Source organism: Candidatus Omnitrophota bacterium, assembly GCA_018830005.1.
Classification (GTDB): Bacteria; Omnitrophota; Gorgyraeia; order JAHJTE01; family JAHJTE01; genus JAHJTE01.
Genome location: JAHJTE010000001.1, coordinates 172,407 through 633,779, shown reverse-complemented (window position 1 = coordinate 633,779; position 461,373 = coordinate 172,407). Strand labels below are relative to the sequence as shown.

Below are 461,373 nucleotides of genomic sequence, written 5' to 3'. Positions count from 1 at the left end.
CTCTGCAAAGCAGGCCTGTCCATGTTTCCACCTGAATACCCGTCATCCATATAAATATCCCGGCCGGACATACTGCAAAACACATCCCAGCCGAAATTCTTGGCATACTGCAAAAGGTAATCCCGCTGAACCTCAAGCGAGAACCCCTCACGCGCCTGATCCTCAGTACTGACTCTTGTGTATAATGCTACTTTCATTACTTATTGTTCCCCACCGGCACAAATGTAATTGGCACAGAAGCTCCATTTTCTACATAATCCGAATAAGCTCCGCTCGGAACCTGTGGTAAATGGTAAGCAGATGCTATAACGTTGAGTCCTGCCCATGTAGCAATAGAAATATAGTGGTCTTCGGAATCTGTCTTTGATACTTTCCAAATACTGCCCTTTTGATCTGGAAAGATAATGTTATCATCTGCGTTAAGATGCGGGACACCATCGTGTTCGCAATATCGAAAAGTTCTCCACAAAACTACCGGTGAACATTTAGGAATAATTACTCCTTCACAAGCATAATCAATTGTTGAAGTCACAATAGTAGCACAAGTAGCAAGACATACGCATGTAAATTTATCTTCATGCTTCTTAGCTAATCCCGGAGATAAATAAGATGAAATAAATGGATCTTCTGGAGAAAATATTTGGTATCGGCCATCTCCAACTTCACTCAAAATTTTTTTATATTTTATACTGTCCCATAATTTTTTGAACATACTTTTAATCCTTTAACTTCTCCCGCCAATCCTTGATCTTCTTGATACACTCATCCGTAAACACCGGCCAGTCCTTATAATCCCTTTTGGGCTTAACCCAACCCCTACGAATCCAGTTAATCATAGTCTGGCGATGAACTCCCAGCATTTTAGCCGTCTCTGTCATTGTATAAGTCTTCATAATAAATGACCCTTTTAATAAGCATTCGTATTGTACCGTATTAAACAACCTTATACAAGGTATTTCTTATCATCATTTTTCTTGCTTCTCCGCTTCATAGCACACCAAAAACATCTTAGACAAAAGCTCTATCCCCTCATAAAACGACTTGCGAGCCTCTTGAACCTCCGCTATGGACAGACCCCTACCTTTAAGCTTCATTTCTAAAGCTTCCCACCCTCGAGGCCTAATACTTTTATCTTCACCATTCCTCTTGCACATCTTCTCCATTTATTCCTTTTCTCACGCCTGCAAAATCATCTAATATTTCAGCAATGTTCTCATGCATGATGGATTCGATTTCTCTTGGCTCCTTCATCGCAAGTAAAGGCGCAAGTCTCGTAGGCAGAACAAGAAAAGCATTTTTAACGGCAATGATTCTGGCGATCCTTCCTTTTTCAACTTCCTCTCTTGATATAAGCTGGCCTAAAGTCTTTTCGTATTCGATCTTGATTATAAGCGCTTTGTTTTTTCGATACTCTATGTCCCATTTTTCTTTTTCATTGTCTTTTAAATACTTGAATCTCTTTCTCGTGACCTTCCAGGCCTTGATATCCAGAAGATCATAATTGCCTTCACGAGTTATCGGCATTCCCTGACTAGCCCATCGCTCAACAGTCCTTTTGGTTACGCCAAGGGTCTGCGCTACCTCTGCTTGAGTCCTGACGACTCCCGGAGATAAAGTTGAGGCCTCAAATGCCTCGACTTCCTTTATCTCGGAAACAGAGAGAGGTTTTCCGCTCTGCATCTTGTTATAAAGATAAAGCTGCCTTTTCTTCTTGGCTATCTCGGCAATGCTTTGTTTATTCACCTCGTTTTGTCTTTTTTGTTCTTCTGTCATGATGGTTTGTCCTTTCTGAAAAAATCCGGCATCCTATCCGACATTTGCTAAAGGCTCATGTCGGTCTACTTGCCCCTGATTTTTTCGGTTTTGTGCTTAAAATTATGATTTTTTTCCCTTGATATACCGACACCGACATGCAAAAAAATGAACCTAAAATCACTGACAAACTGCGCCTCGCCTGACCCTCGGCCCAAGCCCCCTCCGGAAGGACCCATTTTATATTCGTTAACCTTGCCTCCATGTCCAACGAATTCCCCCTCCAAAGTCTGCACCAACCATTAACAACATCTACCAGAATTTAACAACGCTGGATTTCTCTTGCTGTTTCATTCCACTCATTAGCTAATCTCTCAAGCGTCTTATCCCATCTCTGCTTATGTTCTCTGGACTCTTGCCCCGCTTCAGACTGCATCCTTTCAAACGCTTTATCCCATTGATTCTTGCTCATGTCTAATCACCTCCTCTCCTGTTAAAGTAAACTGATAATCTTCCCATTAAATAACCACAATGCATCCTCAAAATGGCCTCCGGGAAACGTCAGTATCGCAAGAAACGTCAGTAACATAAGGGTCTTTAGGTGTATCTGACGTATCTGGTATTTCTGACGTTTTGCTCAACCCGTATGAGTCCTTAATTCTCTCCAATTTCTCCTCATCCCAGACTATGGCAGAAGCGCCGTTACTTGTCCTTACCTTACTAAACCCCATGGCCGACAGCCTCCGGCCAATCCTCTGATAGGTAACCTTGTATTTATCACTCCTATCTTCGTTAAAGCTATCCGTAATCTCCTTAACCGGAAGCATGCCCTTGTCCACATTGCTTCTGAGATTCGACAAGACAGCCAAGATCTGAGCCTCAATAGTATCCGCTTTTTCAATCAATTTCTCCGACTCTAACCTCTTAACAAGCTTTAGAAAATAAGCCTCTCGCTCCGGCCTGACCAGGCGTATAATCTGCTGGATAGGCTTAAGTATATCCCCTAACCTGCCTAAAGCCGGTTTCGGCATACATGGCAACGCCTTCCCGTAATGCCTTGCCCGGAACGTGATTAATTTTTCCTTGAGCGGTAAGGCGCGTAAAGGCGTAACATCATCTTCAAAACGTCTTGTCGTATCGGGCATGTTAATAGGAATAGCCCTTGTTTCAAGAATCCTGTGTATCCCCTCGTTTGTGCTTATTATGGTAGGGCCGAATATGGAATAATACACGATATCCCTGTGCGCGCCCTTATCGGGAAAAAGGACTCTCGGCACTTTTGCCCCTTTCTCAAAACGGTGTAATAGTATGTCTTCGCTCCCGTTTTTCTCCGCCTTTTTCCATATCTCCTTTACGTCAAGAAACAAAGAGGCCATGAGATCATTCGCAACCCTCACAAGATAGGCATCCCTTAAAGACTCGACATGTATCCCGCGAAAGGCAATGTAAATCATGCCCTTGCCGGTGCGGCTTTTGCCGCGCTCAGGAACGGCAAACAGGCATATAATCGGCGTATATTCTATTGTTTCCAAAAGATAGGTGTGTAGGTCCCAGGCCGTTATTAGGTCGTAATAGCTATCCTCCGGCAATTCCGAAATTGACTTATGGTAAGCTAACAGCTCGTCATAAAGCTCTCTATCACATTCCTCAGCGGATTTTTCTGATTGGGTCTCATATAATTTCAATATCTCCTCTCCCCGCGGCATAAGCCATGGAATCTGCTCTTTAGGCGGCGGGAGATAAAGCAAGCCGTCCTTCTTTAGGCTGTTCACGATTAAAAGATCATCACCTTCCTTTATCAAAAAAGCGGGTTTGCCTTCTTTTTCTACTACGTCAATCAAGCCCTCAAATAAAGCGGTATATACTGGCTTAGCTTCTTCTTCCTCCGCCCGGCTCTTACTTTCCTGCATATCCGCCTTGCGGCTCTTCATAATCATATCTCTATAGCCGTCTACATCCTCTTTTTTAAGCTTGAAACGCGCCTTAATCTCATAGCTGAGATACGCCTCTATCCGGGCTTTTTCCATAGAGCTTAATTTTTTCAAGATAGGTTCAAGCTTTTGGGGAAGCTCGGTTTTATCCGTATCCGGCGAGATAAAGCTAAGCTCATATTTAATAGGATCTTTGGAGCAGGCGATTAACTTATCAAAATCATCTTTTGTGTAACTATTAAGGTAATCGTTGATATCCATACCTTCCGGCAAGGAAGCGATTCTTGCTTTATCTCCTATCATGTTGCCGATCTTAAGCGAACCTTTTATGCCCGCCTCATCGCCATCAAGGCAAATGTAGACCTTTTCGCAGCGGGAAAACTTTTGTAAGTATTCGGACTTAAAATTGGATGCGCCTAAAACGGCAACGGCAGGATAACTACACTGGATAAGAGATAGGCAGTCAAGTATTCCCTCAACAACATAGACTTCCTTTTCATAAAGCGAGTCTTCATTATATGGGTATTTTATCTCTCCCGGAAGATGCAGGTATTTCGGCTCATTATCACCCAATCCTCTTGCGGACATGTGAACCACCTGGCCGCGCCTGAAATTAGGAAAAATAATCCTATTGCAGAAGTAGTCTTTGATGGTACCATCTTCTCTTTTCTTAAGGACTCCGGCCTTAAGACAAATATCGAGCGGGAAACAGCACTCTTTAATCAGGTATTCGTTTAAATTCCCGTTTGTATAACCAATTTTGAATCTGGAGATTATCTCATCCTTAATGCCTCTTTTCTTTGTCAAATAATCGTTTGCTTCTTGCGTAATGCGCTCGTGATAATATTCCGCTGCGACGCTAAGGATATCTCGAGTCGTCCTTTCTTCATCAATATGCTTGTGCGAATTAGGACCTAAGTCTGGAACCTTAATACCGGCCCTATCCGCAAGCTCTCTTAAAACCTCGGCAAAGGACTTCCTCTCATAAAGCTCAAGAAATTTAAAAACATCTCCGCCCTTACCGCAGCCAAAGCAATAAAAATACTGCCCTTTCGTATTTACCGAGAAACTCGGCGTCTTTTCCTCATGAAAAGGGCAAATGCCTTTCTTGCTATGAGTAAGCCTTACATGTCGGCTTACTACTTCGCCAATGTCATACCTTTCCCTTACGTTTTCGATAATGTCCCTGAAATCATAATTTTCCATATTCTTCATATCCACCTCTTTCTTTCACCTTTTCGGTTAATTCTTCTATTTTTTTCACGATCGCGTCTTTTATCAGCTCGTAAGTCTCGCTATTCACGGGATAAAATATATTTATTTCCTTATTGTTCGGGAGCCGCTTTGAGGGAAAAAGAAGCCTGTAATCTTTTCCGTCAGGCCGTGTATATATGGCAATACTGCTCAAGGAAAGGCGTCTATCGAATAAGCAGGAGGCAAAACCGATTAAACCTTTTTCGGTAGGACGTATGGGGTAGAAAACCACTTCATCAACTTTTACTCTTCTCATTTTTATCTCGCCTTTTGTCGTTGCCATAAAATAAAAAATCCCTGCAGGTTTTTATTCCTACAGGGACTATACCCTAAAAAAGCTTCTCTGGATATGTCGTAAACTATAATAAATTTACACGCATATGCGAGAATAAGCGCGAGAGTTTACGACATATTCTTTGTATAAATAATTCTCTTTATCCTTTCGGTGGTCAAAACTGGGATCTCCGTCTTTTTTGTTTCTTCGATAAGCCGGTCAATCAAAATCCCGCTGGCTACATTTGGTTTCTCTTTGCGCATCATTGAGTAAAGCTTTCTCAGCTTCTCGTTGCGCTGCTCCATAAGTTGCTTTTTCCCTGAACGCTCTCCCCATCCTTTTCGCCTGTATCCAAAACGGCTTTTAAAAATAGTGTAAATTTTATCTATCGCGCCTTTTAAGGGAGTGCTCACTTCCTTAGGATTTGTTATCTTTATAGTGATTGCTTTCCTATCAATTTCCACAGAGAAATACGGAGTCGCGAAAAAATCGATAAACTGCGAGTACATCTTAACGGACTCGATTGTTTCCTCCCAGTTAATTTGCCTAAAATCCAACCGCTCCTTTGCTGTCTCAGGCTTTTTAAACTCAACTTGAGGGCTGTATCCCGATAATATCTTATTATAATAGTGCTTCATATCAGATATGCGCTCACGCTCATCGTAAAGCTGTTGTTCAAAAACAACTTTTACCACTTCATCCTTCTGCTGTTTGGATAAGCCCTTCCATTTCCACTTTGCTAACTCGGTGACAACCTCTTCAATGGTGACAATACTTGCCTCTGCATTTTTAACCAAATCAGCAATCACTCTTTTTATTCTTTTCTTTTTTACATCATCAGCGTATTTTTTATTAATCGCATCAAGCGCCTTCAAGTACTCTTTCCTGCCATTTATCTCAAATTTAAGCCTCTTAATAAGCCAGGTCATAATATTCTTTCTGTCAGCATAATAGAAATCACATGCCTCGTTTGAATACGGCAGCGACTCGTTCTCATAAGCGATAATCTGCTGTAACCTTGGAACCGGATAATTAAGATTTGCCTGTAATTCCTTTATAAACGCTACCCTGTCAGCTATAAACTGAGGAAACATCTTTTTCCCGTCTTTTTTATCCAATATGAACTCAAGCAGGTCCAGCTTGCACATATCTTCTATATCCGAACGCGACACCTTAATCTTATGCTCGTCCTTGCATTTCTGAATCAATCCTTCGGTCGCGGTGCAGATATAAAAGTTGTAATATCCTAAGTCAAACTCGCCCTTATACCACGCCTCGGCCAATTCTTGGACATTCTCTGTTAAATCTTTTCCCATCACTTCTTCAGCCATCTCTTCTCTCAATTATTCTTATTTAACTCTCTCGTCAAAAATACGGACAAGTGGATCTTCCCAACCGAAACAATACTCTTTCCCGCAAAGCGGTTCAAAGGAATCAATACATGACGGATCTATTTTTGTGAATCCTTCAAGCAGAGCCACTAATTCACCGGCTAATCCTCCCACAATACCGTTTGAATCGTCCACTCCTCCGACACTTAGCTTCCTTTCCAAGCGCAAAAGCAATTTGACCAAGATATCAACCACCTGCTTGTTAACCGGCAGGCTAGAAATAACGGCTGACAACCGGTTGCATCCTTCCCGTAAAGAATCCTGATTAGCAAACCAGGTGCGTGAGGGCCCCCGGTAAGGCTTTATATATCGCATAGATTCAGTAACAGCTTTCTTAAGCGCTTCTAATTCTTCCTTATTCAGCACACCGCGACGCCCGCTGTATTCAATCCCACAAGAAAGCTCTTTATCCTTATCGTCCAATGGCTTCCCTCCCATAACCGCATGGATTGCCAAAGCAACCATGTGCTTACAAAGCGTGCCTTTTTCTCCAACATAACAGGTGCAATGGCTATGCTTGTAATTACGCCCTGACACAGAAACCCGGTACGGCTTAATCCCAAGCACAATGGCTGTCCAATCACCTAAGGCCTCCTCAACCTCCGTCACCTTGCCGCCCTCATATAACCCCACCGCACGTTTGAACGTCGCTTCATCGGTAGCGAATTTTATTTTGTTGAGGTCGTAGGTTGTGCTCATAAAGATTGGTCTCCCGCGAGAAAGAACGCCGAAATGAAACCAAGCGCCTGTTGCTAAAAGCTTAAAATTACCCCCTTATTTTTATAACCTATCCTGTTTAGATGTAACGCAAATCTCTACAATTGCCTTTTATTGATTTTCCTAAAGAATCCTTTCTTCACAACCTTCTATTCCAGGAATAGAAAATATACAATGATCCATTAGCACTCCTTTTTTATTAAGGCAACATTGCTTATATTTCTTCCCCGAAGCGCATGGACATTTGTCATTCCTACTAAGATGTTTAAATTTTGAATGCGGATGAAGCTTTTTCGTCCATTTCAAGCTCCAATCATCAAATGGTGTAGACAGCTTCTCAATTAAAAATTTTACTAGGTTATAATTATATGGATCTACTGTCTTACCTGTCTGTTGATCGGTCAAAAACGGAACTGAGTACTTTTGAACAGGATTTGTTACAAAAGCTGAGCCTAGAAACTCAATTCCGTCTATGATTCTTACGCACATCTCGCCATTATAAATCTCTCCAACTTCATGTCTACACGGATTCCGAAGAACGACTCTTTGATCGCATATACTGCATTTGTAATGATGGATAAGCATCTCTGGACTTATAAAGAGTTTATATGGATACAATGATTGTAACATTCGCGCATGATTTTCGATAAAATCCAAAGAATATTCCGAAAACCGTTGATAAAAATGCGGTTTTAAATACAAAAGGGCAATCTCGCATTTTTCCAAAATACACCAAGCCTCATAAAACTTTTCTTGTTTTAATGCTTTGTAAGCTTCCATAAAATTCTTTTGAGCATTTATTGTTTGCTCATAACACCATACTTCTTTGGCCTCATCCTGTTTATTAGTAGCAACGAATCCTCGTTTTAATTCCTGTAACACCGATTTAACTTTTGTATAATCATAATCCTTATGTCTCTGATGGACATCATTCAAAAATTGCTTAATTGCTTCAGTGTCCATAGATTATTTCTCTCCAGCCCGTTGGATTTTGGCAACCACTTTATCGAAATTTTCAATAGGCCCTTCATAATCAAACTGCTTCCCTTTACCAGAAGTATTAACAACGGTCAATGAAACTTTAATATTGCTGTTAGACTTGTTAAATAATTTCTGTTTCAAATATTCCGACAGTAAATCCTTAAGAACAGGAAGTGCTATCGCCGATACAACTATACTTCCAAAAATAATTAAAGCAGAATGGAGGACAACTTCCTTATAATCATCATCTGCAATACAGATGTCGACATTAATCCCTTTAGGGGCATGCCTTCGAAGAAAATGAAAGACTTCCTCAGTTTTGTGAGGAAACACAGGAACTTTCTGTTCGTGAAAATTCTCATGAGGGACAAAAAGAATGTTGGCGTTACGTAACAATGTTCTCGATTCAGCAGGTATGTATTCACGATTAATCCAAGTATCAAAATTTTCAGATGAATCGGATACCTTAAAATCGAAGGGTTGATCAAAATTTGTATTCATAGCTTCCTCCATATTTTGCAAATTATTCTCTCGATACGCCTTCATCAGAAGACATTCGAAAAATTTTATTTTTTTCTACAATTTTACCTATGAAAATCATTTAGAAAGTGTTGTCGGGATCGTAAAAATCTGCTGGGTTGACATTTTCTAAACGCACAATAGTATCAATGCCCGCAGACTCTAATTCTTCGGAAGTATTGAGTTTTAAACCACAAACATTACATCTAAAAGAGGTCGCATATAATTTGACGATTGGATATGCCCCTTCTGGATTCCCGTAACGATCAAAATCAACATCCCAATCCGTGACCTCATGAGATCCCGTCACAACTGCATCGTTTTCACAAGCGGGACATTCGGTTAATTCTTCTTCATACTGCGATAGAACATAATTGTCGATTATACTTTTGATTATATTTCTTTTCACTGGCGCTTCCACATCCTCAAATCTCTCTTTAAAGCTGATCTTCGCCTTAGCAATAAGCCGTTCGACTTTAATGTCAACTTCTTTCGTAGCCTCCTTGATACTAGTTTCAACAAGTTGCGCGAATTCACCAAAATAGTCGCTTAAAGATAATTTCATGGCTTCTAACAATATCTTTACAAACTTTAAATAAGGGAGGAAAACTTTCTTTGTAAACTCTTTCTCGTGTTCTGCCAAATGAAGAACACCGCTTCTAAAATCAGCCAACAAACTCATTTCTACGTCGTAGTCTTTTAGCTTGGGAACAATCTGGGCACAACGACTAAATACTTCTTTAGCTCCAATCGTTCGAATACTTGCAGGACTTTTCTTTGCATGCTTACCTTCTCCACATATATGTAAAAAAGAATCAAAATCTCTATCAATGATCAAACAAGAATTTATACCTACCAAAAAAGCTTTCCCTAATAATTCCGCTGCAACAGCTACATTTAGCAGAGAATGTTTCATATCTTCTCCTACGTAATATTTCATTCCTTTCTGGTTAAAATCAATTGCGTTTTCTAAAATTTTATCTTTCATTGTGCATTTATTACAGTTTTCGGTCTGCTCACAAAAACCTTGGTCTACTGGTAGTTTCCTTTAAAATCATCGCATAGTTATATTATTTTTTCTCGCTCGATAAATTTTTTGTCTTTGAAGCAATATCATCCGTGTCTTGTTTTTCTGACCTTATCCACATATCGCATATTTTTTCTATATCAGGAATACTTCTTTTCGTAATATCCCCACTCCATTTTTTTCCAAATGGCGGATCATCACTATCGGGCTCATTATTTTTATTTTCTATTTTAGTAACAATTGTCCGTACCGGCATTTTTGTAGCTTGCCCAACTGCTAAAATATGCCCTCGTGGCAAAATAGGTAAAATATCTACTAAATTACTCATTGAGTCAGGCAATAAGGACAAAATGTGATTTTTATCAACAGAATTAGCAAGCCGCATGCATAAGAATGTATTGCATTGACTCAATAAAGTCTCACTAAGTTCACTAGGACGCTGGCTTACTGCCAGCATGCCTATTCCAAATTTACGGCCCTCTTTTGCAATTCTTTCAGCAGCCTCACGAGCATCACCATAAGCACTGCGAGATCTATGAGATATGTAATTATGTGCTTCTTCGAAAACAATAAGCGTTGGGACAAACTCACGACGCTTGGCTAGAAAATAGACTTGAAAAATAATACGCGATATCGTAGCTACAACTGTTCCAACTGTTTCCGAAGGAAGATAACTAAGGTCATAAACCGTGATAGGTAAGGGAGAATCGAGTATAAGACCTGATACTTGTCGCACTAGTCTTTCAAGATCCCCTTCTTTAGGTTTTTCATATTGAAACATAAAAGCATATCTAGGATCCTTAAATCTCGCCTCGACTCTTAATACTTGCCGATCTAACTCTCCATTTAGAGGGCCAGCGGCTATACTCCCTCGTTTTTTTGGCAAATATTCAATGAGTTCCTTAAATAAATCATGATCGCCAGCAGTTGCATAAGCTGGCTTATCATCGTCAGATTTTCTGGTTTCATTATTCAAGTTTTTTAAATAATTAACTAAATGCTCAAAATCAAAAGGGATAGGCGAATCTAAATCGATATTCTTTGATAGGGATTCGTCCTTTAAAATATCCTTGCAATATCTTTGTTTAAGCTGAAATATGCCGTCTCGAAAAGCCCATCGTTGATTATGAATGTTAAACTGATTACTTAAATCGGCACACAGATCAAATAAGTTTTCGAACGAGTGCAACCATGCGGGAAGTGTAAGTTTATCTGCCCGTATATAATTTGAATGCTCAAAACATTTACGATATTCACCATGCAGATCAAACACAATAATATTTGCACTGGGATATTTACATACTAGCTCTTGCAATAAGCGTGCGACGGTGTAAGATTTTCCGCAACCAGTCGTGCCTACAATTGCTGAATGTTTACCACAAAGATCGTCTAAGTCTAGATGGACAGAGATATTCGAATCAACAAAGGTCCCAATTGAAACTGTGTGTCGATCTTTATCAGGGGCTAGTGCTATTGAAAGATGTTCCTGAAGAGCAAGGGTAACACTATCCCCCACTATCGGCAGGTGTGTAACACCTATCTCAAATCGCCTCCCGATAATTGAACCTACGAGAAGTCCATCGATAAGCGTCCGATCAATCAATTCAGGCGCTTTGGGTAAATATGGGAAATTACCTTTGGGAAGACCTTCTCGCATATTATCAGAAGAAGAAATTTCAGAATTCTGCGACGCAGAAGACCAACGCATCTTACGAACAGTTGTTACTAAAATAAGATGTTTATCATGCCCACGATCAACAAGAAGATATGAACCAGGTTGCCCAACAGAATATGTTTTTCCAGCGTGCCGAACATGCAAATCGCTTAAGCTTGGGTCTGCTTCTATTGTGACATTTACACCGCTTACAGCTAATATTTCACCTATACGTTTACTCATTATTATCCCTTCCTTCTTTTGGGCTTTCTTTTTCTCGCATTAATTCGATATTGCGGACCTCTTGAATAAAATCTTTAAATCCTGACTTGATGATCGGCTGTATGGAATTACATTTACCAAATAGCTTATGAATAGATTCACATGTTACTTCAGGATCAACTACGTAAAGTTGGGTATTATCACGATTAATAAACGATTTCACTGCTGAATTTATATGACTATCTGGAAAGCTAGTGCCAACTGCTAGTAGAAGTTCGCAAGTCTCTAGTGTTCGGCGAAAAGCTTGATATAGATCCATATATGGGTTGTTATAAGTCTGAGAATATTTAGATGGTGTCGGGAAAATCATTATTTTTGATTGATCTAACGAAGATGCTTTGGAAATAGCTCCGGCTTTTTGAAATTTTCTCCACATATCAGGGTCGATATATCTACAAATAATAGAATCGTCGTGAAACTTAGTATTTTCTGTTTTCTCGTCCTCATTATCTGTTAATGGGCAAGTATATGTCCAATCTATTGAACCGTGCAATTTCCATAAATATACAACTACACGATTAGATTGAGTGGGAGGTACAATTGAAAAATTAGTCATCGAAAATATTGGTAGCGCACCATGAGAAAATCCATCTATTAAGTAAAAAGTTTTCTTTTGAGTATTTTTAGGTCTCTGTGAAAGCTGAAGCAGAGCTGTCTCAATACACAGATCGTTATTAGTTGTAAAAACAGAAATTGAATTATAAAAACCCCCCAAGCACTCAAAAAAGTTAGACAGATATTCTATCGATTTGACACCATGTGAGGTTTTGTCAACGATGTCTAGCTGATAGCATTTGACCATAAACTCAACTAATTTTGACTCAGCATGTTTAATCTCATCTTTCGAAAAATCAGATGAACCAATAGTAGCATTAACCTTTGGGAAAGGAGACCCTTCATCGCCTATAGCTTCTTGAATACGATGTAATCGTGTCAATAAATCTTCAATATTCCATTGTGAACTATTTTTTTGCTTTTTACTCTCGCCCTCGCTATCTTTAGTTGATAAACCAATAATTGAATTTAAAACTGTGCATGTATCTTTATCAAAAATTTTACTTGTACCATTTTTTAATTCTTCAATTAGCATCTTCGCCATTTCTTCCATAGTGGGAATTCCATAATCATAACTCGATCCCGCACCGAAAAATATGGCCAACTTTCCTTCTTTCAAGCGCCTTAAATCTGAATAAAAAGTTTCAATTGCACTATTCATTTTTTAGCCTCCTAACAAATTGACTTCTCAAGGAAAATTACGTAGACGCAATACTTAATTGTAAAATAAATAAGTATTATATCCCTCGATTTTTCTTTAAACGAATTTCTTTAACTAATCACCTTCACAAACTCCGCTACAACGTGGAAGTCGCCCTCTTGAACATTCTCCAAAACGATATCTTGAAAATCTTTATTATCTGGGCGTAAGATGATTTTTACATGTTGAAACGTATCTTCAGTTACCGCTTTTTCGCTAAAATAACGCTTAATCGTATAACTTTTCATCGTCTCGGGATCAGTAATATGCCGCGATTCCACTAATACAATCTTACCGTTACGACTTCCGCCCTGATCCGGGCGGAATAAACACCAACTGCCGTCTTTAATAGTCGGCTCCATCGACTTGCCAACGACTTTAGCGATAAACATATCTTTATTGAGTTTAAAGACGCCATCCAAGCGTTTCCAGCCAATTACTTCGGGCGTTCGCTGTTCAGTAAATGAAGTTGCTACGGCTTGAAGAGTGCAGACTCGAACATGCGACTTTTTCTGATCTTGCGTTATCTCATCATCGGGAACCAAATCACTCAAAAACGATTCGGCTTCTCTTACAACATCTTCTTCAATATTTAATCGCTTATAGACCTTCTTCAATAAATAATCCTTCACAACTACCGCAAAAGCCTTGTCATCCATAATCTTATTGAAGATATCCTGATTCTGATCCATCCGGTCAACAAGCTTTGCAATAAACACATCCTCAAAGCCGTATTTGAAATTATCTATCGTGTTGGTCTTGGCTTGGACGCCAAGTTTTTCATCCATAACCATCTCTTCTTCAATCTGATCAAAGAATAGCTTATCGGCTTCGGTAAAATCAGTTCCAAACCGTTCATTGAGAAGTTTGATTATTTCAGATAGGTGAGCATATTCTTCTTTATCCTTTCTCGTTCCAGCTTCTGAAATCGGCTCAATAGCCGCACCTGAACCCTTTTGCAATTGAATCTTGCCATCAGCTATTTTCTGCAAACGGTAATACTCAAGCGCGACCTCATCACCGAGGTGATATCTTTCACCCCGGTCAGACCCCGGAAGTTTCTTCAGTAAAAGACGAGAATAAGCGTAGAATTTCTCAAGCTCAATATCTTGGAACGGCATAATCTGCGCCAAAAACGCATACAGGCGGACAAAAACACCCAGTGTATTGATAAAATCCTCTTTATGCTCGTCTTTCTCTATTGCCTTAAACCGCTCAACCGCCACATCTACTATTGAATTTAATTGAGCATGCTCGCGTTTTGTCTGTAATTCTTTATTTTTGAAGAATACGGCGCAAAAAGCGTCAACATCTGACTGGTATATCACCTTAAACGAATCCAGCTTGGCCTTAAGATCATAAAGCTTGTTCGGATCGGTTACATCGCTTAATTGTGTCTGCTCATAATATGGCTGAAAAGCCGCTAAAATATCCTCTCGCTTATTAACAAAATCCAAGATGAAAGTATCTTCTTTGCCCGGACAGATTCGATTTAAACGACTCATGGTCTGCACAGCCTTAACGCCATCAAGGCGCTTGTCCACATACATAGTGTGCAAAAGCGGCTCATCGTACCCGGTTTGATATTTCTCCGCAACAAGCAATATCTGGTATTCTGATGTTGAGAATTTCTCCGGCAATTCTTTTTCTTTTATGTGCCGTTCTTTACCATCTTTATCGACATATTTATTCATGCTTTCTTCTGAATATTCTGGCGGTATGCCATCCAAAAGAACTACCCCTGAGAAAGCGACAAGAACCTTAATATCTCTATATCCTTTCTCTTTCAGGTATCTATCAAATTCATGCTTATATCGCACCACATGCTCGCGCGAAGCTGTAACCACCATCGCCTTGGCCTTACCGCCAATCTTTTTCATAGTAACCTGCCGGAAGTGCTCAATCATAACCTCGGTTTTCTGAGCCAGGTTATAGGGGTGGAGTGTCAAAAAGCGCGCAATCGCACGGGCAGCCTTTTTCTTGTTTACGTTCGGATCTTCTTCAATCTTCTTGGATAGTTGAAAAAACGTTTGATAGGTAGTGTAATTCTCAAGGACATCATGGATAAACCTCTCCTCAATGGCTTGGCGCATGGAATAAAGATGAAACGGTTGAGGTTTACCATCTATGCCTTTTTGGCCAAAGAATTCCAGTGTTTTTGCCTTGGGTGTTGCCGTAAAGCCAAAGAAGCTCAGATTCGGCCTGGGGCCCCGTTTAAGCATAGATTCGCGAATGGTATCTTCTATATCATCTTCTTCATCAGTCCCATCAAGCGAAATCTCATCTCTATCAACTGAAGAAAGTACATCTTTCATTTTCTTAGCGGATTCACCGCCCTGCGAACTATGCGCCTCATCAACAATAACGGCGTAATTGCGCTTGGGAAGATCGCTAACCTTGTCCAAAACAAAAGGAAACTTTTGGAGCGTAGTAATAATAATGTTCGTTCCGCTGATAAGCGCCTGGGCTAATTGCGCGGAATCTTTATCAATCTTCTCAACCACTCCTGATTTATGTTCAAATTGATAAATCGTATCTTGTAACTGCTTATCAAGAACAACACGGTCGGTAATCACAATCACTGAATCAAATATACGTTTATCGGTTTTGTCGTGAAGGCCAGCCAAATGGTAGGCAAGCCATGCGATTGAATTACTCTTGCCGCTTCCTGCGCTATGCTGAATCAAATAATTCTTTCCGGCGCCCTGTGTAATTACATCCATAGAAAGCTGTCGAACGCTATCAAGCTGGTGATAACGGGGGAAGATCATGGTTTCAATTTTGAATTTCCTGCCCTCAAAAGCCTTTTCTTCTACTTCTAAATGCAAAAACCTGCTTAAAATATCCATCCAGCTATCTTTGACTAAAACCTCTTCCCATAAATATGCCGTCTTATGCCCATTAGGATTTGGCGGATTTCCGGCACCTTTGTTATAGCCCTTATTAAAAGGTAGGTATTTTGTCTTGCTCCCTTGGAGACGCGTAGTCATATAAATAACATCTGTATCCACGGCAAAATGGACAAGGGCGCGCTGCTTAAACTGAAACAATAGTTCCCGCTCATCGCGGTCATATTTGTATTGCCGCTTGGCATCATCAACATCCTGGCCAGTAAATGGGTTTTTTAACTCAATCGTAGCCACAGGAAGGCCATTTACAGATAAAAGCATATCAATAGAGCTTTCGTCTTTTGTGCTGTAATGAACCTGACGCGTAACAGTGAGGATATTCTGATTATAAAGCTTTTGCGTTTCGGGATTTAATTTGCTGACAGGTTTAAAATAGGCGAGGGCAAACTTCTTACCGTAATCGATGATACCATGACGCAAACAATCAAGCATTCCACGTGCATCTAATTCCTGATTAAGACGATATAAAAACTTCTTTTCTACTTCAGCGCCATGAATAGCCGCCAAGCTATCCCAAACATTCTTCTGAGTATCCTTGATAAACTGAAACAAGACTGTTTGATCAATTGCAAGATCCCGATTGAATTTATCAGGGTCGCCCTTAACATAGCTTCCATGATCAATTAGGCTTCGTTCAATGGTTTCTTCAAAAGCTTTTTCGTTTGTAATTGAGCTCATGCGGCGTACTCCCGAACATCTACTTTACCCGTTACTACCTCGGAAATCAAAGCAGTGCGATATTCTTTTAATAAATCTATCTGCTTTTGTTCTTTATTAACAATTTCGGAATGTCTAAGCTCAACCGATTGAATATATTTAAAAATCTTGCCTTGTTCTTCTAAGGGTGGCACCAACATAAGAATATCTTTCGTCTGCGTCTGATTCAGAATGGCGAGAGTAGAAGCATTTGAAAGACTTATGACTGTATCAGCTATTGCCTGTAAATAGTAAACACCAAAAAATGGATTGAATTTATCCGAAAATGTTATAGCGTTTATCTGCTGGTTAGAACTTGATAGCTTTTCAATGATACCGACTTTACCCAACGTAGCTCCAATTCCGATTAATAAGACAGAGAGCGGCGGGAATATTCTCGCAACTCCTTCTTCGATAGCTAATCTATTGATTTTTCGAAAAGAATTTTTTAACCGAATCGACTCTTGAAAATCGCCTGGCGTATACCAATCAATGTCACCGTCATCATAATAGTCAGTACGTTCTGAAGGTGGCGTTATTCCTGTTTGAACTTTATCAACAAGATATTTTAGTTTTTTCACCTCCCAATGCTTCGGAATCTCTCCTAGCCATTCGGTGTTAGAATCTTTCATCTCCACGTTAGGATCAAGCCCTTTGGTAACCGCCTGATTGATAATCGCTGTGCGCTCCTCCTTGAGAAGCTCAATCATCCGCTCTTTCTTAGCAATAAGGTCATTAATCTGCGCGGTCTTGCGGTCGAGATATTCAGCAATAACTTTTTGAACATTATTTTCAGGCACTGGCACTCTTTTGTCATGCGCATCTTCCCGATTAAGCCCCGGAACCCCAGTGTCCTTAGAAAACTTATCGAGCTCTAAAAGCGGCAAAACATAATTAAGCCATTTCAAATCACATTTTGCTGAACGGTCGTCAACAAAGTAAGTAGTATCGATAGGGAAACACTCTGCTTGTGAAAAATTAACTTTACCATATGAACCTTTGCGTCCAATGACAATGCATGGCTTATGCGTAATCGCTTTGTTGTGATAGCCGACAATTCCATTTGAACCAAAGACCGGAATACCGCCTTCAACTCGATCCTCATTTGTCAAAGAATCTCCATAGGTAAAAGTGCAAACCGTTTTCAAACGATTAACCTGCCAATCCTTTGGCACTTGTCCAATCCACTCAATTCCCGAATCTTTATATGACGGATATTTTTTCATTTCACTAAATGGGTAGCGGTTCAGTTTTGAGTACAGTACCGTCTTTAATCTTAGTCATTATCTTTTCAATCAATATTAAAACATTCTTCATAGGCTCATTCGATATATCTTGCCCCATGCAAACTACTTCATCAGGCGATTCATTTTCTAATGAGAAGGCACCTGTATAGAAAACCTGATACTCGCATATATGCCGTATTTGGTAGAGCAAATTGAGAAGATCGTCGTCCAAATGGTTCCCGTAACGAATAACAAATTCGTTTATAGCATTATGAAAGGCCTGAAACATTCTTTTCATCTGTTGTAATTCAGCTCGCGTATAGTTCGTATTATTTCTCTGTTCGAGATGCTGTTTTAATCCGTTCAGATTTCTCTCCAAGAAAACACCATAGGTGCTAAGATCAATAGGACTCATGCCTTTGAACCCTGTATTATCAAAGCGATATTGCAATAAAAATCCTAAACTACGCACATAGCCAAAAAGGTAATACTGCAACATAGGAATTAAAAACTTAGACATCGTTTTGGTGGGTGGGGGATACCAAATCCTTAATAAGCCACCGATAATAATAACCGTGATAGCTGCTCCTATGACCTCAGCTATCAAGTTTGACTTAAGATCTCCGTGAACATATTTGGCCACAATAAAGCAAATAACGCCAAGGAGTATCATCACCATAATATAAAAACTAGGCGTACTTTTTATAAATCTCCTGATAAACATTATTCCAACACCTGATCCATCAGTCCTTCGGTCTCTTTCTCCAAAGCCAGGATATCTTTGCGAATATCTTCAAGCGACCTTAACGGTTTGTATTTATAAAACTCTTTGGTAAGATTAATCTCATAGCCAACCTTGTCTTTGCTCCTGTCCATCCATGCATCCGGCACATGAGGTAGGACTTCACGCTTGAAATAGGCATCGATATCCTCAAGCAAGGGAACATTTTCACAATCGCGCAATTCTGTATCAGACTCTGGCTTTCCATCTTTATCTAAACAAACGTCAGCAGTTTCATCACGCTCACAAAGAGCGTCCATGATGGCTTTCATAACCGGCGCTTTGACCTTAAGTTCCCTTTTGTTAATTGCTTCTTCAATAGCCTCTATAAATTGCTGTCTGTTCTTGTAAACCTTGGATGCGTCCATCTGCGAAAGCATAGTTTTAATCTCTTTTTGCAGTTTTTCGCCTTCTTCAGCTTCCTTCAAACCAGCTTTGCCTTTCTTCTTAGACTTAGCGAGATTAATAAAAACACTCTGCTCGCTAAGCCTATCCATCCGCTCCTTGGATATCTGGAAATTAAGACGTAAAGGCCTCTCAACTGTTACGCGCGTATAGCCAAAATATTTATTGGGAAATATTTTACAGTATTCTCCCTGCTTAAACTCTCCGTAAATCTTAGTAATTTTAGCGATATGCTCATCGCTAATTTCATTGCGTTTATTCCCGAGGCTGCGGGCCATTTTGACAAAAAACTCAACCGCATTGATAAGCTGAATTTTGCCTTTGCGTTCTTTCTCTTTGCGATTGGTAACTATCCATATGTAAGTCGATATGCCTGTGTTATAAAAAAGCTGATCTGGCAAGGCAATAATTGCCTCAAGCATATCATGCTCGATAATCCATTTGCGGATTTCGCTTTCACCGCTTCCGGCCCCACCTGAAAACAAGGGAGATCCGTTAAAAACAATCCCGAGCCGTGCGCCGCCATCTTCCGGACGCATCTTAGAAATCATGTGCTGAAGAAAGAGAAATGAACCGTCGCTGATACGCGGGAGCCCTGCACCGAAACGCCCGGAAAAACCCAATTGTTCATATTCTTTGGTGATCTCGTCTTTAATTTTCTTCCACTCCACGCCAAAAGGAGGATTGCTCAACATATAATCAAATTTTTCGTCTTTAAGCCCATCTTGGGTGAAGGAATTGCCAAACTTGATATGCTCCGTATTCTGTCCCTTGATGAGCATGTCAGAGTTGCAAATGGCGTACGATTCAGGATTGAGCTCTTGCCCGAACACTCGCAGATCCGCATCTGGATTGAGCTCGCGCAGATACTCTTCTGCCACGGAAAGCATGCCGCCAGTTCCGCAGGCAGGATCAAAGAGCGTCTTAACAATACCTTTCTTTGTAAGAATCTCTTTGTCATTTAAAAAAAGGATATTAACCATAAGCCTGATAACCTCTCGAGGCGTGAAATGTTCCCCCGCTGTCTCATTGGAAAGATCGGCGAATTTCCGGATAAGCTCCTCAAAAATATAACCCATTTCAATATTAGCAACTGCTTCGGGATGCAAATCCACATCGGCAAAGCGCTTAACAACCATATACAATAGGTTAGATTTATCGAGCCGCTCAATATGGTCATCAAAATTGAAGTGTTCTAGGATACTGCGGGCATTTTTGGAAAACCCATTGATGTAATTTCTGAGATTAGCGGCGATATCATTCGGGTCAGCGATTAGCTTTCGAAAATCAAACTTGCTCTTATTGTAGAAAGACAACTTCGCCTTTTTCTTTAGAACGGTTTCAGCAGCTCCCGGGGATAAGCTTTTAACCTGTGGAAGATACGACAAAACCTTCTCTTTTGTTGGTTCAAGTACGCAATCCAAGCGACGCAGGACCGTGAGCGGCAAAATCACCCGACCGTATTCCGACTGCTTATAATCACCTCGCAGAAGATCAGCAATACTCCAGATAAAATTTGCTCTTTCTTTAAAATTTATGGTCATAGATTTTCTCTTCTCCTCACAAAAATTTATTTAAATCTTGAGAAATCTTTTACTACATATTTTTTGAAACGTTCATGAATATGTTCTTTGTACTCGCCTGTTTCTTTATTTTTGCGTTTACCATTAAACCAGATCGATCTTAATCCGGCATTTTTGCCTGATTTATTTTGAACAGATTCCTTAATGAATTCCTCTGATGACATTATCCAAAAAGTATCCAAGCGTTCAGAATAAAACACAAAGTAATAATCTTTACGCGCCTCATGTGTAATGGCCGCAAATAGAGCTCCATCTCCCATTTTAACGGTTTTAGACCTTGCCTTTATTTGAACTTCAATAAACGTTCCATCAGGTTTCTTTATAACCGCGTCGATCGCATCATCATCGACTAAAGGCACATAAACATCAATCCCTTCTTTAAGCATCAGGCCGATAACCCAATATTCAATCCTTTTCCCAAACCCTGCTGAATGTCTAAAAGTTTTTTTCGTCATTCTTTATGTCCTGTATTAGCCTCAACCACCTCAGCTTTTCTTTCTTCCCTCTTAAACGCTGAAACAGCGGAGCTTATCTCATTAAATGAGACCGGATAATAATTCCAAACCTCAACCGAAAGGTTCACGATTAAGGACTTGTCATTCAGGCGTTTTATCTTGTAATGCTGATGAACATGGCCGCAGAAATTAAGCGGCACGTCCGGGTCAGCATTCTCCGGACGGTGCGTCATGCAGATATCCTTTGAGCCGTAGTGAATATACATCTTTGTAATGATCGTCTTAAGGCTGTTGTTACGGTCGTGATTACCCTTGATGAAAATAAACTTCCCGTTTAGTTTCTTCTCAAACTCACGATACCTCTCTTCTCCGCCTTCTTTCCCGCCCTTAAAGATAAAATCACCCAGAAAGAATACCGTATCTTCGGGTTTCACCCTCTCGTTATGTTTGCGGATAATCACCCTATTCATTTCTTCAGCCGTTTTAAAAGGCCGCTCGCAATAGCGAATGATATTGAAATGCGAAAAGTGATAATCTGCTGTCCACCAGTAGTTCATAATAAGATCCTGCTTATTTGTCCCTTTTATGTCCCCTTAGGCTCATCTTTCAATTGTCCGAAATGGCCGATAAATGTCCGAAATAATGTCCGGAATAAAATTTACAAATTATCCGGCGTCCCACCATATAAATCCGGTGATAAGTCCGACTGCCAGTATTTCTTTGTATCAACATCCATAATCGTAAGTTTTCCTGACCAGCCTGCGCCGGTATCAATATTCCAGACATTACATACATGAATCGGCTGTAGTGTATTGTAAAGCTCTGTTGTCGTATGGCCGACAAATATATCCTTATACTTACCTAACTGACGTTTACGGCTAGCTATTTCCATCTTCCAAGCCATATCAAGAAGGGTTCTATCCCAGACCAAAGCATCCACGCTATGGCTTTTAAGTAATAGATCCGTATTGAATCCTCCATGCACAAAGATTTGTTCATCGCGTTCGATCCAAAGCTGGCCATTCTTCAAGAAATCAATATGCGCCTGCGGCATAGGACCGCCGTTATAAGAGGCCATAGTCCGGTCACCGCCCTGGCTTGTCCATATCTCCGGCTTATCACCTTTAAGCGCCCAATCCAGCGCCCACATATCATGATTGCCAATGACCAGATCGCAGTGTTTAATCTTCAAAAGTTCATCGATGCACTGTTTAACGTCCGGATACCCATCGCAAACATCCCCCATCACTATCAAGCGGTCTTTCTTATAGTCGAATTCTGAGCGCTTAAAACACTGTATGAGCGCCTTGTAAGCGCCGTGAATATCTCCGACGGCGTAGACTTTCACTTGATAGTCCCTTGCAATACATCTCTTAGGCGTTTAAATCTATCAAAAATATCCTGCCGCACGTCGTGAATGAATTCGTCGGGGCCGTTTTCCTGCTCTATTAGAAGACAGCCCTGGCTTGAGACCCTTTCGAAAAATTTATTTATGTTATCCGCGGTATTTACTAAATATCCCTTTTGTTTATACTGGGATACTTCCTGCAAAATCACATCAATATCAGGCGCATAGCGCAAAATGAAATACATATAATATAAATCTTTGGCCTGTTTCTCTTGGTTCTCTCTATCAATAAAAGTTGCGCCCTTGTGATATAAAAAAGCTGATGGTCTCGGGCAATTCAAAGTATAGGTTTTGCTCTTTTTTTTAGTTTGAATGCTTACCGGAATCCTGTGCTTTAAGAGAAAATCAAATTTTTCTATCTTGTTTATCTGAATTTGCTGGCCGACCATCTTCTCGATTGCCTTAATATCAACGGCAGGATATGTAATAAATTCTACCGGGATTTTCTCTTTATACAGCACAACAGGAAATAGCCTGTCCATCTTCGGATGACGTTCTTTGTAATCTAATGAAGAGAGTGTTTCAAAAATTGTCTTTGGATATTTTCCGCTAACAGATTCATCCACGCCAAAATCTATGTCAACCGTAACTACCGGATTGCGAACTGATTTCTTCCAAAGATAATTTGAGTAAACATACGGCATCCACCCTCCAACAAGGGTGAGATCCGGAAGATAATCGCTTATATCTTCAAGCACATTGAAAAATACGGCTTCGATTTTCTCAAGATTCATACAAATTCTTTCCCTTCTCTTGCAGATATTCTTTAAGGTGTTGTGCATGCTCACGGCCGCGAGGTTTAAAGTTGTAGAGGTCCAGATAAAGCTGCAAATTAGAAACAACCTTATATCCTTTTATTGTCTGGGCGCCATAAAATGCGCTTATTTTGTAATACGGACGGATAATATGAACATTACCGCCCCTTACGAGTTCCTTTAAATCAAGCTGTTGGCGCAACTCGAGAATATCCTTATTCCAGTCTTCAGGATAAAAATACAGATAGACCTGATCTGTGGCTACAAAGGAAGTCATCAGATTGGCTCCGGAATGAAGCGTAAGCGCGTATGACTTATCTTGTAGATAATCCTTAAGCTTTGATAAGATATTTTTGTCCGGAGAATAATAGGTATCGACTTTGTTTAATTCAAATTGGTACTCTGCGACCCAATCGCTGATAAGCTTATCTTTGTTCGTAAGAAGTGCGTGGCTATCGGGGCCGCGTTTGACCCGCTCAATATAACCCTTCTTCTCCATGGCTTCAAGCGCTCCTTGCGCCATTCCAAGGCTTACCCCGTCATCACCTGTAAAGTCGCGCGTAACCCATTTCTTTTCAGGATCAGACAGCATTTTTCTTAAGATAATGGTCGCCTTATCGGCAAAAATATTTGTTCCATTTGTATGGTTATTCATAATGTTCACTCCTTTTTATTGTTCAGTAACTACTGAACAATATACGCTAACTGAACATTAATGTCAAGGGTTTTCTTTGGTGTGGGTTGGAAAGGCTTTTTTGCAGAAATTGTACAAAATATCACTAGTTATAGATAAATATAGATAATTTGTACGAGTGCATGAGGAGTTACTTTGTCACAAAAAGTGCATATTATTTGTGACAAATGGGTCCCCGCTGGAGTTTATCCCCGCGAAAGCGGGGGCGGGGATGACGGTAGTGTGTTGTCGCAAAAAGTATGCAAGTTTTGCGACAGGGTGTTCTATGATATAGAACAAGTGTTCGGTTTTGTAGAACAGAGATTTTAGCGGGAACTATACCGTTAAAACTCCCTAAGCCATGTCTTGACCCGATCTCTTATCGCATCTCTTACTACGCGTGTCTGTCTCAATTTTTCTTCACGCGACCCATCAAATCCCGAAGGATCATCAAACCCCCAGTGAAGTCGCTTACCCTTGCCTGGGAATACCGGGCACGCGCCCGACTGCGACTCATCGCAGACTGTTACTACATAATCGTATTGTTTTCCTTGTTTATAGAAATCAAAGACGCTTTTGGTCTTATTTTGCGATATATCAATTTCGGCTTCCTTCATGGCCTCAACAACTATAGGATTCAATTTGCCCGGCTCAAGCCCCGCGCTCTCGACCTCAAAGCGATCTCCGCCGTATTTTTTGAGAAACGCCTCCGCCATTTGGCTCCGCGCTGAATTATGCACACAAATAAATAAAACTTTCTTTTTATCCATAGTATCCCCTTCCCTAAACAAACCAGCTTTTCGTACTTAAACAAATTTTGACCAGCATCAGCATAACCGGCACCTCAATTAAGACACCTACAACTGTGGCTAAAGACGCCCCCGAAGAAAATCCAAAAAGAATCGTTGAAGTAGCGATTGCTACCTCAAAGTGATTGCTCGCTCCTATCAAGGCTGACGGGGCCGCATCCCTATAGGATAGCTTTAACCATTTTGCCATCCCGTATGTTATGGCGAAAATAAAACATGTTTGGATAAAAAGTGGGATAGCGATAAGAAAGATAACCTGGGGTTGATTAATGATTAACTCCCCCTTAAATGAGAAAAGCAACACTAGCGTTAAAAGCAACGCTCCTATTGAAATCGGCGTCAGATAATGCAAAAATTTCTCTTCAAACCATTTAAATCCCTTTTTGGCGATAATCCATTTTCTTGAGTGGTATCCTAAGAACAGCGGTAACCCGACATAAATAATCACCGATAAAACAATTGTCTGCCATGGTATAGGCATCTTGTTTACGCCTAAGAGCCAGCCGCCTAATGGGGCATAAAGAAACAGCATTGTGAGGGAATTTATAGCTACCATGACAAGTGTATGGCCGTCATTACCTTTGGCAAGATGTCCCCAGATTAATACCATGGCGGTACAAGGCGCTATGCCAAGCAGAATACATCCTGCAATATAAGACCTGAACAATTCTACCTGGGCTCCTCCCTTTACAACCTCCATTCCCGGAAGCCATCCTTTAAACAATAACCCCAGAAATAACCATGCGATAATAAGCATCGTAAACGGCTTTATGCACCAATTGACAATGAGGGTAAGAATTACCGGCTTAGGGGTCTTGCCTGCCTTTATAACTTCGGCAAAATCAATTTTGACCATGATGGGATACATCATAAAGAACAGACAAATTGCGATGGGGATGGATACTTGATAAATCGAAATCCTATCGAGAGCGACAGCGACCTGTGGAAACACTTTGCCAAGTAGTATTCCCAGCGCGATGCAAAGCAAAACCCAGCCGGTAAGATATTTTTCAAATAAGCCTAACCGGCGTTCCTCGTGAATAACATGCTCCATCGATTCTTCTCTCCTAAAATAACTTCAGGATATGAATTCCGGAATAATACAATCCAACAAAAATAAAGATAATCCCTGTAATTCTTCGAGTGTAAAATTCAATTTTCGTGATCCGGTGAAACCAATGGCTCAGAGAGGTAACCCCTAAAGCAATAGCTAATGCAAATATAAGCACCGGCAGACCTGTCCCTACTCCATAGACAAATGGCAATAATGTCCCGACTTCACTATTGAGCGCCAAAGGAATGAGACTGCCGAAAAACAGCCCCGCTGAAACCGGACAAAAAGCTAACGCGAAAATCAATCCTAAAAGAAAAGCCCCTGGCGCTCCGGATTCAACGAGTTTGTTATGATGTTTTTGTGATAACGTAAATCCAGATAATTTAAGCTTAATAACTTCCAATAAAATGAGACCCGTAATTATCAAAATAGGCCCCAAGGCTTTGACCATATATTTTTGCAAAAACTGCGCGGCCTGCGGAATGCTCAAAAGAGAACTGATAATTACCCATCCAAGCGCCGCATAAGCAACCATCCTGCCCAGCGTATAACCAAGCCCTGAAACGAAAACCATAAATGGGTGAGCAATCTTTTTTGAAAGAAATGACACCGCCGCGATATTTGTAGCCAAAGGACATGGGCTGATAGAAGTCAATATCCCCAGCCATAAAGCAGAACCGAAAGCGATTAACAACTCCATTATTGTGTGTCCTTCATAAATTCGCTTAGCTCGCCGGTCACGTAATCCATAAACTTTTGTTTATTGCGGGCAAGCTCCCAAATCTTATCAAGATTTTTTGATTTAACTTCCTTGCCGTCTTTGACCAGCGAAAGAATGAGCGACTTGGTATACAGCTTATAATCATCCACAAAATGCTCGTTGCCACGCTCCTCGACATTAACCGCCTTAAACTCAAGATTGCCTGAAGCAAGAGCGTCCTTGAAATTCGTCTCAATGGCATCTCTTGTGAATTTCTCCATGTTGGTACAGGTAAAACACCGAAATGAACCGTGGAAATAATAAGCGATGACTTTCGCCTGCGGACTTGATTGACCAAAAGCGAAAGATCCAGCGCTAATTGCCGTAACAACCGCAAGAACCTGAATTATTTTTCTCACATCCGCCTCCTGAAAGGATTGATTTGATTTCATTCTTATTGAGAACTTTCCCGGATGAAACCACCTTGCCGTCAATGGCAAGCCCGGGCGTCATCATGACACCGTACTCGGTAATCTTATCAATGTCCGTGACCTTGCCAATCTCGGCTTGAATATTTAATTCTTTCACAGCCGCCTCAGCGTTCGCCGTAAGCTGTTTGCATTTAGGGCACCCTACTCCTAATATTTCAATCTTCATAGCAATTCCTCCTTTAACTGACAATAACTCCGAATAATATTCCGCTTATCGTTGCCATGACCACAACAAGACTGACGTAAACGATGGTTTTCTTTGTGCCTATAACACCTCGTATAACAAGCATGTTCGGTAAACTGAGCGCGGGTCCGGCTAAAAGAAGTGCTAAGGCAGGCCCTTTGCCCATACCTGAACCGATAAGGCCCTGTAATATCGGAACTTCAGTAAGTGTGGCGAAATACATAAAAGCACCAACAATTGAAGCAAGGAAATTAGATAGTAGGGAATTACCGCCCACAGCTTTTGCGATTATCCATGACGGGATAAACCCTTCATGTCCCGGCCGTCCTAAAAGTAATCCAGCTACAACTACGCCTACAAGCAGAAGCGGCATTATCTGCTTGGCAAATGTCCATGAGGCGGAAACCCAATTCGTAATTTCTTCCTTTTTAAACCAGCGGACAAGCATTATACCTATAAGCACGAGAAAACCCGCTGAAATATACCATTTTACAGAGTAAATAACGGCCCAAAGCCCTGCGGCCCCTTCCGGCTTTGACCAGTTGGCGAATACCAAGAATCCGACCATGGAGGCAAAGTATAGCGCATTTTGAAAGAGGGGCCTTCCCTCTTTTATATCACCGGCAACAAAATCGCCTGTCGCGTGGCGCACCCTTTCTTCATTAATAAAAATAAAATGCATGAGAAGCCCTATGGCAACGCTAAAAAGGATCGCTCCTACGGCTCTGGCAAGGCCAAGTTCCCAGCCCAGTATCCGGGCGGTCATGATGATAGCCAATACATTTATTGCGGGCCCTGAATAGAGAAAAGCAGTAGCGGGCCCCAAACCAGCCCCCCTCTTATAAATACCGGAGAATAACGGCAAAACAGTGCATGAACAAACCGCGAGTATTGTCCCTGAAACAGAAGCAACACTGTAAGCAAGAAATTTATTAGCTTTAGCACCGAAATATTTGATTACTGAAGCCTGACTGACAAAAACGGAAATAGCTCCGGCAATAAAAAAAGCGGGTACAAGGCAAAGCAAGACATGTTCTCTCGCGTACCACCGAACCAGCGCCAATGCCTCAAATATAGGATTTCTGAAAGGCAAAAGCTCAACCGGCAGGTAAAAACATGCCAGGAATGCCGCAACCATTAATAAGAACTTCCTTGATTCTTTCATGAAAACGTCTCCTAAATAGCGGATTTGCTATGTAAAAAGGTAAAAAAAATTACCCCGTTAGAGATTATTCTTTCTTTAACGGGGCAGGCGGACAGCAGAGCTTTTCTCTATCCGCCTTATCGGCTTTCTTTTTATCCTGAGCAATAATTTCATCGGAAATAATCCATGAATTCAAATTCCTGATAAAATTCTTCGCGTAAGAGTTTTGAGGGCATAAATAATAATTCGTCCACAATCCCTCATTTTCACTGGAGATAAACCCCGCCGCTTTCAATTTCTTAAGATGCCTGGACACGCTGGGCTGGGCAATATTTAATACGAAAGCGATCTCGCAGACACACATCTTTTTGTCCTGCAACATACACAGAATTCTTATACGGTTAGCGTCTGCCGAGGCTTTTACTGTTTTGTCTAAATCTCTAATTAATAAATGATTCATTTTTTTGTCAGCTCTATATAGCCAATTTGCTATATTGTACAACTCAATCATCTGATTGTCAATAAAAATTAAAATTTGGGATCGGCGGAACGATTGTTATTTATTATTTTTGAGCTTCTCCGGATGGTGTTTCACGACCTTGGCCTGAACCATATATATAACATCTTCAGCAATGTTGGTTGCGTGGTCACAAATCCTTTCTAAATGGCGGGCTATTAGAAGAAGCGGAACTGCCCGGGTAGCGGTTGAAGCATCCTTACTCATATAATCATTGATGAGCTCTTCCTGAATTAAATTCCTCAAATTATCAGCCTCCGAATCGGAAAGTATTACTTTTCTTGCTAAGGTTTCATCACTATTGACAAAAGCATCAATAACATCTTTTACCATTTTTCTTGCAACATCGGTCAGTTTAGGAATATCAATAAGAGGTTTCAATATCGGTTTATCTGAGAGTTCAAGAACACGCTGAGCGATATTGACAGCAAGATCCGCTATTCTTTCCAGTTCGGCATTGATTTTCATTCCTGTAGTGATAAACCTTAAATCTCGTGCCAGCGGCTGTTTCAAGGCCAGAAGATCAATGGCAATTTCTTCTACGGTTAATTCCAGTTCATCAACGCTTTTGTCTTCCTGGATTACGGATTGCGCCAATTCTTTATCTCTGTTCTTTAAGGCCTCTATCGATTTAAAGATTGCCTCTTCCGCAAGTGTAGCCATTTTTAGAATATCCGTATTTAATTTTTTTAAATCTTCATCAAAATGTCTCTTCATAAAAACTCCTTTTTTTTATCCAAATCTTCCTGTTATATAATCCTCGGTAATTTTCTTGGATGGCTTAGTAAAAATTTTGCTTGTAATATCATATTCTACCAACTCTCCCATCATAAAGAAAGCTGTATAATCAGATATGCGCGCTGCTTGTTGCATATTGTGAGTAACTATTATAATCGTGTATTTCTTTTTTAATTCTTGAATTAGCTCTTCTATCTTCAGCGTAGCTGTAGGATCCAACGCGGAAGCTGGTTCATCCATCAACAATACTTCGGGTTCGACTGCCAACGCTCTGGCAATACACAATCTCTGCTGTTGTCCGCCGGATAAATCAAAAGCGCTTTTGGAAAACCTGTCTTTCACTTCATTCCAAAGGGCCGCGTCTTTTAAGCTCTTTTCCACCTTTTGGATAACATACTCCTTATCTTTTATTCCGTTTACTCTTAGGCCATACGCAACATTATCAAAAATTGTTTTAGGAAATGGGTTGGACTTTTGGAAAACCATTCCCACTCTTCTTCTAATTTGAACAACATCAACGTCAGGATCATAAATATTCTTCCCATCTATCAGGAGCTTACCTTCAGATTTGGCACCGAAGATAACATCATTCATACGGTTTATGCTACGTAAAAAAGTGGATTTCCCGCACCCTGAAGGCCCTATAATGCCAACAACTTTGTTCGGCAAGATATCCATAGAAATATCTTTTAAAGCTTGTACTTCATTGTAATAAAAATTAAGATTCTCCGATTTTATCTTAACATCCATTATTTCCTACTCCAGTCTGCGCTTCCTTAATTGATACCTTAGGATTATTGCTGACAAATTCATCGTAAAAACTAATACTATCAATACAAGTGCTGTTCCATAAGCAATTGGTCTTACCTTCGCTATTGCGTGGTGTTGCGTTGACATTATATAAAGATGATAGGGTAACGCCATAAACTGCGTAAACAAGGATTTTGGTAGAAAAGGCAGATAAAACGCTGCTCCGGTAAATAATATTGGAGCTGTCTCTCCGGCTGCTCGAGCTAATCCTAGAATAGTCCCCGTAAGCATACCGGGAATCGCATACGGCAAAACATTCGTCCTAATAGCCTGCCATTTTGAAGCCCCCAAAGCTAATGCTCCATCTCTATATGAATTTGGCACATTCTTTAATGCTTCTTCGCTTGCGGTAATTGTCCATGGCAAGGTCATTAAGCCTAATGTCAACCCTGCCGCTAAGATACATGTTCCGATATGCATCAATTGCACAAAAAGTACTACTCCAAATAAACCGTATACAATCGAAGGAACCCCAGAGAGGTTTCGTATCGACATTCGGATCAATCTTGTTATCTTATTATCTTTAGCGTATTCATTGAGATAAATGGCACAACCCATACCTAAGGGGACTGATAGAATCGCGGTAATTGCCGTAACCATAACTGTACCTACGATAGCAGGTAATATACCGCCTTCTGTCATTCCTTTTCTGGGCATAGATGTAAGGAACTCCCAAGATATTTTTCCAGCGCCTTTACTTATAATATCGTAAAGTATGATTATCAGTATTAAACCGATAATGCTTATGCAAATCTTGAGCAATATAAATCCCATAAGTTCTTTAAAGTGTTTTTTGTTCATTTCATAAGCCTCTCGTGTCTATGTAGGATAATGTCCGAAACCATATTCACTAAGAAAGTAATAATAAAAAGAGTCAATCCCACACCAAAAAGCGCGTAGTAGTGCGTCGTATTGTAAGGCACCTCGCCTAATTCAATAGCGATAGTCGAAGTCATTGTGCGAACAGAATCCAAAAAGCTTCTCGGCATAGCCGGAGCGCATCCGGTTGCCATCAGAACGGTCATCGTCTCACCTATGGCTCTTCCCATTCCAAGCATCACCGCGGCGATTATTCCAGATAAAGCAGCAGGAATTTTCACTTTTACAAGTGTTTGCCAATGTGTCGCGCCTAAAGCCAATGAGGCATGCTGATAGGCTTTAGGAACGCTTTTGAGTGCGTCTTCGGATAAGCTGATTATCGTTGGAAGAGCCATAACAGCTAAAAGGATTGCTCCGTTAAGAGCATTTAATCCGTTATGTAGCCCAAATATCTTAGAAATAAAAGGACCCACTAAAACAATGCCTAGAAATCCTATAACAACCGAAGGGATTCCTGCCAATATTTCAATAATAGGTTTAGCGATTTCTCTGACACGTTGGTTGGCTACGTCCGATAAATAAGCTGCCGTGCCTATACCTAAAGGAATTGCGATAAACAGCGCCCCCAAGGTAACCATAAAAGTGCTGACAAGCATAGGAACAATCCCGTAGGCTGGCTTTACATAGGAAGTAGGGTTCCAGTTGGTACTAAATAGAAATTCTCCTATGCGTATCTCTTTAAATGCTGGGATTGAGGTAAAAACAAGCAACCCAAAGATCCCTAAAAGCACCATCACAACCAATAGCCCATTAATCAGAAAAACACCGTGGATAATTCTTTCTTTTAAATTGGTCAAATTCTTTCCCTCTAGTGTTCTTATATGCCCAGTGCTTTATTATTGAATTCGCTATATTCATCAGGCAGAGAAAAAAATCCTTCTTCTTCAACTATTTTCTGCCCTTCTTCGCTCAACTCAAAAAGAATAAAATCACGCGCATCACCCTTAGGTGTACCATTGATGTATTGATTTAAGGGCCTTGTAATCGGATATTTTCCTGTTTTTACATCATTAAGGTTAAGAGGACTGCTGTATTCTCCACCTGCGCTAGCTGCAATATCAAGAACTATTAATCCTTTTTCTTCCTTTACATAGCCTACGCCGACATAACCTATTCCCGATATATCTTGTTTTACGGCCTCAACTATTTGGGCATTCCCATTCATCCTTCTCATTCTTGACGAATAGTCACCCTTTAAAACCACGTCCTTTAAGAATTCGTACGTTCCTGAATTTGATTGCCTGCCATAGAGAGTAATTGATACATCATCCCCACCTATCTCTTTCCAGTTAGTAATCTCCCCACGGAAAATCTTACCCACTTCATCCACGGTAAGCTTATTGGTTCGGTTTTTTAAGTTAGTGATAACGCATAATCCGTCTATCGCAACAACGATTCTTTTTGGATTAATACCGCCATCTTGAGCCTGGGCGATCTCTTTATCTTTCATAAGACGCGATGCGTTCGCGATATCGCACTTACCATTAATTAATGCGGCGATTCCCGTCCCCGAACCGCCTCCGGTAACGGCAATAAATTTGCCCGGGTTCTCCTCCATGTAACTTTCTGATAATCTTTGCACCAGGTTGATCAATGTGTCTGACCCTTTAACCTGAATCATTTCTTGAGCAAATACATTAGTAACCGCGAAACTTAATACACTCACCAGCAAAACTAAATTTCTAATATGTTTCTTCATGACGTTTTCCTCCTTTTCAATAATATATTAATATTTAATTGTGACAATTGTGTGACAAACATGGTAATTCTCTGCAAATTTATTTTGATTGCATGTCCATTAGAATTTGAATACTATGTCTGTTTGGAAAAGATGCTCTTCATTCCTTGTAACTCCCTTAATAGGCTCAGAATAATAGTAGTCAAGTCCCAATATTACGTTATCAAGCAGTCCATATTGGAATATTGCTTCGTGACCTTTTGCGTTAGTTTCGCCACCATAGAAATCTGAGTCTGGAAAAGTATCAAGAAAAGCATCTCTTTCTAAACGCCTATAAAGGTACTTACCCTGCCATTGCCCTTTTTTGCCTACTTTCTTATCTCCAAATGCACAACCAACTAAAAAACCATCATTATCACTAGAAGGATCAAAGTTGTTTACGTATTCACCAATCAAAGCAAAATAAGGCAAAGCTTCTATACCTAAAGGATTCTTAAATCCTAATTCAGTGCTTACGCCAAGAGAATCATAATTGTACTGCAAGCCACTTCCGGACAAAGAATTTGTACCGCTTGAATGATCAAGCGTGCTTCCCTTTATGTTATCAAAACCATAATAAGCAACGGCTGTCTTTAGATTAATATCATCATTAAGCTTGATATCGACACCCGGTTGTAATACGTACATAAAAGGATCTGAAGTATCACTGCTTGCCTCATCCAAAATAAACAATCCTGCGTTGAAGAAGCCATCTATATTTGAAGATAATCCGTGATATAAGTTGATGGCAGCTCCATCAGGATTAATATCAGAATCCCATAAAAGATCAGATGGCGTCCAGAAAGGCATACCCTTGATTTTTCCACCCATAAGGGTGAGCCATGATACAGGCACATATTGAGCATAAGCATAATCTAACCTTATATCAGGCGTTTCAAAGGTATTATCCAAGGTCTCATTTGTCGAGCGAGGATCCGTCCCTCCTGTCGCAAGCCCTGCGGCAACCTTAAGGCCTTCAGTGACTTTCATCTCAGATCCCAATCTAAAGCGAATACGTCCTCTGTGCCGTTCTTCGCTGCCTTTTTGCTTTTCCCATTGATAGCGAGTCCTTAAGTCTCCTTTGAATTTAATATTTTGAACCCACTTAGGAAGCGCGTACGATTCCCCTTTCGCTACTTCTTTGGCAACCTCATGTTTCGTTTCGTCTAAAACTATTTGTGCCTCAACAGGAGTAAGGAATCCTTTTTCCACTAACTTATCCACCAAAACATCAATCTCTCCTGCATAAAGCTGTTGTGAACTGAATAAGCTCAGCAACATTCCAACAATCATAACAAAAGAAATCTTCCTCATTTTTAAACCCTCCTTTTTAATTGCTACTAAAAAATTTCCTAAGTCGGCAAAGTTCTTTTTCTACACGCCTCAATGATCCTTCCACATAAACATCTTCGATGCTTTGCGAACTTTCGATGTCATTCAATATGTTCTGTAGAGTAACGAGTTGCGAACGCAGAGAACTCGCAACAAAATCACTTTGCAGGCTTGACATAGTTTTTACCACCCCTTGCATTTAGTTTCTCACCTCCTTTTGCTTTTGATTTTTTAATCTATTCAAAAACTCGGCGGCGGTATTCTGGCAAAAGCGATAATAAAGATACCCCATCGAAGCAAAACAGATTAAAATTAATAACCATAGAATGACATTCATTTGTCCTTTTTCCCTTTCTTCAAGCAAAAGTATATAATACGCCTGTGACGAAAAGATTAAGGACAAGTGAATTGTTTGTGAAATATAAAAGAGGGAAAAGAGAAGGCTTTATGCCTTAGGGATGGTAAAACTAAACGTGGAGCCCTGGCCTAATATACTTTCAACAGAAACTTCGCCATGATGGGCAGAGATAATATGTTTAACTATGGAAAGACCAAGCCCTGTTCCGCCTAATTCCCGGGAACGAGCTTTATCCACACGATAAAAACGCTCAAAAAGCCGCGGTAAATCTTTATCGGAAATACCAATGCCGGTATCGGTAATGTCGACTTTGATGAAATTGTTTATTTCGCAAGCTGTTATTGAAATTTCTCCATTGGGATGATTGTATTTTATAGCATTATCGATAAGGTTGAGTAAAACCTGCTTTATCCTTGTTTCATCGGCGAGGATATCCGGTATATCTTTAGGGATATTCATCTTTATTACGATTGACTTATTATCTATTTGCCCTTTTAAACTCGCTACAACCTTTTCTGCGAGAGGCAGTAATTTATAAGGTTTTGTTTCCATGGCCAGCTTACCTGATTCTACCTTGGAGAGATTCAAAAGATCATCTATCAAGGTTGCCAGGCGGTTGGAATCAGAAAGAATAATCTTTAAAAAATCCTTAGCATTTTCTTTATCCTTTAAGGCTCCTTCCAACAAGGTCTCGGCATACCCTTTGATGCTGGATATGGGAGTCCTGAGCTCATGGGATACATTAGCCACAAAGTCTTGACGTACTTTTTCAAGCTTTCTTAAGTTTGTTACGTCATGGAACACTAATACAGCACCCTCCGTCTTTCCTTCTTTCTTAATTGGAGTTGCATGTACTAATAAAACCTTCTCTTCTGGAAGAAGGGTTGATATCTCTTGCGAGATAAGCCCATTATTAGAATGCAATGTATTATCGACAATCTCTTGTATCTGTAAATTACGTATTACTTCTATGGGTTTTCTCTCCAATGGATTTTCTTCAATCCTAAGAAGAGTCTTTAACGCCTTATTGATTAACAAAATTGAACCGCTAACATCAACTACCATTACTCCTTCAAACATGCTTAAAAAAACAGCTTCTAATCGGGATTTGCTTTCGTTTACTTCTTCAATGCGCGCTTTTACTTGCTCTGACATATAGTTAAAGGCTGAGACTAAGTCTCCTATTTCGTCATTTGATGAAAGGGAGATTTTCTTAGAGTAATTGCCATGAGCGATGTCTTGTGAAGCCCAGGATATTTCTTTAAGCGGCCGGGAAATAAAATATGAAGCCAAGTAGCTAACTAATACTGCCAGGATAAAAGCCGCTAAAAGTGAAAAACCTAGAGTATGTTCTAGGCGATTTAACAACTGCTCTATTTCAGATAGAGGGATAGATAAACGAATAATCATCCTGGTATCATTCTTATCAAATACCGAAGCTATATAAAGAAAATCCTCTTTAATGGTAGTACTGAATCGCCTGCTTTCACCTATTCCTGACTGAAGAGCCTGTTGAACCTCAGGTCTATAGAGGTGATTTTCTACTCTTCGCAGATGGTCGCCATCAAGCTCTGAATCGCCATATACAGTGCCATCAAGCCCAATAATGGTAACTCGCAGATCTAAATCACGGCCTATTTTATCAGCTATTTCATCTAGATCGTATGAAGCAATATCCTTCAAAGGGATATCGGATAAATAAGATTTACATAATGCAATCTGTTTAGATACATTACTTTTTATTCTGTTATAGGTATAGCCTTTCAGATTATTACTTAGGTAAAAGAATACGCCTAAAAGAATAATCGCACTGATTATTATAAAAATAAGGGCAATTTTATGTTGGATGTTTATTCTCAAATCTAATCTCCCTCGTTGAATCTATAGCCGATACCTCTTACTGTTTCAATTAACTTTCCTGACTTACCCAATTTTTCTCTTAGGCGCTTTATATGCGTGTCTATGGTACGTGTGGTAACATCGGAAGCGATATCCCAAACATCTTCAAGCAACGCATCTCTTGATTGAACCCGGCCCCGCCTTTTAATAAGGGTGACTAACAGCTTAAATTCAAGCTGAGTTAGCTTTATCTCTTTTTTATCAACAGTCACTTTATGCCGCGGGATATCTATTGTTAGTTTATCAACGCTTAAGATATCTTTTTCTTCTTCCTTGGGCTTCCCACGTTTTAAGATCGCTTTTACGCGAAGGATAAGCTCTCTGGGGCTAAAAGGTTTTACAACATAGTCGTCTGCCCCAAGCTCAAAACCAACCACCTTATCTACCTCTTCACCTTTTGCCGTAAGCATTATAATGGGAATGCCTGACAACTTTTTATCCTGCTTAATGTGCCTACATGTTTCAAAGCCGTCCATTTTAGGCAACATGATATCTAGTATTATCAAATCAACTGACTCCCGGTCCAAGGCTTCCAAGGCATCCTCACCGGTTACGGTAACAATGCAATCAAAACCTGCCTTTTCTAAATTATATTTAACAAGCTTGGAAATATGCTTATCATCCTCAACTACGAGAATTTTTTGTCCAGCCACTTTTATCTCTCCTTAAATGGTTATAGTCACATAACGCTCTCAATTGATAATAGTTTAGAAAATATAAATGAAATCCGCGTTACAGTTATGTGACTTTTTTGTGAATTTTACTCCCTATGCTTCAATTATTCCAACTTTACTCGCTTTGGGATCTCGCCGCTTTCAAAATGTTTCTCGAGCCAGCCGTTTTTCACATTCTTTCTTGAGTCAAAATGTGAAACATAAGGCTTGATATCCAACAAAGGTGTGCCGTCCAAAATATCGACTTCCGAAAAAGTAATGATGCAGTCTTTGACGCTTTCCAGTTTAACTATCGAAAAACCGATATGGTTCGGCCGGTGCGGACTGCGTATCGCGAATATGCCGTGTTCTGTATCCTCAAGAAAAGGTTTGCCAGTGAGCTTTTCCTCTTTCGAGCGGTTAAAATGATAGATCAAGATAACATGCGAAAAACCTTCGATATCCTTTAAGCCCGCTTTATATTCAGGAAATATTCTGGCAGTGCCGGAAACTCCCCTTTTAAACTTACCCTGAATAGGTATTCCCTTTGATTCTTTGTAGGGCGTATTGATCATCCCTATTGGTTTAATTGTAATAGATTTCTTCATTTTAATCCGTTATCCCTCTACTTGTGCCGGTATTTTATGACTCTCACTTTTTCCATGGTGATTAAACCTTCCTGCACAGCCTCATCAAGAAAAGGCAAGAGTTTGCCGATGTTTTCCTCCGTGTCGACAATTTCAACCACAACAGGAAGATCGCCCGATAATCTCAATATCTTGGCGCTGTGCATACGGCTATCCGCGCCAAAGCCCATAATCCCCCTGAAAACAGTGGCACCGGCAAGGCCCAACTCCCGGGCTTTTGTCACAATCACTTCATAAAGCGGTTTTCGATTATGCTTATCAGATTCTCCAAAAAATATACGCAATAACGTTCCTTCTTCCGGGAGCTTCATTTTTATTACCTCCTTATCAAAGCAAATAAATACTGGCTGATAAAATATCCGGCAAATACCAAAACTATTCCCAGAAGAAAGCTTGATAGTGTATTCATCAGGAAAAGATTGTATTCGCCATCGCGAATAAGATGGAAACTCTCCAGTGAAAACGTGGAGAATGTCGTAAAAGAGCCGAGAAGACCGATAAATATCATTATCTTCACATTCTGAGAAACAACGACTGATTCAAACATCCCCCACAAAAAACCTATAATCAAAGATCCAACCAAGTTAACACTCAACGTGCCCCAGGGGAATCCGCCATTGAATATGCGCTGGGTTACCCCTGAAAGCCAATAGCGCATTACCGCTCCAACTGCGCCACCGATTGCGATGTATAAAACCCTCAACATAAACTGATACCTCCTTTCTTACAATAGGAGTTATCAGCCTGTTGAGGCGGTTAACGGCGAACCCCATCGCCAGTTCAATTATTTGATAATCATATAACTCGCAATAACCAAAAGACATGCGCCGAATATTTTTCTTAACACCGGTTCCGAAAAACCCACCGCGAATTTTGCGCCTAAGAATCCGCCGATAACAAATCCCAAACATATAAATCCTGCCACCGGAAGGTTGACATGTCCCTGTTTATAATAAGTTAAAGCTGCCAGTATGCCAATAGGCGGAATCAACATCGCTAAAGTTGTCCCCTGCGCCGCGTGCTGAGAAAACCTAAAAAGATAAATAAGCGCGGGAACAATGACAATCCCTCCTCCTATGCCGATTAAGCCGCTTATAGCTCCCGCGAATAGGCCGATTAAGATATATAGCAAAATGCTTATCATATATTCACCTCTCTTTAAAAGGTTACTACTTTGTCCGATTCTTTAACTATATCGTACATATCTTTCATTGTCGAGATCGGACACATGCCAGAGCTCTCCTGTTCCCTAGACTTTATGCAACTACCACAAGCGTAGATCTTACCACCGGATTGCATAAATTTCTCCGCCTGTTCAACAGTATTAAACTTCTCCGTGCTGATCTTTTGATATTCAACTCCCTTGCCCATGAAAAACACTTTTACCTCATCCTTCTGGCCTAGAGCAAAATTCGCGTAGCGGATTGCGTTCCAGCATGTTTCGGCATCGTTACTTGAAATAATAACTCCTATTCTCATTTCTCTACTCTCCTTATTTCTTAATTAAAACCAATAGCATCTTAAATTTTTCTATTGCTTGTATAGAGTGCGGTTTGTTGGCAGGCATAATTATCAGCTCTCCCTCTTTTACGATAAACGGCTCCCCGGATATCTTGACTTCCGCTTGCCCGTCAAGCACATTGACCAAAGCGTCAAATGGAGCCGTATGTTCACTTAAGCCCTGCCCCTCATCAAAGGCAAACAACGTAACTATCCCTGATTCTTTTTTAATTATTTCTTTGCTTACGATAGATCTGCCCTGATATTCGACCATTTCTTTAAGTGATAATACTTGCATATGGGTGCCCTCTATTTTTTCTCGTGCTTCTCCACTACTTTGTTATATTTTTCATGAATCATGTTCCGATCAAACTCATACATTTCGTTGAGCATCGCATCTTTCTCGGCATCGGTAAAATAATCCATGCATGGGATAAAAAAGCGCTTATCTTCTTTTTCTATGTGCTTAGGGTAAAATTTGACCAGTATTTCCATATTTGAAACTATGTCTTTTAAGGCGTCTTTGTTGCCCTGGACATATTTTTCTTTCGCTTCAACCAGCTTCTTTACATTATTCCTGCCCATCCTGTGTTCTTCTATAAGCTCTTGCATAATCCTCTGGTGTTCATCGGATATCTCTTTCTTTGCGAGGTCCCGAAATAATATGTCTTCCTCTTTGCCATGATGACACCTGTCAGCGTATGTCCGTATAAAATCAACCGCTGTATCAGCAAAGGATGGGTCGACCTTCCCCTCTTTATTGACAGTCTCCAAGTTAGCTTGCATTACCCGTATCATCCGCTCTATAAGCCTGTGTTCAATCATTAAAGGACCAACCGGCATCATATTAAATACCTCCTATTTCATTTTTCCGCGACAACGAGTATTTCAAAATCTTCCGTGGTCAGTTTGTCGTTTCTCGAGAATGCCCCGAGTTTCGCGCCAAAGATATCGATTTTCTTAAATCCAAGGCTTTTGAGAAGCCATGTTATCTCGCTGGGGACGTAATAACGCTCGTTACACTTAAGCTCCCTTTTATTGCCGGAATCGTCCTCAAAAACAGCAGTGTTATGATCACGGAAAGTCATCAGATCAAAGGAGCAATCCTTACACTGGGACTGGCCTTCTTTCTGCGCCGACTTATAGAAGTCATTAACAGAATGAAACAGCGGGAACAATCCGTTTAATGTGGTGAAAATGAGCTTGCCTTTATTTTTTAGCGCTTTTGTGGCGTTCTTGAGGATTTCAAAATTCATCTCGTCCGTTTCCATAAGAGAAAATCCGCCTTCGCACAACATAATTGCCAGATCAAATTCGCCGTCAAAAGGAAGATTGCGCGCGTCTTGTATTTGGAAGTCGATCGTCACCCCGACCTCTTTGGCCTTCTCCCTTGCCCTTTTGATCTGATCCTCGGAAAGGTCAATACCGATCACGTTATATCCCCTTTTCGTTAGCTCTATCGCGTGACGGCCGGTACCACAACCGATATCGATGACCTTTAAGGATTTATCTTGGCTTATCTCCTGTTCTATAAAATCACATTCGCCCACAGTTCCCTGAACAAAACATTCTTTATCATATTTGTGAGCGTAGTTTTCATATAATGCTTCGTACCATTGTTTCATTTTAATCATTCCTTTTCTGGATTCCCGCTGGAGTTTACCCCCTGCATAGATTCCCGCTTACGCGGGAATGACAGGGGGCGGGAATGACACCGCCGAGGCTACTCCACCAGTGCCTCAGCGATAGACATCATCGACTTACTATAAACTGGCCATTGGCCATCCGAAAGTCTTGATATAGGCTTTTAAATGGCTCAAAATCCGTAATCTTCCTATTCCTTGAGACTATAAAACAACCTAACGCTCTTGTTATTAATTGTGGATAAATCGTATAGTTTTTTATTAAGATATAATGTATATAAAAAAGGAATTCGTTAATTCCCCAAGTTCTTGTGCTAAACACTTGACGGCTTCTAAATCTTGCTTCGTTTCTGTAGGAAAATTAACCAAAATGATGCCCTAAAGGTAACACCGCATTCCTTTCCAAACTAGCCGGCGATTCCGTTGCAAGCCATCACTCATTCCGGAGAAAACTAACATCCTCAAATTTTAAATTACCTTTCCTTCATAGAATCAAACAGTAATTTTCCATCATCTTTTCCATCTACAATAATACCGTTTCTAACACGAACACCGCTTATACTGAGTTCGTAAAATGTTAATCGTTCAACTCTTGAATTTAAGATAGAGGCATCGTCATATAAATAGGCAAAAACTGAAGGGAATATATCTTGCAATACTTTGATCTTATCGTGATCAATATTTGCATCTTTAGGCCACTTTATTGCTAAAAGAACGCCATATCGATCTTGTATATCAAGCTGATCAATTTCACTTTTATCATACTGATTATTTCGACTGGTAAAAAAGCAGTTTTTAGTCAAAAAAGGCCCGTGGTCTCCATTAACGATAATTATTGCATTCGGGTTATACTTTTTTATTGTCTCTATATCTTCCCTCATTTCTTTATTGGCTTTAACTAAACGTTCTTTATAAAGCTCTATCTCATTCCCCAAGCAACGACCAGAGTTTTGAGAATGATTGGGAAATTCATTATGTGTGTATAAAAATCTAGGCTTACTAGTTGTTGATGCCAATACCTCATTTTTCTTCGCTAAATACTTAAAATAATTTTTTTTAGAAAGCTCCACATCAAATCTAAACTCTCCTTCGAAAATTGATTTAGCTAACAGTTTATAAAATGCGACTGCCTTTGTTGGAAACGACTGATCATAAAAAGAGCCAACTTCTCGAAAAAAATAATAAGAGGAAAAAATACCGAAGGTTTCATAGCCATTTTCTTTTAGAATATTTTGAACTGCACCATTTCCGGAAAACCCAGCACCATAAAAATCACTATATCTAGGGCCCATAAGGGCACTTAGCCATGATTGGCGTGACGTTCTACGAATATTGAATACACAATCCATTGATGGTTTTGAGCCAGGGGCCAAAGAGTAGATTCCTTTGTATATGTGAAAACCATTTTGTATTAAATAGTCTTCTTGTGCATTATTATCAATACCGTATTTAAGCATAGTTTCATTTGCAGCATAAGCATCAAAGGTTAAAAGAAAACAGTCCGGCTTCCTTTTCATCTCCTTGCCTTTTGTATAAGCATATATTTTTGGACTATCAACGGGAAAGATTAACCCCTTAATTTCATTTCTAATTCTTCTAAACGAAATTAGAGCAGTTAGTGTACTTACAGCGAAGAGCACAGCAACCACTATATTTAAGAATTTTCTATTCAATGAATAAATAACTAAAGAAATAGTAAAAAATACAACCAATACGATAAACTGTATTTTTAAACTTCCCGATAGATGCCAGCTAAAATCAGATGCCAGTGAAGCCATATTAAAAAGTACATAAGAAAAACTTAACCCCACTATCATCAAAATCTTTCTTGATCCAATTATACCAACCACTATAGGGACTAGAAAAGTTAAAATAAAAGATACAGCAAAGAAAATAATAAATACCATTATGGAGTCAAAGGTAGACAAACTATCCTGATTTAAGATGATATACCGCACAATCGGTATCATTGGTAACAACAGTAAAAACAAGTCTCCGATATAAAAACCTTCCACAGAATTTATATACTTAAAGCTTCCGTGTCTAGTGCAATAAAAACATATAAAGAAGACAAAATATAACATTGCCATCAACATCAAGAGCCACTGATATAACCTAGTTACAAAAACATAATTTATTCCTTGAGGCAAAAAACGAGAAGAAACAAACGCATAAAAAAACAAAAGAGCTATCGCTACTATTGTTTTTATAAATACTCCTGTGGTAAATATGTTCTTTTTTAAAAAATCTAACGGGGGTTGTTTCTTTATGTTCATGCTTGGATCCTTTTCATTAGATATAAGATTCTTTTGGAATTTTTTATAGTTACAGAATCCCGTATTATAAATTTTTCTTTAAACTCACATTCAAAAAATTGCTGAGTATAATTGGTAAAAATATCCTTCCTGGTTGATAAAAGTCGCTGTGTCTGTGAATCCTCCTTAGGGACAAATTCGATAATAAGTGAACTACAAATTTTGTTTAAGAAATCAACAATCTTGTTAAACGGTAAATTGTTGGAAATTGCTAAATGATGAATCAGCGCTAAGGCAAACACCGTATCTGCTGGGCCGCGCTCAAACAAAGACATTCTTTCTTTATTATCCCAGCCGATACCGGGACTTGGGTTTGTTAAGTCGAATAACAGTGGAAGAATTCTGGTTTCTCCCTTTTCAATACATTGAAGATAATTTTTCTCAACAGCAAGAGGATCAATATCAAAAGAGATCACCTCCATCCTTTTATCCGCAGCAATACGACTAAACATCCCAACATTTGTACCAAGGTCCCAGACAATTTTTGGATTGACCTTGTCTAAAAAATCAGATATAATTTGCCTCTTGTGCTGAAGCCCTTCTGGGGAATAATTAGTATCTTCATAGTAATCGCTCCATTCGGTACCCTGAGCTTTCCATTTCAATTTTCTAATAGCAGACTCTAGACTGTCAACAAGCCCCATAAAAGATAAACGTGTTACCTGACCTCTTGTTGTATTCACAGTCTTATCAGCAAAATGCTTTTGGGCTTTAGCGTGAAAATGAACGTGAGTAAGCAAGGAAAATACAAAACGGGTACGAAATTGAAGAAGAGAACTCGTCAAATCCAAAGGAATACCATCTATATAAACTCGCAATAATTGATTTAGTCGAATATCTCTATAGTTCATTAAAGCCAAGGGCGCAAGAAAATGTTGACAAAATTGTCTATATGCAACCCAGGGTTGTCCCTCACAGTATTCTTCAAAAGAAAGCGTATCGATAAGTATTAGTTTTCCTTTTCTGAATTGTATATTGTAGGCATTGCAATCTTTCAAGGACATTCCAAAATTAAGCGATTTTTTTTGAATTTCAAGTGTGGCCAAAGCTGCGTCTTTCAATTGAGAAAAACACCACTCGTATGGATATGATATAAATGGTATTGGCTCAGGCTTAATTATTTTATAAGCCTTATCGGGCGCTGAGCTGACAACATTAACTTCTTCATGAGGAATCAATAACTCAACATCTGTCAGAGCCTTATAAAGTCCGGAATTCATCAAGCGGTCATAATTTCTTTTGTAAGAAATATTTATCTGTCGATAAATTAATCCGTCCCGATAGAAAAGAAATCCACTTGGATCACGAAAGGAACTTGAAACATTTTCATTCGGCTTAAGTTCATTCATTTTTTTTCCTTTTTGAGAATAAATTCTTAAAGAAAAGAGCAATCTTCGTCCAGAATAGCTTAATTACAAATAATCCTCCCATTACGACAGCTATAATTAGCTGAAAGATGGAGCTTCCCGTCCCTGGATCTAAGTACGCATAAGCTTTTTGACCAAAAATACCAGAAAATAAAAAGACAAGTATACCAATAATAATAAAAAATACAAAACGCATTTTCCCCTCCCTGTCTTTATAGGCAACCATGCCTTTTCAGGCATCATCATTGCTATAATTACTAGTTATACTTCCATGCTCTTATATATTTATATTAAATCATTGTCAAAGAGTTAGAAAACTTTAGTTCTCTTTATTTACCCTCCACCCTCCTGCAATCTTTTCAACAACTCTAATATCATCTCGCGGTACTTATACATACGGTCATCCGAAAGTCTTCAGAAAAATCTTTTTCATAACATCCTCAATTGTAAAGTGTCATAAGTGCAACACCCCGTTCATTTATCGATTCACTTAGACGTTCTTTCAACTCTCTTTATTATTTTATTGGCTAATTCTGAATTAGGAATAATTATTTCTCCTTCTTTAGCGGTTATTTTTGTGACTATAAAATCAATAATTTTTATCTGACCTGATATTGAATCAAATTCTATTGTATCACCTTGTTTATATTCCTTCATAAGAAGCCTGCCGGCTAAAATACTTGAAACAATCTCTCTTCCTCCAATAATAAAAAGTAAAGAAACAATTAACGGCACTACTCCGAAGATAATGGCAATGAAAGTCTTTGCTACGCCCAGATATTCCAAGCATATCATTATAGCTAGCGCCATAGCAAGATAACGCGCTGCTTTACCTAGAAAGCGGTAAAAATGTATGCTTGCTAAATGCGAAGTTACTTCTACAAGTTTGCCTACAAACTGACTCAAGAATATACCCATAACAAGAAGAATTAACGCTACGATAAACTTAGGTATATAAGAAAGGGCCCGTTGTATGAGCTGCGAAGCGGTATTTAGCTCCAGGTTATTAAACGCCATAACTAATGCGCTAAAAATAATAATCCAATAAAATAGCAAACCGATAAGAGATGAAGGCTTTTTTTGAATTCCGCCTTTTTCGAGGAAATGTTTTAGACCGATCTTCTCGGATACCACATCAAGACCTAACGCCTTAAGAAGCTTTGAAACTATTTTCTTAAGGAGCACCGCACATATCCAGCCAATTAGAAAAATAATTATTGCAAGTGCGACTTTAGGACCGAATTCCGTAGTAAACTGGTACAACTGCCCTAGTTTTTTAACAACTAAATCTTGAAATATCCCGCCAAACTTAGACATAGTTACCCCCTACTTAATCATCGTTTTTTAAGAAATCTTTTAACTTTTTCAAAGGTTTTTTTACTATCTTCTCACCTTTTTCAATAACTTTCTCTATCTCATTTTCTGATTTCTCGGCAATTCTTTCTGTAAATTGATCCAGCTTTTTAAGAAGGCTCTCGGTTTTCTTCGTCTCAATAATAAAAAAATCTGTCGTACTGGCAATTCCTGTTTGTGGATTAAGATCGTTCTTTAACTGCATTATAACAGCCATCGGCGTCGAAGCTGCCGGCTCGCTAACTTTTAGAATGAAAAACAATGTCATAGCTTGCAGAGCGGCAGAAATTAAAAAAATCAAATGCAGATTGGAAATTTCGTAAGCAAACAGTGTAAAATGAAGGTTCTCAAAAATTTTGGAAAGCCATCCACCGATAATTGGAGCGATCCCGCCGATTATACCGGTAATGGCCGCAAATAAGGCAAGATACACGGATCTGCCTTCTTGAGGAGAAAGTTTAATTAGAATGTTAAATTGTGAAAGGGATACTCCCGCCATAAAAGCGCCTGTTAATAAATGCGCTATCATTATTGGCATATAATAATTCTTTGGAAGTGCGACTATCCATAATAATGGTATTGCAGCTAAAATTAAGCCAGAAACGATGATCACTGGTTTATTCCCTAATTTGTCAGAAATTGGCCCCCATATCTTCATCATAAATAGTGTCGCTAACATAGCAAATGTTCCAAAAATCGTAATGGTTGAAAAATCAATTTTCAAAGTGTTAATCATGAATACACCATAAAAGGGCGCTGCCATCTGAACTCCGAATATCCAACATGAAACATAAATAATAAGCGCGAGAAAATTATGATTTTTTAACGGTTTCAAGAATAGCGATAAATCTGTTGAGCTTTTTGGGGTCTGCGTTGTGCTTTCTACTTCTGGTATACGAACCAAGAACCATGTACTGAGCAATCCTACCGCTAACCCTAAAGAAAATATGATAATATAGCTGTAGGGATTGTCATCGCCGAACCACGTTTCCCAAAGAGATAAGAATTTTCCAGCTACGAGAATAACAACAGTCCCACATGCCGAAGCAATCATATTGCGTTTTCCAAAATATGTTCCCCTGATATTTTCAGGGACCAAATCGCTCATCCAAGCCAGCCACGCTACTCCAGATAGCGAGCCGAAAAGACTTGATACGGCAATGACAATTACCAAGACTAAAACACGCCAATCGGAAAAGGATGAGAAAATTGCCATAGGAAGAATGATGATTGCAATCCATAGCAAACGACTCATAACTACGCAGACAAAACAAAGCATCTTTTTTTTGCCTGTTTTTTCAATCAAATACGATCCGAAAATTTGAATAAGATTTGCCAACATGGGCAATGCGGCCAGAAATCCGATTTGCTCGGGTTTTGCTTTTAATATCTTTAAGGCAAAACCCATAAGGAAAATCCCACCCGCCAATGACCCCATAACTGCGGATAGGGCACCATCGATAATCGAAAAATTTAGGGCTTTATTTTGCGCTTTCGTATCCATAAATTCTAAAGTAGATTGAGACTGTCTATCCTTCTATTTTCTCCATAGGCTGATTACAGCAAACTAATTCTCCACCACCAACTTTAGTAACAGTCACTTCATTCCCGCATACATTACAACGATATTTTTCATCCACTTTTTGTACTCCCATGTTAAGCCTCCTTTAATTTCTAAAACAAGACTATTATTGCTATTTTTCCCAAAAATCCTCTGCCTCTTTCTCCATCTTCGCAAGCCTCGTATAATAATCAGGAAATTCTTCTAAGTGCGCAAGCGCAATCTTCCCTGTCGTCAAGGGGTCGTTGCCCGTAACATTTGTTGTTTGATCACGCAACCCGTGCTCTAACTCCACATCCATGCCTTGCCTAAATTGCTCTACATCAAACTTATCCCACTTTATTCCTAGTTGCTCTCCAATTTTCTTTGCTTCATCAAAACTAAAACTTTTTTTACTGCTCATAAAAACCTCCTTGCGTAGACTCATTTATAAAGATTTTCATTGACTGTGTAGAATAAATCTTATAGCTAAAAGGAACGAGCTATCAAAAAGCCTAATAATGCACCATAAATAGTACTAATGTATTTATTACTCGTCAAAGGACAGACACCGGTTGAACACTTGCCGAAATAGCCAAGCAAAAAACCCAAAAATGCGCCTATTGCAATACCTATGATATCTTTATCCATCATTAACCTCCCTGCTTCAAATACCTGTTCATGAATAACGTATAGTAACTATTAGATCTCCCTTATGGTCACACGTAGGGCACATTTTACCGATGCCTTTTAACCTTAATTTCTGGCCATTCTTTGTGCCGGGATTTATTTTTAGACTAATTGTTCTTGCATCGCTCAACTTAACTTTAACTTCACCGCCATTTAAAGCAACATTTCGAGGAATCTTCATGTCTGCATATGTATCTGTATCATATTTTTGTTGACCCCCTGTATCCGTAAAGTTATAAACTGTATAAGGACCACCGGCTTGATCGCCTTGCATTGAGCTCATCCCTTCAAAAATATCGGTTAAGTCATCAAAAAAGAAATATCTGTTAAATCCCCCTTGCTGACGGGCCCCGCGTGCTCCAAGATCATGAAAATGCTTCATTAAGTCTTCAAAATCAAACCCTGTTTGCGAAGCAAAATCTCCCGAGCCCTGCCCGCTCCTAAATTCATAAGCGCCTTTTCGGTAATCATCGTATTCCTTTTTTCGTTTGGCATCTCCCAAAACGTAATATGCAGCTGCGATCTCCTTGAATTTCTCTTCACATTCCTTCTTTTTCTCTTCGGGGCACCTATCTGGATGATACTTCAAGGCTAAACTCCTGTAAGCGGATTTTATCTGCTCACTTGAAGCGCTTTCATCTACTCCCAAAATTGCGTAGTAGTCCTTAACTTCCATTTACCCTCTATCTTTATTATTGGTGTAACTGGCTATTTTGTCTCCAAAACATGTGCTGACTGAACAGGTAGATCTAATAAGAGGATGATCAGGCGACATTAACCGCGCACCCTTTGTGGCAATGTCTATAGACGAATTCGGAAGACATAACGCTTATCTATCAGGAATTAAGTAATGTATCCCCGGAATTCAAAACTGTTATGACGCTCAAAACAAACCATCCTTGAGCCCACCATCGTTTCTGAACGTAACTATCCACTATATCTGCCTTTGTTTAAATATCTTAATTATCGTCATGTAATAGTGCAACCATCGGTCATCCCCATGCCCTTATAAAAACTTTCATATCGTTATTCATTACAAATGGCTAAACATTATCACTATTGCTATTCACCATTAAGAGTCAAGCAAAATTCGATGCTATCCAATCACCAAGATAATGGGTTATGATTATAACGATTATTGCTATGAACAAATGCTCAGCAAGAACCTTCCAAGGATTTACCCTCTGTTTTCTAGCCATTCTATAACTAAAAAGAGAAAGTATAGATAATCCCCAAATTATAGCTATCACAATTGCTGTAGAAAGTTCAAATAGCAAAACTGGAATAATAAATGTTAGTGCAAAGACAAGCTTAGAGAAAAATGTAGCAATTGTCGCCGCCCACACTTGCTTCGCAGTATGTTTATTTTCCATCTCTTCAGAGACATGAATACCCAATGCATCTGAAAATGCATCTGCTATTGCTATTGTCAAAATTCCTCCTATAACGACTAGCTTCGAATTAGTGCCTGAATGCAACCCTACCATCAACCCAAGCGTTGTAATTATTCCAGAAGTTACGCCAAAACTAAATCCTACTTTTAGTGAATGTTTCATAATATTACCTCCAGCTTAATCAACACCTAAAATATCATTATTTTTCAGGTATACTTTTTTATTTAAGTCTCGTTCTTTTTCCATCTTATTATTTCACCTATAAAATCGATAATTCCCAGAAAAAAAGCAGTAACTATTAATACAATTATTTTCGTATCTATTTTTTCATGTTCTACTAAGAATTCCTCTTTTAAGTGGAATGCAATTACGAGAATGATCATCCAAAGAAACAATTTATATTCTTGGCTTTTAATCAGACGCTTCAAGCTAAAAGACCATTTTTCGCCTTCACGATAAGGAGAAACCGCAGGCACTATGGCTGGAATTTTATTTTTATAATCGATGTATCGATGTTTGAATTTTTGTTCTAACATCTGCTCCTCTTTTTTAATTGTTCGGTAGTATACTCCTATTATTATTAAGAAGAATAATGTGCCTAGATAATAAATTTTCAGCATAATAATAAAACCAAGAACAAGTAGAATCGTACCTAGATAAAGGGGGTGTCTTACGAAAGCATAGGGACCAGAAGTAGTGAGTTTTTCTAACTTTATTGCATAGCCATTCGCCCAACTTCGCAGGAATAAACCAATTAAAATAAACCAAATCCCATTCATTATTGACTTATCATCAGGATAGCTAGAGAGAACTACAAAGATACCAAAAGGATAAATAATGGCAAAGCGTAATTTAAACCAGCGTTTAAACCTATTTTTAAAACTCATCTTTTATTCTCTTTATATTTGCACCTTTCAAGCTCAATCTAATTTAACTAGTACCTCCGCTATCCTCTCCATAGTCCCCCTATAACGCAGCTATCGGCCATCTTAAAGTCTTAATATAGACTTTAAGATAAAGTTTCATTACTAATTCCTTAAATTTTCATACGGGATCAAAGGACTTGTTATTTAAATTTAGAACCAGTACGGTCTTCGCTCTGCAAAATATCAATTATTTCAAATTCCTCAATAGATTCAAGATTCTGCAAAACCGTTTTTTGCCATTTAAGGTGCATCTTGTTGAAAACGCTTCTTATAGCATTATGATCGTTGTTATGTATCAATGCGTAAAATACCCTTAACGCTCCTTCAATATCTCTATCATGCTTATCAATTTTTCTTCTACGCTTAAAAATTATAAATTTATGCAAGGCGTATGCCGCAGGATGAGGCAGGCGAATTTCCATTCCATTTGCACTAAGTAGCATCGTATTTTCTAAAAGGAAATCTAGATATCTTAATCGCACAGCATTAACTTTCAATTCCGGTAAAGGGTAAGGCATATTACTGCCGCGACCTCTTTCCGGAACGAGAAATTCAATAGTTAAATCCGGGTGCACTAATTTAATATATCCCTTTGAGCCTCTAAATTCCTGTCTAAATCCAAGATCTTCGAGGAATTCACGTAAATCTAATTCTTTATTGAACTTAAAAGGTAAAGGAACTAAAAAATCAATATCCGTAGTTCTAATAAAAGTAGAGTAAGATTTCGACTTAAAATAATATCTATAAAAATAAATACACCAGCTACCAATCACGACAACTGATTTCAATATTCCGGCGTTATTGAATCTTCTTAACACTTCTAAACATAAATTAAACGTCTTCTTTTCCATGCAAAACTTTCCTTAAGTATTTTATTCGTTTTTTTAACTTCTGAATCAGTTTTTTGTATTTCTTTCTAAGCTGTTTTGACTTCGCAAGCTTGGCAATGCCCTCTTTGGATAGTTTTTTACCTTGATAAATGAATTTGACTTTCTTCCCCTGACGGACAGCTAAATAATAATAATTATGCCCGCGTATCTTTTTGCGGATGAAACAACCTCCCGGATGCACTTCAAGTGCTTTTTCATAATTCTTCTTCATTCTTAAAGAATTCTCTAATTCTTCTTTAAGAACACCTTTAATAACTCCCATAATCGCTCCTATAGAATTACCTAACAAATATCCAAAAATAGTATATTATGTTTGGTAACAATTGTCAAGAAAAAAAATTACCAAACAAAATTCTTAAAATTACATAAATTGTTTGGTAGAGGAACTAGAGCATTTGATCTTCTTAAAACACTTAAAATAGTCATGCAATAATGTGCTCATCGGTAATCCGAAAGTCCTGATTGACCCTTAATGAAATGCTCTTTCTGACTGTGCTATATCGTAATTAAACCCGCTGTGATCTTCCAATGGATCACCCGATAACCTTCTATATCTAAAAGGCATATATTTTTTAGAAACACGAAATGGTAAATCAGAACAGAACAAAACGGCATTGACAGTCATCAACGCCTCCCAATGCATATCGCCATCAACGTCTGCCAACATAAAATCCAATTAAAACTACTAAAACAAATAAAATTATCACATAATAGCGCAAAGCCTACCTATGAAATATCCCTTAATTGTCAGGAATACGCCGAGGGCAAGAATCAGGACCAAGTAGACCTTTAATAAAGCTTGTTTCTTCTGGTATACCTGCATAAATTTGTCTATCGTATTCGGAAAGATGATTAACCAGATACCTTTAACGATCCCGCCCCAGCCAAAGATTGTAATGATTACAACCCAGCTAGCTACCCATACATTATGGATTATCACTACAAGAAGACCGAATAAAAGTGCAAATATTCCGCCTAAATAAACCAAGGCAGTGTTTTTACAAAAATCCTCCATAACCCTCTGATAGGTCTTTAGGTTCAACATAATACCTAATGCAACAATGATCATGTAAGGACCAAGAAGTTTAGCGATAAATACTGTGTTTTCCATACAAACCTCCTTTCATATTACCATGAGTAAATTGATTAATTTTAAGATCAGCTTATTTTTTAGCATCTACTAATTCTTTTTTCTGTTCTCGCGTTAATTTCTTAATTCTTTTTTCCTCTAAAAATGCCTTCTTAAAGTATTTATATTCCCTGCTCCATACCAGCTTAACCGGCCTTCTGTCTCTTGTATATTTAGCACCTTTTCCATCATTGTGCTCTTTAATCCTATTTTCTAAATTGTTTGTATAGCCAGTATAATAGGTGCCGCTTTTACACTTAAGGATATATACGTAGAACTTGCCTTCTCGTTTAAATCTTCGCGTCTTTGACCTGCTCAATAATTTCTCCCTCTAAAGATCTACTCTTCCTTTAATAACTCTTTTATTTTACTAAAAAGTATTTCTATATCTATTGGCTTCAAAATAAACGAGTCAGCACCTAATTTAAGGCATCTTTTGGTAATACTTCTGGGCTCTAGACTTTCGCCTGTAAGAAGTATTATGGGTATATCTCTTGTCTTATTTCCTTGCTTTAGGAGTTCACATATCTCATATCCATTCATATCAGGCATTACTATATCAAGAAGGATCAAGTCGGGTGCCTCCCTTTCTGCCGTTGGAAAAACCTCTTTAGCCTTGGATGTAACTACCACCAAATAATTCTTCGCCTCTAGTCTCTGCTTTATTGCCTCTAGACAATCAAGTTCATCATCGACTACTAGTATCTTCTTTTTTTCCATTGCGCTCTCCTTATATAAAATAGATATTATGGCATTCTATCTTTGAACAAGTATAGCCAAAAAACCAGAGAACAGACAAATATTAGAAGTTTTAGTTTAAATTTTGAACCGAGGATAATTAAGGAACCAATAATATAAAATTCTGAAAGAAAACGCAAAAACCCCCAATCTTCTGCCCAAAAATCCCGGCTTGCAAATAAAAGTGGAATTGCATAAAGTAGCCACGATAGTTTTTCATGTTTCGTTGCTACTGTTGAGCCTAAAGACTTTAGCACGGAAATGGCAAATGCAACAATGAAACATAACTCGCTAAAATATACTAATAAGTCAATTCTTTCTCTATCTTTGAAAAAATTTATAATACCCAACAATGGCAAACCAAAATTATAACTAGATACAGGAAAAGGCCATTCTGCCCACTTAAGAAAAAGAAATAACTGCCAACCAAAATATGAAACAATAGGTATTACAAAAAAATACCATTTCAACTTATCATTACTTTTGCCTTCATCTGTCACTAAGAAGCGAATTAACAAAGCTGCTACGGCAACCATAAGCGTGGTCTCTCTCGTAAACATTGCCAGAGTGAGAAACAAGGTAGCAAAGAGATGCTTGTTGTTTCGGAGTAAGAATAGACTCAAAAACAAAAAACAAACTGCTACTATTTCTGCAAGATCTCGCGCAAAACTTAAGATAAACCCTGGGTATATAGCAAAAATAAGACCCCAAAGTGCATGTTGTTTCATTGACTGGGCAAAAAGTCCACCTAAATAGGCGATTAAACACAAGGCAAAATAGTTTACCAAGATCATCATTATAGGAACAAGCTCAGGACGTCCCAACGACAGTCCCCAGACAATTAAAGGATACATAATCCGTTGTTGGCGATAAGAAGGGGCGTCGAATGTAATTCCGAAATCGTCAGTTTTAAAACCAAATGGATCAAGCGCCATACGATAATAAAATTGGCCATCGTAGCCAGCGGAATTATCGCCAAGCACTCTTAAGCCGTCAGGAACAAGATCAGGATCACAAAACATTTCACCTGCCTCTATAAAGTCTGAGGGCTCATAATCAAAGATAGTAAATCTCATAATTATAAATATAAGATATACTGTGGCTATTATTACCAAGGGGACTTTTGCAGAGTCCAGGCGAGTTCGCAGATACGAATTCATTTGAATCCTTATTTTAGGCACTCGAGGAATTCTGTATTAAAAAAGAGGCCCGTCTTAATTTAACCCAACCTATTTAACACATACCCTCTTAGTCTTATCCTCTAAGGAACCAAGAAGAGAGCGAAACGAATTTTCAAATGCAACTACTCCATCCTGGAGTAATTTTGTACATACGCTATCTATGTCAATGTCAAAACACCTAAGATCATCAATAACCGCTTGGACTAGAGTAATATCCGCTGTTAAGGCCTGTTTTACTACTCCATGTTCTAGAAAGGCATCAAATGTATTATCTGGCAGGGTATTGACTGTATCCCTTGCAATGAGTTCACTTACGTATTTAATATCGTTGTAAGCTGGATTTTTGGTACTGGTTGAGGCCCAGAGCGCCCTTTGAACCTTAGCGCCTTTTTTTTCTAATTCCTTGAATTCACTATCAGAAAAAATCTCTAAATATTTTCCAAAGATAATAGCTGAATTTGCCACGGCTGCTTTTCCTTTTAAGGCCTGTAGTCGCTTTTTTACTGAATCGTCACTCTCTTCTGCTATGCGCTCATCAAGCATTTTGTCCACTTTGGTATCAACGCGGCTTACAAAAACACTCGCCACTGAAACTATTCTACTCAAATCACCACAGTCAGCTGAGAGCCGCCTAAGACCTCTCAAATAAGCCTGCGCTGTCTTAATATATTGGCCTAAGGAAAATATCAAAGTAGCATTAATGTTTATGCCAGAGGCAAGAAGCTCTTCAATGGCCTCAAATCCAGCATCAGTTGCAGGCACCTTAAGCATAACATTGGCTCTATTTACTATCCCGTGTAATCTCTTGCCTTCTTCTATGGTCTCTTTAGGTCTTGCTGCAAGTTCAGGATTAATCTCTAAACTCACATAACCATCTTGGGCATCAGTCTCATCATACACAGGCCTAAATATATCAGCAGCTTCCTGAATATCAGCAATCGTCAAAGCATCATAAATTTCAAAAGTCGATCTAGCTTCAAAGGATAATTGTCTTATCTTCTGATCATAGTCATCACTATTACTGATAGCCTTATCAAAGATTGTCGGGTTAGAGGTCATGCCTCTTAATCCTTTAGCTATTAAGCTTTTTAATTTACCACTTTCAATAAGAGAACGACTAATATTGTCCAACCAGACACTTTGTCCAAAAAGATTCAACTCCTCGATGTTTGTTTTAGGCATGCTTATCTCCTTTCTCTTAACTCAGGCCTTTCCAATCCCTCTTTTAACAACAACTAACAGGCGCAAGAGGAAGGGAATATTTTTAAGTATATATCTATCTTTTCCTAGCCAGAAAACCAAAAGCACTTAAAGCCGCCTTAGAGCCTTCACCAGCGGCAATTATAATCTGTTTCTCCGGGACGTTGGTGACATCACCCGCAGCAAAGATTCCTTCAATATTTGTCTCGTTGTGAAAGTTCACCTTAATTTCACCTAGTTCATTTCTTTCTAAGCTGGGTGCAAATTCAGAATTTGGATTAAGGCCGATTTCAACAAAAACGCCTGAAACCAAAAGCTCCTCTTGCCCTTCTTGAGTCTTTATCTTAATGGAACTGAGGAATTTATCTCCTAAAATTTCAGTCACAGAGCTGTTATTAAAAACCTTTACCTTTTCGTTGCCTAAGACCTTATCCAGCATTACAGCATCTCCAGCAAGCCCTGAGCTAATATTTATTATATAAATGCGCTTGGCTATTTTTATTAATTGCAGTGCAGCATCCAGACTTGAATTCCCGCCGCCAATAATTGCTACATCCTTTCCAGAAAACAGCGGTCCATCGCAGGTAGCGCAATATGTAAGGCCCTTATTCTTGAATTCCTTTTCGCCTTTGACATTTAATTCTCTTGATCTTTTGCCAGAGGCGATTATTAGTGTCTTTGCCTGATAAGTGCCTTTATTGCTTTTAACTATAATTACATCTGTCTCTTTCTTAACCTCTCTTACCTCTTCTTGCTCCTTCAAGACAAAATCGTATTTTCTCAGATGCTGCTCAAACTTTGCTGCTAATTCAGGACCCGTAACAAACTGATAGCCTGTATAATTCTCAATATCGCCGCTCCATGCAGCCTGACCGCCAATATCCTTACTAATAACTAAAAAATTCATTTTTTTCCGCGCAGCATAAACACTCGCTGTTATGCCTGCTGGTCCAGCACCAATAATAATAAGATCATAAATCATAGTAGAGCCTTTAGAAAATTTTATTGGCAATAAAACCTAATAAGATTACCTGCGGAACAGTTATAACAGGCAGCCAGATAGCTGTCTTCTTGCCCACATTATGCCATATGAGCCCTATCTCTGTATAATCTGTAACTACGCCTGCCATAAGAAAAACAAAGCTATTTCCTAAGGCCTTTGTTTGCCTGAATATCTCGAAGGCTAAAGGCGCAGAACCTTCAGAGCAAACCTCAATTATAGTGGCAACTATAAGCGTCACTAGTAAACCCCCTGCTGTTGGGCCCATATAATTGCTGAATATTTCTTTAGGAATATAAGCAGCAGCCAAACTTGCCAGGCCCATACCGATTAAAATCCACCAGAGCACCATATTGGATAAAGACAGCATTCCCTGATATATACCTTTTGCATCAGATTTAAGATTAGACACTGTTAGCTTATACTCTCTAGATCTCCTCTTGATGTCAGCTATTATAGAAAGATCGCTTCCAACATTAGTAACATTAGCATTAGTCTCTATAAGATTGTGTTTTTGTAAAAACTGAAAAACAAATCCTGTTATTATCGCGATTACAATAGCCGAAATTATTATGTAGGCGGCCTTTAAGCCAAAAAATCCTATTAGCATTATTGTAAGCGGCAAATTAGCCCAGGGACTTGCAAGTAAAAAGGCTATTACAGCCGGGTTAGAAGCTCCTTTTTTGTGAAGTTCTATAGACAGGGCTAATATACCGTGAGAGCAGGCACTCATAAAAAAACCCAAAATCACTGAATAAAAAATTGTGCGTTTTCTTGGCTTGGCAAGAATTGAAGAAACATATTCGCGCGGTACATAGTAATCGATGAGACCTCCCAGGAAAAAACCTAAAAGGACTGCCCACCAAATAGTCTTAAAATACATCAGCAGGGATTTTCTAAAGGCCTCAAGCAAGGGAAATTGATACGATAACAAAACTAAGGATAGCAAAATTGCAGCGACAATTATGCTCTTGTTCTTATAGAATGGGACATTAGGAGAAATCAAACATCCCTTGAGCTGTTGCGGATTAATATTGTTTTGCTGGGAAAATTTTTTAAGGCAATTCACGCTGCAGAAATAATACGTCTTATCATTATGTGCTAATTTTAAAGATGATGACTCATTAAGCGTCATCCCGCAAATAGGGTCTTTTGCCATGGGAATTCCTTTAGAAAAATATCCCTACTATAGATTCAGCGCTTTTGTTATTGCTTCCTTGTCAAAGCCAACAATAATCTCACCTTCAATATCTAATACAGGCACACCCATCTGACCTGACTTTTTCATCATCTCCTGGGCCTTTTCCTGATCAGTGGAAACATCTAAATTCTCAAAATCAACATTACTCTCTTTCAAGAACTGCTTGACCTTAATACAATAAGGACATGTGGGAGTGCTATAAACCTTGACATTTTTAGGCATCACTACCTCCTATAATACTTCTTCCTTTATCCAAGCGCCATGTAAATTACAAAGTTCGATAACAGAAAGCTTGCCGCTCGTTGCCTTAATATGAAGGGCAGCTGCAGGATTAAGACTGCCAGGCGTTAATATCACCCTGGAAATAAACTCAGCATCAATATAAAAATCAATATGCACAATATAATGCTTCTCTTCCATTGGATGCTGAATCTCCCCCATCTTTACATGTACGTCCTGACAACCTTCAGGTATCAAGCCGCATTTCCTTACGATAGTAATAACTGGAATGTGCTTTTTCTCTAATTCCGTAAGATTTTTTGCATCCTGAGGCTCTTTAATCGCATCCTCTTTCTCTATAAAAGCTGTCTTTGGCGCGCCACAGACAGGACATTTATCTGGCGCACTACCGTTTATGGATATAAATCCACAAACCTTACATACAAATCCTTTCATAATACACCTCCTAAATTAATTTTTCATTTATTTAATATGGGCTGGAGTAAGATCAACTATCTCCTCTGTCTCCATAACAATCATATATGCCGGTCTAGGCAGGCGTGACTCAGGATGTTTTGCGTGACCTTTTTCTCCATGTATATTTTTCAACACGCGATTGGTTATTCTATCAACAATTTTCTCTTCCCAGGCCTTTAAGATATGAGATTTGAGTTTTTCTGCCTCGACTAATCTTGCCTTTCCCTTAAGGCAGAAACCTCTAAAATGATGCTCGTCTACAGCTGTAATACTTATATTGTGGTTTCGTTTTAAATTTTCAAATGTCTTTTTTCTATAAAGGTCAAGGAGATATATTCGGCCATTCTTGTTTATATCTATCAGGCCTTTGCATGAGGCATGCGGACTGCCTCCTTTATCAACAGAAGAAACTACAATAAAGTTCTGACTTCTAAAAAAATAAATGATTTCTTCAGTTAAGTGCTTCATATACATCCCCTCTCTTTAAGACCTAATCTGCGACCTCTTCAAAGCTATCCTTACCTACGCCACATTCAGGACAAACCCAGGATGCAGGTAAGTCCTCAAAAGAAGTACCAGGATTTATCCCATTATCTGGATCACCCTTTGCCGGATCATAGATATAACCACAAACAATACAACGATATTTCTTCATGCCTTCCTCCCTCTATCATATATTTTTGGCGAAATCCTTTCCCCAATTATAGCACGCCTCTAATTCTTTATCATCTGGAACATACTTAACTCCTAAAGAAGGTTGCACTAACTTAATGCCGGATGCCCCTACGGCATTCTCAATTTCCTTTAGGGCCCCACCTGCCCAACCATAAGAACCAAACGCACCCGCAACCCTGTTTTTTGGTTTAAGCCCTTTTAGCAACTCTAAAAACGAAGCTATATTCGCAAGCATATCATTATCATGGGTCGAAGAGCCTAGGCAGATACCCTTTGCATCAAGCAACTCTTTTATAACTTCAGTGCGGTCAGTCTGGGCAATATCAAAAAGTTTTACTGAAATACCAGCATCAGTTAGGCCTTCTGTAATCTTTCTTGCCATTTTCTCTGTGGACTGCCACATCGTCTCATAGACAACAATTACCTTAGATTTGGTCTCATTCTTGGCCCAAGAAGTATAGGCATTAATTATCTTGCCTGGATCTCTGCGCCAAATAATACCGTGGCTAGGAGCAATCATCTTAATAGGCAAATTCATTTTTACTAACTCCTGTATCTTTTTTAAAATGATAGGGCTTAAAGGGATGAGTATGTTTGCGTAGTATTTGGCTGCCTCATCCATAAGCGCACACTCATCTACCTCATCATCGAATCGCTCACTTGTTGCATAATGCTGGCCAAAGGCATCATTAGGAAGAAGAATCTGATCTTCGGCTAGATAGGTAAACATGCTATCCGGCCAGTGAATCATAGGCGTCTCGATAAAGCTCAATGTCTTTTTGCCTAATTTCAACTTATCATTAGTCTTCACAACCTGAAAATCCCAATTGCCATAGTAGTGTTTAAAAAGACCTTCCTTGCCTTTGGCGCTACAGTAGACCTTTGCCTTTGGATTAAGCTTTAAAATCTCAGGCAGTGCTCCGGAATGGTCTGTCTCGACATGATTGGAAATTATATAGTCTATTTTTTCTGGTGCAATTAACTGCGCTATATTATCAATCAGCCCTTTGCTAAAAGAACCCATCACAGTATCAACCAAGGTAACCTTATCATCCAAAATCAAATAGGCATTATAAGTAGTGCCCCTTAGAGTGCTATAGGTATGGCCGTGGAAATTTCTTATATTCCAATCAATGACGCCTACCCAATAAATATCTTTACCTATCTTAACTGGCTTATTCATATCCCACCTCTCTATTAACTAAGGCATTAAAACTTCTTAATAGCCGATAAACTTTTCTGTTTTTATTCTTTCTTGCTCACAACCCATATCCAAACATATATTCTTCATTGCATCTACCATCTTAGGCGGGCCAAAAATAAAAAATTCTCTCTGATTGAAATCCTTGGTTTTCTCAAGCAGTAAATCCTTGCTTATACGACCCAGGATACAATCTTTGCTATCGCATCCAGAATCAGTTAAAGTATAAAATAGCTTAATATTCTGATTCTTACTACGCCAATAGTCCAATTCCTTTTTAAAGGCAATATCCTCAAGCCTCCTGTTAGAATAAAACAATTCAACCTCTGTCCCTAGGCCCTTATCCATAATATATTCTATAATTGATATAACAGGAGTTATGCCTATTCCGCCTATCAGGAATCCAATTTTTTTATAGGCATCTTTAAATACACAGTTGCCTAAAGGCAATCCGAAGGAAACCTGATCGCTTTCTTTTAAACTCCTTAATCGATTTGAAAACTCGCTCTCACTTAACTTCTTTGTAACCTCCATGTATTCCTTTGTAGGCGAAGAAGAAATCGATAGATATTTATTTAGTTCACTACTAGTTTTACTTTGCTCATCAAACATAACTTGGCAAAACTGCCCTGGCAAAAAGTTAATCTTCTCATCAAAAACAAACCTAAAACTTTCTACCGTGCTCGTCCTTTTAATTCTTTCTGTAAGCGTTCCTTTTGACATTTTAAGTTAAGCGATCAATCTTGGCCGGGAAGTAATGCATTTTTTAGAAGCCAAATCCTGCAACATCTATATTAACTCCTTTGCTAAATCTATTTGCTTTTCTTATGAGTTTCTTCTTTGTTCTTTTTGTATTTATTATATTTCTCTTCTCCAACGCATTCTCTTGCGAACCTGCACCAATCAAGGCAACTCTGGCCAGCTTGACGCATAATAGTCTTATTACATTTAGCGCAAGTCGTCTTAATCTCATCTGTCCAGATCTCAACCTCTCTGCCGCAATTCTGACATCTTATAAATTCAGGACTAGGCTGCCTAATAGTACCAGCCCCTGGGCATTGGAATTTCATTTCTGCCTCTCACCTTTAATGCCTATAACAACCTCTTTGAAAGCGACATCTTTGCCTGATACCTTAATTGCAGACTTGATCGGCTCAATCAAGCCAAAACAACAAGGAACTTCCATGTGTGCATAGGTTATTGATTTTATATTATTATTAGTCAAAACTTGAGTGATCTTTTCCTCATAGGAATCTACATCATCCAATTTAGGGCAACCCACAAGCAAGACCTTATCCTTAAGTAGGTCCTGGTGAAAATCAGCGTAGGCAAAAGGCACACAATCAGCAGCAATTAATAGGTCTGCATTATTTAAATAAGGGGCAAATGGCGGTACAAGCGTGATTTGGACTGGCCATTGTCTTAATTGAGATACTCCGACTGTTTTTGACGCCTTTCTGTTCTTTGGCTCTTTTTTACTTCTAAAATCCATGATCCTTGAACCCGGACAGCCAGAATGCGCCATGGCACTATGTGAGGCCTTAACTTCTAGAGGTACTTCTATGTTTCTCTCTTTCAAGAACTCAAGTGCCTGCTTAAAATACTTAGTCTGACCATGTTCTTTAAGGTGCTCTAAGTGCGCTTTTATAACATTCTTGCCCTGCCTTGCGATATTCTCCATAACCTTTTTTTCATCATACTCGCCTGCTTCTCTTTCTTCTACGGTTATAGCTCCTTCCGGACAATAACCAATACAAGCACCTAAACCATCACAACAAAGGTCGCTTATAAGCCTTGCCTTTTTATCTATCATCTGCAATGCGCCTTCCGGACAATTTGGAATGCACAAACCGCAACCATTGCACTTTTCTTCATCGATTCTTATAATCTTTCTTTTTGCCATAGCTGGCCCTTTCTTCTTTTAACAATAACCCTATCGTGATTGAGCTTAATTTTTTTACTACATATCGTTCAATTTCATCTAATCTCTTCTTAAGCGCGCATATCTTTATTTCAGGACAAATACTCTTTTTAAACATACATTCGTTAAATCTTACCTTTCCCTGAAATATTGATATCAAATCAGTCAACAATATCCTCTCAGCAGGCCTGGCTAATCTAAACCCACCGCCTTGACCTTTAAAAGAATGCAGCAATTTCTTTTGATTCAGGATCTGTAAAATCTTTCTTAAGAATGGCTTGGGAATCCTTAACTCCCTGACCAACTCCCTGACAGAGACTATCTTCCTGTTCTGTCTAGCTATAAACAGGAGCGCCCTAACTGCATAATCAGTATCACGTGTAAGTAGCTTCATACCCTTGCCCTAAGTAAATGATACCGTTTTAGTATCATTTGTCAAGAGAAATTTTAGATTTTCTTAAGACCCCCCCCCCTTTTTTTTTGAATCAAGCCATATTGTCAGGGGACCATCGTTAACCAATTCCACCTGCATATCCACACCAAAAACACCCCTCTTGACAATCACGCCATTCTCAATAAGTAAAGAATCAAACTTCTCCCAAAGTCCTTTTGCAACTGGAGACTCTGCTGCCTCTTCAAAACCAGGACGGTTTCCCTTACTTATATCAGCATAAAGCGTAAACTGAGGCACGCTTAAAATTTCAGCATTTATCTGTCTTATACTTAAATTCATCTTTCCCTCGCTATCTGGGAAGATACGTAAATTAAGTACTTTGTTGCAAAGATATTCCAGATCATTCAGGGTATCATCTTTGCTTATGCCAACAAAAAGCAATAAACCCTGGCCAATAGCCGCAGCCTGTTGAGATTCAACAATCACTCTTGCCGTCTTGATGCGCTGAACTAGTATTCTCATTTTTACCTTAAAAAGAATATTCTAAAGCGGATATCAAACGAAAATCATTTTTTTTGGTATTGCCGGGAGGGTCAGAATTATAGTCATCAATAAAACTAAGGCGGATTGACAAACTGTCGCTGATAGGATTTAAAAAGGAGGTCTCAGAATGCAACCTGTACCGGCTCCATTCATCCAATGTTGGATATAAAAGTAAATCCTGTGATATCCTCGAATCATGCACAAGTTTCTTTTCTAGGAAGACGCGTGGAATTATAATAATCTCATCATTATCTTTATTATCTATCCTAAATTTTGTATGCTCAAGGCCTAAACCGCATTCAGACAGCGCCTTGAAAGACTCTTCATCAGAAAACCAATAGCCTAAACCAATTGATGGCACCAAACGATAATCTATATCAGCGAATCTATCATGCTCAGCTTCAAATTTGTAAAAATTATACCAGTTGAGCTCTTCACCAAAACTAGAGGCATAACGTATGAAAACGCTGGATCTCTGAGTGTCCATTTTATTTTCTGAAGAAGAATAAAATGCCTCAGCACCAACTGTAAATTCATTAAATTCGCTTTTACGATTAGCAAATAAAGAAAATGCCAACTGGCTCTGCTGTGTATTTCCGCCTGACTTATTAAAACCTAATGAGATCTTTCTTTCCCAGGCCTTAGGAACTTCTCCAGCAAGGTCTGTTTCTTTGGCCTTCTCATCTTTGAGGATGCGCTCGACAAAACTTCTTTCAATAGAAATTACTCCTGTTGCCTCGCTGTTGATTTTAATCGCCCCTGTATCATCTTCAATGATTTCACCGCTAATCCTATCGCCATTCTTCAAGAATACCTGCTCAGCAAAGGCGCTAATAGAGAAAGAAAAAACGAAAATATTTATAAGAATTATTTTTATAATTGAATACCTAAAAAGGCTAGACATGGTTTTGAAAATGAAGTGTGCCCTGCTTATTTAAACGCGCAAGATGTTTAATCAGACTCTGGGAAAGATTAAATGTCTTTCTTTTGGGAAAACCGGCAAAAAGATTTACATCAATAATGTAGATATGTTTGTGGTCGCGGTCAGGCATAATATCCATACCCACAAAGTTTAAATTTAAGGCCTTACAAACCCTTATTGCTTTGTCTCTGGCCTTTCTCAACAGGGCTGGCGGCAGACGCTTGAGAAGTTCAGGATCGCCACGCGCGCCTTGGGATATATTTGTGGTTATCTTATCCGGCTTATTCTTCCTGGGATAGATATAAATAACCTTACCAAAAAATACATAAGTCCTTAAATCAATCATCCTCCTTCTAAGCACAAGAGGATTAATAGCATCCTCGATGATAATGTCCTTTTTTAAAAGTTTCCTCAAGAATATATTCTTACCAGTTATATCTCTGAATTTCCAGCCGCGGTCTGACCTACGGCTATGAATTTTATTATTCTTAAATATGAAATTGGTCTGCCAATTATACATACTTAAAAATGTAATACCCTTGCCCATTGAACCATAACGAGGCTTTAAGAAAAGATTATTGCCATTATTTACTAATTTTTCAATATATACAATCCCACGGCTTGTGTGGCCCTTGGGATTAGGTATCTTGACATGGCTAAGCCTGCTTTTGACTGCTACCTTGTCCCTATACAGGCCGCAAAGGTAAGGGTGATTTATATAAAGCACTGATTTTCGAGGCAGGCTCTTTTTAATCGCATGCTCAACATCTTTCCAAAAGTGTACGAATTTCTTAAAAAAGGTGCGATTACCGTATATGCCTCGGTAATTTTTGTATTCGATAAATTTATTCCAGTAATCAAAAGGAAAGAATAAAAATATAATAATTTTTTCTGTCTTTATCTTGGGTAACTTCATCTCTAAAAGTCGACTATAGTGACAGCTTACATAATCAAAACCATAGAGACTGAAGTTGTGCTTCTCCTTATCTAATTTTCTAAAGGAATCAAAATCCGCCAAATCGCCAATTGCCAAAATTGTAATGTCTTGTTCTTTTTTAAGCATTAGTCTGCTTTAATAAATTTTTTTAAATAACTGTATTCTGCTGTAAGCCTTCTGCCCTGGGTAATCACAGCCCGGCGCAGTTCAGCAGGTAGTGCGACATGGTTATTTATATCCAATACACCATGCAGAGCGATCTGATAGACATAATCTCTAATAAGACTACTGAATTCTATTGAAGCATCACGCGGCAGCTCTGTAGGAAGATTATCAACGGCCATAATTGCTATACCTTCTGATTTTAATCCTTCATAGAACTTATCTTTTTTAGGATTATATACAAAGACTGGCCTGGCTGAGGAAGTCGTTTTATATGTCAGCTCTACAGAACCGTTAATATCACAAGAGATATCGCATATAAACTCGAGTCGAAAAGATCCTTTTCTTAATAATGCGTGAATCATCTCCTTGGTTACCATGCGCGGGAAGCGACTATCCCAATAGCTTGCATGGATAAAAAGATTAAGGGAAGATAAATATTTATCAAGATTTGACTCGAATTCTCCCGGCTTACGTAAATATTCCTCAAAATAAAATCCCTTGCCTGTTTTAGAGCGTATTTTTTCTTCGCGCAATAAAACAATCTTATAAATCTTGTTTCTCATGCCTTTCTTTTCTCTGATAAATTTTTGCATATCGCGGGGGTGAATCTCTGTGGGATTCAAACATTGTAGAATCTCCTGAATCCCCTGACTTACACGGCCGTGACCTGTAATGCCGATAACAAAGGGTGAGATATGCCTTGTAAAACCTTTAGTGCGTATCCAGCGTGCCACTTTCTTAATGTCCTGCTTTATTTCATCAAATGAGTTATAGCGATGGGCAGGAGAAAGGAGTGAAAAAGGATGCCGTCTTATACCTTTGGAGTTTAACCTCTCCCCTAAATAATAGAGACTATCTACGAGACCGCAGATTCCGGCAAAGCGGCCAAAATACACAAAGCGCCTATCCTCAGCATCAACGATTCTCTCATAGTCAATCAATGTAATATTTCTTCTTATAAATTTCTTCAACAATGGCATATTGTAAGGTTGGCCTTTTATTGTATGAGAAAAGACCATATAGATTTTAGACGCATGTAGGCTTTTAACGTCAGGCTCCTTAATACCTAAAATAAGTTTTGCCTTTTTGAATCTATCTACCAATTTTCCACCGCTCCTACTATAGCTGCTATCTCTAAATATGCGCTGAGATGAAGATTGAACCTCTACCTTTATACCACGTTTATTTAACCAATCCACATCATGAGGCACTAAGGGAGTGCGCCTTTCTCCCTTTCGAGATTCACGCAAGATACCAACACAAATAGGTTTTCTAGATCTTCCCATAAGTAATCCAAAAATAAATCATTAAGAGCGTATCATAATAAGTAGCATCTTAAATCTTTCTTGAGCTTTTATTGCATGGGGAATATTGGCAGGCATAACTATAATCTGACCCGCAGCTGCGTTTTGAGGTTTACCAGCGATAAATATTTTAGCGCATCCATCTAAGATATAAACCATGGCATCAAATGGCGCTCTGTGTTCGCTTAAACCCTGACCGCTATCAAATGCAAAAAGGGTAACAGTCCCGGCCTTCTTATCCAACAAGGTCTTACTAACAATAGAACCATCACTATAAGAAATATAATCTGCTAGATCTTCTGCTTTGGCCTTTGCTAGTTGACTTTCATTATCCACAATCGCTAAAATCCTCTCATTGCCTAAAATTTAGTTCATATTATAAATTTTTCTTTTTTAATTAAGGTCTTGCTTTTAATCTCATTCTTGATTCTTTTCGGCAATCCTGGCTTAGCTAATTTGTAATACATGTAATTTTTGTATCCTTCTACGCCGGGCTGATTAAAGGCGTTGACATTCAGCAACTCGCCTTCAAAGGCGACAGCCATCTCAAAGAAAAATAAAAGCCCACCCCAGTAATAAGCAGAGACCTCAGGCAGGCTAATCGTGCAATTCGGTCTCTGGGCTCTGACTAGTGACCACTCGGTTGCCTCTTGGGCTAAATTCAACAAGTCAGCGAAGGATTTAGCTGAGATAAAATCTCCTGTGTTTGGCACCTTAACATTATTGCGGAATTTTTCTACACGGATAAAAGTTATCGTCTTGTTATTCTCTCCTTCTACATTATTCTGGGCAACTGAATGTAAATCAGTGGTTCCACTACAGACAATAGGGGTCCTGCCGACATTTGCAATTCGCGCCAGATCATCGCTCCAATCCTCCTGGCCATTGGCAATTACCTTAATCTTTCTTTCATACTTTTTACCAAGACTCTCAGATAGTAGCTGAACATACCAGTCCCCTGTAGATTTTAACGTTTGCGAAAATGGCATTAGAATTGAAATAGTCTTTCCCTTCTTTTTATAAAGGATATACTGTAATGCTGCATACAAATAAGCAGGATTCTGATAAACGGAAATTTTGCTGCACTTCTCTGCCATTTCTCGGGCGCCTCTAAGTACCTCGGAGATATTAACACCAATAATCGCCAGATGCAGAAGGCCCATATTAAACTCTGAATATCTACCGCCTACGCCTTTGAATAAAGGCAGATTGCGAAAGCTATATATATCTTTTGCCTGCTCATTGATTATTCTCCTGCGCAATGAGCCTGATGCAGGATCTGTAATGGCAAAAATCTGGCGTCCATACTTAGCGCCTATATTGTCTTTAAGCCACTGCTCGACTACAGCAAAGGCAGCCTTGGCCTCTATTGTCTCACCTGACTTTGAAATCACGATAACAAATGTCTTCTTGGGGTTTAAATTTTTTAATAGTACGCCCAAGGTGTCAGGATCAAGATTATTGCCTTCAAAGAATATTCTCGGCCGTCTTCCCCTTGCCTTACTGAATTCATTATAGTAACTACCGCAGAAGGCATCTTGAGCTGCCTTAAGTCCTAGATATGAACCGCCAATCCCAATCGATATCACGTTTTCATATCTTGTTGCTATATGTGAGCCTAAAGTAGCAATAGTCTTAATAAGCCTTCTGTCCTGATACGGCAGCCTTACCCACTCTAATCCCAGATTTACTCTGGACGTCGGATTTTTAATAACATCTCGTAAATGTAGATGCGCCTTCTTGAGCACCTTTCCCATTCGCTGCAATTCCTCAGGCGATACAGCGTGCTCTTTTCTAATATTAAAGCTAAACATATTGTTAAAATCAAACCTTATCTGCTTCATATCATCTCCTTAAGGTCTTATTGAGTGAATTTATTCGTTATTGGCATGCGACGGTCGCGACCAAAGGCCTTAGGTGTAATCTTAACACCTAGTGCATATTGCCTACGCTTATATTCATTCTTATCGATCAATGCAACAACGCCTCTTATCGCCTTCTTGCTTAACTTTGCCTTTAGCATTGCCGCGACTGACTTATCCTTTTGGACATAGGCATCAACGATTGAGTCAAGCACTGAATAAGGCGGCAGCGTGTCCTGATCTCTCTGATTCTTTTTTAATTCTGCGCTGGGAGCGCGTTTAAAAAGTGACTTGGGGATAATCTCCTTAGCCTCTTTTTCATTTTTAAAGCGGGCTAATTTATAAACTAATGTCTTAGGTACATCCTTAATAAGGGCAAAACCGCCTGCTGTATCTCCATAAAGCGTACAATAACCAACGCTTAATTCGCTTTTGTTTCCTGTGGTTACAACAAGATAGCCAAATTTATTAGAGAATGCCATCAGGAGATTGCCGCGAATACGCGCCTGCAGATTTTCCTCAGTGATATCTACATCTCTACTTCCAAATGGCTCTCTTAGAGTCATAAGATACTGTTTATAAATATTATTAATCGGAATAACCCATAACTTTATCCCTAAATTAGCTGCTAAGCGCTTTGCATCATTTTGAGTTTCCTTGGAAGAGAACATTGAAGGCATCAAAATTGCTACTACATTATTCTTTCCAATTGCATCAGTTGAGATTGCTGCCACCAATGCTGAATCTATGCCACCGCTTAAGCCTAAGATTACTCGTTTGAAACCATTTTTAGCTACGTAATCCTTAAGTCCTAAGGCCAAGGCATCATATATCTCTGCCAAAGGTTTATGTATTTTCTCTATACGATTTAAAATATCAATCTTCTTTCTGGTTATCTTATGCGCTATGCGAATTCTTTCAAGCCTTAGCGAAGTTGAGACTCTGGAATAAAATTTTCTTGTTCGTTTCGATGTAACTATGTCAACTGTTAATAAATCTTCACAAAACTGTTTTGCGCGGGCAACTACCTTTCCTTCTGGATCAATTACCATGCTTGCGCCATCAAAAATAAGTTCATCTTGACCGCCGACTAGATTACAATAGGCAATGAAATTTCGTGTTTCCTTTGCTCTTTTGGCTAATAATCTCTGGCGTAGATGTATTTTATTAGCATGATATGGAGAAGAAGATATATTGATAATAATGCTGCTTTGGCCTTTAAGGCTCTGTGTCTGGGCCAGACCAGGCGCATGCCAGATATCCTCGCAAATATTAACTCCCACTCTTAGACCAGTCTTAAAAGCCAGGATACAGGCCGCCTCGCCTGAATCAAAATAGCGCAATTCATCAAAAACACCATAATTAGGAAGCTGTATCTTTTTACAAAATCCCAGAAGCCTTTTATTGTAAATAATAGCAGCAGCGTTAAAGAGCTTATGCTTATAAGCATAAGGAACGCCGAGTATAGTGACGATTTTCTCAGATGCCTTGAGTATCCTTTTAAGATAAAGGTTATTTTCTTTAATGAAATGCGGCTTTAGGAGTAGATCTTCCGGAGGATAGCCAGAAAGAGCCAATTCAGGAAATACCACAATATCTGCCTGTATGGTCTTGGCTGCCTTAATATAGCTGATAATTTTCTGAGAATTACCAGCTATATCTCCCACAACACTGTTAACCTGAGCTAACGAAATTCTGACTGTTTTCATATTTTTTTAAAAATCAACCTAAGAAAATTTTCGCAGATGGACAAAGGGCCTTCATTACGCACTTCAAACACATAGGCCTGCGTGCCTGACAGATTGCCCGGCCATGGTCTACAAACAGATAATTAAAATCAAGCCAGTCCTTCTCAGGAACAATCTTCATTAAATCCTGTTCTATTTTTTCAGGATCTTCTTGATCACTCAAACCCAATCTCTGCGATAGGCGCCTTACGTGCGTATCTACGGCAATGCCTTGGCTTTTCTTGAATGCACTGGATAATACAATATTGGCAGTTTTTCTTGCAACCCCCGAAAGGCTAACCAAATCTGACATATTATCCGGGACCTTGCCTGAAAATTCAGTTACTATTTTCTTTGCTGCGGCAATGATATTTCCTGCCTTATTCCTATAAAATCCAGTCGAGCGAATTTCCCGCTCTAAAACAGACTGTTTTGCCTTAGCAAAGCAAGCGGCACTGGGGTATTTCTTAAAAAGCGCTGGTGTAATCTTGTTAACTCGCTCGTCAGTGCATTGAGCTGAAAGAATAGTAGATATCAAAATCTGCAAAGGGCTCTTAAAAAAGAGTGTAGTGCGCGCTTTAGGGTAAGTCTTGCGCAGTATCTTTATAATCCTTTTTATTGTTCCTTGCCCTTTCAGCAAATTATCGCAACCTCGGATATCAAAAAACCCCTTCTAGGGCAGTAGAGCAATCTGGACATTGCCCATTACTAAGCTCAAGATAAGCCATTCCCAGACCACTCCTTTTAATGAGCAGGCGTTTACAATTATAGCAATAAGTGTCATTGCCTTCAAATACATTTCCTAGGTATACATAACGCAATCCCGCCTTCTCTCCTATCGCTTTTGCCTTGTTTAATATATCTATTGGAGTACTAACAGCATCCCTAAATTGATAATCAGGACGAAACCTGCTAATATGCCAAGGAATCTCAACGCCAACAGAAGCAATGAACTCCGCTATTTTCTCAAGCTCTTCCTCTGAATCATTGTGCCTGGGTATTAAAAGCGTAGTAACCTCAACCCAGATGCGCAATTTCTTCATAAGTCTGATGGAATCCAGGACCGGCTTTAACCTAGCCTGACAAATCTTTCTATAGAAATCATCATTAAAAGACTTCAAATCCACGTTTGCCGCATCCAAGAAAGGAACAATCTTACAAAGGGCGGATTCACTCATGTATCCATTTGTAACAAAATTGTTATACAAACCGTTATCTTTAGCTAATTTGGCAGTATCGAAAGCGTATTCAAAAAAGATAGTTGGCTCTGTATATGTATATGAGATGCTTTTGCAATTTAACCTTTTTGCCTCTTTAACAATATCTTGCGGACTTAACTCGTGTCCAGCCGCATTATTATTGTCTTTTTTATTGCTTTGAGATATCTGCCAGTTCTGACAAAAGCCACATTTGAAATTGCAGCCTACTGTGGCAATCGAATAAGAGCTTGTCCCAGGCAAAAAATGATATAAAGGCTTTTTTTCTATTGGATCAACATTTGCTGCAATCGCCTCTTTATATACATGTGTATAAAGCGCTCCCTCTCTATTTTTTCTTACACCGCAGATTCCGAATTCACCAGTTGATATGCGGCAATGATGTGAGCACAAATGACAATGAACCTTATCATTCGGAAGTTTTTCATAAAGCATTGCCTCTTTTATCATCAGGCTCTAAATTAGGCCTTTAGTAGGCCATGCCAACAATATCTTTAAGGTTGAGTTTATTTGCACCACGCGATGTCATCTCATCTATAGCCCTAAGTGAATCGCCCTTTTTAACATCCACACCACGAATTGCATCTATAAGCAAATTAACTTTTAATTTATAGCCTAAGGCATCCAGAACCGAATGTTTCACGCAATAATCAGTAGCAAGGCCACAGCAGAAGAGCTCTTTTATGCCAAAGATCTTTAATAAGCTAGACAAATCCCTTCCTTCAGAATCCTCTGCCTGAAAACCAGAATAACTTATCTTTTCCGGATGCATACCTTTAGATATGATTATTGCCTGTTTTGGCAATTTCAATTTTGGACTGAATTCTGCACCCTGACTATTGGCAATGCAATGCCTGGGCCAGGAACCTCCAAAATCTTTAAAATGTTTAGTTTTTTCTGGATGCCAATCTCTGGATGCAAAGATAGGCAGGTTAGATTTCAAAAAAATGCCTATATACTTATTTACAATCGGCATAATCTCTTCTGCCTCAGGTACAGCTAAAGCGCCACCTTGGCAGAAGTCATTCTGAACATCTACTATCAGAAGTGCTTTCTTTAGTTTCATTGCTTATTTTCTAACTCTGATTCGCTAACGGCAGGAATATCGCCTAGACCTAGACGTTGCATTATATCTCTAATACTTTTACCAGATAAGAAATAATCCAATAAATCTTTAGCCATTGCCTTCTTAAAACTTACCTCGCTAAGTACCAGCTCTTCTGCTTCTTGAGGATAAGTGCCTTTAACTAGCATAAAGGCAAGTATACTTTCAAGTTTAGGGGGTTTGGATGTTAACTTCAGACTAGGATCAGAAAAATTGCCACTAAAGGCTATGTCAATCTCTGTATCCCTGACTTTGGTTGAACCTTTAAAATCAAAAAGGATTTTTTCATAATCAGGGGAAAATATAATCCTGCTCTCCTTTATTCGAAATACCTGATCCCGACTTACAACCTGGCCACTTTTAAAAACTACTGCCCCCTGTAACTGGGAATCCTTACCCTTACCTGTTAAATTGATAGCAAACGAACCCGGACAATCAGAAAACGTCAACTCCTGGTAGGAAATCTTCTCTACATCAAATACCCCTGTTAACTGCGGCCTAGTAAAAGAGCCTTTTACATAACTATCAATATTAGTTATTGCCCCGGATATATCATCCAAATCCTTATCCTTGGCAAATAGATCCATAATCTCCTGCGCATCAACCTTGCGCGAATACACGTTTACATCAAGCTCCACCTTCTTATAGCTGGCAAACAATACTATTGGATCTGAATAAGGCAGATACAATCTCGCATTCTCTATATCCAGATTTAAAGTGTCGAATTTAATAGGTCGGAATGAAACATTGAGCTGCTGAATCTTAAGAACTGATTCTTCCGGCAGTCCTGCAAATCCTTTTAGCTGGATATCTTTGAGCTTAAGACCTTGGGCAAGATTGCCCTCAATTGTTTCAATTGAGACATTCTCTGAATCAACATACTGGGAAAGCAATATTTTGGTAAGAAGTGCTGAGCCGGATGTGATAAACAGAAAATATGAGACTAAGGCTGTACCTACGCAAATAAGCACAATAATAACAACAAAAATCAATCGAAATATTCTATTTCCTAGCATAGACTTGTCTCTTGGAAACTTCTTTGTTCTGCTCGTATCTTGAAATATTATACCCCTTTTTGGCCAGATTCGCCATATTTGTTTTAGTCATACATCTTGGGGTTTATCTATACAGGTAAGAGTCAGTTAACTAATTTCAAACGCGGATTAGGCCTATATTTTCTGCCCACCTTATGGCAGGGCTTGCCTGCTACCTTCACAATGTCTGCTGTAAAGTCGATTCTTTCCTTCAATAATGCTGAGCCAACACCTACAGCATCAAAAGGAACGCCTAACTGAAGGAATCTTTTTATCTTATCTTCATCAAATCCACTTGAAATTATTATCTTTACATAATTATACCCGCATTTATCAAGAGCCTTCCTTGCCTTAAATACAAGTTCAGGACAAACCCCATAAGAATCTCTACTCTTGCCTTTAACTGACTTATCCTTTACATCTAAAGCAGTATCAAACCGGACTCCCCATAGTCTGCTGCCCAACGCCTCTGCCACCTTTAAAGATGTAGCTATACAATCATTATTAAAATCAACAAGGACAATACGTTGAATGTTTTTAGGCATATATTTATCAAAGCTGACTGCTGCCTTTACTGTATCGCCATTATATGCAGCAATAAGTCCGTGAGGAACTGTACCTAGGCCTTTCTCACCCCACCACAATCCTTGGGCATCAGTAGAAACCCCTAAGGCACCGGATATAAATGCAGCATAGCCGTCAGCAGTCTGCATTCTGTAATGGTCAAAACGGGCAGGAAAAAACAATACCTTTTTGCCGCTAGCTGCCTTAACCACCTTCTTGACTGCAGTAGCTACAGCTGTAGGCCGAGCAATAACTCCCAAATATACAGTCTCTAAGTGCGCAAAGGTACTGTAATCACCCTCAATAGTCATGACAGTCTCGCCCTTTTTTACCTCATCGCCATCATAGAGGGCCTTGATCTTTAACTGGCTTGGCCGGTCTGCACAGAGCTTAAGGATAGCAATTGCCTCATCCAGACCACAGACAACAGCATTTTTTCTGCAGAATACCTGCATCAAGACCTTTACATGATTATTATCACGCTCTAATATCTTTTTTGTGCGCACAAAATATTTATCAGAATACCAGCCGCTCTTTATCTTGGCAACTGGTATGTCGAAAACCGATGGTTTAAGACGCCTTCCATACTGCCACTTGACCATAGCAAAACCTCACCTAAACAAAAGGGGTTAAATATAGGAAATATTTAACCCCAATTATAGCAAGTTTCTAACGTATTGTCATCAGGAACGTCTATTCAGGTCATTCTTGCTCTTTTAGTTCCTGAATGTACTTCTCTGGGTCAGATTTGAATTCTTTAATACAATCCAGACAGCAAAAATAATATCTTTTTCCTTATGAAAATTGGCATATGGCCTCCTGAATCAAAGAAGTCCTCTATATCATAAACAAGCTATTGCTTGAAAAATTCGGATCGCTGGTAAGATTAACCCCTAGTCTACGCAATCCTGTCTCATCACCTGAGCTAGGCATATGAGTTATGTGCACTTCACAGCCTTGGAGCTCCTTTAATTTCTCCATAGCAAATTGCGCGGCAGGATTTGTATCTGCGCCTATACTTAAGGCAATCAATACCTCTTCTAAATCCAGGCTTAGCGTCTTGGCACCTAAAACATTCTCCTTCAAATTTACTATTGACTCTATTATATTAGGTGCTAACAAATGTATCTTGTCAGGGATATCAGCTAAGATCTTTATGGCATTCAGGATAAGACTAGATGTCGCATGCATAAGAGAAGAATTCTTTCCTGTAACTATTAAGCCATCCTTTAATTCTATGGCAGCGCCACAGAAGATTCCTTCATTTACTTTATTCTTCTCTTGAGCCTGTTTAGCAGCCTCCCTTGCAGAAGCAACCACTCTTCTATCTGCTTGCTTAACATTGACTGCTTCCATAAGAAGCTCTACCCTATCTACTGTCTCTTTATCCACAAAACCCACTAGATATTCACAGGAATATCTAAAATATCTTCGTATTATCTCCTGTTTTGCTGCCTCTTTTACCATTTCATCATTAACAATTCCAAAGCCAGCGCAATTTACCCCCATATCAGTAGGAGATTTATATATAGAATGTGTTCCGGTGATTTTTTCTAATATCCTCTTAAGAACAGGAAATATCTCTACATCGCGGTTATAGTTAATTACTGTCTTTTTGTAGGCCTCAAGATGAAAAGGATCTACCAGATTAAAATCTCTTAAGTCAGCTGTCGCAGCCTCATATGCCACGTTTACAGGATGCTTGAGGGGAATATTCCAAATAGGAAAGGTCTCAAATTTAGCATATCCTGACTTCTGGCCTTTTCTATAATCATGGTATAACTGGGAAAGACAAGTAGCTAATTTACCACTGCCTGGTCCAGGACCAGTAACTATAACAAGTGGATTCTTGGTTTGGATATATTCGTTTGCTCCATAACCCTCATCACTAACTATTAAATCCACATCCGTAGGATAACCTTTGGTAAAACGATGCGTATATACCTTTACACCTCTGCGTTCCAACTTATTCTTAAATATATTTGCTGCTGGCTGGTTATCGAATCTGGTTATCACCACAGCTAAGACATCAATATCCCAGCTTCTTAAATCATCAATAAGCTTCATGGCATCAACATCATAGGTAATGCCAAAATCTGCTCTTACCTTTCTTCTTTCGATATCGCCGGCATAAATACAGAGTATAATATCTGCCTTATCTTTTAGCTTCTGTAAGAGCTTCATCTTTACATTAGGATCAAAGCCAGGCAATACCCTTGAGGCATGATAGTCAAAGATTATCTTACCGCCAAACTCAAGATATAATTTATTGTCAAACTTCTTAACCCTTTTTAGAATAGCCTGCGTCTGCTCTTTTAGGTATTTTTCATTATCAAAACCTGGTTTTGTCTTCACCGATCTCTCCTTTTATTCTTTAATATATTCTAGCCTATTTCCTTATGATAATCCTGAAGCGCCTTTGGTAAAGACTCAGAACTACTCACTGCTTTAATACCTTCAATACTTGCCTGGGCAGCGGCTATTGAGGTAATGTATGGAATCTTATGCCGCACTGCCATTATGCGGATGTAGCTATCATCGAATTTTGAGCTACGACCAATAGGGGTATTAACAATAAGATTAATCTCTTTGTTCTTTATTGCATCGGAAATATTCGGTCTGCCCTCATGCAATTTTCTTATTACCTTATTCTCTATTCCCTTCTTATTCAGGAATTCACCGGTTCCTCCTGTAGCATAGATATTAAAACCTAGCTGCTTCATCTCTTTAGCAATAGGCACTAAGTACTTCTTATCCTTATCAGCTACGGTTAACAGGATGTTACCTTTTAAGGGAAGCTTGGTCCCGCTGGCTTCCTCTGCCTTGTAAAAAGCAAGCCCAAAGCTGTCAGCGATTCCCATAACCTCTCCAGTAGCTCTCATTTCCGGACCTAATACTGGATCTACTTCTGGAAACATATTAAACGGAAAGACCGCCTCTTTAACCCCTACATAAGGAATCTTTTTCTTCTTTAATTCAGGAAATTCCTTAATGCGCTTGCCTAACATTAATTGAGTTGCTATACGAGCTATAGGAATAGCGGTTATCTTAGAAACTAAAGGTACAGTTCGGCTTGCACGCGGATTAGCCTCCAAGATATAAACCTCTTCATTGCAGATTGCATACTGAATATTCATTAGACCCACAACCTTAAGTTCTTTTGCAATAGCAGCTGTGTATTTCTCTATATCCTTAAGGTGTTTTGTCTTTATAGTCTTTGTAGGAATAGCACAGGCAGAATCTCCAGAATGCACTCCAGCTGGCTCTATATGCTCCATGATTCCAGCAATAAAGCTATCCTTGCCATCTGAAAGTGCATCAACCTCTACCTCAATAGCATGCTCTAGGAATCGGTCAATAAGCATGGGGTGTTCTGGACTAACATTAATTGCTTCCTGGGCATAACGCTTGAGCATATATTCATCGTAGACAATCTCCATACCCCTACCACCTAGTACATAGGATGGCCGCACCATAAGAGGAAAACCTATTCTCTTGGCAATATTAATGGCCTCTTCTAAGGAACGTGCTGTGCCACTTTCCGGCTGGGGAATGCCTAGGTTTATCATCCTTTCTCTAAAGCGTTCCCTATCCTCTGCCAGGTTTATATTCTCAGGAGTAGTGCCTAATATGTTTACTCCATTGTCTTTTAATTCTTGGGCAATATTTAAAGGAGTCTGGCCTCCAAACTGGACAATAGCTCCTATGGGTTTTTCTTTCTCATAGATTGTCAAGACATCCTCAACAGTCAAAGGCTCAAAATAGAGCTTGTTAGAAGTATCATAATCAGTAGATACTGTCTCTGGATTACAATTGACCATAATTGATTCATAGCCTTCATCGCGCAGGGCAAAGGCTGCATGTACACAAGTATAATCAAATTCAATACCCTGTCCGATTCTATTCGGCCCACCGCCTAAAATCATTACCTTCTTATTACTAGAAACAGGTACTGTGTCTTTGGCATTAAAAGTAGAATAATAATAAGCTGCGTTTTCTACCCCGCTAACCGGAACCGGCTCAAAGCAAGCTACTTTTCCAATCGCAATTCTCTTCTGCCTTACCTCTGCCTCCTTTACTTGAAAAAGTTGACCTAGATATTTATCAGAAAAACCCCATTCCTTGGCCTTGGCCAACTCTTGATCCGGCAGGTCTTTCCAAGAGTATTTAAGCAACTTCTCTTCAAACTCTACTAGCTCCTTCATTTGGCTAATAAACCAGCGTCCGATAAAAGTTAAGGAATAGAGCTCTTCTACGCTCATGCCTTTACGTAAGGCCTCATACATAAGAAAAACACGCTCACTAGAAGGTTGGGCTAGTTTCTCCTTTAGTCTCTCTAAGGAAAGACTATTAAAGTCTTTGGCATAACCTAAGCCATATCTTTTTATTTCCAAAGAACGAATTGCTTTTTGAAAGGCCTCTTTAAAGTTTTTGGCAATACTCATTACCTCACCCACTGCCTTCATCTGGGTTCCTAATACATCCTTAGCCCCAGCGAATTTCTCAAAGGCCCAGCGGGCAAACTTAATAACCACATAATCTCCCCAGGGTTCATATTTTTCCAATGTGCCTTTTCGCCAATAAGGAATCTCATCCATAGTCAAACCTACTGCCAATTTGGTAGAGATTCTGGCAATGGGAAAACCAGTAGCCTTAGAGGCAAGGGCAGAAGAACGAGAGGTCCTAGGATTAATCTCTATCACTACCAACCGGTCATCTTCTAAATTATGGGCAAACTGGATATTGGTGCCTCCTACTACTCCAATTGCATCCACAATTCTATAGGAAAATTCCTGCATACGTTTCTGCAATTTCTCAGGCACAGTAAGCATGGGAGCAGCGCAGAAACTATCTCCAGTGTGTATTCCCATAGCATCAATATTCTCAATAAAGCAAACAGTAATCTTCTGATTCTTTTGATCTCTAACTACCTCAAGCTCTAACTCTTCCCATCCTATAACCGACTCCTCAACTAAAACCTGTCCTACTATGCTTGCAGCCAGACCCCGGGCTACAACGATTCTTAACTCTTCTACATTATAGGCTATGCCACCACCAGTACCGCCTAAGGTATAGGCAGGACGCAAGACAACCGGATATTTAAGCCCTTCTGCGATTTTTTCAGCCTCTTCTACTGATGTAGAAACCTTTGAACGAGGAACCTCTAAACCTAGCTTTGCCATTGTCTCTTTAAATGCAAGACGGTCTTCACCTCTTTCAATAGCATCTGCCTTAACCCCTATAATCTCAACACCGTATTTCTTCAAGATGCCTGCTTTATACAGACTTAAAGAAAGATTCAAACCAGTCTGGCCTCCTAAATTAGACAAGAGCCCATCTGGCCTTTCCTTTGCAATAATCTTCTCCAAGGTCTCAACTGTTAAAGGCTCAATATAAGTCTTATCAGCCGTACCTGGATCAGTCATAATCGTAGCCGGATTTGAATTAACCAATACCACCTCAAAGCCTTCTTCCTTCAAGGCCTTACAGGCCTGGGTACCAGAATAATCAAACTCACAGGCCTGACCAATAATAATCGGACCTGAACCAATAATTAGCACTTTTTTGATATCTTTGCGTCTTGGCATTAAAACTCTCCTTTACTAGCAAGTAGGTTATTTTTATATCTTTTCATTTAATTACCTTAATATAGAGAAAGGCGTCCCCTCTACATCTTTGTACGCAGAAAGGACGCCTTTGTCATCTTAACTAAAATAGGTTGCCGCTTTTATCTAAAAAAAAGACGCTCCTTCCTCGAGCGTCTTGGTATCCCTATGTAAGTTCTCTACAATCATCTCCACTATTATCCACAGTAGCACTAAATTGTCAAGAGAAATTAATCTAGTTTTTTCTTTATTTCATCAACAAACTCCTTAACCTTATCAAAGGCCTGACCTCTTTTAACCTCCTTTTCCAAAACCTCCATTAGTGCAACCGGCTTCTGGCCACAAAGCTTTTCCATATCTTGTAATGTCTTCTTACCTCCTGCGCTACCTTGTGTTATAAAGAAGGCTACTCTTTTCAACGCCTCTTTCTTCTGTTCTATATAAGTTCTAATCGCGCAAGCCATAGTAAAACCCCAGACTGGAGTACCTATAATAACCAAATCATAACTTGCAGGATCTTTTTTAACCTCTTCTATTACTGTGCCCTTCTTCATAACTGCATCTTTACCTGCAATCACATATCCTTTAGCTCCACTCCTATCCTTAGTATCAATAATCTCCTCATCATCACATCCTAATACATTACTAATATCCTCTGCCACTTGTTTAGTAATGCCGGTTCTTGAATAAAAGACTACTAGGGGTTTCATGGGTTAGACCTCCGTTAGCGCCTGTCCGCCTAGAGCGGAGAACACCTTGTTCTAGGACTTATAAAATTGTGTCCGGTCCTATCTTTCTAAACGCTAACCTATATTGCCTCAATCGTAGACGGCGGCTTAGTGGTTATATTATAGGTAACGCTTACTACTCCTGGAACTTCCGTAGTTATTCTTTTTGAGAGTTTTTCTAGAATATCAAAGGAAAGTCTGGTAGGAGTGCCTTTTAAGGCATCTTTGCTTTCCCAACATCTTACTTCAATCTGAAGACCAAAATCACGTTTTCCATCTCTTATGCCAGTGACTCTGTCTTGGTGTAGTATTGCCAGGTATTGGAATGCCTTTGTTGAAGATAACTCTTGTTCAACAATGGTAGTTGCTTTTCTAACGGTTTCAGTACGTTCTGGGTTTACCTCGCCTATAACCCTTGCTGCTAATGCTGGTCCGGGAAATGGTGGCCGATTATGAATCTCCTCAGGCAGACCTACTGCTTTGGCAATCTCTCTTACTCCAGATTTTCTAAGTTCAATAATTGGCTCTAGGACTTTATAGCCAAAGCTTGCCTGAGTATCAATTCCAAGTTGTTCTAGGATATTATGCTGGCGTTTTATTCCAGCAATTGTCTCTTCTACATCAGTGTAATTTGTGCCTTGCAAGAGATATTTTGAACCACTGTTTCTTACTAAATCACCAAATACCTTTTTGTAAAAGGTCTGTGTAATTGCCTCTCTTTTTTCTTCTGGGTCTGTTAGGCCTTTAAGAGCAGAAAAGAACTCTTTTCTTGCATCAAAAATCTCTACCTTAACTCCTAATTCTTTAAAGATATTTGCAATCCTTTCTGCCTCACCTTCTCTCATAATGCCATTCTCAATAAAATAGGTCTTTAATCTTTTCCCTAAGGCCTTATGTCCTAACATGGTAACTACAGAGGAATCTACTCCACCAGAAAGGGCATTAATAGCAACGTCATCTTTAACTGCAATGGAAATCTCTTGAGCCTTTTCTTCTATAAATTTTTGTGGGCTTAGATCTTCTAGTTTTATCTCTTTGACAGTAAACTCAGCGGACTTCATAGTGCCTCCTTATTAAGTTAAATTAGTGGATTTAAAAGTGGAATTTTTTGAGGGTTAACTTCTGACATGATGATTTTGAGATGGTAAACAATAGTCTATCATTAAAAAAATCGTATGTCAAAAGAAAAAGTATGCAGGAAAAGTGAGTAGCTAAAGAGAGAGTTTAGGCTAAAAAATGACTATTTTAGCCTAAACATGACTCATGTAAAAAAAAGATAAAAAAATACTTGACAAATGTCAAGCAATGCTTTACACTTGTAAAGTAACATTAAATGATACCTTACAAAACACTTAACTAATGGAGGTAATAATGGAAGAATATTTAAGTCCAACCCAGGCAGCCAAGATCTTAGGCATTTCCAGGCAGGCAGTTATTGAACGTATTAAAAGTGGTACTCTATTTGCAGAAAAGGTAGGCAGTAGATATATCATAGCTAAAGACCAAGTGCTTTTAGAGGACCCCTCAGCAAAAAGAGAACCTATCAGCATAGATATCCCCTCTCTTGGCAAAAAGAACAGGAAACAAGGAATAAAGGATATAATAGAAAAAATCCATAAAGATAATATTAGGACTATCCAGCTCTGGTTTGTGGATATCTTAGGTATTTTAAAGTGTGTGTCTATTACCAAAGGTGAATTAAAGGATGCCTTAGAACATGGTAAGGGTTTTGATGGCTCTTCAGTCACTGGGTTTGCTGAGGCACAAGAGTCTGATATTATTGCTATGCCAGATGTAACTACGTTTAAGGTGCTTCCCTGGACAATTGAGACTGGGCCTATTGCCAGGATATTCTGTGATATATTAAGTCCGGATCAGAGTCCTTATGTGGGTGATACAAGGTATGTCTTAAGGAAGGCCACGGCCCGAGCAGGTAAGTTAGGTCTTACATTTTATATAGGGCCTGAGGTTGAATACTTTTATTTTAAATCCAACAAGAGCCCCCAGATTATTGATGAAGGTTCTTATTTTGAGTTAATTCCAAATGATTTAGCAAACACCTTAAGAAACAAAACAGTTCGAGTCTTAGAGGAAATGGGCATAACTATGGAAGCAACCCATCATGAGGTTGCCCCTAGCCAGCATGAAATAGATCCTAAGTATACAAATGCCTTAACTGCAGCAGATAACGTAATCACCATAAAATACGTAGTCAAAGAGATTGCACAGCAAAGCGGGGTTTATGCTACTTTTATGCCCAAGCCTCTGTTTGGTGTAAATGGTTCTGGCATGCATGTTCACCAATCTTTGTTTCGGGGTGATAAGAATACTTTCTTTGATAAGAGAGATAAATACCACCTCTCTTCTATTGCCAAAGGGTTTATTGCCGGACAGCTTAAACATGCTAGGGAAATCTGTTCTTTAACCGCACAATGGGTAAATTCATATAAACGGCTGGTAGCAGGCTATGAGGCTCCGGTTTATGCCTCTTGGGCTCAGAGAAACAGAACTGCACTTCTGCGGGTTCCCTTATACCGACCCGGAAACGAAAAGGCAACTCGGATAGAATTAAGGTGTCCTGATCCAGCCTGCAACCCATATCTTGCCTTTTCAGTAATGCTTGCAGCAGGATTAGAAGGAGTTGAGAAAAAATACCCTCTACCTCCTGCGGTTGAGCCTAACATCTACCATATGGCTATGGAGGAACGGGAAAAAAGAGGCCTCACCTCTTTACCTGGAAACCTTTTTGAGGCAATTATGGAGACTGAAAAAAGCGAGTTTATTAAAGAGATCCTGGGTGAGCATATCCTTTCTCGATTCTTGTTTAATAAGAAAAAGGAATGGGAAGATTATCGTATTCAGATTACCCAGCATGAAATCAAAAAATACCTACCCCTACTCTAAAGAAAAGGGGATAGGCAATATTAACCTATCCCCTTCTTTTTTAGCTTTCTACTCTACCTACAAACTTTTTTAAGAGCTTATAATCTTTTCTGCTTCCTCTCTGTAGGCATCCATTACATATGGAATGCCCGAAACCTTGGCTGCTTCTTCAGTTAAAGAGACTATATCCTTCCTAGAGATAGTAGAGAGCTTAAAGTTTCTGCTTCCGGCCATTAACTGCTGAAGTCCAACTTTGAGCTTCTGGCTAAAGCTATAGATTCCCATTGCACCCAGTGGTATCTCTTTCATTCTTTTGCCATATTTCTCCTCAAGCTCTTCGTAACAGACAAATATCTCTTCGGGCTTTTTCCCATAGCAAGAGACAGTATTCGGCAGGTCTTTGCCTTCAATCCAGTAACCAATATTTTTACCGACCATACCTGGAATCATATAAGCCCTTCCCATGCACACTGCCTTTACATAAGGAGCACCCATTGCTAATACCTTAAATATATGGTCCTCGGTTGAGAAACCACCAGCAATAGCAATATCTGGAATGCGTATCCCTTTCTTATCTAGCTTCTGACAAATCTCATAGGTCATTGACTGCAGATAGAATGTAGGTATGCCCCATTCTTCCATCATTCTCCAAGGGCTCATACCTGTTCCGCCTGAAGCACCATCAATTGTCAAAAGGTCAATCTCAGCCAGAGAACTAAACTTAATAGCCATAGCCAACTCTCGCATAGGATATGCCCCGGTCTTTAGGGTAATACGCTCAAAGCCTAACTCTCTTAGACGCTTAATCTCAAGCTTAAAATCTTTCTCGGTTACAAATCCTAAACGAGAATGACGCTCAAACTCCTTTATTGCCCCTGCCTTATAGGCCTTCTGCACTGCCCTAAGTGAAGGGTTAGGAGTAACTATGTAACCGCGCCTTTGAAGCTCCAAGGCTCTTTCTAAAGGCCTGACCTTAATTTCTCCGCCAATACATTTTGCTCCCTGGCCCCACTTAAGCTCGATAGTTTTCAAGTTGTGTTTCTTTCTAACATATTCGGCAACACCTAAACGGGTATCTTCTACATTCATTTGGACTAAAATCTCACCATAGCCCTCATGGAATTTTCGGTAGGTCTGAATACGCCTGTCCATGTCCGGAGCCTTCTTTATTTTGCCTTTAGAATCAAGCTCTAATTCTGGATCAATACCGCAGACATTCTCTCCGCAGACCAAAGTAATGCCGGAAATAGCTGCGCCAATAGCAAAATGCTCCCAGTTCTTTCTGGCAATCTCAGTTGAGCCGAGCGCTCCAGTAAAAGCAGGCATTCTCATCTTTACCTTGCTATTGGAGCCATACTCAGTCTCAGTATCTACGTTAGGAAAAATAGCAGTATCTGGTGAGGGCCTTACTCCAGAAGGCAATCCCTCTGCTCCCATGGCGTAACCTAAAATATTTAAATGAGAGTAGTCAACCGGGTAATTCTTGTCACCTCCAGCACTAATTTCACCAAAGGGACCAGGATAAAGAACTTCCCGGCTTCTAAAGCTTGCCTTAAAAACCTCACAGTTACCCCGGCAACCGTCAATACAACGTGTGCATATGCCTGAACTTGGAACAACATTACGTGATCTATTAGCAGTCTGGGTAACATCATTTGCATTTGGACGTCCTAAATTCATCTATAACCTCCTGTTTTAACAAACGATTCTCATAAAATAAAAAAGGCGTTCTTACTCCTTATGAGAGCATTAGAACACCTTTGTCCTACAAATAAAAACGTCTTCCTGCTTAAGAAGACGTCATTATCTGGAAGGATTCTTCTTTGAATTAAAAAACACAAAAAAAGACGTTCTTTCGAACGCCTTTGTTAATTTCCAGCACATACTTTGTGCCACTTATCTAAAGTTAAATATAACACAAAATTCTTTACTTGTCAAGTTTAGATCTTTATTTTGCCTCAATAAACAAAGAATCAAACCAGGCCTTGAGCCATCATAGCCCTAGCTACCTTCAAGAAACCAACAATGTTAGCGCCGTTAACCAGGTTGCCGGGTGTACCATATTCTTCTGCCGCTTCTTTTGCGGATTTATAGATATTGACCATAATCTCGCGCAATCTTTTATCCACTTCCTCAAATGTCCAAGTTAGACGCCCAGAGTCCTGGGCCATTTCTAATCCAGAAGTGGCTACCCCACCGGCATTGGCAGCTTTGCCCGGACCAAAAAGAATATTTTTCTCAAGAAAGACCTTAACTGCTTCTGGAGTACAAGGCATATTAGCTCCTTCTGCTACTGCTATACATCCATTCTTTACCAGGGTCTTGGCTGCCTTCTCATCAAGCTCATTCTGCGTTGCACAAGGTAGGGCTATGTCGCACTCTACATTCCAGATACCGCTACTACCCTCATGATATTCTGTTGTTTTATGATGTTCAGTACAAACCTTTATACGCTTTCTCTCAATCTCTTTGATACATTTAACGGTTTCCAAGTTTATCCCGTGTTTATCGTAAATGAATCCGTTAGAGTCGCTCATTGCTACAACCTTTGCACCTAACTGAGTAGCCTTTTCATGAGCATAAATGGATACATTACCTGAACCAGATATGAGGACGCTTTTACCAGAAAAAGAATCACCCTTCTCCTTTAGCATCTCCTCGCAGAAATATACGCATCCGTAACCAGTAGCCTCAGTCCTTACTAAAGACCCTCCAAAATCAAGACCTTTGCCGGTAAGGACTCCATTGAATAATCCGGTAAGTCTTTTCCACTGGCCGAACATATAGCCAACTTCTCTAGCGCCCACGCCGATATCTCCAGCTGGAACATCAGTATCTGCTCCAATATGACGATAAAGCTCATTCATAAAACTCTGACAGAAACGCATTACCTCAGAGTCTGACTTTCCTTTTGGATCAAAGTCAGAACCCCCTTTTCCTCCGCCCATCATCAAGCCAGTCAAAGAATTTTTAAATATCTGCTCAAATCCTAAAAATTTTATGATTCCTATATATACTGAAGGGTGAAAACGAATACCCCCTTTGTAGGGACCAAGCGCAGAGCTAAACTGTACCCTAAAGCCTCGATTAACGTGCGTCTTGCCCTTATCATCCTGCCAAGACACTCTAAAAATTATCTGTCTTTCTGGTTCAACTATTCTCTCCAGTAGCGCAGTATCCTCAAGCTCAGGATTCCTTTCGACAACCGCTTTAAGCGATTCCAAGACTTCAGATACGGCTTGATGGAACTCTGGTTCATTAGGATTGCGTTTTTTAACTGTCTCTAAAACTTTCTCTATATAGCCTGACCTTGCCATTGCTTCCTCCTTATTCCCTATAGCTGTACATCTAACCTTTTAGAGGCGACCCTTACGCCTCTTTTGGCAGATAGTAAATACCCTGTAAGACCTCAATCAATTCGCCGGATGAACCTTGTCTTTTCTTTAATAATTTTTGCATTTTAACTGAAACTTGAGCCATAGCTTAAAAAAAAAGATGCCCCCTTCGTGGACATCTTTGTCACTTAATGCATTCCCTGCTCCTTTAAATACTGTAGTCACAATATACAACAACTCTAAATCTTTGTCAAGTTTTTTTGCTGCTCAACTACTTCCAATCTTGGCATGCTTAATTTCAAGTCCTTGCACATTGAAATCTCTTTCATGCGCCTATATACTCATACCTTAACTTTTAGTCTTTCTCTAGTATCTGAATTAATACATCAATGACCTTAGGCTGAAATTGACTGCCTCTATTTTTCTTAAGCTCCTCTATAGTCTCTTGCTTGCTAAAGGCCCTTCTGTATGCCCTGGGTGAAATCATTGCATCATAGGCATCAGCCACTGAGACAATAGCAGCAAAGAGATTAATGCTATCTCCACTTATTTTGTCAGGATAGCCCTTTCCATCATAGCGCTCATGATGGCCTCTAACTATTGCCATCATTTCTTCTGTTAAAGAAATGGGTTTTATTATATCCTCTCCTATTATAGGATGGCTTTGGATTATCTCCCACTCCGCATCAGTCAGCTTACCCTTTTTGTTTAATATATTCTCATGGATTCCAATTTTACCTATATCATGAAAGAGTGCTGCCTCTTTTAATATTTCTATTCTTTCCTTAGGGATTCCTAATTTATGAGCAATCTTTTCTGAATATTCAGCCACTCTTTCAGAATGTCCTCTTGTATAATGGTCCTTCGCCTCTAATATACGTACAAGTGATTGTGCTACGCGATAGAAATAGTTAAGAAGTTTCTTTCTTAAATCATAAAGGCTTCTTGCCATTTGGTTAAAAGACGAGGCTAATTCAGCTATTTCATCAGCACCACTAACCTTTACCTGATGCTCTAGATCTCCCTCGGCAATACGATGAGTTGCCTCTACTAATTCATTAATAGGCCTAGTGATTCTCCTTGATATTGTCATCCCTAAAAACACAGAAAGAATCACTCCTAAAATCGATACAAAAATTCCACTTTCATAAACAATGTTCTGAAGTATAGTAACATCTTGCGTAGTAATGTCTACTCCTAACATAGCCACGGTTTCTCCGTTCTTATTGCGAATAGGAGCATAACCTGAAAGAAAAAATCCCCTTTCATCTCTTTTGATTTCCTTATCTGCAGAAGGAACATCAAAGGCCTTAAGAATTCCAAGAGACCTAACAGCGTCATATTCATCTCCGGGATAGAAAGTTATTTCTCCTTTTGTATCCCCTGCATCAAAAGGACCAGAATCAACAACAAACTTCCAGATACCTTCTTTTTCTGTCTTAACCATAGTATAGATGTAGATGATAGGTGGATTTGCCTCTTTAATCTTGGCCAGCAATTCGGCAATGGACTTAAAGGCAGGACTATTTATTCCCTCTGGGTTTAGAGGGACCCGACGCAGCAAATCAACATCAATAGCCAAAACTAGAGTCCGTGCAATTACCTTTAACTTTTCCCTGAGTTGCTCAAGTTGTGCATCATGGGCGGATTTGTAGATAAGGAAATTGCTTAAGCTCGCAACAAAAAATAACGAAAGGATCAAAACCAACGTAACCTTTGCCTGGAAAGTTCTAAAAAATGGAATTTTGGTTTTCTGCATTTTATACCTCTGAAAGGTAGAGACACATTCTATTTTTTAAACAATAGGCCATAGGAAATGCCTGAGGAAGTCCTAGGCTCCGGAAAGTGAAAAAACAACGGTTGCGATTTGTAAATATACAATTATTGTAATGATATCAACAATGCTCGCGATAAATGGGCCACTCATTAAGGCAGGATCAAGTTTCAACTTTTTAAAAACCAAAGGAAGCATTGCGCCTAATGTTGTCGCCACAGTAACTGTAATAATCATTGCTAGGCCAACGGTTAATCCTAATAACGGGCTTCTATTCATTACGATAGCCCTGAATGCTGCCAAGACTCCCATGGCAAGTCCGACAAAAACTCCTGTGACTAATTCCTTTCTTAAGACCTTCAACACATCTTTCATCCTTACTTCCCCAGTTGCAAGACCTCTGATGATAACGGTTGATGACTGCGTGCCTGCGTTACCACCTGAGCCGCTAAGTAACGGCAAGAAAAACACTAAGGCAATAACGCTTTGCAACTGCAAAGTATATTTTTCCATTATCCAGGCAGACACAAAACCCATAACAACCAAGACGAGTAACCACATTATCCTTTGTTTAGCTATATGTACAGCATTAGAGCCCATATAGTCTATGTAAGTACCAGCAGCACCGTATTTATAAATATCCTCTGTGTTCTCTTCCACCACAACATCAACAACATCATCAACAGTAACAATACCAACCAACTTATTGTCATTATCAACAACAGGAATAGCCAAAAAATCATAGTCAGATAACCTCTTGGCCACTACCTCCTTATCCTCATTAACATTAACTGTAATCACCTGAGGATGCATCACATCGGAAATCTTACTATTAGAATCTGCAACCAATAGATTCTTTAAAGAGACGATGCCTAAGAGTTTTCTCTCTTGATCAATAACATAGACATAATAGATAGTCTCGCGATTAAACGCCTGTAACTTTATTCGTTCAAATGCCTCTTTTACCGTAATATCTAAGGGTAAAGATGCGTATTCGGTTGTAAGTATAGAGCCGGCTGTATCTTCCTCATAGGCAAGCAGTTTTTTGATGTCGTTTCGTTCCGCCTGGGCTACCAAAGGTAAAATCTCTTCTGTCCTCTCCCGGGGTAAAACCTTTATAAAATCAGCGCGTTCATCTGGTGCCATTTCTTCTAAGACATCTGCCATCCACTCTTTTGGAAATTGGCGGAAGATCTGGCGCTGCCGCCTTATCTTAAACTCCTGGAAAAACTCTATGCCCTTTGGCATGCCCAAGGCCATAACAATCTCTGCTATCTCACCAGGAGTAAGACCCTGTGCTAGAATATAGATATCGTGAGGATGCATATCATCAAAGAATTTACACAACCTCTCTTTTTTTTCTGGAGAACTCAAAATTTCCTTTATCTCCGGAGATATAATAGAGGCTTTAGTTTGTGTCATAATAACCGCCTAGATTTCTTTTAACCTATTCAAAAATCTATAAACCTGCTGCGTATTCCTAAGATAGTATTTAGCGCAAGAGTCTTTTTTGGGTTTTCCCACGAAAATAGTTATTCCCCTAGCCTGCAAATTCCGAAATGCATCTTCATCTGTTGTATCATCACCAATATAAACCGCTAAATTTGATTTAGTACTTAATCTCATTTTTTTCATAATCAGCTCAACAGCCTTACCTTTATTCCAGTCAACCTTGGGTCTTAACTCCAGGACCTTCTTTCCTTGTGTGAGTCTTAGTTTTCCTTGATATTCTTTTTTATTTAATAACCTTCTTACATCTTTAGAAAGATTCCTGATATTTCTTCTGCCTTTAACAGCACGAAAATGCACAGATAAGGTCAAACCCTTATTTTCAACAATACTTCCTGGGAAACTTTTGCAAATTTTAGAAAGCTGCCTATAAATACCCTTTATTATAGAATTTAGACTAAGTGCCTTTTTATGTAAGAATTTTATTCCTGGCCCGGATAATTCCATTCCGTGATTGCCGGCAAATATGATTTTTTTTAACCTTGCGAGTTTTTTAACATCAGCTAGTGCCCTGCCTGAGATAATTGCTAACTGATATCGCTTCAATTGGGAAAGTGCGGCAAGGAGTTTTCTTTGTTGCGGCGTTATCCTGGCAAGCTCTGGCCTTTTTACAATAGGAGTCAAGGTGCCGTCATAATCAAGAAATAGAAATATGCGTTTACTTCTTGCTACCCTTTCTAAGAAATGATTCCAGGCTGAAAAAAAATACTTCACCTCTATTCCTCAAATTCAAATTTTAGTAATTCGGATATGATTTTTCCGGCCCATCTAAATATATTATTCTGCTCAATTATTTTGCGCATTTTGTTCATCCTTTTTGTGCCTTCTCTTTTTGAGAGATTTAAGGCCTTAAACATACTATCTGCAAATTCATCTCTGTCATAAGGATTGACTAAAATAGCATCTGGCAACTCTCTGGCAGCACCTGTAAATTTGCTTAAAACAAGCATGCCGCTTGAATCAGTTCTTGAGCAGACAAATTCCTTGGCGACTAAATTCATACCATCGTGCAAAGAACTAACTAGGCACAAATCTCCCAGCCTGTAAAAAGCTAACAATTCGGCAAATGATAAATGACGACGAACCATAATAATCGGCTTCCAGTTTTCTGTAGAATGTCTCCAATTTATTTGTTCTACAAGCGCATTTATTCTATCATTTAATTCTTTGTACTGGGGGATATGAATTCTTGAAATCTCACCCATTTGTAAGAATATTATCTTTTCCTTTAACTGGGGGTGTTTATCTAGTAAGTGGTCTACTGCAAGCAACCTTTCTGGAATACCTTTGGTGTAATCAATGCGATCAATCCCAAGAAGTACCTTGTAACCAGAAAGAGCGTATTCCTCACGCAGGTTATCTACTGCCGTCTGTACAAGAGAAGAATTGGATGTGTGATTTAGGCCCTCAGAATCAACGCTAATCGGATAAGGCCTAACAAGCACTTCATGCCTTGCTTTGGATATTGCAAAACGCTCACGGTCAATCTTACATTCGATTGTCCTATCCACACAATCTATGAAATTATCACAGTGATAACGAATGTGAAAACCCAAAAGATCATTGGCGAGTAATCCCTTCAAGATTTCAGCACCTTGAGGACATATCCTAAATGTCTCATAATTTGGCCAGGGAATATGCCAAAAATGAGCTACAATTATCTGTGACTTAGCCTTCTCTTTTAAAATCTTAGGCAATAAGGCTAGATGATAATCCTGTATAAAGATAAATGCCTTATCCTTTCCTACTTCTTCTAAGACAGCCTCTGCGAATTTCTTATTTACATTTTTGTAATACTCCCAGTCCTCATGCTTAAATCTAGGCCGTTGAAATGCCATATGACAAAGGGGCCAGATAGCTGTATTAGAGTAGCCGTAATAGTAGCCGTCTACCTCTTCCTTAGTCAGCCATACCCGCTTTAAGGTATAGGCATGGTTATCCTCAGGCACCTTTAGTTTACTGTGACTATCAGCAACCTTTTTATCAGCATCTCCGTTTCCAAAAGCTACCCAGCTGCCATGACAGGCCTGCATTACAGGGTCCAGGGCTGTAACAACGCCGCCTGCACCCCGTATACACTCAATCTTTCCCTTTTTGAACGTGTGAACGTAAGGCTGCCTATTGGATACGACTATAAATTTATAGTCGCTCATGCGCTCTTGTATCAGCTTCTTTAAACTTGCCTTATTCCACATAATATTATCCTTTATAAAGAAATTATTACCCCTAATTTTCGAACTTTTATTATAGCACATAAAACAAAATCAGGCAACCCAGCTAGATTGTCTGATTATATGCTAAAAATCTATTTTTCAGGCCTTTTCCGCTTCGATAAACCTGTAAAGATCTGCCAATTTTACAGGTTTTCTTAGTAGGGCATCTAGTCCTAAGAGTTCTTTTAGCTTCGCGTCAACCAGATCATAGCCAGTAACAAGAATCTTCTTAGCATCTGGGCTATGTTCCTTAATAATCTTTGGCAGGTCAATACCGGTTATACCGGGCATATTATAGTCAAAAAATATAATACTATAAGTATTAGACTCAATTAAATGCCTGGCAGAATCACCATCAAAGGCAACATCAGCGGTAATTGCCTTGCTCTTTAAAAAATCCTTAAAACTCAGGCAAAAATCCTTTTCATCATCAACTATAAGAACTCTTATCTCGCTCATTGTTTTCATTCTCTATTTTTTCATTTTAGCACTATTTATTAAAACCGCAAGCATAAAAGTATGGCAAAAATTGACACAACCTCTTGTGCGTGTTACAATAAGAAAACTTAAAAACAAAAGGAATAAGAAAATGATTGTCCTAACTGGTGGGGCGGGTTTTATCGGAAGCTGCATCCTCTCTGAATTAAACAAAAGAGGCTATACGGATATAATCGTAGTGGATGAGCTGGAAAAGTCCCGCGACTTTCCAAATCTAGCCAATAAGAAGTTTTCATCCTTCTTTGATAAAGATACATTTCTTGAGCTTATCAGGAAAGATAAACTCGAATCAAATATCGATGTAATCTTTCATATAGGGGCCTGCAGCTCGACTACGCTTGATGATAAGGATTATTTTATGAAAAATAATTTCGAATATTCTAAATCTATGGCTGAGTATGCAGTTGACAAAAATATACGTTTTATCTATGCAAGTTCCGGGGCTACCTATGGAGATGGCTTATCTGGTTTTTCAGATCTAGATCAAGCAACGCTAAAATTAAAACCACTTAACCTATATGGACTCTCCAAACACCTTTTTGATCTCTGGGTGCTTAATAAAGGTCTAGCAAAAAGGATCATAGGATTAAAATATTTTAATGTCTTCGGTCCTAATGAATACCACAAGGCTGATATGATGAGCTTAATCTGTAAGTCATTTGATAAGGTAGTCAAAGAAAAAAAGATGCGTTTGTTTAAATCATACAAAGAAGAATATAAGGATGGGCAGCAGAAAAGAGATTTTATCTATGTTAAAGATGCTGTGCGGGCTACGCTTTTTTTCTGGGATAATCCTAATATTGGCGGTATCTTTAACATCGGGACAGGAACTGCGCGAACCTGGAATGATCTTGCGCAGGCCTTATTCAAAGCCCTAAACATAGACGCTAGTATTGAATACATAGAAATGCCGCAAGACCTGCGTGATAAATATCAATATTTCACTCAGGCTGAGACTGGAAAGCTAAAAAGAAGTGGTTTTGACTGCAGATTTATGAGCCTTGAGCAGGCAGTCAAGGATTATGTCGGCTATCTGAAAAACAAGTCTTATCTCTAACATGCCAAGATTTTCTTAAACTCCTGCGCATTGGAAACCGCATGCGCATTCACATCATTATTAAAATAAACATAAAGTCTTCTGGATCTCTGCCTCTTAACCCAAATAGACCATTTCTTCAGTGCGGAAATAGAATACCTGCCATGATACTTGGCTTCTGTTCCATGAAACCTTAAATAAATAATATCATTGGTAAGAAGCCTGGGACAATCAACGCCTAGCATATCGTGGATGCAAAAAGAAACATTATGTTTGGCCATCAGATCAAAGATCTCTTTCTTAAACCAGGTATTGTTGCGAAATTCAAAAACGTGCGAATAACCTTTGGGTAATTCTGAGAGGAAATCTCTAAAACGCACTAAATCTAGACTCCAACCAGGCGGCAACTGATATAGAATTGGGCCCAAGTTTGCCTTTAGGAGCTTTACATGCTGAAAAAACCTCTTTAGGGTCTTGGCTGCATCTTTTAATTTCTTCATATGGGTGATATAACGATTAGCTTTGATGCTATAGAGAAAACCTTTCTCTGCCTGGACATGCCAATTTCTGAATACGGATTTAGAAGGAAGTCGATAAAAGGTATTATTAATCTCAACAGTATTGAAATATCTACTGTAGAACTTAAACCAATCTTTAGTATTTAAGGTCTTAGGATAAAACCTCTCTCTCCAATCGCTATAATGCCATCCTGAGGTGCCGATTCGAATCTTAGCACTCATACAGCCATTCCCACGCATCTAAATAGCGCATCTGTCTCTTTCTTGGTTAAGTTTCGCCATCTAGCTTCAGGAAGTGAACCTAACTTCAAGACACCATAAGAAACCCTTTTTAAAAAAACTACATTATAACCTAAATGAGAAAACATTCTGCGGATCTGCCGCTTCTTACCTTCATGTATGGATATGGTTAAATTACGCCGGTCTTTCAAAACAATATCCGCACAGCTTGTGCGTTTAGAATCTAGGATTATCCCCTTCTCTAGGGCACTTTTATCTTTATTGCTTAAGTCCTGATCTATGCGAAGCAGATACTTCTTTTTAACCCCAAATCTAGGATGCATCAATCTATGAGCAAATTCTCCATCATTAGTAAAGATAAGTAGTCCTTGACTATCCTTATCTAGCCGGCCAACAGGATAAAGATAATACAGGTCCTTCGGGATATGCTCATATACTGTTACCTTTGCATGTTTATCTTGGCGCGTTGTAACAACTCCCTTTGGTTTATTAAATAAAATATAAACCTTTTTCTTAAGAGAAATACTCCGACCATCAAGAAAAATACGATCCTTATCCGGATCAACAGCATAAGACGCCTCATAAATAGGCTGCTTATTTACGCTGACTCTGCCTGTTCTGATTAAATTAACAGCGGCCCTTCTAGAACATGTGCCGCTATGAGAAAGGAATACTTGTAGTCTCATCTAATTTTGCTTATGTTTCGCTGCCGTAATAGTTCGTAAACAACAATTGCTACTGAAGTTGAGACATTAAGAGAATCAACATCACCTTGCATCGGTATAGTAATTTTAGATTCACTTAAGCTTAGGAAGGCCGCACTGACCCCTTTGTCTTCGCTGCCAAAAACGATTGCGCAAGGAAGCTTAAAATTAACCTGCCAATAGGAAATTTTAGAATCAGGAACTGAAGAGATAATTCTTATCCTGCCTGATTTAAGCCAAGAAAGCGTTTCTTCTCTTGTCGCCTCAACTAGGGGTAAAGAAAAACAAGTACCAAGACTTGCCCGGATAACATTAGGGTTGTATATATCGGTTTTTCCTTCGGTCACGATTAAACCAGCCACACCTGCTGCCTCACAGGTGCGGATAATCGCACCTAGATTGCCGGGTTTTTCTATAGCCTCAACTACTACAAATACAGACTGCTCATTAAACTCTAAGTCCTCTAAATTCTTCTTTGGCTGCTCTGCTACTACAACGATTCCTTCTTTCCTATCGCCAAAAGCAATTTTAGAAAAAACAGTAGAATTAACCCTAAAGGTATTCTTGCAGGATAAACTTTCTAACAAATCCCTATCTCTCAAAAAATCCTCACAATAATAGATTTCATTAATCTTTATATTACCTTTCTTAAGGAGTTTGATCTCTCTTATCCCATCAACAAGCATAAGATGCAACCTCTTTCTTGAACTAGCTTGGCGTAATTTAATCAAAGATTTAATATGGGGATTAAAAACGCTTGTTATTAGTCTAGATTTAGTTTGGTCCATTATCTCTATCTTTCCTTATTAAGAAGACTTCTCATCTAACAAAAAGAGGCAAGTTGCGCATAATTATTGCGATGACCTTGCCTCTTACAATAAGAAAAAAACTCTGCTACTTAAGCTTTGCTGCTGTATCTTTGCTTACAACTCTCCAGCATTCGTGAGTGCCTGAAGGCGATTTAGCGACAACAAAATTCCTTCCGCCTTTTTGCACCAGGCGATATTCAGATGCCTTAAATTTATTCTTACTTTTTACGTCAAAAAATTCCATTTCCTGCATGAGAAGCCTCCTTTAATGACCCCCGCTGCTTCGCATAAAGCAAAGAGGGGAATGAAAATTAGTCTAGATTTACTTTACTGTCTGCAAATATTATACCAAAGATTAAAACTTATGCAACTAAATATTAAAATCTAAAGAAGAATCTAAAAAAAGGTCCTCAATCTGTTTAGATGCCTTTTTATAAAAACAAGGCCCGGGATCATCCCACTTCCCCTTTTACAGACTTTAGTTCTTTATTATTCCTCTTTAAGCCATCGTAAAATATCTTCCAGGGAAAAAGCTTACCAGGGCATTCTGTCCTAGCACCCTTAACCTGGCCATGGCCTAAAATATTCCTTACGGGGATACGATAACGTCTCTTCAATGTATTAATAAGTGCGATTAAAGACTCCATCTGTTTTTCTGTCGGCCTTCGTTTACTTAAGTTCCCCACAAGACATATGCCTATTCCTTCGCTATTCATGTTAGCGACCTTGCAATGAGCTCCTTTTTGTTGTTTAATCCAGCGAGGGGAAATTTCAATCTGGCCATCTGATTTTCCCGCTGTGCCATTATCAATCAAAAAGTGATACCCAAGACCGTTGATAAAACCGCGACGCTTATGGCCTCTGTACAAAGTAAGGGCGTTGCCTATCTCTGTAGCACTATGATGCACTATAATATATTTCCATTTCCGGCTAGGATATAAAGGAATAAATGCAGACATTGGCGCAGCATTAGGAACGATAATCCTCTGGCCCATCTCTAATTTTGAGGCATCGCGCAGATTATTGGCTCGGGCGATATCTTCAATATCGACATCGTACATCTTGCTAATACGCCAAGTCGTCTCACCCGGACCAACTTCATGAGTAATTGTGGAACGATATCCTGCGGGCTCTTCTCCCTTTGGCAATCTAGGTATGGTACTGACCTTTTCGTATGTCGGAAGGGCTACGCAAGAAGAAAGTAAGGGAAAAACCAAAAGAATCAATAAAGCTTTAATGTATCCTCTCATCATATTTTTATTTTCTTTTCATTGGTTGAATTTTTATTATACCATAAATTGCATTAGTTAGATATATATTATCAGCAGAATAAATATCAGCCTCATGTAATACACATTCACTTAAGAGGCTCTTTGCGGTTGCAAAAAGATAACGCCTGTAAACACCATTTAATAATCCGCAAGACAAAGCTGGCGTATAAATTTTTGAATCTTTCTCAATGAAAATATTGGATATTGCGCCTTCTGTAATCTCACCCTTTTCATTTTTAAAAATACAATCGAAATATCCCTTCTTTCGATACTGGGCATGCTCGCTATTATAGAGGGCCCTCTTGGTTGTCTTATGAAAAAGAAAAGAATCTCCGGAATTAGTATATTTGCGAGAAAAGATTATCCTTTGTGGCCGAGACCCTAAATTGGTCAAATCCTGGCTGGTAAGACTAATATAGCCATCTCTAAAAAGTAGAAGTCGCAACTTATAATTCCTATCTCTTTTTAATTTTTTTATAAATCTTTTTATCTGGTATAAAATCTTTTCGGGCTTAAAGCAAAAATCAAAATACAAAGTTGATTCCTCAAGTCTTTCTAAGTGATATTCCAATAAAGCAATTTCACCCTGCCTTAAAACCATTGTCTCAATTAATTGAAAATCAAGAGAATCTTCCTTTAGAAAATCAGCCTTTAACAGGCACTCCTGCCATTCCCTCTCTGGTTTTGAATCCCAGATAATGCCGCTTCCTATTCCTAAATCAGCTAGTTTGTTCCTTCGGTCAATGCGCAGGGTCCTGATTGCTACATTAAACACTGCTTCTTTGCCTGGAGCAATATAGCCTATAGAACCTGTATAAACACCACGAAAAGTACTCTCAAGCTTATGGATAATTTCCATTGTTCTGATTTTAGGCGCTCCTGTAACAGAACCAGAAGGAAAAATATTCCTAAAAACCTCAAGCCAACTTAACCCAGATTCAAGATGAGACTTAACCGTGGATGTCATCTGCCACAAAGTATTAAGTTTCTGGATGTCAAAAATGCTAGTTGTATTAACACTTCCTGTTTTAGAAACACGACCTAAGTCATTACGCAACAAATCCACAATCATTATATTCTCAGCGCGGTCTTTATAAGAATTTTTCAAGCTAAAGGCATTAGCACAATCTCTCGATGCATCCTTACCCCTATTAATGGTGCCTTTCATGGGCCTTACGGTCATTTTCTGTCTTTTGCAACTGAAGAAAAGCTCAGGTGAGAGCGAAAGAATGTATTCAGCGTTATTTTTTATAAAAGCTGCATAAGACACCTTTTGATTCCTGCATAATTGTAGGAATAAGTTATAGACAGAACCACTAAATCTAAAATATTTTTTTATGGTGTAGTTTACCTGGTAGGTATGCCCACCTGCTATGTAGGACTTAATCTTGCTGATAGCTGCCTTATACTCGTTCTTTGTAGTGCTAAAACCTAAAGGCTGTAAGGTAAACTTTCCATTGAGCGTCTTAGGAAAATCTTCTCTTAATCTAAGGCTACAATTATCAAATTGTATTATCTTTGGCTTTCGATATACGCCAAACCACATCAAGACGCTATCTGATGTATCCAATCCTTTAAATCTTTCCTCAAAGGCAAAACTAGCTTCATAAGAAAGATAGCCGGCAATATGTAATCCCTGACGCAGATAGCTCTGGATCTTATCAAAGCAACTCTCTACATCTTCTAATCTCCTGGCAATTATCAAATCCTGCGGATCAGTAAAAAGCAGACTGCGCTGATTCTCTCTATCTCTTAAATCAGTCCAGAGTAATACACAATTTTCTTTTTTCTCTATAAGCGAGAGAAGCGTATTTAATTTATCTTGGCTTGGTTTCATACTAGAAAACCATACGGCTGTAATTAATCATGTGAATCTAGGAATTTCTTCATGTCAGAAGGCAAGGGACAATGCAGGGAAATTGTTCGCCTATCTTTAGGATGGCGAAAAGAGATGCCGCGTGCGTGCAACCCAAGACGTCTAAATTTAACATTAAAATCTCTGCCAAAAGCATATAGGCGTTCACCCAAAAGAGGGTGGCCGACATTGGCAAACTGTATTCTAATCTGATTAGTCCTACCTGTTAGGGACTGCACATTTACTAGGCTCCAGCCATTTCTCTCTTCTACTACCTTATAATGCAACAAGGCCCTTCTTTTAGATTTCTTTGGAATTGCTTGGATAAAATCTATGAGTGTTCCTTTTTTTCGCTCTAAGGTTCCTTTTATAAAAGCAAGATAGCTCTTGCTCACTTGTCTTTTTTTAAATTGCTCCATAACTAATGCCTGGCTCTTCTTGCCCTTAGCGAATACAACAATTCCAGAGGCATCCCTATCTATACGATGACAAGGATGCAAGCGATAGGATAAGTTATCCTCCTTGGCCTTTTTGTTCAATAGTTCAAGCAGACTCAATTTCCTCTCATTTCTTGCAGGGATTACTAACATACAGGGGGGCTTGTTAATCACAAGTAGGGAACTATCTTCATAAAGAATGCTATACATAGTAACTAAAAAGCTTCTGGCGCTACTCTTCTTTTCTTCTTATTGGGATGAGGCTAATCATGGTTTTGACAGCATCGGAGACATTTTCTAAAGTAAAAGGCTTGGTAATATAGTAGTCTGCATCTAATTCGTAACCTTTACGCAAACTGTCAAACTCATTTTTTGTAGAAATAATGATGACTGGCTGCCATTTTCCTGAAGGGGGGTTAGCGCGTAGCTGGCAAAGTACCTCAAATCCATTCTTCTTTGGCATATTAATATCAAGAAGAATTATATCCGGGCTAGTATCCTTTATCTTATTTAAGGCATCTTCGCCATCAGTTGCAGTAACAATATCATAACCTGCATCTTTTAAGTGCTTGCTTAATACTCCTAGAGCATCAGCTTCATCTTCAGCTATTAGAATTTTATAATTCATAACTATTTTATTGTAATATACATAGTTTGAAATTGCAAGAGGCAAAAAAAATAAGCCCCCAGCTATTTCCTTAGCCGAGGGCTTATAAACTCCACGAAAAATATTACCTCTTTGACTTTAGCTTCTCAATCGCCTCAGTAACTAATTTCCCTACGATATCCTTACAGCCTAAACCAAAGGCAATAGCAAAACCCAAACCTAAAGAAGAAAGAGTTATGATAACAATCCAAGTGAATACGTTAGCCCCAATCTGCAATTGCTCTAAGACAATAATTATAGAAAATATTATAACAATCATTTCTACAATTCTGCCGAGAAGTTGCGGTTGTTGTACTCCAGTATTGGAAGCAGCCGTGGTTATTGTCTTACCTAAGAAAGTAGCTAAAAACATCCCCAAAACAAGAATGAATATACTTATAATCACGTTAGGAACATAGAGAACAATGCGATTCAGGAGATCTGCAGCTACATCTAAACCCATAGCATTGATAGCTACCACAACAATAATCAGAAGCGCCAGCCAATAACAAAGTAATCCTACCAACTCTGACAATGAAGAGCCTATGCCTCCCTTGGCAAGAAACTTATTAACCCCCACTTGTTCTGCTGCCACATCCAATCTAACAACCTTCAATAGTTTAATTACAACATTCTTAATCAACCTAGCGATGAGCCAACCAACCAAAAGTATTAGAACTGTATAGAAAAACGAAGTCAGGAATCCGCCGATCTGAGTCAGCATCCCTTTTACTGGCTCAATAAAAACACCTTGCCACTGCATATCTACCTCCTGGTTAATAAAACAACATCTCTTACAGGCGAGCTTTTCGCCATAAATACTGATATATGTCCTTTTTTTTAATTTAGCATACAAAAAAATGTATGTCAATGAGCATTTCGAATTTTTAATTAAACTATTTTTTATGTATTCATTGACAAAGGAAGCAAAAAAGTATATACATATCTATATGAATAAACTAAAGACCACAATCAAAATCATAACCATATTAAGCCTCCTATCTCTAATAGTTCTACCTCTACTCCAAGAATCAAGGGCCGATACTACCAATTTAACCTCAGAACTTCCAACAAACAAGACAGAAAAAATCATTCTGGATAATGGTCTAACCATTCTTCTTAAGGAACTGCCTTCCTCTGAAATCGCCTGTATCGTAGCCTTGATCAAATCCGGTAGCGCAAGAGAAGCAAGGTTCTTAGGTAGCGGTATAGCCCATCTTTGCGAGCACATGCTCTTTAAAGATGATCCTGAAAATCCTAAAAGTGAAATAGCCAAACAGGTGAGCCTTCTGGGCGGTACAATAAACGGTTCAACCTCCTATGACTGGACAAGTTACCAGATCAGCCTGCCAAAAGAAAATTTACTAGCTGCCTTAGAGCTATTCTATCAATTCTTGATGAAGGCTCAATTTCAGCAAGAAGATTTAGAGAAAGAAAAACAAGTCGTATTAAAGGAAATTAACTTAGGCAAAGACAATCCCCATAAATTATTATGGAATCTACTGCTGCAGACGACATTCAACAACCATCCTTATCGCTATCCAATTATAGGCTATGAAAATCTATTAAAGAGACTAACACTGGCGAATCTAAGAAAATTCTACAAACAAACTTATGTGCCGCAAAATTTGATTATAAGTATTTCAGGAAGCTTTGACAGAAAACAAATTAAAAATAGAATCCAGGATCTATTTGGCAAAGATGAAATGGGCCCAATACAGTCTAAGTACGATATCGTCGAACCGCAACAGAACACCATGCGGCAAGTCCTAAAAGATTTGAAAGCAACAACTTTTGGTTATGCTGCCTTAGGCTTTCGTTCTGTGAGCATCCATGAAAAAGATCTCTATGCCCTTGATTTATTGGCCTCGATCCTGGGCGAAGGAACAAGTTCGCGTCTAAATCAAAACCTGAAAGAAGAAAAGAAACTTGTTTACTCAATAGATGCATTAAATTATACGCCAAAAGATCCGGGACTATTTGTCATAACATTTACAAGCGAGCCGGAAAACCAAGACAAGGCATACGATGAAATTCTAAAAGAAATAGAAAATATCAAAGAGTTTGAGGTAAATAAAGAAGAATTAATCAGGGCAAAACAATCTATCAAAAGCGGTTTATTGTTTCGACTTGCGGCTTGTGAGAATCTTGCCACATCAAGTGCACATAATGAAGCAACCTTAGGCGACCCTGATTTCGACGAGGAATACATTAGAAAGATTGAAAACATAACGAGTCTTGAGGTTCGCAATGCAGCTCTAAAATATCTAAATTCCTCCTCCCTTAGCTTCCTCCGTGTTATACCTCAAGACAAAGAAAAATGCGAAAAAACTATTCCAAAATCAGCAACAGAAAAACAAGAAATAAAAAGAATTGAATTAGACGGCGGCCTAAGAATCCTATTGTTAGAAGATGATCGCCTGCCAATAGTAAACATCAGAGTAGCTTTCCTGGGCGGACTCTTAGCAGAGAATAATAAAAATAATGGTATTTCCGATCTTACTTCCAAGCTCCTGCTCAAAGGCACAAAGACAAAAAGCGCATTTGAAATATCAAGATTAATGGAATCCTGGGGTGGTAATATCAGCTCCTTCTCCGGCAATAATTCATTTGGCATCTCAATTGAGGTACTCAAGGAAAATACTGAAAGTACATTAAAGCTTGTTTCTGAAATAATCCTCTCCCCTGCCTTTGACGCTGTAGAAATAGATAAAGAGAAAAATCTCAACTTAGCACAGTTAAAAAGACAGAGAGAAGATATATTTACCAGGGGCTCGCTCCTTTTAAAAAAAGAAATATATCAAGACCATCCATATTCCATGAACGCGTTGGGAACGCAAGATTCAATAGCAAGCTTGAATCGAAAAAGCATTCTAGACTTCTATAAACAACATATAAGAAAACCAAACATAGTTATTAGTGTCTTTGGCGATATCGATAATCAGCGCACATTGAAACTTATAAAAAATCTTTTTGCCAATCTAGACAATAAAGTCGTATCTTTTACTGCTAAAGAAAGAATAATGCCGCTTAAAAACAGCATCACTAATTTTGATATACTAGAGAAGGAACAGTCGTTGTTTTTGATTGGATTTCCTACCTGCAGCCTGAAAAATCCTGACAGGTATGTACTGGATATTATTTCTGAAGTTCTTTCTGGGCTTGATGGCAGGCTGTTTAGGAATATTAGAGAGGAACTCGGTATTGCCTATGCCTTAAGCGCGGACAATGCAAATCTTCTGGAGGCTGGACACTTCCTCTTTTATGTGGCAACGACAAGCGAAAATCTAAAAAAAGCGCAAGAAAAAATCTGGCAGGAAATCAACTCCCTAAAAAAGAAAGGTATAGACGAAGAAGAGCTAGAACGCGCCAAAAGAAGCCTGACCGGAAAGATGAAAATCTCTCTGGAAGCCAACGCTGCGCTTTCTTGGCATGCGATATTAGACGAATTATATGGCTTGGGATTCTTAAATTATAAGGATTATGAAAGCCGCTTAAATTCAATCACGACTAAAAAGGTTAAGAATATCTTAAATAAATATTTCAATGATAATTTTGTGGAAATATTTATAACCCCTACTTCTTTCTTCCCTGAACCAGGGCCAGCTAAGGGCTTATCTTTCAGGCACTAACTAATCTGTCTCTCCCAGCCAGATTTTCCTAAATTCCCGGTTAATCGCCAACTTCTGCTTGTAATCTAAATCTTTTTCAGACTCTCTAGAGTCAGAAGAAGTCTTATATTTTTGCAAGATCTCTGAGGTAAACTCAGAAACACTTAAGATACATGCCCCCAAACCCCTAATAAAAAAACACAGCTCCTTATCATCTGAGACAACAACAATCCTTCGCCTAGAGTCAGATCGCTCAACAAGGCTCTTGATTTTATTATCAGCATTCAAACTCTTAGAAAATAGAATTTGGAAATCTCGGCGTGGACTTAAACCCTGCCCATCTTCACAACCGTCAAATACAATGGTAATCTTCTGCTTCTTCAAGCTAGGGCTTAGCCTTAGCATCTGAATTAAACCCAGTCTGCCATGTTTTAATTTTCTATCGCTAAGATGGGAAACCTGCTTTAAGATATTATAACCGTCGAGTATGTAATGTAAGGACATAGACTATGCCTCCGGCTACGCCTACTATTACTAAGAAAAGGAAGGAAATCAAAGAAATAGAAACAGCAATTTCTGAAGGAATAAAGACCTTTGAGAAAAAGAGTACTGCCGATGCATCCCTTAATCCCAAACCGCCGATAGTAATAGGAATCGTGGATATGACTTGAATAATTGGCACAATAACAAAAAAATAAATAACTTTGGTATTAGCCCTAAGCGATAGGGCAATTAAATAGAATATTATGACAAGGGTTCCTTGAATTAATAAAGAGATTAGAAAATTCCTAAACAAGACTCCCTTTTTATCCCTAAAAAGACTTAAGGCATTAAAAATCTTCAACCAGACAGCCTCTATCTTTTTTAATCGCAATAATCTTAAAAAGGCACAGAATTTCTCCGATATATACCTTGAGAATAAAAGCAAGGAGATAAAAATAAAAATACTAGCAATAAAAAGGATAATCCAACCTATGAGCGGACTATTAATGTAGGAATGGCCAAATGCATAGGATAATATGGCAATAAATGTTACAGCCAAAAATCCGCTGAGTCTGTCCAATATTACTGTTGCCACAATCTTACTTGCCTCTTTGGTATGTGAAAAAAGAGAGTAGGCCCTGGCAACATCTCCACCAATGGTACTGGGTAAAATCATATTAAAAAAAAGACCGCCAGAAAAAGCTGTAACAATCCTAGATAAGGGTGGCCTCAATTCTAAGGCATGCAATAACATCTGCCAACGCAAGATCCCAAAAAAATAAAGCGAGATAAACAGAAGAAATGATGCGAGAAAAAATAAAATATCACATGTACTAATAATTGAAAAAACCTGGACGAAATTAATCTTCAGAAAGAGAAAACCAAGGATTAAAGAAGTGACTACTAAGCGTATTAGGATAGAGATGGATGTTTTCAATATTTAATTATAAAATTTTGGGCAGAAAATGCTGCCTGCGCACCATCAGAACAAGCAGTTACTACCTGCCTTAGGTCCTTACTCCTGGCGTCGCCACAAGCAAATATACCTTCTTCTGAAGTACGCATCTGGTTATCGACAATAATAAATCCCTTATCATCAAGCCTAAGCAGCCCCTTCACTAAGTCGGTATTGGCGATTATGCCAACAAAAATAAATACTCCATCGCAGTCAATTCTCGCCTTTTTATTATCCAAAACATTCTTAATTACAAGGGCGTTGACTCGATCCTTACCTTCTATAGCAACGGGAATGCTATTTAGGAGGAATTCACAATTTTTAACCTGTCTTAATTTTTCCTGCAATATTGATACTGCTCTTAATCTATCTCTGCGATGCGCAAGATATAGTTTCTTAACAAAACGACTCAAAAATATCGCCTCTTCTACTGCGGCGTTTCCACCTCCAATTACAACAACTGTTTTATCCTTGAACATAGGGCCATCACAAGTTGCGCAATAAGAAACACCTTTGGCTAAGAATTGCTCTTCCCCTTCTATGTTGAGTTTTTTCGGGCTTGCGCCTGTGGCTATTATTAAGGAACGCGATTTAAATTCTCTATCATCACAAGTTATCTTAAAAACCTTGCCCTCTTTGGACTGATTAAGCCTAGTAATTTTCTCAACCCTACCTGTCTGTACATCAACCCCCAAATTACTAACCTCACTTTTTATAGCATCAATTAAATCAGCTGGCAATGTCCCTTGAGGAAAACCAGGGTAATTATCCAGCCGGTCGGTAAGCATAATTTGGCCGCCAATTAAATGCGATTCAAATATTTTAATTTTTAAACGCGCCCTGGCTGCATAGAGGGCTGCGCTAAGACCTGCCGGACCTGCTCCAACAATAATACAATCAATAACTTCGTTTACTTCATTCACATTAACCTCTTGCTTTTAAATCTCTCGAGAAAGCACTGTAAGAACGATCAAACCTACTCTCAGCCTCGGCTGAGAAAAAGCAACCTGGAATTTCGCCGTTTTCAAGATGATACCTTACGCACTCACAACAGAGGCCTTTTCGTGAACAAGATCCATATGTGCAAGTACAATTTTTCAGATTTATAGAATTATTAGGACATTTCTGACTCATTCCTTCACCCTTACTTTGCGATTATTTTCGTCTACGTAGACTACCCTAGGCGTTGTCTTAATCTTTCCAATCTCATTATTGGGAATAAGATAATAGGTAATGATTATAACCTCGTCTCCTTTTTTACCACTCTTTGCAGCTGGACCGTTTAAGATGACGCTACCGCTTCCTGATGCAGCAGCAATAACATAGGTCTGAACTCGACTTCCATTTGCTAGATTGAGCACATCCACCTTTTCTCCTTCAACGATATCAGCAGCTTCAAGTAAATCCTTATCTATCGTAATACTGCCTTCGTAGTAAAGCTGTGTCTCGGTAATCCGGACGCGATGAATTTTACTTCTTGCGATTTCTCTATACATTTCTACCTCATATCTTTTTGCTGACTAATTCATAAGTTTTTCGGGCGATAATCAACTCTTCATCCGTAGGTATAACCAATATTTTTGTCCCTGCTTTTTTAAAAAAAACATTAAGGGCGACTCTAACCTTTTTTATTATATCTGGATTATTCTCACCAATGCCGCCGGTAAAAACAATCGCGTCTGCTCCACCTAAGATTCCAAAATAAGCGCTGATATATTTTTTCAGGCGGTAGATAAATATATCCAGGGCTAGTTTTGCTCGACTATTGCCTTTGGAAGCCGCCTTCTTTATCTGCCTTAAATCATTACTTATTCCTGAGAGTCCTTTGAGGCCGCTTTCTTTGTTTAGTATGTGTTCGATTCTCCCCAGCGATACTCCTAATTTCTTTTTCAAGAAAAATATTAAGGCCGGATCTATATCTCCGCTCCTAGTGCCCATGAGCAGGCCTTCTAAAGGCGTAAATCCCATACTCGTATCAATAGAACGGCCGGCTTTGACTGCGGCAATACTTGAGCCGTTTCCTAAATGGCAGGTAATCAATTTCAGTTTGGATAACGGCTTGCCAAGAACACCTGCTGCTTTAACTGCAACATACTCATGGCTTGTGCCATGAAATCCATATCTGCGTATGCCAAATCGACGGTAATAACTAAAAGGAAGTCCATACATATATGCGTATGCAGGCATGGCCTGATGAAATGCTGTATCAAATACAGCAACCTGCGCAACAGAGGGTAAAATTTTAGCACAGACCTTAATACCTGTGATGTTAGCCGGATTATGAAGAGGTGCTAAGCTAGATAAGCGCTCTAACCTTACTAAAACTTTCTTTGTTATTATCTGTGGTTTTCTAAAGTTCTCTGCCCCATGTACTACACGATGCCCTATCGCATCAATGTCTTGCCTATCTTTTAATATCTTCTCTAAGGCCTGCTTATGATTCTTTATGCGGCTTTTTTTCTGGCCGATTCTTTCAACCAAACCTTTTTTCAGGAGCTTCTCACCCGGTATAGCAAAAAGACTATACTTAATTGAGGAAGAACCTGAATTGAGAACAAGGATCCTCATAATCTTCTTATCTCTTCCCATCTGACTTCTTTTTTGAGCGAATTGCTGTAACCGCAACGCAATCGACTATATCATCCACTGAGCATCCCCGCGATAAATCAGAACAAGGAAAATTCAGTCCTTGCAAGATAGGTCCGATAGCCCTGGCATTAGCCAGGCGCTGGACTAATTTATAACCAATATTACCGGCTTCTAAGTTAGGAAAAATCAAAACATTCGCCCTGCCTTTAAGTTTGCTGTTAGGATATTTTATCCTAGAGACTTCTGGAACAATGGCGCTATCTACTTGCATTTCCCCATCCACAAGGAGTCCTGGCGCTTTCTCTTTTACGAGCTCTGTGGCCCTTCTTACCTTTTGTACCAGCCGACCTACTGAGGAACCCCGCGTAGAATAACTTAACATAGCTACTCGTGGCTTAATCCCAATAACATCTCTGGCAATCTGGGCAGTACAGATAGCAATATTGGCTAATGTATCAGAGGAAGGATCTGGTACGATCCCGCAATCAGCAAAGATAAATATACCTGCTTCACCATACTTACAGTCAGGAATGGCTACTATAAAAGAACTAGAGGCAATGCTAAAGCGTTTATCAACCCCTAGGCAATAAATTGCCGCGCGTGCAACATTAGGAGTGGTGTAATGAGCTCCGGCGACAAATCCATCAGCCTCGCCATTCTTCACCATCATTGCAGCGTAATAGAGCGGATCACTCACTATTTTTACTGCATCTAGCATAGATATGCCTTTTTGTCTGCGCAGCTCATAAAAGGTATTAGCAAACTTCTTGATTTTATTCTTACTTAATTTCTTCTTTTCTAATAACAGGACGCGTGCGATCTTCTCTTTGTTTATAATCCTGACAGCCTTTTGCACACGAGATTCACCAGCTTCAGGTAAAATTATTTCTGACCTTATTCCCTTTGCCTTGTCTCTTAAGAATCGCTCAATCTGCATATCAACTACACCCCATAATTCTATCCATATCCAAATACTGTTTTGCCATATCCACTGCAATAGCTATCTTCTCTTTATCCCCAGGTCCAATCTTAACAGTAATGCTATTTACAATAGAGGCGACTGAATATGTGTCTCTCTTGGATAGTAATACCGGTATCTTTGCCTCGGTCAATTGTTTCATTATACTATTTGCGGGGACGAATCCACCCGTAAGAATAAAACCCGAAATCTTTATGCCTTTCTCTCCATCAGCATGAGTCGCTTTAAGAGCAGCTGATAGAATATCCTCGCGGTCACCCGGCGTTATAACCAACATCTCATCTTTAAAATATTTAAGTGCATCTATAGCCTGCATCGCGCCTACTATTATCCGTTCAATCCTTCTTTCTAAGAAACTTTCACCCAAAAGCAATTCAAAATTAGCCTCTTCTATGATTTGCTTTACAGTGCAGGAACTTAATATCTTATTATAAGGCATAACGCCCAATACATCTACTCCCTTTCTTTTAAGCCCCTTGCGTATAAGGCGATTTATTTTATCATACTTTTCAGGCAAAACTTTATTAATAATTACTCCTGCTACGGAGACTTTCTCTCTATCAAAAAGTGACTTATTAAGGACTATCTCATCAATCGGCCGTCCCAGGCCACCACTTGAGACAATGATAACCTTAGACTTAAGCATCTTAGCTACTTTGGCATTCGAATGGTCAAAGACAGAACCTACGCCAGCATGTCCTGTGCCTTCAATAATCATCATCTTCCTGTCTTTGGATACTCTCTTGAACGCCTCCTTTATCTTACGTTCAATTACCTTGCGTTGGGGATTTGTTATATAATCTTCAGTAAAACCTCTCTCTACTGCTACAGGGCTTGTATCCTTAAGACCACATCTTATGCCGCATGATTTTAATGTTCTCTCTATGAGTAAGGAATCCTCATCAATCTTATCCCCTTCCTCTTCTAAATATCTCTGACCGATTGGCTTGATAAAGCCCAATTTTTTTAAGCGCTCTTTTAGATTACACATCAGACCTAAGGCAACAGTGGTCTTGCCATCATTCTGCTGTGTAGCGGCAATAAAAATCCTTTTCATGATAAATTATTAGACTTAAGCGAGAAACTTATCCATTTTTATCTTTAATTGCTGCTTTGATAAAACGCCGACAACCTGATCAATAACTCTGCCGGCTTTAAAAAACAAAAGTGTAGGAACAGACATGATTGAATATTTAGTAGCAACATTCTGTGCCTCCTCTACATTTACTTTAGCAACCTTGAAGCGACCTTTATATTCCTCGGCCAATTCTTCAATAATTGGTGAGACGATTTTACAGGGGCCGCACCAGGTGGTATAGAAATCTACCATGGCTGGTTTCTCCCCTTCTAATATCTCTTTCTGGAAATTATTATCATCAAGATGGAGCAAACTCATGGAAACCCCCTTTTAAAATGACAACATAAATTATCTGGTTAATAAATAATTGGTTACACTTTAAAGGAATTGTAGAAAAATATAATAGCACAAGCTTAGGCTTTATTCAATAACTATAAGCTGTTATTATCGTTATGATCTTAACTTAAAGATTGGGCGATTTGATATCTTTGCGTGAGCCTACTGATTGGCCGCAACGGACAATCAAAAAGAGTGCCGCTGGGTAAAAGAACTCTTAATTATTGCCTTTTTCTTTTTGTCTTCTTCTATAATCATCTAATAATTTCTGTATGTCAGTATCTGCAGATTTTACGACTTGAGTAAAGATAAAAATCAACACGGAAAGTTGCCAATAATCCTCAGGTGCAGTAATCAGACCTGTATGAACGTCCTCTTCTCTTTGCAGCTTATCACGGTAGTAGGAAATCGCCTTCTCTAATTCACCTTCATAAACATCCAGCGAATATGTTTTATTATTATATTTTAACGACGGGAATTTTATACCCCTTATAATCAAGAAATTAGTTAAAATCCCCTGGCTGAGATTAAACTCTTTTTCAAAATCAAACCCTCCGAATTGAGGTGAATGGGATGGCAAGATAAGCGATGGCTTATCAACTACAACCTCGCCTTTTCTAACTACTGTATCTCCCGCATTTATGGAAGATTTTGAAAGAAATACATATGGCAGATGCGTTGTGCTAAAGGTTTGAAGGTCCTGAACGCGCGGTCTTATAATCTCTGTATTCTTAAGGGCCTCATCCCACATACCTCGTAAGTCCATATCTAACCTCTTTAACGACGCCTGCTCTTGACCAGGAGTCTTAATATCTCAATATAGAGCCAGATAAGAGTAACCGTAAGACCAAATGCGCCATACCATTCCATATATTTTGGTGCGCCTAATTTAGAACCCTGTTCAATAAAATCAAAATCTAATACCAAATTCAACGCAGCAATAACAACAACAAAAAGGCTAAAGCCTATACCGATGGGACCACTTGAATGAATAAATGGAATGCTGACTCCAAAAAAACCTAAGATTATTGTAGCAAAATAAACTAAGGCGATACCCCCTGTTGCAGCTACTACGCCTAATTTAAAATTCTCACTTACCTTTATAAGGCCTGATTTATAGGCAAAAAGTAGACTAAATAGTGTGGCAAACGTCAAAAAAACTGCCTGGATAACAATTCCCGGATATTGCATTTCAAATATGGCAGATATACCACCCAGCGCTAAACCCTCAAGCAAGGCATAGACTGGAGCAGTTACTGGTGCCCATTCCTTTTTAAAAACTGTCACCATAGCAACAATAAAACCGCCGATTAGGCCCAATATCATCAAACCACTTGCTTGCGCAGCTCTTTGCCAGACAAAATTAGCGCTCATGACTAACAAAAAGAGTAAAATAAATGTCCTATTTACTGTCCCGTTAATAGTCATGCTCGTGGCAGCATCTAAGCGTCGAACCGCCTTAAACGCATTGGTGTTTAACGCTGGATTTGCCGTGCGCATCATTTTTTTACCCCCCCTTTTTTATTCAAAACGCCCTTTCTTTAATAAAAGAAAAGGGCGCTTGAAAATATTATAGGTAACTATCAAGTTACTCTTTTTTATCCATTGGCTGTCCGCAGCAACTCTTTACTTCGCAGCTAGTTCCCTCTTTTAGCTCCTCTTTACCGCAAGCTCTACACACATAGGTTGCCTTCTTTTTCTCTTCTGGTTGACAACTTCCACAGCCCATCGCTACCTCCTTTAAACTATTACTACACTTCTAGATAAACTTATTTTACTCCAAGCCCAAGCCTGATGCAAGTAATTTCTGTTAACTCTCTCTATGAAAGATATTCGATTATTGCCTTAGAGGCCTTTTTTGCCATACCCATTGCCTCAATTACCGTTCCTTCTCCTCCCACAATATCACCACCTGCAAAAACTCTCCTTACCGAAGTCTCCATAGTAATAGGGTTAACTACTAAATCTGAATATTTATCTACTTCTAAACTCGGCGTAACGCTGGTCAATACCCTGTTAGCCTTAAGGCCTACAGCAATAATAACCAAGTCACAATCTACATTGAACTCGCTGCCTTCAATCGGAACAGGCCTTTTTCTGCCTGAGCTATCAGGTTCACCTAGTCTGCATTTTTGACAAACCATCTCTTTAATATAACCGCGCTTATCGCCTCTAAATTCCAAAGGTTTGACCAAGAACTCAAAGCCCACGCCCTCTTCCTTTGCATGTTCAATCTCAGGCCGCCTTGCCGGCATCTCAAGGTCTGTGCGCCTATAGAAAATTGATGTATCAGGCCTGATGCTATTTATGCTCTGCAATCTCAATGCGACTCTTGCAGAATCCATGGCTGTATTTCCTCCTCCGATAACTATCACCTTTTTCCCTATATTAACAGGGGTGTGGAATTCAGGAAACTTAAATGCGGACATAAGATTGACCCTGGTTAAAAATTCATTTGCAGAGTAGACATTACACAAATTTTCTCCTTTTATACCCAAAAAAGAAGGTACGCCTGCCCCTAGTCCTAAAAATATAGCAGAATATCCTTCTGATAAAAGCGCATCTAGTGTCTTTGCCTTTCCCACAATAAAATTAGGTATAATATCTACGCCTAACTTCTTAAGATAGGTTATCTCAAAATCAAGGATATCTCTTCCTAGCCTAAAAGGAGGAATTCCATACTGAAGCACGCCTCCTGGCTTATGAAGACTCTCAAAAACAACTACCTTTATACCCCTCTTTGCCAGCTCTCCTGCTGCGCAGAGTCCTGCCGGACCTGAACCTACTACGGCTACTTTCTTGTCTTTAAATTTTTTATCTTTTGTCTTTCTCACATCAGGCTCAATGCAATTTTTAATTCCATAATCACCCACAAATCTTTCTAAAAAGTGTATATTAATTGCCTCGAGGGAAGCGAACGGCAGACCTTTCTTAGTCAAGACACAGGCCTTTCTGCACTGATACTCGGCAGGACAAACCCTTCCGCAAACAGAAGGGAAATTGTTCTTTTCGCGAATTGTAAAATAAGCTCCCCTGTAATCCTTCTGTGTAATCTGGTAAATGAATTTCTTTATATCTATTTCTACGGGGCATCCGGCAATACAAGTCGGCTTCTTGCACTGAAGACAGCGGCTAGCCTCAAGAGTCGCCTCTTGTTCAGAAAGCCCTAAGATAACCTCATTGAAATTGGTTATTCTCTTCGCTCTATCTAATTCTTTTGAACCTACTGGATCTTTGTTCATAATTTAGAAAGTCTACAAATATGTTTTTCTTTTTCTTCGTATATCCTATTTCTCTTTTTTAACTCATCCCAGTCTATTAGATGCGCATCGAATTCTGGCCCGTCAACGCAGGCAAATTTCACTATATTATCAACGCTTACCCGGCAACATCCGCACATGCCGGTTGCATCCAGCATCAAGGTATTTAAAGAAACCATTGTTCTGACGCCAAACTCTTTGGTTACAGAAGATGCTATCTCCATCATCGGGATAGGGCCGACAGCATAAACTAAATCAAACTTAGCTTTGCTGAGTATATCTTTTAAAACATCAGTCGTAAAACCTTTTCTTGAATAAGAACCGTCATCGGTAGTTATGTGAATTTCATCAGAAATTCCTCTTAACTCCTCTTCCAAAAACAATAGATCTTTTGTCCTTGTACCCAAAATAGTAACTATATAATTTCCTTCCTCTTTTAATCTTTTCGCCACAGGATAGATCTCCGCAATGCCCACTCCTCCCGCCACTAGAATTACCTTTCCATAGTTTTTAATTTCTGTTGCGCATCCTAAGGGACCGACTAAGGCATAAACCGAATCGCCTTCATTTAGATTTCCTAAAAGCTTGGTAGAATACCCTGCCTCCTGAAAGATTAAAGTAATTTCCTCATTTTTTGCATCTACTACAGTAAGGGGAATCCTCTCACCTTTAGCCTTAACCATGACCACTATGAATTGGCCAGGCTTCACACAAGAAGCAATATGAGGGCTTGAAATCCTCAAGCTAATAATTCTATAATCCTTATTATCTATTAAGGTTTTCTTGGCTTTTATTTTCATAATATCCTCAGAAAAAATATTATACCATAAATATGAAAGCTGCAATAGAGTCAGAATAAACAAAAATGACGTCCTCATGTTAAACGGACGCCATCTTTCTGCTACTTTTTATTATACTTAGCAACAGCTCTATGCCAAACTAATCCAGCAAATCCTCAAACATCTCTTCATGTTGAACTTCTTCTGCTAAGATATGGCAGGCAAGCTGATATGTGACGTGGTCTTTACCTTGGGTCTTGTTGGCGATTTTCTGATAGACATCAATTGCCCCGGCCTCAGCATCTGTAACTACATTAATAATACTCTTATAATCAGAGGTACTTTTAGGTGGCCTTGGATAGGGAGCATTTGCATTTTTTTCAAGTTCAGCTATATTGGAAAGTGGCAGGCCCCCTAATTCCTGGATCCTATCTGCAAGCTCACTCGCATGCTCAGCTTCATCCTTGGCAATCTTTTCTAGAAATTCAGCCATATCCTCATATCCTAGCCCAGTCACAGTCTCTGCCATGTATTTATAGGAATATATCGCCAACCATTCATCAGCATAAGCCCTGTTTAAATCATTGATCAATTCCTTAACATCAACTCCTGAAATCTTTGATCCTTGCTTACCCATGACTTACCTCCTATTTAGTCAAGTTTCTGTTAATAAACGCAGTGATTGATCCTAACCCGTCTACATGATACCAGTAAGTCTGACCTCCTCTTTGCATTTGTAAGGGCTCATCAATACCTGGACCATAGAGATATTTGGCTTGGAGAGTATTGGTTCCATCGTATTCTGCAATGATGTCTTCGTTATCATAGACGTATCTAGTAATAGTACCATTGACATTCTTCTCTATTCTTCTTCCTAAGCCGTCATATGTATAGCTCACGGCCAACGGTCCACTCTCCACGGAAACTAATTGGTTCTCGACGCTGTAGGTATACGTGGTAACGTCTGAAGGAATTGATTTATTTGCCTTGCTCGTTAGGTTGCCGTTGTCAAAGAACAAAAAGATTTTGTTTACAACTTAGCTATAATAGAAGAGTTACGTAAAACGTCTGTGATCCTTTATGTAAAGCGTCTGTGATCTATGATATTATAGTTTGAAGAAGCGTCGCCCTTAGTTTTGCTATTCTATTCCATAGAATTTGCGCTGTGCCTGTTTGGTTCGTTATGTTCGTTATTGCGATTTTTGGGTTAGGTTAAAACTAGTCTTTAAAATCCAAAATATCTATAAAATAAAAATGCTGATGCTCCATGAATTAAAACAAAAAGAAGAAGGCTTATTATTTTAATGTATTTATTCATCGTGCTATTAAAATAAATACTTAGCAGATTCCAGTAAATAAAAATTGCAAAATAGACAAAAGCATAGGACTTACTTATTATCCCAATCAATAAAGGAGGGCCCATCAAAAATATAAAGAGATAAAGATTTATATCTATTATTTCTTTTTGACTAAGATAAGCTAAAATTATTAGAATAATACTTACCAAAGAACCGACCAGCAATGATTTCGTTATTTTATTTTTTTTCATTGTCAATACTCCATTTATTTTAGAAATTCTAAATATGGATCTATCTTTTTCTTAAGTTCTTTATTCTCTGGTCTTTCTTTAGCGCGATTTATTATTTCTTCGACAATTTTTAGCTTATCAGAGTCTTGAGTATTAGCATCTTTTAATTTCTTATACTCTTCTTTTGTCATTTCTTGCCGCAATGTTTCGGCGACCTCTCCTCTTAATTTCTTTGGTATAGAAGGGACGGATTCTTCAATTTTGTTGCTAATTACCTTTTCAATTACTTTATTTCCAATTTGGCACTGATAAATATCCTATCGAATCCTCCTGCAAGAACCTACCGATACTTGCATCATAGTACCTCGCCCTGTAATAGTAAAGTCCACTCTCAGGATCAAGTTCTCTCCCTGTATATGTGTAAGGGTTTATCAAAGAGCCAGTCTCAGCCTTGATATTTCCGAAGGAGTCGTAAAGGTAGGTCTGGACTTATTGTACATCCAAATTCCTAATAGTGCCTTCTGTTGTATCTATCACCTGAGTTCCTTCGGGCGGCTCAAAAATAAATTCATCATCCGGTATTCGAATATTAAATTCGAAATTTCTAAAGACTTGAGACATTATTTCTTCACCCTGTTTATCATATGATGATACTTTGCGAACTACTCCATTTTCTGCATCTATAAAGACTCTGATGATATAAGGTGCCTCAGAGTCACGAGCCTTAACAAGCTTATTAGGCATGCCCTCTAAAATGCATACCTGATGACCATTAAAATTATCAGTTTTTACATAGCGAATGTTCGCCATATCTACATATGCAGAAGTTATACCATATTTTTTTTGGAACTCTCTATCAATAATCTTTAAATCTTCCCGAAATGCAATTTTTATCAATGGGATATACATCCATTTAACCTTCCCATTACTGACGAGTAAATCTTTTTTTTCTCCTTTGAATGACAAATTTGTTTCTTGTTTAGTTAAGTTTGGTTGTTTAAACTTTATCTTACCTTCTAAAGTTTGTTCTTTTTCCTTCTTTATTATCTTCATTGTAAAATCTGCCTTATAGCTTTCGATTCTTTTATGTTTTTCTGATATATCATTAAGAATTCTATCGGTTGTTAATTTACTAATATTGCTTTTACAAGAGCAAATTGGTACTATCAATATAATAGCGATTAAGATATTTAGTATGCTGTTTTTTTGCTTCTTCTTTAGGTGATAATTATCTGTCATTTTTCTTTCTCCTTAACCTCCATAGGTCTCTCGATCTCTATCTGTTTTGTCCCAGTTACTTTTATAGGACGAATATCTGTAGTGGGTTTTGTAATTGAGCCCACATCTTTATCAACTACAGCCAATACGCGCTTAGTAATCGGATCAACAACTAAAAGTGCATCCACTTCTTGTCCTTTAGGGATTGTGCCAGCAAATTCATTTACCGAATTAAATATATCACTTGCTAATCGCCAATCTGTATACCAATTCGCTATATCTTCTGCTGCACCTAAAACTCCTCCCACAGCATTTCCAAAGTCCTATCTTCTTTGAAGCCCAAATGGATCAATAAAAATTAAAGGGTTATTAAGACTGTATAAGTAGCCATTAAAGGTTTGGGGAAGCTTAGCTAGTCCAAAGAGTTGATCTTCCTGCAAGAACCTACCGATACTTGCATCATAGTACCTCGCCCTGTAATAGTAAAGTCCACTCTCAGGATCAAGTTCTCTCCCTGTGTACGTGTAAGGGTTTATCAAAGAGCCAGTCTCAGCCTTGATATTTCCAAAAGAATCATAAAGATATGTCTGGACCACTGTACCTGTATCATCAGTAAGCGCAGTGATTGACCCTAAGCCGTCTACATGATACCAGTAAGTCTGACCTCCTCTTTCTATGTTCAAGGGCTCATCAATACCTGGGCCATGAAGGTATTTGGCTTGCAGAGTATTGGTTCCATCGTATTCTGCAATAATGTCTTCATTATCATAGATATATCTAGTAATAGTACCGTTTACATTCTTCTCGATTCTTCTTCCTAAGCCGTCATATGTATATTGAACAGATGTTGAATTTGGAAAATCTATGCTGATTAACTGATTTCCCAGGTTGTAGATATAGCTTGTTGTTTCTAATGTAGACTTGTTAGTTTTGGAAATTAGGTTTCCATTATCATCATAAGTATAAGTATATTCATCATCTTCTAAGAGCCTATTGGCATCATTATAGGTATAACTTGCCGGATTGCGGTTGCCTACTGAGTCATAGGCATAGTTTTCAGCTGGATTCTCAGGTTGAGGATGAGCAGCATTAGTTAAACGATAGATGTCATCATAGGTGTAGTTGTGAGTACCGTCATTATCAGTCATGGTTAATCTATTACCAGCATTATCATAGGTATAGGAGTAAGAATCCAAGGAAACTAACCTGCTTGCTAAATCATAGGCGTAGCTGGAGCTTGTTCCGTTAGCCAAGTCTAAACCTGTTCTTCTGGAAAGCTCATCATAGTTAAAATGAGCGAGGTTTTGATCTAGGGCATCTGTGATGTCAATGAGGCGGTTGAGTGAATCATAGACGTATTTTGTAACAATAGACTCAGGATCAGTTAAGGTTAAGCGATTGGAATTCTTGTCATAGGCGTAAGAGATAATTGTTCCTGGTTGATGACCTAAATCAAGTGTAGTTGAGGCTTCTATTCTTGAGGCCAGGTCATAGGTTAAGCTTAGCGATGAATCTGGTGTAGTTAGTGAGGTAAGGTTATTTACAGAGTCATAATCATAGGTTACGTTTAAACCTGTTCCAGATTTATTAGTAAGGCGGTTTATGTCATCGTAGGCAAAGGTTATTGTATCAGCATTAAAGTCTGTAGTGGTTTCGAGGTTGCGATTTAAATCATAGGAGAAGGCTTTAGTCTTGCCTAGAGCATTGGTTATTGTTTTAAGCTGGTTAATTTCATCATAGGTGAAGGTAGTCTCTTTTAGATTAGCGTCAATTATCTTCTTGAGGTTTCCAGCCGCATCATATTGGTACTGGGTGATGTTTGTTTCTGGGTCTGTCACCTTGGTGAGGCGGTTCATATCATCATACTCAAAGGCTGTGGTGTTGTTTTCGGCATCTTGAATAGTAAGGATATTGCCAGCATTATCATAGGTAAAGGTTGTAGTCTTGCCTATTGGGTCAGTGATTGTTTTAAGGTTGTAGGTGTCAGTATAGTAGGTAAAGGTAGTTTGATTCTCTACTGCAGTAGCAAAACCAGAGATTATCTTGGTTACTAACCCCCTGCTATCATATTCCATCTTAGTAATATTAGCTTGGGCATCAGCAATCTGAATGGGATTTCCATTTTCATCATAATCAATATTTGTAGTGTTGTTTTCTGGGTCTGTGATGGATGTTATCTGATTAAAGTCTGGCTCATAAGTAAAGGCGGTAGTAGCTGAGATTGAGTCTTCAGTTGAGGTTAGGAGATTACCTCTTCCATCATAGGACATAGTGACTGTTGAGGTATTAGGTCTTGTAATCTTTGTGGGATTGTTGTTGCCGTCTCTTTCTATTGTAGTTGTCTGATCCAAGGCATCTGTAATCTGGCTGTAGGCGCCAAATTTAGATGTTTGAGAGACTATGGAATAGTCTTTGCCGTCAATTATAGTCTCAACTATATCCTGGGGCCTTACAACTGGAGCTGGATTATCAGGGGTTCCTACTCCTGCGGGCAAGTCGTTTATCAGGCCCTGGACGTCTGAAGGGAAGAATTGAATTGTCTCCTGAGGCGTATTGGGAAAAAGCATTCTCTCTACTCTTCCATAGTCATCATACTCATAAGAAGTTGTATATGAGCGTTCGTTAGTTTCAGAGGTTAAGAGGTGGTCAGTATAAATAAAGGATTTAGTGGTTGTATCAGGGTTAATTATTTCTATTAAATCATTGTTTTCGTCAATAGTAAACTGAGTAATTCTTGCTGCTGGGTCAGTTATTGATTCTAGTTTGCCTTGGGGTGTATAGCTAAGCTGATATTTTCCTCCTTTGGGAAGAGTAATCCGACTTAATTCTTCGGTTATGCCGTCAGAGTTTGCGTCTATGTAGAGATAGGCCGTACTATTTCCATTGCGGTCAACTATAGAGGCCTGCAAACCATGGGCATTAAAGTTTACTTTAGTGTCATCTTTAAGCCTTCGGGTAAAAGTGTTATCATTATTTTCTCTAAGGACTGAATAATCTCCTTCCGGAGAACGAAATATATTCGTAGGAGTAATAGCTATTCCCTGAATAGCACCTGAGAGTGGAATTCTTTCTACTATTTCATTTGAACTTGTATTAATGATAGCGACCTGGTTAGAATCCTCATTCGAATTTGTTGTCAAGGGACCTTCTGTTGACATAGTAATAATTGGTCCCTCTAATACATAAAGGGAATCATCATCCTGGCTTAAAGCCAAAATAAAAGAAGCCATACCACCTTCGTCAATGGTCTTAACTATTTCATTGGTTCGGATATCTATAACTGAGATTGTTCTTGAAATCATATTTGTTACATAGCCAAAGTAGCCATTTTTCTGTATGGCGATATCACCAGGTTCTCCACCAATAGTTACAGTATCCAAAACAGTTAAATAACTGGGATTTAAAGGGTCGATGTCAATAACATCAACCGTTCCTGCGTAATTCTCAACTACATAAGCACTTTTTTCAGACGGTGACAAGGCAAGGCCAAAAGGACCACTAAACATTGGCAATTCTAACTCGTCCACAACTTGTTTTGTGTTTGTATCAATAACAATAAAAAGGTCAGAATCCGGACATGTGGCATAACAAAAAGTGCCATTAGAATTAAACTTCATGTCAAGGACATAATCTGGAGTAGTTATTGTATCTACTACAGTATGGTAAGTTGGGCTTCCCTTCTGGATGTCAAAAATAATGATTCCAGGCGAAAAGCCTGAAACATAAGCATATTTTCCATCCGGGGTAATACTAATACTGCCCCATGGATCGCCAGGAATATCTATCAGGATCTTATCAATAACTTCGTTTATGCTGGTATCTATAACTGATAGATACGCGGAAGTAGCTTCTGCTGCAATTAGATAGGCACGCGTTCCATCAGGTGTAATAGCTATGTCATAAGAAGCCTCATTGAGTAAGACTTCATCAATCAAGGAATTGGTCTTTGCGTTTATGACTGAAACATCCCAGAGTTCGTTAGTCACATAAATAAAGGCTGCGTTCATAAATACAGCACTTGAACCATCTCCTTTCATAAGAAGCATGTCGCCATCAGGGTCATGATAAAGCCTATCTAATCCCTTCAGAGTCCAACCAGTACCAAAAGGACTATTTCTTTGATTGTTTATAATTAGTCTCCTGTCTATATCAGAAGTTATAGGAACAGGCTCTATTGCTGGTATCCCAGTATCAGCTATTGGATCACCAGCAAAACTATCCGTAGTCCAATAAGTTAAATCAGCGTAATCATTGCTTATCTTTATTGTGTAAGGATAGCTTCCAGTGGACAAATATTCACCTGCAGGAGTCTTACCATCAAACAAATAGGCATACCGCACATCCCCCTCTACTCCTTGGTATGTTGCCTGGGCAATCTTGCCAGCAAAATCTACGCTAAAAGTAGAAGTATAAGGTATATCTGTAGTCCCGGTATCAAGATTTGTTTCGATAGAAATAAATTCTGAAGGGCTGGCTGTATTTGAATTATAGTTAAATACTAATGAGCTCTCTTTACCTAATCTTTTTATAGCAGGAAGAGTATGCTCAATATTTAAAGCGCCGGAGCGGACACTTACACCAGGATCTTCTGCCTCTTCATCTTTCTTAACAGTTTCTTTTACAGCATTTTTTCTCACAACTGTCCGTCTAGTGCGAGTCCTGCGTCTCACTGGCAAATTCAAATCCCAGGATGAAAAGCTGGTAATCTCAAATTCCAACCAGGCTCCATCGGTCGAGACATAGCCCATAAGACCTGTATCTTCCCATTGGTGCGTTTCTTCATTATAGACTCCTCCCGGAACTGGTGTTCCAGGAGCGAAGCCTAACGTATTGGCCACACGCATGGTTACAGGCTGTTGAAATGTAGTAACCTTTCTCCTGGTAATTGTGGTTTCTGTTTCTAGATTAAGGGCATAGGTAAAAAATGAGGTTTCAGGTAACTCATCTGGTAGGGTCTTGCCTTTTTGGTATTGGGTGGTGTTTATGTCTGTGGGTTCTTCTACTGCGCCTTCAGGGAAAATAAGCTCTATCTCTCCAGTAGAATTAATATGCGTTCCACCTTCAGGAGGAATAGTGGTTACAACTGGGTCTAAGGGTGTGAGATAAATAGAGGCTACAGCTGAATGTCTGCTGGCTACTACTTCCACTGTTCTCTGAGCAGAGGTAAAGTCACCTTTTGTAATGTCAATGGTTACGGTAAGTTTGCCTGATTCTGGGAAAAGTGTTTGGAAGGAAAAGGAGAATTTTCCATCTATATCAGAGGTAGCACTTCCAGGAAAGTCTGGTGAAGTAACTACAGCATCTTGCAGAGGGATTTCAGTATCTGCAGTATAGACTATAGCATCAATAAAGCTTATAGGCTCTACAATGTCTATAGTCTCTGTATTACTCCAGCCAGTAGTAGCAATCGTATCGCAGGTCGTACCAGCATAAGCTTGATTTGCAGAAAAATACTGCTTCAGCCAGGAAAAGATCTTTTGTAAAAAGTTCTCTCCTTTAGTTATGCCTTTTGAAGCAGGAAGAACAGCTTTGACGCGGTAATAATAAGTACCTGTGGTTCCTTTGTCAACAAAGAATTGAGAAGCGCTCGAGCTATAACTAACAGGGTTGCTAAACTGGGGGTTATCTGCTTCTTCTAGCTTATAGGCCTCTGCACAATCTGCATCAGTCCAATCTAGTAGGTAAGCTGCATCAAAATTAGGGTCTATTGGTTTATTTAAATGAGGTGGTTGGGATGTTGGCTCTGGAGATACCTTAGGTAACTCTGGCATATCTCTAGTGGGAGCGTCTTTACAAAAAGCAAGTTTAGTAAACAAGGGGCCATGAGAAAGAAAAAAGCCTAAAACTAAGATACTGACTAATAGCGACTTAAAAACATAATTCTTCATCCTGATAGCTCCTTTTAACTCATTACTTTATGTCTTATTTTACGGAAAAATAATTCCCAGTTCAAAGGTAGGATGTTAATAATCCTATCATAAAAGAAAAATAAAAGCAATAAATTTGACATTAGGGAAAATTATCAATAAGCTTAGAAATAGAGATCCCTCTCTCCCTGCTTAATCCTTTCGTAATATTGGATGAGCCTAGAATAATCTAAGGGCATCCTAGACTTAACCTCGTCTAATTCTTTCTTAAGAATTTTCTCACCTAGTTGTTTTGTTTGAGGGCTTGCAAAATCATCGAGCCATTCTCTAAACGTAAGTATTGCATTTAATTTACAGAATTCCCCTTCCTTGCCTGTTCTAAGAAGCTGCATAATACATTTTCCAGTCCTGCCACAGCGATAACCAGCAGTACAGAAAGAAGTAATATAACCCATCTGAAGTAATTCCCTTGTTACCTCATCTAAATCTCTGGTATCACCCAAGAAAAACTGCTGTCTTGCCCCTTCTTGTTTAGACTCACGATCGCTATAAGCGCCTATGCCTATCCTTGTAGAGGCATCTGTCTGGGTACAACCTAAAGGAAGAACCTTTTTTCTTATCTGTGCACTTTCCCGAGCAGTAAGGATCATGCCTGTATAAGGAACAGCTAGTCTTATTACAGTAACCAATTTCTCGAAATCTTCATCGCTGACCTTATAAGGCGATATCTTAGTAAAAGATGGGGTATTGGCAGCTGCTTCAACTCGGGGGAAAGAAATAGTATGAGGACCTACTGCGAATTTTTGCTCAAGTTCGCGCGCATGAGAAAGGAGCGCTAAGACTTCGAATTTCCAGTTATATAAGCCAAAGAGGACACCGATACCTATATCATCAATACCTGCCTCAAGCGCCCGATGCATGCAATACAATCTCCATTTATAATCTGCCTTTATCGTCCCTTTGGGATGAAACTTCTCGTAAGTTTCATAATGGTAGGTCTCCTGAAACACCTGATAGGTTCCTATTCCCAATCCATGTAAAACCCCTAAATCTTCTATGGATAATGGTGCGGCATTAACATTAACCCTGCGTATTTGGCCGCAACCATTCTTTGTCTTTACCTTGACCCCGTAAATTGTTCCTATTGTAGAAGCCATATAATCTATATCTGTTTTTGGATGTTCTCCATAAACAACTATTAAGCGTTTATGTCCAATCTCTCCTGCCAATGCCTCTGTTTCCCTGCGCACCTCATCTAGCTTGAGCGATCTTCTTCTTATTATCGAATTGTCTTCTCTAAAAGCACAATAAAGACAATTATTTACGCAGAGATTACTAAGATATAAAGGCGCAAAGGTAACAATTCTGTTATCGTAAACCTTTCTCTTAACTTGAGCCGCAGTCTGCCTCATCTCCTCCCATAACGAGCTATCCTTAACATTCAATAGGGCTGCGGCCTCATCAAGGGTCAGGGTTTTAACCTCTAATGATTTCTTAAGGATATCCTTGATTCTTGCAGGAGAGGCTTCAATATTAGTAATCAATGCCTGATTTATTAAACCTTCATTAATAAAACTCTCACCCTTACTCAAATATTTTTCAATTTGGTCTTTTTTTATCCTATTGCCTATCCAGGAATCTTTTTTTACTGTCTCTAAGAGCATCTATTACCTCTTAAGGGTGCGTTTACGCTTTGCAAAAAATATCAAACTCTCCAACTCACAGGCCATATCAACATTTGAGACCGAGACATATTCAGGGACTTTAAGGATGCTGGGTGCAAAATTTAAAATTCCTTTTATCCCTGCATCCACCAACTCATCAGCGACATCCTGCGCTGCCTCAGGCGGGGTTGAAATTATTGCTATTTTAATATCATTATTTTTTATAATATTCTTCATATCTTTTATATGCAGGATTTCTACTCCCTTTTTTGTTTTCCCCGTTTTCTCTTCGTCAACATCAAAGCAAAAGCTTATTTTGATGTTGAATTTAGAAAAGCCTTCAAAGCTTAAAAGGGCGCTTCCTAATCTTCCCACACCTACCATAATAATCTTCCATTCCTTATTTACTCCTAATATATTCTCGATCTCCAGTATCAATTTTTCCACGTTATAGCCAACGCCTCTTTTGCCAAAACCTCCAAAGTATGACAAATCCTTTCTGAACTGAACAGGCGTTACATTAAGAAACTGACTTATCTTATCAGAGGAAATAACATCAACATTGCGCTCCTTGGCCCTCTTTAAATTTCTCAAGTATAGACTCAGACGTTTAATTGTCTCAAGAGAAAAGCTGGCCTTTGACTTTGTTTTAACTTTCATAGTTTTTATCAATTGCTATTAATTCACGCCTAAATCCGTAGGGGCCCTGCCAAGAGATTGCAGAAGTGCTATTGTCTCTTTAATCTGAGTCGTTATTTCTTCTTTATCGTAGGCCCTATTAGGATAAATTGAATACTGTTTTCTATATTTAATAGGGGTTACATTAAGCATTACTGAATTTGCGCCTGCAAGAAGCCCATGCCTACGGGCATCAGGACAAAGTGTCTCGAAAGCAGTAGTTACTAAGATCTTGCTCTTTTCTGGATCGATAAGTCTAGTTAATGCCAGGGCCTTCAATACATCATCTTCATTAGGAGGAGAGTTAGAAGCTAATGGCGTCTCTGGATGCGGCAGAAAAGGACCAAAGGAATACATCTCAGCTTGTAACTCCTTAGCCAGATATATATCGTTTATAATATCTTCTCTGGTCTGATCCGGCAATCCAATAAGTCCACCGGTCATAATCAAATAACCGATTTGCCCTGCCTTTTTAATGTGGTCTAAGCGCGTATTCAAGCTCCTGCCAGGATGCAGTCTTTCATAGATCTTTGGATTTGAAGTCTCAAAACGCATCAAGATTGCCCTTGCCCCAGCCTTATAAAGCTTTTCTAATCCATCAATACCTATCTCGCCAAAACTTATACAGATAAGAACGCCTGCCTTTGCCTTTATTTCCGCAACTATATCAGCAAGCCTATCAGCAGTATAGAATGCATCTTCGCCGCTCTGTAGTAGGATGGCCTTAAATCCAAATTCCTCTATTGCCAGGAGGGCTGAATCAACTATTTCTTTATGAGTCATTCTATACCGGCCAAGAGCCTTGTTATGAGTCGATATACCACAATACATGCAACCCTGCGTGCAATAATTTGAAATCTCAATTATCCCATGTACACAGCAGGAATTCTTAATGTATTTTTGACGAAGGAAATTAGCGGTCTTATAAATCAGTTCAATCCCAGAACGGCTTTCTGTATTGAATAGATACAGTAAATCCTCTAAAGACAGGCTTTTGTTTTCTAAAGCATTATCCAGTATTGAAGAAAGTCTCTTATCTATCCCTTTATTTTTAAGATCTAATCTGGAAAGGCGTAAATCTATTTGCTTAAGCTCGAAAAAAAGCTCCTGCCAGGCCGAGAGAGTGCTCTCTGCCTCGGAAGGAGAAACCTTTTTTATTACAAAACCTCCCTGGGCACAGACATAGTCACCTATACGAACATCGTAAAATTCGTTAATCGCTTTTCTTGTCTCGCCAAAATAGTCAACCAGCACTGATTTTTCGCCTATTTCCTTTACCTTTCCGGGAATTGCATAACACATTGTTTATCTTTCTCTTATATGTAGATTGGTAAAATTCTATTCCACATCAAAGGATACAACCTCTATCCTGGAGCCTGGGAAAAATACAATCTCTAATTTAGCGCCATCAAGCATAGTCCCTTTTGACAGAAGAGAGAATGTTGCCTTAAACGAATCCTCATTTAGGCAATTCAGCTCTCCAATCTTTAGAATTAGCTTGGATACTTTTTTGGCCCCTTCTTTTTTTGCGTGCTCTGATATTCCTTTGATTATCGGCTCAATCAAATGTGACTCATGCATGTTCTGCCTCTCTTATTAAACCCACTATTTCTTCCAGGGCTCCTTTAACGCTCTCAGATAACCCCTCGCCAAAAGAAACATCCTCTGGTTGAATACCCAGCATATATATATCTGCCCCTGTTTCTTTTTTTAGATAGTCAAGGAACATTCTAGGTGAAATATCATGCGTAGTTAAACCACCTTTTACTATCTCAGATGACTTCAAAATGTCATAGTTTCCTGGTTCAAGCCCCAAATGCACAGCGTCAGCGATTAATATCGTATCAGGCTTCTCTTTTGCAATTTTGCCAGCGTAACCTTCAAGAGAGGAACCTGCATCAATACATACTACACTTGTATTTGCTTTTAGCTTATCAATCAGAACAGGACCAAAGCCATCATCTCTACGCAAGATATTACCGACACCCACAACAACAACCTTTCCTTTGAAAATATCTTTCATTTGCATAGATAATGCCTCAGGCTATGCGATTTTTTGCCTTTAAACTATTTATTATTTTTACTCTTTCGTAGTCAGGGTAGTTTCTCTCCTGCAGGCGGCACAGAGAATTTTTACTCGGTCAGAACGTCCTTGGTCTTTCAATACAGAAGTAATGTTTTCATCAACTATTCCAAGGTTTTTAAGATGGGTAAGATAAAGTGTGGGGCTTGAAAAACTGAGTTCTCCTATCCTTTCGGCAATCCAGGCCAGGTGCTTTTTGCAGGCAATAGGTTTAGCGCAGATTTCGCAAACCTGCAACTCTCTTTCTATTTTCTCTTCGGCCTTACTCCTATCAAAGAATGAAAGCTCCCAATCATTGGATAACTTTATACCTTCATGATCAGCAATACAAGCTGCCTCACACTGACCACAGAATATACATGTATCTGTATAATGACTTATAATTCGCTTATGCTTACCATCTGTCGCATCTACGTCACTATGAGCAATCGCTCCCACCGGACAGACCTCTTCGCAGGCAAGACAGCCAACACATTTTTTATCGTCAAACTTCGGCTGTCCTCTGAAATTCGGATGTGGTTGATGCGGCTGTTTTGGAAATTTTGACGTATAAGGTCCTTTAATAAGCGCCTTTATTGCCTCAATCAACTCTCTAATTTTAGGATATTTCATCTCTAGACCTCGCCCTCTTTATCTTGGGCGTATTTATCAACAACGCTCTTATCCCAAAGCTTGACACCTGAGCGATGCGCACCTCTGGCTATGGCATGCGCTGCCACAGGAGAGGTTAAGATAAGGAATATTATACATAAAAGTGATTTCATTCCTGCAGCAGTAAATCCAACAATGAGAAATGTCCCAAACAGTATACTACAGGTGCCTAGGGTAACACATTTTGTGGCAGCCTGCAGACGATTATATACATCCGGAAGCCGTACAAGCCCAAGGCATCCCAATAGATCAAACATTAGACCAACCGTTATAAATATCAGTCCTATTATGTTATTCATCAAAGCCTCTTCCTTCCAAGTATTTGGAAAGTGCTAACGTGCTTATAAAACTCTGAAGCGCCCAAGCTATACCAATATCAATATACCAGAGGCGACCTGTTGCTATAGTCAATAATGAACAGAATCCTACAATCATGATACCCAAGATATCTATGGCAACAATCCTGTCAGCTCCGGTTGGGCCTCGATAGATACGGTAAAGACATAGGAAACAGGCCAATATAATTATGTAAAGCGCTCTACACAGAAACTCAACGTAGATAAGCCCGGCTTGAAAAAGACAGGGCATAGGCCGAATCATTATCAGGACCAAAATGGCTGTCAAGATAATTGCGCCTATAATCCATTTGACTATCTTTAACCTGTTAGAATCTTTCATTATTGCTCCAAAATCTTATCCTAATCAAAAATTTTCGCCAGCATCTTTTCAAAACGTCCCACAATACGCTTTGTGGCAGATTCGATATCCTCTGTCTCTACGTTAATCCAATGCACATACAAAATTCCATTATCTCTATCAATATCAACGCTTAGAGTACCAGGTGTAAGCGTTATCGAATTAGCCAAAAATGTCAAGGCTGTATCTGACTTCAAACTGGTCTTTACTTTCACAATCCCAGGATTTATAGGCAGATTTGGATGTATAACCCTATAGGCGACATCTATATTGGCCTTAATTATTTCCCATAAGAATATGGGCAGATAATTAAAGAAAAAGTAATAATAACGTAGGCGATGTTTTAATTTTCCCGGCGTCTGGATAAATAAATCACCTGTCAGATAAGCCACAAGGCCGGAAACAAAAACGCCTGTAACAAGATGCTGCCAGTCTGGCACCCAGTTCAAAAAGGACCAAGTCACAAACGCTACTATAAATAAAATTATCCTGCTCTTCATCGTATATTCCTTAAAACCATTGCCGCATATCCAGTGCCATTTAAAAGAACATCTGTTGACATAGTAAGAAAAGACCCGGCTTCGCCGGAAATAAGCAAGAGTCCTCCTGCTAAACATATAAATGCCAATACACCCATAGACAACTTCATAAAAAACGGTACCTCTTTTATCCTGTTCAATCTTTCCTTTAATTTGCCAAAGAATGCGTATTTCAGGACCTTAGTATACATTGCCAAGGTCAATATACTCACCAAAACAGCCCAAAATGCATATCCATATCTCTGCGCCTGTACTGCTGCAATTATAATAAGTAGTTTACTCCAGAATCCATTAAAAGGTGGAACGCCTGCAATGGACATAGATCCTATGAGACTCGTTGCATTCGTAAAAGGCATTCTCTTGGAAAGCCCTCCCATCTTCTGCAAATCGCGTGTGCCTGTTGAATATTCTAGGGCTCCGGAATTCAAAAAGAGCAGTGACTTAAATATAGAATGGTTAAAAAGGTGAAACAATCCACCCAATATACCTAATGGCGTTCCCAGGCCAATACCCAGAACAATATAGCCTATCTGGCTTATAGATGAATATGCCAGGAGTCGTTTGAAATCCCATTGGCCAATAGCCAAATAGCCGCCAATAACCATAGACAGTGTTCCTAAAAACATTAATATTGAAGATATGGCAGGGCTTATACCAATTACATTGTAGAATATTCTACATAAGGCATAGATGCCAAGTGATTTTATTAATACGCCAGAGAGCATAGCAGATATTGGTGCGGGTGCAGAAGGATGGGCATCTGGCAGCCAGGCATGGAAAGGAACGAGTGCTGCCTTCAAGCCGAATCCCATAATAAAGAGAACGCTTACCAAAAGGGTAATATTACCTGTTCCTTTTAGCATCAAGATTCTTGACATATCCGCCATATTCAGTGTAGAAGTATAACTGTATAAAAATGCTATACCCAAAAGAATAAAAAGCGAAGCTACCGTACCCATAACAGCATATTTAAACGCTGCCTCAAGTTCATGGCGCTCTGTTCCGAATGCAACCAAGGCATAGCTTGCCACAGAGGCAATCTCTAAAAATACAAAAAGATTAAATATGTCTCCGCTTATAATCACACCGTTCATCCCGCCTAGCATCAAAAGAAACAATGTATAAAATTTCCATTTAGCGGTGAATCTTTCCATGTAATTTATTGAATAAACCGTAACACAGCATGCAATCAAATTTACAGTCACAAGCATAAATGAGGCCAATCCATCTAAAACCATTCCTATGCCTATAGGCGGCAGCCAAGAACCAACATTATAGGTAAGTATTCCAAATGTACTACAAAGGCGCACGCTAAACAAAGACAGACCACACAAAAGGAGCGTTGTTATTACACCAAAACAATCCGGCAGCCATTTTATTCTTTTGCCGAGAAGCGAGATTAGAAACGCGCCTCCTAATGGAATAGCGACAAAAAGCGGTATTATACTCTCTAACTGCATCATCCCCTAAGCTCCCTTATCTTTGTTATATCAAATGTCCCGTATTTCTCATAAATTCTCATAGCAATAGCTACTAATAATGCAGTGGTCGCAAGTCCAATTACAATCGCTGTCAACACCAATGCCTGCGGTAAGGGATCAACCATATTTGTTATGTTCACATCAGGTGAAAAGAGCGGAGCGCGGCCATTCATCCTAAAGGCTATCAATATAAAAAATAGGTTTACTGCATATTCGGCTATGACGATGCCAATAATAATCTTAATAATATTGCGTTTCCTTAATATGCAATAAAGTCCGACTGAGAATAGACAAAGACAGAGTAAATAAATCATTCTTTATCCTTTTTGGAATCCAATTTTAACAATACGAGTGCAACGAAAATTGCAAAAAGACCTGCACCTACTTTTAGGCTTATGGCTATATTGCTTAAAGGAATCGTGCCAGCGCTAAATAGCCTGAAAGGCTCTCCTTTAGGTAAAAAGTTTAGGAAAAAGTAACCACCGCTAAATCCAAGTAGAGCAATAGCCAAAAACAATATTGCACCCGTACTCTCAAAAATTGAGGCAGCTGATTTGGACAATCGCTTGAAGGCCTCTTCCTTTCCATAAGCAAGCATAAGATGAATAAAGCTCAATGCCACGATAACGCCTCCGGCAAATCCGCCTCCTGGCGATACATGGCCATGCGAAATAATATAGATACCGTAAAGGAGTATCAGTCCTACTGTCAGACGCGTAATCGTCTTTACAATCAGAGTCATGCCTTTATCGTGTTCTCTACTCATCCTCTTCCCTAATTATTTGTTTTTCTTTCTTTCTGCCGACGCCGCGCACAATCGCCAAAACACCCACTACAGCTGTAAATAATATTGTGGCCTCACCCAAAGTATCATAGGCCCTAAAATCAAGTATTACAGAAGCAACGAGATTACTGGCACCTGTCTTATTCAGTCCTTGTGACAAATATGTTTTTGCAACCCGCATTATCGGAAAACCAAATTCTGGTATATCCTTTAAGCATTTGTGAGCCAACATCAGAAATACTGCAATAAAACAGACTGTAATAAGTGTATTAAAAAACCACCTGCCTGTAGTTGAAAAAGGAATATCCCTCTTCAATGTCGCCCTTATCAGGATAATAAGGCACAATATCTCAACAACAAGCTGTGTAATGGCTACATCAGGTGCCTTGAGTATCAAAAAAACTATTGAAAGCCCTAAGCCTACAGCACCAACTGCAATTACCGAAGAAAGAAGATCCTCTACTTCAACGGCGATTATCGCAGCGATAATCATAAATATTAATAACAAGTACAGCTCTGCCATCTAACTACCTCAACAATAAAACGTAGAACAAAACAATCATCCCTAAAAGGGTCCATGCTAAATAGGAAGAAAGAATGCCATTGTGAATATAGCGCAATATCTTATTAAACGTTAGGGTTATCTTTTCACCAACAGAATAAATATCAAACACCTTATTATCTGCTAATCTATAGATAACCTTTAATGGACCTATGTTTTTGATCGTATTATAGAATTCAGTTCCTGAAATCCTCATATCCGGCTGTTTTTCTAGTATCTCCCCTCCTATAAAGGCCTCAGATTCTCTCGCGGTCTTTATCGTACCTAGAAAATAAATTAGAACACCTAAGAGAATGCCTAGAAGTATCAAAATAGTAGCCAGACCAGGATTCCATATCCCAGAAAATCCTACATCTTGGCCTAAACTAGGAAAGATAAACATATTAAGCGGTATCTTATATGCAAATACGCCAAAGATAACACATAAGGCCGCAAGTACAACAGGCGCAATATACATAGTAATACCAATGTCCCTTTGCTTGTTGCTTGCAATTGAGAGCTCTTTAGAGACTTGACCTAAAAATATAGCGTGTATTAGTTTCATAAAGCTTGCTAAGGTAAGTGCGCTGCCGAACATAGCCGCAATAAGGCATATTATCCAGACAAAACCACCTCTTTGGGCAGTCTCGATTATACCTTGATAGAGCATCCATTTTGAAACAAAGCCATTAAATGGCGGCACACCTGATATTGCGAATGAGGCTATTAAAAACGTAATAAACGCAGTGGGCATAATTTTGGCAAGGCCGCCTAATTTTTCCAAATCTGTTGTCTGTGTTTTTTTCTCGACTATACCTCCAGAGAAAAATAAACAGGATTTATATATAGCATTATTTAGCATATGAAACAGGCCGCCTGCAATACCAATAAGGCTGCCTGTACCTATACCTAAAACCATGTATCCGACCTGGCTTACAGCATGATAACCCAAAAGCCTCTTTAAATCATGTTGCATAAGTGCCATCATAACCGCGGCCACGATAGTAAAACTCCCCAGCAGCATTAAAAACATATTCATGGCTGCATTCATCTGAAAGATATCCAGCGAGATTCGCGCCAGGAAATATATACCAAGAAGTTTATCTAAAGATGCAGGTAAAAACGCACTAACAGGGGTAGGCGCATCTTCGGCAGTGTCTGGCACCCATGTATGAAAAGGCATAGCCCCTGCCTTAGCAAAGGCACCTACAGCAAGACTTAGATAGGCAATAACTGAAAGCCTATTATCTAGAGGAATGCTTAACTTGTCTATATTAAACGAGCCTGCTAAATGCCAGATAAAGGCCAAGCCCAAAAGCATAAATGCATCTGTTGCGCCGATTATTATAAATGATTTTTTAGCAGTGGAAGGTGTGCGCTTTGTTTGACCAAAACCTATCAAAAGATAAAGAAGAAATCCGGAAAATCCCCAAAATACAACAAGCAATGCAAGATTATTCGAAACAACAACACCTAAGGAAGATATCAGTGTCAGTAGTATATATAGGTAATAGCTAAGCTTTCCTTTTCTCTCCTTCATGAATCCGAAGGAATAAATAATCGTAAGCAAAGAGAAGAAAACTATAAATAAACTTACGAAAAAGGATAGATTGTCCATTCTGAAAAGTTCAGCGCTCATATTCATATCCCTACACACCCATCTTCTTTCTAATCTGTTTAGTCTTATCCTGTGATAATCTAACTAGATCCTGACCGTTATACATCTTCTCACCCTTCTTATTGCGCACTGCCATCCTTTCCGTACAACAATAGCAGGGATCTATAGCAGCTAAAATTATTGTTGCATCAGAAATCGTCTCACCCACAATAGTCGCCTTATATGTCGGCAGGTTCATAAAGGTTGGTGCGCGTACTTTATGTCGGACTGGCCTATTAGTTCCATCGCTTCTTACATAATGGAAACATTCACCCCTTGGTGCCTCGATATGACCAATACCTTCACCCGACGGGATACTCTTTATATTTGCGTCTATTTCACCTTTTGGCAAATTTGATAGGCAGTGCTTCATTATCTTTATCGACTCAAATGTCTCCAGTATCCTGACAACTACCTTATCAAACACATCGCCATTCTGGGTTACTATCATGTCCCATTCTACTTCTTCATATGCTCCGTAAGGAGAATCTTTTCTCAGGTCTCGCCCAACGCCTGATGCCCTCGCAGTAGGCCCAAGCGCACAAAAGTCTATAGACTCTTCTTTTGTAAGAATCCCGACTCCCTTGGTACGCGCATGAAGAACAGGATCATCTATAACAGCTTTCTTGAGCATTGTTAAAGTAGGAACAATAGAGTCTATCTTGCTTAAGACGCCCGGAATATCTTCAGGCTTTATATCTCTTCTTACTCCGCCGGGCTTAAACATAGCATAGTTATTTCTGTTGCCGGATAATATTTCCATCACATCTAAGATTTCTTCTCGTAACTTCCAGGCCCACATATAAACAGTATTATATCCTAAGAAATGACCGGCAAGCCCAAGCCATAACAGATGCGAATGTATTCTTTCGCCTTCGGCGATTATTGTCCTTATATATTTTGCCCTAGGAGGTACCTCCATAGGTATGATATCCTCTACTGCCCTTGTATAAGCAAATGGATGGCTTGTAGAACATATACCGCAGATTCTCTCTATGACAAAAGTAGATTGGTCAAATGTCTTGCTCTCAGAGAGTTTTTCTATTCCCCTATGGTTATAGCCTATCTGCACATCAACATCCACTACCCTTTCACCTTCAACTGTCAGGGTAAAAAATTCCGGCTCTTCTTGAAGCGGATGATATGGTCCTATTGGAACTATTGTTCGCGCCATTATACTCCCCTATCCCGGATAGCCTTTTTATCCCACTCTTTATAATCTCTTCTCAATGGATAAACGCCTTCAGGCCAATCCTCTGACAAAAGAAGTCTTCTCAAATCAGGGTGATTCCTAAAATTTATACCCAGAAGTTCATGGATTTCTCTCTCAATCCAATTCGCACCCTCAAAGACATTGCTGAGTGAATCTATTTCCAGTTTTGACTTATCCAGTTTTACTCTTAGAGATATCAGTAGATTTATTTCTTCTAATATAAAGTGATATAAAATCTCCATATGATTTCGCGCATCTAGTCCAGATGCAATATTAAAGCGCGCCTTTAAGTCTTTAAAAATGTAGGAGGCTACCTTAACCAATGATTCAGGCTTAATCTCGATATAAACCCTTTTGGAATGCTTATCAAAAAAATCAACTATATCTTTTTTGAATCTTTCTTTTAAATCAGATAAGACTTCTTCTCTTTTCATTTTTTCTCTTTAGCCCTTTTTTACCTTCTCAATCAATTTTACTACACCTGCAATAATCGCCTCTGGTTTAGGAGGACAGCCTGGTATATAAACATCAACTGGTATAATTTTATCCAAAGGCATAGGGCAATTATAACTGTCAATAAACATACCTCGAGACAAAGAACACTCTCCTATAGCAACGACAAGGCATGGTTTTGGAACCTGCTCGTACAATTTTTTTACTCTCTGCATTGATTTTCTGTTACCTGAACCAGTAACCAAAAGCACATCAGCATGCCTAATACTGCCTGCTAAGAGCATTCCAAATCTTTCCACATCAAATCTGGGCGTAAGACAGTCTAGTATCTCGATATCGCAGTTGTTGCAACTACCGGTCGAGAGGTGAAACACCCAGGGAGATTTCAGTAATGCCTTTAATTTCATACTCATTTTGCTATTTCCCCAACAATGCCAAGACAAGTGCAACTAAAGCAATTATAGTCATTGGACCCCAAAAAAATCTAATCGCCTGATCAATCCTTACGCGGGGGTTAGTATTTCTTATAACTGTTATAAGAGCAACTATGCCAACATATTTTAAAATACCATATAAAAGGTGTATGCCATCAAATCTAAACCCGCCCATGAATAATATCATCAAGAAAAACGGCAATACAAATAAGAACATATTCTTCATGAGTCTATAAATAGCAAGTGCGCTACCTGAATATTCTATCAAGGGACCGCCTATTATTTCTGTCTCTGCCTCTGGTATATCAAAAGGAACCAGGGCCAACTTTGCCTGCACACACATCAAGATAACAATAAAGGCCAAGATGCCAGAGAAGCTCCCAATAATAACACCACTAGCTGCCTGAAAACCTAGTATCTCGCCAAGTCTAATAGAAAAATTAGATTTTATAATCGGAACCAATACTGCAAGCAAAAATGGAAGTTCATAACCTAATACAAGCTTCATCTCTCTGGAAGCGCCTAAACTTGCAAGCGGATTGCCTGATGCAAAGCCACCCATAACAATGCTCAAAGAAGGAATCACCAATAAATATAATACTACTATAAGGTCACCCAGGAAGCCCTTATCAGGACTGATATTATTCATCCATAGTAAGGTCGATACTAATATAACAGCCGCGATACCAATAACCGGTGCCATCAAAAATGTTAGCTTATGAGCCCTACCTGGGATAAGCGTCTCCTTACCGAGAAGTTTTATGATATCTATCAATGGCTGCAGAATCGGCGGACCAACCCGATATTGAACCCTGGCCGTAACCTTCCTATCTATCCAGCTTGCCAGAAGTCCGATAACAGCTGTTAAGAGAAAACCAAAAAATAAAAAATAGATTATATAGATCACGCCTTTTCCCTATCCCAATGTGTAGAATGGACTATTAGATTATCACCTACTAAAAAAGTATCCTTATCCAATTTGATATCGCTCTTCTTCAAGGCCAAGGCACCGTAAGGGCAGGTCTTTATACACAACGGTTCATCCGGCTTATTTTTTCTATCAAGACAAAAATCGCAATTCTGAATTAGCAAAGGGACATTTTCTGGATATATCGTGCCGTAAGGACAGGCATGGGAGCAAGACTTACAGCTTATGCAACGCATATTATGCCTTATCAAAAACTTATCCTTATCCTTATCCTGTTCCAGGGCTTGGACAGGACAGGCATTAACGCAGTGCGGCTCTTCGCATCTTCTGCAGACAAGAGCATAAGTTGCTAGCTCTGCTACTGACATAATGCCATTATTATCTGGATGATAAAAATAACTACAATTTATTTCGCAGTCCTTACATTCACCTGAAGAACAGATATCAAGATCGATAAAAAGCCTCTTGTCCTTACCCTTTTCCGACTTGATATTTAATTTTCCCTGATGAATTTCTTCTGCACTCGTACTCATATCACTCCCAAATTTCATGGAATTTATTTATCTTGTCATAACGAAAGACCGGCCCATCTTTGCATGCATAATAAGTGCCTATTCTACAATGACCGCATTTTCCAATGCCGCAGGACATATTTTTTTCCATAGAAAGATAGATATTATTCTCCTCAAATCCCATTTCGAGCAATTTCATAGTTGCAAATTTCATCATTATGGGAGGACCACAAACAATCGCAATGCCTTGCTTATAATTCATCTTTACATCATCTAAAATAGTCGTTACCAGGCCCACGTGTCCCTTCCAGCTACTATCACCTTTGTCGACTGTAAGTTTCAAATCTAAATCTTTTCTCTTGGCCCACTCATCTGCCTCGCTTCTATATACCAACTCCTTAGATGTTTTACAGCCGCCTCTAAAGAATAATTTCTTAAAGTCATCGCTTCTTTCAAACAGAGAATACATTAGACTTCTTAAAGGCGCAAAGCCGCAACCTCCGCCTACAACCAAGATTTCCTTTCCCCTAAATTCATCTAAAGGATATCCTTTCCCAAAAGGGCCCCTCACTCCTATAATATCACCCGCTTTCAACTCGTGAATCTTCTCAGTAACCTTGCCTACTTTCATTACAGTAACTTCCATTATATCTTTAACAGAAGGTCGCGATGAGGGAGTAAAAGGGGCCTCTCCAACACCAGGAATAGTCAACTCTATGAACTGTCCTGTTTGAAACGTTATCTCTTCTTTTGGTTTGAATCTAATCGTCTTTATTGTAGGCGTCTCTGTGATTGTATCGAAGACTTCTGCCTCAATAGGCCTGTATGGATTATTCATCTTTTACTAATCTCTTTAAAACCTTTCTTATATCTATCTTTGCCGGACAGGCAGATATGCAGCGACCGCAACCTGTGCATGCATAAACATTGGCAAGCCTTGGAAAGAAATCGAACTTCTTTTCGAACCTGTTTCTCAATCTCATCCAGAGTTTTGACCTAGGATTAGCACCGCCCGCTACCTTTGCAAAGTCCTTTATCATACATGAATCCCAAATACGAAAACGCGCCATGGCCCTTGTATCCTTCTGGTCATAGAGAAGGAAGCAATGACAGGTTGGACAAACAGTATTACATGCACCGCATTCTACGCAGGTCTTAGCCTCATCAGCCCAGATATCGGATTCATAATTCTTTTCTATAATCCCTTCCAAAGACCCTTGATTTGGAATAAAATTATCTTTAATATTTTTTTCGACTTCCTTAATAACCCTGCTCCTCTGCTGGTCTCGCTCTGTAATAGAGGCCTGACTTGCCTTTTCAAAAAGAGCAGAATTCTTGTCAATAAGCTCGCCGCCTTTTCGCGAACCAGCCTCTACGATAAAACCATTACTGATTTGAGAAAGATTAATATCAAAGTCTTCCTGGGGGTAAGGCTTAATCCCCATGGCAAGGCAGAAACAAGTATCTATGGCACAGGTACAATCAGCTGAGATAATTAAATTTTCCTTGCGTGCCTTAAGATAAAAGGGATCCTCATAATCGTGGTCTCTGAATACATGGTCTTGGACCTTAAAACCTTTTAGATCGCAGGCCTTTACTCCTACGATGGCAAGAGGCCTATCCCGATGATGCGGAATGTCAGGTTTGAAATCATCCGCAACCTTTTCCCTGGCGCGAGAGAAAAATGACTTTAGCGGTTCAAATGAGCGCACTTCACCAATTATAAAAGAATCGCCAGAATCAGTATACCTCTTATAAAAACGCTGATCTCCCTTTTTAACAGGGGCGTAGACCTCATAGTCATTTTTTAGGATTTCTAAAAATCTGGAGAGGCTTTCAGAAGATAGATAATGCATAAAATTTAAACTTTGGATTGTTGCCTGGGGATTGCCCTTGTAAACCTCAAAGAATTGGGATGGCAATACTTTGTGAATAAAATCACAAATATACTAACATAAAGAGATACATTTGTCAAATAATTTTTAATTCTCCTATATTCACCCCTGCCTTAAATCTCTTGAATAAGGTTTGGAACTCAAGCTGAATGGTATACTAATTTAGAAAAAATAATCCCAATCTCATACAAAAATAATAAGGGCAGGGCCATTAGAATCTGCGTAATCACATCCGGAGGCGTAAGCATTGCGGCAATGATAAAAATAAATACTACTGCATGCCTTCTTTTCTCAGATAAGAAACGAGGCGTAACTATGCCTATCTTGGTAAGAAACAGACTTATTAAAGGTAGTTGAAAAACTATGGCGAAAGCAAAAACCAAAGTTGCCAAAAAAGATATGTATTTACTTAAGGTTATCATCGCAGGTATAAATTCAGTAGCAAAACTAAGGAGAAATCTCAAACCTATGGGAACAATTATAAAATATCCGAAGCCGGCGCCAAGTATAAAAAAAACAAAGGATAATGGTCCGAATATCAATACGAATTTTCTTTCTCTCGGCATCAAACCCACAGAGACAAACTTCCAAATCTGATAGATTATAAACGGCGAGGATAAAAATAAGCTTGCCAGAAAGACGATCTTTATATTAGTAGTGAAGGCCTCCTGAGGAGCAATAAATACAAGCCTGCCTATGGGCTTGACCAAAAACAAGAGTAGATCTTCGGCATAACTAAAAATAAAGACAAAGCAGATTAAAATACAAAAAATAGACTTTATAACCCTTGATCTTAATTCTTGCAAATGCCCTACTAACGTAAGTGGCTTATCTAAGCTATCTGGATTGGTTGAATCTTTTGGATTCATTGAGCTTGCCAGGTGAGGCCTCATAAAACCTTAGGAGATATCCTTATCTTCTCCCTTTGTCACTTCTTGGACGTCTTCTTTTATTTCTTTGCCCGCCTTCTTGAATTCTTTAATTGACTTTCCTAAGGCGCGAGCAATCTCTGGTAGTTTTTTAGCGCCGAATAGAAGCAAGATTATCAATAAGATTACAATAAGTTCGCCCATGCCAAATCTAAACATAAAGCACCTCCAATGAACACATAACCCCATACCAGTCCGCTGGAATGAGGAGACATTTTAGATAATTTCCACCTTTCTTATTATATCAATTTAAGGGATTACTGCAACTAAATTTAGATTGTCAATGGATTTCCTTTATGTTAACATTAATACCATGTTAAACAAATGGAGAAAAGATATTGATAAGAACCTTGCCTCTTTCCTTAAGGAAGTTAATGCTAACTATAAACTTCGCCTGATTTCAAATACCTTCTTTAACGGCATAAAATATTTTCTGCAGGGCAAAGGAAAACGAATTCGACCCCTTCTGTTTCTTATCAGCTATCATGGATATACAAAAAAGAGGAAATTCTCCTATAAGAATCTCCTACGCTGTTGCCTATCTTTTGAGCTGCTACATGATTTTATGCTTGTGCATGATGATGTTATAGATAAGTCGGCTTTACGCCGCGGCAAGCCAACATTACACAAGTTCTTCAACGCGAAATTAAAGACTCATTCTGAAAGTGACATTGGCCAGAATCTAGGCATTGTTGTCGGAGATTTTATATTTACCTTAAGCATTGATGCATTCCTTTCAATAGAAGAAGATTCAAAGAGAAAATATTTAGCGCTAAGGAAATTCCTAGAGGCTGCTGCTTCTACAAGTATCGGCGAATTCATCGATGTAATAGATGGTTGGAAGAAACCTGCTAGCATTAATGAAAAAAGAGTGTTCCTAAATTATACATTAAAAACCGCCAAATACACATTTGAGTCCCCCTTGCTCACAGCAGCAATCCTCTCCGGAGCAGGAAAGAAAGAACTCGCCCGCATTTCAAAAATGGCTATTCTTTTTGGTCAGGCGTTTCAGATTCAGGACGATATGCTCGGTGTCCTAGCTACAAGTAGAGAAATCGGAAAACCCATACTCTGCGATCTGGCAGAATCAAAAAAGACTTTACTAGTCTGTGAGACTTTTAAGAATTTAAATAGGAACGATAGATCAATCTTTAAAGACCTCTTAGAAAAGAAAACTAAAAATTATAAAGACCTAAAAAAATTCAGGTCCCTTCTAAAGAAATCCAGGGCTGACACCTACTGTCAAAATAAGATCAACTCTCTACTTAGGCAAGCATATTCAATCCTTTCCAAGTTAAAAATGAAAAAGAAATTTAAAGTGCTGCTTAGGAAATACCTAGGAAGTCTCTTCTTGAGAAACTAAATAGATATGAAAATAACTATAGCTAAATCTGCTGGTTTTTGTTTTGGGGTCAAGCGCGCATTGCAGATCTCCCTTAAAACCGCAACTTCTAAAAAAAACGCCTACATGCTGGGTGATATCGTGCACAACGAAGATGTCGTAAGCCGGATTCGTAAGGCAGGCATAAAAAAGATTAAAAAAATAGGCAGGGGTAATGCTAAAACACTTCTAATCCGGGCCCATGGAGCTCCTCTAGACACCATCAAAAAGGCTAAAAGATGTGGATATAGAATTGTAGATGCAACTTGCCCGATGGTCAAAGAGATTCACAGGATTGCGGCAAGGATGGAACGCCTTGGCTACAAAATCATAATCATCGGAGATAAGAAACACGACGAAGTGCAGGGTATTATGGGTCAACTAAAAGGCAAGGCAATAGTTATCCATGATCTTAAAACTATTCCAATCAATATAATCAGCAAGATAAAAAAGGCTGCGGTTGTAGTGCAATCCACTCAAAATCTAGATAAGGTATCAAAAATTGTAGATGTCTTAAATAAGACTGTAGAAAAGACAGAATTTTTTAATACGATTTGTAGGCCAACGAGAATAAAACAGCAGGAGATTAAAAAACTACCTCTTAAAAATGAGGTCATAATTATCATCGGCTCAAAAACCAGCGCCAACACAAAAAGGCTCTATGAAATAGCAAAAAATCTTAATACAAGAAGCTACTGGGTGCAATCAAAACGAGACTTGAAGCCAAGCTGGTTTAAGGATATTAGGAATGTAGGAGTGACTGCTGGGGCATCAACACCGGATTCAACTACCAAGGAAGTAGTCGAGAGGATAAAAGAAATAGCCTAGTTACCTTCCAAAGGGAAATATATCCTTTATTCTATCTGCGGTTTTGCCTATAGCTTCACTAGTAGTATCTTTAGCTTTTCTACCAACATCAACAACCTTACCTGCAGCGTCTATAGCAACTTTACTTGCTGATCTTAAAACGTCCCCCACGCTATCCTTCAACAATCCCACATCAAAATCCGTTAAGCTGGCAATAGCAGTATTCATGAGGGCCCTGACAATAATTAAACTCGCGGCCGTACGCATGTCTGTAATATTTGTGTATTTCTCATTTATATTTACCTTATATTCTCTCAGGTGCACACGGGGTGGGCTTGAATAATCTTTATAAATAACCTTGCCAATTTTTAGTTTGAGGGAATCTATCTGTAATTGGACTTCCTTTGCTTTCTTTTCTTCTGATGCAGCCTCTTTTTCTCTCTTTCTTTCTTGGACAACCTTTAAGCTATTAAGATTAAGCTCGCCATTACTGTTCTTGATAACTATCAATTCCTCTAAATGTATCTTTAGCTCCTCTAAATGAACCTTGCCTTTTAAAAAATCACCCAGATCATAATCAACGTAAATCTGTGGCATATTAACCATTATCTTATCTTGGAAGCCTTCTGGGTTATACAGCATCAAGCCCTCAATGTTGATATTGCTCTTAAGTATTCCAACATTGAAGCTATCAATAGTTAAACGAAGGCCTGTTACGGCCTTAACCGCAGCAGTTATGGCTCCTTTTGCTATCAAATTTTTTGCTAATATTAATGCAGAGATTAAAATTGCAAAAATTAAAATTAAGATAGCTATCTTCTTCATAGTCCTATTCCAATCAATTTCGGGCTAGCTAATAAAATTATCCCCAACAGAATCATTATTATCCCACCCATAAATTTTATTAGCTGTACCTGTCTTTGAGTAATATGTTTCGCTTTCAAGGTATGTCCGAATATTGCAATTATTGCTACTAGTGGAATTACATATATTAAATTATATAAAAACAAATAGGCGTAGTAGATAAGGCTAGTTTGTAATACCTTTGCAGATAATATAGCGGTGTAAATTATAGGAAATCCTGCAGTACAGGGCAACTCAACCAAAGAGGCGAATACCGCAAGGGTAATTGAAGAGACTATTAAAAGAGGAAGCGAGCCTTTCTGGATTATATCTTTCATTCTGGAAATTCTTACCAAGAGCGGCCCTTTGTGTTGCTCTCCTATAGTAAGGGAAATGCCTTTTTTAAAGAATAACAACTCCTTGCAGTTAATAAGTCCTGCAACTAGTGCAATAATAGCTATTGTGATTCGCAGCGGCGTTAAGAATCCGATGTATTTAAAGATATTCAACCATAAAGCCATGAATGAAAAATAAAAGACAAATACTACAAATACAAAACAAGAACCAACAGAATATATTCTCGCCTTTGAATCAGAAGCTGAAATAAGCAGCGTCAGAAGAAAGGTAAGAACAAACATATTGCAGGGATTAAACCCATCGATTAAGGCAATAATGAAAGTAAAAATAGGTAGTGGCATCTTATAGCCAGTCCGCTCTAATAAATCCGGCTGGATATCACGCGCTGAAATGAAGAAAACAAACAAAGAAAGCAATACAACTGCAACGATAATCCAATCCCTCCTTTTCCTTGCCTGCTCTGGACTTAAGTGTATGTCTTTCTTTGACTTTCGAATTCTGGATAAGGAAAACGGCGTTATGAGCAGAAGGAAAGTAATTAACATCCAGAATATGGGATTTGATACAAAGCCAAATTGGCTAACCCCTGCTTTTATTGGTGCTCCTCTCCATTGCAAAATCCAATTACCTATCTTTATTGCATTATCAAATTTTATTTCACCACCTGATATCTCTACAGTTACAGGATCTATCTTAACAAACTTAACGTTCCTCAAAGCAGAGGATATGTCTTTTTCAATTAGAATCTTTCTTAATATCCGCCCCTGGCCCCCTTCTCCCGAAATTAAAACTCTATTCTTTGTCCAGAACTTTACCTCACCTGGCAGATTCGTGATATCCAAATGAGCTAAATCAACTGAGGAACCATCTGCTAAAGGACACTTATTCGAAGAAGATCCCTTTATTAGCTCTTCTAGCTTAAACACATTGCTACTGCCAACTGCTGTTTGTTCTTTGTTAAGTATTAAAAATGGTATGCCGCTTCTGCGCTCGGGAAGATAGGTCTTGAAATATTCATCGCTAATCTCGCGATTAGAGGCTCGCAATTTATAAATCTCATATTCTATAACTACTAGATTTGGATATTTTGCGGTATATTCAACAAATAAGACAGGATCTACTTTGGCACAATGCGAGCAACCGATTCCGCTTAAAAAAGCTACACAAATTGCATCATCTTGCCTGCTATTATCAGCAGCTAGCGCAGACAAAGTAAAAAGGCTCACAAAAAACAAACTAGCTAAAGAAATAAAGATAATTTTGCGTTTGCGGATTTTAAACATAGCTATCTCCTAATGCAACTTTGGTCTTCGTCTCAGTGTATCACATTTATTTATCGGAATCACTTTTTTATTTTTAGCCTTATAAACACTGACAATCCTTGTATTCTTGGCGCATGTTTTTAAAAATGTGTCTTCTATTGTTTTTAATTCCTTCTTTGACAAGGCCGCAGCCTGGGAAGGCCTTAAAGGCGTATTAATCTGAATTTCATCCGGCCTAATCTGGGCTGCTATCTGGGCTATTTCCTTTGCATATCTTTTGTTTTCCTTAACAAACATAATCTGCAATCCCAATTCACCTTTGAATTTATCTCTAAAGTCCCCTATTGCCTTTATTATAGTAGGAAATTTTATCTTTTTCATGGGTTTATTTACTCTGAGGAATAAATCCTGTGAATTGGCATCAATTTTTACTGCAACAAAATCAGCTAAGAGTAAGTCTCTTTGGACGTCTTGCCTATAGATTAATGAGGCATTGGTCAAGACGGCGATTCTTTCACGCCTTTTTCCCCTTATTACCTTTATCATCTGGCCCAAATTCTTAGCAAGAGTAGGTTCAGCAGTTCCAGAAAATGTAATATAGTCTGCTTCCAAAGCTGGTAGCATTTTAATTTCTCGCAAGAGTCTTTGCGTAGGCACAAAAATCCTTCTTCTATCGCTAAATATCTTGGTCTTGCCCAGCTGACAGTAAATACAATCAAATGTGCAGATTTTTACTTTGCCTGATACAGGATCTATGCCTAGAGAGCTTCCCAATCTCCAGGATGAAACCGGACCATAGATATACTTAAGTCTTTTCTTCATCTCATTTCCTAAATTATTCTATCCTATATTCTTTCTCGTTTTAGGAATGCGTAAAATGAAAAATATGCCTAAAAATATGAATATATTTAGGCTGAATAAAGCCAGACGATAACCTATCTCTCCCAAGGGAGAAAGTAATAAAAGCATAAGACCCCAGAATAAGGCTCCCAAAATACTTGAAATATATCCTACAAAATTAAACAAACCAAAAACCGCTCCAATTCTATCCTTAGGCACTAAACTAATAGCTAAGGCGCGAGCCACAACACTGGTTGCGCCCATGGCTAATCCTACTGCCGCACCAACGAAGAAAAAGAAACCAGGGCTTTTCGCTATCGCGCCAGCTAAAAAACAAAATATCCAGAGAATAAATACGGAAATCAAACATCTCCTATAGCCTATATAATCACTGATTGCGCCTGAAATAATGCTGCCGATTATTGCAAAAAATGCCCCAAAGGCAACAAGGTTAATCATCTGGGATTCGTTTAATCTAAATACCTGACTGGCATATACGGACATAAAAAGGATTATTACATTTATAGCAGCCAAGCCAAAAAAGGCTGATTTTAGAAAATCCGAGGCGCCGGGTATCTTGTAAGTTTGCGAAAATGATGTGCGTATGGTTTTAAATGCCTTACTTATACTATCCCTCTTGAAAAACTGAATTAGACCTATTGCCTGCTTTGAATATTTATCCTTTATGAGAATAATACAAGGTAGGGAGAATATCAGGAAAAATAAAGCGGCAGGAAGAAATGCTGACTTGTATCCATATTCTAAGACTAAAGGCTTTACAAAATATAGTGATAACACAGCTCCCAAATATGCAAACATTCTGCCTAAGCCTGAAATTAATCCCAGTCTTTCCTTAGGTGCAATATCAACCATAAGGGCATTATAGAAGACAACAGCAATCTGACAGCCAAAATTGGCTATGGCAAAAAATATAAGTGCTAAGAGAATACTTTCGCTAAGACTTAAAAAAATCGTAAAGATTACAGAAAGCAGCGTAAAACATGTGAGAAAACCTTTGTATCTTCGGGTGAGGTCTGAAATAAATCCCAGAAATGGTGCCAAGAGAGCTACGAAAAATATTGAAATCCCAAAAGAAATGCTATAGAGAATCTCCGGTACTCCTTTCTCCAAAACAAGCCAGCGCACAAAATAAAGAGATATTATATTCAGGACAAAGAACTGGTTAGCTAGATCATAAAGCGCCCAGGAGAGAATCAGGAATCCTCTTCTTGTTTTATCCGAACTAATCCTCATAAAGGACATTTTAAAAAAGAATATTATATGGTGGGTAGTCCTAAAAGCAGTAGTTTCAGAACTAATCTAGGAACCACCTCGAACTTATTCTTCTATAATTCCTTCTACTCTGTTTGCTAAATTATGCCTTAAATAGCATAATCTTATTCTTCTTAGGACCAAGGACTGTTCTGTGGTGTCGCTTGTATTCTAATGCCTCAGGGCCTTTCGGGATTTCCTTAAAACCAACTCTTTCTACAAAATTGGGCCTATGGGTCACGCCGTATATAGGCTTTTGCGGATTACGTCTCTTTGCCTCTTCAATAAGAAACAAAACCATCTTCGTGCCAATGCCTTTTTTCCGATGGCAATAATCCACTCCCAAGGAAGCAAGTTCGAAATATTCTCCATAATCTTTTATCCTGGCAAACGCCACTGTCTTGTTATTATTCTTTGCAACAAAAAACTGTTCCCGACTGGCATTCTCAGAATCAAGAAGATATTTTTTCAGCTTCTCTTCAATGTAGGGGGCATCTTCTTCCTTGGCTCTCTGTATGATTATATCGTCCATTTTCAGTCTAAACTAATTATCTAATCCAGGAACTCTAGGGCCTCCTGGATTAATGGAACAACAGCCCCTGCCTCTGCCTTAGTCATTCTGCCAAGTTTAGCAAACCTAAAGCCTCCTTCAGGATCCCTGTTCTCCCTGTTGATTTGTAATTTCCTAGCGCCTTTATTGTAAGAATAAACACTTACTGTTAAACGGCCGGAATCGTTTTCCCAAGACTTTGAAAATAAAGATTCATCCAGACTGCTGTCATATGGCATCTTTTCCCTCCTTGGTTAAAAGTGTGCCTTTATAATCTTCTGTTCAACAAGTGGCCTATCTAGAGGCCCCGTAGCTGTATTCTCGATTTTTCCGACTACATCGTAGCCTGAAATAACCTCACCGAATATTGTATGGCGCATATTAAGCCAGGGCGTAGAGACTGTTGTAATAAAAAACTGGCTGCCATTTGTATCGGGACCGGCATTTGCCATTGCAACTAATCCTGGCTTATTGAATTTGACACCAGTAGTAACCTCGTCTTCAAAAGGCATGCCCCAGATTGACTGACCTCCTCTTCCTGTTCCTGTTGGGTCGCCTGCCTGAATCATAAAATTTTTTATTACCCTATGAAAAATTATCCCATCATAATAGCCCTGTTTAACCAATTCTGTGAAATTCTCACAGGCCTTGGGAGCTATCTTAGGATACAATCTAATTTTTATAATCCCCTGATTTGTTTCCAATATTACAACATCATTGTCTTGGGCAGAATTGTAGCCACAGGCAATACCAATAAAAATAACTAAAGATAACATAACTAAAATTTTTTTCATAAAACCACCTAGCCTATCCAGATCTGAATTCAAAAAAAGCTTAGGCCTGAGCAATCATCTTATCGAAATCTTCTACTGTTATTGCTGGTGATGTAGAGAACGCAACATTTGTTAACCTAGTCAGAGCCAAGGACGCCTTCATCGCATCTTGTAAACCAGGAAAATCTACTATAAGAACCAAATCATGCTCCCCTAAAAGGGCATACGTTGATTTTAACTTGCCGCCAAGTTTTTCAATGACGCCCGTAGCTTCCTTTGTCCGATTAGCGCTTATTCCTTGTATTGCCTCTCGTGAATATTTACCAAACATAAAATAAATCGCCATATTACACCTCCTTAATGAGCACATCACTTATAGAGTCCTCAAGACAACATAAGTGATTTAGCCGAATTCACTTATACTTAATTTTCATTATCACAATCAAAAGCGCCAAAGCCAAGGTTGCGGTATTAGCCAGAATAATCGGCAACTCTCCTATCAATATCCCGTAGATTAACCAAAGTAATACGCCTAAAGAAAATACAGAAAATGTAATTAAAGAGAGGTCCTTTGTGCGTTTTGTCTTAAAAATCCTTATTACTTGCGGAAGAAAAGAGATTGTACACAAACTTCCTGCTATTAATCCAATTATAAAACTTTTCATCTAAAGAAACCTAAAATTTTAACGTCGCAGCCAAAAATGGTCCTGAAATCTGAGCCTGGAAGAAATCAGGATCATCTTCTGCCTCGATGTCGATCATTCTATAGCCACCGACTATGTCAAGATTCTTAAACGGTAGTATCTTTATACCTGCCTCTGCATCAAAAAAATAACCATAGTCCCCGGCCGAAATACCAGAGATCTCAGCAAAGAGATTCATTTTTTTAACTGGGTTAATATCTAAGGTAACGCCGACTGTTGGTAATACGCCAAAGAACTCCTCTGATTCCTTGATGGTCAAAGCCGGTGCATCAAGCGAAACATCTGCCAATATACCTTTTGCCTCCAATATAGTGCCAAATTTCATACCTCCATCAAATAAGTCAACGAATTGCCATAACCACCCAAATCTTAAATAGGTTATATCTAAATCTGACTTTACCTGCGCTCCTGAGGTATAAGATTGACCTTTAAACTCAATAGTACGTGATATACTCTGATCGCCGCTATAATCTACCTGGGTGTAGCCAAGTCTTATTTTGTTATTCGGCCCTATATGCCAGATAATTCGTCCTTCTGGAAAATCTTCATCACCGATGCCAAGGTCTGTCTTGAAATCAAACTTCGCGCCTACATTAGACTCAACCACTTTAGCCTCTGTATCCAAATCCGTAACCCAATAACGGCCTTGAAATTCTACTGTCACGTCTTGCCTAGCCTGGCTTTCGCAAAAGGCGCATGAAGAAACAAAAACTAAACCTGCAGTCACCATTAAAAATCCAAGAGTTATTAGTATCTTTTTTAACATGCAATCTCCTTTTAAGCCACCTCTAAAGCCTTATCCAAAAAATTAACTGCCTAACTTATCTCTATTTCAAGATAAAGCGCAGATATAATCTCTTTGGCTACAAGTATACTTTAGCATCTCAGAGGCAATACTGAAAGAAAAATTTCCTGCTAATTTAATCTCGCTACTTAAACTAATCATAAATCCTTAATCCTATAGACAACTATTTTGGCATCTTCATAAATTTTATTTAAAGGGAATATATTTTCTATATATTCATGAACTGGTGTATTTAAATAAGGCGAATGAATTATAATATATCTTAGATTAAAAGAGTCTATAAATTCTTCTACCCTTTTCTGCTCTTGGGAAATATTTTTAGGTAGCTGAATTTCCCTTGTTCTCTGTAACTCGAGAATAGCTACGAAAATTGGCTGACGTAAGTAATAAAACGCAGCGCTGGAAGGGAATCTCGATACATAACCTCCAAATATAGGCTTCTGATGTATAGACTGGTAATACATAGCGCGCACGCTTGATTGTTCGCCAAGTAACTTAATACTATCCTGCCACCCCAGAGGAATTTCTAAAACAACGCCTGTCTGTTTATCTCTTTTAATCTGCTCGTAAATAAGTGGCGGTTTAATATTTTCTATAGGGACTCTGGCTAAATATTCAAATGAAATCAATGCTATTATAATAATAGCAGCGAACGATTTCTTCCAAGTTTTTTTTAGTTTATCAAAAATAAAAACAAGAGAAAACGAGGACAATATTGCACAACATAACATTGCCATTATCAAAAAGCGAGCTGGGATTCTTACATTCTTTAAAATAGGAGTAAAATAAATAATAAAAAATGGCAACGGAATCATTATCTTTCTTCCTAAAAAATGGGGAAATAAGCCTAGCGACAAAAGAAGAAAAACAATAAGAGAAAATGACCAAAATTTCGCATCCTTCTTCTTATTATAGAATTTAATTATTGCCAGCGTTGTCAAAATAATAACCGTAAAGCCGATAAAGACTGTGCATTCTGCTGTATTGCCCCTAAAGTATTGCGCAATTTGGCCTGCAAATTCACCAAGAACCGGATGTAATACCGAGGGCGTAAAAAAACCAGCCAAATCTGCTACATAATTTTCTGCAAATTGCGAATGTGTTAAGTCTAGAAGTCTAGATTCTAAAGACACGTATCTGAAGATAGCTATCAAAAGAGGCAAAAAGATTATGAAGAAGGTAAGAAAAAATGTTAAGATCTTTTTAAGAAAGAGGCGATTTAAAATTAACTTCTTATCCGATATCAATACATATCCAAGGTAAAGAAACGTAAAAATTATCAAATAAAAGAGATAATAATAAGCTGAGAAGACATTGAATAATAAAAAGATACCAGCTAGAATCGCATTAAATAGCTTACCTTTTTCCTTGGTCATGCGGATCAAAAAAAGGACATAAAAGGGAATCCATTGAGTCGTTATTAAATCGTAATGGCCTAAAAGATGTGCAAACCTATAAGGACAAAAGGCAAAGATGAAACCCCCGATAAAGGCTGCCAGCCTGTTTTTAACCAAATAATTGATTAACAGGTATGTTCCGAAACCAGAGAGGACAAAGGATAGGACAGTCAGAATATTATTAGCAACAAGAACATCAAAAAGTAACTGAAACGGTATAGAAATAAGTCCGTTTAAGAAGGTCAATTCATGCAAGGTCAGATTTATGCTGTTCGGGTAAAAGATATAATCTGTATGGAAAGGATTGGTCTTAAGGTCAAGAAGGGCAAATTTTACCCACCAAAGGTTCCAGAGAAATAATGGACCATCACCGCCATCGCTATAGAAACCAGTAGTGAAATTATTAATTAAGGGGTAAGTAAAAAATACGGTTAGGACTAGGTAGCCAATAAGGACTGCACAAATTATAGTTAGAGGATTCTTGGAGATCTTATTATAACAATAAATTAATTTTTCTCTCACTTCTCATTTAAAAAAAGAACTGGTCTATCTTGTTAAATCCTACATTAAAATTTAACTGAGGTGGGTAACGGGAAACTACTTTTTTTGTTTCTAACTTGTTGGTTTAAATGGCATTCTCTCATCCCATTGAAAATACCATGGTTTACCAGTGTTATCTTGGAAACCAACTCTATATTGAGCCACAGCAATCTTACCTTGTGAACCCTCTTGAAATTCAATAATACCAACCAATTCTACGGCGATGTCCATGTTCCACAAAGGCACAGAGGATACTTTTACTTCTTTATCATTCAATTTCTCTAGAAGTTGTTTTTTTGCTTCTTGGACATCTTTCCACCCACCATTAAATTCAATAATTGTGATATCCTTTATCTCGGAATTGATTATTTGTTCAATTCTATGCCATTCAATTTTTACGTGGTTATTCTTTCCTTCCGGGTCAACTATTGAATAAAGGCCACCCTGTCCATAACAAATAAAGGAATACAATAAAATAATAACTGTCGTTATAAAAATTTTATTTTTCATTACTTTTATTTTAATGCTGCAAAAAAAGCTGGGGTCTCCCTCAAATATCACGAGAGAACTCCTATCTTTATCTACAAGACTTTATTATATCGAGAATATACCAATTATCAAGAAAATTCGGTGTTCTAAAGAGGTCATTTTCCTCGCCAAATTTTGAGCACCAAAATATAAAAATATAGTGAAATCCTGCGAATGCTACAAAATTATCTCCCTATAAAAATCCCTACAAAATTCAAAGAATTTTGCAGGACTAGTCCTATGTAACCCTTGGAGATTACGTAAGGCACAATTTATACTCAAAAGACATTCATCTATATACGCGGAATGTAAAATCAACAAGCAGGGATGGTATTCAGCCAGCTTTGAAATTCATCAAAACAAGGCCAACTCTTCTGGAAGGATGTATGGTCTATTATGATATTATCTATCGAAGGGAGCAATTTTAAAAAGGCTATCTTGGGTAAAAGATCAGAAAATTCAGATTGATTCCATTCAACATATTCTCCTTTTTTACAATTCTTATTCTTGACAACAATCTGCTCTAATTTCCGATTGTGACAAATCAAAACTAAATGATCCTGTTTTCCTTTATACTTGAAGTGCACATGACCGCCATTATGACCTGTATTTCTTTTAAAAGCAAAACAAATCTGCTTTGCGATTTTTTTGAGATTGCATCTTTGGGCTTTTGGCATGCGTGCATCCTTATAAGTCTTTATCTTTTTCAACTCCTCAACATATCTACGTATCTTTATATTTACTGCCTCCAATTTTGGCCTAACGACCAGAGCGATTAAAAATTGTCCTGTTAGACCACTTAGCCAATCTATACCAACATCCTTGATCTCGAAGCCACGTCCACCTAAACCAGATATCTGAAGCATCTCATCCAAAACAGCAAAAAACATTATAAAAAGACTCGACCATCCGTAGAGAATTTGTGTACCAATATTATGTCTTAGGGCCCGATAAACAAATAAACTCAATATACCATATCCTAAGAAATGTAATCTATCTGTAGTGACTTTTACATTCATTAAAAAGAACATGCTTACGATGAAAAAAACTCCCAGCCATATATATGAAGAGGCGGCAGATTCTTTACCTCTTGCGATTAAATAAATTAATAAACAGATAAATACTGCTGCGATTAATAAGTTTATTATCATATTTAAAATAACATCAACTGTATCTGCATTTAGACTAACAAGAAGTTTGTTAGAAAAAGGTATGATTAATAATAAGAGGGAATAAACAGATATTGCAATTGTCCAATCAAGGATTATCCTGGTCCTTTGGTACATTTCTAGTTTAGATGTGATTTGATGCTGTTGATTAGTACTGTGACTTTGAGTTGATCCAGGGAAAATGGCTTCACTATATAATCACAAGCACCTAACTCTATAGATTCTCTGCAAACAGATTCATCTTTTAGGCCTGTTATAATTATAACCTGAGTCTGTGGACTAATTTTCTTTATCTTTTTTAAGAGTTCAAGACCATCTACATCTGGCATAACAATATCTAGAAGTACGATAAAGGGCTTTAATGCTTCAACCTGCTCTAACACAGCCTTGGAATCAGTTACTGAAGACACCTTATATCCTTCGTTAGCTAGAAACTTACCCGTATATTCACATACGTCAGGTTCATCATCCACTATAAGAATGTAATCGCTGGGCTTTTTTTCTTCTCTAATCTCCTTTTTTTCTTTAGCCTTGGATACCATCCTATATATTACCATAATAAGGCCGTTTGCATCAAAGGAGGGTGGTAAATATTTACAGGAGCCATATCTTTTAATTCTATCTATTAATTCCTTTACTGATTCTGGCTCTACTGCTATCATAACAGGTAGTCCCGGATATGCTTGTTTATATTTTGCCAGCACCCGTATTGTATCCTCGCCTAATAAATCTGCCCTAAGAATTAAAAGGTCAAAAGGACCCTCTGCTAAATCAAGTTCACTGCTTTTATTTTCAATACTCTTTATATTATAGCCCTTTTTCCTAAATTGATCTAAGATTGTCCTAAATTTTTTTTCATCGTAATCCAAAGCTATAATATCAACCTCCTCAAGCTGTTGGACCTCTACCTTTGTTGCCCACCCATGGATGCTTCTTTTGAGTAAGTCTAAATCGATTGGCTTGGTAATATAATTAACTGCTCCTAACTTTAAAGTCCGCTGTTCAACTTTGGTATCTTTTACTATTGTGACCATTGTAATAACTACCTGTTTATCAATCTGCCTTATCCTCTCTAAAGTCTGAATCCCATCCATTTCAGGCATCCTAATGTCCAGCAGGATCAGTTGCGGCCTTTCTGTTTTTACCTTTTCTAAGGCCTCTCTTCCTGAAGTGGCGATTATTACCCGATAGCCTTCTCTAGAAAGAACTTCCTCCAGGGAATTACAGAAATCCAATTCATCATCTACTACCAGTACTTTTACCATTTTGGGCCACCTATTCATTTAATTAACGCTCTTAAGGAAAAGGTACGTTGAAATAGCTGTCTCTAAGGCACTAAAGCCAAGGGGTTTCGTTATGTAGTCTGTAGCACCTAATCTAAGCGCTTTCTTAGCTGTATCTATTTCATCCACGCAGGTAACCATAATAACCGTCATTTCTTTATCAAGTTTCTTTATTCTACGCAGACACTCAATCCCATCCATTTCAGGCATCCTAATGTCTAACAATATTAATTCTGGTCTCTCAACCAATATTCTAGACAGGGCCTCCTGTCCATTGCTTGCAGTATCTACATCATAGCCTCTCCTATCAAAATATTGGCTAATTACCTCGCGTACATCAGACTCATCATCTACTACTAAAATCTTGTGATTCATTGTTGCCACCCCCAATAAAAAAGCCTATTCTTTTGAAAGAATAGGCTTAAACTTCTTCGTTCTGTTTCGGCAACTGACTACCATATCCTCACTTTCAAGGATTTAGGCTCTTGAAGTTTTGCGGTCCTTTTAGGACCGGGCACTCGGCCCGCCCCATTCTTTCAAATGGTTTGCCTTTCTCGTCTTACTGACTTTATAGTCTTATCCACTTATAAGTATAACACAAGAATAGGTATTTTACAAAGCGAATTACATAATCTATTGTAAAATAAGAGGTTAAGTTAAATGTGGCGGTCTATTCTTATGGCTCTGGCGGCTGGAAAGTTGCTTCTTTGGCTAACAACTCATAAAGCTCTCCTAGAGCCTTATTTAAAGATTTAGCATTCTCTTCAATACTGCCTAACACATCAATAATATGGGAAATTCTCTCTTCTAAATCTTCATCAGAAAGTTTATACAAGCCTTCCTGTTTCAAAATTTCCCTGTTTGAACCAGCAGCAAGGCAGATATTGCTTATCTTGTTAAATAGGGGATGAAGGAGCTCTTTTAGTTTATCCTTATCCATTTTCGTCCTTTAGTAATTCCAAATATCTTAAGGGCCCCTTTCGTATGGGCCGAGGGAAAAACTCTCTTGTTTGCCTGGTTGTATTTTAGACATAATATCCTACTATATCTAGGAGTTTTGAGCACCAGAGAAGGAATTCCTCGCTGATTTCTAGAGGCATTAATTGTAAGAGAAATAAGTCTAAAATTATTGCAAGAACCGCCACAAAATGATTTAAAACATTACCTTTGCGGATCTACTAGAAACAAGAGACTAACAAAATATCTTCTTTTAACGACCTTCATTCTTGCGCTTTGAATAACAATCCTTGCAGTATATCGGACGATTATCTCTGGGTTTAAACGGGACTTCGCACTCTTTCTTACACTCCGAGCAAACAGCCTTGTGCATCTCCCGTGGCCCGCCGAATCCACCACCACCATGATATCCCATGTTTCCTCCTTGTCTACAAGGACAACGCCCGCGCAATTCCAATAAGCGCGGGGTGTCTTTTATTTCTGCTAAAGATTTAGCCTTGAGTTATGATTATAGGACTTTTAAAAAAGATTACAAGTATTTCTTTATTCTAAGGCGACCTGGTCATTGGGAACCTGTCCAGACTCAGGCGTGGCCTCCATCGCTTTTTTATCCAGTTTTCTTTGTTTCTTTTCCTCTGCCTTCTTTTTCCTGGCCAATTCTTTCTGATACTTTTTATATGAATAATTATCTCTTGCCAACGTATCTCCTTTTATCTTGGCCCATCCCGCATGACGACACCCTTAATTTTCATCTGGCTAAAATTATATCATAAAATCGGTAAATGGGGTCCTTCTAACGTTTCGCGAGGAAATTCCTCTCCTTATTCATAAAAGCAATTATATCTTTTCCCAACATCTTCAGAAACAAAATTCGCTCAACTGGTTATAAAGAAAAAATAGCAGGCTATCCTCTATACAAAAAGCGAACATTCCGAAGACTATAAGGATAGAAGACTAACATTTTAAGAAGACTTCTTCAACTTTTGAGAAGACTTCTTCGGTGCTAATTGAATCAAACCTACCACTTACAACTTTACAGGTGGGATCAAGAAGGATTTCTTCCCCTTTTTTGTTCTGAAGAAGTATGCTGTTTTGACCCAATGGGCGCCAGCGCTGAGGATTAATCCCTGGCTGCGAACGTAAAAAAAGAGAAATAACAGGAATTCCCACTGCTGCTCCCATATGAACAGGTCCAGAATCATTCGAAATAAGCATCCGACACCTCTTTAAAATACTCGTAAGCTGTGAGAGCGAAGTCTGCCCTGTCAGATCAATCACCCTGCACCCAGCATGTGCCATTATCTTACCGGCTGCTGGTTGCGCAGTTTTTCCGCCAACAATAATGATCGACGCCTTATATTGTCTAATAATCCGGGATGCCAAATCCGCGTAAAAATCTATCGGCCAAAACCTGGTAGGACAACTTGCGCTAGGATGAAAGGCAATAACAGGGCTACCAACAAGTTTATGATCTATAAAAAACCGTTCTGCCCAGACCTCAGCGTCTTCATGCAGAGCCAATTGAAGCTCTAAGTCCCCACCTTTTACGCCAATAGCTTTCAATAGATCCAGACAATATTCAGCTTCGTGCTTCGTTCCTAAATGACGATCATCAACAATGGGCTGGGTTAAAAGAAAACCAAATTTATTATTCTTATATCCAAGTCTATGGGGAATGCCGGCCAAGAAACATGCCATATTATTACGTTTTTTTGTGTGATAGATAATAGCGAGATCAAATTTCTTCCTTCTTAAGGCAGCGACGTGCCGAAAATAACTCCACCAGCCACCAGCCCTATCTTCAATAATTACCTCGTCAATGAAAGGCAAGCCCTCTACAAGATCCTTTGTCGATTGATCTACCCACAACGAAATCCTTGCTAAAGGAAATGTCTGATCTAACGCGCGGATAGCAGGTATGGTTAGAATCACATCACCCATACGATCGGTACGAACTATAAGAATATTCTTAACACGGTACATATTAATGCCTTTACAAATTTTTATTAAGTCTAAATAATAACTTGGGGTCGCTGATTAGACGAAGTTAGAACCTGCCTGATAACTGCCTACACAAAATAGGATAGTATATCAGAAGCGCTGGCAACCAAAATTTGCTTTTCCCCATACTTATGAAGTTTCCTGTAATTTGCCTTATGGACTATTTGAATCCCTTTATTGCAAGGTATCTGATTAATAAACTTTTTCCAATTACCAGAGAGATTCGCATCATTCAGCTTTGCCTCAATGGGCAGCCAGGGCTTATTATCCTTGCATATTAGAAAATCTATTTCTGCCTTATCTTTGCTACGAAGACTAAATAATTCATAATTACCGGTCCCATTATCTGTCCAGAAATGACAAAACTTTAGCAAGTGACTCGCTACCATGTTCTCAAATCTTGCAGATATATCCTTAACCTCACTATAGTCCCACAGATAAAGTTTTCCTTCTTTTTTTAATGTTCTGGATATGGATTTTTGATAGGGTTTTAGCTCAAATATATAATACAGCTCTTTAAGATAAGTCAACCACCTTCGAATAGTATCGAAACTAACTTCAAGAGTTTCTCGCAATGTAGCCCTACTTAAAAAAGAACCCACTTTCTCCGGTATTAAAGATGTAAGCATTTCAATCTGACTTAATTCTGGAATCCTGCTTAAATCTCTCAAATCTTCTCTTATAACTTTCTCAACTCTTCCTTTTTGCCACAGTCTGGCATGACGTTCATTTTGTGCCAAGAATGGCTCCGGAAATCCTCCAAACCGCATCAAAGCATCTAAATTTTTCTGGGTTGTCTTTTTTGAATTTAATGATTTTGAAAACACCTGGTCGAGAAAATTATCCGGATTAATAACAGGATTCTTTTCAATTTCTGCAAGCGAAAAAGGATGCAAACGAAAATGATAATATCTCCCTAAAAGACTATCACTTCCTTTCTTATAAACATTCAGTCGTGCACTACCCGTAACGATTATATCTAATGGTTGTTCTAAGGTATCATAAATCCCCTTCAGGGTTCTTTTCCACAACTTTGCTTTATGAATCTCGTCAAAAATGACAATAGGAGCATGCTTACTCTTTTTGGGTATTATGCTTGAAGGATTCTTTGTCCATATTCTTCTAAACTCTACATCATCCCAATTGTTGTAGATGCCCTTTCCACGCTTCTTGAGCATTATTTTTGCCAATGTTGTCTTCCCACATTGGCGCGGCCCAGAAACAAAAGCCATTTTGTGCATTGGAAAACAGATTTCGTCTATTGTCGAGATTAAATATCTATTTCTCATATGAATAGTATATAAAGAACTACCCTAAATGTCAAGACCAAACTCGCATAACATCTCAGTTTGGTCGGATTTGGGTTCCTCCCGAAATTAATGAGGGAACTTCTATCTTTATTCACATCGCTTTATTATATCAGAATTATTGCGATTTTTAAGAAATGTCTGCCATTAGAGAGGTGATTTCCTCGCAATGGTGAGCAAAGTCGAACCACTCGTCCAATACGGGAAGTGTGCTTTTTATATTGAGAAGGGCCTTCTAATTATTTTAATAACCTGCGCTCTGAGTTCTATCAAAATAACAATAATCTTAGCCAATAAAGCATCCCATTTTGTAACAACAATATATACCAGACTGGCTTTAATTTTTACTTTTATGGATTTGCTTAGTATACCCGGAATAATATGAGCATATTTAGCGAGGAATTCAATAAATTTTTCCTCTTTAATCCAGGGTAGGTTTTCAATTTTGTAATATCCGGTGTGGACATTGCCGTGTTCTATATTTTCATCTGTTATCATCCCAGCCCAATCTCTTAAAGCCCGCGGCACTCTAAGGCCATTCTTGATACATAAATCATATAAACCGCTGCCAGGATAGGGTCTAAAAATACTAAAAGAGTAATGAATGGCTGGGGGGCATATGCGAGAAATCTGTATCATTATTTCAATTGTGTCAAATATTTCTTTTTTGGATTGAGTAGGGATGCCTATCATCCATGAATAAATAGGAATAATATCTGCTTGGCTGCAAACTTCTGCCGAATGAATAATTTGTTCAACCGTTATATCTTTTGTTATCAGATCCAGGATTCTTTGGTTTCCTGATTCGGCTCCAATATTAAAGAATTTGCAACCAGTGGATTTCAAGTTTTTAGCAAAATCTAAAGAAATATAATCATCTCTGAAATAACTTGCTTTTATATTAGTACCCCATTCTTTAGTAATTTCTCTTTTTTTTAATCCGGTTATAATTTCAGAAGCTCTTCCTTTGCTGAAAAAGAAGTCTTCATCTATAACACGATACGCATCCAGATTATACCTCTTGATGTTAATTGACAGCTCATCAAGATATCTTTCATGACCTAAGGGTGTCCATTGATTGTCAGTGGCTTTATTAATACAGAATGCACACCGCCAAGGACAACCACGCGCAGAGATAATATTTAGAGCTCTATTGGGTTTATCAGAAAGAAAATGAGGAAACGGCCCAAGATAACGTTTCAAGTCAAGTAATTCATAATCAAGATAAGGGTAATCTATCATTTCAATATTTTTTTCGGGGGCGTTGAATTTTCCTTTAACACAGGTGCCCGGGATGTCTCCAGCTATCCTGCCCTTTGTCATCAATTGCTCGCATATTGTAAATAAAGGTGCCTCTCCCCTGCCATGCACAACAATATCCACTGAGCCATCTAACGATGTCTCTTTAGGAAAGAGCGTGGGATGCACGCCACCCCAGACAATAGGTATAGATTTATCAATACTTCTGACAAGATCAGATAGATGTAACGCATGAGAGACCTGAGCAGTCATTACGGAGAAACCGATCAAGATAGGCTTTGGTTCGTTTGTTATTATATTAGAAATTAATCCCGATATATGTTCTTCTTTATATAAAACTACATCAATAAGCTTAACCTCTAAATCAATTTTCTTTATATAACTGCCTAATGCTAAAATTGATAAAGGTTCGCGTGCGGCAATATTTTGAGGACATGGTTGAAGGTCTTTGCGAAATTTAGGATTTATAAGTAATATCAGAGGCATTTTTAAAGGTACTTTCCCTTATAAAATAAAATTTTTAAAACTTTTTTTGAATATCAAAAAAATCTTAGCATAGCCGGATTAATATTGCACAAAAATTGGTGCCAGAACTCATTATCTCGTTGTAGTAAATATGTTGTGTATAAATCACAAGCCCGAGTTTGAACTCGGGCTTTGGTTTCCTATAAATATCTAATGCTTCCCAGGGGGCATATTTTAACTTATTTTTTTACATTTGGAGCTTTTAGACTCCTCGTTTCGCTCGAGGTGAAATTTTTGATTTGCAAAGGATTAAAGTCCTAAGCACATTTTTTAATACTATCTGCAGCCTAAGTTGAAGCCTTCAATGACGTCATTTCGACAACTTTTGATTCTTAATAGTTCCCGACCATTTATTTAGTGCTTGGATATTTTCAATTGTTCTTTCAGGTTTAGAGGTCCAAAAGATTATGTATGCTTGTGCCAAAGTAGCGAGGAACAATAGACTTGTTAGTATAATTATTGCCCATGAATGGAATCTATGTGCCTTTGCAAGATTACTATTTGAATTTTGTATTTTCGTAGATTCTAAACATAGCGCTTCTTTAAAAACAGCGATTTCGCTACTCAAGAACCTGATACTTTTGGATTGTAACACTGCTTCAGCAGGTGAAGCACTTGTCGGATCAGTAACCTTGGAAAGAAGCTCTTCTAATTCATCAATTGACATCTTAGCTAAATTATTCATGTATTCTCCTTCCTTTATGATGGGCTTCTCCTTTGTAATATTCGGGCCGTTTCTATTTTTCAAAAATTAGAAGCGGAAGATAATTAACTATTATGTCCCCGGAATTTTTGGATTTCTTGCATAATATGTTTTGTCTCTCTGCGGTACGTAAAACGTCTATGCCATTATTCATCACACTATAGGTTGTGTGATAAAAAATCTAGAACAATGCCTCTTTTCAACTGGTCATGGCAGAATTGATTCTGATAGTTTCTAAGACACCCATAGCAACTTGTTTCCCTGCCGCAGCTACAATTTTCAACCCGGTTTTTAGTTATTTTAATTACCTCATAAAGATTTTGGTCTTCCATTATTCTTTTGACGTGTCCAGCCCCACCAGGCACATTATCGAAAAGAACAAGAGCCGGTTTGCCTTCATAAGCATACAAACATCCATCTAGATCTCGACGGCTAATACCCAAAGCTTGACTGGCGCCTTCGAGTAAGGCGTATAGCAAAGAAAACCAAAAACCTTCTTCATTCAATGATTCGTTAAATTTGAATTTTTCAAAAGCAATCACTAAGATATCGGTTTTGAAGGTATGGCCAAGATGAAGCCTTGATTTCAAAGTAGCAGAGCAGTTTCCTCCTATCGGACTTTTGTCGTGTTTTTTTACCCTATCAGAACTAGCAAACCCGCAATTGAAACATATTGAAAATCCTGAACCCTTCTTTCCCTTGCATATCACTGCGAGTTCTCCATTAGAGGCATACTGGCATTTAATCGTAAGTTTTCCAATCTGAAATTTTTCCTTTACGGGTTCGCCGTAACCAAAGAAATAAGGTCTTGTAGTAAACTCCCGCTTTGGCCGTGACTCTCCTGGTTTTTGAGGTTCTTCTTCTCTGCTCGTGACAAAACCAAAAATAGGCACTATAAATTTGTGTATTTCTGTTCTTGCTATTTCCTTCCCGCAGCTTTCGCATTTAAAAGAAGGCGGTCTATCATCAATGGTTCCTTCCTGCATGTGGAATCGTTTACAGTCAGGACAGACAGCATACCATCGAATTGGCCATGTTCTGTCTTTCACTGCTCTTAGCCCTGCGCTTTTCCACACATACCCATTAGCTACCACCGCACTTCCAGGTGCGAATTCAGATATTGCTATACGAAGGTCCCGTTCTAATTGAATATACTTGGCCGTACGAATATGATGTTGTAGTGCAAGTTCCACAACATCAACAGGGAAACCATATTTTGGAATGACATTGTGGCTTGCGAGAAAGCCGATGAGTTTTTTCTTTCGAATGGTTTTCATTCTATCATCAGCCCATTTGCGGTCAGAGGTTAACTGGCTTTCTCTTATTTTATTCCCTCCAGAGTCTATAATCTGTTTCAATTCTTCCCCTCTCTTTTGGTAAAATTCTTTCAATTTCAAGAATTCATCATTTATTTCAACATCAGCGATTTCCAAAGAGCCGTCCTTGTCTAGTAAGTCTTTTATCCATCCCCAATTTTCCAGCTCAAATGTTTCATGTAGATTTACAGGAATTGTTCTCATTAGCGAATGCAATAAAGCTTGTGGTCTGCTATTGAGATATTCTTTTAGCTTCTCTGCCCCTGAAATTTCCTTTTTGCTTTCCTCGCTGAGATGAAAAAAGGAATCTACAACTCCAAAATAACTGCGATACTTTCGGAAGAAATCAGAAAAAACCATAGAGTGAAGGTGCCTACGGACAATTTTTTCGTTGCGAACCTCAACAGCAGGCGGCTTTATCCTACCCTCTATTAACCTCTCTGGGTCTTTGAAATAAGTAAGATCATGAGACCTGCGCTGTGCAAAGGTCAGCGTAAAACCAACAGAATCAAGTTTTCTACCTGCCCGGCCTGAACGCTGAACATAGTTAGATGGTTCTGGTGGAACGTTGCGTAAAAATATGGCTTCCAATTCGCCGAGATCCACGCCTAATTCAAAAGTAGTAGAGCAACTCAATACATTTATATCTCCATCTATAAATCTTTGCTGAACAACAGAGGCATAGCTTTGGGTCAGTTGAGCTGTGTGCTCGTGAACATTCATTTTTGTAAGATCAAGACTGCTGTAAAGAGACCTATAATGATTATTTTCTACATCAAGGTATTTTGAAGAATTCTTCAAGGACTCGAGAGCTCCGTCACATCCAAATGTAGGACATACCTCATGGATACTTATTGGCGAGATTAAACCGCATTTATCACATATAAACCACGAATCACCTGTATCCTCTTGGATAATTTTCCAGTATTTATAGTCAAGCTGATAAACAACTCCTGACCTAGAATCACTGAACTGACAAACACCTTTATTTACCAAGTGCTTTGTTAAATCATCCCAAATTTTACTTAACAGCTTCCTGCACTCATCTTTATTGCCTTTGTTTCCTGATATACGCTCATAGAGTTTATGCAAAAATTCTAATCTGGAGTTTGATCTGCTCTGTGCGGGAATGAATGAATATATTCCCTTCTTAGAGTCGGATTTCTCGCCACGAAATTTGTATTCTTTCTGCCTCGGAGCGAAAATTTCATCCTTCGGGCTTGGCGCATCTTTAGGAAAGGTTATGGCTCTGTTCATTCGAAGTGAGTTAAACAGTATTTGATACAGTGCCTTAGCCTCTTCATCAGAAAGATTCCAAGGCGGCTGCAAAAGCTCTTCTATTGGCTTCCAATCCTTTGGCATAATCAGCGAAAACGATAGCAAGCCAACTCCTTCAAGACAGTTTCTGCGCTCCCAACCCAAGGCACAAAAATCCCGCAGAATAAGTCCCCAGATTTCTCTTTTCTTTTGTTTTTCATCCTTAGTTAAATCCATCAGAGAGTTTTCCTCGGAGATTTCAAGCATATCCCTGGAAAGAGTTTCCAGTCTGTAATCTTTTATTGATTTGTTTTTCCGCAATGCTTCGATAATCAGTCACCTAAAAAGAATCCGTCCATACGTGTAGTCAAGATAGGGAGCAAAAAATGCTGCGTCTTGCCTACTGTCAGAAAAAGCCAATATTTTTTTCTCTTTTTGTTTCTCCTTTTCAAGCTTTTGAAACAGGGCTGTTGTTAAAACCGCTGCAGGAGCATCCTGCTGGAACAAGAACTCTCTAACAATATTAATCGAACGCAGGCCGCATAAATAGCATTTGTTTAGAATGCTGTCTTTAGGGGTTATCTCAATTAAGAGCCGTGTTCCACCCTTTTTATCAGAACACGTACATTTAGGCTCATCTCCGTATTCCCCGACTGAACCGCATCTTACACATATTTTCCAAGTCTTGCCTTTCTCTGCTATTTCTTCTGGGATTGCCACCTCTTCATCTTCATCTTCTTCAAGCAAAAGTGAAGGCTGCCACAAAAGGAAGTATCTTTTTCTTTCTTCCGGAATCTTGACTTTAACAGAAGACTGAATTAATTTTTCATTAATGATATCGCCTATCAGATATTCCTGTCCGCATCTGCGACAGGAAGCTAATTCAAAAACCGGATATCCTTCATCTGTCTGCTTGCGTCGTTCAAGAAAAATTTTTGGCTCTGGAAAGAATGACGCAAATATACCCTCAGGAGCGCGCACAAATAAATGATAGCGCGCAGGCAGGAGAGGCAATGACTCTTCTTCCAAACGAACCCAAACAGCCAAATTCACAAGGCTTTTCATTGCTTGGCGGTCCTCGCTTGAAATGTCATTGCTGTCAATGACCTGCTTAACGCAATCTTCAAAATTTGTTGGCTTTCTTTCCAAAATTTCTTTTAATTTCAGCAGTCTTTTGTCTTTTGATAAGATTTCGTATAGGAATTTTTTAACATTGCTGCCGGCTTTTTCTTTCACCTGGGTCAAAAGTGCTTCTGAAATACCCTGCTCTTTGCATATCTCATGACATTTTCCCAGAATTATGCTCTGTTCCGCCTTGGTTCTTATTATTTCATCAAGTCTTGGATATAACTTTAGGGAATAGTCAAAAAAATCTTTCTCTGTAACTTCTACTTTGATTCTCTCGTCTTTTATTACGTCTTGATGTTCCGCGTCTGACGGATTCCATTCAAACTTCTCGCCAAAAAGGTTTTTCGCAAATTCAGCAACCTTGCCAAAATCCTCTTCCTCTTTTACCAATGTTGCGCTTGTGGCAATGCATTGCAGAACGCCTTCTTTGCCTTCACAAACACGGTCTTTTAAGCGGCGCATAAGCATTGCCATCTCAATGCCTGATGCTCCTTTGTAAATGTGCGCTTCATCCAAAACGAGAAATTTCCAGTGTCCTGCATACTCTCCATCAAAAAATGCGCAATCAGCAGGCCGCAGAAACAGATATTCCAGCATGGCATAGTTTGTGATGAGAATATTTGGCGGCGTTTTTCGCATTTCCTCTCTTGATATTAGCTCGCTTTTTACCGGTTCAATGCCTGCGCTCCTCAATTTTTCCTCTGCCTCTCTTCTGGATTCAGGAGTATCGCCAACATATCTGCCAAAAGTTATCTGCATGTCCGGCATTTGTTCTTCTAAAGTCCTTGCTATACCCCTTAACCTACGTAGCTGGTCATTTGCCAACGCATTCATGGGATACAGTAAAAGGGCGCGTACGCCTGGCCCAAGATTGCCTTCCTTATGTTCTTTGATAAGGTGATTATAAATCGGAAGTAAAAAGCACTCGGTTTTTCCACTGCCTGTACCAGAGGCAATAACCGCGTTTCGACCCTTCATTATCTTCCTGAGTGCTTTTTCTTGATGAGTATAGAGAGGATTCTTATACAAATCGAAACATTCGAGTTCACTGCGGAATATCCCTTTTGCGATTAGGTCCTTGAGATAAGAGGTTGTTTTGAATGGAGGCGTGGCTTCCAACAACGGTCCGTTTATGAACCAAAATTTATCCACCTCTTTATAGAAAAGATCTCGCAGTTTAATATCTCTCAAGCGGAAAGCAGTGGTTAAATATCTCTTATAACTCTCCTTAATTGCGTCAGTAACCTTAAGAGGGTCTAGTGACATTCTTGCCTCCTGTTGAAAGTGCTGTATAAATCATCGAATTCTTTCAGCAATAACTTTTGAAATAAATCTATTTTTGTCTTTAACTTATTTTGCTTTTTAATCAGGAATCTTTCGCCATATTTATCCATGACAAACTTGATAAAAACCATGCTCTTTATCACAAATTCCTTTTTATACTTTTCTTTTTCTTCGTTTGTTTGTTTTTTCCTTAATCTATGATAATAGATATTTCGTATCTTTTTAGAGTTCTGTTTTTCTTTCGGACATTTATCTTTTATCTGACGTAAAAAGAAACAAATCCTTTTCAAGCAAACGCCTTTCATCAGGTTATTTAGATCTAGCTTCGGCTCTGAAGAGCCTCTAGATTTTGGTTCAGGCTTAATGCGTAAGATTTTAATTTTTTCAACAGGCCCTGTTTCCCTTGCTTTTTTAATCTCTATCTTTAAAATTAATTCATCTTCATAGTGCTTTATTGTCTCGTAAAACCGGTTAAAATCCAAAACGAAAAGTCTGTTCTTTAAAACAAATCTCTCTGGTCCCTGGCGCCTCTGCCCATTTTCTTCAAGTACTGCTAATATATCATATTTACTATTAAAATCGTTGGTGCGGATTAACAAATCCAGCGGTTCTCCTGTCACCAATTGCTTTCTTTGCATAAGATATGGTTTATCCTGCCAGTCTTTCTGTTTAGATGTCTTCCATTTTAATCTCGGTATTGTCGCACATATCCTTATGGTGACCCCACTTTCTCCTTTCTCCCCAACAGAAAACTGGCATCTATCCTCTTTAGGTTTTAATATGAGCTCAAATGAATTGCCCTCTTTTGATTTCAGCTCTTCACCTTCTGCATTTCTCATTTCCCGTTTTTCGATATCATCTAAAACAACCGTAATCAGTGAAGATTTATGTCCTGCCTTTGGGTCAGGAATTATCAGCTCTTTAGGATAATTTAATTCAATATAAGAAATCCAGCGGAAGAAGAGCGTATCGTCAGATATTCCGGAGCCGCACGGGCAAATGTCAACCTGAAACTCGCCACTACTGCAAGGAAGGGATTCAGTAAGACTTAATGTAAGAGGCTCATCGCCTGTCCAGCTTTCAGCAATCATCTTACTACTGCCAAGTACCCTATTCTGAACCCATACATTCCATCCCTGTTGATTCTTATGTGGCGCTATTATTTTGATAGTTCTACCAGTAAAAAGCGGGCACGTACTCTTAAAATCATCTTCGATAAGAGGCTCACTTTCCAGATTAAAGGTTGGCTCGCAAGGTAACCTAATTTCAACGTCTGTTTTCCTATTCCTTATAATCAAAATATCGATTTTCCTCAGGTCAACAAGAATGGGCCTGTATTTCTCCCATATCCAGTCTACTGGCTCATCGATTATCCATTGTTCCACTTCCTTCGGCTCTGACGCCAAATCATAATCCTCCTCCAGTAATATCCAGACCATCCTCTTGGGAAGCAGTTCAACATTGTATAACATTCTGCCCTTGCTTTCGCCTATAGCAATAAAGATGTAAAAAGCCTCATTTGCATGCTTATACCTGTATACTCTGTTTTGAACCTCTTCAGGGAAAATAACTTCAAATTCATTCAATGGCTTTTTTATATATATGCTCTGTTCTCCTACTTCCGCATAGTTATCTTCAGGAAAAACCCTTGCCTGAACTTCTTGCTCCTCATTGTTCAACTTCAACTTATAATTCATGTACTTGGCAATGTTCTGCCCCGCTCCAACATTGAATTTCTGCCTTGACAAAACCAGATGAATCTTTTCTGTATAATCAAAATCTGTTTCTACATATGGGCTTTCAAATCTCGCAACAGTCTCCTCAAGTTCTTTTATCTCGGCTGTTTTCCTTTCATCAGGAATTGCAGTTTGCATTCGTACATCAGACTTCTGCGTCTTTCTCTTTTGAGCTCCCAAATTTATAATTTTCTCTCTCTTAGAATCTTGAGGTTTTTCGGTCGTCTCTTGGGCTTGTTCTTTCTTTTCTGTCTTTACTATATCATCAATTTCGGTTGTAGGACTTTTTTTAAGGTATGGCTTATTTTGTTCTTCAGTAACTTCGCCCTCCTCTTGAACATTCTCCGCACCAACCTTCTCAGGTTCCTTTTCTTCCATATGTTTTTCTAGCTGTTTAGAAGAAAAAAAACCAAATATACGAAAAAGTCGTCTTAATAATTTCCTTAATTTGTTAAATATATCTTCCATCGTCCTTTTAGATAAACCGATTCTGAATCTTTCGAAAGGATGGACTTTTGGTAGGATTTTACCTTAGTAACCTAACGCTAATTGATCCAACATATCAGAGCCTTTTTCCTTGCCGACTTCCTGATAGATTCCCAGAACTTCCTCGTACGTTCCTGAGCCGCCTACCATATCCCAAAATTCTTTACCTATTTAGAATGCTCCTTCAGATTGTCAATTGCATGCCGGACAACTTCCGGCCAATGCTCTAATCCGAACTCAACTCCTTTTTTAACCTCATACAACTCATCCGCAGTCAGACTGCGATTAAGTTTCTGCATAGCTTCTTCCTGAACATCTTCAAGTTGAAGCAAGAATATAACTTCTTTATCTGATACATTCATTTCAGATTCAACGAATTCTATCTGCTGTTTGTAGACGCTTTATCGAATTATCCGTGCCTCAACAGGCTATAAATCAAATACTCGCCTAAGATCCGATTGTTCGGGTTCTGTTCCGCAAAGGCTTATATAAAACATCTGCCAACAACGGCAAATATTACGGTTCCAGTGTTTTAGACGTAAAAATACCAAATACATTATCTCTATGCCATTTAAGTGAATGGATACTGGGCCAGGCCCGATTATCCTGAGGCAATATTATCTTTCTGTTATTTATCTCCCGCATTATCTGAATATCTTTAACTTTTTCATGAACGTTTATTTCGTATTGATCGTCTACTGTGAAAAAACCGATGTCAAAAGCCCAATGTAAATCTCTGGACAGGGGGAGTCCGTTTTTGGGATGCGGAGGTCCGCCATGCTCATCAGGTATTATATGCGCTGCCTGAAGGTTAATCAGATTTTTATATCTCATTGCTGATCCGGTAACAGCACACCGATAATCATAAAAAAACAGCAGCAGTTCCCTGAAGTTGTTCTCTCGTATAGTACGTGTAAACAGAAACTCGTTTTCCATGACTTCGGCAGGCAGGGGTTCCAGAGGTTCGCTCAGCACATCTTCCATTACTTCCTTTGGAATTACCCTATCTTCCAAATCAATACGGCTTGGCAGTCTGATAAAAGGAATTTTCGAGGCTTCAATTAAGGCGTGCCCGCCTTTAATCCTGCTCTCCTCTATCATTGCTTCAAGCCTTTTATAATGATTATCTTTCTGCGAAACCGGAAAATAGAAAATTTTATATATGGATTCATTTTCAACGGCATACCTATAGAGCACTGCAATATCTCCCGGCTTAAAAAAGTTCCTTTCCGTATCAGTCTCACTGTTTAAGTACAATCTGTATTCATCTCTTCCGTGCGACTTATTATCAGTGATTTTGTCATTATGATATACATAATTACTCAGAACGATTTTCTGCGAATCAGGAGGAATGATTTTTATCAGTATATGATCGTTTTTTATCAGCGTGCTTAATGGCGGAAAGTAGGCTATACATTCTTTCGATATAAAAAAATATCTCCCTGCTTTTTTAGGCTGCCCCTTCCTATAACCTAATTCCTGATCATACAGCTTTCGGGCATAAATTATTTCCTTCGACATGCTTTCCTCCTTCCGGAGACCTGCAAATCTCTAATAAAATCATATATTGCTTCGGCAAGAATTTTGGCGAATAAAGGCGGCACCGCATTGCCGATCATTTTATACTGATCCCCCATGCTGCCGATAAATTCAAAATCATCATCAAATGCCTGAAGACGGGCTGCTTCTCTTACAGTAATGGATCGTGCCTGTTTCGGATCCGGATGAATATGACGCAAACCGTCTTTGTAAAGATGGGCGGGAATTGTGTTGCTAGGCTGAGCCCACCTCAATACATAGTATTTGTGCACATTGGAAGTTTTTCCTGTTCTTTCAGTATAAAGCTTCTGCAGTTCTATTATGCCTGCGTACCGGTTTCTTCCTGACTCAATGTCGCCTGCAAGATCTCCAAAAATCCCTATGTCTCTTCTGTTATGATAACGGGGAGTATGGTTGGATATTCCGGAACTTTCTGGTTTATGCGAAAACATTTTTCCGCCGATGCGACAATCTTTTGGAGTCGGATAAAGAGCATCCAGATCACCTATGGCTTTCCTGACAGTCGCCACGGTCGGCGACCGGTATGCCTGCAGAATATTATCATAAAAATCGGCTAAAGCTGCCTGGCATGCTCTTCCGAATGTCTGTTTTCTCAATCCTACCAGTATTACCCTTGTTCGCCGCTGAGGTATACCAAAATGCGACAGATCAATCACCGCTTTTCCGCGCAGATCGGAAATCAGTTCATAACCGTGATCTGAAAATGCATGCCTGATTTTCTCAATTATAGCTATTCCATTGGGACGTGCACTTAATATTCCTTCGACATTTTCAAAAACAAATACTTTCGGCCTGTATCTGTCGACAGCTTTCAGATAACATTCAAAAAGATAATTCCTGTAGTCATTCTGCATACCGTGTTCGTCCCGAATCCTGCCTGCTACAGAATATGCCTGACATGGAGGACCGCCTATAATCAGATCTATATGTCCGCTTTTCGAAATAATATTATCCAGTCCGATACTGCTTCCATAAACAGGATCATCTGCCCATCCTTTAAATAACTCGCCTGTCCGCTGAATATCAAAACGGACTGCACGATATTCGGCATCTGCATAGCCCCATTTATCCCTCAGGCGTTTGACAAGCGTGTCCCGCGGGGCTTTTTCCCATTCTACGGAGGCAACATGCTCAAACAGTCCGGTCTGTTCAAACCCGTCGCAGAGACCGCCGCATCCTGCAAAAAGATCTATAAATCTGTACTTTTCCATAGATACTCCTACTTTATATAGCGAAGAATCTGCCTGGCCAAATGATATCCCAATAAAGGCGGCACAGCGTTACCCACCTGCCTGTTTTGCTGTGTTTTAGTCCCGTAGAAAATAAAAGAATCGGAAAAAGACTGTAATCGTGCATTCTCTCTTATGGTGGGAACCCTGTTATGTCTGTAATGAAAGTGGTTGCGATGACCGGTGTCAATTGTATATGAAGGCCTACTGCCGTGATAACGGGTCCATGCTTCATTAAACTGTCTGTGCTCGCCAACTCCTTTCGGGAGATCCCTGTAATCTCCGCCCTCCGGAACAAGCTTAATAACACTCTTTACAATTTCAGTGTGGTTTGTAGCTATGTGATTATATAATTTCCTGCAGTTGCTGCGCAGTTTTCTCTGATAGGAAGTAAGCGGAGAGCTTTCGTAATCATCCTCCTCTTCTCCCAGTTCGCTTTCTCTGCCCGGCAGATCACTGATAGCATCGGCACAGGTAACATAATTATCCGGTGAATGCGTTTTTGAAGGAAATTCAAACTGTCCCAGACTCTTTTCCAGTCCCCCAAAGAAGACCCGCTTCCGCAACTGCGGCACGCCGTAATCTGCGGCACAAAGAATATCCATTGTTACATTGTATCCCACTTCTTTAAGACGCCTGATAATCTCATCCTTAACCTGACCGCCGTAAAGAGCTGCCAGTCCGGGCACGTTCTCAATAAGAAACGCTTTCGGTTTTATTTTTTTTACTGCGGTAATAACCGCCAGATAAAGAACATTTCTCTTATCATCGAAATTACGTGGTCCGGTAAGAGAAAAACCCTGACACGGCGGACCTGCTATTATTACATCAATTTTCTCATCCTTTACAGCCCTGTACATCTTTTTCAAAAAAGAATTATCGGAAAGATCTATATTGCACGCCTCAGCTCCATTATGATTGGCTTTAAAGGTCTCCAGAGCTGCCGAATCATTGTCAACTCCCAGGATTACCTTATATCCGGCTTCTATAAACCCGAGCGACAGACCGCCGCATCCGCAGAACAAATCGACCACATTAAAACCGGCTTTACCCATAATTTTTACCCTAATGATCTTGCTAATCTCTTCACGAGCCTCTGATTCAAACTGACTGACTGTTTGCCGATTTCACACTCCCATATGGAGATAATCTTATAGCCCAACTTTTTGAGTCTCATAAGATTTTCTTCGTCACGCTTTATGTTTTTCTTTAATTTCTTCATCCAGAATCTTCTGTTGCTTTTCGGTTTAGTTGCAAATCTGCAATTCGGATGTTGGTGCCAAAAACAGCCATTCACAAATATTGCAGCATTACGATTCCTTATAAAAATATCGGGCTTACCCGGAAGATCCTTTTTATGCAACCTATATCTATACCCTAAAGAATAAAGCATTCTTCTTACAGCCATTTCAGGAGTAGTGTCTGTTCCTTTAATGGCGGCCATATTCTGACTACGCGTTTCTTTTGAAATTCTGTCCATCTATACCCATAAATACAAAAACCTCCGCTTTTGGCGAAGGTTTTAATTATTTTTACGTGGCAGTTCCCCCTTCGAAACATACCACTCATCGTCTATATTTCTTTTATACTCCCAAATTCCACTCTTGTCAAGTTCTTTCATATTGTCTCCATTTTAACACTTTTAGCAAAAATCGCAAGGCTTGTCCTTCTGAATGAAATACCTCTCTAATCCCCTTGACTTATCTCGAATTGTATGGCCCTATGTGACCTGAGGAAAATGCGCCAATGAAAGAGACATTAGAAGCCAAAATTATAGCCCTGAAAAATAAGGCGATTCCGGAGCTCCAGAAGGAATTTGTGACGCTATTTAATGGCCAAAAGGCGACTTCAGACAATAAAATCTACCTAATAAGAAAGATTGCCTACCGCCTGCAGGAGCTTAAATATGGCGGCTTATCGCAAAAAGCGGAAAATAGGCTTAGAGAACTTATAAAGCTTTATGATCCTGTCAATAATAAGTCAATTAGACCGAAGATAAGCCTAGAAACGCAGGCAAGAAAGAAAAGTTGCGGAAGGGACAGACGTCTCCCTATCCCAGGAAGTGTCATCATCAAGAAATATAAAGGCAAAAATATCCAAGTCAAGGTACTTGATAATGGCTTTGAATATAACGGGAAAATATATAAGCATCTTACCACCATAGCTGAAGAAATAACCGGAGTGCATTGGAACGGATATAACTTTTTTAACCTATGAAAACTACAGAACCCGAAGAAAAAAAGATTATTAATTGCGCCATTTATACGCGCAAATCGGTCAGCGATGGACTTGAGCGCGACTTTACTACTCTGGATGCCCAACGCGAGTCCTGCGAAAGCTACATCACCAGCCAGAAAAACGAAGGCTGGGTAGCTTCGCCAGAATACTACGATGACGGTGGCTTCACCGGAGCCAATACAGACAGACCTGCACTTCAGAGGCTTCTTACTGACATCAAAGCCAATAAAATTAATTGCGTAGTAGTCTATAAGGTTGACCGCTTATCGCGCTCACTTCTTGATTTTGCAGAGCTCCTGTCTGTATTTGAAAAACATGGTGCCACCTTCGTATCAGTAACACAGCACTTTAATACGCAAAACTCGATGGGCAGGCTTACGCTTAATATCCTCCTCTCTTTTGCGCAGTTTGAGCGCGAGATTATCTCAGAACGCACCCGCGACAAGATGGGCGCTGCTAAGAGAAAAGGCAAATGGATCGGAGGAAGGCCATCTTTAGGCTATAACATCGATAAGGATAAGCATAAGCTCGTGGTTAACCAGAAAGAAGCCAAGATCGTGCGTAAAATCTTCACCTCGTATATTGAAAAGCGCTCCCTTCTGTCCGTAACCATGATTATGAATGACCTGGGATGTACAACTAAGCAGCATACATCTGAAAAAGGCAGAAAATTCGGTGGGATTCAGTTTACAATCAACGGTATTCAGCTAATCTTAAGAAATGTGCTTTACGCCGGCAAGGTTTCATACCAGGCCGAGTTATATCCGGGAGAACATGAAGCAATTATTTCGGAAAAAACCTTCCAGAAAGCACAAAGCATACTTGCAAAAAACAAGCCTGACTGGAAAATGACCAAGAAGACTAAACATGTGGGTCTGCTTACCGGCCTCCTGCGCTGTAAAGCCTGCAACTGCGCGATGTACTTCTCCTACAACATCAAAGCCAATAAATACAGGTATCACTACTACCTTTGTATGAGCGCCAGTAAGCGTGGCTACAAAACCTGTCCTACCCGCTTACTGAGCACGCAGAAGATTGAACAGAAAATCGTCGAATTACTCAGAACCTTGACTCCTCTACCCAAACTCGACGAAAAAATATGGGATACCTTTAGCCTTCAAGAAAAGATTGCAATCATTAAAACAGTCCTTAAAGAAGCAAGTTTCGATGGTAATAAAGGGATACTTGAAATCGTTCTGCTAAAAGATAATAGGAGACGCCAATATAAGGTAGGACTCAAGGAACTCAAAAACCTGCCAGTCCCTCCTAATCAAATAAATATCAAGAACGAGCCACAATTAAGGCAGAATCTTATCTTGGCACATCAAGTCCAAGGCATCCTTGCTGAAGGAAAAGCTGAAGGCTTAAAGCAAGTTGCCAAATGGCTTAACTTGAATCACCAGCGGCTCAATCAAATGATGAACCTTTTGCTGCTTGCGCCAACTATACAAGAAGAAATCCTCTGCTCAGAAAACAAAAATATCTCCTTAATCCCCGAGTACAAGCTACGCAACATTGCCTTCGAGTTAAATTGGAATAAACAGCTCGAAATGTGGAAAAACTTACTTATAGCTTTATCATTATAAAAAACAAAAAAAGCGATAGCTTTTGGCTATCGCTTTTGTCAGAATATTTAATTTTAAACTGCCATTTCTCGCTTGATATTTATAGAATCCCTAAATTCTACAAAATTTACTCCGTAATCATAAGTATCTAAATCAATATCTGTTTCATTAATCCACAAGCAATCACTCCAGACACATTTCTCTTTTCCTGTCTGGGGATCATACTCAACGCCAAATCTTTTACATTGAGGACATCTTTTCATATTTATCTCTTTGACTATATTATAATTCTTTTTTGTCTCAATGCAAGAACTTTATCGCTATTCTCTTTTAAAAAGCCTGTTAAATACAATTGAATTCACACCTTCGTATTTAGAAATCTTGACATTACACTTCCTAAACATGCTAATAGCTAATGACTCTTCCATCGGGTAAGACTCTAAATATATTAAATTCTTGATACCTGCGTTAATAATCTTTTTACAACAAAGCATGCAAGGAAAAGTAGAAGTATAAAGCTTAGCCCCATTTAATGGGGTGGTTCCTAACTTGGCTGCCTGGAGTATAGCTGACTCTTCCGCATGAACAGCTCTACAAACATCCAACAACTTTCCGGGTAATTTTGAATTTTCAACTCCACAGGTACAAACTAAAGTACGATCGTTCAATGCCGCCCCACATTCCCTGCAATATTTGTACTTGCTAAAATGTTTAATCTTAACCTTTTCTTTATGACATCTTTTTTTAGTCGACTCACTCTTGTACAAAACTCTGCAATCAATCTCTCCCCATGGTACATTATTACAACCAGTCGCAATGACGTAACTTTCAAGTATAATTTCTTTATCGCTATCGCTCTTATTTTTTACATCTTGCTTATCAGGTTTCTTATTCAACACCTCATGGATTATAGTAGCCCCTACCTGTCTCCTGGAACATTTAGACCATAAAGCCACGCTACAAGAATGATGCATATATAATTCATCCGGATATGGTGGTCTGGCACCCGGGTTTAACATTAATTCAGTATAATCGGATAGTTTTTGTCCGTAGCGATCAATAACTACTTCGTCTTTTGTTTCATCTTCTTTATAAAAATTATCTTCGCTATTAATCAATATATCCGCTAGCTCAATGCACTTTTTCACATTTTGCCCATTAGGCAATGGCGGCTGCTCCTCACCAGCATCTCGTCGGTCATTAATATCGAAGTTTGCTCTATTTCCTTTATACATCTTTTCGACTCTCTTCCAACGAGTTTCTGTCTCTGAGTCTATGGCTAAGAGAAAAAAACGATTACCAAATGCATGCCTTAATTCTGTAACCTCACCTGGATTTCTGATGCATTCAATAACCACATTTTCTACATTGTTATCTTTAATGTCTTTAATTATAGGATCTACCAGAGCGCTTAGCTTTTCCTTTCTTAAACTATCACCCAAATCCTGCAGAATCTTTCTTCTTTCTTCGGGATTCTTTTGTTCAAAATTGACTATTTCTTTCTTTGCCTTGTCTTTCAGAAATGCTGAGATGCTATAGCTTTTACAATTCAGCTTCTTATTATTGGCAAAGAAATTAGCTGTTGTTGAACAACCAGCCCCAAACCGCCCTGTCAATGCTATGATTAAGCCATTATTCTCCATATAAGGAATTATATCCCAATTTGATATATTTGCAACACATAATGAGCCTTCTCAATTCCTAGTTTATGCCCATATTCAACCCGATCTATATCCAATATCTTGACCAATATAGCATAAACTAGCTGCCATAAACTAAGAGAGGAATTGGCCTATTTTGGCGATTAAGTGGCGATATTCAGAGAGGCTTTATAAACAGCTTATGGTGTGGAAAAATTCGATATAGTGCCAATAAATATAATGCCCTAACTCTTTGAAACAGCAACAGATAAAAAAGGCTATTGACCGGTATCAATCAATAGCCTTGAAACTCTCCCGAATGCTGAAGAGAATGATATTACTGGGGTCCCTCTCATATTAGCCGAGGGGAAACCTCTCTTAACGACCAATGAATGCTTCGGCGAACTTGTTTTCATAATCCGCCGATTCTGCCGATCTTACCGTCCATATAAATCAATATGAAGTGCTGACCCCCATCCGCTAATTGAACCAATTCGTAGGTTACTTGCCAATAGGGACCTTTGCCTATTGAGCTATCTGTCCAACTTCCCGACACAATATAGCGCACCGAACTGATGAAATGCTTCGAGACGTCAATCTTGTTATTAGTCACGTATCGTTCGGCCAGGCGGATGGCTTCCTGCGCAGATATAGGGGGACGCTGTCTCTCGAGTGTCTGCGCACAAACCACGGCAGCAACAGAGAAAAGGATAAGACAGAAACAGATGTTTTTGTTTACACGTAACTGGCTGAAAAGGTTTTTCATGTTGATACCCCTTTTGTGCTGTGCTTATTGCAACCTTGACTCATTACTACTATTTAATCACATATTCTCAAGAATTGGGGTCGCTCTCATATTAGCCGAGGGGAAACCTCTCTTAATTCACAATGGCAATTATATCCGCAATACCTTGTTATATCAAGAATATTTTGACTTCAGAGAGGTGATTCCTCACTCATGGTGAGCAAATGAAGCAAACCCTGAGCTTCTTCGAAGGGCGAAACGAATGCGTCGAGCCATGTCCGTTTTGTCCAGTCATTTTTGACCTAACTTTCTAAACTATTTGAAAGATAAGGCTAAAATATAGGGATATCCCCCTATATCAATTGAGCGCATATTAGGAGATATCCCTGTTTGAGCTAAAGGATAGTTTATAGATTAATTAGAACGACCAGTTAACAAGCACCATGAATTCCAGAGGGTCTTTATTGCCGTTGTAGTTGGCAAGGCCGATCTGGAGGCCGTTGAGAGACTTGGTATAATTGACAATACCAAGCTGTAATCCGCGCACTTCGCCGGCATGATTAACAATGCCCAGCTGAACTCCCTCAAAGGAATTTTCAGTCCAGTTAACAGCACCGAGCTGGACTCCTTTGGCATCAGTATTAGCAATATTCACCAGGCCACTCTGAAGGCCTTTAAACATCCCCTCAGTCGAAGCTACAATACCACTCTGCCAACCGGTAAATTTGTCTTTAGCAAGAGAAACAATTCCTCCTTGCACGCCTACAAACCTTCCCGATACGGAGCTAAGAATCCAAGAGCTCTGCCAACCATAAAAATCACCTTCGACAACTCCCACTAGACCTAATTCTACTCCTTTAACATTACCTGTAGCTTTATGCACAAAACCTAAACTTAAACCAGTCACATCATTGTTAACCCCGTAGACTTCTAACCGGAGCCCTTTGATCGAATCAGTTGCTGGAACAAGCTGAATTGTATCAATTAGCGCTAGCTGCAACGGTTTTACTTCCTCTGCTCTCGCGATTGAGGTAACAAGCAAGAGAAAAGACACGCAACCCACAACAACGAACATCACGCTTCTTTTTTTCATACCCACCTCCCATAAATTAAAATAACTCATAAAAACTATTTTTTAATTGATAAGACAACTTTAAATTACTCCTAATCGACCATTATATCAATGGTTAATACACAGGATAAATCAATCGGAATCGACCTTGGCCTTAAATAAACGCAAAAATTCAACTACGCTTAAAACGCCGATCCCAAGATAACCGATAAATACCAACCATAGTCCGGACTCAATATTTACCTTCATCACTACTTTATCTAAATCGGTTGTAGCAATTTTAAATACCGCCACCACAAATATCAACACCCCGATTATTGCGATAGCCAAATGCACCCACTTATTATCCTTAAAGAACCTAGCTGCCAAAGACATAATTATTGCCATAAGAGGGACAACCCAGATTAAGTAACTTTTTTTATCCGCATTTGTTATGCCCGGCTGGAAAATTTTAATAACTGTGACCATCAATTTTGATTCTTTACTGTTTGCCATAACCGGAACCTGAAAACCGCTTATGGACATAAATTGCGCTTGCTTCCCCTCTCCCTGGATAATTTTAGTCAGTTTTCCGACTGCAGATCCCGTCCCAACTGAAACCCAAGGAAGAAAAAACGCAATAAAAACAATTGCCGCAAAAGCAAATACAATGTTTTTCTTCATCTCAATCCTCCTTTCATAAATATTTTTGAGATAACAAAAGAAGAACTCAGCTAAAACATATCCTTAAACAACGCAACTTCAGTAATTGCATACCGTTATCCTTGGCGCTACATCGTCGAAAATCACGGAAATAGAAAATGGGGTCGCTCTCGTATTCCATGAGGGGAAACCTCTCTGTTTCCAAATAACGCTTATATATAGGAATCACCTTAATATATGCCTAATACTGCAACTTTAGAGAGGCTGTTTCCTCGTTAGAATTGCCCAAAATGTCCGGTCATTTTGGGCTGGAAATTGCGTAACCATTTGAAGTATAGATAGATATAAAATGTCCACCTCTTTTAGGTGGACAGCAGAGTTTTTACCAGAAAACGCTGTTCGTATCAACTTGATTCCCCCTTATTCATTTCAATGCGAATCCGCGGTAAACATTCCGGGAAGCGTTGTTGCAGAAACTCCAGGAGCTTTTCCCTGACCTCACAGCGTAAACCCCAGGCAGTAGGAGAATCTGCTGCGCTCATCAGCGCTCGCAGTTCAACTGTTTTTTCAGTAGCATTGGTAACCTGCAACACATTGACCTTTTTATCCCACTTTGAATTATTTTCCAGGATACGTGTTAATTCATTACGTACTTCTTTCACGGGTACAGTGTAATCGGTATAGATAAAAACAGTTCCCAGCAAATCTGCTGAAGTCCGCGTCCAATTCTGAAATGGCTTTTCAAGAAAATACGATATCGGAATTACCAATCGCCTTAGATCCCAAATACGCACTACCACAAAAGTGAGGGTAATTTCCTCAATCCATCCCCATTCGCCTTCAATAATGACCACATCATCCAGCCGAATTGGCTGAGCGATGGCTATCTGAATGCCGGCGATAAGATTCCCTAGCGTTTTTTGTGCAGCAAAACCTATAACTATACCGATAACTCCTGCCGAAGCCAATATGCTGACCCCTATCTGCCTGACTTCTGCAAAACTCATCAAAATAAAAGAAACACTTAACAAAACTAGAACCACGCCAATGATGTTTGCGATTAAACGTATTTGTGTATGCATGCTGCGGGCATGCACATTGTCCCGAGCATTAATATCATAACGGTTCAAAAGCGCATCGCGGACAATAAAAACAATCTTTACGATAACCCAACCAAACAACGCAATAAACAGGATTTGAATAAAATGGCTAATAAAGCCACCCACCTTTTCCGGTAACCGCAAGAAAGGAATAACCATCGAAATACACAAAGCGGGCACCAAAAAACGTAAGGGACTTTTAATTCGCCTTAAATCGGCCTTGAGCTCTTTGAAAAGACCATCACTCCGTTTAAGCAAAAATGAAACAAAAAGATAAAGTATCCACCCGGCAGTAAAGCCGGATACTATTAAAATGCCAGAAAACACATAATCATTCATGATTTTAATCCTTTCCTTATTCCTTTGCTAACTTTGCTATTCCGGCTACTTAACGCTAGAATATTATTATATTATTTGAACTCTTTCTTTAGACATTTGCTTCGCAAGCGCGAGGTTCAATAAGCGCTATTTTCATTCTTATAATTTCCGTTTTTCAGACATTATTCCAGAACATGAAACCTAAAACCATTACATTTGTTTTGCAGATGAAATAAGCGTTAAGACGCCTTTGCCGATTATCCATGCGATAAGGATGACTACCGCCGCAATGATAAATAGCTTTAGAGATCCAACGCCTGACTGCAATGGTTTATTCTTGTCTGCCATGTTTTAATCCTCCCTTCTTCTCCCTTCTTCGGAATTTGCTTTATTACAGTTTATCGGCTATCTGATACAAAACTCCTCCTGTTTTCTCCTTGCGCAGTAAGTGGAATTAAGAATTAAGGGGACGGTTCCTCTTGATGCAAGTTATTTTATTTCAATTAATTATAATAGCAAATAATCAACTTGTTTTTAGCTTGTTTATTAGTATTTGTAATCTATTGCCTCTTAATCAGTTACATTCTAAGGAACCGTCCCCTACTCTTATACTTTTTTCATCAGAGATGAAAAAAATGGGGTCCCTCTCAAATGTCATGAGGGGAAACCTCTCTCAATTTAATAGAGCAATTATATACGCAATACCTTGCTATATCAAGAAAATTCTGGATTCGGAGAGGCGATTTCCTCACCAAATTTTGAGTACTTTAATATAAGTATTTAGCGAAATCCTGAGCAAGCGAACGAAGTGAGTACGCCGAAGGAGTCCTATTTGTCCGGTATTTTTAGGCTGAGAAGTCTGCAACTATTTGGGAAGTAAAGGATTGCTGTTTGTCCTCTATTAGAAGACGGACAATTGCATCAAGGTGACAAACAGTACACTCCTACCGACTCCTTAGACTCCCCTACCTCAAAGTTCTCTGACATCTATTCCTTGGGAAGTAGAAGAAGTTCATCAAGTTTTATCACAAGTTCTGTACCTGCAGGAAGTTTTATTTCTTTCATATTAGACAAAAGCACAGCACCTGTACCAAGGCCTGCTCCAACAATAAGGCCTTTCTTTGCTCCGTCTTTTCCTAATGTCTTTCTTCCTACCACAGTTCCCACAAGAGCACTACCTCCAATTATTGTGGTATCTTTTAGAGCCTTTCCCTTGATCTTTATTACCCTATCTCCTTCTTCTGTATTTAAACTTGCCACTAGCGGTATTCGTATACCATCAGAAAAAACAATCTGGTCAAAAAGCAGAAATAAACTGGCGCGGTCTCCAAGTTTTTCATATTTCTTGACTCTTTTAACTAAGCCGCGTATCTGTGTATCTTTAGGTAATATGGCCTTTTCTTTAAAAACCAAGGCCTGAGCAAGATACGTAGTAAACTGATCGCCCCTCTCATTCGTATTGGAGCTAAGAGGAGTTTGCAAGATAACCCTTAAAGAAGTATTTTTCTGTAGCTCATAACCATTAGAAGTCTCTTTTACTGGCTCTGTTAACATACCACAGCCCATTAAAGATGTAACTATAACCGCTCCCAAATACTTATACCAATAGTTCATTTTTATCCGCCTCCTTTGGTTATTTTTCTTATTACCTTCTTGGCTAGTTCTGAATTAAGGACAATAATCTCCTCATTCTTATCGGATATTAACTTTGTAGAAACTGCACCAAATTCCGGGGACACGTACCTAATTAGAAAAGGCGCTAATTTACTAGCGCCCTAAGATTAGTCTAATTACTCTAAATTCATCCTGCCCATACAGCCTCCTTTTTGAGGCTATTATATTTCAATTCTAATCAATACAGTAAGAAAATTGCTCCTTGCCTAAACATCGGAACAACCATTAATTTTCCGAATATACTCTGCCCCCTCGCTTAAACACTTTGAGGGGGCTCCTTGCCTAAACATCGGGAAAATCTTTACAATATTTTCCCGATAGGCTTAGGAGCACCCTTGATTTTTCTGTTATTGTAGAAAAATCAAGGGTCCCTCTCAAACATCATGAGGGGAAACCTCTCTCAATTTAATAGAGTAATTATATACGCAATACCTTGTTATATCAAGAATATTCTGGACTTAGAGAGGCTATCCCCTCGCTAAATTTTGAGCACTTTAGCGAAATCCTGAGCAAGCGAACGCAGTGAGCGCGCCGAAGGAGTCCTATTTGTCCAATGTTTTGGGGCTTAAAAAGACGTAACTATTTGGAAGGTAGAGAGTTAATGTCTGTCCTCTTTTAAAAGGTGGACATCAAAGATTTATTGTAAAGATAAGCATAGAGAGAAATTTTGAAAAGGTGTATAAAGAAATAAAATCAAAAAATATAGAAAGGAACTTTATTTCTTCTTTTTAGAGTGTTTTTTAGGCTCGCTTTTTTCAGCTTCGAAAGGGACCTCACAGTTTCCTTTCAACATAGCACCTTCATTAATGACCAAAATTGGGGCCTTAATATTTCCAATCACCTTTGCAGATGAAGAAAGTTCCAGACGTTTACTACTTATAATATCACCTTTTACATTACCGGCTATTGTTATATACTCTCCCTTGATCTTCTTAGCTTTTACATCCGCCTTTTCTCCTATTGCTAAGACTCCTTGGGTTTCTAATTCTCCTTCAAATTTGCCGCTTATTCTTAAGTTGACTGGGCTGCTAAATTTAATATTTCCTTGCATCCCGGCTTCGATATCAATAATTTTCTCTTGCATCTTCAATCTTTGGTCTTTCTTAAACATATGAGAGACTCCTATCTATTAATAACTTTTTTTCTTTTCTCTTTAGCTAAATATTCATATTCTTAAATGTGGCCGCGGCAGATAGAGTGACAATTCAAGCAATCTGGATTTCCAGAATTATAATTTAAACACGATAATAAACCTTCTGCCTCAAGTAAGATGTCTTGAGCATAATATCGCCTCTCTTTAATGCTACTTGTCTCACTTATTTTAGCTTCAGTCTTCTTGATGACCAATTCTGTTTCCCAAAATTTGCTACATTTAATACCTTGATTTTCAAATTCCATTTTTTAATCTTCTTTAAAATTATTACAATTGAAACAATGCCAACCAATAAGAATTTCGTCTATTTTGACTTTTTTAGGGAAATTAATTCGCGATTCATAATATGGGCAATCAGGGATATAGAAATTGCCTTCTCTAATTTTGCCTATTGCTCTGGGAGTAAACTCTTTAGCTTGTATTTCTTTAGCCACACATCTAGGCATAGTCTATCAATCGTTTTCTATCTCTTAAAATCTTCTACTACTTCAACAATCGCCCTCATTGGACAGCTTTCTATACCTATGCCGCATTCTTCGCAATTGTCTGTAATCTGGTATCTTTCTCCATTCTTTACTATTACTTTTAAAGGACACTTTTCTACGCAAAGGCCGCATTGTTTGTCCCGAATGATGTTACTTCTAAAGAACTTCTTCGGGATCCCGAAGATTCACTTCTTTGGATAGCCTCATTCAGGACAATCTCCAGTTATTTTATATGTCACTTTCTTTCCTTTACTCTCACTTTAACTTTTGCTGGTTTTGATCCTTCCATTCCAAAAAGCCCTTTGGTTTCCTCATTCAATATCTTTATCTCTACTTCATTTCTTTTAACGCCTAATTTCTTAAGGGCTATCTCTATAGCCTCTTGCGGAGAACTTGCCTCAACTTCTATTTCCCTTATGCTTTTATCTATATCTTCCATTAATCTGTTTAACTATAGTCGATTCCATAGACTATTTCTTATTACTATTATTTAATTTGTGCACTAGATATTCAACTAAATCCCTAACCTTGCTCATCTGTTCAGAGTCTTCATCAGGAATTTCAATATTAAACTCTTCCTCAAGTGCCATTACGATTTGGATAGTTTCTAAAGACTCTATACCTAAATCATCTACAAATGATGCCTCAGGCGTAATTTTCTCTATTGAGGTATCGAGTTGCTGGGCTAGTAATGCACGGATTCTACTTTCTACGCTTTGCATCAAACGCTTTTGTAAATCTTTATAGTTCAGAGATCGTAGCCTTACCTAGTTTGCTATCAATATAATGTTCTAACTCTAACTTATCCTTCTCCTCTATCAAATCAAAGTTGACCCCGTAATAATTAATTGAGTCCTCTTTCTTTTTCCATCTAATGTGTGCTTGGATCTTTATCATAGGAATCTGATCTCCATAAAAAAATAACCTAAAATTAATTGGCCCTTTTTCCTCGAACTCTTTTGTTGTCTCGAAGCATAACCCTCCCGAACTAATATCTTTGGCAAAAGATTTTATGCTCTGTGGTAAATTTTGAGATTCGATTCTTAAAATTATAGTCTTATTAAAATCTTTTGTTAGAGACAAATGAGCAGAGGCGCGTCTTTCTTGTGATTTCCCGCGAACCCAGGGCCTTTCTTTTTCCTCAGGAGACATTTCCCTCTTCACCAGTTTCTTTTTAATAAGTTCATCTTTTACTGATCCGAAGGAATTCTTAAGCTGTTGAATTTCTTTTTCCTTTTCTAACGCTGCTTTTGCCATTGCCTTACGAATAATTTCTTCCTGCTCTAGTCGTTTATTTTTCTCTTGCAATTCTGACTCAAGTTTATTGTGCTCTTTATCCTTACTTGATTTAAACCTACGCCAGACTAGAAATCCTAAGCCTGAAACTAAAACTAATCCTGTAAACCATGCTACTATACCCATCATACTTTTTCTTACCCCAAGATAATTTGCTACTGAAAGAGCTTTAGTCTTAGACAATGTGGTCTCTATTTTAGCTTCATCAATCTCTCCTCTAGCATCTTTGGCAATCTCTGCCTCAGAAACTTCTAAAAGTCCTTGCCCTCCCACTACTTGCGTAAGTGCCATATCCATTGCCTCTAATCTTTTAATCATTACATCACTAACTTCATTTCCTATAAAAAGTTCTTTTTCGCCCGGTAAAAATTTAGATGTCTCTAAAGGTGCTTGAATAACTAATAGAATAGCATCATATTCTTGCCATATTCTATATGGTACCTTCTGATTGAGCTCAAAGGTTAATGATTTAAGAGGTCTATTTTGTCCTCTACCAAAATAACTGCTGCTAATCTTCTTTATTATGCCTAAATTCAAAAGGACTTCATTGTCTATTTTACTTATAACATTCTTTGATTGAAATTTAATTACCACTCTATACGGATTGTCTAGCCAATAAGAAGTAAATTTAACAGGGCCAGAAGTTGAAATTACTATTCTTGTACTATCTTTAACTTCTTTAGTTGCTGTGAGTAGAGATTTTTCTGGCGGCTCCTGCGCTATAGCCTGATTAATAAGTGCAAAGCCAAATAATAAGATTATCCAAAAAGGACTAATGGCAGCTTGTGATTTAAAAATTGTCTTCATCGCCTTCCTCCTTAACTTTCATCTCATATTTTTCTTACCTCATCATTTTCTTTAAATTCTAGATCCTGCCACTCGGGTAAAATACTCGCTGTAGAAATTTCTTCTTTTACCTTTTCTATCTGCACCCTCCCAATGAATTCACCTTTTCGATAAACTGATAAAATATCACCTAACTTTATATTATTCTCTTTACCTAAATTTACTACAACAAATCTATGCTCTTTTTCCACTGCTAAGACTTTCCCAACTAATACAGGTGCAGCACTGACAATAATTCTTTCTAACCCAATAGTCTTTGGCTTCCTAGTAAATTTACTCAACTCATCCTGTAAAGCCCATTTTTCTCTTAAAACTACAATCAACTGACCTTCTGCTTGACGCCTAACATTTATCTCTTTTTCCAGTCTATCTAAAGTAAGTTTAATTTGGTATTTTTTTTCTTTCAACTCTTCTTCTACTCTTCTTTTTGCTTTGCTTGTCTCTCTAAGATCTCTCTGGATTATATCTTTTTCTTCAACAGTTTTGGCTAATTGTTTTTGTGTCAATACTCTTAGTGCCTTTTGCTTTTCTTCAAGGATATAAAATATAGTGCTCGTAACTAATAAAAGAACAATAATGCTGATCCAAAGGAACTTGGGTCTAACTAATGAATTTAAATTTATTTTTCTCATTTGCCCCTCCATTTTAACTTATTGGAGAAATAAGGTATCTGCCTAATTCTTCAAATCGCTGTTTATGCTTATTGTAGAAAGGAAGTAACTTCTGATATTCTTTAACCTTTTCCGTATCTTTTATTTCCCTAATGAGAATATTCTTGGGTAATCTTTTCTTGATATTGTGAAAAGCACCAATAAAAAGAATGCCTTTTTCACCATGAGCTAAGGTTTCATCGATTCTTTTGGCAATAAATTTATCTCTTTTGCTTAAAAGCTTATTTTTGGTTAATTTATATTTTATAACTGCGATTAATTTCTTAAATATAGACTTGGCCTGCGTTATGACAACTAACCTATCGCGCTCTTTCTTAACGAGTTCAAAATCTTCTGTCTTAATTAAAAAAGCTCCCTTTTTAAGGAGCTTTGAAACTATCTCATAATTTTTACTTCCTGATTTTAGGCCTTCTTCAACTATTTTCTCACCCACCTCACCTTCTGCTACCATTCCATCCTGATATATTTTCATTCCACGTACATCTAAAAGAAAGAAATAAACTGATAGGCAATCCCAAAATCCATCCACTGTCTTTCTATGCTCTTTCCAAAGCTCTTGCCCTAAATCAGCAATACCTCGCTTAGCTACAGCCTTGGCTAAAGAGCCGAGATCTGCGCTTGTATGTATAATAGGAACATAGATAAGAGTTCTCATATGCCAGTTTCTTTTATTTTACCTTGGCTTCTAAGCGCTCTAATCTTTTCCTCAAGGTTTTATTCTCTTTCCCAATCTCTTCTTCTTTTGCTTTTGAAGATAAGTAAGAATCCTGTTGCCACCAATTTATACCCATCTCCATAGCCTTATCTACAGAGGCAACCAAGAGCCTTATCTTAATATTGAGAAGGTCAATGTCTGCAAGTTGAATCTTAATATCTCCGGCAATTACTATGCCTTTATCCAACACCCTCTCTAAGATATCCGCGAGATTAGTAGCCTCGGTAGCATGCATCATCTTTGGAGTAGCCATAACTTATTCTCCTTTCGTTTTACGCTAGTTTTTTCACTTTTATAATTATATCCGCCGTCTTTTTACGCAAATTCGCAATGAAATGACAGTTCTTACAATCTAAACTTTCTTTTTTATAACCGGCGCAGGAAAGAAGCACATCAACTTCCTTCCGTATCTCTTCGGCAAATCGTGCTTTCTCCTGTACTACTTTTACCGCATTGATTTTATCTGTAAAATCTCTAATTATCGCTTCCTGTCTTTGAAATGCTAAACAGCTTATTTTGGTTTCTTCTTTATGCATATCGACTCTCATTTGAGATCCCTCGCTTCGCTCGGGATAAATTCGGCCTTATGACTTATGTCGCTTCGCTCCATAAGTCATGGCCTCATTTACATCAGATCTCCTAATGGGCCCAAGTTTAGATTTAACTCTTCATCTTTAAGTCCGAAAATCTCTTTTAGCTCTTTCATCTTATTTTCTAACTTCATCAACGTCTCACCGATTCCTTCGATTTCTTCCTCACTAAGAGAACCGCCTTCTATTCTTCTCATTGCCTGTTTTTCAAGCAACTTCCTAATTAATTCTACAAGCGTAAGGACTAATTTTGCCAATCCCTTCTCTACATTTTTAGAATTAGCATCAATCCTTTTAGGAAGCACATCTTGAACTTTCTCTATCTCTTCGATAAACGCACTTTCAGAATCTGTTTCAATTATTCTCTCCATTGTCATATTACAAATCCTGTGTTTTAAGTAATCTACCTAACATATCTTCAGTATTAAAATAATCAACCGAGGAAGGCTTTTTAGTCAAAGTAACAAAATTATAACAAGGCCAGGGCCCACTAAACAAGAATTTAAGGTCGCCGGGTGTATTCTTTAATTGTTCAAATGCCTGCTTAAAATCATTTTGTCTTTGTTTCTCAACCAGATAACTGGAATTTAAAAGGAGATTCTCGGTTTGTAGTCTCTTGAGCTTCTTTTCGCAAGCGATTCTGTTAAAATAGTCGTCCACCACTTGAATGCACCTATTGGCTTCCTCTTGAAATTCCTTTTCTATTATATGCTCCTGGAACTTCTCTTTTACAAAAGTTTTTGCGGGAGACTCTGTAGATATAGATACATTAGGCCCTTCCTTAAGAAGATCGGGAAGGCCTATCCTTTCTGGATTATGTTTAGTTTTATGATAAACATCAACTATCCTCTGCTTTATGGTATCTGCTGGCCAGATGACTTTCATACCGAATTCTACTTTGTTATGCAGTCTTGCCAAATTGTCTTTAAAATCTTCATAGTAGAATTCTGCCATAGAAAGAAGGTCCTTCTTGGTATTGAAGACTGTTAAAAATCTCATTGGTAAAACTGTGAAGCCTTCCATCAATCTTTCTACAATTCTTTCGTGTTCTAAAATATAGGTATCGGTTATTTCTTTCGCCTCCTCATTAAGTTCACTTACTATTACTGCGATATCACGATAAGGGATATTATAGACAGGGGCCTCGCCTAACTCCCTTAAGGATTCGTCCATCCCGCTATTAGTCCCTTCCTTAAAAGGTATAGGAAGAACTATCTCTTCTGGATTAGAATCTATTATGCCATAGGCATATATTTTCATCCTTAAGTTGGCTCCTCTTGTGCACCAGCCATAGGAGCACCCCTTAATCGCTCCATCGTCTCTACTGAGCTAAGCAGGACCTTTAATCCTAAATATACAAGGTCTACATCAGCTACCGAAATAACTATATCCCCTGAGATAACTACGCCTTTATCTAAAGCCCTATCCAGGATTTCTAAAAGCGTGACCCTTTCCTGTTTACGAAAATCCAAATAACTATTTTTATCCTGCAGGGTTTTAATTTGTCTATCCATTGTGTATCTTTTCTTTTAAGAGACCACAGAAATTGTAAGGCGGCCAGGGGCCTGTGCAATCAAAATTAAGACCTTGCTGCTCATATTGTTTCTTGAGAATATTTATCACCTTAGCAAATTTTGCAACATTACTTTTATCAACTAAAAAGGCTGAATTTAAAATCATATCCTCTTTTCTTTCGCTCACTTCTTTCGGCAACAGCCTGTTTATCCGCACATCAACGCAAAGCTTCTTTAGTATCTGAAAACTATCTTGGCTATATTTATTAATCCTGTTATTTATTTTATCCTTTATCAACTCTTCCTTTTTCTTCTTTAAAAGATATGCCTTACCCGGCCCAACAGAATTGGCCCTTCGACTTCGCTCAGGGTCAATGGTGAGCGTAGTCGAACCATTGATTTCTTTATCTATGTTTAAAATCTCTTTATCTTCCCGAATGAAATTTTCCTTTAACTTTTCTATATCACAGTAAATCTTAACCCCCCATTCCTCTTTGTCAGCTAAGTTCTTTAAATTCGTGCTAAGCTTTTCGGCATGCTCATCAAGCATTATTTTAAGGTTGTCCATAGTATTAAATAAAGTTGCAAACTTAAAAGGAATTACGCTAGATTTTGTCATAACTCCTTCTATTATCTTTTCATGAATACTTGCTTTTGCCTTAATCCACTCTAAATCAGCCAAATTCTTCTTCAGATTCTCTTCACTAAATTCCCTTTCTTTGACTTTGCTGATTATTGCATAAAGACCCCGGTGATAAACAAAATAAAGGCTATCAACTAAATTCTCTACTTCTTTTAGTTTTGGCACTTTTCCTGCAACACAATATAAATAAATAAGGCCTTTCTCTCCTACTTCCATATTTTTTGCACCTTAATAGATTACTCGGTTAACCTTGCTTGCCCTTTGCGTTCGTAGGATAAGACTTCTAAAGTATCGTTCAGTTTAACAGCGTAGATATTCCTATCCTGTACCCTAGTTGGAAGTCCAAGGGACTTTATAAATGAACTCTCCTCATATACTTCTGCCTCAGCTTCCCAACCCTCAGGAACCTTTATCGCCTTAATCACCTTCGCATCTTTTACATTAAGGGTCTCTTTTAAAAACTTAACAACCGCATTTCTGGTATTATCTATAATAGCCATCTTACGCCTCCTCTTTTGCCTTTCTAATAGCATCCAATCGCGCCAAAAGTTCCGCTTCTTGTTTGTTATATTCCTTTTCGCTGATCTGGTCCAGCTCAAATTTAAGCTGTATTTCCATGAGTCTCTCTTTTATGAGCCCTTCATCAGAAAATTCCTTCTCTGCCACTTCATTAATCTTTTTACCCAGCCAGATTATACCATTTAATGGTGCAAGTAAAATATCATCAATTAAAAACACTTTAGTATTTCCCTGTTTCGATCACTAAATTCACAAAATTAAACGGCGGCAACGTGCCTGTATATTTAAATTTCATTTTATCGCCAGATTTGTCCGCAAGGGCCTGAACGTTTTGGTCAAATTCCGCTTCTCTGCTATTTTCTACCAGGAAGGCGGCGCTTATAATCATCAGCTCGCCATAGGAAGCATTGACCTTCATATCCTGGCTCAGCGGTGAAAGCGTATTTAAAATCTCCTCTTTATAGATATCTCTCTCTTTTTCCAAGGCAGCCTCAACCTTCCTGCCAACTTCCACGCGCAGATAGTAGGTTTTTGCCGGAGGCTCAGACGATAGCGCTTTTTTAAGTTTCTTAATATCTTCGTATTTTTCCGCTATCTCCTTATATATAACATCTTCCTTAAATATCGCTCTTAGTCCGAGCTCTTTTTTACCTTCGATACTTTTTAATAACTCGGCAAATTTATCATGCTCTTTTTCTAATATCTTTTTTACCTTATCTTCATCCTGGGCGATCGTGCAGAATCGGACCGGCAAAACCGTATGCTTCTTCATTATCTCCTCTATCGCCTTCTCATGGGCAAGCATATTCTCCCTTGAAACTGAATAGCTTATTGTCGGAGAATTGCTAACCATGGCTGCTATATCGTCAAAACAAATTGTATGTAATTCGTCTCCTCTTCCACCAATCCCCAATGGACCAAAAGTTTTATGTTCACCTGCTTTTATTATGCAATAAATATATTTACCTTCTTTTGTAGCTGTCTGCATTAACTACTTCTCCCACTCCTCAGGATAGATGACAATATTGACAAAGTTAAATACGGGCAAAGGCCCCGTATACATAAATTTCACTCTCTCCTTATGCTCATCGCTTAAGTCATCCATTATATTATCAAACTCTTTTTCCCTGCCTTTATCTACCAAAAAGGCGGCGTTCACAAACATCTCATCGCCAATTGTCTTATTAAATTTATAGTCAGAGGCTGTTCTTCGCAATGCATCTACGATTCTTTCCGCCTCTTTCTCTTTCTTCTTTTCCAAGGCCTTCTCCACCATCTTACCTACATCCATTTTAGCCTGGATGTTTTTTCTATTAGTATCCTTCTGAATTTCCTCTTTTGCCTTCCTGATTCCTTTATTTTCTTGGGTGATTTCTTGGAAAATAATCTCCATATTCTTCCATACGCCTTTAACGCCCAATTCTACTTTGTGGTCCAAATCCCGTAACGCGTTCTTCAATTCTCTGTATCTTCTGCCCAGGAGATTCCTTATCTCATCGGCGTTTGAAGCAATAGTCCCGAACCTGACCGGAAGCACGCTGTCAAATTCCTTCATCACTTCCTCAATCACCCTTTCATGGGCAAGCATATTCTCCCGGTTAACAACAAATTTAGTTATAGCGTGGCTGCTCACAACCATACTCAGGTCGTTATGGCCGAAAGTCAAAACATCATCTCCTCTTCCACCAATCCCTATAGGCCCAAAGTTTCTCTCTTGCTTTGTGCCAATTATACAATAGATATATTTACCTTCCTTTTCCATGTCAATCTCTTCGATTTTGCCTGCTTCGACTTCGTTCAGCATCCTTTAAAAGATCCAGAGCCTGTTGAACTATCACTCCCTCACCTTTACTAAAATTGCATTCTTCCTGAATTCATCTTCATTAAAAGAACAACTATCTCCCTGACAATATTCCCATAAAGTTTTATAGGCTTTGGTGGCATCATCAAATTCTCTCTCTATGCCAGGGACATTTGGATTCATATCCGGATGCAAAGCAAACGCCTTTGCCTGATGAGCCTTTTTTATTTCACTTTTGGTTACAAAGTCATTTACAAGTCCGAGTCTCTTTCTCGCCCAATCTAATTCTTTAAATTGCATCTTCTTTACCTCAAGCGTATAAAAGCTATAGGGTGGAAGTGGACCTACACATCTAAAATTTAACTCATCATGAAATTCAGTATTTAGCTCTTCAATGATTCTTTCAAAATCTTCATACTCATGCTTATTTATTAAAAAGGCAGAATTTACCACCATCTTATCATCCATAAGGCCATGCGCTTTGAAATCTTGGCTAACAGGCGTTAGAGCTTTTTGTATCTGTCCAGCGTATTTTTCTCTTTTTTTATCCAGTGTCTTCTTAACCATAACCCCTATTTTCATCTGCTCGTCTAGAGTTACGCCCTTAGGATTAGCTGAAAGCCTTTCTTTAATCTCCTTAATCTCTTTCTCCTCACCAATCTCTTTAAGAATGGAATTAAAATCGCTCCATGTAGCTGCTACATCAATTTCTATCTTATCAGATATCTTATTAAATATGTCTTTAACCCTCGGATAGGCTTTAGCCAAAATATATCTCACCTCGTCTTCATCACTGGCAAAAGTTCCTAATCGCATCGGAATAATCGTAAAGTTTTCCATAAGCTTTTCGATTACCTGCTGATGCTTAATCAAGTATCTGGCTACCGCATCCTTAAGCAAACGGGTATAATCGACTATCTCAGAGTCAGTTACTACTGCAGCTATATCTTGAAATGAAACAGTACAAACTTCCTCGCTGCTATTAGCTAGAAACGAGTCAAAAGACTTTTCTGCAATGCAATTTACCTGTCCCGAGCAATGGCGAGGGATAATTCCATAAATATATTTACCCATCTTTCCCATAACATACCTTTTTGCCTTAAGAGGAGGCTTGGCAGGCCTCTCCCCTAAGGCAACTTATGCGGCAAATCCCGAATGAAGTTATTCTACGAAGTGTCACTTCGTACTTCGACTTTGCTCAGTGCGAATCCTGAGCTTGTCGAATGGATTCGGGACCCCGAAGTAAAAACTTCTATGAAGTTTCTACATTCGGGGGAAGAGAAAACAACGAAGAAGAAAAAAAGAAGCTCAATCTATTATTTCTGCTCTTGGGGCTTTTGCTCTGTCTTATCAGCCTCAGGCTGATCAGCCTTGGGCTGAGGCTCTTCCCCGCCTGCCGGCTGGGCAGGCTTTTTAACTTTGCATACAAATTTACCACAAAAGAAATTCTTAATCTTCTCAATAATCTTTACCATTTTAAACCTCCTTATTTTTTCTGGTTGCTTACTATTTTGATAGCCTCTTCAAAATGTTTCTTCTTAATAATTGGCCCATCTTTTTTATTTTCCGGATTCTCTATAAATTCTCTTATCGCAAACATAGAAGCCTTTCGACAGATAAACTCAATATCAGCACCCACCCTATCTTTGGCCACTTTAGCAAATTCTTTCAAATCAATATCCTTATCCAGTGGTTTATTTTTAGTATGTATTTTAAATATCTCTTCTCTGGTTTTTTCATCTGGTGAAGGCAGCTCAAGTAAAAGGTCAAATCTGCCACTTCGTAGCATCGCTGGGTCAACTAAATCTAATCTATTAGTCGCAGCTAAAACCACCACCCCCTTAAGTTCCTCAATCCCATCCATCTCAGTTAAGAACTGGCTTATTACTCTCTCTGTTACGTGGGCATCTGTACTGCTTGAACCTCTTCTGGGAACAAGGCTATCTATCTCATCAAAAAATAGAATTGTAGGTGAAGCCTGTTTCGCTATCTTAAAAACCTCGCGGATAGCCTTTTCGCTTTCTCCTACATACTTGGATATCAAAGAAGGGCCTTTTACTGAGATGAAGTTAACCCCGCTTTCAGTAGCGATTGCCTTCCCAAGGAGCGTCTTTCCTGTGCCGGGAACTCCATAAAGAAGTATTCCTTTAAGCGGATTTGTATTGGCTTTTTTGAAAACATCGGAATATTTCAGCGGCCATTCAACCGCTTCTTTCAGCTCTTCTTTTATATTCTCCAAACCACCAATATCACTCCATTTTACATCCGGAACCTCGACAAAGACTTCGCGTATGGCCGAAGGCTCGACTTCTTTCATGGCATCCCTAAAATTATCCATCGTCACTTCTAATTTCATCAACGTCTCATAAGGAATTTCTGCCATTTCGAAGTCTATCTTGGGTAAAATCTTTCTTAAAGCGCTCATCGCGGCTTCTCGTGCCAGGGCCTCTAAGTCGGCTCCCACAAAACCATGAGTAATCTCAGCCAATTTTTCTAAGCTGACGTCTTCTGCTAAAGGCATACCTCGCGTGTATATCTCGAGGATCTCTAATCTTCCGTTCTTATCAGGTATGGGAATTGAAATTTCTCTATCGAATCTACCGGGCCTTCTCAAGGCAGGGTCTATAGTATTAGGTATATTTGTCGCACCTATGACTATAATTTGGCCTCTGGACTCTAATCCGTCGAGCAACGAGAGAAGCTGCGCCACAACGCGCCTCTCAACCTGTTTCTCGCCGCCCATATCTTCTCTCTTAGGGGCGATTGCATCTATCTCATCAATAAAAATTATGGCAGGGGCGTGGGCTTGCGCGTCTTCAAATATTTCTCTTAATCTTCCTTCAGATTCTCCGTAGAACTTCCCCATAATTTGTGGACCTGAAATATGAGTAAAATAGGCATCGGTCTCATTAGCCACTGCCCGAGCTATTAGAGTCTTTCCGGTTCCCGGTGGTCCATACAAGAAGACACCTTTGGGTGCCTCGATACCCAATCTCTCAAAAACTTCAGGATATTTTAGGGGTAATTCAATCATTTCTCTGATTCTTTGAATTTGGGTACCAAGTCCACCTATATCTTCATAAGAGACTTTGGCCTTCTCTTCCTTAACTCCTTTTGCCTTCATCCTTATTAAGGTAGTAGGGCTAATTAATACAACTCCGTCAGGGATTGTATCTTCTACCTTAAAATCAGAGGTTCTGGTGCCAAATAATCTCGCTCTTACTTTATCACCAGAAGTTACAGGTAATCCTTCGATAAGGGAACCAATATATTTGGTATCTTTTTCTCTTTGAAGCAACCCCGAGATAGTTAAAGAAGAAAGTGTAATTTTGCTGGCGGGCCTAAAGTCAGTTTTGTGAACCTTGACCTTTTCATCTAATCCTATTTTAGAATTTTCTCTTAAGATTCCATCCATCTGAATAATCTTTTTTCTTCTATCCTCAGCATAACAAGGCATCACTTTCGCAGGGGTTTTTCTTTTGCCTTTAATCTCTATGATCTCACCTACTTCTATACCTAAAATTTTTATATCCTCAGGGTCGATCCTGGCAATTGCCCTACCTACATCTTTAGATAGGGCCTCTTTAACTTTTAGTATTATTGAATTATTGTTTTTCTTCATTATATTACTGAAATGAAAATTCCTTTCCCGCCAATCATTTAATATAAGGCGGAATCCCGCCTCTTATAGAGGAGTTAGTAAGCGGGAAAAATTATTCAAAGCATCTATGCCCTTGACTTCTTTAGGCTGCAATGGAGTAATCGATATCTTTAGATTACCAAATTTTCTTCTTATCTGGCTTATATATTTTTCCTGCTCTTTTCTCCTTTCTCTGCAAAACTTGCAATCTCTTGACTCTATTACATTATTTATTACTAATTGCCTTACCCTTATGCCATAGCGACTCAAATTATTTAACAATCTCTCTGTCTCTGAAATCGCCATATCCTCTGGAATGGTAACTGCTATAAATTCACACCTACTTTGATCCTTAAGAAGATTTTCTATTCTCTTCACTGTCTTTTTCATACTTAATAGGAAATCATCACCTTCATCAGGTTTATATTTTCCCGCAAATGTCTCAACCATATACCTATACTTCCATCTCATCTTTGCCATAACTTTAATCCAGTCATCGAATAGTTCTGGTAGAGTCAAAAGTCGCAATGCATGACCTGTAGGTGCTGTATCTACAATGTATTTATCAAATTTCGCTTCTTCTATTAAGTCGACTATGGTCTTAAAACCCATCACCTCATCCATTCCTGGAATGGGCAAAGCAAAGATGGAATCAATGTCTTCTTGGTCTAAATACGTAGAGGTATCCAATATTTTCTTTATCTCATCTTCGTATTCAACCTTAAATTTAGAAAGAGCCTTTTCCGCGCTTAGTTCAAGAGCGCTTAAGTTCTTTATACCTTTAACTTCTTTTATTTCATCGCCGATTTTCTGCCCTAAACTATCAGAGAGTGAATGCGCCGGATCTGTAGAAAAGAGTAATGTTTTAAAATGTTTGGCTAAATAAAGACCTGTGCTTGAGGCACAGGTCGTCTTTCCTACACCACCCTTCCCACCAAATAGAATTAATTTTAACGCATCTTCCCTTAATCCGACTAATGCCATTTAGCATTTCTTCTTATCCTACAAGGATAGGCCTTCCTAATCCTTATAAGGAAGGGCCTTAACATTTCTTTATGCTTATTTCTAAAATACCGTTTTTATAGCTGGAGGTGATAGTCTCGGTCTTAACCTTTGCCGGAAGCAGAATCTCCTTGTGGTATTTTCTATCGCCTGTCTGAGCGGAAATATCCAAGATATCGCCTTTTAAATCCAATTTTACATCCTCTTGGTTTATTCCAGGCATCTCTGCATAAATCCTAATCTCTTCTTTTTCATCAAAGAGATCAGTAATCGGTTCCCTTTCCTCGTCAACCGTAGGTCCTTTAGGGGTCTTCTTAATATTACCAAATGGTTCGACTATAGGCTTGCCTCCCACAGCAGTCTTTATAGAAAAACCAAAAACTCCCTTCATACCTTCTTTAAGATGGCTTAGGTCTATCTCACCCTCTTTTTTGATTTCACCGCCTGCTTCTTTTAAATCTGCCGCAAGGTCAACCAACTTCTCAATGCCTTTAAATAAACCACCAATGCCAAAATCAAAACCTATTTCTTCTTCCTTTTTTTTCTTTTCTCTTGCCATCTATATTCCTCCCTCTAACATGTAATTATGTAAACTCATCTATCAATATAATATAAGTACGATAAAATTATTTCTTTGGAACAATCCCCTTCCCTTTACACATCAAGCAGGACAGATCCACTCCTTTTTCTCTACCCCTGCCCTTACAGGCCGGGCAGGATTCGATATCTTTACTGCTTATGCTTACCACGCCTTTCCCTTTACAAATAAGACAGGTAAGATCTCTGTTCAAGAGCGAGCGCCCCTCTCCACTACAATAGGCGCAAATAACCGCTGGTGACGAAACCTTTACAGTTCCGGCACCTAAACAGGCAGGGCATCGTGTGCTTTTTTTAGAGGGCATAAGTCCCGTTCCTTTACAAAATCCGCATTTATAGCTCGTCTTGTTAAGGACCTCGCCTTTTCGACCAACCTTTTGGCTCTTCCAGTCAAATGTCTTCCAATACATGCTTTAAGCCACCTTTTTTTGCCGCCCACTAATCCTACAAAGATAGGCCTTCCTAATCCTTTTCCCGCAGAGCGGGATCCCGCTAAATAAAAGCTTGTTGAGCGAGAAAAGAAAGGGCCTAATATTGTATAGACAGCGTTTTCAGGGGTTTTGTGGGGATATTTCTATAAGTCTTAATTTTCTGTTCTCCGTGTGTCTCAGCTTGCAACTTTTCAATCCGCTTATTGATAGAGTCTAAAAGTCTTTTGGCGGTGTTTCTTCTTTTGTCCAATACAAAGATTTCTTTCTCAAGCCTATCTTTCTCTCTTCTATTTATGTACAAGTCCAGATAGGCAGACCTTTGCGCTTTAGGAATTGACCTGGCGCCTACAGAATGCATGCTTTTTACCTCTTTAATGCTTGTTACTTGCTGTATCCCTTTCATTGGCCTATCTCCCTCTTAATTTTGAGACAAGCAATTTCCTTGCCTTATTTATTCCGCCAAGCGTTAATTCTAACCTATCGCCCGGCTTAATATTAAGCTCCTTACGGATACCGCGAGGTATCGTAATCTTATTTTTATCATCAATCTTCGAGAAAACTCGTAAAAGCGGCACTTTCCACCTCCCTAAGCAATAACGGCCTCTTTCTCTGTCTCCTTGTTAACACTAATAGTCTCCCCGGTGCCGACTTCTTTCTTGACAAGTTCTTTAACTATTCCTTTTACCCTGTCCTGATTAGTCTTTGAGCCGACCCTGCTTGTCTCAGAAGCCAATATATCCTGACACATCTGCGTAAAAGCCCCATTGGCGCTTCTTATAGGGGTAATGCCTTGGACTTTAAGGGTCTTGGCAATCATAATACAGCCGCGAACAGTGGGAGCAAACTCACACTTTCCTGACTCTCTTAAGCCCCTTACGATATTGACTATTATCTCAGCATGTTGTTTTGAGAGTTTAGACTTTGCCTTAGTAATGGCCACCTCTGTCTCATAGTCAAAGTAATCCAGGTCCATGGTAATCATCCTGTCCCTTAAAGCATCCTGGCTCCTATGGACACCGGCATATTCTTCGGGGTTAGAGGTAAAGATAGCGTTAAACTCCGGGTCAACCCTCAAATACGGTTCCTCTCCGCCTCTTCCCACAGGCAGATCCATCATCTTCTCTTGTAAGATTGAAAGAAGGATGTTATTCGCTTCAGGTCGAGAACGGGTGAATTCATCATAGATTAAAGTAAATCCGTATTTACAGGCAACGGTCAAGCGGTTGTCAACCCAGCGTTTTACCATATCCTCTTCTGTTTTTAATACCCTTGAGATAAATCGGTCTACGACCTTTCTAACTCGATAGCCATACTCGCCGCCTACCAAATCAGAAGTAGTGAATTCTTCATCTCCGTGAATCATAACCACCGGCCTTTTAATCTTACTGGCTATGTGCATAGCCAACGTGGTCTTGCCGGAACCGGATATCCCTCTAAAATGGACCGGAAAATCCGCCTTTATATAGGCAAGGGCCCTATTGGTGATACCCTTGATGTACTTTGTCTCCACAAAATCTGACAAAGGACTTGGCTCTAATACTGTAGTCATCTCATCAATCATTTTATTTCACCTCTTTTCTTGGATTCTAAAGTTTTATTCATCTTATTCCAGATTCTGCTTGCCTCGGACAAATCGGCGCGGATCTCTTTTTCCTTCTTTCTAAAATCTTCCCTTAAAGAAAACACATTTCCGATCAGCTCTTTTCTATCCTCGCTAAGCCCTTTCGTTAAACCTTCGGCCATTTCCTTATGAACTTTTCTGCAGTGGCCTACGAACTTCCTGGCGTTATCTCTGATGGCCATCGCTTGTTCCTTTAAATCTTTTATGCTTCTCTTTCTGTCTCCATGGGACGTAGCGATATCTTCACAAAGAGACTTCATATCGCCTGATATATTGTCCATGCCCTAGCCTCCCTTATGGATAACCCCCTTACCACCGCATAAGCTGCAGGGGAGGTTTCCGTCTACCTTATAACCGGTGCCTTCACAATTAGGGCATTCCTCTTTAGCCCCTCGGCATGTAACGCTGCCTTTTCCGTTACAGGCAGAGCAAGTAACTCGGCTATGGGGATGAATACCGGTAGCCTTACAAAAGGCGCATTTAATCATCGGCTCATCAACCTTAACCTTCCCTGTACCGCCGCATACCTGACAGGCGGCCAGCTTAGATAGCAGGTTGAAAGGATCTTTACCTTTTCCCTTACAAAAAGCGCATTTTATCTCACTCATAAACTCATCCCTCCTCCGATATCACACCTCCTTAACCCTTTGCGATTCACGTTATCCAGCGGGATAGACCTTCCTAATCCTTTTCCCGCAGAGCGGGATCCCGCTAAATAAAAGCTTGTTGAGCGGGAAAAGGAAAGGTCTTATCAGGGGGGTAGGTTTATTTGTTCTTCTTTCTTCCTCTTTTCTTTCCGCCCTTCTTTTTACCTTTCTTCTCAACAGCCTCCTCAACCGTAGTTACTTTCTCTCCGGCTTCAATCCTGGACATCACTCCGCCTTTTCTGGATTTAGCTAAAGAGCCGGCCATTCCCTGCCATGCCGCTTTTGCCTTTGCCATATCCGAGCCATACTCGCCTAAAAGTTTCTTGACATCGCTGGCTATATCACCGACATATTTTGCCAGGCTCTTTTTTAAGGCGTCGGACATCTCAGTATGAGCCGAATCGAATTCCTTTAATCTCTTTTGAATATAGCTCTCAATTTCCTTTACTGCTTTTACAAGAGACTCTTTAAGCTCCTCTGACATTTTTTCTCGATCTACATGGAAACCTTTTAATTGCGCGGCTACATCCTTCGCTATGGACTTAACAAAAGCTGCTAAGTTCTTAGCTTGATCCTCACTCATATCTTTGTGGCTAGCCTGAAACCCTTTGAGCATGCCTCCTACACTCTTTGTTAAATCATTAACAAAATCAGCCAAATTCTTGGCTTGTTCCTCACCCATCTCTTTCCTGTCAGCGGTAAAACCCTTAATAGTTTTATGGGTATCGCTAACCAGATCTTTCAACCCCTTCACTCGCACATCATAGGAACCGATGATGTTTTCGGTAATACCCTTCATGCTATCCGCTATTCCCATTTTTACCCCCTCCTTTTTGTTATTTATTGAGTGTTTCTGCTTTTTCCTCTACGTGACTATCTCTTTTTATATCTATATTAACCCCGTTATAAATTTTCGTCTTTTTATCGGCATCCACACTTTTTCTAACGGGGTGAATTGCCTCGGTTGTTTTATCTATTTTTCGCCCAAGTATTTTATTTACCTCTTGTCTTCTTTCTATCTGATGCGCCAGGCGTCCTTTATGTTGGGCCCTGAATCCCTGAAGCATTTCCTTAAGGTCCCTTATCCTCAAGCTCCTTCCTTTGGCTAAAAGCGCTTTAAGCCTTTCTGCCATCTCTTGCTGTTCTTTCTGAAATTCTTTTAGCTTGGAGGAAACCTCTTCTTTTCTGGCATCCTGATTAGCAAGAACCTCTTTAGTCATCTCCTGGAATTCTTTGACCCTTTGGACATCACCTTTGGCAAGGGCATCTTTAAATTTAGCCAGATTTTCTCTTAGGATGCGCGCCATTTCCCTTTGTTGATTAAGATAACCTTTCAATAAGTTTTTTACTTCCGCTTCCCGTTCTTCCTGGGCTGATAAGATACCCTGCGTCATACTATCAAAGTCTTTTTTTCTTAAATGTTCGTTGTGAGCGAGGATATCACGCAGCTCGGTATTGATTTTTCGCCCCTCTTCTTTATTGTCAAGAAAAGTCTCCTGGAAGTCGTCAAGGATCTGATGTGTAGTATCAAAAATGGCCCTTACGCTTTCGATCCTCGTCTCATATGAAAAAATGGCATTTTCCGCGGCATTCTTTAAATCTAAGATTTCTGGCATTTTTAAAATTACTCCTCTTTTAGAAGGAAGGAATTCCTTGGCGAACCATGCTTTTTGTCCTCATTGGACTCAAGGATGACCCGGCAAGAACCCCTCTTGATCTTATCCTTTAGGCTGCTGTTGCGGTTAGACCAATTGCCTCAGCATACTTCAGGTAAGTCTCGACTGATGCCACTACTACTCTAGCTTCAATCGCGAGAATCTCTATACCAACTAAAGAGACTCTTACCCAAGCGTCAACTACCACGCCCTTGTCCAGGATACGGTCAACTACTTCGACCAAGCTGGAAGAACCAATCGCTTTTTCTACTGCCATGTTAATTCACCTCCTCCGTTTTTAGATTTATTTCTTGAAAATCTTACCTAAGAAATCTTCGGCCTTACCCTTTAAACCTAAACCAAAGCCCAAAGCCAAAGACAGAACTACACCTGCAAAGATAATATCCTTAAGTATATAATTTTGGGTCTCAAACATTATCCAGTTTCCTTTTCTTACACCCTAATTTTGCTTGATTATTTCTAATAATCCTTCTAACCTCAATGGCTTATCTAAAAAACGACTTACGCCTAACTGCCTCGCTTTGTCTTTTACTTCAGGATTGCCATATGCAGATATCATTGCAAATTTTACTTTGTTGTTAATTGCTATTGCCTTTCTTATAAACGTTAAGCCATTATCGTGGCCTAATTTTAAGTCAACTATCACCATATCCAGATCTCTTGATTTCTTGAATTTCTTCAGACCCTCAATGACTGTAGTAGCCCAGAGGAATCTGTGGCCAGCATCTCTGATAATCTCTTTCATAATCGAGCACAGATCCTTTTCATCATCAACAAGGAGTATCTTTTTTGATTTAGATAAGCGAGTTTTAAATTGATTTTCCCTTCGGTTCATAGTTTTGCCTTTTTTATTTTATCTCTACCTAATATAAATAAGCAACAACTGTGCCATATATGACCTGAATAAAAAAATTCTAAAAATTTTTTTCTTATTTAACTACAATAGGTTAGGGAAATAACTTTAAGGAGTTTTTGGTAGGAAAAAGCTATATATATGCAAAATTTAAAGATTGTAAGGTTGGCTATACAATATTGTAGAATTTACTCTACAATCCATAGATATTCACCCCGTTACAAAGAAAGTTCCCTCCGAAAGGTAGAGGGGGAGAAAAGTAGATGAGTTTAGGATAAGCTCGAAGTTCCTTCCAAACTTTCTAACGGGGTTCACGGATTATTAACAAAACGCAGGCTATTAAGATAACGGGGAGTTATTTTTTACTCACCACTTCTCCATCCAGTTGGAACTCTCTTATCTTCGAATAGAGGCTCATACGATCTATCTTAAGAATTTTGGCAGCCTTGGTTTTATTGCCACCGGCTTCAACCAATGCTTGCTTAATTGCTTCCTGCTCTATCCGTTTTGTCGCATTTTTAGTTATCTTACGAAGTGATGAGCCTTCCTCTAGATCTCGCTTAAGATTAAATACGCTTAAACCTTCATTTTTAGGTATGCTGACATCATTTAGGGAAATATGTGCAGGACCGATATTAGTATCATCGCATAAAAGCACAGCTTTTCTAACGGTATTCTTTAACTCTCTTACATTTCCTGGCCAATGGTAATCGAAAAGAAACCTCATGGCTTCGCTAGATATTCCTTCTATTTTTTTATTGAGGTCGCAATTAGCCTCATTCAGGAAAAACTTAGCCAATACAGGAATATCATCTTTTCTTTCGCAAAGCAAAGGAAGGCTGATTTGAAATTCATTTATTCTGTGAAAAAGGTCATCTCTTAATTCGCCTGTCCTTACAGCTTCAGAAAGATTAATGTTTGTGGCAACAATAATTCTTACATCTACTTTTATATCCTTTTTCCCTCCTAAGCGCTGCAATTTTCTTTCTTGAATTACACGCAGGAGTTTTGCCTGGGAAGAGTTAGGTAAATTAGTAATCTCATCCAAAAATAAGGTCCCTCCATTTACCTGCTCAAATTTACCTTCCTTCCTATCATCTGCTCCAGTAAAAGCCCCTTTTTCATAACCGAATAATTCACTCTCAACCAATGTCTCTGGAATTGCACCACAGTCTATGGCAATAAAGATCTTATCTTTTCGTAAGCTATTTCGATGAATCATATTAGCAATGAGTTCCTTACCTGTACCACTCTCACCCTGCAAGATAACCGTCATATTTGTAGGGGCAATAATCTCAACCTGTTTTAAAACCTGTTTTATCTGGGGACTTTCTCCCATTACTTCTTTTATATCTGTCTTCTCACCGAGTCTTTTTCTTAAACTCTCTACTTCCTTGCTCAAATGTTGGGTTTGCAAAGCTCTTTTAATTATTAGAATTAGTTCTTCGTTATCAAAAGGTTTAGTAATATAATCGTACGCCCCTAACTTCATTGCTCTTACTGCATCTTTTACATCTGCATAGGCAGTAAGCATAATTATGATTAAATCCTTATCAATTTTTTTGGCCTTCTCTAAAATCTCCATCCCGCCCATTTCAGGAAGTCTGATATCCAGTAAAACTAAATTAGGGGAATTTCTCTCAATTGCTTTAAGAGCTCCTTTCCCATCTTCTGCAGCAAATACATTGTAACCTTCATCCTTTAAAATAGTTGAAAGGTTAAAACATAAGTCCTTATTATCATCTATAACTAGAATGGTTTCCATGCTAATGCTTTCTTCCCCCATTTAATTGTCTTATACTCCTTAATACCTCTCTCTCAGTAAATGGCTTATCAATAAAACTATGGGCTCCTCTTTCTTTTGCCTCTTCTTTACTTTCTTCAGACCCATAGGCAGAGATTATATCTACTGCTGTCTTGGGATGGATTTTTTTAATTCGGGATAAAAGTTTTATTCCATTGGCATCAGGCAATTTTAAATCTAAAAGAACCAAGTCCGGCGCTTTTTTTCTAATAGAATTTATTGCCTCTTTTTTTGTATTGGCAACCGCTACATTAAAATCTCTCTGGCTTAAGGCATCTTGTAAAAGAGAGCACATATCCTGTTCATCATCTACTATCAAAATATTCTTTATCTGCCCATTATAAGCTGAGGGTTGGGTTGTCTGCTTTTTTCTTTTTAGTTTTTTTAACTGGCGTTTTTCCCATTTTTCAAAAAATGGTATAAGCTCATCGAGTTCCTCGGGCCTGCGCCAACCTGAAAGTCCACTTCGCCAAACCAGAACCTCTCCTTGCTTTATCTTACCTTCAGAAATCCAGCTCTGTAAGCGAGAAGTATAAATTGCTCTGTATATATCTATTCCTTTTCTAATATCATATTTTATCTCAGCCACAAGCTTCCCTTTTCTATTTTTTCATGTTAAGTACGGGTATATTCTCTCTGTGTGTGTGTCGAGTTCTCCTTAACTGGCAAAGAGACTGTGAAGATAGTTCCCTGACGTGGCTTACTATTTACCTCTATACTGCCACCGTGACTAACAATAATCCCATAGCATAAAGTTAATCCTAAGCCAACTCCAGTAGACTTGGAACTAAAGAAAGGGTCAAATATCTTGATAATATCCTTTTCAGGAATGCCTCGACCTGTATCTTGAATCTTTACTACAAAAAGGTCTTCATTAAATTCTGTAATAATAGTCGATTTACCTCCCTTAGGCATAGCTTCAATAGCATTCAAGATTAGGTTTGAGAAGACACGTTCGATTTGTTCCTTGTCTACTTTTATTTTGGTTGGCCTAAAGGTAAATTTTTTGACTATTTTTATCTTTTGTGAACTAATCTTAGGCATTAGCGTACTTAAGACTCTTTTTAACAGTTTATGTATATTGCAAGGCTGTATATTAAGTTTTGGTGGTCGAGCACAATTTAAGAGTTCCGTAATTAAGTAATTAATCCTTTCTACATTTCTTTCAATAATCTCAATATGTTTATTTCTAAGGTGTTTTGGCTTAATAACTCGCTTTATTTGTTGAGCAGACATAGTCACATTAGTCAAAGGGTTTCTTATCTCGTGAGCAATACTGGCAGCTATCCGGCCAGTATAGGCGAGTTTGTCAGAACGAACCAACTCATCTCTACTTTCTTGTAGTTCTGAATAAGCATTCCTTAACTCTTCCGCCCTTTTCTTCTCCGCCTCTACAATTTTTGCGTGTGCCTGCTCTGTCTTTTTGCGCTCAGTGATGTCACGGATAATGCCAACTAGACCAACAATATTTCCTTGCTCATCAAACTGTGGAAGTTTTATAGTGTGAAACCAGCATTCTTTTCGCTTTGTGTCAATGACGCGTTTAGTAACTTCTCTTGGTTTGCCTGTCTTAAAAACAAATTGGTCGCCTTTAATGTTTTTCTTAGCCTCTTTTTTATCTGGTAGGATTTCATAATCATCTTTTCCAATAACTTGCTCTTGAAACAGTCCCAAAATCTCTAAGAATTTATTGTTAATAAGGATATATTGGCTTTCGGTGTTTTTAAAAAAGATGGCCCCATGCTTAGATTCTGCCATAAATTGGTGTTGTTTAAGATTTTCTTTTGCCTCTCTATTCTCAGTAATATTACTCTTGTCAGATTCAATATTATTATTCAACAATTTAACTTCTTCCATTACCTATTTAACCCTCTTTATTGCAGAAAGTTATATCAACATTGCGATTTTTTTACTTAATATATATTCCTTGGTATTTTTAGCTTTTGTTAAATATCCTCTTTTTTCTAAAGCCGATAAAATGTATTTTATTTTATTCTCTGAAACCTTAGTTCTTATATATAGGTCCTTAATCGATAAAGATGGCCCATATTTTAAATAACACTCTAATACCAGTAATGTTAATTCTGCTTCACTTTTCACTTTCTAACCTTGATAATTCTTATATGCGGAATGATTTTCCACATTACAATTTAAAAAAATTACACGATGCCCTTTGCCTTAAATTCTAAACTTAACTTTGCAGTTGTCTGCAATAAAAGCTCTCCCCATTGTTTAATGTTTCTATTGGTAAATCTAAATGCTGGGCCTACAATCATGATTCCTCCTGCAAATTTATTCTCTGCATCACATAAACCTGAAGCCATTGCAGAAAGCCCAATTGAAAATTCATTCTGACTTACGGTATATCCTTTCTTGCGAAATCGCTCAAGATGCTTCTTCAAACCAAGTAAAGAAGTAAGTGTATATTCAGTAAATCTTATTAAGCCATTTTTGGACAATGCAGTTTTTAGCTGCTTATCGTTTAATGTAAGAAGATATGCCTTGCCGCAAGGACAAACATATATTGGGAAACGTTGAAAAAGAATTGGCCTTGCTATCACAGCTTTGTCAGCTATCTCTTCTGCTAAAATCAAGGTTCTATCTTTTGCCGGGGTAATAACGCCAAAGGCAATATTTTCTCCTATTTTTTCACAAAGTTCTCTTAAGTAAGGCCTAACATATTTTACCGGTTCTATCATATGAATAACTGACTTCGCTAGCTGAAAAACCATATGCCCAAGTGCATATTTTCCGGTCTCAGGATCCTGGACAGCAAAGCCTTTTTTTTCTAAGGTAGACAAAATGCGGTGGGCAGTACTCCTTCCAATTTTTATAATATCAGCTAACTCTGTGATTCCAATTGAGCGGCTTTTACTTAAAAATTCCAAGACATCAAGCGTCCTTTCAACTGATTTAAGAAAACTCGTTCTATGATTACCTTCTTCTATTTTTCTTCTACCCCTTTTCTTCACCACAAATCCTTTATTATCCTGTTAACGTGCTAAAAATAAAAATGCCCAGATATCGTTAATTTATACCTGGGCTAAAACTGTGTATCTTTTTTAAAAATTTCAATTCCACTCTGTATCTATTGTTGGCAAATTCATCACTATAGCCAATCTTCTTTACGTTAACCACCTTAGCTTGGGCACAAATAGAGACAATTATATCTTTTTTATCACCTCTTGGCTTGTATATTTCGCACTCTAAAATAACCCCCGGCGTTATCGGCTCAGGAGTTTTAAAGCTTAATCCATTAACACTTATATTATTGATAATTGACTCTTTTAATTCTTCATTATTGCTGTTTTGTAGTCTATAAAATATAAAACCACTATTTTTATCAAAGCCGGATTTCTTAATTATTTTAGAATTTGACATCAAACAGTCTTCTGTTATTTACATATCTTAAAAAATAAAGTAATACTTAATTTATTTTAAGTAATACTTAAAAAACATAGCAAAAAAATTAGCCTTGCTTTTTTAAGCTATCATTTATATAGAAAAGCAAGACTGTCTTGATGCTTTTCATTCATCTTTGTAATTTTTACGCCAATAAAATTCTCATTATTCTCTCGGGCCTGCTTGATCCAGTCTGCTTGAGCCTCTGCCGGGATAGCAAAAGAGGTATCTTTATTATAATTTAGAGGCTGATATATTTCAAGTCTTAATTTTCTGCCATTTGGTATAAAATTAAAGCTCCTAAACATTAGCCCACTTTGGCTTATATCTTGAGTAATTGCCTCAAATGTTTTGTCATTACCCTTAAACTGAAAAAGAGACAAAAATATTATCTTTTATGCGTGGGAATCTTCTGTGTTCTTTAATTTTTTCTGTGATAGAGCTACTCACAACCGACCCTTTCTATATTTTAATCCTTATTCGATGTTGCCTTAAAGCGTTTTTCTCAGTTTTCTCTGCGTTTTTGCGCTCGATGACGTCTTTTCTAATTACAACTAAGATACTTCCTTACTCTGAATAAATTTAACCAGTTCCTTATCAGAGTTTTTAAGAAGCTTGCGATACCTATCTTCTGACTTTAGCAGTGTCTCCTCTGTCCATTTGCATTCTACCATCATGCCAATTATATGTCCTAATTCCTCAAGAAAGTTTATATTGTCAGCCGAGAAAAGATTTCGTCTTTTATCGGTGATGTGTAATAGCCCTAAATTATCGCCACTTGATTTAATTGGTATTAATGCAACAGATTCATAGCCATATTGATTACATACATTGCGGGTAGTGGCCCCTCTTTCCTTTTCATTTGTAGATGCTAAAAGATCGCTTGTGCTATTAGTCCAGAAACTGCCGTTCTTAGTAAAGAATGGTTTATCTTGATTGAACTTAGCATTAATGACAATCCCGCACATACAGGCTAAAACAAGTTTACCTCTGGAATCCCTTAAGCAATTTCCCTTTTCATCATAAATACAAAGATAATTTTCCGACTTTATAAATTCCTCAGGGAAACCATTATTAATAAAATAAGGATAATCCTCATCCTTTTTTAGTCTTAGGGCAACTACTTCGCAATCCAAATATTCTTTTATTAAAGAGATTGCTCTTTCATGCATGTTTTTTAGTGAGCCGTGTTGATGGAAGATTTTTAAAATTTCAAACCTTAGTACTTGCTTCTTCTCCACCTTCTTGCGTTCGGTGATATCTCTGACAACACCCATCATTCCTATTTCCTTTCCTTTTTCATCCCGTATTATTGAAAGTGATAACAGAGCTGGGAATATCTCTTTGTTTTTCTTTTGTTGTAAAACTTCTCCATGCCAGTTACCTGTTTTCATCAAATTTAACAGTGTTTCTTTAAACATCTCTGGCTTTGGATTAAAAATAGAAACATGCTTTCCTATAAGCTCTCCTCTCTTGTATCCATACGTCTCTTCCTTGGCGGGATTAACGTAAGAGATAATGCCTTTCATATCAGTTATTGCTATTGCATCAATAGCTCCTACAACGGCGTCAGAGAACAATCTAATTTTTTCCTCTGCCTTCTTGCGCTCAAGGGCATTTCCAATAATCTCCGAAGAAATACGCAGTAGAGCCAAATCCTCATTATTCCATTCTCCAGTTCTCACAACGTTGTCAAAACCTATAAACCCAGCAAGCTTTCCTGCGATACTTAATGGTAATACCAGAAGCGATTTGATATCCTGTCCTTCCAGTATTTCCTTTTCAGCTTTTGCCTCGGAAGGCAATTTTGAAACATCTTTTATATGGATAACTTCTCCATTACGAAGTTTCTTCATCCACCATAGAACCATATCTGAAGGAAGATTTTGGAGGTTATCTATCTGAGGACTCACACCCTCAGCACACCACTCATGGGTGTTGTCCATCGTTGTCAGTCCGTCTTCTTTAAAAAGAAAAAGATAACTGCGGTTGGCTCCGCTTAATCTACCAATATCAGCAAGTGAAGCATTAATGACCTCGTCAATATTAGAAACACTGATAAATCGGGAAGAAATAGATGAAATAGTTTTTTCAAATTCTAATTTGTGTTTGATGCTCTCCTCCGCTTCTTTTCTCCTGGCGATTTCCTTTAAAGTATCAGTTGCAGGAAGGGCATAACCTTCGTCTAAAAGACCCTTAACTCTCCCAAGAGTATCTATATCTTGTTGGGTATAGCGCTTAAAGTCTCGAGTACCTAATTTTTGGTAGGTGGGCTTAATTATACCTTTAAGCTCCCAATAAGAAAGCTGCCGATAGGTTATATTAACTGCCTTTAATACCTCTGAGCTGATAAATAATCGCTCATTAGGTAAATCTTTTATGTTTGCTCCCATCTAACTCCTTATATTGCAAGGTATTATCTCATTATATCTTACTTATGACATTCAACATCAATGTATAACATATGTCAAAAAAATAGGCCTTTTTTGTTAAAAAGACCTATTTGCTCTTAACCCATAGAAGGGTCGCTTCTTTACTGCCAGCATTTATTATTTTCTGAGGTCTATTTTGACCCTTGCAATAGAAGCTATCCCCTTTATTTAAAACAAACTTCTCTTTATCAAAGACGAGCTCTACATTTCCTCCCATCACCATTATGAATACATCACCTTCTTCAAGAAGTAATTGTTTTTTGAGCTCGCCGCCTTTCTGTAGCCTAATAATTAGCGGCTTCATCGTTACGCCTAAAAGATCAGAGACTAATGTCTCGTATGAAGATTTTGTCTCTTTGTCTATTACTTTTGGCGCCTTATTCTTTCTAATAAAGGTAAATTCTTTCAGCTCCTCTTCAAAGAATTGTCCAGCACTTACACCTAAAGCCTGAGCAATCTTTCTTAAAGAATCCACAGATGGTGATGCAATACCTCTTTCAACCTGCGAGATGAAGCTCGTGGTTAGTTTTGTTATATTAGCTAATTCCTGAAGAGTAGTTCTTTTGGAATTTCTTATACTTCTTATCTTAAGTCCTATTTTTATATCCAACATAGCTTTTCGCCCTATCTTACAGAGAAATTATTTTGCCACATCTGGTCACTTTTGTCAAATAAAATTTAGCGTGGTACTTACTACAATATTTTGTTAAACACAATTTTGTTAAACCTCTTCTGACCATATTTTCAAATTAATTCTTTTTAAAATTCTTTAATTAATTTATCCCGTTAGAAAATATTACCCTTTCTAAAGTGGTTTATAAAAAGAAAATATCTAACGAGACTTGCCAAATTAAGAATTTTGAGTATAATACAGATTACCACTAAATCATTAATTAAAAAGAAAGATATGCCTCTACAACTAAAACCCATCAATAAATTAACCTATAAATTGAGACTTACTCCTCAGATGAGGCTGTCTATAAACCTGTTGCAGTTACCTCTGGTCAAACTACAGGAATTTGTAAAACAGCAGGCCGAAGAAAATCCTTTATTGGATTTAGAAAGTGCGGATTCATTTTCCAAGTCTAAAGAAAAATTTCAAGATAATGAGGAAGAAAAGAAAAATTATTTAGAAAGCCTTATAACTAGACCTACCACACTTGCTGATCATCTCTTAAGACAACTTCGGTTACTCACTGATGCTAAGCTCGATCAGAAAATCGGAGAGTTAATCATAGGAAATATAGATGCTGACGGGTATCTGCGGTGTTCTTTAGAAGACATAGCTGAATCTGCGAATACAATTACCTCTTCCGCTGAAGGCGGCTCCTTGACGAGCACCATTGGCAAAAGAATCGAAAAAGTATTATTTTTGATACAAACCTTTGACCCTATTGGCGTAGGCTCAAGAAACTTAAGAGAATGTCTTTTAATACAAATAAAAGCCAAGGGCCAAGAAAACTCACTAGCAGGACAAATCGCAGATAAGTATCTACCTTTCCTAGAGAAGAAAAGATATAAGTATATTGCCAAAAAACTCAAAATTTCGGTTGAAAAAATCAAAGAGGCTATGAAAGAAATAGCCGCCTTAGACCCCAAACCCGGGCGTGCTTTCAACAACGAAAAAACCAATTATCTTAAACCGGATGCAGTTGTAAGAAAAAGTAAAGATGGATATGAGGTCATAATGAATGATTGGGAATTGCCTCACATTACCCTTAACGATAAATATAAACAGATGATAAAGCGAAAAGATACCCCTCAAGACGCCAAAGAATATTTAAAAGAAAGGCTTAAAGCAGCTAGGGTTTTAATTAATGCAGTTCATAAACGCAAGGAGACGGTTCAAAAGGTGATAGAAGACGTAGTTTATGCTCAGAAGGATTTTTTTGATAAGGGCGCAGCTAATTTTAAACCCATGACTCTAGAGCAAATTGCCAAAAGGATTGGAAAACATAAATCCACAGTAAGCAGAGCCATCGCTAACAAGTATCTTCAGACGGCATACGGCATCTTTGAGGTGCGAAATTTTCTAAATTCTGGAGTTAAGCAAGAGAATGGCGTGTTTTTCTCATCCAAGACAATAAAATCAAAAATAAAAGACCTGATAGAAAACGAAAATAAAGAGAAGCCTTTAGCCGATCAAAAAATCTCCAAAGACCTCAAACAAGAAGGAATTTCAGTCTCCCGCCGTACCATAGTCAAGTATCGAAAACAATTAAAAATTTTACCTTCCAAATCTAGAAGATAAATTAAAGAGATCAATTACGATAAATCCTAATAACCCTTCCCTGGCTAATAATATCCTTAATTTTGCGTTTAAGCCATTGTTTAAACAAATTTCGCGTGAATGGAATCAACCCCAGAAAGCCAGTCAGATCAGTTATAAGCCCAGGGGTTAAAAGTAATATTCCACTACATAAAATCAAAACACCATCAAACAATTTATCTGCCGGCATCCTACCCTGATTTACCTCTTCTTGTATCCTGCGCAGAGTAAGAAGCCCTTGCAGTTTTGCCAAATACGCCCCAACCACTCCTGTAATAATAACAATTAAAAGTGTATAACCAACGCCAAGGTATTGGCCAACCTTAATCAAAAGCGCCAGCTCTACAATTGGAACTACGGTAAATAATAAAATTAAATATCCTAACATAATATTGATCCCTTGCTTAAAGCTTAAAAAATTATCCGTATTTAACTCATTCTATTATAGTTTTCTTGTTGCAAAAATCAAGATAAAATGTGTTCTTCCGAGATACCAGTAAGAGGTATTTCCTCTCGGACCGGGCAGAAATATTTCACAAGGGGATGACCTCTTTAGACGCAGCTTTTATGAAATTTGAGAGGTGACTCCCATGAGGAGGGGCAGTAATATCCCACAAGGGGACGACCTCTCCGTACACAGCTATTGGTAAATTTGAGAGGTGACTCCCATGAGGAGGCCCAGAAATATAGCGCGGCAGAAAAACTCTCTGTATACAGCTAAAACTTCCAGTTCTTAAGTTCTTTTAGGAAATCGTAATTGGTCATATCGCAATGAATGGGGGTAATGGAAATGTAGTTACTGCGGATGGTTTCGATATCAGCATCCTCTTTTTTATCTGATTTAATAACCTCGCCTGTAAGCCAATAATAGATACGCTTACGAGGATCTTCCCTCTTATCAAAACGCTCTTCGATCGCCTTTTCACTCTGCTTGACGATTCGAACACCCTTAATGTATTTCTGGTTTACGGCCGGTATATTGACATTTAAAAGCGTGCCTTTAGGCAAACCCTTATTCTGAATGATCTGTTTAGCGAGTTTTTTGGCAAATTTAGCGGCAAAACTGTAATTAGGATTAGTAAAAGTGGCAAGGGAAATTGCAAAGGACGGTATCCCTAGAATCGCTCCTTCTGTTGCCCCTGAAACTGTCCCCGAATAAAGCACGCTATAGCCTACATTTGGCCCTAGATTAATCCCCGAAACAATCAAATCCGGTTTTTTCTTTAATAAGGCCCTAATTGCAAGCTTTACGCAATCAGCAGGAGTGCCGGTGGTAGCATAGCCCAAGAACTTACCGCCTCTGTTGACTTTTTTAACTCTTAAAGGATCGGAAAGCGTAATCGCATGCCCTACAGCGCTTCTTTCTGCATCGGGGGCAACAATAGTAACTCTTCCTATTGTTTTAAGCGATTCGTAAAGAGCTCGAATTCCTTCAGAATAAATGCCGTCATCATTAGTTAAAAGTATATTGATTTTAGTCCTTTTTGTCATAGTAATTTGTATCCTCCTGAATACTATACCTTTCTTCGTATACATGAGCAGTCCAACAATCGGCAAAATGCACCAATAGAGTCAAAGGCGTTTCGCGGTGCGCTACTTCTTTATTGGCTTCGACATACTGTCCGTCATGATACAAAATAGCCTGGGCTTCTGAATCGGATAAAGGAATATATTTTGCAATTAAGTACAGGCTGCGCGCCGCCAAGTTCATATATACTTCTTTGGGATTGACTTTATAAGTCTTATCTCTATTCTTTACTTCCCATTCATTGTCATTCTTTAAGTATCTTGGCTTACCAGGCATACCAATTTTACCGACATCGTGAAATAACCCTACAATAACACAGGATTCTTCAGATAACTGAGGAGCGAGAGTTTCACGTAATTTTAGAAGTGTTTCAGTAACGCCCACGCTATGCTCCAAAAGCCCGCCTTCTTTATTTAAATGAAACCTTGTGCTTGCAGGGCTGGTGAGCCAACTAGTTTCCTTTTCAAGCATATTGATAAAAGTTTCAAATTCTTCTCTACGCTTAACTACTTTTTTCTTTAAATCTTCATATCGCTCTCTAATAGTCATTTTTCTCCTATCGTTTTAAAAATCCCGAGATGCAATCTACTAATCTTTTCTCATCGAATTTTTCTTTATTCCCATAAAATATTTCGTATTGGCTAATACTGCTTTCCTTGAAAGAAATTATATTTTGGATAGACTTTTTGATCTGCTCCCATTGCTTTGTTTTCGCTGTCTTATCTATTTTCAACTTCAATGTGTCTAATATCTGGATAAACAAGACCGAATCTGCCATTCTAACAAGGCTGTTATTTTCAGATTCATGAATGAAATATTTCGATAAGGCCGAGGTAAGGAATTTACCACAGATCTGCGTGGGCTTAATATTAGCCTCTTCAATTTCTATAATAACCTTAATCTTATTATCAACGGTTATCAAGAGGTCGACATTGCAATATTCTGTTTCTCTTGAGCGCTTTTCTGAACAAAATAACGGTATATGCTGATCGCCACCACAGGCAGGGTCTTTTATTATTTTGCAATCTGGAAAGACTGTATTATTGATTAAATCCCCAATTTTCTTATGAAAAGGATGTTTCATATCTTTTCTCCTTAACCCCTATAAAACAAAAAACCTTTGCCTTTTTTCCGGGCAAAGGTTTTACTTTTTTAATGTCCAGGTTCCCCCTTCAACTCAGGACCCTACTTTCTAAAACCATTATTAATATATACCCTTTATAAATCTTTGTCAACGTTTTCCTTGTGGTTTTCCTTGTGGTTTCGATAGCTTAGCAAACTGGCTAAATTGAAGCGGCACACGATCGTTTATAAAGTAAAGCTCGATTTCCTGGTATCGGTCCTGGAGATTGCATGCTTTAGCGAATTTTTCATGGAATTCTGGAAACTTCTCAGGGCCGTTGATTAAAATAAGCCTGGTTCTTCGGCGCACGTCAATGGCATGCTCCGGAAAAAGCATTGCTAAACCCCTTTTATGATCCTCAACCCAATTACAGTAATCAAGCCCTTGGAAGATTACGCTTTGTAGGCGTGCGTTTAATAATTTCTCGTATTTAAGCTCTATAACCGTAAGCCACTTGCGTTTACGTTCAAGGGCAAGAATATCGATTACCTCAGACTTTTTTGTCCCCTCACCTGCAGGCACTTCGCAATCAAGAACATCGTAGCTATAACTTCCTAATTTCCCGCCGTTTTTAAGATACACCATTACTGCTGCCTGAAAATCCATTACTTCATTCTTTATCTTCAGAGTTTTAGTAAGGCTACCTTCGAAATGCTCCTTTAAGCGCCTAAAGCGCTCTTGAAGAGACTCAAAACGGTAAACATTAATAAACTGTATCAAACGGATATCCGGAACAGCTATTTTAAGCAGGCGGATTTTTCTTAAAAATACCTCATCAAAGGAATGCCCCAATATTAGAAGCGGTACGGCGTTGTTACCAGCAGATATCTTATTCCAATACTCAAATACCAAAGGCAATAGCTCTGTTTGCAGGGGTGTAGGTAAATCCCTTAAGTCTGTGCCTGAGCCACCATAACCTACTATCGTAGCAGGTAATTGTTTGTTTTTAACGTGGATAGAGCCCTTATAAAAGGCAAGATGGTTAGAGTAGTTTGGAGATTCTATTGTAACGCCAATATTATTCTTTAAATATTCGATTATATAGTTAACGAATTCGTAGCGCTCAAGGGTTTTAACGTCAAAACGGAGTCTTTTCGAAGCCCCTGACTCCACATCAGCATTAATTTCCTTATTCATTCTATCCTTATTGTCCTCGTCTATTATTATTCCATTTTGGCATATTCCAATACGTAATATACCATATTGTTGAAGGAAGTCAAATCATATGGACAAAACTATTTATTCAGAAGGTCACAAGGCGCTAGTAAACAAATTGATAAAAGCTCGCAAAGAAAGAGGCCTTAGGCAGGAAGATGTTGCGAAATTGCTAGGCAGGACGCAATCTTATGTTTCAAAAATAGAGGCTGGTCAACGCAGAGTAGACATTATTCAATTGAAAGAATTCGCAAAAATTTACAAAAAGAGTATCGATTTCTTCGTTAAATAATACACTCCTCCCCGTTTATAGATATTCCACCTCTATAGTATAGCCACTTGGACTTGCCCCGGCTCTTCCGCCAATCTTACGCACATTTCCAAAGCATCGGGAGCATCATCATGTTTGGCATGAGGAAAAAATTGCATTTGTTCCAATAAGATTTTGTGTTCCTCATTCAAATGTAGAGATCTGTTCTTAAGAAGTGGCGCTAAGGTATGTATTCTTTTATATTTGTCACCTGTATTCTTGATTCTTTCCACAGGCAAATAAATTCCTTCTTTTCTAGCCTGCTCTTCAAGTAATTTTACCCCTAGCTCTTGAAAACCATTTGCCTCTACACCAACCATAGAAAAGCTAAACCTCCTGGCGTAAGCCAATATATCTGCTATAGTTTTATCCATATCTCTACGCTCAATGTCGGCTATTATTACATACAAAACGCCATCTCTTCTGTCGCGCGCAATCACAATAATAGCGCTATAGTCTCCCCTTGTAACGTCAAGTCCTGTGCATGGATCGCAGGCGAGATAGAAATCAACGTTGTCTGCTACATAATGAAGAAACTCCTCAAGCGATTTAAAATGTCTATTCCAATATTCGGCTAAATCTATCCTGAGTAATGCTGTTTTTATGTCAATTGGCTCATTCTGAAATTCAGCGCTAAAGCTAACCTGATCATCATCCCTCATATTCATTATGTCAAAAGTCTTCCACCTGGCAGGCCAAAGAAGCTCCACCCCTTCATCCATAAGAGCTTTTTGACTCATATAATAATCGCGAGCCGCATCCAACCCCCTTTTCCCTTTGAAATCGTCCCGGCTATTCTTTATATTGAAACACTTGCTCCAGAGTTCGGGATGCTTCGGTTCGCTGATTATTGCCTTATATTTCTTGACGTGCCATATAGGCGGCTTAATATATGCTGCAAAAAAACAGCACGGGTGATGCACTGTCCCTATAAATAAGAAATTCGTATGTTCATCGCCAGCTTTGAGTATGCTTTTATTGAACCAATCGTTCATCTTCTCGGCACTTTCCGCAGAATAAATTTTATTTGCGCTTTCAATATCATCCAGAATAATTAAACTCGGACGGTATTTGCCGTACTTTCTACCGGTTATCCGCTGCTGCGTTCCCAAGGCAAGTATTTTTATCCCGTTTCTGGTTTCAATCTGGTCCTGCGTCCAACGAGGCGGTCTAGGCCTGCCGCGATGCTCAAAAATCTCCGGAAAATCAATCATGAGGAGCTCGTTTTCGGCTAATTCTTTTTTAATATTTTCGAGAAGATGATCTGCCTGGCTGGAGGTCTCGGAAATAACAATGATGAACCTCTCTTTTTTAAAACAAATACAGTAAACTACATATATAAGAGTTGCTAGAGTTGACTTACCGAACCATCTTGGCGCTGCAATAGCAATTTTTTCACCTCTCTTGTTGGTAGCATTAAGCAACAGCTCGAAGTTCTCCAAATGCGCGAGTGATAAAGGGTAGCTTAAATGATGCAACATATAGGTCTTGGCAAAAGAAAATACTGATTTTTCTGCCTGTATCCTTCTTAATTCGGAAATTGCGTTTCTAGCTTTATTTAGTGTCGGATTCATTTTGCTCTCCTAAATTATTATCCTGTTTTTTATTTAAGTTATCTACTTCCGATTCCAACTCTGCTTTTTCGATTTTTGCTCTGATTTGACGTATCTTTTCCTGAGTCTCGGTATCAAGTGTTCCGGTTTCTTTAGCCGTCGTCTCAATAGTATCCAAGGATTTCTTTAGTTCCAAAAGACCCTTTTCCCCATCTATGTCTTCGCAATAATGGAAGATTTCTCCCTCGACCCGTTGGGCAACCAATGGTAAGTATCCCAATGTCTGGAGCTTTTCCATAAGTTCCCTACGGACTCTCCAAGCACAAAATTCTGCCTGTACTCTTTCACCAAGGGAACCTTCGCCGCTCCTGGCAAAACGCATAAGCTGAGACGTGTGAACTTGTGCCTTTACGATAAATCCTCCTATTATCTCTTTTGCTAACTCAAGACTTGGGCCGAGAGAGTTTTTCTTTCTTATTTCCGCGAGGTCGCGTTGAATTGTTTTTTCGCAGCAGCACATAAGTTGCGCTATCTGGGCAATGGTAAATCCTTCCTGCAGAGTAAGAACACTTACACATGCCTGGCGTTCTTCTTTACTTAACATCTTGGGGCTAATTTCACCTGATTTTATTTTCTGAAGCAATGTAATTGACGAAATTCCTTCTCTATCGGATTTTGGATTTTTATTTTCCATTTTAAACCTCCTCGCAGTATTTATTCAATATTTCCGAAGAAACTTTACTTTTACCAACAAAATTTATGTACCTTTTTACTATCACGTCGCAATATTTAGGATCGAGCTCCATCGCAAAACACCTGCGGCTAAGAGATTCGGCAGCTATCAAAACCGAACCCGATCCCAGAAAAACATCCAACACTACGTCATTGAGGCGCGTAGAATTTTTTATTGCTTTCTGGGCTAAACTTACTGGTTTCTGGCAAGGGTGTTCGTAAAGTTTCGTGGAGTCGCGTTTAATTTCCCACAAATTTGATGCTCCAGGTTTTCCCGCAAAATAATGACTTTCTCCTTTGAGCCAACCATAGACAGCCTGTTCCGTCTGAAACGAATAATCCGCATAAGAAATGGGTGCGGACTGTTTTTTCCAGCAGATAAGACATGAAACATGAAAATCGAGATCTATCAAAATCTGATAAAGTGGTCCGAGCTGACGATGGGCTTGCCACTGGTAAAAAACTCCACCTGGTTTAAGGTTTAGTTTTATATTCGTGAGAACCTTGCGCATAAAAACTTCATATTCAGACTGAGGAAGATTATCCGAATAAATCTTGCTCCATCGGCGGGATTTTTTAGGTCGGGTATCAACACGAGGACAGTTTCCTCCCATGTAATTAACATTGTATGGCCAATCGATATCCAGCAAATCAACCCTCGTATCGCCGAGAAGCATACACATATCTTCTTCACTTGTCGCATCACCACACATTAGTCGATGATGCATGCCCAATGAAATGACATCGCCTTTTTTTGTAACCGGCTCTTTAGTTGATTCGAGCGCAGCATCAAAGTCAAAAGTATCATCCTGTAGCGGTAGATGATTATCTAAAATATTTGATAAATCAGGTACAGTGAAACCAATTGACTCAAAATCAAAATCAGGAAGTTGTCCAAAGTCCCGAAGAATGTCGGCTAATTTAGGATAATCCCACAGTCCATAAATTCCGTTTAACGCAATCATCAGCTCTTTTTCGCGTTGAGGGTCTAAATCAACAAAAACAACGTTAACTTCTTTTACGCCCTCGGTAAGCAATACGCTGTATCGTTGATTACCTCCAAGTATATAATTCGTCCGCGAGCTACAAACAAGAGGCAGCACAAGCCCAAATTTTTTCAGGCTCTTTTTGATTTGCCTATATTCTGAATGCTGGGACGTGAGAGGAACACGTGGATTGTCTGGATGGGGTTTAACTTGAGAGATAGGAATTTTACGGATTTCCATAGGAATCCTCCTTTTTGGTAGGGGAAATTGTTATTTAACAATTTTCCGGAGGATTCCCTTTTGTACTCCCCTTAAAATACAAAAGACCTGGCTCCATAAGTTACGCGCTTTTTAGCGCTTTTGGTTCCAGGCCTATTAAGACCTATATTTTCAGCAATCTATTTTTGCTATCTATAAAAATTATATACTAAAATCATAGAAGAATCAAGGAAAATCTACTTGCCTCTGTTTGTATATCCTTTGTTTCTCATCGCCTGGTTTACTGACTTACCAGCTATTTTAACTTTTGCGACATCTCTACCATATGATTTTCCAACTGTATCATAACTAATAGTCTTGTTTCCAATCATATCCTGTAGTTCATTTCTTGCCTTTGCGCCACCCTTGGCTCCCATTTCAGGCGCTTTTACATTTGCAAGGCGGATTGCTTTTCCTCCCCTAATTTTAAAAGTATCCCCATCAGAAACCTTTGTTACTTTTCCTTTAGACATAAATATCCTCCGTTTTTGATAAATTGACAATAAATGCAGTTTTCGCTTGCTACCGGTATATCATTATCTATGGCCTTACGGGCATTAATAATTGCGCTTTCTACCCAAGAGCGATCACCTTCCTGTGGCTCGATAAATAAATCAAAAGAAAGCTTACCTTCTTTAAAGCCGCCATCCTTATTTACCTTGGCAAAGAGAAAATAACCTGTCTTTGAAACTTTGTAGCCGTTCTGCTGAAGCAACCATTGGTAAATTTCCAACTGTCGCTTGTAGCTGTCATAAATTTTGTATTCTTTTGCACCAGTGGCTTTATAATCAACCACTATTAATTCTTCTTGAGAATTTATCCAGACATCATCAACTGCGCCAAAAACCAAGAAATCTGTTGGCTTATGCTGAAACTGAATGCCAGTGAAGTTATGTCGCCAGGCATTGATTTCTTTACATTTATAAGGGATGGCGTCTATATTATATTTCTTTATAAGGTAATGGGCAGTACCGTTTTCACGATGGACATCAAATTCTTGCTTTAAAAGAGCATCTATAGCAGAGTTTATTGTATAAGGAAATGATGGTGGGCGCTTTATTTTCTTATTGATATTCAACCAGAAGCAACGTGGGCAGTCGAGAAATAACTCTAACTTTGAACGTGATAGCTTAATCATTTATTTAATATCTCCTCACTTATCTGCCGGCTATATAATCGCGACCAGGCTTAAATAAATTAGGTATGTGTCACCGGAATTTCCCCGGACTCACTACTACACTACCGGGTTTAGTTCTTCAAAGATAAATTTAATGATGTTTTTAGATAAATTCCTTGTATCTTCGTCCATATCTAAAACTGCTCCATGATGGTCGTCTTTAAGTACGTCATTAAAGTCATAAATCTTTCTTGCCATCTCTTCATTTATTGAATTTCCTTCTTTTAGTTTGGTAACAATATCGCCAAGCCCCTCAACAGATACTCCTTTTAAATTTTTTCTGAACCTCCACTCTAGCTCTTTTTGTAGTATCGGTCTTAATGATCTGCGCACGTCCGACGCGTTTACATCAGAATCGCCGTTAATAAATCTTTCCATCTTCTCTATTTCTTGAGCATGGGGATCTAATCTAGTTTTAGGATCACTAACCAACCCGAAGACAGTACCAAAACCATCTCTTTTGATTTCAATAAATTTTAAATCCAAATTCGGAAGACTTCTCAGTTTCTCGTAAGTATCAAGTAAAAATCTGCTGTGGTGCGCAGCTATAATCAATTGGCGGGAAGACGTCGTAAGATTCTTGATCTCTATAAAGGTCTGTGAAATCCTATTGTCGTCAAAGCTAGTTATTGGGTCGTCTAAGAAAACAATGGTGTTTTTTAATTCAGCCTCGCTTTTCTTTCTGAGTTTTGAAATGAAAATTGAAAATGCCAAAGCCCTCCTGTCTGCATCACTAAATATAAATGGTAACCGATCAAAAGTAATTTCCTCATTTGCAAATTTTATTGTCGGTTCATATACCGGCTGACCTCCCCAACGTCGATAAGTTGTTTGAATTTCAAAATCAATAGAGCCTAATCTATTAAAAATTTGTGTTGCATCCTGGAAGTATTGCTCAATAAATTCTTTATTTTCTCGTTCTAGTTCTTCCTGCAATTTTTTAATTTCCTTTTCTGTTTTATCTTTCTTTCCTCTTAAGAGTTGTACCTTATCTATATCGGCCGATAATTCGTATCTTTTTACTTTTATATTCAAATCTATTATCTTATTGCCCAACTTCTCTGATTCCTTTATTAATTGGTCGTTCTGACTCCTTGTTTTAAGGGTATTTATTTCCCTAAGAAGTAATTTTACAGATTCATTGTATTGATTTATTATTTCTCCAAACTGCTGATAAACGATTAGTAATTTATCGCTGGCGGGGTATTCCTTGATACAAACAAAAGGTTTCTTCTTTTTTTCAGCGATAAGTTCTCCAAATTTACCAATAACTTCTTCCATCAAGCCTACAAGATTGCAATTGGATTTATTCGCTTTGTTGCTAAGATTATCTATTTGTTCAATGAGTTTTTGAGTCTCGTCTGTAAAGTAATCCTGCCAGCGGTGGCAACTTGCCAAATTTTTATTTACTGAATTTTCTACTAATTTAACAGCGCTAATAAGCTTATTGAATTCTTGATGTTTATCATTCAGTATTCTGAAAGCTTCATTACAAAAGCTTCCATATTCTTCGCTGAATACTGTTTTGTATGTCTCAATGAGATCAACAACTGTAACCAAAGATTGACTACAAAACGGGCAATTTAAGATGGTTGCATCTTTATTTTGTTTAAGATAGGCATTTACTCCTTTTTCAATCCATTCTTCTTCTTCGCCATCATGGGAATTAAAGTGTTGTTCTATATGTTCTCGCATCCGCTTATATGCAGTATCATTTATATCATCAAAGCCTTTTCCCAGCGAATCTTTTAGAATTTTGATTGTCGGTTCGGGATTTTCAAGAGAAAGTATTATCGGCTCATCGAGTTCAAGAATTTTATTCTTTTCCGAAATTGATTTTCTAAATTTCTTCAGATTCCCCTGGAGCATAGTTAATTCAGCTTTAGTTGCTTCAATATCATCCGGCTTCTCGACTGATATAAAGTCTTCAAGGCTTATTCCTAAATCTAAAGTTCCCAAACTTCTTTTGAGTAAATCTCCAAGTTCGCCGATAGTTTTTGTCGTTTCGCGGAGTGATTTATTCTTTAAAGAATCTATTTGTTTGCCAATCTCGACACTTTTCTCGCCTATTAGTAAATTTGTCAGATTTTCTTTATTAGACCTTGAGATTGTTAATCCTGTAAAAACATTGTCCTCGATAAAGCGAGAGTCAAAAACTTCTATTGAGCAATTAAAATTGCTCGTATTCCATCTTTGGTTAAGACAAGAAATATCTTGTTCCGTTTTATCTGTACCATTTTTGATACTAAAACACACCTCTTGGGTAATTGGGTTGCCGTCCCTTATTATTGATTGTCTATTTAATAAAACTTCCGGATTTTGATTCGCTATGGAACGAAAAATGTCGGCGAGGGTTGATTTTCCGTAACAATTAGGGCCGTAAATTAAGGTCAGCCGGCCAAGCTCGGTATGCCCGACATTCAAAAATCTTCCAACCCCTTTAATTTTTTTAATTCTTTTTATCATATTGTCCTTCTACAATTTTCATTTCTTCTGATGTTAAACCATAAAGCTTATAAACCATCTGGTCGATTTGGCGTTCGTATTCTTTGACTTTGGCTTGTTTCTCATTGCTGCCTTTTGATTTTAAAATATCGATGATTTTGGCAACAATATTTCGGATTGCATTTTGACCGTTTTTATCGGCTTTCAAAATGGGGAGATTAATAATAGGTTCCTTGTCAATCTGATAATTAGTGCCTTGCATTTTTCCTCTGTGTCTTAGCCAGAAAGTAATCAGTTTAGAATTTAAAAGACCTGTTAGAAATTGCTGGTCAACTCTTTCAGTTTTGATCACATAAAATGTTGCAGAAACATAACTATCAAAATCGACATAGGTGAAAGTCGGCCTTGCACATTTCCTTGCAGCTATAATTTTCTCTCCTCTAAAAAAATATTCATCTCGAGCTCTATGAAGACCGTAGGGCTTATTGTCTGAAGTAATAACTTTCCTAAAACGATCAAGATGTCTTTTAATATTCAAATAATTCTCAATTTGTTTCTTATTTTTAAAACTCGAATCCGTGTAGATAACCCATTCTTTATTTGTAGAATTTCCATACCATCGTAGCAATTCTTTTGTGGTATAGGAAGGCTTTATTAAGCCTAACTCTTTTTTTGTGAATGAAATTCGCTCCTTTTCTTCGTTGCTTAGAACGAAAATTCCATCCCCAACCTTATATTGACCACCTAAAATTTCCTCGCGGTTTTTATTCACGCGATCGTGATGATGGTGTATGCCGTTTGCAACTTCCTTATCGTTAAATCGAAAATTTGCTTTTAATGATAATTTTTCAAGTATCGGTTCAATATCAGAACTGCTGAATGTTAATGTTTTATCTATAAAATTGATCCTTGTAATCGTAGGAGTTAAGTATTCTGACTTAGGATTATCTTCCTTATTAATAAGAAAAATAGCATCATCGAATTCAAGATCATTCCCAAGAAGTCGCCTGTAATCAAATGAGTAACTATCCAAATCAGTATTTTTCCTAAACACCATAACCATAGTTTGTATGCCAGACTCGAATATCTTAAAAGCACCAAAATCAATCAAGTTCAAAATTTGAGCATCTTTTATAACTTTATTCCTCATCTTTGAGGCGCCATAACTAGTGACCCAATTATTTTGTGCGATAAAAGTAACTAAACCTGTGCCGTCTCTTGTTATGTCTAAACTCTTACAAACAAACATATACCAAATATCCATTTTGCCTTGATAATAAAGCGAGCTTCTAAATCCCTTGAATGCATTTCTGTTAACATACTCTTTAATGTATGGGGGATTGGCAATCACAATATCAAATCCATCCTTTATCCCAAACATCCAATCTGGATCAAACCATGAGCAAGGTTCTTCTGAGAATGGATTCCACTGTGATAGCTTCATTGTCTGTGATTTTTCCCCCCCAAAAAGAGCCCAACCTAAAGCATGCTTTGCCATTTTTCTTTGTAGCTCAAGGAATCTTTTCTCTACTTTCCTCTTCTCGCTGCCATAGCTTCTTAAATATCCGTCTCTAAGATCCCTTAATGATTTAATATCTTCATCAGCTTCGAAAAGTGTCTGCTGGGTACCTTTTTTAGGAAGCCCTATCAAGCTATTAGTGCAAACAAATTTAAACTCAAGATTAGGCAATGGCTCTATGCCACGGTTTTTCTTTGAATCATTTACTGTTTCGTCTACAATAAGCGACAAGAAAAACCTCAACTTCGAAATCTCTACAGCTATCGGTTGGATATCTACACCAAAAATAGCGTTTTGAATTATGCCTAACTTATGAATATAGCTAACATTTTCTACTTTTAATTTTCTCTCTAAAGTTTTGTTGCCGATACGCGAAAGCATTTTATCGAGCCACCATTCAGATTCTGGATCAATCTTTTGGAGAATAACAAGCATCTTCTGTAATATCCCCATTGGAAAAGCGCCACTACCGCAAGCAGGATCAATGATTTTAATAACATCAAGAGCATTAAGGATAGATTCTTTCTCTGAGCTGGTAAGCTTCAATTCAACGTCCTCATAGGTAAGCAAACGCGTGATTTTATTTTCTTCAAGCTTTGTCTTAGTTAAAAGATACTGTTTTAAACTCTCGCTCACCATATATTCAACAATGGGTCGTGGAGTATAATAACTGCCGGTTGCCTTACGTGCTGTCTCACCGGTTTCCGGATTAATCTCTGCAAGCAAATTTTCAAAGATACGTCCGAGCATTTCAGGTTCAATGGAAAGCTCCACATCAACAGAAGTATTTTCGTCTATAGTAAAGTTATAAGTTTCAAAAACATCAAATAACTCTTTTATCCAATGGTCAGGAATTTTGAGGACGTTTATATACTTTGAAATCCCTAGAAGCCCCGGATCATAAAAATCATGATGATGCGGTGTAAAAAGACCACCGTTTAAGAAGGGAATTTGTGACCATGTCGATTCTTGATATTTCTTATCGCGATCTTTTGCCGGAGTATTAAGCACTTCAAAAAATAAAGGTTCCAGGATACCATGGTAATAGCCTTTATTTTTCAAAACTGCATTTACTGAAAGAAGTTCTTCGGGTAAAAGGGAAATATTCCTATCTGACTGTTTTCTCTTTAAAAACCAGCAAAAAACAAGTCTACCAATAAGCCTCACAGTAAACTCTTTGTCTAAAGTATCATCACTAGTTCCAGGCAAGTCCAATAGGCCTCTACCAGCGTCAATTGATTTACGTCCAATTTTGCGCTTACCGCCAGCCAGTTGAGTAAAAAGAATCGCGATTTTCATGTAGAAATCTTTATTTACTACCTCGATTGAGAAACGGTTCTTTAAATCTTCAAAATTTTTTATTCGACCCTGTTTCATAAGATACTCTTCTGGAGTGTGTGTTTTTGTATCAGGACCTAAAAAGAAAGAGTATCGGCGGGGATTAGAATATTCCTTTTGAACTCGCCTACCTTCCAATTTTAAATCAATAGTAATAAGAGATAAACGATAATTAGATGAACTTGAAGACGTAAAGATTGCTAGTGCTCTTCTTACCCCGTATTGTGCCAGTATGCGAAAGGAATCTCTTGAAAGTGAAACGCGAGGATCATTCTCAGAATGATGCTTAATTTCGTATATATTTAAATCGAGGGATGGAACTTGACCAATCTTGGTGACTTTGCTTATATGCTGGGGTTTAAATTGAGATTCGATACTCTCATCGCAACTTTCAAAATCTTCAGGCAGGAATTGATTTTGGAAAAAATCTAGATATTTCTCTCGTTCATAAGTAACTTTAAAATCCATAAAATTAAATTAATTCCTCTGATAAAATTAAGGTCTCTTTGCCTTCTTCAATACGCTGCTCTCTATCAATAATTTGGATAAGATATTTATGAGGCACTTCTTTCTGTAAAATCTTAAAATCTTCCTCTAAGCTTTTTGAATCAACTGCCCTTATTAATTTCTCATATCTATCCGGCAAAGCATCCAAATCATTCACAACATACAACAAATCTTCTAAATAATCTTTTACCTTAGGAAGCTTGTTTTTCAAAACATTCACTTTATCAATAGTATCTCTTTTTCCTCTATCTTTAGCGACTTCAGTTCTTTTAGAAAATAGTTTTATTCTAACATTTTCATAAATTTCATCGAAAGATTTACCAGTTTTCTCGCCTTTCTCTTCAGCCTTTGCTTTGAATAATTCCAAAGCCTGAGGAATACTTAAAGAAACTGACTCAACTTGTTTATTTCCATATTTAAAAGCATGCTCTTCACCTTTCTTGCCAAAGATAATTACACCTTTTTTATCCTTTTTAACCGTTCTTTTAACACGAGAACGCCGTGGTAAATTTAAAGCCTCTTCAATCACGCGTGGTTCAGAAATACGTAATTTCTTGATGAAATTCTCATGTTTAGCTTCTGGTGAAAGCTCTTCTTCATTCCTTAAAGTTTCCTCAAATTTATCAGCAAAGTATCTTTGAAGTTCCTCATCTTTAGTAAGTATTTTAGTATCCTCTCCAAAAAGTGCATGTACCATTGCGATCTTTAAAGTAGAAACTTGTTTTATCCTTGTTGCTTCCTCTCCAGTTACAGTAGGAAAGTAGTTATAGATAAACAGCTCATCAAATACCTTTTTATTAATACGATTTATGCGGCCTACTCTTTGAATAACCCTAGTTGGATTATAAGGAATATCGTAGTTAAAAACAATTCCTGCCCTGTGCAGATTAAACCCTTCTGAAATTGCATCAGTAGCAATCAATACATCATAATCATTTACCTGAACTCGGTAGCCGGCATCAAAATTTTCTTTAATTATCCTTTTGTTTTTCTCACTTGCGTCTTGAGCAGAATACTTAAAAACCCTTAGAGTTTCTTTAAGGTTTTTGTATAAATGTCCAGCTGTATCCGCAAACTCAGTAAAAATAACTATTTTTCTATCAGGTTCTGATTTCAACTTTTCTAGTAAAATTTCTTTTAGGTGTTCGAGCTTAGGGTCTTTCGGAAATCCTTCTTCAAACCATTCCTCCCTAACTTCTTTAAGCATCTTAATATCACTATTAATATCCTCTATAAATTGTTTTCTAAGCTCCTTTTTATCTATGAGCCACAGGCCTTTTTCTATATGTTCTTTTAACTCCTCTTCAAGCGTGGCTTCTCTTAACTCTTCATCTAAATCTTCTCCGACAGATTCCTGAAGTATATCTACATCTGGTAGATTACCCTTTTTGTATATTGGAATCTTACCTAATTTATCATACCAATCGCGCATAAGTTCCGAATTACGAATTAATGAATCAAGGGTCTTCTGAAATGCATATACTGAACTCTCGAATCTACGGACCAATAAACGCTTCATAAACTTCGCTAAGTTTACTTGAGTTTGACGTAATAAATTCTCATCAACTCCCATTTCTTTTGCGATTCTATCCTTATATTTATCAAAATCCTTAATATAACTGGTCGGCTTGTACCTAGCTCCAATAAATCCTGCATTTTCATCTTCAGGGCATATAGTATCAAGAGTATCTATATAAATATCACTTAGATCCTCTAATTCATAATCAAGAATCTCAGGTGGATTAACTTTAGGAAATTGAATCTTTTGACGCTTTAAATCTTCTTTATATTCTTCTATGGCGTCTAAATCTAATCTGGACCGTCTAATCACCAAAGGCGACAATATGTCCCTGATCCCATTAGCTACCTCTTTTACGCGAGAGGCGATCACCTTGTTGCTTACTTTTTTGCCTTGCTGATCTTGTTTAATCTTTTGGAATTCCGAAACAAGTTTTTTAAATTGGAACGAAAGATTATCTACAGTCTGAATAGTCGATCTCGTGGGTATTTGAAATAATTTAACCATTGAAAATACGTCCTGAGGCCGATTGTTAAACGGGGTAGCTGATAGAAGCATTACTTTATTACGCTGACATAATTTATGTAAACTTGCGTAATCCCTAGTTAATTCGTTTCTATATTTATGGGCCTCATCAACAATGACGAGCTGCTCCTCCTCTTGAATATTTTCTTTTAACGCTTGCTCTATTTTACCAGAGCTGTAAACCTTGGCATTAAATTCAAAATCATAACGATAGTCATCCCATTGGGCTTTTAGGTGAGGAGGGACAATAACAATACTTTTTAGATTCAGATTGTGAGCAGCCGCAGAAGCAATAATACTCTTGCCTAAGCCTACTACGTCAGCAATAATTACGCCGTTGTGCCTCTTCAGCACATCCAAAGCGCGCTTTATTGCATCAATTTGATATTTGAGATTAATGTATCTACCCCTTGTAATCTCAGCGGGCAACCTTACAAAATCCCTATTATATTCGAGAAAATATTCTTCTAATACACGCACGTAAACTAAAAATGGTCTAGGAATTCTATCTAACCAAATATTATCTATTACATTGCTGAAAAAATCTTCAATATTTTCTTTATCAACTATCACTACAGAATTTTTCCACAAATCTTGAAAAATCTTATAAGCTTCACTGAAATTACGAGCATCTCTTGAAACAACATTTATCTCAAACCGCCCCTTGAAACCAGACCTAGTAAAGTTGCTAGATCCAGTAATAACTGTACCAGGATAATCTCCACCTTGACTAAACTTCTCTTGATTTTCAAATATGTAGAGCTTGGCGTGATTAGGCTGACGAGTCTTTCTAATCTCTAACGAGCCGTCCTTAATTTTATCTAAAAATATCTTAAAGGCTTCTTGTTTTACATGTGAATCGAAAAAATCTGTATCATTAAATAGCTTAACTAAAGACTTAAAATAACTATCTTTTATTTTACCGCCTGAAGTATTCACTTCTTGAATGATTTCAAATTCTCTGATTTTATTGGTAATGTCATGCTCTATCTCTAAACCTACTAATATCTTGATTTCTTTGTCTTTGACATTCTTGTAGACTTCTTCAAAGCCAGAGAAATAGAAATATCCAATTAAAAAATATAGATTTTTTGAGGAAGGCAAGATATTATTTACGACATCTGAAAGAAGCCTATCCTGATTTGTGATAAATTGAGTGCTCATTTATGCTCCCTATTTGAAATAGACCATTTATAGATTTCATCCTTACGAAACCTCCACTGTCCTCCAGCTTTAAAAGATGGAATTTTTCCAGTTCGTGCAAGGCGGCGGATTGTATATTGGTGGAGTTTTAGATATTTAGCTAGTTCTTCTACGGTGAGAGTTTCCACTTTTCAACTCCTGGGATAGTATAAAATGTGGCAAGATGTGATTTATTATACAACTCTGCGTCTGTTTTGACAACCAAAAAATACCTCTCTTTCCCCTTGCTATATCGCAAATTGTATGGCCCTATGTAACCTGAGGAAAATGTGCCAATGAAAGAGACGTTAGAAACCAAAATTGCGGATCTCAAAAAGAAGACCATTCCTAAGCTCCAAAAGAAATACGAAGAGCTATTTAATGGCCAAAAGGCGACTTCGGACAATAAAATCTACCTAATAAGAAGGATTGCCTACGGCCTGCAGGAGCTTAAATATGGCAGCTTATCGCAAAAAGCGGAAAATAGGCTTAGAGAACTTATAAAACTTTATGATCCTGTTAATAATAAGTCGATTAGACCGAAGATAAGCCTTGAAACGCAGGCAAGAAAGAAAAGCCTTGGAAGAGACCGACGCCTTCCTATTCCAGGAAGTGTTATCATCAAGAAATATAAAGGCAAAAATATCCAGGTCAAGGTGCTTGATAATGGCTTTGAATATAACGGGAAGATATATAAGCATCTTACCACCATAGCTGAAGAAATAACCGGAGTGCATTGGAACGGCTATAATTTTTTTAATTTATGAAAACCATAGAACCTAAAGAGAAACAGATTATTAATTGCGCTATTTATACGCGCAAATCGGTCAGCGATGGACTTGAGCGTGACTTTACTACCTTGGATGCCCAGCGCGAGTCCTGTGAAAGCTACATTGCCAGCCAGAAAAACGAAGGCTGGGTAGCTTCGCCAGAATACTACGATGACGGTGGATTCACCGGTGCCAATACAGACAGACCTGCACTTCAAAGGCTTCTTACTGACATCAAAGCCAATAAAATTAATTGCGTAGTAGTCTATAAGGTTGATCGCCTATCACGCTCACTTCTTGATTTTGCAGAGCTCCTGTCTGTATTTGAAAAACATGGTGCCACTTTCGTATCAGTAACACAGCACTTTAATACGCAAAACTCGATGGGCAGGCTTACGCTTAATATCCTCCTCTCTTTTGCGCAGTTTGAACGCGAAATAATCAGCGAAAGAACCCGCGACAAGATGGGCGCTGCTAAGAGAAAAGGCAAATGGATCGGAGGAAGACCATCTTTAGGCTATAGCATCGATAAGAAAAAACATAAGCTCGTAATTAACCCGAAGGAAGCCAAGCTTATACGCAAAATCTTTAACCTATATATTGAGAAGCGCTCACTTTTGTCAGTAACGATATCTATGAATGACCTTGGATACACAACTAAACAGCATACATCTGAAAAAGGCAGAAAATTCGGTGGGATTCAGTTTACAAGCAACGGTATTCAGCTAATCTTAAGAAATGTGCTTTACGCCGGCAAGGTTTCATACCAGGCCGAGTTATATCCGGGAGAACATGAAGCGATTATTTCGAAAGAAACCTTCCAGAAAGCACAAAGCATACTTGCAGAAAACAGGCCTGACTGGAAAATGACCAAAAAGACTAAACATGTAGGGTTGCTTACCGGACTCCTACGCTGTAAAGCTTGCAACTGCGCGATGTACTTCTCCTACAATATCAAAGCCAACAAATACAAGTATCACTACTACCTTTGTATGAGTGCCAGTAAGCGCGGCTACAAAACCTGTCCTACCCGCTTACTGAGCGCGCAGAAGATTGAACAGAAAATCATCGAATTGCTCAAAACCTTGACTCCTCTGCCGAAGCTCGACGAGAAAGTATGGGATACCTTTAGCTTGCAGGATAAAATTGCGATTATAAAAACAGTCCTTAAAGAGGCGAGTTTCGATGGTAACAAAGGCATACTTGAAATCGTTTTGCTAAAAGACAATAAGAAACGTCAATATAAGGTAGAACTCAAGGAACTCAAAAACCTGCCGGTTCCTCCTAATCAGATAAATATTAAGAACGAACCACTGCTACGACAAAGGTTAATCTTAGCGCATCAAATACAAGACGTAATCGCTAGCGACCGAGTGAAAGACTTAAAACAAATGGCTGAGTGGCTTAACTTAGGCGATGTTAAAATCTACTTAATCATGAACGCGCTAATGCTTGCGCCAAACATTCAAGAAGAAATCCTTCTTTCCGACAATAAGAACATCTCATTAATCCCCGAATACAAGATCAACAAAATCTGCCGAGAGTTAAATTGGGAAAAACAAAACGAAATGTGGCAGAAGCTGCTAAAAAACCCTACCGCGTAACGATAGAAAACCTCTCTCCCCGTATATAATGGCCTCGTGAAGCTCGAAAACCCCTCGAATATTGCCGATATTTTCATTATATAGAACGCATTATATAAGAGAGGATTATGCCTATTTTTGCAATAAAATGGCTTGATCCAGAGAGGCTTTATAAACAGCTTATGGTGCGGAAAAATTCGATATAGTGCCAATAAATATAATGCCCTAACTCTTTGACACAGCGCCAGATAGAAAAGGCTATTGACCGTATCCGATCAATAGCCTTGAAACTCTCCCATTATGCTAAGAGAATGAAATTACTGGGGTACCTGAAGGGAGTTATACTCAGCGAGGGAAAACTCTCTGCTTGGTTTAGGCCTTATACCGTCAAAAAGAGCTAATTTGATTATCTCAAATAGGATTCCCCCTATTGGACGATTTTCGCAACTGGTTGGACTCAGAAAAAAACAACATCCATAATCCGAGTCTCAAGTAATTGTTAATATAAACTTAACTAAGCTCAATGTAACACTTTGAAAGACTGAACTATCTTCGCCATTGTCTCAAGCAATTCCTCATCTGGGGGGTCGCGTGTAATCCGGATAAATTGCACAGAACTAAAAGGGCCTTTTAGGAAGCGGATTACCCCATATATCTGCCGAAGACTACTGACCAGTCCAGACTCAAACACGGCTTCTTTATGAAAAATAATCGTATCGCCCAATACGTTACAAGTAATTACCTTAGGATTTAGGTTTCCGTGAGAGTCCAATCCAATTATTACTTGTTTCTGTTCAGGGGTAACATTATTTAAAACAGAGTCATCGATTGAGATATGTTTTGATTTCGATAATTCGCTACAAAAGTTTGAAATTGTAAGATTTTCTGCTTGGCTACGCAATCTCTCTTGAATAGCAATAGGAAACATATCTATAAATCCACCAACTGCTATAGGGTCATATAATCCACCTAAGGCCTGCATGCCTACCCATACCCTGCCAGATCTAAGTTCGAGGTCGCCGCCTAATATAATCTTACCATTACACAATCCATGAGAGAATTCAGGAAATAAAATCATCTCCCCTGAATCACCATCAGGCATATCTGTCCTTATGTCCTTTCTCGGAATGCCGAAACTTACAGGATATGAAAACTCAAAACGATTTGAAGCATCGCGGTAAACACTCCATTCTTCATTTAATGCAGCACCTGAAACTAAAGGCTCTGTTAGAAAACACGCAAATCCAACAAAAACAATAATAAGAAGCGCAATAACAGTATCAATAAATATTCTCCTCTTCATCTCTTCTCCTTTTGATATTCAACTAAAACAAAAACCCACTGCAATATATTATATCACTGTGAGTTAGGATAGCAACTCCCCCTAAGAGATTCGAACTAATTTACGGCAACTTGAGCAAGCCTCTCTTGTTTATTTTCCCTCGCGTTTAGTTTATGGCTTATTTTTAAAGATAAAAACTCTATTATATCAACGAATATAGCATAAACTAGCGTCCATAAACTAAGAGAGGAATTGGCCAAATATGCGGATATTCTGGCTGATTTAGAGAGGCCTAGTAAGCAGAGAGTAAAAAAGATAACTGCGGCAATGATAAGGAATAAGCAATGCCCTAACTGTCGCAAACCCTAGGAGATAAAGCGCCCCGGCGATCGATATCCGCCGGTGCGTTAATGTAAATCATTGTGCTACAATGAGTTATGAAGCTGGGGTACCTGAAGGGAGTTATACTCAGCGAGGAAAAACTCTCCCCTATTGGACGACATTCGCAACTTTTTGGATGAGTTTAGGGGCTGGTGCATTACGGACGAAGAGGAGATGATTTTACATCTCAAAACCTAATACTACCATCTTCATTTATTTCTTAAGTATCATTTTAATAGCTTGCTCAAGCGCTGGGTTGAAACGCTCAGGTGCTTTAAGCATCAGAAAATGATCCAGTCCGTCCAACTCGATTAATTCAAAGTCCTTTATGTGCCGTCTGTTCGCTTCGACATCTGTTGGCCAAAGGTCGGCGTTCACAGCTATAACTGGAATGTCCAATTCATCAAACAACTTGGCCACATCACCTACCAGATACTCGCCTAATGACTCGTTTATTGCACTGAGCGCAACCTTGGGATTAGCCAAAGACATATCAGAGATCACCCATTCATTGACCGGCGAGTTGTCAGAACGCAACATACCTATAACGAAATCTCTGACACCCTGTTTGAAATCTTCTTTGAATGGTGCAGTCATCTCCCTGAACTGTTCTTCCCCCAGAGGATACTCCACGTTCTGAAGGTCATCAACCGCGACCAATCCAATAGCTTTCTCTGGCATCAAGCGGGCCGCCTTTGCGATTACAAGGGCACCCATGGAATGACCGATCAAGATTACCTTCTCTGCTCCGATACTCTCGACGACAGCCTTAACATCATGACCAAAAGCTTCCATAGTGTAGTTTTCACGTTCGCTCCCAGAACGACCATGCCCAGCCAGATCAATCAGAACCATGTGATACTTCTTCTTGAAATACTCAACCTGTTCTCTCCAGTAGCTCGCGTCACAACTCCATCCGTGGACGAATACGAGTGTCGGATCCTCTTGCCCATGCTCGCAATAATTGATCGCTGTGCCGTCAGTAGAGATCGCTATTTTGACTGTCTCAACATTCTGCTGAGGATCGATCTGCGCAAGGACAGGCGAAAGCCCGAGCCCACCCAGCAAGAGCATTATTAAAAGTGATAACCTAAAAATTCTGTGTTGCTTCACATTTCTTTCCTTTTTATAATTTATTTATCCAACAAAAAACCTCTGCAACACATTGTATCACAGAGGTTTGGAAAGTCAAACTCCCCCTATTGGACGACTTTCGCAACTTTTTACGGTCAGAAGAGGCTGGAAAGCTGTCAAAAGAGCTGGTTTTTATTGGCTAAGCTGCTCCTTTACATTGGGGCACAAGTTGGGCACAATTGTTTATTTACTCTTACCTCTAATTTTTATTCCTTTGATTCTCAGTTCATCCGTTCTCTTCTTGGAACATTCCATACAAAAGAATACAGGTTCCGAATTTCTCTTATCATAATTGGGAGCCAATACTAATCTCCATAGGCTTGTTTCTTTACCGCAATTATCACAACTCCCACTTTCTTTAAAATGCCACATCTCTACGGCTTTAGAAGTAAAGATAAATCTATCCACCCAAAAGAATATGCTACCACCAATCAAATTAGCTACTACAGTTTGCCATAATCCTGCACCTAAATTTCTTAAGACTAACCAAAGTATAGGAGTGCTTAGTTGCCATCTTACTAAATAGAGTATAAATCTCTTCATATCTCCCTCCTAAACTGCTCCTTTACTTTGGGGGCGGGTTCCACGGTTATGACTACATTTCCCTTTTTGTGCCCTTTTTCAACATACCTGTGACTTCTAGATCCATTTAATCCTGGGTTCTTTTTTATTCGGCCGTATAGTATCCGGTGCACTGGAATAGCTTTTTGGATAGCCAAGCACGATAGGCCCGAAGATTCGTTCATCCTCCGTTAGCTCAAGGGCTTCTACGATATCAGCATCGTCTGTGACCATTGCGCCGAATCCCACATAACAGCTTCCCAGACCAAAAGAGGTTGCGGCAATCATGATGTTTTCACAGGCAAGCGCGCAACTTATATCAGATCCCGCTGGGCCTATGACAAAGAGGATGACAGGTGCAGAATAATAAACCATATCTTTGGGTTCGCCTATCTCCTTGTAGAACTTCATTACCTGCTTGTGCATTTCAGGCACAGTCTCCTTCATGCCTTCGATGAACCTTGACCTGATAGGTTCGGTAGCCTGAACTAGTTTTTGCTTAAACTCTGAATCTTCCACAACAACAAACCGCCAAGGCTGAATAAGGTCTTCAGGCTTCCCATGCTTCTCCGACATAAAAGGTGCCTGATTGCCAGCCTCGATGATCGTACTGATGACATTTCTCGCAATTGGTTTTGGCTCATAAGACCTGACAGACAACCTCTTGTTTATGGCTTCAATTACGGGGTTTATTACCTTGTTTTTTTCTGATGACATATAACACCTCGCATTTGTTCTCTTTATCTAACTTTCGTTAATTGCAATTCTCTTTATAGTGCTATATTCTACCTCAAACAAAAACCCTCCGCAAGTTTTTAATTTGCAGAGGGCTAGTGGAATTTTCTCCCCTTAAGAGATTCGAACTAATTTACGACAACTTGAGCAAACCTCTCTTGTTTATTTTTCCGCGAGTTTAGTTTATGCTCATTTTGAAAAATAAAATCTTAAGAAAATCGACGAATATCGCATAAACTAGCGCCCATAAACTAAGAGAGGAATTGGGCAAATATGCGGATATTCTGGCTGATTTAGAGAGGCCTACTACACAGAGAGTGGAAATGATTATTTTACCTACGAGAACAAACTGCTAACGCCCTAACCATCGTAAACCCTAGGAGATAAAGCGCCCCGGCGATCGATGTCCGTCGGGGCGTTGATGTAAATCATTGCGCTGCAATGAGTTATGAAGCTGGGGTACCTGAGGGAGTTATACTCAGCGAGGAAAAACTCTCCCCTATTGGACGACATTCGCAACTTTTTGGAGGAGTTTAAGGAGTGGTGTTTAAGCGAAGAAACCGAAAAGTTATTAGATAATGCGACTATCTTTAGTGCTAAAAAGTAAATGGAAGGTTTAACACGCCTATAAAACTACTGACTAATTGAACAGGTTCCACCTCCTAATTTAGCTTTATACATTTTCTTATTATAGGGCAATTTCATCAGTATCATACCCATAAGACAATTGTTTGTCAATCCAGCAAAAATAAGTCCACAACAAACCCAGACTGCAATCCAAATAAAAGCATTATTCACAAACTGAGCCATTATTATTCCAAACAATACCAATACCCCAGCAATTATTCTGACTTGCCGCTCTAATGAAATACCACCTTCTCCCTTTACAACAGGAAGCCTTTCCTTCTGCCAACGTGTCATTCCCCCTGACATCACCTTTACCGAACGAATACCTGACTGCAGTAACATATCCGCTGCCATGGGAGAACGATTCCCTGTGTGGCACAAAACTATATATGCCTGAGCAGATTCACTCAAATCCTTTATTTTAGAACTAATCATATCTATTGGAACATTCATAGAGTGATTGATATGGACTTCATTATATTCTAAAGCTGAGCGCACATCTAATAATTTAACATTTGAGTCCTTAGCTATAATCTCCTGTGCAACTTTGGGTGCAATTATCTCTAAAGTTTTAGCTTGGCCTTTTTGATTTACCCGAATAATGTTATCAATATTAAAAGGTTTGGGTAGCTTTTTAGAACGGGCATTCTGAATAAATGCATCTTTACTACTCTCCTTCATAAAAGGATTTGTTGTCTTTTCTTTAACTATTGTAGAAGACTTTCTTCCGTTATAATCATGAGCAGGAAATACTATTGTTTCATTCGGAAGGTTCTTTAGTCTTTGTAAAGTATCAAACATAGATTCGTGAGAACCATTTTGGAAATCTGTCCTACCTACGCTTCCTATCAAAAGCACATCAGCTGTAAACACCATACCTTCCCCATGAATACTGATAGTATCGTCAGTATGCCCTGGTGCATACAAGACTTTAAAATGTTTTTGACCAAGGACAACCTCATCGCCATCTTTAAGTCTTTTATCTGCTACTTCTGATATGGCCTTTTCATGCATCAATACAGACGCATTAAACTTATCTTTTAGTATCGCAGCTAAAGAGAAATGGTCCGCATGAGTATGCGTATCAACTACAAACTTAAGCCTAAGTTTATTCTTATCCAAGTATTTCTTATATTCCTCTAATAAACTTATATGCGGGTCGACAATTAAAGCTTGTGAATTTGAACTCAAAATATAAGAGTAACAACTTCCAGCAGCAAATTGTTTTGACTTAAAATCTGTCGCCATAAAATTTCCTCCTTTACTCAAAATAAATAAACTATATTTTCTTCATCGATATTATTATACGCAAATAATAACCCCTTGCAACTTATTTTGTTACAAGGGGCTATAAGTAGTGGCTCCCCCTTAAGAGATTGGAACTAATTTACAACAACTTGAGCAAACCTCTCTTGTTTATTTTTCCGCGAGTTTAGTTTATGCTCATTTTGAAAAATAAAATCTTAAGAAAATCGACGAATATCGCATAAACTAGCCAACATAAACTAAGAGAGGAATTGGCCAAATATGCGGATATTCTCGCTGATTTAGAGAGGCCTACTACACGGAGAGTGGAAATGAGTATTTTACTGACGGGTACAAACTTCTAACGCCCTAACCATCGTAAACCCTAGGAGATAAAGCGCCCCGGTAATCAATGTCTGTCGGGTTATTGATGTAACTCATTGTTTCACAATGAGTTATGAAGCTGGGGTGGGTGACGGGATTTGAACCCGCGACCACTTGAACCACAATCAAGTGCTCTATCCAGCTGAGCTACACCCACCATTTATCTTATTTGCCGAATATATCAATTATATCCTTAAGGCCCTCTGTTTTAAGAAGTTCTTTCCCTTTCTCTTTTCCCCAATCTTTTATATCCTTACCTATCTCTTCTACGCTGGAGGTGATCTCTTCCTGGGGTTTGGATAAGATATTTTTTGCTGCGGCCTTAAGGAGACTTGCCCCAAAATCAACCTTATCAAATCTAGGATTATCCAATTTAGTATGGATAACAAAATCTAATTCAATCTTACCTTCGGGGTTTGAGAATATATCAAGCAGCTCGGAAAAAACTAAAATATCTTTATGATTTTTACCTTCTGCCCCAGACTCTTCTTGAGTCTTGATTCCAGATAATAGCAGATGACAATCAATCTTAAGATCATTATCCTCTGCGTTCATTTTTGCCTGAAAATCTAATGTAGCCCCTGAAATGTTCTTACCTAATAAGCGATTATAAATCGGCAAAATGTCGTCAGTATAAAAATCTTTAATTTCCAAATTGCCCTGCATGTCTTTCTTGAAAAAATCTATCCAGCCTTCCGAAGCAAAATTTTTACCGTTCTTTGCCTTCTCACCAAGTTGGGCAGAAACATCAAAATTAAATATCGGCTTCAAATCTATTGATCTCTTATGTACTTTAACATCTAAGTCGTAAATATTGAGACGGTAATCATCTTGCGAGCTATCAATAAAAAAAACATGTCCATCGCGTATATCTAAGCCTAAAATAATGGGTAATTGTTTTGGGCTGGCAGTACCTGCTTGTCGCTTAAAAGGGATCTTTAAGGAGCCATCATTTTCTCTCCTTAAAACTAATTGCGGCTTATCAATGGTAATGTTGTTTAGTATTACTTTGCCGCTGAATAAGCCTAAAGGATTTAGTTTAAGCTTTAAACTAGTTTTTAAGAAGTCTTTTATTTCTAAATTTTCAATCTTAATTGTATCAGGAAAACCCAAAGAGATATTTTCTAAGCTTACTGGGGCATCAATTGTCTTTGACAACTGCTGTTCGATTATCTCCCTGCCGCGAATACTTAAGATTAAATAAGAAGAAACAAGAAGCAGGACGAAGATTATCAGAAAAATTACCAGAATCTTAACTATTATTCTCATTTTTCTAAAATATGGTGCGCCCGGCCCGAATCGAACGGGCAACCCTCTGCTTAGCATCCAGCATCAAGTTTCCTTGACCACTCTTTTCGAGCTTGCTGGCCGGACTTTATCTTAGGCATCTCAGCCTCGCCGTGTAAAGTCTCTACACTTTCCCCATTACTTAAGGATAGCTCGGTATTACCCCAAAAAAAATAGGGTATCTACCGAATTAGCGACGTCCACTCCACAGGTTCATTTCCCTATGAAGGCTCCCATGTTTATCCCGCGCTTACGCTCGGGGTCACTTGAAAGGCAGATGCTCTATCCTATTGAGCTACGGGCGCCCACAGTTTAAAGAACTTATTTATTAGAGGTCAGCTATTGAATCAGTTTTCCAACCATCTAATAAATAACATTATATTCTAATCGGGGCGACAGGACTTGAACCTGTGACTTCCTGCTCCCAAAGCAGGCGCTCTAGCCAAACTGAGCCACGCCCCGTAAGGCCATTATTATAACATGCAATTTTTTTCTTTTCAACTTATTAGAAAAGGCTTGCTTTAGCCTGATTGATTAGTTATAATTTGTTGGAATTACATTTAATCCTTTTATTTCTACGCACTTATGAAAAAAGTTCTAATTATCTCTCTCCTTGTAAGTCTAGTTATATTTACCCTCCTTATTCTAGGCTACTTCTACTTAAAAGATACTTATGTTCCTAAGACCTTAAAAGTTCTCATCGAAGATTCAGTCATAAAACACACTAATCTTAAAATAAGAATCAAGAGTATCTCCTATGAAATATTAAAAGGGGTTGTTATAGAAGATATCTCTTTATTTGAAGAAGGCCAGGAACCAAAAGATGGACCTATTACCGTAGAGCAAGTCCGCTTCAATATAATGCTTTTCCCCTCACTAGAAGGAAAACGCATAATTATCCCCACCTTATACATTAACGGACCATCTATCAAGCTCCAAAGAGGCGATAAAGAAACTTGGAACATACAGGAATTCCTAAAGAAAGGGACGACTGAGGGTAAATCTAAACTGCCGCTTGTATTGTCAAAAATTAAGGTTATATCCGGTAAGGTCTTCGTTCAAGATAATGCTATTACACCTAGTATAAACAAAGAATTTAGAAACTTCAACCTCGATATAAATCCTGGCAATCTAGAGAATATCGTCTTTAGATTAAGCTCAGATGTTGGAAGTAATTTAACTAGCGAAGGCAGAATCTTTGCTGAAGGAGAAATAAATCTCAAAGAGCAAGCAATTACAATCAAAACTGAGACAAAGGATATCGAGCTGGCAGATATCTGGCGATATTTCAATATGCCTAACACAAATATCAAAAGTTTTAACCTGGAAAACATGAAAGCAAATCTAGATTACTCCCTCTCCAGTAAAACTCTCACTATTTCAAGCGATGCACAAATAGAAAATTTTGATGTTGATAGCCTTGATATATCCTCTAGGGGAAAACTAAAGCTATCTTTAAACTCCTCAATAGAATCAGCGTTTGAAAATCCAAATATTTCATCTTTATCCGGAGATGTCGAGTTCCGAGATACAGAAATAAATGGCTTAAAATTCCTTAATTCCCTGAAGAAGATTAGGGCAAAATTTAGCATCAAAGATAATTATGCATCATTAGAAGAATTTGAAGGTCTCTGGCAGGAAAATAAGCTAAAGGCAACAGCAAAAATTCCTTTAATGCCGCTTCAGAAGAATGCTGGAGCCTCACCTTTAACATTGGACGTCTATTCTGAAAAATTAGATACAGAAGAATTAAGTATTTTTCTTCCCGAGGAAACCTTAAAAACAATAGAGGAAATTTCCGGAAAACTAAACCTGAGGGCTCATCTGGAAGCAACAATGGGGCAACCTGCTAAACTTGAGAATAAAAAATTTACTGTTAATGCAGAGCTGTTTGATCTGAATTTAAAACTAAGGGCTTTAAAAAACGAAATCTCAAATATAAATGGGAGTCTTATCCTGAATGAAACAGCCCTGAATTGGAAGGATATTAACTTTTCTATTTACAATCAGGATTTTAATACCTCAGGGGTTGTTGAAGACTTCAATGCGCCGAAACTAAAATTTAATGTGTCTTCGCCGCTTCTAAATCTACGCACGCAAGTCTCCTTAAACAAAGAAAATGCAGAAATCGAAAACTTAAGTATAAGCTCTTTTGACTCAACCTTAATTGCAGACGGTGTTGTGTATTTTAGCGAAGGAGAGGAATCGAGAATTAGTTTAAATACGAAAATAAAATTAGAGACCTCCAACCTCATACACTGGCTACCACAATTCGAGGAAACGCTGAAACAACTTGGGCCAAAAGGAAATATTAATCTAGAGACACAAATTCAAGGCCCCCTTCTTAGCTTTACGGACTGGGCCTTAACTTTAAATGCTGAATCCGAATCACTAAAGGTTGCTAGACTTAACCTAGATAAGTTACAACTGAGCTATAAACAAACAAATAACATAATAAAGAAGCTTTCATTTTTTGGTAATCTCTATGGAGGGAACTTTAAACTTAAAGGTAAAGGCGAAATTCTACCTGAGACCTTCCAGTTAGATTTGGACGTTGATATCCAAAATGTTGATCTTGCAAAACTAAAAAGCGATACGGCCTTTAAAGATAAAGATATCAGCGGCATACTTTCAGCCAAAGCTATACTAAATGCAAAAAGGCCAATAATTGAAACCTTATCCGGTGAGGGTGAACTTAATATAAAAGAAGGCAAGATCTGGGAGTTAAAATTACTTAAAGGCCTAGGGGAGATTTTGCTACTTCCGGAGTTTTCCCGCATTAATTTTAATGAGGGTGAGGCCACATTCAGGATTGCTGATAAGCGTATCTCTACGCAAGATTTAACTCTTGCAAGTCCGCAAATGAATCTAGCTGCAGAAGGCTGGTTAGGTTTTGATGGAATGCTTAATTTTGACGTCTATTGTGAATTCAGCGAAGAATATATTGAACACTCGGCAGATCTAAGAAAACTAATAACGAATATTTTTGCCGAAATAAACAAATATCTTGTTGTGAAAGTAAGTGGCAGTTTAAAACAACCCGAATATAAGATTATGCCGAAAAAACTCCAACTAGATATCTTAAAACCTTTTAAGGATATCTTCGGCCTTCCTTAAAAATGCTTTTAATTTTCTGATTGCCTTTCTGCGATGACTCATCGTGTGTTTTACCTTTAGGCCAAGCTGAGCAAATGTCTTATTACGATGAGGAATTATAAATACAGGGTCATAACCAAAACCAGATGAACCCCTCTTCTTAAACCCAATAAGGCCATGACACCTACCTTCGAAGCTTGCCAATATCTTTCCTTTATAGGCTAAGGCAATAGCGCATACATAGTGCGCCTTTCTCTCCGAAAGTGGCAAACAGTCTAGTTTTCTTAATAATTTATTATTGTTGTCTTCGTCAGACTTATGTAATCCTGCAAAGCGCGAGGAATAAATCCCGGGAGCCCCACCCAGGGCATTAACGCATAGACCAGAATCTTCACCCAATGTCAGCCTAGAGGTTAAACGAGAAATCTGACGTGCTTTTTTCTCGGCATTCTCCTTAAAGCTTTTTCCCGTCTCTTTAACCTTGGGAAGATTCGCAAAATCTGCCAAAGAGCTAAGTCTAAAGCGACTAGGCTTAAGCAATTGCTTTATCTCTCTAAACTTTTTCCTGTTGCGCGTTGCTACTAGTAACTCCAACTTAGATAACATTAGCTAAGGTCTTCTTCTGAATCTGGATTATCTCATCAATGCCTTCTTTAGCAAGCTGCAAAAAGGCATCTATTTCTTTGCGGCTGAAGGATGAATTCTCACCAGTTGCCTGCACTTCAACAAATTCACCACTTCCGGTCATAACTACGTTCATGTCTACATCTGCCTTCGAGTCCTCTTCATAGCTTAAATCCAACAATATATCGCTGCCAATCTTGCCCACGCTCGTTGCTGCTAAATAATCCTTTATTGGTAATTTGCGAAATACGCCCTGTCTTTTCAGGCCATCTAAGGCATCAACTAAAGCAACAAAAGCACCGCTAATGGCTGCGGTTCGCGTACCGCCATCAGCCTGTATTACATCGCAATCAATGCGTAACGTCCTCTCTCCCAGCCTATTCATATCTATGACAGCTCGTAAAGATCTACCGATGAGCCTCTGAATCTCGTAAGTCCGGCCCGACATTTTATCTCGGCTCAAACGCACGTTACAAGAACGCGGTAACATGCCGTATTCGGCTGTGACCCAACCCGTACCTGTATCTCTTAAAAAAGGCGGAACAGTATTATCAACACTTACAGTACAGACTAGACGTGTATTTCCTAGTTCAATAAGACAAGAGCCTTCAGCATATTTTGAATAATTACGCTGAATTGTAATCTTTCTTAAATTTTTCAACCCACGATTATTTTCTCTTAACATTGTAATTCCTTCCTATCGTATATATCTTTTCCATGACTATTTATGCCCACAATCACCGGAAAATCGCACACCTTAAGTTTAAATATTGCCTCTGACTTCAAATCAGAAAAAGCCACTACCTTTGCATTTCTTACCTTTTTAGCTAATAACGCACCACATCCTGATGGCGCAAGCAGATACACACCATTAGTCTTTTTAAGGCCTCTACGAACTTCCTCTGAGCGTCTACCTTTGCCGATTACAGCCTTCAATCCTGATTTCAAAAGCGGTAGAGTCAATTTATCCATCCTGCTACTCGTTGTCGGACCACAGGCACCAAGCGCAAATTTTCCTTTGCCTGGATTAGGTCCACAATAATAAATAACCGAGGTTTTCAAATCAATAGGCAATTTCTTTCTCTTCTTTAATAATGCCACTAATCTTTTGTGCGCCTGGTCTCTTGCAGTATAAATAATACCGCTCAGAGACAATTCTTCTCCTGCCTCAAGATGAGTCAGCGTTTTACTATCAAAAGGTAGCGTAATCTTTTTCATAATTTATAAAATTTTCCTGGCGCTTCTTAAGGCATGACAGCTGACATTAACCGCAACCGGCAAGCCCGCAATATGAGTAGGTGCTGTTTCTATATTAACTCCTAGTGCAGTCGTATTACCTCCCAAGCCAAAAGCGCCAATTCCGCTGCGGTTTATCTTATCTAAGAGCTTTTTTTCTAACCTAGATAGGAATTTATCTTGATTTTTCTTATTGATGGGCCGCAAAAGTGCATGTTTTGCCAGGCGCGCTGCTTCATCAGCAGTACCTCCAATACCTACGCCTAAAACATAGGGTGGGCAGGCATCAGGACCTGCGCGTTTAGTTACGTCTATAATCCAATCAATAATATTTTCTATATCGGTTGTGGGATTAAACATAAAACAAGCAGCTTTATTTTCACAGCCAAATCCTTTAGGTAATACTGCCAGGCCCATGCGCTTTCCCTTCAGGATTCGCACATTGACTAACGCAGGCACAAAATCAGTTTTAATACTCTGCCTTAAAGGGTCTAAAATAACAGATTGACGCAGACGCGCTTTTCTATAGCCATCGCTGATTCCAGCCTGGACTGCGTTATTAAGGTTCCCCCTAACGTGGACTTGATCTCCCAAATCTATGAAGACTACAGGCAGGCCTGTATCCTGACAGATTGCAAGATGTTCTTTTTTAGCAATCCTGGCATTGTCAATAATATAGCCTAAAGCGCAACGCGCTTCTTTCTTTCTCTCAGATTTAAATCTTTTTTTGAGAGCGTCTAATACATCGGGCCGCAAATTTATATTTGCCTTTATTGCTAAATCACTAACAGCTTCTTTAATCTTCCTACTATCAATAATTCTCACGGCTTATACTCCCGTTTAACAGTTGTAGTAATCCCGCCCCGGGCATTAAAAACCATGATAATCGTCATCTCTTTTGGTCGACAGGCTGCTAATAAATCGTCAAAAATCTTATTTATCACATGCTCATGAAATATACCAATCTGGCGAAAAAATGTCAAATACATCTTAAACGATTTCAATTCCAGACAGAATTTATCCGGCTTGTATTCGATAGTTATGGTGGCAAAATCAGGCAAACCAGTCTTAGGGCAAATACAGGTAAATTCGCTGGTTTCTATTTTTACAGTGTAATCTTTATCAGGATATTTATTTTTCCAAACTTCAATATTGGGGGTTTGAAGAAGCCTTATTTCTTTCTGTCGGCCTTCATAAGAAGACTTCAAGGACTTTTTTATTTTCTTCCCTCTCATCTAATCACCTTAATCCTACTAATCTATGCACCTGGGGTATTATACGTACATTTTCTAGATGTTCGCAAGCAAAGGCGCGATAAGTCTCTATTTTCTGAAACAGATTATGACTTAACTGATTTGTATCCGGCTGCAAAACAAAAAGGATTCCTCTATCTACGCCTTTAATAATTTCAACCGCTGTCTTTAAATCTGAAATAAGGGTTGAATCCGTAATTACTGCCTTAACAAACACCTCTTTCTTTCTAGCAGCTTTTAAAAACTGCTCATGTTCTCTAAAATAACTTTTTTGACCTGTACTGGAAGGTAATTTAAAATCCATAGAGATAATATTAATAAAATCTATCACTGAGATAAGTTCATCAGTCTTAGTCCCGTTGGTTTCTAAATAGATCTTGAAGCTTTCTTTCTTTAACCTTGGCAGAAGTTCTTGTAAAAATATTACCTGTAACAAGGGTTCGCCGCCAGTAATGCTTAAGAAATCACAATGAGGCTTAGACATTATTTCCTCTAATATCTCAGATGTAGAATATTGTAAAAAGTGATAATTTTCGGTATCACAGAAGCGACAGGATAAATTACACCCATAAAATCTAATGAATGTCTGGCGGCTTCCTAAATAAGGGCCTTCGCCTTGAACACTTGTAAAGATTTCGCTGATTTTAGCAATAATATCGTCTTTCATTTTTAACTCTTGCTAGAGGGATCATTCAGCTTGGCTTCTTGAAAACCTTTCTTGCGCAAGAGGCAACTTTCACAGCTTGCACAAGGTACCTTCCCGCCCTCATAACAAGACCATGTCAAGGCATATGGGACACCAAGTTTGGCACCTAATTTTATAATCTCTTTTTTCGTTTTATTAATTAAAGGCGTTAATATCCTTAATGCCTTTCCTTCAACGCCTGCTTTTGTGCCAATTTTTATTACCTTTCTTAATTGTGAGTAAAATCGCGGCCGGCAATCAGGATATCCAGAGAAATCCACTGCATTTGCACCAATAAAAATAGTATCTGCTCTCATGCTCTCGGCATAAGAGGCAGCAATGCTTAGAAATATTAGATTTCTTGCCGGGACATAAGTAGAAGGAATGCCGCTTCTTTCCTTGCGCGCTTTTGGAATATTAATATTTCTATTTAAAAGACTTGAACCCAATGACGGCAAAGATAGCTTAATAATATGATAATCACAACCAGCTACTTTTGCCAATGTCTTGGCGCAATTAATTTCCTTTTTATGTCTTTGGCCGTAGTCAAATATAAGGGCGCTAATTCGATATCCTTTACTCTTAGCAAGAAAAAGTGTAGTTGCTGAATCAAGGCCACCCGATAAAAGAACAATTGCCTTCTGTTTCTTATTCCTGATAAGAGGCTTCATTACTTTCAGTTTCCCAGACAGTTACCTTTATGAGCTTCCTTGTGCGCTTATTAATCTTGGCCTTTAATTTATTAAAAATGAATTTTGCTATATTTTCTGAAGTAGGATTCACTCGTCCAAAATAGGGCAATTTATTTAAATGAGAGTGGTCAAGAACTTTTAATGTCTTCTTGAGCACCTCCTTAACATAATGAAAATCATAAACCATACCTGTCTTATCAAGGCTATTTGCCCCTAAGGTAATCTTTACTTTAAAATTATGGCCATGTATATTCTCACACTTACCCTGATATTGCCTTAGGTTGTGAGCAGCGCTAAAATAATCAATAACAGAAATCTCAAATTTCATCGATTTGCAATCGCCACCTTATTTATCTGATTTTTTAAAAATTTTCTGCCAAGAATTTTAAATCTGGCTGGTTCATCACTTACAAAAAATATTGGCCTTGGTCGCTTACGTGCTAGAGGCGCAGCTAACTTAAGCCTTATTAACATCTCCTTTACCTCCAAGGCAATGGGTAAACCTGAATCAATAAGAATGACATCCTTGTCAAAAAAATTAGCAATCACTTCCTTTAACAGTGGATAATGAGTGCAACCTAAAATTAATGTATCTATTTTTCTTTCTTTAAAGTCTTTTAAATACATACTGGCAATTTTAGAAATGGCACTATTATTCAAACATCCTTCCTCAACAAAAGGGACAAAAAGCGAGCAGGCCTTGCTATACACCTTCATCTTGCGGTTTAAGCGATGTATCTTCTTTTCGTAAACCTTACTTTCAATTGTTGCGCGTGTACCAATCACACCAATGCGCCCAGACCTTGTTAGTCTTAGGGCCTGCTCAACCGCAGGATCAATAACGCCGATTATCGGAATATGAAAATGTTTCTTTAGCGCAGAAAGGGCTAAACTAGAAGATGTATTACAAGCAACAACAATTAACTTTACCTTCTTTTTAAGAAGAAAAAGGGCATTCTCAAGAGAAAATGTGACAATTGCCTTTTTTGACTTTGTACCATAAGGAACACGGGCTGTGTCGCCAAAATAAACTATGCGTTCATTTGGCAAATTTTTTAACAATTCCCGCACAACAGTCAGACCACCTACTCCTGAATCAAAAACTCCTATGGGTCGTTTATCCATAATTTACCTTTAGAAAAGCCTATCAATAATTAATGTCTTAAAACTTACAGGGACTAAAAGCCTTGAATCTCTCATTATTACTGGCTTTCCAAGATCTATGGGCTTATCATCCAAAAGGGCTAGCTCACTTTCTAGCCTGATCTTTACCAGATGCGCTCTTCTCTTAAGCGTTGCCACCTCTGTTAGATAATCCCAGGACCAACTAATGTTATTTAACTCACAAAGCGTTTCAAGCGCATAATAACCTGCATCTTGGAAATTATAAATCTTATTCGGCTCTTTCACGGATACTCTTGCACAACCAGATAGAAAAACAAGAAGCAACGCGCAAGAAACCGAAAACAGGAAATATTTATTTATTTTATTCATATCTTCCGAATTAAATGGGGCTCTTGTCTGGATTTGTCCCTAAATGCGGCAATTAGTGCTTTTAAGTTTTTTTCAATACTTGAAAAATCACGCTTGCTAAGCCAATCCTTCCTGAATAAACTACTCCCAAAGGCAACTGCAGATGCACCACTGGAAAAAAATGATTGAATGTTTTCAGGGCCAACACCGCCGCATGCAAGAAGTTCAATTTGCGGCAAGGGTCCTTTTAATTCTTTGATGTAAGCTGGTCCGAAAAGTTTAGCTGGAAATATCTTAACCATAGTAGCCCCAGCATTCCAGGCATTATATATCTCCTGTGGAGTCAATGCTCCTGGAAATACAGGAATCTTATTTTTTGTACAATACTCGCAAACAGCCGCTACTAACGTAGGCATAACAATAAACGTTGCCCCAGAATCCAATGCCTTATGTAAGTCATGCATTGTCAAGACTGTACCTGCCCCTATTATTAGACGCTCTTTCGCTGTATCTTTTAAAAGCTTAATCAATTCTGCTGCATCAGGGCTATTCATGGCTATCTCTATGGTCTTTAAGCCTGCTGATATAACTGTTTCAGCAAGAGGCTGTATAATACCTGCCTTAACACCTCTTAATATACCCATAATCGGCAGCTCTTTGAATCTATCTATATCCATATTATTCTAAACCTATGCTAAGAAGGCTCTCGTAAAATTCACGATAATCTTCCTTCTTATCAGTCTTTCGTAATGCCATAGCAGCCTTAGGATGCTCATTCATCATTCCTGAAATCGCATAAGGAATTATGTAGCCCCATTCAATTTTTTCTCTTAACGGGATAAACTCATCTGAAATCAAATCTAAAATTGGGCGTATATCAAATTTCGGGTTTTTCAAGAAGCCTATCAAGAGTTCCAAAGGACAATTTCCTGCTGCCCGACCTATTCCATAAACTGTGCCGTCTAGATAGTTTGCATCGTGAATAATTGCCTCGATTGTATTACCAAATGCCAGCTGTTGGTGATTATGACCATGAAAGCCTATTTCCTTTGACTTGATAATTCCTTTAGCGCGTTTTACTAACTCCTCAACGGTCTCCTGATAGAGATGACCAAAACTATCTACAATATAGACTACTTTAACATTGCTCTCTTTTTCAATCTGGCGAAACGCTCCATCTAACTCTGCTCCTTGATCCCGCGAAATAGCCATGATATTAATCGTTGTCTCGTAACCCTTCTTTTCGAAATGATTTACCATAAATATAGCCTTATCCACATCTTTAACATAGGCAGCAGTCCGTATCATATCCACTGGGCTTTCAGAAGCTGGTCTTATGTCTTGGATGTTAACGCGACCAACATCCACCATGACTGAAATTTTGGTCTGTGATTCTATACCTTCGATTACTTTGCGTATTTCATCATCATCACAGAACTTCCAAAGCCCGTATTCATCAGTTGAAAAGAGCTCCTTGGAGTTCTTGTAACCAATCTCCATATAATCTACGCCTGCCTGAGAGATTGCCTTATATACCGCTCGGACAAAACGATGTTCGAAAGTATGGCTATTGATAAGACCGCCGTCACGAATAGTACAATCCAATACCTTAATCTTTTCTCTAAACATATCCTCTCCTTGAAATTCTAAAATTAAATGGGATGTCTATATTTTTCTAAGTAGTGGAGGCGCCCTATGAAATCCTCTGCATTTCGCAAGGCTAGTCCTATGGAAATCATTCAATTTCTGCAGGGCGGGGAATCGTTAAAGCGTATTTCCCTAACCCTCCGTAGGTAAGGAACTTACCACTTAAATCTTTTCTGGTCACAAAAAGAAGTGAAACTCACCATTGGACTAAATTCGCAACTTGCTTATACTACACGGAAAGAAAACCGGAATTTTCCTATATCCTTATTTTTTACAAAAACCTCTATATAATCTAAGGGTATTTTTGGCAACAATCTCTGCAGTAAATTGTTGTTCCACCATTTGCCGACCAGTATAACCTAATCTCTCTCTCAAATTTTTGTTAGCTAACAATTGAATTACTCGCGAAGCCAGAGATTCGAAGTCCTTTATGGGAATAACAAAGCCATTAATACTGTCCTTGATAATCTCTGGCATGCCTCCGGTTTCGGTAACGACCATAGGTTTTCCCGAGGCAAGCGACTCAAGCATTGTTAATCCAAATGGCTCAGATGCGGTAGAAGGATACACACAGGCACAGCTAGCAGCATAAAGTTTAGGCATATCCTCTAAGGCAAAACAATCCATTAAAACATTGTCTTTCAGTCTTAAAAACTTAACCAGACTAACCATGTAAGCAATATCTTTTTGTTGGCTCTGGCTCCAGTCAATAATATTTTTTGTTCCAGCGAGAATCAGAAAAGATTCGGGGAATCTTTCTTTAATTATTCGCATAGCTTTTATAGTTACATCACAGCCTTTGGCCAAACCCATTCGCGCTGGATGAAATATTACTTTTTTTCCTTTCAATATTGGATATTTTTTAAAAACCACCTTTGGATTTACTTTAGGGGAATAGATATTATGATCAATACCATGGTGGATAACAGTGACCTTGTTATGGGGATATCCTATTCCAATAATCTCCCTCTTTATAAAATGACTAACCGCAATAACATGAGTCCATTTAATATTCTTCATGAGATCCAGAAAAAGGTTGTCATCCCAGACATTATGGGCTGTCAAAAACAAAGGGATGCCCTTTTTTATCGATACTGCTTGAAGTGCATTAGCATGAATTTTACTAAAATAGTGCATATTGTGGACATGGAGACAATCTGGTTTAGTTTTATCTACAAACTTATTTAAAACGCTCCTTACCTCCTCAAATAAGCCATGCGTTCCTCGTCTGGTAAGCCAGTTCAAATCCATAATTGGTTGACGCAGTACACTCACTCCCTTATAATTATCCTCTGCCTTTGCCCCTTCAAAAGCACCCGTAAGTAAATGAACCTTGTGTCCCATCTTCACAAAAGTAGGCAAGAGTATTGTCAGATGAGTCTCAACGCCACCGACTACAGGCGGAAATCCCCAATGCAAATGTGAAATAGTTAGACGTTTCTTTGCCATTGATCTGGCTCCTTTGATCTAAAGATAGCTGGCCTCTTTCTTTTTTGCCAATTCTTTTCTTTTAAAATTAAAGGTTTTATCACCGCGGATTTCATGCAAAATACCAAATACCCTTATCTTAATTCTTTTTTTATTTCCCGAGACCTGAATGGTTATCTTATTATTTTTAATTTCTAATTTAAGAAGCTTCCCGCGCCAATATAAAGAAAAAATAACCTTCCGCCAGGAATGTGGTAGTTTAGGATTAATAGAAAGAATTTCTTTCTCTATTCTCACCCCTGCAAATCCACTTACCAAAATCTGCCAGGTACCACCGATCCCAGCAGCATGAATGCCATGGTCAGTATTATTATGAATATTGCTGATGTCAGTATGAATTGCAGTGCGGAAGAAACGATAGGCACGCTCCCGGTCTCCAAGATCAATAGCCACAATTGCATATATGGGTAGGCTCAGAGAAGAATTATGCAGCGTACGGCTAAGATAATATTCATAATTTTTCTTTTTAGTTCTTAGGTTGAAAACATCGGCAAGAAGATAAAGAAGCATAACTACATCCGCCTGTTTAACAAACTGGGTGCGGGCATATTCGCGAGGCGATAGTCTAGCTGATACAATAGGCAGAGAGTTCTCATCCCATTGCGTTATCTTAATGTATTTTTTTCTGAAATAACCATCAAATTGTTCAATAATACTGTTTTTATTTTTATTAATGCCAATCTTGGCTGCGATCTTCTTCCATTCTTTTGTCTCTTTATTGGTAAGTTCGATTTCTGTATTTAGTTTCCTCAACAATTTTAAATCATTTTGCTTTAACTGTTGAAATAGTTTATAAGCTTTGAGTAAATTCCACTTTGCCATCATATTTGTAAAGGCATTATTGTTGACATCTATTTGGAATTCATTAGGACCAATAACATGCTTTATCTCGTATATCTTCTTTCTCTTGTTATATTCCACACGGCTGGCCCAGAATCTGGCGGTCTCAAATATTACCTCATAACCATAATCGTACATAAATTTCTCATCCTGTGTTACGTTATAATAGTGGTAAAAGGCGTAGGCGATATCCGCAGTGATATGCTGTTCCATCTGACCAGTATGGATTTTAATAATCTTTCCATCTAGATCCTTAGCTCGGTCCGGGGTCTCTTCAATCCCTAATCCAGCCGATTCCCAAGGAAACATGGCTCCTTTAAAACCGAAACTCTTGGCTCTGTCTCTAGCAGCATCTAATCTTTTATACCTATAAAGCAATATATTACGTGCCGCCTCTGGTAAAGTATAGAGATAAAATGGCAGGAGGAAAATTTCAGTGTCCCAGAATATATGGCCCCGATATCCTTCACCGGTTAAGGCCTTTGCGCCGATGCTAGAATTTCCACCATCACAAGGGGCGCAGATAAGCATATGATAGATATTAAAACGGAAGTTCTTTTCTATCTCCGGGTCACCCCAGATGGAGACCTCTGCTTGTTTCCATAAATTTTCCCAAGCAAAAATATGCTTCTTTAATAAATAATTGAAACCTCCTTTAAATGCCCTCCTGAATTTTTTTTCTGATATTTTCTTAAAACCATTTAAATTCTCGGATTGAGAGATGTAGTCTATATAAAATATCTTTGTAAAGATTACAGTTTGATTTTTGGCAACTTTTAATTCGAAAACATTGTCTTTTGCGACTGTCTTTCTACCTCCTATCCTGTAATAAAATCCACTTCGGAAAATTAGCTTATGTAACTTTCCGAACGTCTCAACTATAAGATATCCTTCTTTATTGAATTGGCCTAATTCTTTAACGCGGAAATGTCTTTTGCGCCCTTCAGTAGCCGTACCTGAGTTATACACGGAAATATCAATTCCTGTCTCAATCGATATCTTGATCTGATGATCTAAGGGCGTAAAGGAGACCTGCAATACGCCGATATTTTTATCGTGCATAGAGATAAAACGTAAACTTTGGTAGTCATATTTCCTTTTTTTACTATCTTGAAAAACAGTATAGCGGGATAAAATCCCAGACCTAAGGTTTAAGATTCTTCTGTGTTGGAGAGCATCCATGGTCATAACACCTAATTTTTCGCCATCAGCAGTAATCTTAAAATTAAATGGATTAGGCAGATTTACCAACTCCGAAACCTGCGAACCAACCTTATCATATACCCCTGCCATATATGTTCCAGGCTTGGCCTCATAAGGAAGTTCTTCTAAAATCGCGCGGCTTCCCCAATAACCATTTCCTAAGGCAAGCTGGACCTCTCTTACTCCTTGAAGCGACTTAACCCAACCCTCTTCTTTTATCTGCCAGCTGTATGCTCCGCTATATTTAGAATAGTAATCTTTCATCTTTTAAATAGATCCTCAATTGTTTTGAAATTTATTTTGGATAAATCTTCAACTACTAAATCAGCCTTTGCCAACCGCTCAGAATTATGATAACGATCAATGCCAATGCAGATCATTCCGGCATTTACTGCTGCCTCTATCCCTAAGACTGCATCTTCAAAAACAACACACTCCTGCGGCTGACAACTAAGTCTTTCTGCACTAAGAAGAAATATATCTGGATCTGGTTTTCCTTTTTTAATATCATTTCCATCGACTATCGCATCTGCCAGTTTAATCAAACTAACCTTCTCTAAAACTCTCCTACAATTGCGACTTGCAGAGGCAAAGGCTATTCTTTTCCCGCAATCTCTTAAATTCTTTATTAAATCCACGGACGAATTGTACAAGGGAATATTTTCCTCTTCAATAAATTTCAGATAATATCCCTGCTTGCGGTCTCCAGCTTTCCTTATTTCCTCATCATTCAAATCGCTAAGAATCGCCTTAGCACCATCATAACGTGGAATGCCGTCAACCTTTTCCTTGTAATCATCAAAAGTAAAATCAATCCCATACTCTGCAAACATCTGCTTCCAGGCCTTGAAATGTATGGGTACTGTGTTTACTAGCACTCCGTCTAAATCAAAAATCGCTCCTTTAAAGCTCATCCCCTCTGCCGCTCCTCTCCATAGGTATAATTTATAATCTTACTTTTACTTAAATCCAGATTAGGTGCAATTATAATTGATTTATCTTCAGAAAGAAACTTAGATCGCCTTACGCCGATATCTAAAACCTCGACTACTTCTCCAGAAGGAAGCTTGATTCTATCGCCAATTCTAAAAGGCGCATCAATCATTATCAGGAATCCGGAAATTATATTTGCGATTGTATCCTGAGCAGCCAAGGCAATAGCTAAAGAGCCAACGCCAAGGGTAGCGATTAAAGCACTCATATTTACGCCATAAAATGGAAGAATAACAAGAAAGGCTACAATCCAGATCAATACCTTAAGCGTACGGCGAATCAAAGGAATTAAATTATCATCCAGTTTACTAATGGTCTTTGCGGCAATATTTGCTTTATACCAGCTTAAGATAGCAGATGTTATCCTATGAAGGATAAAAGTAATACAAAGAATAAAAATTGTAACGATATATTTGCTAAAACCTTGCTGAGCTTCCATGGAAATCGTAGGAGCCAAATTTAGTTTATAGAAAATATAGCTTCCGATAAACACCAAAAAGACAGTTAAGGGCAAGATACACTTTTTTACTATCTCCCAGCTAATTTTCTTTGATACCTGCGTCATTATCTTCACCTCTCCTTCTCATAAAGGCACAAAATGATCCCAAGATAGAATTTGTTTTAGTCCTAAGTCTACTACTGATTGCAGAATAACAAGTTAGAAACTGTAAAAATATTGGTGGAGGCGCCCCATGAAAATCAAAGATTTTCACAGGATTAATCCTATAGAAATCATTCAATTTTTGTAGGGCGGGGGATCGTTAAAGCGTATTGCCCTAACTTGCCGTCGGATAATAGCTTACAACATAACTCTCTTATTGTCAATAAATTAGACTGTCCGGATGTTTGCCGTTGTTTTGACATTGGGTGGGTCCTATAGAATCCCTTAGATTCTGTAGGGCACAAATTATTTTTAATCAAATTTTAAAGATATCAAATCTTCTTGAAAAATAAAGTCCGCCTAGATAATATTTTGTCTCCTCTTTATTTGTAATTGGGTCCATGCTTGTATCCTTCTAATACGAGTTAAATAATAAATTTAAGCCAAGCTACACCTAAAATGATTGAAATATTTGTTGGTAATAATTATTTAGGGTTCGTATGGAATTAACAAAGGCAATCCCTAAAAAATAAGTCAATGTAATAACAATTATACTTGTAATTATCTTGTTTTTCTGGCTAAAACGAGGATTAAACCATAACAATGGCAAAGCAAGGGGTCCAATACAAAAGAAAGCAATTACCAGCATTGAGGTTTTAAAATACCATTTCACCTGTCGCTGTTTATTCAATATCTCTCCACAATACCTACACTTTATTGCTTCATCCTGGATTTCTTCTGCACAAAAATGGCACTTCTTCATCATCCCCTCCTCCTGATCCTCCAACAGAAATTCTGAAAGAATTTCTATTGGGACTGATCCTGTAGAATTCTTTGAATTCTGCAGGGCCAGCGTTTAGATTTATAGGTTTTGAGTAACAAAACCAAGTAAATCTGCGGAAGGCTGTTATCTTCTTCAGTTTCTTTTATTCAATTATACTACTGGAATGGGTAGTTAGGAAGGTGAAAATTTAATTTGTGGGCACAGAATGGGCACAAATGGAGATTTGATTTTATGGGGAATCCTAACTTCTTATATTAGAATGTGTTGGGAAGGCTTAAAAATCTGGTGGAGGCGCGGGGAATCGAACCCCGGTCCCTGAGTAAATTCAAAAGGGTCACTACATGCTTAGTCTATTATTTAATCTTACCTTTCTTTCTCCAATGGACAAGATAAAGAAAGGCCAGCCTCTTTAAATCTCGCTCTTGTCTAAGAGGCATAACAAGAACCAGTCTGCTAAATTCATACATCCAGAGCGCAGACTCTCTGGATGAAGGCCTCATTGGGATTAACCAACAAGGACTTTTGTCTGATTAAGCTACTCCAGCAAGAATTCCTTCCGCTTGAGCAACTACTGTTGTTTCATCAGCATTTAAATAGTGCAAGGTTTTTTACGAGGCCACCTTGCAACCTCGGCATGCTACCTCTCTCGTCCTTACCCAGGTCGAGACCTTTTCGCCCCCCAATTTTTTATATTTCTCGTTATCTTCTATATCTTAACGCTCTTCTTATTGACAAATCCTGCTCTCTCTTCTTTATACTTTCGCGCTTATCAAAATGTTTTTTACCCTTACAAAGAGCAATCTCTACCTTTATGAGGCCTTTACTTAGATAAAGTCTAAGAGGTATAAGGGTAAATCCGCGCTGGCTAACCTGGATGTACAGCTTTGAGATTTCGCGCTTATGAAGCAATAACCTCCTTATCCTTAAGGGATCAAGCTCATCATAACCTTTGTGTGAGTAGGGGCTGATATGGCAATTGTATAGAAAAATCTCTCCATTCTCTATACGCGCAAAACTCTCTGCCAAGCTGCCCTTTCCCTCGCGTAACGACTTTACCTCGCTTCCTTTAAACTCAATACCTGCTTCTTGCTTCTCAAAGATCTTATAATCTGCGTGTGCCCTTCTATTAGAAACTAAAACCTTATTGGCCATAATCTAAGAATGAATAATAGCATACTTAATGTAACCGCGCAACTGCTCTGAAAATAACAAGAAAAAACGGCAGAGTCAGAATCGAACATAGGTGCGTCCAGAAAATCGCCTGGTTGGCAAGAACTCCTTTGAGTTCAAAGTTGCGACAGATTACTGAAAGTGATACGGCTGTTGGCATTGCCGCTTCAAGAAGAAGCAAGAACTTAATCAAGGGATTGATATCAAAAAACAATAATATAAAAATTGCAAGGAATGGAAGTAAAATAAGCTTTATAAAGACAATTACCTGTAACTGCCTATTTTTAAAGATACTCTGCATGTTTATCAATGCAAGGTTTCCGCCAACTACAATCAAGGCCAAAGGAAGCGTGCATGAACCCAAAGACTCAAAGGCCTTCATAAGAAAAGACGGAATAAAAGAGCTGATTTTAAAGAATACAACCATTAATCCCAACAAAATAGCAATGACCGGCGGGCTAAACATGTTCTTAAATGTATTCTTTTCTTCTCTGTCTCCGGCAAGGAGAGTTACTCCAAAGGACCAGACCAGCAGATTGAATCCAAGCAAGAATAAAAATAAGTAAATAAATAAACGCGAGGCTATCTCTTTGTCAAAAAGCGTAGCAATCAACACCAGCGGCAAATAACCAGCGTTAGAGAACGTTATACTTGAAAGAAACTCTCTTTTTTGGCCAAATTCGGGATTCAAACGCAAAAAGGCGAGTGCTATTAAAAAGGCAGAACCAATGATAGCAAAACTAAAAATAGGATAAATCCACCAATGTGGGAACTGAGAAAATGTAAAACTACTCACAAGTTTATGAAATACAAAAGAGGGAAATATTAAAATTAAAACTATTCTACTTAAAATCTTTAAGGTCTCAGGTGTTAAAATATCTTTCTTTACCAAAAAATATCCGCAACCAGCCAAAAATATAAGCTGTGCCATTGCTGAAACCACTGTGCTTAAGGAATTGAAAAAATCCATATTCCTGCCTCAATACTCCTGTTCTAGACGGCCGAAAGAAATCTTCCTATCAGAAGTTTTTCTTATAAGTTGACAAATTAGCTTGTTTTAGGCTATACTTTTAGAATCTTGCCGAGGTGGTGAAACTGGCAGACACGTATGCTTCAGGAGCATATGGCCTTACGGCCTTGGGGGTTCAAATCCCCCCCCCGGCACCAAGAATTTTCTTCAGATCAGCTTATCTAAATTTAATCCAAGGAACGGCCTTCAACTTTTCTTAAGAATCTATCAATTAGATCAAACCTATCCGGCCCTTGTTCAGAAGGAGTAAGTTTTCTTTCTAGGATATGGGACTTAGGATGAGTCTTCTCTTGCATTATAAATTCATCTTCAATTTTTCTTGCGATTCTTTTTTGTTCGCTTTCTAACTGCTTTAATTGGCGCTTAGCATCTTTTTTGCGCTTTTTCTGCAAAAGACTAAGATCCTTTTCTTCTCTTTTCTCTATCTTTGCTTTTAAATCTTTGCGCTGCTTACCCTCTAAGTCTATATCCTCATGCGTTAAAGACTCTGCCTTCTTTTTAAAGCCCATATCCAACTTATCTTGGCGTTGATATTCTTTGAATACGCTCTTTTGTTTCTTCTCAAGCTGATCTTTAAGTTTTAGATTCTCCTTTTCCTGAAGGGCCATTTCACTATTCAGGCGGGCTTCCATTTTACGCTTTGATGCCTTATCCTTTTCCACTAATGCTGCCTCCAAGCGCTTTCTACTTCTTTCTTCAGACAATGCCTTGCGCCTTTCTAATCTTTCTTGGCGCGCTTTTCTCTGCTGCTCTAATCTATCTTTGGCCTCCTGGATGCGCTCTTGCTTCTTAAGCCTACTTTGAGATGCTTTCTCTTTAGCCTCCGAGCGCGCTTTTTGGGCATTCTCTTCCTTTAGTATTTGCTCTTTAATTCTCTCACTGCTGACATGCACATCTATTTTACGCTTAGTAACACTATCCTCCTGGGACAACAAGGCCTTTTTCTCCTGTTCTGTGATTGACCCCTGCTGAACGATGATTGTTCCTGTCAGGAATTTTTCAACATCTTGCGCCTCTTTCTCCTCTTCTTTTGCCATCTTCTCTTCTCTTGCTCTAGCAAGCTGCGCAGAAATAATCTCCTCAACCATCTGACGATTTTCTTTCATTACCTCTAAGTCTTCTAAAGAAGGCCCCTCTTTCTCCTCTGGTACAATCTCCTTGGCTATCTTTTTTGCCTCTTCCTTCTCTTCTACAGGCTCTTTCTTTTGTATTTCCTCTCTAGCCATCGCTTCAGTTTTCTGTTCCTTTAAAATCCTATCTACAATATCATCCATCTTTTTTAGACGCCTGCGGTCTTTAATTGACTTACTAGACTTATCAACCTTAAGCCTATCCTTGACTTCTCTTTCTAATACTGCTCTGGCATCATCCACAGAATCAAACTCGGCATCTTTAAGAATCTCAATTAAGGCCAAGGCTGTAAACCACTCTCCTAATGCCTCAGAGGTTTTACCTTGTGCATGATAGCGATCGCCATTTTCTAAATATCTCTTTGCCTCCTCCAGCCTTAGCTTGTAACGCTCTGCATCAAGCTTCTTACGTGCCTCCTTAATTTTTTTCTCTATAGAAGCCTTTGTTCTGTTTCTGCCAAAAATTCCTTCCGCAAAAGAAGAACTGACTGAAAGACTCAAAAAAACGAAAGAGAAAATTACCAGCACACGAATTGCAAACTGTAACTTTCTAGATTCACTTATCATGTTTTCTCTCCTATAGAATTTAAAAAAATATTGTTATTACCAAGCCGAATGCGTTCTATTTATGTAATCCTCGAAGTCTAACTCCTCGCCCAGCTCTTGCTTAATAATACTAATACGTTCAGATATATACGGGTGCGTCCGAACATAGGACCCGCCCCGTCTTAGCGGCTCATTGTGTTTTTTTTCTTTTAATCTTTCTAAAAATGACAGAAGTGCAGTCGGGTTAAAACCTGCATTGCGCATGTATCTGGCTGCTATTGCATCTGCCAATAATTCGTCATCACGTGAATATGCGCTCTGTACAAAGGTAGCTGCAATATCCGTACTTTGCAGCGCCTTAGCATCTCCCGCAACAATGGTAGCAATTCTCAATAGATTTAAGCCCATAGAGGCCTGCAGACGCTTAATACTATGCTTGGCTACAACGTGTGCAATCTCATGGGCTAAGACACCTGCTAATTCATCATCGCTCTTGACAAAATCAATAAGCCCTTGATTTACGTAGATAAAACCTCCTGGAAGAGCAAAGGCATTGATTGAATCCTCGTCAAGAATTGAAAAGCGATAAGTTAAATTTTTGCGATCACAAACCTCTACTATCTTCTCTCCTAGCCTGTTAATGCGAAGTTGTAACTGGGGATCGGCAACTAACTTAAATTGCGTCTCGACCTGATTTGAGGCATTTCTGCCAATATTTACCTCTTTTTCAGTATCATAGAAAATTATATCTTGCTCTTGTGTAACAACATTATATTCAGTAGCACAGCCCATTAGCAGGAATGAACTCATTATTAACAAAATTAATATGTCGATATTTAGTTTTTTAAAGAGCTCATGCAGCTTTGCAAGAGGCAGGCCTACTACATTATAAAAACAACCTTCAATGCGTTCGATAAATAAAGCGCCTCTGGCTTGTATATCAAAACTGCCTGCTTTGTTAAAGGCCTTTGAGGCCTTAAGATATCTTGCAATTTCTTGACGCGTCAAGGTCTTCATCCAGACCTTTGTCTTTTCGTAATCTTGAACAATTTTGTATGAATCTTCTCTCTTATCTAAAACTGCCAGTCCTGTATATACATAGTGGGGCGAACGCGAGAGCTTAGTTAGCATTGACACGCCACCAGAAAAACCCTTAGGTTTTCCAAATAATTTTCCTCTCACAACAACTACTGTATCAGCCCCGATAACAACAGCATTCTTAACCTGCCTGGCAACTGCTATAGCCTTTTTCGCGGCATTATCTTTCACAAGTTGCGCCGGCCCATTTTTGAGTCTTCTTGATTCTCTAATACCTGAGAACGATACCTTTACCTTAAGACCGATATTTTCTAATAAACTTCTTCTCGCAGAAGAAACTGATGCGAGAATTAATCTTCGTTCAAGCATGGAGGTTTAAAAAATCGTTTCCTTTAAAAAGCGACTTCAAAGGGACATTAAACTGCGCAAGATTTTCTCCTGCCCCTTCTTCTCTATCTACAATTACAATTGCTGCTTTAACGATAAGCGAAGAATCTTGCAAAATCTTTACTGACTCTACTAATGATGAACCGGTTGTAGCAACATCATCCACAATAACTACAGAACTTCCGGATTCGATATCTGGACCTTCGATCTGCCTGCGCTTACCATAGGCCTTTTTAGATTTACGAATAATAAAGGTCTTGAGAGGTGTCTCTTCTTGAAAACTTACTGCTGCAATTGCTCCTACAATAGGATCAGCGCCAATTGTCGGACCGCCAATAGCCTTTATGCCAGGCATATCCTTAAGCATAGAAAGAATAAGACAAGAAACATAATAGGCGCCTTCAGGACTTAACGTAACTACCCTAGCATCAATATAATAGGGGCTTTTCTTACCGCTGGATAAAATAATTGCCTGCTTATGGTAAGCATCTTTCGCTATAAGAGTAAAAAGCTTCTTTCGATATGTATTTAAATCTTCTATTTGGGACATAATTAATTTAAAATAAACCATTTTCATTGTACTAAGAATTCACTTAATTGTCAATGGTTTGACTCAAGCTTTTGAAGTAATCAAGACATCTCTAACCAGAAACTGAGGGCTGGTTTATTTGGGAAAAACTAGTTTGATTGACAAATGAGGTCTTGAATGCTAATATATTTGGGTTCCTCTTGCTCGCTAGCACATTGGACTTAAATCAAAATATGTCCACAGGCTTACTAAGACCCCTCATAAATATAATATACCCTGCAAAATGTCTTTCTTGCAATACAATGCTTAGGGCGGATTTAAGCGAAAATCTTATATGCCAATGTTGCTATCAAAAAATCAAATACAACAGGGGTATCTTCTGCAAAAGATGCGGCCTTACATTGCATTTAGACTATAACAAAAGTTGTCCTGCTTGTAAGAATAGAAATTTTCACTTTGACCGTGCTTGGAGTGCATGTATTTATGAAGAGCCTCTTAAAAAATTGATTCATCTTTTCAAATATAATTTGAAGCTGAAACTAAAAAAATTGTTCACTCCGATCTTAACCCGGTTCATAAAAGACTCTCATTTGCCAATGCAAGATTATGATTTACTTCTGCCTGTTCCCATGCATCCTGCGCGATTACGCCAAAGAGACGTTAACCACAGTCAGATTTTAACAGGAGACATCCAATCTTACTTTGACATCCCAATAAGTTGTGGTAAATTAACTAGTAAGCACAGGTATCATCCACAAGCTCAACTTAAGGTCAGGGAACGCCTTAACAATGTCAAGGATGCCTTCAGGGTAAGCTGCAAAGATGCCTTCAAAGATAAAAAGGTATTGATTATTGATGATGTTTTTACAACGGGTTCAACGGTCTCTGAAATTGCTAATGCTCTAAAGCAAGACGGTGCTTGGCGCGTGGATGTATTAACTCTTGCCAGAACACGACTCTAAGTAAAAAATAATTATCGATGAAAATTATTAGAAACTATCTCTTAAAAGAATTCATATCTCCCTTTATTCTCTCCCTGCTCATCCTTACCTTTGTGATGCTGATGGGTAACTTGATAAAATTAGTTGATATGGTCGTCAACAAAGGCGTAAGTATCCTAATGGTATTTAAATTATTTGCACTTTATATCCCATATCTTGCTAGCTATACCCTGCCTGTTGCTTTTCTTGTCGGAATACTCTTTACCTTTGTCCGACTTGGATCTGATAATGAACTTCTTGCCATAAGAACAAGCGGTGTTAACCTCTGGCATCTAATTGCACCGTTTGTAACTGTGGGCGTAATTTTAAGTCTTGTGCTTTTTCTTTTAAATGACCGCATCATCAGCCGCACGCTTCTAGCCTCAAAAAGGGCGCTTACAGAAGTCGGACTTAAGAATCCTGCGGCAGCATTAGAGCCAGGCGTATTCATTAATTCCTTCGAACGCTATATTCTGTTTATTTACGATATAGATGGCAACAAGCTAAACAAGGTACGTATATATGAGCCACAAAAAGACAAACCCACAAGAACAATTGTGGCAAAAAAGGGTGAATTCATTTCCCTCCCAAATGAAAAGAAGATCAAACTCAAGCTTATGAACGGTACTAGCGATGAAATAGACCCAACAAACCCGGAAAACTACTATAAATTGCAATTTAGGACTTTCTTCATGACTTTAAACCTGGCAGGACAAAACAGGGAGATAGACATAAAACCTAAAAATTTAACCGTTGCAGAGCTGTTTTCTAAATCAGAAGAGCTAAAGGATATAGGGATCCAAGCCCACCCTCTTATCACTGAAATCCATAAAAGAATGGCCTTTTCTGTTTCTCCTTTTATCTTTGCTTTACTGGGTTGTCCTATTGCCCTTGCTTTGGGTCGGCACCACAGAAAGAAAAGTAGCATAGCAGTCGCCTTCTTCTTAGCGCTTCTCTATTTCATTCTCCACCTAGGAGCACAGGCCATAGTATCACAACTATTCCTGCCACCAGTTATTATGTGGGTACCTGACATTATCTATTTAACCTGGGGTGTAATTCTTAATTTTAGAATATGCGTATCTTAGATAAATATCTAGTAGGACTATTCATTCTCGCCTTTATCGCTACAGTCACTATATTCCTCTCTTTATATATCATTATTGACCTTTTCAGTAATCTTGATGAGATAATAAAAAATCAACTCGATTTCGATACACTACGAGTATATTATCTTGCATTTACCCCGAAAATTTTTATTGAAATTGCACCCGTAGCTGCCCTTCTGGCTATGGTCTACACGCTTTCGCGTCTTAATAATACTAATGAGATTATTGCCATGCGCTCATCTGGTCTAAGCATCTGGCAAATAACAAGAGTGGTGCTAATTACAGGATTGGCTATAAGTTGTCTCGTCTTTTTCGTCAGCGAGAGAATCCTGCCTGCCTCCCAATATAAACTATTGGAAATAAAAGTAAAACAGATGGGTATGAAAGATAAACATCTCTCAGACCAGCCTATTAGGAATGCTGCAATCTATGGCCTGGATAACAGACTATTTTTTATAAGTCTATTTGACCCTAAGGATAACACTTTAAGTGGAATTGTCATCTTTGAACAAGATGAGAATCAGAACGTTACTGCCAAAATCGTATCCGGTTCTGGAGAATATAAAGATGGGCGCTGGATTTTATATGATTGTATAACCTACAAATACGGATTAAACAATGAACTTGTAGGGGAACCTGAATATATGAAGGCAAAGGTGATGAATTTCGAAGATACTCCTCAGGACATAAGGAAACAGCAACTTAAGATTTCCTATATGAATGTCAAACAACTTAGAGACTACCGCCAGAGGTTAAAACACACAAATGCAAAAGCTGTCTTAAGAAACTTCAATGTAGAAATAAAGAGTCGATTTTCTTCTCCCATGACTGCGGTTATACTTATGTTCATTAGCATACCCTTTTCTCTTTCTATAAAGAGAAAAGGTCAACTCGCCTCAAGTTTAGGGATATCAATTGTCCTGGCATTCTTTTATTATGTGATTAATTCAATGAGTATTGCCTTTGCTAAGGAAGGATTTATACCGGCTTTAGTTGCTGCCTGGCTGGCTAATGCGGCATTCTTTCTGATAGGGGTAGTGCTTATAAAAAGACAGCCTTAAACTGCTCTCTTCGAGCAGAGTCATTCATTTTCTATAGAATCTCCTCACTCTTTTAGAAACACTACAGAATATTTCATAAGGTATGGTTTTACAGAGATAGGCAATCTCTTCTACAGCCAATAGATGTTTGCCTTTCCTACCAAATAAAACTACCTCATCTCCAACCTTAGCTGCCTTTATTGAAGTTACATCAACCATTGTGCTGTCCATACAAACTCTCCCTATTACCCTAGCGCGCTTTCCTCTAATAAGCACTTCTCCTCTTTCAGAAAGAAGACGATTATAACCATCAGCATAGCCTGCGGCAATTGTAGCAATAATACGGGGAGATTTAGCAATGTATGTCCTGCCATAACTTATAGACCGGCCCTTAGAGACCTTCTTTAAAAACACAATGCGTGTTTTAAAGCTCATCGCTGGCTCTAACTTCAATTTCTTCCTAAGCTTCTTATCCCAGCTAGCACCGTAGAGCATTAGGCCAGGTCTTACCATATTGCAGTAATCAGGAGCAAAATTAACAATTCCTGCGCTATTTGCAGTATGGATCAATTTAAAATAAATGCCTGCCGCCTTAAGCTCCTCTAGAAGATTTTTAAAATTAGTAATCTGCTTTTTTGTAAAAGATATATCGCTATCAGCGCAAGGAAAATGTGTAAAAATTCCTTCTGCATCAATACGCCCTAAACTAACAATGTCCTTAACTGTCTTGCTAGCATGTTTATACCAAATGCCACACCTTCCCATTCCAGTATCAATTTCAATATGCACCTTTATATTTTTATTAAAAGCTGCGGCCAAACCATTCAAAATTTTAGCCTGCCTCAGAGATGAGATTGTCGCAGTAATATCATGTTTGATGAGATATTGCAGCTGATTATCAGCAACAGTGTTAATCACTAAAATCGCCTTTTTTATTCCAGTCTCTCTTAAGCTCAACGCCTCATCTAGCGAAGCCACTGCCAAATAATCAGCACCCAGCCGAGACAAACACAAAGACACTGGAATAAGTCCATGACCATAAGCATCTGCCTTTACAACTGCCATAATCTTACCTTTGCGCCCTATTGTTCTTTTGAGGCAGGAATAATTTCTGGCAATACTTGAAAGCTCAATATCTGCCCAGACTAATGGAGGCAATTGTTTATTTTTTTTCTTTTGCATTGCGAATCTGGCACTCCTTAGGGTAAAGATAAATCGGCAACAATTTATTTCTATCCCTGTTGATATTTCTTTTATTTTTTAGGGACTCAAGGGCTAAATTGCAAAGAACGCTCGCCCTGGGAAACCATAAATTTTTCGATGCAAAAGATGCTATCCTTGACTTTTTCTTTCCTAACTTTTCTTTAAAATTTTCCAAGCCATCTCCAACAAAAATGGTGGGAGAATTTATTTTCTTTAATAATTCTTCTGATTTTAGAAGAGAATAATCCATCTTTTTCCTCAAGGCTAATCTCTTTTTATGTTTTGGACGCTGATATATAGCAGCATATAGATTATCTCTACGTGCATCAACAATAGCACAAATATCAGAATTTCCAACACCACTAACATTTGCAGCGATCAGATCCAGGCTTCCAATGCCAATAATTTCCAAACCCGCCCCTTGAGCTAATCCTAGGGCTGTAGCAATTCCTACCCGCAAACCTGTAAAGGAACCTGGCCCTAAGCCTACAGCAATATAATCTAATTGGCAAATCTTCAATCCAGACTCATCAAGGCTTTTTTTGATAAGGCCTGTAATGTGTTCAGACTTAAATTGTCTTGAGCTTCTAAATTGACACCTAAGCGAACCTTTACAGCTTAAGGCTACAGATAAAATCTGGGAAGAAGATTCAATTGCCAATATATTCATTTTAGATTCTTAAGCAAGCTCTTATAATGTGCGCCGTTTGCAAAAAGACTAAGCCTTCTTTTATTAGCTCCAAGGATAGTAAGTTTTATTCCTAAAAAGTCTTGCGGCAGGCAATCACCTAAACGTTCTGCCCACTCAATCACGCTTATGTCATTGGAGTAAACATATTCTTCAAAACCTAAATCCAAAATCTCTTCTATTTTTTTTAATCGGAATAGATCAAAATGATTTAAGACCATACTGCCTTTGTATTGCTTTAAAAGCACAAAAGAAGGACTACTGACAATATCTTTAGCAATCTCCAGACCAGAGGCGATGCCTTTAATAAGAACCGTCTTTCCACTGCCTAGTTGACCAAAAAGACAAATTATATCTCCCTTGTTTAATTGATGTGCAATAAAAACACCAAAGTCGAATGTCTTGCGAGGTGAGGTTGTAGTAATAATCTTCATGGATCAACTCATCTAAAATGCTTGAAGGATTTATCAGCTAAACTGACCTCTTCTCTATTAGGGCCTTTTCCGACTAACTTCAGACCAAATCTTTTGTCTTGGATATGACCAATGGGAAAAAATCTATAATCGTAAATAGCAGAAACCTTCTTAGCCATATCTGGCGCAACAGTAAAAAGAAGCTTAAAGTCCTCTCCTTCATATAGGGCCGAGGTAAGATTCACGTCTTTATTAAACGGAATCAGCTCTTCATAGATTACGGCTCCTACATTACTTTCCTTGCAGAGTTTGCATAAATCGCTAAACAGACCATCTGATAAATCAATCATGGAATTAATCCGAAAATTTTTTACTAGAAACCTGCTTTCTTCCAAGTGTGGCCTGAAGTTTAAATGGCGCTTGAGGCAAGATGAACCACCCACTCTGCCGCTTAGGAAAATAATATCATTTACCCTTGCTCCATCACGTGTGACTAGAGACTTTCTTTCTACCTTGCCAATCAGGGCAGTATTAATTATTAAATTTTTTGATCGAACAGTATCGCCTCCTACTATCGCAACTTTAAATTCCTTTGCCCTTTGCAGAATCCCAGAAAAAATATTATCAATTTTATTTAGGGACATATCGCCAGGTGCGCCAATAGAGGTTGTGCAGTATTGAGGTTCTCCGCCCATGGCCGCGATATCGCTGATAGAAACAGAAATAGCCTTGCGGCCAATAGCCTTAGGATTATCGCCTTTTTTAAAATGAACTCCTTCTACAAGACTATCAGTGGTCAGCAACATAAATTCTTCTCTTTTGGAAACCAAAACAGCTGCATCATCACCAATACCCTTGATACAACCAGGACAAGGCCTCAGTCTCTTCCTTATACGTTCAATTAATCCAAATTCACCAATATCCTTTAGGCGTTTCATATTAAAACAAAGACTTTAGCTAAAGTTTCGCGGTTATGTTCTTTCTAAGGGGGTGCCTGATTATGCCTTTCTCTGTAACAATTGCAGTTATTAGCTCAGCAGGGGTTACATCAAAGGCCGGATTATAGACCTTTATCCTAGAAGGGGCAATACACCTATCTCTGATATGAGTAACTTCTCTTTTATCACGTTGTTCAATAGGAATAAATTTTGCGCTTTTCAATTTAAGGTCAAAGGTAGATTTAGGAGCCACAACATAAAAAGGAATTGCATGAAACCTTGCCAATACTGCTAAATTATAGGTTCCTATCTTATTGGCTGTATCACCGTTTCTGGCAATTCTATCCGCACCAACAAATATCTTATCAATCATTTTTTTACGCATCAAATCTGCTGCCATGTTATCACAGATCAAGGTTACATCAATTCCCTCTCGCTGTAATTCCCAACAAGTTAATCTCGCGCCCTGCAACAGCGGCCTTGTCTCTAAAGAATAGACCTTTATTCTTTTTCTTTCTTTTTTTGCCTCATAAAACACTCCTAAGGCAGTACCGTAATCTGCAGTTGCCAAGGCACCCGCATTGCATATAGTTAGGACCTTATCTTGATTCTTTATTAGCCCAGAGCCATAGCGGGCCATTTTACGGCAGATAAATCTATCTTCTTCCAAAATCTTGAATGCCTCATTTTTTAAGAGTTTCTTTATAACAGGGATAGGCTGGTAGGAATTCTTCTTAGCTATAGACGTCATTCTTTCTAAGGCCCAAAAAAGATTAACCGCAGTAGGACGACTCTTAGCAAGATAGCGTGTAACCTTCTCTAACTGACTCTTAAATTCCTTAAAGTCCTTCGCCCTTGAATCCTTGATGCCCAGATAGACCCCAAGGCCAGCCGCAATCCCGATAGCAGGAGCGCCACGAACTGCCAATCTCTTAATTGCCCACCAGAGACTCTTAACATCAGCACAATCCATATAACACAATTTAGCGGGCAGCTTTCTCTGGTCGATAATCCTGATTTTTCCTTTAAGGTATTGAATCGTCTTTACTGACATCTCTCTAGATTAAAAAAACGCTTGGCATTTTTAGTGGTCTCATCTGCTATGGTCTCTTCATCTAATTTTAAAATAGAAGCTAATTCAGCTACTAAATATTTTAAATAGGCTGGTTCGTTACGCTTACCACGCATGGTCTGCGGCGCAAGATAGGGTGCGTCAGTCTCAAGGAAAAATCTATCCCTGGGCGTAAGTGATATAACATTCCTCAAATTGTCGCTTTTTTTATAAGTAGCGTTGCAGGTGAATGAAACATAAAGACCTAAATCTAAACATCTCTTCAAAAAGGCCTCATTACCTGAAAAACAATGCATTATCGCCTTTGTATTCAGATTATCCTTTAGGAGTGAAAGGACATCCTCCTCTGCCTCTCGACAATGGACAATCAGTGGCAAGGAAAATTTGTTAGCAAGTAGAATAAATCTCTTAAATACATCTTTTTGCCTGGCAGGTGAAGAAAGATTACGGTAGTAATCAAGTCCAACTTCTCCTACAGCAATAACCTTATCCTGACTGATTAATTTCTCAATTAAAAGCCAATCACCCTGCTTTAGCCTATCTGCTTCGTGGGGATGAACGCCAACAGCTGCATAAATAAAATCATATTGCTTACTTAAAGCTATTGCTGCCTCAGAACTTTCAATACTTGCTCCGACATCAATTATATTAGTAATTCCACTATTTTTTGCCCGCTCAATTACGCTATCTCGATCAATATTAAATTGAGGAAAATCTAAATGGCAATGTGTATCTATAAGCTGCATTAAGTTTGAATTCGAGGAAAAAGAGGTTCGCCTTTTTTAACTTCACTATCGCCTAACTGCTGGATGATGCTAACGGATGTATTTGGCATGAACGGCCCAATATGAAAACTCACCTTTTTCAGGATTTGGACTAACAACACAATAAATTTGGCTAAATCTTTCAAGTCTTTATTTTTGTAGAGTTGCCAGGGTTTTACCTCTTCTATAAATTTATTGGCCCCATTAATTAAGTGCCAAATAGCGTCTAAGGCACTGGTAAAGGCTAGGCCTTCCATAGATTCATCTATTTTACTATCTATCTTATCGATCTCTTCTATTAAACCTTTAGCATTTTTTAATGTGAAATCTTCCAGATCAGCTTTAGGGATTTTACCCTTAAAATACTTCTCAATCATGGTAAGTGTTCTGTATACTAAATTCCCAAGGTCATTCGCTAAATCGCTGTTGTATCTTTTAATCAATGCCCGCAAAGAAAACCTTCCGTCTAACCCAAAGGGAAACTCTCTTAAAAGAAAATAGCGATATGCGTCAATGCCAAATTGCTCAACCAAATCAAGCGGATCTACCACATTTCCTCTTGATTTCGACATCTTAACGCCTTCTGCTGATAAATCGCCTGCCTCAACCATCCACCAGCCGTGTGCAAATACCTTCTTGGGCAGAGGAAGATTAAGGGCCTTAAGCATTATCGGCCAGTAAATCGCATGCTGTCTTAAGATATCCTTTGCCATAAGATGAATATCTGCAGGCCAAAATCTCTTCATTTTGGATTCATCTCTCCTACCAAAGCCTAAGGCACTTATATAGTTGATAAGTGCATCAAACCAGACGTAGGTAACCATATCTTCATCAAAGGGAAATACTATGCCCCAGGAAATACGTGATTTCGGACGAGAGATACATAAATCCAAAAGTTTCTCTGATTCCAGGAATTTTAAGACTTCATTATAGCGTGAACGAGGACAGATAAAATCAGGGTGCTCTTTTATAAATTCAAGCAGCCAATCCTGATATTTCGAGAGTTTGAAAAAATAATTCTGCTCTTGGATTTTTTCGATGGGACGCTTGCAGTCTGGGCAGTATCGAGCCACGAGTTGTGAGTCGGTCCAGAATGTCTCACAAGGAACACAGTACCAACCATTATAGGATGCCTTATAGATATCCCCGTTATCATGAAGTGTATTCAGAATCTTCTTTACGCAATCTCTGTGTCTGTCTTGCGTAGTGCGGATAAAATCATCACAAGATATAAGCAGGGTCTTCCATAAGTCCTTAAATACGGTGACTGTATCATCTGCAAATTCCTGCGGAGTCTTATTCGCAAACTTGGCAGCCTCAGCAACCTTTTGGCCATGTTCATCTGTGCCTGTAAGAAAAAAACAATCATAGCCTAATTGACGCTTGTAACGGCTAATACAATCCGCAGCAATATTGGTATAAGAATGGCCTAAGTGAGGCTTCGCATTAATATAATAGATTGGGGTTGTAATATAAAATTTAGCCATGTCGGCATCCATACTTTAATTCAACGCATCTTCCCTTTTCAACTTCGACGATAACCTTTCTAGTTAGCGGATTGACACTAATAACCTTGCCTCTGCCTTCAGGCGTATTTAGGCGTTCACCCTCGCGAGGTAAATCCTTAGTTATCTCTCTATATGTATGATGCTCATAAGAAAGACAGCACATCAACCTTCCGCAAAGCCCGGAAATCTTAGGTGGATTAAGAGGTAGGTGCTGCTCCTTGGCCATTTTAATGCTTACCGGCTCAAATTCTCTCAAGAATCTAACACAGCACAATTCCCTGCCGCAACAACCATAACCACCAAACATTTTCGCCTCGTCGCGCACGCCAATCTGCCTAAGTTCGATTCTCGTCTTAAACAGCTTGGCTAAATCCTTTACCAACTCCCTGAAGTCTACCCTGCCCTCTGAAGTAAAATAAAATATTAATTTGCCTTTATCAAAAGAATGCTCCGCTTCAATTAATTTCATTGCCAGCTTATGCTCTTCAATCTTCTTTAGACAAGTATCAATAACACCTTTTATTGCGGCATTATTTTTCTTTATATGCTCTAAATCAGACTTTGTGGCTATCCTTATAATCTTACGCAAAGGAACTTCTAGCTTTCCGCCCAGATGTTTGCTGCTATCTATAATCACGCGGCCATAGTCTACGCCTCGCTCTGCCTCAAGAATCACTACCTCGTTACCATTTAATCGCAGGTTGCTACATTTAAAGCAATTAATCGGTCCGAACTCACGTATTCTTACATGCACTTTATCAGGCATAATTAAACCTCAATTTTTTCTGAAGCTGAACCTCTAGCCATCTCAGCAATATTTTGCAATTTACATTAGTTCTACTTAAGGCCTGTGCCTTCAAGATGTCCTCTAGGGCGTCTTTAATTTCAGGCATTTCCATTTTAGAAGCAAGTGACGTCAATGTGTCGACCTCATCAAAATTAACTAAAAATTCTTTTCCTAATCCCGCCTTAAGCAACAATATATCTCTGAAGAAAAGCAGCGTGAATTCTATTAGCATATTCAGATTTTCTCTATTTAGATTAACTGCGAAATCATCTAAGGCTAAATTATTATCTATTATATTTCTCAACAATCTATTTTTTGCTGACTGGATGTCTTTGCGCTTGATAAGCGATATAGCACGACCTAATCTGCCCTCTGAAAAACGCGCTATGAAATTTATGAGTCCTCTATCATGAGGTAAGGTTTCAGACAATGTCTCTTCGATCTCCTGGGATGAAAGAGATGAAAAATACAATCGCTGACAACGCGAAACCAGCGTCTCCGGGATAGAATCTATTTGACTGGTTATCAGGACAGATATTGCGCCCGGAGGAGGTTCTTCCATAAATTTAAGCAACGAATTTGCCGCATCCTGTGTTAACATATGTGCATTATCAATGATAAAAATTTTATGTTTACCGCTAAACGGCGATAGGTGAATTTGACTCTGTAATGCACGGATATCTCCTATCTTTATCCAACCCAATTCCCCTCTTGAAATTATGTGCAGATCAGGATGATTGTCCGAGGTAACCTGTAGACAACTTCTGCATTTACCACAAGCACCGAATTCAGTAGGCGCTTCACAAAGTAGGAATTTGGCAAATTCTCCTGCTAGGCGTCTCTTGCCAATGCCTTCTGGTCCCAGAAAAAGAAAACAATGCCCTAACCTATGATTCTTGTGCGCATTAACAAGAAAACCTACAACATCCTTGTGCCCTTTAACATCTAACCAAGCCATAGCTTTTCTTTTACGATCTTTAATATCTTTGCTTTTGTATCCTTAATTCTTTTTTCAACCTTCACGACCTTGATTCTGTTGCTTTCCTGACGCGCCAATGTAAGATAGCCCTCTCTCACCCTCTTGTGATATGAAAGCGGCTTGGCCTCCATACGGTCAAAGATTCTGACAGCGCGTTTCTTCAGGCCTTCCTCAACAGGTATATCAAGTAAGATAGTAAGATCAGGTGTAATTGAACGCGTTGCAAAATCCCCCACCTTTTTTATCATATCAATATCTACCTTGCCTCCATAGCCCTGATAGCAGATAGTTGCATCCAAAAATCTGTCGGAAATTATGATCTTTCCATCCCGTAATGCCGGATCAATTATCTCAGCAACAATCTGACTACGCGCAGCCATATACAATAACATCTCCGAGCTATCTGCAATACGATTCTTTCTGTCTAGAAGTATTGAACGGATCTTCTCGCCTGTCTTTGTTGTCCCTGGCTCACGTATATAGATTACCGGCAGTTTCAACCTCTTTAAATGTTGGTAGAGAAGCTCAGAGTGGGTGCTCTTTCCGCAGCCTTCAGGGCCTTCGAAGGTAATAAATACGCCTCTTAAATTTTTCTTCGCCATTGTGTACCTTCCTTTGAATCTTCTAAAATAATACCTTGCTCTTTTAATTCCTTTCTTATTTTATCTGCCTCTAAATATTTCTTCTCTTTTTTTAATTTGTCTCTGAGCTTAATCTTTTCTGTCAACTCTACTTCTAATTTACTTGTTTTTTCCACATCAGGAGAAAGTCCAAAAATACCAGCTAGCTCTTTTATAACATCCATAGCATAACGCAGCTTAAATTGCTTAAACTCGTCATTGCTATCTAATAACTTATTGCAATTATTGACCAATTCAAATAAAACTGACAATGCCCTAGGGGTGTTAAAATCGTCGTCCATATATTCTATAAATTTGTCCTTGAAGGGTTTTATAAAACCGGTTCCTGATTTAATGCTTTTGTTTATATTTACGGTACCATAATCCTTCTCTAATTTATCTTTTAAGATATTTATACGCTCGTATGATCTCCTTACCTCTTGCATCTTCTCTTCGTTATAATCTATAGGCTGCGAATAATGCGCATTTAAAAATAATAATTTTAAAAGGTTGGCATTGCCATATTTGCCCATAAAATCTTTTACAGTCACATAATTGCCTAATGACTTGGACATCTTTTGGCCATTTATAGTTAATAGGCCATGATGCATCCAATAACGGGCAAAGGGCTTACCAGCAAAACTCTCACTTTGAGCAATCTCGTTTTCATGGTGGGGAAAAATTAAGTCTCTGCCTCCGGCATGAATATCAAATGGCTGCCCGAGGTATTTTGAGCTCATCAAGGAGCATTCTATATGCCAGCCAGGCCTACCCTCACCCCAAGGGCTAGGCCAGGAAGGCTCATCTTTCCTAGATTTCTTCCAGAGCGCAAAATCCAATGGGTCTTGTTTATGTTCACCCGGCTCAATACGCGCTCCTGTTTTCATCTGATCTATAGATTGACCAGATAATTTACCGTAATCTTTAAATTTTCTTACGCTAAAATAAACATCGCCGCCTGCCTCATATGCATAACCCTTTTTAATCAATAGAGATATAAATTTCTTCATTCCGCTGATGTGTTCAGTTGCTCTTGGCTCAATATCTGCCTTAGATAAATTAAGGAGTTTTAAATCATGCTCATAGCAAGCTATGTAGCGAGAGGCAACAGCATTCCAATCTTCACCCAATTCCTTGGCCTTGTTGATAATCTTATCGTCAATATCTGTTATATTGCGAATAAACTTGACATCATATCCGCGATATTTTAAAAAATTTCTGATGACCTCAAAGGTATAGAGACTCCTGGCATGACCTATGTGGCAGTCATCATAGACAGTTACGCCGCAAGAATAAATCCCTATTCTTTTTGCTTTTAAGGGTTTGAATTCTTCTTTCTTCTTAGTTAATGTATTATAAATATGAATCTTGGGGAGTTCTTTCATTTATTTTCTAGCTTATCAATCCTCTGACGTATCTCATCCAGGGCCTGCTTGAGAGGATCTAGGATATGTATGTGATCTAGGCTGATATCAATCTTTTTCCCGTCCTGCTTAGTAATCCTGCCAGGCACACCAACTATAGTCGAGTTCACCGGCACATCCTTAATCACAACCGCATTTGCTCCGATATAAGAGTTATCACCCACTGTTATATTCCCTAATATCTTTGCTCCTGTGCCTACGACAACATTATTGCCGATTGTAGGATGGCGTTTGCCTTTTTTAAGACCTGTCCCGCCCAAGGTAACGCCTTGATATAAAAGCACATTATCGCCAATAATAGAAGTCTCACCGATAACCACACCCATGCCATGATCAATGAAGAATCCCCTGCCAATCTGTGCCCCTGGATGTATTTCAATACCAGTAGCAAAGCGCGAAATCTGACTCATCAAACGCGCTAAAAAGAAAAGATGTATTCTATAAAAGAAATGGGCAATGCGGTAAGAAACTAAAGCGTGTAGGCCCTGATAAAGCAAGAGGATCTCAAGAAAACTCTTCGCTGCCGGATCTTTCTTTTGAGCCGCCTTGATCTCTTTGTAAAAAAAGATCGAAATCAGAATCAATTTTAAAAAGAATAGCCCTATAAGTATAATTAATATATTTAAAATGCAGTTCATATCTACGCCCCCTCAATTATTATCGCTGTCGCAAAGCAAGCGATAGCCTCATTATTTCCTATGGGACCTAGCCCCTCAGCCGTGGTGGCCTTTATATTGATATCATCTTTCCTGCTATGCAAAATAGCAGCAAGCTTTTCCTTCATCCTCTCTTTTACTTGGGAAATCTTAGGCTGTTCAGCGACTATCACAGTATCGATATTTCCAATTTTAAAACCTGCATCAGTCATTAATTTAAATACTACATCCAGTAATTTGCTACTTGCCATATCCTTATAAGCTGGATCTGTATCCGGAAATATCTCTCCGATATCGCCTTTACCTAAGGCGCCAAGAATAGCGTCGCAAACAGCATGGATTAAGACATCAGCATCAGAATGACCCAGGAGACCCTTAGAAAAAGGTATCTGGATACCACCCAATATGAGACTACGTCCCTCTCTTAAAGGATGGATATCATAACCAAAGCCGATTTTAACTTTACTCATTCCCATATCTTACTTATTATTAGGTTGAGTATTTGAACTGTTTGGCAATAGCCCTAGCAAAAAGCAAATCATCGCACGTTGTGATTTTAATATTAGAGTAAGAACCGTTAACTACTCCTACCTTGACTTTTAGTCTCTCAACGAGGGCCGCATCATCAGTTGCATCTTGATGAGCACCTTTAGAAAAAGCCCTTTTTAATAAATCTAGCCGAAAGACCTGCGGCGTCTGAACCTCACAAAGCAAACTTCTATCAAGCGTATTTTTGATAAATAAATGCTTATTGCTTCTTTTTAGGCTTTTAATCGTGCATTTCGCTGGAACAGCACAAATGCTCGCATTGTACCTGAACGCCTCATTAACAACTCGATTGATGAGTGATCTATTAAGGAACGGCCTTGCGGCATCATGGATCAAAACAAATGTGTGTTTGTCGCCTCTTATCTTCTTTAAGCCATTACTCACAGAGGCCTTGCGCGTTCGCCCGCCAACTACAATATGTTTTACTTTTTTGAACCTATACTTTTCTACCAGTCTCTTGGCAGCAAATAATGTCTTTCTACTAGTGACAAGTATGATCTCATTTATCAGGGGATGCTGGGTAAGCGAACTAAGGGCGAAGAAAAGGATTGGCCGCTTATTAATCAAGACAAACGTCTTGGCTAATCTGCTTCCTAGACGCTGTCCCTTGCCTCCTGCGGCAACTATGGCGATGACTTTCGCTTTTCGTTTTATATCTGCCACCTTAACCAAAACGAAAAAAACTAATTTTGTTTCTGGTTTCCTTGATGAGGTTGAAGTTTGGCAAATACCATTCGGCCTGCCTGCGTCTGCAGGACTGAAGTAACCACAACCTTAATAGTATGATTAATCTGACTTCTGGCTTCCTCAACTACGATCATTGTGCCATCATCCAAATAGGCGATTGCCTGTTTATGCTCCCTTCCCTCTTTAATTAATTTTACCTCTAGGGTCTCTCCCGGAAATACCACAGGTCTAAGTGCATTAGCAAGTTCGTTAATATTTAAGACCTTGACACCTTGTAATTCCGCAACGCGATTCAAATTGAAATCCAGGGTAAAAATCTTTGCCTCTAATAATCTACCCAGTCGCACTAACTTTGCATCCACATCTGGAACGTCAGGAAAATCCTCCTCGTGGATGATGATCTCCAGTGAGCTATCCTTTTGAATATTATGCAGTATCTCTAAACCACGCCTGCCCCGCTGGCGCTTAATAGTATCGGCAGAATCAGCAATCTGCTGCAACTCCTTCAAGACAAAACGCGGCACCAATAATCTAGCTGAAAGAAAAGCTGTCTTGCAAAGATCAACTATTCTACCGTCGATAATTGCGCTGGTATCAAGCAGGATGACATCTTCAGCCTGCCCCTGTCGGCTCAGTCTTACATAAGGAATAATGATGTTGAATTCATCCTTGCCGCGCATGGCCATAATCATACCCAGATAACAGAAGACAAGCGTAAGAATAACTCTAATTGAAGAGATATTGCCTTCATCAAGCGGAATCAGGCTAATAGCATCAGTAAGCAATTTTGCCATAATTAAACCTAGGATAAGACCAAATACAGCACTGGAAAGTCCCCGCACAGATACGCGCCGCATTCCTCTCTCTAAGAATATTATCAGCCAACTTGCGAAGAAACCAACGCCTGCACCCAAGATGGCATTATCATTAAAACCGCCTGTAATGTAACCAATAGTCGTTCCTGAAAGAATAAAAAAAAGTCGGATAATAATTAAAGTCATTTAAAATACCTCCTTAAATATATAATAAGTTTTAAAATACCAACTGCATTGCATCTTTAACTATTTTAACGCCGGAGAAAGAAATATCTTTTTTCCCCTTATCGCTTCTGCTGATCTCTTTTATGTTTGATTCAGGAATAACAATATTAGTAAAACCTAATTTTAAGGCTTCTTTTATTCGTAAACTGCAGTTAGATATACTGCGCACCTCAGCTGAAAGCCCTACCTCGCCTACTATCATTAAGGCCGATGATATCTCTTTATTCTTCAGGCTTGAGGCTATAGCAAGCATCATGCCTAAATCAGCCGCAGGATCATCTACAACAATGCCTCCGGCAACATTAACAAATATATCCTTATCACCAAGCGGCAAACCTAACCTTTTCTCCAGAACAGCAACCAAAAGTAGAAATCTATTATAATCTATGCCCTGACAACGACGCCGCACTATATTAAATCCTGCTCTAGAGACTAAGGCCTGAATCTCAATTAACAACGGCCGTGAGCCTTCCATAATAGCAACTACAATAGAACCGGAAACCTTCCTAGCCCTCTGAGATAAAAAGATCTGGGAAGGATTACTGACTTGCTGTAGGCCGCTTTCCGTCATAGCAAAAAGACCAATTTCGTTAGTTGAGCCAAAACGATTTTTTGCTGTGCGCAAGATCCTATATAGAGAAAGCTTATCGCCCTCAAAATATAAAACCGTATCCACGATATGCTCAAGCAGCTTAGGCCCTGCCAATGTCCCTTCTTTGGTGACATGACCTATAAGAATCAAGGAGAAGCCATCTAATTTCGCAAGCTGAGTAAGAGTGCCTGCGCATTCTCGTACCTGGGTAATAGTGCCAGTGCTTGAGGCAATCGCCGGATTATATACGACCTGGATTGAGTCTAAAAATACAACCTGGGCCTTAAGCGCCTTTATATACTTTATTATCTCTTCCAGATTTGTCTGGCTCACAATGAACAAATTTTCGTTAAAATCTTTATCAATCCTAACAGCACGCAGTTTCGTCTGCTTTAACGACTCCTCAGCGCTAATGTAAAGTACTTTCCTGCCCTCTTTACTTAAATTAATTGCTGCCTGCAAGGCAATGGTGGATTTTCCTATGCCGGGATCGCCACCTAAGAGAACTACAGAACCAGAGACTAACCCTCCGCCCAATACCCTATCTAGCTCTGCTAATCGTGTTGATATTCTGGGTTTATCCTCTAAACTGATATCGCCAAGCAAGACTGGGGCCTCTTTTGAAAATATCCGCTCCTGACCAACCTGCGGCAGTTGAGGCATTTCTTCCGCAAGAGAATTCCAACTCGAACAATCAGGGCAACGGCCCAGCCACCTGGGAGATTGATAACCACACTTCTGACAGTTAAATACCGTCTTTGTCTTCATTATTCCTCTTGGGGCTTTCGCATCAACTTCCAGGGATGCTTCTTTATATCTTCAATAAATTCCTTTGTATCAGTATAGATTGCTTCGTCAGAAATAAATTTTCCAGCAGTACCATCTCCACTATTTATCTTTTCCATAATCTCAGAAAGCGATTTCGAGGCCTCTTCTAAATTCTCCAAGACCTGGTTATATGCCTCTTTGTTTTTCTCATTCAAGATAAAATTATTAATTGCATCAATGCTTTCTCTTAACTTCAGCGCAATCTCTCTTCCTAGCTCGGTAATTTCCTGCATTGGTATGGGATCTTTACCGATAATCGTCTCACCCGGCTTAAACAGATGCGCATAATCTAGGCCGGGAATTATCTCTATATATTTTTCGCCCAAAAGACCTAAGGTATTAATCCATACCTTCGAATCCTGCGGAATTATGGTTGAGTCAGTAACACGTGCTAAGACCTCTACTTCGTTCTTTTGTGTCTGCCTATTAAATCTCACGGAGATCTTTCTCACCTGTCCTACATCAACACCTGCCAGCCTTACGGGAGAACTTATCTTAACCCCATTGGCAAATCCAAAAACTATCTTTACATCTTTTGACTTAGTAAAGAGTTTTATATCCCCGATAGAGAATACAAATACGACGAAAATAATTACCCCGACCAAAGAAAAGATTCCAACCTTAATTTCATTTTTAAATTTTAATCCCATTTATCCTCCTTGGCAAAAACACTAAAATCACTCTGTTACGTGACCAAAAACCAGATTTTCCGCATCTGTTATCGCGCCAGAAGAAGCGCCAGTAATAAACTGCTTTACAAATGGATTGGTTGAATTTTTAATCTCATCTGGCGTTCCCATCTGGATAATCTTTCCGCTATAAAGCATTGCAATTCTATCGGCAACTTTGTAAGCACTCGTCATATCATGAGTCACAACAACACTTGTAACCTCTAACTTATCATGTAATTCTATTATTAAATCATTAATAGCGTCGGCTGTTATTGGATCAACACCAGTAGTAGGCTCATCATAAAGAATTATATTGGGATTCATACATATGGCACGTGCTAAGGCCACCCTTTTCTTCATGCCTCCGCTTAAATCCGAAGGCAGAAGATGCTCAATATCTTTTAAACCAACCATGCCTAAGGCCTCTTTTACTTTTTTAACAATGGTCGATTTATCAAGATCAGTATATTCACTCAAAACAAAACCAACATTTTCGCCCACATTAAGCGAGTCAAACAGAGCGCCACCCTGAAAGACCATGCCTATCTTCATACGCAGTCTGAACAGATTCATCTGTTCATCATTCAACTTATTAACCTCTAGGCCATCAATGATAATACTACCCTCTTGCGGCCGTAAAATACCCACAATGTGTTTCAAAAGAACACTTTTACCACATCCAGAGCGGCCAATAATAACCTTTGTTTCTCCTGTCTTGATAATCAGGCTTAATCCGTCTAATACCTTGGAAGTATTAAACGATTTGTAGATATTGTGTATTTCTATCATTATAATCTCTAGATAAGGCTGAGTAATCTTTGCTAAGCCTAGAGTATAAAATAAAACAGCGCAGTAAAAATACAGTCAGTAGTAATTACCAAGATAAAAGAAATAACAACACTTAATGTAGTTGAACGACCTACACCTTCTGCGCCTCCGGCTGCCCTTAAGCCTTCATAACAGCTTATAAGAGCAATGAGCATTCCGAAAACCATACTTTTAATCAATCCGCTGTATAAATCCTTTAAGACCAAAGATTGAAATGTCATTTGGATATACATTGCTGAGCTCACGCCCAGACGATACACACATATGATATAACCACCCATTATACCTACAAGATTAGTGTATATCACAAGCAAAGGCAGCATTATCACCATGCCCAGGAAACGGGGGACAACTAGATATTTAATCGGATTAGTAGCCAATGTTCTCAATGCATCTACCTGCTCGGTTACTGTCATCGTACCAACCTCTGCAGTAATTGCTGCACCCACACGTCCGGCGACAATTAAGGCAGTAAATACAGGCCCTAATTCACGTACGAGTGAAAGTGCGACAATATTGGCTATATAAATTTCTGAAGAAAGTTTCTTTAGAAGGTATGTAGACTGAAAGGCAAGGATCATGCCTGTGAATAAAGCCACGACTGAGACAATTGGCAGACTGTCAAGGCCTATTCGTTTTGCCTGAAAAATAAAGCGCTTAAAATTAAAAGGCAGAGTAAAAGTAACAACAATAGTCTGATAGCCCAAACTTACTACCCTGCCGAAGTAATTCAAAAATGCAGCCAATCTATCCAAAGCACTCCTCATAACTTTTCCCGCTTAGGGGGAATTTTTCTAAGGGGGTGGGAGTTATTTAAAAATCAACTTGTCTTTTTCTCGGGTAACCTTAAGCTTTGCCCCGTCTTTAAACTTACCGGATATTATCTCTTCCGCAAGCGGATCTTCCAGGTATCGTTGGATTGTACGCTTTAAGGGCCTTGCACCATATACAGGATCAAAACCCTTTTCCACCAATAACTCCTTTGCCTTATTGTCGAGGCTAATTTCCACATTCTGTTCTTTTAATCTTGAGGCAACCTCGTTTACTTCAATATCAACTATTTTTAGCAAACCTTCTTTCTCAAGCTGCTTAAAAACTATAATATCGTCAAGGCGATTAAGAAATTCCGGCTTGAAGGTTTTCTTCACCTCATCAAGAAGCTTCTGCTTCATATCATCATATGAGGCCTGTGCCTTTTGAGAACGAAAACCTATTGAGCCTTGCCGGCGCAAAATATCCGCACCCACATTAGAGGTCATAATCAAAATCGTGTTTCTAAAACTGACCTTGCGGCCAAAGCTATCTGTCAAACGCCCATCTTCTAAAACCTGTAATAGGATATTAAACACATCCGGATGTGCCTTTTCAATTTCATCTAAAAGTATTACAGCATAAGGACGACGCCTGACCTTTTCTGTAAGCTGGCCTCCTTCTTCATACCCGACGTAACCAGGAGGAGCACCCACAAGCCGTGAGACATTGAATTTCTCCATATATTCTGACATATCCAGCTGGATAAGGGCATCTTCGTCGCCGAACATAAATTCTGTCAAGACTCTTGCTAAGAGGGTTTTCCCTACGCCAGTAGGGCCCAAGAACATAAAAGAACCAATTGGCCGACGAAAATCCTTTATACCTGCCCGAGAACGGCGCACAGAACGAGCAATAACGTCAATAGCCTCCTCCTGACCAATTACTCGACTTCTGATTTTCTCTGCGATCTTCATCAGCTTCTCGGATTCCTTTTCTTCCAGACGGATAACAGGAATACCTGTAATCTGAGACACGATCTTAGCAATTTCCTCTTCGCCGACCTCTGGCCTCAGCTGATCCCTCTTTAAAGACCATTGCTTATTCAAGTCTTCTAATTTCTTCCTGGCCTCTCTTTCTTGGTCACGTAATTTGGCAGCCTTCTCAAAATCCTGGCTTTTTATTAAGGCCTCTTTCTCTTTTTTTAATTCTTCGATTTTAGCCTCTAGTTCTTTTACTTCTGGAGGCAAGGTCATAACCGCTAAACGACTGCGCGATCCTGACTCATCAATTAAATCAATTGCCTTATCTGGCAAGAATCTTCCGCTAACGTATCTATCCGAAAGCTTGGCAGCTGCTACTATGGCCTCATCTTTAAATTTTACTCTGTGATGCGCTTCATATCTATCTCTCAATCCTTTTAAAATCTCTATAGTCTCTTCAACATTGGGCGGATCAACGATAATCGTCTGAAATCTGCGCTCTAGGGCTGCATCTTTCTCAATATGTTTTCTGTATTCATCCATTGTTGTTGCGCCGATACACTGGATCTCACCCCGAGAAAGTGCAGGCTTTAATATATTAGAGGCATCAATAGCCCCTTCAGCTGCACCTGCGCCTACCAACGTATGCAACTCATCGATAAATATTATCACATCTTTAGAGCGCTTAATCTCATCCATTACTGCCTTAATTCGCTCTTCAAATTGACCGCGGTATTTAGTGCCAGCAACCATCAGGGCTAAATCGAGAATGACTATGCGTTTATTCCTCAATATCTCTGGGACATTGCCAGCAACAATCAGCTGCGCAAGACCTTCTACAATTGCAGTTTTACCCACACCAGCCTCGCCTAATAACACAGGATTATTTTTAGTGCGTCTACTTAGAATCTGTATCACGCGTTCAGTTTCATTCTTTCTGTTAATTACCGGATCAAGTTTATTCTCTCGCGCAAGATGGGCCAAGTCTCTACCAAAGGCATCCAATGCAGGAGTTTTACCTTTAGTCTGCTGCTGCTGAAACCCAGGCACAGAAGAACCTAGAATATCCATAACCTCATTCCTTACCCGATTTAAATCAGGTCCTAAATTTATCAATACCTGACTTGCTACGCCTTCTCCCTCACGGATCAGGCCTAAAAGTATATGTTCCGTGCCAATATAATTATGGCCAAGGGAACGTGCCTCTTCTGCTGCTAGTTCCAAAGACTTCTTTGCCCGAGGCGTAAAAGGAATATCTCCTAAAATTTGGGTCGTAGGACCAGGTTGAACCAACTTCTCTACTTCAATTCGGATAGTCTCAAGGCTCAAACCCAACTTCTGCAATACAGCGGCAGCAACTCCTTCGCCTTCCCGGATAAGACCAAGAAGAAGATGTTCAGTCCCAATATAATCATGGTTAAAACGCCTCGCTTCTTCTTTGGATAAAATAATGACTTTTCTTGCACGTTCTGTAAAACGATTAAACATCTTGGCCTCCAAAATTAAATTTCATAAAAAACAGTTTAGTTATGTATCAACCTCTCTCTTATCAAAGAGGCGCGTTTTGAATCCCTTTCTGTTGGGGTTAATTTCTTGCCGCTTATCTTCTGTAGATGAGCAGGCTGAGTAAGTATCAATAGCTCATTAAGCAATTTCTTATCAATATCTCTTAACAATTTTAAATCAAGTCCAAGTCTTACCATTGATAAGAGCTCAATTGTCTCATTACTGGAAATTATATGGGCATTCTCTAAAATCCCGAATGCACGAAAAACTCTATCCTGGAGCGTGGAAAGATGCTGTGTTAAGAGCTTTTGACGCGCTGCCTGTTCCTGATCAGCAATCTGACGGATAACGCTTTTAATATTACTGATAATATCCCCTTCAGAGAGCCCCAAGGAAACCTGATTGGAAACCTGAAAGAAATTCCCGCTTGCCTGAGTGCCTTCACCATAAAGACCGCGCACATTAAAACTTAGTTTTGCCACAGCAGCTAATATACGATTAATCTGCTTTGTCATAACTAAGGCCGGAAGATGCAACATCACAGAACCACGCATGCCTGTTCCGGTATTTGTAGGGCAAGCTGTCAGATAACCTAAATCAGCTAAATAGGCGAAATTTAATTCTTCAGATAAAGCCGTATCGATTTCATCGATAATCTTCCAGGCGCCATCCAGATTAAAACCAGACTTCATAACCTGAAGCCTTAGATGATCCTCCTCGTTAACCATCAAAGAGACAACTTCATCTTCGGTCAATATAAGCGCCTTATGATTACTTCTTAAGGCCAACTCATGACTCATCAAATGTCTTTCAATAAGGAACTGTTTATCAACATTGTCCAGATTGACTAATCTAAAAGACAATACATTTTTGAACTGGCTTATCTTTTTCACAGCCTCCAAAACCATATTAAGGACATTCTCTTCCTTTTCCTTGCTGCCCCAATGAGGAAAAGGACATTTTTCAATATTCCTAGCAAGACGAATCCTGCTTGATATAACAATATCTGAAAGTGGTCCTTCTCCTTTTAACCACTCACTTCTGCGCTTTAATAAATCATTAAGTACCATACTCATCAATCACCTCTTATCAGGATCTGTCTGTTTTCCCTCAATCTGCCTGATGGCATCTCGCAGGCGAGCCGCCTCCTCAAATTCCTCTGAGGCTATGGACTTGCGCAATCCTTCTTTTAGCTCTCCTAGATTAAGAGTGCGCTTTTTTGTCTTTGCGACTTGAGCAAGTTTTAGCGGCGCCTTACCCATATGTTTATTAGAACCATGTATCCGCTTCAGCAGGGAATCTAGATATCTTCTAAACTGGCTATAACATTCACTGCAGCCAAGTCTGCCGATTTTCTTAAAATCCTTATAAGTAAGGTGGCAATTCTGACATTCAACACCAAATGTATCTTGTGTCTGTAAGGGTTTGTCAAAATCAGCTAGGCCTGCCAAAAGGTCAGAGAGGCCAAACTGCTGCTCCATCTGCATACTTTTGGTTTGAGCGCAGGTTTCGCAAAGATGCAATTCTTTCACCTGCTCATTGACAATCTCTGTTAGGTGTACTGTTGCTTCATTCTTAGCACATATATCGCAAAGCATTTTTTGCCTCCGTCACAGGAATATCTTACGATTATCTGTATCTATCAATATCTCACTCCCTCTGTTTTTGTGAGCTCTTTGAATTCCTGGCTTATTAATCTAGTAATCTTACCCGGCTTACCCTTATCGATTACTCTTCCGTCTACCTTAACAACAGGGACAATCTCTGCAGCTGTTCCAGTTAAAAAACATTCATCGCTGATATAAACTTCATGCCGAGTAATAACATGCTCATGAGCTGGAATGCCTAAACTTTTAGCAATACCTAAAACCGCATCGCGTGTGATACCACGTAAGGTTCCCATACATTGCGGTGGCGTAAAAAGTTCATTATTCTTCACTATGAAAATATTATCTCCCGTACATTCAGCAACATAACCAAGACTATCAAGCATTATTGCCTCCTGAAAACCAGCATTTATCGCCTCAATCTTTGCCAAGATATTATTTAAATAGTTTAATGACTTTAATTGCGGATTCAAGGCCTCCGGCAGGTTGCGTACCGTAGGAACAGTAATAATCTCCATCCCCTTATCATAAATATGTTTTGGATAGAGAGCTATCTTATCAGTAATAATAAAAAGTGCCTCTTTACCCTTGCATTTGCGTGGATCAAGCCCTAGATCACCCACGCCGCGAGTTACTACAACGCGGATATAGGCATCCTTTAATCTGTTTGCGCGCAATGTCTTAATAATCGCTCCCTTCAAACCTTGCTTGCTAACTGGCATAGATAATATAAGCGTATGAGCTGTCTCAAATAATCTATCAATATGCTCATCTAATTTAAAAATCAACCCCTTGTAGGAACGAATGCCTTCAAACGCACCATCACCATAAAGAAGACCGTGATCAAAGCAGGAAACAACTGCCTTTTCTTTATTAACAAGCTTACCGTTTAAATATACCTTCATAGATTATTCCTCCCTCGATGAGGACGACAAGTTACTTGTGTCCTCATTTAACCTCCTGTAGCACTAATTCCTTACTAATCAATCCATCGCGAATATTAATAAGTCTGCCGCAACCACTAAATAAATCCTGCTGGTGCGTTACGACAACTATGGTGCGCTTTTTTTCTCTATTAAGATGCATCAATATACCTCTAATCTCCTCACCGCAGCGGGAATCAAGATTTCCCGTGGGCTCATCGCAAAGGATAATATCCGGATCATTGATAAGTGCCCGGGCAATAGCCACGCGCTGTTTCTCGCCTCCGGAGAGTTTTGCCGGCGAAAAATCAAGACGATCCTTTAGGCCTAACATTGCTAAGGCATCTTGAGCGCGACTGCGTATAGTCTTCTTTGATGCTAGAGACAACTTATTATCCTTATAAAAATTCTGCGAAATCAAAAGAGGCAACAAGACATTTTCTAAGACAGTAAATTCACCCAATAAGTGATAGAATTGAAAAACAAAGCCGATCTTCATGTTTCGCAATCTTGCCCTTTTCTCATCAGACAAGGAATAGATATCTTCACCGCCTAAAACCACCCTGCCGCTAGTTGGACAATCAAGGCCTCCTAAGATATGAAGCAATGTGGATTTGCCGGCTCCGGATGGCCCAGCAATAACAACAAATTCAGAGGCGCCTATATCAATATCAATGCCCCTTAAAACAGGAAACAGTTTTGTGCCTTCTTTATATGTCTTGATAATCGCGCTGGCACTAATCAAACTATCCTCTCTTCTCATTCGTAACGTAAGGCCTCCACAGGTTCAAGTGAGGCAGCTCTGCGTGCCGGATATAGAGTTGAGACAAGACAAATGAGAAACGCTGCCAAGACAATTGTAGCAACCTCTGTCAATTTTAGATACACAGGTAGATATTGAATATAATAGATATCCTGCGGCAATCTAATAAATTGGTATTTTGACAATAACATACACAGACCAACACCTAGGCCAAGGCCGCTAACTATGCCCAGAGATCCAACAAAGATCCCCACGAGCATAAAAATCCTATTTATGCCTTTAGAGCTTAAGCCGATAGATTTTAAAATACCAATATCCTTTGTCTTATCAGTCACAAAGACGTTCAAGGTAGAAATAATATTAAAGGCAGCCACGAGAACAATAAGGGTTAAGATTATAAACATTGTAATCTTCTCAAGCTTTAAAGCTGCAAAAAAATTACGATTTAGCTCAATCCAGGTGCGCACACTGTAAGCTGGGCCTAGGATATCTTTAAATTTTTCTTTCAAGGCAGACGTTTTATGAATATCTTGGGAATTAATCCCTATGCCTGAATAAAAACCATCCATTAACAATAACTCTTGGGTGTCCTTAATATTTGCAAAAACTAAATTCAAATCATAATCATAATAACCACTTTTAAAGATTCCGCCGATTCTAAAAGGATAGCGCTTATTTGTGATGGGAGAAAGGACTACCACCTCATCACCCAGAGCTAAATCCATTCCCTTTAAGAGCTCCTCACCAACCAATAATTCGCCTTCTTGAATTCGAGGTGGATTAACCTTGATATAGGAAGCTATATTATTCAAACCTGCCTCTTTTACAAGATCTATACCCCGAATATGAACACCTCTAAAACGATCGTAAGTTGCCAAAAGCACCTGTCCGCTTACGAATGGACTATAACCTGAAACCTCATCCAGGGAGTCGATCTTTTCAAAGACAGAATCAGCCGCTGAAATTCCTATATTGCTATCAATCGTAATATTATAATTAAGGCCTAAAATCTTGGATTTTAAATCCTTATCAAAACCAGACATCACCCCTAAAACTACAATAAGCGTCATCACTCCGATAGCTACTCCTAAAACAGACACTAGGGTCATAACCGAGAAAAACCTCTTGCGATTACTGTTTAGGAAATACTTTAATGCAATCCAAAGATATGTCTTCATAATTACTCAAGTGGCTTCAAAAGCGGAAATAGTATTACTTCCCTGATGGATGCAGAATCAGATAAAAGCATTATCAGCCTATCCATGCCTATGCCTAACCCGCCACAAGGAGGCATACCGTATGATAAGGCCGTGATATAATCTTCATCAAGCCGACGCGTCGAGCCTTTTTCATCCTGCTTTAACTCTTCTTGGAAACGCCTCTCCTGCTCTATGGGGTCATTCAACTCAGAGTAGGCATTTGCAATTTCCAATCCTCCAATAAATAACTCAAAGCGCTCCACAAGCAGGGGATTATCCGCCTGTCTCTTTGCCAAGGGACAAGTTTCAGCAAACCAATCTGTCAAAAAAACAGGTTTATCAATAGATGCCGGCTCAAAGATATCAGTAATCAGATTCAGAATCTGAGAACGACTTAGTTTATTCACTGCAGCCCCCTCTAGCTGTGGTAAATCTTTGCCCTTCTTCTTTAACTTCTCAATCCACTGTTTGAGAGGATCATCAGGATTGATATCGTAATTTTCTTTCATCAGCTTTGCAAACGACAGTCTCTTCCAGGGCCGCTTTAAATCTATTTTTTTGCCCTGATAGCTAATATAGGTAGTACCTGAGATTTCCTCTACTAAATGACTTATCAGCTCTTCGCATAAAACGATCATATCCTCATAATCTGCATAAGCTGTATAGACCTCAAGCATGGTAAATTCAGGAGAATGCCGCGTTGATATTCCTTCATTGCGGAAGTTTCTGTTAATCTCATAGACCTTATCTAATCCAGCGACAATAAGCCGTTTTAAATATAACTCAGGAGCAATACGTAAATATAAATCTAAATCCAGGGCATTATGATGTGTCTTAAATGGCCTTCCTGTTGCGCCTCCGGCAACAGGCTGCATCATTGGCGTTTCAACATCCAGGAAACCTCGCGAGTCGAAAAACTCTCTTGTCTTTGCAATTATTTTAGAACGCTTCAAGAATATATCTTTCACCTTATCATTAGATAGCAAATCTAGATATCTTTGGCGAAAGCGAGTCTCAACATCCTTTAGGCCGTGCCATTTTTCCGGCAAGGGATTTAAGGTCTTGGTTAAAAGAGTAATGCTTTCGACCTTTATTGTTGGCTCTCCTGTTCTTGTCTTAAAAGGCTCTCCCTTTACTCCAATAAAATCGCCTATATCAAGAACTTGCGAGAAAAGCCAGAAACTCATCTCATCTAGAGAATCCTCTCTTATATAAAGCTGTATTTTTCCGCTTGAATCCTTGATATCCATGAAATTAGCCTTGCCGTGTAAACGCTTGGCAATAATTCTTCCGGCCAGATTCACGTTCTTAAGCTTTGTGAGATCCTTTAAGCAATCAGCGATTTCAGATGTACGCTTAAATTTAGCCCCAAAAGGAGCTATCCCCTTCTCTTCTAATAACTTAATCTTATTCCTTCTTTCTTTGCCTTGGGTAGTTTCTTCCATCATAGCTTAATATTATATAGTAGAAAAAATAGCGTGTCAACGAAAAGCCAAACAGGGAAAGATAGCCATTATTAGGAAGGTAGGGCCAAAAGAATCAAGTGAACTCTTCAATCAACTCCCGCTTAGAAACCTTACCACTTGAGGTCTTAGGAAGCGAATCTCTAAATTCAATGCTTCGGGGCACTTTATAGCTTGCTATATTCTTGCGCAGATAACGTAAAAACTCCTGCTCGGTTACCTTGCGCCTTTCTTTCAATACCAGAAATGCCTTGGGTATTTCCCCATGATGCTCATCCTTTAATCCAACAACAGCTACCTCTTTAACAGCCGGATGCCTGAAGAAAATCTCCTCCACTTCTCTGGGATAAACCTTTAAGCCCCGAACATTAATCATGTCTTTCTTTCTATCCACAATATATATAAAACCCTTGTCATCGATTTTAGCCAGATCCCCTGTATGAAGCCAACCATCTCTTAGGGCCTCTTCTGTTTCCTCCTGGCGGTTAAAATATCCCTTCATAACATTGCCGCCTTTTACGACTAACTCGCCCACTTCTCCTATTGATACTGGCCTTCCTTGTTCATCTATGATTTTTACCTCTACGCCTTCTAAAGGCTTACCAATAGAACCTGAAACCCTCACACCTCTTAAAGAATTCAAGGAGACTACAGGTGAGGTCTCTGTTAAACCATACCCTTCCAAGAGCGGAACGCGGAATTTCTCCTGGAACTTATTCAATGTATCAGCCGGTAAAGCAGCAGCCCCGGAAATACAAAGCCGCAAAGGACTAATAAACGGCAAGGTCAAAATCTTTAATATCCGCATATGCACTAAAACATTATAAACAGCAGGCACAGAAACGAATGCCGTTACCCTATGCCTGAGTATAGCCTCTATTACTTTTGAAAAAGGCCTAACCCCTTCTAAGATTGTCATTGTCCCCCCTTTAGCAAGAGGAAGTAACATGCATACAGTTGAAGGAAAAGAATGAAAAAGAGGCAGCATGCAAATAAAATTATCGCTTTGTTTTACTTCAATCGCCTCAGCACAGGCAAACACATCAAAAAGTAGATTTCCATGTGTAAGCATTGCTCCCTTAGGCTGGCCAGTTGTACCTGAGGTATAAAGAATAACAGCAACGTCAGGTCTTTTGGCAATGCTTTTAAGCCCGGCGAAACCGAAATTCTTTAAGGGCATCTTTAAAAAGGAAAGGATTTGCGTTATATCCGCATCAACAAATAAGACGTCTTCCAGACTAGAAGCCTCTCTTCTTAAAAATTCGACTGTTTTTGAAAACTTGCTGTTTGTGATTAAAAACCTTAAATTGCAATCCTCAAGTATCCTCTTTAATTCCTCTGGTTTTAAAAAATGATTCAGAGGCACAACCGTTGCTTCCCGGTTAAGAATGGCAAAATAAGAAATAACAAAATCGCTGCAATTGCCCAATAAGATGCCTACCCTGTCTCCCCTGCGAATGTTTAAACGCGATAATCTAAGACCTAAGCGAACAACCTCGCTTACTAGCTGGCGGTAGCGAATAGCCTTATTCTTATAGATGACTGCTTTGTTTTTGGGGTATTTTTGGGCAGTTTCTTTAAGTAATTCTATTAGATTCTGCATGACAAAATACTAAAATGGTGAGATTGTAAGAAATCGTGACTGAGGAATTCTAAATTATCTTGTCTCTTTCAATATTTCTTTTGCTGCTTTTATTCCTGCACCGATTTGGAATTTATAACCCATATCTTTTAAAGTATCCTCTAAAGCAGAAATAGCAGTAATGATATCTCTGGCATTGATGTAACCCATATGGGCGATGCGAATGATTTTACCTTTAAGCTTTCCCTGACCGCCAGCTATTCCTACTCCATAGGTATCGCGCATTATCTTTACTAATTTTACGCCGTCAATATCAGGGGGTAAATTTATCGCGGTTACAGCATCTGAGGGGCTCCTGCTAAAAATAGAAAGCCCTAAGGCAACTGCTGCCTTCTTGAGAGCCTCTCTATAAAGAGAAAACCTCTTAAAACGCTGCTCTAATCCCTCTTTCTTCATAAGGCTCAAAGCCTCTTTCAAGGCTACAACCAAACTAACAGCAGGAGTAAATGGCGTATCAGGTTTATCAACTATCTTTTTTGCTTTTCGCAAATCAAAATAATAGCGGCTTAAATCAGAACTCTCCATTAAGGAATAGGCCTTAGGGCTCATGCTGATAAAGGCCAATCCAGGAGAAAGCATCAGGCCTTTCTGAGAACCACAAACAACAACATCAACTCCCCATTCGTCTGTCTCTAAATCAACAGCGCCTAAAGCACTAATTGCATCTACAACAAGCACGCATTTATGATTGCCTACAATAGAACCTATTGCCTTAATATCACTAGATGTGGCAGTTGAGGTCTCACATAAAGTTGTGAACACTGCCTTAATATCTTCGTTGGCCTTTAATTTCTCCTCGATTACTTGAGGGTCTACAGCCTCACCCCATTGGACATCAACTATCTCTGCATCAACACCGTAGGCCTGGCATATCTCTGTCCAACGCTCTCCGAATTTCCCGCCTTGGACGCAAAGCGCTTTATCGCCTCGCGAGAGGAGATTTACTACGGCTGCCTCCATTGCTCCTGTTCCTGAAGAAGTAAGAATAAATATATCATTCTTGGTTTTAAATATCTCTTTCAAATCATTCAGGCACTCTCCTAGAATCTCTTGGAATGCCTTTGTGCGATGATGAATGATCTCTCTAGATAATGCCTCTCTAACCTCAGGCGGCAATGGAGTTGGTCCTGGAGTAAGTAAGTAGGTCTTATTCATATGAAAAGCTCCCTGTTTTATTTCTTCTTTTGATGCTCAATAACCTCATCTACCAAGCCATAATCTTTTGCCTCTTGGGCGCTCATAAAGTAATCACGGTCAGAATCCTTAACTATTCTTTCTATTGACTGACCTGTATGACGCGCAAGTATTTCATTAATCTTATCTTTCATGCGCAAAATTTCCTTTGCCTGAATTGAGATATCGCTGGCCTGACCTTGAACGCCACCCCAGGGCTGATGAATCATCATACGTGCATGAGGCAGGGCAAAACGTTTACCTTTACTTCCAGCTGCCAACAGCAGCGCTCCCATGCTCGTAGCCTGACCAACACAGTAAGTAGCCACAATCGGTTTTATAAATTGCATCGTATCATAAATTGCCAGACCTGCTGTCACAGAACCACCCGGAGAGTTGATATAAAGATTGATCTCTTTATTAACATCCTCCATCTGCAGAAAAAGCAACTGCGCAATTATCAGATTTGAGATATGGTCATCAATCGCTGTACCTACGAAAATAATCCTGTCCTTCAGGAGCCGAGAATAAATATCATAGGCGCGCTCCACCCTTCCAGTTGTCTCAACTACCATCGGAATTAAGGTCTGCATTTTCTCATCCATTTTTCACCCCCATTTTGCATTCTCAAACAAAAATTCTACTGCCCTCTGGGTAACCAGAGATGCATCCTTTACCTTAAGATTTTCTTTTTTGGAAATCTCTTCTAGTAACAAAAATATCTTTGTTTCTCGCTGACAGGCCTGTTCTAGCTGCGGCTTAAGCTCCTTAAGTTTAGTCTCTATTTCTTCTTGCTTTTGACCGTACGCCTTTAACCTGTAACTTGTCTCTTGCTGGCGTCTTTCTAACTGCCGTTCTACTAAAACACGCGGGGCATCAACGGGATTATCTTTAAGAAGCTGCTCAATAATTTGATTAAAGGCGTCATGATAGGATTCCTCTTGAGATTTCAAAAAGAGCTGTTTTCTCAAAAATTCCTTAAATTCATCCAGGGTTTTATAGCCTAAGCTTCTGGCAAGATTGTCGCTAATATCATTTTCACGCTCTCTATCTTTAGCAAGGGCCTTTATCTGCTCCTCTATTTCTTCTTCCTTAACCTCTGGTTCTTTCCTTTTAATCTTAATCCCTTTATATGAGCTCAAATTCATTTCCGGCCTTACCTCTACCTTAGCCTTGAACTTTAGAACATTATTATTCAACGAGACGTCTGATATCTCAGGCGGCCCATAGGAAAAGAGATTTTTCTCTTTGAGGCTCTCATCATAGGCCTGAGGAATAAGGGTCTTTAGTAACTCCTCATGTGCTAATTGATTGTGGTGTTTTTCAAGAATCTGCCTGGGAGCAGTACCAGGACGAAAACCAGGTACCTTGGCCTTTTTTGAAATCTCAGCATAGACCTCATCGAGTTTGGTCTTGACTGTCTCTTGATCTACCTCAATATTAACCTCTCTTAAACAAGCATCCAATTTTTTTATTTCTGATTTCATAGAATCTCCTCACATGCAGACTTCACATCTTGAACTTCTCACCCAGGTAGACCTTTCGCGCCTGGGCATCATCAATCAAATCTTTAGCCTTTCCTGATATAAGAATACGGCCTTCATTAATAACATATGCCCTGTCAGTAATAGAAAGTGTCTCACGTACGTTATGGTCAGTAAGCAAAATCCCTAGACCTTTCTCTTTTAATTCCTTGATTAATTCCTGGGCCTCGGCAACCACAATAGGGTCAATACCAGAAAAAGGCTCATCCAAGAGGATAAACGATGGCTTGGTAACTAATGCCCTGGTAATTTCCAATCGTCTGCGTTCACCGCCTGAAAGGGTATATGCCTTGCTATTCATCAAATGAGAAATCTTCAGCTCTTCCAAGAGATGCTCTAACCTGCGGCGTCTCTCATGCTGGGAAATATTCAATGTCTCTAGAATTGCCATGATATTTTCCTGCACTGTAAGTTTTCTAAAGACAGAGGGTTCTTGAGAAAGATAGGCCATACCGTAGCGAGAACGTTTATGTATGGGCATCTTTGCAAGCTCTTGCTGATCTAGTATTATCTTGCCCTTATCTGGAGCAACAATACCCATAATCATGTAAAATGTGGTAGTTTTGCCTGCCCCATTAGGGCCAAGAAGCCCTACTATCTCGGAACGGCCTACGGTCAGGCTTACGCCATTAACCACCTGACGCGTACCATAAGTCTTTGACAAATCCTTGATTTCTAGAAGCAACATAATAACTCTTTTATTCGTACAAACTTAAGGCCTTCTTCCATAGGCCTTGGGCCTTAAGTAAGATTTCCACTACCTCGCGTACCGCGCCTCTGCCGCCTGCTTTTTTAGTTGTAAAATGCGCGATCTGCTTTATCTCTTTGCAGGCGTTAGAAACAGCAATACTTAAACCGCATTTTTTCATTATTGAATAATCAACCAAATCATCACCTACAAAACAAATCGCATCAACGCTCACCCTAAATCTTTTCTTTACTGATTCTAGGACCTTTGTCTTGGGAAAGATATCCTTATATACTGCGGCTACGCGCATGCTTTTTGCTCTGGGTGTTATAACGCTAGAGCCTTTTGCTGTAACCAACACTGTTTTTATACCCATAAGGCTTAAAAGATACACGCCAAGTCCATCCTGCACATCAAATAATTTCAAATCGCGGCCCGAGCTATCATAAATAATCCTGCCATCGGTTAATACGCCATCTACATCAAGCATCAATAATTTTATTTTTTTAGCCTTAGCTAGAATTGACTTTGTCTTCATGGCCTGTTATACAATCCCTGCCTTTAAAATATCCTGAACATCCACTAGGCCCAAAGGTTTGGCCTTGTTATCAACAACAGGCAGCTCATCAATCTTTTTCTCTTGCAATATACGCAATGCCTCTGCTGCCAGGCAGTCTTTTTTAATAACGCGGGGGTTTCTTGTCATCACTTCGCTGACTCGCCGATGTGGCAAAGTCGCATCTTTACCTAAATGCCTGCGCAAGTCACCGTCGGTAAAAATACCAACCAGGCGTCCCTTCTTATCAATGATGGAAGCAGAACCTGCGCGTGCCTTTGTAATCGCAAAAAGTACTTTTGATACCGGCGTATTCTCTAAAACTACAGGAGAGCTCTTTCCAGAGCGCATTATATCACCAACTGTAAGCAACAACCTTTTACCCAAGGCTCCTCCTGGATGATAAAAAGCGAAATCCTTCTCCTTAAAACCTTTCTTTTCCAACAAACACACAGCCAAGGCATCACCTAAAGCAAGCATAACTGTAGTTGAGGCTGTTGGCGCAAGGCCTAGAGGGCAGGCCTCATATTTGATACTGGCATCAACAACCACATCCGAAAACCTCCCCAGAGTAGATTTGGGAGCTCCTGTAATCGATATTAATTTCACGCCTATCTTTTTAATTATAGGCAAGAAATTCTTCAACTCCTCTGTCTCGCCGCTATTCGAAAGTGCCAGGACACAATCATCGCGCCTTATGCGGCCTAGATCTCCGTGACTTGCCTCAGCAGAGTGCAGCCATAGACTGGGTGTGCCAGTAGAAGAAAGCGTGGCTGAAATCTTCTGGCCGATAATCCCGGCCTTGCCCATCCCTGTAACTACTATTCTACCCTTACATCTATATAATAGATCTAAGGCCTTTAAAAACTTATTATCCAATCTGGGAATTAGCCTCTTAATTGCTTCCGATTCAATCTTTAATACTTGTCTTGCCCGTTTTAAATTCATTTTAATGTTTCCTTTATCTTACAGACGCCTTCTAAGATCTTCTCTAGCTCATTAAAGCTTATCATATTCGGTCCGTCGCAAGGAGCCCTTTGCGGCTTCTCATGCACCTCTAGGAAAAGTCCGTCGCAACCAAAGGCAACAGCAGCACGAGTGTAACCTGCCACAAACTCTCTCTGGCCACCCGAGGCAGTGCCTCCTGCTGCCGGCAACTGCACTGAATGCGTCGCATCAAAAATTACGGGATAACCAAATTTGCGCATTATAGAAAGATTCCTTAAATCAAATACTAAATTATTATATCCAAAACTTGTGCCTCTTTCTGTAAGCAAGATTCTTTTATTCTTTTTTGATTCAATTTTCTTTATTATTTCACCTACGTCCCAGGGTGCCAAAAATTGGCCTTTCTTCACATTGATAATTTTGCCTGTCTGGGCAGCTTCAAGAAGTAGATCTGTTTGCCTGCAGAGAAATGCCGGAATCTGAATAACATCTAAGACTCCAGCTGCTAATTCAACGTCTCTTACGCAGTGGACATCACTTAATATAGGAATACCCAATGTATATCTTATCTCTTTTAAGATCTTGAGTCCGACTCTTATGCCTGGACCGCGAAAAGATGAAAGTGAGGTGCGATTAGCCTTATCAAAACTGGATTTAAAAATCAAGGGCATCTTATATTTAGCGCAGATCCTTTTAATGCGCTTGGCATGATTGAGTGCAAATTTCCTGCCTTCGATTACGCAGGGACCGGCGATTAAAACTAGTTTATCTTTACCTATTATAATTTTCCCTAATTTAATTGTTTTCATCTTCCGTTCAGTAAATTTTGAGCAATTTCCAAATCTTCTGGCGTATCCACACCAATAGTCTCAAATTCAGTTTCAATAACCTTTATTCTATAGCCATTTTCCAACACGCGCAACTGCTCTAGACGCTCGCTTAATTCCAATTCTGACTTTTCTAGATTCTTGAAGGTAAAAAGAAAATCTTTGGTATAGGCGTATAATCCAATATGCTTGAAGAATGTTGGCTTGGCCTTTTCTCCCTCTGCACCAGCGCGTACATAAGGAATACTAGAGCGCGAAAAATACAGGGCCCAATCTGATTTATCCTTAAGCACCTTTACCACATTAGTATTTTCTAAATCCCGGCTGTTTGTTATTTTCTTAATCAGCGTAGCCATATATACTTTTTTATCCCCGAGAAGGACATTAACTAAAGAATCAATCATCTCAGGTCTTATTAATGGCTCATCCGCCTGGATATTAACTACGTTTTTTACTTCAAGCGGATTGACTACTTCACAAATCCTATCTGTGCCTGAAGAATGTTGCTTTGCCGTCATTTCAACCTTTGCCCCGAATTCAGTACATACTCTCTTTACGCGTTCATCATCTGTAGCAATTATAACCGCATCCAGTAATTTGGCCTGTTTTGCTGCCTCCCAGACCAACTGCAGCATGGGTTTCCCGGACAAAGTCTTAAGGACTTTTCCTTCAAAACGCGTTGAACCAAAACGAGCAGGAATAACACCAATATTATCCATGGTATTTATTTAGCCCCTTGGACAACTCATTCAAACTAACTGTTGCCACGCCAACCTTACCCACTACTATACCAGCACAGATATTAGCCAAATGTGCTGCAGTCATAAAATCAGCTCCACAAGCCAGGGCTAGGGTAAAGACAGCAATAACTGTATCTCCGGCACCAGATACATCAAAGACTTCCTGGGCAAGCGTAGGAATGTGCTGACTCTTCTTCCCGCGCTGCATGAGCTGCATGCCTTCATCGCCCATAGTGATGAGTAAGGCCTTGAGATTCAAGCGACTCATAAGTAGCTTGCCAATTTTAGATACATCAACGCCTTTTTTAAACTTCTGACCAGAGGCCTCGCATGCCTCTTTAAGATTCGGCGTTATTGTTGTAACGTTCTTATAGGATTTAAAATGATCTTCTTTAGGATCAACTGTTATGATTTTTTTCTTGCTCCGGGCAAAAGCGATAATAGGTTCAAGCACTCCAGGATCTATAACCCCTTTGCCATAATCCTCGATAATAATCGCATCACATCTTTCTACGTGCCTCTTTACGAAATTAACAATCCTTTTTACGGATTCCTTCTTTATAGGCGCTGTGGTTTCATGGTCCAAGCGCACGACCTGTTGATGATGAGCAATAATACGTGTCTTTAACGTGGTCTGACGAGCCCCTTCTGTGAATACGCCAGAAATATTAACGCCTCTTTTCTTTAATTCCGCTTTTAATCTTCTGCCTTCGCTGTCACGGCCAATAAGGCCGACCATTAAAACCTCTTTAGCCTTTAGGCTTGAAAGATTATTGGTAACATTACTTGCTCCGCCTGGCATGTAGGATTCTCTTACCTGATACACCACAGGCACAGGAGCCTCGGGTGAAATGCGATCTACATTACCCCAGATAAACTTATCCAGGATTAAATCACCGATAACTAGAATCCTGGCTTTTTTAAAGTTATCAATTATCCTTTTGTCTATATTTATCATAAGGCCCCCAAGGGACAAAAACTGATTTTAACACAATTTAACAGCCTAGGCAACTATAAAGAAAATCGAAAGTAATCTCACAAAAATGGCCTGGCTAACTCAATAATCTCTTCTGGTTTTATGGATTTTAAACACAAAAAATCCTTATTACAATTATGGGCAAGACAAATCTGGCAGCCTACATCCTTAGGATGAAGAATCAAGGCCAAATCAAATTTCCTCTTTCGCAGAGTAACGGCAAAGCCAAGGCTTGATAGCCAGCTCTTATGCAGGCCTCGCTTATCATAAATAAGGACCTCATCGCAATATGTGCATAAGGAAGCGCTCTTCTCAAATTAGCTAGAACTGACATAGACAAAAACACGTCACCAATTCTATCAGTACGAATGATCAAAATTTTTTTATTTGCGATAAATCCATATTATGAGATGATTTCACGTACAGCAGCTATACAATCCTCAACGCTAATCGTCTTCATACAGCGGTTATCCTTACATGTGACCTTATAACAAGGAATACAGCAGCCAACGTCTTTTTGGATAATTTTTATTTTACCTTTACCTCTGGGTCCGGTAATGTGTGCTGATGTAGGCCCAAACAGAGCAATGATAGGCACCCCTAAGGCAGCTGCTATATGCATTGGCCCAGAATCAGCGCTGATGAACAGTTTGCTCCTTTCGATAATCGCTCCTAATTCTTTAAGGCTAGTGCTTCCACAGGTAATTATAGGCTCCTCTCTTATCTGCGAGGCTATATCCTTAGCTAAAGATAGGTCTTTTGCGCTTCCTGTAATTATTATCTTTGCCTTAAACTCAAGAGTCAATCTATCTGCAAGCTGAGCAAAACGTTCCTTTTGCCAGCGTTTCAAATTCCAGTTTCCTCCTGGGTTTAGACACACGAAGAAATCAGACTTATTGACTTTTTCTTCTTCAAACATCCTGGCAATTTTTTCCCGAGAAGCATTATCAACAAAAAATTCATAATCAGAAAATTTGCAGTCTATGCCTGACTCTCTTAAGATGTTCAAAAAATAATCGACTCGATGTATCTGGCCTTTCGGTAAGGCAATCTTTTGCGTTAAGAATAATCCTGCTCTTTTCTTTGCCTTGTAACCAATACGGTGAGGAATCTTTGCCAGCGCCATAAGCATTGAACGCGTAAATGAACGATGAAATAAATAAACAGTATCAAAATTTTTCTTCGCAAGCGCAGAGACAAAGCTAAATTTACTTAATAAGTGCTTGTTTTTTTCTTTTTCATCAAAGATGATAATCTCATCAAGGTTAGGATTATCTTGTAAGACTTCGATTGTGCGCGGGTGTAGGATAGAGGCAATGTATGCCTTAGGAAATGCCTGCCGAAGTGCCTTTAATGCCGAGGTAGAAAACAACACATCGCCCAGCCAATTCACATTGAAAATAAGTATCCTTTTATTCTTAGGAGCCTTCTTACTCATAATTAATCTTCAGATCTTTGTCCTTATCCTTTCTCTGCCACTCTCTTACTTTTGTATAAAGGCCGGTGAGCTTAACCCAAAAAATAAACATATTCTTGTTATGTTCTGAAATACGCAACCTCTTTAATGCAAATATGTCATCATCAGGATAATCTAGGCCGGGTTTAGTTGCTACAGCTACTCTATAACCGCTTTCTTCAACAATCCTTCTGATATTTTTATTAAAGCCGCCTGCCGGATATGAAAAGGAATCTATGGGGACTTTTAATATATCTTCCAGGATTTCTTTTGAACCACTAATCTGCATAATTAACGACTCCTCTCTACCTTTAAGATCAGGTAAAAAGGTGTGATTCAAGGTGTGTGAGCCAATATCAACTAGTGATGAATCAGACAATTTCTTAACCTGAGGCCAGGTTAGATATTGCTCCTCTTCTGAAATCAACATGGGACAAATAAAAATAGTAATTGGTATATCGTATTTCTTTATGATCGGAAAGACAACAGTAAAGTTATCCTGATAACCATCATCAAATGTAATTACAACAGTGTTATGCGGTAAGGGCGCATCTTCTCTCATAAGTCGGGCTAGCTCTTTTAGGCTTATTACATTATATTTACGAGTCTGCAGAAACTCCATTTGCCTGTTAAACGTATCAGCTGAAATTGCAAGTAGATTATCCTTATCAGGCGAATCTTCGCTAATGCTATGATACATAAGTATTGGAACAACATAATGCTCACGAAGAATAAGTGTAGCAGAGACTATAATAACTAAAAGGCCTAAAAGGCTTAATGTTATAGTTCTTTTTATATTTAGTCTTATTTTCATCTAATCCTAGAATATAATTTTTCTGTCTCTTCTACCATGGCCTCTATAGAGAACTCACGCCTTAAGTTCTCACGTGCTCTGTTTTTGATTCTTTCAGCAAGTGCTGCATCATCTAGGAGACCTATTACAGCCTCAGCCAAACCAGAGACATCCTTATGTCTGACCAATAATCCAGTGGCTTTGTGTTGGATGAGTGAAACTATGCCTCCAGTAGCAAAGGCAACAACAGGAACGCCTGCTGCCTGCGCCTCCATGATCGAAAGTCCCAATCCCTCCTGCAAAGAACAGGAAACAAAACAATCCATGATCGCAAGTACTTCTCTTGTGTCATCCTGATTAGGTATAAAAAACACTGATTCAGTTACTTTTTGTCTTTTAACCTGAGAGAAGAGCTCATCCTTTAGATGTCCCTCTCCCACAATGAGAAATAAAGCCTTGGGTATCTTTTTTAAAATCAAGGGCATAGCCTGAATAAAAAATTTATGCCCCTTAACAGTAGATAAGCGCGCCAAGATCCCAATTATTGGACCATGGGTTGGTATATTGAATTTTCTCTTTATGGCTTCTTTGTTTTTATCCTTGTCCAGGCTAAAGCTATCGCAATCAATTCCATTATGTATTACGCTTATGCGTCGAGAATCTAGGCTGAAATCTTTCCTAAGATGTTCCGCCACTGCCTGGCTTATGGCAATAACATTTTCACCCCATGCTGGAAAAATTCTTCTTGAAAATCTTCTTTTAAAAAATCCATGACAGGTAGATAGATAGGAGCAGCCGCTAAATAAAGCCAAAAGAATTCCTAAAACCTGTGTTACGCGGGTATGGGCATGAATTATATCAATCTTATATTTTTTTAGCTCCTTAGCTAATTTAAAAAAAGAAATAATAAGCTTAGGGCTTAATTCGCACTTTGTGCGGATAGGAATATAAATAAATCTTATACCATCCGAATTAAACTGCTCCTCTAGCCTGCCGCCGCTTGAAGCAACAAAAACATTGTTTCCTTTTCTTTGCAAACCCCTTGCCAAGGAAGACAAATAAGTAGTAATGCCGCCCGGATTTAGATGTGTAGAAAGAAGTAATATATTCATAAACTAGATCAGGCTCTTAACCGCACTTACTACCTCTTTAGGAGTAATCTCCATCATACATCTATTATTCTTGCAATCTCTCCTATAACATGGACTACAAGACATATCTTTACGTACAGTTATATACTTCTTTGTTGGTGGCAGATGCCGTGCCGGATCAGTAGGGCCAAAAAGACCGACGAAAGGAACACCTACAGCACTTGCCATATGCATAGCAAGTGAATCATATGTCAATATAGCACTGCATCTTTTTATCAGTGCAGCCAGCTGCAGAAGCGAAGTCTTTGCACAAAGATTAATTGCGCTACTCTTACTTTGAGCTAAAATTGCCTCGGCACGCGCCTTTTCAGAATCAGAGCCCATGAGAATAACCCTGATATTTTCTTTGGCTAATTCGTCAATAAATGCGGAAACAGAACGAGCTGGCCAAAGCTTTGTTGGCCAGGCACTACTTGCTCCGATGTGAACTCCAACGATTGCGTAGGCCTTGCCTAACCAATGAGACTTTATCAACTCATCTATATAATCCTCATCAGCCTCTGTCGGCCATATCTCTAATCGCTCTGACTTTAGCTTTATGTCCAAAAGGCTCAATGTCTTCTCCTGATGTCTTACTGGAGATAGCCCAATATATTTTTCCTTAACCTTTCTATTCAAAAGAAAAGACAACTTTCCGTTATCGTAACCGTAGCGTTGGCCAGCCAGACTCAAGAAAGATAAGACATGACTACGACTATTATTCTGAAAATCAACCACCTTATCAAATGATATACCGCGCAACTTCCTAGCTATTTCTAGCAGCGCAGCTAAAGAATTATCTTGGACCTTATCATAGATAATCAAATCATCCAGATATGGACAATTCTTCAATATCTTACTGCCAGACAAAGAGGTAAGACAATAAATTTTAGCCTTATTGAATTTATTCCTTAGTGCCCTTAGTGAAGGAGTGATTAAAAGTATATCTCCCAGTGCACTAAATTTTATTACTAAAATCCTTTCGATTTTTTGCGCCTCATCATAAACTTCCAATGTCTTATCTACCATGCGGCTTAAGGTATAAACCTCTTTTACCTTTTTATATGCATTCTCAGCCAGGGTTTGGCTAAGCTGTGAATCCTTCAATAGCATCATAATAGCTCTTGCCATTGCCTCTGGATCCTTAGGAGGAACAAGTAGGCCTGTTACCTGGTCTTTGACGATTTCAACAACGCCGCCTACATTTGTTGCTACAACCGGCACGCCGCTTGCCTGGGCTTCGATAACTACCCTACCGAATGCCTCCTGGGTTACAGTAGAAAGGACGAGCACGTTTACCCGCAGCAATATCTTAGGTACATCTGCTCTTAAGCCCATAAACTTCACGCAATGGGAGATGCCTAATCTGCGAGTTAGGACCTCGAGTTCCTGACGATAACTAGAATCGCCTGTTGCGCTATCTCCTACAATCCACACCTGGATATGAGGAATAGAACGAATAAGTTTAGCAACTGCCTTTAGGAAATATTCATGGCCCTTTATCGGAGTTAGTCTTGCGATGTTAGCAATAATAAATTCTGTTTTACTTTTATTCTTTGGCGGACGGAATCTGAATCTTTCTATATTCACACTTCTCTCAATGAGACGCAGCCGCTCAGGCGAGACATAAAAATCATCAATCATATGCCTGGCGATAACCTGACTTGCAACAATAACAAATTTACCCCTAGCCATAATACGTGAGAAAAAATGCGTTGAATAATAACCATGACAGGTAGTCATGAAGGTTCGATTTGTTTTTTTAGAAGCAAAAAAGCAAATCCAGGCAGGCACGCGACTACGGGCATGCACAATGTCAATATCTTCTTTTCTGATAATGTCTATTACCTTGGGTATCATTCTTAAAACTGTAATAATAGATTTTTTGTCTACGGCCAGATAATAGTGTTTTATGCTGCTGGCCTCAAGCTCAGCTACTAATCTGCCGCCGCTGGATATAATTACTGGTTTATGGCCGCGCTCAGCTAAGACGTGTGCCAAATCAACTGTGCCGGTTTCTACGCCTCCTATATCTAAACGCGGTACGACCTGCAAAATATTCATAATATCCTCTCAACAGCCTCTTCTATCAACTTAGCATCCTGCAATTTTTCTTGAGGCGGTTTATTCATCCAGATCTCACTGATTATCTTCTCTATTCCAGAATCTGCAAAATAAATGTAACCCTTTTGTTTAAGATTTAATAGAAATCTCTCGTGCTTAGTCATTGTTGTTTTAGATCTTAATCTAAAGACAATAACATATTTTCCGGAACTCACTGCTTCTGAAACCATGGATATGCTATCAGAAGATACGACAACTATCTGACACAGACCCAGAATAGCCCCTACTGTGTGGGGGATATTCTTCTCATTTGCAATAACCAAGAGCTTGACTAAATCATTATCCTTAAACTTTTCCTTAATAACAGCCTCTGCATCAGCCGGAGTACGCCTTGAAGTGGATAGGAGTATCTGGGCATTATGCCTTTTACCTGCGCCTAGAATTTGATCACAAACCGCTTCCACCAACTGCCTATCTAGTTTAAGATTCTTTGTATTGCCCCCTAGGAGTAAGCCTATCTTCAATCTCTTATCGTCTTCATCTATAGAAAATTGTTGCGTAATTATCTTGGAATTATTCTTTAAGTAAGCAGAGTCAATAATATTAGGGGCCCCTAAGACCTTTACTACATTTTGCCTTTGCTTAATCCTATCATGTTTCGGGCTTATCACCAAATCAAAACTCTTCACTGAAAAAAATGATGGCCTCATAATCACAATGGATTTTGACTGACTTTCACGCGATAATATTAAATTAAGGCCGGCGCAACTTTCACCTGCAGAAATAACAAAATCAGGACAAAAACTAAACAACCTTTCAAAAGATTTTTGCGAAAGTACGCCTCTTGCAAAAGAAAGATTAAAAATCTTCAGTAAGAAATCAAAAATAACTTTAGCAAACTTTGATTTAAATTTAAAATTAACAATTTCAATCTTTGCACTTAACTTCTTCCGACGCAAAACCCTGGCCAATATCTCTGCCACTGCTTCTGATTGGCGCAGGTGGCCTAACTTGCCATCATCCAGGATAAGGATATTTCTTTGGAGTCTACTCTTAAAGCGTCTAAATTGCCATAGATAATCGGTCGGGAAACGCGTTATAAATTCCTCTACCTGTTTATTCAATGCCTGTACATTTTCTTGGATTTGATTCTGGGAGCCTACATCTTTTTTTAATTCTAGAGGAGCTAATATCTTTAATGAAAGATAAGGGCCTTTAATACGACGGATATAGGTCAAGATCAAAGGCGCATCAAACCTTAAGGCTAGTTTTACTGCCCCCGTGGGCGCTGCAACACGATGCTTGAAGAAATCAATAAACGCATTGGATTCGCCAATACCCTGATCAATAACCATACCCAAAAAAGCGCCTTTCTTTAAATTGCTAAATGCCTTTCGTAGACCGGCGCTGTCCGTTGCGACTGTATCAAAACCATGCCCTTGCCTATATGAATTAAGTAACTCATCTATTTTTTTTGACTTTGTCTGAGGGCGTACTAGGACAAAATAAGGTTTTTCAGGAAAAAGATATTTAGAAACAATATTTGGTATCTCCCAGTTGCCAAAATGGGCTGAGGTAAATATAATCCCTTTTTTATCTTTCGCAAATTCTCTTAAAAAACTTTCTCCTTCTATTTTGATATACTTCTTGATATAGCTGGAATCAATCTTTGGCATATAAAGAACTTCTGTGAAATTCTGTGCCAGATTAAGATAGTAGGTCTTTAATATTTTATGCAATTCAGCAGGTGAGAATTTATCGCAAAGTGCAAGCCGTAAATTTCGATAGGCAATCAGCCGATGACGAAAATCCAGGCAATAATAGACCCTACCCAAGATCCTGGCAAAGAAAAGTGAAACTTGCGGAGGAATCCTGAGGAAAATAAAACTTAAAAATTTAACTAATGCAAACATCCCTAATCGCCTTATAGAATTTATCGCTATTTTTTATAATCTGCATTTTCACTTCCAGCACAAATATCCTTAAATCTTGAAGGCCTGAAAGCTTATCCTTTAGCCTAACTGCATCCTTTTCAGTAGTGATAATTGTATCCAGCTTCTTATCCCGGCAAGAATCGAGGATCTTTATAATATCTTCTTTCCTATACTCATAATGATCAGGAAATTCAAATTCACCCCTTACCTTTGCTCCCATAAAAGTATTAACGCTTCTTTTAAATGATGCAAAATTTCCGATGCTTGCCAAAATGCCTACGGGTTTGCCAATGAATAACTGATGATCGACCTCCTCTTTGCTTAAGATATCAAAGAGTTTTATAAACTGATAAGCTGCGTATACTATTTGCGCTGAAGAATTTATCTTTCTAATTTCTGATAATAAAGTTTCTTGGCCTTGTTTTTCTGACGTGCAATTGGTTAAAACAATTACATCTGCGCGTTTGAGGCTAGCCTTTGGCTCTCGCAAGATCCCCCGCGGTATACAATGACCGTTACCAAATGGATTCAAGACATCAACCAATACAATATCTAAATTCCTCTTGATGCGCCTGTGTTGAAAACCATCATCAAGTAAAATCACTTTAGCCCCTAATTTCTCTTTGGCAAATCTAGCATTCTTAACCCTATCTCTTCCTACAAGCACCGCAATATCAGGATTCTTCTCTTTTAATAAGTATGCCTCATCGCCCATTAACCTATGATCTTGCCCTTCCGCTTGACTCCTATACTTCTTATATCCCCTGCTTAAGATAGCTAGCTTCATACCCTGCTGCGTTAAAAATTGCGCCAACAAAGAAGTAAGCGGCGTCTTTCCTGTCCCGCCCCAGGTAATGTTACCAATGGAAATAACGCATGTATCTACATCTTTAGCCCTTATTAGCTTATGCTTATAAGCTGAGGCCTGCATCCCTACCAAAAACGAATAGATCACACTCAGTAAAAAGAGAATGACTTTTAGAATTCCGGCAAGAAACCCTCCTTTTCTTTCAGTAATAACTTTGTAAAGATAATCTCTCATATAAGATTTAAAGATTTCCTTTAATTTTTAAGAAATCTCTTTATGATGCGTACGTTTCTGGCAGTCGCACCTTTATTATTATCAACGATCATCTTTGCATTCAGGCCTAAGTTTTTAGCCTTGTGGCTATTTTTTAAGAGCTGGCTTAAGGCCAAATATAGTTCAGACTCGTTTTCTACCTCTATGGCTGCTTCCGCCTTTAAGAACAAATCGCGAATATCAGAAAAATTATACATATATTTTCCGAAGATTATTGGCTTAGAGAATGCTGCTGGCTCTAAAATATTATGGCCGCCTGAGGCTACCAAAGAACCGCCAACAAAACAGATTGAAGAAGCAGCGTAATAATCTTTTAGCCTTCCGATAATGTCCAAAAGATACACACTTGTTGCGGTAATCTTCTCATCTTTCAATTGGCTGATCCTTACAGGCCTAAAATCAAGATTGCTTACAATTTTTTCAATCTCTTTAACACGCTCAACATGTCGAGGCGCAATAAATAAGCGTAAATTCTCAAAAGACTTCGCTAGCTTTTTATAAACAGATAAGACTATTTCCTCTTCGTCTTTATGAGTACAGCCGCAAACGAATAAGACATCAGCCGGATTTAGCCTCAAGTCAGCTCGAATCTTTTCTATGTCAGGAGACTGACCCCTTAGGGATTGCACATCGAATTTCATATTTCCGCTAATCTCTATTTTTTCCTCACCAACGCCTAATTGCATAAGCCGATCTTGATACTCTTTAGTCTGCATCGTGAAGAAATCAACTCTTCTAAGTATTGGCTTTATAAATAATTTAAAGATGTGATATTTGTTAAACGCAGAAGCTGATATCCTGCCGTTTAATATCACCTTTGGTATATTAGCGTGCGATAATTGAATATATAGATTAGGCCAAAATTCTGATTCTAAGCTGATAAAGATAGAGGGATCAAATATTTTAATAAACCTCCTAATAATAAAACTTATATCCAAGGGTAAATATATTACCGCATCATTACTTGTGGCGATTGTTCTGGCAATTTTATTTCCGGTAGGGGTAATCGTAGAGATCAGGAGGGATCTTTGGGGAAATTCCTGCTTTAGGCTTTTAATCAATTCCTTGGCGCTGATAATCTCTCCTACGCTTACGGCATGAATCCAGATAGAATTTTCAAATCTTCTGGATTCCCTGATAAATCCCAGACGCTGCCAATAGCCGCGATGTAACTTACGACGCAGGCAAAGGAACGGTAACGCAGACAAAAACAAAATTATAAACAAAAAATCATATATTAACATATAGGTTATAACCTTAAGAGTTCCTAAGCCCGGGGATGAAACTTATCATACACCGCCTTTAATCGTTCTGTAGTTAAATGTGTGTAAATTTGGGTTGTGGAGAGATTGCTGTGGCCTAGAAGTTCCTGGACGCTTCTTAAATCCGCACCTCTGTTTAACAGGTGTGTGGCAAAAGAATGCCGCAAGGTATGAGGCGATATGCCAGATTTAAGAGAGGCCTTTTTAATGTATTTATTTATTATCCATCTTCCGCCACGAGTAGTGAGAGGCGTATAATTCTTATTCAAAAAAACTATAGAACTTTTTTTCAATCTTTTTTCAAGATACGTACGAATAGCTAAAAGCGCGATGCTTCCGATAGGAAGCAGTCTTTCCTTCTTGCCTTTTCCCCTTACCTTAACAACACTAGAGATGAAATCAATGTCTTCTGTATTTAAACCTAGCAGTTCTGAGATTCTCATCCCAGTAGAATAAAGAGTCTCAAGTATTGCCTTATCGCGCAAGGTACGCCAGTCATCACCCTCTACAGTTTCTAAGAGCCTAATAGTCTCATCTTCAGTCAGGAACTGAGGTAGGTGTTTATCTAATTTTGGGCTAGATAAAAGTGTGGCAGGATTTGATTTTACCAGCCCTTCCTTAAAGAGAAATTTGAAAAAAGAGCGTATGCAAGATAGCTTGCGGTTAATAGAGCGCTTTGATAAGTTATTGTTCTTTAAATGTGCTAGGAACCTTCGTAAAAGGAGATAGTCGATTTTTCCCAGAGGCACATCGCCAACAAACTCACTGAATTCCTTAAGGTCGTGGCCATAATTTAACTGCGTAAGGCCTGATGCATTCCTCTCAATCTCAAGATATCTAAAGAATTTTTCTATATAACGCTCAAGCATATCTGTTATTTCACATCTTCACTTTGAGGCAATGTGTTGGAAACGAATGTGCACTTAGGATAAGTAGAGCATCCGTAAAAGAATCTCCCTTTCATAGAACGGCGCTCAACTAATTCGCCGCCACAGCCTTCATTCGGGCATTTTACTCCCGTAGATATTGCCTTTGAATATTTGCATTTTGGATAATCAGAACAACTTAAGAACTTTCCTTTTCTGCCCCACTTGATGACCATAATCCGACCGCAGAGACTACATACCTCTTTAGTCTTTACTACCACTTTCTTGGCCTTCTCCTGTGCAAAATCCAACCTTTCTCTAAAACCAGGATAAAAATCCTCTAACACCTTCGACCAGAGAATCTTGCCATCCTCAACCAAATCCAACGTCTCTTCCATGCGCGCAGTAAAATCAAAATCCATAATTTTCTTAAAATATTTTACTAAGAGATCGAATACCTTTGTTCCTAACTCCGTGGGAGTAAAGTAGCCTCTAAGGCGACGAACATAATCTCTCATAAGCAGCGTCTGGATTATTGGTACATATGTACTGGGTCTTCCAATACCCCGCTCTTCCAAAAACTTTACCAAAGAGGCATCTGAGAATCTTGCGGGGGGTTTAGTAAAATGCTGCGAGGGGAGGAGTTTAATCAACTCCAGCCTTTCATCAAGTGATAATGGCGGTAATTGAAGGTCTTTACTTTTTTTAAGCCTATCCTCGTAAACTAAAAGAAAACCTTCAAATTTAAGCATGCTCCCTGAAGATTGGAAAATAAACCTACCAGCAGAAATCTTCACTGAGGTAACCAAGATTTTAGCGGGTTTCATTTGACTGGCCAGGAAACGTTTCCAGATTAAATCGTATAATTTGAATTCATCTTCTGTCAAATATTGTTTTATTTCCTGGGGCTTGCGCCTGATAAGAGTTGGCCTTATTGCCTCATGTGCAGCCTGGGCTCGTTTGCCAGACTTATAAGCATTTGGTTTATGGGGAAGGTAGTCCCTACCAAAGTTACTAACTATAAAATCCCTTACTTGAAACAGGGCCTGCTGGGAAACATTAACAGAATCAGTTCGCATGTAAGTAATCAAACCCGTGGGCCCGAGTTTACCTAGCTCCTTTCCTTCATAAAGATGCTGAGCAATAATCATAGTTTTGCGCGCTGTGAAACGCAGGCTATTAAATGCATCCTGCTGCAGGGAACTAGTAGTAAAAGGAGCCAGTGCTGATCTTTTTCTTTCATTCTCCTTTATATCGCAAACTTTAAACTCCTCTTTTTTAATTTCATCTGCTATTGATTCAGCCTGAAGATGGCCTGTTATCTTTGGGACCTCTTTGCCTATCTTAACCAGCTTAGCGCTAAAAATACCATCTTTATTAAGGCCTTCTAAATCTTCCTTTCCCTCCTTGCTTAATCTCGCCTCAATCTCCCAATATTCTTGCGGCGTAAACTTAGCAATCTCTCTCTCTCGCTCTACAATAATACGTAGGGCAACTGATTGGACTCGACCAGCACTTAGGCCCCTGGCAAGTTTTCGCCAGAGAAACGGACTTAAAAAATAACCGACAATCCTGTCTAAAATCCTGCGGGCAAGCTGGGCATCAAATTTTGCCCGATCTAGTTTTTGAGGATGTAAAAACGATTCACTGACCGCCTCTTTAGTAATCTCATGAAATACCACCCTTAAAAATTTATCCTTGGGATCTTTTGCGTTTGCAATTTTGGACTTTATATGCCAGCCTATTGCCTCACCTTCGCGATCAGGATCTGTGGCTAGATAGATATGTTTTTTAGTTTTGGCCTCTTTCTTTAACTGCATTAACAATTTATTTTTTCCCGGAATAACTACAAAATCAGGTCTGAAATTATCCTTTATATCTATACCTAGGCTCTTCTGCGGCAAATCAACAACATGGCCCATTGAAGAAACAACCTCAAAATCATTGCCCAATATAGCAGATATTGTCCTGGCCTTTGTCGGCGACTCAACGATAACTAACGACTTTTCTCTTTTAACCATCTGACTCCTCGTAGGTTCATCCTAAACTCAAGGTATATCTGCCTTGGTTTCAGCTTCTTTTTTATCCTTTAACAAAGAGGTACGGATATCAATATTAAGTTCTGAAATGATTTCCTCAAAACTATCAACCAGCTTAGCCCCATCTTTAATCAGCTGATTCGTACCCAAGGAGGTTTCTGAATCTGCTTCTCCTGGAATAGCAAAGACATCTCTTCCCTCCTCCAACGCACAACGGGCAGTTATTAAGGCCCCACTGCGTTTGGCTGCCTCAACCACTAAAACCCCTAATGATAGACCGCTGATAATTCTGTTTCTGCGAGGAAAATTACCTGGATTAGGCCTCGTCTGCATTGGAAACTCTGAGATAACTGCGCCAGATTCAGCAATCTGGGCAAATAGGTTTTTATTTTCCGGAGGATATATATATGAAAGGCCGCTTCCTAAAACAGCAATGGTCTGGCCCCTGGCCTGCAATGAGCCATTATGAGCTGCAGTATCAATTCCGCGCGCCATTCCTGAAACAATAGTAATCGAACAAGAAGCCAATTCATAGGATAATTTTTTAGCCATCTTTAACCCGTAGCCAGAGGCACGGCGTGAACCTACTATAGCAATATTAATAGATTTTTGTGGCAATTTACCCTTAGCATATAGTATTGGCGGCGGATCATAGACATTCTTAAGAAGCTCGGGATATTCGGGGTTATCAATTGAAATTACATTAACTTTAAGTTTTTCAATAAGTTCTAATTCTCTCTTTAAATTAACGCTCTTAAAGGATGAGCTAAAATTAAATGTCTTATTTTTTGGCAGGGAGCAGATTCGATTTAATTCCAAAGGGGAAGCCTCAATAACTGCCTTAGCGCTTTTATAGTAATCTAATAATTTTTTTATCCGTATACTACCAATTTCCGGTAGCATATTAAGGGCAATCTTTGCCTCTAACTCAGTCATAGTTTATTGATCTGTTTATAAATCTCCTCAACGCTCTCTTCAACAGTTAAATCAGAGGTATCTATAGAAAATTGCGCCTTTGCATAAAAGGGTGCGCGAAAGCTTAACAATTCTTTAATCCGCAAAAGCGGATTATCAACGTTTAAAAGTGGTCGATGAGCGTGTCCCTTACAACGTTTTAATATCACCTCTGGACGCGAATTCAAACAAATAACAATCCCGCTCCCTTTTAGATTCTGCATATTTTCATCATCAAGTACAACTCCCCCTCCGCAGGCAATAACAACAGACTCAAGTCCACAGACCTCTTTAACTGCCTCTTTCTCAAGAGTCCGGAAATAAAACTCACCGTTTCGGGAAAATATATCTTTAATTGTTCTGCCTTGTTCTTTCTCAATAAAATGATCTAGGTCAACGAACTTTGATTCTATCTTATTTGCCAGCTTCCTACCTACGGCAGATTTCCCTGTGCCCATAAATCCTACAAGATAGATATTTTTCATAATAGCTTGAAAAAAAGTAAGTTATGCAATCCAGCAATCTTATTTATCATATCCTGAATTTTAACACCGCCTTAGGAATGTGTCAACTTAACCTCTAGCTTAGTCACATAAGTTAAAAAGTCAAAACCCCACAGCATAATGTGGGGTCTTAGAACTTGAAACTTGTTCAAATAGATTAGCTTCGCGTTCGCTTTCTGTAATGTGCTAAACTTACCTTAATATCTTCCATATTGTCATTGCCAAACTTCTCTAAGAAAGCTTGCGATAGACAAAAAGCAACCATATTTTCGGCAATAACGCTTGCTGCCTCAACAGCACAGGTATCATAACGCTGAACAGAGGCCTTTGCTTTTTTCTTAGTTCTAATATTAACTGAATCTAAAGGATCACCTAACGTCGAAATGGGCTTCATAGCTGCCCTGATGACTAAATCCTGGCCATTAGTAACCCCACCTTCTAGGCCACCCGCATTATTAGTCAAACGAAGGAATTTACCATTAGCAAAATGAATCACGTCCTGAACCTCTGAGCCAAACTTCTCACTGCAGGCTAAACCCATACCTATCTCAACTGCTTTAATAGCTGGTATGGACATAATCGCTCCAGCTAATATGCCATCGAGCCTACGTTCATAATGAACGTAACTTCCTAACCCGCAAAGACAATTCTTTACTTGGACCTGGAATATTCCACCTAAGGTATCCTTATTTCTCTTTGCTGCGGCTATGAGTTTTTTTATTTCAGAGATTCCTCTCAATCCGCCTATACTTAAAATACGAGATTTTATCTTTATCTTGAACTGTTCTAGGAGAATTTTACATACTGCACCCACTGCAACGCGTGCTGCCGTCTCTCTGGCAGATGCCCTCTCTAGAACGCAGCGTGCATCATTGAATCCGTACTTTAAAACACCAGCCAGATCAGCATGTCCTGGCCGGGGAACCAAAACCAAAGGCAACCTATCAATGCTGGAGTCGCAATTTTTGATAATAATCCCGATGGGAGCGCCGATAGTTTTTCCTTTTGCCAGGCCAGTAATAGCAAAAACTTTATCTCGCTCTAAGCGCATTCTCGCTCCGCGTCCTACTCCCTGCTGACGCCTCCTTAATTCTTCATTAATCTCTTTGATATCAAGTCTCAGGCCGGCAGGCATGCCTTCTAAAATAGCCACGAGGAATTTTCCATGTGACTCACCAGCTGTCAGAAAGCGCAACATTTTATGTCCTCCTATAAATAAACTCCGCCAAAAGCGGCATCAATACTTAAATATCCAATTAATTATTTTATCTCCCCAAAATACCGCAACAAACGTACTCAAAGAAATAAATGGACCATAAGGTATAACGTTTATCTTCTTTCTTATCTTTACTATCAATCCCATAATCGCCCCAAATAAGGGAGCAACAAAAAAAACTAAAAGTGCTATTTTCCATCCCAGGAAAGCCCCGATACCTGCAAGTAGTTTAATATCTCCACCACCCATTGATTCCTTTTTAAATATAAAGTCTCCAATCATGCCTGTAATATAAAGACTGCCTCCACCTATCAGTATTCCTAGACTTGAAAAAATAAGAGATTGTTTTAAATTGGAAAAACCATGCAGGCCGGGAAAGGCGACATTAACAATCAATCCCAACACAATAGCGCCAACGGAAATCTCATCCGGAATAATTTGATGCTCCAAATCTATAAAGGAAGCAACAATTAATCCTGAAAAAATGATTGCATAGATGAAAAATTTCAATGTGAAACCGAATTGTACGTACAAAAACAAAAGTAAAGATGCAGTTAAAAGTTCCACGATAAAATAACGTATACTTATCTTCTTTTTACATTTTCTGCATCTTGCACCTAAAATCAAAAAGCTCAAAATGGGAATATTATCACACCAACTAATTTCCTTATCACAATGCGGACAATGCGAACCAGGCATAATAACTGATTCATTCTTCGGCATGCGATAAATACAAACATTAAGAAAACTTCCTACTGCACTTGCGATTATAAATACTAAAATATACTCTAACATAAAGGATGCCCCCTCTCTTCTAGTGCCCCAGCCATAATTCTAAAAATTTCATCTTCCAGAATTTTCCTGCCAAGCCATATCTTTTGCGAGCGGATAGCCTGACATATTAGCATCCATAAGCCATCAAAGGCACGCAGTCCTTTTTTTCTTGCCTCCTCAACCAAAATAGTCCTTTGCCGGCCTTTGGGGTTATATACACAATCAAAAACAAATAAATCCTTATGCAAAAAATCCTCATTTACTACTGGCGCATCAGTAGCCTTCATGCCTATAGGAGTAGCATTTACCAGAATCTGACTGTCCTCAATTGCCTCTAATTGCTCCTTACTCTCTAAGGCTTGCGGAAAGGATTTAGGAAATTTCGACCCTATCTCTGCCGCTAATTTTTTCGACTTAGGGTGGTCGATATCGTAAATATATAAACCACCTACATTCTGTGCGGCGAGAGCAAAAGCAACTGCCTTAGCTGCTCCTCCTGCTCCGAGAATAACACAAAGTTTACTCTTAAAATCAAAGGGCCTATGATTTTCTCTCCGTTCTATTCTGTTAAGGGCATCAATAAATCCACCACCATCAGTATTATAGCCGGTAAGCCCTCTCTCTTCTACCTTAATCGTATTGACAGCTCCGATTGTAAAAGCGCTGGGAGTGTCAGCATCTAATCTAGTCAAAAAAGGTATTACCTTCTCTTTATAGGGAATTGTGACGTTAAGGCCTCTTATTGATTTTGCAAAGGCGCTGGATAAAAATGACTTAAGCTGCTCCTCTTCCAGCTCGAAGATTCTATAGCGAGCATTTATTGCTAATTTTTTAAATACTGCATTGTGGATATCAGGCGAAAAGCTATGCTTTAATGATGTACCGATTAAACCAAAGATACTCTGTGCCATGCTCTTTAATATTTTTTAAATACTACCTTCCAGAACTCTTCCCACATTTGTCCATTGAACCTGCCAAAGACTTCAGGGTAATCATAGCTAAGGGTTTCCTTTATTTCCTCGATGCTTAATTGTCTTTTTCTCTTTGGGGTATAATTGCTCCCATAATCATCTGTCTCATGAACACCATAGATTAATTCCCAAAAATATCTCCAGTCATCTTCTTGGAATTCAGCAAATGCCTGAGGCAGCATCTGAGCCAAAGTCGCTTGAGGAGCCAAGGTTGAATAAGGCGGTTTTCTCAACGGGGAAATTAAATCTCGGGTATTAGCTCTAACTATCTCAAACTGCGTTTTTAAATCCTGGCGATCACTAGCTATATTTGTTCTCAACCCATCTAAGCCACCTGATCTCACTAGCTTAAAAGCCAACAGGCCAAACACAGCCACAACTATAATTATAAAGATTCCCAGGATGTTCCTTCTTCTTGAATGAATCAGCATTATTTATTATCTATTAGCAATTTTACTAATCGCATTAAGATATGCCTTGACTGAAGCCTCGATAATGTCTGTGCTTCTGCCTTTTCCCAGGGATTCTCTATTGCGGGCTTTAATCCGCACGCTAACTTCTCCTAAGGCATCCTTGCCTGCAGTAACTGATTGAATGGAATAATCCAGCAATTCTCCCTTTATACCTGTAATCTTATCTATAGCCTTGTAACAGGCGTCAATAGGCCCATCGCCACTAGATATACTCTTTTTAATCTTTCCTTTTAATTTTAAAGTTATCTTAACAGCAGGAGTGATGTGTAATCCGGAATTTACCTCTAAATCCTCCAACTTCCAAAAATGTGAGGCCTTTCCAATCTCCTCCTCTACTAAAGCAATCAAGTCCTCATCGAATACCTCTTTCTTTTTATCTGCAAGGTCCTTGAACTCTTTAAACACCTTATCCAATTCAGAATCATTTAGATGTAATCCGAATAACTGCAATCTTTCCTTTAAGGCATGCCGGCCGGAATGTTTGCCTAAAACTAATCCTATACCGGTATAGCCAACGTCCTCAGGTTTAATAATCTCATAGGTAATCGGCTTTTTAATAACACCATCTTGATGTATTCCGGATTCATGACGAAAGGCATTCAGGCCAACAATCGCTTTATTAGGAGCAACCACAAACCCAGTAAGCTTGCTTACCAGCCGAGATGACTTATAAATTTCCTTAGTATTAATATCTGTTTTTAAATTTGAGAAAATCTCTGGCCGCGTCTTTATTGCCATGACAATCTCTTCCATTGAGGCATTGCCTGCACGTTCGCCTATGCCGTTTACCGTACACTCAACTTGCCGTGCACCATTTTTTATTGCAGATAAGGAATTGGCTACTGCAAGGCCCAGATCATTATGGCAATGAACTGAAATTATCGCCTTATCTATATTGGGCACGTTCTCTTTTATCTTACGGATTAGCTGCCCGAACTCAACTGGATCGGAAAAACCAACTGTATCTGGAATATTAACTATAGACGCACCCGCATCAATAACCGCTTCAATAACCTGAAACAAAAATTCAGGATCTGTACGGCTGGCATCTTCAGGAGAAAACTCTATATCCTCAATTCTCTTTCTCGCATATCTCACAGACTCAACTGCAATACGCAATATCTCCTCTTTGGCCTTTCTTAACTTGTACTTCATATGGATCTTAGACGTAGCAAGAAATACATGCAAAAGTTTCATCTTAGCAGGCTCTATTGCCCCTAAAGCTGTGTCCATGTCTTTCTTAAGCGCCCTGGCTAAACCGCAGATAGTAGTACCCCTAACTTCTTTTGCTATCGTCCTTACTGATTCAAAGTCACCCTTTGAAGATACAGGAAAACCTGCCTCAATAACATTCACCCCTAAGCGCACGAGTTGCCTGGCGATCTCAATCTTCTCTTTTAAGGTAAGACTTGCGCCTGGCGCCTGTTCCCCATCTCTTAAAGTTGTGTCGAAAATTATTAGTTTTTTCACTTCTTATCCCTTACTTTCATCCCGCATCCAAGGCATCTCAAGCAAAAAATGCCATCTGGCGTCTATTTTTTGCTTGATCCAGCAAAAACTTTTGCGGGAACTACTCTTTCATCCAAGGCATCATTTCGCGTAACTGCTTGCCGACTTCCTCTATTGGATGCTCATCGCCTTCTTTTAATAATTTATTAAAAACAGGTCTACCTGTTTCGTTTTCTTTAATCCACTCACGCGCAAATTTGCCGCTCTTTACATCTTTTAAAATCTTTTGCATCTTCTTTCGCGTCTTCGCATCAATAATAACAGGGCCGCGTGTTAAATCCCCGTAGCAGGCAGTATTTGAAACCCTGCGTCGCATACCGCTAATTCCAAACTCCTGAACCAAATCTGTAATAAGTTTTAACTCGTGTAATACCTCAAAATAGGCAATCTCCGGCTGATATCCTGCCTCAACTAATGTATCGAATCCTGCCTTTATTAACTCGGTAGCACCACCGCAGAGTACAGCTTGCTCACCGAATAAATCAGTTTCAGTCTCTTCTTCAAACGTAGTCTCAATTACGCCAGCACGCGTTGCGCCAATTGCCTTGGCATAAGCTAAGGCCAGCTGTTTTGCGCCACCTGTTGAATCCTGAAAAACCGCTAAAAGACAAGGCACGCCTTTTCCCTGCTCAAACATCCTCCTCACCAAAGCTCCGGGTCCTTTTGGTGCAACCATAAATACATCGATTTTCTTTGGCGGCTTTATCTGCTTAAACCTAATATTAAATCCGTGCGAAAAACAAAGCGCTTTTCCCTTTTTTAAGTTCGGCTTTATGCTTTCTTTATAGACCTTGGCCTGAACATGATCCTGGGTCAAGATTTGAATAATATCAGCACTCTTTGCTGCTTCTTGGGCCAAGACAGGATTAAATCCGTCCTTCTTCGCCTGTTGGAAATTATCTGTTCCTTCTAACTCAGAAATAATTACATTACAACCAGAATCACGCAGACACAATGCCTGGCCGCGACCCTGAATACCATAACCTATAATAGCAATTTGCTTGTGTTTTATTACCTCTAAGTCCGCATCATTATCATAATAAATCTTTGCCATTAAAACCTCCTATTCATCCCAACGACTTGATCTTGCTATAGGCAAAACCAACAGGGGTTAATCAAATATGTTTGTCTATTGCTATCCTTCCAGTTCTAACTAATTCCTTAATCTCAAACCTCTCTAGTTCTTTCAAAAACTGATCGATTCTCTCCTTTTCATCAGAAATCTCAATAATAGCCATAGGGCCTTTGATAAAAAGGATGTGGGCACGAAACTTCTCGGACAATGACTCAAGTTGTTTTTTGTTCTTCTGGGCGAATACTATTTTTATAAGGATTAATTCCCTCTCAATAAATTCCCTGTTTGTTAAATCAGTGACAGAAATAGTATCAATCAATTTATTCAGCTGTTTCTTAATCTGCTCTAGGACTCTTTCATCTTTAGCATCGACGATGATAGTCATGCGCGATATGGAAGGATCATGTGTTTCCCCCACAGCCAAAGAATCAATATTAAATGCCCTAGCGCTAAAAAGCCCGGAGATTCTTGCTAAGACACCCGGTCTATTTTCAACTAAAACTGAAATAGTATGCTTCATATCTTACTCCTCTTGACTCCCTACCTATCTAGGCCATGCCGCCTATCATGCGATTAATGGCCTCACCCGCTGGAACCATGGGAAAAACATTCTCTTCTTTCTCGATCTGAAAATCCAAAAATACAACACCTTTGGTTGCAATCGCCTTCTTGATAGCTGGACGCACCTGGGCCTTCTTCTTAATACAGATTCCTAAGGCACCATAACTCTCTGCTAGTTTTACAAAATCAGGATTAACCATATGCGTATAAGAGTACCTCTTCTTGAAGAAAAGCTCCTGCCATTGTCGCACCATGCCTAAAAAACCATTATTTAAAATAGCTACCTTAACTGCGACCTTGTTTTCCACTGCTGTTGCAAGTTCCTGAATATTCATCTGTATTGAGCCATCACCAGCAATGTCAAAAACTGTTTTTCCAGGACAACCAATTTTAGCGCCAATAGCTGCAGGAAATCCATAACCCATAGTTCCTAAACCACCGCTGGAAATAAACGTCCTGGGTTGGGAATATTTATACCACTGTGCAGCCCACATCTGATTCTGACCCACCTCTGTAGTAATAATTGCTTTACCTTTGGTAGCTCTGTAAATCTCTTCAATAACATATTGTGGCCGTAATTTATCGTCATCCTTCTTATAGGTAAGCGGATACTTCTTTTTCCACTCTTTTATTTTTTTGAGCCAATCTTTGGTATCCGCATTCTTTATAACCTCCAATAATTGGCCCAGGTTATTCTTTGCATCGCCGACGATTGGAATATCTACATTGATATTTTTACTAATAGAGGTTGGATCTATATCTATATGAATAACCTTTGCATGCGGAGCAAACATATCAATCCTACCTGTAACACGATCATCAAAACGGGCACCAACAGCAATAATCAAATCTGACTCCATTATCGCATGATTAGCATAGGCTGTGCCATGCATACCCAGCATACCTAAAGACAGCTCATGATTCATATCAAATGCTCCCATGCCCATAAGTGTGGTAGTAACTGGAATCTGTAACCTCTCAGCCAATTCCCCTAAAGCATCAGATGCCCCAGAAATTATAACTCCACCACCTACATAGAGCACAGGCCTTTTTGACTTCTCAATAAGCCTTGCAGCCTTCTTGATTTGACCCCGATGACCAACATAAGTTGGCTTATATCCGCGAATATCCGCCTGTGGTTTCCAGCTAAATTCTCCTTTAGCAGTTTGAACATCTGAAGGCATATCAATAACTACAGGACCCGGCCTGCCACTAGATGCAATATAAAAAGCCTCTCTTACAGTACGCGAAAGATGAGTGACATCTTTTATAAGATAATTATGCTTTGTTATCGGCCGTGTTATGCCTGTAATATCTGCCTCCTGAAAGGCATCATTTCCGATGAGATGTGTCTTTACCTGGCCGGTAATAGCAACAACAGGAACAGAGTCCATAAAGGCGGTTGCCAAACCCGTAGTTAGATTAGTCGCACCTGGACCACTGGTTACGATACAAACACCAACCTTTCCAGTTGCGCGAGCATAACCATCAGCAGCATGCGCAGCAGCCTGTTCGTGGCGTGTTAATATGAACTTGATTGGCGCATCATATAATACATCAAATAAAGGCAGTACAGAACCACCAGGATAACCAAAGATTACCTCAACATTCTCTTTTTTAAGAGCCTCTATTAAAATCTGTGCGCCTGTCATCTTTTTGTCTGTCATTTCAACAGTACTCCCTAGTAATCAATTCCGGACTGATCAAGATTTTCTGTCTATCCCTTGTTAACGAAGTATAGCGCCTAAATTAGCAGAGCTTACCAATTTAGCATACCTTGCCAGATAGCCACTCAGTTCTTTTGGCTTTACTATAGCCTTTTTTTGATTTAGTCTCTCTATAATCTTTTTCTTAGAAACAAGTAGCTCTATTTTTCTCTTTGAGATATCTATTTCAATTCGATCATCATTCTCGACAATTGAAATTACACCACCTGCAATACTTTCCGGGCTTATGTGACCAATGCAAGGTCCGCGTGTACCTCCGGAAAATCTTCCGTCGGTAATTAGAGCAACACTATCGGAAAGGCCCATACCTACAATAGCAGAAGTAGGCGAAAGCATCTCTCTCATTCCCGGGCCTCCTTTAGGGCCTTCGTTGCGAATTACAATAACTTGACCCTTCTTAATCTTGAGAGCTAAAATCGCAGACATTGCCTCTTCCTCGGATTCAAAGACAACAGCCCTTCCTGTGAAGTGGTGCATCTGTTTACTTACAGCACTTTGTTTTACTACTGCACCTTCTGGAGCAAGATTACCAAAAAGAATAGCAATGCCCCCTTGTTTATTATAAGGCTGATTTAGGGAACGGATAACCTCTTCATCCTCGATATTTGCTTCAGCAGCTAATTGATAGATTGATTTACCGCTCAATGTCTGAGTATTGTTCAGCTTTGGTCTTAGCTGCTTCAGAACAGCTCCTATTCCACCCGCAGCCTCTAAATCCTCCATATAAAAATCTCCCGCAGGCTCAAGTGAACAGATATTAGGAGTCTTGCGTGAAATCAAATCAAATAATTTCAATGGCAAATGAATATTTGCTTCAAAGCTAATTGCCAATAGATGCAAAACAGTATTAGTTGAACCGCCTAAGGCCATATCAACGGTTATTGCATTCTCAAAGGCTGTGCGCGTTAAAATGCTTCTTGGCCTGATGTCCTTCTTCACTAAATCAATAATTCTCCTGCCTGATTCAAAGGCAATACGTGCCTTTTTGGAACTAACTGCGCCAGCTGTAGCGCAACCTGAAAGTGACATGCCTAATGTTTCAGTAAGGCAGGACATGGTATTTGCAGTATAAAGCCCTTGACAAGAACCTGCTCCTGGACAGGTACAGGTTTCTAACTTCTCTAACTCATCGGGTTTTATCTCACCTTTTTTAGCCTTAGTAACTGCTTCAAATGTGTCGCGCACTAAGGATAAGCGCTTACCACGCATCCTACCCGTTAACATTGGTCCTGCAGTAACCACAATCGCAGGGATGTTAAGCCGCGCTGCTGCCATAAGCATACCAGGGGTAATCTTATCGCAATTCGTTAACAAAACTAAACCATCCAACTGATGCGCATTCGCCACTGTCTCAACTGAATCAGCAACTATTTCCCGCAATGGCAATGAATAGCGCATTCCAGAATGACCCATTGCAATTCCGTCACAAACAGCTGGCACGCCAAAGATAAATGGCCTACCTCCTGCAGAATGTATCCCAGCCTCAATTGCCCGTTCCTGAGAACGCATATTTATATGACCCGGAACTAAATCAGAAAAAGAAGAGGCTATCCCAATAAATGGCTTATCAATATCCTGAGGTGTTAAGCCCGTAGCATAAAGCAGGGCGCGGTGCGGAATACGCTCAACGCCTTTCTTTGTAATATCTGAACGCAAAGACAATTCCTTTTTCTCTTTTTCTTTGACTTTCAGAGCTGGTTTTTTCTTTGGCTTTCTAGTTACTTTTCTAGATTTCCTTCTAACTTTTTTTCGCCTCTTAGGCATATTTAATCATCTCCTTCAAAGTGCCTAACTTCTGCTGGCCGTTTTAATTCTTTACTAATTCCAATATTAACCGGCAAAACAAACGCAGCAACTAAATCACGCGTATTATCTATTTTTAATTGCTTAAAAAGAAATTCAAATTTCTCTTGAATAGAGGAGGCTATTGTTTCTCTAGTAGCAACTGGCAAATCCATAAGTTCTTTTTTAAACGGACCTAAGGCCTTTTTACGTAATTTGTAGATAAATTGATCGTCGGTCTCCTCCGGTTTTTTTTCTGCAGCACAATTTTTTCCGATCCAATCATACATTTTAGCTCGTAAACCTTGCCCAAAGGCCTCATGTTCATAAATCATATTCTGAAACTGAGTTGCAAGATGGACTTCGGCTGTTTCGACTTCAGGGAATTTTCCAAATGCATCCTCAGGCAAAGTCGAAGCGCCATGCTGAACTGCCCCTGCCATACCATACTTCTGGCGGGCATTTCTAGATAATATCTTTAAGGTATCAAAGTCAAGCTTTACCTTGGCAACTGTTCCATCAGCCAGCACAACACCTCCATGGCTTGTGCCGGTCTGAACGCTTATTTTAGCCAGGCCCTCTAGCTTATTCGTCTTTGATATTGCCTCATTATATCCTTGCATGAAGGCATCCAGCTCCTCAGGAGTGCTATTAGCCTTTCCTACCTCGCCAATCTCGCCGCCGATAGAAACAGTTATGCCTTTTGGCTCTATCTCTCTAATAAAGGCACTCATCTGGGCACAAATTTCAAAATTCAGACGTTGCTCTTCTAGCTTATCAGACTTATCTAAATCAACAAGTGTTGAACTATCAATATCAATATTAAAAAAGCCTGCATTTATTGAGTCAAAAATTACATCTTTAAGTGCCTCAGTCTCTTTCTTGTCATTATTGGCAAATTTCTTGGCATTAACCTGGAAATGATCGCCTTGTACAAATACAGGACCTTTAAAATTCTCCTTTAAAGCTGCTGCTAAACACACGGCTGCGTATTCTGTTGGCGATTGATCAGTGTAACCCATTTCTGAACGGGCAATTTCTAAGATAAAGGCGCTGCTAGCGAGCCTATTGCCTACGCGAAATATTGCCCTTGCCAAATCATAAGTGAGGGCACGTAAATTTATGGCCGGAACCGTAAAACCGCTAAATTTATTCTGGCTACGTGCCTTATATAGGTTATAAATAGAGGCTAGGTATATTCCTTGTTTCTGAGCCTGTTTTCTGATTTTAACAGCTATCTCATGTTTTTGACTTATATCTTTAGAGGTTACGAGCTCATAAACCATATTATCAATATTTAAGTTTGCCAATGTTTCCTCCTTCTTCTTAGGTGACTATGCGTATGAGTCGATACAAAGCGTCCACTTCGATATCTCGCTTCTTAGAGGCCTCTTCTAAATCAACTACGTTTATCCTTCCTCCTAAAATACCTACGGCCTTATCAGTCTTATCCTTAGTTAATAAATCCACGGCAGCGGCACCGAGGCGAATTGCTAAAATTCGGTCAGGTGCAGTGGGCACACCGCCTCTTTGTATATACCCTAACACTGCTACGCGATTTTCTAAACCCGTTATCTTGCTAATCTTTTTTCCAACATCAACGGCATTGGCTGCTCCTTCGGCAACAATTATAATCCAACTCGCCTTTCCTTTTCTATTCCCCTCTTTGATATCCTTACACATCTTGTTGATGTCAAATTTTATTTCGGGAATTATACAATCCTCAGCTCCAGCACCCAAGGCAACCTGAATAGCGATATATCCTGAAAGCCTACCCATTACCTCAATAACATATATGCGCTCTAGGCTTGTAGCAGTATCACGAATTTTATCAATAGCCTCTAGTGCTGTATCTACTGCAGTATCACAACCAATGGTCTTATCTGTACCGCGGATATCATTATCAATCGTACCCGGAACGCCTATTGTTGGGACCCCCCAGGAAGAAAGTGCGTGCGCTCCTCGGTAAGAACCATCGCCACCGATTACAACCACACCATCAATTTTATTTTTTCTTATAACCTCAACTGCTTTTTTTTGACCTTGTTTTGTCTTAAATTCCTCGCAACGCGCTGTTTTTAAAATTGTGCCGCCGCGATTGATTATATTTGAAACTGAACGCCGATTTAAAGAGATAATGTTCCCCTCAACCAAACCTTTGTAACCTGCAATTACTCCCAGCGTTTCTATTTTTTTAAAATCAGCGTAGCGAACAACAGCCCGAATTGCTGCATTCATTCCCGGCGAATCACCGCCTGAGGTAAGTACTGCGATCCTTTTCATGCGATATACGAAATTAGAGTGTTCCCTGCTGCCAGCTCGATAAATATTTCCGTTGCTCTGGACTTAAGGTATCTATCTTTATTCCCATAGAATCCAGCTTTAATTTGGCGATCCCTTTATCAATATCTAAAGGCACAGGATAAACCTTGTTTTCTAAACTTTTACTATTCTTAAAAATATATTCAGCGCACAACGCCTGATTAGCAAAGCTCATATCCATAACTTGCGCCGGATGGCCTTCAGCAGCAGCAAGATTAACTAATCTTCCCTCGCTTAGGATGTAAATCTTTTTGTTATTTTTCTTTAATGTATACTCAAGCACAAAGTCCCTAATCGGCCTTACGCTTTTACTCATCTTCTTTAAAGCAACAATATTTATTTCTACATTAAAATGTCCGGAATTGGCAACTATAGCGCCGTCTTTCATGAGGTGGAAGTCTTTTTCATCAATTACATTTATATCGCCTGTGGTAGTTAAAAATATGTCACCAATCTTTGCTGCATGGGATAGCGGCATTACCCTAAAACCATCCATAGTCGCTTCCAAGGCCCTCAAGGCATCTACCTCGACAATTATAACCTTAGCGCCCATGCCTTTGGCGCGCATAGCAACGCCCCTACCGCACCAACCATAACCGCAGACAACAAAATTCGATCCAGCCAGTAATCTATTGGTGGAGCGAATTATTCCGTCAATAGTTGACTGACCAGTGCCATAGCGATTGTCAAACATATATTTTGTCTGGGCATCATTAACAGCAATTATGGGATAAGATAAGGCGTTATCTTCCTGCATCGCCCGCAATCTAATAACTCCAGTTGTAGTCTCCTCTGTTCCTCCTATGCATGAATCTATACCAAATCTTAAAGGCTCTTTATGTAAGGTGGATACTAAATCTGCTCCGTCATCCATAGTAATCTGAGGCCTTATAGCAAGTGCATTAACAATGTGCTTATAGTATGTGCGTTTATCTTCACCTTTAATGGCAAAGACACTAATGTTAAAATCATGCACGAGCGAAGCAGCCACATCATCCTGAGTACTTAAGGGATTTGAAGCACATAAATTAACCTTGGCGCCGCCTGCTTTTAAAACCCGCATTAAATTTGCTGTTTCAGTCGTCACATGCAAACAAGCAGTAATTCTTACTCCGGCTAAAGGCCTCTCCTTTTTGAATCTCTCGCGAATTCCGGAGGTAACCTTCATGTCCCTTTCTGCCCACTCGATTCTTGCGCGACCCTTTTTAGAAAGGCGTATATCTTTTATATCGTAATTTTTTTTCATTTTAGTTCCTTTAATAGCTCCTTTACTTTATCTGTTCTTTCCCAGTTAAAACCAAAACTAGCGCTACGGCCAAAATGGCCATAAGCAGCCGTCTGCTTATAAATGGGTCTTAAAAGATCCAGACAATTGATTATTCCCCGCGGCGTTAACGGAAAGACCTTTCTCACTAAGCTTACTAATTTACTATCGGAGATTTTAGATGTTTGATAAGTGTCAACCATTATCGATAATGGATCAGCCCTCCCAATACAATAGGAAAGCTGAATTAAGCATCTCTTGGCCAATTTTGCCGCAACAATATTCTTTGCTATATAGCGTGCCATATATGCTGCTGATCTATCTACCTTTGATGGGTCTTTACCTGAAAAGGCACCGCCACCATGAGCAACAACACCACCATAAGTATCCACAATAATCTTTCTGCCAGTCATACCCGTATCACTCTGGGGACCACCAACAAGGAACTTACCCGTTTCATTAATAAAAAACTTAGTCTTCTTATCTATCCATCTGCCTAAAACAGGCCTAGCAACCTTGTCAATAATTACAGCCTTGGCAGAAGGTTTCATTTTTGTACCTGTCTTATCAAGAACAGTTTCTGTATGTTGCGTTGCCAGAACTATCGAATCTACTCGAACCGGTCTGCCTGCCTCATATTGAACTGTAACTTGGGATTTACCATCAGGCCCTAAGAATTTTAAAATATTATTTTTTCGCACATGCGTTAACCTAGACACCAATTTATGGGCCAGGACTATGGACAGAGGCATAAGCTCATCGGTCTCATCGCAGGCATAACCAATCATCATGCCTTGGTCGCCTGCTCCGCCACGATCAACACCCTGGGCAATATCGGGAGACTGTGCATGTATCGCATTAAGTATGGCACAGGTTTTATAATCAAATCCGTACTTAGGCGAGTCATAGCCAATCTCACGAATAGTATTTCTGGTAACGCCATGAACATCAATATAACTAGAGGTTGTGATTTCTCCACCGACAATAATCAAACCCATAGTTACATATGTCTCACAGGCGACGCGTCCAGCAGGATCTTGTTTCAATACCTCATCAAGAATAGAATCAGAAACCTGATCACACAACTTATCGGGATGACCTTCTGTTACTGATTCAGATGTAAAAAATATTTTTTCTTTGTGCATACTTTTTCCTTCCTTTCTTTTCAACACAGATATAAGTAAGTATCTGTGTAAATATTATATTAAATCAGGGTGTATTACCGTCTGGAATGTCTTGTTTGCTTTAAAGTACTGTTTTTTATCTCCGATGTCAAACCATCTGCCGTTAAAAACCCAACCATAGGCGTAACCCTTCTTAACAAGCCAGCTAATATAGTGTCCAACTGCATCTTTTTTCTGACTCAAGCGCAAATACCTATCAATAATCTTTCCCTTTCCCTTGGGAAAATAATATAGACACATTGCCACCAGGGTCGACTTAGGTTGTCTTGGCTTCTCTTGAAAATTTGTAATCTTTCTATTGCGGCCAATCCGAACAACACCGTATTTTGTTACCTCAGTTTTTTTCTTAAAGTCAAAAAGTCCAACGCAAATCTTTTTTGATTCCCTGCCCCATTTTATGAAATTTCCTAACTTTGCATCAAAAAGATTATCAGCGCCAATAATGACAATATCCTCTTTTATATTCTTTTTATCAATTACAAAACCTAGATCGGCGATGGCTCCTAATTTATCCTCATCTGAGGCTGTCTTATCATTGAGGATAGTTACCTTCTTTTTGAAATGATATTCTTTAGCCCAATTCTTAAAATCAGTATGAAAACGATTATTCGTCACAACTATAATCTCATTTATATCAGGGATCAATTCCAATTTATGGATAATAATATTAATAACCGGCACGCAATTAATAGGCAGCAATGCCTTGGGAAAATTTAAGGTCAAAGGATAAAGCCTGGTAGCATAACCGGCTGCAAGTAATATTGCCTTCATTTTTCTCCTTTCCTAATATAATTTAACAATCTCGTTCAATTTTCTGCTAGTAAATTCTTCTACTGCTTTGGAATCAGACAGCGTTAATGCTTTATCAGCTATTTCTTTTGCCTGGTTGTAACTAACCGCACGAATAATACGCTTAATCTCCGGAATAGCAACAGTGGAAACACTAAACTCATCAAGACCCAAACCCAAGAGTAAAATAACAAATGCTGGCTCACCCGCCATCTCACCGCACATACCAACCCAGATATTTTCCTTATGTCCGGCATCTATTATACTCTTGATTAAACGTAACACAGCCGGATGTGCAGGCTCATAAAGATAAGCGACCTTTTCGTTGCTTCTATCTACAGCGAGAGAATACTGAATTAAATCATTCGTCCCAATACTAAAGAAGTCTACCTCCTTAGCCAAGATATCGCAGGTTAAGGCAGCGGAAGGAACCTCTATCATTGCCCCGACCTCAATATCTTCATCAAAGGAGACCTCCTCCTTTCTTAGCTCTTGTTTGCACTCTTCCAAGAGTTCATTAGCCTGTTTTAATTCTTCTACCCCGGAAATCATCGGATACATCAATTTTAAATTACCGTGGCTAGATGCACGTAACACTGCGCGCAACTGTACCTTAAAAAATTCAGGCTTAGCCAAACAGAAACGTATTGCGCGCCAGCCTAAAAATGGCGCCATGTCATGAGGAACTTTTAATGTTGATATAAATTTATCCCCTCCTAAATCAAGGGTGCGAACAATTACTGCATTTGGGGCTACCTTCTCGGCAACTACCTTATATCTGTTGTAATGCTCTTCTTCAGAAGGAAGGTCCCTTCTATTCATATAGAAGAACTCTGTGCGATAAAGCCCTATTCCTTCAGCGCCATGAGCGAGTACAGAATCTACCTCCTCCGGCAACTCAATATTAGCAGCCAATATAATTTTTCTGCCATCAAGAGTCACAGGCGATAAGTCCTTAAACTCCTGCACCGTTGCAACACGACTTAGGTTATCTTCTTTTACCTTGGCATATTTACTGATATGTTCCTGAGTAGGATTAACAATAACAACGCCTTGGCGACCGTCTACAATAAGCCTGTCATCGCCTCTTATAGCAAGAGTAGCCTGTTCCAATCCCACAACAGCAGGTATCTCTAAACTCTTAGCTAAAATAGCAGTGTGAGAGGTCCTGCCTCCTATATCAGTAATTAAGGCAATGACGTGCTTTTTGTTCATTGTTGCAGTATCAGAAGGAGAAAGTTCGTGGGCAACAACAACCACCGGTTCCTCTAAATCGGTTAGGCTCTTCTGTTTCTTGCCCATTAGATTATGGATAACGCGTCTACCTACATCATTGATATCAGATATCCTCTCTCGTAAATACTCATCCTCGATCTTTGAAAAGACATCCATGTATTTTTTGAGCGCCTGGGAGAAGATATATTCAATGCAAACCTTCTCTTTCTTTAATCTGGTAATCACCTCGTCAATCAACATTCTATCTTCCAGAACAAGTAGATGGGCGTCAAAGATCTCACTACCTTCAGCGCCCATATCTTTGGATATCCTCTTTTGGATATCTATAATCTCTTTTCGAGTCTTAATCAACGCCTCTTCAAAACGGGCAATCTCTAAGGGAACCTCCGGGGCCTCAATTGGTTTCTTTAGAACCCTGAGCTCCTGCTTACCAAATATATAAGCTCTACCGATTGCTACGCCTGGTGCGGCGGGTATTCCTTTTAATTCAATATAATTACTCATCTTTACTAACCAATGCGATTAATTGTTCTATTGCCTCAGCGGCATCATCACCTTCAGCGACTATCGCTACACGCGAACCTTTTTCAGCAGCAAGCATTAGAATCCCCATGATCGACTTTCCATTAACCTCTTGAGCACCCTTCTTAATAGTAATATTTGAATCAAACTTATTGGCAAGCTGTACAAATAATGCTGCTGGCCGAGCATGTAAGCCCTGTTTATTCTGGATAACGACTTCTTTTTCGATAATGTGCATGGCTTTATCTTTTAGACATAATTCGCAATTATATTCACTATGGTTTTAGCCAATTTTTTACTATCATGTCTTACAAAATCTGTGAAATTAACTAGGTCTTCCTCCACAACCAAGTATCCTGCCTCGCGAATCTTTTGACTATCAGCAATAACAGGAAATGATTGCTTTTCTCTATATTTATTCAAAAAATGTTCTGGGATCTTAGCATTGTTCACTACGCAAGCATCAACGATCTTTTTATTTGTATGATTAATTAATGCCTTTAAATGGTCAAAGGCAGTATATCCGTCTGTCTCGCCTCCTTGAGTCATAACATTACAGGTATAGATCTTAAATGCGTGTGACTTTATTATATTATCAACTATATCCTGAATTAATAAATTTGGTATAACACTTGTATAGAGGCTACCCGGACCTAATATAATTAGCTCTGCTTCTTCAATTGCCTTTAAGGCACTACTTGAGGCCCTAATCATTGCAGGCCTTAAAGAAATACGTTTAATAGGCTCACCCTTACTGGGAATCTTTGCCTCACCAAGAGTCTTGCTGCCATCAAAGTAGCTAGCTTCTAAAGTCACTCTTTCTAAAGTCGCAGGTACAACCCGACCCCGGATAGCCAATACCTTACTTGACTGCTCAATGGCCTTTTCAAAATCTCCGCCAGTAAGTTTAGTCATAGCAGTCAGAAAGATATTGCCAAAGCTGTGACCTTTAAACTCCGTGTCACCTTCAAAGCGAAACTGAAACAGATTCTGCATTAGAGGCTCAGCATCAGCTAAGGCAACAAGGCAATTGCGGATATCTCCGGGTGGCAATACATCGAATTGTTCTCTCAAGCGACCAGAAGAACCACCATCATCAGCCACAGTAACAATAGCAGTAATATTATTAGTAAAACTTTTTAAACCTTGCAGCAACGTTGACAGTCCGGTTCCACCGCCGATGGCAATAATCTTAGTACCCTTCTCGAGTTGCCGCTTGCGATACATAATATCTACCAATTCCCTTTCTCTCTCCGGCAAGAAAACCGTAATAAAGGATTTCATCAATTTCTTAATGCCGGCAATAATCATACCTATTCCCACCAAGATGATAAATGCATCGAAGAACTTGATAACCAGGAATTCATCAAATATTAATCTTGCCCAACCATAACCAAAAAGAAGCAGGCCGCCTCCTGTTAAGAGGATCCAGCGTTTTACCTTCATTCCAGGATAGAGCCATTTTATAATTCTTTTTATTTTAGTAAGCATGTTAGGCCTTTCTTTCGTCTTCTTGAGAGATGATCTTTAATATAGTAGCCTCATCCTTTGCCTCTTTCAGCTTTTCACGAAAATAGCTGTCTTTTAAAAGACGAGAGATTCTTGCTAAGGCCTTTAGATGTGGACCAGCTGAATCTTGAGGCGCAAGCAATAGGAAAAACAGATACACCGGCTCTGCGTCTAATGAATCGAAATCAACGCCGCTCCTTGATAGGCCAAATGCAGCAACTAATTTTGTTACGCAATCGCTTTTTCCATGAGGAATTCCTATGCCCTGTCCGATGGCAGTAGAACCAAGCGACTCCCGCGCAAGAAGTATATTAATTATTTTAGCCTTGTTTTTTTTATCGACCTCTCCTGCAGAAATCAATAAATCAAGTAGCTCTGAAATAACCTCGTCTTTATTACTTCCTTTGAGATTTGAACTGATTGCCTTCTTGGGTAAAAAATCCATCACTTTCATCAAAAGCCTCCGTCTAATTAAGTATTAATTTAGTTACAAATTATTATTAGGAAAATCTTGGAGCGAGGGACGGGGTTTGAACCCGCGACCTTCTCGTTGGCAACGAGAAGCTCTACCAGCTGAGCTACCCTCGCATGTCGCTCGCAATTTATGCGGATGGAGGGACTTGAACCCCCATGGGTTACCCCATATGGTCCTAAGCCATACGTGTCTGCCAATTCCACCACATCCGCGCAAACTTGGGCCACCCGCGACTTGAACGCGGCACACCCGCCTTAAAAGAGCGGTGCTCTACCGGATGAGCTAGTGGCCCATAGTTATTCTTTATTTTATTATCAACGAACGAAATTAAGATCTCACTATTTTTTATATTAATTCAACAAAAATCAGTATTATGATTTCTAATAGTCCAAACATAAGAAACAGTCCCACGCGACCTGCCCTATAAAATCGTTATGTTATCTTACAGGAAAGACTCTGCAGGACTGTTACCTAATAATACTTTTCTAATTTAAAACTCTACTAGCTCCTTCTCTTTGTTCTTGAGAATTTCATCAACCTTACTAATACATCTATCGGTGATCTTCTGAATATTATCTTGGGTCCTAAAGCGCTCATCCTCAGTAATCTTGGAGTCTTTTTCCAAGTGTCTAACTATCTCAACTGCATCGCGTCTAATCGTACGTAAAGATACTCTTCCGTCCTCTGCCATATCTTTTACCATCTTGGCCAGTTCATCTCTTCTTTCCCTGGACAACTGAGGAATGCTCAAACGGATAATCTTTCCGTCATTAGTAGGGTTGAGTCCTAAATTTGCCTTAATAATTGCCTTTTCAATCTCAGCAATAGCAGAAACATCCCAGGGCTGTATTACCAGAAGCCTTGCATCAGGAACGGAAATAGAGGCGATCTGCTTTATCAGAGTCGGGGCTCCATAATAATCTACATGTATCCCCTCAACTATACTAGAATGCGCCCTTCCTGTCCTTATATGAGCAAACTCTCGCTGCACAGACTCAATTGTCTTCTTCATTTTGTCTTCGGTTTCACGTAAAATAGTTTTTACTTCCATCGCAAATACCCTCTTAGCTTAAAATTAAGATATTTTAGCGAGCAGTCTTTTAGTGGATTATAGTGCCGATCTTTTCTCCTAAGACCGCTTTCTTTATATTGCCGGATTTTAAAAGATTAAAAATGATTATAGGCAAGCCGTTATCCATACACAGACTTATTGCTGTAGCATCCATAATCTTTAATCCTTTCTTTAAAAGGCTAAGGTAGGAAAGCCGGAAAAATTTTTTAGCAGACTTATCTTTGAGCGGATCAGCAGAATATACGCCATCGACTCGCGTCGCTTTCAAAATTACGTCAGCCTTTATCTCCATGGCGCGCAAAGCGCTCGTTGTATCGGTTGTAAAATAGGGGTTGCCTGTTCCAGCAGCAAATATAACCACACGTCCCTTCTCCAGATGCCTGATAGCCCTGCGTCTAATGTAAGGCTCGGCAATCTGATGCATTTCTATGGCTGTCATTACTCTTGTCGGAACAGACATACCTTCTAATATGTCCTGAAGTGCCAGCCCATTAATCAAGGTTGCTAACATCCCCATATAATCCCCGACAGTTCTTTCGATGCCGAAAGACTTTTCGTTCTCCTGGCCGCGAAATATATTGCCACCACCCACAACAAGGCTTACCTGAACATTCATCTGAACAATCTCTTTTACTTGATGAGCGATAACCTTGCAGGTATGCATATCAATACCATGCTCCTTACTGCGACCTAATAATGCCTCTCCGCTTAATTTTAAAACTATACGTTTAAACGCTGGTTTTTTCATTATTAACCTATAGAAAATCGAACAAATCTTTTTATGATAATATTCTCGCCCATCTTAGCAATCAAGGAAACCAGACAATCGCCGGCTGTCTTTGAGGCCTCTTTGATAAAAGGCTGCTCAAGTAAACAATGGACTTTACGATATTCGGCTTCTTCTTCTTTTTTAATCTCCTTTTTCAAATCGCTAGACACAGATTCAAAATCAACATAAGTAGGGGCTGTTGCTGCTATTTGCATCGCTATATCTTTAGTAAAGCGAATAAACTCTTCATTCCTTGCTACGAAATCAGTTTCACAGTTTACTTCTACCAAAACGCCTAATTTAGAACCAGTATGCACATAAGACTCGACTCGACCTTCTCCTGCTGTCCGGCCTGCCTTCTTCTTGGCAATATCTAAACCCTGTCGCCGTAGGATATCCAATGCCTTATCTTTATTGCCGCCTGCCTTCTCAAGCGCCTTCTTACAATCAGTCATTCCAGCTGCAGTGATCTCTCTTAATTCTTTTATAATATTGACTTTGTTTGCCATCGCTAGCTAGCTCTCCTTAACTTAATTTATTCAACATCCTTAGATTTACTCTTTTTAACTGCCCTCTTGGGAGTCTTTATAGGAGTCTTTTCATCAGATTCTTCCTGTATCTGAGGCACCTCTTCAATCAACGCATTCTCCTGCGGCCTATCCTCTTCTGTTTCTTTGCCAGAGGTTGCCTTAACATCTTCTTCTTTCTTTGTATCCAGGAATTCCTGCTTGCCTTCTAAAACAGCATCGGCAATACAGGTTACAATCAATTTTATTGATCTTATTGCATCATCATTTCCTGGAATGGGAAAATCAATAAAATCAGGGTCGCCATTTGTATCGATAATTGCCACAATCGGTATTCCTAAACGCTTAGCCTCCCTGACAGCTGTATCTTCTTTTTTAGGGTCGACGACAAATAAGGCCTTTGGCAATTCCTTCATATCCATGATGCCGGAAAAATTCTTTCTCATCTTATGCATCTCTTTACTCAAGCGAGAAATCTCTTTTTTAGAAAACTTTGCCATAATGCCTTCTTCCTGCATCTTTTCTAATTCCTTCAGATGCTTAACAGACTTTCTCACTGTATGGAAATTTGTAAGCATACCACCAACCCAACGTTCTGTGATATAGAAAACGCCAATTCTCTCTGCCTCACTCTTCATAACTGCTTGCGCCTGCTTCTTTGTACCAACAAACAAAACACTTCCCCCTTTGGATGTCAATTCTTTAAGATAGGCCTTGGCCTCTTCAAGACAAACAACAGTTTTCTCCAAGTCTATAACATAGATACTGTTACGTTTAGCGAAAATGAACTTCACCATTTTAGGATTCCAACGCTTTGTTTGATGTCCAAAATGAACTCCTGCCTCTAAAAGTTGTCTCATAAACTCTGTAGCCAAATTAACTCCTCCTTTAATGCGCGCGTGACTCATGAAGCCCGTCTCAAGACGGACAACATAAATTATAGGTCAAACTAAACTTAACTTACGCTAAATTAGGGCCTTACTGCCCTTATTATTAGACAATTTCAATAATATACCTTAAATTTATACTTGTGGCAAGTAATTTTTAAGCTTTTTTTTTACCGCAAAATCGCAAAAAATTAGCGTAAAATTGGAAAAAATTGACAAAAAATGTAAAAAAATCAGCCAAAAATTAGATCTTTTTGCGAATTTTGAGCTGTTTTGACCCCTTAAAAAGAATTGGTAGGTGCCAAATAGCGGACGGATTTATGCGGCTAACCTATGCCTTCTTCTGGCAATGTCTGCTGCATATCGTGTAATAGCTTGTATAGGCCGCCCTTTGCAATTAACTGCTGATGTGTGCCCATCTCTTCAATGCGACCCTTTTCCAAAACAATAATCTTATCAGCGCCTCTTATAGTTGAAAGGCGATGAGCAACAACAAATACGGTTCTGCCAGCGATAAGTTCGTTAATCGCTTCTTGAACCACTTTCTCTGAAGCGCTGTCAAGTTGCGAAGTTGCCTCATCCAGAATTAATATGGGCGGGTTTTTCAATATTGCCCTGGCTATTGCCAGACGCTGCCGTTCACCTCCAGATAATCTATAACCTCTATCTCCGATAAATGTATCATAACCAGAAGGCATATTCATAATAAAATCGTGTGCCCCTGCTTTTTTTGCAGCCTTAACTATTGCTTCGAATGCCGCATTAGTGTTTCCATAGGCAATATTTGCCTTCACAGAATCGTTAAATAGAATTGTCTCTTGAGTTACGAGTCCCATCTGCCCCCTTAAGGAGCTTAAGGTCGCTTCTTTAATATCCACACCATCAATTAGAATGGTTCCTTTAACCGGGTCATAGAATCTTGGTATTAAATCGACTAAACTGCTTTTGCCAACACCGCTTGGCCCAACTATGGCCAAGACCTCACCTACATTAACTTCAAGATTTATATTATTTAATACATCATTATCCTCATATTTAAAACTTACGGAGTCGAATATGATGTTCTTTTTAACTGGTGGGAGTGTAATTGCTCCTTCTTTCTCACTCACAGTGGCCTTGGTATCAAAGACCTCATAGACGCGGTTACTGGCTGCGATTGCCTGTTGGTTTAAAGAATGCACGCCCGAAAGCTTCTTAAAAGGGCGAATCATGGAGAGCAAGGAACCTAAAAACAGACTAAATACACCAAAGGACAATTCTCCTGCAATTACCTCTTTACCAGCCCAAACAAATACAAAGATTCCACCAAATACACCGATAATCTCCGTTAAAGGAGAAAGAACCAGCATACGCTTGATTGACTTCATCGTAATTCTATAATAACCTTGATTATGAGTCATAAACTTATTGGTCTCAGCCTCTTCCATGGAAAATGCCTTAACAATGCGTACTCCGGAGATTGTCTCAACTAATAAGGAATTAATGTCTGCCATCTTTTCCTGGGAACGTATGCTTAATCTTTTAAGTACTTTTCCGACTAAAATAATAGGAATACTCACCAGAGGTAAAATAACCAAAGAGACCAAGGCCAGTTTCCAATGTATATAGAAAATTAAAAAGGTAAACATTGCTACCTGAAACGACTGATATACTAAATCAGTAAATCCATAACTTGCTGCATTTTCAATCAGCTTAACATCATTAGTAATGCGGGAGATCAACTCTCCGCTTCTTTTTCTCGTAAAATAATCCAGGGATAAATCTTGCAATTTTCTATATAGCTTCGAACGCACATCCCTTACCACGCGTTGACCGATATCGCTCATTAAATAAGATTGGATAAAATTAAATACTCCCTTTAATATAAAAAGCACAACTACAACAACGGCCATAAGATACAACAACCTTAAAGGCTCAGTATTATTTATAGAGTCAACGAAGCCGGCTAAACCTTTTGGTAATTGTTTGGGAACAACGATTTTTTTGTCTGTTAAGACCTTGTCTGCAAGAGGCACAACCATGGACAACTGGGCTACATCAAAAAGGGCTGAAGCTATCATGCATACTACAGCCAGGCCCAGCATCAGCCGATAAGGACGGATAAATCGTAATAGACGCAAATAACTTTTCATAACTTTATTATTTATAACACGTTAATGTTTCTGGCTGCAAACTGTCTGTAATTCTACCATAGCTATTATCATGCGTCAAGACTCATAAAGCCTTCTCTTGACTTTTGCTAGGAGATTTGATACTATTCAATGATCAGACAGATACTAAAATTAGATTTTCTCTAACATGAAAAAAATTAATATAGGCGTTATTGGCGTAGGGCATTTGGGACAAAGACATGCCCATGTCCTAAGCAAAATAAAAAAGGTCCAGCTTGTAGGCATTTGCGACATTGATAAGAATAAAGGCAAAGAGCTGGCGCGCACCATAAAAACAACCTACTATGCAGACTATTCAGACCTCCTGAAGCAGGTCCAAGCAGTTATAGTCTCTGTCCCCACCAAGCATCACTTCCGAGTTGGCTATGATAGCCTCAAACAAGGCGCGCATGCCTTGATTGAAAAGCCTATCACTCCCACAGTGGCTGAAGCGGGAAAATTAATAAATTTAGCCAAAAAGAAAAAACTTATACTTGCTGTAGGACACATTGAAAGATTTAACAATGCCTTCCGGACAGTCTGCGATATAGTTAAAAAGCCAAAATTCATAGAATGCCATCGCCTAAGCCCATTCCCAGCTCGTTCTCTAGATATTGGGGTAGTATCTGACCTTATGATCCACGATATTGACCTTATCCTAGAGCTTGTAAAATCAGATGTTGTATCCATAGACGCAGTAGGCGTTAATGTCTTAACTAATCTTGAAGATATCGCAAATGTACGCCTGCGCTTTAAAAACGGTTGTGTCGCTAATTTGACTGCTAGCAGAATTAGCGCTAAGGCAATGCGTAAATTCAGAATATTTTTAAAAGATTCCTATATATCTCTTGATTATATGCATAATCAAGCAAGCGTATACAAAAAAGAGAATAAGAATATCTACAAACATGAGGTTCCAATCGATAAAGCTGACCCCCTCCAGAATGAACTAGAGTCCTTCCTTGACTGTATCTTATACGGAAAAGATCCTGTAGTTTCAGGCTGGGAAGGAAAAGAGGCCCTCTCATTAGCAATAAAAATCCAAAAAAAGATTAACGAATATATCAAGCATTACACATGAAAACTATCTTTATTGTTGCTGGCGAAACATCAGGTGACCGCCATGGAGCCAGTCTGGTCAAAGCCCTACAAGATAAGCATCTTGAGATCAAATTCTTTGGCCTAGGCGGAAAATATCTGCAAGAGGCCGGGGTAAAGCTATTATTTAATATTACAGACTTGGCAGTAGTCGGTTTCTTTGAGGTCTTGCACAATCTGGCTAAATTTAGAAGCATATTCGTTAAAACCCTAAATGAAATAAAGAGAATTAAACCTGCCTGTTGCATATTAATTGACTATCCGGGATTTAATCTGCGTCTGGCACGCGAATTAAAAAAAATGCATATCCCTGTTATCTATTATATCTCGCCTCAAGTCTGGGCCTGGCACAGAAGCAGGGTTAAATTAATTAAAAAATATGTGGATAAAATGATTGTCGTCTTTGAATTCGAAAAGGAATTTTACAGGCGATTTGGTATTGAGGCAGAATTCGTAGGTCATCCTCTCCTAGACGCTGTAGAAATAAAAAAAGACTCTAACCAGTTAATAAAAAAATATAATTTAAAAAAAGAGAAAACGACTATTGCACTCCTGCCGGGTTCGCGAAAAAAGGAAATTCAGAAACTCCTTCCCATAATGCTTGAATCTGCCAGGATTATCGATAAAAATAACCAACGCAACACGCAGTTTATATTCATACAATCTAACACCCTAAATAATGACTCAAGCCTTACCCCTCTTCTAGAAGGCTTTAAAGATTTGGATCTGATTAAAGTCAGTGAAGATGAAATATACGATTGCTTATCTGCCTCTGATTTGGCTATAGTAGCCTCTGGTACTGCCACGTTGGAGACCGCACTTACCTCAACGCCAATGGTTATTATCTATAAGCTTAATTTACTTTCCTGGATGCTTGCAAGACTCTTGGTTAAAATCCCTTATATCGGATTAGTAAATGTCGTGGCAGGAGAAAAAGTAGTGCCTGAATTAATCCAGTTTAAAGCGCAGCCTCGGCTTATCGGAAGGGCTTGTCTAGAGCTGCTTTCGGATAAGGGAAAATATCAAGAGATAAAATTGAAACTCGATAGCCTTAAAAAAAGATTAGGTAAAGTCGGGGCAAGTAAATCTGCCGCAGAAATCATCGCAAAGCTAATCTAATAAACCTCAAAAACTAAGCTTTTCTAGTAGATAAACTTTTATTGAATTATCTTCTGTGCTTTTTCAGGAAGTGTGCGATGCGGGAAAGCGCCTCTTTCAAATCAGAGAATTTAGCAGCATAGGCAATGCGGATGAAACTATCAAGGCCATTACCAAAGGCAATACCAGGCACTACTGCTACTTTTTCCTCCTTTAGGAGGCGTTTTGCAAACTCAGTACAGGAAAGATGCGTCTTTTTAACCGAAGCGAATATGTAGAATGCACCCTGGGGACGATGACAGGAAAGACCTAATTCATTAAGGCCTTTAAATACAAATTCTCTACGCCGTCTATACTCCCTGCACATTTCATCAAGGGAATTTTTTGAATTCTCCAAGGCCTCAACAGCTGCCAATTGACTCATAATCGGAGCACATAGCATACTATACTGGTGAATCTTGGTCATTGCCCCGATTATATCCACAGGGCCACAAGCATAGCCCACTCTCCAGCCGGTCATAGCATACCCTTTAGAGAATCCGTTTAAATAAATGGTGCGCTCCTTCATCGCAGGTAAGCTCGCAAAAGGAGTATGCTTAAAGTCAAAGCTAAGCTGCGAATAGACTTCATCGCTAATTACTATCATAGCTCTTTTTTTGATTACTCTAGCCAATGCCTGCAATTCATTTTTTGTGTAAGAGGTGCCGGTGGGGTTATTTGGATAATTCAAGACTATTGCCTTTGTTTTTGAATCGGCGAAATTTTCAATCATTTCCGGTTTTAATTTAAACCCGTCGTGAAAATCCGTGCGGATAATCTTTGCTTTTGCCCCACATAAATATACTAAAGGAGCATAGGCAACGTAACTTGGAGTTGGAATTAGAACATTATCTCCTCTATTTAGTATAGCCCTGAAAGCTAAATCAAGACCTTCAGATACACCTGTGGTTATTAGAATCTGGTTATTTGCATCATATCTAATATCGCATAGATTCTTAACGTGCCTCTTGATACAAAGGCGCAACTTCATCATTCCTTTATTAGAGGTATAACTTGTCTGGCCTCCTTCTATAGAAAAAATTCCTGCTTCGCGGATGTTCCAAGGAGTAACAAAATCTGGTTCACCAACCCCTAGAGATATAACATCCTTCATCCCTAAGACAAGATCGAAAAACTCACGTATACCTGAAGGTGGCAAGTCGTTTGCAATCTTTGAAATTCTCAAATCTCTACTTTTCATTATCAGCAACCTAGTAACTTATAGCTATTCTTCTGTTTTCTTTCCTGAATTTTAAAATATCCCCGTCCTCTTTATATTTTTTAAGTAAAAAATGCGTGACTGTAGCACGCACATTCTCCATGGGTGCGAGTTTCTCTGCAACAAAATTAGCAACTGTGTGAATATCGTCTCCTTCAACCACAAGCAGTAAATCATAAGTACCGCTAACCAGATAAGAGCTTTGGACTTCTGGAAACTTATATATGCGCTCTGCTAAATAATCAAAACCGAGATTTTTCTGAGGTATTACGCTTACTTCAATCAAGGCCCTCACTCTTCTACGGTCCTCCTTTAACAATTCCTTATTGATTAATGTCTTATATTTTACAATAATGCCTTGTTTTTCATATTTTTTTATTGCTGACTTAACAAATTTTGTTGATTTGCCTAGCATCTTAGCAATTTCTTCCGGCCTGATACGTGCATCTTTTTCTAAAACCTCGAGTATTTCGTCCATAGCTTAACCTCCGTTAAATCAGATGATCGCAGATATCTGCGATCATTTGTGGTATTTTATCTGTACCCATCTTTGCAAATAACAGTATGCCCGCTTTTTTTGGATAAAAAAGCGGGCATCATGCTAACTAACCGAAAAGTGAGTTAACAACAGTTGCCTTAATTAAGCCTTCTCTTTCAATGTAATAGCAATAGCTAAAAGAAGCATTACAGTGGCAAAACCTAAAAATCCTCTGGCTCCTACTTCAAATAATGGCCTAAACATTATCCGAGAAATTATTCCTAACACAATAGAAGCAATAGCTATGGGTATACAAACATCAGCCAGTTTTTTCATCCTCCCCCTCCTTTAGTGAGCACATAACTTACGCCCTACTTTAATTGTACAACCTCAAAAAAAAGTGTCAAACTATTTTTATATTCTCTATTCGACCTCCAAATCTGAAAAGGCCTCCTTAACCATCTCGCCCTCAATATTTCTAACCTTATGACTAAATGCCGTCAATAGGGCCAAGTCGCAAAGGTGATTAATTCTGCGCGGAATACCTCCCGAATATTCATAAATTAAATGAATTGCCGAATCAGCAAAAACCCCCTCATCGCCTCCAGCAACTTTAAAACGATGCTTAATATATTTAGTTGTATCCTCCTCGCTTAGCTGGCAAAGGTGACAGTGTATAGCAATGCGCTGTGACAATTGCCTGTTACGCTCAATAGCATCTTTTAATTCCGGCTGACCGAGAAAGAGCACATTTATAAGGAAATTTCTTTCAGTCTGGAAATTAAGTAGAAGGCGCAATTCCTCCCAGACATTTTTATCTTCGATTACATGCGCCTCATCAATAATAAGCACTGTCTTCTTGCCGTCCCTGGCATTATTTTCTAGGATTTCGCTTAAGGCATCCAAAACAACATTCGTCAATACCTCTGTACGCTTTTTCGGCAGCTCCTTTGCGCCGAGGCGACTAGCAATAGTCATTAATAATTCTACGTATTCAAGCTTAGGATTTGCAATGAATGCCGTCTTGTAAACTTCTCTACTTAGCTCCTTTAATAAGGTCCTGCCTAAAAGTGTTTTGCCGCAACCAAATACACCTGTAAGAACTCCTGCGCCCTTTTGTTCTCTCACAGCGTATAGCAGACGCGAGAGGCCTTCTCTATGCTGATCCGAATAATAGATAAATTTAGGATCGGGCGTATTCTCAAAAGGTTTTTCTTTTAACTTCCAATATTTCTCATACATATTTAATCCTTAGCTTTTAGTTTATCTATATTCCAGCCGCTGCGGCGACGTTTGCCAATAATCATAAGTACGGCTATCATTAGAAAAATCGCGGCTGCCTGAATCAATAAAATAATAGCAATCTTCCAAGTAGCTCTAAGTAGTACCATAGCACTAATACCTAAACATATGCTGACTAGATAAATGAAAATAACCGCTCCTTGAGGCTGCAGACCTAAATCTACTAGCCTATGATGAAAATGATCTTTACCAGCATATTCTAACCACTGTTTAACATTCTTCACTTTCCCCTCTTTAACACGCATAACCGTAGTAAAAACCATATCAAAAATAGGAACCCCGAGAATTAAAATTGGGATGCTTATCCCTACAATACGGTCTTGTGCCCACACGCCAACAACAGCAATACTTGCCAGCATAAATCCCAAAAATGTGCTGCCAGAATCACCTAAGAAAACCTTTGCTGGCTTAAGGTTATGCGGCAGAAAACCCAAACAGCAGCCGAAAAGAATAATACTCAAAAATAAAATCTGATTCTGATTTGTGAAAAAAGCAATTACAGCAAAACAAAGGCTACTAATACAGACTAGACCTGCGCAGAGCGCATCCATTCCATCGAGGAAATTCATAGCATTCGTTATTCCTACAATCCAGAGGATGGTTATAAGACATCTTAAGATAATACCCCAAGCTGTATTAGGAAAAATAGTCAATGTGGCTGAATTTGTAATAAGCATTAAAACTACAAGTATCTGAATACCTAGGCGTAACCTGGCTGAAAGCTTATTAAGATCATCCAAAAAACCTACAATAAGTATAATAAGGCCTCCAAACAATACACTGAGAATTACAATATCAAATTCATTTCTAATTACAAAAAGGATTAACAGATATGGAATAGCAAGGGCAAGACCTCCCAATAGAGGAACCGGCTGAACGTGTATCTTCCTCTTCTCGGGGCGGTCAAGGACATTGAATTTAAAACCGATCCTTATCGCAATCTGCGTGAAAATAAATGTGCTCACTACTGAAAAGATGAAAATATAGAATAATTTCATGACTCTAACATAAACCTTAAGGCCTTGAATCCCTCAGCATACTTCACTCGCCCCTGAAAACCCCTGAAATTTGCACAAGAGGTCGCACTATCCATTATACTTAAGCCTGGGACTCTTGTCTTATGCACTTGAGAACGATGCAACTTTAGGAGTTGGAGTTTTTCAAAGATAATATCACCAATATCAACAAATATATCCGGCTCAAAGCCAATAGTAGTCGGGACCTCATAAAATAAGACCTTCTTTATATATCTTGTAGCTGAAATAGCGGCCTCTGCAACCACCCTGTGATCTTGATGGATATCAGAAGGAGCATTAAATAAGACAATCTCTGGCTTAACCTTATTCAATATTGCCTCGATCTTTCCAATCAACTCTTTGGTTAAACATATTTTAGTGTCCTTATAATTCCCCCAAAAAACGCGTTTTGCTTTTAAGAATTTAGCGGATTCTTTCTGCTCTTGACATCGCCTAGCGCCAGAGGCTCCGATTTCTCCTTTAGTTAAAATTAAAAGATAAACATTATTTTTGGCCTTAGTATATTTCAATAATGTCCCACCGCAGCCAAATTCAATATCATCCGGATGCGCACCGATTGCCAATATGTTCATAATATCACCTCTATTGATTATATCACGGATTTAAATTTTTAAAAACTTTTGCCTTTATTTTTTTCTAATTATCCTCTTGTATAATTTTTGCTATAGTTTCTGAAATAATTTCAGCGCGTATTTTATTTCCCTTTGGACTCATATGGATTTCATCGATAAACATCTCCGAACGCCTTGGAAATATGCTTTCTAAATCTATTAAATAAACACCAGTCTGGCGGGTTAAATTACGAATAACATTGTTATGTTCCATAATTCCTTTAGCCAATTCAGCATATATTGATTTGCTCTCTTTTACAGGACCTAAAACTTGAGCCACTAAAACAACATCGACATCATTAGCCCTGGCAAGCTGAATCAAGGACAAAATATTTCGTTGGAAAATCTGCGCAGACGTATTCGCTAAATTCCTTTTATAATCACCAGTAACATATTGATATGGCCATTTCTGAACAATTTCATGAATATGCGGCGGCCAGGTTAAAAAAGCAATCCCTAATCTTTCTCCCACTCGGCCAATAATCTTTTGAGCTAATATACTTTTAAATAGAGCCCTTTTTAAAGCTGGTATCGGCCTCCAAACAATATTAAAATCTGAATAATCAAAGGCACCCTTACCCATAATCCTGGGAAATATGTCGTTAAATCCAGAATAAATTATTATCATATCAGGTGATAGAGGAAGAATGCGAAATTGAAATAATAAAAAAATATTAGCTGATGTGTATCCCGGCACGCCGGCGTTAATCACATCGGGTACTTTCTTTTTAACGGTATTCTTTAGAAGCTGATTAAGAAAATAAGGATAGGACTCTTCCGGGGAAACCCTTGAACCATAGACACTAGATGCACCTAGGCAAAATATTCTATAAATATTTTCCTCTTTAGAAATATCTATCTCTTGACCCCTAAAACCTAATGAATTATGCTTCGCTATCTTTGGATTCAGCACATAATTAAGAAAAGGATGGGACGAAAAAAAATTAATTTGTCCATAAACCTGGGTCTCTTTTGCTTTAACTCTTTCGCGTATGCGTAACATTACCTCTGCTACAAGAAAAAATAACAAGATTATTAATATATACGAAAGGGCTTTTTTTCTACTGGTAAATCTTTTCATTTCTGTATCAGTAAATAAGATTTTTGTCTTTTTGCAGCGTAAAAATCGCGCGGAGTTTTTATATTTAATAGCCTTAGGAGGAATCCTCTTATAGGAACATAATAACCAGAAATCATAAATCTAAAAACAAGTGGGTACTTAGAAAATTTGGAAACAAATACCCTTTTTAATGTGTAGATATCATCGTCTTTAAACTCCTCCTTCTGATAAGCAGTACCTACAGCGGGTCAAAACCAGCCTCCTTAACCAACTCTTTTATGGAATCATCTAGCACACCATAAGGATAACAAAAAGATTCTATAGTTTTGTTTAATCTTGTCTCTAAAATCAATTTTGAAAGAAAAATTTCTTTCCTGGCTTCTTCGCGGGATAATAAAGGCAAAATTCTGTGGCTTAAGGAATGGGCGCCAATATCTATTAAATCGTCTTTTGCTAAATCCTGCGCCTGTTCCCAGCTTAGATTATTTTTTTCTCCGAGAGAATCAATAATTACAAAAACCGTTGCCTTAAATTGATATTTTTTAAGTATGGTATAGGCCCGACCATAGAAATCTCTATAGCCATCATCAAAGTTTAACACCAACAAATTATTTGGAATACTCGAGCCTTGTTTAATCAAATTAGCAGCTTCGCTTAAAGAAATTATTTTATAATTATTTTTCGACAAATATTGCATCTGCTTATCAAAAATATTCTTTGGCAGGCTCAGATTATTTTTCTCTTCAACGGCTGAAATAGAATGGTACATTAAAATTGGTAAGGTTCTATGCGGTGCGATAAAGATAAAGAATAAAATTGCAACAACTGTACTGAAAGCGATAAATAATAAAGCTGATCTCTTGAAGTAAATTAATAATCTTGATTTCATTGTCGATTCTTATTTAGCTGCAAAGGAACTATCTGCATAAAATAATTTTTAATCTCTACTGCGGCCTTGGATTAATTTTAAAAGGATTGACTAAAATCTCTCTACTATCCTATAAAATAATTTTCCTATATCATTTATTATTTTTTTAACACGCTGATTTCTATTTTTCCTCTTCTGAAAAATATTTATATCTTTAGGTTTTATTTCTTTTGTCCTTTTATCTAAAATAATGGAATATAGTTCTAAACTAGCTAAATCGTTCTCCTTAAAGTCTTTTGGTTTTCTAACCTTAATAAAAACTCCCGGGGAGTATTTATCCTTTTCAATTTTTTCAATAAGACAATCTGAAAATATGTACTCCAGGTCAGAGGCTTCAAATCTCCAGTAATCACTAGGGAAACCATGATAAAGGAAACCATAGGAACGGGTAGTTATGAATACTGTGCCACCTAGTTTACAGATATTTTTAATGTTTGCAATACCTCTCTTGTAGTCTCTTACGTGCTCTAAAAGCTCTGTAGAAATAATAATGTCAAAGCTCTCGCGTCCAAATTTTTCTACCATCTCCTCTACGCTACAAATCATGTCTACACCCGGACCTTCCTTAATGTCTATTCCTATATATTCACGAGGATTAAGCGACTCAATGAAAGGGCGCAAACTTCCATTCTCATCAAAAGAACCAACCTCAATTATCCTCTTTCCTTCAATTTCTTCTTTAGAGAAATTTTTAACTCCAAAAATAATACCAGCAGTATCACACATAATCTAATACCTCTTTATTTATTTAATAAGCTCTTATCAACTAAGTAATTATAAATCCCTTCCGCTGCCAATTTATGAGCCAGAGGCTTCCAGTGTCCATCTGCCGGATAATATAAATCGCTGCCCCTGTTCTCTCTGAGAGCTGTTAATAGATCACATACGTTAATGTTATTCTTTTTAGCAAATTCAGCTAAAATTTTACTCACTTGATCTTCGCCGCGATTATAAACATCATACAAAAAATGTATACGTATTACTACAAAAGATACGTCGGTGCCTTTAGCAAGGGTATTTATTTTCTTGAGTTCCTCTTTTGTAATATCCCAACCTCTCTAATTCCAGACAGTTCTGTCCCTGCCTAAATCGGACTAAGCCTTTGCGCAAAAAGGTCCCTTCAAAGAACGACTCTAGAAATGCTAAGGGTTTCTCCAGATTTTTCGGCGAGGCCTTTTTTACAATCATCGCAGGCTTTACAACCGGAATAAATATCCTTACGCCAGCCTCAAGTATAAACAGGACAAATAAAAATGAACCAAGAATCAATACAACATTGGATATTGTCTTTTTTACTCGATTCATAGCTTAAACTAATTTGCCTCTTAAAATCTCCAAGGAATTTTTTCCCTGATTAAATAAAAGGTCAATTATTGACATATTGCTGACGAATGAACCATAGCACTGCCCATATTCTGGATGCGCAAAATCCTGATAAACTAATTTGATAGAATTCTTTTCAAATTGTTTTTCATCAAGGTAATCCCTGCCGCCCTCACCAGAAAAATATGTATCAGCATTCAATCTTTTGCAGATATCTATTATCCGGCAAGACTTTTCAGAGATTATACCTAACTCTGACTCAAAATAAATATCTTTTCTGATTCCCAGAGAAAGAAGCATCTCCTTTATTATGAACACATTCAAATCAGCTAATCTTTGCCATTTCTTTGAATAGAGCTTTTGGAAAAATTCAAAATAAACTTTAAAAAACTGGGCACGGCTATAGTTAAATTTAATGCTTTTTAGATGATCATTAGACCAATCAAGGTCATTGTCAATTTCTACCTCGTTAATCTTTTGAGTATATAAACCTTTGGTAATTACGGGTACGGTCAACCATATCCAGCTATCTTTGGTACGGATTTTGTTTCTGTTTTGGAATTCGCGTTTTTTATATTGGACATTATCTAAAAATACAAAGCAATCGCTTCTGTCAATCTTATCAAAAAACCCTAACCAGGGTAAATATTGTGGTTGATGCACTGAAATAATCATCTATTTTTTACCCTTTGCAAGATTTAAGTATAGGTCTCTAAAGCTTGCTAACATTTTTTCTTTTGTAAACTCTTTTTCTAATTTAGTTTTCGCCTGAGATGTTAATGCTTTTGTCTTCTCTTTATTTTGTAAAACCTCGACAATTGCCTCTGTCAGCTCATCGGGATTTGCTGGCTGAACAAGGATACCTGTATTATTATCTTCCACAATCTCCCTCACCCCTCCTACCCGGGTAGCGATGACTGGCTTAGCTAAGGCAAACGCCTCTAAAATAACCAAGCCAAAGCCCTCATTTAAGGCTGGATTCACTACGCAATCAGATAAAGCAATAATCTCTTTTATATCTTCTCTGAAACCTAAAAAAATAATTTTGTCTTCCAAATCTAATACCCTAGCAAACTTTACTAATTTAGTCTTTAGGGAACCTTCCCCCACTATTAATGCCTTAAAATTAGCACCGGTTTTATCCAACTGTTTTAAAGCCTTAATAAAAAATTCTATCCCCTTAACTGACTCAAGCCTGGATACAGTAGTGACTACAGCACAATCTTTCGCTATCTTAAACTCCTGTTTTAACTGTTCTACTCTTCTAAGATTAATTTGTTCATATTCTTTAAAATCTATTCCATTATGAATCGTGACAAACTTTTCTTGCCCCCCAATGCCCCTAGAAAGAAACTCTTTCTTTCCAATATCAGTAAGCGTAACGATTATATCGGTAAAATTAGCACAAAATCGCTCAAGTATTTCGAATAATCTAGATAATAACGCTCCGGCGTAGCCATAAAAAATATTGCCGTGTGGCATATAAATAATAACCTCTACCTTAGCCATCCTTGCTGCTAAGCGACCCAAAAAACCTGCCTTGGAAGTATGGGTATGAATAATGTCTGGCTTTTCTCTCTTAATCAACCGATACAATTTAAACAAGCTAAAAAAATCTAAAAAGATATTAATATCTCTGCGTAGGCAATCTAGGAATATAATTTGAACCCCGCTCTGTTTACTAAATTCATTCAAATCCTGCTCCGGATCTTTAGTCAACCCACTGATAATCTTTTGACTAAAATCATCCTTATTTAAGGACTTTGTAATATCCAGTACTATCCTTGAAGAACCGCCCCTGTCCAAGCGGGTAATGATGTGGATAATTTTTATTTTCTTCATCTTCAGAATCGATACAACTCAGTACAGCGAGTACAAACTGGAAAAATTCTCTCTCTCTTTAAAATCTTTCTGAATTTGCAAAACTGCTGATTATTCCAAATGTCCTTAAAACTTTCTTTCTTTATATTGCCAAAATAAATATTCAACTCCTCGCAAGGGCCCACCTTTCCATCAGGGAATATGTAAACAGTCATCCAGGGACTTAAGCAACGATTGGCAAATTGTTTTGATTTAAAATTAAAATCTTTGTAGTATTCTATTATTTCTTTTTGTCTAAAATCAGGGTAGAAAAACACACCGCAAGCCTTCGGGTAACTCTCTATCTTTTTAATCTCTTCAATTAAGACAGCGGTATCAATCTTTGGCAGTTCATTCCTGATGAAACCTTCCCAATCTCGGCTTAGTATGCCAAAATTATCTTTAAGTATCCGATTGGTTTTGGCAACGCTTTCTCTATCCACAAAAGAGAGATGATGAAAGGTTATAGTATCGGGTGAGAGTTTTTCTGCTGTCTTAAATATTTCATAAAGATTAGAGAAATTATCTTCCGAAATTGTAGTGGCAACATTAATCTTGGGTAACCTCAGATTATTCATTTTCTTTAACTTTGCAATCTTACTAAGTGCATTAAAGGCCTTATCAAATGAACCTAAGGTATTGGTAATCTTATCATGAATTTCCTGTGTGCCCTCTAAGGAAAAAATAATTTCATCAAGACCAGAATCGATTACCTCCTGCTCTCTTGCGGCAAGGAGCGTACCATTAGTAACGACATTACAACGCAATCCTTTATTTTTTATATATTTTACAAGCACCGGCCAGTCTGGATAGAGAAACGGTTCTCCGCCAAAAAGAGTAATATTCGGCGCAAGGCCTGCTATATCATCGATAATCTTTTCTAAATCTTGAAGATTCAAATCTTCTCTAAGGCAATCCTCCTTTTTATCTTTCAAAGAGCCGCACTTTCCCCAATAGCCGCACATCGAACAAGCCAAATTGCAACGGTAAGTCAAAAACAAAGAAACCGTCTCGGGCCAACTGCTTCTACCTTGAAAAACATAATAACTAAATAAGGAGGCGAATCTCTTTATTAAAACAGCCAAGGCGTAAGCCGGCTCTCTGGCAGCCTTATAAATCTTTCTTTTTAAGCTTTTAATCAGACTCATTGCAAATTTTCATCAAAAATTTTCCGCATTAAATTCAACATAGCCTTATTTACTAAAGGATGGCTCGGCAACGTAAGAAGCCTTTCAGCAATAAATTCTGCATTAGGGAAATCTCCTTTTTTATATCCGAGATTGAATTTAAAATGCAAAGGCTGCTCATACATCTCTGAACTATCTATGCCTGCTTCAGAAAGAATTGTCCTAATCCTCTTTTTTACCTGGATATCTCTGAATATAACAGGAAAACGATTATAGGCTGGTATGCTGAGATTAAGAATATGAGGAATAATAAGATCCTGCTTATTACTTAATAAATCATAAAGAAACGAGCCGTTTGAATGTCTTGCTTTACTAAAAAGATGCAATCTCTTTAATAAAGATAATCCGACCCTAGATTGTACATCTGTATAATTTGAGACAGAAAAATCCATAGGTGTCTTTGTGCTTCTAAAGGTCTTTAATACGTGATAAAGACAATTATATATAAGTGGCCTTACAACCAAAGAAAGCAAAATAAGTTTTACAATAATCATAAACTTATTAAAAATTGACGGGCCCCTTAAGATGTTTATCTCTTTTCTAATCAAATCGGCCAACCTATCATCATTTGCGCCTATTGCACCACCCGAAGCAGTAGACATATTTTTACCTCGATTAAAACTAAAAAGGCTCACATCGCTTCCAGAACCAACAGATCGTTTGTTTATGAAAGAGCCTAAAGCTTGAGCGCAATCTTCAACGATAATAGTATCTATCCCTTTTCGTTTGATAATACTACTAAAAGCCTCTAAATCAAAGACCAAGCCAAATAGATGCACTACAGTTACACAGAGAGTATTTTTTGAGATCAAATTATTAAGACCTTCTATATCTAGGTTAAAAGTATCCAAGGAAATATCACAGAGAACTATTTTTAAGCCCAATCTTTTTATAGGTAAAACCAATGAGGCAGCAGTATAGGCAGGCAAAACAACTTCTTTTTTATCCGGATAAGTTGAAGATAGCGCCTTTAATATAAGATAAAAAGCGCTAGTGCCAGAATCAACAGTAAAAACATATTTTAAACCTAGAGAGGCGGCTAATTCTTTCTCGAATCTTTCCTTGGCCTTAAAACCCCTAAAGACTGAAAAGATATCAGGGATATTAAAGTCTGTAGCAACTATAGGAACTTTTTTTAAAATCATTATCTTTTCTTGGCCTTAATAATTGTTATAGGGACAGTTAAGTTAAAAAAAGCTCTAATAGGTAAAACCTCTAGAACCTCGGCGTTATTTTGCTCAAAAATTTCAATAATCTCTTGTGGGTCATATTGTCTTAACGCTACAGCGCATTTTGAATCATAAAGCTTAACAAATCTATAACGTAAAGACGTAACTAGATCATTCTTATTTCTAATATCTACTATAATCTCTGCGCCTTTTTTAGCCACGCGCACAGATTCAGCAATAATTCCTTTTACATTTTCAAAAGAAGGCAAATTAAAAAGCGTATTTAAACATACTACATAATCAAAGGTGTTATCCTTAAAACAAAGCTCGTTACCGTTAGATTCAATTAAGTTTACTGCTTTAGCATCTTGGGCCTTTAATTTCTCTTTGGCATTTAGTAGGCCTTCTCGTAAAATATCAACGCCAAATATCTTCAATCCCTTAGCTTTCTTTAATAAATTTATAATAAACAGTCCCTCGCCGCAACCAATCTCTAGGATCCTACCTGATTTCCTCTTACATATGCTTAAGAATTCATCCCTTACCTTAGAAGGCAGATATCCTGAAGAATACTCTCCTTTTTCGCCTTTACGCGCAATTAAAAATCTAAGCTTCTCATATATACGGCTTAATATACTCATACTGAATCAAAATTTGTTTTTTGCTATTTTTGAAGACAACAGCTTAATATCTTTTTGAGGCTATCTGCGCGATATTGCCACCTGAACTCTTCTTGCATCAATCTGCGCCCAGTATTACCCAGTTCACCCGCTTGCTTCTCATCCTCTAATAAACAAGTAATACTTTGCACAAGTGCATCTATATCTTCAGAGTCAATTAAAAACCCAGTACGCTTATCCCAAACAGCTTCTCCTGCGCCTCCGGAATTACCACCAATAACAGGCTTAGCGCATGCCGAAGCCTCAATAAAAGAAATACCAAAACCTTCTATAATCTCTTCACCAAGGGTCTTCCTATTGGGCATAACGTAAATATCGCAAAGATTATAATATTTTGGCAGGTCTTCATTCGTAACCTTACCGATAAAGATAACGTTCTTGTTCAGTGAATTTTTCTCAACAAGGGCTTTAAGATAACCCTCTTGTTCGCCACTGCCTACAATTAAATATACTAAACTAGGAAATTTCTCACTAAGCCTCGCTAACGCCTTAATAACCACATCAATCCCTTTGCGTTCTACCAAGCGCGATACAGTTAATAATACTTTTTTGTTCTCAAGGCCTAAACGCTTTTTTAAATCAGAACAATCCAAATCTGGCTTAAAAATCTGCACATCTACACCAGGCGTAACCTTTATAACTTTATCTTCCTCTATGCCAAATTTCTTCACTTCTTTACTCGTAAACTCGCTATTGACAATGACAAAACAAGCGTTCTTAAGGACCCTCTCTAATAGCCTTAAAATGATTTTGCGTCTTTTATATTTCTCTAATTCTCCACCATAATAAAATACGCAATAAGGTAATCTGGCTATCTTTTTAAATACTAATCCGATTAAACCTATGCTGACAGGAACGCCACAAACTATAATATCTATCCTTTTTTTTCGAACTATCCAAAAGGTATAAAAAAATAAAATGACTGCTCTCAAAAAAGCAGAGCGACAAAAACTAAAGTAACGGAATATACTCAATCCGCTGCTACTGTCTATTATTTTATACCCTTTTACCTTGGGGGCTAAAATAAAGTTATTTTCTGGAGACATTAGCCTCCAGATATTATAAAAAACAGTGCCAATTCCACTGACTATAGGGGGAAAATCAAAAGTAACAAGTAATGATTTCACAATCAATATATTGTTTTTGTTTTTTAAAGACGCTTTTTTTAATTTATCTCTTATATAGCAGTGTCTCTACTGCCTCTCTAGGATCCTACCTGATTTCCTCTTACATATGCTTAAGAACTCATCCCTTACCTTAGAGGGCAGATATCCTGAAAAATATTGTCCTTCTTCGCCCTTGCATGCTAGGAGGATTCGAAATCTTTTGTAAATATTAAATATTATTTTCATACTAATTTTAAAGCCGCCTTAGATATTTCCTCAGGCCTCAGGGATGAAAAACAATTCATAGAACTGCATCTAACCTTAAAACAAGGCGCACAATCGACTTTATTATAAAATACAACTGCCTTTTCTGATATTCGACGCGGGTCATAGCGAGTAATATCCCCGGGGCCAAACAAAGCAATTAAAGGAGTAGCTAAGGCAGCAGCTAAATGCATCGGGCCAGCGTCATTGGAAATAAAGACATTGCATCTTTTAATTAATGCCATAAGCTGGCCAACATTCGTCTTATTAGTGGCATTAATGATACCAACCTTAGATAGGCTCACTAATTTTATTGCCAAATCTAGCTCTTTTTTGCCTCCGGTAATTATTATTTTAAAGTCTTTTTCTTTTCTCAATAACTCAATTAGTTTAACAAAATTCTCTATTGGCCAACGCCGCGTTGGCCAAGTACCACCCGGATTTATGCCAATCAAAATATCATTTTGGCCAACATCGTTATCTAGCAGAAATCTATCAATAAATTTAGCATCTTCATGATTAACTTTTAAGTCTATATTTCTACCTTCACCTTCTACTCCCAAAACCTTGAATATTTCGAAATAATAATCTATATCGTGCATTTGTGCAATATCGTCCTCTGGAATTTTTTCATTTAAGAAGAAACCCCTTGCATTGGTATCTCGGCCAACACGGTAAGTTGCACCAGCTAATAAAAATAAAGATGCCATCTTAAGACTGCTTAAGTAAGAAGTTAAGGATCTCATATTTATTGCTAGGTCAAAATGAAGTCTGCTTAAAATAAAAACCAGTTTTAATTTTTGCCATAATCCTGGATTAAAAAGGATAATCTTATCTATGTAGGGATAATCTTTCATCAAATCCACAGAGCGTGGTGTTGTTAATAATGTTATGGTGGATTTTTTATAAAAGCCACGCAGTGCCCTAAGCGCAGGTATGGATAAAAGTATATCGCCAATGCCACCAAGATTTACTAATAGGATACTGTTTATGTCCGTGATTTTCTTCAATTTATTTCCCAAGCTGCTCCTCAACTGCCTTTAGCACATCCTCTACCGTTATTAATTGCATACAATCAAGGCTTAAACAATCAGCCGGTTGGCAATTTGTGCAGTCTAAGTTCTTGCTAACTATCACGTGGCCCTCTCCCCAGGGTCCCCAATTCTTGAAGCTATCTACAGGACTTATATTTCCAAAAATACCCACAACGGGAATCCTTAAGGCTGCGGCGATGTGCATCGGCCCAGAAGAATTGCCAATAAATAACTTACATCTTTTAGTCAAACTAATAAGCCCGGTTAGATTAGTATTGCCCACAGCAACAATAGGGGGATTCTTCATAAGCGATACGATTTTTTCTGACAAAAATCGCTCAGAAGCACTCCCTACTAAAATCGGCTTTGCATTATATCTTTCAATTAGATAATCGCAAACTTTAGCAAAGTTCTCTGCTGGCCAACGCGTATAATGATAAAAGCCGCCTGCATGTATGGCAACTAATGCATCACCATAACTTATATTATTATTCTTTAAAAAGTCTTGAGCAAAACTTTCCCCCTCTTTGCTTATAGATATTACCAAACTCTTATCATTGGTATGTGCACCTATCGAACCTACTACCTCAAGATTTACTTCGACTTCATGACGTGGATATTGCGCTCGCCTATCCTGGATTTTCTTCGTCAAAAAAAAGCCTGATCCTGCTACATCATAACCTACTCTGTGTATAGCTCCACCCGCAAAACTAAGAAAATTTGACCAAAAATTAGGGTTTAGGACTATGGCCAAATCAAATTTTTTACCTTTCAAGACCTTTGCCTTTTTCATTATCTCAATAAAAAATGACGTCTTATCATCAAAAATTAAAAGCTCATCAATATCAGTGTTTCCTACGACTAAATCCTTAGCATAGGAACGTGTCAAAAGATAAATTTTTGCATGAGTAAAACTTTCACGTAAGGCCCTGAGTGCCGGGGTAGTTAAAGCCACATCTCCAATTCGATCTAGACGAATTACTAAAATTCTCTTAATATTTTCAGACAAAAAAGGTTTCGGCTTAGAAATTATCCTTAAAATACGCATTAAGAAAAATAGCATATCGCCAAAAAGGCCCAAAACTATATAATAGAGTTTCTTTATATTACGAGCTATGCTTCTAAATCGCATCCCTTTTGAACAAACCATCTTTTCTAGCAAACGCCTCCTTCAGAAGTACTCTCTCTCCTCGCCCTATAAAATGCAGCAGGTAAAGTGCAATTATATAGAAAACAATCCCTAGTGTAATGACAATTAAAAAATAAAACTGATACGTAAGCTGAAATAATAAAATCATAATTAAACTAGCTATAACAATCTTTAAGAAATCATATAAAGAATACTTTAAAGGCAATATTTTTCTTAAAGATAAATAGAACCAAAGCCCTATAAAAAGTTCAGAAAAAACGGTAGTGGCGGCTGCGCCCACATAGCTATATTTAGGAATCAATAAGAAATTTAATCCTACGTTAAGTATAAAAGCAATTATTGTACCAGAGACTACTGCAAGCATATTTTTAATAGCAATTAGGGCCTGGCTTAAAATTGAATGCCAGAAGACTAAAACGAGTACCCAAATAAGTATATTTAAAACTACGGCTGAATTCAGGAACTCAGGGCCAAAAAGAAGCAATATTATCTCTCGGCAGAAAAAACTTCCAATGATAGCTATAGGAAAGCCTAGAGCGAGTAAATATTTCATGGACCAGGAAACAGTCTGGGAAAGTTTAATCCTATCCTCAGCTGCCTGCTGGCTTAAGAGTGGAAATACTGCCCTGGAAAAACTTGTGGGAATTAAAATAAATAAATAAATAATCTTATAGGCGGCGCCATAGAAACCCACAGCTATATCTGTCTTCATTCTCGATAACATTACGATATCAATGCGCCTGTAAAGACCAGTAAAGACAATATATAATGCAAAGGGAAGAAAAAACCGTGCCACAGTAAGCCAAAGAAGTTTATTAAATTTAAAAATTGGTTTGACGCAGAATCTTGAACATATAAATGCTACCAAAAAAAACTCTAAGATACTGGTTACTAAGCTGACCGAGACTAAAATTAATAGACCTTTGCGGAAGAAAACGGCAGCCAGCAAACTCAAACAATAAAAAATATTGCCGATAATACTCGCAATAGCTGTGAAGCGTAATTTCTCAAAGGCTATCGCAATATTGAAAAAAGGTTGCGCGAGAGAAACAACCAATAAATTCAGACCAGTGATATAAAGTGCCAACCTTATTATATGTGGATATTGAAAATGGTTTATAACAATGACCATTACAACCACAACAACTGAAGAAAGTAGCAGTTGTAGAGAAAGGTAATTTCCTAGAAAACTTCCTGCACGCGTCCTATCTTGGCTAACCTCTCGGGTTACTAACTGACCAATACCCAAATCGCAAAACAGAGCAAACAGACCGGCAAAGGTCAAGACGAAAGTATATTGACCTAAGTTTTTGGGGCCCAGATAACGAACTAGAATAATTGTTACTAAAAAATTTAAAAACCTATTAAAGATAAGCGAACCAAGGAAACCTGCGGTATTTTTAATAATTAACCTTAGTCTGTTCATTAAGTTATGCCTTATTTAATAAATCAATATAAATTTGCTCAATCTCTTTGGTCGTTTCTTTAATATTGAATAATTTTTCTGCTCTAGCACGACCCGCTTGACCCATCTTATTAGATAATTCCTCATTATCCAACAGAAATTTTATTGCCTCAGCAAGCGATGTCGCATCCCTCATTGGAACTAATATCCCAGTTGCATCTTTCTCTACTACCTCCGACGCTGCCCCAGCATCTGTGACGATAACTGGCACGCCTGTTGCCTGTGCCTCGGCCAAAACCTTACCAAATGCCTGACCGGTAATAGACTCAGGGCTAACCAATATATCAATTGAGGCCATAACCTCGGATCTGTCTTTACGAAATCCAGTAAAAATAACATCTTTTTCAAGGCCCAAGGATTTTATCTGAGTCTTTAGGGATTCCTCTATTGGGACATCTTTTTCATAACCAGCACTCCCAACAATAAAAAACTTCACATCTTGCACCTTTTCTTTAAGTAAAGATACGGCCTGCAAAAATACCTCTTGACCTTTACCCGGCCCCAACCTTCCTACAACAGCGACAATTTTTGTCTTTAGGCTTATATTAAATTCCTTGTGTAAAGTATCCTTACTAATTCCGGGATTAAAGACTCTAAGATCTAGGCCATTATAAATCACGGTTACCTTCTTTTGTGCATGAGGAAACCTCTTTGCTGTAGCATGCGAATTCGTAATAATCGCCGCAGGCAAAAAAGTGAAATATTTTTCTAAATCTATAAAAAGGCTCGGGGCTACTAGGTTTCTCACGTGCCAAACTACAGGAACTCTTACTATCCTCGCAGCTAAGGCACCAAGGAAATTTGCTCTAGTACTATTTGTATGCACAAGCTTAATCTCATTGGTCTTTAAAAATTTGACTAGCTCCTTTACAGACTTTAAAAACCTCCAAAAGCTAATTTGGCGTACCCGATATAAAGGGATTACTGCGTTCGGAATCTGCCATTGATTGAATTTCTCTATTAACGGACCTTCTTCGGAACAGATGATAAAGGGATTAAATCTTTCCCTATCAAGATTAGTAATTAATTCAAAGAGGCTAATTTCAGCCCCACCTAACACTGCAGATTCGGTTATGTATAAGATATTCTGTTTATCTAGCATTTTCTTGCAAAAATAATCATGTTTGGAGCTTTCTCAAGCAATACGCTTATTAGCGAAAATGGAAAAAATGCTGCCTCCAAAATTAAACGCATGAATTGCTTTATTGGGCTTGCGAGTTTATTTAATCTAGCATCTTGAGCAAATGCCGAACTTGAATTTAAGTTACGGCTATCCCCTCTTAAACTAGCTAAGAGCCAATTCTTAAAAGTTACCACAAAGCCTACTGGTTCAAAAAATCCGGCACGCTGAATAATATTAACTACTTTAAAATCGGCACCCTCTAATAACCTTAAGATAGTCCTTGGGCTAAACTGATAAAGATGCCGGGGCGAATTTGTGTACCAATAATCTTTAAAAATATAAGCCCATAGATTATCGATGTTTGGAGCTGATATTACCAACAGCCCCTCCTTTTTTAAAATTCTATTAATCTCAAGCAAGGTCTCTTTAGGCTTATGTAGATGCTCAATCACATCCCAAAAAGTAATTAAATCAAAAAAATCTGATTCAAAATTTGCCCCTAGAAGATCTTTGCTTAATACGTTTAAAGCAAGCTTTTCTCTGGCATAATTGGAAGTCACTTTAGCAAACTCTATGCCGTAGGCCTGCCAACCCAGCCCCTGCATAATGCTTAAAAACTCACCTGCGCCTGCTCCAATATCCAGCACATTGCCTCTTTTTGCTAAAATATTTCTTAGTAAATTAACTTTTTTTCTTTTTGACTTCCAATCTAGTTTAATTCCTTCTTGCCTGCCCCCGCCCTCTGGCCAAAAAGGATAGAATTCCTGCATCTCGCGCTTATCTGGCCGGGGATTTAAATATATCAATCCGCAAACATTACACTGAAGGAGAGTAAAACTCACCTGCCTAGGCTTAGAACACTTAATATTTCTATAATGCTTAGTCTCTTTCCTATCACAAATCAGACACTTAACTTCTTCCATTTACTCTAAGTCCTTAAATAAAAAAAAGTTTATGAATAGTAAAAATATAATTTTTTTGCTTTCTGCTTATTAACTTCCTTAAGTTTTTTGAAAATAAGCTGTAAATGCACAAAAATACCAATTCCACTGTTAGTCTATAAAAAAGTAACGCCTTTACTAGGACTAGAGCAATTCGATTATATCTTTTCCTGTAAAAAATTACCTGGCTCTTTGTAGCTTCGAATGTAAAATTAACCGGACTTTTTTGAGTGCTGCTTCCTCGCGAATGAGTAATAACTCCCCGGGGGAAGAAATGCACTTGCCAACCAGCGTTTGTCATCCGACAACCAAAATCCTCATCTTCACAGTACATAAAAAAGCTTTCATCCATAAGACCTACTTTTTCTGTTGCAGATTTACGCAGGAGAAAAGCTGCACCAGAAACCCAGGCTACCTGCTTGATCTCCTGTAATCCTTTTTTAACTAAAGGAGAAAATTTCTTTATAAGATATTTTTCAACTAAATGTGCGCGCAAATAAGAATAAAAAAACAGATTATCCAAAATACAGCGGATAATATTAGAACACTTTTTATTAAAAGACATCTCCGTTGTGCCTTTTTCATTTATGATTTTTGGTCCTAATATCCCAACCTTGGGGTTAGCTTTCATATATTCAGTCATGCTTCTGAGGCAGTCGGGGCTAAAAATTATGTCTTCATTTCCTAAAAATAGGAATTTTCCTCGCGCCTGCCTTATCGCTTGGTTAACTGACTTGGCAAAACCCAGATTTTGTTTATTTTCTATTATTCTTACTTCAGGAAATTCATCAACAAGCATCTCTTGACTTCTATCGGAAGAATTATTATCAACAACTATTACTTCAAAATCAGTATCTTGACAAGTAGCATAAATTGATTTTATACATCTTCTAAGTATTTCTCTATTATTACAGCTAACTATGCCAATAGAAATATTCATTTTAGATTTTGTAATATTTTATCTAAATCCTGATTTAAATTCTCTAGCCTAAACTCATTTAAAACCTTCTCTCTAGCGTTCTTTCCCAGTTCTTTTGCAAAATGCCTGTCTCTGAGTAACCGCAAAATGGCATTAGTAATTTGCTCTAAATCTAACGGGTCGATAAGTAAACCTGTCCTTTTATCTTCTATCGCATCGACTACGCCACCGGTTTTCCCAGCAATTACTGCCTTAGAACAAGCGCCGGCCTCAATATTAATTAAGCCGAATCCTTCTGTCTGGGGATCCAGAGGATTCTTTATTTCCCTCACTAGATTTAAAAATAATTCGCTTAGGCAGTAATAAACGGCTAAATCCTCTTGCTTGACGCTACCGGCAAACAAACAATGATTTTCTACATGAAGATCTTTGGCCAAATCTTCCAAGCGCTTTTTATCCGAGCCATCCCCTACTATCAAATAGAAAACTGAAGGGACTTCTTTAATTAAACGAGGCATACACTTTATTGCTGTGTCTATACCTTTCCTAATTATCAGCCTATTCACACTCAAGATAACTCTTTTGTCTTTCAAATTAAACCTTTTTTCTATTGGCGCGGTGTCTACTTCAGGATTGAAAAGATCAGTATCCACCCCAGCAGAAATCTTTTTAATCCTTCCTTCTTTAACCTTCCATTTTAAGAGGTTATTTTTAGTGTAATCAGAGAAGCATAATACATACTCTGCACTACGATAGGCTATGCCTACCAAATAATTTCTAATTTTATTTTTTGAAAACAACGAATCTGAGCCATGACTAAATGTAACTAAATTAGTTCTAAGAAAATATTTAAAAAACAACCCCACAAGCCCTAAAGGGAATACCTCCCCCACTAATATGGTCCTGAACTTGAATTTTCCATGAAGTCTTAAAGACTTAAATAAAACCTTAAATATTACAAACAATAATTTGAAATTATTCACATTTATATTAAAATTTTCCCTTACAATTTTTGCCTTGGTTTCGCAACCCTTACTTTCATTATCGCCAAAAACATTTGTAGTTAAAACTAGCGCTCTCTCTCCTAAACAACGGAAGATTCTGCTCATAATTACAGAGATGCCCCCATCTTGAGGCGGAAAATCAAATGTAAGAAACAAAATGTCCGTTTTTTTCATAAACTTATTTTCCAAAAAGTGAAATTATTAAATCTCTGCTCTCTAAGGTTTCCCTTCTAACGGCATTATGCGAAATTACAGATAACGAATATAGAATAATAGCAATCAGATTAAAGAAATATTTAAACACTCTGAATTTACTAAAGACCTCTTCGTATGGCGAGACTTGCCTCTCTGAACCTCCAGAGCGGATCAAGCCTAACTGAGCCATGAGCACAGTCAGAAAGCTCGTTGCCTTTAGGCTTAATCTCAAATCCAGATTAAATTCCTCTCCCATCAGGCCGGCGATTTGTTCAATAGAGGGTCCTTGCCCGCACTTTTGATAGAAAAAAATTACAAAGTTAGCCCAAACAACTGCACCTTCTAGTCTTTTAAAAAGACTCGCCTTCTTCCAATAAAAATTATGATTTAAACTAGTGTAGATTATTCTGAGCAAAAATTTAGGCTGTAGTCGCTCAGTTGTTTTCTTAGGTGAGTCTTTCAAAAGCGAAAAAGGCAAAAAGTTTATCTGGCTTGTAGAATAATCCTTCCATTCGGTAACGAGCTTTAAGCCATCTCTGGCGCAAGTGTTATCAAATTCTGTACCCGGATATGGTGTTGCAAATTGTCCCAGAAATGTTGCGGCCCCTGGATTAATTTGGCGAAGTTTAAGCGCTTGATAATACCATCCGGTTATGGTCTCACCCGGATTAAATGTCATTAGAAGCATCAGGGGGCTTATATTTTTTTCTTTAAGCAGATTAAAAACTCGCGGTATATGTTCAGTTGACTCTTTTTTTCTGATTTTTTCTAGAACCTCATCATCATAGCTCTCAATACCTAACTCTATCCCCCGGCAGCCGGCCTTATACATTATGTCCAACAAATCCGGGTAACTCTCTATCGAAGAAATTCTCCCTAAGCAAACCCAAAAAATTTGTAACTTTTTTTTTAGAATTTCTTCGCACAGAGAGAAAACAAAATCTTTTTTTAAGAGAAAATTATCATCGTAGAAATGAAATTTATCTATCCTGTAATTATTGACAATTTGCTCTATTTCAAAGATTATATCCTGTGGATCTCTAAAACGTACTCTATTTTTCCACAAAAGAGCAGATGCGCAAAAAGAACAGTTAAACGGACAGCCGCGAGAGGCCATAATACCAACCGCCTGGCCAGCCATTACGTGAATGGAGTGATTCTTATATCTATCTATATCCAGCAAATCCCATGCCGGATGAGGTATTGTATTTATATCGGAAATAAATTCACGCCTTGGCGTATTAACAATTTTTCCATTTTTTTTAAAACAGATTCCCTCAACCTCTCTGGCATCAGTTTTATCTCTTAAACAACGCAAGAGTTCACTTAACGTAACCTCCCCTTCCCCTAATACGCAATAATCGCAAAAATCCATAGTCTCTTGCCAGACACAGGTCGGATGCACTCCACCGTGGATAATAGCAACTTTAGGAAACTTATCTCGAATTTTCTTAGATAAACTATAAGCAAAGTCCGCCTGCACAGTTAAGTAAGAGATACCCACAGCATCAACATCTCTTATTTGAGCTAAAATTTCTTCAATTGACAAATTAAGAGTATTCGCATCAATTATAGCTAGATCTATATCTTGCAAATTCTTCTTAAGATATGCAGCTAGATAAGCTAAACCTAAGGGCTCAGCGGGAATGGCCATATTTTGTTCTGGAAATGGCGGACGAATTAAGATAACTTTCATTTCTTTATCCAGCCTAAAAAATAACCTGCAATATAACTTATCTTGGCAAGGAGGAGCAAAAATTGCCCTTTAAAAATTGACCTAAAAAAAGTACAAACGAATCTGCCCACCCTAAAGAGCCGAATCTGCCTTCCTACGGGATTTAGTATGCTTTGCGGATCTACATCAATATTTAGATGCGGATAGTACTTATCGGTAAAGGCACAAGCGACGCCGTTTCTAAAGTGCAGCCTCGCAACTTCTCTTAAATTATTAGGTACAGCATGAAAACAAATCAAGTTTGCCACCTGAACCAAACGAAGCTCTCTTCCTTTGGCGCGGAAGGAAAATTCCGGATCCTCGCCGCGTTTTAAATTCTCATTAAATCGCCCTACCCCAAAGAATACATCTTTTCTTATTGCGCAAAAATGAGTAGACATTGCCCCGGCATCTGTGGTCTTATCTACGGGCGGAATTTCACAGCGTGGTATCTGATCTGCATAAGACCTTTGGAAACTCGACGAATCTGACGGAATAAGCAAAGCAGAAAAGGTAGCGCCTATGGATTTATCCTCAATGAGAGGCTCTATTAGTTTAGTTAGCGCCTTATCGTCTCCTATACTAATATCATCATCAATGAAAATAAGGATCTCTCCTTTGGCCCTTTGCGCTCCTATATTCCTTGCTTTTCCGGCAGTACTAATCCCTTTAATCTGGTGAATTTCTATTGTGGTATCTATTTTTTGCCTCGAGATATCAGAAAGTAATTTATCGCTCATTTCTTTACGAGAACTGTTTCGGGAAGGAATAATTATGGAAAGTGCAGGAATTATTAGCATATTAATTTATCTGGCCTAAAAAGACTTAAGATTACTTTAAGCTAACAACCTTTTCTATCAACGGCCTTCTCTCATCAACAATCTATATTGATAATATTTATAAGCGCTAAGAAAAATTATAAATAGGCTGCCGTAACATATAAAGAAGTAAAAGAAGAGATCTATTCGATTCAAAACCAAAAATAACGAGAATAAAAAATATTGCTCTCCCGTATTAAAGGGTATCCATTTAAGTCTATTCTTAACTACTCTAAGCTGACTAAAAAAAGCACCTTCTTTAGCCTCTATCTTGTTTTTCTCTTTAGGATCAACATAAGCAGGATTTCTTAACTCTAATCCGTTATAATAATAAATAAGAAAAAGGCTAAAAAAACCGAAAAATAATGCCTTGTCGTTGGCAAAAGAAAATCTATAAGTCAGAGCCATAAGTATGAAAAGTTCACAGAGTCTATCGCATGTAGAATCTAGCCAGTGACCAAATGCAGAGGCCTGCTTCCTATATCGAGCCAGCTGTCCATCCGCATTATCTAGTATAAAACTAATCTGTAATAAGATTGCTGCTATTATTAAACCTGCATAATTACCCAAGGCTATTATGAAAGATGCGATTATCACAACACTTAGCGAAATTAAAGTGAGTTGATTTGCAGTTATGGAAGTATCCTTAAGCAACGAGACTAAGGGGGTTGAGAACTTATATATAACAAGCTCTGTCCACCATTCCATAGATTTCTGTGTCTTTTTTATCTCACCTAAATTCTCAAACATATCCACCTCTAGTTCTTATTCATATTTACCACTTTTAGGAATGTATCTCCACTGCAAAGACATCAAAATTACAGCTAAAAAGACTGCTGTCACCCAAAAATAAAACGCTGCATTCCATCCATAATTATCAACTAAAAATCCTGAAATAACTCCGGTCAATGCGGCGCCAATATATCCTAAGCCATCGATAAACCCCGCTGCCGAGGCAGTTGCCTTACGAGAAGCATAATCCATAGGGATTGTAGCACAGATCATTACATGCGGACCATATATCGTAAATCCTATAGCCATAAGACAAATTAGACTAAAGATCCAATGCAAATGCTTTAGATGAGGATAGATTATAGTAAAAAACATAAGACCTATGAGCATAAAGACTACTATCGGGGCTCTACGAGATTGAAAGAATTTATCCGAAATCCACCCAGCAAAAAAAGCACCCAAGGAACCAACAAGTGGTATAGCTATCGCCTTGTAAGCTGCGACTGACACAGATACATTCTCCATCTCAAACATATAAGTAGGAGCCCAACTCATAAAACCATATCTTACAATATTTAAACCGAATAAAGCAAATCCGGTCATCCAAATCTGAGGATTACTCAACACAGTACGCATTGTAAACTTAAACCCTAAATGTTCATCTTTTGCTTTCTCTCTGACATCAAAGGTCCCATTTCGGCAATCCTCAACTGTAGGCAAACCCAATTCTTCGGGAGCATTGCGACCGTTAATAAACCATTGTATTGCAATAAACATAAGAATAACCGCGGGAATCCAAAAGGCAAATCGCCACCCGAACAACCCTACCACAAATCCAGCTAAGGCCCAGCTAAAAGCATTACCAACTTGATAGCAAGAGCCGAAGATACCGGTAATCTTACCCCGGCTACTTCTTGGAAACCAATTAGCTATCGTCTTGGTACTGGGTGCCCATCCCATGGATTGAAAATATCCATTTAAGCCCCAAACTATTGCTAAAACTGATACAATTCCCGGAAGGACAGGAAAGATCAAATTCAATATCGAAGAAACAACTGCTCCCAAAGCGATTAATTTTCTGGCTCCAAATTTATCTCCTAACTGTCCATTTATAAATTGTCCCAGAGCATAGGCAGAAAATAGAGCACTGAGTATTACGCCCATAGCTGTCTTTGTCAGAGCATACTCTTCTAACATCCCAGGGATTGCAATAGAGATATTCACTCGACATAAATAAAATGAGGCATAGGTTATCCAAAGAGAAATAAAAACTCTTCTGCGCCAATATTTAAGCTTCTTCTTTACATCATTGTCGTTAGAAAAATTTTTAATCATGGGATTCACTACATTGCCCCAATTCCTTTAAGGCCTTCTCGTAATCTTCAATCGTATCGATTTCTCTCCAACCACCCTCAATGACTACAGAGTTAATCTTTGCACCGCAATCCAACATCTCTTGAATCATGTCGGTTAAATAGGCCTTTTGAAAGATAGCGGCTTTCTGAAAAGGCTTTCCCCAATAAATCTTTTTCACTCTTTTAAAATGTTCTCTGAATATTCCTGAGCCGCTTGAGCTAAGTTTCATCAAACCAATAAATTCTCCAGAAACAGCATGATTTTTTGATAGGACCTTCCCTATCTCCAAAACATTATTATTAGCATCCAGTATGACCTTTTCCGCCTCTTCCTGAGGGTGATATTTACGCCCTTTATAACTCTCTTTCCAGTCTCTATCCACTACGATTGAAATGTCATTTTTTGAGGTAAGCAGTTTTTCTAATACGCTTCTTTTAAAGAGAATATCTGAATAGGAAACAATAACATCCCCTACTATCTCTTGCTCTGCATAGAATAAAGAATTCAATATATTATTATTCTCATAGTCATCGTTGATATAATATTTAATTTTAGGATAATCTATTTTTTCTTTTCTATACCCCTTAATCAAGATGATGTTCTTTATATTAACTGCTTTAAAGACTTCAAGCTGGCGCTCTAGAAGTGACTTACCCTTAAACTGCAACATACATTTAGGCAGACTACGTGTTAATGGACTCAAACGACTCCCCATGCCTGCGGCAATAATAATTGCTTTCATATTAAGTTTATCTATTGCAGCCTCCGAGGTCTCAATAAACCAATGACATAACCTGTGCTATAACTTAATTCAACGGCTAAAAGTATTAATTTTAAAGAAAAAAAAGATTTAAACATGATCTTAAGATGTCGCTGTAGTCTATATCGCAGACTCACCTCACCCACAAATTGAGACTGCTCATGGATAGGCGCCTCATAAACCAACTCTGGATAATTCTTGAAAACCCAAGCTGAACATATGCCTTTCTTAAAAAAACACTTATCAACTCAAGGAAGTTACCTGGCGCAGGATGATATGCCCAGGTTTCTGGTACCAGGGCTATCCTATAGCCAGCCTCTCTAAGACGCTGACGCAGATCTGGATTTGTTCCTCTTATTAAATTTTCGTTCTCTATAATTATTTTTCTGGCATCTTTTAGATAACCTCTTAACATAGACTCATCTTCCTTGATCCTCTTGTATTCATAAGAGTCCTCATTTACGCCGGTCTTTATTCCTGTAAATATCTCTATGGCTGCATCTAATATCTTTGGCTAATCCACTAAGATATGGGCATAGACGCGATGAAAGTACGCCGGAATTCTATCAATAACCGACAAAACAGAGTAGCTTGTGGCTGACTTATTATAGCCACAACTCTCTAGTAATCCTGCTGCTAAGATAAAATGTGTCCCCCAATCCCTGTTTTTAGCCTCCTTTATTGCTTATTTAATCTTGCTATGATTTTATTAAAGCTTCGAGTAACTGCGCCTCCCTATCAATTCTCTCGGGCCAGCTCTCTAGAATTTCTCTAGCCCTGCTCTGGGCTTGCCTACCTAGCCTCTCTCGCATTGAGTCGTCAGATAAAACTTTTCCTAATATATTAGATAAGCTATTTAATTCTTCTAAAGGAACTAGAATTGCATTCTTCTTATGAGTAAGGGTCTCCTCTATAGTTTCATCCTTTAAGGTTACAATACATCTGGCACAGACCATCGCCTCAAATAAGGCATTATTGGTATTGCTGTATTCTGATACAGAGACAAAAACATCACAGACATTGAGCAATTTCTTAACAAATTCCCGATCAACGTAGCCAACAAAAATAACTCTATTCTCAATATTATTATTGCTAACAAACTCCTTTAATTTGGCCATTTCTGGACCATCCCTGGCTACGATACAAACGATATGGGGATCGACTTTGAAAAGCTCTACAAGAGAGAATATAAGTCGCTCCACTGCGTAGAAAGGAATTAACTTTGAAAGAGAAAGTATAATCTTAGAATCCGTCCCTATCCCTAATTCTTGGCAGAGTTTTTCTTTGGTATATAGGTTTGGGGCATACATAGAAAAATCTACACCATTGCGGTAATCTATTATTTTCTCCTCTCTTACCCCTAACTTCTTAGCTAAGCGTGCACCTTGAGTGCCGTCTCTAGTAATTACAAAATAATCTGGCCTTAACTTAAAAACAAGATAGCTCCTAAATTCTTTTATCCTGGCTAAGGGACGCCTAAATTTCCAATAAAGGTCTATGGTTCCGTATATTCTAAACACAAGCCTAGTTCTTAGTAACTTACTTGCTAACCACCCCACAAAACTAGGGGTGAGGCTATGGACATAAATAAGATCTGGCCTTAACTTGCAGCCAATCTTAATCGCCCAAAATAAAGAAAGAAGCTGAAAAAATAACAATTCTAAATTTGAAAGAAAGGTGCTTTTTATATGAGAGCAAAACCTATCTAAGCGTAAAGAAGAAATAGAACTGAATAAACGCAAAAAGGGAAATTTAAATCTGAAAATTTTAATTCCCTGATAAAGCTCCTGACCTCTTTTTCCCATCTTAGCTGGAGATAAAAAAAATACCTCATGGCCTCTTTGGACAAATCCTTTTTGTGAAAAAAATATTGAAGGTATGCCCTTATTCTCTCCTGCTGGCCAGATATCCAGATTAGAAATGCTTAATATTTTCATTTCTTTAAGTTATACTATCCCTTCTTGACTAACTCTAAAAATAAACCATAGCCGGGCTGCTTATTCTGGGCATAATAATCAATTCGTACCGCAGGAAAAAAGAAAATGAACTTAAATCTACTTAGACCTCTTATCCCATAAGTTATATCCGTAGCTAAAGAGCTAAATATCTTCAAGAAATAAACACTACGCAAAAGCCTAAAAAGAGGCTCTGTTTTTTTCTTTATTTCTTGCAAGGAATACTTACGCACATCACCGAGCTTTCTCATCATATAATCATCGTCGGCCTCTAACCAGGCTTTGCCTTGCGGCAAATCTCTGCTAAAGAAAGAATGAGGTATCAATCTCCTCAATATTCGTTGAACGGAAAAAAGATTAGCGCTACAGGCATAACCTAGCGGTAAGGCGAGTCTTAATTTCCCTTGCGCCTTCAGCACTCTGGCGCATTCTCTTAAAGCCGTTAAATCATCTTCAATATATTCCAAGGTATCTAGAGATATGACATGATCAAAATGATTCCCGCTAAAAGGCAAGTTACATAGATCGCAAACAACAAAATGAATTTTGCTGTTAAGACCCTTATCAAAGACAAGCTTTCTTGCTTGAGCAATTTCCTCAATTGACTTATCAATGCCAATAACCCTTAATCCCTTTTTGGCCAGCGCTATCGCAATTAATCCCTGTGCGCAACCAGCATCTAATATCAATCCACCTTTCTTAAATTTAGCTATTTTAAGTAATGAATAGTAGCGAGGAAGCCAGTAAATTTCAGAAAACATCAAAATCTTTGAAATCTTATCCCTTAATCTAAGTAATATATTAAGCACCATTAATTAAAGAAATTATGGTTCTATTCTATACAAAATATATTTGTACCCGCCCGCCTCGATATGGTCACTAATATGTAAGACTTCGCAATTATACTTTTCGAATGTATGTTTATTAAAAAGATGCCGATGCTCACCGCTTAAATAAAGCCGGGGATTATCAAACTGCTCTATATAAGGTGTGCGCACAATCAGCGCTTCATTAGTAAACTTTAAACATTTATCTACAATAGCGAAGGGATCATTGAAGTGTTCCAAAGTGTGGATTAATGTGATAAAGTCATATTTCCTGGGTGGCTCCTGAGTCTTTAAATCTAAAACAAAATAATTAATATCTTTAGTTTTAACCTTGGCCTTTTCTATACCAACTGCACTTATATCTGCCCCCTCAAAATGCGCCTTAGGAAAATATGTTTTTAAAATATTTAAGCCATCCCCCATGGCGCAACCTATATCCAGAAGAGAAAATGACCTGTCTTTAGGCAAGATATCCTTTAAAGGTTCATAAGGAAAATCGCGCAAGAACTCATCTGTTTTTGAAAATATGCGATCCCAGTACCTTCTCGTATTGACGTCCGTCAAGTTCCTCAGGATATCTCCAAGTTTATAGGACGTAGCCTTATCCAATGACTTAACTTTAGAAACAATTTTGTGATAGAGAATTTTAAGTGAGGCTCTCATGGTTTTTGATAATGAACATTTCTCTGATCTCTTTAGCTAAGGAAGGGCTTACAACAAAAAGGCTCAAAAGATAAATAAACAGCCCTAAGGCCACAGAACTAACAAGCAACAAGATATCCCCTAATCCTAAATTCAAATTCTGCCATATTAAAAACAATTTAAGGACCAAACACATAATCGCCGAAGGAATTATCGCCGGATACAATGCTTTTAAATAACTCCTCAAACCCATTTTAATCAGCTGCCTGATAAATAGCTGCCCAATAATATTTATAACTACTGCATATATACAAATTCCTCTGGCTATGCCGACAACACCAAATCTAACACCAAAAATTAGAGCGATTACAATTGAAAACAAAGAAATAATAGAAAGACGTAATTCAAATTCCGCATGCCCTGTAGCAAGAAACACTATCCCCACAAAAGAGGTTATAGAAAAAAACATTGCCCCTAAGCATAAATATTGAAGCGGGACAACCATTGCGCTCCATTTCTGCGTAAATACAACCCTCACAAATTCAGGGCAGAGAATAATTAAGCCAGAAAGCAAAGGAAAAACTATTATTGCTGCATAAGTTATGATTTTTAAATAGGCATTCCTTAGCTGGATCTTATCATTCTGTATCTTAGAAAAGGCAGGAAAACCAACTCTGTTTACTATTGAAGAGAGTTTTTCTCTGGGAAGATTAGAAATATTATAAGCCATGGAATAATAGCCTAAAGCAACGCTTCCCAGTATTCTGCCGATTATGAGACGATCTAGGTTGGTAGTTAAATAGTTAACTATCTTAAAGCCGAGCACATTTCTGGCAAAATAAAAAATTTCCCCAAAGCTACTTAAGTTAAATCTTAAGGCCGGCCGCCAGGAGCAGGCCCCCCATAAACAAATAGTCCTGATTAGACTGCCTAGGAGATATCCAAAAACTAAACTCCAAACACCAAAGCCATTTAAGGCAAAGATTACTGAAGAAGCGCCATAAAATACAGTTTCAGAGATTTCAACAAAGGCTATCCTTTTAAAAAGCAGGTCTTTTCGCAGCAATGTCTCATGCACGATGCCAAAAGAATCTATTATAAATTTTATGGATATAGTCATAATAAGCGGAGCAATAATTTCTTTACGGAAAAATCTCGATATCAATTGCGCACAATTAAGCATTATTATAAATAATATAAAACCAGCTAAAATACATAACCATAATGATGTGGAAAGTGTTATTTCTCTAATCTGCCTCTTCTGCACAATAGCTGAACTTAAACCCAAATCTCCAAATATTAAAGAGGCGGCCATAAACGTCATCACTATAGCCATAATACCAAAATCTTCCGGAGACAACAGACGGGCTAAAATAGCAATAAAGACAATCTGTAATCCGCAACGAAATAATCGAGAAAGACCAACCCACCTGAGTCCGCTAAGCATATGAGTTCTTAAATTGAATGGCTTATTCATCTTTATTTTTGTCGGAATTAATGCCTCATGAATTTTTCCAAACGTCTCTTAAAAACATCTGCGTCCCAGAGATTTTATACACAAATTGCGCCAGATTATCTTCTGCAATAAATAATCTCTTTAAAAGAAAAATGTCTTCATCGTGCCTATTTAATCCTTCCTTGCCAGTCACGTTAGCCTTGACGTTGTTTAACTTTAGATATTCAACAATTTCCTCATTAATCACACCAAAGGGCACAGAAAAAGATACATCATTTTTCCCAGTGATCTCTTTTACATATTCTAAAGAATCATCTATTTCTCTCTTGAAACTCTGCTTATCCAACGTTGTTAAGTCGCGATGTGACAGGGAATGTGCGCCTATTTCCAGATTCGCCTTAAGCAAGTTCTTTAAGTCTCCCGGACTAAGATAAAGATCGTCAATATTGACACCTTTAGAAACAGCCAATTCCTCTCTTAATCTAGTAATAATATTCTCTCTCTTCTCGTCTGATAATTTTTCTAAAATATCTATTAATAAAAGTAAGGTCGCATATTTATCATTTTCATTTATTAAGGATATAGAAACAGGGGTACGGGAATCCAGCATAAATTTACACTGCTTTTTCTCTGAATGATCAAGAATCGCATAAAGTTTATGCCGCCAGTAAACTTGCCTTTGGCTATTCCCAATAATAAAAACTGTTGCCGGACAATTATTTTTTCTAAGCACTCCTAATGCTGTTTCTCTAAAATCCCTGAATCCGTCATCGAAAGTAATAACAGCGCAACCACGAAGAGATTGCCTGAGTTGCCTCTTTTTTATGTACTCTCCTAAACTGATAACTTTGTAATTTCTAACTAGATACTCAATCTGTCTTCGAAACCCCTCCTTTGAAATCGCTAATCCCCTTAAGGCGAATGCGCAAGTGTGCGTTTTCCTAGAGCTATCCTGTATAACGCGATGATAAAGAAGAATGGGCATCCTCTTCTGGCTTTTAGAAATAAAAGCAAAAATCTTAAAAATTCCTAAATAATAAAACAGGGTTTTAAGTATATTCTTTAGAAATCTTACCAGATTACTGCCCATATCCTCTTGGGCTCTTGACTTATGCTGATTTTTCAGCATTAGCTTCTGCGTTAGCTTTATTTGATATGAAATTAATCATCGCTAAAAAAAACCAAAACGGCTCCATAATCCGCACAATAATAAAAGTCTCGGCAGAGAAGGAGTGAAATAATAACCCGATAAATCCAGCCTGAAAACCTATTATTAGGCCTTTCGACCAATTATCATCAGTGGCCTTAAAGGCTCTAAAACAAATCTTAAAAATAGCTACTAGCATCCAGACAAATATCCAAGAGCCAACAATTCCCGTCTCCCCTAATACACGGGCATATTGAGTATCTACTAATCTTACTCCGGTAACCCCGTAACCAAAAACCGGGCGCTTCTTCCATTCTCGGAAAACTAATCTTAAATTCTTAACGCGTGCTGCTGCTGCATCCTCTAAGATTACAGTTTCGCCAAAAACATCGAACTTTTCTCCAGACTTAAATGTGTAAGCTATGCGATCTGTAACTACTCGCGGAATAACGAAAGGAAAAATAAGTATAGCGATTACTAATAGCACAATAAACAATATCCTGGTCTTTCTACTTAATAATATGAAGGCTGCATACATAAATATAAATCCCAAATAACTTCCTCTTGACTGGGTATATAAAAATGAAGGGAATGTAGATACAATAAGCCCAATGCTAGAAAATCTCCAGAATGGCGATTTAGTATATAAAAGTACACCTGCGCTAATAGCCAACAATAATATTTGATAGCCGCCTAAGGTATTTGGTTCACCACCTCCTGGTCCTTCAAATGGCGCTGTGGTCTTCTCCAGTGCGGCAATTTGGGGATAAGTATAAAAGCTAACTATAATGCAGACAAGAAAAAGAAAAGCAGTAAATATCTTAATCTGTTTAAAGCTATTTATATTATTCACGACCATAAAATATAACAAAAAATACTCAAAATATTTCAAGATATAAAAATAACTCTCCTGTAGTGAAATTTCATCTGCTAATAAGGCCAAAGAAGTCGAAATAACGCAAGCTCCAATAAAAAGCAACAAAGGCACTTGAAGTGGTGTAAATTTTAATAGACCTAGTTGTTTGTTCATCGCCATCTTTACTAACCAAGTAAAACAAACTACCAATAACAATATATCATCAACACGAATAACGATACGACGTGCTACGCCTAGCTCGCCTAAAACAAATTCTGGAGAAAGAAGCATAGAAAATATCAAGATTATCAAACTGATATTGATATTGACAAGGGTTACGAGTAACACGGCTATTACTAAAACCCATAGAAGCATATTCTCTGGACTAAAACCTAAAAAGGAATTAAAGAGGGAGAAGAATAAAAAGATGACTACGGCGAGGATAATTAATACGGTGACATTGACCTGACCAAGACCCTTCGGCATCATTTGAACAACCTAAAAATAAAGAGGGTTATATCCCCTCTTCTTTTTAATTAGCGAAACTCTTATACCTTCAATCTGTTCTATTAGTAAGCTATAAAATCATCCTTCTTTGGTCTTTTCTTGTTTTTCCTTGTCTGTATAATAATATTTATACTTGTAAGACTGATAATAAGGGTAATAACTAGTCTGAAATTCTGTTTGCGGTCGGGTATGATTTAAGACAACGCCCAAAATTTTTGCTCCTACAGATTCAAGTTGAATTTTAGTACGCAGTAATGCATCACGGCTAGTTCTGCCCATCTCATAAACAACAACCACTCCATCCACGTATCGGGAAAGAATAGAAGCATCTGTCACTGATAAAGCTGGCGGAGAATCAAAAATAACAACATCGTATCTTTCCTTGAATTCTCCAATTAACCGTTCCATCTTAGGCGAACTTATAAGCTCAGAGGAATTGCTAGTCAAAGAGCCGCTGGTAAGAATATTAAGGTTCTCCAGGCCTGGCTGATGTCTAATATAATCAAAACCCAATCCCCCAATCAGAAGGTCCGTAAAATTTTTGGCAACACTATCTATGCCTTTGGATGTACCAACCAATAGCTCATTTATCCCTGGTTCTCGTTCTATGCCAAAGACTTTCGAAACAGCAGGCCTTCTTAAATCAGTATCTATTAATAGCGTCCTTAAACCTACCTGTGACAGAACTAAGCCTAGCCCTATCAAAACAGTAGTTTTTCCCTCGCGTGGTCCAGTGGAAGTAACCAAGATTGTCCGTTTTTTACTTTCTTCTACTTTTAAATTCGTCCTTAGTATTCTAAATGCCTCAGTAAAAGGAGAGGAAGTATTATCACATATTGTAAAAACATTAGAAGATCTCTCATTTAATTTGCCTCGATTTTTGTCCTCCTGTTTTCTGTCTCTTTCTGTTTTCAAAGAAGGTATAACCCCTAATACACGTAACTTTATGTAGGATTCTACATCTTCAATAGTAGAAATGGAGGTATCGAGATTTTCCATAGTAAACATTAAAACAAGTCCGATTACGGCACCCAACATAAAACCAACTAATATGTTCCTTTTTTTATCAGGCCCGACCTCATAACCCATTCCTCCTGCAAGGCTGACTACAGTAACATCTGAAACCTTTCCTGCCTCTGTAATCCTCGCTTCTTCAACTCTGTCCCGAAGCATTCTATAGATTTGATCATTAACTTCTACGTCGCGCCTTAAACGTAAAAATTCAATTTCACCTTCTGGCAAATTCTTCATCTGCTGCTGAATACGTTCAATCTCCTCTTTATATCTTAATACGTTTGGGTGTTTCTCAGTAGCTCTGGTCAAAAGATCAGTAAGTTCCACTTGCAAAGTAGTCAATCTTTGAGATAAATCCATCCCCATCTCGCTTGCCGGTTCCTCTTGTTTAAACCTCGCAAGTGCATCTTCAGACGCCCTTAACTTTTCCTCGATTGTAGCAAGTTGCTTTTCCACAAATTCCTTGCTTTGGCGTATCTCTTTGTTTTTTTGCTTGAGATTTTCCTCTTGATAAACTTCAGCGGTTTTATTGGCAATCTGCGCTGATAATTTTGCATCAGCTGTTATTACTACAATCTTAGCCAGGTCAGTCTCCATATCCCCTTCGGAAACTTGTTCTACTGAAATTCCGCCTTGTATTCTTGATACAACTGCATCAACTTGCTCCTTGCTCATATCTTCCTTAATCTTTCCCAGGCGTCTAGCTACCTCTTCGGCAACTGTCCGGCTCTTAATAACCCTCATCTCAGAAGATAAATAATCTGTACGACTGCCATAATAAAATGGCCTATCAAGTATTGTACCTACAAGGGTCTTGCGTTCTTCGATACGCACCGTAGCCTCTGCACGGTAAAAAGGTATTTGCTTACCGGATTTTATTATTACTACTAGAGTGGAAACAATAACAGAGACTAAGATTATCCAGTATCTTTTATGTAAAATGCGTAAATAATCTCTAAAATTTAATTCGTATGTAGGCATAAACTTTTAACTTAATTCACATCAGGCGTTGTTCGTCCTCTAATTGTCTTAATACTAGTAACTGCTGATCCCGAACTCACCAATGGACCTATGAGTTGCTCAAGGGCATAATTAAGATCAGAAATAAAGGTCTTTGGTATATAAATAATATCCTCTGCCTGGATATAGATATTATCTTTTAAATTACCCTTCTTGATAATATTAACTAAATTGATCCTCTTTGCTTGAGGTTTATCTAACCCGCCCCTGATTAAGATAACGCTATTTAAAGCAGCATCATCGGTATATCCTTCTGCCATAGCAATAACATCAAGAAGTCTTGCATTGTCCTTTGGTTTAAATACGCCAGGATTAGTTACTTCGCCTAAGACAATGACTCTCTTGCCTCCAATCCCCGACAAATTAACATAGACTTCAGGAGAATCTATAAAAGTACTTAACTCTTGTGTAAGTCTATCGTCCAATTCACGTAAGGTCATGCCTCTGGCCATAACCTCGCCTACAAAAGGAAAAGAAATCCTGCCATCAGGCCGCACGATTACCTCTCCCGGAATATCTTCGAATATATTCTTTGTGCCAAAACTGCTCTGACCAAAACCAATAATCATAATAGAAACCTCAGGATATCTAATATATTCTTTAAGCAGCTCAGTAATTATCTCGTCAAGCTCGGTTAAGGTTATACCTTCAACAATTATATCCCCAACCAAAGGAAAAGAAATCCTGCCATCAGGACGTACGATAACATCCCGGTAAAGTTCTGCCCACTGCCATACATAGATATTAAGCGTATCACCTTTAGCTATCAGATATTCGCTATCGCCCAAAGCCTGCTTATTCGTTTTTCTCTTGGGCTTGGTTATGCCTTGCCAGACTTTAATTTGTAAAACATCGAAATCTCCTATAGTGTATTCAAAATTATTCGATATCTCTTCTGATATATCAATATCAGGCAAGTCCCCAAGGCTAGATTGCCTTAACTGATCGTTGAATCCGGCACAACCAATAAATAAACTCACTCCCAAAATAAGGATTGAAACTGTAAATATTTTATACATAACTAATCCTCTAACTTAAATTCAACAGCCTCTTGCGGGATCTCTTCTTTAACATAGATGTTAGGCTGTTTACTCAAATCAATAATCTTTGTCGAATCCAGCCTCTTATTCTTCTTATCAAAGAAAATTTCTACCTTGGGTTTTAAGAGGAAGGCCCTATTGATACCAACAACTTTAGCTATTTCATCCGAGCTTAACCTTACCCAGCAATTCAAAGGATAAATGGAAATCGCTTCAATAAATAATTTTAGAAAGTCAGATCTGAACGTTTTCTTTTGCTCAACCATTAGACGCATAGCCTTGCTATTTAAAATCCTATCCCTAAAAGGCCGCTTATGGGTTAAAGATTCATAGGCATTAACAAGGGCTACAATCTGAGCATTATCTTCGATATCCTGGGCCTTAAGTCTCTTAGGATAACCTGACCCGTCCAAGCGCTCATGGTGGCCTGATATAATAGAGAGGATCCCTTTAGAGATGCCTTTGCAGTCTTTCAAAATCTCGGCCCCAAGAATAGTGTGTTGTTTAATCTGTTCGTATTCTTCCTTTGTCAATTTTCGCGGAGCATTAATTATCTCTCGGAATTTAATTAAACCTACATCATGTAAAAGCGCACCCGAAGATAACTCTAATAATCGGGATTTGTTAAAACCTGCCTGCACACCTATTAAGATAGAAAGTATACTAACGTTAACCATATGAGCATACAAATATTCACCTTCGTAAGGCGAATTAGTTAAAGTCTTGAATTCTTCATTGCCTAGGGCAAGCTGATCAATAAGTGCACTCAAGTTATCATTAGCTGTAGTTAAATCAATATCTCCTCCAGAAGCCAAAGTGTCACATACGCCCTTTAGAGAAGTAGCTAATTTATTATATAGACCTCTGGATTCCTCGAGGCCTTCTAACTTCACTTTATCCAGCATTGACTTAGATAGCTCTATTAGGGAAGGTTCTTCTTGTTCCTGTTTTAAAGGGGAGTATGGTTTAGACGGAAAAGGCGGGGTTTGGGATTTGCCTTTAATAAGTTCAACATTTGGAGGTGGAGTTGCGTCTTTTTGTTTTCCTTGTTCTTGTTTCTCTTTTCTTGGCTTATCTTCTTCCGAAGAATTTCCGAGTATATCTGCTATTCTAATCATAAGCTTCGTCTTATCCTGGGTTAGCTAATGTTCTAATACAATCGATGTAAAGGAGTGGGGTTTGCCTCTTTACTGTGGCCATCCTCCATATCTCTGATGACTTCGCGCACAACTACCTCATCAATCAATTCTTTCTTTGCGCCAAAACCAACCAACAACGACATATCACAGATATTATTGACGACCCGCGGTATCCCGCGTGAGACCCTAAAAATTAACCTTAAGGCAGACTCGTCAAATATATTCTTTTCTCTTCCGACAACGTTTAACCTATGCTTTATATATTCATATGTCTCTGTTTCCTCAAGACTAGAGAGAAAATACCTTATTGCTATGCGTTGACTTAGTTGGGGTATCTTATTTATCTTTTTAACCAACTCTGGCTGTCCAATAAGAATCAGCGTCAATAAAAAGGCGTTATTAAGCTGAAAATTCAATATAAGACGTAATTCCTCAAACACCTCATCACTTACAATTGTCTGTGCCTCATCAATCAAAATTATTGTATCTTTACCCTTAGTGTAATTTTCATAAAGAAGACCGTTTAGAACGTGAATAATATCCACCTTATTATCCGGAACAGAATCCTGGCCCAACTGATAGGCTATCTCTTTCAAAAATTCAATAGGGCTTAGGACTGGATTAAAAATTAATACATCGGTATATCTTTCCGTCTTCAACTCTTTAAGTAAAACTCGAGAAAGAAGAGTTTTACCTGAGCCATAATCTCCTGTAAGCATACCCGCACCCTTCTTCTCTCTAATGCAATAAAGCATACGGCTTAATGCCTCTTCGTGTTTAGAGGAATAGTAGATAAAACGCGGGTCAGGAGTATTTTCAAACGGCTTGTCTTTAATTGACCAATATTCTGTATACATTAGCGCTCCTAGCCTCACTTATATTCAATGGCCTGAATATACTTACACTATTATATTTAAGTTTAATCTAGCTATCAAGAAGTGTCAAGGTTTTTCTGTCGCAAACTTTGGCAAGATAATAGGTTATTGACAACTCCCATTGCTTAAAAACAAGGAAGATTAAAGCATTTTTATCTTAGAGCTGTCTTGAGGGCTGGGCTTTTTATCTTACAAGAATTCTCCCTATGAGACTGAAAGACTTACAAAGCCTCTTTAGGACGCAGAGAGAATATTGCCAATTTGAGGAAATACTAATTCTTGCCGAAGCTGGATTATCAAAGCGAATCTCTAGAAGCTCCCGAGGCGGAAACATTACTCTTTTTACGATCCTTAGGTAATCTCTAGCTGAATTTGCCTCAAGCAGCTCAAAAAAGATATAACTTAAAAAATTATCCATAAACCTTCTTCTTAGATTATCAGTAAATATCACACTCCGGCTTAAGAAAATACGTATTAATATTCCTTTTAAGAAAGACGGCTTTAACTCCTCTAACACAGGCTTGGGAACTTTTGCATTCAGGATTTCATTTGCTTTTAGCAAGCTGGCAAATACAGAATTATTAATCTTGTATCTTCTAGCCTTTTTAATAAAAGCACCCCAGTCAAAAGATGTGCTTGTGTTCTCTAGCAATTGAAAAATATCAAAGAAATATCTTAAATCTCTATAACCACTACTATTAATTAAAGTTACGCAAAGATAAAGAAGGAGCGCTTCATTGTCCCATTGACAAATATTCAAGTCTACTCCTTCTAAATGAATCTTGACATTATCAGCGCTTTGCCATAACCCTTCTATCCTCTGGCTGTCTCTAAGCATCATTGTAATATCCCACTGTAACTCTAGAAAGGCAAAACCTTCTTTAGAGAATGTCTTCTGCCAACGCCAGATGCTAATTTCTTCTTCTGGTCTTTCTTTATAGCCTAATCCTTTCAATAAAGCCGTTGCCCTCTCTATATCCTGCTCTTTTATCAACAAATCAATATCTAGATTCTTTCCTCGCAGTGAGATATCTCCGTAGAGTCTTTGGGATAAATATGTACCTTTTAAAGGAATAACGCTAATTTTTGCTTTTGAGAACTCCTTGAGTATATCCAATAACTGCCTGTGATTTCGTGTAGTAGAGTCAATCGTATCAAAGAAGGCTCCCTTTAATCTGTCAATTGCAGAATGACCAACCGCCTCAAGACCACTTAAAAACTTTATATGTTTCATTATAGCCGCGGGTTTGCCACTGGCTATAACTAACTTGTAAAATACATCCCAATCAATTCCGGCCCTGATAAGGCTAAGTGCCCTCTTAGTCAGATCTTCATCTGTTTTATCCTTGGATAAAACAATCAATAACTCCTGGCTGTTAAAATAAAGCGGAGCCCTCAAAAAAGAACGCTTTAGCACAACAGGAGGCCTTGGATAAGAAATGTGCTCTAGGTCGCGTTCTCTTAAAAAATCTTGCGCTCTGTTGACTAAAAACGACTCCAGGCCCAGCCCTCTATATCTAAGCCTGATCCACAGCTCAGCTAACCAAAAACCTGTATATGGACAATTCTTATCTCTGTTCAAGAATGTAATGCATCCTATAGGCGTATCTTTTGATTTCATAATAATATGAAAATTTTTATATTCTCTTGGTCGAAAATTATCTCTTTTTTCTAATGGTGTATATTCATATATTTCTAACTTGTGCCTTGAGGGTGTGGCGAGTTGGAAATCTATATTGGGTTCCAATCTTTTAATTAGCTTTTTTCCTAACCATCTATAAATCCAAAGAGATTGAATGCATGTTAAAGTTTTCATAGAAACACGAGACAATAATTTCAATAAAGCCAAGGAGAGTTTATGTCTGGTGTATAAGAATTTCTCCCAAAAATTAGCTTCCCTTTTTTCTAGAGGAAATCTCTTTTTGTCTCTTTCTACTTCCCTTACTTTGCCTAATAAATCCTCCTCTTCTAGCTCTTCTTGCAAGAGGCCCTTCCTGACCTTAGCTGTATCTGGTCTTGTTATTATCCGCTCCTTTCCTTCTAGAATATGCTTATCCACAATTCGATGTGAATATAATCTATTATTTCTACGATAAACTGGTATTTCACCTATTTTTAAATCATTCAAACTACAAGATTCAATCTTTAACGTATCGCCTTTTTTTAAGACTGGAAACATGCACCAACTTGTTGTTTTAAATTTAAAATAATCTGTTTTTAGAAGTTCCTTCTTTAGTTCAAAAAGGTCTAGAAAACTCACCTTACCCCATAATATTTTAGCCCGGTCCCTAAAACGTTTTCCCCTTGGGATAAGGGCATTACAACAGGGCAGTAAATCAGAATACTCACAGCATAGTTGTGAAAGCTTGCTATCCTGACAAGGGACCTCTAGCCCTCTCTCATTAACTTCAATGTCTTCTTTTAACTTCTTATCCATTTGAATGTTTTAGCAAAACCGAAATAAGATTCTTATCTTCTCTAACCTCATAGATTAAGGCTTCGCTATCTTGAAATTCAGTTAAAAATTCATTCTTATTTTGCGGCCGGTGAAAGAATTGACGAATTGGTATCCAGTCGCCTGCTTCTATTCCGACATTTGCGAACATGATTCTTGCCAAGAGCCTTTTTAATTTAAACTGAATTTTAGAGTATTTAAGATCAGATATGCAGTTATTAATTACAATAAAAAGGCCATCATCAGATAATTTATTAAGCGCCCTATTAAGAAAATTAATCCGTATTTTTTTTGAAGGAATCTGCAGATAGACATTATTTGAAACAAGGATATAATCGTATTTTTCTTTTCTCTCTTCCTCGGCCCATAAAAGAATATCTTTATTAATGTATTCTATCCTCAACTGTTCTTCTTCTGCTACAGCTCTTGCCTTTCCTAACAAGGTCTCTACGAAATCAATACCCGTAACAACAAAACCCATCTTTGCCAATGCATAAGTTTCCCTGCCTGCACCGCAGCCTAAGACTAGAAACTTACCCGGCTTAAGACAATATTTAGAAATTAATTCCTTCTCTCCTTCATTTAGCCCTCGCGTTGCCAAACTTGAGAGCGCATTTAGATTACCCTTATTATTATAAGCTAATTTATTAAGGCTGCTTAGATCCTGAGGCAGGAGAACTACTAGTAAAATATTTTTAAATATCCTGCCCATGAGATTGAACGTTTCGGTAATTTTCAAAAGTAATAATCCGATGTATAAGCGTATTTTCATAATCTTAAAACTACCTTTTTAAATCTGTTCTCTAAAGAATTCTCTATAATCAGAGAGCTCATCAAGTAATTTATCATGCGAGCCTATGTGCATAATATGCGGCCCTTTAAAATAATAAATTGTATCCATTGTCTTTACAGCTGACAATCTATGCGATACCAAGATAATCGTAGAATCGGAAAATTTGTTTTTTATATTAGCGATTATCTTGCTTTCTGTTTCTGAATCAAGAGAAGACATCGCTTCATCTAAAATTAAAATTTGCGGCCTTTTTATTAATGCACGCGCGATAGCAATCCGCTGCTTTTGGCCTTGAGAAAGCCTGTAGGCATTCTCTCCCACAGTTGTATCAAATTTTTTAGGCAGAGAATTAACGAAACTATAGATATCAGAAAGCCTCGCTGCTTCAATAATATCTTTATCTCTAGCCTCATTTAAGGCATAGGAAATATTATAAGCGATAGTGTCATCAAAAAGAAACGGCTCCTGCAAAACTATGCCAATATTGTAAAGAAGATAGGCAGAATCTATTGCCTCTAGCTGGCTATCAGCCAATAATATCTTACCGTTCTCAACAGGATAAAGCCCTAAAATAAGGCTAAGCAGCGTTGTCTTGCCGCAACCAGAATGGCCAACCAGGCCAATATGAGACCCAGCCTCGATACTAAAATTTAAACCTTTTATTATTTCTTTATTGGCTTGATATCCAAAACTCACCTGCCTAAATTCAATCCTCCTTAAATCTTGCGGCCTAACTCCACCTCTCTGAGGAAGATTTTCAGGAAGTGGTTCATCCAATACCTTTGCTACCCTCTCTAAAGAAATCTTGTTAAACACCAGTTTTTCGCACAAACTAGTAAGCTCTGTATATGCCCCTACTCCCTGACTAATATAGGCAAGCATCGCACCCATTGTGCCCAAGGTTATCTCGCCCTTTATCACAAGATATGCTCCGTAAAAAGCTAAGGCCCCAAAGAAGAATTTATCAGAAATGCTGGATATAAATCCAGCAATCGCCCCCAAACGTACGCCTCTCATGTGCAACCTTATATGCTCAAAGAAGCTATGCATATACCTTCCTATCTCCCTACCCATGGTGCCGAAGGTCTTACTAAGATAAAGATGTGAGAAGAAATTATTAAGACTATGAAAAAGCCTCTCAACGGCTTTTAACTTCATCTTTTTCAATTCCTCAAAAGACTTAACAAAAAATCTCATCCTGATAATAACCAAAAACTGATAAACAATAATAATCAACAAAAAAAGAGGGTTAATAAATATTATGATAGCGGTTATAAAAATCATCTTAATAATTGAATTTATAATGTGTACAAGTGTAACATTGATAACCTCGGAGGCATTGCCGATATCATTGACTATACGAAAGATACGCACACCGGTTGAGCTCATCTGCAATTGGCTCAAGGAATATTTTTTTAGCCTCCTAAATACATCCCGATTAAGATCAATAGAAATATTAACCAGTGCATAATTTTTCAAATAATCATAGGCAATGTTTGAAAGAATAGAAATGAAAAAGATCGTTACAGAGATAATGGTAAAGAGAATAAATACATTAAAATTTCTGGCGAGGATGCCCTTATCCAATATCAATTTCCCGATATAAGGATTAACAAGACCCAGCATCATTGTTGCATTTCCTATAATCAGAATGGGCAGCTGTATCTTCCAGTAACGTAATATATATTTATTGAAACGAAGAAAAAACCTAAATCCTTCTTTTACATCTTTTAATTTAAGCCTGTCTTGGTTTATGCCTGAATCAAACATAATCTTTTGCTAAATTTCTTAAACAATTGACCTATGGTTTTGACTGTGTTAATATTTAGCTATCAACAGGGGTGTAAAAATGGACGAGCTAAAAAAGAGATACGAGCTAAAACATGAAAAAATTGTCTGGGCAAAACTATGCAATGAATTTGTCTTTGTAGTCATAGATGAAAGCAAATATTCTTTCGCCGACATCCTAAAATCACTTAATTTTACTACAAAATCCTCCCTTGATATACTAGAAGGCCTTCTATTAAAAAAATCTCCGGAAAAAATTATAAAATGCCTAATGAAAAAACACAAAACAAGCTACAAAAAGGCAGGGGCTGATTACTTAACACTCTTGCGGCAATTAAAAAAGTTAAAATTAATTACCAATTTAAGCTATGCAAACCTATTCAAAAAATATATATCTACATAACATCAAATTAAATTTTAAGTCTGACTGCCAATCTCTGTTTAACGCCTTTTGCGAAGAACTGAAATTTCCAAAATTCCGCAGTTATAACAAATATATAGAAATTGATCTAAATCTCTCTGTTAAAAATAAGGCGTTTAAAAATGGGCGTTCTGACGTTGCTGGCCTAAAAGATGAGAACTTTTCTCTTGATTGTTGGATAAAAAATATATCGCTTGAGGCCAATCCCAAAGAGAATAAAATCAACGCCAAGCTGCTCTACCCCTCCAGTTTAACAATAGAAAACCTGCTGCACTTAACAATAATCTCGCCCTTACGGCGAATATTGGCATATCACAATATATCCTTAATACATTCGGCAGTAGTATCTAAAAAGAATAAGGCCCTGCTTATCTGTGGCGGTCCCGGTATGGGCAAAAGCACCTTAGCCGCAGCCCTTATAGATAAAGGTTATAATTTTCTTTCAGATGAATTTGCTATCCTGCACGAAGATAGAATACTCTCCTTTCCTCTTAAAATGAAATTAGATAAACAATCTCTAAAATTCCTTACATTAAATGAAGGAAGAAAAATTGCTACCTCTTTTTATGCACAAGAGTATTTCCCGGCTAAGCCGGCTGAACGCGCATGCTTAGGCGTAATACTATTCATTTGTCAATCTGACAATCCCCTGCGGCCGCCTGAATTAAAAAAGTTGAAGACAAAAGAAAGTTTTACTATTTTAGCCTATGATAAGGTAAATAGTCTTCCTGAGGAAAAAAACATAATTATCCGCCAACACCAAATACAGAATCTCTGTCGACTCGCCTACCAGGCAAGATCCTATGCCCTTTCTTATAGCCTAGATCAGATTAGAGAAATCCCCAGGCTTCTAGGCAAATTGCTATAAATTAGGCTCGCCTGTCTTTATCCGCAAATAAGTCAAAGAGCAAACTAAACAACGTAGATAAAAAACTAAACAATCTAACTAAATAACATCTTGATAGGCTAACTAGATTGACTTTAATCTTGTATTTATCTCTGATAAAGTCTTGGGGAGGAAAAATCAGCTTTAATAAATATACTACATATCTTACAAATTTTTCAGGCCTAAAACTAAACTTGCCGCAGAATAAAACAAAAGCGCACTCAAAAGGCACCTTGTTCTTAAATACAAGGCCTTCCTTTTCAAGTAATATCGCTTTCCTATCCCAGAAGAAATTGAATAATTTATCCACCAATCTAGGCGGCTTAAATTTAGCTAACAAATCAGGGGGTAATGTTAAAGAAAATAACTTATCAGTTAAATAAAGTCCGTAATAAACTGCGGTTCCTAAATCGTATCTAGAGACTTTATCTAAAAATACATCCCAATCTAATGAGTCTTTAAATTTATCAACGATCTTTTTTGTGTCCAGGAACCAGATTAATCCTGAGAAATTATGGCGAACGAGATTAACGCAGGCTATCAGAAGAGTATCCTCATAGGAAGGAAAATATATATCTGCTTTTCCTATCCTCTTTAATCTGGCATCTTGCCAAAGACTATAATTGAAATAAGGAAAATCTATGGCCCAAATGCCTGTTTTTAATTCTAATTTTATACCTTGCTTGCGAAAGTCAATATGATTATCTAGATATCTTATGCTCCAAATATTATAGTCTTTACAAAACCAATCAAGCACAAAACCCAAATCATTTAAGATCTTGCATGCCTTAGACCAATCTTCTATTCTCAAGATTAAATCAATATCTCCCATCCAGCGCTGGGAACTGTCCTCATAAACCTCTATTCCTAAATGAGCTCCTTTAAGTACGAGCACCTTAATACCATGTTTATTAAATTCCCCTAATACCCCGTCTAGAATAAGCCTAGTTTTTGTATCCTGTATAAGCTGAAGTCTATGGATATTCTCTAAATCTAAACAGTGATTCCTTCTATATAAATCTTCCTCCCAGCCGAAACTCTTTAGCTTTTGAATATAAAAAGGTATGATAAAATTCCATTTAATTCTCTCTAGGACGTATTGCCAATCAAGGCCATTTTTCAATAAATCTATTAATTGCGTTTCCTCATCCTTACAAAGCGAATCTTTAGCGACTAGTTTTAATGTCTTCCTTTCTTTCAAAAATGAATCTTGCTCAGTCTCTACTATCCCAAAGGCAAAAACGTCTTTTAGGTTGAAGACTTTAGTAGAAATTATACTCTTTAATCTAGCAGGCAGTGCCTTAATAGCTAAGAGCTCATGCCTTTGTTTTAGCCTACTTTGAGCAAGATTTAAATTAGCCAGACAGAAATAAAATAAACTCGTAAGTCTGCCTGCAAATGTATCAATAATTAAAATCCTGCCGTTACGTCTCAGTTTAGTAACTACGCCGATAATCTCATCCTGCCCGATGAATTCCTCAAGTTCAGAGGGATTATCTGCCTTTAATATAAAAACTAGTTTGTTATTAACCTTTGCCTTTCTAATAAACCTATGGACAATAAAGCCCTGACTTTGCCTGTAAACCACTAAATCACCGAATCTAAACTTCTCTCTTTTTCCAAAAAATACTTCATCCCCTGGCTGTATCACTGGATGCATACAACTACCTATTACCTTTAGAGATCGCTTCCTGCCATCTTTTATAGATTCATAAAGGAGGTCTTTAGCGACTTGTTCTTTGTGGATTTGTTCTGACATTTTCATGCAATAGGCGGCGGGAAATAGATACCGCTGATATCTGAGGTATAATCTTTTAATCTTTGGTAACAGTTCTTGCAAGGAGCAAATAGATTGCCGTTTTTAAAGCTGGTTCGCAATAATCGATAGCGCCTGCCATTCCAAATCTGTCTAAACGTCTGCTCTCTAACATTACCCATCAATAAACCACTTTTGTCCGGAGCACAACAAGGATAAACATCACCATTTACTTCAATAAATGCCTCCCGCCAAGGAAATTTACAAGGTCTCTTGTTTAAAGTATAATAGCTCTTTTTAATGGGTGTCCTACCAAAAGAAAACAAAGGTGCAATATTATAGACTTCAATGCCAAAACTATCTATTAGCTTTCTTGCTGCCTTTAAGCAGCGATTCGTCAATCGCTTGTGGTAAATCAATGATTCTTTTTTTAATTTCTCATGATGTATTGACATGTGGACCAGTCCTATCCCGTCTGCCTTAAGAGCATGAGCTAAGCGCACATATTCTGATAACTCTTCAATATTTTTCCTCATCAAAACTAGCCAGAAGATAAGCTTGGGTCTAAAACTTTTACTGAATTTTAGTCTTGCCCTATTAAGCCGCTTGACGTTATCGATAACCTGTTGGAATCTAGCGCCTTTTCTTATAGCCTCGTAAGTTTTCTTGCTAGCAGCATCAATAGAAACAATTATACTAGAGAGATTATTAACAAGTCTCCTTAGGCTATCGCCTTTTGGCATGAGTGTGGCGTTAGTAATAATACCTAACTTAACCTTGTGGAAAGCGATTAACTCTAACTCTTTAGAAAAATTTGGATTAATGAAAGGTTCTCCAGATACACTTAAACTAACAAGGTTAATATGGGGAAATGTCTCTTTGGCAATCTTCGAAAATAGATTAAAATCCATATTAATATTGCTTGCAGACTTTGTATATGTCTTGGCCAAATGGTGATGACACATTATACAGTCTAGATTACATCTTGTAGTATCTGCAATGGTTAAAGATGCAGGGAAAGATTCACAGGTGCTATTTTGAAATTCCCTATCCCTTAAGGCCGCCTCTATATTTTTTATCTTTAAGCCTATTGTATAATCAAAGGGGTCAATCTTCATAATTCAAAAATCCTTTTGATATCTCCAGATGTTTATCGGCTATAAACTCCCAAGAAAATCCACGTTGCTCAGCCTTAAGCCTGCCGTTTCTGCCAAGTCTGATTCTTAAATTCTTATCTTCCATAAGTCGCTTTATCGCTGCAGCCAGTGCTTTCTCGCTGCATGACTCAACTAATAATCCGGTTAGGCCATGCTCAACTACCTCTGGTATACCGCCTACTCTGGAAGCAATGACTGCCTTAGAACAGGCCATGGCCTCTAAGTTTACAATACCTAGAGGTTCAACGCGTGAAGGCATCACAAAGAATTGGCAGTTTCTGATTAAATTTACTGCATCTTTTCTATTTGCCAAACCAAATAAATGCACATTTTTCTCTATCTTTAATAATCTTATCAATCTCTCATAAGAAGTGCGGGCTGGCCCGTCTCCGGCTAGAACCAGATTTATATCAAGGCCTGAATCTAGTATATCCTTGAGTGCAAGCAGGGCAATATCAAAACCTTTAAAGGGTGCATGCAGTCTTCCCAGGCAAAGGATGTAGGGATAATCTATTAAACTGCGGCCGTTATGCTTAAACTCATCCAAATCTATGCCATTGGGGATAACACAAGACTTATTTCTTATCTGGGGGACTCTTTCTTTTGCATCATCAAGTAGATACTCAGAACAGGCAGTAACAAAACTGGCGCGCTGCAATATAGACTTAAAAACAAAATTAAGAACAGCTCTGCTTGCGCCTTTCAGGAAAGGTATTACTTGTAAATTAAAGCCGTGCAAACTTACGATGTATTTTAAGGAGAGAAAATAGGAAAGCAACCAAATATAAAATGCATTTACGCCAATATAATGTATGTGTATTATTTGGCTATTATTTTCTTTGAGTATGCGCGCTATTCTAACCAGGGCAAGAGGCAAACAAACAAGCATTTCAACTACATCAAGAAAAGCTCGCCAGCTCACTCTATAGGGCAATATTACAAAGGGAACATAGAATCTTCTAACTTCTATTCCTTCAATAATCTCACGTGCCCTGAATCTTCTAAGTGGAACAAATACTATTAGTCCTACACGATGGCCTTTTGCCTTAAATTCTCTGGCTAGATTTCTGACTACCTCTTCTACGCCCCCTACGCTAGGCAAATAGGCATGAGGAAAAATTGTTATATTCATAATTACTTTCTTAAGGCCTAACTATACGTTTTCGAAAAAATAGATACCGCTGTTATCTGAGGTACGATCTTTTAATCGTTGATAACAATTCTTGCAAGGTGGATATAAATAGCCATCCTCAAAACTTGCCCTTAATATCTGATAGCGCTTACCACTCCAGATTTCTCTGAAAGATTGCTTGCTGACATTTCCCATCAGTAAACCGGTTTTCTCGGGAGCACAACAAGGATAAACATCTCCATTTAATTCAATGACCGCCTCTCTCCAGAGAAATTTGCACGGCGAATTAGGCATTGGAGTATCAACTTTATCTTGCGAAACAGGAACCTGCGAAAACAAAGGAGGAAAATCAAAAGTCTCCAGGCCCAATTTGTCAATTAAATCTCTTGCCTGTTTTAAATAGCGGTTGGCTAACTGTTTGTGATAAACCAACGATTCTTTCTCTAAGCTTTTCTTGAATATAGTAACATGCGCCGCACCTATCCCGTCTGCCCCCAGGCTATGGGCTAAGCGCACATATTCTGGCAATTCCTCGATATTCCTTCTCATCAATACAAACCAGAAGACGAGCTTAGGCCTTATTTCTTTATCTATCTTCATTCTTTCTGTATTAAGACGCTTAATATTATCTATAACCTCCTGGAATCTAGCTCCTTTTCTTATGCTCTCGTAAGTCTTCTTGCTGGCGCCATCAATAGAAACTACCATGCGCGATAGCCTATTAACTAATCTCCTCAAAAGCTCATCCTTGGGTATGAGAGTAGCGTTAGTAAAGAGGTCTAGCCAAACCTTATAGGATTCAATTAGCTCTAGCTGTCTAGGAAAATTTGGATTAATAAAAGGCTCCCCTGCTACGCTTAAGCAAACTCGGCTAATATGAGGAAACATCTCGCTGGCTATTTTTTTAAACAGATTAAAATTCATGACAGTCTCATCTCTACGCCGACTATAGCGCTTAAAAGACCTTAAAGCAGTTTGTAAGTAGCCTTTATTTCTTACACACATTATGCAGTCTAAATTACATCTTGTAGTATCAACGATGGTTAAAACCGCAGGCAAGCCTTCACATATTCCATTCCTATTGCGTATATCTCTTATGCCTGCCTCTTTGTTCTTTATCTTTGAAGCTAAATTAAAGTCGAAGGAATTATTCTGCATTATTTATAAAAATTCTCTATACAGTTTTAGGTATCTACGAGATAGCCTCTGCCAAGAAAATTCTCCAGCCTCTAGCATGCGCCTGCCGTTTCTGCCGAGTTTAACTCTTAAGTCCTTATCAACTAATAATCTTTTTATGGCTCTAGCAAGCACCTTGACATCCGCAGGCTCAACTAATAACCCATTTACACCGTGCTCAACTACCTCTGGTATACCGCCTACTCTTGAGGCAATGACTGCCTTAGAACAGGCCATGGCCTCTAAGTTTACAATACCTAGAGGTTCAACGCGTGAAGGCATCACAAAGAATTGGCAGTTTTTAATAAAATATACTGCCTCTACGCGGTTGGCCAGACCAAAGAAATGCACATTTTTCTCTATGCTTAAAGATTCTGCAAGTTTTTTATATTCAGCGCTATCTGGCCCGTCTCCGGCTAGAACCAGATTTATATCAAGGCCTGAATCTAGGATATCCTTGAGTGCAAGCAGGGCAATATCAAAACCTTTAAAGGGTGCATGCAGTCTTCCCAGGCAAAGGATGTAGGGATAATCTATTAAACTTCGGCCGTTATGCTTAAACTCATCCAAATCTATGCCATTGGGGATAACACAAGACTTATTTCTTATCTGGGGGACTCTTTCTTTTGCATCATTAAGTAGATACTCAGAACAGGCAGTAACAAAACTGGCGCGCTGCAATATAGACTTAAAAACAAAACGAATAATAAATCCTCTCAAACCTTTTAAAAATGGGAGTACCTGCACATTAAAACCCTGCAATGTAACTATGTATTTTAAGGAGAGTGGGTAGGAAAGCAGCCAAGTACAAAATGCATTTATGCCTGCATAATGGACATTAATTATCTGAATCTTATTGTCTTTTATTATCTTGGCTGATTTTATTAATACACCCGGTAAAAAAACAAGGAGTCTTAAGGTGTCAATCAGTCCTTTTATTCCTATGCGGGGAACTCCTAGAAAAGGAACGCGTAGTCTATGAACATCTATCCCCTCAATAACCTCGAATGCCTTAAATCTAAAAAAATGGTTTTCTGTTGCATTCTTGAATTCTCCGCCTGGGCCAGGAGTAAGTACCAAAATAATTACTTCATGAGCTTGCTTTGAAAATTCTTTAGCTAATCCCCTGATTGTTTCCTGGCTACCACCAACATCAGGCAAATAGGAATGAGCAATAATAGCAATATTCATAGGCTGAAGTTGAGCTTTAATACTTTGGTTTGCGTGTTTTTTAATTTAATATTTTTCAATAATCTCAAAACAGTTCATTATTTCTTAATCTTATCTATGAGTCCTTCTTTTTCTAAATCGCCTATTAAGACATTGACATCCTTTATTGCCTCTGCCTCTTTGCATTCAAACCTTTTAGCGAACGCCTCTGACATCTGGCCTAAATCCCTGCCTTGCTCTATAAGTTTCCAGATAAAAGTAGCGGTTTTATTAAGACTGAAATAAAGACCACGCTCTAAATGCAAAATTACCACTTCATTATTAATTAAGCGGTGGGCAATTTTATCCTTCTGGATTTTAAAACGATTGCATCCTTCCCTTAAGGCCATATCTACCTCCAAGTTTATTTATTAGTTAACAGATAGATTTTTCCTTCAGTAAATATATAATCTACCCATTAGAAAAACTAATTCAAGCCATAGGATATCAAGCAAACATCTGCTCTATTCATAAAGGTTCTATCTGTCCAGCTACTAAAGCACTGGCAACATCTACCATTCTGTATTTGAAAAGTTTTGGCTTCTCATATTTGTCCTTAGCATTTCTTGTCTTTGAAATTTTTTTGGAATCCTTTCTCATCATTACACCCCCTTTAATCTCCCCCAATAGTCCTGTTTCGTTTTGCTAAGAAAACGAAATAGTGGACGGGAATTTAACCTTTGACACTAATCCTGGCGGCAAGAGCTTACCATCTCTCCTTATTCCTGCCTTCATTACCCTGCATATCTCTTTTGCTGGAAGCCTAAAATCTCCATGCTCCAACCAGGCCATGCCTTTGTCAAAACAACAGTAGAAAAAAAGCCTACAACGCAGACAATATAACTCCTCTTTTTTCAAGCCCCTTAAGGTCTTGGCAACTTGGGAATCTCTCCAGATTTCTTCAAAGGATTTTTCTCTTAGGCTGCCTAGTTTCATTCTTAAAGTACATGATGGAAACACATCTGCCTGTGCTGAAATATAACACTCATGCTGACAAAAAGATAAAAGACAGAAAAGCCTTTCTTTAGAGATAGTGTTCATTTTTTTTAAATACCTGCCTTCTGACTTAAGTTCAGTAACAGCTTTCTTAAGCTGATTTTGAGTCATTCTGCATTTTAAAGGAACTCTTGAACCATTATATCCTGGCGATATGCAATAATCTGTTATCAAATTCCATTTATTAATTCTGGCCATCTGTCTTATAATTTTTATTTCGTGAAAATTCTGGCGCATTACAACTGTAGCTATTCTTAATTTTAGATTATGCACCTTTAAAAGTGAAATTGCATCTAATGTTTTCTTAAAAGAGCCAGAAACATTGCTAATAGATTCATAGACCTTCTTAGTTGCCCCATAGAGACTAATCTGTATCGTTGAAGGATTAAATTTTTTAATATTCCTGACTAGGCCTTCTGTTAGGAGCGTAGCGTTAGTTATTAGGCTAAAGTCAAAATTCATCCTGCGCGCAAGCTCGAAAATCTCTAATACATCTTTTCTTAAAAATAACTCTCCTCCTGTAAAATTTAGCCGCAAACAACCCAGATCTTTTAGCTGATTTAATATATCTTTTATTTCTGAAAGGGTTAACTCATCTCGACTGTCCTTATTCTCGAAACAATGAACGCAGTTTAAGTTACACCTATAGGTTAATGCTATCTGTGCCCTTAAAGGAAAGATATTATCCTTTAGTCTGTAAAGTAAATCAAAATAAGTTTTTCTGCTCATATATTTCTTTCAAATGCTCTTAAACTAATTACTAAGAAATGATACTACGCCCTCTTCAGCAAGATGCTTATAGAACCTCTTAAGCGAATCTCTCCTTTTTTTAAAACCCCTGTGTATAAAATTAGAATTAATATCCTCCAGGCTTCTATTGCCATCAATAACTGAGGCAATTCTAAATTGCCAATCCTCTAATCTGTATCTTGCTGGCCAGAGAGGATCTTGGATATAAAGGCGCTGCCCTTTATACATAAGTCTGACATCCTGTAGAAAGTAGGGTATGGAGCCATTTCTTTTAAGCATTTCAGAACCAGATAGAGAACTGTAGGCTTTTATAAAAGATTTATAGTGACTATAATTTCGCCTAAAGAAGAGGCTTTTGGGGCTATTCACACAGACCGGCCCCTTCTTGTAATTTTTACGGTTTACATACAGATACTCCATGAATAAATTCATAAAATGAGGATTTTCTTTTTTAATCTTTAGCAAATAGTGGTGTTTTTTATTCTTATTATTGCGCTTCATTGTATCTAAAAGTACGAATTCTAACATCTTAGCAAATCTATCGAAAGAGAAGTTTAGCTTTGCGTGTTCTCTTGCCTGTCTTGACATTTCTTTGAGTCTATCCTTATCTTCTAAGAGACCTATCAACTGCCTTAAGCCACTTTGCCAGTCAACCTTTACGCCGTTATTGCTAAGTATGGTTGGCATATGATAACCGCACTTACCATGAATAACTGTATCTTTCAATCCACCCCAATGCGAACAAATAACCGGCGTGCCGCAGGCCATAGCCTCAACCTGGGAATAGCCAAAATTTTCATACTGGCTGATAGTACAATTCATGAAAACATCAGCACTTGAATATAAAGATATAAGGTCTTCTCTTTTTAATTTTCCAGTAAATATTACTTTATCGGCAATCCCGTATTCAAGGCATTTCCTCCTAATATAGCCGGTATATCCATTATTACTAATACCAAACTCTTCAAAGCCACCCCTGTCTTCTTCGCCGGCTATACAAAGTCTTGTTTGCGGAAATCTCTTAATGGCCTCTCTAAATATCTTAAGTAATGTGTGTATATTCTTCTGCACGTTAATTCTTCCCGCATACAAGATAAGAAAGACATCTCCTCCAATACCAAATCTTTCTCGCATGCGTTTATTTTCAAGCTCACTTTGTGGTTTGAATTCATTAACTTCTAGAGGGAAAGGCACAATATAGCCCATACTGCGTCCTGTCTTGCCAAATATTTTATTAAACATTTCCAAATCCGCTTTGCATGAGAAAAGAACGGAATTGGCTGTCATGAGTTTTCTGTTAAAGCTAGCCATGAGATTGAAAGGATTTGACATAAAACCAAGTGCAAAAAAGACTCTAGGTATTGATTTGGCCTTTATATCAAACATTTGCCCTGGAGCTAATTCCAAAATCACATCGCAAGAAGAGGTAAGCTTCTTAAGTGCTATCTCCTTCTTGTTTGAGTTAGTAGAGCTATTCAGGAAGCAACAGCACGCATTGAATCTACTCTCAACGATCTTTAAGGCGTTTTTAAAAAGCACCCTACAGCTTAGGCTGTTTAATGAACCTAAATTCTTTCGTGATATTATGCCGACACGTAAACGCCTACTATTCATAATTACAATTTAAGTCCTGATTTCTTTCTTCCTGTTTTTTTGAGCCAACTCACAATAATAGGGCAAAGGGGCCTCTCTATCACCTGTCTCTAAATAAGCCCTTGCCGGACAACTAAGGCAGTCTGACTTGATATCGCAATCTCGGCATTTAGAATCGGTTTTAAACTTCTCTGAGCGAATCTTTGGAAAAAATTCATAAAAACCTTGCTTGAATGAATTCTTGCGCAAATCCCACGCTGGCTCTCTTAGCGAATTACAAAAACAAAGTTCACCATAAGGATTAACATAGAATGCCCATGTTCCTCCTGGACAACGAAACAGCGCATCAGAGGCAAGGTTTAATTCATTATCCCCGTCAAATGATGAATCTTCCTCTAAAAAAATGTCTTCTTTCTTATCTGGAAGCATCAACATACCTAAGATATCCCTTGAAGAATCACTACATTCAGCTAGTCCTTCTTTTTGCCTTCTAAGTTCCAATATTTTCTCAATCGGCAAACGCAAAGAAGTGGTCTGAGTCGAACCGTCTAAGCGTGGGTTAATTATCAGACTGCAAAGAAAAGCCATGTTCATCTTATCATAAAATTTACGCATCAAATCGATCTCATCTATATTTAAAGTCATTATCTGGCATTTTAACTTTAAGGGGAGCTTAAACTTTCGGATAAGTTCAATGCCGCGCATTGCTAGCTCAAAAGAACCCGGCCTTTGGCTAATTAATTCGTATGTTTTTTTAGTAATGCCATTCAAGGTTACCTCAATGCAAAAGGGCGGAAAATCCTTAAGGTGTCCTGCTATATTCTCATTAAAAAGTGTCGCATTAGTAAAGATACTAATAAGAAATCCTTTTTTGTAGGCATATGAGTAAATATCAAGAAAATCTTTCCGCAACAGGGGCTCGCCTCCAGTAAAACAGAGCCAGAAACATCCTTGTTCATAAACTTCATCAAAGATACGGCAAAGCTCACTGTAAGAAAGTTCCTGCCTTTGGGGTTCATTTACAACATAACAATGCTGACAAGCAAGATTGCAGTTATGGGTGAGCTCAAATTGTCCCAGAATCGGCTTTCTTGAACCTTTATCATGAAGCCTCAAGCTAAAGTCCTTATATTCTTGAATTCTTATAGCCATTATTTTGACACCTTAATTCTGCCAGCCGACGATAATAATCAGGACATGAGTTCATATCATTACATTCAAGTTTCGCTCTTGCTGGACAAGATGAACAATAATGCCCTAGATTACAATCAAGACATTTATAATCAGCTGTCGGTTTCATTGAATTCAAATCAGCTCTTAAATTTATCCATGCCTGCTTTAGACTGCTATCAAAAATAGAATAGCCTAAAAGGCCAAGCACAAGACAAGGCTTTAATTCTCCGTAGGGGTCAATAACTAAACCTTCACTGCCGATCCCACAACGAAATAACTCGCTCTCTATCCTATTTCTATTTGGCTTGGTGAGTTTATTTTCTGGAGGATGACATTCTTTATTATTATGTATTGGCTCATCAAGAATAGATTCAAGACCAAGCATATAGCCTAGCTTTAATGCCTCTTCTGGCTCAAGACGTAAAGATAGATTATCCTGTGAACCATCATTCCTTGGTCTAAGAATAGTTCCCCATTCAATGACCGCGTCTAAATCATTCGCAAACTCTTTGAAATCATCAATCTCATCAAGGTTTGCCTTGGTTATGTTTATCTTTAAGGCAATGCTTTCTTTTCTCTCTTTAACAAGCCTGATTGCCTTCATCACCGAATCAAAAGAACCTTCCACTCTAGTAAAGGAATCAAAACGTTTAGGCTTAAGACTGTGAAAAGATATCTCTAAGGATGTAAGGCTAAGCTCTCCTAATTTATCAGCAATCTCAAGATTTATAAGGGTGGCATTGGTAAAAAGATGGATAAAAAGCCCTAGCCTGCGGGCATAGTCAATCAAGGAAATGATATCCGGCCGCACTAAAGGCTCACCACCAGTTAAGGTCAGATGAAGACAACCTACATCAACTAATTGCTTAAAAACTGATTTAACCTGCGAAGTCGTTAATTCTTTTTTTCTGGAATCTGGCACTACATAGCAATGCCGACAACGCAGATTGCATTGATGTGTAATCTCAAAAATTACATTGCGGGGAAAATCCATCTTATCGCGCTTTCGCTCCAGCCTTTCTGTAAATTCTTTCCTAAATCTTAACTCTTTAATCATGAGTGGTTTTTTAAAATAAAATCTAGCGCGCTTTCATCCGGAACAAAACCAAATGAAAAACAGGGGACATCTTCGACTAGACTTGCGCAAAACTTAAGAAAAAAATCAATCGCCTGTCTATCCCATATAGGAGGAAAACACTGCCTCATAAGCAGATATAGACTTTCTCTTTTTCCTAGGGCTTTGAGTTTATTTTGATTGGCCTTGGAAAGAAACAGGATTTTACTAAGCGGCGCTGATTTACCAGAGGCAATCCTGGCCTCGCCTGGCCAAGGGCTTCCAGAAACAAAATATTCTTTATTTATCTTTCGAATAATTACCCGATCATCGCTTAATAGGCCAAGGCCACCCCTCTTCTGCCATAACCTTGTCAGAGTCGTCTTGCCTGCGCCTGATATCCCGGGAAAAACTAATCCCGCACCATCAACAACTACACCACAGGCATGCAAAAGAAGCCCCTGATATTTATGTAATAGGTTGATTAAAATAAGCTGGCCTAAAACAGAAAAAAATGTCTCCAGTGACCAGTTCTTGGGAGGATTGTTTTTAAGTCTTTTCTTTTTATCAAATTCGTCTGTCCAGGGTGAGATATATACCTTTGCCTTACTTAGATCTTTATTTATTACACAAACCCTGGTTATCTCTGACTTACCATAGTAAGTCTCGATTAGGAAACTTCCGTTATGCGCAAAGGAACGCCAATTCTCCTTTGATTCAAACAACAGCCTCCCCCTAGGAATTGCAGGAAGAGATCCCACGTCAAGATCAATAATGAAATCACTATTATTACCCGGTTTAATAAAATCCTCAAGGTATGCTGGACTATATCTGCCTTCTTTAATCTGACAATTATTATAACGAAATAAAAATCCAATCCCGGCAATTTCTAATCTAAGTTCTTTCCTCATGCAATCTTTATATCCTCTGTTTCGGATTCCATCTTTGCCAGACGCGCCAGCTCTCTAAAATATGGCGGGCAAGCACTGATGTCACCGCACTCAAGCCATGCATACGCAGGACAAGACTTACAATATTGAATAAGTTCACAGTCTTGACATTGATAACTAGACCCGCCAGCTGTATCTCTTACAAAATCAGTTAACATCTTCCAGCTTTGGGAGAAATTACTCTTTAAAATATCGTATTTTGGGAATGGTATATCCAGACATAATCTCATCTGGCCATAGGGGTCTATTACAACCTCTGTTTTGCCTGCACCACAATGAAACAGCTGGTTATGATTTATCTTTCTAATAGGCCTTTGCCTTTTCGCTGACTTTCTATTTATTTTTTCCAAGGTGTCTAGTTTTTCAAATTCTATTACACTATCATCTCTAATCTGCTTCTCTAGACAATTAACATCCTCTGCTGTTAAACGAAACCTCAAATTCTCCTTATTAGCCTCTAGGTCTGGAGTTATTATCGAACTCCAGCGAAAATGTGCGCCAAATTTCTCTACTGCAAGATGCCTCAAGGCTAAAATCTCATCCTTATTTATAGTCATTGCAGTCGTTTTAAGAAAAACATCAATGCCTTTTTTTCTTAAGAGCCTGACTGCCTCTGAGACTCTTTTATATGTACCAGGCCTTTGAGTAAACCAATCAAAAACCTCTTGCTTCCTAGTATGAAAAGATACATCAATCTTATTTAGACCCAACTCTTTTAACCTGTCTGCATCAGCTTCTTCAATCAAAGTCGCATTGGTCAAAAGTACGGTATTAAATCCCTTATTCTTAGCATATCTTAAAATATCAAATATATCCTTTCGCAGGAAAGGCTCTCCTCCTGTAAAACCTAAATTTAGACATCCTGCCTCTGCCAACTGATCAAGAATAGAAAAGACCTCCTGGGTTTGTAATTCTTTTCTATTCTCGCCATCGCACACATAGCAGTGTCGGCATTTAAGGTTACACCTATAGGTAAGTTCAAACATTGCCTTAAGAGGAAAGGCCTTGTTCCTTGCCTTCTTGATTAATCTTGCTTGAAATTTATCGTAATCACCTTGGTTTATCATGTTTCTTTCACTGATTAGTCTCTATCTGCCGTAACCTCATTCTATATCAACGACAGATAGATGCTAGGATGAGGAAGGCGATGTAAGAGCTCTTTATTGATCTAGGCGGATTAATCTGTATTGATCTGTACCTACAGCGGATAGACATGTATAATCAAGTTGCACTATTTAAGTGGCAAGCGCATCACGGGATTGATCCGATAATGCGTTGCATGAAGCATCAATTGGACATAGACCAGCGCATCTATTTACAGTGGTTCCTTTATAACCGCCGTTGATTGTACAGCAACTTAAGACTGCCTGCTCAGGCTGTAACTTTACCTTGGCAATCTCTGGGCTCTTGTAGGGTTTCTTTTTTATCTCGGGTTTCGGGTTTAGGTTTTCGGTTTTCGGTTTAATTCTGGCCTTGCGAATAAGCCCTGCCTCAGAAAGATCTTTCAAGAATCCCAACACTTCTCGCTCTATTACCTCGAACTGACCTTGATACTCTGACTTTATTGTCTCCTGGATATCCCAGGTCGAATTATCACCATCCAGAAGCTGCCAAATCCTTGAACCAGTCTCATTGGAAATTGAATAGATATACTGCATGTCATCAGCGCTTCTACATAAAGGCATAATCACTACCTCATCCAAAATATGTCTGCTTACCCAGGAATCTTGCTCTTTTACATAAACTTCATCTAACTTAAGCATTTGTTCACCTCCCTTTAAATTTTTTACTTTTTAACTAAAACCTCTTCCATCCTCTGCGCCTCTTTATGCGCAAGTTCGCAGAAAAACTCAACCGGAGCCTCCATATCAACATTCTCTGCTAAGGCCCTGCCCGGACACTGCCGACAGAGATAACTTATATTGCAATTTCGACATTTGCTGTTAGTCTTGAATTTAAGTCCGGAAAGATTTTCATAAATTCTTGCAAAGCCTCTTAAGAATTTTTCTTTCTTCAAGTCGCTGTAGGCCTCTCTGATAAATAAACAAAGTCTCATCTTACCGTAAGCGTCAATATTAAAATAACTCAAGCCGCAAGGAAATAGATAGCCATCTTTTAAGCGTGAATTATCTTTGTGATGCAGGAATTCTTCTCGGCAGAGTGAAAACATATCCTCATCAGAATGCACTATATTTAATGTCTCTTCAGGACTAAGCCTAAGAGCACACGGCCTCTTTGAACCATCCATTGCAGGATCAAGTGAAAGGTTACAGCGGAAGTATTTTTTGCCTAATAAATCTTGTGAGAACTCTTCTATCTTCAAAATCTGATCGTAATTTATCTTCATGCCATTACATTTAAGAACAAGAGGCAGATTCTTATCTTTAATCAACTCTATTGCCTTCATCACTTTTGAAAAAGAACCTTTAACTTGGGTTATTTGTTCATACACATCTTGGGTTATTCCGTTTAATGTAATCTCGATAGAATAGGGAGGAAGTTTAACTAAGTAATCTAGAATCTCCTCGCTTATAAGAGTACCGTTTGTGAATATGCTGACTAAAAAGCCTTTGTTTCTGGCATAAGTATAGATATCCAAAAAATCTTCTCTTAAAAAAGGTTCTCCTCCGCTAAAGTAAAGAAAAAGGCAGCCTGCCTCATAGAGCTGATCTATAATAGATATTATTTGGCTAAATTTAAGTTCCTCAGTGTTTTCTTCAGGGACAATAAAACAATGTTGGCAGGCTAGATTACAGCGGTATGTAACATCAATCTGCCCGGCAAGCGGACGGCCGCGGGGTAGGAGCTTTGCTTCAAGCTGCTGGATATAATTGTCTTTTTCTTTGGTCTTTATGAGATGAGGCTTCACGTTTGGTCTAGGTGTCTATAAATTATATTTTTTTATCAGGGGAGAAAACAACTCTTTAAAATTGATATTTTAAGCTTTCGATTCTATTATACCATTTTTTGAGGAGACAACTAAATAATATTGAGCATTTTCTAATGCCTTACTTGCGTATAAGCCCAAGGTCTCCCATTGCCTTTATCAAGGTCTCTGCGCAAATTCTATTGCCGAGTCCGTTAAAATGTCCGGCAAAAGGACTGGGCTCTTCTAGCCTTAAGCCAAGACCCTTTTCCTCACTTTCTCCTATTAACTTCGGCACAGCCTCAATAAATTCAATATTATTTTTCTTAAAGATTCTCCTAAAGTGTTTAAAATAAGGTTGCCTATTATCAACAGAAAAGGCAACTATTGGAGTATTACCAACTCTCTGTTTCATCTTTGCTATTATGCTGTTAGTAGTAAAGACTGCTCTTTTAAAAGGAACAAAATCCAATTCTTTTTTACTGATATCTTCCTCAACGCTATGCAGTAAGCCTTTTTTGGCCAGAATTGCAAGAATTCTATCTATCCTGTTGAATGATAGATAAAAAAGATTTGAATGAAGGCAAAGGAATACCCTAATATTTCCCAGGGACCTGGGAAAGCGATACTCGATTTTTCCCTCTCTTAAATAAGGTCGCATCATGAGATGGTTGTTATAAAAACTCCTGCTTTCAAGTTCCCAGGAATTATTAACAAAATCATTATCACAGACCTGGAGCATAACTAAATCAGGCTTAATCTCATCGAAGAATTTATCGAGTATAAGGTATTCCTGGAGAGTACCATATCCGCCTGCGCCATAGGCAAATATTTCAGCATCCAGACTATCTGCAAGGACTGTATAATACATATGTTCTTCACTAAGCACACAGCCATGGGTAAAAGAATCCCCAATAAAAAAGATTTTATATTTTTCGCTTTCTGGATCTCCGAAGATCTGCTTGCCTTTCCAGCCAAGTTTCGAATCATAAAAGGATTCCACCAACATATAAAATTTATGTTCTCCCTGGAAAAAATAATATGTCCTAACTATAACCTCTAAGGTTAGAAATAGAAAAAGCAGCGTAAGACAAACAAGCGAAATATCAGCTAGGAACTTATTTCTGCGTGCTTTTAGATAATTAACAACAAAGGTAAAAAGCATAATAAATACTATAAGCAAAGCTGACAAAGAGAAAAAATAAAAGAAGAGCCGATTAGCTGTCCTTAAATAATGCTCTAATGGCCGCCTGGCCTGACCTACAATGATTTTATTCAAGAATTCAATCGACTCGCCCTTATACATCGCTTCAATGAGCCTGTGTCCGAAAAACCCATAAAAAAGAGAGCCGACTGCCAGGAAAAAAAGAATAGAATAAATAGCTATTAGGGACAGTTTATTTTCTTTAGGTAATAGTTTCATAAATTGATAAGGGATAAAACTTAATTAACATCAATATTATAACGCATTTATAAATATATTAAATAATTTTTTAATCAGCTCTTTTTGAATCAAGGCAGGCGCTCAGATATAATCTAGGGAGCGCAACTGTAGTAATTAAAATAGGTTATAACGATTATTATCTTTCAACAATTATCTTTTAATTGCAAGATCTTATGCTAAAATTATAGGTATTATATGAGTAATAAAGATATCACATTAATAAATTTTATTGACGGCATAGATGCACACCTCAGTCTTCCCTTAGGCTGTCTTTCCTTGATAGCATCCCTTTCAAAGAATAATTTTACTGTTGACTTCCGCGATTACCAACTCTTTAAACCAAGAAAAAAACACACACTGAAAGATATGGCTTCTTTTTTTAAAAATGCGGCGGATATTATCGCTATAAGCTGTTTTTCGTATATGTTGCCTTATGTTATAGAGATTGTCCAGATTATAAAAAAAGAGACCCCTGAAAAAATAATAATATTAGGTGGCATTGGGCCAAGCCTAGTGGCAGGAAAAATACTAGATAATTTCCCTTGCATAGATATTATCGTTATTGGCGATGGTACAGAAACCTTACCGGAATTATTAAAAGTAATTAAACACAACAAAAATTACTTATCAGTAAAAGGAATCGGCTTTAGATTAGGCCCCTCTGTCATATTTACCCCAAAAAGGACGCATTCTCACATTATGTCTGATAGCTTTATTGAGGCATACAAAAATATAAATCTTAAATCTTATAAGAAAATTATGATATTAACTGGGCAGGGATGTCCTTTTAGATGTAGTTTCTGTTGTATCCCAGAATATTTTAAGCAACATGAAAAACGTAACCTAAACATAGTTAAAGACGAAATTTTATATCTATCCAAACAGAAAAATTGCCCGAAGATATTATATCTTCGAGATGACACATTCTTATCAGATAAATCAAGGCTATATGATTTTTTGAGTTTTTCTGGGCAGATGAGATTCAAAAGGAAAATAGAATTCCGCTGCTATGGAAGAATCAACTTTATGAGTGAAAAAATAATAAAAGATCTATCCAGGAATAACTTCGGCGCAATTGCTTACGGAATTGAATCTGGCTCAAATGTTATACTTAAAAAGATCAAAAAAAGATTCACAATAGAAGAGGCAACAAGAATTTTACTACTTTCAAAAAAATACTTTAAAGAAGTACGTACAAGTTTTATTTACGGATTCCCTTTTGAAAGCAAAAATGATTTCCTGGATACTATTACGTATATAGCCTACCTGCAATCTATGAAAATAAAATTGCAACTTTACCTCTTATGCCCATTACCGAATACACAGATTTATAATTATTATAAAAAAATATTGAGATTTTCTGAGGCCGCAATCCCGGATTCAAGCCCTCTTCTAATAAATACAAAAGATATGAAAGGGCTTATCATTAAATACCCGGATATCTTTTCCACATATTATCATTATAAATCTCCTGCATTAAAAGATAAGTTTAAAATAATAAAAAGATTATCTTGCCCGCGAGCCAATTAGAGCTTGACTTAAAAATGAAGATTAGTTAAGATTAGCTCTTGAGATTAATTGAGGGAAGGATTAAATTATGTTAAAACAATTAAGACATAAAAAAACTGCAAAGAAAATATTTCTTTTTCTGGCAGTAATTATCGTACCGGCCTTCGTGCTCTGGGGTTCAGGCTCGCTCATTCGTGATAAGATGAACCCTTCTCACGCAGGTGAGATTTTCGGCAGGAAAATCTCTGTTGATGATTTTCGCGAGGCCTTTATTGCTGTGCGCACTCAGGCGCTTATACGTTTTGGCGATAATTTCTCCCAGGTTGAACCAATGCTTAATCTGCAAGAGCGCACCTGGGAAAGACTAATATTACTGCATGAGGTCCGCAAGGAAAAAATAAAGGTCTCAAACGAAGATATAGTAAAGACAATTTCCGAATATCCCTTTTTTCAAAAAGACGGAAAATTCAATAATGAGATATATCAACAGGTCCTACTCTATGGCCTGCGTATTAAGACATCTGATTTTGAACGCCATATTCGAGAGTCTCTAGAAATCGAAGGATTACTCAAAGAAAAGACAAAAAAAGTAACTGTAAATGATGCAGATTTAATGCGTGAATTTAAAAAAGAGAATGAAGAAATTAAGGTGGCCTACGTCACGTTTAATAATGAGGCCTTCAAGAAAGGAATAAATATTAGTGATTCAGAGGCAAATAATTATTTTAAAACAAATAAAGGCGATTTTTACACCCAGTCTCAAATCAACATCGAATATATCGGAATCACTATTGATCAAGAAGAAAATCAAGAGAAGAAAACACAAAAACGTGAACTCATGCTTTCAATATTAGAGCAAACCAAAGAAAGCGATCTTCTCTCTCTAAGTAAAGAACATTCACTGTCTTATAATAAGACTGGGCTATTCAGTATTGACCAACCAATACCAGATATTGGTTGGTCGCTGGAATTCCTTAATGCCATCTCTAGTCTTAAACCTGGAGAAATTAGTGAGGTCATCGAAACAACTCAAGGCTACTATATAGCAGAATTAATCGAAATAAAAGAACCCTATCTGCCTGAGTTCCAAGAGGCAAAAGATAAGGTTATGGATGTCCTTAAAATAAGGCAGAGCAAAGAACTCGCGCTAAAAAAGGCCTATGAAATTAAAGATCTCCTAGAGAAGAAATTAGAAGAAAATCCCAAGCTAGAATTTAAACGGCTTATTAATGATCTTGATCTTGATTTGCTCCAGACGCCATTTTTTAAACACGGAGGCTATCTGGAAAACATAGGTATTTCGGATGAATTTTCAAAGGCTGCTTTTTCTTTGGCCGATAGTCCCAAAAGGTTAGCCATTGCAAGCAGCCCCAAGGCAAGCTATGTAATAAGATTAGTTGAGTTTAAAGGTGCAGATGAGAAAAAATTTAAAAAGGAAGAATATCACGATAGATTAATAGCGCAAAAAGAACAAGAATCTTTTTATAATTTCTTGCAGGAATTAAAACAAAGAGCTAAGCTTAAAACTAATCTTAGCTCTTCTAAAAAGCTTATCCAACAATAATAACAGTTAAAACAATCCCCTCCTAAGGTATTAAAGACTTAATCCTCGACCTTAATTGCTTCAACCGGACATTGACTTGCAACTTCTTTCAAATCGCAACTTGAACATTCATGCCTTAATACCTGAGCAATATTATCATCTCCCATCTTAAAAACATCCGGACAACTTTGTTCGCACAGGCCACAACCTACACAAGTCTCAGCATCAACAACAATCTTCATTTAACCCCCCATTCTTTTGTCCGTAAGGACTTAAAAAAATAATAGAAGATATTCTATCAGAGAGCCTTAAACTGTCAAGACTTTTGCAGGTTAAGCTTTTCTAAGGCCGTCTCTAATACTTCAACAACACTGATTGCCTGCATACACGGCGCCTGGGCATCCTTGGCCCTGCATTGAGCAAATCTTTTAGTAGAAAGACAAGGCGCACAGGGTGGCAGGCTTTTTGCGATTATTACTTCCTGAGAATGAAAAAAAGGATAATAGCTACCTGTAGCAGTAGGGCCATAAACACCGATAGAGGGAATCTTCATACAACTTGCAATATGAAGTAAGCTCGAATCAGAAGAAATAAATAATTTGCTCATTCTTATAAGTGCCATGCTCATCTTTAAACTGCATTGATTAATAGCTGAAATAGCCAAGCCGGATATCTCTCTAGCTGCCTTTTTACTGAAAGGATCATCAGTCTCCTTACCTAATATGAGTACTTTCACTCTATTAAAACTGCTCAAGGCTTTCATCAGTTCCTTCCACTTCTGGATGGGCCAACATTTCAAAGACCAATTTGAAAGAGGTGATATTGTTATCAGCGTATCTGTATTGCCTATTCCGTTCTTTTTAAAAAAGGAATCGGCAAAATCTAATTCTTGCTTTCTAAATTTAAAATTAAATTCGGGTTTATCTTTAACTGAAACGCCGTGAGAACGCAAAAGATTGAGATATCCTAAAACTATATGCAACCGCTCACCTGAAGAATCATAAACATCTTCTCTCTTCAGCCTCCAGACGCAAGGAATGCGGGCAAAAACAAAGAAAAGACTCTTTTTAAGAACAACTGCAAGATCAAATCTCTCACCTCTTAATATCTTTATTAAACGCAGGCGTCCAATTATACCTTTATCCTCTGTATGTTTATCAAAAGTAATAATCCTGTCTATTCCGGGATAATTTTCAACTAACTCTCTTGCCCGAGAAGAAGTCAGAAAACTGATGCGTGCCGCAGGGAATGCCGATTCCAATGGCGCAATCACTGTTAAATTATAACAGACGTCACCAATATTGGAGTGCCCAATTATGAGAATATTCTTAAACATGGCAATAACCTTGGCTCTAAGGGATATAGGTGATTATTTCTTGATAGGACCCTGTGCCTTCTCTTGTGAGTAATTGATTGCACGTATGGGATAAGGTATATTTATACCTTCTTTTGCGTAGCGTTCGTGAAGCCTTTTTATGAATTCATGCTTTATAAGATAATTATCTACAAATTCTTTGCAGCGCAATATAACCGTAAAATCTATGCTAAAATCATTAAATGTGTGATATCTGATGAATGGTTTAAACTCAGGCACTCCGCCTTTGACCTTCTTCATTATCTCCTCACCAACTTCCATCGTTACCTTTTCTACGTGCTTTAGATCTGATTCATAATGAACGCCAACTTGAACTAGGACAGCCATTTCCTGATCAGGGTAATAATAATTAACTATCTTGGAATTAACTAGAGTTTTATTCGGCATAACCACTATATTATTCGGAAGCATCCTCACCCAAGTAGAGCGCCAGCCGATTTTTTGCACATAGCCTTCTTCTCCGGAGTCAAGTTTAATGAACTGACCTACCTTAATAGATTTATCAATAACGATTTGAATTCCCGAAAAGAAGTTTTCTAAAGTAGGCTGTAAGGCCAAGGCTACTGCCAAAGAACCTATGCCTAGAGAAGCTAATACAGGCGTAATAGATACACCGAAGCTGTCCAATAATATCAATAGGCCCAGCGCTAAAACAATAATCCTGACAAATGTCTGGGCTACACCCCCGGAAGTCTTCAAGATGTTTATTTTTGAAGAATATGCCTGGATAAGATTTCTAAGAAGTCTATCCAGAAACAAGACAATGGCAACTACGGTTGTGGCCTTAAATGCAATCACAAAGCCTTGCGTTAATTCTTGCTCTAAGGCAAGCGGCGCAACCTTCTCCACAATAACTGCACCACTTACAAATATCAAAAGCAGGAGCGGAAAATCGAGTGCATTTAAAAATACATCATCCAGCTCCGAAGCTGTCCTGCCTGCTAACTGCTGCATTCTAGCATAAGCTATCTTCTTAAGAATAAGTAGCAAGCTGACCCAGATAAAATAGATAACAGGAGCAAGTATCCAGGGCGAAATTTCAATATTAAAAAAACTTAAATCCTGCATAAAAAGTTCTCCTTGTTAAAAGTTTTATAGGCGGGAAGAGACTAATCTTTTAATTGATATCTTTCGATATTGGCATTAGCAATTGCCTGAACCTTGGCTGTTTCATCAGTAGACTTTAATATATGTTTAAACCTGCCTTGTAGCTTCATATATTCTTCTACTGGCTTTGGGGCAGTAAGCCTTTTTTTACCAGTCAATTTTCCATTCTCAAATTCAACCAAAGGATAAAGGCCAGTTTCAACTGCAAGTTTTGCGATTTCATATGTCGCGCCTGGCTCATGACGCCAACCTAAAGGACAAGGCACATGAATCTGAATATATTTAGGTCCAGTTATAGTTTTTGCCTTCTTAATCTTACGAGTCAAATCTGCAGGGTATCCTATAGAGGCAGTAGCGACATAAGGAATTCCATGAGCAACAGCAATTTCTAAGACGTTCTTTTTTGGTTTAGGATTGCCAAAGGACTCTTTACCTGGAGGGCTGGTTGTAGTATTACTATCAAATGGTGTCAGGCCACTGCGTTGTATACCGGTGTTCATGTAGGCCTCATTGTCATAGCAGATACTTAAGATATCATGGCCTCTCTCCCACATACCTGAAAGTGCCTGCAGGCCGATATCTGCTGTTCCTCCGTCTCCGGCCTGGCTGATTACAGTCGTGCCTTCTTTTTTGCCTAAATATATTAATGCTGCCTCAATGCCGCTGGAGACTGCAGCAGCATTCTCGAATAGAGAATGTATCCAAGGAACATTCCAGCAGCTCTGGGGATAAGCAGTGGAGAATACTTCCAGACATCCTGTATTATTAGCAATAATAGTATTCTCACCTGTGGCCTCAACAACTAAACGCGCTGCTATTGCCTGGCCGCATCCAGCACAAGCAGAATGTCCTGAAGTAAATAAGGCTTTACTCATTCTTAGAATCTTCCTTTAGTAAATCTCCCTTTATGCCGATAAACTGACAGGGATTTGGACTTTCGATTAATCTATCGAAAATCTCTCGTATATCGCGCTTTTTAATATCTCTACCACCCAATCCAATAACAAAACCGCCAATATTGCGTTTGGTTTCTTTAGGAAGAACTGAGGTTATATCTGCATACAATGGCCCGGTTGCTCCCAGAGAAATAGATTTTTCAACTACGCCTATATTGGGAATTTTAGCCAGGCAATCACAAATAGCCTTAGCTGGAAAAGGCCGGTAGGTAATCAGTTTTAGGACGCCTACTTTTTTACCTTCGGCTCTTAAATCATCAACAGTATCTTTAATCGTGCCTATTAGTGAACCCTTGGCCACAAGAACTACCTCAGCATCTTCACATCTGTAGGCCTGCAGTAATCCACCGCTTTCTCTGCCAAATACCTTCTTAAATCCTTTGGCAATTTCCGGGATTATCTCTAAGGTATCTGAGAGTGTTTTAGCAATGGCAAAACGTGTCTCCATATAATAATCAGGAGTAGCCAAAAATCCTAAGGTCATAGGATTCTCTACATCTAATTTATAGGACGGATTATAAGCGGGCAGGAATTTATCCACATCTTTCTGGCTGGGTAGATCTGCAACCTCAAGGCCATGGGTTAAAATGTAACCATCCATATTCACCATAACTGGCAAATAAACGCGGCTATCCTCACTCAATCGGTATGCCTGGATATGTAGATCTATAACATCCTGTATATCCTCTGCCCAGAACTGAATCCAACCGCTGTCACGCACAGTTACTGCATCCTGGTGGTCATTCCAAATATTTATAGGCGCAGACACTGAACGGTTAGCACAAGTCAATACTAAAGGTAGACGCATACCAGCAATGTTAAACAATACCTCAGCCATCAAAAGCAGACCTTGAGAGCTAGTCGCAGTAAAGGCTCGTGCACCTGTAGCGCTGGCACCTAAAACTAAACTAGCCGCTGAATGTTCGCTCTCGACATTAATAAATTGGGCTTTTAAATCTCCGTCAGCAACCATCTGCGCTAAGCCTTCGACAATATGTGTCTGGGGTGTAATCGGATATGCAGATATAACACCTGGTCTGCACAATTTTACGCTTTCAGCGACTGCCTGTGAACCCTCCAGGAACTGCCTCATCAGAGTTTCTCCGCCTCCTTAACCATAATAATGTCTTTCTTAGGACAGATTGCTACGCAGTTTCCGCAACCCTTGCAATAATTATAATCACAAATAAAAGTATTCTTTTCCTTACCTGTAATACAGCCTTCAGGACAAATCATCACACACATCCTGCAGGCAATACAATTTTTTTTGAGAAATTTCGGTTTTTTTTCTGTGCGCCAAGCACCTGTCTTATGCCTTAGGCCTGAGCCAGCTTTACTTACTCTTGGACCAAACATCAATTCTCCTTACCTAAAATAGTAGTTGCAATTCAGGAATTGTTCTTTATGTATTCAAAACCTTTTTTGGCAGCAGCAATATTTACTTCGGCTAACTTGTCGCTAAAACGTTTATTTATTGCTTCAATTAAAGACTCTAATTTAAATTCACCCGAGGCAGCAGCAAAGGCTCCTAAAAGTGTAGTATTGACAATAGGCCTTCCTATAGTCTCCCTGGCAATATTGTTTGCCGGCACAAAGAAGACCTTCTGATCATCCTTTATCTCTTTAATCTCGTATTTTTCTTGCTCATTAATGACGGCTATACCGCCGGGCTTAAATCCTGTAAAACAATTAAATCCGCGCATTAAAGTAGCATCTGCAATAATTAAAAAGTCTGGCTCATAAACCTGAGAGCGCAAGCGTACCTTCTTTTCATCTACGCGCACAAAGGCATTCATCGGCGCCCCCATCCTTGCAGCACCAAAATGAGGAAATGCATAGGGAAATTTGCCTTCAGCAAAATAGGCATGACCTAGGATTGTGGCAGTAGTTATTGCACCTTGGCCGGCACGGGCATGAATACGTATTTCTTTCATTATATCTCTCTATGGGTTAAGATAAAAATCAGACGGGCACTAAACTTAGCACAATGTTATTAATATAGGGGTGCCTGCCTCTTTTGTCAAGAAAAAAACTATTATTTAAGGCTTATCGCTTTAAATAATTCAAACAGACGACTCAAAGGTTCATACCAGCGCGAAAGCCTGCCTAAGCCACCCTTTAACCTCATCTTGCCTTGCGTAATTGCAACAAAGGGATCGAGTTGGCCTTGAAATATCAATCTCCAGACCTCTTGTGGTGCTGAGATTACAAAAGGTGTATTATCATCAAACTCTAGGCCCTTGACCTTGCCCTGTTCAAAATGAAATTTATAGACTTCATCTTCTCCTTCAACCTTCATAGCAAGCCCTAAGGTCAAATCCAGCTCCTTACCTTTCTTTAAGATAAATTCGTCATTCTTTACTAGATCTAGGATTGCCTCTATGTGCTCTCTAGTAAACATATCATACCTAGATTTTGACTTAGGGGGTGATAATGTCTGTTTAAGCTGCTGGTTGAGAAGATTCAAATTCTCTTTTTTAAAAAGTCTAGCAACTGCGGCTGTTCTCACAGCCTCTTCTAATTCTTCAATCAGATAAAATGCCTCATCAAAACTCTCATGCATACAAACAACTCCGTGATTTTTAATAACCACGATATTGCTAAGCCTTAATACCTCAATTACATCTTGAGGCTGGCTTATATTAGGCGTAGCCTGTTTGACTTGAGGCACTTTACCTAAAAACAATTTACTCTCAAAGGTTATATTCTCTAAGCTATCATTAACTGAATAATAGGCATTAATTAAAGGTGGATGACAATGGATTACTGTTTTAAATTTAAAATTTTTATAAATTAAACTATGCAAAGAAAATTCTGTAGTCAAGGCCTTATCCTCGATACTTCGAGCCTGAGTAAGGTTAACCTTCAAAATATCCTTTTCTTTAAGTTGGCCTAGACAGCAGCCGCTTGCGGTTATTAAAATTAAATCACTACCCAGGCTTGCGCTTAAGTTACCGCCCTTAGCTACCACCAGACGCAAATCATACAGCCTTTTGCCTATTTTGATGATCTCTTGCCTTAACTGCTGTTCTTCTCTTCTCATTTACTTTCTATGCTATTTTTTGCCATTTTGACGACCAACTTAGAGGTAAACATTAATTAATTTAGAACGATTTAGTCCAGAATAGGAAGGCATCAAGGCTGATTAAGAAAGAGAAAATCTCTCCTTCAGACGCCTTGAGGTTTGACAAAGTAGCTTCAATATTAACTCGCAATCTCCGCCAGATAATGAACCCATACCGCAACTGGGAGTAATAAGTGAGCTGTTGATAAGCTCCTTCTTATCCAATCCCTTAGCTTCTAAACTAGTCAGGCCTTCTTCGAATTTAGCAACTAGATCCTCGCTGCTAATATTAGAGTTAAATTCCGATGTCGGAACAATACCCCAGGCAATTGCGCCGCCCTTTCCTAAGAAGTCTTTTAGCTCTCTAGGATAAAGACTAAAGCGCTCAAAATAAGAAAAGGCATCAAAACTTATAATATCAATATCTGTCTCTAATAGAAGTGACCAGTCTGTATTAGAGCAACAGTGCAAGCCGATTAGACACTCTGGCTCTTCTATGGTCTGGATAAGACGGTTTATAATTTCAACCACATCCTTGCGGTTAACAGGAGTAAAACCTGAACCAAAACAGGCAAGATAGGGCTCATCAATAAAAATGATGCCACGTCTTTTCAGCCGCTTAAATTCCCTTATCTGCCAGGCTGCCTTCATTGCCAGCCCTGAAACTACGGCATCCAAGAGTTGTGCATCAAAAAGCAGGCTGTTGCCATCTGGGGCCTTAATCTGCGAGGCAAGGGTAAATGGACCGGTGATCTGACCCTTGATAAATTCAACATCCGGATTTTTCTTTTTTAGATAATCTAGAAACTCAACTAAGCCTGCTGCATACTCATTACTAATAGAAAAAAAATCTAAGTCTTTCTTTATTATCGCTTCAAAAACATGCTCCAGGTTGCGGTTATAACCATCACTAAGTACGATTGATTTATCTTTTATATTCAAAAAACTTAAATTCTCGATAAATTGAAATAGCATACCTTCTCGGAAGTCTCTTTTTGGCAATTGAGGCCAAAAAGGAATCTCAAGACCAGCGCCAAACACAGCCTCGACTGCCTCTTGGGGGCTGATAAAGGGAAGACTTCCAATAGCAGAAGCTGAACACTTAGGATAAAAATCTAACTTGGCTTTTTTCATTTGCGCTAATAAATTATGAACCTAGCCCTAATCTAAATCGGGTGGAAAGACATGATCCATATACTCGATTGTAAGATCTTTATCAATTAAAACAAAGGTCGGTACTGCAAAGATAAAATAAGAAAAGGCCACTTTATTCTTCTCATCAAGCAATGTGTAAACATCATAGTTGTTTTTCGCAAGAAATTCCTTAACCCTGTCTTTAGGTTCGCCGATATTGATAGTTACTATCTTATAATCTGATTTTTTCTGATTTATTTCTTTTAAGGCCTGGCGACAATGAAAACACCATGTTGCCCAGAAGAAAAGAAGCACCTTCTGTTTACCTTTAAAATCAGAAAGAGTAAAATCTTGACCATTCATATCTCCTAATGTGAAATCAGGTGCAGCAACTGTATCTGCATAACCTATTTTAATTAAGGGTAGAGACAGGAAAAAAATAACAAAAAATAAGATTTGGGCTTTTTTCATTATAGGTTTATTTATCTCCTTCATAGTAAGAAGCCGGCAGTTATTAAAAAATATTCTCCCCCGACTATTAATATAAGACCGCCTGCTTTTTTCAATCTTTCATTCCAGAGGCCGGACTTAGGTAAGGAATACAGGATACTACCAAAGGTGCCGGCAAGGATCAATAAAGAACTCATGCCCAGGGCAAAACAAGAAAGCAAACTAATTCCTAAAAAAATACTCCTTTCTTTTGCTATAGACGCGAGAATCGCTCCCAGAAATGCTACAGCACAAGGACTAACAACTACACCTGAAAGTAGGCCTAACAGAAATATCCCAATCAGACCTCTGGCTGCAGATAGTTTATTGGCCATATTGCCAAAGAAGGCAATATTCTTAGAGGGAAAATTTATAACTCCAAGTAGGCTTAGTCCTAATAATATATAGATATTAGCAATAAGTAAATAAAAATAGGCACTTTGAGTAAAGGTGCCAAAGACCTTTCCGCTCAATGCTGCTAGAGTGCCTAAAACAGAAAAGGCAAAGGCCAACCCAATCGCATAGACCAGACTAAGGTAAAAACCTCTTATCTTAGAAGAAGAGCCTTTTGCTCCGATATAGGAAAGGGTAATAGGGATAAAAGGATAAATACAGGGAGAAAAACTTACTAGCACCCCATAAAAAAATACGGTTATGAAACTAAGAGGATTTAGAGATACTTGCATCTAGCCACCGACGGTAACGTGGAATAATCTTCTCTAGAGAAAGAGAAATTACTTCCGGTGTATCATAAGGGTGTAACTTAGTTACCAGTTTAGAGATCTTCGAAAATAATTGTTTCTTAGTTTTGATAATCAAAAGTGATTCAGAAGCCCTATCAATCTTACCCTGCCACCAGAAGAAAGATTCCAAGCTGTTTATAATGTTTACGCAGGCAGCAAGTCTTTCCTTAAGCAGGGCGCGAGCTATCTTTTTAGCATGCCTTTTGTCTGGCACTGTTACGAAAATAAGGCTGTATTTACTCATTGTCTCATCCTTTATTTTAGCTAACACTATTTAAGACGTTTAATCAGTCCTGCTATACGTTTTCCCTGACGCAAACACCCCTTTTGACTGCGGCTATCAGGCTTATTAATTGCAACTGTTCCATAGTGATCACCAGAAGGATCACCTTGAATAATCATCCCGTGTATGAGCATGGCATGTAATATATCCAGGATTGTAGTTTCGTTGCCACCACCAATGTTAGCTGCAGAGGAAAATGCTGCTCCTATCTTAGCATCGAGCTTGCCATGAAATCTAACAGTTTCATCCAGTAGGCTCTTTATCTGTGCTGCCATAGAACCATAGTAAGTCGGCGAACCTATAATTATCGCATCATAATCAAAAAGCATTTCTGGCTTTACCTCGTTAATCTTTTTTATATCTACCTCAATCCCTTCTTCTTTTATTCCTGCTGCAATCTCTTGGGCCATCTTAGCCGTATTACCAGAACGGGAATAATAAATTATCAATGCCTTAGACATTTATCCACCTCTTATCTACATCTTAAACTAGTAGCATCAGGGCCATCATCCGCCCTGCTTTTTTACCTTCCTTCCTATAAGAAAAAAACTCTTTCCCTTTACAGCAAGTGCATATTTCAGAATCAATGATGTTTTCTGGTTGCACCCCAGCCTCTATAATCTGCCTTTTATTTTCAGCCGCCAAGTCCAAAAACGATTTATCATTTTTCTCTCTGACGCTATCTTTAAAGAATTTAGCTACCTCAGGACCTACCTCATAACAACAACTGCGAATTGCAGGACTAAAGGTAACGATTAAATCCTTACTGGCGGATTGGAAGCGAACAGATAAAAGCTGAATCAGATTTTTGCAAATCTCCTGCAGGGTTCCCCGCCAACCTGCGTGCGCTAAACCTATTACTCTCTTGCGAGGATCCAAAAAATAAACTGCCAGACAATCTGCGATAAAAACAGCTAAAGCTAAATTCTTTAGACTACTGATCAGGCCATCAGCGCATACTAGTCTATGCCCGCTTGTTTGCCTCAACCTGAAATCATCAACACAAACTACATCAGAAGAATGCTCTTGCTCAAAATGGACTACTCTTGAAGAATCTAAATTTAATTTTTCAAGCAGGCTCTGGCGATTCAAGATAGCTTGCTTTGAGAATCTATAGTCTTTTCTCTCGGCCGTAAATAAACCAATAACGCCGTTGTCTTTAAAGCATCTAAATTGATATCCGCCATCTATTTCTTCTAAAATCTTATCTCTGGAGGAAAAATTAGGCCCCGTCTGCTTCATCTTTTATGGCCTTAATATTATGCGTACTAATTAATTTATCGCCGAATCTATCCAAGCGTAACTGGGCATCGTCGAATTTCTGTTTGGCATTGCGAATATGGCCGCCTAGTACAGAAAATTCTCCTTTAAACTTAGAGAATTCGCCAGTTACCTTGCCTAATTCTCTCATAATCTTTACGATATTGCGCTGGATGGTTAGTCCTTTTAGACCATGACATATTGCCTGCAGATATGCGTAAAAGGTATTCGGCGAGACAGGTATTACTTTTTTTGCTTTAGCAAAATTGCTGATTGTAGAATCGCGTGTAATCTCAGAAAAGAGTGACTCAGCAGGAACATACATCAGGCCAAAATCAAATGTCTTCTCATCAGGGAGTATATACTTGGAAGATATCTCGGTTATTCTGTTCTTTACATCTCTGATGAAGAAGCGCATAAATTGCTTCTTCTCATTTTCGTTTTCAGCATTGTGCATGCGCTTAAAATTCTCATATGGGAATTTTGCATCAATACTTAGGATATTATCTCCAATAAAAATAGCAGCATCTACGGTCTCACCTGAATCAAATGTATGCTGGAGCTTATAATGCTCTTTGGGCAACACCTGAGATAAGATATTCCCGAGCATGGTCTCGCCCAATTCACCTCTAAATTTAGGGGCGCGCAATAGATGCTCCAGACTACTTATGTCGCGACCTATCTCATATATCTGTTTATTCGTCTCTTCCAGTTTACCTAAAGATTCCCTGACATTACCAAAAATCTCTGTTGCACTGTCAAGCCGATCACCCACAGTCCGATGTGTATCTGAAATTGTATGACTGACTTCCTTAATACGTTCATTAAGCTGTGATGTCAAAGAATTCAACTGTTTATTCACCCCGCTCATTATTGAATCAAGGCGAGTATTCATCGTATTTGTATTTTTTATCATTAAAAATACAGCGATTGCTAAAACGACAACAAAAAATCCTACACCTATCAAAATATTCATAGTCTATCCTTAACTTACCAAAACCAAGAGGCAAAACTAATAATCTCGTATCTATACTACAATTTCACTTCAATAAGCGTCTCAGTCTCGACGACTCCCCGCAGACCGCGAATCCTCTCTACCACTACTGAAGCCAGAGTCTTTAAATCCACACCTTCAACATGGCAAACTGCATCCCAGGCCCCAAAAACTCCAGTAACGTCATTAACGCCGGGCACCTTTCTTATCCCTTCGATCGCCTGCTTCTCTTCTCCCGGAGCAAGTTTTACTAGAACCATTCCTTTTGCAGACATGGCAACCCTCCTTTTGCTAAATCTATCTTTTCCCTTTACTCTTTTGCCTGAAGATTTCATAGCAAAAAATGGCTGTGGCCGTTGCTACATTAAAAGACAGCCGCGTACCAGGCATGGGAAGAGTAAGGCCTAAATCAATATGATTAGCTACACCTGGACGAATGCCTTTTCCTTCTGAACCGATAACTATTGCCAGTGGAAACGGCAACTCCATATCTAACAAATCCTTGCCTGCTTCAGTTACAGCACCCGCAACCCAATAACCACTTTTTTTTACAAGCTCAATGGCAACTGAAAGATTAGAAACTTGTGCTACAGGTACAAAGCTTTCTCCTCCGCAGGCAACCTTCAAAACAGTATCATTAACAGCAGCGCTCTTGTGCCTAGGTATGACTAAAGCAAATCCTCCAAAACAAGCCAGCGTTCGCAAGATACCACCAAGATTCTGAGGATCACATACATTATCTAAGAAAACAAGTGAAAGCAGTTCTTGCTTGGGACGATTAAGGAAATCTTCCAAAAAGTTATAGGCAAACTTATCAACCTCCGCCACTACTCCCTGACAATGAATGCCGCTAGTGAAATTAAAGAATTTCTTATCCGGCATATGGATAAAGGCAATTTCCTTATCGCGCGCAAGTTTTACGATTGCCTCTAGATTAAGACCTTTCTTTATATAAATCTTATTTATTGTCTGGGGGGCACTCTTTAAGCGCTCCAATATAGAATTCTTACCATATAAACGCATAAAAAAATAAAAGAAATTTTACTGCCTAGATCCTTAAGGACCGGTGGGATTATTATCTTTCTCTTGCTCTTTGGCCTTGTTTTCTTCTTCCGTTTTGGATTTTTCCTGCTTTAGCTTATCATCTCTTTTTATGGCAACCTTTGCTGCCTCCTGCATGACCTGGGCCAGTCTTACTTTCGCCTCAGTTTTAGGAGCAGGCCTTGACTTCTTTAAAGCATCAGAGACTGAAGCACCCTCAGGCTGCTTACTCTCACTAGGCGCAGGCTGTACTGCTTCTGGCTTGACTTCTTTTTTTACTTGGGCCTGCTCTTTCTTTTCCTTTTCCTCCTGCTTAGGAACAGGCTCTGATTTCTTTAAGGCATCTGATACTGAAACGCCCTCACCCTGCTTCGCAGGCTGTTTACTCTCACTAGGCGCAGGCTGTACTGCTTCTGGCTTGACTTCTTTTTTTACTTGGGCCTGCTCTTTCTTATGCTGCTCAATAACCTTAGCTTGTTCGCTTAATTTACTCTTTAGTTTCGCAACCTCTTCCTGAAAACTATTTTTTTTCGCTATTGCTTCCTCTAACTCCTTTACCTTAGCCGTCATCTGGGTTTCTAACTCGTCATACTGGCTTTTGAGACCATTATACATCTCAAGCTTTAAAGTGGCTTCCTTCTTCGCCTTCTCTATTTCTAATTGAGCCTCTTTAGTTTTCTTGTCGAAACCTTCTTGCAGCGCCCTATCTTTCTGTGATGATGCATCTTTTTGCTTCAATTCAGCTTCCAGGCTATTAATCTTTGCCCTGTTGGCTTCATTTTCACTAATCTGCTCTTCCAATTTTGTTAACTGCCGACAATAATCTCCTTCTTTAGCCTTGTATTTATCTTTTAAATTTTTAGTTTCAGCATCCTTCTCAGTTATATCCTTTTCAAACAACTCTAGCCTCTTAGTCATATCTTCATCTTTCTTTTTGCTCTTGCCCTCTCCAATAATTGAAAAGGCAACTACAAGTATAAAGCCAATACTAATAACGCCAATAATAGGCCAGAAAATCTGAGGCGAAAAGATATTAAGAAAAAATCCCATTATTGAATCCATTTTATCCTCCTTTAATAAACAGATAATTTAGTTTACAATTCCTGATCGCTAAATTATGGCTTCTTTTATTCTATACCTTTATTAACTTATAATCAAGTATTCCTAGGGCCTATCTGATCCCGGCCAATGTAGCAAGAATTAAACCAAAAATATATATAACATACAAAGTAAGAATAATCTTACCCTCTTTATGCGTTAATTGCTTTCGCCTTAAAATAAAAAACGCAAGAACAGAACTAATCAATAGCATTACTGGTATTGAGTAAATTTGCGTAAAACGGCTCAAATATAGGGGATTAATACAGGCAGCCCCTCCAATAACAAGAGTCATATTCAAGACATTTGCGCCGATAATATTACCTAAAGACAAATCCGTCTCATTCTTCCTGACAGAGACAAAGGCAGTAACAAGCTCTGGCAATGATGTCCCCACTGCAGCTATTGTCAGGCCTATCACAGTAGGAGATATACCAAAAAAATATGCAATGGCTACTGCTGAAGAAACAAGAAAGCGGCTTCCCAATAATATTAACAAGATGCCAATTATGAAAAAAATAATACATCGAGACAGTGATTCTTTCCTATCAGAAAATCTAAGATCTTTAGCTTGATTGGCGGATGCACGCTTTTTTATATTAAGAATAAGAAAGACAATGGCAAAGGCAATAAGAACAAAACCAGAGACTCGATGAATTTTTAACGGCAGGGTTAAGATAAAAATAATAGATGAAGTTAAAAGCATGGCGCGCAAAGGAAAGATAACTTCGTCTTTCCTAAAAATAAGAGCACCTTTTACTAGGCAGACAAGGCCAATAATCAGACCAATATTGGCAATACAGGAGCCAACAGCGTTGCCAATAGCAAGACCAGGCTCCCCTTTAAAAGATGAAAGAGCGGATACTGTCAGCTCAGGTAGTGTTGTAGCAATGCTTACAATTGTTGCCCCGATAATGAGTCTTGGCATCTTTAGAATACGGGATATGCCTACACTAGAATCAACAAAGAGCTCCCCGCCTTTAAACAGTAAAAACAAACCGATTAATAGAAATAAAAGATTAACTAACATCATAATTAAACACTGAATCTCACTTTTATAATATCACCGTCTTCAACTATATAATCCTTACCCTTTAGGCAGAATTTTCCAGCAGCCTTAACTGCCTCCTCACTTCCCAATTGCTTTAAATCGGCAAATTTAATAATCTCGGCTCTGATAAAACCGCGTTGCATATCTTTATGTATTGCTCCGGCTGCATCTAGAATATTGGAGCCTGCTTTAATAGTCCACTGCCTAACTTCAGAGGAAACCACCGTAAAAAAAGATATAAGGCCTAATGCCTGTATAGATATGCGGCTTAAACACTCAAGCGCAGATTCACCAATCCCTAAGTCTCTAAGGAACTCTGATCTTTCTTGATCTGAATCCAATGAGGCTATCTCTGCTTCGATCTTTAAACAGGCCTGCATAAACAATTGTTTATCAGAGGCAAACTTATTTTGTAGTTTTTTAAGCAGGGTCTCATCCTTCAAATCATTTTCGTTAATATTAAGCAGTGTAACCACTTCTTTAAAACTCAACAAAGGATAACTTGTTAAGATCTTCTTCTCTTCTTGCTCTAGCTTAAACAATCGAAGCGGCAATTCCTTCTCAAGATGCTCTTTTAATTTTAAAAGCAGGATTTTCTCTTTGGCCAAAATGTCACTATTGCTCTTGGTCTTATCATTCTCAATCCTTTCTAAGCGCTTTTCAATAAAAATCGAATCGTGCATAATCAGCTCGTCGTTGATTGTCTTGATATCGCGCTCAGGATTGACTTCGCCGTTTACATGATATATGGTATCATCGCCAAACGCCCTTACAACATGACAGATGGCGTCCATATCAAAAATATCCTTAAAGATTTTTCCACTCGATATTGAATCTTTCTCAATCGTCTCCAGGAGTGCAACCTCAATCCTGGCCTGCTGGTACTTCTTAGGCTTATAAACGTCTACTAATAAATCAAGGCGAGGCTCTCTTATTCGGGCTATACCAGTAAGCGGCCGTTTAACATCAGCATCTTTATCGTGCCTTGATTCAGTCAAAAGACCAAAGAGGGTTTTCTTACCAGTTTGGGGTAGACCAATTATGCCAATCTTCATCTTAACCCTAAGTTGTTAGACAAACTCTTTATGTTTTATGCGTTCATTGAATATATCGCGGCATTTTTTGCAAAGTATTAACTTATAAGAGACGAATACCTGTTCCTCTAATCTCTTTGGATCCATAGTTTCAAGCTGCCTAAGTAGCCGACGCAATTCAATCTGGGTGTCTTTCTTTAAATCTTCTTTGGTCAATTCCACCTTAGGCGAGGCATACAATTGAATTTTACAGTTATAGCGCTGGCGCGGATGTTTCAGCTCGCTACCGCAAGAGTCACAGATATATTCTATATCCTTCATCGCCTCCTCCAGTGCACATCCCTGACACTGGGGATTAGTCTTACAAGACTCCTTGGCCAAACGAACAATTAAGGCATGAAATTCTTTAAATAAATTTACGTCTATCTGCAGATTGTCCAAGAATATATCCTGTGCCTGCGAATAGGTGGCATCTGCCTCAATAATATTATGCCTCGAGAGAAAGCGCCGCGTATAGGCATCGATTACAAACACAGGTTTATCTCCTGCATAAAGAAGTATTGAATCTGCAGTCTCAGGACCAATACCTGGAACCGTCAAGAGCTCTGCCCGCAGACTCCAGGGATCAACATTAAACATCCTCGATAGACTACCTCCGTAACGACTAAAAAGAAAATTGATAAAATTTTTAACTCGGCGCGCCTTTATATTAAAGTAGCCTGCCGGCCTTATTAATCTTGCTAATCTCTTTATCGAGACCTTACGTAGCTTGCGAGGAAAAATAAGCTTGGCCCTCTTCAAATTAAGAATCGCCTTTTCTACATTTGCCCAGTTAGTATTCTGGGTTAGGATTGCGCCTACAATAACCTCAAATGGCGTCTTTGCCGGCCACCAGTGCTGCGGACCAAATCTCTGATAAAGCAGCTGATAGAAATTCTCTAAAATATCTTTAAGTTCTTTCCTTTCAGCCATCTTACCTATGTCTCCTTCTGGATTTTGTTCTTACAATCTCATCAAAAAGCTCACGCGGCGTTAAATCTTTATCCTTCTTTACATCTTTATTCTCCGCACTTATTCTTTTAATATCAAATTTATACTTTTGCTTTTTTAATGGCCGCATAACATCCTCCTGTTGACACCTCATTTTCTTCTACCCTAAATATTTTACCAAAAAATTGCTCACAAACCCAGATATTGGTTTTTGTGTGGCTAGTCAATCTTGCGATTTTTAGTCTGCCGCCTAAAAGCGCAAGCCAAGGAATAAGGTTATCTGCAAGATGTCTATCTACAGCAGCACCGCTGGCTATCTCTTCTTCCAAGAGGCATGCTGCATCCCTTCCAACGCTTTCTGAGGCCTTGCCCTTTTCACCTCTTGCATCAGCGCCCAAACGCACGCCTTTATTAGTATGGGCAAAAAGACTAATCTGCGAACCAACAGACTCAGTATCTACATAAAGTGAATCTATCTTAATCGGACAATCAAAACTTCTCTTAAGATAATCTTCGCCAGCCTTTGCCTGTCGCTGAGCTACCTCCTTGTCTGCTAGTTCTTTACTGGCAACACTTAAACCATTAATATTTTTGATTTTTCCTTGAGTTTCTCTGATTAAAGGTTTGCTGCTCTTGATGCCATCTACAAACAGACTGACTTGCCCACCGCCTTTAGGATAAAAACCATAACGAATAATCTCTAAATCAACTCTTAAACCAATATGCCTTAAAACAGGTAAAATTATATCTTTGTAATAATCAACGGGCATGGCACCCAAACCAGATGTGCCTCCATAAATACGACATAAAAGTCCGGACGTTGCAAAAGCAGCTACCAACAATAAAGGCTGTAATACTAGACCTATAGCAGCTGATGTTTGGGTGTCTATTTCAAGTTGAGAATCTAAGCTAGCAAAATAAGTTGGTTCAAATTCTATCTCTTGCGATCCGATATCAAAACCACTCGTAGTCGCCTTACTAATTTCAGCTAACGCCTTAAGAACAGCTAAATGCTGAGGTCTTAAACCAGGCTTGGGTCTTCGCTTTCTAATATTGATTACCTTAAGGGGCTGTCTGGTAATTATAGAAAGTGCAACTGCAGTACGCAGGATTTGCCCGCCACCCTCAGAGTAATCCCCGTCAATTATGAGCATTAAAATAATCCGATATAATCTTATTGTGATCAAAGGCAAGTTGCATATTCTTTATCTTGCTATAGTCAAATATTCCCACAGCCTTGGCGTCAGAAGAAGCGCAAGGTTTACCCTTGGCCTTGGCAGTGAACACATTCGAAACTGTGTGAAAACGAGGATCTCTATCAGGTTCAGAATAGGCGCGGAACTGAGCCAGATCATATATGTCCAGACCTGTCTCTTCTTTTGCCTCGCGTATTGCTGCCTCCTCTAAACTCTCTCCATAATCAAGAAATCCACCTGGCAATGCCCAGCCAAAGGGAGGATTGCTTCTTTCTATCAAAATAATGCCGCCTTTAACTTTAATAATAATATCAATAGTAGAAAATGGCCCTTTTGAAAGTTTATAAGTAATGTATTTAATATATCCTGGGGCGTTGTCTTTAAAACAAGCAAAGCAGGTCTCATCATTAAGTGCAAATGTGATTTCTCTTAAACTAGCATCTCTATCTTTAATGTGCTTAAATATCTCCTGGGCCATAATCTTTGCGCTAATCTCAAACCAATGTCTTTCTGCCTTATAATTTGACGGCGCAAATATAAGTGTCTTCAATTTGCTTTTATTGGCAGCATCTAATGCAGCAAAACAATCTTTTCGAATTTTTACTTCATCCTGACCTATATCAAACCTAACAATTTTTTCTGCCTTTAACGTACTAATATCGGCCTTGACTATCTTTATAGTAGTATTCTTATATTTAAAATCCATAATTATGCCTCGAGTTTATTTATTTTTTTATAAAATTTCTTCGCCCATAAGAGCGCCTGGCGTTTATTCCTTAATACACCTTCTGCCTGAGCCTCATTTACCTCATTTAAAATCCTGCCAATTAAAGGCCCTGGTTTTAAACGCAGACTGCGTATAACATCATGACCATTGATAAATGGCGGCTTATTTCTCTTTTTTGCCTTGCTAAAATAGTGGCGCAGAAGTAGTCTTATAAGCTGTTCGTGACTTTTTCTATCTGGACCTCTCTTTAGCCTGCCTCTGGTTGCACGCTGATCTGCCAAAGAAAGCAAGGCAACGCTTGCTGCCTCAGTACCAGTATCGCGGAAATATCTGAATAATGCCCGCCGGCTTAAATCTTGGATATCTGCCATAAAACCAGGCCGCAGATGCCAATAGATTAATGTTTTGAGCATCTTTATTTCTTTTAGAGATAAGCGCAAACGCTCACCGATTCTTTCTGCGATTTTTGCGCCGATACGTTCATGTCCATAAAAATGAATCTCTTCACCTTTACTGCTAAAGGTTTGAGGCTTTCCGACATCATGCATTAAACTGGCAAATTTAAGGAGAGTGAAGCGTTTATGAAAACTAGATATCTCCTCATAAAGATATTTGCGAACATCAGCCTTCTTGATTGATACATCTATTATATTCTCTAGCTGTCTTAGGGTTTCTAAGCTATGCCTCCAGACATCAAGGTGGTGATAAGCACCGCCTTTGAGTCTATGCATTAATTTTATCTCAGGAATCAATCTCACAAGCAGTCCGCTTTTCTCCAGGGATATAATAAAATTAGAAGAGTGTTTATGAGAAAAAATCTTAAACAACTCTTCCCGAATGCGCTCTGGGCTGATTTTCTCAATTAGACGATTTTCTTTTTTAATCAACTCAATTGTTGATTCCTTAATCCTAAAACCTAAGCGGCCAGAAAGGCTAAAAGTACGCAGCATGCGCAAGGGGTCATCTTTGAAACTTACCTTGCTCAGATGACGTATCATCTTTCTTGCAAGATCACTCACTCCGTTGCAAGGGTCAATTATCGCCTGCTTTAGCTTGATCCTTTTTGAAAAGATATCAGAGAGCTTAATAGCTAAGGCATTGACCGTAAAATCCCGCAGGCCTAAATCATCTTCAATACTAGCAGCGCGAAAATCTGAAAAATCAAGATTGGCTATTAAATCTTTATTTTTAAATACTACCCGCGCTACACCATGCGGCTCATCGAGCAAAACAAAGGGTGCATTTAATTTATGAGAGACTCTCCTGGCAAACCTTAGAGAGCCTTTTGATAAAGCAAAATCAAAATCTAGGTACTCTCGATTTCTTGACAATAAGCAGTCACGCAGGCAGCCACCTACTAAATAGATGGGTATCTGGCTATTATCTGCTAAACGTAAGATATCTTTTAGAAATTTTATCTTTTTTAGGTCGGATAAACGTAGTTTCATAGAGGCAGGTTATTTAGATACCCTTAAAGACTTGCGCCTTTTTTAAAACATCTTCCTCCACAAAAATTGGGGATTTGGTGCGAACAGCCAAGGCAATACTATCAGAAGGACGGGCATCGATAATCTTCTGTTTATCATCCTCTGTGTTTATAAAAATCTTACCGTGGAATGTATTAGAAAGGAGTGCATCTATGGCAACCTTTACTACTTTCGCCCCTAGCTGTTCAATAATGTTTTTGAGCAAATCGTGCGTCATGGGCCGGGGCGTGTTGACTCCCGCAAGCTTTATCTTAATGCTTGAGGCTTCATTTAATCCAATAATTATCGGCAGGAGCCTTTCTCCGTTTTTTTCCTTTAAGACTATGGCCTGTTCCTGCCTTTTTTCATCAATGATAATCTTATTTAATTCCATCTCGATCATGTCGTTGCCCTCATATAAAAGTTATTTATTAAGAAATACCTTCAACTCCTTCATAAATTGACCTACATCCTTGAATTGTCGATACACAGAAGCAAATCTGACGTATGCCACTTCATCTGTCTTTGCTAAATATTCCATTACAAGCTCGCCAATATATTTAGAGTCGACCTCTTTATCAAATTTTCGCCGCAGCGTCCTTTCTATGCGGCTAACAAGTTCTTCCAACTGCTCAATGCCTATCGGCCGCTTCTCGCATGCCTTAAGAAGTCCGTTAATAATCTTCTGGCGTTCAAAATGCTCCCTGCGGCTGTCTTTTTTTATTACCAAAAGGGGCGTCAGTTCTATATATTCATAGGTTGTAAAACGATTGGCGCATTTAAGGCATTCTCTGCGACGGCGCACAGCAGTAGTATCTGCGGTTGAGCGCGAATCCACTACCTTATCTTCCTTATATCCACAATGTGGACATTTCATTTCTTAAATCGTCTTATCTTTATCTTTGCTTCTTTCAAAAATTCTTTAGCCATAGTATCGGGATAACCATCAGCAATCACAACTTCCTCTATTCCTGCATTTATTATCATCTTGGCACAAATAATACAGGGCTGATTAGTAATATAGAGAGAGGCACTCTCAACACTGATACCGTAAAGCGCAGCCTGCAGGAGCACATTTTGTTCTGCATGCAAACCACGACAGAGTTCGTGGCGCTGGCCACTTGGAACTTTTAATTTAATCCTTATACAGCCAACTTCATCACAGTGTCTGATCCCGCAAGGCGTTCCATTGTAGCCTGTTGCCAAGATCCTTCTGTTCTTAACAATGATAGCGCCCACGCGTCTTCTTAAACAGGTAGAGCGTTTTCCGACCAGTTTAGCAATATCCATAAAATACTCATCCCAACTAGGTCTCCTATCAGCTCGTTTTCGCTGCGAGATTGATTTCTTCATATCTTTCTCAATGCCGTATATAGAGGAAATTTATCTGTTATTTTTTTAACCTCTCGCCTAACATGCGAGATTGCCGCGCTATTAACCCTAGACACCAAAAGAGAATCAATGAAACCACTTATCTTTCTCATCTGGTGCTCTTTCATACCTCTGGAGGTAACAGCAGGAGTCCCTAACCTGATACCGCTTGTGATAAAAGGACTTAATTTATCAAAAGGTATAAGATTTTTATTTACGGTAATATTTGCCTCATCTAAGATTGCTGATGCATCACGGCCAGTAATAGAACGGTTTGATAGATCTACTAACAAAAGATGATTATCGGTCCCGCCTGAAACAATACGAAAACCAAAATCAGCCAAAGAGACTGCTAGGGCCTTAGCATTATTTAAAGTCTGACGCTGATAATCTCTGAATTTTTTTGTTGAAGCAAGCTTGAGCGCAGCTGCCTTGGCAGCAATGACATGCATTAGGGGTCCGCCCTGAATACCAGGAAAGACCATTAAATCGATTCTTTTAGCAAATTCCTTCTTACACATAATAAGTCCAGAACGTGGACCGCGCAAGGTTTTATGAGTAGTCGTGGTAACAAATTCAGCATGGGCCAAAGGCGAAGGATGCAGGCCTGCTGCAACCAGTCCTGCAATATGAGCCATATCCACAAATAGATAAGCGCCAACACTATCAGCAATTTTTCTAAATTTCTTAAAATCTATTATACGCGGGTAGGCACAGGCACCTGCAATAATCATCTTTGGCTTAAATCTTTTAGCCAGAGATTGTATCTCATCATAATCTAGCATTTCCGAGTCTTTGTTGACACCATAAGTAACGATATTATAAAAAAGTCCGGAAAAGTTATGCACATGCCCGTGAGTAAGGTGTCCGCCGCAGGCTAGATCAAGTGCAAGTACAGTATCTCCAAATTCTAAAGCGCTAAAATAAACAGCCATATTCGCAGAAGAACCTGAATGCGGCTGGACATTAACATGTTCTGCACCGAAAAGTTTTTTTGCCCGCTCAATTGCCAGATCCTCAATCTTATCTACATCCTCGCAGCCCCCATACCAGCGCCTCCCCGGATAGCCTTCGGCATATTTATTCGTAAGACAAGTTCCCTGGGTCTCAAGTATAATAGGCGGAGCAAAATTCTCGCTGGCAATCAATTCCAGATTTGCATTCTGCCGTTCTAATTCTTTTTTAATTAACTTGAACAATACTGGATCATGTCTTTTTATATTCTGCATCGTAAGTAGCCTCTCTATTCTTCCTCAATATTAGTAATCTGTTTTAACCTTCTTTCGTGCCGGCCGCCGCCGAAGTTAGTCGATAACCACTCTTGCACTATCCTTTTAGCACGATCCTCACTAACAAAATCTGAACCCAACACCAAGATATTGGCGTTGTTGTGCTGGCGAGAAAATCTAGCTGCCTTTATATTATAACAAAGTGCTGCGCGTATATTCTTGATTTTATTTGCTGCTATTGCGCTTCCGATTCCAGTCTTACATATTAAAATTCCGTAATCTACTCTTGCTTGAGAAACCAGATGCGCAACCCTTTTAGCAAACAGCGGATAATCACAAGACTTAGGAGAATGCGTACCAACATCAATAGCTGGCACTTTATTGCTTCTTAAAAAATTCTTAAGCTTGCCTTTTAGAAAATACCCTCTATGATCACTACCAATAGCTATTCTTATCATATAAGCTCACTCACCCTTTCTATTGATTGTTTTATTATATTGAAACAATCCTCATAAACCTCCATTGACCTGCCTATCGGATCAACTATGTCTATATCTGTCTTGGAGACGTCTTTTTCCTGGCCAAACTCCTTTAAAAGATACAGGCGATTTTTTGCCTCGGGCGCTAAAGACAAGATATGCTTTTCATGAATTCTGGCCATAGCAAAAATCAAATCTGCCTTTCTAATCATTCTGCGCGTCAATTGAGTAGAAAGATGTTTGGAGGCATCAATGCCAACGCGCGCTAGGAGTTCTATACTAGGTTGCGATGCTGAAATACCACCTAATGTAGCAATACCTGCGTCAATAACCTCAATATCATCTTTAGCATCACTTTTAAGCTTTTCCTTTAACAAGACAGCTGCCATAACAGAACGACATGAATTCCCAGTACAAACAAAAAGCACAACTTTCGTATTTAGTACCTTTTCTATTTTCTCTTTTCCTATGGCTGCGATTCTCAATAATTTAGGGCTTTCCTCTGATAAATCAACGATAGAAGATTCCTTAGCCAGTTCAGTTCTACCTGAATCTATCAACGCATCAATATTGCCGTTAAATTCATCTAAAACTCTCCGGGGATCAACTGCCGGCTCCTCACCCGATGAATTGGCAGAGGTTGCTGCAATCACATTAACTGCCCTATTAATTAATTCCTGTGCTATTCTATTGGAAGGACAACGTAAACCTACCTTTTCGCCTCGCCTTTTCGCTTTAAGAATTAAGGTCAAGGGTCCTGGCCAAAATTTATCGATGAGTTTATAAATACTGCTTGAATTATCAGAAGTAAAATCTTCTATTCGCTGATATGGTCCAATATGCACGCTGAACTGCTTATTTAAAGACCGCTTCTTAATCTCAGATAGGCGTCTTAAGGCTTGATTGCTATCGCGATTAACGCCTAGACCATAGACTGTTTCCGTAGGAAAGGCAACAATGCCTCCTTTTTCCATAATCTGGACACAATCAGTCAATGCCTTATAATCAATAGACTCCTCACTCATCTTAAAAATCTTAGTCTGCATATATTCTATTTTTTATTCTTGAATTTCTTGTTCTGAATTCTTACTGTATCAACCAATTCTTTTTTATAGGCCGCTAATTTCCTCTGGAGTTTTTTATCGGTTATTGCCAGAATCTGCAAAGTCAAGATAGCTGCATTTTTAGCTCCCGCCTTTCCAACTGCCATTGTTGCTACAGGAACGCCGGATGGCATCTGAACAGTAGACAAAAGCGAATCAAGCCCTTTTAGACTGTTTGTCTCCATAGGAATGCCGATCACTGGTAAGACTGTATGGGCAGCAACTACTCCGGCTAATGCTGCTGCACCACCAGCGCCAGCAATAATAATCTTGGTGCCTTTATCCTGTGCCTTTTTAACATATTCCACTAAATCCTCCGGGCTGCGGTGAGCCGAGAGAACTCTCTTTTCAAAAGGCACTGAAAATCTTTCCAAGATAATTTCTGTTTCTTTCAAGACCTGTGTATCAGAAGAGCTGCCCATAATAATACTAACTATTGCTTTTGCCATTTATTAGCCTCCTATTTAACGTTTCTCTTTAACTCTATCCCGGGATCAAAACCCACAGAAACACTCGGCTTCAATGCCCTCTGGGCAATGTCCTTTCGAAAATGCATAGCCTTAAATGAAATCTGTGATACTGCCTCATACATACGAGTGATTGCTTCATCTAGAGTAGGGCCCAAGGCACTTATTCCTAATACCCTGCCTCCTGAGGTAACCAATTCTCCGTTATAAAATTTTGTCCCAGCATGAAAAACAAATACATCTTTATCTTTAGCCAGATTGCCTAAACCAGATATTGGCTTGTTCTTTTCGTAGTGACCAGGATATCCGCCAGAGGCTAACACAACGCAGACACAACTGCGTTCATCCCAATCTAATTCTATATCTTTTAATCTCGCCTCTACCACAGCCTGAAAAACTCTAACTATATCTGTTTTTAGACGCGGTAATATAACCTGCGTTTCCGGATCACCAAAACGTACATTAAACTCTAAGACCTTTGGACCTTCTGAGGTAAGCATAATACCTACATAAAGTACACCCTTATAAACAATGCCCTGTTTTTTAAGACCAGAGATGACAGGAACTACGATAGAATCTATAATCTGTTTAAATAAATCGCCTCCGATTGCTGCAGGAGAATATGCGCCCATTCCACCTGTGTTTGGGCCGCTATCATTATCAAATACCCTCTTATGGTCCTGACTCGATACAAGAGGCAGGATTGTTTCAGAATCAGTTAAGACCATAATCGAAACCTCATCGCCTATCAAACACTCCTCAACCAGGATTCTTTCTCCTGCTTTCTGAAAGATCTTCTTCTGCATCATATCCTCGACTGCTACTTTAGCCTCAGGGTAAGAATTTACTATCCTCACCCCTTTACCAGCAGCTAGGCCATCGGCCTTTATCACCTGAGGAAAATCCTTAGAGCGCAGGAAGCTAAGGGCCTGCTTAAGATCAGAGAATATTTTAAAATCAGCTGTAGGAACATTATATTTTCTAAGCAAATTCTTGGCGAATATCTTGCTTGATTCTAATTGAGCTGCTTGTTTTCTCGGGCCAAAAATTTTTAAACCAGCTGCCTCGAATGCATCTACAATGCCCTCAGCCAGAGGAACTTCAGGTCCGACAACAGTAAGATCAACTGCTTCACGCTTTGCGAATTCAATTAATCCCTGCTGATCATCTAGTGAAATATTAACACACTCTGCGCCATCTTGAGCTATTCCAGCATTACCCGGAATGCAAAATATCTTATCTACCAAAGAAGACTGGCCAATCTTATAAACCAGTGTGTGTTCTCTTCCGCCGCTACCTAAAACTAGAATCTTCATTGTCTAGGCTATAGTGACCTTTCCCTTACCCTTAACAATCTCTCCAATAATCCAGCTTTTAAACCTTAGAGATCTTAATCTATTTAATGCCTTCCTAGCAATTCTTTTATCCAGGATTAAAACCATACCTATGCCCATATTAAAGGTATGAAACATCTCTTTTTCCTGGACCTTACCCTTTTGGGCAACTGCCTTAAAGATCTTTGGGATAGGCCAGGAGCCCTTTTTAATAAGAATGGTTTTCCCTTTAGGAACAATGCGGCTAGCCTTATCATAGAATGAGCCTCCGGTGATATGGGCAATGCCTTTGATCTTAAAATCTGTACCAGGGTTAAACTCCTTAAGTAACTTTAATACTGGCCGCACATAGATACGGGTTGGTTTAAGCAACTCTCTTTTATTTGACAAAAGTTGCGCTTTATTAAATATCTTACGTACTAAGGAAAATCCGTTAGAATGAAGTCCAGATGAGGCTATGCCTAATACAACATCTCCTGTGGATACTTTATTTGGCCTAATTATTTTATCCCTTTCTACCACCCCTACGCAGAAACCCGCCAGGTCATAATCGCCTTTTTTATACATCCCGGGCATCTCGGCTGTCTCTCCGCCTAAAAGAGCACAGTCAGCCTGTTTGCAACCGTTAACAATCCCTTTAATAATTGACTTAAAAGTCTTGGGCTGGATCTGACAACAAGAGATATAATCAAGAAAAAACAGAGGCTGGGCTCCTGAACAAAGGACATCATTAACATTCATTGCTACTAAGTCAATGCCTACGCTATCATGAATATTAGCCAAGATGGCAATTTTAATCTTGGTGCCCACTCCATCACTAGAAGAGACCAAGACCGGATGCTTAAGACTAGGTTTTAAAAAAGAAAAAAAACCTCCAAAACTGCCAATATCCTTTAAGACTCCAAACCTTTTAGTCTGTTTAACCAACGGGGTAATGTCTTTAATAAACTTGGCTGCCTTCTTTGTATCCACGCCACTTTTTTTATAGGTTAATTTTTTCATCATAAATACCTCTTCTTTTTAAATTAATAGCTCACCTAAATTAACATCTTGGCTCAAGGTCATATTTACCTTTGTTCTCAAAGGCAACTGGATAAGTTCCAGTAAAACAGGCAAAGCAATAATTACAGCTGGGCGATTCAACTGAAACTTGTAAACCTTCTAAACTTAAATATCTTAAACTATCCACACCTAAAAACTTTTCTCTTTCTCGTAAATTCAATCTATTGGCAATCAACTCACTAGAGCGAGGAAAATCTATACCATAGAAACAGGCAAATTTATGGGGCGGACAAGAGATACGTAAATGCACTTCTTTTGCTCCTGCTTCTTTAAGGCTATTGACACGGATACGTGAAGTTGTCCCCCGCACAATAGAGTCATCTACAATTACCACCCTCTTTCCCTTAATTATATCTTTTATTAAATTGAACTTTAGCTTCACCCTTAAATCGCGAATTTCCTGATGTGGCTGGATAAAGGTCCGACCTACGTAGTGATTACGAATAATGGCCATCTCTAGGGGTATGCCGCTGGCATGGGAAAAACCTAAGCTGGCAGAATTTCCTGAATCAGGAACACTGGCCACAATATCTGCATCCACAGGATGTTCTTTTGCCAAATTCTCTCCTAGACGCCCTCGTACAACGTGAACCGACTCCCCGAATAAAAATGAGTCTGGTCGGGAAAAATATATATGTTCAAATATACAATAAGAAGGTTTCTGTCTGACTTTTAAAGGAAAAAAGGAATGCAGCCCCTTGCGGTCAATGATAACTACCTCCCCTGGCCTGATGTCTCTTATAAACTGGGCACCCACTAAATCAAAGGCGCATGTCTCAGAGGCTAAACAAAGGCCTTTACCTTTCTTGCCCAGAGAAAGTGGCCTAAAACCTCCAGGATCACGCACACCAATTAAGGCATCATTAGTCATTAAAATAAGAGAATAGGCTCCTTTAATCTTACTAAGGGCATACGTCAGCATCCCTTTCAGGCTTCTAGTCTTGGCCCTGGCCATAAGATGCAGGATAATCTCAGAATCAGTAGCGGTCCTAAAGATTGAGCCTTTCGCCTCTAGCTGTTTCTTTAGGCTTAGACTATTTACCAAGTTACCATTATGACCTATAGATAAAGAGCTGCCCAGATGGTCAATCACTATTGGTTGGGCATTCTTTATTGAGCTTGAGCCAGTGGTAGAATAACGAATATGACCAAAGGCAATGCTGCCTTTAAGAGTCTTTAGCCTCGCAGGAGTGAAGACCTCATTAACTAAGCCCATATTTTTGTATATAGAGATTATTCCTTTATCAGAGCTGACAATTCCTGCTGACTCCTCACCCCGGTGCTGGAGCGCATACAACCCTAAATATGTCAAATAGCTTGCTTCTCTGGCACCATATATACCAAAAAGCCCGCAGTGCTCTCTCGGATAATAATCCTTCTCTTGGCTATAAATACCTAAAGGCATATTTTAACCGTGCTTATAAAATCTCTTTATTATCTGCGCTACCTCTTTGGGGCTGTCGGCAATGCTAAAAATCTCTAAATCTTTTCTAGAAATACAACTATTTTTTAACACCGAAACCTTAATCCAATCAAGCAGTCCTGCCCAATAGGAACTCCCTACCAAAATAATGGGGAAGGGTTCAATGCGTTTTGTCTGAACTAAGGTAATTGATTCAAATAATTCATCCAAGGTGCCAAAACCCCCGGGCAAGATTACAAATGCCTTGGCATATTTTGCAAACATTACCTTACGCACAAAGAAATATCTAAAATCAAGCAAGATTTTAACATAGGAGTTTGCCTTCTGTTCACTCGGAATATGGATATTAAAGCCGACGGATTTCCCCTTTGCCATGTTGGCACCTTTATTAGCCGCCTCCATAATACCTGGCCCGCCGCCAGTAATAATCGCGTAACCACTCTTTGCTAAATAATAGGCTATTCTTTCGGCAATCTTGTAATATTTATCGCCTCTCTTCGTGCGCGATGAACCAAAAATAGCCATGGCTGGACCGATCTGGGACATAACCTCAAACCCCTCCACAAACTCAGACATAATGCGAAATACTCGCCAAGGATCTTCAGAGATAAATCCACTCTTGGAATTTTTCTTGCTCATTACCCTTCCCCTCTCTACCTTATATTATTTAAGGTAATTTCCTATTGAATTGCGCCAAGCTTTATTTAGCTCATCAACAGATATATCTATTGATTGGTTAATTAAGAGCCTATTGCCACCCACCTTGCCAATTATAGAAATTGGAATTTTATGCTCTTTGGCAATCTGCATTATTTCTTGGACCTTCTCCTGCTTTGCACTTAGTATTATACGCGATTGTGTCTCTCCAAATAAAAGTGCATCTGTTCTGATGTTTTGACCGGCTGAATCAATCCTAGCCCCCAGTTTCTTAACTGGATTGCTTATACAACTCTCTGCTAAGGCGATAGCTAAACCTCCTTCAGAACAATCGTGCGCAGACTGAACTAACCCTTGCCTTATTGCAGTAAGAACAACCTCACAAAGTGCCTTCTCTCTTTCTAAATCTAAAGAAGGGGCATCTCCCTTTTTTAAGTTATGAATAACCTTAAGATACTCAGAGCCTCCAATTTCCTCTTTTGTCTGGCCTAATAATAAAATGACATCTCCTTCCTCTTTAAAATCTTGGGTCTGCACTTTATTAATATCTTCGATAACCCCGACCATGCCAATAGCCGGAGTAGGATCTACAGTACCTTTCGGATTTTCATTATAGAAACTCACATTACCGCTTACCACCGGAGTATCTAAAGTCTTGCAGGCATCTGCTATTCCTTGGCAGCATTTTCTAAAGCCCCAAAATATTTCAGGATCTGTTGGATTACCGAAATTTAGACAATCGGTAATAGCTAAGGGCTTTGCTCCCACGCAAACTAAATTCCTAGCTGATTCTGCTACTGCAATTTGGCCTCCCAATCTAGGATTAAGCCTACAATAGGTCCCATTACAGTTAGTAGTGGCAGCAACGCCTCTTCTTTCGGTAACCTTAATCACCGCTGCATCTGCCTGGCCCGACTTTATTATAACCCTAGAGAATAAACTCGCATCACTCTTGCTATAAGCTATATTTTTATCTGCTATTGTCGGCGAGCTCAATAATTTAATTAAAACCTGGTTATAATCTTTTGGCTGACTTATCTCTTTGAGGTCTAATTTAAACTTAGAAAAATCCGGCTTTTTTTCTTCTCTAATATAAACGGGCGCTTTCTCCGTCAATGCCTTTGCCGGCACCTCTGCTACCACATTATCCCCTTCTCTAACTGTTAGCATATCCCCTTCTTTTACCAAACCAATAATATCTAGAGGAACGCAGTATTTATCGCAGATCTCCTTGGCCTGGGCTATTTTATCCTTCTCCAGAATAACTAACATTCTTTCCTGGCTTTCAGAAAGCATTATCTCATAGGCATTCATATTAGCAACGCGCTTCCTAACCTTACTAATATCAATCTCTATTCCAACATTGCCCTTTGATGCGGTCTCCGAGGTCGAACAAACTAAGCCGGCTGCTCCCATATCCTGCATACCGACAACTATGCCTGATTTAATAAGCTCTAAGGAGGCCTCCCTTAAATTTTTGCCCATTTGCGGATCTCCAATAGCAACTGAAGATGTATCCTCTTGAGCGCCGGCCTGCAGCCCTCCAGATGCAAAAGCAGCTCCTCCTACGCCGTCTTTACCAGTATCGCCGCCAATCATTGCTACAATATTACCTATGCCGGCTGCTTTAGCCCTGGTAATTTCACCGTGCTTGAGGATGCCGACTGTCATTGCATTAACTAAGGGGTTGCCTTCATAGCTTTGATCGAAATATATTTCTCCTCCAACAACCGGTACTTCAACGACATTAGCATAGCTACTAAAGCCTCTTCCTATCTCCTTAAATAACCATTGGACCTTTTTATCACCTAAAGCACCTAATCTTATCGATCCCAACAAGGCAACCGGCCTTGCGCCCATGGTAAAAATATCTCTCATACAACCCCCTCCGCCCGTAGCAGAAGCCTCATAAGGCTCAACAGCAGAAGGATGGTTATGTGATTCCATCTTAAAAGCAACACCATAGCCCTCGCCGATATCAACAATCCCTGCATTTTCACCAGGGCCTTGAAGAACTTGTTTTCCCTTAGTGGGAAAAATTTTTAATACCGGCCTTGAATTTTTATAGGAACAATGTTCACTCCACATTGCCGAAAACATCCCTAACTCTGTATAATTAGGCTCCCGACCAATAAACTCTTTTATCCTCTCGTATTCTTCTAAAGATAATCCTTCTTTTTCGATTATCTCTTTTGTAATGACAATTGTACTCTCAGACATCTTAAATTCCTCCATTATTTACCTTAATCAAATTTAAAAGCTTCTTTACCTGTACTAATACAAACTATTCCCTGGAGGCCATCCTTGGCGTATCTGCCTCTTTACAGATTAACTTAAAACATCTAGCCGCTTCTTCGCGGCTTTATCTAACATATTATACTATTCTCAAATCTTTAATGTTTACTAAAAATAGGGTTGGCGCAATGCTGAATAAAAAAGATTCAGAATATCTAAATAGGATTTCCTTACGGAATTACACAGAACTATAGGATTATCTGAGGTAAATATATCAAGCTAAAATTCGCTTTGTCACTTCCTGGTAGGTTTCTTCGATTCTCCCCAGGTCACGCCTGAACCTGTCTTTATCCATTTTTCTGCCTGTTCCTTTCTCCCAGAGTCGACAGGTATCGGGTGAAATCTCATCTGCTAATAATATCTTTCCTTTAAATCTACCAAATTCAAGTTTAAAATCAACCAAGTCTATTCCTATATTAGAAAAGAACTCACGCAGTTTATCGTTAACCTTAAACGAAAAATCATCAATAGTTTTAAGCTCCACCTCGCTGGCTAAACCCAGGGCAAAAATGTGATATTTATTAATCAATGGATCATGCAAGGAATCGTCTTTATAATGATACTCCAAAACCGGCTCCTTTAAAACTATGCCTTCTTCCAATCCCAGCAATTTACTCATGCCACCGGCAACAATGTTACGTATTGTTACCTCAACCGGAATAATCTCAACGCGCTTAACAAGCATCTCTCTGTCATTAAGCACCTTTTCAAAATGCGTAGGCACACCTTCTTTTTCTAGATATTCGAAGATCTTTATGGATATTTTGTTATTGCAAATACCCTTATTATTAATCTGACCGCGTTTGGTAGCATCAAAGGCTGTGGCATCATCCTTAAAATACTGAATCAAGAGATCCTGATTATCTGTCTCATAGAGAATCTTTGCTTTCCCCTCGTATATCTTGTTGCCTTTTTGCATTTTTATCATAACCCCACTTTTTTAAAGATGTTATCTACATTACGTAAATAATAATTAAGGCTAAAGCAATCCTTGATCTCTTTCTCTGAGAGGTATCGACGTGCCTTGCTATTAACTAATAACACATCCATAAATGTTGCGCCTATATTCTTCCATACATGCATTGAGGCATCTTGCACAATGTCATAGGCCTTCTCTCTAGCAAGACCCTTTTGCATAAGTCTGACCAGAATGCCTTGTGAAAAAATAAGACCTCTTGTCTTGGCTAGATTAGCTAACATGGCTTGAGGATATACTAAAAGACCAGATACCACATTAGTGAATTTTACCAACATATAATCCAAAACCTGACAAGAATCTGCCAATATGACTCGCTCTACAGAAGAATGGCTGATATCCCTCTCGTGCCAGAGGCTTACATTCTCAAGGGCTGCGATAACATAAGAGCGAATAATACGCGAAAGACCACAGAGACGTTCGCAGATAATCGGATTTCTCTTATGAGGCATTGCAGAGGAACCTTTCTGGCCTCGGCCAAACGGCTCTTCTGCTTCTCTTACCTCTGTACGTTGCAGATGACGGATTTCAGTCGCAAATTTCTCGATACTTGCGGCAACCAAAGCTAGAGAGGAGACAAATTCAGCGTGGATATCGCGGCTAATGACTTGAGTAGCAGCATTGACTGACTTTAATTTAAGCCTTGAAGCTACATATTTTTCAACAGAAGCAGGCAAATGTACATATGTACCAACAGCGCCGGAAAGCTTTACGAGAGAAACCAGTTCTCGCACCCTGCGCATTCTAAGCAGCGCCCTATTTATCTCATCAAACCAGAGTGCGAATTTTAAGCCAAAGGCAAGTGGTTCAGCATGTATCCCATGCGTCCTGCCAATACAAGGTGTATGTTTATACTGCCTGGCCTTTTTGGCCAAAATTTTTCTTAATTTTTCTAGGTCATCTAAAAGAATATCACAAGACTCTCTTAATTGCATGGAAAGGGCAGTATCCAAGACATCGGATGAGGTCAAGCCCCGATGTAAGAATTTGGCATCTTCTCCTAGGCCCTCACCCAGATTAAGAAGAAAGGCAACTACATCATGATTTGTCTTTTTTTCTAAGGCGTCAATTCTCTTTATGTTAAACTTTGCCTTGCGTTTAATGCGCCTTAAGGCTTGTAACGGTATTACCTTAGAATGACTTAGGGCTTCGCATGTAAGTATCTCTACTTGCAACATCTTAGAGAATTTATTTTCTCTAGACCAAATGTTGCGCATCTTCTCTAAGGTGTATCTTTCAATCATGTATTAGCCTCCCCAAGAATATCTATTATAGCTCAAAAGAGACACAAGAGTCAATCAAAAAGAAAGCGCTTTCTCAAAGCTTAATTTTGCTATACTTGCCTTGAAACAGACCCGCTAATATGTTATATTTTAATTGGCGGAGCCGATAAAGCCACTGCCTTTAAAGAGCAGTAGCAGTGGTCCTCCTTAGGATTAGGAGGGGCAAACTTCGAGAAATCGAAGGACGTCCTGAGGGTTAAAACTCTCAGGATCTCGAGGCATGTTGAATGCCTAGAGGCAAAGCCAACAGACCTAAGTTACTTTTAGATAAGAAGATGCACGAGAAGCCTACCAGTGTCCTTCTGGTAGGAAGAGACGAAAAAAGTGCAGATAATCTTTCAGGACAAAAAGTAATATGGCGGCTGGGTTGCCGAAGTGAAGACCAACAGCAGAATCGGTTTCGCCAGGAATAATAAAATAATAATTTACCCGCCCTGCTATAATGTTGTGGGGCGGGATTTTTTTTAATAGGCCAAGCTTTATCTAGAGTATTTTTATTCGACTAGGAATTATAGCGATAAGCCTGTTTCTAGGGTATGATGGGCGAGTCAGCAGAAGTTGGGTCGCGGTTTTCATGTGTATAGCGAATAACCGCGCTTTCGTCAACATAGAAGCTTCTTTCACCAGTTCTGCCAAAAGTCTGTGGCCGCGCTGTTGCAGTAAAGGTATTAGCCAATCCTGTTAAAACAAAACTATAACCTTGTTTTGAGCCTGCTCCCAAAACAGAATCTATATATGGCGGAGTAGAGGAAGACAAAATACTTAAGTCAGAAGGATAAGAAGTGCCTACTGATTTATAGCTTTCAACAGCAGTATGGACTGTCCTTAAAGAACTTTGAGCTGCGGTCTCATTTGCGCTTACTCTTGCTCGTAGGAAATTGGGAATAGCAAAGGCAGCCAGAAGGGCAATAACAGCTACAACAATCATAATCTCAACAAGGGTAAATCCTTTTAAATGATGATTATCTCTGATATTCTTTTGCACGCCTAACCTCCAAATTTTATACGAACATATTGTATTATTTTCTCTAATAAATGTCAATCTATTCTAACCAATTAATTCCTGCTTCATGTTTTTTACGTTGCCAAAAACTACTAATCTATCTCCTTTTTGAATCGTCTCTGAACCCTTAGGAGCACTTAATACGCCATCTCCCCTTTCAATGGCCAAAACTATAAAACCTTCGTTTTTAAAATTAGTGTCCAAGAGCTTTTTTTCAACTACCTTAGAATTCTCAGTAACGATAAATTCACATACACCAAGATTTTCATCAAGGGTGAGCACTTCTTCTAATATGACCTTTCTGAATAAGCGCCTCTTTTTTATCTGTCGTTCGACAATTTTGTGAAATATAGAACCAATAAATTTGCTCTTAAAAATTCTTAAGATTATAAAAATTACAACAAGGATACTAAGTAATTCGTAAAGAAATATATCTTCTCTAATAGAAACTAATACTGAACCCAATATAGTAAGAAAACCAATAGGCCCAACAATCATCAGAATCATTATAATAATCCGCCGTTGTCTATGTTCCATTATTGACTCGGCCTCTCTAGTAGTAAAGCCTGTACCGGTTAAGGCAGAAAGCGCCTGAAAACGGGCAATATGGAGATTTATCCCAGTAAGTTTTAGGGCAGTAGCAGCAATCTCCATAATAGCGCTAAGCGCTACTATAATAAAAGTAGTCACAATAATACTAATCATGTTCGCATCCTATCGTAAGTTAATACTTAAATCCAACAAGGTCTTTACTAAAAATGATTTTAAAAAGAATATAGCCAAAAAGGCTATTATCGGCGAAATATCTATGCCGAAACGAAAATCCAAAGGTAATATTTTGCGAATCGGATAAAGTATTGGCTCGGTCGTCTTATAGAGAATCTGCACAATCGGATTATAGGGATCCGGGTTTACCCAACTGATAAGGGCTCGAATCAATATCAGCCAATAAGCAATGGTCAGAAGGACATCTACTATCTGGGCTAAGGCTGATACAAAATTAGATAAGACAAACATAAACTATCTCCTAGATTATAAACGAGACTTATCCTGAATCTCTTACTATGACGTCCCACTTCAATAACTTTTCGCTGCTATCAAAGTATAAATAGACCTTAGTAGTATTAAAATACTCGAGAGGCCGCCGATACAATAGTTTCATAAGTCCAACTCGGCCCTCAAGAGGTATTTCTAAGATAGGCTCGCCGTAGCGGGCTATAATATATTTTTTCGTGAGTCCTTGCTTTATGCTGCCCCGCTCTATATCAGCAAGCAACAACTCAAATTTTCCCTCTTGCAACTTAAGTTGCCGATTTATTGCCTTGTTTTCTTTATCCAGGCGCAACAATAAGTTAAGATTCTGACTGCAACCGGCTAAGAACAATGCCAGACTTACTAATATTATTATATAGCGCATATACTGACTTATTATATCAATTTAAGGCCTATTCGTCAAAAGAGAAATTGCATAAATTAATTAAGGAAGGTTTTAGAGGCGGGAAGTTAAAAAATCACCAATTATTTGAACCGTAAGCACTAGAACTAGCCCAGAAGTCACCGGTGTAAGGATTATAGGCCCAAGCTGCTTTGCAAGGATCAGCAACACAAAGGGATCCTTTGGGATCAGTCGTAGCAACAACTAAATTATTGGAAGGATTAGCGCCTAAAGTATCAGGGAGGGAGTATATTATCTGACCCGGATTACTACCGCAATCAGTGTTAGCTACAAAACTGTTAGTAAAAGGAGGGCTTCTGGGTGCTACTAGATTAGCAGGAGGAGGTCCCATCAAAAGATTTGGCGGCATGCGCGAACTTAAAATAGAATTATCTACTTCTGCATTGTAAGACGCTCTCCTAACTTCTTCGTAAGTAGGCCAAGAATTCTGTCGCTGATGACAGCCATCACTAGTAATATTGTTAAGTTCATTATTAGCCCTTTGAATAAGGATAGCGCTTCTTACACTTTTAAGGGTTGCTTTTGCATTAGCTATTTGTGCCTTAGTATGAATACTCTGGAAAGCAATTACTGCTGCTGCCCCAAGAATAGCCAAAAGTGCTATAGCTATAACTAACTCAATAAGAGTAAATCCTCTTAGAAGTCTACGCCGCAAGCGGAACATCTGCTTTGATTGGATTACTTCTAAGGGACTAAAGCCTATCGATCTCTTAAGTTTTAATTTCACTACTCGTACCATCCTCCTTGCCAAGTCGGGTCAACCCCGTCATCATCTCCATCACCGTCATCATCTCCATCACCGTCATCATCTCCATCACCGTCATCATCTCCATCGCCATCGCCGTCAGCATCAATGACCTCTCCGTCATCAATAACGTCATCGACATCATCTTCCATATCATCTGTATCAATATCTTCATCATCGCCTAATGGAGTATCACCTATGCCTTCTACGATAATGATTTTAGCCACATCAAGCGGCTGGGGCAAATTCACATATTCTTTATGAATATCTACATCAAATTCTTTTTCTTTAGTGCCGTCCTTAAATTTCACCTTGTTAATATGAAGCCTTAATCGATTTATCTTTAAATCTGGTTCGCCTGCTTCCTCCGCGTTTAGGTAATCAATATTTAATCTGCCAGTGGGACTCTTTTCAACTAAAAGCTCATCAACTATAAGTTCCATCTGGCCTAAATTCTCATCAATGGTCATACTGGAAATATCAATCATTGCCTCATCGCTAAAACCTTCTGGATTTCTTATTTTTAGGCCTTTAATTGTTAGAAAATAACCTGAATCCACACTGACAACTTCTGAAGGAAGACCAGTAATCTTAGCAATCTTATCCTCAATAGATAAAGTAACAAAAGTCGATTTAGCAAATAAGATTATCACCGAACCTAATACTACTGATCCGAGAATATAAAGTATCTTTTTCATAATTACGCCTCTACAGTAAATAATACCAGAATCTTATAGAAATTACCAGAGAAAATGAATTTATCTTAGCTTCTCGATATCTTTTATCTTCAGGTAGTTATAAATAAAAAGAGGCACCCGTGTCTAGCGCCTCTTTTATTGGTTGCGGGGAGTGGATTTGAACCACTGACCTCAAGGTTATGAGCCTTGCGAGCTACCAGGCTGCTCCACCCCGCGATTATTTTTTCTCTTCAGGAACTATATGGTAAATTACCTCTCCCTTTCTAACAACGCCCATCTTTTCCCGGGCTACGCCTTCTAGATATACACTATCATGTTGCAATCTATCTATGTCTTTTTTTAAGACGAGGTTTTCTTCTGTTATTTCCCCAATCTGTTTTTTTAAATCTCTATTTTTTGCCTTTAACTCCTGCATCCTGGCAAATCCGGGAATAAAGATTATTAAAACAATAATGGCAATCGCGCATATAATAATTGAGCGTACCATCATCAACCTTTTAGTTTGAATTCCACTCCTGCATAGACAGCATCTTTACCTAAGAATTCCTCAATCCTTAACAACTCATTGTATTTGGCAATACGGTCTGTGCGGGAAACCGAACCGGTCTTGATTTGGCCAACGCCGGTTGCTACAGCAAGATGTGCTATGGTTACATCTTCTGTCTCTCCGGAGCGATGAGATATAATGGCATTATACTTATTTTTCTTTGCCAAGTCAATAGTCTCCAATGTTTCTGAAAGCGTGCCAATCTGATTTACCTTCACAAGGATAGCATTTGCAATATTGCCATCGATGCCTTTCTGGAAAATCTTAGGGTTCGTAACAAAGATATCATCACCCACTAATTGCAAATTCGGCCCTAATCTTTCCGTTAGCCTCGCCCAACCACCCCAATCATCTTCACCTAGACCATCCTCTAAAGAAATAATCGGATAACGAGACTGCAAATCAGCATATATCGCAATAATTTCATCCGAGCTTAATGGCTTTTCTGCTTCTTTTAGATTATATGTACCCTTCTTACCAAAAGAGCTGGCTGCAGCGTCAAGTGCTATAAAGATATCTTCGCCAGCGCGATGCCCGCACTTTTCGCTGGCCTGCATAATCAGTTCAATTGCCTCTTCGTTTGATTTTAAATTCGGTGCAAAACCCCCTTCATCTCCGACGGAAGTAGTCAAATTCTTGGATTTAAGAATCTCTTTTAAATGGTGAAATACTTCACAGCCATAACGCAATGCCTCACTAAAAGTAGGCGCGCCAACTGGCGCAATCATAAACTCCTGAATATCAAGATTATTATCTGCGTGCATCCCGCCATTTAAGATATTCATCAAGGGAACCGGCAAGATATTAGCGCTGTTGCCTCCTAAGAATCGAAAAAAAGGCACTCCCCTATCATTTGCTGCTGCCTTAGCTACAGCTAATGATACTGCAAGGATCGCATTCGCACCCAGCTTTGACTTATTCAGAGTGCCATCCATAGTAAGCATTAAAGAGTCTACCTTTCTAAAATCAGGCGGCATACTTCCTACTTTCTTGGCAATTATATTATTTATGTTATTTACTGCCTTGGTAACACCCTTACCTAGATATTTTGTTTTATCGCCGTCGCGCAATTCCAATGCCTCAAGCTCTCCTGTTGATGCCCCAGATGGCACTGCTGCCCTGGCTAAGCAAGAATTATCCAAGATACAGTCCACCTCAACAGTGGGATTGCCGCGCGAATCTAAAATCTGGCGTCCTATTATTTTACTAATCTTTGCCATTATTAACCCCCATTTATAAAAAATAAGTTCTAAAGAGTAATCCTCTCAACTTCTTCTTCTGCGGGAAATTCCTCTTCTGGTTCTCTCAGGAATTTCTTCTCACCTTTACCTGGTTTAACAGTTATCTCCATAGGCTCTGTAGTATAGACCTTTGATCCCTGCTTTAGCTCTGCTGCAGCGATATTAATTTGGCCTTCCCGCTTGGCTAAAAGCATGAGATTTAAAACGAATATCCTGTTTTTCTTGCCTGCCTCGATAGATATTCTATGCGATTGCGTTTGGGAGACAATATCAAAATCATCTCTTAACTTAGGCAGCTTTATCTCTGGGCTTCCTTTAAAACTGCCCTCAACAGTAACCTTAAAATTGAGTAGCTCTCCAAGGCTAATCTCTGTCTTATCGACTGAACTTGAAAATTTCAATTTCTCTGCCTGCTGTGCAAATAATACAAGAGAGAGAATAAATAGAAATAATAAAATGAAGCCGATAATCTTAAGCAATATACACCTTCCTGCCTTCTATTCTTAAGCGACCTTCAACAAATAAACGAATAGCCTCTGGATAAATCTTATGTTCAACCTTATGGATTTTAGACTCTAAGGTCTCTAACGTGTCTTTTTCATCAACAGAAACTGCCTTCTGCAATATAATCGGCCCATGATCCATGGCCTCATCAACAAAATGAACAGTAACCCCTGTAACCTTCACGCCATAATCAAAGGCTTCATTTATACCATGCGCGCCTTTAAAAGAAGGCAATATCGCCGGATGAATGTTAATTATTTTATTTTTAAAACGAATCACAAAATCAGTGCTCAATATGCGCATAAACCCTGCCAAGGCTATCAAGTCAATGCCTTCGGCCTCTAGCGCCTTAATAATCTCTGCTTCAAATTCTTGCTTTGATAGGAACCTTAAAGGATCAATAAATACTGCCTTTATCCCGGCGCGTTGGGCCTTTTTTAAGGCAAGCGCCTTTTTATTATCAGAAACAACAAGGCTAATCTCAGCATTAATTATACCTTTTTTCTTTGCCTTAATAATCGCAGCTAGATTAGTGCCGCGGCCTGATGCGAATACGGCTATCTTCATTTAATCCTCCGTTTCTTGATTACCTTTGTCGGACAAACCTCCAGACACTTTCCGATATTTCGGCATTTATCATAATTAAATTTTGCTAGATTGTCAATTACTTCTATTGCCTTAGTTGGACAGTTAATCTGACACTTCTTACAGGCAATGCAGCCAACTTTGCATACTGCCATCACATCACGCCCTAAATCAGGCGAGGAACAGGCAACAAAGTATTCCTTATTAACGGCTTCAAGGATAAATAAATCTTTAGGACAAATTTTTACGCAGTTGCCGCAGGCAGTGCATTTAGCCTCATCAATTACAGGCAGGCCCTCATTGCCCATTGCAATCGCTCCGAAAGGACATGCGCCTACACAACTTCCAAAGCCTAAACAGCCCCAACTGCAGGCCTTTTGACCTCCGCTGAGCAAATTTGCTGCTATACAATCTTTAACGCCGTCATAATCGCTTTTTTCGTCAACTTTATTTCCGCCGCAACAATGCAGGATAGCTATTCTTTTTACCTCAACCTCTAATTCCTTACCAAGCATCTTTGCGATATCTTCTTTGCCTTCTAAAGACGTAACAGGACAAGTGTTAATTGTACAAGTGCCCTGAATTAAACTTTGCGCAAACTGTATACAACCAGCCCTACCACAGGCTCCACAATTTGAGCCTGGAAGCTTTTCAACAATTTGATCAACGCGCTTATCGTGCGCCACGCAAAACTTCCGGGATGCAAAGGCCAAACCTAGCCCAAAGGCCAATCCTAATATAGCTAAGGTTAGTGTTGGATAAAGTATTTCCGTCATACTATCTCTATATTAAATTACTTGCTCCTTATTATTTCACTCTGTCGGATCAATCACTCTGCCAAAAAACAAAATGCTTCCAGAAGGATTATGGCGGATTAAGAATATGAAAGGATGGTCAGCTCGAAATATGACAGTAGGCTCCTCATTTGAAGCTGAAAGCCGCTTCATAACTACTGCTGTTGCTGCCGCAGCCTCAGTGCCTTCCTCATCAACAGCTATAAACGCCTTATGAATTACCTTGGAAATATATAAATCTTTCTTGCCAGTCATTCCAGAGAAATCAGCAGACCGATCAAATGCGTCAGTCATACCCATCAAGACAAGCGTTTCAGCCAGTGAAAATTCAGAAGTCATCTTAAACCTTGGCAAGAATACTATAACTTCTTTGGTCTTGAGATGTTGCGTCCATAAATTCAAATTCCTTTCATTCAGTGCCTCTTCAACTTGAGCTAAATCATCTTTTCTTTTAGGAAGCAATATAATCATAGAAAGATCATTGCCGCTATAAGGCAATTCGAGAATCTGCAAGTTACTATCTTGCATATAACCGAACTTCCCTCGCTGAGTCATCATGGGCACCTTGATAGAATTATCGCTAGATAACCAAAACAAAGCTTGTTTTGTAAGATCTTTTTCAAATTGACTTAGCCAATCACCCTTAAAATATATGGCATTTGTTAATACAAGACGCGTAAAGGAATTTAGGAGTCCTTGTTTTATTAACTCCTTTATCTTGTCTTTGGTTCTTTGTTCTACCCAGGCATTAATCTCTAGGCGCGCTGATTCGGTATTTCTTTCGAAGTTAACGTGGAAAAGTGCTGCTTCATAATACCTATCTGTCAAACCAAGAAAATCACTAAGAAAAGAGTAGCCTTCTTGAGCCCATAAAGCATTTGCAACGTTCAATTCAATATTACCCTTTGCTTGCACCTCGTTCAGCTGTGCCTGCAAATCAGCAAATGCAGGATGCAATTGTTCCTGACTCAATGTGAAACACAGAACATCAGCCATTTGTGCTGCAGTATTGCCGCGCGCGCCAGCATAGGTCATAGCAAGGGCAGTTGAAATGCTGTAGGAAGAAAGAAACAAATTACCCTTCTCTTTCCTCAGGTTATCATAAAGAGCTAGTGCAAACGAACTATTTCCATCAACAACAACCTTTGTTCTTGGGTTATTTTCTGGCTCGGCAAATACCAATGAACTGGCAAATAAAAACGTGAGAAATAATATAAGTATCTTTTTCCTTTTCATGGCTACCTCTTTTTTAACTCCATGCGCATCGCTCAATATCAAAACCTAAACCCCGTAAACCCCATAAACGCTAGGCTCATTAATGAGGCAACAATAAATGCAATTGGCACACCTTTAAAACATTCGGGTATTTCTGCTAAATCCAATCGTTCTCTGATTGCACTCATCAAAAATAGAGCTAATGTAAAACCAACTCCGGCAAAAAATGCCTGAATCACAGAATAGGAAAAGCTCGCCAAAACAGAATAGCCTTCCATAAAGAAATCATTGATATTTAATACCGCTACACCTAAGACTGCACAGTTAGTAGTAATTAAAGGTAGATATATACCCAGGGTTTCATAAAGGGCTGGGAAATTTTTTAGCGTAAACATTTCCACGAATTGCACGAAGGTTGCAATAACCAATATAAAAGATACTGTACGCAAATATTCAACATGAAAAGGAACCAAGATATAACGATAAAGGAGCCAGGTAATAATACTTGATCCGGTCATAACAAATATGACTGCAGCGCCCATGGAAAGAGCTGGTTTTGTTCTTCGTGAGACGCCAATAAAAGGACAAAGCCCTAAGAATTTAGAGAGGATAAAATTATTGACAAAGACCATGCTGATGATTATGGTCAGGATTTTATTAAAATTAACATCCATCAATGACAGCCCCCTTTGAGTTTAACTGTTTGGCCTCTCTTATAGCGAAAATGGTTGGAGATGGCAATCAAAACTCCAAGCGTAAACAAAGCACCTGGGGCTAAAACAAAAAATAGAGCTGGCTCTGCTTTAGCTAGAACAGGAATTCCTAAGATTTCCCCTGTACCTAAAACCTCTCTTATCACGGAAATAATAATAAGCGAAAACGAAAAGCCCACTCCCATTCCCAAGCCATCAAACATCGAACGCATAACTGTGTTACGGCAGGCAAAGGCCTCAGCCCGACCTAAGATAATACAGTTAACTACGATTAAAGGCACGAATATACCCAGGGATGTACGCAGATTAGGAAAATATGCATGTAGAACTAATTCAACAATAGTAACAAATGTAGCAATTACAACGATAAAACAAGGCAAGCGAATCTCTTTTGGGATTAATCTCTTGATACTTGAGATTATAATGTTTGAACAAGTTAAGACAAAAATGACTGCTGCACTCATTCCTATGGCGTTGCTTACACTGGTAGAGACTGCCAAGGCCGGACATAGGCCCAAAACAAGACCGAATACAGGATTGCTAACGCTAAGGCCTTTTGAAAATTCCTGGAATAATGTTCTCTTCATTTTAAATAAGGCAGAATTTTGCTAATTTCTTTTTTAAGTCCTTCCACAATTGCCTGGCTGGTAATCGTAGCTGCAGTAATTGATTCAATATTTTCTAGATTTAAATCTTTGAAATTTTTACCTTTAAACTGTTGAATAAACCAAGGTTTTTTTTTGCCGCTTCTTACCTCTGTGATTTTAGCACCTAATCCGGGCGTTTCCTGTTGAGATAAAATTTTGATGCCAACAATTGTACCTTCAGCATCAATACCGACGAGCATCTTGATTATGGATGAATATCCGTTTGTCTCGGCTCTAATAATATAACCTACAGTCTTTCCCTGAATATCTCTACCTACAAAATATGATGAATCACAATATTGTCTCTCTTTAAAATCCACTGCCTTAGGCAGGATCTCTCCTAGGGCCTGTTTTTCCTCTTCTAGCATCTGTTCTAAGTAAACAGGATGAGTAACCTTGTAAGTACCTGCCAAAACAAATGCACTTACTAAGCAAATAGTCATTAATATCAAAGCATAACGAAACATCTTATTAACCCCTCTTAAACCCATAGGGTTTCAACCTGCAAAACCTATCGATCGTCGGAACAAAGGCATTCATAGTAAGAATGGCGTAAGAGACGCCTTCCGGATAGCCGCCATATTTTCGAATAAGAAAAGTAATCAGGCCGCAGCCAAGCCCAAAAATAAGTTTACCCTTTTTGGTAAGCGGCCCTGTAACATAATCTGTAGCCATAAAAAAGGCACCCAGAATCAATCCGCCGGAAAGTATAGAAAGGAGAAAATCACCACTAAACAACCTTGAGCCGGAAAATACCCAGCTTAAAAATCCTGTTGTCAAAATAAAGGATATGGGTGTTTGCCAGGATATATATTGTTTATATAATAAGTATGCTGCACCAACAAGAAGGGCAATAACACAAACCTCACCAATACATCCACCTCTGTTGCCGATAAATAGATCCCAATAATTTAAAGGGAGTTCTGATATAGAGAATACGCCTTTTTCCTTAAGGATTGTTAAAGGAGTCGCAGAGCTCACAGCATCGATAGCAAAACGAGGATTAGTCCAACTTGTCATATGCGTTGGCCAGGAGGTCATTAAAAAGGCCCGGCCAACCAAAGCAGGATTAAATATATTAAATCCCAGTCCTCCAAATAAATGCTTTCCCACTCCTACTGCAAAAACTGTACCCAGAATAGGTATCCAGACAGGGACATCTGGCGGCAGGTTGTAAGCAAGTAAAAGCCCACAGATTAAGGCACTTCCATCAGAGGCAGTAACTTTACGCCGCTGCATTTTCTGACAGGCAATCTCTGTCAATGCTGCAGCTGCCAAAGAAACTAATATTACATAGAGTGAGTGTATGCCAAAGATATAAACTCCCGCAAAACCCACAGGGAGAAGTGCAATAAAAGTCGCCCACATCCTTCTTATGATGTGATCGTCTTCCTCAATATGAGGGCTGCTTGAAACAACAAGCCTACCTAACTTTAACTCTTTCTTTTCCATATCGGATTAAATGGACTAAATCGCGTTTTGCCGGACAGATGTAACTACACAGTCCACACTCAATACAATCAAAGATATTGAACTCTGCCAGCATATCCCACTTTTCTTTTTCTATAGCGATTGTTATCATTGCTGGTTCAATACGCGCTGGACAAATGTCAACACAACGTGCACAGCGACAGCAAACACGATCCTGCCTGAGACTCACCTCATTTTTTGAAAACAGGATTACTCCGCCGCTGGCTTTAATAATAGGCACATCCATACTGCTCTGGGCAATACCCATCATTGGGCCGCCAATTATGATCTTTCTTACTTCCTGCTGCAAAGGCGCACAAAATGCAATAAGCTCTCTTATTGAGGTACCGATTCTTACACGTAGATTCTTAGGATTAGCTAATGCCGAACCACATACAGTAACAACCCTCTCATATAACGGCTTTCGAAGATAAACTGCCTCATACACTGCAAATGCAGTTGCCACATTCTGAACTACAACTCCAATATCAAAAGGAAGCCCACCAGCAGGAACTTCCTTGGCTAGTATACTCTGCGTAAGCTGCTTTTCGCCTCCTTGAGGATAAACTGTCTTTAAGACACAGACTTTAAAATCATTATTTTTAGCCAGACTCTTAAATTTTTTTATAGCCTCTGGCTTATTATCTTCAATAGCCAAATAAACATTTCGCGTACCTAAGATCTTAAGCATCAATTTCATCCCGGAAATAATACCTTCGGGATTCTCAATCATGAGCCGATAATCGCTTGTCAAATAGGGCTCGCACTCTGCTGCATTTAAGATAAAGGTATCAACCGGCTTAGGAGGTTTTAACTTTATATGGGTAGGAAATGCCGCACCTCCCATACCCACAATACCTGCATCAAGGATGATTTTGCCTAAGGTATCTTTGCTTAAATTATCGACTTCTTCTTGGCTCCTTGGCTTGCGACGAATGTCCTCTATTGCCTCATCTTTAGCATCGCTTTTTATCTGGACACTAAGGCAACTTCCATTACTTGGATGAGGCATATTCTTGATGGATGTCACCTCACCAGAAATCGAAGAATGGATAGGCGCAAAAAAACCAGATTCGCAACTTGCTATTTGTTCACCCCGCAATACCCTGTCTCCTACCTTAACTCTGGGTTGGCAGATTTTACCAATATGCTGGCTTAGAGGTATGCTAACGCTTTCAGGTAAACCTAACTCCTGAATCGGCATATCTTTAGTACGTTCTTTATGGTATTTCATAAAATTATATTAAGCCGAGCTTAAGCTCGAGCTTAAGCTCGACGTCTTGATTCTCTTATAAGCCCAAAAATACTAAACAGAATAATACCCAAACCTGCTCCTACCAAAATCCAGAATCTGCCTAAAAATTCAGCTAAAGAGGCGCTAATAAACATTGCCAGGAGAAAACCAATATGCATTACAACTTCCAGAGAACTAAATACTCTACCCATCATTTTATTATCACTTAATTTGTGTACTAACGTATTTGAAGCAATCATAATCGGAGAAAGGGTCAACCCAAGCATAAAGCAAGAGATAGCAGCAATCCAAAACTCCTTAAATGTATATGTCAAAATCGCAAATAGGAAGAGTGCTAAGCCGCTTAAAGAAAAGGAGATAAATATAATCTTTAGATGTGACAATTTGTGACCCAGGCGGCCATAAATAAGGGAACCGACAAACAAACTTCCTCCTAAACAGATAGCCAAAAGGCCTAACTGAGAGGTAATCGAACCTAGGACCTCCTGGACAAAAACAATGGTGACAACATAGACAGCACCCAATGCTAACCACAATGTAAAAAGCACAGCAACAACATAACGCGTCTGACGATTTTTAATCAAAAAATAGAAAGCCTCTTTTATCTCACTTAAGATTGATTTCTTTATAACCTCCACAATATCCTTGCTTACCCCAGCAATGGCTCTTTTAGTTACTCTCAATCTAATATTTTCTGAAATAAAATAAAGCATTATAGCTGAGACAAGGAAAGAGCCTGCATCTAAATAGAATCCACCCTTTACGCCCAAGATGTGGGGAGAAACTAATAGGCCCCCAATACCTAATCCAAACATTGCCGCAATCATGCCTGTTGTATGCACTAGGGAATTAGCTAAAAGAAGATCACTCTTTTTAACCAAAGACGGTATTATAGACATCTTAGCCGGAACAAAGAATCTACCAACAGAAAATACAAAAAAGATAGCAATGTATATAGGAAAAATTGGCTTAAGATTCAAAAGATAAAAGGCAATTATAAACACTAGACATGCACGGGCTAAGTCACAGACAAACATGGTGCGCTGCCTACTCCATCTATCAACATAAACACCAGCTACCGGACCAATTATAAATACTGGTATTATTGTGAAGGAGAGCAGCTTTGCCATCTCCCAAGTTGAGCCGGGAGCACGGCTGTAGATAAGAGCAATCAGCGCCATTTGATTAAGCCGGTCTCCAAATTGGGAGATAATCTGGCTTAACCAGAGGAGAAAAAAATTCTTATTTTTTAAAATTTCTCTAAATTTTGCCACAGCCTATCTTCCTATAAGAATTTTGCTTTCAGGGATAACTTAAGCCGATGAGAGGGATCGAACCTCCGACCCGCGCTTTACGAAAGCGCTGCTCTACCAACTGAGCTACATCGGCAGAATTTCAGACTTTGATTATATCAAAAACTCCAACTATCTACAAGGATGAAGGTCTTGCTAAACTTCATGCCTTATAAACAAAAAAGGACTCTTTAAGTCCTTTTAAATATACATGGTGCCGAGGGCCGGGATCGAACCGGCTACGCCGGGATTTTCAGTCCCGCGCTCTACCATTTGAGCTACCTCGGCCAGATTTGACAGGCTCTTATTCTATCAAAATAGCGCCAGATGTCAATATTCTGTTTTGGTTTCTAGCTATGACCTTAACTGTCAGTAAGGAAAAAAATCAACGAATAATTTCAATCTGTGACGGATGTCCAACAACTATTTCTGGTCCGTTATACTCCTTGATTTTACCAAAGACCCTGATAACCCTGCCCTTATATCTTTCGGGGCTTATGCCAGCGGCGAGGAATGTCGATAAGTCGCCTTGAAAAATAACCACAGTGAAATCAGTCCGGTAATCACGATCAAAATTTAAATATATAACTTTCCTAGACTTTACCACATCCAGAACTTCACCCTCTACAGTGGCAATATTGCCGATAAAGCGATGCGCCTCTTCTGCTCTAAGGAAAAGTTCTTCCTGCCATAGGCCCCTGTTGTTATCACGCGCCTTGCCTTGAGCAGCTACCAGTATCTCTGAATATTTTATATTAGGAGCTATTAAATACAAAAGAGCAAACCCCTGCTCTAAGATAATTTCGTTAACAAATGTATTATCTACAAAACAATATGCCAGCAATCTACCGTATTTATCAGTGCGCTCTCTATCAAATTCTAGCCTTACAGTCTTTGCCTTTACTAGTTCTTCATTTAACAATTTAGCGCTTTGGGCAAAAGGTTCGTTCTTTTCAATCCAGTCTTCACCTATTCGCTCGCTTAGTTCTGGCGTATCAATCCCTATATATCTAACCAGTCTACCATCTGCCAGCTCTATAGTATCGCCGTCAATAACTTCAGCGACCTTGGCATTTATCTGTTTTTGAAAAGGACACGGCTGGCAGCCAACTAAAAAACTTAAGAAAAAGAATAATACTATCAAAACAACTCTGCTTATAGTCTGCCTCAACATAGGTAATCTCTTTCTCATCTATAGCTACGATCCAGCTTCTGCATTATTTTTACAAATATCTTCTGGGCAAGGCCAATGTTTGGCATAAAGTATTTTCTCGATTTCACTTTTAAGCGATTTGTTGCTTCAGTTAATTTCTCAATACGAATAATCACGTAACTTGAAAAGACGTCTGCCTCAATAACCCTAGCCTCTTCATCAGCATTTTTGATAAAACCTAAGTCTGAAATTACATCTTTTGCTGCCTGCCAGATATCTTGTGTATCCTTACTCAACTCAACAGCAACAGTATCTCTACTTATTGCATAACCGCCTAAAACCCCCACGCCACCGATAATCAATGGTACGCAACCTGCACTTAGTAATCCAATAATCAAAATTGGAATTATCCTCTTCATAGAAACCCTCCTCTAACTCTATAGATTAAATTATTTTATTTCCTTAGCCGTAAATATGCGTTTAAAACAAAAAAATACCAAAGAAAGTATCGTACTCCAGGAAATAACCAAAAGAATTATGCCGCCTAAAGTCATCTTAATTCTCCCTAAACTGTAACTTCCTGCCTTTTCCTCTTCCAGGCAATCTTTACTAACGCAACCAATACAAAAAGCATCACCAATAAACCCAGCCTAGTGAAAAGGATATAAGGCCTATTAACACTAGAGATATTCTGCATGAAGATAATCGGAAGCCATTCTTGAAAGAACCAAACACCGAGTACAAGAAGTAAAAATAAAGGTGTAACGTATTTAATTACAAATTTATAAACCTTGGGAACCTTCATTTCTGCCCCATGATGAATCTCCTCCCAGGCCTTATCTATGCCAAATACCCAGCCAAAGAGGATGGCCTCAACCGTAGCGAACAAAACCAAAAAGAAAGTTCCTCCCCAGAAGTCCAGCTCATCCACAACGCCATATTTTAAGAAAAATATTGCCGCATGGCTTAAGATAAACACTGTTATTCCAAATAATATTACTGCTTTCTTGCGAGTAATATTAAACTCATCTTCTAAGAAGGCAACCGCCGGCTGAGCCAAGGAAACACTTGAGGTAATCCCAGCAAGAAACAAGAGAAAAAACCAAATAAAGCCAAAGATAAAGGGAAATGGAATCTTAGCTAATATCAGAGGCATGGTAACAAAACCTAAATTGAACACTCCTGACTGGGCAATCTTACTTACCGAATCTGGACCAAAAAATACAAATGCCGCGGGAATAATTATGCTCGCCCCTAAGATAACCTCAGCAAATTCATTAGTACTAACTGCAGAAAGTCCAGAAAGCGCGATATCATCGCCTTTGGATAAGTAACTGGCATAGGTGAGTATGACGCCTATTCCTACACTTAAGGTAAAGAAAACCTGGCCTGCAGCTTCAAGCCAAACCTTTGCTGAGGTTAAAGCAGAAAGATCTGGATTCCATAAAAAACCAAGACCGTTAACTATATTCCAGCTAGGCCGGGTTGGATCTGGTGTCCCTAATGTCAGAACTCTGAGCATGAGCACAAAACCACAAAGAAAAAGAATAGGCATCGCAATCTTGCATAATTTCTCAACGCCGCCTCTTATACCTCTATAGATAATGCCAATATTGACAAAAAAGGTAATGAGGAAAAATATATAGGCAGGTGCGATACTGGCAAAATATTGGTTAGCCTCAAGCCCCTGATAGCCTCGCAGGAAACTCTGCATTGCCTCTTGATTGACTGCAGCAGCATATTTTCCGGTTAAGGCAAAGATGCTATAACCCAGCGTCCAAGATGCAATATAAGAATAATAGATAAAGATTACCAATGGCCCGAAAATGCCGATTACGCCAAAATATTTTATAAACCGGTTTTTCTGCCAAACGCTGTGAAAGATTCCAGGAGCAGTGCCATGACCGAATCCGCCGCCATAACGGCCTAATGTCCATTCTATCCACATTAAGGGAATGCCCAATAATAGCAAGGATACAAAGTAGGGAATCATAAATGCGCCGCCGCCATTTGCAGCTGCCTTGGCAGGAAACCTTAAGAAATTACCCAGGCCCACAGCGCTTCCGGCAACAGCCATAATAATACCCAGACGCGACCCCCAACTATCACGCTTACGAGATTTAGATAAGAAATTTTTACTCATATGTTTCTTATTATACTATTAGCAAAATCTTATTTCAAACTTAAATAGTCTATTTTTCGCTTTCTATTTCAAGGCTCGAGGTTAGAGTTATATCTGTAGCAATCTTCCATAAGGGGATAGCATTATTAGCATATTTAATTTTATAAGATGCTGAAACCACATCGCCTACATTTAAGTTATCTTTTTCTAGCTGTTCTCCAGCCTCGTCTACAATATTTGTCCCTTCTTCTATTATCAAATTTATTCTTTTAAGCTCACTACGATAATATCTATCTTCCTCAGTGTATTCTACAGTTATCGTAGGCTTTTCAGCCTCCAAATCAACAGCTACAATCTTACCGCTTACCTCACGGTTAAACTTAAGTAGCACCGCATGCGCCTGATCAGAAATAATAATAAACATCGAGATAATAAAAATGGCGGATAGTAAAATAAAAATCTTTTTCATGTTTTTCCTCCTTCAATACTGATAAATACGATTTCGCTATTTCTGTTCACAACTTTGAGAATCTTCGAGATATCCACAACAGAGCAAAGCTTAGTAAAAGTACGGTGATGGAAATACTATGTAGTAAAACAGGGCCGATATTGACTCCGACATTAAGAAAATCTAATTTCTTAAGAGAAATTGCCATTACTTGGCCTACAGGCGGGATAAAAAAGAAAGACATATCAATAATTTTCTTAAGCCAAAGAATGTTAAATGAAGAAATAAGAGATTGTATATCTACTCTAGCCAAAGATGTCAGAATAAGTAAAAACGGAAAAATAGCTGAGAGAAAACTGGGCCATAGCGAAAAGAAAAATACTGCCAACGTCGTATATAATATCGCAAGTAATGCAACGGGAAACAAAGCAAGCATTGTTCGGAACAAAAATTCTTTTGAAAACAAAGCAATGATAACTAAAAGCTCTAACGATAAAAAGGCCCAGCAACTTAAAAAAACAACTATTAACGCAATTATTGTTCCGAGAAAAATTTGCGTTGGCTGTATCGGCTTTGAAAGCAAAAAAATAAGATTATCTCTTCTAAATTGCTTCATTAATACCGCAAGGCTTAAAGAGATGCTCAAAAAGATAAGAAAAAGATTTATAGAACCTAATCCGGCTAAGGCAGCATTCTGGCCTGCGTTGCGATATCCAAATTGAGCTAATTCCGGCAGGAAAAAATAAAGAAGTGAAGGAAGGACAAATAGAGCGCCGATACATGTAAATATAAAAAACGTCGGTCCGTATGCCAACTTCAAACTAATGCGAGATATCGCTAAAATTTGGCGCATGACATTTTATTTAAGAGGTTACCTCAAGGAATACATCATCTAAAGAGCGCTGGCTTAACACATCTTCTGTTTTGGCAGATAATTTCAGTTTGCCATCTTTGATTATAGCCAAACGATTACATAGCTTCTCTACCTGGCTTAAGATATGAGAGCTAACAATAACGGTTTTGCCTTCATCTTTTAGGCTGATAATGATATTGCTTAAATGTTTGACGGCAAGTGGGTCTAAATATACTGTGGGCTCATCCAGAATTAACAAGTCTGGCTCATTAATAAGCGCGCAGGCAACACCTATAATTCTTTTCTGGCCGCTAGAAAGAAGGTGGATATGCTTTTTAAGTAGACCTTCGAGGTTGAAAATTTCAATTAAATATTCT

The 461,373-nt window shown here is 38.7% G+C and carries 488 protein-coding genes, 9 tRNA genes, 1 other RNA gene and 1 riboswitch (2 of these 499 running past the window's edge); of the genes, 24 read left to right on the top strand and 474 right to left on the bottom strand.

Annotated features, from left to right (window positions below; all coding sequences use genetic code 11):
- The 92 genes from KJ593_03425 to KJ593_02970 form a co-directional block, all read right to left on the bottom strand.
- Positions 1 to 197 carry the start of a recombinase family protein gene (locus KJ593_03425; GenBank protein MBU2540933.1) on the bottom strand. Its footprint begins 1,483 nt before the window's first position, so the window shows 197 of its 1,680 coding nt (coding positions 1–197); it begins with the start codon at positions 195 to 197; the stop codon falls past the left edge of the window.
- Positions 197 to 712 (bottom strand): hypothetical protein, encoded by a 516-nt coding sequence (locus KJ593_03420; GenBank protein MBU2540932.1) that lies wholly within the window; start codon positions 710 to 712, stop codon positions 197 to 199. The genes KJ593_03425 and KJ593_03420 overlap by 1 nt, the downstream gene beginning before the upstream one ends.
- Positions 713 to 716: 4 nt before the next feature.
- The gene (locus KJ593_03415) at positions 717 to 893 is read right to left on the bottom strand and encodes a MerR family transcriptional regulator (protein ID MBU2540931.1); all 177 of its coding nucleotides are present in this window, start codon (positions 891 to 893) and stop codon (positions 717 to 719) included.
- Positions 894 to 1,134: 241 nt separating this feature from the next.
- Entirely contained in the window at positions 1,135 to 1,773 is a 639-nt protein-coding gene (locus KJ593_03410; GenBank protein MBU2540930.1) for a hypothetical protein, read from the bottom strand.
- Between the two features lie 301 nt (positions 1,774 to 2,074).
- Complete coding sequence (locus KJ593_03405) at positions 2,075 to 2,224, bottom strand: hypothetical protein (protein MBU2540929.1); 150 nt, start codon at positions 2,222 to 2,224, stop codon at positions 2,075 to 2,077.
- A 67-nt stretch (positions 2,225 to 2,291) separates the two neighbouring features.
- On the bottom strand, positions 2,292 to 4,898 hold the full coding sequence (locus KJ593_03400) for a toprim domain-containing protein (GenBank protein MBU2540928.1): 2,607 nt from the start codon (positions 4,896 to 4,898) through the stop codon (positions 2,292 to 2,294).
- Positions 4,876 to 5,193, bottom strand: coding sequence for a SpoVG family protein (locus tag KJ593_03395; protein ID MBU2540927.1), 318 nt, complete (start codon positions 5,191 to 5,193; stop codon positions 4,876 to 4,878). The genes KJ593_03400 and KJ593_03395 overlap by 23 nt, the downstream gene beginning before the upstream one ends.
- A gap of 146 nt (positions 5,194 to 5,339) precedes the next feature.
- Complete coding sequence (locus tag KJ593_03390; protein ID MBU2540926.1) at positions 5,340 to 6,542, bottom strand: hypothetical protein; 1,203 nt, start codon at positions 6,540 to 6,542, stop codon at positions 5,340 to 5,342.
- Positions 6,543 to 6,560: 18 nt separating this feature from the next.
- The gene (locus KJ593_03385) at positions 6,561 to 7,211 is read right to left on the bottom strand and encodes an SWIM zinc finger domain-containing protein (GenBank protein MBU2540925.1); all 651 of its coding nucleotides are present in this window, start codon (positions 7,209 to 7,211) and stop codon (positions 6,561 to 6,563) included.
- 231 nt (positions 7,212 to 7,442) lie between these two features.
- Entirely contained in the window at positions 7,443 to 8,282 is an 840-nt protein-coding gene (locus tag KJ593_03380; protein MBU2540924.1) for an SEC-C domain-containing protein, read from the bottom strand.
- A gap of 3 nt (positions 8,283 to 8,285) precedes the next feature.
- Positions 8,286 to 8,801 (bottom strand): hypothetical protein, encoded by a 516-nt coding sequence (locus KJ593_03375; protein ID MBU2540923.1) that lies wholly within the window; start codon positions 8,799 to 8,801, stop codon positions 8,286 to 8,288.
- A gap of 100 nt (positions 8,802 to 8,901) precedes the next feature.
- Positions 8,902 to 9,807: a hypothetical protein gene (locus KJ593_03370; protein ID MBU2540922.1), complete on the bottom strand. Its 906-nt coding sequence runs from the start codon at positions 9,805 to 9,807 to the stop codon at positions 8,902 to 8,904.
- Positions 9,808 to 9,889: 82 nt separating this feature from the next.
- The gene (locus KJ593_03365; protein ID MBU2540921.1) at positions 9,890 to 11,743 is read right to left on the bottom strand and encodes an ATP-binding protein; all 1,854 of its coding nucleotides are present in this window, start codon (positions 11,741 to 11,743) and stop codon (positions 9,890 to 9,892) included.
- The gene (locus KJ593_03360; GenBank protein ID MBU2540920.1) at positions 11,736 to 12,998 is read right to left on the bottom strand and encodes an SIR2 family protein; all 1,263 of its coding nucleotides are present in this window, start codon (positions 12,996 to 12,998) and stop codon (positions 11,736 to 11,738) included. Before KJ593_03360 ends, KJ593_03365 begins: the two co-directional genes overlap by 8 nt.
- A 110-nt stretch (positions 12,999 to 13,108) precedes the next feature.
- Positions 13,109 to 16,624, bottom strand: coding sequence for a DEAD/DEAH box helicase family protein (locus KJ593_03355; GenBank protein MBU2540919.1), 3,516 nt, complete (start codon positions 16,622 to 16,624; stop codon positions 13,109 to 13,111).
- Entirely contained in the window at positions 16,621 to 17,868 is a 1,248-nt protein-coding gene (locus KJ593_03350) for a restriction endonuclease subunit S (protein MBU2540918.1), read from the bottom strand. The genes KJ593_03355 and KJ593_03350 overlap by 4 nt, the downstream gene beginning before the upstream one ends.
- Positions 17,869 to 17,872: 4 nt before the next feature.
- On the bottom strand, positions 17,873 to 18,592 hold the full coding sequence (locus KJ593_03345) for a hypothetical protein (GenBank protein ID MBU2540917.1): 720 nt from the start codon (positions 18,590 to 18,592) through the stop codon (positions 17,873 to 17,875).
- The gene (locus KJ593_03340) at positions 18,592 to 20,598 is read right to left on the bottom strand and encodes a type I restriction-modification system subunit M (protein ID MBU2540916.1); all 2,007 of its coding nucleotides are present in this window, start codon (positions 20,596 to 20,598) and stop codon (positions 18,592 to 18,594) included. The genes KJ593_03345 and KJ593_03340 overlap by 1 nt, the downstream gene beginning before the upstream one ends.
- 26 nt (positions 20,599 to 20,624) lie before the next feature.
- Positions 20,625 to 21,092, bottom strand: a complete 468-nt coding sequence (locus tag KJ593_03335; GenBank protein MBU2540915.1) for a hypothetical protein — start codon at positions 21,090 to 21,092, stop codon at positions 20,625 to 20,627.
- The gene (locus KJ593_03330; GenBank protein MBU2540914.1) at positions 21,089 to 21,649 is read right to left on the bottom strand and encodes a metallophosphoesterase; all 561 of its coding nucleotides are present in this window, start codon (positions 21,647 to 21,649) and stop codon (positions 21,089 to 21,091) included. The genes KJ593_03335 and KJ593_03330 overlap by 4 nt, the downstream gene beginning before the upstream one ends.
- Before the next feature lie 101 nt (positions 21,650 to 21,750).
- The gene (locus tag KJ593_03325) at positions 21,751 to 22,440 is read right to left on the bottom strand and encodes a metallophosphoesterase (protein ID MBU2540913.1); all 690 of its coding nucleotides are present in this window, start codon (positions 22,438 to 22,440) and stop codon (positions 21,751 to 21,753) included.
- The gene (locus KJ593_03320) at positions 22,437 to 23,234 is read right to left on the bottom strand and encodes a hypothetical protein (protein ID MBU2540912.1); all 798 of its coding nucleotides are present in this window, start codon (positions 23,232 to 23,234) and stop codon (positions 22,437 to 22,439) included. Before KJ593_03320 ends, KJ593_03325 begins: the two co-directional genes overlap by 4 nt.
- Positions 23,224 to 23,910 carry a hypothetical protein gene (locus KJ593_03315; protein ID MBU2540911.1) on the bottom strand — a complete coding sequence of 229 codons (687 nt, stop codon included), beginning with the start codon at positions 23,908 to 23,910 and terminating at the stop codon, positions 23,224 to 23,226. Before KJ593_03315 ends, KJ593_03320 begins: the two co-directional genes overlap by 11 nt.
- 362 nt (positions 23,911 to 24,272) lie before the next feature.
- Positions 24,273 to 24,698 (bottom strand): arsenate reductase ArsC, encoded by a 426-nt coding sequence (locus KJ593_03310; protein MBU2540910.1) that lies wholly within the window; start codon positions 24,696 to 24,698, stop codon positions 24,273 to 24,275.
- Positions 24,699 to 24,711: 13 nt separating this feature from the next.
- On the bottom strand, positions 24,712 to 25,791 hold the full coding sequence (gene arsB, locus KJ593_03305; protein ID MBU2540909.1) for an ACR3 family arsenite efflux transporter: 1,080 nt from the start codon (positions 25,789 to 25,791) through the stop codon (positions 24,712 to 24,714).
- Between the two features lie 13 nt (positions 25,792 to 25,804).
- The gene (locus KJ593_03300; GenBank protein MBU2540908.1) at positions 25,805 to 26,491 is read right to left on the bottom strand and encodes a sulfite exporter TauE/SafE family protein; all 687 of its coding nucleotides are present in this window, start codon (positions 26,489 to 26,491) and stop codon (positions 25,805 to 25,807) included.
- The gene (locus KJ593_03295) at positions 26,491 to 26,910 is read right to left on the bottom strand and encodes a hypothetical protein (GenBank protein ID MBU2540907.1); all 420 of its coding nucleotides are present in this window, start codon (positions 26,908 to 26,910) and stop codon (positions 26,491 to 26,493) included. Before KJ593_03295 ends, KJ593_03300 begins: the two co-directional genes overlap by 1 nt.
- Positions 26,867 to 27,148, bottom strand: coding sequence for a TM0996/MTH895 family glutaredoxin-like protein (locus KJ593_03290; GenBank protein MBU2540906.1), 282 nt, complete (start codon positions 27,146 to 27,148; stop codon positions 26,867 to 26,869). Before KJ593_03290 ends, KJ593_03295 begins: the two co-directional genes overlap by 44 nt.
- A gap of 13 nt (positions 27,149 to 27,161) precedes the next feature.
- Positions 27,162 to 28,331 carry a permease gene (locus KJ593_03285; protein ID MBU2540905.1) on the bottom strand — a complete coding sequence of 390 codons (1,170 nt, stop codon included), beginning with the start codon at positions 28,329 to 28,331 and terminating at the stop codon, positions 27,162 to 27,164.
- A 64-nt stretch (positions 28,332 to 28,395) separates the two neighbouring features.
- A complete protein-coding gene (locus KJ593_03280; GenBank protein MBU2540904.1) occupies positions 28,396 to 28,770 on the bottom strand; it encodes a metalloregulator ArsR/SmtB family transcription factor in 375 nt (124 codons plus the stop codon).
- Positions 28,771 to 28,866: 96 nt separating this feature from the next.
- Positions 28,867 to 29,544: a phosphate signaling complex protein PhoU gene (gene phoU, locus KJ593_03275; GenBank protein ID MBU2540903.1), complete on the bottom strand. Its 678-nt coding sequence runs from the start codon at positions 29,542 to 29,544 to the stop codon at positions 28,867 to 28,869.
- A gap of 15 nt (positions 29,545 to 29,559) precedes the next feature.
- Positions 29,560 to 30,315 (bottom strand): phosphate ABC transporter ATP-binding protein, encoded by a 756-nt coding sequence (locus tag KJ593_03270; protein ID MBU2540902.1) that lies wholly within the window; start codon positions 30,313 to 30,315, stop codon positions 29,560 to 29,562.
- 6 nt (positions 30,316 to 30,321) lie between these two features.
- Positions 30,322 to 31,176: a phosphate ABC transporter permease PstA gene (gene pstA / locus KJ593_03265; protein ID MBU2540901.1), complete on the bottom strand. Its 855-nt coding sequence runs from the start codon at positions 31,174 to 31,176 to the stop codon at positions 30,322 to 30,324.
- A complete protein-coding gene (gene pstC, locus KJ593_03260) occupies positions 31,173 to 32,051 on the bottom strand; it encodes a phosphate ABC transporter permease subunit PstC (protein ID MBU2540900.1) in 879 nt (292 codons plus the stop codon). The genes pstA and pstC overlap by 4 nt, the downstream gene beginning before the upstream one ends.
- A 20-nt stretch (positions 32,052 to 32,071) precedes the next feature.
- The gene (locus KJ593_03255) at positions 32,072 to 32,953 is read right to left on the bottom strand and encodes a phosphate ABC transporter substrate-binding protein (GenBank protein ID MBU2540899.1); all 882 of its coding nucleotides are present in this window, start codon (positions 32,951 to 32,953) and stop codon (positions 32,072 to 32,074) included.
- Positions 32,954 to 33,052: 99 nt separating this feature from the next.
- Entirely contained in the window at positions 33,053 to 34,285 is a 1,233-nt protein-coding gene (locus KJ593_03250) for a putative porin (protein ID MBU2540898.1), read from the bottom strand.
- Positions 34,286 to 34,748: 463 nt separating this feature from the next.
- Complete coding sequence (locus tag KJ593_03245; protein ID MBU2540897.1) at positions 34,749 to 36,521, bottom strand: cell wall metabolism sensor histidine kinase WalK; 1,773 nt, start codon at positions 36,519 to 36,521, stop codon at positions 34,749 to 34,751.
- Positions 36,522 to 36,523: 2 nt separating this feature from the next.
- A complete protein-coding gene (locus KJ593_03240; GenBank protein ID MBU2540896.1) occupies positions 36,524 to 37,213 on the bottom strand; it encodes a response regulator transcription factor in 690 nt (229 codons plus the stop codon).
- Between the two features lie 125 nt (positions 37,214 to 37,338).
- Complete coding sequence (tsaA, locus tag KJ593_03235; protein MBU2540895.1) at positions 37,339 to 37,821, bottom strand: tRNA (N6-threonylcarbamoyladenosine(37)-N6)-methyltransferase TrmO; 483 nt, start codon at positions 37,819 to 37,821, stop codon at positions 37,339 to 37,341.
- Between the two features lie 17 nt (positions 37,822 to 37,838).
- Positions 37,839 to 38,171 carry a DUF190 domain-containing protein gene (locus tag KJ593_03230; protein ID MBU2540894.1) on the bottom strand — a complete coding sequence of 111 codons (333 nt, stop codon included), beginning with the start codon at positions 38,169 to 38,171 and terminating at the stop codon, positions 37,839 to 37,841.
- A 5-nt stretch (positions 38,172 to 38,176) separates the two neighbouring features.
- The gene (gene crcB, locus KJ593_03225) at positions 38,177 to 38,566 is read right to left on the bottom strand and encodes a fluoride efflux transporter CrcB (protein ID MBU2540893.1); all 390 of its coding nucleotides are present in this window, start codon (positions 38,564 to 38,566) and stop codon (positions 38,177 to 38,179) included.
- A 78-nt stretch (positions 38,567 to 38,644) separates the two neighbouring features.
- Complete coding sequence (locus KJ593_03220; protein MBU2540892.1) at positions 38,645 to 39,004, bottom strand: TSUP family transporter; 360 nt, start codon at positions 39,002 to 39,004, stop codon at positions 38,645 to 38,647.
- Between the two features lie 14 nt (positions 39,005 to 39,018).
- On the bottom strand, positions 39,019 to 39,339 hold the full coding sequence (locus tag KJ593_03215; GenBank protein ID MBU2540891.1) for a DsrE family protein: 321 nt from the start codon (positions 39,337 to 39,339) through the stop codon (positions 39,019 to 39,021).
- A gap of 13 nt (positions 39,340 to 39,352) precedes the next feature.
- Positions 39,353 to 39,658 carry a cupin domain-containing protein gene (locus KJ593_03210; GenBank protein ID MBU2540890.1) on the bottom strand — a complete coding sequence of 102 codons (306 nt, stop codon included), beginning with the start codon at positions 39,656 to 39,658 and terminating at the stop codon, positions 39,353 to 39,355.
- A gap of 11 nt (positions 39,659 to 39,669) precedes the next feature.
- A complete protein-coding gene (locus tag KJ593_03205) occupies positions 39,670 to 40,206 on the bottom strand; it encodes a hemerythrin domain-containing protein (GenBank protein MBU2540889.1) in 537 nt (178 codons plus the stop codon).
- A gap of 17 nt (positions 40,207 to 40,223) precedes the next feature.
- Positions 40,224 to 40,985, bottom strand: coding sequence for a class I SAM-dependent methyltransferase (locus KJ593_03200; protein MBU2540888.1), 762 nt, complete (start codon positions 40,983 to 40,985; stop codon positions 40,224 to 40,226).
- Between the two features lie 491 nt (positions 40,986 to 41,476).
- Entirely contained in the window at positions 41,477 to 43,279 is a 1,803-nt protein-coding gene (locus tag KJ593_03195; GenBank protein MBU2540887.1) for a hypothetical protein, read from the bottom strand.
- Positions 43,276 to 44,667 (bottom strand): SAM-dependent methyltransferase, encoded by a 1,392-nt coding sequence (locus KJ593_03190; GenBank protein MBU2540886.1) that lies wholly within the window; start codon positions 44,665 to 44,667, stop codon positions 43,276 to 43,278. The genes KJ593_03195 and KJ593_03190 overlap by 4 nt, the downstream gene beginning before the upstream one ends.
- Complete coding sequence (locus KJ593_03185; GenBank protein ID MBU2540885.1) at positions 44,660 to 44,881, bottom strand: hypothetical protein; 222 nt, start codon at positions 44,879 to 44,881, stop codon at positions 44,660 to 44,662. The genes KJ593_03190 and KJ593_03185 overlap by 8 nt, the downstream gene beginning before the upstream one ends.
- A 290-nt stretch (positions 44,882 to 45,171) precedes the next feature.
- On the bottom strand, positions 45,172 to 46,002 hold the full coding sequence (locus KJ593_03180; GenBank protein ID MBU2540884.1) for a mechanosensitive ion channel: 831 nt from the start codon (positions 46,000 to 46,002) through the stop codon (positions 45,172 to 45,174).
- A 13-nt stretch (positions 46,003 to 46,015) separates the two neighbouring features.
- The gene (locus tag KJ593_03175; protein MBU2540883.1) at positions 46,016 to 47,542 is read right to left on the bottom strand and encodes an MFS transporter; all 1,527 of its coding nucleotides are present in this window, start codon (positions 47,540 to 47,542) and stop codon (positions 46,016 to 46,018) included.
- 25 nt (positions 47,543 to 47,567) lie between these two features.
- Positions 47,568 to 47,693, bottom strand: a complete 126-nt coding sequence (locus tag KJ593_03170; protein ID MBU2540882.1) for a desulfoferrodoxin FeS4 iron-binding domain-containing protein — start codon at positions 47,691 to 47,693, stop codon at positions 47,568 to 47,570.
- 39 nt (positions 47,694 to 47,732) lie between these two features.
- Complete coding sequence (locus tag KJ593_03165) at positions 47,733 to 48,002, bottom strand: hypothetical protein (GenBank protein MBU2540881.1); 270 nt, start codon at positions 48,000 to 48,002, stop codon at positions 47,733 to 47,735.
- Between the two features lie 65 nt (positions 48,003 to 48,067).
- Positions 48,068 to 48,229, bottom strand: a complete 162-nt coding sequence (locus tag KJ593_03160) for a YtxH domain-containing protein (GenBank protein MBU2540880.1) — start codon at positions 48,227 to 48,229, stop codon at positions 48,068 to 48,070.
- Between the two features lie 28 nt (positions 48,230 to 48,257).
- Positions 48,258 to 48,944: a DnaJ domain-containing protein gene (locus KJ593_03155; GenBank protein ID MBU2540879.1), complete on the bottom strand. Its 687-nt coding sequence runs from the start codon at positions 48,942 to 48,944 to the stop codon at positions 48,258 to 48,260.
- 403 nt (positions 48,945 to 49,347) lie between these two features.
- Positions 49,348 to 49,824: a hypothetical protein gene (locus KJ593_03150; protein ID MBU2540878.1), complete on the bottom strand. Its 477-nt coding sequence runs from the start codon at positions 49,822 to 49,824 to the stop codon at positions 49,348 to 49,350.
- 62 nt (positions 49,825 to 49,886) lie between these two features.
- Positions 49,887 to 50,549 (bottom strand): isoprenylcysteine carboxylmethyltransferase family protein, encoded by a 663-nt coding sequence (locus tag KJ593_03145; protein ID MBU2540877.1) that lies wholly within the window; start codon positions 50,547 to 50,549, stop codon positions 49,887 to 49,889.
- A gap of 179 nt (positions 50,550 to 50,728) precedes the next feature.
- Positions 50,729 to 51,439, bottom strand: coding sequence for a nucleotidyltransferase domain-containing protein (locus tag KJ593_03140; protein ID MBU2540876.1), 711 nt, complete (start codon positions 51,437 to 51,439; stop codon positions 50,729 to 50,731).
- Positions 51,420 to 51,740 carry a hypothetical protein gene (locus KJ593_03135; GenBank protein MBU2540875.1) on the bottom strand — a complete coding sequence of 107 codons (321 nt, stop codon included), beginning with the start codon at positions 51,738 to 51,740 and terminating at the stop codon, positions 51,420 to 51,422. Before KJ593_03135 ends, KJ593_03140 begins: the two co-directional genes overlap by 20 nt.
- 207 nt (positions 51,741 to 51,947) lie before the next feature.
- Positions 51,948 to 52,145 (bottom strand): hypothetical protein, encoded by a 198-nt coding sequence (locus tag KJ593_03130; protein ID MBU2540874.1) that lies wholly within the window; start codon positions 52,143 to 52,145, stop codon positions 51,948 to 51,950.
- Positions 52,146 to 52,181: 36 nt separating this feature from the next.
- Complete coding sequence (locus KJ593_03125; protein ID MBU2540873.1) at positions 52,182 to 52,589, bottom strand: hypothetical protein; 408 nt, start codon at positions 52,587 to 52,589, stop codon at positions 52,182 to 52,184.
- 52 nt (positions 52,590 to 52,641) lie between these two features.
- Positions 52,642 to 52,926, bottom strand: coding sequence for a GIY-YIG nuclease family protein (locus tag KJ593_03120; protein ID MBU2540872.1), 285 nt, complete (start codon positions 52,924 to 52,926; stop codon positions 52,642 to 52,644).
- Positions 52,927 to 52,946: 20 nt separating this feature from the next.
- Positions 52,947 to 53,327: a response regulator gene (locus tag KJ593_03115; protein MBU2540871.1), complete on the bottom strand. Its 381-nt coding sequence runs from the start codon at positions 53,325 to 53,327 to the stop codon at positions 52,947 to 52,949.
- A gap of 26 nt (positions 53,328 to 53,353) precedes the next feature.
- Positions 53,354 to 54,421 (bottom strand): hypothetical protein, encoded by a 1,068-nt coding sequence (locus KJ593_03110; GenBank protein ID MBU2540870.1) that lies wholly within the window; start codon positions 54,419 to 54,421, stop codon positions 53,354 to 53,356.
- A 153-nt stretch (positions 54,422 to 54,574) separates the two neighbouring features.
- A complete protein-coding gene (tal, locus tag KJ593_03105; protein ID MBU2540869.1) occupies positions 54,575 to 55,708 on the bottom strand; it encodes a transaldolase in 1,134 nt (377 codons plus the stop codon).
- A gap of 94 nt (positions 55,709 to 55,802) precedes the next feature.
- Positions 55,803 to 56,708 carry an FAD-dependent oxidoreductase gene (locus KJ593_03100; GenBank protein MBU2540868.1) on the bottom strand — a complete coding sequence of 302 codons (906 nt, stop codon included), beginning with the start codon at positions 56,706 to 56,708 and terminating at the stop codon, positions 55,803 to 55,805.
- 10 nt (positions 56,709 to 56,718) lie between these two features.
- On the bottom strand, positions 56,719 to 57,885 hold the full coding sequence (locus KJ593_03095; protein ID MBU2540867.1) for a permease: 1,167 nt from the start codon (positions 57,883 to 57,885) through the stop codon (positions 56,719 to 56,721).
- Positions 57,886 to 57,912: 27 nt separating this feature from the next.
- A complete protein-coding gene (locus KJ593_03090) occupies positions 57,913 to 58,149 on the bottom strand; it encodes a glutathione S-transferase N-terminal domain-containing protein (protein MBU2540866.1) in 237 nt (78 codons plus the stop codon).
- A gap of 9 nt (positions 58,150 to 58,158) precedes the next feature.
- A complete protein-coding gene (locus KJ593_03085) occupies positions 58,159 to 58,602 on the bottom strand; it encodes a hypothetical protein (protein ID MBU2540865.1) in 444 nt (147 codons plus the stop codon).
- A 27-nt stretch (positions 58,603 to 58,629) separates the two neighbouring features.
- Positions 58,630 to 59,091 (bottom strand): pyridoxamine 5'-phosphate oxidase family protein, encoded by a 462-nt coding sequence (locus tag KJ593_03080; GenBank protein ID MBU2540864.1) that lies wholly within the window; start codon positions 59,089 to 59,091, stop codon positions 58,630 to 58,632.
- A gap of 22 nt (positions 59,092 to 59,113) precedes the next feature.
- On the bottom strand, positions 59,114 to 59,278 hold the full coding sequence (locus KJ593_03075) for a rubredoxin (protein MBU2540863.1): 165 nt from the start codon (positions 59,276 to 59,278) through the stop codon (positions 59,114 to 59,116).
- 15 nt (positions 59,279 to 59,293) lie between these two features.
- The gene (locus KJ593_03070; GenBank protein ID MBU2540862.1) at positions 59,294 to 60,481 is read right to left on the bottom strand and encodes a flavodoxin domain-containing protein; all 1,188 of its coding nucleotides are present in this window, start codon (positions 60,479 to 60,481) and stop codon (positions 59,294 to 59,296) included.
- Positions 60,482 to 60,517: 36 nt separating this feature from the next.
- On the bottom strand, positions 60,518 to 61,222 hold the full coding sequence (locus KJ593_03065; GenBank protein ID MBU2540861.1) for a xylene monooxygenase: 705 nt from the start codon (positions 61,220 to 61,222) through the stop codon (positions 60,518 to 60,520).
- Between the two features lie 89 nt (positions 61,223 to 61,311).
- Positions 61,312 to 61,569 (bottom strand): phosphohydrolase, encoded by a 258-nt coding sequence (locus tag KJ593_03060; protein ID MBU2540860.1) that lies wholly within the window; start codon positions 61,567 to 61,569, stop codon positions 61,312 to 61,314.
- Positions 61,566 to 62,402: a 4Fe-4S binding protein gene (locus KJ593_03055; GenBank protein MBU2540859.1), complete on the bottom strand. Its 837-nt coding sequence runs from the start codon at positions 62,400 to 62,402 to the stop codon at positions 61,566 to 61,568. The genes KJ593_03060 and KJ593_03055 overlap by 4 nt, the downstream gene beginning before the upstream one ends.
- Complete coding sequence (locus KJ593_03050) at positions 62,371 to 62,814, bottom strand: Rrf2 family transcriptional regulator (protein ID MBU2540858.1); 444 nt, start codon at positions 62,812 to 62,814, stop codon at positions 62,371 to 62,373. The genes KJ593_03055 and KJ593_03050 overlap by 32 nt, the downstream gene beginning before the upstream one ends.
- Before the next feature lie 63 nt (positions 62,815 to 62,877).
- Positions 62,878 to 63,336 (bottom strand): D-tyrosyl-tRNA(Tyr) deacylase, encoded by a 459-nt coding sequence (dtd, locus tag KJ593_03045; protein ID MBU2540857.1) that lies wholly within the window; start codon positions 63,334 to 63,336, stop codon positions 62,878 to 62,880.
- Between the two features lie 7 nt (positions 63,337 to 63,343).
- Positions 63,344 to 64,261, bottom strand: coding sequence for a DUF481 domain-containing protein (locus KJ593_03040; protein ID MBU2540856.1), 918 nt, complete (start codon positions 64,259 to 64,261; stop codon positions 63,344 to 63,346).
- Entirely contained in the window at positions 64,254 to 65,342 is a 1,089-nt protein-coding gene (locus tag KJ593_03035; protein MBU2540855.1) for a hypothetical protein, read from the bottom strand. Before KJ593_03035 ends, KJ593_03040 begins: the two co-directional genes overlap by 8 nt.
- Positions 65,342 to 66,667 (bottom strand): hypothetical protein, encoded by a 1,326-nt coding sequence (locus KJ593_03030; GenBank protein ID MBU2540854.1) that lies wholly within the window; start codon positions 66,665 to 66,667, stop codon positions 65,342 to 65,344. The genes KJ593_03035 and KJ593_03030 overlap by 1 nt, the downstream gene beginning before the upstream one ends.
- Positions 66,668 to 66,688: 21 nt before the next feature.
- The gene (locus tag KJ593_03025) at positions 66,689 to 67,021 is read right to left on the bottom strand and encodes a cupin domain-containing protein (GenBank protein MBU2540853.1); all 333 of its coding nucleotides are present in this window, start codon (positions 67,019 to 67,021) and stop codon (positions 66,689 to 66,691) included.
- Positions 67,022 to 67,056: 35 nt separating this feature from the next.
- Positions 67,057 to 68,529 carry a hypothetical protein gene (locus KJ593_03020; GenBank protein MBU2540852.1) on the bottom strand — a complete coding sequence of 491 codons (1,473 nt, stop codon included), beginning with the start codon at positions 68,527 to 68,529 and terminating at the stop codon, positions 67,057 to 67,059.
- Between the two features lie 17 nt (positions 68,530 to 68,546).
- Complete coding sequence (locus tag KJ593_03015) at positions 68,547 to 70,256, bottom strand: NAD+ synthase (protein MBU2540851.1); 1,710 nt, start codon at positions 70,254 to 70,256, stop codon at positions 68,547 to 68,549.
- 13 nt (positions 70,257 to 70,269) lie between these two features.
- Positions 70,270 to 70,932: an endonuclease III gene (gene nth / locus KJ593_03010; protein ID MBU2540850.1), complete on the bottom strand. Its 663-nt coding sequence runs from the start codon at positions 70,930 to 70,932 to the stop codon at positions 70,270 to 70,272.
- Between the two features lies 1 nt (position 70,933).
- Positions 70,934 to 71,941: an AmmeMemoRadiSam system radical SAM enzyme gene (gene amrS / locus KJ593_03005; GenBank protein MBU2540849.1), complete on the bottom strand. Its 1,008-nt coding sequence runs from the start codon at positions 71,939 to 71,941 to the stop codon at positions 70,934 to 70,936.
- A gap of 19 nt (positions 71,942 to 71,960) precedes the next feature.
- On the bottom strand, positions 71,961 to 72,557 hold the full coding sequence (locus KJ593_03000; protein MBU2540848.1) for an isochorismatase family protein: 597 nt from the start codon (positions 72,555 to 72,557) through the stop codon (positions 71,961 to 71,963).
- The gene (locus KJ593_02995; protein ID MBU2540847.1) at positions 72,554 to 73,612 is read right to left on the bottom strand and encodes a translocation/assembly module TamB; all 1,059 of its coding nucleotides are present in this window, start codon (positions 73,610 to 73,612) and stop codon (positions 72,554 to 72,556) included. The genes KJ593_03000 and KJ593_02995 overlap by 4 nt, the downstream gene beginning before the upstream one ends.
- Before the next feature lie 122 nt (positions 73,613 to 73,734).
- Positions 73,735 to 74,796 carry a nicotinate phosphoribosyltransferase gene (locus KJ593_02990; GenBank protein ID MBU2540846.1) on the bottom strand — a complete coding sequence of 354 codons (1,062 nt, stop codon included), beginning with the start codon at positions 74,794 to 74,796 and terminating at the stop codon, positions 73,735 to 73,737.
- Positions 74,797 to 75,031: 235 nt separating this feature from the next.
- The gene (locus KJ593_02985) at positions 75,032 to 76,549 is read right to left on the bottom strand and encodes a DUF1846 domain-containing protein (protein ID MBU2540845.1); all 1,518 of its coding nucleotides are present in this window, start codon (positions 76,547 to 76,549) and stop codon (positions 75,032 to 75,034) included.
- Between the two features lie 29 nt (positions 76,550 to 76,578).
- A complete protein-coding gene (carB, locus tag KJ593_02980) occupies positions 76,579 to 79,782 on the bottom strand; it encodes a carbamoyl-phosphate synthase large subunit (GenBank protein MBU2540844.1) in 3,204 nt (1,067 codons plus the stop codon).
- Positions 79,783 to 80,030: 248 nt separating this feature from the next.
- Complete coding sequence (locus tag KJ593_02975) at positions 80,031 to 80,510, bottom strand: hypothetical protein (GenBank protein ID MBU2540843.1); 480 nt, start codon at positions 80,508 to 80,510, stop codon at positions 80,031 to 80,033.
- A 98-nt stretch (positions 80,511 to 80,608) separates the two neighbouring features.
- Entirely contained in the window at positions 80,609 to 81,589 is a 981-nt protein-coding gene (locus tag KJ593_02970; protein ID MBU2540842.1) for an ExsB family transcriptional regulator, read from the bottom strand.
- A gap of 310 nt (positions 81,590 to 81,899) precedes the next feature.
- Here KJ593_02970 and KJ593_02965 point away from each other — a divergent pair, with 310 nt between their 5' ends.
- Positions 81,900 to 83,432: a glutamine synthetase beta-grasp domain-containing protein gene (locus tag KJ593_02965; protein ID MBU2540841.1), complete on the top strand. Its 1,533-nt coding sequence runs from the start codon at positions 81,900 to 81,902 to the stop codon at positions 83,430 to 83,432.
- Between the two features lie 69 nt (positions 83,433 to 83,501).
- On the opposite strand, the gene KJ593_02960 is transcribed toward KJ593_02965, so the two are convergent.
- The 7 genes from KJ593_02960 to KJ593_02930 form a co-directional block, all read right to left on the bottom strand.
- Complete coding sequence (locus tag KJ593_02960; GenBank protein ID MBU2540840.1) at positions 83,502 to 85,091, bottom strand: FMN-binding glutamate synthase family protein; 1,590 nt, start codon at positions 85,089 to 85,091, stop codon at positions 83,502 to 83,504.
- A 293-nt stretch (positions 85,092 to 85,384) separates the two neighbouring features.
- A complete protein-coding gene (gdhA, locus tag KJ593_02955) occupies positions 85,385 to 86,728 on the bottom strand; it encodes an NADP-specific glutamate dehydrogenase (GenBank protein MBU2540839.1) in 1,344 nt (447 codons plus the stop codon).
- Between the two features lie 373 nt (positions 86,729 to 87,101).
- A complete protein-coding gene (locus tag KJ593_02950) occupies positions 87,102 to 88,505 on the bottom strand; it encodes an HD domain-containing protein (protein ID MBU2540838.1) in 1,404 nt (467 codons plus the stop codon).
- Between the two features lie 72 nt (positions 88,506 to 88,577).
- The gene (mgtE, locus tag KJ593_02945) at positions 88,578 to 89,942 is read right to left on the bottom strand and encodes a magnesium transporter (protein MBU2540837.1); all 1,365 of its coding nucleotides are present in this window, start codon (positions 89,940 to 89,942) and stop codon (positions 88,578 to 88,580) included.
- Positions 89,943 to 89,951: 9 nt separating this feature from the next.
- Positions 89,952 to 90,743, bottom strand: coding sequence for a trehalose-phosphatase (otsB, locus tag KJ593_02940; GenBank protein MBU2540836.1), 792 nt, complete (start codon positions 90,741 to 90,743; stop codon positions 89,952 to 89,954).
- A gap of 2 nt (positions 90,744 to 90,745) precedes the next feature.
- Positions 90,746 to 92,224 carry a trehalose-6-phosphate synthase gene (locus tag KJ593_02935; protein ID MBU2540835.1) on the bottom strand — a complete coding sequence of 493 codons (1,479 nt, stop codon included), beginning with the start codon at positions 92,222 to 92,224 and terminating at the stop codon, positions 90,746 to 90,748.
- A 117-nt stretch (positions 92,225 to 92,341) separates the two neighbouring features.
- Complete coding sequence (locus KJ593_02930; protein MBU2540834.1) at positions 92,342 to 92,701, bottom strand: response regulator; 360 nt, start codon at positions 92,699 to 92,701, stop codon at positions 92,342 to 92,344.
- A gap of 130 nt (positions 92,702 to 92,831) precedes the next feature.
- Between KJ593_02930 and rfaD the strand changes: the two genes are divergently transcribed.
- Positions 92,832 to 93,797 carry an ADP-glyceromanno-heptose 6-epimerase gene (rfaD, locus tag KJ593_02925; protein ID MBU2540833.1) on the top strand — a complete coding sequence of 322 codons (966 nt, stop codon included), beginning with the start codon at positions 92,832 to 92,834 and terminating at the stop codon, positions 93,795 to 93,797.
- Here the strand turns inward: rfaD and KJ593_02920 are convergent.
- From KJ593_02920 to KJ593_02880, 9 genes are all read right to left on the bottom strand, one after another.
- A complete protein-coding gene (locus tag KJ593_02920; protein ID MBU2540832.1) occupies positions 93,794 to 94,516 on the bottom strand; it encodes a DUF72 domain-containing protein in 723 nt (240 codons plus the stop codon). The genes rfaD and KJ593_02920 overlap by 4 nt on opposite strands.
- Entirely contained in the window at positions 94,513 to 95,220 is a 708-nt protein-coding gene (locus KJ593_02915; GenBank protein ID MBU2540831.1) for an rRNA pseudouridine synthase, read from the bottom strand. Before KJ593_02915 ends, KJ593_02920 begins: the two co-directional genes overlap by 4 nt.
- A complete protein-coding gene (locus tag KJ593_02910; GenBank protein MBU2540830.1) occupies positions 95,217 to 96,026 on the bottom strand; it encodes an RNA methyltransferase in 810 nt (269 codons plus the stop codon). The genes KJ593_02915 and KJ593_02910 overlap by 4 nt, the downstream gene beginning before the upstream one ends.
- Before the next feature lie 106 nt (positions 96,027 to 96,132).
- On the bottom strand, positions 96,133 to 96,300 hold the full coding sequence (locus tag KJ593_02905; GenBank protein ID MBU2540829.1) for a hypothetical protein: 168 nt from the start codon (positions 96,298 to 96,300) through the stop codon (positions 96,133 to 96,135).
- 199 nt (positions 96,301 to 96,499) lie between these two features.
- A complete protein-coding gene (locus KJ593_02900) occupies positions 96,500 to 97,300 on the bottom strand; it encodes an N-acetylmuramoyl-L-alanine amidase (GenBank protein ID MBU2540828.1) in 801 nt (266 codons plus the stop codon).
- Positions 97,301 to 97,304: 4 nt separating this feature from the next.
- On the bottom strand, positions 97,305 to 99,155 hold the full coding sequence (gene pabB / locus KJ593_02895; GenBank protein ID MBU2540827.1) for an aminodeoxychorismate synthase component I: 1,851 nt from the start codon (positions 99,153 to 99,155) through the stop codon (positions 97,305 to 97,307).
- 23 nt (positions 99,156 to 99,178) lie between these two features.
- Positions 99,179 to 99,763, bottom strand: coding sequence for an RNA pseudouridine synthase (locus tag KJ593_02890; GenBank protein MBU2540826.1), 585 nt, complete (start codon positions 99,761 to 99,763; stop codon positions 99,179 to 99,181).
- 79 nt (positions 99,764 to 99,842) lie between these two features.
- Positions 99,843 to 100,238, bottom strand: coding sequence for a response regulator (locus KJ593_02885; protein ID MBU2540825.1), 396 nt, complete (start codon positions 100,236 to 100,238; stop codon positions 99,843 to 99,845).
- Positions 100,239 to 100,341: 103 nt separating this feature from the next.
- Entirely contained in the window at positions 100,342 to 101,019 is a 678-nt protein-coding gene (locus KJ593_02880) for a hypothetical protein (GenBank protein MBU2540824.1), read from the bottom strand.
- 142 nt (positions 101,020 to 101,161) lie between these two features.
- On the opposite strand from KJ593_02880, the gene KJ593_02875 reads away from it, so the two are divergent.
- On the top strand, positions 101,162 to 103,888 hold the full coding sequence (locus KJ593_02875) for an insulinase family protein (protein ID MBU2540823.1): 2,727 nt from the start codon (positions 101,162 to 101,164) through the stop codon (positions 103,886 to 103,888).
- On the opposite strand, the gene KJ593_02870 is transcribed toward KJ593_02875, so the two are convergent.
- The 44 genes from KJ593_02870 to tatA all read right to left on the bottom strand — a co-directional run bounded on the left by KJ593_02870 (position 103,889) and on the right by tatA (position 140,236).
- On the bottom strand, positions 103,889 to 104,371 hold the full coding sequence (locus KJ593_02870) for an NYN domain-containing protein (protein ID MBU2540822.1): 483 nt from the start codon (positions 104,369 to 104,371) through the stop codon (positions 103,889 to 103,891).
- Complete coding sequence (locus KJ593_02865; protein ID MBU2540821.1) at positions 104,340 to 105,287, bottom strand: flippase-like domain-containing protein; 948 nt, start codon at positions 105,285 to 105,287, stop codon at positions 104,340 to 104,342. The genes KJ593_02870 and KJ593_02865 overlap by 32 nt, the downstream gene beginning before the upstream one ends.
- A complete protein-coding gene (gene trxB, locus KJ593_02860) occupies positions 105,284 to 106,228 on the bottom strand; it encodes a thioredoxin-disulfide reductase (protein ID MBU2540820.1) in 945 nt (314 codons plus the stop codon). Before trxB ends, KJ593_02865 begins: the two co-directional genes overlap by 4 nt.
- A gap of 207 nt (positions 106,229 to 106,435) precedes the next feature.
- A complete protein-coding gene (locus tag KJ593_02855) occupies positions 106,436 to 106,801 on the bottom strand; it encodes an aspartate 1-decarboxylase (protein ID MBU2540819.1) in 366 nt (121 codons plus the stop codon).
- Positions 106,802 to 106,808: 7 nt separating this feature from the next.
- On the bottom strand, positions 106,809 to 107,873 hold the full coding sequence (locus KJ593_02850; protein MBU2540818.1) for an acetate kinase: 1,065 nt from the start codon (positions 107,871 to 107,873) through the stop codon (positions 106,809 to 106,811).
- Positions 107,874 to 107,880: 7 nt separating this feature from the next.
- Positions 107,881 to 108,831: a phosphate acetyltransferase gene (pta, locus tag KJ593_02845; GenBank protein MBU2540817.1), complete on the bottom strand. Its 951-nt coding sequence runs from the start codon at positions 108,829 to 108,831 to the stop codon at positions 107,881 to 107,883.
- Position 108,832: 1 nt separating this feature from the next.
- Positions 108,833 to 109,930 carry an AAA family ATPase gene (locus tag KJ593_02840; protein MBU2540816.1) on the bottom strand — a complete coding sequence of 366 codons (1,098 nt, stop codon included), beginning with the start codon at positions 109,928 to 109,930 and terminating at the stop codon, positions 108,833 to 108,835.
- 15 nt (positions 109,931 to 109,945) lie between these two features.
- Complete coding sequence (gene trxA / locus KJ593_02835; protein MBU2540815.1) at positions 109,946 to 110,269, bottom strand: thioredoxin; 324 nt, start codon at positions 110,267 to 110,269, stop codon at positions 109,946 to 109,948.
- A 235-nt stretch (positions 110,270 to 110,504) separates the two neighbouring features.
- A complete protein-coding gene (locus tag KJ593_02830) occupies positions 110,505 to 111,053 on the bottom strand; it encodes a hypothetical protein (protein MBU2540814.1) in 549 nt (182 codons plus the stop codon).
- Between the two features lie 11 nt (positions 111,054 to 111,064).
- Positions 111,065 to 111,787, bottom strand: coding sequence for a Bax inhibitor-1/YccA family protein (locus KJ593_02825; GenBank protein MBU2540813.1), 723 nt, complete (start codon positions 111,785 to 111,787; stop codon positions 111,065 to 111,067).
- A gap of 88 nt (positions 111,788 to 111,875) precedes the next feature.
- Positions 111,876 to 112,016, bottom strand: coding sequence for a hypothetical protein (locus KJ593_02820; GenBank protein ID MBU2540812.1), 141 nt, complete (start codon positions 112,014 to 112,016; stop codon positions 111,876 to 111,878).
- 91 nt (positions 112,017 to 112,107) lie between these two features.
- Positions 112,108 to 113,529, bottom strand: a complete 1,422-nt coding sequence (gene gltA / locus KJ593_02815; GenBank protein MBU2540811.1) for an NADPH-dependent glutamate synthase — start codon at positions 113,527 to 113,529, stop codon at positions 112,108 to 112,110.
- On the bottom strand, positions 113,526 to 114,347 hold the full coding sequence (locus tag KJ593_02810) for a sulfide/dihydroorotate dehydrogenase-like FAD/NAD-binding protein (GenBank protein ID MBU2540810.1): 822 nt from the start codon (positions 114,345 to 114,347) through the stop codon (positions 113,526 to 113,528). The genes gltA and KJ593_02810 overlap by 4 nt, the downstream gene beginning before the upstream one ends.
- A 139-nt stretch (positions 114,348 to 114,486) precedes the next feature.
- On the bottom strand, positions 114,487 to 114,963 hold the full coding sequence (locus tag KJ593_02805) for a ferritin-like domain-containing protein (protein ID MBU2540809.1): 477 nt from the start codon (positions 114,961 to 114,963) through the stop codon (positions 114,487 to 114,489).
- 10 nt (positions 114,964 to 114,973) lie between these two features.
- Positions 114,974 to 115,246, bottom strand: coding sequence for a hypothetical protein (locus tag KJ593_02800; protein MBU2540808.1), 273 nt, complete (start codon positions 115,244 to 115,246; stop codon positions 114,974 to 114,976).
- 305 nt (positions 115,247 to 115,551) lie between these two features.
- Entirely contained in the window at positions 115,552 to 115,875 is a 324-nt protein-coding gene (locus KJ593_02795; protein ID MBU2540807.1) for a hypothetical protein, read from the bottom strand.
- Positions 115,876 to 115,889: 14 nt separating this feature from the next.
- Entirely contained in the window at positions 115,890 to 116,045 is a 156-nt protein-coding gene (locus KJ593_02790; GenBank protein MBU2540806.1) for a hypothetical protein, read from the bottom strand.
- A 97-nt stretch (positions 116,046 to 116,142) separates the two neighbouring features.
- Positions 116,143 to 116,289, bottom strand: a complete 147-nt coding sequence (locus KJ593_02785; GenBank protein ID MBU2540805.1) for a hypothetical protein — start codon at positions 116,287 to 116,289, stop codon at positions 116,143 to 116,145.
- Between the two features lie 54 nt (positions 116,290 to 116,343).
- On the bottom strand, positions 116,344 to 117,093 hold the full coding sequence (locus tag KJ593_02780) for a hypothetical protein (GenBank protein ID MBU2540804.1): 750 nt from the start codon (positions 117,091 to 117,093) through the stop codon (positions 116,344 to 116,346).
- Positions 117,090 to 117,380, bottom strand: coding sequence for a hypothetical protein (locus KJ593_02775; protein MBU2540803.1), 291 nt, complete (start codon positions 117,378 to 117,380; stop codon positions 117,090 to 117,092). The genes KJ593_02780 and KJ593_02775 overlap by 4 nt, the downstream gene beginning before the upstream one ends.
- 15 nt (positions 117,381 to 117,395) lie before the next feature.
- The gene (locus KJ593_02770; GenBank protein ID MBU2540802.1) at positions 117,396 to 122,960 is read right to left on the bottom strand and encodes a hypothetical protein; all 5,565 of its coding nucleotides are present in this window, start codon (positions 122,958 to 122,960) and stop codon (positions 117,396 to 117,398) included.
- A 143-nt stretch (positions 122,961 to 123,103) separates the two neighbouring features.
- On the bottom strand, positions 123,104 to 124,603 hold the full coding sequence (gene hydG / locus KJ593_02765) for a [FeFe] hydrogenase H-cluster radical SAM maturase HydG (GenBank protein ID MBU2540801.1): 1,500 nt from the start codon (positions 124,601 to 124,603) through the stop codon (positions 123,104 to 123,106).
- 3 nt (positions 124,604 to 124,606) lie between these two features.
- Positions 124,607 to 125,263, bottom strand: coding sequence for a redox-sensing transcriptional repressor Rex (locus tag KJ593_02760; protein MBU2540800.1), 657 nt, complete (start codon positions 125,261 to 125,263; stop codon positions 124,607 to 124,609).
- An 18-nt stretch (positions 125,264 to 125,281) separates the two neighbouring features.
- Entirely contained in the window at positions 125,282 to 126,583 is a 1,302-nt protein-coding gene (locus KJ593_02755; protein ID MBU2540799.1) for a HypC/HybG/HupF family hydrogenase formation chaperone, read from the bottom strand.
- 36 nt (positions 126,584 to 126,619) lie between these two features.
- The gene (locus tag KJ593_02750) at positions 126,620 to 126,862 is read right to left on the bottom strand and encodes a hydrogenase maturation nickel metallochaperone HypA (protein MBU2540798.1); all 243 of its coding nucleotides are present in this window, start codon (positions 126,860 to 126,862) and stop codon (positions 126,620 to 126,622) included.
- Positions 126,855 to 127,304 (bottom strand): hydrogenase 3 maturation endopeptidase HyCI, encoded by a 450-nt coding sequence (locus KJ593_02745; protein MBU2540797.1) that lies wholly within the window; start codon positions 127,302 to 127,304, stop codon positions 126,855 to 126,857. Before KJ593_02745 ends, KJ593_02750 begins: the two co-directional genes overlap by 8 nt.
- Before the next feature lie 57 nt (positions 127,305 to 127,361).
- Positions 127,362 to 127,976 (bottom strand): 4Fe-4S binding protein, encoded by a 615-nt coding sequence (locus KJ593_02740; GenBank protein ID MBU2540796.1) that lies wholly within the window; start codon positions 127,974 to 127,976, stop codon positions 127,362 to 127,364.
- Between the two features lie 2 nt (positions 127,977 to 127,978).
- Positions 127,979 to 128,314 carry a monovalent cation/H(+) antiporter subunit G gene (mnhG, locus tag KJ593_02735; GenBank protein ID MBU2540795.1) on the bottom strand — a complete coding sequence of 112 codons (336 nt, stop codon included), beginning with the start codon at positions 128,312 to 128,314 and terminating at the stop codon, positions 127,979 to 127,981.
- Positions 128,307 to 128,615, bottom strand: a complete 309-nt coding sequence (locus KJ593_02730; protein ID MBU2540794.1) for a cation:proton antiporter — start codon at positions 128,613 to 128,615, stop codon at positions 128,307 to 128,309. The genes mnhG and KJ593_02730 overlap by 8 nt, the downstream gene beginning before the upstream one ends.
- 98 nt (positions 128,616 to 128,713) lie before the next feature.
- A complete protein-coding gene (locus tag KJ593_02725) occupies positions 128,714 to 129,211 on the bottom strand; it encodes a Na+/H+ antiporter subunit E (GenBank protein ID MBU2540793.1) in 498 nt (165 codons plus the stop codon).
- Positions 129,208 to 130,713: a monovalent cation/H+ antiporter subunit D family protein gene (locus KJ593_02720; protein ID MBU2540792.1), complete on the bottom strand. Its 1,506-nt coding sequence runs from the start codon at positions 130,711 to 130,713 to the stop codon at positions 129,208 to 129,210. The genes KJ593_02725 and KJ593_02720 overlap by 4 nt, the downstream gene beginning before the upstream one ends.
- Entirely contained in the window at positions 130,710 to 131,045 is a 336-nt protein-coding gene (locus KJ593_02715; protein ID MBU2540791.1) for a sodium:proton antiporter, read from the bottom strand. The genes KJ593_02720 and KJ593_02715 overlap by 4 nt, the downstream gene beginning before the upstream one ends.
- Complete coding sequence (locus tag KJ593_02710; GenBank protein MBU2540790.1) at positions 131,042 to 131,497, bottom strand: hypothetical protein; 456 nt, start codon at positions 131,495 to 131,497, stop codon at positions 131,042 to 131,044. The genes KJ593_02715 and KJ593_02710 overlap by 4 nt, the downstream gene beginning before the upstream one ends.
- The gene (locus KJ593_02705) at positions 131,490 to 132,038 is read right to left on the bottom strand and encodes a DUF4040 domain-containing protein (protein MBU2540789.1); all 549 of its coding nucleotides are present in this window, start codon (positions 132,036 to 132,038) and stop codon (positions 131,490 to 131,492) included. The genes KJ593_02710 and KJ593_02705 overlap by 8 nt, the downstream gene beginning before the upstream one ends.
- 4 nt (positions 132,039 to 132,042) lie before the next feature.
- Complete coding sequence (locus KJ593_02700) at positions 132,043 to 133,695, bottom strand: hypothetical protein (GenBank protein ID MBU2540788.1); 1,653 nt, start codon at positions 133,693 to 133,695, stop codon at positions 132,043 to 132,045.
- Between the two features lie 10 nt (positions 133,696 to 133,705).
- On the bottom strand, positions 133,706 to 134,887 hold the full coding sequence (locus KJ593_02695; GenBank protein MBU2540787.1) for a nickel-dependent hydrogenase large subunit: 1,182 nt from the start codon (positions 134,885 to 134,887) through the stop codon (positions 133,706 to 133,708).
- Complete coding sequence (locus KJ593_02690) at positions 134,887 to 135,360, bottom strand: NADH-quinone oxidoreductase subunit C (GenBank protein MBU2540786.1); 474 nt, start codon at positions 135,358 to 135,360, stop codon at positions 134,887 to 134,889. The genes KJ593_02695 and KJ593_02690 overlap by 1 nt, the downstream gene beginning before the upstream one ends.
- A gap of 9 nt (positions 135,361 to 135,369) precedes the next feature.
- Positions 135,370 to 135,786, bottom strand: coding sequence for an NADH-quinone oxidoreductase subunit NuoB (gene nuoB, locus KJ593_02685; GenBank protein ID MBU2540785.1), 417 nt, complete (start codon positions 135,784 to 135,786; stop codon positions 135,370 to 135,372).
- A 10-nt stretch (positions 135,787 to 135,796) separates the two neighbouring features.
- Complete coding sequence (locus tag KJ593_02680) at positions 135,797 to 136,720, bottom strand: NADH-quinone oxidoreductase subunit H (protein ID MBU2540784.1); 924 nt, start codon at positions 136,718 to 136,720, stop codon at positions 135,797 to 135,799.
- Entirely contained in the window at positions 136,717 to 137,274 is a 558-nt protein-coding gene (locus KJ593_02675; protein MBU2540783.1) for a 4Fe-4S dicluster domain-containing protein, read from the bottom strand. Before KJ593_02675 ends, KJ593_02680 begins: the two co-directional genes overlap by 4 nt.
- Before the next feature lies 1 nt (position 137,275).
- Positions 137,276 to 138,091 carry an FAD/NAD(P)-binding protein gene (locus tag KJ593_02670; GenBank protein ID MBU2540782.1) on the bottom strand — a complete coding sequence of 272 codons (816 nt, stop codon included), beginning with the start codon at positions 138,089 to 138,091 and terminating at the stop codon, positions 137,276 to 137,278.
- Positions 138,084 to 139,109 (bottom strand): 4Fe-4S dicluster domain-containing protein, encoded by a 1,026-nt coding sequence (locus tag KJ593_02665; GenBank protein ID MBU2540781.1) that lies wholly within the window; start codon positions 139,107 to 139,109, stop codon positions 138,084 to 138,086. Before KJ593_02665 ends, KJ593_02670 begins: the two co-directional genes overlap by 8 nt.
- 179 nt (positions 139,110 to 139,288) lie before the next feature.
- Positions 139,289 to 140,017 carry a twin-arginine translocase subunit TatC gene (gene tatC, locus KJ593_02660; GenBank protein MBU2540780.1) on the bottom strand — a complete coding sequence of 243 codons (729 nt, stop codon included), beginning with the start codon at positions 140,015 to 140,017 and terminating at the stop codon, positions 139,289 to 139,291.
- A 30-nt stretch (positions 140,018 to 140,047) separates the two neighbouring features.
- Positions 140,048 to 140,236 (bottom strand): twin-arginine translocase TatA/TatE family subunit, encoded by a 189-nt coding sequence (gene tatA / locus KJ593_02655; GenBank protein ID MBU2540779.1) that lies wholly within the window; start codon positions 140,234 to 140,236, stop codon positions 140,048 to 140,050.
- 124 nt (positions 140,237 to 140,360) lie between these two features.
- On the opposite strand from tatA, the gene KJ593_02650 reads away from it, so the two are divergent.
- Positions 140,361 to 141,440 carry a polyprenyl synthetase family protein gene (locus KJ593_02650; GenBank protein ID MBU2540778.1) on the top strand — a complete coding sequence of 360 codons (1,080 nt, stop codon included), beginning with the start codon at positions 140,361 to 140,363 and terminating at the stop codon, positions 141,438 to 141,440.
- A 6-nt stretch (positions 141,441 to 141,446) separates the two neighbouring features.
- Positions 141,447 to 142,286, top strand: a complete 840-nt coding sequence (locus KJ593_02645) for a 4-hydroxy-3-methylbut-2-enyl diphosphate reductase (protein MBU2540777.1) — start codon at positions 141,447 to 141,449, stop codon at positions 142,284 to 142,286.
- On the opposite strand, the gene KJ593_02640 is transcribed toward KJ593_02645, so the two are convergent.
- The 31 genes from KJ593_02640 to KJ593_02490 form a co-directional block, all read right to left on the bottom strand.
- Positions 142,287 to 143,090: an AsmA family protein gene (locus tag KJ593_02640; protein ID MBU2540776.1), complete on the bottom strand. Its 804-nt coding sequence runs from the start codon at positions 143,088 to 143,090 to the stop codon at positions 142,287 to 142,289. It abuts the gene before it with no gap.
- Positions 143,087 to 144,748, bottom strand: coding sequence for a hypothetical protein (locus KJ593_02635; GenBank protein ID MBU2540775.1), 1,662 nt, complete (start codon positions 144,746 to 144,748; stop codon positions 143,087 to 143,089). The genes KJ593_02640 and KJ593_02635 overlap by 4 nt, the downstream gene beginning before the upstream one ends.
- 9 nt (positions 144,749 to 144,757) lie before the next feature.
- Positions 144,758 to 145,549, bottom strand: a complete 792-nt coding sequence (locus tag KJ593_02630) for a radical SAM protein (GenBank protein ID MBU2540774.1) — start codon at positions 145,547 to 145,549, stop codon at positions 144,758 to 144,760.
- 18 nt (positions 145,550 to 145,567) lie between these two features.
- Positions 145,568 to 146,821 (bottom strand): MFS transporter, encoded by a 1,254-nt coding sequence (locus KJ593_02625; protein MBU2540773.1) that lies wholly within the window; start codon positions 146,819 to 146,821, stop codon positions 145,568 to 145,570.
- Positions 146,822 to 146,942: 121 nt separating this feature from the next.
- On the bottom strand, positions 146,943 to 147,371 hold the full coding sequence (locus KJ593_02620) for a GNAT family N-acetyltransferase (protein ID MBU2540772.1): 429 nt from the start codon (positions 147,369 to 147,371) through the stop codon (positions 146,943 to 146,945).
- A gap of 20 nt (positions 147,372 to 147,391) precedes the next feature.
- A complete protein-coding gene (locus KJ593_02615; protein MBU2540771.1) occupies positions 147,392 to 147,628 on the bottom strand; it encodes a hypothetical protein in 237 nt (78 codons plus the stop codon).
- Positions 147,629 to 147,643: 15 nt separating this feature from the next.
- Positions 147,644 to 148,183, bottom strand: a complete 540-nt coding sequence (locus KJ593_02610) for a peptidylprolyl isomerase (GenBank protein MBU2540770.1) — start codon at positions 148,181 to 148,183, stop codon at positions 147,644 to 147,646.
- 40 nt (positions 148,184 to 148,223) lie between these two features.
- Positions 148,224 to 148,508 carry a GYD domain-containing protein gene (locus KJ593_02605; GenBank protein ID MBU2540769.1) on the bottom strand — a complete coding sequence of 95 codons (285 nt, stop codon included), beginning with the start codon at positions 148,506 to 148,508 and terminating at the stop codon, positions 148,224 to 148,226.
- Positions 148,509 to 148,575: 67 nt separating this feature from the next.
- On the bottom strand, positions 148,576 to 148,827 hold the full coding sequence (locus tag KJ593_02600) for a SemiSWEET transporter (protein ID MBU2540768.1): 252 nt from the start codon (positions 148,825 to 148,827) through the stop codon (positions 148,576 to 148,578).
- Positions 148,828 to 148,837: 10 nt separating this feature from the next.
- Positions 148,838 to 149,632, bottom strand: a complete 795-nt coding sequence (locus KJ593_02595) for a hypothetical protein (GenBank protein ID MBU2540767.1) — start codon at positions 149,630 to 149,632, stop codon at positions 148,838 to 148,840.
- Between the two features lie 176 nt (positions 149,633 to 149,808).
- A complete protein-coding gene (locus KJ593_02590) occupies positions 149,809 to 151,590 on the bottom strand; it encodes a hypothetical protein (GenBank protein MBU2540766.1) in 1,782 nt (593 codons plus the stop codon).
- A gap of 90 nt (positions 151,591 to 151,680) precedes the next feature.
- Positions 151,681 to 152,118 (bottom strand): hypothetical protein, encoded by a 438-nt coding sequence (locus KJ593_02585; GenBank protein ID MBU2540765.1) that lies wholly within the window; start codon positions 152,116 to 152,118, stop codon positions 151,681 to 151,683.
- A gap of 332 nt (positions 152,119 to 152,450) precedes the next feature.
- Complete coding sequence (locus KJ593_02580) at positions 152,451 to 153,422, bottom strand: VanZ family protein (GenBank protein MBU2540764.1); 972 nt, start codon at positions 153,420 to 153,422, stop codon at positions 152,451 to 152,453.
- A gap of 2 nt (positions 153,423 to 153,424) precedes the next feature.
- Entirely contained in the window at positions 153,425 to 154,570 is a 1,146-nt protein-coding gene (locus KJ593_02575; GenBank protein ID MBU2540763.1) for a response regulator, read from the bottom strand.
- Positions 154,571 to 154,588: 18 nt separating this feature from the next.
- A complete protein-coding gene (locus tag KJ593_02570) occupies positions 154,589 to 154,963 on the bottom strand; it encodes a response regulator (GenBank protein ID MBU2540762.1) in 375 nt (124 codons plus the stop codon).
- A 65-nt stretch (positions 154,964 to 155,028) separates the two neighbouring features.
- A riboswitch (cyclic di-GMP riboswitch) is annotated at positions 155,029 to 155,148 on the bottom strand.
- Between the two features lie 116 nt (positions 155,149 to 155,264).
- On the bottom strand, positions 155,265 to 155,528 hold the full coding sequence (locus tag KJ593_02565) for a hypothetical protein (protein MBU2540761.1): 264 nt from the start codon (positions 155,526 to 155,528) through the stop codon (positions 155,265 to 155,267).
- 270 nt (positions 155,529 to 155,798) lie between these two features.
- The gene (locus KJ593_02560; protein ID MBU2540760.1) at positions 155,799 to 155,960 is read right to left on the bottom strand and encodes a DNA-directed RNA polymerase; all 162 of its coding nucleotides are present in this window, start codon (positions 155,958 to 155,960) and stop codon (positions 155,799 to 155,801) included.
- A 128-nt stretch (positions 155,961 to 156,088) separates the two neighbouring features.
- Entirely contained in the window at positions 156,089 to 156,244 is a 156-nt protein-coding gene (locus KJ593_02555) for a hypothetical protein (protein ID MBU2540759.1), read from the bottom strand.
- A 255-nt stretch (positions 156,245 to 156,499) separates the two neighbouring features.
- Positions 156,500 to 157,528: a glycosyltransferase family 9 protein gene (locus tag KJ593_02550; protein ID MBU2540758.1), complete on the bottom strand. Its 1,029-nt coding sequence runs from the start codon at positions 157,526 to 157,528 to the stop codon at positions 156,500 to 156,502.
- A gap of 86 nt (positions 157,529 to 157,614) precedes the next feature.
- On the bottom strand, positions 157,615 to 158,835 hold the full coding sequence (locus tag KJ593_02545) for an ATP-binding protein (GenBank protein MBU2540757.1): 1,221 nt from the start codon (positions 158,833 to 158,835) through the stop codon (positions 157,615 to 157,617).
- Between the two features lie 234 nt (positions 158,836 to 159,069).
- Complete coding sequence (locus KJ593_02540; protein MBU2540756.1) at positions 159,070 to 160,599, bottom strand: B12-binding domain-containing radical SAM protein; 1,530 nt, start codon at positions 160,597 to 160,599, stop codon at positions 159,070 to 159,072.
- A gap of 349 nt (positions 160,600 to 160,948) precedes the next feature.
- Positions 160,949 to 161,386, bottom strand: a complete 438-nt coding sequence (locus KJ593_02535) for a hypothetical protein (protein MBU2540755.1) — start codon at positions 161,384 to 161,386, stop codon at positions 160,949 to 160,951.
- Positions 161,387 to 161,499: 113 nt separating this feature from the next.
- Positions 161,500 to 164,151 carry a DUF1998 domain-containing protein gene (locus KJ593_02530; GenBank protein ID MBU2540754.1) on the bottom strand — a complete coding sequence of 884 codons (2,652 nt, stop codon included), beginning with the start codon at positions 164,149 to 164,151 and terminating at the stop codon, positions 161,500 to 161,502.
- Between the two features lie 99 nt (positions 164,152 to 164,250).
- A complete protein-coding gene (locus tag KJ593_02525) occupies positions 164,251 to 166,308 on the bottom strand; it encodes a DEAD/DEAH box helicase (protein ID MBU2540753.1) in 2,058 nt (685 codons plus the stop codon).
- A complete protein-coding gene (locus KJ593_02520) occupies positions 166,299 to 168,530 on the bottom strand; it encodes a hypothetical protein (protein ID MBU2540752.1) in 2,232 nt (743 codons plus the stop codon). The genes KJ593_02525 and KJ593_02520 overlap by 10 nt, the downstream gene beginning before the upstream one ends.
- Before the next feature lie 63 nt (positions 168,531 to 168,593).
- Positions 168,594 to 168,698, bottom strand: a complete 105-nt coding sequence (locus KJ593_02515) for a hypothetical protein (protein ID MBU2540751.1) — start codon at positions 168,696 to 168,698, stop codon at positions 168,594 to 168,596.
- A 17-nt stretch (positions 168,699 to 168,715) separates the two neighbouring features.
- Complete coding sequence (locus KJ593_02510) at positions 168,716 to 168,910, bottom strand: hypothetical protein (GenBank protein ID MBU2540750.1); 195 nt, start codon at positions 168,908 to 168,910, stop codon at positions 168,716 to 168,718.
- A 154-nt stretch (positions 168,911 to 169,064) separates the two neighbouring features.
- Entirely contained in the window at positions 169,065 to 170,069 is a 1,005-nt protein-coding gene (locus KJ593_02505) for an HNH endonuclease (protein MBU2540749.1), read from the bottom strand.
- Positions 170,054 to 171,319 (bottom strand): DNA cytosine methyltransferase, encoded by a 1,266-nt coding sequence (locus tag KJ593_02500; protein ID MBU2540748.1) that lies wholly within the window; start codon positions 171,317 to 171,319, stop codon positions 170,054 to 170,056. Before KJ593_02500 ends, KJ593_02505 begins: the two co-directional genes overlap by 16 nt.
- 8 nt (positions 171,320 to 171,327) lie before the next feature.
- The gene (locus KJ593_02495; GenBank protein ID MBU2540747.1) at positions 171,328 to 172,392 is read right to left on the bottom strand and encodes a DNA cytosine methyltransferase; all 1,065 of its coding nucleotides are present in this window, start codon (positions 172,390 to 172,392) and stop codon (positions 171,328 to 171,330) included.
- A gap of 5 nt (positions 172,393 to 172,397) precedes the next feature.
- The gene (locus KJ593_02490) at positions 172,398 to 172,817 is read right to left on the bottom strand and encodes a very short patch repair endonuclease (GenBank protein MBU2540746.1); all 420 of its coding nucleotides are present in this window, start codon (positions 172,815 to 172,817) and stop codon (positions 172,398 to 172,400) included.
- Positions 172,818 to 173,083: 266 nt separating this feature from the next.
- Between KJ593_02490 and KJ593_02485 the strand changes: the two genes are divergently transcribed.
- Both KJ593_02485 and KJ593_02480 read left to right on the top strand, forming a co-directional pair.
- Positions 173,084 to 173,554, top strand: a complete 471-nt coding sequence (locus KJ593_02485; protein MBU2540745.1) for a DUF2924 domain-containing protein — start codon at positions 173,084 to 173,086, stop codon at positions 173,552 to 173,554.
- Positions 173,551 to 175,161, top strand: a complete 1,611-nt coding sequence (locus KJ593_02480; GenBank protein ID MBU2540744.1) for a recombinase family protein — start codon at positions 173,551 to 173,553, stop codon at positions 175,159 to 175,161. The genes KJ593_02485 and KJ593_02480 overlap by 4 nt, the downstream gene beginning before the upstream one ends.
- A gap of 53 nt (positions 175,162 to 175,214) precedes the next feature.
- Here KJ593_02480 and KJ593_02475 read toward each other — a convergent pair whose 3' ends face one another.
- The 49 genes from KJ593_02475 to KJ593_02235 form a co-directional block, all read right to left on the bottom strand.
- On the bottom strand, positions 175,215 to 175,403 hold the full coding sequence (locus KJ593_02475; GenBank protein MBU2540743.1) for a hypothetical protein: 189 nt from the start codon (positions 175,401 to 175,403) through the stop codon (positions 175,215 to 175,217).
- A 57-nt stretch (positions 175,404 to 175,460) separates the two neighbouring features.
- On the bottom strand, positions 175,461 to 176,783 hold the full coding sequence (locus tag KJ593_02470) for a hypothetical protein (protein MBU2540742.1): 1,323 nt from the start codon (positions 176,781 to 176,783) through the stop codon (positions 175,461 to 175,463).
- Positions 176,784 to 177,192: 409 nt separating this feature from the next.
- On the bottom strand, positions 177,193 to 177,393 hold the full coding sequence (locus KJ593_02465) for a hypothetical protein (GenBank protein MBU2540741.1): 201 nt from the start codon (positions 177,391 to 177,393) through the stop codon (positions 177,193 to 177,195).
- 550 nt (positions 177,394 to 177,943) lie between these two features.
- Positions 177,944 to 178,618, bottom strand: coding sequence for a hypothetical protein (locus KJ593_02460; protein MBU2540740.1), 675 nt, complete (start codon positions 178,616 to 178,618; stop codon positions 177,944 to 177,946).
- 111 nt (positions 178,619 to 178,729) lie between these two features.
- Complete coding sequence (locus KJ593_02455; protein ID MBU2540739.1) at positions 178,730 to 179,260, bottom strand: hypothetical protein; 531 nt, start codon at positions 179,258 to 179,260, stop codon at positions 178,730 to 178,732.
- Positions 179,261 to 179,643: 383 nt separating this feature from the next.
- Positions 179,644 to 180,678 (bottom strand): mechanosensitive ion channel family protein, encoded by a 1,035-nt coding sequence (locus tag KJ593_02450; GenBank protein MBU2540738.1) that lies wholly within the window; start codon positions 180,676 to 180,678, stop codon positions 179,644 to 179,646.
- 189 nt (positions 180,679 to 180,867) lie between these two features.
- Positions 180,868 to 181,005 (bottom strand): hypothetical protein, encoded by a 138-nt coding sequence (locus tag KJ593_02445; protein MBU2540737.1) that lies wholly within the window; start codon positions 181,003 to 181,005, stop codon positions 180,868 to 180,870.
- 639 nt (positions 181,006 to 181,644) lie between these two features.
- Entirely contained in the window at positions 181,645 to 182,271 is a 627-nt protein-coding gene (locus tag KJ593_02440) for a hypothetical protein (protein MBU2540736.1), read from the bottom strand.
- 775 nt (positions 182,272 to 183,046) lie between these two features.
- Entirely contained in the window at positions 183,047 to 183,442 is a 396-nt protein-coding gene (locus KJ593_02435; protein MBU2540735.1) for a polymer-forming cytoskeletal protein, read from the bottom strand.
- A 290-nt stretch (positions 183,443 to 183,732) separates the two neighbouring features.
- The gene (locus tag KJ593_02430; GenBank protein MBU2540734.1) at positions 183,733 to 183,918 is read right to left on the bottom strand and encodes a hypothetical protein; all 186 of its coding nucleotides are present in this window, start codon (positions 183,916 to 183,918) and stop codon (positions 183,733 to 183,735) included.
- A 286-nt stretch (positions 183,919 to 184,204) separates the two neighbouring features.
- Positions 184,205 to 184,408 carry a Jag N-terminal domain-containing protein gene (locus KJ593_02425; protein ID MBU2540733.1) on the bottom strand — a complete coding sequence of 68 codons (204 nt, stop codon included), beginning with the start codon at positions 184,406 to 184,408 and terminating at the stop codon, positions 184,205 to 184,207.
- A gap of 31 nt (positions 184,409 to 184,439) precedes the next feature.
- On the bottom strand, positions 184,440 to 184,691 hold the full coding sequence (gene acpP, locus KJ593_02420; GenBank protein ID MBU2540732.1) for an acyl carrier protein: 252 nt from the start codon (positions 184,689 to 184,691) through the stop codon (positions 184,440 to 184,442).
- A gap of 19 nt (positions 184,692 to 184,710) precedes the next feature.
- Positions 184,711 to 186,072, bottom strand: coding sequence for a PilZ domain-containing protein (locus tag KJ593_02415; GenBank protein ID MBU2540731.1), 1,362 nt, complete (start codon positions 186,070 to 186,072; stop codon positions 184,711 to 184,713).
- 23 nt (positions 186,073 to 186,095) lie between these two features.
- A complete protein-coding gene (locus KJ593_02410; GenBank protein ID MBU2540730.1) occupies positions 186,096 to 186,743 on the bottom strand; it encodes a hypothetical protein in 648 nt (215 codons plus the stop codon).
- A gap of 13 nt (positions 186,744 to 186,756) precedes the next feature.
- Positions 186,757 to 187,437: a hypothetical protein gene (locus KJ593_02405; protein ID MBU2540729.1), complete on the bottom strand. Its 681-nt coding sequence runs from the start codon at positions 187,435 to 187,437 to the stop codon at positions 186,757 to 186,759.
- A 13-nt stretch (positions 187,438 to 187,450) separates the two neighbouring features.
- Positions 187,451 to 187,750, bottom strand: coding sequence for a gas vesicle protein (locus tag KJ593_02400; GenBank protein MBU2540728.1), 300 nt, complete (start codon positions 187,748 to 187,750; stop codon positions 187,451 to 187,453).
- A 19-nt stretch (positions 187,751 to 187,769) separates the two neighbouring features.
- Positions 187,770 to 188,033 (bottom strand): hypothetical protein, encoded by a 264-nt coding sequence (locus KJ593_02395; protein MBU2540727.1) that lies wholly within the window; start codon positions 188,031 to 188,033, stop codon positions 187,770 to 187,772.
- Positions 188,034 to 188,122: 89 nt separating this feature from the next.
- The gene (locus KJ593_02390; protein MBU2540726.1) at positions 188,123 to 188,464 is read right to left on the bottom strand and encodes a gas vesicle protein K; all 342 of its coding nucleotides are present in this window, start codon (positions 188,462 to 188,464) and stop codon (positions 188,123 to 188,125) included.
- Position 188,465: 1 nt separating this feature from the next.
- Entirely contained in the window at positions 188,466 to 189,347 is an 882-nt protein-coding gene (locus KJ593_02385) for a GvpL/GvpF family gas vesicle protein (protein MBU2540725.1), read from the bottom strand.
- 2 nt (positions 189,348 to 189,349) lie between these two features.
- The gene (locus KJ593_02380) at positions 189,350 to 189,601 is read right to left on the bottom strand and encodes a gas vesicle protein (GenBank protein ID MBU2540724.1); all 252 of its coding nucleotides are present in this window, start codon (positions 189,599 to 189,601) and stop codon (positions 189,350 to 189,352) included.
- A complete protein-coding gene (locus tag KJ593_02375) occupies positions 189,594 to 190,460 on the bottom strand; it encodes a GvpL/GvpF family gas vesicle protein (protein MBU2540723.1) in 867 nt (288 codons plus the stop codon). The genes KJ593_02380 and KJ593_02375 overlap by 8 nt, the downstream gene beginning before the upstream one ends.
- Before the next feature lie 20 nt (positions 190,461 to 190,480).
- Positions 190,481 to 190,738 (bottom strand): hypothetical protein, encoded by a 258-nt coding sequence (locus KJ593_02370; protein ID MBU2540722.1) that lies wholly within the window; start codon positions 190,736 to 190,738, stop codon positions 190,481 to 190,483.
- A 7-nt stretch (positions 190,739 to 190,745) separates the two neighbouring features.
- The gene (locus tag KJ593_02365) at positions 190,746 to 190,982 is read right to left on the bottom strand and encodes a gas vesicle protein GvpG (protein ID MBU2540721.1); all 237 of its coding nucleotides are present in this window, start codon (positions 190,980 to 190,982) and stop codon (positions 190,746 to 190,748) included.
- A gap of 1 nt (position 190,983) precedes the next feature.
- Positions 190,984 to 191,751: a GvpL/GvpF family gas vesicle protein gene (locus KJ593_02360; protein MBU2540720.1), complete on the bottom strand. Its 768-nt coding sequence runs from the start codon at positions 191,749 to 191,751 to the stop codon at positions 190,984 to 190,986.
- Positions 191,752 to 191,754: 3 nt separating this feature from the next.
- Positions 191,755 to 192,525, bottom strand: coding sequence for a GvpL/GvpF family gas vesicle protein (locus KJ593_02355; GenBank protein ID MBU2540719.1), 771 nt, complete (start codon positions 192,523 to 192,525; stop codon positions 191,755 to 191,757).
- A gap of 72 nt (positions 192,526 to 192,597) precedes the next feature.
- Complete coding sequence (locus tag KJ593_02350; protein ID MBU2540718.1) at positions 192,598 to 193,647, bottom strand: GvpL/GvpF family gas vesicle protein; 1,050 nt, start codon at positions 193,645 to 193,647, stop codon at positions 192,598 to 192,600.
- Positions 193,648 to 193,880: 233 nt separating this feature from the next.
- Positions 193,881 to 194,039, bottom strand: a complete 159-nt coding sequence (locus tag KJ593_02345) for a hypothetical protein (GenBank protein MBU2540717.1) — start codon at positions 194,037 to 194,039, stop codon at positions 193,881 to 193,883.
- Positions 194,040 to 194,050: 11 nt separating this feature from the next.
- Positions 194,051 to 196,186: a CDC48 family AAA ATPase gene (locus KJ593_02340; GenBank protein MBU2540716.1), complete on the bottom strand. Its 2,136-nt coding sequence runs from the start codon at positions 196,184 to 196,186 to the stop codon at positions 194,051 to 194,053.
- 63 nt (positions 196,187 to 196,249) lie between these two features.
- Positions 196,250 to 197,188, bottom strand: coding sequence for an ArsA family ATPase (locus tag KJ593_02335; protein MBU2540715.1), 939 nt, complete (start codon positions 197,186 to 197,188; stop codon positions 196,250 to 196,252).
- A 58-nt stretch (positions 197,189 to 197,246) separates the two neighbouring features.
- On the bottom strand, positions 197,247 to 197,765 hold the full coding sequence (locus KJ593_02330; GenBank protein MBU2540714.1) for an Hsp20/alpha crystallin family protein: 519 nt from the start codon (positions 197,763 to 197,765) through the stop codon (positions 197,247 to 197,249).
- A gap of 67 nt (positions 197,766 to 197,832) precedes the next feature.
- The gene (locus KJ593_02325; protein MBU2540713.1) at positions 197,833 to 198,213 is read right to left on the bottom strand and encodes a hypothetical protein; all 381 of its coding nucleotides are present in this window, start codon (positions 198,211 to 198,213) and stop codon (positions 197,833 to 197,835) included.
- Between the two features lie 118 nt (positions 198,214 to 198,331).
- Positions 198,332 to 198,637, bottom strand: coding sequence for a hypothetical protein (locus tag KJ593_02320; protein ID MBU2540712.1), 306 nt, complete (start codon positions 198,635 to 198,637; stop codon positions 198,332 to 198,334).
- A 4-nt stretch (positions 198,638 to 198,641) separates the two neighbouring features.
- Positions 198,642 to 198,809 carry an AbrB/MazE/SpoVT family DNA-binding domain-containing protein gene (locus tag KJ593_02315; GenBank protein MBU2540711.1) on the bottom strand — a complete coding sequence of 56 codons (168 nt, stop codon included), beginning with the start codon at positions 198,807 to 198,809 and terminating at the stop codon, positions 198,642 to 198,644.
- Between the two features lie 11 nt (positions 198,810 to 198,820).
- Complete coding sequence (gene gvpN, locus KJ593_02310; protein ID MBU2540710.1) at positions 198,821 to 199,795, bottom strand: gas vesicle protein GvpN; 975 nt, start codon at positions 199,793 to 199,795, stop codon at positions 198,821 to 198,823.
- Positions 199,792 to 200,136, bottom strand: coding sequence for a hypothetical protein (locus tag KJ593_02305; protein ID MBU2540709.1), 345 nt, complete (start codon positions 200,134 to 200,136; stop codon positions 199,792 to 199,794). The genes gvpN and KJ593_02305 overlap by 4 nt, the downstream gene beginning before the upstream one ends.
- A 3-nt stretch (positions 200,137 to 200,139) precedes the next feature.
- Entirely contained in the window at positions 200,140 to 200,463 is a 324-nt protein-coding gene (locus KJ593_02300; GenBank protein MBU2540708.1) for a hypothetical protein, read from the bottom strand.
- Between the two features lie 157 nt (positions 200,464 to 200,620).
- The gene (locus tag KJ593_02295; GenBank protein ID MBU2540707.1) at positions 200,621 to 201,319 is read right to left on the bottom strand and encodes a hypothetical protein; all 699 of its coding nucleotides are present in this window, start codon (positions 201,317 to 201,319) and stop codon (positions 200,621 to 200,623) included.
- 19 nt (positions 201,320 to 201,338) lie between these two features.
- A complete protein-coding gene (locus tag KJ593_02290; GenBank protein MBU2540706.1) occupies positions 201,339 to 202,118 on the bottom strand; it encodes a hypothetical protein in 780 nt (259 codons plus the stop codon).
- Between the two features lie 109 nt (positions 202,119 to 202,227).
- The gene (gene gvpA / locus KJ593_02285) at positions 202,228 to 202,434 is read right to left on the bottom strand and encodes a gas vesicle structural protein GvpA (protein ID MBU2540705.1); all 207 of its coding nucleotides are present in this window, start codon (positions 202,432 to 202,434) and stop codon (positions 202,228 to 202,230) included.
- Between the two features lie 183 nt (positions 202,435 to 202,617).
- Positions 202,618 to 203,013, bottom strand: coding sequence for a response regulator (locus KJ593_02280; GenBank protein MBU2540704.1), 396 nt, complete (start codon positions 203,011 to 203,013; stop codon positions 202,618 to 202,620).
- A 373-nt stretch (positions 203,014 to 203,386) separates the two neighbouring features.
- Entirely contained in the window at positions 203,387 to 204,796 is a 1,410-nt protein-coding gene (locus KJ593_02275; protein MBU2540703.1) for a sigma-54 dependent transcriptional regulator, read from the bottom strand.
- Between the two features lies 1 nt (position 204,797).
- Complete coding sequence (locus KJ593_02270; protein MBU2540702.1) at positions 204,798 to 205,424, bottom strand: response regulator; 627 nt, start codon at positions 205,422 to 205,424, stop codon at positions 204,798 to 204,800.
- Between the two features lie 26 nt (positions 205,425 to 205,450).
- Entirely contained in the window at positions 205,451 to 206,692 is a 1,242-nt protein-coding gene (locus tag KJ593_02265; GenBank protein ID MBU2540701.1) for a PAS domain S-box protein, read from the bottom strand.
- 30 nt (positions 206,693 to 206,722) lie between these two features.
- Positions 206,723 to 206,935: a hypothetical protein gene (locus KJ593_02260; protein MBU2540700.1), complete on the bottom strand. Its 213-nt coding sequence runs from the start codon at positions 206,933 to 206,935 to the stop codon at positions 206,723 to 206,725.
- A 59-nt stretch (positions 206,936 to 206,994) separates the two neighbouring features.
- Positions 206,995 to 207,807, bottom strand: a complete 813-nt coding sequence (locus KJ593_02255; protein ID MBU2540699.1) for an IclR family transcriptional regulator — start codon at positions 207,805 to 207,807, stop codon at positions 206,995 to 206,997.
- Between the two features lie 55 nt (positions 207,808 to 207,862).
- Entirely contained in the window at positions 207,863 to 208,216 is a 354-nt protein-coding gene (locus KJ593_02250) for a PilZ domain-containing protein (GenBank protein MBU2540698.1), read from the bottom strand.
- Between the two features lie 110 nt (positions 208,217 to 208,326).
- On the bottom strand, positions 208,327 to 208,620 hold the full coding sequence (locus KJ593_02245) for a PilZ domain-containing protein (GenBank protein ID MBU2540697.1): 294 nt from the start codon (positions 208,618 to 208,620) through the stop codon (positions 208,327 to 208,329).
- A 171-nt stretch (positions 208,621 to 208,791) separates the two neighbouring features.
- Complete coding sequence (locus tag KJ593_02240; protein MBU2540696.1) at positions 208,792 to 210,630, bottom strand: PAS domain S-box protein; 1,839 nt, start codon at positions 210,628 to 210,630, stop codon at positions 208,792 to 208,794.
- Positions 210,631 to 210,736: 106 nt separating this feature from the next.
- The gene (locus tag KJ593_02235; protein MBU2540695.1) at positions 210,737 to 211,282 is read right to left on the bottom strand and encodes an XRE family transcriptional regulator; all 546 of its coding nucleotides are present in this window, start codon (positions 211,280 to 211,282) and stop codon (positions 210,737 to 210,739) included.
- Positions 211,283 to 211,576: 294 nt separating this feature from the next.
- Here KJ593_02235 and rpoN point away from each other — a divergent pair, with 294 nt between their 5' ends.
- Positions 211,577 to 212,920, top strand: a complete 1,344-nt coding sequence (gene rpoN, locus KJ593_02230; GenBank protein MBU2540694.1) for an RNA polymerase factor sigma-54 — start codon at positions 211,577 to 211,579, stop codon at positions 212,918 to 212,920.
- 10 nt (positions 212,921 to 212,930) lie between these two features.
- Here the strand turns inward: rpoN and KJ593_02225 are convergent, their stop codons facing one another.
- From KJ593_02225 to KJ593_02205, 5 genes are all read right to left on the bottom strand, one after another.
- Complete coding sequence (locus KJ593_02225) at positions 212,931 to 213,326, bottom strand: FxsA family protein (GenBank protein MBU2540693.1); 396 nt, start codon at positions 213,324 to 213,326, stop codon at positions 212,931 to 212,933.
- Between the two features lie 329 nt (positions 213,327 to 213,655).
- The gene (gene surE, locus KJ593_02220; GenBank protein ID MBU2540692.1) at positions 213,656 to 214,429 is read right to left on the bottom strand and encodes a 5'/3'-nucleotidase SurE; all 774 of its coding nucleotides are present in this window, start codon (positions 214,427 to 214,429) and stop codon (positions 213,656 to 213,658) included.
- Positions 214,413 to 215,015, bottom strand: a complete 603-nt coding sequence (locus KJ593_02215) for an HD domain-containing protein (protein MBU2540691.1) — start codon at positions 215,013 to 215,015, stop codon at positions 214,413 to 214,415. The genes surE and KJ593_02215 overlap by 17 nt, the downstream gene beginning before the upstream one ends.
- Before the next feature lie 7 nt (positions 215,016 to 215,022).
- On the bottom strand, positions 215,023 to 215,550 hold the full coding sequence (locus tag KJ593_02210; protein ID MBU2540690.1) for a hypothetical protein: 528 nt from the start codon (positions 215,548 to 215,550) through the stop codon (positions 215,023 to 215,025).
- Between the two features lie 147 nt (positions 215,551 to 215,697).
- Positions 215,698 to 216,726, bottom strand: a complete 1,029-nt coding sequence (locus KJ593_02205) for a hypothetical protein (GenBank protein ID MBU2540689.1) — start codon at positions 216,724 to 216,726, stop codon at positions 215,698 to 215,700.
- 88 nt (positions 216,727 to 216,814) lie between these two features.
- Between KJ593_02205 and KJ593_02200 the strand changes: the two genes are divergently transcribed.
- Positions 216,815 to 217,036, top strand: a complete 222-nt coding sequence (locus tag KJ593_02200; GenBank protein ID MBU2540688.1) for a helix-turn-helix transcriptional regulator — start codon at positions 216,815 to 216,817, stop codon at positions 217,034 to 217,036.
- A 32-nt stretch (positions 217,037 to 217,068) separates the two neighbouring features.
- On the opposite strand, the gene terL is transcribed toward KJ593_02200, so the two are convergent.
- The 9 genes from terL to KJ593_02155 all read right to left on the bottom strand — a co-directional run bounded on the left by terL (position 217,069) and on the right by KJ593_02155 (position 230,944).
- Positions 217,069 to 218,628, bottom strand: coding sequence for a phage terminase large subunit (gene terL, locus KJ593_02195; protein ID MBU2540687.1), 1,560 nt, complete (start codon positions 218,626 to 218,628; stop codon positions 217,069 to 217,071).
- The gene (locus KJ593_02190) at positions 218,609 to 219,301 is read right to left on the bottom strand and encodes a hypothetical protein (GenBank protein ID MBU2540686.1); all 693 of its coding nucleotides are present in this window, start codon (positions 219,299 to 219,301) and stop codon (positions 218,609 to 218,611) included. Before KJ593_02190 ends, terL begins: the two co-directional genes overlap by 20 nt.
- Before the next feature lies 1 nt (position 219,302).
- Positions 219,303 to 220,565, bottom strand: a complete 1,263-nt coding sequence (locus KJ593_02185) for a ParB N-terminal domain-containing protein (GenBank protein MBU2540685.1) — start codon at positions 220,563 to 220,565, stop codon at positions 219,303 to 219,305.
- A 215-nt stretch (positions 220,566 to 220,780) separates the two neighbouring features.
- Entirely contained in the window at positions 220,781 to 221,056 is a 276-nt protein-coding gene (locus KJ593_02180; GenBank protein MBU2540684.1) for a thermonuclease family protein, read from the bottom strand.
- A complete protein-coding gene (locus KJ593_02175) occupies positions 221,038 to 221,721 on the bottom strand; it encodes a PD-(D/E)XK nuclease family protein (GenBank protein MBU2540683.1) in 684 nt (227 codons plus the stop codon). The genes KJ593_02180 and KJ593_02175 overlap by 19 nt, the downstream gene beginning before the upstream one ends.
- Before the next feature lie 96 nt (positions 221,722 to 221,817).
- Positions 221,818 to 224,226 carry an AAA family ATPase gene (locus KJ593_02170; protein MBU2540682.1) on the bottom strand — a complete coding sequence of 803 codons (2,409 nt, stop codon included), beginning with the start codon at positions 224,224 to 224,226 and terminating at the stop codon, positions 221,818 to 221,820.
- Positions 224,210 to 227,530 carry an N-6 DNA methylase gene (locus KJ593_02165; protein MBU2540681.1) on the bottom strand — a complete coding sequence of 1,107 codons (3,321 nt, stop codon included), beginning with the start codon at positions 227,528 to 227,530 and terminating at the stop codon, positions 224,210 to 224,212. Before KJ593_02165 ends, KJ593_02170 begins: the two co-directional genes overlap by 17 nt.
- 4 nt (positions 227,531 to 227,534) lie before the next feature.
- Positions 227,535 to 230,777: a helicase gene (locus tag KJ593_02160; GenBank protein ID MBU2540680.1), complete on the bottom strand. Its 3,243-nt coding sequence runs from the start codon at positions 230,775 to 230,777 to the stop codon at positions 227,535 to 227,537.
- A complete protein-coding gene (locus KJ593_02155) occupies positions 230,774 to 230,944 on the bottom strand; it encodes a helix-turn-helix domain-containing protein (GenBank protein MBU2540679.1) in 171 nt (56 codons plus the stop codon). Before KJ593_02155 ends, KJ593_02160 begins: the two co-directional genes overlap by 4 nt.
- Positions 230,945 to 231,091: 147 nt before the next feature.
- Here KJ593_02155 and KJ593_02150 point away from each other — a divergent pair, with 147 nt between their 5' ends.
- Both KJ593_02150 and KJ593_02145 read left to right on the top strand, forming a co-directional pair.
- Positions 231,092 to 231,562 carry a DUF2924 domain-containing protein gene (locus KJ593_02150; protein MBU2540678.1) on the top strand — a complete coding sequence of 157 codons (471 nt, stop codon included), beginning with the start codon at positions 231,092 to 231,094 and terminating at the stop codon, positions 231,560 to 231,562.
- Positions 231,559 to 233,169 carry a recombinase family protein gene (locus KJ593_02145; protein MBU2540677.1) on the top strand — a complete coding sequence of 537 codons (1,611 nt, stop codon included), beginning with the start codon at positions 231,559 to 231,561 and terminating at the stop codon, positions 233,167 to 233,169. The genes KJ593_02150 and KJ593_02145 overlap by 4 nt, the downstream gene beginning before the upstream one ends.
- Positions 233,170 to 233,668: 499 nt before the next feature.
- Here the strand turns inward: KJ593_02145 and KJ593_02140 are convergent, their stop codons facing one another.
- The 8 genes from KJ593_02140 to KJ593_02105 form a co-directional block, all read right to left on the bottom strand.
- Positions 233,669 to 234,451, bottom strand: a complete 783-nt coding sequence (locus tag KJ593_02140) for a hypothetical protein (protein ID MBU2540676.1) — start codon at positions 234,449 to 234,451, stop codon at positions 233,669 to 233,671.
- Positions 234,452 to 235,024: 573 nt separating this feature from the next.
- Positions 235,025 to 235,924 (bottom strand): alpha/beta hydrolase, encoded by a 900-nt coding sequence (locus tag KJ593_02135; GenBank protein MBU2540675.1) that lies wholly within the window; start codon positions 235,922 to 235,924, stop codon positions 235,025 to 235,027.
- Positions 235,925 to 236,128: 204 nt separating this feature from the next.
- Positions 236,129 to 236,488: a hypothetical protein gene (locus tag KJ593_02130; protein ID MBU2540674.1), complete on the bottom strand. Its 360-nt coding sequence runs from the start codon at positions 236,486 to 236,488 to the stop codon at positions 236,129 to 236,131.
- A 96-nt stretch (positions 236,489 to 236,584) separates the two neighbouring features.
- Positions 236,585 to 237,223, bottom strand: coding sequence for a nitroreductase family protein (locus KJ593_02125; GenBank protein MBU2540673.1), 639 nt, complete (start codon positions 237,221 to 237,223; stop codon positions 236,585 to 236,587).
- A gap of 651 nt (positions 237,224 to 237,874) precedes the next feature.
- The gene (locus KJ593_02120) at positions 237,875 to 239,116 is read right to left on the bottom strand and encodes an MBL fold metallo-hydrolase (GenBank protein ID MBU2540672.1); all 1,242 of its coding nucleotides are present in this window, start codon (positions 239,114 to 239,116) and stop codon (positions 237,875 to 237,877) included.
- Positions 239,117 to 239,577: 461 nt separating this feature from the next.
- A tRNA-His gene (locus tag KJ593_02115) sits at positions 239,578 to 239,654 on the bottom strand.
- An 8-nt stretch (positions 239,655 to 239,662) separates the two neighbouring features.
- Entirely contained in the window at positions 239,663 to 240,766 is a 1,104-nt protein-coding gene (locus tag KJ593_02110; protein ID MBU2540671.1) for an AsmA family protein, read from the bottom strand.
- Between the two features lie 405 nt (positions 240,767 to 241,171).
- A tRNA-Pro gene (locus KJ593_02105) sits at positions 241,172 to 241,246 on the bottom strand.
- A gap of 123 nt (positions 241,247 to 241,369) precedes the next feature.
- Between KJ593_02105 and KJ593_02100 the strand changes: the two genes are divergently transcribed.
- Positions 241,370 to 243,901 carry a DUF748 domain-containing protein gene (locus tag KJ593_02100; protein ID MBU2540670.1) on the top strand — a complete coding sequence of 844 codons (2,532 nt, stop codon included), beginning with the start codon at positions 241,370 to 241,372 and terminating at the stop codon, positions 243,899 to 243,901.
- Here KJ593_02100 and rdgB read toward each other — a convergent pair.
- From rdgB to KJ593_02000, 20 genes are all read right to left on the bottom strand, one after another.
- Complete coding sequence (gene rdgB / locus KJ593_02095) at positions 243,866 to 244,486, bottom strand: RdgB/HAM1 family non-canonical purine NTP pyrophosphatase (GenBank protein ID MBU2540669.1); 621 nt, start codon at positions 244,484 to 244,486, stop codon at positions 243,866 to 243,868. The two genes, KJ593_02100 and rdgB, sit on opposite strands and share 36 nt — an antisense overlap.
- Positions 244,476 to 245,189 carry a ribonuclease PH gene (gene rph / locus KJ593_02090; protein MBU2540668.1) on the bottom strand — a complete coding sequence of 238 codons (714 nt, stop codon included), beginning with the start codon at positions 245,187 to 245,189 and terminating at the stop codon, positions 244,476 to 244,478. The genes rdgB and rph overlap by 11 nt, the downstream gene beginning before the upstream one ends.
- On the bottom strand, positions 245,183 to 245,722 hold the full coding sequence (locus KJ593_02085) for a FumA C-terminus/TtdB family hydratase beta subunit (GenBank protein ID MBU2540667.1): 540 nt from the start codon (positions 245,720 to 245,722) through the stop codon (positions 245,183 to 245,185). Before KJ593_02085 ends, rph begins: the two co-directional genes overlap by 7 nt.
- Before the next feature lie 3 nt (positions 245,723 to 245,725).
- Positions 245,726 to 246,565, bottom strand: a complete 840-nt coding sequence (locus KJ593_02080) for a fumarate hydratase (protein MBU2540666.1) — start codon at positions 246,563 to 246,565, stop codon at positions 245,726 to 245,728.
- The gene (gene queF, locus KJ593_02075) at positions 246,562 to 246,975 is read right to left on the bottom strand and encodes a preQ(1) synthase (GenBank protein MBU2540665.1); all 414 of its coding nucleotides are present in this window, start codon (positions 246,973 to 246,975) and stop codon (positions 246,562 to 246,564) included. Before queF ends, KJ593_02080 begins: the two co-directional genes overlap by 4 nt.
- Positions 246,976 to 246,979: 4 nt before the next feature.
- Positions 246,980 to 247,660, bottom strand: coding sequence for a 7-carboxy-7-deazaguanine synthase QueE (locus KJ593_02070; protein MBU2540664.1), 681 nt, complete (start codon positions 247,658 to 247,660; stop codon positions 246,980 to 246,982).
- A 2-nt stretch (positions 247,661 to 247,662) separates the two neighbouring features.
- On the bottom strand, positions 247,663 to 248,349 hold the full coding sequence (queC, locus tag KJ593_02065; GenBank protein ID MBU2540663.1) for a 7-cyano-7-deazaguanine synthase QueC: 687 nt from the start codon (positions 248,347 to 248,349) through the stop codon (positions 247,663 to 247,665).
- Positions 248,327 to 248,698, bottom strand: coding sequence for a 6-carboxytetrahydropterin synthase QueD (gene queD / locus KJ593_02060; protein MBU2540662.1), 372 nt, complete (start codon positions 248,696 to 248,698; stop codon positions 248,327 to 248,329). Before queD ends, queC begins: the two co-directional genes overlap by 23 nt.
- The gene (murI, locus tag KJ593_02055) at positions 248,695 to 249,495 is read right to left on the bottom strand and encodes a glutamate racemase (GenBank protein ID MBU2540661.1); all 801 of its coding nucleotides are present in this window, start codon (positions 249,493 to 249,495) and stop codon (positions 248,695 to 248,697) included. Before murI ends, queD begins: the two co-directional genes overlap by 4 nt.
- A gap of 9 nt (positions 249,496 to 249,504) precedes the next feature.
- Entirely contained in the window at positions 249,505 to 249,864 is a 360-nt protein-coding gene (locus KJ593_02050) for a hypothetical protein (protein ID MBU2540660.1), read from the bottom strand.
- On the bottom strand, positions 249,861 to 250,520 hold the full coding sequence (locus KJ593_02045; protein ID MBU2540659.1) for a bifunctional 4-hydroxy-2-oxoglutarate aldolase/2-dehydro-3-deoxy-phosphogluconate aldolase: 660 nt from the start codon (positions 250,518 to 250,520) through the stop codon (positions 249,861 to 249,863). Before KJ593_02045 ends, KJ593_02050 begins: the two co-directional genes overlap by 4 nt.
- Before the next feature lies 1 nt (position 250,521).
- Entirely contained in the window at positions 250,522 to 251,472 is a 951-nt protein-coding gene (locus KJ593_02040; GenBank protein ID MBU2540658.1) for an aldolase catalytic domain-containing protein, read from the bottom strand.
- Positions 251,473 to 251,754: 282 nt separating this feature from the next.
- Entirely contained in the window at positions 251,755 to 252,939 is a 1,185-nt protein-coding gene (locus KJ593_02035) for a glycosyltransferase family 4 protein (protein ID MBU2540657.1), read from the bottom strand.
- 18 nt (positions 252,940 to 252,957) lie between these two features.
- Positions 252,958 to 255,285 (bottom strand): glycoside hydrolase family 65 protein, encoded by a 2,328-nt coding sequence (locus KJ593_02030; GenBank protein MBU2540656.1) that lies wholly within the window; start codon positions 255,283 to 255,285, stop codon positions 252,958 to 252,960.
- On the bottom strand, positions 255,282 to 255,935 hold the full coding sequence (locus tag KJ593_02025) for a beta-phosphoglucomutase family hydrolase (GenBank protein MBU2540655.1): 654 nt from the start codon (positions 255,933 to 255,935) through the stop codon (positions 255,282 to 255,284). The genes KJ593_02030 and KJ593_02025 overlap by 4 nt, the downstream gene beginning before the upstream one ends.
- Complete coding sequence (locus tag KJ593_02020) at positions 255,932 to 256,579, bottom strand: mechanosensitive ion channel family protein (protein MBU2540654.1); 648 nt, start codon at positions 256,577 to 256,579, stop codon at positions 255,932 to 255,934. The genes KJ593_02025 and KJ593_02020 overlap by 4 nt, the downstream gene beginning before the upstream one ends.
- Positions 256,580 to 257,069: 490 nt before the next feature.
- Positions 257,070 to 257,381 carry a zinc ribbon domain-containing protein gene (locus KJ593_02015; GenBank protein MBU2540653.1) on the bottom strand — a complete coding sequence of 104 codons (312 nt, stop codon included), beginning with the start codon at positions 257,379 to 257,381 and terminating at the stop codon, positions 257,070 to 257,072.
- A gap of 301 nt (positions 257,382 to 257,682) precedes the next feature.
- Positions 257,683 to 258,079, bottom strand: a transfer-messenger RNA (tmRNA) gene (gene ssrA, locus KJ593_02010).
- 19 nt (positions 258,080 to 258,098) lie between these two features.
- The gene (gene smpB, locus KJ593_02005; GenBank protein ID MBU2540652.1) at positions 258,099 to 258,551 is read right to left on the bottom strand and encodes an SsrA-binding protein SmpB; all 453 of its coding nucleotides are present in this window, start codon (positions 258,549 to 258,551) and stop codon (positions 258,099 to 258,101) included.
- Between the two features lie 25 nt (positions 258,552 to 258,576).
- On the bottom strand, positions 258,577 to 259,539 hold the full coding sequence (locus tag KJ593_02000) for an AEC family transporter (GenBank protein ID MBU2540651.1): 963 nt from the start codon (positions 259,537 to 259,539) through the stop codon (positions 258,577 to 258,579).
- A gap of 110 nt (positions 259,540 to 259,649) precedes the next feature.
- Here KJ593_02000 and KJ593_01995 point away from each other — a divergent pair.
- Positions 259,650 to 259,736, top strand: a tRNA-Leu gene (locus KJ593_01995).
- A 30-nt stretch (positions 259,737 to 259,766) separates the two neighbouring features.
- On the opposite strand, the gene KJ593_01990 is transcribed toward KJ593_01995, so the two are convergent.
- The 3 genes from KJ593_01990 to pyrE are packed head-to-tail and all read right to left on the bottom strand — an operon-like array spanning position 259,767 to position 263,277.
- Positions 259,767 to 261,296: a hypothetical protein gene (locus KJ593_01990; protein MBU2540650.1), complete on the bottom strand. Its 1,530-nt coding sequence runs from the start codon at positions 261,294 to 261,296 to the stop codon at positions 259,767 to 259,769.
- A gap of 36 nt (positions 261,297 to 261,332) precedes the next feature.
- Entirely contained in the window at positions 261,333 to 262,682 is a 1,350-nt protein-coding gene (gene maf / locus KJ593_01985; GenBank protein MBU2540649.1) for a septum formation protein Maf, read from the bottom strand.
- Entirely contained in the window at positions 262,675 to 263,277 is a 603-nt protein-coding gene (gene pyrE, locus KJ593_01980) for an orotate phosphoribosyltransferase (protein ID MBU2540648.1), read from the bottom strand. The genes maf and pyrE overlap by 8 nt, the downstream gene beginning before the upstream one ends.
- Positions 263,278 to 263,825: 548 nt before the next feature.
- Between pyrE and KJ593_01975 the strand changes: the two genes are divergently transcribed.
- Genes KJ593_01975 through KJ593_01965 form a run of 3 tightly spaced genes read left to right on the top strand, consistent with a single transcriptional unit; the run spans position 263,826 to position 266,379 of the window.
- Positions 263,826 to 264,191 carry a hypothetical protein gene (locus KJ593_01975; GenBank protein ID MBU2540647.1) on the top strand — a complete coding sequence of 122 codons (366 nt, stop codon included), beginning with the start codon at positions 263,826 to 263,828 and terminating at the stop codon, positions 264,189 to 264,191.
- 17 nt (positions 264,192 to 264,208) lie between these two features.
- Positions 264,209 to 265,297 (top strand): LptF/LptG family permease, encoded by a 1,089-nt coding sequence (locus tag KJ593_01970; protein ID MBU2540646.1) that lies wholly within the window; start codon positions 264,209 to 264,211, stop codon positions 265,295 to 265,297.
- Positions 265,285 to 266,379, top strand: coding sequence for an LptF/LptG family permease (locus KJ593_01965; GenBank protein ID MBU2540645.1), 1,095 nt, complete (start codon positions 265,285 to 265,287; stop codon positions 266,377 to 266,379). Before KJ593_01970 ends, KJ593_01965 begins: the two co-directional genes overlap by 13 nt.
- Positions 266,380 to 266,403: 24 nt before the next feature.
- Here the strand turns inward: KJ593_01965 and alr are convergent, their stop codons facing one another.
- The 73 genes from alr to KJ593_01600 form a co-directional block, all read right to left on the bottom strand.
- Complete coding sequence (gene alr, locus KJ593_01960) at positions 266,404 to 267,540, bottom strand: alanine racemase (protein ID MBU2540644.1); 1,137 nt, start codon at positions 267,538 to 267,540, stop codon at positions 266,404 to 266,406.
- Positions 267,521 to 268,231 (bottom strand): tRNA (adenosine(37)-N6)-threonylcarbamoyltransferase complex dimerization subunit type 1 TsaB, encoded by a 711-nt coding sequence (gene tsaB, locus KJ593_01955; protein ID MBU2540643.1) that lies wholly within the window; start codon positions 268,229 to 268,231, stop codon positions 267,521 to 267,523. Before tsaB ends, alr begins: the two co-directional genes overlap by 20 nt.
- Positions 268,228 to 268,683 carry a tRNA (adenosine(37)-N6)-threonylcarbamoyltransferase complex ATPase subunit type 1 TsaE gene (gene tsaE, locus KJ593_01950; protein ID MBU2540642.1) on the bottom strand — a complete coding sequence of 152 codons (456 nt, stop codon included), beginning with the start codon at positions 268,681 to 268,683 and terminating at the stop codon, positions 268,228 to 268,230. Before tsaE ends, tsaB begins: the two co-directional genes overlap by 4 nt.
- 8 nt (positions 268,684 to 268,691) lie before the next feature.
- Complete coding sequence (locus KJ593_01945) at positions 268,692 to 269,600, bottom strand: thiamine-phosphate kinase (protein MBU2540641.1); 909 nt, start codon at positions 269,598 to 269,600, stop codon at positions 268,692 to 268,694.
- Between the two features lie 19 nt (positions 269,601 to 269,619).
- Positions 269,620 to 270,654, bottom strand: coding sequence for an S-methyl-5-thioribose-1-phosphate isomerase (gene mtnA / locus KJ593_01940; protein ID MBU2540640.1), 1,035 nt, complete (start codon positions 270,652 to 270,654; stop codon positions 269,620 to 269,622).
- Positions 270,645 to 271,418 (bottom strand): TatD family hydrolase, encoded by a 774-nt coding sequence (locus tag KJ593_01935; GenBank protein ID MBU2540639.1) that lies wholly within the window; start codon positions 271,416 to 271,418, stop codon positions 270,645 to 270,647. Before KJ593_01935 ends, mtnA begins: the two co-directional genes overlap by 10 nt.
- Entirely contained in the window at positions 271,418 to 272,935 is a 1,518-nt protein-coding gene (gene metG, locus KJ593_01930) for a methionine--tRNA ligase (protein ID MBU2540638.1), read from the bottom strand. The genes KJ593_01935 and metG overlap by 1 nt, the downstream gene beginning before the upstream one ends.
- Positions 272,916 to 273,710, bottom strand: coding sequence for a stage 0 sporulation family protein (locus KJ593_01925; GenBank protein MBU2540637.1), 795 nt, complete (start codon positions 273,708 to 273,710; stop codon positions 272,916 to 272,918). The genes metG and KJ593_01925 overlap by 20 nt, the downstream gene beginning before the upstream one ends.
- Positions 273,703 to 274,689, bottom strand: coding sequence for a DNA polymerase III subunit delta' (locus KJ593_01920; GenBank protein MBU2540636.1), 987 nt, complete (start codon positions 274,687 to 274,689; stop codon positions 273,703 to 273,705). Before KJ593_01920 ends, KJ593_01925 begins: the two co-directional genes overlap by 8 nt.
- Entirely contained in the window at positions 274,677 to 275,312 is a 636-nt protein-coding gene (tmk, locus tag KJ593_01915) for a dTMP kinase (GenBank protein ID MBU2540635.1), read from the bottom strand. Before tmk ends, KJ593_01920 begins: the two co-directional genes overlap by 13 nt.
- The gene (cysS, locus tag KJ593_01910; GenBank protein ID MBU2540634.1) at positions 275,294 to 276,715 is read right to left on the bottom strand and encodes a cysteine--tRNA ligase; all 1,422 of its coding nucleotides are present in this window, start codon (positions 276,713 to 276,715) and stop codon (positions 275,294 to 275,296) included. The genes tmk and cysS overlap by 19 nt, the downstream gene beginning before the upstream one ends.
- On the bottom strand, positions 276,712 to 277,392 hold the full coding sequence (gene cysE, locus KJ593_01905) for a serine O-acetyltransferase (protein ID MBU2540633.1): 681 nt from the start codon (positions 277,390 to 277,392) through the stop codon (positions 276,712 to 276,714). Before cysE ends, cysS begins: the two co-directional genes overlap by 4 nt.
- 2 nt (positions 277,393 to 277,394) lie before the next feature.
- Positions 277,395 to 277,880 carry a 2-C-methyl-D-erythritol 2,4-cyclodiphosphate synthase gene (gene ispF / locus KJ593_01900; GenBank protein MBU2540632.1) on the bottom strand — a complete coding sequence of 162 codons (486 nt, stop codon included), beginning with the start codon at positions 277,878 to 277,880 and terminating at the stop codon, positions 277,395 to 277,397.
- A gap of 19 nt (positions 277,881 to 277,899) precedes the next feature.
- Positions 277,900 to 278,622 carry a 2-C-methyl-D-erythritol 4-phosphate cytidylyltransferase gene (ispD, locus tag KJ593_01895; protein MBU2540631.1) on the bottom strand — a complete coding sequence of 241 codons (723 nt, stop codon included), beginning with the start codon at positions 278,620 to 278,622 and terminating at the stop codon, positions 277,900 to 277,902.
- A 20-nt stretch (positions 278,623 to 278,642) separates the two neighbouring features.
- Positions 278,643 to 279,647, bottom strand: coding sequence for a PIN domain nuclease (locus tag KJ593_01890; GenBank protein ID MBU2540630.1), 1,005 nt, complete (start codon positions 279,645 to 279,647; stop codon positions 278,643 to 278,645).
- 31 nt (positions 279,648 to 279,678) lie between these two features.
- The gene (gene radA, locus KJ593_01885) at positions 279,679 to 281,046 is read right to left on the bottom strand and encodes a DNA repair protein RadA (protein ID MBU2540629.1); all 1,368 of its coding nucleotides are present in this window, start codon (positions 281,044 to 281,046) and stop codon (positions 279,679 to 279,681) included.
- On the bottom strand, positions 281,046 to 281,756 hold the full coding sequence (locus KJ593_01880) for an MCE family protein (GenBank protein ID MBU2540628.1): 711 nt from the start codon (positions 281,754 to 281,756) through the stop codon (positions 281,046 to 281,048). Before KJ593_01880 ends, radA begins: the two co-directional genes overlap by 1 nt.
- 27 nt (positions 281,757 to 281,783) lie before the next feature.
- Entirely contained in the window at positions 281,784 to 282,566 is a 783-nt protein-coding gene (locus KJ593_01875; GenBank protein ID MBU2540627.1) for an ABC transporter ATP-binding protein, read from the bottom strand.
- 38 nt (positions 282,567 to 282,604) lie between these two features.
- Entirely contained in the window at positions 282,605 to 283,372 is a 768-nt protein-coding gene (locus tag KJ593_01870) for an ABC transporter permease (GenBank protein MBU2540626.1), read from the bottom strand.
- A gap of 42 nt (positions 283,373 to 283,414) precedes the next feature.
- Positions 283,415 to 285,826, bottom strand: a complete 2,412-nt coding sequence (locus tag KJ593_01865; GenBank protein ID MBU2540625.1) for an ATP-dependent Clp protease ATP-binding subunit — start codon at positions 285,824 to 285,826, stop codon at positions 283,415 to 283,417.
- Between the two features lie 35 nt (positions 285,827 to 285,861).
- Positions 285,862 to 286,920, bottom strand: coding sequence for a protein arginine kinase (locus KJ593_01860; protein MBU2540624.1), 1,059 nt, complete (start codon positions 286,918 to 286,920; stop codon positions 285,862 to 285,864).
- A gap of 3 nt (positions 286,921 to 286,923) precedes the next feature.
- On the bottom strand, positions 286,924 to 287,442 hold the full coding sequence (locus KJ593_01855) for a UvrB/UvrC motif-containing protein (protein ID MBU2540623.1): 519 nt from the start codon (positions 287,440 to 287,442) through the stop codon (positions 286,924 to 286,926).
- Positions 287,443 to 287,486: 44 nt separating this feature from the next.
- Positions 287,487 to 288,356 carry a branched-chain-amino-acid transaminase gene (ilvE, locus tag KJ593_01850; protein ID MBU2540622.1) on the bottom strand — a complete coding sequence of 290 codons (870 nt, stop codon included), beginning with the start codon at positions 288,354 to 288,356 and terminating at the stop codon, positions 287,487 to 287,489.
- 43 nt (positions 288,357 to 288,399) lie between these two features.
- Positions 288,400 to 289,137 (bottom strand): ABC transporter ATP-binding protein, encoded by a 738-nt coding sequence (locus KJ593_01845; protein ID MBU2540621.1) that lies wholly within the window; start codon positions 289,135 to 289,137, stop codon positions 288,400 to 288,402.
- Positions 289,134 to 290,315, bottom strand: a complete 1,182-nt coding sequence (locus tag KJ593_01840) for an ABC transporter permease (protein MBU2540620.1) — start codon at positions 290,313 to 290,315, stop codon at positions 289,134 to 289,136. The genes KJ593_01845 and KJ593_01840 overlap by 4 nt, the downstream gene beginning before the upstream one ends.
- Before the next feature lie 2 nt (positions 290,316 to 290,317).
- Positions 290,318 to 291,784 (bottom strand): lysine--tRNA ligase, encoded by a 1,467-nt coding sequence (lysS, locus tag KJ593_01835; protein ID MBU2540619.1) that lies wholly within the window; start codon positions 291,782 to 291,784, stop codon positions 290,318 to 290,320.
- Between the two features lie 91 nt (positions 291,785 to 291,875).
- Positions 291,876 to 293,402, bottom strand: coding sequence for a long-chain fatty acid--CoA ligase (locus KJ593_01830; protein ID MBU2540618.1), 1,527 nt, complete (start codon positions 293,400 to 293,402; stop codon positions 291,876 to 291,878).
- A gap of 54 nt (positions 293,403 to 293,456) precedes the next feature.
- Positions 293,457 to 294,596: an alanine--glyoxylate aminotransferase family protein gene (locus tag KJ593_01825; GenBank protein ID MBU2540617.1), complete on the bottom strand. Its 1,140-nt coding sequence runs from the start codon at positions 294,594 to 294,596 to the stop codon at positions 293,457 to 293,459.
- 17 nt (positions 294,597 to 294,613) lie between these two features.
- Positions 294,614 to 295,219: an ATP-dependent Clp endopeptidase proteolytic subunit ClpP gene (clpP, locus tag KJ593_01820; GenBank protein ID MBU2540616.1), complete on the bottom strand. Its 606-nt coding sequence runs from the start codon at positions 295,217 to 295,219 to the stop codon at positions 294,614 to 294,616.
- 3 nt (positions 295,220 to 295,222) lie between these two features.
- Positions 295,223 to 296,101, bottom strand: a complete 879-nt coding sequence (locus tag KJ593_01815) for a hypothetical protein (GenBank protein MBU2540615.1) — start codon at positions 296,099 to 296,101, stop codon at positions 295,223 to 295,225.
- A 22-nt stretch (positions 296,102 to 296,123) separates the two neighbouring features.
- A complete protein-coding gene (lptB, locus tag KJ593_01810) occupies positions 296,124 to 296,846 on the bottom strand; it encodes an LPS export ABC transporter ATP-binding protein (GenBank protein ID MBU2540614.1) in 723 nt (240 codons plus the stop codon).
- Positions 296,847 to 296,856: 10 nt separating this feature from the next.
- Positions 296,857 to 297,384: an HAD hydrolase family protein gene (locus tag KJ593_01805; protein ID MBU2540613.1), complete on the bottom strand. Its 528-nt coding sequence runs from the start codon at positions 297,382 to 297,384 to the stop codon at positions 296,857 to 296,859.
- Positions 297,385 to 297,390: 6 nt separating this feature from the next.
- A complete protein-coding gene (locus KJ593_01800) occupies positions 297,391 to 298,350 on the bottom strand; it encodes a KpsF/GutQ family sugar-phosphate isomerase (protein MBU2540612.1) in 960 nt (319 codons plus the stop codon).
- The gene (gene kdsA, locus KJ593_01795; protein MBU2540611.1) at positions 298,347 to 299,159 is read right to left on the bottom strand and encodes a 3-deoxy-8-phosphooctulonate synthase; all 813 of its coding nucleotides are present in this window, start codon (positions 299,157 to 299,159) and stop codon (positions 298,347 to 298,349) included. The genes KJ593_01800 and kdsA overlap by 4 nt, the downstream gene beginning before the upstream one ends.
- Positions 299,156 to 299,896 (bottom strand): 3-deoxy-manno-octulosonate cytidylyltransferase, encoded by a 741-nt coding sequence (kdsB, locus tag KJ593_01790; protein ID MBU2540610.1) that lies wholly within the window; start codon positions 299,894 to 299,896, stop codon positions 299,156 to 299,158. Before kdsB ends, kdsA begins: the two co-directional genes overlap by 4 nt.
- The gene (rfaE1, locus tag KJ593_01785; protein ID MBU2540609.1) at positions 299,889 to 300,875 is read right to left on the bottom strand and encodes a D-glycero-beta-D-manno-heptose-7-phosphate kinase; all 987 of its coding nucleotides are present in this window, start codon (positions 300,873 to 300,875) and stop codon (positions 299,889 to 299,891) included. Before rfaE1 ends, kdsB begins: the two co-directional genes overlap by 8 nt.
- 421 nt (positions 300,876 to 301,296) lie before the next feature.
- Positions 301,297 to 302,331: a lipopolysaccharide heptosyltransferase II gene (gene waaF, locus KJ593_01780; GenBank protein ID MBU2540608.1), complete on the bottom strand. Its 1,035-nt coding sequence runs from the start codon at positions 302,329 to 302,331 to the stop codon at positions 301,297 to 301,299.
- Positions 302,324 to 303,163 carry a polysaccharide deacetylase family protein gene (locus KJ593_01775; GenBank protein ID MBU2540607.1) on the bottom strand — a complete coding sequence of 280 codons (840 nt, stop codon included), beginning with the start codon at positions 303,161 to 303,163 and terminating at the stop codon, positions 302,324 to 302,326. The genes waaF and KJ593_01775 overlap by 8 nt, the downstream gene beginning before the upstream one ends.
- Positions 303,160 to 304,254, bottom strand: coding sequence for a glycosyltransferase family 4 protein (locus KJ593_01770; protein ID MBU2540606.1), 1,095 nt, complete (start codon positions 304,252 to 304,254; stop codon positions 303,160 to 303,162). Before KJ593_01770 ends, KJ593_01775 begins: the two co-directional genes overlap by 4 nt.
- Positions 304,255 to 304,257: 3 nt before the next feature.
- On the bottom strand, positions 304,258 to 306,336 hold the full coding sequence (pelF, locus tag KJ593_01765; GenBank protein ID MBU2540605.1) for a GT4 family glycosyltransferase PelF: 2,079 nt from the start codon (positions 306,334 to 306,336) through the stop codon (positions 304,258 to 304,260).
- Entirely contained in the window at positions 306,333 to 308,249 is a 1,917-nt protein-coding gene (locus KJ593_01760) for a mitochondrial fission ELM1 family protein (protein MBU2540604.1), read from the bottom strand. The genes pelF (KJ593_01765) and KJ593_01760 overlap by 4 nt, the downstream gene beginning before the upstream one ends.
- Complete coding sequence (lpxK, locus tag KJ593_01755) at positions 308,233 to 309,312, bottom strand: tetraacyldisaccharide 4'-kinase (GenBank protein MBU2540603.1); 1,080 nt, start codon at positions 309,310 to 309,312, stop codon at positions 308,233 to 308,235. The genes KJ593_01760 and lpxK overlap by 17 nt, the downstream gene beginning before the upstream one ends.
- Before the next feature lie 20 nt (positions 309,313 to 309,332).
- The gene (locus KJ593_01750) at positions 309,333 to 310,595 is read right to left on the bottom strand and encodes a 3-deoxy-D-manno-octulosonic acid transferase (protein ID MBU2540602.1); all 1,263 of its coding nucleotides are present in this window, start codon (positions 310,593 to 310,595) and stop codon (positions 309,333 to 309,335) included.
- Between the two features lie 23 nt (positions 310,596 to 310,618).
- Complete coding sequence (xerC, locus tag KJ593_01745; protein ID MBU2540601.1) at positions 310,619 to 311,482, bottom strand: tyrosine recombinase XerC; 864 nt, start codon at positions 311,480 to 311,482, stop codon at positions 310,619 to 310,621.
- Between the two features lie 5 nt (positions 311,483 to 311,487).
- Positions 311,488 to 313,500, bottom strand: coding sequence for a type I DNA topoisomerase (gene topA / locus KJ593_01740; GenBank protein MBU2540600.1), 2,013 nt, complete (start codon positions 313,498 to 313,500; stop codon positions 311,488 to 311,490).
- Between the two features lie 27 nt (positions 313,501 to 313,527).
- The gene (gene dprA / locus KJ593_01735) at positions 313,528 to 314,454 is read right to left on the bottom strand and encodes a DNA-processing protein DprA (protein MBU2540599.1); all 927 of its coding nucleotides are present in this window, start codon (positions 314,452 to 314,454) and stop codon (positions 313,528 to 313,530) included.
- Positions 314,451 to 314,957, bottom strand: coding sequence for a shikimate kinase (locus KJ593_01730; GenBank protein ID MBU2540598.1), 507 nt, complete (start codon positions 314,955 to 314,957; stop codon positions 314,451 to 314,453). Before KJ593_01730 ends, dprA begins: the two co-directional genes overlap by 4 nt.
- Positions 314,958 to 315,132: 175 nt before the next feature.
- Positions 315,133 to 316,170: a chorismate synthase gene (locus tag KJ593_01725; protein MBU2540597.1), complete on the bottom strand. Its 1,038-nt coding sequence runs from the start codon at positions 316,168 to 316,170 to the stop codon at positions 315,133 to 315,135.
- 42 nt (positions 316,171 to 316,212) lie between these two features.
- A complete protein-coding gene (locus KJ593_01720; protein MBU2540596.1) occupies positions 316,213 to 316,986 on the bottom strand; it encodes a prepilin peptidase in 774 nt (257 codons plus the stop codon).
- Positions 316,980 to 317,876: a shikimate dehydrogenase gene (gene aroE / locus KJ593_01715; protein ID MBU2540595.1), complete on the bottom strand. Its 897-nt coding sequence runs from the start codon at positions 317,874 to 317,876 to the stop codon at positions 316,980 to 316,982. The genes KJ593_01720 and aroE overlap by 7 nt, the downstream gene beginning before the upstream one ends.
- A gap of 5 nt (positions 317,877 to 317,881) precedes the next feature.
- Positions 317,882 to 318,367 carry a hypothetical protein gene (locus KJ593_01710; protein MBU2540594.1) on the bottom strand — a complete coding sequence of 162 codons (486 nt, stop codon included), beginning with the start codon at positions 318,365 to 318,367 and terminating at the stop codon, positions 317,882 to 317,884.
- A 6-nt stretch (positions 318,368 to 318,373) separates the two neighbouring features.
- Entirely contained in the window at positions 318,374 to 319,879 is a 1,506-nt protein-coding gene (locus tag KJ593_01705; GenBank protein ID MBU2540593.1) for a 2-isopropylmalate synthase, read from the bottom strand.
- A 100-nt stretch (positions 319,880 to 319,979) separates the two neighbouring features.
- On the bottom strand, positions 319,980 to 320,972 hold the full coding sequence (gene ilvC / locus KJ593_01700) for a ketol-acid reductoisomerase (protein MBU2540592.1): 993 nt from the start codon (positions 320,970 to 320,972) through the stop codon (positions 319,980 to 319,982).
- Between the two features lie 61 nt (positions 320,973 to 321,033).
- The gene (gene ilvN, locus KJ593_01695; protein MBU2540591.1) at positions 321,034 to 321,513 is read right to left on the bottom strand and encodes an acetolactate synthase small subunit; all 480 of its coding nucleotides are present in this window, start codon (positions 321,511 to 321,513) and stop codon (positions 321,034 to 321,036) included.
- 28 nt (positions 321,514 to 321,541) lie between these two features.
- Positions 321,542 to 323,221 carry a biosynthetic-type acetolactate synthase large subunit gene (gene ilvB / locus KJ593_01690; protein MBU2540590.1) on the bottom strand — a complete coding sequence of 560 codons (1,680 nt, stop codon included), beginning with the start codon at positions 323,219 to 323,221 and terminating at the stop codon, positions 321,542 to 321,544.
- Between the two features lie 60 nt (positions 323,222 to 323,281).
- Positions 323,282 to 324,937, bottom strand: a complete 1,656-nt coding sequence (gene ilvD, locus KJ593_01685; protein MBU2540589.1) for a dihydroxy-acid dehydratase — start codon at positions 324,935 to 324,937, stop codon at positions 323,282 to 323,284.
- 110 nt (positions 324,938 to 325,047) lie between these two features.
- Positions 325,048 to 326,373, bottom strand: coding sequence for a class II fructose-bisphosphate aldolase (locus KJ593_01680; protein ID MBU2540588.1), 1,326 nt, complete (start codon positions 326,371 to 326,373; stop codon positions 325,048 to 325,050).
- A gap of 16 nt (positions 326,374 to 326,389) precedes the next feature.
- Complete coding sequence (gene pfkA / locus KJ593_01675; protein MBU2540587.1) at positions 326,390 to 327,346, bottom strand: 6-phosphofructokinase; 957 nt, start codon at positions 327,344 to 327,346, stop codon at positions 326,390 to 326,392.
- A 13-nt stretch (positions 327,347 to 327,359) separates the two neighbouring features.
- Entirely contained in the window at positions 327,360 to 328,631 is a 1,272-nt protein-coding gene (ahcY, locus tag KJ593_01670) for an adenosylhomocysteinase (protein ID MBU2540586.1), read from the bottom strand.
- Positions 328,628 to 329,794 carry a methionine adenosyltransferase gene (metK, locus tag KJ593_01665; GenBank protein ID MBU2540585.1) on the bottom strand — a complete coding sequence of 389 codons (1,167 nt, stop codon included), beginning with the start codon at positions 329,792 to 329,794 and terminating at the stop codon, positions 328,628 to 328,630. The genes ahcY and metK overlap by 4 nt, the downstream gene beginning before the upstream one ends.
- A gap of 54 nt (positions 329,795 to 329,848) precedes the next feature.
- Positions 329,849 to 330,604: a nucleotidyltransferase family protein gene (locus KJ593_01660; GenBank protein MBU2540584.1), complete on the bottom strand. Its 756-nt coding sequence runs from the start codon at positions 330,602 to 330,604 to the stop codon at positions 329,849 to 329,851.
- 12 nt (positions 330,605 to 330,616) lie between these two features.
- Positions 330,617 to 332,362, bottom strand: coding sequence for a phosphoenolpyruvate--protein phosphotransferase (gene ptsP / locus KJ593_01655; protein MBU2540583.1), 1,746 nt, complete (start codon positions 332,360 to 332,362; stop codon positions 330,617 to 330,619).
- Positions 332,355 to 332,612: an HPr family phosphocarrier protein gene (locus KJ593_01650; protein MBU2540582.1), complete on the bottom strand. Its 258-nt coding sequence runs from the start codon at positions 332,610 to 332,612 to the stop codon at positions 332,355 to 332,357. The genes ptsP and KJ593_01650 overlap by 8 nt, the downstream gene beginning before the upstream one ends.
- A gap of 17 nt (positions 332,613 to 332,629) precedes the next feature.
- Positions 332,630 to 333,871, bottom strand: coding sequence for a YvcK family protein (locus KJ593_01645; protein MBU2540581.1), 1,242 nt, complete (start codon positions 333,869 to 333,871; stop codon positions 332,630 to 332,632).
- A gap of 1 nt (position 333,872) precedes the next feature.
- On the bottom strand, positions 333,873 to 334,343 hold the full coding sequence (locus KJ593_01640) for a PTS sugar transporter subunit IIA (GenBank protein ID MBU2540580.1): 471 nt from the start codon (positions 334,341 to 334,343) through the stop codon (positions 333,873 to 333,875).
- A 58-nt stretch (positions 334,344 to 334,401) separates the two neighbouring features.
- Positions 334,402 to 334,477: transfer RNA gene (locus tag KJ593_01635), tRNA-Gly, on the bottom strand.
- A gap of 17 nt (positions 334,478 to 334,494) precedes the next feature.
- Positions 334,495 to 334,576 (bottom strand) — tRNA-Leu (locus KJ593_01630).
- 7 nt (positions 334,577 to 334,583) lie between these two features.
- Positions 334,584 to 334,656: transfer RNA gene (locus KJ593_01625), tRNA-Lys, on the bottom strand.
- A gap of 198 nt (positions 334,657 to 334,854) precedes the next feature.
- Positions 334,855 to 335,415, bottom strand: a complete 561-nt coding sequence (gene frr / locus KJ593_01620) for a ribosome recycling factor (protein MBU2540579.1) — start codon at positions 335,413 to 335,415, stop codon at positions 334,855 to 334,857.
- Positions 335,416 to 335,464: 49 nt separating this feature from the next.
- Positions 335,465 to 336,184, bottom strand: a complete 720-nt coding sequence (gene pyrH, locus KJ593_01615; protein ID MBU2540578.1) for a UMP kinase — start codon at positions 336,182 to 336,184, stop codon at positions 335,465 to 335,467.
- A gap of 2 nt (positions 336,185 to 336,186) precedes the next feature.
- Entirely contained in the window at positions 336,187 to 336,714 is a 528-nt protein-coding gene (gene tsf, locus KJ593_01610) for a translation elongation factor Ts (GenBank protein ID MBU2540577.1), read from the bottom strand.
- A gap of 26 nt (positions 336,715 to 336,740) precedes the next feature.
- Entirely contained in the window at positions 336,741 to 337,607 is an 867-nt protein-coding gene (rpsB, locus tag KJ593_01605; GenBank protein ID MBU2540576.1) for a 30S ribosomal protein S2, read from the bottom strand.
- A gap of 338 nt (positions 337,608 to 337,945) precedes the next feature.
- A complete protein-coding gene (locus KJ593_01600; GenBank protein ID MBU2540575.1) occupies positions 337,946 to 339,751 on the bottom strand; it encodes an ABC transporter ATP-binding protein/permease in 1,806 nt (601 codons plus the stop codon).
- A 166-nt stretch (positions 339,752 to 339,917) separates the two neighbouring features.
- On the opposite strand from KJ593_01600, the gene KJ593_01595 reads away from it, so the two are divergent.
- Positions 339,918 to 340,850: a Gfo/Idh/MocA family oxidoreductase gene (locus KJ593_01595; protein MBU2540574.1), complete on the top strand. Its 933-nt coding sequence runs from the start codon at positions 339,918 to 339,920 to the stop codon at positions 340,848 to 340,850.
- A complete protein-coding gene (gene lpxB, locus KJ593_01590) occupies positions 340,847 to 341,986 on the top strand; it encodes a lipid-A-disaccharide synthase (protein MBU2540573.1) in 1,140 nt (379 codons plus the stop codon). Before KJ593_01595 ends, lpxB begins: the two co-directional genes overlap by 4 nt.
- Positions 341,987 to 342,032: 46 nt before the next feature.
- Here lpxB and KJ593_01585 read toward each other — a convergent pair whose 3' ends face one another.
- The 44 genes from KJ593_01585 to KJ593_01370 all read right to left on the bottom strand — a co-directional run bounded on the left by KJ593_01585 (position 342,033) and on the right by KJ593_01370 (position 386,935).
- The gene (locus tag KJ593_01585; GenBank protein ID MBU2540572.1) at positions 342,033 to 343,205 is read right to left on the bottom strand and encodes an aminotransferase class I/II-fold pyridoxal phosphate-dependent enzyme; all 1,173 of its coding nucleotides are present in this window, start codon (positions 343,203 to 343,205) and stop codon (positions 342,033 to 342,035) included.
- A gap of 10 nt (positions 343,206 to 343,215) precedes the next feature.
- Positions 343,216 to 343,701 carry an Lrp/AsnC family transcriptional regulator gene (locus tag KJ593_01580; GenBank protein MBU2540571.1) on the bottom strand — a complete coding sequence of 162 codons (486 nt, stop codon included), beginning with the start codon at positions 343,699 to 343,701 and terminating at the stop codon, positions 343,216 to 343,218.
- 162 nt (positions 343,702 to 343,863) lie between these two features.
- Complete coding sequence (locus KJ593_01575) at positions 343,864 to 344,037, bottom strand: hypothetical protein (protein MBU2540570.1); 174 nt, start codon at positions 344,035 to 344,037, stop codon at positions 343,864 to 343,866.
- Positions 344,038 to 344,124: 87 nt separating this feature from the next.
- The gene (locus tag KJ593_01570) at positions 344,125 to 344,943 is read right to left on the bottom strand and encodes an AAA family ATPase (protein ID MBU2540569.1); all 819 of its coding nucleotides are present in this window, start codon (positions 344,941 to 344,943) and stop codon (positions 344,125 to 344,127) included.
- A 2-nt stretch (positions 344,944 to 344,945) separates the two neighbouring features.
- A complete protein-coding gene (locus tag KJ593_01565; protein MBU2540568.1) occupies positions 344,946 to 345,968 on the bottom strand; it encodes an undecaprenyl/decaprenyl-phosphate alpha-N-acetylglucosaminyl 1-phosphate transferase in 1,023 nt (340 codons plus the stop codon).
- Positions 345,969 to 345,997: 29 nt separating this feature from the next.
- Positions 345,998 to 346,612, bottom strand: coding sequence for a PIG-L family deacetylase (locus KJ593_01560; protein ID MBU2540567.1), 615 nt, complete (start codon positions 346,610 to 346,612; stop codon positions 345,998 to 346,000).
- A gap of 64 nt (positions 346,613 to 346,676) precedes the next feature.
- Positions 346,677 to 347,654 carry an SGNH/GDSL hydrolase family protein gene (locus tag KJ593_01555; GenBank protein MBU2540566.1) on the bottom strand — a complete coding sequence of 326 codons (978 nt, stop codon included), beginning with the start codon at positions 347,652 to 347,654 and terminating at the stop codon, positions 346,677 to 346,679.
- A 295-nt stretch (positions 347,655 to 347,949) separates the two neighbouring features.
- On the bottom strand, positions 347,950 to 348,600 hold the full coding sequence (locus KJ593_01550; GenBank protein MBU2540565.1) for a polysaccharide deacetylase family protein: 651 nt from the start codon (positions 348,598 to 348,600) through the stop codon (positions 347,950 to 347,952).
- A gap of 90 nt (positions 348,601 to 348,690) precedes the next feature.
- Positions 348,691 to 349,365, bottom strand: a complete 675-nt coding sequence (locus KJ593_01545; GenBank protein ID MBU2540564.1) for a class I SAM-dependent methyltransferase — start codon at positions 349,363 to 349,365, stop codon at positions 348,691 to 348,693.
- 14 nt (positions 349,366 to 349,379) lie between these two features.
- Positions 349,380 to 349,571 (bottom strand): hypothetical protein, encoded by a 192-nt coding sequence (locus tag KJ593_01540; protein ID MBU2540563.1) that lies wholly within the window; start codon positions 349,569 to 349,571, stop codon positions 349,380 to 349,382.
- 73 nt (positions 349,572 to 349,644) lie between these two features.
- Positions 349,645 to 349,944 carry a hypothetical protein gene (locus KJ593_01535; protein MBU2540562.1) on the bottom strand — a complete coding sequence of 100 codons (300 nt, stop codon included), beginning with the start codon at positions 349,942 to 349,944 and terminating at the stop codon, positions 349,645 to 349,647.
- A gap of 3 nt (positions 349,945 to 349,947) precedes the next feature.
- Entirely contained in the window at positions 349,948 to 350,637 is a 690-nt protein-coding gene (locus KJ593_01530) for a WbqC family protein (GenBank protein MBU2540561.1), read from the bottom strand.
- Positions 350,638 to 351,804 carry a GT4 family glycosyltransferase PelF gene (gene pelF / locus KJ593_01525; protein ID MBU2540560.1) on the bottom strand — a complete coding sequence of 389 codons (1,167 nt, stop codon included), beginning with the start codon at positions 351,802 to 351,804 and terminating at the stop codon, positions 350,638 to 350,640.
- A 2-nt stretch (positions 351,805 to 351,806) separates the two neighbouring features.
- The gene (locus KJ593_01520; GenBank protein MBU2540559.1) at positions 351,807 to 352,970 is read right to left on the bottom strand and encodes a radical SAM protein; all 1,164 of its coding nucleotides are present in this window, start codon (positions 352,968 to 352,970) and stop codon (positions 351,807 to 351,809) included.
- Positions 352,967 to 354,154, bottom strand: coding sequence for an aminotransferase class V-fold PLP-dependent enzyme (locus KJ593_01515; protein MBU2540558.1), 1,188 nt, complete (start codon positions 354,152 to 354,154; stop codon positions 352,967 to 352,969). Before KJ593_01515 ends, KJ593_01520 begins: the two co-directional genes overlap by 4 nt.
- The gene (locus tag KJ593_01510; GenBank protein MBU2540557.1) at positions 354,154 to 354,819 is read right to left on the bottom strand and encodes a class I SAM-dependent methyltransferase; all 666 of its coding nucleotides are present in this window, start codon (positions 354,817 to 354,819) and stop codon (positions 354,154 to 354,156) included. Before KJ593_01510 ends, KJ593_01515 begins: the two co-directional genes overlap by 1 nt.
- A 23-nt stretch (positions 354,820 to 354,842) precedes the next feature.
- Entirely contained in the window at positions 354,843 to 355,904 is a 1,062-nt protein-coding gene (locus tag KJ593_01505; GenBank protein MBU2540556.1) for a glycosyltransferase family 4 protein, read from the bottom strand.
- Between the two features lie 147 nt (positions 355,905 to 356,051).
- Complete coding sequence (locus KJ593_01500) at positions 356,052 to 356,210, bottom strand: hypothetical protein (protein MBU2540555.1); 159 nt, start codon at positions 356,208 to 356,210, stop codon at positions 356,052 to 356,054.
- Entirely contained in the window at positions 356,207 to 357,238 is a 1,032-nt protein-coding gene (locus KJ593_01495; protein ID MBU2540554.1) for a glycosyltransferase family 9 protein, read from the bottom strand. The genes KJ593_01500 and KJ593_01495 overlap by 4 nt, the downstream gene beginning before the upstream one ends.
- 1 nt (position 357,239) lies before the next feature.
- Positions 357,240 to 358,412, bottom strand: a complete 1,173-nt coding sequence (locus KJ593_01490) for a glycosyltransferase family 9 protein (GenBank protein MBU2540553.1) — start codon at positions 358,410 to 358,412, stop codon at positions 357,240 to 357,242.
- On the bottom strand, positions 358,384 to 359,838 hold the full coding sequence (locus KJ593_01485; protein ID MBU2540552.1) for a flippase: 1,455 nt from the start codon (positions 359,836 to 359,838) through the stop codon (positions 358,384 to 358,386). Before KJ593_01485 ends, KJ593_01490 begins: the two co-directional genes overlap by 29 nt.
- 4 nt (positions 359,839 to 359,842) lie before the next feature.
- Positions 359,843 to 360,979: a glycosyltransferase family 4 protein gene (locus tag KJ593_01480; protein MBU2540551.1), complete on the bottom strand. Its 1,137-nt coding sequence runs from the start codon at positions 360,977 to 360,979 to the stop codon at positions 359,843 to 359,845.
- Positions 360,973 to 361,923, bottom strand: coding sequence for a class I SAM-dependent methyltransferase (locus KJ593_01475; protein MBU2540550.1), 951 nt, complete (start codon positions 361,921 to 361,923; stop codon positions 360,973 to 360,975). Before KJ593_01475 ends, KJ593_01480 begins: the two co-directional genes overlap by 7 nt.
- Positions 361,924 to 361,936: 13 nt before the next feature.
- Entirely contained in the window at positions 361,937 to 362,881 is a 945-nt protein-coding gene (locus KJ593_01470) for a glycosyltransferase family 2 protein (protein ID MBU2540549.1), read from the bottom strand.
- Positions 362,878 to 364,038, bottom strand: a complete 1,161-nt coding sequence (locus KJ593_01465; GenBank protein MBU2540548.1) for a glycosyltransferase family 4 protein — start codon at positions 364,036 to 364,038, stop codon at positions 362,878 to 362,880. Before KJ593_01465 ends, KJ593_01470 begins: the two co-directional genes overlap by 4 nt.
- A gap of 4 nt (positions 364,039 to 364,042) precedes the next feature.
- Entirely contained in the window at positions 364,043 to 365,755 is a 1,713-nt protein-coding gene (locus KJ593_01460; GenBank protein ID MBU2540547.1) for a B12-binding domain-containing radical SAM protein, read from the bottom strand.
- Positions 365,752 to 366,573 (bottom strand): glycosyltransferase, encoded by an 822-nt coding sequence (locus tag KJ593_01455; protein MBU2540546.1) that lies wholly within the window; start codon positions 366,571 to 366,573, stop codon positions 365,752 to 365,754. The genes KJ593_01460 and KJ593_01455 overlap by 4 nt, the downstream gene beginning before the upstream one ends.
- 57 nt (positions 366,574 to 366,630) lie before the next feature.
- Complete coding sequence (locus KJ593_01450; GenBank protein ID MBU2540545.1) at positions 366,631 to 367,341, bottom strand: CDP-alcohol phosphatidyltransferase family protein; 711 nt, start codon at positions 367,339 to 367,341, stop codon at positions 366,631 to 366,633.
- Between the two features lie 15 nt (positions 367,342 to 367,356).
- Positions 367,357 to 368,658: an MFS transporter gene (locus tag KJ593_01445; protein MBU2540544.1), complete on the bottom strand. Its 1,302-nt coding sequence runs from the start codon at positions 368,656 to 368,658 to the stop codon at positions 367,357 to 367,359.
- Positions 368,651 to 369,421 (bottom strand): phosphocholine cytidylyltransferase family protein, encoded by a 771-nt coding sequence (locus KJ593_01440; protein ID MBU2540543.1) that lies wholly within the window; start codon positions 369,419 to 369,421, stop codon positions 368,651 to 368,653. Before KJ593_01440 ends, KJ593_01445 begins: the two co-directional genes overlap by 8 nt.
- A 151-nt stretch (positions 369,422 to 369,572) precedes the next feature.
- Complete coding sequence (locus KJ593_01435) at positions 369,573 to 369,854, bottom strand: hypothetical protein (GenBank protein ID MBU2540542.1); 282 nt, start codon at positions 369,852 to 369,854, stop codon at positions 369,573 to 369,575.
- A 283-nt stretch (positions 369,855 to 370,137) separates the two neighbouring features.
- On the bottom strand, positions 370,138 to 371,376 hold the full coding sequence (locus KJ593_01430; GenBank protein ID MBU2540541.1) for a glycosyltransferase family 4 protein: 1,239 nt from the start codon (positions 371,374 to 371,376) through the stop codon (positions 370,138 to 370,140).
- Between the two features lie 14 nt (positions 371,377 to 371,390).
- Positions 371,391 to 372,206 (bottom strand): class I SAM-dependent methyltransferase, encoded by an 816-nt coding sequence (locus tag KJ593_01425; GenBank protein MBU2540540.1) that lies wholly within the window; start codon positions 372,204 to 372,206, stop codon positions 371,391 to 371,393.
- A 12-nt stretch (positions 372,207 to 372,218) separates the two neighbouring features.
- Positions 372,219 to 372,884, bottom strand: coding sequence for a class I SAM-dependent methyltransferase (locus KJ593_01420; protein ID MBU2540539.1), 666 nt, complete (start codon positions 372,882 to 372,884; stop codon positions 372,219 to 372,221).
- Complete coding sequence (locus KJ593_01415) at positions 372,868 to 374,340, bottom strand: MOP flippase family protein (protein ID MBU2540538.1); 1,473 nt, start codon at positions 374,338 to 374,340, stop codon at positions 372,868 to 372,870. The genes KJ593_01420 and KJ593_01415 overlap by 17 nt, the downstream gene beginning before the upstream one ends.
- A 25-nt stretch (positions 374,341 to 374,365) precedes the next feature.
- Positions 374,366 to 375,448, bottom strand: a complete 1,083-nt coding sequence (locus tag KJ593_01410) for a polysaccharide deacetylase family protein (protein MBU2540537.1) — start codon at positions 375,446 to 375,448, stop codon at positions 374,366 to 374,368.
- On the bottom strand, positions 375,429 to 376,811 hold the full coding sequence (locus tag KJ593_01405) for an O-antigen ligase family protein (GenBank protein MBU2540536.1): 1,383 nt from the start codon (positions 376,809 to 376,811) through the stop codon (positions 375,429 to 375,431). The genes KJ593_01410 and KJ593_01405 overlap by 20 nt, the downstream gene beginning before the upstream one ends.
- A 96-nt stretch (positions 376,812 to 376,907) precedes the next feature.
- The gene (locus KJ593_01400) at positions 376,908 to 378,824 is read right to left on the bottom strand and encodes a polysaccharide biosynthesis tyrosine autokinase (protein ID MBU2540535.1); all 1,917 of its coding nucleotides are present in this window, start codon (positions 378,822 to 378,824) and stop codon (positions 376,908 to 376,910) included.
- Positions 378,825 to 378,835: 11 nt separating this feature from the next.
- Positions 378,836 to 379,882 carry a polysaccharide biosynthesis/export family protein gene (locus KJ593_01395; GenBank protein ID MBU2540534.1) on the bottom strand — a complete coding sequence of 349 codons (1,047 nt, stop codon included), beginning with the start codon at positions 379,880 to 379,882 and terminating at the stop codon, positions 378,836 to 378,838.
- Between the two features lie 2 nt (positions 379,883 to 379,884).
- A complete protein-coding gene (locus tag KJ593_01390) occupies positions 379,885 to 381,021 on the bottom strand; it encodes an HD domain-containing protein (protein ID MBU2540533.1) in 1,137 nt (378 codons plus the stop codon).
- A gap of 32 nt (positions 381,022 to 381,053) precedes the next feature.
- A complete protein-coding gene (locus KJ593_01385) occupies positions 381,054 to 381,899 on the bottom strand; it encodes an AAA family ATPase (protein ID MBU2540532.1) in 846 nt (281 codons plus the stop codon).
- A gap of 202 nt (positions 381,900 to 382,101) precedes the next feature.
- Positions 382,102 to 384,354, bottom strand: coding sequence for a nucleotidyltransferase family protein (locus KJ593_01380; protein ID MBU2540531.1), 2,253 nt, complete (start codon positions 384,352 to 384,354; stop codon positions 382,102 to 382,104).
- Positions 384,347 to 385,144: a class I SAM-dependent methyltransferase gene (locus tag KJ593_01375; GenBank protein ID MBU2540530.1), complete on the bottom strand. Its 798-nt coding sequence runs from the start codon at positions 385,142 to 385,144 to the stop codon at positions 384,347 to 384,349. The genes KJ593_01380 and KJ593_01375 overlap by 8 nt, the downstream gene beginning before the upstream one ends.
- An 18-nt stretch (positions 385,145 to 385,162) precedes the next feature.
- A complete protein-coding gene (locus KJ593_01370) occupies positions 385,163 to 386,935 on the bottom strand; it encodes an ABC transporter ATP-binding protein/permease (GenBank protein ID MBU2540529.1) in 1,773 nt (590 codons plus the stop codon).
- A gap of 79 nt (positions 386,936 to 387,014) precedes the next feature.
- Between KJ593_01370 and KJ593_01365 the strand changes: the two genes are divergently transcribed.
- Both KJ593_01365 and KJ593_01360 read left to right on the top strand, forming a co-directional pair.
- Positions 387,015 to 387,356 (top strand): hypothetical protein, encoded by a 342-nt coding sequence (locus tag KJ593_01365; protein MBU2540528.1) that lies wholly within the window; start codon positions 387,015 to 387,017, stop codon positions 387,354 to 387,356.
- Positions 387,322 to 388,242, top strand: coding sequence for a hypothetical protein (locus tag KJ593_01360; protein MBU2540527.1), 921 nt, complete (start codon positions 387,322 to 387,324; stop codon positions 388,240 to 388,242). The genes KJ593_01365 and KJ593_01360 overlap by 35 nt, the downstream gene beginning before the upstream one ends.
- A gap of 1 nt (position 388,243) precedes the next feature.
- Here KJ593_01360 and KJ593_01355 read toward each other — a convergent pair whose 3' ends face one another.
- The 15 genes from KJ593_01355 to KJ593_01285 all read right to left on the bottom strand — a co-directional run bounded on the left by KJ593_01355 (position 388,244) and on the right by KJ593_01285 (position 405,495).
- Positions 388,244 to 390,025 (bottom strand): nucleotidyltransferase family protein, encoded by a 1,782-nt coding sequence (locus KJ593_01355; protein ID MBU2540526.1) that lies wholly within the window; start codon positions 390,023 to 390,025, stop codon positions 388,244 to 388,246.
- Positions 390,022 to 391,134, bottom strand: coding sequence for a radical SAM protein (locus KJ593_01350; protein MBU2540525.1), 1,113 nt, complete (start codon positions 391,132 to 391,134; stop codon positions 390,022 to 390,024). The genes KJ593_01355 and KJ593_01350 overlap by 4 nt, the downstream gene beginning before the upstream one ends.
- Entirely contained in the window at positions 391,124 to 392,305 is a 1,182-nt protein-coding gene (locus KJ593_01345; GenBank protein MBU2540524.1) for a glycosyltransferase family 4 protein, read from the bottom strand. The genes KJ593_01350 and KJ593_01345 overlap by 11 nt, the downstream gene beginning before the upstream one ends.
- Before the next feature lie 21 nt (positions 392,306 to 392,326).
- Positions 392,327 to 393,463, bottom strand: a complete 1,137-nt coding sequence (locus tag KJ593_01340) for a radical SAM protein (GenBank protein MBU2540523.1) — start codon at positions 393,461 to 393,463, stop codon at positions 392,327 to 392,329.
- Between the two features lie 3 nt (positions 393,464 to 393,466).
- Positions 393,467 to 394,672, bottom strand: a complete 1,206-nt coding sequence (locus KJ593_01335) for a glycosyltransferase family 4 protein (protein ID MBU2540522.1) — start codon at positions 394,670 to 394,672, stop codon at positions 393,467 to 393,469.
- Positions 394,673 to 394,749: 77 nt separating this feature from the next.
- Positions 394,750 to 395,040 (bottom strand): PqqD family protein, encoded by a 291-nt coding sequence (locus tag KJ593_01330; protein ID MBU2540521.1) that lies wholly within the window; start codon positions 395,038 to 395,040, stop codon positions 394,750 to 394,752.
- A gap of 295 nt (positions 395,041 to 395,335) precedes the next feature.
- The gene (locus tag KJ593_01325) at positions 395,336 to 396,415 is read right to left on the bottom strand and encodes a radical SAM protein (GenBank protein MBU2540520.1); all 1,080 of its coding nucleotides are present in this window, start codon (positions 396,413 to 396,415) and stop codon (positions 395,336 to 395,338) included.
- A 24-nt stretch (positions 396,416 to 396,439) separates the two neighbouring features.
- Positions 396,440 to 398,050, bottom strand: a complete 1,611-nt coding sequence (locus KJ593_01320) for a glycosyltransferase family 4 protein (protein ID MBU2540519.1) — start codon at positions 398,048 to 398,050, stop codon at positions 396,440 to 396,442.
- A gap of 9 nt (positions 398,051 to 398,059) precedes the next feature.
- Positions 398,060 to 399,181: a radical SAM protein gene (locus tag KJ593_01315; GenBank protein MBU2540518.1), complete on the bottom strand. Its 1,122-nt coding sequence runs from the start codon at positions 399,179 to 399,181 to the stop codon at positions 398,060 to 398,062.
- Positions 399,156 to 400,259, bottom strand: coding sequence for a radical SAM protein (locus tag KJ593_01310; protein MBU2540517.1), 1,104 nt, complete (start codon positions 400,257 to 400,259; stop codon positions 399,156 to 399,158). Before KJ593_01310 ends, KJ593_01315 begins: the two co-directional genes overlap by 26 nt.
- On the bottom strand, positions 400,256 to 401,167 hold the full coding sequence (locus tag KJ593_01305) for a hypothetical protein (protein MBU2540516.1): 912 nt from the start codon (positions 401,165 to 401,167) through the stop codon (positions 400,256 to 400,258). The genes KJ593_01310 and KJ593_01305 overlap by 4 nt, the downstream gene beginning before the upstream one ends.
- Positions 401,164 to 402,273 carry a radical SAM protein gene (locus KJ593_01300; protein ID MBU2540515.1) on the bottom strand — a complete coding sequence of 370 codons (1,110 nt, stop codon included), beginning with the start codon at positions 402,271 to 402,273 and terminating at the stop codon, positions 401,164 to 401,166. The genes KJ593_01305 and KJ593_01300 overlap by 4 nt, the downstream gene beginning before the upstream one ends.
- 168 nt (positions 402,274 to 402,441) lie before the next feature.
- Positions 402,442 to 402,969 carry a PqqD family protein gene (locus KJ593_01295; GenBank protein ID MBU2540514.1) on the bottom strand — a complete coding sequence of 176 codons (528 nt, stop codon included), beginning with the start codon at positions 402,967 to 402,969 and terminating at the stop codon, positions 402,442 to 402,444.
- A 23-nt stretch (positions 402,970 to 402,992) separates the two neighbouring features.
- Positions 402,993 to 404,075 (bottom strand): radical SAM protein, encoded by a 1,083-nt coding sequence (locus KJ593_01290; GenBank protein ID MBU2540513.1) that lies wholly within the window; start codon positions 404,073 to 404,075, stop codon positions 402,993 to 402,995.
- A 139-nt stretch (positions 404,076 to 404,214) separates the two neighbouring features.
- Positions 404,215 to 405,495, bottom strand: a complete 1,281-nt coding sequence (locus KJ593_01285) for an SGNH/GDSL hydrolase family protein (GenBank protein ID MBU2540512.1) — start codon at positions 405,493 to 405,495, stop codon at positions 404,215 to 404,217.
- 216 nt (positions 405,496 to 405,711) lie between these two features.
- On the opposite strand from KJ593_01285, the gene KJ593_01280 reads away from it, so the two are divergent.
- Positions 405,712 to 407,046, top strand: coding sequence for a B12-binding domain-containing radical SAM protein (locus KJ593_01280; GenBank protein MBU2540511.1), 1,335 nt, complete (start codon positions 405,712 to 405,714; stop codon positions 407,044 to 407,046).
- A gap of 67 nt (positions 407,047 to 407,113) precedes the next feature.
- Positions 407,114 to 408,589 carry a SurA N-terminal domain-containing protein gene (locus KJ593_01275; GenBank protein ID MBU2540510.1) on the top strand — a complete coding sequence of 492 codons (1,476 nt, stop codon included), beginning with the start codon at positions 407,114 to 407,116 and terminating at the stop codon, positions 408,587 to 408,589.
- 38 nt (positions 408,590 to 408,627) lie between these two features.
- Here KJ593_01275 and KJ593_01270 read toward each other — a convergent pair whose 3' ends face one another.
- From KJ593_01270 to KJ593_01080, 39 genes are all read right to left on the bottom strand, one after another.
- Positions 408,628 to 408,810, bottom strand: a complete 183-nt coding sequence (locus KJ593_01270) for a ferredoxin (protein ID MBU2540509.1) — start codon at positions 408,808 to 408,810, stop codon at positions 408,628 to 408,630.
- A gap of 74 nt (positions 408,811 to 408,884) precedes the next feature.
- Entirely contained in the window at positions 408,885 to 409,904 is a 1,020-nt protein-coding gene (locus KJ593_01265) for a glycosyltransferase family 9 protein (GenBank protein ID MBU2540508.1), read from the bottom strand.
- Positions 409,905 to 409,937: 33 nt separating this feature from the next.
- The gene (locus tag KJ593_01260) at positions 409,938 to 411,011 is read right to left on the bottom strand and encodes a mechanosensitive ion channel family protein (protein MBU2540507.1); all 1,074 of its coding nucleotides are present in this window, start codon (positions 411,009 to 411,011) and stop codon (positions 409,938 to 409,940) included.
- A 41-nt stretch (positions 411,012 to 411,052) separates the two neighbouring features.
- Entirely contained in the window at positions 411,053 to 411,925 is an 873-nt protein-coding gene (locus KJ593_01255) for a pyruvate ferredoxin oxidoreductase (protein ID MBU2540506.1), read from the bottom strand.
- Complete coding sequence (gene porA, locus KJ593_01250) at positions 411,918 to 413,099, bottom strand: pyruvate ferredoxin oxidoreductase (GenBank protein ID MBU2540505.1); 1,182 nt, start codon at positions 413,097 to 413,099, stop codon at positions 411,918 to 411,920. Before porA ends, KJ593_01255 begins: the two co-directional genes overlap by 8 nt.
- A complete protein-coding gene (locus tag KJ593_01245) occupies positions 413,099 to 413,362 on the bottom strand; it encodes a 4Fe-4S binding protein (protein ID MBU2540504.1) in 264 nt (87 codons plus the stop codon). The genes porA and KJ593_01245 overlap by 1 nt, the downstream gene beginning before the upstream one ends.
- Before the next feature lie 32 nt (positions 413,363 to 413,394).
- Positions 413,395 to 413,940 (bottom strand): 2-oxoacid:acceptor oxidoreductase family protein, encoded by a 546-nt coding sequence (locus tag KJ593_01240; protein MBU2540503.1) that lies wholly within the window; start codon positions 413,938 to 413,940, stop codon positions 413,395 to 413,397.
- Positions 413,941 to 414,041: 101 nt separating this feature from the next.
- Positions 414,042 to 415,049, bottom strand: coding sequence for a class II aldolase/adducin family protein (locus tag KJ593_01235; protein MBU2540502.1), 1,008 nt, complete (start codon positions 415,047 to 415,049; stop codon positions 414,042 to 414,044).
- A 102-nt stretch (positions 415,050 to 415,151) separates the two neighbouring features.
- Positions 415,152 to 416,204, bottom strand: a complete 1,053-nt coding sequence (locus KJ593_01230) for a hypothetical protein (protein ID MBU2540501.1) — start codon at positions 416,202 to 416,204, stop codon at positions 415,152 to 415,154.
- A gap of 27 nt (positions 416,205 to 416,231) precedes the next feature.
- The gene (locus tag KJ593_01225; protein MBU2540500.1) at positions 416,232 to 416,675 is read right to left on the bottom strand and encodes a TlpA family protein disulfide reductase; all 444 of its coding nucleotides are present in this window, start codon (positions 416,673 to 416,675) and stop codon (positions 416,232 to 416,234) included.
- 20 nt (positions 416,676 to 416,695) lie between these two features.
- Positions 416,696 to 417,379 (bottom strand): sulfite exporter TauE/SafE family protein, encoded by a 684-nt coding sequence (locus tag KJ593_01220; protein ID MBU2540499.1) that lies wholly within the window; start codon positions 417,377 to 417,379, stop codon positions 416,696 to 416,698.
- On the bottom strand, positions 417,354 to 417,680 hold the full coding sequence (locus KJ593_01215) for a divalent-cation tolerance protein CutA (protein ID MBU2540498.1): 327 nt from the start codon (positions 417,678 to 417,680) through the stop codon (positions 417,354 to 417,356). Before KJ593_01215 ends, KJ593_01220 begins: the two co-directional genes overlap by 26 nt.
- Positions 417,681 to 417,706: 26 nt before the next feature.
- A complete protein-coding gene (locus KJ593_01210) occupies positions 417,707 to 418,180 on the bottom strand; it encodes an NAD(P)H-dependent oxidoreductase (protein MBU2540497.1) in 474 nt (157 codons plus the stop codon).
- A 22-nt stretch (positions 418,181 to 418,202) separates the two neighbouring features.
- The gene (gene pgeF / locus KJ593_01205; GenBank protein MBU2540496.1) at positions 418,203 to 418,961 is read right to left on the bottom strand and encodes a peptidoglycan editing factor PgeF; all 759 of its coding nucleotides are present in this window, start codon (positions 418,959 to 418,961) and stop codon (positions 418,203 to 418,205) included.
- Entirely contained in the window at positions 418,942 to 419,955 is a 1,014-nt protein-coding gene (locus KJ593_01200; protein ID MBU2540495.1) for a DNA recombination protein RmuC, read from the bottom strand. The genes pgeF and KJ593_01200 overlap by 20 nt, the downstream gene beginning before the upstream one ends.
- A gap of 56 nt (positions 419,956 to 420,011) precedes the next feature.
- Positions 420,012 to 420,248: an Lrp/AsnC ligand binding domain-containing protein gene (locus KJ593_01195; protein MBU2540494.1), complete on the bottom strand. Its 237-nt coding sequence runs from the start codon at positions 420,246 to 420,248 to the stop codon at positions 420,012 to 420,014.
- 22 nt (positions 420,249 to 420,270) lie between these two features.
- A complete protein-coding gene (rlmB, locus tag KJ593_01190) occupies positions 420,271 to 420,996 on the bottom strand; it encodes a 23S rRNA (guanosine(2251)-2'-O)-methyltransferase RlmB (protein ID MBU2540493.1) in 726 nt (241 codons plus the stop codon).
- A 33-nt stretch (positions 420,997 to 421,029) separates the two neighbouring features.
- Positions 421,030 to 422,076 carry a hypothetical protein gene (locus tag KJ593_01185; protein MBU2540492.1) on the bottom strand — a complete coding sequence of 349 codons (1,047 nt, stop codon included), beginning with the start codon at positions 422,074 to 422,076 and terminating at the stop codon, positions 421,030 to 421,032.
- Between the two features lie 109 nt (positions 422,077 to 422,185).
- Positions 422,186 to 423,145 (bottom strand): calcium/sodium antiporter, encoded by a 960-nt coding sequence (locus KJ593_01180; protein MBU2540491.1) that lies wholly within the window; start codon positions 423,143 to 423,145, stop codon positions 422,186 to 422,188.
- 2 nt (positions 423,146 to 423,147) lie between these two features.
- Entirely contained in the window at positions 423,148 to 424,218 is a 1,071-nt protein-coding gene (locus tag KJ593_01175) for a DUF933 domain-containing protein (protein ID MBU2540490.1), read from the bottom strand.
- A gap of 15 nt (positions 424,219 to 424,233) precedes the next feature.
- The gene (locus KJ593_01170; GenBank protein MBU2540489.1) at positions 424,234 to 425,169 is read right to left on the bottom strand and encodes a hypothetical protein; all 936 of its coding nucleotides are present in this window, start codon (positions 425,167 to 425,169) and stop codon (positions 424,234 to 424,236) included.
- A gap of 1 nt (position 425,170) precedes the next feature.
- Complete coding sequence (locus tag KJ593_01165; GenBank protein ID MBU2540488.1) at positions 425,171 to 425,317, bottom strand: hypothetical protein; 147 nt, start codon at positions 425,315 to 425,317, stop codon at positions 425,171 to 425,173.
- The gene (locus tag KJ593_01160; GenBank protein ID MBU2540487.1) at positions 425,289 to 426,341 is read right to left on the bottom strand and encodes an RNA 3'-terminal phosphate cyclase; all 1,053 of its coding nucleotides are present in this window, start codon (positions 426,339 to 426,341) and stop codon (positions 425,289 to 425,291) included. The genes KJ593_01165 and KJ593_01160 overlap by 29 nt, the downstream gene beginning before the upstream one ends.
- A complete protein-coding gene (locus tag KJ593_01155) occupies positions 426,328 to 426,861 on the bottom strand; it encodes an NUDIX hydrolase (protein ID MBU2540486.1) in 534 nt (177 codons plus the stop codon). Before KJ593_01155 ends, KJ593_01160 begins: the two co-directional genes overlap by 14 nt.
- A 230-nt stretch (positions 426,862 to 427,091) precedes the next feature.
- Positions 427,092 to 428,558, bottom strand: a complete 1,467-nt coding sequence (locus KJ593_01150; GenBank protein ID MBU2540485.1) for an HD domain-containing protein — start codon at positions 428,556 to 428,558, stop codon at positions 427,092 to 427,094.
- Between the two features lie 13 nt (positions 428,559 to 428,571).
- Positions 428,572 to 428,979 carry a bifunctional nuclease family protein gene (locus KJ593_01145; GenBank protein ID MBU2540484.1) on the bottom strand — a complete coding sequence of 136 codons (408 nt, stop codon included), beginning with the start codon at positions 428,977 to 428,979 and terminating at the stop codon, positions 428,572 to 428,574.
- A 21-nt stretch (positions 428,980 to 429,000) separates the two neighbouring features.
- Positions 429,001 to 429,453 (bottom strand): transcriptional regulator NrdR, encoded by a 453-nt coding sequence (nrdR, locus tag KJ593_01140; protein ID MBU2540483.1) that lies wholly within the window; start codon positions 429,451 to 429,453, stop codon positions 429,001 to 429,003.
- Positions 429,450 to 429,929: a cytidine/deoxycytidylate deaminase family protein gene (locus KJ593_01135; GenBank protein ID MBU2540482.1), complete on the bottom strand. Its 480-nt coding sequence runs from the start codon at positions 429,927 to 429,929 to the stop codon at positions 429,450 to 429,452. Before KJ593_01135 ends, nrdR begins: the two co-directional genes overlap by 4 nt.
- Positions 429,926 to 431,176, bottom strand: a complete 1,251-nt coding sequence (locus tag KJ593_01130; GenBank protein ID MBU2540481.1) for a serine hydroxymethyltransferase — start codon at positions 431,174 to 431,176, stop codon at positions 429,926 to 429,928. Before KJ593_01130 ends, KJ593_01135 begins: the two co-directional genes overlap by 4 nt.
- Before the next feature lie 14 nt (positions 431,177 to 431,190).
- Positions 431,191 to 431,631: a ribose 5-phosphate isomerase B gene (rpiB, locus tag KJ593_01125; GenBank protein ID MBU2540480.1), complete on the bottom strand. Its 441-nt coding sequence runs from the start codon at positions 431,629 to 431,631 to the stop codon at positions 431,191 to 431,193.
- Positions 431,631 to 432,701 (bottom strand): threonylcarbamoyl-AMP synthase, encoded by a 1,071-nt coding sequence (locus KJ593_01120; protein MBU2540479.1) that lies wholly within the window; start codon positions 432,699 to 432,701, stop codon positions 431,631 to 431,633. The genes rpiB and KJ593_01120 overlap by 1 nt, the downstream gene beginning before the upstream one ends.
- A gap of 5 nt (positions 432,702 to 432,706) precedes the next feature.
- A complete protein-coding gene (purE, locus tag KJ593_01115) occupies positions 432,707 to 433,207 on the bottom strand; it encodes a 5-(carboxyamino)imidazole ribonucleotide mutase (protein MBU2540478.1) in 501 nt (166 codons plus the stop codon).
- A gap of 11 nt (positions 433,208 to 433,218) precedes the next feature.
- Positions 433,219 to 434,541 (bottom strand): phosphoribosylamine--glycine ligase, encoded by a 1,323-nt coding sequence (gene purD / locus KJ593_01110; protein ID MBU2540477.1) that lies wholly within the window; start codon positions 434,539 to 434,541, stop codon positions 433,219 to 433,221.
- Between the two features lie 3 nt (positions 434,542 to 434,544).
- Positions 434,545 to 435,564 carry a phosphoribosylformylglycinamidine cyclo-ligase gene (gene purM / locus KJ593_01105; GenBank protein MBU2540476.1) on the bottom strand — a complete coding sequence of 340 codons (1,020 nt, stop codon included), beginning with the start codon at positions 435,562 to 435,564 and terminating at the stop codon, positions 434,545 to 434,547.
- A gap of 37 nt (positions 435,565 to 435,601) precedes the next feature.
- Positions 435,602 to 437,026, bottom strand: a complete 1,425-nt coding sequence (locus KJ593_01100; GenBank protein MBU2540475.1) for an amidophosphoribosyltransferase — start codon at positions 437,024 to 437,026, stop codon at positions 435,602 to 435,604.
- Between the two features lie 3 nt (positions 437,027 to 437,029).
- Positions 437,030 to 437,683: a TIGR00730 family Rossman fold protein gene (locus tag KJ593_01095; GenBank protein ID MBU2540474.1), complete on the bottom strand. Its 654-nt coding sequence runs from the start codon at positions 437,681 to 437,683 to the stop codon at positions 437,030 to 437,032.
- Positions 437,684 to 437,707: 24 nt separating this feature from the next.
- Positions 437,708 to 439,936 carry a phosphoribosylformylglycinamidine synthase subunit PurL gene (purL, locus tag KJ593_01090; GenBank protein ID MBU2540473.1) on the bottom strand — a complete coding sequence of 743 codons (2,229 nt, stop codon included), beginning with the start codon at positions 439,934 to 439,936 and terminating at the stop codon, positions 437,708 to 437,710.
- A 274-nt stretch (positions 439,937 to 440,210) separates the two neighbouring features.
- Complete coding sequence (locus KJ593_01085) at positions 440,211 to 440,915, bottom strand: phosphoribosylaminoimidazolesuccinocarboxamide synthase (protein ID MBU2540472.1); 705 nt, start codon at positions 440,913 to 440,915, stop codon at positions 440,211 to 440,213.
- A 5-nt stretch (positions 440,916 to 440,920) separates the two neighbouring features.
- Positions 440,921 to 442,216 (bottom strand): adenylosuccinate lyase, encoded by a 1,296-nt coding sequence (locus KJ593_01080; protein ID MBU2540471.1) that lies wholly within the window; start codon positions 442,214 to 442,216, stop codon positions 440,921 to 440,923.
- Between the two features lie 266 nt (positions 442,217 to 442,482).
- Here KJ593_01080 and KJ593_01075 point away from each other — a divergent pair, with 266 nt between their 5' ends.
- Positions 442,483 to 442,668, top strand: coding sequence for a hypothetical protein (locus tag KJ593_01075; protein MBU2540470.1), 186 nt, complete (start codon positions 442,483 to 442,485; stop codon positions 442,666 to 442,668).
- A 116-nt stretch (positions 442,669 to 442,784) separates the two neighbouring features.
- Here the strand turns inward: KJ593_01075 and KJ593_01070 are convergent, their stop codons facing one another.
- The 25 genes from KJ593_01070 to KJ593_00950 all read right to left on the bottom strand — a co-directional run bounded on the left by KJ593_01070 (position 442,785) and on the right by KJ593_00950 (position 460,164).
- Complete coding sequence (locus tag KJ593_01070; GenBank protein MBU2540469.1) at positions 442,785 to 443,183, bottom strand: pili assembly chaperone; 399 nt, start codon at positions 443,181 to 443,183, stop codon at positions 442,785 to 442,787.
- 120 nt (positions 443,184 to 443,303) lie between these two features.
- Positions 443,304 to 443,963: a TrkA C-terminal domain-containing protein gene (locus KJ593_01065; protein MBU2540468.1), complete on the bottom strand. Its 660-nt coding sequence runs from the start codon at positions 443,961 to 443,963 to the stop codon at positions 443,304 to 443,306.
- A gap of 9 nt (positions 443,964 to 443,972) precedes the next feature.
- Entirely contained in the window at positions 443,973 to 444,275 is a 303-nt protein-coding gene (locus tag KJ593_01060) for a YggT family protein (protein ID MBU2540467.1), read from the bottom strand.
- A gap of 28 nt (positions 444,276 to 444,303) precedes the next feature.
- Positions 444,304 to 444,675 carry a hypothetical protein gene (locus KJ593_01055; protein MBU2540466.1) on the bottom strand — a complete coding sequence of 124 codons (372 nt, stop codon included), beginning with the start codon at positions 444,673 to 444,675 and terminating at the stop codon, positions 444,304 to 444,306.
- Between the two features lie 94 nt (positions 444,676 to 444,769).
- Positions 444,770 to 445,441 (bottom strand): prepilin-type N-terminal cleavage/methylation domain-containing protein, encoded by a 672-nt coding sequence (locus tag KJ593_01050; GenBank protein ID MBU2540465.1) that lies wholly within the window; start codon positions 445,439 to 445,441, stop codon positions 444,770 to 444,772.
- Positions 445,441 to 446,157 (bottom strand): hypothetical protein, encoded by a 717-nt coding sequence (locus KJ593_01045; GenBank protein MBU2540464.1) that lies wholly within the window; start codon positions 446,155 to 446,157, stop codon positions 445,441 to 445,443. The genes KJ593_01050 and KJ593_01045 overlap by 1 nt, the downstream gene beginning before the upstream one ends.
- A 139-nt stretch (positions 446,158 to 446,296) precedes the next feature.
- Positions 446,297 to 446,373, bottom strand: a tRNA-Met gene (locus KJ593_01040).
- 1 nt (position 446,374) lies between these two features.
- Positions 446,375 to 446,647, bottom strand: a complete 273-nt coding sequence (locus tag KJ593_01035) for a septum formation initiator family protein (protein MBU2540463.1) — start codon at positions 446,645 to 446,647, stop codon at positions 446,375 to 446,377.
- Positions 446,647 to 447,924: a phosphopyruvate hydratase gene (gene eno / locus KJ593_01030; GenBank protein ID MBU2540462.1), complete on the bottom strand. Its 1,278-nt coding sequence runs from the start codon at positions 447,922 to 447,924 to the stop codon at positions 446,647 to 446,649. Before eno ends, KJ593_01035 begins: the two co-directional genes overlap by 1 nt.
- 29 nt (positions 447,925 to 447,953) lie before the next feature.
- Positions 447,954 to 448,424 carry a BatD family protein gene (locus KJ593_01025; GenBank protein ID MBU2540461.1) on the bottom strand — a complete coding sequence of 157 codons (471 nt, stop codon included), beginning with the start codon at positions 448,422 to 448,424 and terminating at the stop codon, positions 447,954 to 447,956.
- Positions 448,417 to 449,016, bottom strand: a complete 600-nt coding sequence (locus tag KJ593_01020; protein ID MBU2540460.1) for a phosphoribosylglycinamide formyltransferase — start codon at positions 449,014 to 449,016, stop codon at positions 448,417 to 448,419. Before KJ593_01020 ends, KJ593_01025 begins: the two co-directional genes overlap by 8 nt.
- Positions 449,013 to 449,810 carry an RnfABCDGE type electron transport complex subunit B gene (locus tag KJ593_01015; protein ID MBU2540459.1) on the bottom strand — a complete coding sequence of 266 codons (798 nt, stop codon included), beginning with the start codon at positions 449,808 to 449,810 and terminating at the stop codon, positions 449,013 to 449,015. The genes KJ593_01020 and KJ593_01015 overlap by 4 nt, the downstream gene beginning before the upstream one ends.
- Positions 449,811 to 449,846: 36 nt before the next feature.
- Complete coding sequence (locus KJ593_01010; protein ID MBU2540458.1) at positions 449,847 to 451,064, bottom strand: serpin family protein; 1,218 nt, start codon at positions 451,062 to 451,064, stop codon at positions 449,847 to 449,849.
- A gap of 38 nt (positions 451,065 to 451,102) precedes the next feature.
- The gene (locus tag KJ593_01005; GenBank protein ID MBU2540457.1) at positions 451,103 to 451,717 is read right to left on the bottom strand and encodes an RnfABCDGE type electron transport complex subunit A; all 615 of its coding nucleotides are present in this window, start codon (positions 451,715 to 451,717) and stop codon (positions 451,103 to 451,105) included.
- A complete protein-coding gene (locus KJ593_01000; GenBank protein MBU2540456.1) occupies positions 451,717 to 452,343 on the bottom strand; it encodes an electron transport complex subunit E in 627 nt (208 codons plus the stop codon). The genes KJ593_01005 and KJ593_01000 overlap by 1 nt, the downstream gene beginning before the upstream one ends.
- Entirely contained in the window at positions 452,340 to 452,894 is a 555-nt protein-coding gene (locus KJ593_00995) for an RnfABCDGE type electron transport complex subunit G (protein MBU2540455.1), read from the bottom strand. The genes KJ593_01000 and KJ593_00995 overlap by 4 nt, the downstream gene beginning before the upstream one ends.
- Entirely contained in the window at positions 452,875 to 453,855 is a 981-nt protein-coding gene (locus tag KJ593_00990; GenBank protein ID MBU2540454.1) for an RnfABCDGE type electron transport complex subunit D, read from the bottom strand. Before KJ593_00990 ends, KJ593_00995 begins: the two co-directional genes overlap by 20 nt.
- Positions 453,827 to 455,107 carry an electron transport complex subunit RsxC gene (gene rsxC / locus KJ593_00985; protein ID MBU2540453.1) on the bottom strand — a complete coding sequence of 427 codons (1,281 nt, stop codon included), beginning with the start codon at positions 455,105 to 455,107 and terminating at the stop codon, positions 453,827 to 453,829. Before rsxC ends, KJ593_00990 begins: the two co-directional genes overlap by 29 nt.
- A gap of 32 nt (positions 455,108 to 455,139) precedes the next feature.
- Positions 455,140 to 456,402 (bottom strand): MFS transporter, encoded by a 1,263-nt coding sequence (locus tag KJ593_00980; GenBank protein ID MBU2540452.1) that lies wholly within the window; start codon positions 456,400 to 456,402, stop codon positions 455,140 to 455,142.
- Positions 456,403 to 456,444: 42 nt separating this feature from the next.
- Positions 456,445 to 456,517 (bottom strand) — tRNA-Thr (locus KJ593_00975).
- 115 nt (positions 456,518 to 456,632) lie between these two features.
- Positions 456,633 to 456,708: transfer RNA gene (locus KJ593_00970), tRNA-Phe, on the bottom strand.
- A 97-nt stretch (positions 456,709 to 456,805) separates the two neighbouring features.
- On the bottom strand, positions 456,806 to 457,594 hold the full coding sequence (locus KJ593_00965; protein ID MBU2540451.1) for a thermonuclease family protein: 789 nt from the start codon (positions 457,592 to 457,594) through the stop codon (positions 456,806 to 456,808).
- A 14-nt stretch (positions 457,595 to 457,608) separates the two neighbouring features.
- Entirely contained in the window at positions 457,609 to 457,992 is a 384-nt protein-coding gene (locus tag KJ593_00960; protein MBU2540450.1) for a hypothetical protein, read from the bottom strand.
- Positions 457,993 to 458,138: 146 nt separating this feature from the next.
- The gene (locus tag KJ593_00955; GenBank protein ID MBU2540449.1) at positions 458,139 to 459,716 is read right to left on the bottom strand and encodes a sodium-dependent transporter; all 1,578 of its coding nucleotides are present in this window, start codon (positions 459,714 to 459,716) and stop codon (positions 458,139 to 458,141) included.
- Positions 459,717 to 459,765: 49 nt separating this feature from the next.
- Positions 459,766 to 460,164 (bottom strand): hypothetical protein, encoded by a 399-nt coding sequence (locus KJ593_00950; GenBank protein MBU2540448.1) that lies wholly within the window; start codon positions 460,162 to 460,164, stop codon positions 459,766 to 459,768.
- A 107-nt stretch (positions 460,165 to 460,271) separates the two neighbouring features.
- Between KJ593_00950 and KJ593_00945 the strand changes: the two genes are divergently transcribed.
- The gene (locus tag KJ593_00945) at positions 460,272 to 460,865 is read left to right on the top strand and encodes a hypothetical protein (protein MBU2540447.1); all 594 of its coding nucleotides are present in this window, start codon (positions 460,272 to 460,274) and stop codon (positions 460,863 to 460,865) included.
- A 141-nt stretch (positions 460,866 to 461,006) separates the two neighbouring features.
- Here the strand turns inward: KJ593_00945 and KJ593_00940 are convergent, their stop codons facing one another.
- Positions 461,007 to 461,373 carry the end of an ABC transporter ATP-binding protein gene (locus KJ593_00940; GenBank protein ID MBU2540446.1) on the bottom strand. 377 nt of this gene lie beyond the right edge of the window, so 367 of the gene's 744 nt are visible here — the last part of the coding sequence; its start codon lies beyond the right edge, outside the window — the gene reads right to left on this strand; its stop codon occupies positions 461,007 to 461,009.

Coding starts and splice junctions, on each gene's coding strand:
- KJ593_02915 (MBU2540831.1), bottom strand. CDS start 95,220: ATGAGACTACAAGTATTCCTTTCTCATAGCGGCACATGTTCTAGAAGG.
- KJ593_02165 (MBU2540681.1), bottom strand. CDS start 227,530: ATGGATTTTAAAGTTACTTATGAACGAGAGAAATATCTAGATTTTTTC.
- KJ593_02935 (MBU2540835.1), bottom strand. CDS start 92,224: ATGTGGAATAAGGCAAGTTTAAAGAAGCTGATACAAGAGCGCATGAGC.
- KJ593_02390 (MBU2540726.1), bottom strand. CDS start 188,464: ATGACAATGGAGAGAATAATTGAAACAGATTCTGAAAGTGCGTTTATC.
- KJ593_03070 (MBU2540862.1), bottom strand. CDS start 60,481: ATGAATAAGCCAGTTAAGATAGGTAAAGATATTTATTGGGTAGGCGTC.
- KJ593_01145 (MBU2540484.1), bottom strand. CDS start 428,979: ATGATCGAGATGGAATTAAATAAGATTATCATTGATGAAAAAAGGCAG.
- KJ593_01920 (MBU2540636.1), bottom strand. CDS start 274,689: ATGGCTTGGTTAGATGTTAAAGGGCACAAGGATGTTGTAGGTTTTCTT.
- crcB (MBU2540893.1), bottom strand. CDS start 38,566: ATGTTGAGGGTTTTATACATCGCAATCGGTGGCGCAGTTGGAGCGGTA.
- KJ593_01340 (MBU2540523.1), bottom strand. CDS start 393,463: ATGCAGAATAATTCCTTCGACTTTAATTTAGCTTCAAAGATAAAGAAC.
- KJ593_02605 (MBU2540769.1), bottom strand. CDS start 148,508: ATGGCGATTTATTTTATGTTTGGTAAATATTCACGAGAGGCAATACAA.
- KJ593_01210 (MBU2540497.1), bottom strand. CDS start 418,180: ATGTCTAAGGCATTGATAATTTATTATTCCCGTTCTGGTAATACGGCT.
- KJ593_02070 (MBU2540664.1), bottom strand. CDS start 247,660: ATGAAAGACGATATTATTGCTAAAATCAGCGAAATCTTTACAAGTGTT.
- KJ593_02495 (MBU2540747.1), bottom strand. CDS start 172,392: ATGGGTAAAGCCGGTTTTAATGTGGTCGATTTGTTCTGCGGATGCGGC.
- KJ593_02110 (MBU2540671.1), bottom strand. CDS start 240,766: ATGAGAATAATAGTTAAGATTCTGGTAATTTTTCTGATAATCTTCGTC.
- KJ593_02885 (MBU2540825.1), bottom strand. CDS start 100,238: ATGAATTATAAAATTCTAATAGCTGAAGATGAAGCTGATGCTCTAGGA.
- KJ593_01890 (MBU2540630.1), bottom strand. CDS start 279,647: ATGACTTTAATTATTATCCGACTTTTTTTTATTCTTTCAGGAACGACT.
- KJ593_03340 (MBU2540916.1), bottom strand. CDS start 20,598: ATGACCATAAATTTTAAAGAAAGAGCAAATTTTATCTGGAGTATTGCT.
- KJ593_03250 (MBU2540898.1), bottom strand. CDS start 34,285: ATGAGGAAGATTTCTTTTGTTATGATTGTTGGAATGTTGCTGAGCTTA.
- KJ593_03075 (MBU2540863.1), bottom strand. CDS start 59,278: ATGAAGAAATATCGTTGTATTGTTTGTGGTTATATCTATGATCCGGCA.
- KJ593_03370 (MBU2540922.1), bottom strand. CDS start 9,807: ATGAAAGATAAAATTTTAGAAAACGCAATTGATTTTAACCAGAAAGGA.
- KJ593_02690 (MBU2540786.1), bottom strand. CDS start 135,360: ATGAAAAGAGAAGAAGTCTTATCTGATTTAAAAGAAAGATTCAAAAAA.
- KJ593_02675 (MBU2540783.1), bottom strand. CDS start 137,274: ATGAGTACGAGTGCAGAAGAAATTCATCAGGGAAAATTAAATATCAAG.
- KJ593_01860 (MBU2540624.1), bottom strand. CDS start 286,920: ATGAGTATGGTACTTAATGATTTATTAAAGCGCAGAAGTGAGTGGTTA.
- pabB (MBU2540827.1), bottom strand. CDS start 99,155: ATGAAACCAAGCCAAGATAAATTAAATACGCTTCTCTCGCTTATAGAG.
- purL (MBU2540473.1), bottom strand. CDS start 439,936: ATGGAGGAATTTAAGATGTCTGAGAGTACAATTGTCATTACAAAAGAG.
- KJ593_01865 (MBU2540625.1), bottom strand. CDS start 285,826: ATGTTTAATCGTTTTACAGAACGTGCAAGAAAAGTCATTATTTTATCC.
- KJ593_03350 (MBU2540918.1), bottom strand. CDS start 17,868: ATGAAAAAATATCCGTCATATAAAGATTCGGGAATTGAGTGGATTGGA.
- KJ593_03185 (MBU2540885.1), bottom strand. CDS start 44,881: ATGCGTTTTGTATTTTTTATTATTATTGGTATACTTGTCTTTTTATTT.
- KJ593_03100 (MBU2540868.1), bottom strand. CDS start 56,708: ATGATTTATGATCTTATTATTATTGGTGCTGGACCAGCAGGCATAACA.
- KJ593_02615 (MBU2540771.1), bottom strand. CDS start 147,628: ATGCCATATGACAGCAGTCTGGATGAATCTTTATTTTCAAAGTCTTGG.
- KJ593_03255 (MBU2540899.1), bottom strand. CDS start 32,953: ATGAAGAAACATATTAGAAATTTAGTTTTGCTGGTGAGTGTATTAAGT.
- rfaD (MBU2540833.1), top strand. CDS start 92,832: ATGATTGTCCTAACTGGTGGGGCGGGTTTTATCGGAAGCTGCATCCTC.
- KJ593_02770 (MBU2540802.1), bottom strand. CDS start 122,960: ATGAAGAATTATGTTTTTAAGTCGCTATTAGTCAGTATCTTAGTTTTA.
- arsB (MBU2540909.1), bottom strand. CDS start 25,791: ATGGAGCATGTTATTCACGAGGAACGCCGGTTAGGCTTATTTGAAAAA.
- KJ593_00950 (MBU2540448.1), bottom strand. CDS start 460,164: ATGAAAAAGATTTTTATTTTACTATCCGCCATTTTTATTATCTCGATG.
- KJ593_02280 (MBU2540704.1), bottom strand. CDS start 203,013: ATGAACCGAAGGGAAAATCAATTTAAAACTCGCTTATCTAAATCAAAA.
- KJ593_03035 (MBU2540855.1), bottom strand. CDS start 65,342: ATGCTTAAAAAAGAACAAGACATTACAATTTTGGCAATTGGCGATTTG.
- tal (MBU2540869.1), bottom strand. CDS start 55,708: ATGCCTAAAACAAACATCGAGGAGTTGAATCTTTTTGGACAAAGTGTC.
- gvpN (MBU2540710.1), bottom strand. CDS start 199,795: ATGATTGATGAGATGACTACAGTATTAGAGCCAAGTCCTTTGTCAGAT.
- KJ593_03335 (MBU2540915.1), bottom strand. CDS start 21,092: ATGACGAAAAAAACTTTTAGACATTCAGCAGGGTTTGGGAAAAGGATT.
- KJ593_01335 (MBU2540522.1), bottom strand. CDS start 394,672: ATGAATATTGCTATTATTGCTCATTCCTATTTGCCTGATGTTGGTGGT.
- KJ593_02995 (MBU2540847.1), bottom strand. CDS start 73,612: ATGCTAGGAAATAGAATATTTCGATTGATTTTTGTTGTTATTATTGTG.
- KJ593_02750 (MBU2540798.1), bottom strand. CDS start 126,862: ATGCATGAGTCACATTTGATTGAGCCGATAATCAAAGGAATATCAGAG.
- KJ593_02970 (MBU2540842.1), bottom strand. CDS start 81,589: ATGAAGTCCGCTGAGTTTACTGTCAAAGAGATAAAACTAGAAGATCTA.
- clpP (MBU2540616.1), bottom strand. CDS start 295,219: ATGGATGAGAAAATGCAGACCTTAATTCCGATGGTAGTTGAGACAACT.
- KJ593_02880 (MBU2540824.1), bottom strand. CDS start 101,019: ATGCAGTGGCAAGGTGTTTTTATTGAGCCAGTAAAAGGGATGCTGACT.
- KJ593_01775 (MBU2540607.1), bottom strand. CDS start 303,163: ATGAAAATAAGACTAAATATAAAAAGAACTATAACATTAAGCCTTTTA.
- KJ593_01800 (MBU2540612.1), bottom strand. CDS start 298,350: ATGAATTTAAAACGGGCAAGACAAGTATTAAAGATTGAATCGGAAGCA.
- KJ593_02805 (MBU2540809.1), bottom strand. CDS start 114,963: ATGGGTAAGCAAGGATCAAAGATTTCAGGAGTTGATGTTAAGGAATTG.
- radA (MBU2540629.1), bottom strand. CDS start 281,046: ATGAAGACAAAGACGGTATTTAACTGTCAGAAGTGTGGTTATCAATCT.
- KJ593_02930 (MBU2540834.1), bottom strand. CDS start 92,701: ATGAGCGAGATAAGAGTTCTTATAGTTGATGATGAAAAGGATTTTTGC.
- KJ593_02795 (MBU2540807.1), bottom strand. CDS start 115,875: ATGAAAAAAAATAAAATAACGAAATCATTGCTGGTCGGTTCTTTGGTA.
- KJ593_02460 (MBU2540740.1), bottom strand. CDS start 178,618: ATGAAAAAAAGAAGCGTGATGTTCGTTGTTGTGGGTTGCGTGTCTTTT.
- KJ593_02870 (MBU2540822.1), bottom strand. CDS start 104,371: ATGTCCTTACATTACATACTCGACGGTTATAATATCTTAAAGCAGGTT.
- KJ593_01135 (MBU2540482.1), bottom strand. CDS start 429,929: ATGAAGAAATCAATCTCGCAGCGAAAACGAGCTGATAGGAGACCTAGT.
- pyrH (MBU2540578.1), bottom strand. CDS start 336,184: ATGAAAAAACCAGCGTTTAAACGTATAGTTTTAAAATTAAGCGGAGAG.
- KJ593_02570 (MBU2540762.1), bottom strand. CDS start 154,963: ATGAATCACAAGATTTTAGTAGTAGATGATGAGTCTGATGTACGCGAG.
- KJ593_02510 (MBU2540750.1), bottom strand. CDS start 168,910: ATGAATGTATCAGATAAAGAAGTTATATTCTTGCTTCAACTTGAAGAT.
- KJ593_03375 (MBU2540923.1), bottom strand. CDS start 8,801: ATGAATACAAATTTTGATCAACCCTTCGATTTTAAGGTATCCGATTCA.
- KJ593_01470 (MBU2540549.1), bottom strand. CDS start 362,881: ATGAATATTTCTATTGGCATAGTTAGCTGTAATAATAGAGAAATACTT.
- KJ593_03205 (MBU2540889.1), bottom strand. CDS start 40,206: ATGATGCCGGTTGGTCCTTTAATGATTGAACACAGGCTTATAGAGCGG.
- KJ593_03315 (MBU2540911.1), bottom strand. CDS start 23,910: ATGAATAACCATACAAATGGAACAAATATTTTTGCCGATAAGGCGACC.
- ptsP (MBU2540583.1), bottom strand. CDS start 332,362: ATGAGTAATTATATTGAATTAAAAGGAATACCCGCCGCACCAGGCGTA.
- KJ593_01555 (MBU2540566.1), bottom strand. CDS start 347,654: ATGTTACGCATACGCGAAAGAGTTAAAGCAAAAGAGACCCAGGTTTAT.
- rlmB (MBU2540493.1), bottom strand. CDS start 420,996: ATGCGTTTATATGGTAAGAATTCTATATTGGAGCGCTTAAAGAGTGCC.
- KJ593_01870 (MBU2540626.1), bottom strand. CDS start 283,372: ATGAGGAGTGCTTTGGATAGATTGGCTGCATTTTTGAATTACTTCGGC.
- KJ593_01475 (MBU2540550.1), bottom strand. CDS start 361,923: ATGGAAGAAGTTAAGTGTCTGATTTGTGATAGGAAAGAGACTAAGCAT.
- phoU (MBU2540903.1), bottom strand. CDS start 29,544: ATGAAGAGACATTTTGATGAAGATTTAAAAAAATTAAATACGGATATT.
- KJ593_01480 (MBU2540551.1), bottom strand. CDS start 360,979: ATGCTAGATAAACAGAATATCTTATACATAACCGAATCTGCAGTGTTA.
- KJ593_01020 (MBU2540460.1), bottom strand. CDS start 449,016: ATGAAGATAGCCGTATTCGCATCAGGCCGCGGCACTAATCTAGCTGCG.
- purM (MBU2540476.1), bottom strand. CDS start 435,564: ATGATGAAAAAATTAACCTATAAAAAAAGTGGCGTGGATACAAAGAAG.
- KJ593_02470 (MBU2540742.1), bottom strand. CDS start 176,783: ATGGAGAATAATGGCTTAATCATAGCATTGACAGGGCGGTTTGGGGCT.
- KJ593_03125 (MBU2540873.1), bottom strand. CDS start 52,589: ATGGAAAACACAGTATTTATCGCTAAACTTCTTGGTCCTTACATGATC.
- KJ593_01640 (MBU2540580.1), bottom strand. CDS start 334,343: ATGAAAGTGATGGATTTTTTACCCAAGAAGGCAATCAGTTCAAATCTC.
- ahcY (MBU2540586.1), bottom strand. CDS start 328,631: ATGAAAAAAAATTACGATATAAAAGATATACGCCTTTCTAAAAAGGGT.
- KJ593_02585 (MBU2540765.1), bottom strand. CDS start 152,118: ATGAAAAATAAAATTTTTATAACGACAGTTATTATTTTATTGTATTCC.
- KJ593_01130 (MBU2540481.1), bottom strand. CDS start 431,176: ATGCAGAATATAAAAAGACATGATCCAGTATTGTTCAAGTTAATTAAA.
- KJ593_03310 (MBU2540910.1), bottom strand. CDS start 24,698: ATGGATAAAAAGAAAGTTTTATTTATTTGTGTGCATAATTCAGCGCGG.
- KJ593_01645 (MBU2540581.1), bottom strand. CDS start 333,871: ATGCTTACTAAAATAAAAAGAATTATAAAATGGCTCTATCCTGGAATG.
- KJ593_02820 (MBU2540812.1), bottom strand. CDS start 112,016: ATGGGCTGTGGAAGTTGTCAACCAGAAGAGAAAAAGAAGGCAACCTAT.
- KJ593_01880 (MBU2540628.1), bottom strand. CDS start 281,756: ATGGGATTAAAATTTAAAAATGAAATTAAGGTTGGAATCTTTTCTTTG.
- KJ593_01375 (MBU2540530.1), bottom strand. CDS start 385,144: ATGAAAATACGCTTATACATCGGATTATTACTTTTGAAAATTACCGAA.
- KJ593_03345 (MBU2540917.1), bottom strand. CDS start 18,592: ATGTTTATCAGGAGATTTATAAAAAGTACGCCTAGTTTTTATATTATG.
- KJ593_03330 (MBU2540914.1), bottom strand. CDS start 21,649: ATGAACTACTGGTGGACAGCAGATTATCACTTTTCGCATTTCAATATC.
- KJ593_01975 (MBU2540647.1), top strand. CDS start 263,826: ATGCAAGATTATGATTTACTTCTGCCTGTTCCCATGCATCCTGCGCGA.
- KJ593_01425 (MBU2540540.1), bottom strand. CDS start 372,206: ATGGTGCTTAATATATTACTTAGATTAAGGGATAAGATTTCAAAGATT.
- KJ593_02950 (MBU2540838.1), bottom strand. CDS start 88,505: ATGCAGAAAACCAAAATTCCATTTTTTAGAACTTTCCAGGCAAAGGTT.
- amrS (MBU2540849.1), bottom strand. CDS start 71,941: ATGATAAAAGAGGCAATGCTTTATGAAAAACTTCCGAATGATAAGGTT.
- KJ593_02700 (MBU2540788.1), bottom strand. CDS start 133,695: ATGAGCGCTGAACTTTTCAGAATGGACAATCTATCCTTTTTCGTAAGT.
- dtd (MBU2540857.1), bottom strand. CDS start 63,336: ATGAGAATACTAGTTCAGCGCATCAAGACGGCAAGAGTGATTGTTGAA.
- pelF (MBU2540605.1), bottom strand. CDS start 306,336: ATGAATATTTTGCAGGTCGTACCGCGTTTAGATATAGGAGGCGTAGAA.
- KJ593_03320 (MBU2540912.1), bottom strand. CDS start 23,234: ATGAATCTTGAGAAAATCGAAGCCGTATTTTTCAATGTGCTTGAAGAT.
- KJ593_03175 (MBU2540883.1), bottom strand. CDS start 47,542: ATGGATACGAAAGCGCAAAATAAAGCCCTAAATTTTTCGATTATCGAT.
- KJ593_03130 (MBU2540874.1), bottom strand. CDS start 52,145: ATGTTGGCAGACGTTGATGGCGATATGCATTGGGAGGCGTTGATGACT.
- KJ593_02920 (MBU2540832.1), bottom strand. CDS start 94,516: ATGAGTGCTAAGATTCGAATCGGCACCTCAGGATGGCATTATAGCGAT.
- KJ593_01945 (MBU2540641.1), bottom strand. CDS start 269,600: ATGAAACGCCTAAAGGATATTGGTGAATTTGGATTAATTGAACGTATA.
- KJ593_02140 (MBU2540676.1), bottom strand. CDS start 234,451: ATGAAGAGGAGAATATTTATTGATACTGTTATTGCGCTTCTTATTATT.
- KJ593_02875 (MBU2540823.1), top strand. CDS start 101,162: ATGTATTCATTGACAAAGGAAGCAAAAAAGTATATACATATCTATATG.
- nrdR (MBU2540483.1), bottom strand. CDS start 429,453: ATGAAATGTCCACATTGTGGATATAAGGAAGATAAGGTAGTGGATTCG.
- ispF (MBU2540632.1), bottom strand. CDS start 277,880: ATGAGTAAAGTTAAAATCGGCTTTGGTTATGATATCCATCCTTTAAGA.
- KJ593_02565 (MBU2540761.1), bottom strand. CDS start 155,528: ATGGATAAGGATAAACTAAAAGAGCTCCTTCATCCCCTATTTAACAAG.
- KJ593_01430 (MBU2540541.1), bottom strand. CDS start 371,376: ATGAAAATATTAAGCATTTCTAATCTGGATATCTGGCCAGCAGGAGAG.
- KJ593_02415 (MBU2540731.1), bottom strand. CDS start 186,072: ATGAAGACAATTTTTAAATCACAAGCTGCCATTAGTCCTTTTTGGATA.
- KJ593_01235 (MBU2540502.1), bottom strand. CDS start 415,049: ATGAGAAGAGAAGAACAGCAGTTAAGGCAAGAGATCATCAAAATAGGC.
- KJ593_02000 (MBU2540651.1), bottom strand. CDS start 259,539: ATGGATTTTTTCAATTCCTTAAGCACAGTGGTTTCAGCAATGGCACAG.
- KJ593_03220 (MBU2540892.1), bottom strand. CDS start 39,004: ATGATAAGCATTTTGCTATATATCTTAATCGGCCTATTCGCGGGAGCT.
- KJ593_02035 (MBU2540657.1), bottom strand. CDS start 252,939: ATGGCAAAGAAACGTCTAACTATTTCACATTTGCATTGGGGATTTCCG.
- KJ593_02705 (MBU2540789.1), bottom strand. CDS start 132,038: ATGGCAGAGCTGTACTTGTTATTAATATTTATGATTATCGCTGCGATA.
- KJ593_02670 (MBU2540782.1), bottom strand. CDS start 138,091: ATGAATAATCCATACAGGCCTATTGAGGCAGAAGTCTTCGATACAATC.
- KJ593_01280 (MBU2540511.1), top strand. CDS start 405,712: ATGAGTAATAAAGATATCACATTAATAAATTTTATTGACGGCATAGAT.
- KJ593_01060 (MBU2540467.1), bottom strand. CDS start 444,275: ATGTTTGTCTTATCTAATTTTGTATCAGCCTTAGCCCAGATAGTAGAT.
- KJ593_02830 (MBU2540814.1), bottom strand. CDS start 111,053: ATGGACTTACGAGGTATGTGGGATGAGGCCCTTAAGAATACAGAGATT.
- KJ593_02350 (MBU2540718.1), bottom strand. CDS start 193,647: ATGGGAAAGATGGGTAAATATATTTATGGAATTATCCCTCGCCATTGC.
- queD (MBU2540662.1), bottom strand. CDS start 248,698: ATGAAATTTGAGATTTCTGTTATTGATTATTTTAGCGCTGCTCACAAC.
- KJ593_03085 (MBU2540865.1), bottom strand. CDS start 58,602: ATGAAAGGATTTGTATGTAAGGTTTGTGGATTTATATCCATAAACGGT.
- KJ593_03365 (MBU2540921.1), bottom strand. CDS start 11,743: ATGAGTAAACGTATAGGTGAAATATTAGCTGTAAGCGGTGTAAATGTC.
- cysS (MBU2540634.1), bottom strand. CDS start 276,715: ATGAAAGAACTCCCCAAGATTCATATTTATAATACATTAACTAAGAAG.
- porA (MBU2540505.1), bottom strand. CDS start 413,099: ATGAGGCAGTTCCTGGAGGGTTCACAGGCAGTCGCTGAAAGCGTAAAA.
- pgeF (MBU2540496.1), bottom strand. CDS start 418,961: ATGAAGCAGACGGGGCCTAATTTTTCCTCCAGAGATAAGATTTTAGAA.
- lpxK (MBU2540603.1), bottom strand. CDS start 309,312: ATGAGAGATTATCTTTACAAAGTTATTACTGAAAGAAAAGGAGGGTTT.
- mtnA (MBU2540640.1), bottom strand. CDS start 270,654: ATGTCAGTAAAGACGATTCAATACCTTAAAGGAAAAATCAGGATTATC.
- KJ593_01445 (MBU2540544.1), bottom strand. CDS start 368,658: ATGATTAAAAATTTTTCTAACGACAATGATGTAAAGAAGAAGCTTAAA.
- xerC (MBU2540601.1), bottom strand. CDS start 311,482: ATGCTTGAGCGTTATATAGAAAAATTCTTTAGATATCTTGAGATTGAG.
- KJ593_02490 (MBU2540746.1), bottom strand. CDS start 172,817: ATGGACAGAATTTCAAAAGAAACGCGTAGTCAGAATATGGCCGCCATT.
- KJ593_01350 (MBU2540525.1), bottom strand. CDS start 391,134: ATGAAGATTGACCCCTTTGATTATACAATAGGCTTAAAGATAAAAAAT.
- waaF (MBU2540608.1), bottom strand. CDS start 302,331: ATGAGTAAGAAGGCTCCTAAGAATAAAAGGATACTTATTTTCAATGTG.
- KJ593_01830 (MBU2540618.1), bottom strand. CDS start 293,402: ATGCAGAATCTAATAGAATTACTTAAAGAAACTGCCCAAAAATACCCC.
- KJ593_01120 (MBU2540479.1), bottom strand. CDS start 432,701: ATGCAGACTAAGATTTTTAAGATGAGTGAGGAGTCTATTGATTATAAG.
- KJ593_03405 (MBU2540929.1), bottom strand. CDS start 2,224: ATGAGCAAGAATCAATGGGATAAAGCGTTTGAAAGGATGCAGTCTGAA.
- KJ593_02825 (MBU2540813.1), bottom strand. CDS start 111,787: ATGCGCACGGCAAATCCAGCGTTAAACACCAATGCGTTTAAGGCGGTT.
- KJ593_01305 (MBU2540516.1), bottom strand. CDS start 401,167: ATGAGGAAAGAACTTAGATTAGAAATTGCCGGGATTGGATTTTTATTT.
- pelF (MBU2540560.1), bottom strand. CDS start 351,804: ATGAAGAAAATAAAAATTATCCACATCATTACCCGCTTGGACAGGGGC.
- KJ593_01580 (MBU2540571.1), bottom strand. CDS start 343,701: ATGGACGAAATACTCGAGGTTTTAGAAAAAGATGCACGTATCAGGCCG.
- KJ593_01100 (MBU2540475.1), bottom strand. CDS start 437,026: ATGCCTTTAGGTATTTATAGCCAAGAGAAGGATTATTATCCGAGAGAG.
- KJ593_00955 (MBU2540449.1), bottom strand. CDS start 459,716: ATGAGTAAAAATTTCTTATCTAAATCTCGTAAGCGTGATAGTTGGGGG.
- KJ593_01970 (MBU2540646.1), top strand. CDS start 264,209: ATGAAAATTATTAGAAACTATCTCTTAAAAGAATTCATATCTCCCTTT.
- tsaA (MBU2540895.1), bottom strand. CDS start 37,821: ATGAAGAAATCTATTACAATTAAACCAATAGGGATGATCAATACGCCC.
- kdsA (MBU2540611.1), bottom strand. CDS start 299,159: ATGAAAACAATTAAATTAGGGAAAATTATAATAGGTAAAGATAAACTA.
- KJ593_02515 (MBU2540751.1), bottom strand. CDS start 168,698: ATGGTAGGCGGCTCAGGAACGTACGAGGAAGTTCTGGGAATCTATCAG.
- KJ593_03110 (MBU2540870.1), bottom strand. CDS start 54,421: ATGAGATTTACTATCTTTGATTATGAGCCCTCAGACTTTATAGAGGCA.
- nuoB (MBU2540785.1), bottom strand. CDS start 135,786: ATGAAATTAAAGGCATTACTGAAATCTCCCTGGGTGTTTCACCTCTCG.
- KJ593_02525 (MBU2540753.1), bottom strand. CDS start 166,308: ATGTCACTAGACCCTCTTAAGGTTACTGACGCAATTAAGGAGAGTTAT.
- KJ593_01330 (MBU2540521.1), bottom strand. CDS start 395,040: ATGGCCTTAAGGGAAGGATGCAATCGTTTTAAAATCCAGAAGGATAAA.
- KJ593_01155 (MBU2540486.1), bottom strand. CDS start 426,861: ATGGCCCAGGAGATATTTAAGCACATTAAAGATAGAGATGCTAGTTTA.
- mgtE (MBU2540837.1), bottom strand. CDS start 89,942: ATGACACAAACTAAAGCCTCTATTATATCTCCGGAGATAAAGGAAATT.
- KJ593_00945 (MBU2540447.1), top strand. CDS start 460,272: ATGGAAATACTATGTAGTAAAACAGGGCCGATATTGACTCCGACATTA.
- KJ593_01170 (MBU2540489.1), bottom strand. CDS start 425,169: ATGGCTGAAAGGAAAGAACTTAAAGATATTTTAGAGAATTTCTATCAG.
- KJ593_02405 (MBU2540729.1), bottom strand. CDS start 187,437: ATGAGAACTCTTATCTATGTTCCTATTATACATACAAGCGCAGATCTC.
- KJ593_02595 (MBU2540767.1), bottom strand. CDS start 149,632: ATGTTAAAAAAGATACTAATAACTCTTGGATTTTTAATGGTGACTGCA.
- KJ593_02185 (MBU2540685.1), bottom strand. CDS start 220,565: ATGGAAATCCGTAAAATTCCTATCTCTCAAGTTAAACCCCATCCAGAC.
- KJ593_02290 (MBU2540706.1), bottom strand. CDS start 202,118: ATGCCAGAAATCTTAGATTTAAAGAATGCCGCGGAAAATGCCATTTTT.
- tsf (MBU2540577.1), bottom strand. CDS start 336,714: ATGGCAAACAAAGTCAATATTATAAAAGAATTAAGAGAGATCACTGCA.
- KJ593_02640 (MBU2540776.1), bottom strand. CDS start 143,090: ATGAAGAAGATAGCTATCTTAATTTTAATTTTTGCAATTTTAATCTCT.
- KJ593_00990 (MBU2540454.1), bottom strand. CDS start 453,855: ATGGAAAAGAAAGAGTTAAAGTTAGGTAGGCTTGTTGTTTCAAGCAGC.
- KJ593_01595 (MBU2540574.1), top strand. CDS start 339,918: ATGAAAAAAATTAATATAGGCGTTATTGGCGTAGGGCATTTGGGACAA.
- KJ593_02295 (MBU2540707.1), bottom strand. CDS start 201,319: ATGGGAATAGCGGATAGCATGAAGGGTATTACCGAAAACATCATCGGT.
- KJ593_02905 (MBU2540829.1), bottom strand. CDS start 96,300: ATGCAGGAAATGGAATTTTTTGACGTAAAAAGTAAGAATAAATTTAAG.
- KJ593_03285 (MBU2540905.1), bottom strand. CDS start 28,331: ATGAAAGAATCAAGGAAGTTCTTATTAATGGTTGCGGCATTCCTGGCA.
- KJ593_01320 (MBU2540519.1), bottom strand. CDS start 398,050: ATGAATAGTAGGCGTTTACGTGTCGGCATAATATCACGAAAGAATTTA.
- frr (MBU2540579.1), bottom strand. CDS start 335,415: ATGGAAGTAAAAACTATTTTACGTGAAACCGAAGACAAAATGAAGAAG.
- KJ593_01560 (MBU2540567.1), bottom strand. CDS start 346,612: ATGAACATATTGGCAATCGGTGCGCATCCGGATGATATTGAATTTGGC.
- tsaE (MBU2540642.1), bottom strand. CDS start 268,683: ATGAAGATTATTACTACAACCTCACCTCGCAAGACATTCGACTTTGGT.
- KJ593_02180 (MBU2540684.1), bottom strand. CDS start 221,056: ATGTCTAAAGGAAAAGTAACAAAGGTTTCTGATGGGGATACTTTTAAA.
- eno (MBU2540462.1), bottom strand. CDS start 447,924: ATGGCAAAGATTAGTAAAATAATAGGACGCCAGATTTTAGATTCGCGC.
- KJ593_03115 (MBU2540871.1), bottom strand. CDS start 53,327: ATGGAAAAAAAGAAGATACTAGTAGTCGATGATGAACTTGATTGTCTA.
- rph (MBU2540668.1), bottom strand. CDS start 245,189: ATGTTAAGAGAAAATAATCGTGGGTTGAAAAATTTAAGAAAGATTACA.
- KJ593_02600 (MBU2540768.1), bottom strand. CDS start 148,827: ATGAAAAGTTTTATAATTGGATTAATAGCAGGAAGTTTGTGTACAATC.
- KJ593_02320 (MBU2540712.1), bottom strand. CDS start 198,637: ATGAAAGGGATACAGCAAGTAACAAGCATTAAAGAGGTAAAAAGCATG.
- KJ593_01345 (MBU2540524.1), bottom strand. CDS start 392,305: ATGAATATAACAATTTTTCCTCATGCCTATTTGCCTAGCGTAGGGGGC.
- KJ593_01410 (MBU2540537.1), bottom strand. CDS start 375,448: ATGCTGAAAAATCAGCATAAGTCAAGAGCCCAAGAGGATATGGGCAGT.
- KJ593_03135 (MBU2540875.1), bottom strand. CDS start 51,740: ATGGGAGTTATTAAAGGTGTTCTTAAAGAAGAATTAGAGAATTCTTTA.
- KJ593_03215 (MBU2540891.1), bottom strand. CDS start 39,339: ATGAGAATAGGAGTTATTATTTCAAGTAACGATGCCGAAACATGCTGG.
- KJ593_01260 (MBU2540507.1), bottom strand. CDS start 411,011: ATGCAGGATTTAAGTTTTTTTAATATTGAAATTTCGCCCTGGATACTT.
- KJ593_02485 (MBU2540745.1), top strand. CDS start 173,084: ATGAAAGAGACATTAGAAGCCAAAATTATAGCCCTGAAAAATAAGGCG.
- KJ593_03090 (MBU2540866.1), bottom strand. CDS start 58,149: ATGCCTAAAAATGTCAAGGTTTATAGCACTCCCACATGTCCTTATTGT.
- KJ593_02455 (MBU2540739.1), bottom strand. CDS start 179,260: ATGAAGAAAAACATTGTATTTGCTTTTGCGGCAATTGTTTTTATTGCG.
- KJ593_02425 (MBU2540733.1), bottom strand. CDS start 184,408: ATGGAAGATATAGATAAAAGCATAAGGGAAATAGAAGTTGAGGCAAGT.
- KJ593_02025 (MBU2540655.1), bottom strand. CDS start 255,935: ATGAGCTTTAAAGGAGCGATTTTTGATTTAGACGGAGTGCTAGTAAAC.
- KJ593_01380 (MBU2540531.1), bottom strand. CDS start 384,354: ATGGATAAGAAGTTAAAAGAAGACATTGAAGTTAATGAGAGAGGGCTA.
- KJ593_02720 (MBU2540792.1), bottom strand. CDS start 130,713: ATGATGCAGTTAGAGAGTATAATACCGCTTTTTGTCGCTATTCCATTA.
- KJ593_01395 (MBU2540534.1), bottom strand. CDS start 379,882: ATGTATAAAATATTTACAGTTTCAATCCTTATTTTGGGAGTGAGTTTA.
- KJ593_02175 (MBU2540683.1), bottom strand. CDS start 221,721: ATGATTAAGCTATCACGTTCAAAGTTAGAGTTATTTCTCGACTGCCCA.
- KJ593_02325 (MBU2540713.1), bottom strand. CDS start 198,213: ATGTATTGGAAGACATTTGACTGGAAGAGCCAAAAGGTTGGTCGAAAA.
- KJ593_01460 (MBU2540547.1), bottom strand. CDS start 365,755: ATGAAAGTTATCTTAATTCGTCCGCCATTTCCAGAACAAAATATGGCC.
- KJ593_03095 (MBU2540867.1), bottom strand. CDS start 57,885: ATGGCAAAAGACCCTATTTGCGGGATGACGCTTAATGAGTCATCATCT.
- KJ593_02890 (MBU2540826.1), bottom strand. CDS start 99,763: ATGTTAGTAATCCCTGCAAGAAATGAGAGGAAATTGAGTCTGCTTGAA.
- KJ593_02780 (MBU2540804.1), bottom strand. CDS start 117,093: ATGACAGATAATTATCACCTAAAGAAGAAGCAAAAAAACAGCATACTA.
- KJ593_03300 (MBU2540908.1), bottom strand. CDS start 26,491: ATGGAGTTGTTAATCGCTTTCGGTTCTGCTTTATGGCTGGGGATATTG.
- KJ593_01805 (MBU2540613.1), bottom strand. CDS start 297,384: ATGAAGACAAAGTCAATTCTAGCTAAGGCTAAAAAAATAAAATTATTG.
- KJ593_02360 (MBU2540720.1), bottom strand. CDS start 191,751: ATGCAGACAGCTACAAAAGAAGGTAAATATATTTATTGCATAATAAAA.
- KJ593_02545 (MBU2540757.1), bottom strand. CDS start 158,835: ATGAGAAATAGATATTTAATCTCGACAATAGACGAAATCTGTTTTCCA.
- KJ593_03140 (MBU2540876.1), bottom strand. CDS start 51,439: ATGGAAAAGAAGACGTTTAATTTATGTTTAGAAGTGTTAAGAAGATTC.
- KJ593_02215 (MBU2540691.1), bottom strand. CDS start 215,015: ATGACTATTAGAGAGCGATATGAAGATTTAAAGAAAAAAGTAGTTAAG.
- rsxC (MBU2540453.1), bottom strand. CDS start 455,107: ATGAAATACCATAAAGAACGTACTAAAGATATGCCGATTCAGGAGTTA.
- KJ593_02100 (MBU2540670.1), top strand. CDS start 241,370: ATGAAAAAAGTTCTAATTATCTCTCTCCTTGTAAGTCTAGTTATATTT.
- KJ593_03055 (MBU2540859.1), bottom strand. CDS start 62,402: ATGGCAAAAAGAAAGATTATAAGAATCGATGAAGAAAAGTGCAATGGT.
- KJ593_02340 (MBU2540716.1), bottom strand. CDS start 196,186: ATGAAGAAAAACAATAATTCAATAATACTAAAAGTTAAAGAGGCCCTA.
- KJ593_02275 (MBU2540703.1), bottom strand. CDS start 204,796: ATGGAAACCATTCTAGTTATAGATGATAATAAGGACTTATGTTTTAAC.
- KJ593_03165 (MBU2540881.1), bottom strand. CDS start 48,002: ATGAGCAGTAAAAAAAGTTTTAGTTTTGATGAAGCAAAGAAAATTGGA.
- mnhG (MBU2540795.1), bottom strand. CDS start 128,314: ATGAATAACATAATAGGACTGATATTTATAACGGTTGGTCTAATGTTT.
- KJ593_01510 (MBU2540557.1), bottom strand. CDS start 354,819: ATGAGTATATTAAGCCGTATATATGAGAAGCTTAGATTTTTAATTGCG.
- KJ593_01070 (MBU2540469.1), bottom strand. CDS start 443,183: ATGATTGTTGTAGCTGTTATTGCCCTTCTGGCTGCCTTTGCTATTCCC.
- KJ593_02740 (MBU2540796.1), bottom strand. CDS start 127,976: ATGAAATATCCTAAAATTAGAGAGTTGATTGAGGCAATAAAGGCGCTT.
- KJ593_02610 (MBU2540770.1), bottom strand. CDS start 148,183: ATGAAAAAAATTTTAGTTATGTTATCTTTAGTTATTTTTATTGGTATT.
- KJ593_01925 (MBU2540637.1), bottom strand. CDS start 273,710: ATGCCTGATAAAGTGCATGTAAGAATACGTGAGTTCGGACCGATTAAT.
- KJ593_01815 (MBU2540615.1), bottom strand. CDS start 296,101: ATGAAATCAGAAATAAAAAAATTGGATGCTTGTTTAAGAGAGGTTAAT.
- KJ593_03270 (MBU2540902.1), bottom strand. CDS start 30,315: ATGGATGTTAAGATAAAATCGGAGAATCTTAATTTTTATTACAATGAA.
- KJ593_01195 (MBU2540494.1), bottom strand. CDS start 420,248: ATGTCTGCAAAAGGAATGGTTCTAGTAAAACTTGCTCCGGGAGAAGAG.
- KJ593_01085 (MBU2540472.1), bottom strand. CDS start 440,915: ATGCAAAAAGGCAACAAGATATACGAGGGGAAAGCAAAGATTCTCTAT.
- KJ593_03280 (MBU2540904.1), bottom strand. CDS start 28,770: ATGAATCATTTATTAATTAGAGATTTAGACAAAACAGTAAAAGCCTCG.
- KJ593_03390 (MBU2540926.1), bottom strand. CDS start 6,542: ATGGCTGAAGAAGTGATGGGAAAAGATTTAACAGAGAATGTCCAAGAA.
- KJ593_02210 (MBU2540690.1), bottom strand. CDS start 215,550: ATGAAACATCCTTTTCATAAGAAAATTGGGGATTTAATCAATAATACA.
- lysS (MBU2540619.1), bottom strand. CDS start 291,784: ATGATGGAAGAAACTACCCAAGGCAAAGAAAGAAGGAATAAGATTAAG.
- tsaB (MBU2540643.1), bottom strand. CDS start 268,231: ATGAATATATTGGCAATTGAATCTTCTTCCCAGATTTTATCTGTAGCC.
- KJ593_02500 (MBU2540748.1), bottom strand. CDS start 171,319: ATGGAAAAGTACAGATTTATAGATCTTTTTGCAGGATGCGGCGGTCTC.
- KJ593_03015 (MBU2540851.1), bottom strand. CDS start 70,256: ATGAAAACAGTCAGAATTTCGTTAGCTCAGGTTAACAGTGTTGTGGGA.
- KJ593_01230 (MBU2540501.1), bottom strand. CDS start 416,204: ATGAAAAAAGCCAAGTTAGATTTTTATCCTAAGTGTTCAGCTTCTGCT.
- KJ593_02205 (MBU2540689.1), bottom strand. CDS start 216,726: ATGAATAAGGAAATTAATGCTGATGTGGAGTCAGGGGCTTCGAAAAGA.
- KJ593_03380 (MBU2540924.1), bottom strand. CDS start 8,282: ATGGACACTGAAGCAATTAAGCAATTTTTGAATGATGTCCATCAGAGA.
- KJ593_01660 (MBU2540584.1), bottom strand. CDS start 330,604: ATGAAGGCAATATTACTTGCAGCCGGTTATGCTACCAGGCTTTATCCT.
- KJ593_02755 (MBU2540799.1), bottom strand. CDS start 126,583: ATGTGTTATGCAATTCCCGGAAAGGTAAAGGAAATAGGCGAAAAATCA.
- KJ593_02190 (MBU2540686.1), bottom strand. CDS start 219,301: ATGGAAAATAAAAATCCAAAATCCGATAGAGAAGGAATTTCGTCAATT.
- KJ593_03230 (MBU2540894.1), bottom strand. CDS start 38,171: ATGAAGCTCCCGGAAGAAGGAACGTTATTGCGTATATTTTTTGGAGAA.
- KJ593_02300 (MBU2540708.1), bottom strand. CDS start 200,463: ATGAGTGAGATAAAATGCGCTTTTTGTAAGGGAAAAGGTAAAGATCCT.
- KJ593_02630 (MBU2540774.1), bottom strand. CDS start 145,549: ATGAAGAAAAGACTTAAGTATATCTATGGTCCGGTTTCATCCTGGAGA.
- KJ593_02125 (MBU2540673.1), bottom strand. CDS start 237,223: ATGTCATCAGAAAAAAACAAGGTAATAAACCCCGTAATTGAAGCCATA.
- KJ593_02725 (MBU2540793.1), bottom strand. CDS start 129,211: ATGAAGAGCAGGATAATTTTATTTATAGTAGCGTTTGTGACTTGGTCC.
- KJ593_01360 (MBU2540527.1), top strand. CDS start 387,322: ATGCAAACCTATTCAAAAAATATATATCTACATAACATCAAATTAAAT.
- KJ593_01000 (MBU2540456.1), bottom strand. CDS start 452,343: ATGAAGAGAACATTATTCCAGGAATTTTCAAAAGGCCTTAGCGTTAGC.
- KJ593_01490 (MBU2540553.1), bottom strand. CDS start 358,412: ATGGTTTGTTCAAAAGGGATGCGATTTAGAAGCATAGCTCGTAATATA.
- purD (MBU2540477.1), bottom strand. CDS start 434,541: ATGAAGATTCTAGTTTTAGGTAGCGGCGGAAGAGAACACACACTGGTT.
- pta (MBU2540817.1), bottom strand. CDS start 108,831: ATGCAGATTGAGCGATTCTTAAGAGACAAGGCAAAGGGAATAAGGTCA.
- KJ593_03150 (MBU2540878.1), bottom strand. CDS start 49,824: ATGAAACATTCACTAAAAGTAGGATTTAGTTTTGGCGTAACTTCTGGA.
- KJ593_02400 (MBU2540728.1), bottom strand. CDS start 187,750: ATGGCTACTCCAAAGATGATGCATGCTACCGAGGCTACTAATCTCGCG.
- KJ593_01515 (MBU2540558.1), bottom strand. CDS start 354,154: ATGATTTTAAAAAAAGTTCCTATAGTTGCTACAGACTTTAATATCCCT.
- KJ593_01300 (MBU2540515.1), bottom strand. CDS start 402,273: ATGATAAACCAAGGTGATTACGATAAATTTCAAGCAAGATTAATCAAG.
- queF (MBU2540665.1), bottom strand. CDS start 246,975: ATGAGAGGGAAGAAAATAAAAAAGTCCTTGAAGTCTTCTTATGAAGGC.
- KJ593_01385 (MBU2540532.1), bottom strand. CDS start 381,899: ATGTATACAGAATATTGGTCAATTAAAGACAAGCCGTTTGAAAATACT.
- KJ593_02020 (MBU2540654.1), bottom strand. CDS start 256,579: ATGACGCAGGTATCAAAGAAAATTAGCTGGGAGATAGTAAAAAAGTGT.
- KJ593_01875 (MBU2540627.1), bottom strand. CDS start 282,566: ATGATAGAAATACACAATATCTACAAATCGTTTAATACTTCCAAGGTA.
- KJ593_02710 (MBU2540790.1), bottom strand. CDS start 131,497: ATGAGTAGAGAACACGATAAAGGCATGACTCTGATTGTAAAGACGATT.
- KJ593_01175 (MBU2540490.1), bottom strand. CDS start 424,218: ATGAAGATTGGCATAATTGGTCTACCCCAAACTGGTAAGAAAACCCTC.
- KJ593_01075 (MBU2540470.1), top strand. CDS start 442,483: ATGCCTAGAGGCAAAGCCAACAGACCTAAGTTACTTTTAGATAAGAAG.
- KJ593_02745 (MBU2540797.1), bottom strand. CDS start 127,304: ATGAAAGATATTTTCAAAGGAAAGGTTGTTGTTGTGGGTGTCGGTAAT.
- KJ593_03195 (MBU2540887.1), bottom strand. CDS start 43,279: ATGAACATAAAGAAACAACCCCCGTTAGATTTTTTAAAAAAGAACATA.
- cysE (MBU2540633.1), bottom strand. CDS start 277,392: ATGAACTGCATTTTAAATATATTAATTATACTTATAGGGCTATTCTTT.
- KJ593_02040 (MBU2540658.1), bottom strand. CDS start 251,472: ATGTTTAGAGAAAAGATTAAGGTATTGGATTGTACTATTCGTGACGGC.
- KJ593_01270 (MBU2540509.1), bottom strand. CDS start 408,810: ATGAAGATTGTTGTTGATGCTGAGACTTGTGTAGGTTGTGGCCTGTGC.
- KJ593_01570 (MBU2540569.1), bottom strand. CDS start 344,943: ATGTATGAGAAATATTGGAAGTTAAAAGAAAAACCTTTTGAGAATACG.
- KJ593_02200 (MBU2540688.1), top strand. CDS start 216,815: ATGGACAAAACTATTTATTCAGAAGGTCACAAGGCGCTAGTAAACAAA.
- KJ593_02650 (MBU2540778.1), top strand. CDS start 140,361: ATGGATTTCCTTTATGTTAACATTAATACCATGTTAAACAAATGGAGA.
- KJ593_01520 (MBU2540559.1), bottom strand. CDS start 352,970: ATGAGTCTGATTAAAAGCTTAAAAAGAAAGATTTATAAGGCTGCCAGA.
- KJ593_01465 (MBU2540548.1), bottom strand. CDS start 364,038: ATGAAAAAAACGGACATTTTGTTTCTTACATTTGATTTTCCGCCTCAA.
- KJ593_02965 (MBU2540841.1), top strand. CDS start 81,900: ATGGAAGAATATTTAAGTCCAACCCAGGCAGCCAAGATCTTAGGCATT.
- KJ593_02225 (MBU2540693.1), bottom strand. CDS start 213,326: ATGTTAGGATATTTAATTTTATTATTTACCGTAGTTCCAATTGTAGAG.
- ilvC (MBU2540592.1), bottom strand. CDS start 320,972: ATGGCAAAGATTTATTATGATAATGATGCGGACTTAGAGGTAATAAAA.
- kdsB (MBU2540610.1), bottom strand. CDS start 299,896: ATGGATAATATTGGTGTTATTCCTGCTCGTTTTGGTTCAACGCGTTTT.
- ilvN (MBU2540591.1), bottom strand. CDS start 321,513: ATGAAGCATACTATTTCAGTTTTAGTTGAAAATAGACCGGGTGTCTTA.
- pyrE (MBU2540648.1), bottom strand. CDS start 263,277: ATGAAAATGGTTTATTTTAAATTAATTATGTCCCAAATAGAAGATTTA.
- KJ593_02695 (MBU2540787.1), bottom strand. CDS start 134,887: ATGGCGCGAACAATAGTTCCAATAGGACCATATCATCCGCTTCAAGAA.
- KJ593_02810 (MBU2540810.1), bottom strand. CDS start 114,347: ATGAAAATAAAAGCCAAGAAAACCTTAATAGATAATAAGGATTATAGA.
- gvpA (MBU2540705.1), bottom strand. CDS start 202,434: ATGGCAGTAGAAAAAGCGATTGGTTCTTCCAGCTTGGTCGAAGTAGTT.
- hydG (MBU2540801.1), bottom strand. CDS start 124,603: ATGCTCTTAGAGACAGTAAAAAAAGATTCCTGGATAGGCAATAGGATA.
- KJ593_01315 (MBU2540518.1), bottom strand. CDS start 399,181: ATGGCTATAAGAATTCAAGAATATAAGGACTTTAGCTTGAGGCTTCAT.
- KJ593_01550 (MBU2540565.1), bottom strand. CDS start 348,600: ATGAAATCAAGATTATTAATTTACTTCAAGAGATCAGCTTTATTATTT.
- KJ593_02240 (MBU2540696.1), bottom strand. CDS start 210,630: ATGGGAGCAAACATAAAAGATTTACCTAATGAGCGATTATTTATCAGC.
- KJ593_02900 (MBU2540828.1), bottom strand. CDS start 97,300: ATGATGAGAGGATACATTAAAGCTTTATTGATTCTTTTGGTTTTTCCC.
- KJ593_01055 (MBU2540466.1), bottom strand. CDS start 444,675: ATGCGCTATATAATAATATTAGTAAGTCTGGCATTGTTCTTAGCCGGT.
- KJ593_03040 (MBU2540856.1), bottom strand. CDS start 64,261: ATGTCTAGCCTTTTTAGGTATTCAATTATAAAAATAATTCTTATAAAT.
- tatA (MBU2540779.1), bottom strand. CDS start 140,236: ATGTTTAGATTTGGCATGGGCGAACTTATTGTAATCTTATTGATAATC.
- KJ593_02410 (MBU2540730.1), bottom strand. CDS start 186,743: ATGAGAAAAATAAATTTAAATTCATTAGTTAGACCCAAGTTCCTTTGG.
- KJ593_02345 (MBU2540717.1), bottom strand. CDS start 194,039: ATGGTAAAGATTATTGAGAAGATTAAGAATTTCTTTTGTGGTAAATTT.
- KJ593_02850 (MBU2540818.1), bottom strand. CDS start 107,873: ATGAGGATCCTTGTTCTCAATTCAGGTTCTTCCTCAATTAAGTATAGT.
- ilvE (MBU2540622.1), bottom strand. CDS start 288,356: ATGAAGGTATATTTAAACGGTAAGCTTGTTAATAAAGAAAAGGCAGTT.
- KJ593_00965 (MBU2540451.1), bottom strand. CDS start 457,594: ATGTTGAGGCAGACTATAAGCAGAGTTGTTTTGATAGTATTATTCTTT.
- KJ593_02170 (MBU2540682.1), bottom strand. CDS start 224,226: ATGATAAAAAGAATTAAAAAAATTAAAGGGGTTGGAAGATTTTTGAAT.
- KJ593_01760 (MBU2540604.1), bottom strand. CDS start 308,249: ATGTTTGCATTAGTTAAATTTTTAAGTTTTATTTTCCTCAGGATTCCT.
- KJ593_02475 (MBU2540743.1), bottom strand. CDS start 175,403: ATGAAAAGATGTCCTCAATGTAAAAGATTTGGCGTTGAGTATGATCCC.
- KJ593_01935 (MBU2540639.1), bottom strand. CDS start 271,418: ATGCAGCTTATAGATACACATTGCCATTTAGATTTTCCTCAATTTAAT.
- KJ593_01165 (MBU2540488.1), bottom strand. CDS start 425,317: ATGCGGCCATTAAAAAAGCAAAAGTATAAATTTGATATTAAAAGAATA.
- KJ593_01770 (MBU2540606.1), bottom strand. CDS start 304,254: ATGAATATATTACTTCTTTCTACACATCTAAATCCGGGCGGCATTACT.
- KJ593_02435 (MBU2540735.1), bottom strand. CDS start 183,442: ATGTTTAAGAAAGACCAAAGATTGAAGATGCAAGAGAAAATTATTGAT.
- KJ593_01370 (MBU2540529.1), bottom strand. CDS start 386,935: ATGTTTGATTCAGGCATAAACCAAGACAGGCTTAAATTAAAAGATGTA.
- KJ593_03145 (MBU2540877.1), bottom strand. CDS start 50,549: ATGAGTTTTAAAAATAGGTTTAAACGCTGGTTTAAATTACGCTTTGCC.
- KJ593_01730 (MBU2540598.1), bottom strand. CDS start 314,957: ATGAAAAATATCTATCTTGTAGGATTTATGGGCACAGGGAAATCTGCC.
- KJ593_02335 (MBU2540715.1), bottom strand. CDS start 197,188: ATGGCATTAGTCGGATTAAGGGAAGATGCGTTAAAATTAATTCTATTT.
- KJ593_01545 (MBU2540564.1), bottom strand. CDS start 349,365: ATGTGTGATACTGCTGGTATTATTTTTGGAGTTAAAAATTTCTCTAAA.
- KJ593_01240 (MBU2540503.1), bottom strand. CDS start 413,940: ATGAAAGAAATACGTATTCATGCCCGTGCCGGCCAAGGTGCAATAACT.
- KJ593_02330 (MBU2540714.1), bottom strand. CDS start 197,765: ATGGCAAGAGAAAAGAAAAAAAAGGAAGAAGAAATAGGTTTTGATTTT.
- KJ593_01150 (MBU2540485.1), bottom strand. CDS start 428,558: ATGAAACTACGTTTATCCGACCTAAAAAAGATAAAATTTCTAAAAGAT.
- KJ593_02305 (MBU2540709.1), bottom strand. CDS start 200,136: ATGGACAATATATCAGGCGATATGAAGTCTCTTTGTGAAGATATCGCT.
- rfaE1 (MBU2540609.1), bottom strand. CDS start 300,875: ATGATAAATATAGACAAAAGGATAATTGATAACTTTAAAAAAGCCAGG.
- KJ593_02575 (MBU2540763.1), bottom strand. CDS start 154,570: ATGGTAAAAGTACTGGTAGTAGATGATGAATTGGATTTCTGTAATTCC.
- KJ593_02235 (MBU2540695.1), bottom strand. CDS start 211,282: ATGTTGGATATAAAAATAGGACTTAAGATAAGAAGTATAAGAAATTCC.
- KJ593_02580 (MBU2540764.1), bottom strand. CDS start 153,422: ATGTACCAAAGGACCAGGATAATCCTTGATTGGACAATTGCAATATCT.
- KJ593_02635 (MBU2540775.1), bottom strand. CDS start 144,748: ATGTTTAAAATCCGCAAACGCAAAATTATCTTTATTTCTTTAGCTAGT.
- KJ593_01415 (MBU2540538.1), bottom strand. CDS start 374,340: ATGAATAAGCCATTCAATTTAAGAACTCATATGCTTAGCGGACTCAGG.
- KJ593_03020 (MBU2540852.1), bottom strand. CDS start 68,529: ATGAAGCAGATAAGGTTTGATTTTAACAATATGTTTAGCTTTAATATT.
- KJ593_02730 (MBU2540794.1), bottom strand. CDS start 128,615: ATGATTCGGCCTATGCCCTGTCTTTTTCAAGCCGGGCTTATCTACGTT.
- KJ593_01750 (MBU2540602.1), bottom strand. CDS start 310,595: ATGTTAATATATGATTTTTTGTTTATAATTTTGTTTTTGTCTGCGTTA.
- KJ593_02620 (MBU2540772.1), bottom strand. CDS start 147,371: ATGGACGATATAATCATACAGAGAGCCAAGGAAGAAGATGCCCCCTAC.
- KJ593_01080 (MBU2540471.1), bottom strand. CDS start 442,216: ATGATTGAAAGATACACCTTAGAGAAGATGCGCAACATTTGGTCTAGA.
- KJ593_03080 (MBU2540864.1), bottom strand. CDS start 59,091: ATGAAGCACTTAACTGAAGAAATCATTTATTTTTTTAGAAGTCAGAAC.
- KJ593_02130 (MBU2540674.1), bottom strand. CDS start 236,488: ATGAAGAGATTTATACTCTATTTAGTAAGATGGCAACTAAGCACTCCT.
- KJ593_02250 (MBU2540698.1), bottom strand. CDS start 208,216: ATGTCAAATTCTAAAATAATTAAGAAATCCGGCTTTGATAAAAATAGT.
- KJ593_01265 (MBU2540508.1), bottom strand. CDS start 409,904: ATGTTTAAGAATATTCTCATAATTGGGCACTCCAATATTGGTGACGTC.
- KJ593_01450 (MBU2540545.1), bottom strand. CDS start 367,341: ATGTTTGAGAATTTAGGTGAGATAAAAAAGACACAGAAATCTATGGAA.
- lpxB (MBU2540573.1), top strand. CDS start 340,847: ATGAAAACTATCTTTATTGTTGCTGGCGAAACATCAGGTGACCGCCAT.
- tmk (MBU2540635.1), bottom strand. CDS start 275,312: ATGGCGAAGAAAAATTTAAGAGGCGTATTTATTACCTTCGAAGGCCCT.
- KJ593_03030 (MBU2540854.1), bottom strand. CDS start 66,667: ATGGGAAGATCTAGAAAACCTATTTGTGTTGGTATCTTGCGTGAATCT.
- KJ593_03170 (MBU2540882.1), bottom strand. CDS start 47,693: ATGGGAGTACAAAAAGTGGATGAAAAATATCGTTGTAATGTATGCGGG.
- KJ593_02150 (MBU2540678.1), top strand. CDS start 231,092: ATGAAAGAGACGTTAGAAACCAAAATTGCGGATCTCAAAAAGAAGACC.
- KJ593_03200 (MBU2540888.1), bottom strand. CDS start 40,985: ATGAAACAATGGTACGAAGCATTATATGAAAACTACGCTCACAAATAT.
- carB (MBU2540844.1), bottom strand. CDS start 79,782: ATGCCAAGACGCAAAGATATCAAAAAAGTGCTAATTATTGGTTCAGGT.
- KJ593_03050 (MBU2540858.1), bottom strand. CDS start 62,814: ATGAAGCTACTTACACGTGATACTGATTATGCAGTTAGGGCGCTCCTG.
- KJ593_01500 (MBU2540555.1), bottom strand. CDS start 356,210: ATGAAAATAATATTTAATATTTACAAAAGATTTCGAATCCTCCTAGCA.
- KJ593_02145 (MBU2540677.1), top strand. CDS start 231,559: ATGAAAACCATAGAACCTAAAGAGAAACAGATTATTAATTGCGCTATT.
- KJ593_03155 (MBU2540879.1), bottom strand. CDS start 48,944: ATGGAAGTTAAGGACTACTACGCAATTTTGGGAGTAGATGAAAGCGCT.
- KJ593_01045 (MBU2540464.1), bottom strand. CDS start 446,157: ATGAAAAAGATACTTTATATTCTCGGATCAGTAGTATTAGGTTCGGTG.
- KJ593_03065 (MBU2540861.1), bottom strand. CDS start 61,222: ATGTCAAAAGGAACGCTTACAGAAAGAATTAAAAGGACGAGCACGGTA.
- KJ593_01295 (MBU2540514.1), bottom strand. CDS start 402,969: ATGCTTAAGTTAGATGAAGTTTATGTAAAAGAGCAAGATTCCTGGGTA.
- KJ593_02085 (MBU2540667.1), bottom strand. CDS start 245,722: ATGAAAAAGATTACGCTACCTTTTGATAGTAAAACGCTGACTCATCTT.
- KJ593_01400 (MBU2540535.1), bottom strand. CDS start 378,824: ATGCCTACATACGAATTAAATTTTAGAGATTATTTACGCATTTTACAT.
- KJ593_02990 (MBU2540846.1), bottom strand. CDS start 74,796: ATGGTCAAGTGGCAGTATGGAAGGCGTCTTAAACCATCGGTTTTCGAC.
- KJ593_02385 (MBU2540725.1), bottom strand. CDS start 189,347: ATGAAAATATATGCCTATGGCATAATAGATTCTAATCCAGAAGAGATA.
- metG (MBU2540638.1), bottom strand. CDS start 272,935: ATGGATGCCGACATGGCTAAATTTTATATTACAACCCCAATCTATTAT.
- KJ593_03410 (MBU2540930.1), bottom strand. CDS start 1,773: ATGACAGAAGAACAAAAAAGACAAAACGAGGTGAATAAACAAAGCATT.
- maf (MBU2540649.1), bottom strand. CDS start 262,682: ATGCTTGAACGAAGATTAATTCTCGCATCAGTTTCTTCTGCGAGAAGA.
- KJ593_02050 (MBU2540660.1), bottom strand. CDS start 249,864: ATGAATAAAATAAATAAATATTTCCTGTTTTCGGTTTCTTGCGCGTTG.
- KJ593_02540 (MBU2540756.1), bottom strand. CDS start 160,599: ATGCCTCTGATATTACTTATAAATCCTAAATTTCGCAAAGACCTTCAA.
- dprA (MBU2540599.1), bottom strand. CDS start 314,454: ATGACTGAGTTAGAGGCAAAGATTGCCCTTAATATGCTACCGGAAATT.
- acpP (MBU2540732.1), bottom strand. CDS start 184,691: ATGCAAAGCGTAGAAAGTAGAATCCGTGCATTACTAGCCCAGCAACTC.
- pstA (MBU2540901.1), bottom strand. CDS start 31,176: ATGAACAAAAAACACTTTAAAGAACTTATGGGATTTATATTGCTCAAG.
- KJ593_03415 (MBU2540931.1), bottom strand. CDS start 893: ATGAAGACTTATACAATGACAGAGACGGCTAAAATGCTGGGAGTTCAT.
- KJ593_01530 (MBU2540561.1), bottom strand. CDS start 350,637: ATGATTATTTCAGTGCATCAACCACAATATTTACCCTGGTTAGGGTTT.
- KJ593_02045 (MBU2540659.1), bottom strand. CDS start 250,520: ATGGATATAGATAGATTCAAAGAGCTGCCGATTATGGGTATATTAAGA.
- KJ593_03420 (MBU2540932.1), bottom strand. CDS start 712: ATGTTCAAAAAATTATGGGACAGTATAAAATATAAAAAAATTTTGAGT.
- KJ593_01005 (MBU2540457.1), bottom strand. CDS start 451,717: ATGGATGTTAATTTTAATAAAATCCTGACCATAATCATCAGCATGGTC.
- KJ593_01160 (MBU2540487.1), bottom strand. CDS start 426,341: ATGCTCATAATTGACGGGGATTACTCTGAGGGTGGCGGGCAAATCCTG.
- KJ593_02760 (MBU2540800.1), bottom strand. CDS start 125,263: ATGAAAGTTAAAACAAAGTCAAAGGCCAGCTTTTCTCTTGAGACAATT.
- KJ593_01720 (MBU2540596.1), bottom strand. CDS start 316,986: ATGTTAGAGTATATTTTAGTATTTATAATCGCAAGTGCAGTAGGAAGT.
- KJ593_03060 (MBU2540860.1), bottom strand. CDS start 61,569: ATGAAATTCCAATGCCCAGGGGCTGGTACTATTAGGCAGCCTAGTCCT.
- KJ593_01285 (MBU2540512.1), bottom strand. CDS start 405,495: ATGAAACTATTACCTAAAGAAAATAAACTGTCCCTAATAGCTATTTAT.
- KJ593_01215 (MBU2540498.1), bottom strand. CDS start 417,680: ATGAGTAAATACAGCCTTATTTTCGTAACAGTGCCAGACAAAAGGCAT.
- KJ593_01275 (MBU2540510.1), top strand. CDS start 407,114: ATGTTAAAACAATTAAGACATAAAAAAACTGCAAAGAAAATATTTCTT.
- KJ593_02395 (MBU2540727.1), bottom strand. CDS start 188,033: ATGCATAAAGAAGAAACCAAAATAAGCTGTTTAGCATTTCAAAGACAG.
- murI (MBU2540661.1), bottom strand. CDS start 249,495: ATGGATAAACGACCCATAGGAGTTTTTGATTCAGGAGTAGGTGGTCTG.
- KJ593_01575 (MBU2540570.1), bottom strand. CDS start 344,037: ATGAAAAAACTGGCTGATGTTTGTATACCCATAGCTATTGCTTCTATT.
- KJ593_03000 (MBU2540848.1), bottom strand. CDS start 72,557: ATGAAACTAAAGAAAGCACTTCTGATAGTAGATGTTCAGAATGACTTC.
- KJ593_01405 (MBU2540536.1), bottom strand. CDS start 376,811: ATGATGCCGAAGGGTCTTGGTCAGGTCAATGTCACCGTATTAATTATC.
- KJ593_02440 (MBU2540736.1), bottom strand. CDS start 182,271: ATGAACTATTGGTATAAGTATTTGGGAGCGGTTATAGTTACATCTTTA.
- aroE (MBU2540595.1), bottom strand. CDS start 317,876: ATGGCACAGAGTATCTTTGGTTTAATCGGTACATCATTAAAGCATAGC.
- KJ593_02375 (MBU2540723.1), bottom strand. CDS start 190,460: ATGGAAGTAGGAGAGAAAGGCCTTATTTATTTATATTGTGTTGCAGGA.
- KJ593_00960 (MBU2540450.1), bottom strand. CDS start 457,992: ATGAAGAGGATAATTCCAATTTTGATTATTGGATTACTAAGTGCAGGT.
- KJ593_03360 (MBU2540920.1), bottom strand. CDS start 12,998: ATGAATAGTGCAATTGAAACTTTTTATTCAGATTTAAGGCGCTTGAAA.
- KJ593_01255 (MBU2540506.1), bottom strand. CDS start 411,925: ATGAGTAAAGCCTTATTTACTTCAGGACATTCTGCTTGTGCTGGATGC.
- KJ593_01855 (MBU2540623.1), bottom strand. CDS start 287,442: ATGCTTTGCGATATATGTGCTAAGAATGAAGCAACAGTACACCTAACA.
- KJ593_03355 (MBU2540919.1), bottom strand. CDS start 16,624: ATGAGCTCAATTACAAACGAAAAAGCTTTTGAAGAAACCATTGAACGA.
- KJ593_02355 (MBU2540719.1), bottom strand. CDS start 192,525: ATGGAAAAGGAAGGTAAATATATCTATTGTATAATTGGCACAAAGCAA.
- KJ593_01535 (MBU2540562.1), bottom strand. CDS start 349,944: ATGAATCGAGTAAAAAAGACAATATCCAATGTTGTATTGATTCTTGGT.
- KJ593_02160 (MBU2540680.1), bottom strand. CDS start 230,777: ATGAGCACTCAATTTATCACAAATCAGGATAGGCTTCTTTCAGATGTC.
- KJ593_02975 (MBU2540843.1), bottom strand. CDS start 80,510: ATGAAACCCCTAGTAGTCTTTTATTCAAGAACCGGCATTACTAAACAA.
- terL (MBU2540687.1), bottom strand. CDS start 218,628: ATGAATCCGACACTAAATAAAGCTAGAAACGCAATTTCCGAATTAAGA.
- KJ593_02960 (MBU2540840.1), bottom strand. CDS start 85,091: ATGAATTTAGGACGTCCAAATGCAAATGATGTTACCCAGACTGCTAAT.
- KJ593_01990 (MBU2540650.1), bottom strand. CDS start 261,296: ATGATAAGTGAATCTAGAAAGTTACAGTTTGCAATTCGTGTGCTGGTA.
- KJ593_01225 (MBU2540500.1), bottom strand. CDS start 416,675: ATGAAAAAAGCCCAAATCTTATTTTTTGTTATTTTTTTCCTGTCTCTA.
- topA (MBU2540600.1), bottom strand. CDS start 313,500: ATGGTTAAAAGAGAAAAGTCGTTAGTTATCGTTGAGTCGCCGACAAAG.
- KJ593_02520 (MBU2540752.1), bottom strand. CDS start 168,530: ATGGAAGATATATTTAACAAATTAAGGAAATTATTAAGACGACTTTTT.
- KJ593_01440 (MBU2540543.1), bottom strand. CDS start 369,421: ATGAAAGCAATTATTATTGCCGCAGGCATGGGGAGTCGTTTGAGTCCA.
- metK (MBU2540585.1), bottom strand. CDS start 329,794: ATGCACAAAGAAAAAATATTTTTTACATCTGAATCAGTAACAGAAGGT.
- KJ593_01505 (MBU2540556.1), bottom strand. CDS start 355,904: ATGTCTCCAGAAAATAACTTTATTTTAGCCCCCAAGGTAAAAGGGTAT.
- KJ593_01010 (MBU2540458.1), bottom strand. CDS start 451,064: ATGAAAAGGAAAAAGATACTTATATTATTTCTCACGTTTTTATTTGCC.
- smpB (MBU2540652.1), bottom strand. CDS start 258,551: ATGGCCAATAAGGTTTTAGTTTCTAATAGAAGGGCACACGCAGATTAT.
- KJ593_03160 (MBU2540880.1), bottom strand. CDS start 48,229: ATGGATAAAGATATCATAGGTATTGCAATAGGCGCATTTTTGGGTTTT.
- KJ593_01600 (MBU2540575.1), bottom strand. CDS start 339,751: ATGAAAAGTTATTTGCGTCTATTACGATTTATCCGTCCTTATCGGCTG.
- KJ593_03400 (MBU2540928.1), bottom strand. CDS start 4,898: ATGAAGAATATGGAAAATTATGATTTCAGGGACATTATCGAAAACGTA.
- KJ593_01035 (MBU2540463.1), bottom strand. CDS start 446,647: ATGATGGTACGCTCAATTATTATATGCGCGATTGCCATTATTGTTTTA.
- queC (MBU2540663.1), bottom strand. CDS start 248,349: ATGAAGCCTCTTATCAGGAATAAGAAACAGAAGGCAATTGTTCTTTTA.
- tatC (MBU2540780.1), bottom strand. CDS start 140,017: ATGAATCCAAAAGATTCAACCAATCCAGATAGCTTAGATAAGCCACTT.
- KJ593_01710 (MBU2540594.1), bottom strand. CDS start 318,367: ATGCTGATTCATTCAAGAAGAAGGAACATCCTGGGAATCTTTATAATT.
- KJ593_02445 (MBU2540737.1), bottom strand. CDS start 181,005: ATGGCAGACAAGAATAAACCATTGCAGTCAGGCGTTGGATCTCTAAAG.
- KJ593_02790 (MBU2540806.1), bottom strand. CDS start 116,045: ATGACAAAAGAAGAGTATAAGAAATTAAAAGATGCTAATACTCAAGAC.
- KJ593_02380 (MBU2540724.1), bottom strand. CDS start 189,601: ATGGATAGACAAATTAAAACCCTGCAGGATAAAAATAGTTATTTGGAT.
- KJ593_03210 (MBU2540890.1), bottom strand. CDS start 39,658: ATGCAAGTATTATCACTTAAAGAAATGGTCGAATATCAGGGCAGATCT.
- gltA (MBU2540811.1), bottom strand. CDS start 113,529: ATGAACAAAGATCCAGTAGGTTCAAAAGAATTAGATAGAGCGAAGAGA.
- KJ593_02855 (MBU2540819.1), bottom strand. CDS start 106,801: ATGTATAGAGAAATCGCAAGAAGTAAAATTCATCGCGTCCGGATTACC.
- KJ593_01390 (MBU2540533.1), bottom strand. CDS start 381,021: ATGATTAGAATAGCAGATATACTCGGAAATTCTTCGGAAGAAGATAAG.
- alr (MBU2540644.1), bottom strand. CDS start 267,540: ATGCAAAAGAAAAAAAATAAACAATTGCCTCCATTAGTCTGGGCAGAT.
- KJ593_03395 (MBU2540927.1), bottom strand. CDS start 5,193: ATGAGAAGAGTAAAAGTTGATGAAGTGGTTTTCTACCCCATACGTCCT.
- KJ593_01965 (MBU2540645.1), top strand. CDS start 265,285: ATGCGTATCTTAGATAAATATCTAGTAGGACTATTCATTCTCGCCTTT.
- KJ593_02560 (MBU2540760.1), bottom strand. CDS start 155,960: ATGGGATATCATGGTGGTGGTGGATTCGGCGGGCCACGGGAGATGCAC.
- KJ593_02030 (MBU2540656.1), bottom strand. CDS start 255,285: ATGAAAGATTACTATTCTAAATATAGCGGAGCATACAGCTGGCAGATA.
- surE (MBU2540692.1), bottom strand. CDS start 214,429: ATGACAAAAAGGACTAAAATCAATATACTTTTAACTAATGATGACGGC.
- gdhA (MBU2540839.1), bottom strand. CDS start 86,728: ATGGCAAGGTCAGGCTATATAGAGAAAGTTTTAGAGACAGTTAAAAAA.
- KJ593_01845 (MBU2540621.1), bottom strand. CDS start 289,137: ATGAGAAGAGAGGATAGTTTGATTAGTGCCAGCGCGATTATCAAGACA.
- KJ593_02550 (MBU2540758.1), bottom strand. CDS start 157,528: ATGTACCGTGTTAAGAATATTCTTATAGTTCGTACCGATCGTATGGGT.
- KJ593_02715 (MBU2540791.1), bottom strand. CDS start 131,045: ATGATTTATTTACTCTGTCTTTGTCTATTCTCAGTCGGACTTTATTGC.
- KJ593_01245 (MBU2540504.1), bottom strand. CDS start 413,362: ATGTTTGGTCCAAGAGTAAGTAAAGCTGGCTCAGGCCTAAGGCATAAG.
- KJ593_02505 (MBU2540749.1), bottom strand. CDS start 170,069: ATGTCGAAGGAAATAATTTATGCCCGAAAGCTGTATGATCAGGAATTA.
- KJ593_01485 (MBU2540552.1), bottom strand. CDS start 359,838: ATGAACAGACTAAGGTTAATTATTAAAAATACCGCAGGTTTCCTTGGT.
- KJ593_01220 (MBU2540499.1), bottom strand. CDS start 417,379: ATGCAAGTATCTCTAAATCCTCTTAGTTTCATAACCGTATTTTTTTAT.
- pfkA (MBU2540587.1), bottom strand. CDS start 327,346: ATGAAAAGGATCGCAGTACTTACCTCAGGCGGTGATTCGCCGGGAATG.
- KJ593_01065 (MBU2540468.1), bottom strand. CDS start 443,963: ATGATTAGTATTATTGTGACTACTTTTATTATAGTAGCGCTTAGCGCT.
- KJ593_01200 (MBU2540495.1), bottom strand. CDS start 419,955: ATGAATATTTTGATAGGTGTAGGATTTTTTGTTGTCGTTTTAGCAATC.
- KJ593_01325 (MBU2540520.1), bottom strand. CDS start 396,415: ATGAGCAGAAAAACTTATTTTGATTTACTTTACAGACTAAAGGATAAT.
- KJ593_02450 (MBU2540738.1), bottom strand. CDS start 180,678: ATGAATGATTATGTGTTTTCTGGCATTTTAATAGTATCCGGCTTTACT.
- KJ593_00995 (MBU2540455.1), bottom strand. CDS start 452,894: ATGGGTTTAAGAGGGGTTAATAAGATGTTTCGTTATGCTTTGATATTA.
- trxA (MBU2540815.1), bottom strand. CDS start 110,269: ATGAGTTTGCTCCATCTTGATGATAATAATTTCCAGAAAGAGATATTA.
- KJ593_02645 (MBU2540777.1), top strand. CDS start 141,447: ATGAAAATAACTATAGCTAAATCTGCTGGTTTTTGTTTTGGGGTCAAG.
- KJ593_02840 (MBU2540816.1), bottom strand. CDS start 109,930: ATGAAAAGGATTTTTATTGCCGCTACACAGCAGAATGATGGCAAGACC.
- KJ593_01420 (MBU2540539.1), bottom strand. CDS start 372,884: ATGAGAGCCTCACTTAAAATTCTCTATCACAAAATTGTTTCTAAAGTT.
- rdgB (MBU2540669.1), bottom strand. CDS start 244,486: ATGTTATCTAAGTTGGAGTTACTAGTAGCAACGCGCAACAGGAAAAAG.
- KJ593_02665 (MBU2540781.1), bottom strand. CDS start 139,109: ATGCATTATCTATCTTCTGAAAGCCTCTCCAGATTTTTAGAAATCCTA.
- KJ593_02625 (MBU2540773.1), bottom strand. CDS start 146,821: ATGAGGATTAGTTCGGATAAAACAAGAAGAGGATTCCTGATTCTCTCC.
- KJ593_03180 (MBU2540884.1), bottom strand. CDS start 46,002: ATGTCTAAGTTTGGCGGGATATTTCAAGATTTAGTTGTTAAAAAACTA.
- KJ593_01185 (MBU2540492.1), bottom strand. CDS start 422,076: ATGGATTCAATAATGGGATTTTTTCTTAATATCTTTTCGCCTCAGATT.
- KJ593_02530 (MBU2540754.1), bottom strand. CDS start 164,151: ATGGATTTAACTAAGGATGAAAAACAAAAGAAAAGAGAAATCTGGGGA.
- KJ593_01825 (MBU2540617.1), bottom strand. CDS start 294,596: ATGAATAAGACCTACTTACTTACTCCAGGACCAACTCCATTGCCGCCT.
- KJ593_01310 (MBU2540517.1), bottom strand. CDS start 400,259: ATGATTAAAGAGTTAAGATTTAGGAAAGAATTTACAGAAAGGCTGGAG.
- KJ593_01365 (MBU2540528.1), top strand. CDS start 387,015: ATGGACGAGCTAAAAAAGAGATACGAGCTAAAACATGAAAAAATTGTC.
- KJ593_01355 (MBU2540526.1), bottom strand. CDS start 390,025: ATGAAAATGTCAGAACAAATCCACAAAGAACAAGTCGCTAAAGACCTC.
- KJ593_01585 (MBU2540572.1), bottom strand. CDS start 343,205: ATGAAAAGTAGAGATTTGAGAATTTCAAAGATTGCAAACGACTTGCCA.
- KJ593_01455 (MBU2540546.1), bottom strand. CDS start 366,573: ATGCTAATAATTCCTGCACTTTCCATAATTATTCCTTCCCGAAACAGT.
- KJ593_02910 (MBU2540830.1), bottom strand. CDS start 96,026: ATGGACCAAACTAAATCTAGACTAATAACAAGCGTTTTTAATCCCCAT.
- rpoN (MBU2540694.1), top strand. CDS start 211,577: ATGCCTCTACAACTAAAACCCATCAATAAATTAACCTATAAATTGAGA.
- KJ593_02120 (MBU2540672.1), bottom strand. CDS start 239,116: ATGGCGACAGATTTTAAGTCAAAACAATTTGCTGCTGGAAGTTGTTAC.
- ilvB (MBU2540590.1), bottom strand. CDS start 323,221: ATGACAGACAAAAAGATGACAGGCGCACAGATTTTAATAGAGGCTCTT.
- KJ593_01180 (MBU2540491.1), bottom strand. CDS start 423,145: ATGATGTTAGTTAATCTTTTATTTCTATTAATCGGTTTGTTTTTACTG.
- KJ593_03190 (MBU2540886.1), bottom strand. CDS start 44,667: ATGAATGAACTTAAGCCGAATGAAAATGTTTCAAGTTCCTTTCGTGAT.
- KJ593_01015 (MBU2540459.1), bottom strand. CDS start 449,810: ATGACGGAAATACTTTATCCAACACTAACCTTAGCTATATTAGGATTG.
- KJ593_01095 (MBU2540474.1), bottom strand. CDS start 437,683: ATGAGCAAGAAAAATTCCAAGAGTGGATTTATCTCTGAAGATCCTTGG.
- KJ593_01435 (MBU2540542.1), bottom strand. CDS start 369,854: ATGTTAAGAGGTTATCTAAAAGATGCCAGAAAAATAATTATAGAGAAC.
- purE (MBU2540478.1), bottom strand. CDS start 433,207: ATGGCAAAAGCAATAGTTAGTATTATTATGGGCAGCTCTTCTGATACA.
- KJ593_02480 (MBU2540744.1), top strand. CDS start 173,551: ATGAAAACTACAGAACCCGAAGAAAAAAAGATTATTAATTGCGCCATT.
- KJ593_03290 (MBU2540906.1), bottom strand. CDS start 27,148: ATGAAGATTGAAATATTAGGAGTAGGGTGCCCTAAATGCAAACAGCTT.
- KJ593_01840 (MBU2540620.1), bottom strand. CDS start 290,315: ATGAAGACATATCTTTGGATTGCATTAAAGTATTTCCTAAACAGTAAT.
- KJ593_02015 (MBU2540653.1), bottom strand. CDS start 257,381: ATGATGAAGAAGTGCCATTTTTGTGCAGAAGAAATCCAGGATGAAGCA.
- lptB (MBU2540614.1), bottom strand. CDS start 296,846: ATGTTGCTTCTAGAAATCAAGGATTTGTCAAAGACTTATGGTACGCGT.
- KJ593_02265 (MBU2540701.1), bottom strand. CDS start 206,692: ATGGAAGAAGTTAAATTGTTGAATAATAATATTGAATCTGACAAGAGT.